This window comes from Caballeronia grimmiae (assembly GCF_000698555.1).
Taxonomy (GTDB): domain Bacteria; phylum Pseudomonadota; class Gammaproteobacteria; order Burkholderiales; family Burkholderiaceae; genus Caballeronia; species Caballeronia grimmiae.
In genome coordinates this window covers 1-457,902 of sequence record NZ_JFHE01000002.1, presented here as the reverse complement: position 1 = coordinate 457,902, position 457,902 = coordinate 1, and the positions used below count along the sequence as shown (strand labels likewise).

Below are 457,902 nucleotides of genomic sequence, written 5' to 3'. Positions count from 1 at the left end.
GCGCATCTACCGCAAGCCGGCAATCGAGCGTCTTACTCATACTCCAGCCCACCACGGCACGGGAATGCAAATCCAGGATCGCGGCCAGATAAAGCCAGCCTTCTTGCGTCGGGATATACGTGATGTCGCTGAGCCAACAGGCGTCCGGCCGATCTGCTGAGAAGACACGATCCACCAGATTCGGTGACGCTTGCCTGGTGTTCCGTGAGTCCGTCGTCACGCGATACCGCCGGATGGCTTTGGGCATGATCTGCGCTTGGTGCATCAGTTTGGCTACTGTGTTGAGGCAGCATGCCACACCCCTGGGCCGTAGCGAATCGCTAATAGTTGACATAATACTAATTAGCAACGTTTTGAATTGTAGCGGCTGTATCCTAATGTCGTGTTCTGGCTATTTACAGATGTCGGGGTTTGCGCCGGTGGCAAGCTGGCGGCTGACCGTTCGGCGGGAGCGCCGCCATGTCACCGAACCCGCCCGTGAGTCTGCCCATGCGCGAATGGGATCAACTGAAGGTGATCGAGGCGGTCGTCCAGACGGGCTGGAAACGTGAACGCGCTCTTACCACTAGCGAACTGTCGATCCTCGCTGCAAGAACGGATGATGAGGTAGCCAATGCCCTTGCATTCAAACTAGCAACGGATCGCGCCGGGAAGAACTGCGGGCCTGTCTCAAATCGCTGAGCGGAGAACACGGACATTGAGCAAGCGATCAACTACTAGCGAGCGCGCCAAACGTCCACGGGCGATTCTCAATCTGCCCGCGCCGCCGCGTTCTCGCTCGCGTCTACCACTCCATGATTTCCATCGACAAAAGGCTGTCGGGCCGCGAAGCCCGACACCCGATCAGAACAAGGCGCTGCGATTGCTTTGGCTCAGCGCGAGCTTCACTCGTAGCTCTCACTGGCGCCCGACTTCTTCACGCACGCGGGACGGCCTTCGATCATTGCAGTAGATCGCGCGCCAAGCCGAGCATCCCGTCGGCCACGCGGCCCGAATCGATACTGTAGGTACCACCACGCAGGGCGGCTTTAATGGAAGCAACCTTATCGATATCGAGATCGAGATCGATATTGGTCGCGCTTGACGCGCGCAACGTGGAAGTCGACAAAAGCCTGACCGTCGAGCTGTCCGCGGCAATCGCGTCGGCATGCTGCGGAGTCATGGCGTAGTCCCTTTCATTCGTTGCACGCTGGACGTTGATTAGTTCCGGCATGGCGGTGTTGTTGTTTGATTGGATCTTCATGGTTTCGCTCCTCGCTTGCATAAGTTCCTTAACGGTGCGAGCGTTGAAACCTTTACCATGCGACGGGGCATGCGACACCCCGGCCACTACGGCAAGTGCGCGAAAGCCTTATCCCGCGGGGGTATCACGCTTTTGCAACAAATTGAAACAAAGTGTGAGCATCGAGTTACGTGGTCGCGTTGAAGATAGCGCCGAACACAGACGTGCCACGGTCTGTCGGGGCGGAATTTGTCGGAAGTGGAAGCACTTGGGCAAGCTTGTCGGCCAAGGCCGCCTCCGAGAACGGCTTCACGATGTAGCCGTTAGCACCGCCGCGAATCGCTGCTAGTACGTTTTCGCGCTTCTTTTCAGCCGTGACCATGAGTATCGGCAGGTGCGCCAGATCCTCGGATTTGCGAATCTCGTGCAACAGGGACAGCCCGTCCATGTTGGGCATGTTCCAATCGGTGATCACCAGATCGAAATGCTGCGCTCTGAGCTTTTCGAGCGCAGCTACCCCATCCTCTGCTTCTTCGATGATCGGATAGCCGATCGCCTTGAGCATTTTCCGAATCAAACTGCGCATGGTGGCCATATCATCGACTACCAACAAGCGCCTATCAGCATGAACCATCGGTGAAACCCTTCCCTTTTTCCTTGTGTTTGAATACCGCGAACTCTTAAGCCTGCCGTACACGATCACGCCATGTGCAGGCAAGCGGAGTGATGGTGCGACGACCCAACGCAATCACTGCTCGTCGTCACAACGCCTCTTAGCGATTGCACGATCGCCTCAAGCCGCTGTCCGGTGCAGCGGAAGACATCTCGGCCCGTGATCGCTTGCTGTCGTTGCACGTCGCCATGCGGCTGATGTTGAGGGTGATTGCCCAGACGTTGCTGCCAGGGTGCCGTGAAAGGCACCGACCGGCCAGCGCGTCGCACGGATGAGCGGTCCCTACTCTGTTCCCTGGGCGCCGTCCGATCGGAGGAACCCATCCAGCTCGACGCAAGCCTTGATGACGGACTCGATTGCCTGCTGTGAGATGCGGCTTTCTATGCCAGCCAGCCGACGCCGAAGCTCATGCAGCTGCTTGACCATGTCACCCACCTCGCAACGGACCAGGCGTTCGCCTTCAGCGTCATCGTTACAAGGCGGAGCTTCGGCAGTGGGCGCCCCCAGTGTCAGCGGCTGCTTTCTCGGCGGCATGATGCACACACTCCCGGCTTAAAACGTCGACCAATCGCCGTCGGGTCCCGCATGAACGGGCTGCGCGGCTGCAATCGCTGGCTTTGCCGTTCTCGTCATCGTCGGCGACGTCTTGCCGGTCGACGGACGCGCAATCTGCGGCGTGTAGTTGTTCGTCGCTGCGACGGAGAGCGTTTGGGCAGTCCGAAACACGGCGACGGCTGCGGACAGTTGCTTCGCCTGGTCTTCCATCGAGCCGGCTGCTGCCGCTGCTTCCTCAACAAGCGCCGCGTTCTGCTGCGTCACCTCGTCCATCTGCGAAATGGCTTGATTGACTTGCTCGATGCCGCGGCTCTGTTCGTTCGACGCCGAGGCAATCTCGCCCATGATGTCGGTAACGCGCTGGATGGCGGTGCCAACGCGCTGCATGGTCTCCCCTGCCCGCGCGACGAGTTCCGTACCCGCTTGCACTCGGTCGCCGGAAGTTTCAATCAATCCTTTGATCTCTTTTGCAGCGGCTGATGATCGCTGTGCAAGACTGCGGACTTCACTGGCGACTACCGCAAAGCCACGGCCTTGCTCGCCTGCGCGCGCCGCTTCGACCGCCGCGTTGAGCGCCAAGATGTTCGTCTGGAAGGCGATGCCTTCGATCATGCCGATGATCTCGGCAATCTTCCCGGAGCTTTGCTCGATGCCAGCCATCGTCTCGACAACCTGTCCGACGATCGCGGCGCCTTCGTTGGCAACGGCGTTGGCATTGTCGGCAAGGCCACTTGCCTGCTTCGCGTTCTCGGAATTCTGCTTCACCGTCGACGTGAGCTCTTCCATGCTCGAAGCCGTTTCCTGAAGCGACGCAGCTTGCTGTTCGGTGCGAGACGACAGGTCGGTGTTGCCGGTCGCGATCTGCTTGCTCGCGCTTCCGATTGCTTCGCTACTGATGCGCACGGTGCCGACTGTGTCCGCCAGCTTGCTCTTCATCGTGGCAATGCCGGCGAGCAACTGCCCCATCTCGTCGTGCGTTTTGATCACAACGTGGCGCGTCAGATCGCCCGATGAAATATGTTCGAAGTGTGTGAGTGCTTCGGCCAGCGGCGTCATGATCGCGCGGCGGAGGAAGAACCAGCCAGAGACGGCGGCTGCAATGCCTAAAACCAGAGCGAGAATGCCCCACGTCCGCAGAGTCGCGACGCGGCTATCGTTCTCGGCGTCCTGACGCGCAGCGTCCGTTAATTGAAACTCCTTGAGTTTCTTGAAGGCGTCGCTTGCACGATTGTAGGCGGCCGGCAGGTCCTTCATCGTCAGACGGGCGATATCGGCCTGCTCCCGCTTCTCGATGGCCAAGCCAAACGCTTCGACCTGCTTGCGCATATCTGCGCGCGCAGCGACCACCTCCTTTGCGAGGACGTCTTCGTCGGGGCTGCGCGGGATGACGTCGTACTTCTTGTACCAGTCGTCGGAATCGGCAAGGAACTTGTCGGCGCGCGCGCGCAGTGTACTGGCGTCAGGCGAATCGGGGGCGAGCGCGTAGCGGTCCAGCGAAAGGCGTGCACGTCCGAGGTAGACGTCAGAAAGGCCCAGCGCATTAACCGACGGCAATGTGTTGAGGCTTACATCCTTCGCCGAGGCGTTTATCGCGTTCATTCCAAGCAGGCCCAAGCCTACGCACAGGCAGAGTAAAACGCCCAAGAACGTCATGGTGAGGGCAATGCGCGCCCGGATAGTTACAGTCATCATCGTTTTTTGCTTGGTACGAACGGAAGCGATGCCACACATCGCGCTGTCCCCTTCTCTTGTGACGAAGGGGGCAAGTGTTTATCGGCTGGAGTGGCGACATCTGAATACTTTCAACCGCGAAATCGGACGCAAGCTGATCGTAGACCTACACGGAAAGAGTGTTGTGGCTGTAAGGATGCAAATTGCCCGTATCAATGGCGCTGTTTCTCGCCTCCGGATTGACAGCGGCCGAGTCAGGGCAACTGATGGTCGATGATCTAGATGTCGCCGACGACCGACCGACTGTCTCCGTCGATAGGCACCGGCGTCGCATCGCGCGCCGAAACAGCCAGTGCACGGCACGACACAACGGTTGTTCATCGCGACCGCAGCAAAAAAACCGATGCAGACGCACACGATGTTGAAATGCGTGAGTGCTGCTCTTAGACGGACCGGCTTCGATGCGACCGTAGAGAGCCCGCACTTTCTTAGGAAACCTTAACGTATCCGGCGCATCGACACAGACGAGACCAACGCGCACGAGAGCAACCTTATGGGCTTGTGTAGCCATCGCACCGCTACCCGCCTGCGTCAAACTGTTAGGGAGGCGTGATATCCGACGCACGTACCTAGCGGACCCTTGGGCGGCACACGGCCAGCAAGTGACGTTCATGCCGTACGTCAACGCGTCTTTCATGCGGCGGCTACAAAGATTGGGACCGGACATTCGTTGGCGGGATGCCAAGCCGCCGGCTTGCCCCCCTCCCCAGCGCGGATACCTATACGCATCGAGCCGAACACAATCCCACCGTCTAGCCCGCAATGGACTAGCCGATTCCAGTGCAGCGGCAAAGAAGCCCCAATGGGCGATACCAAAAATGATATCAATGCGAGGTTTTTTTATATTGGACGCATGCTAACGCTGCACGTAAGCTTGCCTCCAACCCACCTGAGGGCCAAAAATCAAAACGAACGAGACCGGAGCGGGAGACACGAATTGCATCAAGCGGCGCTGGGTCAGCGGCGTCAAAAGAGCTATCCCAACAAACCCCGGCCGGCGTGAAGTGCCGCCCAATATGTGAACAGTGACCGGGCGCAAGCCGACAGGGCCTTCCGGGCCGCGGCGAATGCGTCTTCTTAATGTCGCCCGGGTCTTCCCTGCACGATGAGTTTGTACCGAATATGGGTGCGCGCGAACTGAGGTTTGAGGAGGCCGGGTTCGCTTCATCATCGAGACCACGGATAGACGGGCCCGACACCGGCAAGTCAGAATTAAAACCGCGGTGCTTTAACAATACGATCGCCTGGACCGCGGCCAGAGCGGCACTCATTCAAACACCGAAGGAGACATACCGATGAAACGTCTGTTCTTGAAAACCCTAATTGCGGTCATGGCGCTGCCAATGATCGGTCTCGCCCATGCCGACAGCAAGGGGCTGGTTGCTGTGTCCATGCCGACCAAGTCGTCCGCGCGCTGGATTGCCGATGGCAATAACATGGTCAAGTACCTGCAGGCGAACGGTTACACCACCGATCTCCAGTATGGCGACGATGACATCCCCAACCAGCTCGCGCAAATCGAGAACATGGTCACCAAGAAGCCGAAGGTGCTGGTGATCGCTGCAATCGATGGGACCACCCTGACCGATGTGCTCAAAAAAGCGCACGATGCCGGCATCAAGGTCATTGCATACGATCGCCTGATCAAGGGCACCCCCGATGTCGACTACTACGCGACGTTCGATAACTACAAGGTCGGCGTGCTGCAGGCGCAGTCCATTGTTGACAAGCTAGGTCTGAAACAGGGTAAAGGCCCGTTCAATATCGAACTGTTCGGTGGTTCGCCCGACGACAACAACGCCTTCTTCTTCTATAACGGCGCGATGAGCGTGCTGGATCCGTACATCAAGAGCGGCAAGCTGGTGGTGCGCAGCAAGCAGTTTGGAATGAACAAGGTCGGTACGCTCCGCTGGGATGGCGCCGTCGCACAGGCCCGTATGGACAATCTGCTGTCGGCCTACTACGGCAATGCGAAGCTCGACGCCGTGCTGAGCCCGTATGACGGCTTGAGCATTGGCATTCTGTCGTCGGTGAAGGGTGTCGGTTATTGCACGGCTCAGCAGCCGTGCCCGATCGTCAGCGGGCAGGACGCCGAGATTCCTTCGGTCAAGTCCATTCTGCACAACGAGCAGTACTCGACCGTGTTCAAGGACACGCGTCAACTCGCCAAGGTGACGGTTGCGATGATCGACGCAATGGCACAAGGCAAGCAGCCAGAGGTGAACGACACCAAGACCTACAACAACGGCGTGAAGGTAGTCCCGTCGTATCTGCTCAACCCGGTACTGGTGGATGGCTCCAACTGGAAGCCCATCCTGGTTGACAGCGGCTACTACACGGAAGCGCAGGTCAAGTAAGGCGATACCGAAACCAAGTCTGTCGCCGGAGACGCCACGCGCGCTCCGGCGAGCGGACCCTGCAAAACATACAAATCAGGAGACGGCGTGGCGGACGAGATCATCCTGTCCATGCGAAGCATCACGAAGACGTTTCCGGGTGTCAAGGCACTCAATAACGTCAATCTGACGGTCAAGGCTGGAGAAATCCATGCGGTCGTCGGTGAGAATGGCGCAGGCAAGTCCACTCTCATGAAGGTGCTGAGCGGTGTGTATCCGCACGGGTCCTACGAAGGGGAAATCTACTTCGAAGGGATAGAGCAACGCTTCGCGGACATCCGCGAAAGCGAAGAGCGCGGCATCATCATCATTCATCAGGAATTGGCACTCGTGCCGATGCTCTCGATTACCGAGAACATCTTTCTTGGCAATGAACTGGCGCAACGCGGCGTGATCGACTGGCACGCGGCGCACAAGCGCACGCGAGAGTTGCTGCGGCGCGTCGGTCTGAATGAGTCGCCCGATGCGACCGTCGGAAAGCTCGGCGTCGGCAAGCAGCAGCTGGTGGAAATTGCCAAGGCGCTATCAAAGCGCGTGAAGCTGCTGATTCTCGACGAACCCACTGCGAGTCTGAACGAGACCGATAGCGCCGCGCTGCTGAAACTGCTGCTGGAACTCCAGGCACAGGGTATTTCCTGCATCCTCATTTCGCACAAGCTCAACGAGATAACACAGGTCGCGGATCAGATTACCGTCATCCGCGACGGAAGCACAATCGAGACGCTCGATTGCGCCGCAAACGAGATCAGCGAGGATCGCATTATTCGCGGCATGGTCGGCCGTGACATGGCACACCGTTATCCGCAACGCGAGCCGCAGATCGGCGACGTGATCTTCGAAGTACGCGACTGGCACGTGTACCACGAACAGTATTCCGAGCGCGAGGTCATCAAGGGCATCGACCTCAACGTACGCAAGGGCGAAGTGGTCGGCATCGCGGGGCTCATGGGATCGGGTCGCACCGAACTTGCCATGAGTATCTTCGGGCGCTCGTATGGCAGACGGATCAGCGGACAGGTGCTGATCGACGGCCAGACAGTGGATGTATCGACCATAGGCAAGGCCATCAAGCACGGCATTGCCTATGTGACAGAGGATCGCAAGGGGTACGGCCTGATCCTCGAGCAGGAAATCCGCAAGAACGTGTCGCTTGCAAACCTCGCCGAAGTGTCCAGTCACGGTGTGATCGACGAACACGCCGAGGCAAGGGTTGCGCAGCGGTATCGCGAATCGTTGCGCATCCGCAGTTCCGGCATTCAGCAACCGGTGGTCAATCTTTCGGGCGGCAATCAGCAGAAGGTCGTGCTGAGCAAGTGGCTGTTTACTAAGCCGCGTCTCCTGATTCTCGATGAACCCACGCGAGGCATCGATGTCGGGGCCAAATACGAGATTTACACGATCATCGACGAGCTGGCGCGCAAAGGCGAAGGCATTCTGATGATTTCTTCCGAAATGCCGGAGCTGCTTGGCATGTGCGATCGCATCTATGTGATGAACGAGGGTCGGCTCGTGGTCGAGCTCGATCGAAACGAAGCGAGCCAGGAGCGCATCATGCGCGCAATCGTGAACGCCGGTCATGCGTGATCTATCTACATCGAATCAAGGCCATTTCATGAAACTCGGCTTTCTCAAGAACAATCTGCGCGACTACGGCCTGCTGCTGTCTCTGGTCGTCATCATGGGGTTCTTCCAGTACCAGACCGACGGCGTGCTGATGCAGCCGTTGAACATCACCAATCTGGTTTTGCAGAACAGCTACATCGTCGTGATGGCGCTGGGCATGCTGCTCGTGATCGTGGCCGGCTATATCGATCTGTCGGTCGGATCGGTCAGCGGCTTTATCGGCGGGCTGGCTGCGGTTCTGATCGTGCAGTACTCATGGCCCGTGGTACCGACGATCATCGCAACGCTTCTGGTGGGGGCGTTGATTGGTGCTGCGCAGGGCTGGTTCGTTGCTTACGCGCGCATTCCGTCGTTTATCGTGACGCTGGCAGGGATGCTGATTTTCAAGGGACTCGCACTGGCGCTGTTGCAAGGCCAATCGGTCGGGCCATTCCCACTGTCATTTCAGCGCATCAGTACTGGCTTTCTGCCCGATCCGTTCGGCGGCACGGATTTCCGGGTGCTGTCCCTGATTGTAGGCATCATCCTGGCGCTGGGGCTGGTCGCGGCGGAGGTGCGCAAACGCCGCAAGGCACAGGCACACGACATGGACGTCGAACCGGTCGCGTTCTTCGCCATGAAGAACCTGTTGTTCGCGGGAGCCGTGACGTACTTGTGCTGGCTGCTCTCTACGTACAAGGGCTTGCCCGACGTGTTGATCCTAATGGCCGTACTGATCCTGATTTACCAGTTCGTGACCAATCGCACGACGATCGGTCGCCGTATCTATGCGCTGGGCGGCAACGAGAAGGCGACGCGACTGTCGGGCGTGAATACCGCGCGCCTGTCTTTCCTGACCTTCGTGAACATGGGAGTACTGGCGGCGGTGGCAGGTCTGATTTTCGCGGCACGCTTGAACACGGCAACGCCGAAGGCTGGCCTCGGCTTCGAGCTCGATGTGATCGCAGCCTGTTTCATCGGCGGAGCATCGGCCTCCGGGGGCGTCGGCAAGGTGGTGGGCGCGGTGATCGGCGCTTTCATCATGGGCGTGATGAACAACGGCATGTCGATCATGGGCATTGGCATCGATTACCAGCAAGTGATCAAGGGGATGGTCTTGCTGGCGGCGGTGTTTCTTGATGTCTACAACCGTAACCGCGCCTGACGGGGTACGACGACACGTCCTTTACCACTCCGGGCGTATCCGAACCTGCACGATCCCATGCTGCGAAGCGCCGGACGGCAGGTTCGTCAGTGCATGCTGCGCACAAGGAAGCGATCTCGCGGATCGCTTTCTTACCCATCATGACTGTCCGGCAGCTTGCCGTCGATGAGTCCGCGGACGGCGCCGCACGCTGGGTAGCGGTCATGCCGCCCGCCCCCGCCTTCAAATGACGTGTGGACCATTTAGCGGTCTATGCGCGTTTGAATATATGCCAAGCCGCTGACTCATCGCCTACTAATGACTTTGCGTGGCGAGTGTCAGCGTCACGACTCAACCTCACTAACGCGACCCACCACCTCAATATCGGATGGGTCGCATTCGGCTGCACGACCCATGTGCCACCCGCGTTGAAATCCCACGCGGGGCCGCAGCTCGCCGTCTTGCTCATCTGGACGGTCGTCAAGCCGTTGGCGATCGACACAGGCGTGCCCGAGCCGACGCCAGCGACGGTCGAACACGCGCAAGATTTTCGCCGATGTGCAAGTTTCTCTAGCCTCGTGCGATTTCGCGCATCATAAATCGCTTGGCCGGCTGACTGCCGCTTTCACGCGTCGCTCCGAACGCCTCTTTTTGATTCCTGCCTGCAACGTTTTTCAAACTGGCCGTGCTGGCCAGGCAAAGCTTCCGAGTCGGGAGAAGTGTTCGGTCAGACGGACACCGCAAACGTTAAACATTTTGCGCATGCCGTGGGAAAAGTTTACTCGGCCATAGGGTCCGTCCATTTAGGGTTTCATAAATGAATCAAACATGACGATTTGCAATTTTATTCGTCCGCTCGTATGAACTTTGGCACGACTCTCGCTTATGTACGACCAAGCACACAACAAATAACCAGCACTGTCTGCAAGCGGACAGCGCCAGCGTGCGGGGGCCGGGTCGACACTTCAGCGCATTTAGAGCAGTCGCGGATGAAGTGGGAGCCGGAGAAGCAAAAAGTAAAAACGCATAGACCAAAGAGAGAGTATGTTGACCCTTCAGTCGGACCTTCACGGAAATCACCTATTAGGCGCGCTTCCTACCCATGAATGGCAGGCCATCGCGTGCGATCTGGAGCTTGTCCAATTACGAGCAGGACAGCTGCTTTGTGATTCCGGCAAACGCATTCATCACGTCTACTTCCCCACTACGGCTGTCATCACCCTGCTGCACACCATGGAAGATGGTGGATGCGTCGAGGTGGCCGCAGTAGGCCGCGAGGGAATGACGGGCGTGCCGATACTGACGGGCGGCGATACCATGCCCACGCGCGTTCAGGTCCAGGGCGCGGGGTCCGCGTATCGCATGAGCGCAAGCGCCCTGCGCAATCACTTCGGCCGCTCGGATCTCCTGCGGCGCATCACGCTGCTGTATATGCAGGCGCTGTTGACGCAGATCGCCCAGACCGCTGCCTGCAATCGTCACCATACGCTGAGCAAGCAACTCTGCCGCTGGCTGCTGATTCAGTCTGACCGCACCGGGTCGAACGAAATGCGAGTGACGCAGCAAATCATCGCTGACATGCTGGGCGTGCGCCGGGAAGGCGTCACCGAAGCAGCCGGGAAGTTGCACGACGCAGGACTCATCCATAACAGCCGCGGCTGCATCAAGGTGCTCGACCGCGGGGCACTGGAGGCGAGCTCGTGCGAGTGCTACGGCATCGTCAAGCGTGAATTCGACCGGATGCTGCCACGCGCGCGTCAGGCCGAGGAGTTCGCGTGACCGGGGCGACTGTCTGACGCCAACGGGGAATCGGCAGAAGCGATCCCCCACTGGGCGTCATCATCTAGAGAAAGAGAAGCACGACTGGCGGGGCGCCGGCGACCGGATGCCCCCGCAACCACGCTGGCGAGCGTTCCGGTCATAACGACGCGGCGTCGAGCCGGTACAACCAGTTGCAACCGAGTACGCAAAACGCCATCAAGAGCGCGCCGCGTTTGTCGTTAACTGAGCCATTGCGGATCTTCCACGGCTCATACGGCTTACATGTTCTCTTCTATTCGCAGTCGCGTCCTTGCCGCTTCCGTCGCCATCGTCGTTGCCGGACTTGCGGTCAATACGGGCATCAACTACGGCGTCGCTCATCGCTACAACAGCGAATCCATCGAAAACAGCCTCGCGGCGGTTCTTACCGGCCACGAGGCGGGTATCGAGGAATGGGTTACATCGAAAACTCAGATGATCGTCTCGGTCGAAGACGCCGCGCTGAGTGCCGACCCGGTGCCGTTTCTCAAACAGGTCGCGTCCGCAGGCGGCTTCACGAACGTTTATGTCGGCTACGCGGACAAGACGGCGAAGTTCTCCGATTCGAACGGCATTCCTCCCGACTACGACCCGACCGGACGGCCGTGGTACAAGCAGGCGGTCGAGGCAGGAAAGCCGGTGGTTACGCCCTACGTCGACGTCACCACCGGCAAACTCGTGGTCGCCTTTGCTGCGCCGATCGTTCGCGACGGCGCAGTGAAGGGCGTCGTATCGGGCGACGTGGCGATGGACAGCGTCGTTGCGAACGTGAAATCGATTCACCCGACACCCGCCAGCTTCGGCATGCTCGTCGACCGCAGCGGCAATATCATTGCCGCCTCCGATGCAAAGCTGACGCTCAAACCCGCGACGGACATCGCCGCCGAACTGACGAAGGACGTCATCAACTCGGCTTCGGAGCAACGGGCGGCTGCCATCGAGGCCACCGTCGGCGGTGCGACGAAGCTGATACGTACTCGCGCAGTGCCGGGAACGGATTGGCTGGCGCTCGTTGCGCTCGACAAGTCCGAAGCGACAGCGGGAATGCGATCGCTACTGGTTGCATCGATCGCCTCACTTGCGGTGCTGGCCGCGATCGCCGCCGCCATTATCGGCGCCGTCACGGGCGTGGCCTTCAGAGGTCTTGCCAAGGTGCGCGACGCAATGGAGGGCATCGGCTCGGGCAGCGGAGACCTGACGCAGCGCCTGCCTGCGAATGGCAACGATGAGGTCGCGCAGATCGCCCGCTCGTTCAACGCGTTCGTCGGCAAGATCAACAGCGTGATGGTGCAGATTCGCGACACGAGTGAATCCGTGCGTCATGCCGCCAATGAGATCGCCTCCGGCAATCATGATCTGTCGCGTCGCACCGAATCCGCGGCAGCAAGCCTTGAAGAGACGGCTGCATCGATGGAAGAGATCACGTCCACGGTATCGCAATCGGCCAGCGCAGCCCGGCATGCCGATCAGACCGCGACCACCGCAGCGAGCGCAGCATCGCGGGGCGGCTCGGTCGTTTCGGACGTCGTCTCGACGATGCAGCAGATCGAAGGCGCATCCGGGAAGATCAGCGACATCATTGGCGTTATCGAAGGGATCGCCTTCCAGACGAATATCCTTGCGCTGAACGCGGCTGTCGAAGCAGCACGTGCAGGCGAAGAAGGCCGCGGCTTCGCTGTCGTGGCAGGCGAAGTGCGAACGCTCGCTCAACGGAGCGCGCAGGCAGCGAAGGAGATCAAGGAGCTGATCGATTCGAGCGTGACCAGCGTATCGACCGGTGCGTCGCTGGTTCAGCAAGCAGGCGAGACGATGACCGAAATCGTCGGCCGTGTATCGAGCGTCACCACGATCATCAGCGAAATAACCAACGCGGCAGACGAACAGACGCGCGGGATTCAGGAGATCAACCGTGCGGTCGCCCAGCTCGATGAAATGGTGCAGCAGAACGCGGCGCTGGTTGAACAGTCGGCGGCCGCCGCTTCGGCGTTGCAAACGCAAGCTAACGAACTCGCGAGCGCCGTTGGTCAGTTTCGCGTAGCGTAAGGCGCGACCGAAGTACTGGTTTAAACGTGCAATGTGCGGCTCTACGCCGATAGCACATGATTGAAGGGCCGGCCGCACGCGCCCGGCCCTTCGCCTCATTACTGTGACATCGCGCCCGAAGCCGCGTGGTCCATGCCCGTCGAATCGTGCTTCTTCATCTTGCCGCTCTTCTTCATGGTGTCATGCGACATCGAGTCCTTGCTCATCGAGTCATGAGACATGGCGCCCTTGCTCATCGCGTCGTGAGACATCGCATCGTTGGACATCGCGCCGCTCGCTTGCGCGAACGCAGCGGACGTCGCGAGCGTCATGGTGATTGCAAACAATGCTGTCATCAGTCGTTTCATGGCACATCTCCTTCTGGTTGAAAAGCAGGAACGCAGGAAAGCCGAAAACCGGTCTGGCAATCAAGAGCCGCCGAACCAGTTGTAGCCTTGGTCGACCCAATACCCGCCGGGGTATGTGTTCGTGACGAAAATCTCGACGATATGCTTCGGGTTCTTGTAGCCGAGCTTGGTCGGCATGCGCAGCTTCATCGGATAGCCGTATTTCGCGGGCAAGCGCTCGCCGTCGTATTCGAACGTGAGCAGCGTCTGCGGATGCAGAGCGGTCGGCATGTCGATGCTCTCGTAGTAATCGTCGGCGCAGCGAAAGCCGACGTACTTCGCTGTCGTATCCGCGCCTACGCGGCGCAAAAACTCCACGAACGGCGTGCCGCCCCAACGCCCGATCGCGCTCCAGCCTTCGACGCAAATGTGCCGCGTGATCTGCTCGGCATGCGGCAGCGCGTAGAGCTGCGGCAGGGTCCATACGCGCTGTCCCGTGACGAGTCCGCTGACCTTCAGGCGGTAGTCGCCGCCGTCGACGCGCGGCACTTCATCTACGCCGTAATACGCATTGAAAGGGAACGGGCGCGTGAGTTCTGCTTGCGTGTAAGTCGGCGCGAGGCGCGTCGGGTCGAACAGCAACGCCTGCGCACGATCGTTCAAGCGCGAGACCGCTGTCAGGAACGTGTTGACCGAGTCTCCATCGGTGATCGAGCAGCCTGTCAACAGCGACAGTCCGCCCAGCGTCAGCAAGCGCTTGCCGAAGAGGCGCCTCGAAGGCATGTCGAGTTCGCGGCGCGCGTCCGCGAGTAGCGAAACGCGATCGATCGTCATGATCCGCTTGTCTTTGGCTTTCATTTCTCGTCCCCCTTCGATCCACCGTGCAGCATGGTAAGAAGCGATCGCGGCACCAGCGCGACCATCGCGATATGCACGACGACGAACGCCGCCATCACCGCCATCGCGAGGAAATGCACGACGCGCGCGCGGTCATAGCCGCCCATCAGCTCGCGCAGCAACGGAAACTGCACTGATTTCCAGATGGCGAGTCCCGAAAGCACGAGCACGATCAGATCGGCCACGACCACCAGATACGCCAGCTTCTGCACCGCGTTGTACTGGCGCAGGTCAGCGTGAGACAGCTTCCCTTTGAGCGCGGCGGCGAGATCGCGCAGCACGGCGCGCGGCGAGAGCGGAAAAAACTTCGAGAAAAAACGCCCGCTCACCACGTTCAACACGAGATAGACGATGCCGTTAAAGACGAGCAGCCACATCGCCGCGAAATGCCATTGCAGCGCGCCGCCGAGCCAGCCTCCGAGCGTGATCGACGTCGGAATGACGATGTCCGGAAACACAGGCGAGGCATCATAGATGCGCCAGCCCGAGAACATCATGATCAGCGCGGCAAACGCGTTGATCCAGTGCGTGACGCGCAACCAGACCGGATGAATCGGCGATGCAGGTTGCGGCGCTTCGCCTGCGGGTGTGAGTGTCGTTGCCATGTCGTTCACCGTGTCGATGCGTCGGATACGAGTGAATTCGTCGACGATCATTGATTGGTTACAGCGGAGCGCACGACCACGAATAAATTAATTCGCGTGTAACCATTTTCAGCGCGCGAACGAAATAGAAAGCGACACGTAGGGGAGATGCGTCATGCGAATCCGCACGGCATTCGTTGCCGGGCATCACGGCTTCGGCTACTCTGGAACGATCGATCCAGAATGCGGCGTGCCGGGACTGCGCCCGCGCGCGGCCGGCATTGATCGAGCGTCGCCTTCCGGCCGTCTCGCCAATACAGGAACCATCTTGCAACAAGCGGAAAACCGCCTGAGGGCGCTCTTCGTCGCGGGACTCGACGGCGACCAGCATGCGTATCGCGGTTTTCTCGAGGCGCTCGCGCGACATCTGCGCGGCTATCTGCGCAGGCGCATTCCACAGCATCGCGACGACGTCGAGGATCTCGTGCAAGAGATTCTGCTCGCCGTGCATAATGCGCGGCACACGTACCGCATGGACGAACCGTTGACCGCGTGGCTGCACGCGATCGCCCGCTACAAGCTGATGGACTTCTTTCGCTCGCGCGCACGCCGCGATTCACTGAACGATCCGCTCGACGATCACGCTGAGTTTCTCGCCGTCGCCGACGACGAGCCCGCGCAAGCGCGGCATGACATCGGCAAACTTCTCGAAGACCTGCCCGACAAGCAGCGCCTGCCCATCATGCATATGAAACTGCAAGGCTTGTCGGTGACCGAAACCGCGCGCATCACCGGGCTATCTGAATCGGCGGTCAAAGTAGGCGTGCATCGCGGTCTCAAGGCGCTCGCCGCGCGTATCCGGGGGCTCAAATGAAAACCGACGACCTCATCGGCCTGCTCTCGAACCAGGTGACGCGCGTCGATCGCGGCGCCGTCGCGCGCCGTTTCACGAAGGCTCTGCTGCTCGGCGCGCTCGGCTCCGTGGTCCTGATGAGCGTCGCGTTCGGCGTGCGGCCGGATCTCTCGATCGTCGCCCGTACGCCCGTCTTTTGGGCGAAACTCGCTTATCCGCTCGTGATCGCGATCGGCGCGTTGACCGTCGTTACGCGCCTTGGCCATCCGGGCGCGCGCGGCGGTCAGGCGTGGCTGCTCGTCGGCTTGCCGTTCGTTGCGGTATGGCTCGCCGGCGCGGTCGTTCTCGAAGCTGCCGCGCCCGGCGAACGTCTGCCGACTCTTCTCGGGCATACGTGGCGCACGTGTCCGTTCAATATCGTGCTGCTTTCGGCGCCGACCTTTCCTGCCGTCTTCTGGGCGATGAAAAGCCTCGCGCCGACGCAGCCGCGCCGCGCGGGCGCCGTCGCGGGACTGCTTGCGAGCGCCATCGCGACAGTCGCGTATTGCCTGCACTGTCCGGAGATGAGCCCGGCATTCTGGAGCGTGTGGTACGCCATCGGCATGATCCTGCCTGCGGGCATCGGCGCGTGGCTTGGCCCGAAGCTGCTGCGGTGGTGATCAACTCTTGCGGCGCGCACGGGTCGCATGCGTCGCTTTCGGCTTGGCGTCGAGCATCGCGAGTACGGGCCGCAACGCGCCTTCCAGCAACTCGCGCTTCGGGTTGACGCGCGCGAGCACGCGCAAGCCGATAAGCGAAGCGAGCAGCGACTTGGCGATGTCGGCGGCGTCGATGTCGAGGGAAATGGCGCCGTCCTCCTGCCCCGCCGTCACGCAGCGCGCAAAGAAGCCTTCGATGTCTTTCAACATGCGATTCAACGCGCGCTGGAACTGCTTGTCGTGCGGCGCAAGCTCCATCGCCGAGTTCACGATCAGACAGCCCTTGCGATGCGGGTCATTTACAGAGAGCCGAATAATCTCGTCGAAGAACATGACGATGGCATCGCGCGGCGCCGCCTGATGTTCCAGCCGCTGCACGCGCTCGCGAAAGCCGCGTTCGACGTAACGCTCGAGCGCGCGTTCATAGAGCGCACGCTTGTCGCCGAACGCGTTGTAAAGGCTCGCAGACGTAAGGCCCATCGCGGCAGCGAGATCGCGCACGGACGTCGCCTCGTAGCCGCGGGACCAGAACTGGACGGTGGCCGCGTCCAGCACGGCATCTTCGTCGAATTCACGCGGACGTGCCATGCGCCCTCCCCCTTACGCAGACTTCGGATAGTTCGACGGGAACAGCGCGCGCTTCGTCTCGTCGTCGTTGACGGTCTTGAACGCATGCTTTTTATTCACGGCGCGCGCACGTTCGACGGCAGGCCGCGCGTCGATTTTGGCAAACCAGCGCTGCAACTCGGGATACGACGCGAGCGGACTATCGCTGTTCTTGAACACGCGCGATGCGCGATCGACCCAGCCCCACGCGGACATATCCGCGATCGTATAGCTGTCGCCGACGATGAACTCGCGGCCCTTCAGCCTGTCGTTGAGCACCTCGTAATGGCGCTCGGCCTCGCGCCGATAGCGGTTCACCGCGTAGTCGAGCCCTTCGGGCGCTGCGTACTGGAAGTGCACTGCCTGCCCGGAGAACGGCCCGAGACCGCTCGCGATGAACATCAGCCACGAAAGCAGTTGCGGGCGGTCTTCCGGCGCGCCGAGAAACTGGCCGGTCTTCTCCGCCAGATACAGCAGGATGGCGGTGGAATCGAACACGACCGCCGGTTGTCCGCCCGGCCCTTCCGTATCGACGATAGCCGGCACCTTGCCGTTCGGATTAATGGCGCGAAACGCGGGCGAATGCTGCTCACCCTTGCTGGTATCGACGGGCTTCAGATCGTAAGGCAGTCCCGATTCCTCGAGAAAGAGCGCGATCTTTGCGGGATTGGGCGTCGGGTGAAAGTAGAACTCGATCATGCGGGTCGTCTCCGTGTCGTGATTGCTGCCGGGTCATTTTAGATCGGTCGATCCAGAATGGGCAATGAGTGATGGCGGTACGTCCTTTGAGATGAACCGAGAGACAGCAAGTGTCCGGGGTGAAAAAGTATCGTGCTTCAGGCAACCGGATATGCGACTGATGCACTGTACATCGCGGGACTGGTTGCGCTTTGCCTCAGCGACTCGAGCCCGTTTGCAGTCGATGCAATCCCGAACCCTTTCTACAGGCGCAGTGTGTCGGCTTGCGCGCGCAGGTAGGTGCCGCTGCAGCCGGACATCGCGCAACTGGAGGCCGTTAGCAACTTCGATGTGCCACGCGATCCGTTCCCATTGGACCGACCCAACTCACTCCCGCGCCATCCCCACCGACGTCTCACCGCCATCGCGAGTGACGAGCCGCAATCCGCTCGCGATGCTCGCCGCCCCCGCGAATCCCGCGCCGAGTGACAGCGCCAGTCCCGGCCCGTGCTTGCCCGCGATTCCGAAGCACAACGCTACGAGCGCCGCGCCCAGCGCCTGACCAATCAGCCGGGCGGTCGCGACCACGCCGCTCGCGCCCCCGCTGCGTTCGCGCGGCGCACTTGCCATGAAAGCCTTCAGGTTCGGCGATTGAAAGAAGCCGAAACCCGCTCCGCAAATCGCCATGCGAATGCAGATGTCGAGCGCATGCGGATCGGCTGGCAGCGCCGCGAGCGACACCATCCCCGTGCACAGAATCGCCAGCCCGATCCCCCCGAGCAGACCGGGCGGATAACGATCCGACAAGCGGCCGGCGATCGGCGCCATCAACGCGACGAGCACCGACCACGGCGTCATCAGAAAGCCCGTTTCGACCTGCGTCCGGCCGAGCACGCCCTCGAAATAGAACGGCAGCGATACGAAGGCGAGACCTTGGGCGGCGAACGAGCAGACGGCGGTCATCGTCGATAGCGCGAACATGGGGCGTCGAAACAGATCGACGGGCAGCATCGGCGCGGGATGTCCGCGCTCACGACGCAGCATCAACGCGCCCGCGACGAGCGCCACGCCGAGCGACGCCAGCACGATTCGCGACGGCGCGCGCTGCGCCGCTTCGCCCAACGCGAAAATCAGCGCCGCGAACGTGACGACGTTGAGCGCCGCCGCGATGCGGTCGAAGCCATGCGCGCTACGCTTCGTCTGCGGAAGCGCCGACCAGGCGATCGCGAGTGCCAGCACACCGACCGGCAGGTTCACGGCAAAAAGCCAGGGCCACGTGCCGAGCGAGAGCACGATCGACGCGACTGTCGGCCCGACGGCGAACGCAATGCCGACGATCAGCGCGTTCAGCCCGACACCGCGTCCTAGCCGATGCAGCGGAAAGATCGCGCTGATGATCGCCGTGTTGACGCTCATGATCGCACTCGCGCCAAGCCCCTGCAGCAGACGCGCGGCGACGAGCGTCGGCAGCGACCAGGAGAACGCGCACACCGCGGACGCGATCGTGAATACGATCAATCCACCGAGATAAACGCGCCGATGTCCGACGATTCCGCCCAGCGCGGCGAACGGCAGCAGCGTGGCGACCATGGCGAGCTGATACGCGTTGATGATCCAGACCGACGCGGCGGGCGTCGCGTGAAGATCGGCGGCGATGGCCGGCAGCGCGGTATTGGCGATGGCGGTATCGAGCGTCGCCATCGCGACGGCGAGCAGAAGCGCGGCCATGCCGCGGCGCTCGAGCGAGGTCATGGGCGCGTCGGGGTCGCGGGGCGTCGGGGAAGCGGTATCGGCGGACACGTCGTGATTCCGTAAGTAAGCGGACAGAGAACAATCCGACACGATACGGGAACGCGACGCATCGCGCTCGTCGTGGCCTGTGGGGCTTACGGAAAGCTATCGGCGGCGGTTATGTTGTTGCGAAGCGAATGCGAAGGTGACGGTATGACGATCTGCATCCGATCACCCGCCGGACACTGCGGACGCGCACTTCAACGCTGCGCGCATCCGTGAAGAGCTCAGTAATGCGGAGATGAGTTCGTGATCGCGCCCGGAATATGCTTTGCTGTATGCGACTGAAACAAAGAAGAGGAGTCGAGAATGGGCGACGAACAAAGCTGGCGTAGAAGATCAGACATCGGGCATCGATGGAGTGGTCAAGAAAGACGACGGCCACGCGGATTCCGGGGTGACGTGCGTCTGGGCGGCGACACTAACTGCTAGTAACCATCGTGAACGGAACCTTGAAAACGCTGACGCGCCTCCTCCCTTTGGCGTGCTTGCTCACGGGGTGCGTCATCGGCCAGATGCCGCCGCCGGGAGCCGGAGTGCTTCCGCCGGGAAGGCATCTGACCGACGTCGAGTGCCGCGACCTGGCCGCACTGAAAACAAACACGAACCCCACGATGGCTCAACATCAAGTGGAGTTGGGCGCCCTAAGAAAGGCGGGATACGACCCATCGCCCTTCTGGGATGATCCCTACTACCCGGACGATCTACAGTACGCACAGCGCCTCGTCGACTACTGGTTCCGGACGGAGTGCCCGCCACCGCCACCTCCTCCTCAATGACGCAAATGCAGCGACCGACGCACTGCAACGGCCGGTGGTGATTCGCAAGGCCCGCGTCAATCCGGGCACGCAGAAGGGTTCGCGTTCTTCTGCGAAACCGGTGCGATCGCAATCTCGACATGAATAGCAGCGCCCTTTACAGGAGCGGACGTACATCGGAGCGCCAAGCCCTCTCGAAAGCTGGGTTGGTTTATGCCGTCAAGGATGCGGTCCACGGCCGTCTGTGCGCACCGAGCTATGCACTACGTTACAGGCGGTCACCGCACGACGTTCCTTAGAGCCGTTCCTGCATTTAAGCTGCACCACTACCTCTCTGGGCGTCCGTTCTACCGGCGGTCTCCTAATGAGTTGACAAAGACGCGCTTAAATCCACGGCTCGCTATCCCAAGCTTGAATGTTCGATCGTCGAGCCAGGCGATGAGTGGCTGGACAAGGCACCATCGTTCTAAGCCGCCCAATGCCACTCACTGAAACTCACTGAAACTCACTGCAACGGTGGCACGGTGCCGAGCTTCTCGGCGAGCATCCGTTCGTAGACACCGAAGTGCAGGTCCACTTCCTCCTGCGTGACCGCCTCCACGAAAATGTTGACCTGCTCCGGCAGAAGCCCCATCACGGTTGCGATCGCCGCTTCGAGCTGCGGCGCGCACACCCGGTCATCGGCCATTGTGGTGCCGATCGTGATGTCGTAAGCCTTCTCCTGCCGAAAGACGATCTCGACAATGCGCGCCCGCGCGCTCATATTGTGATCGACCGCCAGACGAGTGACCTCGGCTACCCGGTGCATGATTTCGCCAGGGAAGCCCTTCGTTGAGCGCAATTTGATGCGATGCTTTCCGAGAGTGATCCAATCCGTATCGAATTCCACGACGTATCTCCTACGACCTAGCTGGCCGGAGTGTATGGTCGGCAAATCGATTTTCAAGTGCAATTGAACCGTCGACTCATGCGAGATTCACCCCCTTGAAAATTTCAGAAAATTTTTTATATTAGGCGGTAGAAAGGCAGCCGCCATTAGCGCGCGCTGCGTGTTTCAACTTAATTTGTCCGCGGCATTGGGGCAGCTAAGCTGAAGCGCAAAAAGCAGCTTCCCCTCTTGCCGCCAGAGGAGAGCAAAGATGAATGAAGCTTTTCACTGGGGCTAATCTCTTCACCGAACTGGAGAGACTGCAAAGGCAGTTGTTGAGTGTATTCGATGGCCTTCCGAGCAGCCTGCGCTCAGGCCGCCTCGACGCGTTCCCGCAAATCAACATCGGCTCGACCGACGACACGATAGAGGTCGTCGCGTTTGCGCCCGGTCTCGACCCGGCCAAACTCGAAGTGTCTGTCGACAAGGGCTTGCTTGTCATCGCCGGCCAACGCGTGACACACGATGGCGCCTTGCCGGAAGGCACGCGTGAATACGCTCAGGAGCGCTTTAGCGGCACGTTCCGGCGTGCTATCGAGCTTCCGCAGCACGCCGATCCCGACAAGGTGCAGGCCCGGTATATCGACGGATGTCTGCTGATTTCAGTAGGCAAGCGCGAGGCGTCGAAGCCGCGTGCGATCACCGTCCAATGAAGACACGAACGAGGTGATGTCATGAGCGATACGACACAAGTTGCAGAGCGCGAACAAGCTGCGGTGGCTCGTCGAGAGTCGAACGATCAACGCCGGCGCGAGACGCGGACGCCGACTGTGGACATTATCGAAGACGCGCACTCGGTCACCCTTTGGGCTGACCTGCCGGGTGTATCGAAGGACCGGCTGGAAGTGAAGGTCCAGGACGGACGCCTGACGATCGATGCCGACTCTGTCGTGCCAGTGCCAGCCAACCTGCGGCTGATCCACGCGGAGGTCCGGGCGCCGCACTTCTCACGCACCTTCACGGTGAGCGAAGACTTCGATACATCAAAGATCGATGCCTCGCTCAAAGACGGGGTGCTTCGGTTGACGCTGCCTCGCCGGGAAGAGGCCAAACCGCGGCGCATTGAAGTCGCCGTGAAGTGAGAGACTGGACGTGGCGCAGCGGTCGCGCCACGTCCTTTGAAGCGTACGGTTTGCGTTTTTTGTTAGGGGGCAACGTACCGTGGGCAGCGTGAGCGCGGTCCGATGGAGATGAACCGAAGCGGGTGCTTCCGGACGAAACCCTGTGAAACACGATCTTTAGACATGTCGACCAGTTCCTCAACCGTCCGCGACCAAGTGCCTGGTCGCATGGGACAAGCGGCCCCAACGCCGATTCCGGCGACAGCACTGGCAATGAAGACGGAGTGCGCCAACCGTGCACGTGTACTAGAGCAACCACGGCTGACGACGAAACATGTGCGCGACAGCGACGTCGCGTCACGCCACGACCGGTACTAGCGAGAAGGCGCAGCGCGCAGCGAGAACGTCAACAGCTCAAACACCGCTACGGCATGAGCCGGACTACGCAGATAATCCGATGGGCGGCACGGGCAATTCATCACCCTCGAGGAAGGCCGTCGCCGACCGGATCGCGAACTGCATCGCGCAATCTTCGCTGGCAAAAAAGCCCCACTTTCCAAGCGAGGTCGAATGGCCATCCTCTTCCAGGATGGACGCCGTTGCCACGAAGGCTTTTCCGTTACGCATGACGTTCGGCTCGAATGCGGCTCCGCCGTGATAGATGATCATGGGTTTCTCTCTCAAGTTATGGTTCGCTCCGGCACTCGTCGATGCCGTTTGCTCCGCTGGCTTTGCACCGCAGACGGATTGCGACGCGGCATGGTCGTCTGTTTCTCAGCTACGTCTAAGGTCAGCAAATTCGAGGGTGATATTAACGGTTCAATTTTCGTCTAAGGGTAGTTTTAACTTTCCTTACAATTCCCCGGTGAGTTCTTAAGTCAGACGTTAACAGCCAGAACCCAATGACTGCTGTCGACGGAGGACCGACCAGCTCGTAGGCCGAAAAAAAGCCCCGACCGATGACCCGGTCGGGGCTAGCTTGCGATCTTGGAAAGATAACAACGAAGTCGGGCGTTCACCACCGCGGTAGAAAATCACCCAAAGCAATGAGTAAGACCGCATCGCACCTATAGCGCGTGTCGGAACGCCCAAATCAAAAAGCCGCAGACAACTGCGGCTTTTTATCCGATGCAACCTCGTCGATCAGAAAGTCGACCAGTCTCCGTCACTGGAAGCCACGACCGGTTGAGCGCGCTCGATGACCGGCTTCTTCGCAGGGCGCGTGACCGCGCGCACCGGCGCCGGGGTCGGCGAACGCTTAGCCGGAACTGCACTCGCCGCTACCGGCGACGCCGTGAACATCTGCCCCGTCCGAAACGCACCAACGGCTGCGGTCAGTTGCTTCGCCTGGTCGTCCATTGACCCCGCCGCTGCCGCCGCTTCTTCAACGAGCGCCGCGTTCTGCTGCGTGACCTCGTCCATCTGCGAGATGGCCTGATTCACCTGCTCGATGCCTCGCGTCTGCTCGTTCGACGCCGACGCAATCTCGCCCATGATGTCGGTGACTCGCTGGATCGCGGTGCCCACGCGCTTCATCGTTTCACCTGCCTGCGCGACGAGTTCAGATCCCTCGTGGACCCGGCTGCCGGACGTTTCGATCAGATCCTTGATCTCCTTAGCGGCGGTCGATGAACGCTGCGCGAGGCTGCGCACTTCGCTCGCGACGACCGCAAAGCCACGGCCCTGCTCGCCGGCGCGTGCGGCTTCCACCGCAGCGTTGAGCGCCAGGATGTTGGTCTGGAATGCGATGCCTTCGATCATCCCGATGATTTCAGCGATCTTGCCCGAGCTTTGCTCGATGCCGTCCATCGTCTGGATAACCTGACCGATGATCGCGCTTCCCTCGTTGGCGACCGCATTCGCGCTGTCAGCCAGTCCGCTCGCTTGCTGAGCGTTCTCGGAGTTCTGCTTGACCGTCGCTGTCAGTTCCTCCATGCTCGCCGCCGTTTCTTGCAGCGACGCCGCTTGCTGCTCCGTGCGGCTCGAGAGGTCGGTATTGCCCGCCGCAATCTGAACGGCGCCGGACGAAACGGATTCCGAGCTTGCACGAATCTTGGTCACCATCTCTTCCAGACCGAGACGCATGTGTTCCACTGCTGCGAGAAGGCTGCGGTCATCACCGTTCTTGAGCACCGTTGGTGAACTCAGATCGCCGCCTGCAATCGCCCGGACAACGCCCACTGCATACCCGGGTTCGCCGCCGAGGGCGCCCGTCACGCTGCGAATGGTTTTCCACGCCAATGCAGCAATAACCGCGAGTGCCAGTGCTATCAAGCCCGCGATTTCCAGCGTCGTGTGCATGAAAGTGGCGGTGATATCGTCGGTGAAGAATCCCGTACCGATCCACCAGCCCCAGGGCTTGAACTCGACGATGCCGTTCATCTTGCCTGTCATCACCCCGGTCGATGGGTGTGTCGTCACCACCATCAGCACCGGAATGTGCTCCTTGGCGAGCATCTCGCGATAAAGCTCTGTGTCTGGCCGTCCGTCCGGCGCTTTACCCAGCAGGACTTTGCCGATGTTCTCCTGCTTCCGATGCACGAGCGACGTCCCGTCCGGAAGACGCGCCCAGAAATAGCTCTGATCGGAATAATTCATTCTGTTCAACGCGGTCTTCGTCGCCGCCTGCGCTTGCTCCGTCGTCATCGCGCCGGCAACTTCCTGCTCGTGGTAATACTGGGCGAGGTGCTCGGCCATCTTCAACAGGTTGACGATCTGCGCCTGCTTGTCATCGAGCATCGCGCGTCGCACGCTATAGACGCTGTATCCACCGACTGCGAGCAGCGCGATAAGCGCTGTAACGGCTAGCAGCATTAGCCGAGTAGAGACTTTCATTCCAGGTTCCGAGTGCAAGGTTGCGGTCGCCGCAATGCGCGGCTTTACCCCGGCTAACGGCAGTAACTTCGACCACTTGAATGGAGGAAGTCCCTAATAGGCGCATGGAGCCGCGCGAACGACGTTGCGAACGTTCAGGGCGACGCCATCGTCGGGCGTCCGGGTGCTCGGGTGCAAACCGTGCACGGCTTCAACTTCGCGCCGGATATGGATGGTCTGGTGCTGACGGCCGCGCAACGTTCCCTCGAAGCGCTCGCCGCGATGGTCGCGCCTCGCTCGTCCCTTTGTTGCAGCGCGCCGGCGTGACGCGTGTGAACGTTCAAACGCACGAAAGCGCGCTGATGCCGCTCGTCGAACTGCTGGAAAAGGAGTACCGCGCGACGGATCGCGGGCACATGGTCGCCGGTCTGCCGCTGCTGATCGCACTTTCTGTGCACGTCGAACGCTTGTGCGAAGGAACGCCGACCGCACGCACGACGGCCACCGCGAGCGTCTCTGCAGCGGAGCGCCGAACTGGCGCTCTGCCACGACGATTCCCGTGCATAAATCCTATTCCCTACAGCCCCTGAATCCGTCGCAAACGCGCTCCTATACTGGCACCTCGAACTCAACAAGGAGACGCTTCGATGCTGATGGACGCCAAGGATTCGATTTACAGCCCGACACAGGATGGCCTCATCTTTCCACAGGAACCGACGTTTTCCAGCTCCGCCGAGGAGCGCCGGTATCGCAAGGAACATCTTGCCGCCGCGTGCCGGATCTTCGCCCGCCACGGTTTCAGCTTTGGCTTCGGCGGCCATCTGACGGTGCGCGATCCGGAGCATCCGGATCTCTTCTGGACCAACCCGATGTGCGTGCCGTGGTCGCGCACGAAGACGTCGCAACTGGTGCTGGTCGATCATTCGGGAACCGTGATCGAAGGCAAGTATGCGGTGAATCGCGCCGGCTACGTGCTGCATTCCGCGATTCATGCGGAGAATCCGGACATCATCGGCTCGTGCCATGCGCATACGGTGAACGGCGACGCATGGGCCGCGATGGGCAAGCCGCTCGATTACGTCACGCAGGACGCGTGCATGTTCTACGGCAGTCATACCGTGGTACGCGATGGAGCGGGCAAGGTGCCGGTGGCGGACGAATCGGGCAATCCTATCGCACGCGCCTTCCAGGATCACAAGGCGATCATCCATCAGAATCACGGGCTGCTGACCGCCAGCCGCCACAGCATCGACGATGCCGTGTGGACCTTCATTGCGCTCGATCACTGCTGCAAGATGCAGTTGCTGATGGACGCGACCGAATCGCGCCCGATACCGATCGATCACAAGTTCGCCGAATATTCGCACCAGCACCTCGGCAATTCGTTCATCAGCTGGCTGCATTTCCAGACCATGCTGTACGAGATCGCAGAAGAGGAACCCGATTATCTCGATTGACGCATCGAGATCTGCCAGCACGTCGCGGCATGCGCGAAGTGATTGAGCATGCCGCACCAGGCGCACAAAAACATCTATACCGGAGACACGCATGGAAGCGCTATATGGCGAAGAAGCCGTCAGGCAGGCGGATACGAGCCGCACTTATTACCGCGCCTATTGGCGGCTCTTGCCGCTCTTGTTGATATGTTATCTGGTCGCGTATCTCGATCGAGTGAACGTGGGTTTCGCGAAACTCCAGATGCTCGACGCACTTCATTTCGACGACGCCATCTACGGCCTCGGATCGGGCATCTTCTTCGCGGGATATTTTTTCTTCGAGGTGCCAAGTAATCTCGTGATGCGCAAAGTCGGCGCACGCAAGTGGATCGCGCGCATCATGCTGACCTGGGGCGTGATCTCGGCGGCGATGATCTTCGTGAAGACGCCGACGATGTTCTACGTCGCGCGCTTCCTGCTCGGCGCCGCCGAGGCAGGCTTCGCGCCCGCAATCATGTATCTGCTCACGCTCTGGTTTCCCGCGCGATATCGCGGCCGCGCGATGTCCATCTACGTGATGGGCGCGCCGCTCGCGTTCGTCGTCGGCGGGCCGATTTCCGGCTATATCCTCCATGCGTTCGCGGGCAACGAGTATCTGGCGGCTTGGCAATGGCTGTTTCTCATCGAGGCGATTCCGGCTGTCGTGCTCGCGTTCGTCGTGCTCGCCTTTCTCGACGACAACCCCGCTCACTCGCGCTGGATCACCGAAGAAGAGCGCAACCACGTGCTCAACGAAATACGCGCTGAGAACGCGGGCAAGGTGGATCATTCGAGCGTGCGCGCATTTCTCGCCAACCGCAAACTCTGGGGGTTCTGCGCGATCTTCTTCTGCCTCATCATGGGCCTTTACGCGCTCGGCTTCTGGATGCCCTCGCTGATCAAGCGCAGTGGCGTAACGGACCCGTTCGCCATCGGCCTGTACTCGGCGGTGCCGAATATCTTCGCGGCCATCGCCTTGTATATGTCGAACCGCAGCGCCGACCGCACCGGCGGACGCCGCGTGCACTTCGCCCTGTTCATGTTGATCGGCGCAGTGGGACTGGCAACGAGCATGTGGCTTTCGGCGGGACCCATCGTGACGACAGTGTGTCTCTCGGTGGCGGCCGCAGGCGTGTACTCATGCGTTGCACTCTTCTGGGCGTTGCCGACGAGTCTGTTCGTTGGCGCATCGGTGGCCGCAGCGCTGGCGTTCATCAATTCAGTCGGCAATATCGCTGGATTCGTGTCGCCGTACCTCGTCGGCATGCTCAACGTCACGGTCGGCAACGCGAATATCGGCATGTACGTGATTTCAGCGTTTCTCGTGCTCGGCGCAGCCATGACCATGCGCCTGCCCAAAACGCTGGATGACAGGTGACGCCATCGCTCAAGCGGCCCACGGCGGCCGCTTGAGCCCTTCCCCCACATAGTCGATGAACGCGCGCACGCGCGGATGAAGCGACGAATCTCGCGGATACAGCGCATAAATCGCAGTTTCGTCGCTTGGCTGGAAGTCGGTCAAAAGCGGCACGAGCATGTTGCTGCGAATCGAAGGCAGCACCATATGCTCCGCCATGCGCGTAATGCCGACGCCCGCGAGACACATATACACCGAACTCACGCCGCTGCTCGTCTGGAAGTTGCCGTTGATGAGCATGGACGTGCGTTCGCCGTCGACCACGAACGGCCAATGGTTGAGATGGTCCATTGGCGGCTCCCACATCAGGCAGTTGTGATTGGCGAGATCGGCCGGCACCGAGGGAACACCGTGACGCGCGAGATAAGAAGGCGACGCGGTCACCACGCGCTGCAGATGACACAGCTTGCGGCTGACCAGATTCGAGTCCTGCAGGCTGCCCATGCGAATCGCAACATCGAATCCTTCGCCGATCACATCCGCGAGCGTATCGGATAGCGACAGCCGAACGCGCAAGCCGGGATAGCGTTCGAGAAAGCCGGGAATGAGCGGCACGATCTGATCCATGCCGAATGAAGTCGCCACAGTCACGCGGATGGCGCCGGTCATGTGTTGACTCGCACGCGAGAGTTGCGCCTCCGCGACCTCGATGTCATCGAGAATGCGCTTGCACAGCGCGAGGTACTGGTGACCTTCCTGCGTGACCTGTAGACGGCGCGTCGAGCGCCTGAGCAGCGCCACACCGAGGCGTTTCTCGAGATTCGAGACGGCGCGGCTGACATAAGGTTGCTGAAGATCGAGCATGAGCGCCGCGGCGGTGAAGCCGCCGGTTTCCGCGACGGCCCGGAATATCTTCATTTCGACGAGGCGTTCGTCCTTCATATCCGCGATACGAGCGTAAGCGAGATCAAAGGCAGCATCATAGCCAGCGCCGGTGGCTTGTCATACCGGGAATTGCACGAGGACCGCGCGACGCAATCCGATGCTTTGCGATGTACGTCGCGCTTTACCGAAGGTCACGCCCTCCATTGCGAAGGGCGTCATGCGTCTAGATCAGCTTCACCAACTGCTTTCCGAAATTCTTTCCGCGCAGCATGCCCAGGAAAGCCTCCGGCGCGGCTTCGAGACCTTCAGCGATGCTTTCACGGAACAGCAGCTTCCCCGACGCGACGCGCTCGCCAAGTTCTTTAAGGGCTTGCGGCCACACGTCCATATGCTCGGTCACGATGAAGCCCTGCAGTTTCAGCCTTTGGCGGAGAAATATCGTCGGCGTCTTGATCGGCACGGGCTGGCCGTCGTATCCCGAGATCATGCCGCACAAGGCGATGCGCCCATGCGCGTTCATCTGTTCGAGCACGGCGTCGAGCACATCGCCGCCGACGTTTTCGAAGTACCCGTCGATGCCTTCCGGCGCCGCGGCTTTCAGATCGTCGCGCAGCTTGCCTGCCTTATAGTCGACGCACGCGTCAAAACCCAGCGTCTCGACGACATAGCGGCATTTCTCCGCCCCGCCGGCAATGCCGATCGCGCGGCAGCCCGCCGCCTTGGCCAGTTGGCCAACGACACTGCCCACCGCGCCGCTTGCCGCGCTAACCGCGATGGTTTCGCCCGCCTTCGCCTCGATGATCCGGTTGAGCCCGAACCATGCCGTCACGCCCGGCATGCCGACTGCGCCGAGATAAGCCGAGAGCGGCACGCGCGCGGCATCCACGACACGAAGGTCCGTGCCGTCCGACGTGCTGTATTCCTGCCAGCCGCCCACCCCGACCACCTTGTCGCCGACTTTGAATGAGGGATTGCGTGACTCTGTTACTTCACCGACCGTCCCGCCGATCATCACCTCGTTGAGCGGCTGCGGATCAGCGTAAGACTTGGCGTCGCTCATGCGGCCGCGCATGTACGGATCGAGCGACAGATAGTGGTTGCGCACGCGCACTTCCCCATCGTTCAACGGCGCGAGCGGCGTTTCGACCAGCTTGAAATTCGCAGTCGTTGCTTCGCCTTCCGGCCGTGACGCCAGCAGGATGCGGCGATTGTTGTGTACATCGGCCATCTTGTCTCTCCGGTCTGAGGTGCGGGTTCTCATCGTAGCGCAGCGGCACACAACGCGGCAGTCACGATTCGTTTGACGATAGACGAAAGCCAATGTCCCGCAAAGTTCATGCGGCGCGGCTATCGTCAAGTTGTGCAAGCGCACATGGCCGAAGCAAGGCCAAACGCCCGGCGCGGCGCATAATCGGCATGCACTCGAAACAAGCAGGCTCCAATCAAGCGCCAGGCCTCGGGAGGACACCATGCTCGTCAGAAACGAAGCGCGAGTCGAACGCCTCATCAACGATCTTCTGGAGTTCGCACGCGGGCGAATGCCGGAGCCGGTCTTTCAGGTCATCGAGCCGCTGCTGCGCTATTACTACGAACAGGTCGACGTCGAGGATATCGCGAGCCGCGATGTCGCCGATCTCTACGGCGCGGCCATGGCGCACTGGCAGACGGCGCAGAAGTTCGTGCGCGGGCGCGAGGTGCTGCGCGTCTATAACCCGAATCTGGAGCAGCACGGCTGGCATTCGGATCACACGGTGGTGGAAATCGTCAACGACGACATGCCGTTTCTCGTCGATTCCGTGACGATGGAGCTGAACCGCCTCGGTCTCGCGCTGCATTCGGCCATTCATCCGGTGTTCCGCGTGTGGCGTTCGAGCACGGGTCCGCATGCGGGCGAGATCGAGCGCATCGGCCCCGGCCACGCCGAAGCGGGCGATGGCAATTCCGAACTCGAATCGTTCATCCATTTCGAAGTGGATCGTTGCAGCGACGCCGAACGCCTCGACGAAGTGCGCGACAACATCGCACGCGTGCTCGGCGATGTGCGCGCGGCGGTCGAGGACTGGCCCAAGGTGATCGACGCCGCACGCGCCGCGATCGGCGAACTCAGGACGCGCGACAGCACACCCGACGGCATCGAATCGCGTGCGTTCCTCGAATGGATGGTCGCGGACCATTTCACCTTCCTCGGCAGCCGCGATTACGACCTCGTCGAGCACGATGGCGGCTTCGCGCTGCGCGGCGTGCCCGGCTCCGGAATGGGCATCCTGCGCGAGAACTTGCGCCCGACGCCTCCCGGCGATCTGACGCCGCTGCCTGCGGGCGCGGCCTCGATCATCGAAAGCGCGGCGCCGATCTTTCTGACCAAGGCCAACTCACGTGCGACGGTGCATCGTCCCGGCTATCTCGACTATGTCGGCGTGAAGCGCACGTCGGCGGATGGCAAGGTGACAGGCGAGCGGCGTTTTCTCGGGCTATACACCTCGACCGCGTATCTCGTGCCGACCTCGGAGATTCCGATCGTGCGGCGCAAGTGCGCGAACATCGTGCGGCGCGCGGGCTTCCTCGAAAGAGGACATCTGGCGAAATCGCTCATCACGGTGCTGGAGCAGTATCCGCGCGACGAGCTGTTTCAGGCCGACGAAGACGTGCTGTTCGAAATCGCGCTCGGCGTGCTGCGTCTGCAGGAACATCAACGCACGCGTCTCTTCGTGCGACGCGACCGCTTCGACCGCTTCGTGTCCTGTCTCGTGTTCGTGCCGCGCGACAAGTTCAACACCGATCTGCGCCGGCGCATCAGCAAGGTGCTGATGGAGGCGTTTAACGGCAAGAGCATCGAGTTCACGCCGCTGCTTTCCGAGTCGCCGCTGGCGCGCATTCATATCGTCGTGCGCGCGGATCGCGGCGCGATGCCCGAAGTCGATACGCGCGAACTCGAAACGCGCATCGTGCAGGTGGCGCGCCGCTGGCAGGACGATCTCGCCGATGCGCTGATCGACAGTCACGGCGAAGAAGCAGGCAACCGGCTGCTGCAACGCTATGCGGATTCGTTCCCGGCCGGTTATCGCGAGGATTATCCGGCGCGCACGGCGGTGCGCGACATCGAACTGATCGAGGCCGCGCATACGCAGCCCGGTGGCTTGTCGATGAGTCTCTACCGGCCGATCGAAGCCGGGCGGCGCGCGTTCCGCTTCAAGGTGTATCGCGCGGGCGATCCGATTGCGCTGTCGCACAGCTTGCCGATGCTTGAACATCTCGGCGTGCGCGTCGATGAGGAGCGTCCGTATCTGATCGAGCCGACCGGCGCGCCGAACGCGTGGATTCATGACTTCGGCCTCGAGTTGCAGGATGATGTCGGCTTCGATATCGACCGCGTGAAGCCGCTGTTCGAAAACGCCTTCGCCAGCGTGTGGTCGGGCGAGATAGAAAACGACGACTTCAACCGGCTCGTGCTGCGCGCGGAATTCGGCTCGCGCGACGTGACCATCCTGCGCGCCTACGCGAAGTATCTGCGACAGGTCGGTTCGACATTCAGCGATGCGTATATCGAACGCGCGCCGATCGGCAATCCGCTGATCGCGAAAAAGTTGCTGCAATTGTTCATGGTGCGTTTCGATCCTGCGCGCGGCGGCGCTGCCGAGGATCGCGAGAAGGCCGCCGAGCGCGTGCTCGCGGATATCGAAGCGGCGCTGGACCAGGTGCCGAATCTCGACGAGGACCGCATCCTGCGCCAGTTCCTCGGCGTCATCACGGCGACCGTGCGCACGAATCATTTTCGTCGCGATGCGAGCGGCCAGCCGCGTCCTTATGTGTCGTTCAAGCTCGATCCGTCGAAAGTGCCGGGCCTGCCCGAACCCAGGCCGATGTTCGAAATCTGGGTCTATGCGCCTCGCGTGGAAGGCGTGCACTTGCGCGGCGGGCGCGTGGCGCGCGGCGGGCTGCGCTGGTCGGACCGGCGCGAGGATTTCCGCACGGAAGTGCTGGGGCTCATGAAGGCGCAGATGGTGAAGAACACGGTGATCGTGCCGGTGGGATCGAAAGGCGGCTTCGTCGTGAAGAATCCGCCGCCCGTCACGGACCGCGAAGCGTTCCTTGCCGAAGGCGTCGCGTGCTATCAGATGTTCCTGCGCGGCCTGCTCGACGTGACCGACAACCGCACGCCCGATGGCATCGTGCCGCCGCCCGACGTGGTGCGCCACGATCCCGACGATCCGTATCTCGTGGTCGCCGCGGACAAAGGCACGGCCACGTTCTCCGATTACGCGAACGCGATCGCGCGCGAATACGGCTTCTGGCTCGACGATGCCTTCGCGTCCGGCGGTTCGGTGGGCTACGACCACAAGAAGATGGGCATCACTGCGCGCGGCGCGTGGGAGTCGGTGAAGCGCCATTTCCGCGAGATGAACTTCGATACGCAGACCACCGACTTCACCGTGGTCGGCATCGGCGACATGTCCGGAGACGTGTTCGGCAACGGCATGCTGCTGTCGCGCCATATCCGGCTGATCGCGGCGTTCGATCATCGGCATGTATTCCTCGATCCAGCGCCCGATGCCGCAACGAGTTACGAGGAACGCGCACGCCTCTTCGCGTTGCCGCGCTCCAGCTGGGCCGATTACGACGCCTCGCTGATTTCGACTGGCGGCGGCGTGTATCCGCGCACCGCGAAGTCGATTCCGGTGTCGCCGCAAGTACAGGCGGCGCTGGGCATCAACGCATCCGTGCTCGCGCCAAACGAGCTGATTCGCGCGATCCTGCTCGCGCAGGCGGACCTGCTCTATAACGGCGGCGTCGGCACCTATGTGAAGTCAAGCGCGGAGACGCATCAGCAAGTCGGCGACCGCACCAACGACGGCGTGCGCGTCAACGGCGCGGAGCTGCGCGTGAAGGTCGTCGCGGAAGGCGGCAATCTCGGCCTGACGCAATTGGGACGCATCGAGTTCGCGCAGCACGGCGGGCGGATCAACACGGATGCAATCGACAATTCTGCGGGCGTCGACTGTTCGGATCACGAGGTCAACATCAAAATTCTGCTCGGCCTCGTGGTCGCGGACGGCGAGATGACCGAGAAGCAACGCAACGCACTGCTTGCCGAGATGACCGATGAAGTCGGCCTGCTGGTGCTGAAGGACAACTACGCGCAGACCCAGGCGCTTTCCATTGCGAAGCGCTATGTCGCCGAAACGCTCGATGCCGAAGCGCGCATGATGCGCTATCTGGAACGCGCGGGGCGGCTCAAGCGGCGCATCGAGTTTCTGCCGAACGACGATGACATCGCCGAGCGCGCGGCGGCGAAGTCCGGGCTGACATCGCCTGAACGCGCGGTGCTGCTCGCTTACGGAAAGATGTGGCTCTACGACGAGTTGCTGGAATCCGACGTGCCGGAAGATGCGCTCGTCGCCGGCATGCTGCCCGAATATTTCCCGACGCCCTTGCAGCAACGCTATAGCGAAGCGATGCAGCGCCATCCGCTCAAGCGCGAGATTCTCGCGACGCATCTGACCAATGCGCTGGTGAATCGCGTGGGCTGCACCTTCGTGCATCGGCTGATGGAGGAAACCGATGCGCGCCCCAGCGATATCGTGCGCGCCGCGCTGATGTCGCGCGATGTCTTCGATCTCGACGACCTGTGGCGCCGCATCGACGCGCTGGACTATATCGTCGCGGATGAAGTGCAGGCGCGCATGTTCGTCGATGTCGTGCGCCTGCTCGATGAAACGTCGCTGTGGTTCCTGCGGCAACTCGGGCTCAGCGGCGCGAGCGCGCATGAGGTGAAGGGCTTGCTCGCGCGTTGCCGCGAGGCGGCGCAGCGGCTTGCGCCGCAATTGCCGGCGCTCTTGCCCGCGGCGCAGCTCGACGCATGGTATGGACGCCGGCGCGAACTGGAGGATGCGGGCGTCGAAAGCAGCATTGCGGCGCGCGTGGCAAGCGGCGAGATCGCCACGGCGGTGCTGGACAGCGCGGAAGTCGCGGCATGCTCCGAGCGCAGTCTGGAACTGGTCGCGAGCGTGTACTTCGGCATCGGCACGCTGCTGGACTATCGCGGCATCGCCGAGCGCGCGATGGCGCTGCCGATTTCGACGCACTGGGATTTGCTGGCGCGTGCGGCGGCGCTCGAAGAACTGGCGCGTCTCAAGCGCGCGTTGACGGTGAGCGCGCTCGAAGCATCACGCGGCATCGACGAGGCCGACGTGATCGTCGAGAGCTGGCGCGCCCGTCGGCAAGATGCGCTCGATCGCTATACGCGTCTGCTCGCGGAACTGCGCGCCAGCGGCGGCGCGAGTCTTTCGATGCTGCTGGTCGTGGTGCGCGAGATGGCGGTGTTGGAGCGGGCTTAGTTTGTTTGGCGGCGGGGGGTGGCGCTGTTGCGGTTGCTTGCTTGTTGCGGACTTGTCGGGGTTGTGTCGCTTCGACGAAGGCGGCGAGTGCCCGTCGCTCCCCGGCTTCTGAAACCGGCAAAGTCGATAACGCCGAGGACGTGAGCAAAGGGCGTTGGCGAAGTCGAGCGGTCGTTGGAATGACCGCATGCCAACTGGCCGAACGCTGCGTGATGTTGAACGCTGGCGCTTCGGCCTTTGCCGGCATTCGGGCAAGTTCTTTTCAACGTCGGCAGCCAGGCGGACTACTGATCGTGACGGCGTCGTACGGCACGTTCGCAAACGCCTGCATCAGCTGACTAAGACTTACGACCCCGTTTCGGCCGATCGCCCGTGCTTCAACTGTACCGCCGTTGTCTGTGCAGCATCGACAGAAAGTGATGAGTATGTGCCGCTGTCTTCCCTGCCCACAGCTACGTCGCCACCGAATTTTCCGGCCTTTCCAGCGATGAGGTTCGCCGCAACAGACTCGGGGAGTCTGACGTGCCCCGCGTGGCGGCCGCAGTGGCGTTCGCGCGCAAGCTGACGCAAACGAGCGGCAAGGTAGCGACGGCCGACCTCGACGCGGTGCGAGCCGCCGGGTACAGCGATGCGAATATCGTCGAGATCATCGCGCTGAGTGCGCAGTTCATGCTGACGAATTTCGTCAATAACGTGTTCGACACGGAGATCGACTTTCCGATGGTCGAAACGGAAGTCGCCTGAACGCGTTCGGAAGCCCGCAAGGGCTTCCCCTTTTTTGGGAGATCTGCCATGTCACGCACCACCGCCGAAAAGCGCGCCGCATTCCGGGCGCTGCACGAATCCGGTTGTTTCCCGCTGCCGAACCCTTGGGACGTCGGCAGCGCGCGGTATCTCGCGAGCCTCGGCTTTCAGGCTATCGCGACCACGAGTTCGGGCTACGCGTGGTCGACCGGCCGCGCCGACAACCAGGCGACCCGCGACGACATCCTCGCGCACTTGCGCGCGATGGTCGAGGCCACCGATCTGCCGGTCAATGCGGATTTCGAAAGCGGCTTTGGCGACGATGCGGCCGGCGTTGCCGAGAGCGTGAAACTCGCGGTCGCCACCGGCGTGGCTGGCCTGTCGATCGAAGATGCGACCGGCGATGCCGCCGCGCCTCTGTGGCCGATAGAGATCGCCGTGGCGAGGCTCGCGGCGGCGCGGCAAGCGATCGACGATAGCGGTGGCGATACGCTGCTGATCGGCCGCGCGGAGAATTTTTTCGTGGGTGTCCCCGACCTCAACGACACGCTCGAACGTCTCCAGGCTTACGCAGCGGCCGGCGCCGACTGCCTGTACGCGCCGGGCATCCGCACGCGCGAAGAGATCGAGGCCGTCGTCGCGGCGGTATCGCCGAAACCGGTCAACGTACTGATTGGCGCGAACTCGGCCCTGACATTGCCCGAACTCGCAGCGCTGGGCGTGCGGCGCGTCAGCGTGGGCGGCGCACTCGCGCGGAGCGCCTGGGGCGGCTTCATGCGCGCCGCGCAGGCGCTCTCGGATGGACGCTTCGACGGCTTCGCAGATGCGCCACGGGGTTCGGATCTCAATGCACTGTTCACTCGCGGCGCCTGACGCGCGCCGTTCACATCGCCTCCCACTCAAGGAGAAACACATGGCTCGCGAAATCATCCGTGTTGAACCACTGTCGACTTGGCTTGAGCGCTGGAAGGCACCCACCTCCGTTGCCACGCGTCACGGCGACACGCTCTACGTGTCGGGCTTGCCGCCATTCGATCCGCAGACCGGCGAAGTGCTGGAAGCGCCGATCGAACAGCAGACTCGACGCGTGCTGGAGCAACTTAAACTGTGTGTCGAAACCGGCGGATCGTCGCTCGACCAGGTGCTCAAGTGCAACGTCTACTGCACCTCCGTCGAGATGTTCCCGATCGTCAATGAAATCTATGCACGATTCTTCGGCCGGCAGCCACCGGCTCGCATCTTCGTGAACGTGCCCGCATGGCCCGGACGGTTCGATATCGAGATCGACTGCATTGCAGCGGTTTGAGCCGCGTTGCGCACGAACATGGTTCGCTTGAACGACGTTCAGATCGAAGCGGCACTCACCCAGATATTTTGGCCTCACCGCGATCGCGATCTCGCCCGCGACGGGCGAGATCGCGTCGCCGATGTGCGTCACTTCTCGACATCGGGTCAGGCGATCTTTCTGCCGTGTTGCGGATGATTCACTCGCTTGTTCCCGTCACTGGCGGACACCACGGTCAATGACCGTCATCTCAACGGAACCGCCGTCTGAATGTCTTCGCGAGGTTTAGGAAGAAGGTCTCTTCCCGGTGGCTCTGGCAATCCTGCATTGTCTGTCGAATCCCACTCGTCCACCGCTTCCGCGAATGATCGCGTACGCACAGCCTCAGTGATGCAACCGACGATGCGTAACGTCACGTCAATGACGATTCCCAAGAGCGAGCGATGAACCTCAGGAACTCGCTCGTCAGAATCGAAACGGACGGCGCCCACCGCTACGATGACGCGCAAAGACCACCTTTCGAGAACTGCTGCACCACGGATCGCCGACGTCGTGTGCTCAAAAAGGAGTCACATTACATTTTCACTATCTCTTGTCGATCATCGCCAACGCGCCGAGCAAGTTCTCTAATTCATCCTGTCGTAAGGTTTACCCCGATTTAAACGGAAACCAACAAAAGGGACATTTTGGCTGCTGCACGTAATCCAAGCGCAACCCAATTGACGCCACCTTAAAGCGCCGCCTCTTCGACTGGCGTCGCGCACGCCGCAAAGGAGAGCGATTTGGTTCTGGAACTGGAGCGAGTCAGTGTCGTTTCTGGCGGGCAGCCGTATTTGTACGGCGTGGATTTGCGCCTCGTCCCAGGCGCCATCAATGTGCTTCTCGGACCCACGCAGGCCGGTAAAACCACGTTGATGCGCGTGATGGCGGGTCTGGACAGGCCGACCGACGGCCGCGTGCTCGTCGACGGCCAGAACGTGACAGGCGTCAGCGTCCGCGAGCGTAATCTCGCGATGGTCTATCAGCAGTTCATCAACTACCCGGCGATGACGGTCGCCGAAAACATCGCCTCGCCTTTGCGGCTGCAGAAGACCGACCCTGCTGAAATCGGCCGGCGCGTGCGGGAAGTCGCAGCCAAACTGCATATCGATCATTTGCTGGAGCGGCGGCCAGGCGAACTGTCAGGCGGCCAGCAGCAGCGCTGCGCGCTGGCGCGTGCACTCGTGAAGCGTACGTCGCTGGTGCTGCTCGACGAGCCGCTCGTCAATCTCGATTACAAGCTGCGCGAGGAATTGCGCATGGAACTGGCAACGCTTTTCGCCGACGGCAACACCACCGTCGTCTACGCGACTACCGAACCTCTCGAAGCGTTACTGCTGGGCGGCTATACCGCGATCGTCGATAAAGGCCGGATTCTGCAGTTCGGTCCCACTCTCGATGTTTATAACGCACCGGTCAACGTCGCGGCCGCGGCCGTTTTCAACGACCCGCCGATGAATATGCTGACGAGCAACTGCGGCAATGGCCGCGCGCGTCTGCCGATCGGCGTGGAGGTTCCGTTGCAGCACGGTCCCGCCGTGAACGGCGCATGCCGCATCGGCATCCGGCCGGGGCATCTGCGTCTTCAGGCGAAGGACGCTCATGCGATCGCCGTTCCGTGCCGGCTCGAACTCGCTGAACTGAGCGGCTCCGAAACCTACCTGCACTTGCGCACGCTGACCGGCGCGGTCAACCTCGTTGCGCAACTGCAGGGCGTGCATCAGATCGGGCTAGGCACGCAGCTCGACGTTTTCATCGACCCTCGAGAACTGTTCGTGTTCGGCGCGGAGACCCAGCTGGTGTCCAGCCCGGAGGCAGCTTATGGCGCGCATTGAGTTCCAGAATCTCGCGCACGCGTACAGGCCGAACCCCGCGACGGTCGACGACTACGCGCTTCAACCCATGAGCATGGTCTGGGATGACGGCGGCGCTTATGCGTTGCTCGGGCCATCGGGTTGCGGCAAGACCACGCTGCTGAATATCGTTTCGGGGCTCGTCAAGCCGTCGGAGGGCAAGGTGTTGTTCGACGGACGCGACGTGACGGCGCTCGGCGCACGTCAGCGCAACATCGCCCAGGTGTTCCAGTTCCCCGTGGTCTACGACACGATGACCGTATTCGATAACCTCGCGTTTCCGCTGCGTAATCGCAAGTTGTCAGCCGCCGAGGTCACGAAGCGCGTGCACGAAGTCGCGGAGATCCTCGATATGACGCGCGACCTGCCGCTCAAGGCGAGCAATCTGGCCGCCGACGCCAAGCAGAAGATCTCGCTCGGGCGCGGCCTGGTGCGCAAGGACGTCGCGGCGATCCTCTTCGACGAACCGTTGACCGTGATCGACCCCGCGATGAAGTGGATGCTGCGCCGCCAGTTAAAGAAGATCCATCAGCAACTCAAGCTCACGCTCATCTACGTGACGCACGATCAGGTAGAAGCGCTGACTTTCGCCGACGAAGTCGTAGTCATGACCAATGGCCGCGTCGTTCAGAAGGGGGGAGCTGATGCGCTTTTTCTGCGGCCGGATCACGCTTTTGTTGGCTACTTCATCGGCAGTCCCGGCATGAACCTTTGTCCGATCGAGCTAGACGCCGACGGCGCGAAAATCGGCTCGCAGCGCTTGCCGCTCGACGCCGGCACGCTTGCGACGCTACGGGCCGCGCATCAGCAGACAAACTGCGCGCTCAAATTGGGGATTCGCCCGGAATTCGTCCGCCTCTCGCAGGAAGGAGGAGTCGGCGCGGTGAACGCGCGGGTACTGCGCGCGCAGCAACTCGGCAACTATCAACTGGTCACCGCGCAATGCGACGGCCATGTTTTCAACGCGAGGCTCGAGCCGCATTTGCGGGTTGTCGACGGACCTGCCTGGCTGCATCTGGTTGCGCCTGAAACCGTGTACTTCTGCAACGACGAAAGAATCGAAACACGCAGCTTTGAAGGGGCCGCGCGATGAACAAGCCCGTCAACCAGAAAGCATGGCTGCTGGTCGTTCCGGTGTTCATCTGCGTCGCGTTCTCCGCGATCCTGCCGCTGATGACAGTGGTCAACTACTCGGTGCAGGACATCATCGGCCCGACGCAGCATGTGTTCGTCGGCACGGAGTGGTTTCGCAACATCATGACCGATCCGGATTTGCGCGAAGCCCTCGGCAGACAGGTCATTTTCTCCGCGTGCGTTTTGCTGTTCGAGATTCCATTGGGTGTGGGCCTCGCACTGTCGATGCCGGCTTCGGGATGGCGCGCATCGGCCACACTCGTCGTGCTTGCCATGCCGTTGCTGATTCCGTGGAACGTGGTGGGCACGATCTGGCAGATCTTCGGGCGCCCGGATATCGGACTGCTCGGCTACTGGCTCAATGGTCTCGGCTTCGACTACAACTACACGGCGAGTCCGACGGCCGCATGGATCACCGTGCTTGTGATGGACATCTGGCACTGGACTCCGCTCGTCGCGCTGCTGTGCTATGCGGGCTTGCGCGCGATTCCGGACGCCTTCTATCAGGCTGCGGAAATAGATGGCGCAAGCCGCTTTGCGGTGTTCCGCTATATCGAGTTGCCGAAGATGCGCGGCGTGCTGATGATCGCCGTGCTGCTGCGCTTCATGGACAGCTTCATGATCTACACCGAGCCGTTCGTGCTGACAGGCGGCGGTCCCGGCAATTCCACGACGTTTCTCAGTCAGTATCTGACTCAGAAAGCGGTCGGTCAGTTCGATCTTGGCCCGGCTGCGGCTTTCTCGCTGATCTATTTCCTGATCATTCTGCTGCTGTGCTTCATTCTCTATAACTGGATGAGCCGCGTAGGCAAAGGTGGACCCGCCGCGCAAGGAGACGACCATGCAGGATAAGCGCCGCTGGATGCGGACGTTAATGCTCGTCGTCTATATGCTGTTCGCGCTGATTCCGCTTTACTGGATGGTTTCGATCTCACTGCGCACGAACGAGGAAACCATGTCGACGTTCGCGACGCTGCCGCAGCACGTGACGTTCGACAACTACAAGGTGATCTTCACTGATCCCTCGTGGTACTGGGGCTATATCAATTCGATCATCTACGTGCTGATGAACACGGTGATGTCTGTATTGGTCGCGCTGCCTGCCGCTTACGCGTTCTCGCGATATCGCTTTCTCGGCGACAAGCACATGTTCTTCTGGCTGCTCACCAACCGCATGACGCCGCCCGCCGTGTTCTTGCTGCCGTTTTTTCAGCTCTATTCGAGTGTCGGCCTGACCGACACGTACATTGCCGTCGCACTTGCGCACATGCTTTTCAACGTGCCACTTGCCGTGTGGATTCTCGAAGGCTTCATGTCGGGTGTCTCGCGAGAGATAGACGAAACCGCGTACATAGACGGTTATACGTTTCCCGATTTCTTCGTGAAAATCTTCCTTCCGCTCATCAAGTCGGGCGTCGGCGTCACGGCTTTTTTCTGCTTCATGTTCAGCTGGGTCGAACTGCTGCTCGCGCGCACGCTGACTTCGGTCAACGCGAAACCTATCGCCGCGGTGATGACGCGGACCGTGTCGGCGGCCGGCATGGACTGGGGCGTACTGTCGGCGGCGGGCGTGCTGACTATCGTGCCCGGCGCGCTGGTGATCTACTTCGTGCGCAACTACATCGCGAAGGGCTTCGCGATGGGGAGAGTGTGATGTTCACCTGGATGTACTGGACTCCCGAGGTAGCGATCTTCTTCGCCTGCATAGTCGTCATGCTGGGCGGCATGACGGTATGGGAACTGCGCTCGCCGACTCATGAACGCAAGGGCTTTCTTCCTATCGCGACGACTCGCGGTGATCGCCTGTTTATCGGCCTTTTAGCTGCCGCGTATGTCAATCTCGCGTGGCTCGCAATCAGCGCCGAGGGCTCGAGTTCCTTGCCGGGCTTCGCGGCCTCGGTGCTGGTGGTGCTTGCGATCATGTGGAAGGGCTAGAAAGCGGAAGCATGCAACGAAGACTGGCAACTGCCGGTTCCGCTGATGCCCCGAGCGGATGCCGACCAGGTCGAAGGGGCACAAAAGACACAGGAGAAGACCATGCATCAGAGGAGACGGATCGTCGCACTGGCATTGGGAAGCATCGTGTCAGGCGCCTTCGCGAGTCAGGCTCTGGCGGGCACGCCTGAGGCGCAGAAATGGGTGGACAGTGAGTTTCAACCAAGCACGCTTTCGAAACAGCAGCAGATGGACGAGATGAAATGGTTCATCGACACCGCAGCGAAACTCAAATCGAAAGGCGTCAAGGAGGTTCATGTAGTGTCGGAAACCATCGACACGCATACGTACGAATCCAAAACGCTCGCCGCCGCATTCAGTGAAATTACCGGCATTCAGGTCAAGCACGACATCATTCAGGAAGGTGACGTCGTCGAGAAATTGCAGACCTCGATGCAATCCGGGCAAAGCATCTACGACGGCTGGATCTCGGACTCGGACTTGATCGGCACGCACTATCGCTATGGCGTGATCGTTCCGCTATCCGATTACATGGAAGGCGAAGGTAAGGAATACACCAACCCCGGTCTTGACCTGAAAGACTTTATCGGCACTAGCTTTACGACCGCGCCTGACAAAAAACTCTATCAGCTTCCCGACCAGCAGTTCGCGAACCTTTACTGGTTCCGCGCGGACTGGTTCGCGCGCAAGGATTTCCAGGACAAGTTCAAGGCGAAATACGGCTACGATCTCGGCGTGCCGGTCAACTGGTCCGCGTATGAAGACATCGCCGAATTCTTTACGAACGATGTGAAAAACATCGACGGAGAGAAAGTCTACGGTCACATGGATTACGGCAAGAAAGACCCGTCGCTCGGCTGGCGCTTCACGGACGCATGGCTTTCCATGGCGGGCGAAGCCGACAAAGGGATTCCGAACGGCATGCCCGTCGACGAATGGGGCATTCGCGTGACGCCTGACGGCTGTCATCCGGTAGGCGCGTCGGTGTCGCGCGGCGGCGGCACCAACAGCCCGGCAGCGGTCTACGCGACGACCAAATACATCGACTGGCTCAAGAAATACGCACCGCCGGAAGCGTCGGGCATGACCTTCAGCGAGGCTGGCCCCGTGCCCGCGCAAGGCCGGATCGCGCAACAGGTGTTCTGGTACACCGCGTTCACGGCGTCGATGCTCAAGCCGGGCAACGTCACGAATGCGGACGGCACGCCGAAGTGGCGCATGGCGCCGTCCCCGCATGGCGCTTACTGGAAGGACGGCATGCAGAACGGGTATCAGGACGTCGGCTCGTGGACGTTCTTCAAGTCGACGCCGCCGAATCAGCGAGCCGCCGCGTGGCTGTATGCGCAGTTCGTGACGTCGAAGAGCGTGTCGCTCAAGAAGTCGATTGTCGGTCTCACATTCATTCGCGACTCCGACATTCATAGCGACTACTTCACGAAAAACGCGGACAAGTACGGCGGCCTGATCGAGTTCTATCGCAGCCCGGCGCGCGTCGCGTGGACGCCGACCGGCAACAACGTGCCGGACTATCCGAAGATGGCGCAACTCTGGTGGAAGAACGTCGGCACTGCTGTTGCCGGTGAAAAAACTCCGCAGGCTGCAATGGATAACCTCGCGAAGGAAATGGACCAGGTGTTGTCCCGTCTGCAGCGGGCCGGGATGAAGGTTTGCGCGCCGGAACTCAATCCGCCAAGCGATCCGTCCAAGTGGCTGTCCGACCAGCACGCGCCGTGGAAGCGGCTTGCCAACGAAAAACCGAAGGGCGAAACAGTGAAGTATGAGCAACTGCTGTCGGCCTGGAAGGCGGGTAAGGTGCGGTAGTATTGCTGACGGTGCCCTGGGGCTGTTGTGAATGGGCGGCGCTTGATAGTGCCGCCTTTTTTATGGGTTGCTAGACCTTCGGCATGCGGCCCGAGCGATCATCGACGAGCGAGCTGGTATGAGGCAGCGGCGGAGACAGGGATAGTCCCGGACGGTAGTCCGTATCTGCATGCTGCCGGCCTGCTTGTGGCGTTGGGCGACGCTCCCATTTTCGTCATCATCATGTAGGCCATCGCAAGGCAGGCCGCCGATCGCACCGGCGTGTGACCGCGGCCCTTCTCTGCCGCACCGAGACCGGCGGGGTACGCCGCGGTGCCACGCCTTCTGCTTCAGAGGTACAACAACGCTTCACCCAGCGCTCCATGGCGTCTTGCAGCGCGTGTACTCGAGTTGATAGAGCGTGCAATCAGGCATTGCTGTCCCGAGGCCGGGAAGAGCGACGAGTCCGGCATTGAAAGCGTCTACCGCTGCACGAAGGCGGTCAGGGCGGCATCCTTCAATCAGGACGATCCATGTCGGCACTTGAGTGCCGTCAGAACGTGCCCGCTTCTCCGCTGTTTCCACGTTGCTGACTGCCTCATCGGCCAGGCAAAGGTGGACTCCGGTGATGTCCGCCATGTCGACAAGCACTGGCAGGACGCGCTGACGCAAACTTTTCACGACTTCCGTACGCGACGCTGAAGGCACGTCGAAACGCACCGTCACAAGATAGGCGCCTTGTCCGACACCGTCTGAATAAGCCACATGGCAGATGGAGCGGGCCACGCTGCGAAACGAGGGGACGACCCGCTTCGTCCACGGAGTCGGCGAATTCAACCGAAGAAGGTAGTCTTGCGCGCCGAGCACCTCTACGGTGTCGGCTTCATAGAGATTGAAGTACTCGGGGCCCGAGTCCAGCGCAATGTAACGCCGCCCGCGCCTGAACCCAGGGATTCGGCGCGCTCGGGCATGTGTTCCCGGTTGTGCCACTCGTAGAATTCATTCTTCGCTTCCGGCAGCAGATCATGCCAGATCGCAACGACGCCTGTTCCGGCAAGGCTCATATCCTCTCCTTTTCGCGGATGAAGTTGTCTTATCGTGCCGACGGATACTCGCCACGGCTCCACGCCGCGCCAAGTGTTTCTGAATACGGCACGACCTTCTGCATTTGCTCGCCGAGTCCGCTACCGCCCAGAGTCATCGTATCGCCCGCTTTCAGGAAGACAGGCGGCTTTTGACCGAGGCCCACGCCAGGCGGAGTTCCGGTGATGATGACGTCGCCAGCCATGAGCGGCATGAAACGAATCAGATACGAAACGATATGCGCGACGTCGTAGATCATCGTGCGCGTGTTGCCAGTCTGGCGTCGTGCGCCGTTGACGTCGAGCCACAGGTCGAGTACTTGCGGGTCGGGGACTTCATCACGCGTCACGAGCCATGGGCCGAGCGGCGCAAACGATAAGCCGCTCTTGCCCTTGGTCCACTGGCCTTCACGTTCGAGCTGGTATGCGCGCTCGGACACGTCATTGGCAAGGCAGTAACCCGCCGCGTGATCCAGCGCGCTTGCTTCGTCGATCTGCCAGGCGGGGGTGCCGATTATCTCCGTCGTCTCCGCAAGGACTCACTGAACTGCGAATTCGAAAAAGTCAGATCCAGCCGGGGCGACCATTAAGCGATCGAGCTTATCGCCGCAATGCCTTGTCACGGGGTTTGCTGAACCCATTGGCGCCGCCAATCCGGCGCTTCAAAGGGATCCGAAAAATACTGCGTCTCGTGAATGACCTTGCCGTTGCGGAACTCCATAATGCTTACCGTGTAAGCCGGCCGCCCGTTATAGACGATGGAGTATTCGGTGACCCACAGATCACCCTCTCCCTGAATTCGCCTGACATCGAAACCAGCTGGCTTGGCTGGATGATGACTCCGCAGTGCCTGCAGGTTCATTCGCCCGAGAATCCGTTCACCTGACTGGGGATAGTCACAGATGGCGTCGTCATCGTAAATATCATGTTCTGCGTCGAGATCGCCGGCCGCCGATGCTTGCCAGTGCGCCTTCAGGGCTTCACGTACTTTCTCTTCCTGCATGGAGTGCCTCCGGATATCCACCCCTGCCATCGACTTTTTGGCGCGGGCGAGTTGTGCGTGGCCCATGCCTCACGGTCCCGCTGGTTGGACGGAGTCCCGCCCCTGTTTGTGAATCTGCCGCAGCGTCATGCCACTGGGGAACTTCAGATGCCGGAATCGGAATCCCTGTTATAGAGTTGCGTGAAGATGGTAACGGCTGCTGTGGCGTCACTTGCTGCCGACAACCGCTGCGCCGGACCGGTAGCGCAGCAAGTGATCGGTCCCCGACTCGGACAGCCAGACTTCTCCCGGCCGGCCCATCATCTGGCGTACGTTCGCGTGTGGGCGCGGCAGCGCAAACATCTCGAATCGCTCCGTTCGCGGGTCGAAGCGAACTAGCGCGTTAGTGCTCCATTCGCTGAGCCAGACAATGTCTTTGTCGTCGACGAATATCGCATACACATGGGGATCAGAGCCAGGCAGTTTCCATTCGCGCCACCGATACGCCGCGGGGTCGAACATCCCCACCTTTCCTGCGCTCCACTCGCTGATCCAGACGCGTCCTTTTGAATCGGACCACACCCGCCGCGCTCCCTGTTCCGGTGTTGGCGGCTCGATGACTTGCGCCGCGCCGCTCACCGGATCGATGCGGCCGAGGTAGCTGCCGGCCAGTGAAGCGAAGTACAAGCTGCCGTCAGGGGTGACACAGATTCCGTAAGCGCCCGGCCCGCGCGGCGCATTGAACACGCGCATGCTGCCGCTTCCCGGGTCGAGCTCACCGTAGATTCCCGCTTGTCCGGTAAACCACAGGTGCCCGCGTTTGTCGAAAACGGCCGTGTTCAGGTTGGCGTTCTGCCGGTCTTTCGGCAACGGGAAGCGCGTTACAGCGAGTGTCTTCGAATCGACGCGTACGATTGCGTTTATCCCGCCGTCGGTAATCCATGCAGCTCCATCGGGACCCACGATCACGCCGTGCGGCGCCGATCCGTCGCCTAGCGGGACCCGATCGATCTTGCCGGTGCGCGGGTCCAACCTTCCGACTGCGCCTTGCGCTTGCGCGGTGTACCAGACGGCGCCGCCAGGCTCTGGCGCTACATCGTGCGGTGCGCTGCCGGAGGGAACGGCAAACGAGTCGAACGATGCGGACTGCGCCTGTACTGAGCCTATCGCCAACATGGCGTCGACAAGAACCGACGCAAAGTTTCGGAAGAACCGGGAGGTGAAGATCCCGTTCGCCGTCGCCGAAGCCGTTGCATTTGCGATGTGGTCCACGTTCGCCTCCGTAACCAGAATGGCCTTGCCCACTGTTGTCAGCTTGCTGCGGCGCTAACCGGAAGAACTCTCGGGTGGGACGCAGACAAGGCGTGTTGCAGGCATTCATCTGCGATCACCAGGTTGTTCTATGGGCGCAATGATGCAACACGAATACCATTCTAGTTCGTGCGAGCCAAGACCCGGCCACGCGCGCGGTAGCCGTCTTGTAAAGGCGAATACACGAATCGGCCTTAGCGGAGGTTCGACCCGGTTCAGTAAGACGTCGGAAAACGTGCCGGCTTGCAGACGTTGACGGCAACCAGCATCGATTCTGAGCACACCTCCGTGCGGAGGCATCAAGACCCGCGAAGTACATGAACTCGATCAAATTGACGCACTTCGGGACAACGTGACCATTAATGCCGCCGCACTTTGGCTGTGCCGCGATTCAATAGCGATGTGCGCTAGCGCTCGCGGAAGACATCGATCGATGCTACTCAGCCTGCTTCAGAGTTTCATCGAATTTATGGCGCACGGTTGAAAGTGGGCGAGTGAACGCAGCGGTCAAGCGGTACACCGTGCATCTTGTGTCCCAAACCTGTCTTAGCGGCTGATGGTTCACCGATATATGTGAATGTCGGCGCAGCATCGAAAAGGTCTTGGGTCCAGTGATTGAAGCAATTTTCGTCGTCCGAATGCCGTCACGACAACGCCTGCCCGCTCGCTTGATACTGCGGAATGATCCAGCATCTGCCTGATGAAGCCTCACCAACGCTCCGGCCGAGCGTTCGCAACTGGCGACAGGGTAATGACAAAACACCTCATGCGGCGGATCACCGGCGCTGGGCGGTCGAGCCTCAACGTTGCATGAGAACCGGTCTAGGAAGATGACAAACTGACAGACTCCGCCTTCGTCGCGCGCAACGATCGTCACGGCCATCAGCGCAGATGCGTTTATCTGTACAGGCACTACACTTCAATCATCCGCTCGCGATCTCTCCGCAAGTCTTTCGCACGACGTAGCTCCGTGTCGACCTTTGCCACTCATGAGGGCAAGCCCATGTCCAAATCGATTCAAACCGCCGAACAGATTCGCGACGAAGCACAACGGCGCGTCGAGCAGCTTGGAACTGACGTTCCCGAACATCTGCGAGTCCGTGTGCCGCTGCCCGAGCGGCATCCGCCCGATGCCTCCGGCCGAAACTGGGACATGCTCGCGCTCAATGAAAGCGGAGCCGACTATCTTCGACAGGTGAGGCGTGTCATCGAGGACATGCGTACGGAGTTCGTCTTGCCGGATTGAGACGACGTGCGCAGGCCCGTGCGTTCGATGAATCGCACGCGGCGTCCCGGCTGACGTCGGCTAGCGTGTACAGAGACAAACGCTCGCGTGGCGAGGCTACGGGATCGTGATGCAACCGGAGCAGAACGATTCTGCGCATGGCGCGCGAAGGCCGGCGTACCGAATGCTACGCATGCGTTGACCGGGTTTCGTCCCGGGACCGCTAAGCCTGAGTGCCGAACCGAGGCCGATACGGTGCGTGACAGCCTCGAATGAAGCCGCGGCGTCATTCATCAAAAGATCGAAGCGCCGGCAATGCCCTTCGACCGTTAGCTACACATGTTGCAACACATACATTGGCGAGGCATACATGGTCAAGATCTATGGACGCATGCGGTCTGCGGAAGGCTATGCGATCCGCGATTTCCTGCATCGTTGCGACATACCCTTCGAGTGGGTCGAACTCAACAGCGATGAAGAGGCGGCGAAGCTGGCACACGTGCAGCATCTTGGCGACTCCCGCCTGCCGGTGTGCGAATTCAACGACGGCACGCGACTGGAATGTCCCACGATCCGGCAGATTACCGAAAAGCTCGGCTGGTTCCGCGGCCCGTCACGGTCGGAATACGATCTCGCGATCTATGGCGCGGGGCCGGCCGGTTTGAGCGCAGCGGTCTACGGTGCGTCCGAGGGACTGCGTACGGTGCTGGTCGAGCGCTGGGCCGTCGGCGGGCAGGCCGGCAGCACATCGAAGATCGAGAACTACCTGGGGTTTCCGGATGGAGTAAGCGGTACGGAGCTCGCGGAGCGGGCTCGCGATCAGGCAGTCCGTTTCGGCGCGGAAATCCTGCTGGCCCGTGCCGGCGTGCGCGCGGAATTCTCGACGGGCAACGGTATCGTCGATCTGGAAGACGGTTCGCGGATTATGGCGCGCACGTCGGTGTGCGCGACGGGTGTCGCCTACCGGCGGCTCGAGTTGCCAGATGAAGCGCGCTTCAGCGGCGCGGGTCTGTACTACGGCGCCGGTGCGAGCGAGGCGTCGCTGGTCCGCGGCGAACACGTGTACATCGTGGGCGGCGGCAATTCGGCCGGGCAGGCCGCGATGCATTTTTCACAGCACGGCAATCACGTCACGATGGTGGTGCGAGATACGTCGCTGAAAAGCACACTGTCGCAGTACCTGATCGACCGTATTTCGGCGGCGCCGAACATCGAAGTGCTGACCTGCACGACCGTTACCGCTTTGCACGGCGACGACGCGCTACGCGAAATTACGCTGACCGATCGCCGCAGCGGGCAAACGCGACGCGTGAAGACGAACTGGCTCTTCGTTTGCATCGGCGGCCTGCCGCAAACCGAATGGGCCAAAGAGGTGGGCGTGGTGCGTGATGAAGCCGGCTATCTCGTGACGGGCCCTGACCTGCACGACACGGACCAGAAGGTGCAATGGCCGCTGGATCGCGAGCCGCTGTACCTGGAAACCAGCATGCCCGGCGTGTTCGCCGCCGGCGATGTCCGCCACGGCTCGATTAAACGTGTAGCAGCCGCCGTCGGCGAAGGCGCCACGGCGGTGGCGCTCGTGCACCGCTATCTTAGCAGCGCATGATATGTTCACCTAAGTGAACTGCCGCCCGCTTGGCTCTTTAGCAATCTGATCACCAGGAGGTGACCATGACTCCCACCTGCACACATCTGAATGGAATCCGCGTACTTGAGACCACGAAGCATTATTGCGAGGACTGCGTGAAACTCGGCGACTCCTGGGTGCATCTGCGGCTCTGCATGTCGTGCGGTCATGTCGGGTGTTGCGACTCGTCACCTAATCGTCATGCCAGCGCGCATTTTCACGTGACCGGCCACCCACTGGTGCGTTCGATTGAACCGGGCGAATCGTGGATCTGGTGTTATCGCGACGAGGTGATCGCGGGAGAAGTGACACCGTAAGCGGGTACAGCCAGCGGGTACGACTGGCGGCGTTGAGTCCGCCGGCCGCACCCGTCGCTTTCCAGCCTCAGGCGGGGGCTGCAGCAGGTTTCTTGGCTTCTTTGGCAGTCTTCGATTCCTCAGCCTGCAGCTTCTTCACACGCACTGCCTTGTCGCCGGCATCCCAGCCGATTTCGACGGTATCGCCGCTGCGCACATCGCCTCTTAACAGCGCGTCGGCGAGTTCGGATTCCACTTCCAGACGAATCTTGCGCTTCAGCATCCGCGCGCCGAACTCGGGATCGTAGCCGACCGTGGCCAGATGATCGCGCAGTGCATCGTCGAACGACAGCTCGATATTTTGCAACGCCGCCGTGCGCTGTACGCGCTGAAGCTGCAGGTCGACGATTCGGCGAATCTGCTCCTTGCCCAGCGCATGGAACACCACCACTTCATCGACACGGTTGAGGAACTCCGGCTTGAAGTGATGCCGCAGGATTTCCATCAGCCGGTCGCGCAGCGCCGGATAGTCGAGCTGTTTCGAATCGGCCTTCATGTTGTCCTGAATCATCTGGGAGCCGATATTGCTGGTGGCGATGATGATGGTGTTGGTGAAATCCACGAGCCGTCCCTTGCCGTCCGTCAGACGCCCTTCGTCGAATAGCTGCAGCAGGATGTTATGCACTTCGGAGTGCGCCTTCTCGATCTCGTCGAGCAGCACGACACTGTACGGGTGACGCCGCACGCGCTCGGTCAACTGGCCGCCCTCTTCGTAACCGACATAGCCGGGAGGCGCGCCGACAAGACGGGCCACCGTATGGCGTTCCGAGTATTCGCTCATATCGATACGCACGAGCGCGTTCTCGTCGCCGAACACCGCGGCGGCGAGCGCCTTCGCGAGTTCCGTCTTGCCAACGCCTGTCGGTCCGAGAAAGAGGAAACTGGCGATCGGCTTGCCAGCTTCAGTCAATCCCGCGCGGGAGAGCCGCACGGCCTTCGACACGGCCGTTACGGCTTCTTCCTGACCGACAACGCGTTCCCTCAAACGGTCCTCCAGACGCAGCAGCTTTTCCCGATCCGCGGCCGTTAGCTCGGAGACCGGCACGCCGGTCAGCGAGGACACGATCTGCGCGATGTCTTCCGCCGTGACTTCCTGCGAACTGGTGCCGCGCTCCTTCTTCCAGGCGTCGGTCGACTCCTTCAGGCGAGCTTGCTCGGACGTGATCTTGTCCTGCAACTCCTTTGCCTTGTCGAACTGTTTGGCCGCACTCGCCGAGTCCTGCTCCTGTCGCAGCCGGCGAATAGTGCCCTCGATACCCTGCAGCGCCTGGGGCCGCGAGTTCGACGAGATGCGCACGCGTGCGGCGGCCTGGTCGAGCAGGTCGATGGCCTTGTCCGGCAGGAAGCGCGCGGCGATATAACGATCCGAGAGCTTCGCCGCGGCCGTGATCGCCTCTTCGGTGATCTTCACCTTGTGATGCGCCTCAAGCCGGTCGCGCAGGCCGCGCAGGATATCGATCGTGTCCTCGACGCTTGGCTCGGGCACATTCACCGGTTGGAAACGCCGTTCGAGCGCCGAATCCTTTTCGATATATTTCTGGTATTCATTGAGCGTGGTTGCGCCGATCAGATGCAGTTCCCCGCGTGCGAGAGCCGGCTTGAAGACGTTGCCGATATCGAGCCCGCCTTCGCCGCCGCCCTGGCCCGCGCCGACGATCGTATGAAGCTCGTCGATGAAAATGATGAGCCGATCCTGATTCGCGACGATCTCGTCTAGCACCTGCTTGACGCGCTCTTCGAATTCGCCGCGATACTTCGCGCCCGCCACCACGCTGTTGATGTTTAGTTCGAGCACGCGCTTGCCGCGCAGCACTTCGGGGATCTGATCCTGCGCGATGCGCTGCGCCAGACCTTCGACGATCGCCGTCTTGCCGACGCCCGGCTCGCCGATCAGCACCGGGTTGTTCTTGCGGCGCCGTGCGAGCACTTCGATGGTCGTTTCGATTTCCTTGTCGCGGCCGATCACCGGATCGAGCTTGCCGCGCTTTGCCAGTTCGCTCAGATCGCGTGCATATTTATCGAGCGTCGGGGTGGAGGAGCGGCCTTCGACGCTGCCTTCTTCCGCGCCCTGGCCCACCACCTTCACGGTCTTCTGACGCAGCGATTGCGACGTCAGGCCGAGCTTGCGTAGCAGTTCGCCAGCGAAGCCATCTTCTTCCTCGACGAGGCCAATTAGGATGTGTTCCGGTCCGACATAGCTATGGCCGAGCTCGCGCGACGCCACGAGTGCTTTTTCGAGCGCGCTCTTCGCGCGTGGCGACACGCCGATCCGAACCTCCTCGCCATCGGATTTGGCCGTACCACGCGGCGCGTCCCGTTCGATGGTGCGTTTGATTTCTTCGGCATCGAGCTTGAACTCTCGCAGGATTTCGCTGACCACGTTGTTATCGGGCAGCGCGAGCAGCAGATGTTCCGTGTCGACTTCGTTCTTGCCGAACTCGACGGCTTTCTGCGCGGCCGCCTGCAGCCGGTCGAGCCCGCTTTCGCTCAAAAAGCTTTGCAGGTCGACGGCCTCGCGCGCACGCCTGCGCCGGCGAGGGCGGGCGCCGCTGCCGTCTGGACCGCCCGCTGCTTCGGACTGATCGGATGGACCGGCCGAAGCCGTTGCGCGGCCAGGCGCGGAACGTCCTGCCCGCTCGAGGTCCGCGCCGTCATCGTCGAATGGCGACCATCCCTCGTCGAACAGGCGCTGAAACAGCCCGCCGTGGAAAAGCGACTCGAGCGGCGACAGGCTGCGCTGATGGCGTGCCATGAACTCCATGTGATGTTCGTCGCAAAGCATCAACTGACGGCGCTGGCCGTTCTCGGTGATCGTAATCTGTGTAGTCGCCGGTTTGCCGCAAACGATGCATTTGGCCATGATGTTCCTCTAGAGGTTCTGCCCACGCGCTGTGCGTTCACATGTGGGCGAATGGGCTGCCCTTATCCTGAATATCTCCGCCTCGCCGGCGGCTCAGGCCCGGCAGTTCGGCGACGATGCGCCACGCGTCGCCGTCGTCGATCACGTCGAGGCGCGGCGGAAAGCTGCTTGGTTTGAAGTTGCCGAGCCGGTTGCCGAGTAGTCCTGTTCCGCGGAAGGGATTGCGTATTTGATCGGCGGGAGCATGCAGAGTGTCAGGCTGCGGCCAGCGTGCCCTATCGAACGATGCCTGCCATGCGGTCACGGCCGCATCCCAACTGAACGATGCGGGGGCGTGCTGTAAGGCGGCAGGCGCGGCGTTCAGCTTCGCGCCCGCTTCCTCAGGGTCCAGAAGCATCGCTATGCTCCTTGTTTCGATGAGCCGCCGGAGCGGCCAGAAACGTCAGTGACTCGTGCGGCGGCGTTCGCGGCCGCTATCAGCTCTTGGCGTATTCGAACTCCGGCAGTTTCTTCAGCGCCTCCTTGTTTGCGCCGACCAGAATTGCCTTCGGCGCGATCTGCTTGAACTGTTGAATGGGGATGGCGACACGGTGCGCCGCCATCCCGAGAAAGCCGCCCACGTCGATGATCGCGACCGAAAGCGAGCCGTTGGGCGCGACAATCAGGTCGTCGACGCGGCCGATCTTCTCGTTCTTGTCGTTGTAGACATCGGCGTGGATCAACTTCGATGCTCGCCAGCCCGTTGCGACCAGTTGCGCTTCGGTGACGGTCACGCCGAGCGTCGCCTTGCCGGCGATGGGCGCATCCTGCGCGGTCACGCCGCTGGCCGCGAAGCCACCAGCAAATAGCACGAGCACGAGGGTCGACAGCCTTGCGGCCGATGCGAAGATAGTCGTCATGGCGTTTTCCAGAGTAACAACGGGATATGTGGACGCCGGGCGCAGGACGCGCTCAAGAAAGCAGCGGCGCTTCTAACTTGTCGCGAAGGTCGGCGCTCCGGAGGTTCCGTGCGCCGAGGACAAGGGCAGCATCGACAGCGCGCCGATGAAGACCAGCAGCTATTCCTTGCGGCCGCGCATCCTCAACTAACCTCCGGCGGTCAGACCCAGCCGGACGGTGACGACGGCAGCGTGAGACTACAAAACAGAGCGCGAGGGTCCGAGCGCTTCGTCCATCGTTGGGTTGCGCGTTCGAATCCCTGGCAGCCGACCATACGGAGTGCACAATGTGTGCGGCACCTTCGGTCAAGCTTATATCCGCGGGGTGCGCGCTTCTTCCAAGTTCCTGCGCTGCGGTGTCGGATTTCTGCGGTCGTTGGTCGCTCAGGGATCGAATGACGCGCATCATCAGACCGTCGGGCGGTAATGCGCAAGGCGGAACGCGCGGGGCGTGCAGCCTGAATATCGATGAAATACTTCGGTGAAGTGCTGCTGTGTCTGGAAGCCCGCGCGTGCTGCAACGTCGATGAGCGGGAGGCTCCCTTCCGAAAGCATCGATCGCGCTAGCTTCAACCTTTCGGTCGTCAGGTAGACGTGAGGAGGATGCCCCGTCGCGTTCTTGAAAGACCGCGCGAAATGCGAAGAGCTCATGTGCACGAGCGCAGCGAGGTGCTCGATCTGTATGCTTTCCGCGAGGTGCTCGTGTATGAAGCGTTCCACGACGCTTAGCTTTGCGTGGTTGAGAGTGGTACCCGTGTCGTGCGGATCGGCATGGCGTCCATATCGGCGCGCGAGATGCAGGGCAATCACGTCGCCGAACGCGGCGAGACACATGGGGTCCGGGCTCCTTCCCGAGTGCAACGCAGAAAGCGTGTTGGCCGCTTCGCGTAGGAAGGGGTCCCATGCCGTGAACCAGCACGGGATAACGCACCCCGCCATGCCGAGCGCCTTTCGAGCGGTTTCCATTAGTTGGGCCGCACTGAGCGCGACGACGAGTCCGCACGGATCGTCCTCGTTGTCGAGTCCGGTGCGAGCCCACGCCGGCACGATCGCGATGAACGGTGCAGTGACGCTTATGGATTCGCATGGACTTCCGCTGCCGCCGACGGCGCTCGCATGGGCAGTGGTTTGGTCCGCGGGGATGACACACAGGATGCATTGCGCCGACTCTTCGGCGCAGTCCGTGCAGGACGTACCGATCGAATGGCAGTGAAAACATTGCAAGTGCGGAGAACCGGGAGTTTGTCCCATGGTGTGCGTCACCTTACGATGCGGGAATCGAAGTCACGCGCCTCGAATTGTAGTGTTCTATTTTCGTCTATCCTAAGTTTCCTTTGTTATATGAATAGGGACGCGCGGCGTTTTCGGCGGTAGAGAAACCGACTCAAGATAAGTGCACGCAGGGGCGATCGAGAGAAAAGTTGCGGTTCATGATGGAACGCTTGCGTATACCTCATTGCTCCAGATCGTTCCGCACGAACGTCTCGATCAGCTTCAGTCTGTCCCATTCAATGCGTGCAGCAATCGGCTTGCCACCGGTTCAAAACCCCATATTTTTATATAGCGAGAACACGACACAGTGAAATGGCCCGCCCGATCCCGCGACCGTTCCACAATAGGCAGTTCAGTACACGTAGAAACGAGTGCCGTGAACGAGGTCACGCTTATTGGTATCGATCTGGGCAAGCATGTGTTTCATCTTCATGCGCAGCATACGAAGGGGCATGATGTGTTCCGCAAGCGCCTCGCGCGCCTGCAGTTTCTTTCGTTATTCAGCAATCCAAATCGAATAACTGTCGTTATGGAAGCGTGCGCGGGCTCGCACTGACTGGCAAGCAAACTCAGCGATGGCGCACGTTGTCAGGCAGATTTGACCGCAATAGGTGCGGCCTTTCGTGAAGGGCACAGGATTGATTGCATCGATGCCGAAGCGATTGTGAAGCCGCGTCCCGGCCCACGATGCGCTCCGTCAAACCTCGCACCGAGGCATAGCGACTTTCGCAGCGTAGGACAGGGCGTTGAGGGCCTCATAGCGAACGCACGGCCGCCATCAACTCCGCGTCCCACAACTGTTAGATCCGCGCGTAGATCGAACTGCCGATCGTCAACGTCGTCGCACCGGGGGACGCGAAACGGATGTCATAGAGGTCGCGTCCAAAATTGCCCGGTATTTTGACCGCCATGCCGCCTAGCGTATCGCTCACCGGCACGATCAGTTGATAGCGAAGATCTTCGTTCCCGTACAGCACATAGCCCGGAAGCTCCGCAAGCGTGGCAAAAAACCCAGGCGGATTGCCCAGCACGACAATGGGCACGGCGCTCGGCGAATCGTTGGTCAACGTCCATTGTGTGCCGACGCGTTGCTGCCAAACCGCGTCGAGCGCCGCCAGCGGTGCCAGTTGCTGACCGACCGGGAGCGTCAGGTACGCATAGCCCGCGCCCGGCGCGACGCGCTTCATCAGATAGCGATAGTTGAACGCATGTCCTTCGCTGTCGTTGCCGGACACGACGGTGAAGCGATACGAAGCCGTATCGGTATCGCTCCAGTACCAGCCGTCGCTGCGGTACTGGTACTTGCCTACTTCTGCCCAGCCTCGCGTATTCGCGGCCCACTGGTTGATCTGCAAACTACCGTCCGCATTGGCGAGCACCTGATATGGCGAATCGGAATTGCCGTAGATGCCCGCGCTGTTCGCGATACCCGGCCCCGATGCGGCCGGCGGCGCCGTGGTGCCGACTTTCGCCGGCAGCGACGAGATCGTGCCGTCTTCCTTCAACGCTGACAGCACCAGCGTTTCGGCAATTTGCCGAGCGTTATAGCCGGCGTTGCCAGTCACCAGCAGCGCGAACTGCGAGCCGGGTACGACAAAAAACTCAGTCGAATAAAACGCAGTGCCGCCGTCTTTCTCCCAACCCAGCACGCCTGCTGCGTTGAGCGCCGGCTGTACGACCGTGTCCCAGCCCAGACCCCAGCGCCATTCCGGCGACGGGTTGATCGTCAGGTTTTTGGTCTGATCCTCGCCCATCTGCGCGATGCCCGCTGCGGACACGATGCGCTGCCCTTCGAACACCCCTCCCCCATAAATCATCTGCGCGAGATTCATCATGTCGGCGGGCGTCGAACTCAGTCCGCCCGTCGCGTACGCATTGACGAATTCCTGACGCTGTACGCCGTCGACGTACGGCAGCGAGAACGACCCGCTGGCCGGCACGCTCGTCAGATAGCTGGAGTGGGTCATCTTCAGCGGCGCGAGAATCGCCGATTGGACGAAGTCCGCGAAGCTCTGGCCCGTCACGGCGAGGACAATCTGCTCGACCATCGTGAAGCCGTCGTTGCAATAAACCGCCAGTTCACCGGGCAGATGCTTCAGATGTGAGTTGGCGAGTTCGGCCTGCGTGTCGGCGGCGTAACCGGCGACCGGTTCAAACGTAAAGAGATTGCGCCCGTTCGTACCCGGCAGACCGGACGCATGCGACAGCAGATGACGCGTGGTGATCTGCGCGTATTCCGGCGACAGCATCGTGAACGTCGGCAGATATTTGACGATGGGTGTATCGAGCGTAATCAGCCCGCGATCCACGAGGATCATCGCCGCTAGCGCGGGAAACAGCTTGCTGACCGAGCCGATGTTAAAGCGCGTCTGCGGCGTCGCAGGGATTTTCCCCGGGACCGATGCCAGCCCGACCGCCTGCTGCCACACTATCGCATTGCCCTTGACCATCGCGACGGAGATCGCCGCGACGGGTTGCGACGGATCGCTGACTGCCTGCTGGATCAGCTGTTGACCGAGCGCGATGGTCTGCGGATAAGGCGTCGAATGCGTGTCGTCGTGCCCGCAACCGGGCAGCACCGCCGCCAGCATCCCGGCGCCGGTGTAGCCGAGAAACTGCCGCCGGTCTGCGCTGAAAAGCATCTCTTGATTGCGATCGCACTTGGCCACGGCATTCCCCTTCGTTATGGTTCGTGGGACTTGCGAGAAGCTCTGTTCGCTGATTTCGGCGCCGCCAGCGCGGTGGCAAATGGCCGCTTTGAGATTTGAGGTAGTGACCGGCGTTCTGCTTGCCGTCGATCCACTGTGCCCAAATTCATAGCCGTGCGATGTAACGCTGGTCGCGACCTGTCGGAATCCTACCAAGCTTTGACCCAAAATTGCGAGCTTAATGGCGGCAACGCGTGTGCGACGCAGCTTCAACGTCTTCGTGCATCATCGTGCCTATACGCATGGACACTCGGACGAAGCGTTATTTCAGACAAGTTCGGGAGCTGGAACCGCACGAATCGGCCCGCCGCACAGCGTGACGTCCACGCTCAAAGCATCGGCTCCCGCGCGAGCGCGCTCGTCTCGTCGAGACGATCTTCATGTCGATGCCGGAACGTCGGCGCCGATGCCTTCAGCAATCGGGTATAAGCGTGCCTCGGATGTGCGAACACTGTGTCCACGTCGCCCTCCTCCACGACGCGCCCGGATTTGAAGACGAGCACCCGATCGCACAGATGCCCCACGACATCGAGGTCATGCGAGATGAAAAGCAGCGCAGTCGAATGCCGCGCCTGCACGGACACCAGCAGATCGAGCACCTGAGCCTGAACGTAGACGTCCAGCGCTGAAACCGGCTCGTCGCAGACGATTAGCGCCGGCTCCGGCGCAAGCGCCCGCGCGATCGCCACGCGCTGCCGTTGCCCGCCGGAAAGCGACACGGGCCGCCGGTCCAGATACGCCGCGCCAAGGCCCACCTGTTCCAGCAATTCCACGCTGCGGTCGAGCACGTCCGCCCTGGAAAGACGCCGCGAATGCAGCCCTTCCGCGAGAAGTTCGCGCACGGCATGCCGCGGATCGAACGAACTCAGAGGGTCCTGCGGGATGTATTGCATGCGGGCGCGCAGCGCGCGACGCGACGACTCGGCGAGACCCGCGCCATTCCATTCGCTTCCCATGAAACGCACGGCGCCGCGATCCGGCGCGAGCAGCCCCAGCACGATATTTCCGCAGGTGCTTTTCCCTGATCCCGATTCGCCGATGATCCCCAGCACTTCGCCTTCGCGCACGCGAAACGACACGTCATCGAGCGCGGTGAAACGTTCGTCGCGCGCACCGCCGCGCCTCCTGTAGGTCTTGCCGATGCCCTCGACGTCGAGCACCACGCGATCCGACGAAGCCGCCCGCGCCGGCAGCGGATCGCGCACGATCGCCGGCATCGAGCCGCGCGCCGTCGACGCGATGCGGGCCGAACTCAGCCGATGCCCGCGCGACTCCAGCGATGGCTGCGCCGCCAGCAACTGCCGCGTGTAATCGTGCGACGGATGGTGCAGCACGTCGCGCGTCGCCCCGCTATCGACGACATGGCCGCCGTGCATGACGAGCACCCGATCCGCGATGCCCGCGACCACCGCGAGATCATGGCTGATGAGCAAGACGCCGACGCCCTGCGCGAGACGCTCGGCAAGCACCGCGAGCACTTGCGCCTGCACGGTGACATCGAGCGCCGTCGTCGGTTCATCGGCGATGACGAGCGCCGGGCCGGCCGCAATCGCCGACGCGATCAGCGCGCGCTGCCGCAAACCGCCCGAGAGTTCGTGCGCATACTGCCGGGCACGCATCGCCGGTTCCGGAATGCCGACATCGGTCATCACGTCATGCACCCGCGCACGGCGATCCGCCCGCGAGCGCAGCACCCGATGATGCGCCAGCACTTCGGCAATCTCCGCGCCGACCGTGCGCAGCGGATCGAGGGAGACGAGCGCGTCCTGCATCACCAATCCGGCAAACGGACCGCGCAAGCCACGCCAGTCGCGCTCGGTGAACGCGAGCGCATCGCGTCCGGCGATTTCGAAGCGCTGCGCACCGATTAGTGCGCCGCGACCCGCCAGGCCGAGCAGGCTGCGCGCCGTGAGACTCTTGCCGGAGCCGGATTCGCCGACGAGCGCGACGCATTCGCCGGGGCGAATCGTCAGATCGACGCCTTGCACGAGCGGCGCGCCGCCATTCGCATTGGCAAAACCAATCGACAGCCCGCGAATGTCGACGAGCAGCCGATCCTGAACCCACGCCTGCGACTTCATGCGCGCACCTCGAACTTGCGTTGCAGGAAGCGGCCGATGACCGCGAACGACAGGACGGTCAACGTGATCGCCATGCCCGGAAACACGCTCGGCCACCACGCGACGCGCAACACGTCGCGTCCCTCGGCGAGCATCACGCCCCATTCGGGCGTCGGCGGTTGCGGACCGAGGCCTAGAAAACTCAGGCCCGATACGGCGATGATCGCGCTGCCGATATCGATCGTCGCGATGACCGGCACCGCGACGAGCACGTTCGGCAGCACATGCCGGAAGAAAATCTGCGTGCGCGAGAGACCGAAGCTGACGGCGTGCGTCACGTAATCGGCGCGGCGCACGACCAGCGCCTGCGAGCGCAGCACGCGCCCGAACTTCGGGATGCCCGCGATACCGACGGCCACGGCAATATTGACGATTCCTTGCCCGAGAAACGTCACCACGAACAGCGACAGCAAGACCGGAGGAAACGCGGACAGCACGTCGAACACGCGCGACGCGGCTTCATCGGCGAGACGGTTCGACAAGCCCGCGAACAGTCCGACGACGAGCCCGATCGCGAGGCTCACGATCATGCTCGCCAGTCCGATCAGCAATGAATACCGCGCGCCGTAGATCACGCGAGAGAGCACGTCGCGCCCGATGCGATCGGTGCCGAACCAATGTTGCGAACCGGGCGGCTGAAGTGCGGCGGCGACATCGCTGACGAGCGGATCGAACGGCGTCACGATGCGCGGAAACGCCATTGCAATGGCAAGCGCGACGAGGAACGCTGCGGCGATCAGCACGCCCGCAGGCACGGGCACGCTCGCACGCGGGGCGAACGCGATACGGTCGACGGTACTCATTGGCTACGCAACCTCGGATCGATGAAGAGATAGGCGATGTCGAGCAACGTCGATACGACGACATGCACGAACGCCGCGAGCAACACGACAGCCAGCACCACCGGCACATCCTGCGAGGTCACCGCATTCAGCGTCACGCTGCCGATGCCCGCCCGGCCGAACATCTTCTCTGTGATGACCGCGCCGCCGAGCAGGCTGCCGATCAGCCAGCCGCCGAGCGTCACGACGGGCAGCAACGCATGGCGCAGGACATGACGCGCACGCAGTACGAGTTCGGATACGCCGCGTGCGCGAATCGTCGTGACAAACGGTTTCGCGAGCGCGACTTCGATGGATTCGCGCATGACTTGCGAGAGTATCCCGGCGGTCGGCAACGCCAGCGTCACGGCGGGCAGGACGAGCGCGCGCCAGCCGTTAGCGCCCGACACGGGAAAGATCCGCAATTCGAACGAGAACGCGATCAGCAGCAACATGCCGAGCCAGAAGACGGGTGTCGACGTGAACGTGAGTTCGATCAGCGATGCGCATCGCGCACCGAGCGCGCTCCACGCCCCACGCGTGCCATCGCCGCCCGCCGTGAGTGTCGCCACCAGAATCGCGAGCACCAGTGCGAGCGCGCCTGCGGACAACGCGAGCTGCATCGTCGGCCAAAGCTGGCTGCGAAGCACGTCGAGCACCGGCTGCTGCATCACGAAGGACGTCCCGAGGTCGCCATGCGCGAGCCGCAGCAGGAATTGCCCGTATTGCCACGGCAGACTGTGGTCCAGCCCCCACTGCGCGGCGATCGCCTCGCGCAAGCCGGGATACGCGAGATCGCCCGCCAGCACGTCTTCGATGCGGCCCGGCAACGCGTGAATCGCGACGAAGGCGACCGACGCTGCGAGCCACAACACGAGCAATCCCGTCAGCACGCGCGTCCCGATTTTTTTGCGCATCTCAGGCTCCCTGCTTGTCGATCCAGATGTCGTAGGCGCTCGCCGGGCCGTCGAGCTGCGGCTCGAACCCGACGCCATGCACGTTCGATTTCGACGCCAGGTGATACACCGGCGCGAAAAGCGGCACGATGAACGCCTGATCGACTGCGCGCTCCTGAATCTCGCCGAGCAGCTTGCGCCGTTCGTCGCCGATGGGCATCAGACGCGCGCGGTTGATATCGCCGGTGATCTTCTTGTCGGAACCGGGAATGGCGCTGTACAGGAAGCCCTTGTCGCCGAGCATGTCCCACAGTTCCATCGCGACATCGGACGGGTTGTCCGTGTTCGGATAGATGAACCACACGCCCGTCGCCTTTTGATTGGCGAAGTCGCCCGCAGTCGTGATGCGCAGATTCAAATCGAGGCCGATGTTCTGCCGCAGCGCCGACTGCACTGCCCGGATGAGCACGTCGCGGCTGTCGCGCACATAAGGCTGGGGGTATCCAACTTCGACCGTTAGTCGCTTTCCGTCCTTCGTACGGAATCCGTCCTTGTCGCGCGCGGTCCATCCGGCTTCGTCGAGCAGACGGTTCGCATCGGCGATCTTGTTGCCCCATGAACCCGCGAGCTGCTTCGCATAGTCCGGATTGTCCGGACCGATGTTCGACCACGCGCGCCGGACCGTGCCCAGATACACGCTCTTTACGATGGCGTCGAGATCGAAACCGTCGCGCAGCGCGCGCCGCACGCGAACGTCGTTGGCAGGCGGCACCGTGTAGTTGATGTTCAGCGTGAACGATGTGGTCGCGGACGGACCGTGCACGTACTGGAAGCCATCGACCTTGTCGAACACTGCGATGTCGGTCGGCTGAACGCCTTCGATCAAGTCGACCTGCCCCGAACTCAGCGCGCCCGTGCGCACGGCCGCCTCCGGCAAGAACCGATAAGTGACGCGATCGAGATACGCCGGCCCGCGATGCGCGGCGTTATCGGGCGCCCATTGATAATCCGGGTTGCGCTCGAACGTCGCCTGCTGTCCGCGCTGATACGACTTGAACACGAACGGCCCTGTTCCGACGATGCCGGGACCGCCGCCGCACAGATCCTTGTTCTCGGCGAGCGCCTTCGGTGAGATGAAGCCCAGCTTCACGCTCGACAGCGACTCGAGCGTCGTGGAGTCGGCCTGCTTCATCACGAGCTTGACGACATAAGGCGACACCACTTCGACGTGATCGAACGCGACGAGCAACGACGCCGAGGAGGACGTCGTGCTGACGTTGTTCAGGATGTAATCGAAGTTGGCCTTCACCGCGTCGCCATTGAAGGGCGTGCCGTCGGTGAACTTCACGTCGTCGCGCAGGGTGAAGGTGTAGCTCTTGCCATCGGCGGCAATGGTCCACGACTTCGCGAGCCACGGCGCATACGTGCCGTCGGTACGCTTGGAAATCAGCGAATCGATGTAATTTCGGATGACCCAGAAAGAATTCTGCTGCGATGAACGATGCGGATCGAAGCAGGCGGGTTCGGTCGTCACGCCCCAGGTGAGGTCTCCGCCGGCGACGGGTTGTTTCGCCGCCGCGCTTGTAGCCGTTGCGGACTCCGATTTGCTGCAAGCCGTGATCGCCGCGCTCAGTGCGATCGTCATGGATATGGTCAAAGCGCGCGCAAGCGCCGGTTGATTTACGTTCATCGAATTTGATTCCCCGGGCAGACAGAAGACGCGATGCGCCCGCGGCCCTGTCCGGCGCAGGAAGCACGATTCAGGCGGCATCGCGAGAGAGGGGAAAGCTTACGGTCCCATAACGTGCCAGGCAAACAAGCAAACTTCATAAACTTATCTTTGGCGACATTCCTAATATTCGCGCCGGATGCTCGCAAAGCGTAGCGGTCGTTTGGACTATCGATATGGGTATCTCGCGGTGTAATGGTTAGCGATCCGATATATCCATTTCATTGGCAAACACGGAAAATTCCTTCTGAACTCTCGTGCAATGGTTAGCTGTTTTTGTCGCTTTGCATTCGGACAAGAGCACGTCATCATGTTCGGCTCTCGTCGATCCAGGAAACATTCGTGCTGGCCGGATGCGCGCCCGGCCAACAAAAGGCAGCCGCGATAGCAAGCCCGAGGTCCGGTATTCGCACTTACATTGACAGTCCACCATGTGGCCAATTCATCCCCTTGGTACAGTACGACATCGAACCCATCCTTCTCGTGCTAAAGCGACAATGACAAGAAACGCCGCAACACACCGTTCATGCGCCGCGCCGATGCGTGCGCTCGCACTGTCCGCCTTGACCGTCCTCGCAATGAGCGCCGCGCCGCCATCCGCACAAGCCGCGAGCAAAACGCTCGTGTTCTGTTCCGAAGGCAGTCCCGCCGGGTTCGATTCCGCGCAATATACGACCAGCACCGACTTCGATGCGGGCGCGCACGCCGTCTATGACACACTGGTCGAATTCAAGCGCGGCACGCTCGATCTCACGCCGGGTCTTGCCGTGACATGGGACGCGTCGCCGGATGCAAAGACGTTCACTTTCCATCTGCGTCATGGCGTGAAGTTTCAGTCGACTTCATACTTCAAGCCGACGCGCGACTTCAATGCGGACGATGTCGTGTTCACGTTCAAGCGAATGATCGATCCGAACGAACCTTTCCAGAAAGCGCATCCGGTCAGCTTTCCCTATCTGACCGACCTCGGGTACGACAAGAACATCGCGTCCGTCGACAAGCTCGACGATTACACCGTGCGCTTCACGCTCAAGACGCCCGACGTGGTATTCGTGCGCAATGTCGCGATGGAGTTCGCATCGATCGTATCGGCGGAATATGCCGCGCAGTTGTTGAAGGCCGGCAAGGTCGAAGACTTCAATCAGAAGCCAGTGGGCACGGGCGCTTTCGTTTTCCGCGATTATCAGAAAGACTCGACCATTCGCTACGATGCGAATCCGACTTTCTGGAACCGGAAAGACGTGCATATCGACAAGCTTGTCTTTTCGATCACACCCGACGCCGCCGTGCGCGAACAGAAACTCGAGAGCGGCGAATGTCAGATTACGTCGTTCGCACGCCCCGCCGATATCGCGAGTGCGAAGAAGAAGCCGAATCTCGCCGTACTGTCAGGCGTGGGATTCAACGTCGCGTACGTCGGATACAACACGACGCATAAACCGTTGGACAACGTGCTGGTGCGTCGCGCGCTCGACATGGCAATCGACAAGCAGGCGATCATCAAGTCCGTGTACGAGGGCGCCGCCACGGTCGCCACCAATCCGATGCCACCCTCGCAATGGTCGTATAACAAGGCGCTGAAGGACGCGCCGCGCGATCCCGCACGCGCGCGAGCGTTACTGAAAGAGGCTGGTTTCCCCGATGGCTTTACGATCACGCTTTGGGCCATGCCCGTGCAGCGCGGCTACAACCCGAACGCGCGGCTGATGGCGCAGCTCATCCAGTCCGACTGGGCGAAGATCGGCGTGAAGGCGAACATCGTTACGTACGAATGGGCCGAGTACAACAAGCGCGCCAAGACGAACGGCGAGCACGACGCCATCCTGTATGGCTGGCTCGGCGACAACGGCGATCCCGACAACTGGCTCGGCACGACGCTCGGCTGCGACGCCGTGCATGGCAGCAACATGGCGAAGTGGTGCAATAAACAGTTCGACGATCTGCTGGCGAAGGCCCGGCTCGATACGGACCAGAACGCGCGCACCAAGCTCTATGAAGAGGCGCAGGTGGTTTTCAAAGACCAGGTTCCTTATACGCCGATCGCTCACGCCGACACGTTCCAGCCTATCTCAAAGCGCGTGCATGGGTATTTGATCAGTCCGCTGGGCGGGCATCGGTTCGATGGAATTACATTGGACTGAGTAAGATCATCATCGCAACCGAAGTGCCGGTCTTTCGATGCGCTTGCGTTTCTTTACTGCTGATTGAACCGGGCCCGACGAACCGGTAAGCGTGAAGCTTCGACAAGCGTCGTGGCTCTGATGCCGCAGTACACGCCACGTCGACGGCTCACCTTAGCGCGACGGCGACGCGCTTTTGCAGGGCTTCGATGCGGTGTCGACGCGAGCGCGCATGGCTCGGCCGGGCGAGCAAATATCGTGCTCGCCCGGCCGAACATTCATCCGCGATTCAAAGCGCCTTGACGCGCCGGCAGCGGCAAAAGCCGTCTACGCGAAGAACAACAGGCTAAACGACCGCCGCGTCAGTGCAGCGGTCATGCGATACGCGCGAAACTGCGTTACTTGCCTGCCGGCGACTTCACGCCTGGCGTCGCGAGCGTATTGTTGCTGGTTGCAGGCGCAGCAGGCGCCACGTCGCTATTGGTGCTGCTCGGCAGGCCCGTACCCTTGGTGGACATGCCGCTCTCCGAATTGGTCATGCCGGGCGTGCCGTATCCGCCGGTCGCACCGTTGACCTGATTCGCCGGGCTGGCCGTGCTGCCTGCCGCGCCGCCGCCGTTCGCGCCTCCGCCTCCAGCCCCGCCCGCTCCGCCGGCTTGTGCATAAGCTCCGCCTGCCAGCGTCAGCGCCGCGACGGCCGCGACTAACGTGCTGATTGCCTTGTTCATGGTTCGGCCTCCTTTATCGGACAGAAATAAGGGTGCAGACGTTCGCCGCCTGCGCCAAAAAAGAGCGCAACGTTCGTGCCGCGGGGGCGTAAGCGCATCGCCCGAGAAAAAAGCGCGCGTGCGTGCGCGGATGTTTGCCGGCCATCCGCGCACGGTTCCGCCGGTTACTTCGACCCGTGCTGCTGCTTCGCGCCTCCTCCAGCGCCCTGACCCTTGCCGGCCTTGGTGTGATTCGCAGCGTGCTGTCCGCTGCCGGGCTTGTCGCTGGATGTAGTCGCCGGCTTGCCGGAATTGGCTTCAGCCTTGGCGTCCTGTTCGGTTTGACTGCTGGGCGGTGCGGTCTTCATGGCGTTCATCCTCTTTCATTGCATGACGTCGGAAGCAGATCGACCGGCCGGCGAATCGCCGGACGCGCCGTCCGCACGACGTTTTTTGCAAGCGTCGTTCCAGCGTTGCCGCTTGCGAATCGGGAATGAAAAAGGCCCGCTCGACAGAGCGGGCCTGTAACACCCCGGCTTCGCAAACCGCCGTGTTCGAGCAACTCTCAGCGCACCCCGCAATCGATATCGATCGTCAACGCATTCAGATACGCGTTCTCGACGATATGCCGCACCAGCCCCGCGAACTCCTCGGCCTTGCCCATCCGCTGAGGGAACAGCAACTTGCCGAGTATGGCGTCGGATACTTTCGGCGGCATGCCGGCCGACATGCCCGTTTCGAACAGCCCCGGCGCGATCGATACCACGCGAATGCCGTGTTCGGCCAGATCGCGTGCGATCGGCAGCGTCATGCCGATGACACCCGCCTTGCTCGCGCTGTAAGCGGCCTGGCCCATCTGCCCCTGCCGAGCAGCGCCCGATGACGTGTTGACGATCACCCCGCGCTCCCCGGTATCGTCGGGATCGTTCTTTGTCATGGCGAGCGCCGCGTGGCGGATCACATTGAACGTTCCCCTTAGGTTGACGGCAAGCACGCGATTCCAGAGATCGGACGGAAACATCTCACCCTTCGAGAGCGTCTTGCATGGACCGAGGATGCCCGCGCAATTGACCGCGACATGGACGCGTCCACGCAGTTCGACGACCCTCGCAATGCCCCGCTGAACGCTATGTTCGTCGGCGACATCGACGGCGATGCCCGTCATCTCGGGGCCGAGCGCGTCATCGAGTTTCGCCTGGTCGAGATCGAATCCGACCACCACGGCCCCGGCCTTCGCGAGGCCCTTGCACGTGGCAAGGCCAAGCCCCGAAGCTGCGCCCGTCACGATCGCTACCTTGTTCGTCAGATTCATTGGCTTCCTCTTCTTGCCATTGCATTGCACTTGCCCGAAGCGACGCGGTCATGCATCACCCGATTGCATAACGCACGCGCCGCACACGCGGTTCTCTTGCGGCAACGATCGAAGATTAAGACGCGCGACTGGTTTTCCGCCCCCTCAAGAATAGGGGGCGTCACGCATCTTTCCGCTGTCTATCATTGGCCGGATCAAAAATCGTTCGGGACCGCCAATGACATCAGCGACATCACCAAGACAAGGCCCGCTCGCCGGAATCCGAGTGCTGGAGATAGCGGGCATCGGTCCCGGTCCGTTCTGCGGGATGCTGCTCGCAGATCTCGGCGCGGATGTCGTGGTGGTCGAGCGCATCGAGGCCGCCGCCGATGCGCTCGATCTCGGCAGCGTGCAGATCGCGAATCGCGGCAAGCGCTCCGTCGCCGTCGATATGAAGTCCGCCGAGGGCGTGCAGACCGTGCTACGGCTCGTCGAACATTGCGATGCGCTCATCGAGGGCATGCGTCCGGGCGTCATGGAACGGCTGGGCCTCGGCCCCGATGTCTGCCTCGAACGAAATCCGCGTCTGGTCTATGGGCGCATGACCGGGTGGGGGCAACATGGTCCGCTGGCTCACGCCGCCGGCCACGATCTCAACTACATCGCGCTGTCCGGCGCGCTGTGGTACGCCGGCCAGCCCGGCGAAACGCCGGTCACGCCGCCGAGCCTCGTCGGCGATGTGGGCGGCGGGTCGATGTATCTCGCCGTCGGCCTGCTTGCCGGCATCATGCATGCGCGCGCGACCGGCAGCGGACAAGTCGTGGACGCCGCGATCGTCGACGGCAGCGCACACATGACGTCGCTCCTCCTCGCGCTGAAGGCGTCCGGACAGATGAGCACCGAACGCGGCCAAAGCCTGCTGGATGGCCCGCACTGGTACAACACCTATCGCTGCGCGGACGGCGAGTGCATCTCGGTCGGTTCGCTCGAGCCGAAGTTCTATCGCGAGTTGCGTCAGAGGATCGGTCTCGAAGCCGATCCCCTCTTCGACGATCCCTACGATGGCCGCGCATGGCCCGAACTGCGCGAGCGATTCGCGGAGCTTTTCGCAAGCCGCAGCCGCGACGACTGGCGCGCGCTACTGGAAGGCACCGACGCATGCTTCGCGCCGGTGCTGAGTCCGGACGAAGCCGCCAATCATCCGCATATGCGCGCGCGCGAAGTCTACACACGCGAAGACGGCGTGCTTCAGGCAAGCCCCGCGCCGCGCTTCTCGGCGACGCCGCCCGCCCGCCCCGGCCCTATCCCACGACGCGGCGAACACAACCAGGCGGTGTTCGAAGACTGGACGACCCACTCGACGCATCGCTCATAACCGGCACTCTTCGACCGACAAAGGCGGACCCGCATGACCGACACCACCAACCCATTCTTCACCGAACAGCAGACGCTAATCCGCGATAGCGCGCGGCGCGTGGCACGCGAAATCGTCGCGCCGACGGCTGCCGAACGCGATCTGACATCGGCGTGGCCGCGCAAAGAGTTGAAGGCGCTCGCCGAACTCGGCTTCCTCGGCATGCTGATTCCCGAGCAATACGGGGCACCGGCGCGGGCGTCCTGGAGTTCTGCCTCGCACAGCACGAAATCGCCGCGGTCGATGCCGGCCTTGCCACGATCGTCCACGTGCACAACTTCACGGCGTTGACCATCGCCGAGCACGGCACGGAGGCGCAGAAGCAACGCTATCTGCCCGCGATGGCGAGCGGCGAATCCATCGGCGCGTTCCTGCTGACGGAGCCGCATGCCGGTTCCGACACCGCCGCGCTGCGCGCCACCGCCCGGCGCGACGGCGATCATTACGTGCTCAACGGAACCAAGCAGTTCATCTCGAACGGCAGCGAAGCGGGCGTCGGCGTGGCGTTCGCCATCACGGACAAAGCGGCCGGCAAGCGCGGCGCGAGCACGTTCATCGTCGACCCGAAGGAGCCGGGTTATCACGTCGCGCGTATCGAGCACAAGCTCGGGCAGCATACGGCCCACACCGCGCAGATCGTGCTGGAGGACTATCGCGTGCCGGCGTCTAACCTGCTGGGCGGCGAAGGCGCTGGCTATCGCACCGTGATGGGCGGCGTGTCCGACGGGCGCATCGGCATTGCGTTCATCGCGGCGGGCGTCGCCCGCGCGGCACTCGATGCAGCCGTCAAGTATGCGAAGGAGCGCGAAGCGTATGGCGCGCCGATCATCAAGCTACAGGGCGTCGCCTTCGATCTCGCGGACATGGCCGCGCAAGTGGACGTGGCGTTCGAGTACTGCCTGCATGTTGCCCGTCTGCGCGACGCGGGGCTCGACTGTATCAAGGAAGCCTCGATCGCCAAGCTCTTCGCGAGCGAGATTGCCGAGAAGGTCTGCTCGGATGCGTTGCAGATTCATGGCGGCTACGGCTATCTGACCGACTTCCCGGTCGAGCGATATCTGCGCGATGTCCGCATCTGCAAGATCTATGAAGGCACCAGCCATATTCAGAAGCTGATCATCTCGCGCAACCTGGGGTGAGCGCATTGCCGGGCGCGGATGTCGCGCCTTGCAATTCAGAACTATTCGGAACTTCATGCGATACCTGCAAAAAAGCCGCCGCCCGTTCCCGGGCGGCGGCTTCGCTTTATACAAGGCCCTACTGCCCGCAAACGAGCTTCAAAAATGCCTGCACCTGATGCCCCGATTCATCATAAGGACGCGCCGAACTCCAGTTCGCGATCTCGCCGAAATGCGCGGCGACACCCTCGGGCGTCACGTCCTGATCCGCGAGCAACACTGGCGCCGTCTCGACCACCGTCGCCGCTGCGAACGCGCCGCCGCCCACCGCGATGATCGTCTTCGAGGGCGCATCGTCGCTGGCGAGGAAGAGCACGGCCGGCGTCACGCGCTCCGGCTGGATGCGTTGCAGCATGGCTTCGGGGAGGATATCGGCGGTCATGCGCGTGGCCGCGACCGGCGCGATCGTGTTGACCTTGATATTGCTCTTGCGGCCTTCCGTCGTCAGTGCGTTCATCAGGCCGATCACGCCCATCTTCGCCGCGCCGTAGTTCGCCTGACCGAAGTTGCCATACATGCCCGACGAAGACGTCGTCATCACGATGCGTCCGTATCCCTGCTCGCGCATCAGTTCCCAGACCGCTTTCGAGCAGTTGATCGCGCCCATCAAGTGGACGTCCAGCACGGCCTTGATATCACCCATTTCGAGCTTCGCGAAGCTCTTGTCGCGCAGAATGCCGGCGTTGTTCACGAGGATATCGACGCGCCCGAACTCGGCCGCGGCGCGCTCGACCATCGCGCGCACCTGATCGTAGTCGGCGACGTTCGCGCCGTCCGCAATCGCGGTGCCGCCCGCCTTGCGAATCTCGTCGACGACCGCGAGCGCGGCATCGGACGAACCGCCGGTGCCGTCGCGCGCGCCGCCGAAATCATTCACGACCACCTTCGCGCCGCGCTCCGCGAACGCCAGCGCGTGCGCGCGACCGAGGCCCGCGCCCGCGCCGGTCACGATGGCGACTTTCCCGTCGAAACGAATGCTCATGCTGTCTCCTGTTTTAGTGTCCGAATGTCACGTTGTGGTTGGAAAATCATTCAGGGAAAGAGCCGCACGATGGTTTCCGCGACGCACGCCGGCTTGTTCTGGCCTTCGCATTCGACCGTCATTTCGATCTTGAGCTGCGCGCCCCCGCGATCGACCGCCGTCCACTCCATCAGTTTGAGATGCGCGCGCAGCCGGGTGCCGACCGGAACCGGCGCGATGAAGCGCACCTTGTCGAGCCCGTAGTTGATGCCGCTTCGCGTTTCACTGATCCGGAACGCCGTCGCCATGAAGGCGGGCAACAAGCTCAGCGTCAGAAAGCCATGCGCGATGGTGCCGCCGAACGGCCCTTCTTTCGCGCGTTCGACGTCCACGTGAATCCATTGATGGTCGCCGGTCGCCTCCGCGAACTGATTGACGCGCTGCTGATCGACCAGAAGCCATTCGCTCGTCCCGATCGATTCACCGGCGAGCGGTTGCACATCGACGATCTTGTCAAAGCTCTTCATGCGTGTTTGTCCTCCTGAAGCAGTTCTTTTTGCAGTTGAGCGGCGCATAGCGAGTCGTGCTGGTCGCTGGTGCCGAACAGCACGTCCGCGACGACCGCGCGCTTGTAGTAATGGCCGACGACGTACTCTTCAGTCATGCCGATGCCGCCGTGCAACTGAATGGCCTGAGCGCAAACCGCCCGCGCAGCCCGGCCGATGACCGACTTCGCCTGCGACACCGCAAGTAGTCGCGCAGGCTCGGTGTCGTTTTGAATCGACGCGACGAGCGCATAGAGCATCGACCGCGCGATCTCCAGGTCCGCCGCCATGTCCGCGATACGGTGCTGCAATGCCTGAAAGCTGCCGATCGGCACGCCGAACTGCTTGCGCAGCTTCAGGTAGTCGGCGGTGAGTTCGATGGCCTTCTCCATCCCGCCGACGAGTTCCGCACACAGCGCGGCGGTCGCATGTGCGAGACCGTGCCGAATGGCCGCGAGTCCCGCGCCCGGTTGACCGAGCACCGCATCACGCGTGACGGCCACGTTGTCGAAGCTCAGTTCGGCGGCGAAGGTGCCATCGTGCAGAGGAAGCACGCGGCGCGAGAGGCCGGGCGTATCGGCGTGAACGAGGAACAGCGTGATGCCGTCGGCGTCCGGCGTGCGCGCGGAGACGATGAAGCCGTCGGCATCCGCGCCGCCCAGCACGAGCGTCTTCGTGCCGCTGATCGCATAGCCATTCGATACAGGCCGCGCCCGTACTTCCACCGGCTCGGGCAAGCCTCGCGATTGCGCCTCGCCGTATGCGAGCGCCATGCGCAGCGATCCATCGGCGAGTTGCGGCAGCCATGACATCTTCTGCGATTCAGTGCCCGCCGCCAGCAAGGTTTGCGCGGCCAGCACCGCGCAGCCGAGATACGGTTCGAGCACCAGTGCGCGGCCAAACTCGCGTGCAATAAGCACTGTGTCGATCAGCGTGCCGCCGAGACCGCCGCACGACTCGGGCAACGCGGCGGCGAGCCAGCCGTTGTCCCCGAAGGTTTGCCAGTGCGCGGGATCGCACGTCGAATGCACGCTGATGAGCGTGGTCCGCGCCTCGAAGCTGTATTCGCGTTCGACGAAACGCCGCACGCTGTCCTGCAGCAGTTGCTGCTCGGCATTGAGATTGAAGTCCATGATCGATCCTCGCTCAGAGTTGGAACAGCATCTTCGCGATGATTCCGCGCTGAACCTCGTTCGTGCCGCCATAGATGCTCGACGCGCGGCGGAAGAACATGTCGTTGGCAATGCCGCGTCCCACGTCCTGCTGCGGCAACGGTTCGCCGAGGCAGGCGTCGTGCGGCTCGGGATAGGCGACAGCGGCGTAATCGCCGAGCGCCTCCGTCATCAATTCGGTGATGCGCTGCTGCGCTTCGGTGCCGCGCACCTTGAGGATCGAACCCATCGCGTGCGCCAGCGGACTGTGATCGGATTCCATCGCTGCAACGCGCTGGACCATCATCGCGATGGCGTTCACTTCGGCGTCGAGACGCGCCAGGCGCAACGCGAACGCGGGTTGCGCGATGAGCGGTTCACGGCCCGCGCGCTGTGCCGCCGCGAGCGTGCGCACGCGGGACAGGCCGCGACGCAGAATCGGCAGGTCGGCGGCGCTCGCGTGCTCGTTGTTCAGCAGGAACTTGGTGATCGTCCAGCCGTCCCCTTCAGCGCCGATGCGGTTCGCAACCGGCACGCGCACGTTGTCGAAGAAGGTTTCGTTCAGGTGATGACAGTCGTCGATACTGCGAATCGGCCGCACGGTGATGCCCGGCGTCTTCATGTCGACAAGCAGAAAGCTGATGCCCGCCTGCTTCTTGACGGTGGCATCGGTGCGGACCAGCATGAAAATCCAGTCCGATTCGTGCGCGTAGCTCGTCCACGTCTTCTGGCCGTTGACCACATAGAAGTCGCCGTCGCGCTCGGCGCGCGTGCGCAACGATGCCAGGTCCGAGCCCGAACCCGGCTCCGAAAACCCCTGACACCAGAGGCGCGATCCGTCGAGAATGTGCGGCACGTGCTCGGCCTTCTGCTCGGCGGAAGCGAACGCGTTGAGCGCCGGGCCGAGCAGCTTCTGCGCGAAGCCGTCCTGCGTCGGTGCGCCCGCCGCGACGCATTCTTCGTCGAACACAAGACGTTGCAGCACGCTCCAGCCCGTGCCGCCGTCCGCTTTCGCCCAGTACGGCGCACCCCAGCCCTTGCGATTCAGAATCTGCTGCCAGCGCGCGAGGTCGGGGCGCATCGAGCGGACGCTGCCGACCGGCTTGTTCGCGAGATCGGGCGGAAGATCCTCGCGCACGAACGCACGCACTTCCTCACGAAAGGCGTCGAGTCCGGCATCGTGTTGAAAATCCATCGGCGTCTCCCTCAGTTGCGGTACATCGTTAACACGCATGCGCCGCCAATGCCGACGTTGTGCTGCAACGCGACCCGCGCGCCTTCGACTTGCCGTTGCGCAGCGTTGCCGCGAAGCTGCTGAACCAGCTCGGTACATTGCGCGAGGCCGGTCGCGCCGAGCGGATGCCCCTTCGACAACAGCCCGCCCGATGGATTGACCACATACCGGCCGCCATAGGTGTTGTCGCCATCGTCGATGAATTTCGCTGCGCCGCCTTCCGGGCACAGACCGAGCGCTTCGTAGGTGATCAGCTCGTTGTGCGCGAAGCAGTCGTGCAACTCGACCACGTCGACGTCTTCCGCGCCGATGCCCGCCGCTTCGTACACTTGCCGCGCCGCATTCTTCGCCATGCCGAAGCCCGCGACGTCGCGCAGGTCGTCGCCTTCGAGCGATTCCGGGCCGTCGGTGGTCAATGCCTGCGCCGCGATCCACACGCGCGTATCGAGGCCATGCCGGCGCGCGTAATCTTCGCTGCACAGCACCGCAGCCGCCGCGCCGCAGGTCGGCGGACATGCCATGAGGCGCGTCATCACGCCGGGCCACATCACCTGATCGGCCATCACGTCTTCCGTCGACACGACCTTGCGAAACACCGCGAGCGGATTGTTCGCGGCGTGGCGGCTCGCCTTCGCGCGGATCTTCGCGAAGCTCTCGAGCGGCGTGCCGAAGCGCTTCATGTGCTCCACGCCCGCACCGCCGAAGATACGCAGCGCCGGCGGAACATCCGAAGGCACGCCCAGGCGGTCGCACTGTCTCAGAAACAGTTCCGACGGTAACGGTCGATCGTTGAAATAGGAGCCAAGCGCGCCGGGATTCATCTGCTCGAAGCCCACCACCAGCGCGATGTCGAGCGCGCCCGCCTCGATGGCCTGACGCGCGAGAAAGAGGCCCGTCGAACCGGTCGAGCAGTTGTTGTTCACGTTGATGATCGGCAGGCCCGTCATGCCGACGTGGTAGAGCGCGCGCTGGCCCGCCGTGGAGTCTCCGTAGACGAAGCATGCATACGCCTGCTGGATCGTCTGATAGGCGACGCCTGCATCGGCCAGTGCGAGCTTTGCCGCCTGCGCGCCCATCAGGTCATAGGTTTCGCTTGCGCCCGGTTTTCTAAACGGGACCATCCCCACTCCGGCGACAACGACTTTGCGCGTCATATCTTCTCCTCCAGTTGTTTCAATGCGAGTTTCGACGCAGTGGCAGGTCCCCTGCGGGCGCATCTGCGCGTTCATCGCATGCAATCGCATACCACAACACCCCGTGCGAATCGCAATGGACGCGCGCTTCATTGCGCGCCACGAGGAAGTTGAGGAATGCAATCGCCTCGCCGGTGGCGAGCGTATAGTGCATCAGGTCGCTGGAGTCGACGCTCTTTGCGAAGAGCGTACCGAAGAGGTCGACCCGCGCGCCTCGGCTCACATAGGCGCGCGTGCAGCCGGCCGATCCCGCGCATCACCCCCTGCGCTAGCCGCTCCAGCCTTTGATGCAAGCCGATGAAGGGTTCGTTGTGCGCCGGCAGCACGAGCACGTCGGCGGGCAGGGATGCGTTTAGTTTCCCGATCGAATCGAGCCATTCGCCGAGCGGATCGGCATGCGGCTCGATCGGATGCACCGACACGTTCGACGAGATGCGCGGCAAGACCTGATCGCCCGAGATCAGCACGCGAAGCGCCGGACAATAAAGGCAAGCGTGCTCAGGCGTATGTCCGCGACCGACGACCACCTGCCACTCGTGTTCTCCGATGCGCAAGCGCGCGCCGTCCTCGAGTCGCCGGAAGCTGTCCGGCAACGCATACACCATGCGCCCGGCGCGGCCATATTGGGCGCGGTATCGGCCGATCGCGGCTTCGTCCCATCCCGCCCCGCGATAGAAGCGGACACCGTCCGGCGGCGCCTCGCGGCCAACGTTCGCCACGTTCGACCGGCACGTCAGATACTCGACGCGCGTCATCCACAACGCGCAGCCGAAGCGTTGCGTCAGCCATCCCGCCATGCCGACATGGTCCGCGTGCAGATGCGTGACGAGCACGCACGTCACTGCGCGCCCGCCGAGCGGTCCGGCGAGCAGCGCCTCCCACTGCGCATCGGCGCCTGGTGCGAACAAGCCGGTATCGACGATCGCCCAGCCGTCGCCGTCTTCGATCGCCCAGACGTTGACATGCAGCAGCGAGCCCGGCAACGACAGGCGCATCCACAGGACGCCGGGCGCAACTTCGAGCGCCCCGCCCGATGGCGGCGCTGCGTCGAACGGATAGCGCAACGCGACGCCCGACGCGGGCGAAATCAGCGAATCGTCGGGGCTCATACGCACTCCAGGATTCGGCTACGGTCCGAAATCTCGCATGCCGTGAGCGAGATTCGAAAAAAAGGTTCTTCGCCGCGCTGCGTGAAGAACCGCAAGAAGGCCGGCGTCAACGGGGACGGAGCGGACACCGGCCAGACCGCTCAAACGAAAGCGGCCACGCCGGTCAGCGCCCGCGCGATGATCAATTGCTGAATCTCGGTCGTGCCATCGGGAATCGGGATGATGATGGCCTCGCGCAGCAGGCGCTCGACGTTGAATTCCTTGGTGATGCCATTGCCGCCATGCAGTTGCACCGCGTCCCGACATACCTTGACCGCCGCTTCGGTGGCGAACGCCTTGGCCATCGACGCTTCCATGTCACAGCGCACGCCCGCATCGATCAATCCGAACACGCGCTGGCACATCAACCGCGAGGCGTCGAGCATGATCGCCATGTTCGCGATCTTCGCGGCGATCAGCTGATGCGCTGCAATGACCTTGCCGAACTGCTTGCGCTCCTTCGAGTACGCGATGGAATCTTCGAGCGCCGCGCGCATGATCCCGACCGACAGCGTGCCGACGTGCGCGCGCGCGTTTTCGAACACCTTCATCGTGTTGCGCAAGCCCTCGCCTTCCTCGCCGATCAGGTTCGTTGCCGGCACACGGGCGTCGGTAATGAAAATCTGCGCGGTCGATTGCGAGCCGAGCGCGATCTTCTCGATGTTGCGCGACTCGTAGCCATGCTCCTTGCGGTCAATCAGAATGTGCGACAGCCCTTTCTCGCTGCGCACGGTGCAGATCAGCACGTCCGAATACACGCCATTGGTGATCCACGTTTTCTCGCCGCTGATGATGAAGTGATCGCCGTCACGCACCGCGCGCGTCTTCAACTCGGCCACGTTGGAACCGACGTCCGGCTCGCTGATGCAGATCGAGCCGAAGATCTTGCCGGCGAGCGCGTCCGGCATGTAACGCTCACGCACTTCCGGGCGCGCGTTCACGAGCATCGCCGTGAGACCCATGTTCAGCATCACGCACAACGCGATGTCGCACGAGCATGCGACCAGTTCTTCGAAGAGCATGCCTTGCGTGGTGAAGGACCATCCCATCCCGCCGTAATCGACGGAAATCGTGCAGCCCGGCAACCCGAATTCCGCGATGCGCTGCGTCAGTTCGCGCATCCTTTCCTTCGGAATGAAGCGGTCCCGGTATTCCCTCGCGATCGGCTTGATTTCCGCTTGCAGAAACTTGCGGAAGCTCTCGACCGCGAGGTTCTGGTCTTCGGTGGGCAATTGGTACGGCATGTCGTGTGTCCCCTGATTCGTTTGTCTGTTATGCGCGTCCGAAGATGCCGATATGGTCGATGCTCTCTTCGACCCCCCACAGGCCGCCGCCGTTGCCCTGGATGGCGAAGCGTGCGCCTTCTACCTGACGCGGGCCGCACGCGCCGCGCAACTGCTCGACGAGCTCGAAAATCTGCCCGAGTCCCGTCGCGCCAATGGGATGCCCCTTCGATTCCAGCCCGCCGGAAGGATTGATCGGCAGACGGCCGCCCAGCGCGCTCTCGCCACGCTCGGCCATCGCGCCGCTCTCGCCCGGCTTGCACAGCCCGAGGTTTTCGCACAGCGCGATTTCGCCGATGGCCGACGCATCGTGCAGTTCCGCGACGTTGATGTTTTCCGGCCCGATGCCCGCTTCCTCATACGCGAGCTTCGCCGCATGCACGGTGATGTGATTCGCGAGATCGTCGCCGGCACGCTGCGATGCCGAACGCACGATGGTCGCCAGCACGCGCACGGCGCGATTGCGGTTGAAGCCGTAGCGGCGCAGCGCGGAATCGGTGCAGATGATCGCAGCGGCCGCGCCATCGGAGATGGGCGAGCACATCGGCAACGTGAGCGGATAGGTGATGGGCGGCGACGCGAGAATTTCTTCGATCGTCATCGCCTTGCGGTATTGCGAGCGCTCGTTATGGACCGAATGCCCGTGATTCTTCGCCGATACCGCCGCGAACTGCCTTTGCGTGATGCCATGACGCGCCATCAACTGGCGTCCGATGCCCGCGTAGACATCCATGAAGATGCTGTACGGCTTGGTCGACGTGGTGCCCTCGGGCACGGTCACGCCCCGGCCCAGTTCGACCATCTGTGCCGCGTTCGCCTCGGCGGTTTCGACGTCCCACGCGGAATCGAAGACGGAGAACATGCGCGCCTTGTCGTGCGAGTACATCTTCTCAGCACCGACGGCCAGCACGACATCGGCCATGCCCGCGCGCAACTGCGTGACCGCGAGATGGAACGCGCTGCTCGCCGACGCGCACGCGCTCTCGACGTTATGAATCGGAATGCCGCCGAACCCGAGCGGGATGAGCGAGACCTGACCGCGGATCATGTGCTGACCCTGCATGTGACCTTGCGTCGTGTTGCCGAAGTACGCGGCCTCGATCCACTTGCGATCGCAGCCCGAATCCTTCAGCGCGTCCTCGACGGCCCATGCGGTCAACTGCTTCACCGACTTGTCCAGATGCCGGCCAAACGGCGTCATCCCGACGCCGACGATGTAGATGTTTTCCATGTTCGCTCTGTGATTTCCCGATTGTTCTCAGCAACCCCTGAACTGCGGCTCGCGCTTCTCCGCGAACGCCCGCAGCCCTTCCTGAACGTCGTAGGAGCGCTGGTGATCGCGCAGTTCCAGCAACTCGTGACGCAGCGCATCGGCGGCGGATTTGTCGGGCGCTTCGCTCGCCACGCGTTTCATGCGGGCAAGGACGAGCGGGCTCTTCTTCGCGAACTTGTCGGCGAGCGCCTGTGCGCACGGCTTGAGTTCGCCATCGGCGAAGACTTCGTTGACGAGGCCATAGCCCTTCAACTCGGCGGCGGTCATCGAATCGCCGGTGAAAAGCAGATAACGCGCGACGTTCGGCGGAACCTTCCGCGGCAGGATGGCCGCGCCGCCTGCACCGGGAAACACGCCGAAGTTCGAATGCGCGTCGCCGAGACGCGCGGATTCGGCGGCCAGCACGACATCGCAGGCCATCACGACTTCGAGGCCGCCCGCCAGCGCAAGACCGTTGACCGCAGCGATGACCGGCTTCGGAAAGGCGCGCAAGGTATCGAAAAATTCGACGATCAATTCGAGGAATTCGCGTTTGTCCGGATGCGGCGGCTCCGCAGCTTCGATAAGATCGGCGCCCGCACAGAACGCGCGGCCATTGCCGGTCAGCACGACGACGCGCACCGCGTCGTCATTGCGCCAGGCCTTCAGTTGCGCGGTCAGGCCCGCGGCCATTTCGCGGTTCAGACTGTTCATGGCGGCCGGACGGTCCATCGTCAGCCAGCCTACCGAGCCGATCAATGCTTGCGAAAAACTCATGTCCCCTCCGAGTGGTGTCAGACGTTCTTGATGACGTTGCGGTTGTGATAAGTTAGGTTCCCCGACCTCATTAATCACCCCTCGTTGTGAGGGGGGGGCAACTAAGCGTCCGGATAAGACAAGGTTCTGGATAAGGATTGCTGACGGAGCGGTTCGCCCGCCGCTTCGCATGACTGGATGACGCTTTGACCACGCCTTTCACGAGACAGCTCGTTTCCACCCGGTTTTCGCCGCCGCGTATCGGCGCCAGGCACGTCACGCGTGCGGAGTTGCTTGCGCAACTGCAACGCATGCAGCATTGCCGTCTTGCGCTCGTGACAGGCAGCGCGGGCTATGGCAAGACCACCTTGCTCGCGCAATGGCGGCAGGCTTGCCTGAAAGCAGGGGCCGAGGTCGGCTGGCTTTCGCTCACGTCCGACGACAAGGGCTATGTCGATTTCTGCACCGCGCTCTTTTCGGCGATGCAGCGCAGCGGCCTTCCCGTCGAGATGGACCTGCCGCCGGAGGGCGCGAGCGCGGTCGCGATGGATACGTCGATCGCCGCGATTGTCGAAGCAGCGGTCGATCTGCCGAAGGACCTGTATCTCTTCATCGACGATTACCACTACGTCGAAGCTCCGCTCGCGCACAAGTTTCTGCAGAAGCTGCTGGATCATGGCCCCGGCAACCTGCATTTCGTGATCGCGTCGCGCACCGCGCCGCCGCTCGGCCTGAGCCGGCTGCGGATGATGGACCAGATCGTCGAAGTGGATAGCGCCGGCCTGCCGTTCGATCTGGCGGAAACCCGCGCATTCGTCGATGAGAACCTCGGCCCCGGCAAGGTCAACGCCGACGAGCTCGCGCTGATTCACGAACTGACGGGCGGATGGCCGTCGTGCATTCAGTTGATCGTCATCATGCTGAAGAACCGTCCGCAAACGCGCGCCGTGCTCGACGATCTCGTGTGGCGCTCCAGCGATTTGCAGACCTATCTGAGCGAAGAGGTCATGGCGCATCTGCCGGCGGGACTGGCCGAGTTTGCCGAGGCCTTGTCGATCTTCCGGCGCTTCAACGCTTCGCTGGCGCGCTTCGTCACGGGCGATCCGAATGCGGACGAGCTGCTCCGGCGCATGGAGGACGAAAACCTGCTGCTGATCCGCGTCGATCTCGACGACCGGCTGAGCTGGTTCCGCTTTCATCCGCTATTCGGCGAATTTCTCGCGACGCGGCTCGCGCGACGCGAACCCGGGGCCGTGCGCGAACTGCACCGGCGTGCGAGCCAGCGCTTCGCCGAACATGGCTTTCTTGCCGAAGCGGTGCGCCATGCGAGCGCCGCCGAGGACGTCGAATTCGCGGCGTCCGTAATCGAGCGCGCCGCGCCCGCCACGTGGAGCCTCGAATATCTGAGCCCGATGCTGCATCTGCTCGAGCAATTGCCCGAAGAGACCTTGCTGCGGCATCCACGGCTGTTGTTCTTCGCGTGCCTCGCCGTTGCGATGACCACGCGGCCGGCCAAGGCGAGCGCGTGGCTGGCTCAACTGGAAGCGAGCGATCTCACGGCGCACCCGGAAATCGCGCGCAGCCTGCCGATCATTCACGCGGCGATCGCGTTCCAGCACGACGATACGCAGCGCATGATCGAACTGCTCGAGCCGCATCGCGATGCGCCGCTCGAAAATCCGTTCCTGCAATACATGCTCGTCTCGGAGCTATGCGCGGCCTACAACGCCGCCGGCCGCTACGCCGATGCCCGCCGCCTCTTCGAGACCCAGCCGATTCCGCCCGCTGACGAGAACAACGACATGGCGCTCGTCGCGCAAGCGACGCTCGTCTCCGGCATGCTGATCGAAGGCAACGCGCTAGAGACGGAGCATTTCGGTGCGGCGCCGCTGACGCGATCCGTGCACGCAGTGGGACGGCATTCGATCAGCGCGAACATCTGCGCAAGCGTATTGGCCGATGCCTATTACGAGCTAGACCGCATCGACGATGCGCGCGAGACGATCGCCAATCGCCGGGGCCTGTTGCAATCCTCCGGGCCGGACATGCTCATCCGTGCTTCGCTGTGCCGCGTGCGGCTCGACCTGCTGCAGGAAAGCCCCGACGTGGCGCTGGCGTTTCTGCAGCGGCAAATCGCGCATCTGCGCAGCATGCGTCAGATGCGCGCCGTCGCGCACTTGCTGGCGGAACAGGTGAAGATGCTGCTGCTCAAGCGCGACCGCGCGCGCGCTCAGGAGGCGCTGGATTCGCTGGACAATCTCGCGCTGAGTCAACCCGCACGACAGGGCGTCATGGGCGAGATTCCGGCGCTCGCCGCGCTGGCCCGTGCCCGCGTGTTGCACGATGAATCGCCCGAAGAAGCCTTGCGCGCGCTGCAGGCCGCACGCAGCCACGCCGATGCGTTCGGCCGGGGCAGGCTCACGGCGCAAACCGACCTGCTCTCCGCCGTCGTCTATACCGATCTAAAGCGCACCGACGACGCCATCGTCTGCCTGGTGCGCGCCATCGAAGCCGGGCAGCGGCTGGGGCTCGTGCGGACGTTTGTCGACGAAGGCGCGCCCGCTGGCAAGCTGATCGCACGCATGATGCGAGAAAAAAGACTGGGTGGCCCTGCGCTGAGGTACGCGGCGGAGCTGATCGAGAAGTTTCCGGAATCCGTCGTCGCCGAAGGCCCCGCTTCGAGTACGCGCCGCGTGTCCGCTTCCAAGCTGCAACCGATGCTGACGCCGCGCGAAGTCGAGATACTCGGTCTGGTCGCGCAGGCGATGTCGAACAAGCGCATTGCGCTGGCACTCAACATCACGCTGGAGACGGTGAAGTGGAACCTGCGCAATATCTTCGCCAAGCTCGGTGTATCGAGCCGTTATGACGCGATGGTCTGGGCTCGGAAGCAAGAGCTTATCGAGTAGGCGTCGACGGTGAAGGCTTATTGCGCCTTGACGATCGCCGGCGGTGTCCACGCGCCGGCAGTTTCCCCGGCATCAGGCCAATAATTGCGCAACATCAGCGAGAACGGTGCACCCTTCGGCACCGGCAGCCAGTTCGATTCCTTGTCCGCGCCCGGAGAGTCCGGCTGCAGATAGAGCGTGAGCGAACCGTCGCTGCCGTACTGCATCGACTTGTTTCGCGTGCCGAGCGAATAGCGATTCAGCGCACTCGGCACGAAGAAGTGATGCTCGTCGTAGACCGTCAGCGACCAGAAGCCACGGGTCGGCGGTAGTTGCCCTTTGGCGAACGTGACGGTGTACGCCCCGGCGCCATCCAGCCGCGCACCGGAAGCATCCAGGTCCTGATAGTAGTAGCGCGTTTCGTTCGGCGCATTGACCAGAATGTTCGATCGCGCGACGGCGGTACGCATGAAATAGTCGGTGCCGAAGCGCGCGCCGTTGTCGACCGTTCGCCAGTAGTTTGGCAGCGGCACGCCCCAGTTGCGGAACTGCAGCAGCGGATCAACCACTTCCTTGTCCGCTTTCTGCGCCTCGTCGATCATCGCCTGCTTGAGCGCCGGTTCCCTGCGCGCCGCCGCAATGACAGCCAGCACCTGGGCATAGCGCGCTTCTTCGCCCGGCAGCGGCGGGGCGTCGGTGAGCACCGCCGGCAACTGGTCGAAGAACTGCTCCGGGCGCACCCAGCGCGCCTCGCCCGCGCCCGCATTGGCCGGGCGCGGAAACATGGGCAGCGTGCGCCAGTCGTGGCGCTTCATCTTGCCGTCGTACTCGGCAAGCGGATAGACATCGACATCGCGGATGAGCGTCTGAATCGCCGCTCTGTCTTCCGGCGTGTCTTCCTGGAAGATGCGCGGCACGACGAACGCGGTCGACGAAGTCGCGCGGAACACCCCGGCGATGTCCTTGGGCACCGTTCCGTTCCACTTCGGCCCGACGACCAGATAGAAGCCGGGCTTGGTGCCGTACATCGTGCCCAGACGCGCGAAATTATCCGTGCGGATATCGGCGAACTGATACACCCCCAAGCGCTTGCCGAAGTCGGGCACCTGCACGACGGCGGGGCTCACATCGAGCGCGAGGATGCTCGCACCATAGACCGTGTCCTGGTTCGGGCAAGCCACCCAGCGTTGCCCCGGCTCGATGTAATCGCTCAGCATCGAGAGCCGGTTGACTGGCGCGAGCGGAACGACGCCGCCGAACAAACCGGGCTCAGGAGCGCGCTCGAATGCAAGGCGGCGGTTGTAGATGTTGACCATCGGCCAGGCCCAGAACCAGGCGTCGCGCGCAACGAGCCGCGCGTAGCTCTCCGTGATGTGCACCGTGGTGTCGGGACCGGGCGGCTGCGAGGCGGCATGCAGCGGAGCGGCCTCGGTCGCATCGGCGCTTGCCACGGGCAGGTATAGGGCGAACAACGCGGCAGATCCAACGGACAGCGTGAGGGTGCGTAACTTTGGGGTTCGATGCATCATGGTGGTTCTCGTTTCTTGTTCCGCGTGGGCGTTGGCCGGGCGGTATTAGTTGACCCTTTCGATGTCGCCCGGCTTCCAGCTCTGGTCGAAATACGCCTGCGTCGGCCCGTACAGCCGCAACATCGCGAAGAAGCCCTTACCAGGAACGGTGTGACGCCAGTTGCGCTCCTTGCCCGGCGGCGCGTCCGGTCCGAAGTACAGGTCGACCGATCCGTCCGCGTTGCTCACCGGCTTGTCACGCGATCCGATGGACGGCAGCGGCTGTCCATTGTCGGGACCGGAGGCGGTTTCCGTGTCGTACAGCGTGACCGACCAGAATATTGCGGCCGGGACGTTCGGGGGCAAATGCAATCGATAGTTTCTTTCCCCGCTCAGGAAACGTCCGTCCCCGCTCTTGAACGCGGTCAGGAACGGCGCGCCCTGACCCGGCACGCTCGATCCCATCGCCGGGCTCGTGCCATAAACGATGCTGTACGCGGCGGTGCGTGCATCGAGATCGAGAAAGCGCCCGGCCTTGTCCGTCCACTCCCGGTCGGTGACGAAATTCCGTGTCGGCGTCACATATTGCCGGTCACTGTAGATCAGCCCGCCGGGCCGCTTCGCGAGTTCCTCGTACATCATCGACCGGCTCATCTTGAATGCGGTGCGCGCGGCGGCGTCGAGGATCGCGCGTGTATGCGCGTCCGGCTTGAACGGCTGTCCCTTGACGATGCCGATTGCCGCCATCATCCCGCGCCAGTCGGAATCGGCGGTGTCGAGCGGTTCGCTGTCGACGAAGCGCGCCAGCATGTCGAAGAAGCTGCCATCGGACGGGAAGAGCATGTCGACCGGCTTGCCCGATGCATCCGGAAAACGCATGGACGCGCCGGGCTTGCCGAGCGGATAGATTCGCGTCTGTTCGATCAGTCCGACCGACGGCGCGAGATTCTCCGGGTCCGCGAAGAAGGCGCGCCAGAACGCCAGCACGTTGTTGGTGCGGCTGCGGTAGACGAAGTATCCCTCCGGCGCCGCGCCCCGGTAGCCCGGCGGCAGCACGAGAAACTTGCCGCCCTTGCCACGGTCCGGGCCTGCAAAGCCGACGTCGCCCGCATACTGTTTTCCGTCGATGTCCGGGCCTTCGATCGGACGCTGCCAGAAATCGTTCAGGATGCCTTGTTGCTTCGGTGGAATTTCGACCACCATCGGACCGTCTCGTCCGAGGTCGATGTAGCCCATCGCATAGATGACGTCCGAGTTCGGCGTAGCGACGCGCGTGCGTGCATCGAGGCGCTTCTTCCACACGGGAAACACGTCGTATCCCGCACCGAACGCGCGTTCCGAGCTTTCCTTCATCGCGTACAGATTTACCACCGGCAGCGCCCACAAATAAACCTGCGTCGCGCGCTGGAACAGCAGTTCGTCCTTGAGCGCCGATGCCGCGCCTTTAGTCGGATAGCCCTCCGGGAACGGCAGGTCAGCAAGCGCGTCATACCGCGCGACGGGGGACTGCGCGTCGCTATCCGCGGCGCCGACGGTCGAAGAACAGCCGCTCAACAGCGTCGAAACGGTGACGCATCCGAGCAGCACGCGCGTCAAAGCGTGTCTGATCATGTGGCGACGAACCGATGTTTGCATGACTTCCCGTGCACTTGATTGATTTAATGCTCCAACGCCCATCTCACAGCACCGCGCTCACGCCCCCGTCCACCGCGAGAATCTGCGCCGTGATGTGCTTGCCCGCGTCGCTCGCAAACAGCAGCGCGGCGCCCTTCAGATCTTCATCGTCGCCGAGGCGATGCAGGGGCACGCGCGCGCACATGCGATCGGCGCCCCAGTTATCGAGCGAGCCCTGCGTCATCTTCGTCGGAAAGAAGCCGGGCGCGAGCGCGTTCACCGTGATGCCGTGCTCGCCCCATTCCGCAGCGAGCGTGCGAGTGAAGTTCACGAGCGCGCCCTTCGACGTGTTATAGGCGATGGTCTCCATCGTGCCCGGCGCATTGCCCGCGAGTCCGTAGATCGACGCCACGTTGATGACGCGGCCGCTGCGGCGCGGAATCATCGACAGTTTGCCGATGCGCTGCGTCAGCAGAAAGATGCCCCGGATGTTCAGGTTCATCACCTTGTCCCATGCTTCGACCGGAAAGTCTTCCGCCGGCGCGCCCCACGCGGCCCCGGCGTTGTTCACGAGAATATCGACACGCGAGAATTGCACGAGTGTTTCGTCCGCGAGGCGCGCAATGTCTTCTTCGCGCGCGGCATCGGCGGCGATCCAGTCGGCCGCGATGCCGCGCGATCGCAGGAGGGCGACGGCTTCCTCCAGCTCGCCGGTCTTGCGGGCCGAAAGCATCACCCGCGCGCCCTGCTCGCCGAGCGCTTCGGCGATTTGCAGCCCGAGTCCGCGCGAGCCTCCGGTAACGAGTGCGGTCTTGCCCTTCAGGTCGAACAGTTGCGATACGGTACGTGCTGTCATGCTCATTTCGTCCTGGGTGGTTAGATTGGATTCAGAACCACGCGTCCCGCACGTCGAGCAAGGTGCGATCGAGCGACGCGAGCAGATCGAGCTGCGCGGAAACACGCGGCAATTCCCAACGGAAGAAATAATCTGCCGCCGCAAGCTTGCCCCGATAGAACGCTTCGTCTTCCGTGCGGTCGGCGGCAATCGCACGCGAGAGCGCAAGGCGCGCGGCAATCGCCTGTTCCAGCCAGACCCAAGCCATCACCACGTGCCCGAACGCTTCGAGATACAGCGACGCATTCGCGAGCGTCAGGCTGGGGTTCGCCGCCGCCCACATTCGCTTGGTCACGCTCGTGAGGCGCGACGCCGCGTGAGTCAGTTCGTGCGCGTGGCGCTGCAGATTGAACCCTGCCGATTCCTGCGCGCGCAATGCGGTCGAGCGCATCGCGTCTTCCAGCAACCGCAGCGCCGCGCCATCCTGCATGACGACCTTGCGTCCGAGCAGATCGAGCGCCTGGATGCCATGCGTGCCCTCGTGTATCGGGTTGAGGCGATTGTCGCGATAGAACTGTTCGACGTTGTATTCGCGCGTGTAGCCGTAACCGCCGTGGACTTGAATGGCGAGGCTGTTACCTTCGAGACACCACTGCGACGGCCAGCTTTTCGCGATCGGCGTGAGGATGTCGAGCAGCAGCGAAGCACGCTCGCGCGAGGCGTCTTCCTGTGCGCCGCGCGCCTCGTCGACGAGCTTCGCGCAGTAGAGATTCAACGCCAGCGCGCCCTCCGCATAGCTCTTTTGCGCGAGCAGCATGCGGCGGATATCCGCGTGCTCCACGAGCTTGACCTGCGGACTGGCGGGGTCCTTGCCGCCCGGCCCAGAACTGCGTCCCTGCGGCCGGTTGCGCGCGTAGTCGAGCGCATGCAGATAGCCGGTGTAACCGAGCATCGACGCTGCAAGGCCGACGCCGATGCGCGCCTCGTTCATCATGTGGAACATGCACGCAAGACCCTGCCCCGGCTCGCCGACGAGATAGCCGACCGCCCCGGCCTGCCCGCCCGGGCGATACTGCGTGCCTTCGCCGAAGTTCAAGAGGCAATTGGTCGTGCCGCGATGCCCCATCTTGTGATTGAGGCCCGCGAGCACGACGTCGTTATGCTCCCCGAGTGAGCCGTCGTCATTGATCAGAACCTTCGGCACGACGAAGAGCGAGATGCCCTTGACGCCCGGCGGCAGCTTGCCGTCGCTGCCCGGAATCTTCGCGAGCACGAGATGCACGATGTTGTCGGAAAGCTCATGCTCGCCGCCCGAAATCCACATCTTGTTGCCGCGCAGGCGATACTGCCCGCCGAGCAGCGAGTCGCCCTCGTACTCCGCGCGCGTCGCGATATCCGATAACGACGATCCCGCCTGCGGCTCGGACAGGCACATCGTTCCAAAAAACCGCCCCTCGAGTTCCGGCCGCACGAACGCGTCGATTTGAGCGGGCGTGCCGTGCGCGAGCAGCAGGTTCGCGTTGCCGATGGTCAGGAACGGATAATTGGCCGTCGCGACGTTCGCGGCCATGAAGTACGCGAAGCCCGCCTTCTCCACGACGAGCGGCAACTGCATGCCGCCGAGTTCGTAATCCTGCCCGGCGGCCATCAGCCCGGCGGCGCTGAACGCATCGAGTGCGGCCTTGACCTCGGGAATGACATGCACGCGCTTGCCGTCGAAGTGCGGCTCCTGCTGGTCGTTCTTCTTGTTGTGCGTCGCGAACAGATCGGTTGCGATCTTCTCGCAGGTATCGAGCGCCGCATCGAACGTCTCGCGCGAGTGGTCCGCGTAGCGAGACATGGCGGTCATCGTCTCGACCTTCAGCCACTCGTAAAGGAGGAAGTTCAGGTCTCGCCGGGAAAGGATCAGGGACATGCCGCGCTCCCTCTCAAAGGACTTCGAAGAGGCCCGCAGCGCCCTGCCCGCCGCCGATGCACATCGTCACGACGACATGCTTCACGCCGCGCCGCTTGCCTTCGATCAGCGCATGTCCGGCAAGACGCGCACCCGATACGCCGTACGGATGCCCGACCGCGATCGCGCCGCCGTTCACGTTGAGCCGGTCCATCGGGATGCCGAGCGTATCGGCGCAATACAGCACTTGCACGGCAAACGCTTCGTTGAGTTCCCACAGGCCGATGTCATCGACGGTGAGACCCGCTTTCTTCAGCAGCTTCGGCACCGCGAACACCGGACCGATGCCCATCTCATCCGGCTCGCAGCCGGTCACGGCGAAGCCGCGAAACACGCCGAGCGGCTGCAAGCCTTTGGCGGCAGCCGTGCGCGCGTTCATCACGACAGCCGCCGACGCGCCGTCCGAGAACTGCGACGCATTGCCCGCCGAAATGACGCCGCCTGCAAACGCGGTGCGAATCTTGGAGACGCCTTCGAGCGTGGTATCGGCGCGAATGCCTTCATCCGCGGCGATGGCGACCTCGCGCGTGACGATCTGGCCCGTGGCCGTGTCGGTGATGCCCGCGAGCACGGTCATCGGCACGATTTCCTGGTCGAAACGTCCCGCCGCCTGCGCCGCCGCCGCGCGCTGCTGGCTGCGCACGCCGTACTCGTCCTGGCGCTCCTTCGATACCCCGTAACGCTTCGCGACCTGCTCGGCGGTTTGCAACATGCTCCAGTAGATCTCCGGCTTGTGCCTGACGAGCCACGGATCGGCGGCGAAGGTCTGGTTCATCTGCCGCTGCGTCCATGAGATGCTCTCGACGCCGCCCGCCACGAACACATCGCCTTCCCCGGCCATCACCCGCTGCGCCGCCATCGCAATGGCCTGAAGTCCGGACGAGCAAAAGCGGTTCACGGTCGCGCCCGGCACGCTGACCGGACACCCCGCCCGCAACGCGATCTGCCGCGCGATGTTGCCGCCCGTCGCGCCTTCCGGATTCGCGCAGCCGATCACCACGTCCTCCACCTCGCCCGCTTCGATGCCCGCGCGCGCGATGGCGTGCTGCACCACGTGCCCGCCGAGGGACGCGCCATGCGTCATGTTGAACGCGCCCTTCCAGCTTTTCGCGAGCGCGGTGCGCGCGGTCGATACGATTACTGCGTCAGTCATGTCGTGTGTCCCCTCTGCCGTTCTGGTGGAAAGCGCCGCGCGCCGTCAGTCGTTGAAGCCCTTGCCGTCGCTTGCCAGTTGTTCGAGCGAGCGGGCGATGCGCCACGCATGCCCCTGATAGCCCTTCGCATAGCGGCGCATGGCCTGCGCGACGTTGAAGAGTCCGACCTGATCCGCATAAAGCATCGGGCCGCCACGAAACTTCGGAAAGCCGTAGCCGTTGAGATAGACCATGTCGATGTCCGACGCTTTCGACGCGATGCCTTCTTCGAGAATCAGCGCGCCTTCGTTGACGAGCGCGTCGATCAGCCGCTCGACGATTTCGGCGTCGCTGATCTTGCGGCGTGTGATGCCAAGCTCGCCTGAATGGCGCACGATCATGTCGTTGACGACCGCGCTCGGATACGCCTTGCGATCGCCGGGTTTGTAGTCGTACCAGCCCGCGCCCGCCTTCTGGCCGAGGCGTCCCATCTCGCACAGCAGGTCGCCGGTCTTCGAATAGTTGAACTCGGGCTGCTCGACCGCGCGCCGCTTGCGAATGGCCCATGCGATATCGTTGCCGGCCATGTCGATCATGCGGAATGGGCCCATCGCGAAGCCGAACTTCTCGATCGCGCGATCCACCTGTTCCGGCAGCGCGCCCTCATCAAGCAGAAAGCCCGCCTGACGGCTGTACTGCTCCACCATGCGATTGCCGATAAAACCATCGCACACGCCCGACACCACCGCGACCTTGCCGATCTTCTTCGCAAGCTGCATCACGGTGGCGAGCACGTCGTGGGACGTCGTCTCACCGCGCACGACCTCGAGCAGTTTCATCACGTTGGCCGGGCTGAAGAAATGCAGGCCGACCACGTCTTGCGGCCGCCGCGTGAACGACGCGATGCGGTTCACGTCGAGCGTCGATGTGTTCGATGCGAGGATCGCGCCCGGCTTCATCACTTCGTCGAGCGTGCGGAACACCGTTTCCTTCACGCTGAAGTCTTCGAACACCGCTTCGATCACGAGGTCGGCATCCTTGATGTCGTTGTACGACAGCGTGGTCGTCAGAAGCCCCATGCGCGTTTCGACCGCTCCCTGACTGAGCTTGCCTTTCTTCGCGGTGTTCTCGTAGTTGCGGCGGATGGTTGCGACGCCGCGCTCCAGCGCGTCGGCCTTCGTTTCGAGCACGGTGACGGGAATGCCGGCATTCAGAAAAGTCATTGCAATGCCGCCGCCCATCGTGCCCGCGCCGATGATCGCGACCTTGGCGATGTTGCGTGCGGCGATATCGGCGGGTACGTCGGGAATCCGGCTCGCGGCGCGCTCGCCAAGGAAGGCGTGACGCAGCGCGCGTGCTTCGGACGTGCCGAGCAGTTCCATGAACCGGCGGCGTTCTTCGCGCAAGCCTTCATCGAACGGCTTGAGCGATGCGGCGACCGCTTTCACGCATTGCAGCGGCGCGGGGAACGGTCCCGCGCTTGCCGCGACTGTCGTGCGCGCGAAACCGAGATAGGCTTCGGCGCTCTCGTGACGGACCGCGAGATCGCGCACTTTAGGATGCGATGCCGATGCACGCGCGGCACGGCACGCGAAACCGGTCGCGGCTTCGAGCACGTCGCCGTCGACGAGTTCATCGAAGAGGCGCGCATCGGCGAGCTTCCCGGCGAGCACCGTCTTGCCCGACACGATCATGTTCAACGCCGCTTCCAGACCGATCACGCGCGGCAGACGCTGCGTGCCGCCCGCGCCCGGCAGCAAACCGAGATTGACTTCCGGCAGCGCGATCTGCGTGTCCTTCGCCGCGATCCGATAGTGGCAGCCCAGCGCGAGTTCGAGGCCGCCGCCCATCGCGACGCCATGCATCGCCGCGACGACAGGCTTGCCCGACGCCTCGATCGTCTCGATGACCGTATGAAGGCTCGGCTCCTGCAAAGCTTTCGGCGTGCCGAATTCACGAATGTCCGCGCCGCCCGAGAACGCCCTTCCCGAGCCTGTCAGCACGATTGCCTCGACCGATGAATCGTCGAACGCGCGTGTCATGCACTCCACGATGCCGACGCGCGTGCGATGGCCCAGGCCATTGACAGGAGGATTGTCCAACGTGATGACGGCTACTGCGTCACGGACCTGATAGTGCGCTGTCATGCGGGTTCCTTGTATGTCTCGATGTGGTCGTCGGCACGGCGAACCGGCGCAAGCGAGCAACACGCCCCTCGTGCCCGCGTGAAGCCGCCGGCCTGAATGCATCAGCTTAAACACCTTTGCCCGCCCCCTTCCCCCTCATTAGGAGGGGGACGTGCCCGCTACGGCCCAACCTATTCTGCCGATGCAGGCCAGCGGGGCGGCGCTATTTGCACGCGCTTGCGCCGCGACCTCCGTAGATATCCCAACTTTTCAGGAAGCGACATGACCTATCACGCGCCCATCAAGGACATGATGTTCGTGATGACCCGGCTCGCCGGACTCGACGATATCGCCGGCTTGCCCGGTTGCGAGGACGCGACGCGCGAGACGGCGCAGGCGGTCCTCGAGGAAGGCGCGAAGTTCTGCGGCCATGCGCTTGCACCGCTGAACGCCGCCGGCGACCGCCATCCGGCCGCTTACACGAATGGCGACGTCACGGTGAGTCCCGGCTTCGAGCAGGCGTTCCGGCAGTTCGTCGAAGGCGGGTGGCAAGGGCTGATTCATCCGTCGGAGTTCGGCGGACAGGCGCTTCCGAAGCTCCTCGCCACGCCGTGGCTCGAAATGATGAAAGCGGCCAATCTGTCGTTCGGCACGTGCCCGTCGCTGACCGATGGCGCCATCGAAGCCATCCTGCTCGCGGGATCGGAGGAACAGAAACGGCGCTATCTGCCGAAGCTGATCGCGGGCGAATGGACCGGCACGATGAACCTGACCGAGCCGCAAGCCGGCTCCGATCTGGCGATGCTGCGCGCCCGCGCCGAGCCGCAGGACGACGGCACGTACCGGGTTTTCGGCACCAAAATTTTCATCACCTGGGGCGAACACCGGATGACGAAGAACATCGTGCATCTGGTGCTCGCGCGCCTGCCCGATGCGCCGGCTGGCGTGAAGGGAATCTCGCTCTTCATCGTGCCAAAGTTTTTCGTCAACGAAGACGGTTCGCCCGGGCCGCGCAACGACGTGCGTTGCCTCTCGATCGAGCACAAGCTCGGTCTGAAGGCGAGTCCGACCGCCGTGCTTCAGTTCGGCGACAACGGCGGCGCGACGGGCTACCTCATCGGCGAGGCGAACCGGGGACTCGAATACATGTTCGTGATGATGAACGCGGCGCGCTTCTCCGTCGGCGTGCAAGGCATCGGCATCGCGGAGCGGGCGTATCAGAAGGCCGCCGCCTATGCGAAGGAGCGCGTGCAGGGCCGCGCCGTCGATGGTTCGTCGGATGCAGCCGTGCCGATCATCCGTCATCCGGACGTGAAGCGCATGCTCGCGACGATGCGTTCCCTCACCGAAAGCGCCCGCGCCCTGTCGTACGTCGCGGCGTCGCATAGCGATCTGGCGCATCGCCATCCCGATGCGGCGGTGAGCGCGCAGCATCGCGGCATCTACGAGTATCTGGTGCCCATCGTGAAAGGCTGGAGCACGGAGCTGGCGGTCGAAGTCGCGAGCCTTGGCGTGCAGGTGCATGGCGGGATGGGATTCATCGAAGAGACCGGCGCGGCGCAGTATTACCGCGATGCCCGCATTTTGCCCATCTACGAAGGCACCACCGCGATTCAGGCCAACGATCTGATCGGCCGCAAAACAGTGCGCGACGACGGCGCGGTGGCGTACGGACTGCTCGCGGGCATCGACAGGACACTCGGTGAACTCGAAGCGCACGCCGGGTACGGAAAGAACCCGGCGTTCGCCGCGCTGCGCGTGCATCTTGCGGCTGGCCGCGCTTCAATGGCCAAGGTGATCGAATTCATGCTCGTGCATTTCCGCTCCGATCCGAACGCGGCCTTTGCCGGCGGCGTGCCGTATCTGAAGCTCGCGGGAATCGTGCTGGGCGGCTGGCAGATGGCGCGGGCATTGTTGGCGGTGTCCGATCAGGAAGCCGACGATCCCGCGTTCCATCGCGCAAAGGCGGCGATGGCGCACTTCTACGCGACGCATATCCTGCCGCGAGCCGCTGCGCTCGAAGCGGCGATACTGGGAGCGAGCGGCGCGGAAGGCGTGCTGGCGTTGCCGGATGAGAGCTTTTGACGGGAACCGCCGCCGCTGTTCAACGCGGCAAAGGCAAGAGCAGCCGCTACGCCTGGTGCGGGCGCTGCTCTAACCGATGAACGGCGCAGGCGCCCGTGTTTCATTCAGGCTTCGCGCCGCCGTTCGCAGCAGCTGAACCTCGGGAAGCGCTCTCGTGCTTCGCACGAGAGCGCTTCGAACTACCCTGCCCGCGTTAGCCCATCGCCCTGGCCGTCGCCTTGCGCGCAGCGCGCTTGCCGTTCGCCGAACGTCGCGCGGCGGCAACCTCAGACTCGATCGAAACCTCGTCGGCATCGACGGGTTCCGCGACTTCGATCTCTTCCGGCGCTTCCTCTGCATCGGCGGCTTCCTCTGCATCGGCAGCCTCTTCGGCCCGGGCTTGATCGTTTGCGTCGGCAAGCTGGCGAATGGCTTCCAGTTCCGCCGCGAGATGCCCGATCAGTTCCTGAGACTCTTCCTGCGACAGCGCATGACGGCACGCGATGATGGCGAAGTCCATCGACCCGGCATAGCTCTGCACGGTGATGTTGACCGCGAGGCTGTGATACGGGAACGGCACCGGATAGTAATGCACCATGCGAGCGCCGGCCATGTACAGCTGAATCGGCAAGCCCGGCACGTTCGAGATCAGCACGTTGGCGATGTTCGGCAAGCGGCCCGGCAAACCCGAACGGCCATACATCGACGCGAGGCCCGTCAGCAGCCACGGCGCGCCGACGAGCGGAACCTGTGCGCCGAGCACCGGCTTCAGTTCGCGAACCATCGCCTTTGCCGCCTCCGACGACTCGTGGATCGCCTTGAAGCGCTCGCCGAGGTCCGCGATATCGGTCGCCAGATCGACGCGCACCGCCGACACCTGGTTGTTCATCGACTTGTCGTCGTCGCTGCGCAGGCTCACCGGCACCGCCGCGATCAGCGACGAATCCGGCAGCAAATCGCGCTCGGCCAGAAAGCGCCGCAGCGCGCCGCTGCACAGCGCCATCACCAGCGTATTCACCGTGCCGCCGAGGCGTGCGCTGAGCGTCTTCACCTCGTCGAACGGCAAGGACATCGTCGTGTAGGAACGCTGATTCGTGATCGACTCGTTGAAGATGGTCTTCGGCGCGAGCCCGAGATTCAGCGAGCGATTGCCGTCGGTCAGCCTGCGCGTGGCGAACACATGGCCGGCGGTGCCGATCGCCCTGAAAGCGGTCGGCAGCAGCGCGCCAATTTCAGTGTACAGCTTCGTCGTGTTGGTGGCCGCGGCGCGCAGCAGTTCCAGCATGCCGAGTTGCGACGAGTAACTGCGGCGCGACCGGCGCGGCGGCGGCACTTCGCGCACCACGGGCGACACGTCGTACAGCACCTTGCCCATCTCGACGGCGGCCTTTCCGTCGATCGTCGCGTGATGCACCTTCGTGTAGTACGCGATCTGCCCGTTGTCGAGCCCGTCGATCACATAGGCTTCCCACAGCGGACGGCTGCGATCCAGCAGCGACGATTGCAGCCGCGCGACCAGTTGTTCGAGCTGCGCCTTGGTGCCCGGCTTCGGCAGCGTGAGGCTGCGGACGTGGTATTCGATATCGACGTCGTCGTCTTCGATCCAGATCGGATCGGCGAGTTGAAACGGCATCTGCGCGAGCTTGCGGTGAAACAGGCTGCACAAGTGCAGGCGCTTGCTCAGCAACGCCTTCACATCCTCGTAAAAGTCTCCCTTAAAGCCCTCGGGAAGCTCGAATAGCATGAGACTGCCGATATGCGTCGGCGTCTCCGGTGTTTCCAGATGCAAGAACGCCGCGTCTGTACTGCCCAAATGTTCCATTGCTTTTCTCCAATGCGTCTGGTGTGGTCGCCGCGCGCGAGCGGTCGATGCAATGCCCCGCTTTACGGACCTTCCCGCCGCGCGCGTTCAGGATGGCTTACGATGCGTCCGTCGCCTGCACCGGTTCCGGCATTTTTTCGAGCCGTGCCTGCAGCCGCTCCTGCAACACCCTCCACGCCCTGACGCGCACGCACGCGTCGAGCTGCACCAGTTCACTCCAGCCCCGCATGGCCCGCTCGACGCTCTTCTGCGCCAGCACCGGACCCTGCGCGAAGGCCATCGGGTTCATCAGGCTCTTGAACAGCTCTCTGGCCTGCGTGAGTTCTTCGGTGACGAGCGCATTGCGCCGTTCGCGCAGCGCCCGCAGACCCTCGTACATCTCGCGGTTCGCCTGAAGCACCGCGTCCACGTCCTGGCGATGAAACTCGGCGATGCGCCCCAGACCCATGCCCATGCGACGGACTTTGAGACTGTCCATGAACATGCCGATTGCGCCAAGGCCCGGGATCGACGATGGCTTTGCCGTCGCCGATGCCGTCTCTCGTGTCGTGCTCGTTTCCATTTTTTATCCTCTAGTGAAGTCCAACGGTTTGTGAAGCAAGATATGCAGCGAGAAGCGAGTGAGAAGCGAAACTTGATGCGGGTTAATGCGAGCGATGAAGCAGCGGAACTCAGGCGTTGACGAACCGGTCTCCGCGGTTCGGATCGCGATAGACAAAGCGCCGCAGGCCCGACTCGTGATCGAACGGCCGCCATTGGCCTTCCGCTTGCGCGAGACGGTCGGCGATTGCAAACATAACGGCGGGGTGATGAGCGAGCCCGCAATGACTGCTTTCCACCTCGATGTTCTCGGACGTAGCGCTCATCTGTTCCAGACAGCCTTGCCAGTTGACGACGCCATCGGTGCGCGTGTAGATCGCGGTGGCCGGAACCGGCGGCGGCTGCTTCATGAGATCGCGATTGGGCCAGTCATCCGCTTTGCGGCCGCTGAGCTTTTCGTAGCATTTCCAGCCGTGGTTCGCATGCGGCTCGCCCGCGAACGGACTGCCGAGCGTAATGACGCTGCGCACCAGCTCCGGCGCTTGCCGCGCCAGTTCACGTGCAAAGATGCCGCCGAGACTCCAGCCGATGACGCTGACCTTCTGTCCGTAACGCTCCGCCAGCGATTCGAGGCGCTTGCGCATGTTGTCCTCGACCCCTTCGCGCGGCCCCAGGTTCGTGCCGAGGCTCCATCCGTGGGCCTGATATCCACGATTGCGCAAGAACATGCGCAGCGGTTTGGTCGACAGATCGCTGGCGATGAAGCCCGGCAGCACGAGCACCGGATGGCCGTCGCCGGACGGCGCGAACTGGAGCAGCAACGGCGCCACCGCGCAACAGAGGCCAAATTCGCCGATGGCCCGCGACTCGAGCATCAGCCAGTATTTCGACGGCGGCGCTGAAGGATCCAACTGTGAAAACATAGAGCGTTCCTCTTGTTATTGATGCAAGGATTCCGCGCTGAGCGGACAAAACCGGAGCGCGGGCGTTGAACGTGGAGTCGCGGCCGTTGTTGCGTACCAGCCGCTGCGATGCGAAAAGCCGGGCAGGAGCGGAATGGCACGCTCCTGCGCCGTATATCGCTCAGGCGATATCGCCGTTGGCGATCGGCTGTCTCACCTGCGCCGCCTTGCGCGGCTGCAGGACGAAGTGGGACAACGCGGGAATCAGTACCAGCGCGCCGACCATGTTCCAAAGGAACATGAACGTGAGCAGGATGCCCATATCGGCCTGAAACTTGATCGGCGACCACGCCCACGTCACGACCGCCGACGCCAGCGTCACCCCGATCAGCGCGATCACCTTGCCGGTGAAGTTGAGCGCCTCGCGATACGCATCGGCGAGCGAGCGGCCCTGTCGTTGCAGCGACAACTGCACGCTCAGCAGATACAGCGCATAGTCCACGCCGATGCCCACGCCCAGCGCGGTCACCGGCAGCGTCGCCACCTTCACGCCGATGCCGAGCACGACCATCAGCGCCTCGCACAGAATCGACGTGATGACGAGCGGCACCACCGCGACGACGACCGCGCGCCAGCTCCGGAACGTGATGAAGCACAGCACGATCACCGCTGCGTACACGAGAAGCAGCATCCTGTGGTTCGCCTTCTCCACCGCGATATTTGTCGCCGCTTCGATGCCCGCGCTGCCCGCTGCGAGCAGGAATTGCCGGTCGGGACTGCCGTGCTGGGCGGCGAACGTCTCGACCGCCGACACGACCCGCTTCAACGTCTCCGCCTTGTGATCCGACAGGTAGGCGACAACGGGCGCCACCGAGCGCGTGTTGTTGACGAGTTCGGGATTGGCGACGGACGCGTTGTTCACGGCATCGGTCGAGACGGATGGATCGCGGCTGATGGTCATCCAGCGCGGGTCGCCCTCGAAGCCCGCCGCCGTGTTGCGCCGGCTCACGCCGCTGATCGACATCGTCGTCTGGACGCCCGGCAGATCGCGCAGCGTCTGCTCGAGGTTGTCCATCTCGATCAGCGTTTTGTAGTCGTTCACCTGTCCGGCGGGCGTCTTCGTGATCACCGCGAACTGGTCCGTCGACAGGCTGTAGTGTCCGGTGATGTACGCGTTGTCGCGGTTGTACAGCGAGTCGGGCCGCAACTCGGGCGCGCCGGGATCGAGATCGCCGATCTTCAGGTGCTGCCCGATGAGCAAGCCGCCCGCCGTCAGCAAGCCCGCGCACAACACGGCGGCCGTGGCCGGGCCGCGCCGCGTGAACGGCGTCAGGAGCCGCACGAACGGATGGTCGTCGCTGGCGCGCAGGCTGCGCGTCGCCGCCGCCGGATTGACGCCGACGTACGACAGCAGCACGGGCAGGAACACCAGATTGGTGAAGATGAGCACGGCCACGCCGACGCTCGCCGACAGTGCGAGACCGCGGATCACCGGAATGTCGATCAGCATGAGCACCGCGAAGCCGACCGCATTGGCAAGCAGCGCCGTCAGCCCCGCGAGGAAGAGACGGCGGAACGTGTAGCGCGCCGCGACGTAACGGTCGGTGCCACGGCCGATGTCCTGCATCACGCCGTTCATCTTCTGCGCGCCGTGCGACACGCCGATCGCGAAAATCAGGAACGGCACAAGCATCGAATACGGATCGAGGTCGACGCCCATCAGATGCACGATCCCGAGCTGCCACAGCACCGCCGTCAGCGAGCACCAGATGACGAGCGCGGTGCTGCGCAGACAGCGCGAATAGCCGAAGATCACCACCGCCGCGATCGCCGCCGCGACTGCGAAATACAAGGCCACCTGCATGAGCCCGTGAATCAGGTCGCCGACCAGTTGCGCAAAGCCGATGACATGCACGTTCACGCCATTGCCGGCCTGCTGACGCACCTGTTCGACGGCATCGCGCACCGCGCGGGCATCGACGGGGCGGCCCGTATCGGCATAGCGATCCAGCAGCGGGACGAAGATCATGCTCGAACGCAGATCGTTGCCGACCAGCGAGCCGGTGATGCCCGCGCGCCCCACGTTCGTCTGCAACTGGGCGATGCTCGCCGCCGAACCATCGAAATTGTCGGGCATCACCGGCCCGCCGCGAAATCCTTCTTCGGTCACCTCGGTCCAGCGCACGACCGGCATCCACAGCGACTTGACGAACGAGCGGTCCACGCCCGGAATCAGATAGATGCGGTCGTTGATGTCACGCAGCGTCTTCAGATAGGCGGCGTCGTAGATGTTGCCGTTACGGTTTTCGACGACGATCCGCACCGAGTTGCCGAGCCCGCGCAGCGAACCGACGTTGTCGAGGTAGTTGCGAATGAAGGGACTGGACTGCGGCATCATCCGTTCGTATCGCGCGGTGATTTCCGACCGTGTCGCGAAAAAGCCGAGCACGAGCGTCAGCAGCGCGCAGACCGCGACGATCCACACGCGATGATTGAAAATAAGCCGCTCCAGCCGCGACCCGGATGCCGATTCGAAGTCCGCACGGTTGCGGATGACCGGCATCGCGTCGACGCGCTGCCCGTCTGAAGACATAGCCATGTTGAGTGTTCCCCGAAGTCAGCGTTGTTACTGGAGCGCGGCCGTGCGCATGCCATCCAGTCCTGAAAGCACCACATCCTGTCCCGACGATGCCTGCACGCCGGTCGTGGTCACGGCGCGGCCGGCCTTGAGCGTGCGGAACGCGCCCGCGTTCTGATCGGCGAGCGCGATTTCGCCCGACGCCGTCACGAAGACGAACGTCTGCCGTTGCGCGATATAGACGCCGCTCGTGACGAGACCGTGCAGCGGACTGTCGATGCGCGTCCAGCTCGCGCCGCGATCGGTGCTTCGGTATAGGGTGCCCTTCAGCCCGTACGCGACCAGCACCTGCTCGTTGCCCGTCACGCCGAAGAGACTGCCCGCATAGCCCGTTTCGACTGCGCGGAACTTGCCTGCGGCCTTGTCGAGCCGGAACACCGTACCTTTCTCCGCCGCGATGAAGACCTCGCCCCCGACTTCGCTCACGCCCTGCAGATGCAGAAACCGCGGATTGTCGATGCGTTCCAGCGCCGGCACCCAGGTCCTGCCGCCGTCTTCGGTGGCGACGGCCATGCCGAATGGCCCGACCGCGAGGCCGTGCTGCGTGTCCTTGAACCACACGCCGAGCAGCGGCAACGACGGCCCCGCCTTGTAGTTGAGCGCCAGTTGATCGAGATACGGCTGCAACGTGGCGTCGCCCGCGTCGATGCGCACCTTGTAGTCCCGGATCAGCGCGGTGGCCGCGATGCGTCCGTCGAACTGCTTCTCCCAGGTCCGCCCGCCATCCGCGGTATGCAGGATGACGCCGTCGTGGCCAGTTGCCCATCCTTCGCGCGGCACCGGAAAGGCGACGGCGAGCAGATCGCTGCGCACGGGCGACTGCACCTGAGTCCAGGTCTTGCCGCCGTCATCGGACGAGACGATCAGCCCGCGCATCCCGACCGCGATGAAACGCTGCCCCGCCCGCGCAACCGACATCAGCGGCCGCCCCGCTACGCTTTCGTGCATTACCGCGCCGATGTCGAGCGGATCGGCGAACGGGTCACGGGGTGTCGCGCCCAGGCTCGGCTGAGCGCCCGCGACACCCACAGCCGCGGCGATCGACACGGCAAGCAGCGCGCGCCTGCACGCCGGTCTTGCCTGATAGTGCTTGAACATCCGATGCCCCCCATCGTTTGAACGCGGGCCGCGTGCGGCGGCCCGGTCTACTGCCTGCAGACTCGAATGCCTGTTCCGCTTAGCGAAGCCCCGTTCCCGCCATGCCCGCAGGCGTGAAGAGATTCGGCTTCTCGAGCTTCTCGGCGACGCGAAGCTCCGGCTTGCCGCGCGAGTTCGCCGTGAAGTACGAGAAGTAGTTGCCCTTCTGCAGGTCGTAGAAGGTGTTCGCGCTGATGAACACGCCGCCGAGGCCGTCGTAGTAGTTGATCGGATAGTCGAGACCCACGCGCCACAGCTTGCCGTCATGGCCGTAGCCGTCCGCTTCCATCAGCGTCCAGCTATCCTCGTCCACGAAGAAGACGCGCTTCGAATACGCATGGCGCGCATCCGGCTTGAGCGTGGCTTCCACCACCCACACGCGATGCTTCTCCCAGCGCAGCGCTTCGGGCTTGATGTGCTTCGGGCCATACACGTCGTCGACAGGAAGCTGCGAATACGCGTAGTTGTTGTACGGGACGTACATCTCCTTCTTGCCGATGAGCTTGAAGTTGAACTTGTCCATGCGGCCGGCGAAGAGCTTGGCCTCGTCCCAGAACAGCGCACCGCCATAGGCGGCCGTCGGCGTGTCGTACTTGTAGTCGGGCGCCATGCGCACCCGGCGTTGCGCCGGGAAATACGCCCAGCTCACCTGATCGGTTTCCGAATAGTTGATCGAGTAATCGACCAGATTCGCGGAGCCTGCCTGCGTCGCCGGCGTGAGCAGCGTCAGCCACATGCGGTCCTGCGGCCCCTTGAACTTGCCGCCCGCGAGCGCCTGATCGTAATAAGGCTTGTACTCGATGACGTTCATGATCGGCAGTTCGGTGCGCCCGCCGGACGAGTCGACGAGATAAGCGCCCACGTTCTTCGCTTCGTACTGCGTGCGGCGATAGCCGAGCTGCGCGTTCCACATCACTTCGTAGCCGGACTTCGGAATCGGGAACGGAATGCCGCCGAACGCGCCGTCGACGCCATCACCCTCCACCTTGCCGACCAGGTTCGCGCTCGTCGCGTTCTTCAACGTGTTGTCGAGCACCCATTGCGGATAGTGCATCGTCCGGTGCGTCGGGTAGACGTCCAGGCGGAACTCCGGGAAACGCTTCAGCAGCGCCTGCACGCCCGGCGTCAACTGGTCCGCGTACTGCGCCATGTTCGCCGCGTTGATGCTGCGGATCGGCTTTTCGTTCTTGAACGGGTCCGGCCACGTGCCGCTGTTCGGAACGAAATCGGCTGGTCCCTTCGTCAATCCGCCCTTGTACTCGGGAATCGAGCCATCGCTCGAAGCGGCCTTTTCCGCGCCGAAAACGGTGAGCGTGGTGCCGAGCTGCTTTGCCTCTTCCGCCGTGATCGCCGCGAGCGCCCCGGCGGCATGCAGCGTCACGACGCCTGCTGCGACGAGTTGAATGAACGTCTTCATGGACTTGTCTCCTTTAATTATCGATGTATGCATCAGAACCACGATTGAACGGTCAGCGAGACCCACGGGCGATCGTTGAGATCGTAGAGACCGCTGCCGCTCGACGCGTACGTGAGCCCGCTCGGCGTGACCGAGGTGCCGTTGACGTGCGCGTGATAGCCATTGAAGGCAAGCGTCACGGTGGCCTTCTGACGCACGAGCGCCTGGAGGCCGACCGAGAAGTTGAAGAATCCCTGGCCGGCTGCCGACGAGCCCGGATTCTGCGGATTGTTGCCGTACAGGCCGACGGTCATCGACGTCGGCATGCTCAGATCGACGCCGGGGAAGACCTGCAGCCATTGCGGATTGAACAGAAGGCCCAGGCCGACATAGTCGCGCGTCGAGCACCCGTTCCACTTGTTGTTGCTCGGGCAGCCGCGATAGCCCACGCCGTTATAGATGGCCGCGTTGTTCCTCACGGACAGCAGGTGCGAGTACGCGAGTTCGGTGGTCAGCGAGCCCGTCTGCCAGAAGGGCGCGTTCGGCAGCGGGATGATGGCGTTGGCGATCAGGTTGAGCACGTCGCCCGTCGCGCCTTCGGTCTGGTTCGCGATGTTCGAACTCAGCGCCGTGTTGAGCGCCGTGCCGCGCCGCCATGACGCCTCGAAGCCCGTCGCCGCGTTGCCGATCGTCGTTTCCATGCTGATGCCGAACAACTGCGCGCCGCGGTTATAGGCAAGGTGATAATCGGTCGGCAAGCCCTTCTTCCAGTTCGTCAGCACCCACGGCTGCGACTCGTCGAAGCGGCGATAGTAGAAGCCGATCTGGCCGCTGAGGAAGCTCGGCGTCCAGCCGAGCTTGACGCCGAAGTTGTTGTCGATATCGGGCGGCGTGTTCGACGGCCCCTGATGGACGAAGACGGGCACCCAGCCACCCGGATGGCCGACGCGCGAACCCGGCAGCGTCGTCACGAGAAGACCGGAGGGGCCTTGCGCGATGGCGTCGTTCGCCTGGAGGTAGGTGCCGCCCGTCGCCAGCCGGTTGTAGGTCCAGCCAAGCGCGTACTGCCCGGAGAGCGATACTTCCGGCGTCACCTGCGCCGTCACGCTGACCTGCGGGCGCGGCAGCAGCAGTTCCTTGGTCTGCGTGCCGGGCGAGCTGAGGCCCTTGATGCTGTCGAGCGCGCCCTGCGCCACGGAGATGCCCGCGAACGGGAACAGCAGCGAGTTGCCCCAGTATTCGGTGAACTGGCCGGCCTTCACGTAGACGGCCTTGCCGGCGACGTCCGCGTTGAGGAACGCGAAGCCGTCGAGCAGTTGCGCGCCCTGCACGTAGTAGCGGTTCGTGAACGAGCCGTACTGACGGTTCGGATAAGCCGCGAGCGACTGATACGTGACCGCCGGCAAGCCGCCGCCTGCCGGGGCGAACACGCCGGGATTCGTCGCGTTGCCGCTGCCGTACGCGAAGTCCTTCCACGCCGATCCCGACAGCTTGAAGCCCACGTAGCCCTTGTATGCAGCCGTGAACTCCGACACCATCGACACCCGATTCGTGACGATATCGCCCGCATGACGGAACTTGTAGTCGCCATCATCGAAGTTCGGGTTGTTGCCGATCAACGGATCGATGCCTCTCGCGCGCATGCCGATGGTGTACGTGACCGTGTTGTCCCAGTTCACTTCCCAGTCGGATGAAGGCGTGTCGATCTTGAAAGCGTTTGCATTCGACGTCAGAACCGCTGCGATGAGCCCGGCGAGGATTGTCAGGCGTGGCGGCTTCTTGTTCTCTTCTCGGATAAAGCAAGACATGCTTGTGCTCCCCCAACCAATATTGTCGGTGACTTATTATCAAGATACCTAATCAGTAACGCGTCGATGAACTTTGCCGATACGCTGTCTGCTACGTTCATCGAGACACATCGCCTTCGCACGGGAACGCCCGCGAAGCGACGGAACAAGAGGCTAGTGGTCTCCTCGCACTGCTTTGTCCTGCTGATGTTCCTGACTGCTAGGTTGCCAGCAGTGGCACCCTCGACGCCCCCTTGAAAAGAGGGGGTGGGGTTTACGTCATTTTTTGAAATGCGAAGCGAGCGTGGCTCACCGCGTCGACGACTGCAGGGCAGCCTCAATCGACGCGCACGGACAGCCGGACAACGCTTTCCACCCGGCTGAGTTCACGCTGCGGGTCACGCGGCGAGGCTCAATCGACTTCGACGATGACCTTCTGCCCTAGCTCGGCCCAGATCGGCGCACGCGGCAAATAATATTTTTCGATGGCTGCGCGCCGGAACTTCAACGTCGGCGTCATGAAACCGTTTTCCACGTTCCAGATGTCCTTTACGAGCACGACGAAAGCGAGCTTTTCGTGACCTTCCAGCGCCTCGTTGGCGCTGTCGAGCAGCCCTTGCATGTCGGTGCGCAACGCGTGCGCCGAGTCACCGTCCTTCAGTTCGTCGCGCGCAGCCGGCGACAGCATCAGCAGCGCGAATGGCTGCGCATAGCCCGGACCCGTCACGCAGACGGCCTCCACTTTCGGATGGCTCAGCCGATGTTCGATCGGCAGCGGCGCGACGTACTTGCCCTTGCTCGTCTTGAAGATTTCCTTGACGCGCCCGGTGATCTTCAGCCGCCCCATCTCGTCGAATTCCCCGCGATCCCCGGTGCGGAAAAAACCGTCCTCGCTCATGCTTTCCTTCGTAAGCTCGGGTTCGCGGTAGTAGCCGAGCATCATCGTCGGCGACTTGAGCAGGATTTCCCCGTTATCGTCGATACGGCATTCGACCCCCGGCATCGCCTGGCCGGAATAGCCGAGCCTCACCTGACCGGGACGGCTGTAATGCGAGTACGAGAAGTTCTCCGTCATGCCGTAGACGTCGAGCAGTTCCAGCCCGATCGCGCGATACCACTCCGTGATTTCGGTCGACAGCGGAGCGGAGCCGGTGAACGCAATGCGGGTGGCGTCCAGTCCGAGCGATGCGAGCACGCGCCGCTTGAGCGCGTCGGCATCGGGCGACGCGGTGTGCAGCAACGCCTGATCGGTCGTCGACAGACGCGCGCAGGCCGCCTGATAGAACTTGGTCCAGAGCCGCGGCATCGAGATGAACACCGTGGGCCGTGCACGCAGCAGGTCCTGCATGAACGTGGCGAGGCTGTCGTTGAAGAAGACGTGCAAGCCGTGGCACAACGAGTTCGATTCGACGAACGACCGCTCCGCCGTATGCGCAAGCGGCAGATACGACAACAGGCGATCGCGCGGATGCATGTCGCAGAATTTCCCGGCTTCGAGTGCATAGGTGTAGATGGCTTCGAAGCTGTGCATCACGCCCTTCGGACGGCCCGTGCTGCCCGACGTGTAGATGATCGTGGCGAGGTCGCCCGGCTGCGGCAGGCACACGTCCCGCAACGGTTGATGCCGCGCGGCGAGCGCGTCCCATTGCTGCGCGTCGGGCATGGCCGGCGACTGCGGCAGGCCGACCAGTTGCACGTGCGATGGCAAGGCCTGGCGAATTTCGTTGCAGCCGTCCGTGTTGCCATCCAGCTTGCCGACGAACATCACCCGCACGTCGCAACAGTCGACGATATAGCGCGCAGTCTCCGCGCCGATGGTCGGATAGAGCGGCACCGACACATGCCCCGCGAACCAGATGGCCAGATCCGCGATGATCCAGTGCGCCGTGTTCTTCCCAACGATGGAAATGGCGCTGCGCGGCGGCAAGTCCTGCGACTGCAGCCACGCTGCGATGCGCCTCGCTTCGTCGCCTACCTGACGCCAGGTGTAGTCGATCACCTGCCCGTCAGCCGTGGGCTCGGTCAGATAGATTGCATCGGGCTGCACCTGTTCCCAGTGCAGGAAGCGATGCACCAGGGTGTTCGTCTCTTTGCCGCTCATGTCTGTCTCCACTCTTGTATTTTGTCTGGCCCGACTTTTCAGCAATGCGTAATTCTCAGGTCTTGCTACTGCATAAAACGTGTCTCACGGGAAGGTTCGGCGAATCGCCGCACGCCAATGCCCTCGGCGGCGAGCGACAGCAATCAACGGCCCGGAAGGAAAGATACGCATTTGGCGTGCACAGATACCCACCCGTTTATAGGGGGGACCAAGCGGTGGATCGCGTCAGTTTATGCCTGAAGAAGCGCGCCGTATCGCGCGGCGAGGCGTTGAACACGGCGGGGAGCGGATCGCCATCGTGGTTTGACCGGACTGGCAACAATCGGTCGCATATTGCTGGTGATCGTCATGTGCGATTTTGTCTCAGCGATCCCGCCGCCGGATCAGGCGCGTGACCAACAGAGACCCGGCGAACATCAGCACGCCGCTGGCGACGCGACTCGCGCCGATCGCCGGAGAGCAGGCGCGACGTCAGGCCTATGAATCGGCCACGCGGGATGGAAAGCAGGCGCGAATTCGATGGCCGCGATGCAGAAACGCTCGCGGAGTCGATCGAACGAATCAAGCGCATGAAACGCGTTGGACTGGATTTGCTCAACGTGAGCATCGGCTTTTCGGCGATGCCGTGGCACTCAGGCTTCATGACGCCGATTGCTGCACGTGCGCGAAGAAGCCGGTATTCCGGTGGCGACGGCATGGGGTATGGGACGAACGCGGAGACTGCGGCGCATTAAATCGATCGTGCGATGATCGCCGCCCACATGATGCGCACTATCCGTTGCGTGCGGCACGTGAGTTACAGGTGCGCAAGTCGTCGACGGTGTTGCCAGCGCAATATGCGTACTGGCTGGCGTTATTCGGGTCCGAAGAACGGCAACCGGTGGATTGAGCTTGCTCTCGCGGCCATCGGCGGCGACGCGTCTGAAGCGCGCATCGCCGACGCTGGCCGAGTAGTCACATCAAGATCCCTTGTAAACGTTACAGGGCAAACCCACCGGGCAGTTGGCCGGATTGCGTCCCCGCACCCACTCGCCATAGTTGCGCGCGCCGGCGTTGGTATCGCCATAAGTGGAACCGCCGTAGTCCGCGCCTTTATACGTGGATGGGCCGTAAGTGGCCGTGCTTGCGTCGGTGGTGTGCGATCCGCCTGCCATCGGTGTGCTCTGCTCTTGTGCGATAGCAGCCCCACCCGAGACCAAAACGCCAGCGGCGGCAACCGTTAAAAGATGACGTAGTTTCATGTTGATTCCTCTCGCAAGTTAGTTCGCTGCGGCGGAACATTGCAGCGCGTATCCGCCCTCAGCGGTATTCGTCTGAGCAACCGGCATACCTGCTACATGCATGCAACGCACGCTGAGGAATCGCTTTCGCTTCGATATGCGTACGACTCATGTGCCGGCTAACGCGCGGCTTTCACGCGAGCTGGCTGTCGAACGCCTCGTTCTCAACAAGGGCGCGGAACTGATCGAGCGACATCGGACGACCGGTCAGAAAGCCTTGCACGACATCGCAGCCCGCATCGACGAGCCAGGCAAGCTGCCTTGGCTCTTCGACGCCTTCGGCTACCGCGTGCAAACCGAAGCTATGCGCCATCGAGAGAATCGCCGTCACGATGGATTGCCCATCCTCGGGAATGCGCTCGATGAACGAGCGGTCGATCTTGAGCGCATTCACCGGAAACGCATGCAGGTACGAAAGCGACGAATAGCCCGTGCCGAAGTCGTCGATGGACAACAGCACGCCCGCCTCGCGAAGCCGGTTCATCACGTCGATGGCGGTTTCGCGATTCGCGATCAGATGGCTCTCGGTAAGCTCCAGTTCGAGCAATGCGGGAGCAAGGCCGCTTGCACCGAGGGCGGCCATCACGTCGGGGACAAAGTTCGGATGCCTGAGCTGTCGCGCCGACACGTTCACCGCGACGCGCACGGCTGCGCCCGGGCACGAGGCATTCCACGCCGCCGCTGCCACGCATGCCCGCTGCAGCACCGTACGCCCGAGCAGTACGATGAGATCGCTGTTCTCGGCAATCGGAATGAACTCTCCCGGCGATACGTCGCCCTCTTCTCCATGCGTCCAGCGCGCAAGCACTTCCGCTCCGACGAGCGTGCCGCTGCCGCATTCGAACTGCGGCTGAAAGACGAGATCGAGCGCATCGCTTTCCACGGCCTTGCGCAACTCCGCTTCGAGATACGCGCGGCGATGCGCGGCGTCCATCATCTCCGCGGAGAACCCGACGACCGTATTCTTGCCCCGGCTTTTCGCTTCGTACAGGGCGATATCGGCGCTCGTCATCAGACTTCCGCTATCGTTGCCCGCTTCGGGGAAGCTCGCGTAACCGATGCTCGCGGTGACGTTGATCTCGCGCCCGCAAAGCGGGGCCGGCCGGCACAGCGCAGCGCCGATCTCGCCCGCGAGTTCCGCGACCGCACCGCGCTTCCACGTGCTCGTCAGCGTCACCGCGAACTCGTCGCCGCCCATGCGGCTGACCATCGCACGTCCGCCGACGGTGCTTTCGAGTACATAGGCGACGTGCTGAAGCAGTTGATCGCCTGCGCCGTGGCCGAGCGTATCGTTGACGGTCTTGAAGTCGTCGAGGTCGATCAGGACCAGCCCCAGATAGCGGCTAGGCTCCTTCGCGCTCGCGAGCCGCTCATCGAGCGCCTCATAGAACGTGCGGCGGTTAGGCAGTTTCGTGAGCGGATCGGTGCGTGCGAGATATTCGAGTTCACGTTCGGCCTCGCTCACGCGCCGCCGCATGCGGTTCATCACGAGCGTCGAAATCGATAACGCGCCGAGACACGCGACACCGAGAAAGCACGCGTATTGCACGAGTTGCCGGCGCACGAGATCGCTCGTTGCGACCAGCACCACATATCCAAGCAGATGGCCATTGTGTTCGATGGGCGCACGCACGAATACATCATCGAGCGAGAGCGTGGTGCGATGTTCCGTCGATTGCAGCGTGCCCTCTGCCGCTTCCTCCGGCGTGATGCCTTCACGCGCATAGCGAGTGAACAGCTGCCCATCCTTGCGATAGACGCTCAGGCTTTGAAGATAAGCCACGCGGCCAAGCGAACGCAGCACGTCTTTCGTCGACCGTTCGTCTTCGAACATCAGCGACGCACTGATGTTCTCCGATATCATCGACGCCTGCAGCGTCGCATCGTCATATAACGCGCTCCGAAAGGCCACGGCCTGATACAGCAGCAGGACGATGCTCGCGGCCACGAGCGCGATGCCGACACTGACCAGATTCGCGCGGACCGTGAGACGCCCCGTGCTGCCCTTACGCGTGTTCGTGGCTATCATTTGAGCCTCCTTGCGAGCCGCAGCAGCTTGGAACTGAGCACGAGCTTGCGGCGCGTGGCTTCGCCATTGTTGATCTCGAAGCGCAGATGATCGTCTTCGGCGACCAGCGCGATGACGGCCTCGCCGTGTGTGATGGCGCCGACGCCCGCGATGATGAGCAAGGCATCGTCGGAGGCAAACGCATTGCGTATTTCGCCGCTGGTTCCGTCGTTGCCGGCGATGGCCAGCACGTCGCAATCGGCGAGCGGCCTGTCGGCGAGACTCGTGAACCGCCACACGCGCGCACCGACCGCACGGCCGTTCAATGCCGCGAGCGCTTCGCGAAGCGGGCTGCGCGCGCTGGCGCAGACGCGCAACTCAGCGTTGCCCATGCGATCGGCGGGCCACTGCGTGAATTGCGTGAAGTTGAAGATGTACGCGCTTTCGAGCCTGCGAAGATCGGTTTGCGCATGCGCGCACCATGCCCCGGCCCCACCGGCCGTGAAGAGACATAGTGCGAGGCATCGACGCAATGACATCGTCAGAATCCGTAGACCAGTTTGGCGAGCAGCGTGCGGCTCTGCTGCACGATCACGTTCTGCTTGAAGCCGGGCCCGGCGGGATCCGCATAGCGGCGATCGAACACGTTATAGAGCGACACCGACGCATCCGCACGCGGCACCAGCTTGCGGCTATGCACGGTCACATTCGCGATGCAGTACCCGCTCGCTGAACCGGTTTGAGCAAGCCGCGACGACATGCACTGCACCTCCGCGCCCGCGCGTGCACCCGCCGCGAAGAACGGCGCGCTGACGTTGAGCTTGCCCATGTGAAGCGGCGAGTTTTGCAATGCGCCGCCCGCGATGGAGTCCCGCGCGAGTTGATACGAATAGCTCGCACGCACGCGCAAGCTCGTTGCGAACTGCTGCTGCCACGCGAGTTCCGCGCCGAGTGCCTGCGCGCGCTCGACGTTGCGAAAGACGTAGAGACCGGTAGCGGGATCGATGGACTCGGTGATGACATCGCGCAGCCTGTAGCGATACAGCGTGACCGTCGCGCGTCCCATGCCGCCCAACGCGCGTTCATAGACGAGTTCCTGCGTGCCGATATGCTCCGATTTCAACAAGGGATTCGCGAGCTGCCCGCCTTCGCCCGGGATGGCGTAGTACATCTCATAGGCGTTCGGCGCACGATATGCAGCGCCATAGATGAGCTTGAAGGTATCGCTCGGCGTTGGCCGCCAGATCAGCGCGATGCGCGGACTGAAGTTGCCGCCAACGTTGCTCTCGGTGTCGTAGCGGCCGCCGATATCGAGCGTGAGCGATTCGGCCAGTTTGATCTCATCGTCGACATAGACGCCGATGCGGTGACTCATCCGATGATCGTCGAGCAACTTCTCGTATGGATCGACGTCGTAGTTCCACTGGTCGCGCGCCGCGTTCATCGTGTAATCGACACCGAATACGATGCGATTGCGCGGCAGGGTTCGCACCGTCGCGTGCACGTCGCCGCCGTACCAGAGTGCGTGATCGCCATCGATGTTCGACGTGCCGGGCGCGGGCGTGCTGACTTGCCGGCTCGTGTAGTCGTAATGGCCGCCGTACAGTTCGTAGTCGATCGCGATGTCGTCACGCACGGCCTGCCGGTAGGTGGCGTCGACGAACGTATGCGTGTCCGTCACGCTGAACGGTGCGTTGAACGCCGCATCGTAAGGCGCACCCGGCACGTTCTTCGTGCGATTGCCGTATCCGGCGCTGATGCGGAAATCGCCGATGCCGAACTTGGCGAACAGCTTCTGATTGCGCTCGCCATCGAGATTGCGGGCGACGCCATGATTCTGATCGGGGGTATCGAATTCGGGGTAGTAAAGGTCTTGGCCGTGACGTTCATACGCCGTTGCCGACAGCACGAGGTCGGCATTGCGTTCGCCGTGCCAGCCATAGGTCACGCGCGCCTGTTTCTCGCCGAAGCTGCCGAGCGCGCCCGCGATCTGCGCGCCGCCGATGTCCGCGCCCTTCTTCGTGATTACGTTGACCGTACCGAACAGCGCGTTCGATCCATACACGGCCGAACCCGGACCCGGTATGTATTCGATGCGTTCGACGAGATCCATGTCCACCGGAAAGTCCGAGCCGAGCGGGGCCTGATCGTAGACCGCGTCGTTCAGGCGCATCCCGTCGATCAGCAGAAGGAAGCGGCTGTTGAAATCGCCCGGACGCTGAAACCCGCGCGCGCCGAGATACGAATACACGCGATCGGACGTGACATACAGCCCCGGCAGCGTGGCGAGGGCATCGGCAAGCGTGCGCCAGCCGTGATCGCGAACATCGGCGGCGGTCAGGATCACGACCGCGGCCGGCGCGCTCGATGCCGACTGCTCGATGCGCGTCGCTCCGCTGACGGTCATGTCCATCAGCGATTCGAGCGGCAGTGACGCGAGGTCGTCGCTCGCCAGCGACGAGGCGGCCGAGGCTTCGACAGGCGGCGTCCATATGCCGAGCATCACCGCCATGAACAGCCCGACAAGCGAAGGCAGCCATGCAACGGCGAAGCACGAAGTCAACGGAGAGGCACCTGGGAGCGACATCTGTACGGCTTGTTATATGAACGTCTGTGCCTCCTTATCGGCATAAGTGTCCGATGCCTTGAGCCGATAGCGCGAAAATCGCGCTTTGCAGCGGCCTCGATCGGCAACATTTCCTTATGGCGCGCGGCTGCCGACAAGGCGATGTACGAAGCCAAACGCAATGGCCGAAACGGCTATCGCCTCGCACCGCGCATCGCGGCGCGCAGCCGCTGCCCCTGCTGACTCACGAAGTCTCGACAACGCGCCGAAGCGCGTGCGCAAGCGACGCCGTATCGTACGGCTTGCGTAACAGCACGACGCCGTCAATCGGCGGTGCATCGTTCTGGCCCGTCGCGAAGATGACGGACAGCCCCGGTTGACGCTGGCGTGCGAGCAGTGCAAGTTCGTCGCCGGGAACGTCGGGCAGGCCGATGTCCGTCAGCAGAACATCCACGCCGTGTTTCTCGAACAACGCGAGCGCCGAATTCGAATCGGTCGCCTCCAGTACGACATGACCGAAGCTTTCGAGCAGTTCGACCGTCACGGCGCGAATAAGGTCATCGTCTTCGACATAGAGGATGCGCAGCGACGCCTCCTTGTGTTCACGCTCGGGTTCCGTACGCAACGGATGGCTGCGCTTGACCGACTCATTGCCCAGCACGCGACGTATCTTGCGCGCAAGCGCCTCGCGCGAGTAAGGCTTGCTCAACAATTCGACGCCCGCATCCAGCCGGCCGCCGTGCACGATCGAGTTCTCGGTGTAACCGGAGGTGAACAGCACCGCAATGCCCGGAATGCGTTCCCTCGCCTTGCGTGCAAGTTCCGTGCTCTTCATCGTGCCAGGCATCACCACGTCCGTGAACAGCAAGTCGATATGCACGCCGCTCTCCACGATGGCGAGCGCGCTGATCGCATCGTTGGCGCGTAACACGCGGTAGCCCAAATCGTTGAGCATGTCGATGACGGTGGCACGGACCTGTTCATCGTCCTCGGCGACGAGCACGACCTCCGTGCCTCCTTCGGTAGCGCGCAAATCCGCCACTACGGGCTGAACTTCTGCTTCGAGCGTACGCGGCAGATAGAGCCTGACCGTCGTTCCGTGACCCGGCTCGCTATAGAGCTTGATGTGTCCGCCCGATTGCTTGACGAAGCCATAGACCATCGATAAGCCGAGCCCCGAGCCTTTGCCTTCCGGCTTCGTCGAAAAGAAAGGCTCGTACGCCTTGCTCATGACCTCGGGCGTCATGCCGCTTCCCGTATCGGTCACGGCGAGCATGACGTACTGGCCCGGCTCGACTTCGGGATGGCCATAGGCGTACGTGTCGTCCAGCACGGCGTTCACGACTTCGATCGTCAGCTTGCCCTGGCCCTCCATCGCGTCGCGCGCATTGATCGCCAGATTGAGGATGGCGTTTTCGAGCTGCCCGGGATCGACAAACGTATTCCAGAGTCCGCCGCTCATGACCGTTTCGACTTCGATTGCGTCGCCGAGACTGCGCCGCAGCATGTCGTCCATTTCGGCGACGAGTCTCGCAAGGCGCACCGCCTTCGGTTCGAGCGCCTGCCGGCGTCCGAACGCAAGCAACTGACTCGCGAGCCGGCCGCCACGGTTCACGCCGGCCAGCGCCTGCTGCAAGCGACGTTCCGCTTTCTCGTTGCCCTGCACGTCCTTCGATAGCAACTGCAAGTTGCCCGATATCACCTGTAGCAGATTGTTGAAGTCATGCGCGACGCCGCCGGTAAGCTTGCCGATCGTCTCCATTCTCTGCGACTGCTGCAACGCCAGTTCAGTTTGCCGCAGCGCTTCGGCCGCCGCCACGTCGGCGCTGATATCACGCCCCACGGCGTGAATGATGTCATTGTCGGGAACAGCGGTCCACGAAAGCGTGAAATAGCCGCCCTCGCGCCGGCGGAAGCGGTTCACGAACTTCAAGGTCCGGTTGCCGTCGGAGAGGCGCCGGACTTCATCGAGCGTCGCGGCGACATCGTCCGGATGAACGAGGCTCATGAAAGACTGCCCGATCAGTTCGACCGCAGTCCAGCCGAGCAGATCGGTCCACGCGGGATTGACGGAGACGATCGACCCGTCGAGACCGGCGACGAGCATCAGATCGGTCGAAAGACGCCACATGCGCTCGCGGTCCGCCGCACTCTCCGCGACTTTCTGTTCGAGGTCCTCGTTCACGCGCTCCAGAAAATGCGCCGCTGTCTTCTGATCGTGGATGTCCATGTTCACGCCGATCCATCGCGTGATCGCGCCGTCCGCGTTGCGAACCGGCAGCGCCCGGCTCAGGTGCCACCGGTACACGCCGTTGACCCCGCGCAGCCGCACTTCGCGTTCGAACGCCTCTTCCGCGCGGACTGCCTGGCTCCACAAGTTCAGCGCGCCGGTTGCGTCGTCCGGGTGTGTCACCGTCGACCAGCCTTCATCGCGCAGGCTGCCTTCGGCCATGCCGGTGTACTGATAGCTTCGCTCGTTGATCCAGTCGATGCGTCCGCCCGCATCCGCCGACCACACCTGACACGGCAAAGCCTGAGCGAACGTGCGAAACCGCTCTTCGCTTTCGCGCACCGCTCGCTGCGCTTCGATGTGCGCGGTCACGTCATTGCCCTGCACGAACACGCCCAGAATCTCGCCCGCGGCGTCCCTCACGGGCTGATAGCTGAAGTCGAGATAGCGCGTTTCGCCCGCCATGCCCGCACTCCGGTTCAGCGTCAGCGGCTCCGCGAGACGCGCGGTAGGCACGCCCTCGAAGAAGGCCGCATCGAGCAGTTCGAAGAAGCCTTGACCCGCCACTTCGGGCAGCGCCTCCTTGACGGTCTTGCCGATGATTCCGCGTTCCCCGACGAGTTCCATGTAGGCGGGGTTCGCCAGCTCGAACACGTGTTGCGGTCCCGTCATCATCGCGATGAAGCCGGGCGCCTGCTCGAACATGCGGCGCAAACGCTCGCGATCGTTCTGCAATGCACGTTTCGCGCGAACCTTGCCGGTGGTTTCGACAACGATGGCCATCACCGCGACCGGCTGCCCCGACTCGCCGAAGATGGGCGAATAGTCGAGGTTCATCCACACCTGTTCGGGCACGCCGTTGCGATGCAGCGTCAGTTCCTGATCCTCGTATCGCAAGGTTCTGCCGCTCAGGCCGACTTTCATCACGTTGTCGTTGAAGTCCGCGACTTCCGGCCAGCCTTCGCGAACATTCGAGCCGAGTAACACGGGATGGCGGCCCGCAGCGAAGCCCGAGTAGGCGTCGTTGTACAGCATGACGCCCGGTTCACCCCATAGCGTGACGATAGGAACCGGCGACGACATGATGATCGACAGCGTGTTCTTCAGAATGGCCGGCCATGTCGCGATGGGGCCCAGCGGTGTGGCCGACCAGTCACGAGACGCGATGATTTCGGAACACTTTCCACCTCCCGTCAAGAACGGCGGCATGACTTCGGTAGTTTTGGGAGATGTCATCGAGGAGAGAAGAGGCGAAAAATCCGCAGGCGGGATAGTCGAACGATTGTACCTTTGCGTGGACTTCTCTCTTCCGGCCCGAATTGAACAGGTGATTCGTCAGCACGAGAAAAAACCCCGCCGTTAATCGCACGGCGGGGCCTTGCAAACGGCAATGCCGCTTACTTGCAGTGACGTTCCCAGTGATGATGAACGCGGACCTTATGGCAGACCGCATGGTGATGCGATGCTGCGAAGGCGGGTGCAATAGCGAAGAACGTGGTGCCTGCAACGAGAGCGGCGAGAACGGCCTTTTTCATGACTTGGCAATGTGTGAAATGAAGGAGGCGTCATGCTAGCAGCGCGAGTTTACGGACTCTTTGCAACGACCACCGATAACAATGGACGCCCTTCTTCGTGTGGCGCGCAGCCCACATCATCTTTCTGACCGGCTCAAGAAATTACCGTGTGTAATGAGATGCCCCGGCGAATGCGCACGCGCGCACTCAACACACGTCATGCAATTACGTCCTTCACAGCACTTGCCCCGCAATACTTAACCAATACTTACGCAATATTCCGTAACCCGCGCGACACCGCTTAGCCGATTTCTTCGCAATTCTCCGTGCTTTAATCCGCGCTCCGATGCGTCGACAGATCGATCGGAGAGCCGGTCCGCGTCGCCCATGCATGCGAGCGGCGCGTCGACCGACGCACTAGCGATCCTGGAGAAACAGAGTGAAGAAATTCTTTATTGCCTCGAATGCGTTCAAGACGCTCACGGCGTTGACCGCGCTCGGCACGATTGCAAGCGCAGCGCATGCACAAAGCAGCGTGACGCTATACGGCCTCATCGACGCGGGCCTCACCTACACGAACAATCAAGGCGGCTCGCACGACGTTCAGGCGACGAGCATGAAGGGGCATGCTGCGGCAACCGCGAGCAGCAGCGCAGATTTGAAACGCGTTTGCATGAATCGCTCAGGCCGTGGTGTCGATGGTGGTCTCGAGATGCGCGGGGTTGGAAGGCTCGGCTGGCGCTGCCGGTGACGTCGCGGCGCGTGCGCCGGTGGTGGCGTTCTGGCCGCGCTTGATAGGCAGAGTCGATGCGCTTGCCTGCGGCGCGTGTGTGGCGAGTGGATTGGTGACGTTCATCGTGTGCGCTCCTGTGCAAGAAAGACCCTTGAAAAAGGGACCATCGCATTGTGGTGTTGCGCACGGTCACGCGATCGCGCGATGTGATTGCGCTTTTCGCCGCTGCTTACCAGCGGTTACAGCACGCTAAAAATGATGCGTAGCGCCCTTTTCCCCCCGCGACGCATTCTTGTCTACCTTGCAAAATGCTGTCGAATGTTTCTATAGTGATCGGATGCGTCCGGGTTCCAGACATCGACGGAATCGCGCGCCGCACACCCGGACAGGGACAAAGGTGATGACATGCGCATTCGACACTTACTGATGGGCGCTGCTGCCGCACTCGCCGTCGCGACGGCATCGGCGCACCACGGATGGAGTTCCTACGACGTCTCGAAGACGGTGAAGATCGAGGCCCCGCTAGTCGATGTTCAATATCGCAATCCGCACGCGGAGGCGACGATCGACTATCAGGGCGCGCAATGGAATGTCGTGCTGGCTCCGGTGAGCCGCATGGAGTCGCGTGGTCTGCCGAAGGATTCGCTAGCGGCGGGCAAGGTCGTCAGCATCGAAGGCTATCCGCGTTCGGATGGAACGCATGAGTTGCGCGCTGAACGCATTACGCTGGATGGCAAGACAGTCGAATTGCGTTAGCAATGGAGCTGGCCACCTCAGCGGCCACGCTCGCGGCGTCGATCGAAGGGTCGGCATTTGCGTTATGGATTCGCAGTTCGTCATGGGCGTATCCCCTCGTCAATCTCATTCATTTGCTTGGACTGACGCTCCTGATCGGGCCTATCGGGTTACTCGATCTGCGTATGCTTGGATTTGGCCGGCGCTTCCCGGTTGCCGCAGTGTCCGACGCACTCACGCCGTATGCGGCGACGGGTCTTGTGTTGCTGGTCGCAAGCGGCGCAATGCTCTTCTGTGCGGATGCGGTCCCGCTGCATCGCAATGCCTTGCTGCAAGCGAAGCTGTGCTGCATCGTGCTCGGGCTCATCAATGCATTCGCGTTTCGGCGTATCTGGTCGAGGCGGCTCGTCGACTGGGACCAGCAGCCGCCGTTCAGCGGACGAGTGCAGGCGGCGCTGTCCTTGCTATTGTGGCCATCGGCGGGCGTACTGGGGCGGCTGCTCGCTTATCAATGACGGTATCAATTACTCACTGGGCGAGATGATCCGCGAGGCGCTTCAACATGGCATCGCAGGCATTGAGTTGTTCGACGGTCACGAACTCATCGGGCTTATGGCCCTGGTCCATGCTGCCCGGCCCGCATACAACCGCAGGAATGCCCGCCTGATCGAACAAACCGCCTTCCGTGCCGAACGCCACGGTGCCGAACTCATTCGATCCGCAAAGCTGCGCAAGAAGACGCGCCGCTTCACTTTCGGGCGATGTCGCCAATCCCGGATACGCAGATAGCGCCTGCAAACGAATGCCGGTATCGGGCTTCACCGCGCGCATCCGTGGAACGAGTTCCGCCTCGGCGTAGTCTTGCAGATGATGGGCGACTTCGTTCGCATCGAAGCCCGGCAGCGCGCGCACTTCGAAGTCGAACTCGCATTCCTCGGGCACGATGTTCAGCGCCCGGCCACCCCTGATCACACCGGTCTGCACAGTCGAATATGGCGGATCGAATCGCTCGTCATGATGCTGCGGATGCGCGAGCTGCTCGCCGATCACCTCCAGACGATTGATGAGCCGCGCCGCATATTGAATCGCATTGACGCCATACGGCGCATACGCCGAATGACAGGCCGCGCCCTTCACATGACAGCGCATCGCGAGCTTGCCTTTGTGACCGAGTACTGGCTTGAGTTCGGTCGGCTCGCCGATAAGGCAAAGCAAGGGCTTATGCGGCCGTTTTTCGAGTTCGGCGAGCATCGGACGTACGCCCAGGCAGCCCACTTCTTCATCGTATGAGAAAGCGAGATGCACGGGCAAGCGCAAGTCACGTCCGGCGAAATGCGGCACTGCTGCCAGCACCGACGCAATAAAGCCTTTCATATCGGCGGCGCCGCGTCCGTATAAACGGCCTTCGTGCTCGCTCATGCGAAATGGTTCGACCGTCCACGCCTGTCCGTCGACCGGAACGACATCCGTATGACCCGACAGCACGATGCCGCCACGATCGTGCGGACCGATGGTCGCAAAGAGATTCGCCTTGGTGCGAGCGTCGTTATAGAACAACTTACTCTCGACGCCATGTTGTTCCAGAAAATCGCGGATGAACGCAATCATCTCGAGGTTAGAATCGCGGCTGACCGTGGCAAAGCCGATGAGTTTTTCGAGCAGCGCACGGCTCGACGAGTCATTCATCGCCCGGCACTCCATAGCTCGGCGCGGCGGTCGGATTCAATGCGCGCGTGATGTAGTCCTGCATCTGAGGCGCATAGGCTTGCCATAGAACTGCGAGCTTGCCGATGGGGTCGTCATCGGCCCAGTCGATGCGCAAATCCACGATGGGCCAGACCTGCTCGCCCACGATCTTGAGTGCAGCCGAATGCACGGGCCCCGCCTCTCCGCCCATCTCCATGGCAGCGCGCATCGCGGCAAGCAGCCGGTCCGCAAGCGCGCCCGATGTGCGCTCGAATGCAGGCGTCATCGCTTCTATCACCTCGATGCTGGTCAGCATATTGCCGGCCGCGACGCATTGATTGCCCGCCACCGCGTGATTGATTCCGAGCGCCTGCTTGCCGCTAAAGAACGCGGTGCGGCCCCGCGCGTCGAGCACGGTGACTTGCCGATAATCGCTATACGCGTCTGTTCCCAACGCACGATCCAGCGCAACCGAAGGATCGATTTCGCGGTCATTCAGATGATCGAGAATCATGGGGCCAAGCGCGGGCAGCGTCACGTTCTGCGTCGCTACCGCACCGACGTTCGCACGCAGCCAAGGACACCGCGCACCCACCGCGATGCTCGAAGAACTGATTGCAATGCCAAGCTGCCCCGTCTTTTCGCAACGTCCGGCAATCGAGAATGTCATCTACGCTCCTTTACGCGGACGGCGGCGTCCATCCATCGGGAATGACCGCAATTACATCGATTTCCATCAGCCATTCCGGCTGGCCCAATGCAACGACGACGAGTCCGGTCGAAATGGGGAATACGCCCTTTAGCCATTTCCCGACTTCACGATACACAGGTTCGCGATAACGCACATCGGTGAGGAACGTCGTGGTCTTGACGATGTGGGACATATCGCTGCCCGCTTCTTCCAGCAACTGCTTGACATTCTTCATCGCCTGCTCGGCTTGCGCACGCGGATCGCCGAGACCAACGAGATTGCCTTCGAAGTCCGTGCCGATCTGACCTCGCACATAGACCGTATTGCCCGCGCGTACGGCCTGGCAAAGATCGTTATCGAGCGTCTGATTGGGATACGTATCCTTCGTATTGAACATGCGGATACGGGTATGCGTGGGTTGGCTCATCAATACACCTTTTCTTGGGACTCAGTTAAATCGCTTCGCTGACTTTCAGCGCGGGTGCATCGCCCGGCTCGTTCGTTTGGGCATCGTAGTAAGCGAGATACTTGCGCTGCGTGACGATGTGATCGGCAATATGCTTCGCGTCGTGCCACACGCCCCAGATGAACGCGGAACCGCGCCGCGAGAGCCACGGCAAGCCCAGAAAATAGACGCCGGGCTCCTTCGACACCCCGCGCTGGTGCTTCGGCTTTCCTTTCTCGTCGAATGCGTCCACTTGCAGCCAGCCGAAGTCGACTGCATAGCCCGTCGCCCAGATGATCGACGTGACATTCGCCTGCGCCAGATCGAGTTCGAGAATGGGTTGCGTCACGCACGGCGGATCGGACGGAATATCGCGCGCGTGCGGCTCTTGCGGAAGATCGAGCCCGTTGCGTTGAGCATAAGCGTCGGCTGCGTCCAGTAGCGAGAGATAGTTCTCGTCGCCACGCCGGATGTTGTCCGCAAGGTCAAGCTGAAACGTGGCGATGCCATCATCGAATGACTTCGTGAGTCCGACGAGCGTCACGCCCTGATGCGCGAGACGCCTGAAATCGACGGTATGTCCGCCGCGCGCACCGCTCACGGCGATGGTCACGTGCTCCTTGCCCGGCCGCATGACTTCGGCATCCCATTCGCCGAGCACGCCGAGCCACCAGCAAAAGTCGCGTCCGCGATACGCGCGTGGCGGGCGATCATGCGGCCCCACGGACAAATAGACATGCCTCCCTGCACGCTGCAATTCATCGGCGATCTGAACGCCCGACGAGCCCGCGCCCACGACGAGCACCGCGCCTTCAGGCAATTGCTGTGGATTGCGATAGTCGGCGGAGTGAATTTGAGTGAGTTGCGTGTCCCGCGGCGCAATCGGCGGAATAACAGGGCGCTGGAACGGACCCGTCGCCACGACAACTCGGTTTGCTTCGACCGTGCCGTCAGATGTCTCGACCGTGAAGCCGGGACGGCCTGAGTTGCGCACCACTTTCTTGACTTCGACGCCCGTGCGAATCGGTGCATTGAACTTCTTTGCGTATGCGACGAAGTACTCCGCGACCTGATCCTTCGACGCAAAACCGTTCGGGTCGAACTCGCCGAATTCGAGATTAGGGAAACGGTCGTGCCAGGCCGGCCCGTTGGCGACGAGCGAATCCCAGCGTCCTGTGCGCCAGCGCTCGGCAATGCGGGCGCGTTCGAGCACGAGATGCGGAACGCCCGCTTTGCTCAAGTGCTCGCTCATCGCGATGCCGGCCTGACCGCCGCCCACCACCAGCGTATCGATCGACGTAGTTTCCACTGTCATGGCTAAGTCCCTTAGGAAAAGCAAATTCGTATGCGTGGCAATCTACGCGCCCCGGGAGGATTCGAAAAATATATAAAAAAAATGCCGAGCATCGGATTTGCCTATGCAAGGAATTTTGAGCACCGCAGAATGAAGCCGATCGAACATGGAGTCATCGGTGATGGAAAGCCACCCTTTGCGCTACTCACTGCGCCAGTTGCGCTATTTCGTCGTCACCGCCGAAGCATTGTCATTTACGGCTGCGGCCAAGCGGCTGCACATCTCGCAGCCGTCCATCTCGACGGCGCTCGCGGATTTGGAAGTGTCCTTTGGCGTGCAGCTTTTTATCCGCCATCACGCAAGCGGTCTGTCGCTCACGCAAGCGGGACGCGATCTCCTCGGGCAAGCGCGCAATCTTCTGAAAATTGCGGAAGAACTGCAGATGGCCGCGAAAGAACTGGATGGCGGCATGACGGGAGCGATCACGCTGGGCTGTCTGGTTTCACTCGCGCCGCCGCTCATGCCGGGCCTCATCAGCCGCTTCACCGACGAGCACGCGGGCATATCCTTTCGAACCGTCGAGGCGCATCAGGATGCGCTGTTGAGCGGCTTGCAGGACGGTTCACTCGATATTGCGCTGACCTACAGCCTCGACATGACGGAAGACATCGCCTTTACGCCGCTGCTTTCGCTGCCGCCTTATGCCATCCTGCCGAGGACACATCGACTCGCGCGTGCGCGCAAGGTCTCGCTTGCCGATCTGCTGCCGGAGCCTTACGTCATGCTCGATCTGCCGCACAGCCGCGAGTATTTCGCCGCCCTCTTCGATGCGGTCGGCAGCCGCCCGGTGCCGGCGTTCCGCTCTTCGCAGCCCGAGGTCGTGCGCGGCATGGTGGCCAACGGACTCGGCTATAGCCTGCTGAATTTTCCGCTCAAGTCCAATCGCACGGTGGATGGCGAAGAGTTCGTGATTAAACGTTTCAAGGACAGTGTCAACGCGACGACACTCGGTATCGCGCAATCGCGCACGATGAAGCCGCGGCAGGTCGTGCACCGGTTTGCGTCGTTCTGTGAGAACTACATCCGGCGCTTGCGTCTGGAGGCCTGAGACGCGCCGGCAACTCATTGACTTTGCACGCCTGCATAGTCAAAAACTTTGCTTTGTATCCGAAAACAATATTTTGGCTGGCAATTTGGCTTGATAGATTGATGACCATGTTGGAGCGCGATGCAGAAGCCTTGCGTCGGCGCGCTCTCGATGCAATGAAAGAAGGAGGGCTTCATGGCTGACCCGGCAGGCACGAATACACTGCAAGCGCTCGTCGATGAACTGCGCACCGGTTGCGAACGATCATTCGGTGATGCGCACGCGATGCCGCCGGGCGTCTATACGTCCCCCGACTTTCTCGCGCTGGAAGAGCGCGACATCTTCGCGCAAGAATGGCAATGCGTGGGCCGCGCAAGCGCGCTCAAAGCGGCCGGAGACTATCTGACGGCGCGTATCGGCGAGCAGCCCATCGTCGTGTTGCGCGACGAAGACATGCAATTGAAGGCCATGTCGAACGTGTGCCTGCATCGCATGTCGGTGCTGCTGGAGGGACGGGGCAATGTACGCCGCATCGTCTGTCCGTATCACGCATGGAATTACTCGCTCGATGGCGCATTGAAAGGCGCGCCGCTGATGGACCGGCAAGCGGGGTTCTGCAAGGAAAGCTATAAATTGCCGCAGATTCGCTGCGAGGAATGGCAAGGATGGATTTACGTAACGCTCAATCAAAGCGCCCCGCCCGTCCATACGCAGCTCGCAAAGCTGAATGAGCTGATCGATGCATACGGCATGTCCAATTACATCGAGACTTTCCATGAAGAACACGTGTGGAACACCAACTGGAAGATCCTCGCGGAAAACTTCATGGAGAGTTACCACTTGCCCATGCTTCATCGCGCGACGGTCGGACCGCATTCAAGGCTCGAGGAAATGGAATGCCCGCCTGGCTATCCCGCGTTCAACTATCACTGGATTACCAAAGAGGCGAGCTTGCCCATCGGCAACGCGCATCCTTCCAACACGCGGCTGACCGGACACTGGCGCAAGACAACTGCGCTGCTTGCCATCTATCCGACGCATCTGATCACGCTCACCCCCGGTTATTTCTGGTATCTCGTGCTGCAGCCGCAAGGCGTCGGGAAAGTGCATATCCGTTTTGGCGGCGGGCTCGCGCCTGAATTCATTGCCGATCCCGAAGCCAATGCCCATATGGCGACGCTCAAGCAATTGCTCGATGAGGTCAACGCCGAAGACAGGCGCGGCGTCGAAGCCGTGTTTCGCGGCGTGCATGCACCCCTTGCGAGGCCAGGGCAATTGAGTCATCTCGAACGGCCCAATTACGACTTCGCGCGCTATCTGGCAGGCAAGATCGGCGCGCATTGAATATCGCATCAAAGACAGGACGCAATCACGATGTCAGACCCTTCCTTCATCTCGTTCTCGGGCGTGAGCAAATCGTATGACGGCGCGAACTATGTCGTCGACGATCTGAACCTCGACGTGCGCAAGGGAGAATTCCTGTCCTTGCTCGGGCCGTCGGGATCGGGCAAGACGACCACGCTGATGATGCTGGCGGGATTCGAATCGCCCACACATGGCGAGATTCGTCTGGACGGCAAGCGGCTCGACGACAAGCCGCCGCATCAGCGCGATATCGGCATGGTGTTTCAAAACTACGCACTGTTTCCCCATCTGACGATTGCCGAGAACGTCGCGTTCCCGCTTTCCGTGCGGCGCATCAACCGCGCCGAGCAGAAGGCGCGCGTGAAGCGCGCGCTCGAGATGATCGAACTGCCGCACCTCGCGAATCGCCGTCCCTCGCAATTGTCGGGTGGACAGCAGCAGCGCGTCGCGCTGGCGCGTGCGCTCGTGTTCGAACCGAGCGTCGTGCTGATGGATGAACCGCTCGGCGCGCTCGACAAGCGCCTGCGCGAAACGATGCAATACGAAATCATGCGGCTGCATCGCGAACTGTCGCTGACCATCGTCTATGTGACGCACGATCAGGCCGAAGCCCTCACGATGTCCGACCGCGTCGCCGTGTTCTCCGATGGCCGCATTCAGCAAGCCGCGACGCCCAGCGAACTTTATGAAAACGCGCAGAACGCCTTCGTCGCGAACTTCGTCGGCGAGAACAACGGACTGACCGGTCGCGTGGTCGGTGTCGATGAACCATGGGCCACGCTCGCGTTATCGGACGGCAGCACGATTCGCGGCCGCTACGAGCACGGCCTGCGCGCCGGCGACGATGCCATGCTCGCACTGCGCCCCGAACGCGCCCATATTCCGGATGCCGAGGGCACGCATGTGGATCAGCACTGCAACGTCGTGCGCGCACGCGTCGACGAGCTCGTGTACTGCGGCGATCATCATCGCGTGCATCTGACGCTGGGTTCGCGCGATGCGATCGTCGTCAAGGTGCCGAACACGCAACGGCATGCACTGCCCGCACCCGGCGATGTAACTCAAGTCGCCTGGCGGCACGACGACTGCAAGATTCTCGCGGCAGCCGCGCCACGCAGCGCGCCTGCCATCCAATCCCCCACCGCGCCATCACCTTCCATCATCACGACCGCACCAGCAGGAGCCAACTGACATGCGCACTCATATCAAAGCACAATGCGCCGCACTCGCCGTACTCGCATTTGCCACCGTCACGACGCAAGCAGCAGAAACGCTGTCCGTCGTGACCTTTGGCGGCGCTTTCGAAGCCGCTGCAAAGAAGGCCTGGTTCGATCCGTTCACGCAATCGACGGGCGTCACGTTCTCGACCGAATCGTATGACGGCGGTCTCGCCAAACTGTCGGCCATGGAACAGGCGAAGAACACGACATGGGACCTGATGGACCTCGAAAGCAACGACGCCATCACCGCGTGCGATGAAGGCTTGCTCAAGAAGATCGACAAGAATTCGCTTGGCAAGACGAGCGATTTCATTCCCGGCTCCATCACGGATTGCGCGGTCGCGAGCATGGTGTGGTCCACCGTCTATGCCTACGACACGAGCAAGCTCAAGACCGCGCCGGCCACCGTCAACGACTTCTTCGACTTGCAGAAATTCCCCGGCAAGCGTGGGCTGCGCAAGTCGCCGAAGGTGGCGATGGAATGGGCGCTGATCGCCGATGGCGTCGATCCCAAGGACGTGTACAAGGTGCTCGGCACGCCCGTCGGCGTCGATCGCGCGTTCAAGAAGCTGGATACGATCAAGAAGAATATCGTGTGGTGGGAGTCGGGGGCGCAAGCGCCGCAGCTTCTCGCGGACGGTGCTGTCGTGATGGTGCAGGCCTATAACGGCCGCATCGACGATGCCGTCAAGCGCGACCAGAAGCCGTTCAAGGCGGTATGGGACGGGCAGCTCTACGACTTCGAATGGTGGGGCATTCCCGCCGGCGCCAAGCATGCGGATACGGCCGCGAAGTTCATCGTATCGCAGGCACAGCCGAAGGCGTCGGCCGATCTCTCGAAGTACATTGCGTATGCGCCGCCGCGCAAGGACGCAATCCCGCTCGTCGACAAGCAGCGTCTGGCCGATCTCCCCACTGCGCCCGACAACTTCAAGCGCGCGGTGCAGGTCAACGCGAGCTTCTGGGCCGACAACGCGGATGCGATCAACAAGCGCTTCCAGGCGTGGCTGACGCAGTAACGCCCCTGCAGAACGAGAGTCCATCTTGACCGTGACCACCCACCTGCACGCATCGGCCCAGGGCGCTCCGACCGGAGCCGCGGGCCGTGCGTCCTATCAGAAGGCGCAACGGCGCGCATCCATGCAGGCGTTGATGCTTGCGTTGCCGTTGATCGTGTTCCTGCTGTCGACATTCATCGCGCCGATTGCGCTGCTGCTCGCACGCAGCGTGCAGAATCACGAAGTGCCCGACAGCATGCCCGCGCTCGCGCGCGCCCTCGATGCGTGGGACGGTCACGGCGTGCCGGACGAGCGGACGTTCGCATTGCTCGCGTCGGGCCTCGCGCAGGCACGCGAGAGCGGACAGCTCGGCAATGTGGCGCGTCGCCTCAACTTCGCGCAGCCCGAGTTTCGCAGCCTCCTGATGCGCACGGCTCGCAGCATTCGCGACGATGCCCCGCCCGCGTGGAAGCCCGCATTGATCGGCATGGACGAGCGATGGAACTCGCCCGAAATATGGCGCTTGCTCAAACGTGCGGCTGCATCGCCGACGCCGGATTATTTGCTCGCCGCCGTCGACGCCGAAGTCACGCCGCAAGGCGCGATCGCATCGGTGCCGTCGAATGCGGCGGTGTATCGCGATGCGTTCACGCGCACCATCTCCATCAGCGCAACGGTCACGCTGCTATGCCTCGTGCTCGGCTATCCCGTTGCGTGGCTGCTCGCGAATCTGCCCGCGAAAAGCAGCAACCGCCTGATGCTGTTCGTGATCGTGCCGTTCTGGACGTCCCTGCTCGTGCGCACGACCGCATGGTACGTGCTCTTGCAACCGGGCGGCGTCATCAATAGCGTATTGACGGGGCTCGGCATCGCGACGCATCCGGTGCCGCTCATCTTCAATCGCACCGGCGTGCTGATCGGCATGACACACGTGCTCTTGCCGTACATGATCCTCGCGATCTACTCGGTGATGAAGAGCGTTTCCCCCGTCTACGTGCGCGCGGCGAAATCGCTCGGGGCGCATCCGTTCACGGCTTTCATGCGCGTGTACGTGCCGCAGACACTGCCCGGCGTTGGCGCGGGTTGCTTCCTCGTATTCGTGCTCGCGCTCGGTTACTACATCACGCCCGCGCTGCTCGGCGGTGCAGGCGACGAGATGATCAGTCAGCTCATCGCGATCCAGACCAACACGCAACTCAACTGGGGCCTCGCGGGCGCGCTGTCTGCGTACCTCGTGATCTTCACGGCGATCTTCTATTTCCTGTTCAACCGCATCGTGGGCATCGACCGTCTGCGCTTCGGCTGAGGCACTCGCATTCGAAGGAACGTTCATGCAAGACAAACGCAACACGGTGCTGACCGAACGCATCGCCGCGCGCTGGGTGCGCTTGCATACCGCGCTGGTGCTGTTCTTCCTGATCGCGCCGATCCTCGCGATCATCCCGCTCTCGTTCAACTCAGGCTCGTATTTCTCATACCCGTTGCAGGGCTTTTCGTTGCGCTGGTATCAACAGGCGCTCACGAGCGCGGACTGGCAGCGCGCGCTGCTCAACAGCATCGGCATCGGCGCCGCTTCCACGCTGATCGCAACGTGTCTCGGCACGCTTGCCGCGCTCGGCCTTTCACGCGCGCAGTTTCCGCTACGCTCGGTCATTATGCCGATCATCATTTCGCCGATGATCGTGCCGATCGTCGTCGTCGCGGCGGGCTTCTATCTCATCTTTGCGCCGCTCGGTCTCGTCAACTCGTATCCCGGCGTGGTGCTTGCCCATGCGGCGCTCGGCACGCCGTTCGTGGTCATCACGGTGACGGCGTCGCTGCTATCGTTCGATCAGAGCTTGTTGCGCGCGGCGTCGGGGCTAGGTGCAAAGCCGTGGACCGCGTTCAGGCGCGTGACGCTGCCGCTCATCACGCCCGCAGTGGCCACGGGCAGCGTGTTCGCGTTCGCTACTTCGTTCGATGAAGTCATCGTGATCCTGTTCATCGGCGGTCCCGAGCAGAAGACCGTGCCCCGGCAGATGTGGAGCGGCATCCGTGATTCCATCGATCCGTCGATTCTCGCCGTCGCAACGATGCTGATCGTGTTCGCCGTGCTCCTGTTCGCGAGCATCAACTGGCTGCGCGCCCGTGCGGCGACGGCCAGCGAAGCGCTGGCTTAGTTAGCGCCCGAACTCATCGCCCGAGTTCTTCGCCGAGCATCTTCTCCGCATAGTCGACGAAACGACGCGCCGGCGTGGTGAGCCGATTGCGCTTGAGCCACGCGGCGACGAGCGCCGAACGCGTGACGTCCTCGGCAATCTCCGCCGCGACCACTTCATTGCCGTCATAAGTCAGCGACGAAGGCGGGCGCGTAACAAGAAGCGAATACCCGAAGCCCTGCCCCACCATGCCGCGCACGAGTTCGAGCGACGGTGAACTGAAGGTGACGCGCGGCGTCAGGCCGAATGGCTCGAACAGATCGACGAAGTAGTTCCGGCTCGGCGCGACATCGAGCAAAATCAGCGGCTCGTCGTAAACATCGAAGAGACTGACCATCGCCTGCCCTGCGAGACGATGCGACGCCGGCAGCAACACATAGGGGCTTTGCGGACGCGTCAGCCGATGCGTATCGATGGCCGCATCGAGCCCGAGTTCATACACCATGACGAGATCGAAGCGGCCGCTGAATAGCCCTTGCAGCAGTTCGTCCTGATCGCCATCGCGCACGCGAATCTCGATGCCGGGATACACCGTGTTGAAGCCGCGAATCAGCGACGGAAGATAGAGCGGCGCGAAAGTCTCGAAGCAACCGATATCCACGCTGCCCGAAGCTACATCCCCTTCCGCGAGTGCGTTCTGCTCGAACTCTCTCGCGCTGCGCAAGAGTTCGCGGGCCTGTTCATAGAACCGCGCGCCCGCTGGCGTCAGCGATACGCCCTGTGCATGACTGCGGATGAAAAGCTGCGTGCCGAAGCCTTCTTCCAGCCCCTTGATGGCGGCGGATATCGACGGCTGCGCGATATAAAGCTGCCGCGATGCCTCCGCGACACTTCCATGATCGACAGTCGCAACGAAGTATTTGAGCTGACGCAGCGTGAAGGAAGTGGCCATGCGCGCGCTGTATCGAAAGGACCGGGAAGCCGATGGTAGCAGGCCAGAATCATTCATTGCCGCCCGGTCTTTCGATCAGCCGATGAAGGGAAACTCCTTCTCCGGCAGCGGATCGCCATGCCGGAGCTGCCCCGCGAGATGCCGATAGGGCGGCGACGTCTCGCCGCCGCGATCGACATACACCGCTTCATCGCCGAGCCATCGGAACGACACCACGCGGCGCGAGTTGCCCGCTTGCCGGTTGCCGGGCGCGCCATGCACGGTCAGGTAGTTGAACGCGATCGCATCGCCCGGCTGCAAGTCCCAGCCGAGAATGTCGTATTCCTCGCGATGCGCTTCGATATCCGGCATGTCTTCGAGACCGTCGACGCTTCGATCGTAACTTACGCCGGTGAACTTTCGCGGCCTGAAGAGCTTGCCCCAGCGATGCGAACCCGCGACGAATTCGACGCATGTATCGCGAGGAACAGTATCGAGCGGCACCCACATGCTGACGCTTTGCCGCGCGCTCACGCAGTAATAAGGCTCGTCGTGATGCCAGGGCGTCGGCTTGTCCGCGCCGGGTTCCTTCACGAGCACATGTTCGTGAAAGATGCGCGCACGGTCGGACTGCATCAGTTCGCGTGCGATACGCGCAGCCGGACTCTCTTCGACGAAGCGTCGAAACGGTGGGATGCGCTCCCAGTTGCAATAGTCGCCAAAGAAGCGTCCTGTCGCTTTCCCAGCCGTATAGTCGCGAAAATCCGGCCCAGGCTCGGCGACGTTCATCGCGACGCCCTCACGCAGCGCCGGAATCCATTCCGTGAATACGCCGCGTAGCACCGTAACGCCATCGCGCGCGAACGCTTCTTTCTCTTCTTCGAACATGTGATTCCCCTGGTGAGAGATCGGTAATGTTCGATAAGGGTGTCACGACATATTGCCCGGGGAAATAATGAAAAACCTATAACCCCGAAAGGAAAATGCTGGAGCGCGGCCAGCGAGCATCCTCGCCGGCCGCGCATGTGCAGAGACTCAGTGACTCGCGCCTTCCACCGCGCCGATGCCCGTTTCCGAACGAACGGTCTGCGCATCGAAGCCTGCCTGATCGATCCGCGCACGCGCGGACTTGTCCGTCACCGAGAAGAGCCAGATGCCGGCGAAGCCGATCGCCATCGAAAACAGCGCGGGCGATGCATACGGAAACGGCGCATTGGCGAAGTGGAAGACATCCACCCACACGGCCTTCGAGAGCACGGTCAGCGCCACTGCGGAGAGCAGCCCGAGGAAGCCGCCGACCGCCGCGCCGCGCGTCGTGCATCCCCGCCACAACACGGACATGAACAGCACCGGGAAGTTAGCCGAAGCCGCGACCGCGAACGCAAGCGACACCATGAACGCAATGTTCTGCTTCTCGAACACGATGCCGAGCACCACTGCCACGAAGCCGAGCACGACCGTCGTCACACGCGATACATGCAGTTCGCTCTTGCTCGACGCGTTGCCATGCTTGAACACGGTCGCATAAAGATCATGCGATACCGCCGATGCCCCCGCGAGCGTCAGGCCCGCAACCACCGCGAGGATCGTCGCGAACGCAACCGCCGATATGAAGCCGAGGAACACGTTGCCGCCCACCGCGCTCGCAAGATGCACCGCCGCCATGTTGGTCCCGCCGAGCAGCTTGCCGCCCGCATCCTTGAACGCAGGATTGGTGGACACCAGCACGATTGCGCCAAAGCCGATGATGAACGTGAGAATGTAGAAGTAACCGATCCACGTCGTCGCCCAGAACACCGACTTGCGCGCTTCCTTCGCATTCGGCACGGTGAAGAAGCGCATCAGAATGTGCGGCAGGCCAGCGGTGCCGAACATCAGTGCAATGCCGAATGAAATGGCCGAGATCGGGTCCTTGATGAAATTGCCCGGCCCCATGATCGAGGCCTTCTTTTCATGCACATCGACGGCTTTCGCAAAGAGCGCCTCAGGGCTGAAGTTGAATTGCCACAGCACCATGAACGCCATGAACGATGCACCCGCGAGCAGCAGACATGCCTTGATGATCTGCACCCAGGTGGTCGCGGTCATGCCGCCGAACAGCACGTACACCATCATCAGCGCGCCGACGATCACCACCGCGATCCAGTATTCGAGGCCGAACAGGAGCTTGATGAGCTGTCCCGCGCCGACCATCTGCGCGATCAGGTAGAACGCCACCACGACGAGCGTTCCCGATGCGGCAAACGCACGAATGGGCCCCTGCTGGAAGCGATACGCGGCAACATCGGCGAACGTGAAGCGTCCGAGATTGCGCAGCCGCTCGGCCATCAGGAACGTGATGATCGGCCAGCCGACTAGAAAGCCGATCGAATAGATGAGACCGTCGTAGCCGTTCGTATAGACCGCCGCCGAGATGCCGAGAAACGATGCCGCCGACATGAAATCGCCGGCGATTGCAAGGCCGTTCTGAAAGCCGGTGATGCCGCCGCCCGCCGTATAAAAGTCGGCAGCGGAGCGCGTTCTTTTCGCGGCCCATTTGGTGATGAAGAGCGTCGCCACGACGAACGCGATGAACATGCTGATCGCCGTCCAGTTCGTGGCCTGCTTGACCGCCTGTCCGAGATCGCCGCCCGCTGCGAGTGCAGTGCTGGAAGCCGTTGCAGCGGCAATGAGCGCGCTTGCAGTAAAGATGCGTCGAGCGTTCATTGGACCTCCCGCTTGATTTTGTCGGTGAGTTCGTCGTACGTGCTGTTGGCGTGACGAACGTAGAGTCCGGTAATGGCTACGGTGAAGACGATCACGAACAGGCCGATCGGCATGCCCCACGTCATCACGCCCGCGCCGATTTTCGATGCGAGCAGATCCTTGTCGAATGCGATCAGCAACACATAGCCGTAATAGACGATCAGCACGAGTGCCGTGAGCGTCCAGCCGAGCGTCGAGCGTTTGCGGACGAGTTCGCGATAGGCCGCGCTCGATTTGATGGTCTGTGCGACCTGTACATCCATGATGTGTCTCCTGCCAAGGTGATGTTTGCGCGCGCGATGCATGATCACTGAATCTTTTTTTTGCGCTGACGCCTAAGGTACGTGCGCCGGCTTACCCGTTTCTTACGCGAAGGGACGGTAAGCGGCGGGGTTTACGCGGGGGTATCGGCGGCAAACTGCGTTAAGCACGCCATGAAACGTGATGATTGCGCGTGATTCACGTATCGTTGTAACAGCTCCGCAGAACTTCCTCACGACGACACGCGCCGCACGGACGAGCCGATCGACCGTTCGGCATCGCCAAAGTTTCCGTGCGCCAAGCTGTCTCGCTCACTCGAAATCAGGGAGAAGACCATGTGCAATCACGCCAGCCATGAACGAGCCCATCCGATCTACTGCATCCTGCCGCCGCATATGCTCAAGGAGATCGCGAAAAAGGGCACGCCGCAGCAGCGCTCGCTCGCCATCGAAACCCTGAGCGCCGACCACACGTTCCGGCAAATCCGCTCCGTTCAGGCGGCGATGATCGCGCCCAGACGCGGCGTGCACCCGAAGCCGGCCGCCGCGCCGTCGGCTCAGCGCAGCATCTACACGGCGAACAATATGGAGACCTTGCCGGGCACGCTCGTGCGATCCGAAGGCGCTCCCAAGTCCGACGATGTCGCCGTCGACGAGGCCTATGACGGCCTCGGTGCGACCTTCGATTTCTATCTGAAGGTATTCCAGCGCAACTCCATCGACGATGCGGGCATGCCGCTCGTCGGCACCGTGCATTACGGCGTCGAATACGACAACGCGTTCTGGAATTCGCAGCAGATGGTGTTCGGCGATGGCGACGGCTCGCTGTTCAATCGCTTCACGATCGCGCTCGATGTGATCGGCCATGAACTCACGCATGGCGTCACCGAGCACGCAGCCGCCCTCGCCTATTCGGGTCAATCCGGCGCGCTGAACGAATCCGTGTCCGATGTATTCGGTGCCCTCATCAAGCAATACGCGCTGCAGCAAACGGCGAGCGAGGCGGACTGGCTGATCGGCGCGGGCCTGTTGACGAGCAGCGTGAACGGCGTCGCGCTGCGTTCGATGAAAGAGCCCGGCACCGCTTACGACGATCCCGTGCTCGGCAAGGACCCGCAACCCGCCGACATGGCGCACTATGTCCAGACGGCGCAGGACAATCATGGCGTCCACATCAATTCGGGCATTCCGAACCGCGCGTTCTGTCTGGCCGCGCTCGACCTCGGCGGCTACGCCTGGGAGAAGGCCGGGCGCATCTGGTATGAGACGCTCAACGATACGCACCTCAAGCCGAACGTCAACTTCAAGACCTTCGCGAAGCTCACGGTATCGAACGCGGACCGCATCTTCGGCGCGGGCAGCGCGGAGTCGAAGGCCGTTAGCAAGGCGTGGGATACGGTCGGCGTGTTGTGATCCGCGAGCATCACTTCGCATGGCATGCAGAAGGAGTCGTCTGTGCGCGCTGAACTGATCATCGACGGGGGCGTCGGCTTTTTTCCCGGCCTTGCACGGCCCATTGTCATCGACGAATGCGATCTGTCGCCCGCCGACCGCGAAGAGCTGTCGCGCCTCGTATCGGCCGCACGCGAGCAACCGGCTGCTGCGCCACGGGCCGAAGCGAAGCCGGTGCCGGACGGGCGGACGTATCGCATCATCATCGTTTCGGGCGATGGGGACATCGAACTGCGATGCGCCGATCCCGCCGTGCCGCCCGCTTGCTCCGCGCTGATAGTGTTCATCAGGCAGCATGGGCGCCGGTGATTGCTCGCGAATGCTGTCGGATCTACCTGTCGCATTGTAAAGCGGCGGGGGTCTGTCCTCGTCAGAGCCAGAATGCAGACGCGGCGGCGTACGAACGTCCGCTGGCACCCAATTTGCTCAGAACATTCGGCGCGGCGTCGCGAGCCGCGCGGATAACGCATGTCCAACTTCAGCGAGCACGCCGCGAAGGCCCACGATATGAGACGACACCAAATTCCAATCGAACCCGCCGCATCTCGCGCAGCCGACGCGCGCCGCGCCCGCGATCACGCTGCCTGATGCGCACGCTGTCACGCAGCATCGGAAGCACGCTCGCGTCGATATTCGCCGCAGCACTCGCGATGACGCTGCTTCCCGCACGCGCCGATGAACCCGCGCGCCAGCCATCCATTGCGCTCTTTTACGGCGCGCCGGTGCCGGTCGGCCAGTTGTCGGCGTTCGATGCCGTGGTCGTCGAACCGGACAGCGGCTTCTCGCCGTCCGCGCACGCCGCGCAATCGGCGCAGTCTAAATGGTTCGCTTATGTGAGCGTCGGCGAAGTCACGCCCGTGCGTGCTTACTACAAGGACATGCCGCCCGCGTGGCTCAAGGGCAGCAATGCGGCATGGGCGTCGCGCATCGTCGATCAGTCCGCGCCCGGATGGCCGCAGTTCTTCGTCGAACGTGTCATTGCACCGCTATGGGAGCGCGGTTATCGCGGCTTCTTTCTGGATACGCTGGACTCCTATCAATCCATCGCCCGCACGGACGACGAACGCGCGCAACAACAAGCCGGCGTCGTCGCGGTCATCCGCGCGATCAAGGCGCGCTATCCGGACGCGCGGCTCATCTTCAATCGCGGATTCGAACTGATGCCGCAGGTTCACGACCTCGCGTATGCGGTCGCGTTCGAGTCGCTGTATCGCGGATGGAACCAGGCGGCGAAGCAATATGTGGCGGTGCCGGCAGCCGACCGCGAGTGGCTTCTCGGCCAGACGCGCACGCTGCGCGAACGTTACGGACTGCCGGTGCTGTCGATCGATTACTGCCCGCCGGCGGATCGCGAATGCGCGCGCGATGCTGTCGACAAGATCACCGCGCAGGGCCTCATTCCCTACGTAACAGACGGTGCGTTGCAAACCGTCGGGATCGGCCCCGCCCGCGCCGCGATGGTACCGGCTGCGAGTGCATCGCGCACGATTCTCGTCGTTCAGGACGTGGCGCCCGGCGCGGATCTCAACGTGACGCCGGGCGTGCGTTATGTGTCGATGCCGCTCAACTGGCTCGGCTATCGCGTGGAATTCGCGGACATTGCGAAGCCTTTGCCCGAAGGCGATTTGTCGAAGCGATATGCGGGCGTCGTCGTGTGGCTCGACTATCCGGTGCCGGACTTGTCGGCGTTTCGCGACTGGCTCGAAGCGCAGGTCGACAATCACACGCCCGTCGCGATGCTGACGACATTCGGCGTCGACATGAGCGGCGACCTTGCGCGCAAGCTCGATCTCGAACCCGTTGCGGGCCGCGCTGGCAAACGATTGCGGGTCGAATCGATGGATGCCTCGATGATGGGCTTCGAAATGCAGCCACAACCCGATCCGCACGATACGGCGAACGTCCGCGTCGGCGCGCGCAGCCATTCGCTGTTGCGGCTTGCATCGGCGGATGCGGGCAACGCGTTCACGATCGACGCCGCCGCGATCACCCCGTGGGGCGGCTACGCGATGCGCCCCTACGCCGTCTTCGAGATGCCGATGGCCAATCAGGCGCGTTGGGTTCTGCAGCCGATCCGCTTCTTTCGCGCGGCGCTGCGCCTACCCGAAGACATGCCCGCGCCCGATCCGACCACGGAGAACGGCCGGCGCTTGCTGATGACGCATATCGACGGCGATGGCCTCGCCTCGCGCGCGGAGTTCGACGTGAACGGCGGGACGATGAAGGTATCGACGAACGCATCGCCGCAGTATTCCGGCGACGCGCTCTACAACGTGATCCGACAGTTCGGTCTGCCAACTACTGTGTCCGTCATCGAGGGCGAGATATCGGACAACGGCCCCTACCCTAAAGATGCGCCGCGCCTGCGCGCCATTGCGCGCGAGCTGTTTGCGCTGCCGAACGTCGAGATGGCGAGCCACACCTACACGCATCCGTTGCAGTGGATGCGCGTGACGGGCCTCGGCAAATCGAGCGGCGACGACACCGCCGAAGGCGCGAGCCGCGCGAACTACAACGGACTGTCGATCGACATTCCCGGCTATCGCTACGACACCGGTCGCGAAATCGAAGGCTCCATTCGCTACATCGACACGCTCGCGCCCGCCGGCAAGCGCGTGAAGATGCTGCTGTGGAGCGGCGACTGTCAGGTTCCGGCAAGCGTCATCCAGGCAGCGGACAACGCGGGCGTCTACAACATGAACGGCGGCGACACGCTCATCACGAAGCGCTATCCGAGTTGGGCTGCGATTGCGCCGCTCGGCGTGAACAAGGATGGCTTCTTTCAGGTGTTCGCGCCGAACCAGAACGAAGAGCCATACACGGACCTGTGGCATGGACCGTACTACGGCTATCAGCGCGTGCTCGAAACCTTCGACATGACGGAGACGCCGATTCGCTTCAAGCCGGTCGATGTCTATTACCACATGTTTTCCGGCACCAAGTATGCATCGGTGAAGACCTTGTCGGAGGTGTATCGCGCGTTGTCGGCACAACCGCTGATGCCCGTCTACGCGTCCGAGTATGCGCGCAAAGTGCAGGACTTCGAGCGCATGGACGTGTCGCGCGATGGCGACTTCTGGCGCATTCACGGCAATGGCGATCTGCGCACCGTGCGGCTGCCGGAAGGCCGCGTGCCGGACCTTGCGAGCGCGGAAGGCGTCATCGGATATAAGGCGGGACCGGGCGGCGTGTATGTCAGCCTGAGCGGCGCCGATGCGCGCTTTCGCATCGTCGATGCAGCGCATGCGGCAAAGTTGCCGTACCTCGCGGAAGCCAACGGCGCCGTCGATCGCTTCACGCGCACCGCGCAGGGCTTTTCGTTCGAACTCGCGTCGCATGTCGCGCCGCGTTTCGCCATCGGCGGCGAAGCGCGTGCGAATGCATGCGTTGTCAGGGCGAATGGCCGTACGCTTGCCCCCGCCATCGCGCAGGGACGTCGCGTGTATTCGCCGCCCGTATCGAAGCGCAACGAATCGGAAGCCGTTCATGTCGATGTCGTCTGCGCAAGCTGATCGCCAGCGGCTTTTCTCGCCCTTCGTCATCGCGGCTTTCGGGCTGCTAGTTGCGCTCATGCTGGTGCTGGCGTTCCCGCGCGAGCGCTTGCAAGAGCGGCTGTTGCAAGGCCGCGAAGCGGATACGCTGACTATCGCCTATCTCGAAGCGTGGCTGCGCATCGAACCTGATAACACCGACGTGCTGAATGAATTGACGCGCGAGTACCTGAAGGCCCAGCGTGTTGCAGATGCAAAGCGGATGCTCACGCGGCTGTCCGTTTCGAGCGATCCGCAGGCGCAGTTGCGGGCGCTGAAAGTGCGTATCGAGCTTGCCGAGACAGAGGCATATGCACTCGCGCCGGCCGATCCTGCACGGGCCGCGCGGCTTGCCCAGTTCGATGCGCTGCTCAAAGAGGCCATCGACAAGCCGTGGGATGCGGCCGAACTCGAAGCCTTTGCGGCGAAGGCGCGTGCATTGAACGACGGTGCGCTCGCCGGCCAATACTATGAACGGCTCGCGCGAAGGAAGCCGGACGAAGCCTCGCGCTGGCTCGCGCAAAGCGCCCAGTTGAAACTCGCTGCGGGCGATCACGCTACCGCTGCCGATGCGTTCTTCGCAGCGCAGACGCATGCCGCGACACGCGACGACGAGCGTCGTCTGTTCCTTTCGGGTGTGCAGGCGTTGCAGGCCGGGAACCGTCTCGCCGATGCGCTCGCTGCCGCCGATGCGCACATCGGCTCCCTCGGAGGCGATCGTGAAACGCTGCGCTATTTAACGCGGCTTGCGCTGGCCGCCGGGCGGCCGGACATCGCGGGCCGCTATGCCAAGCGCCTGCTCGATATGTCGGCGCGCAAGAACGCGACGCGACTGGCGGCGTTCGATGGCGCACGAACGCCACGCGCCGCGATCTGCGCCGGCGCGTGCATGCGCGGCTCGCCGGGGCATTTCATCAGGCGCATAGCGGATGTACAAGTGCCGCGCAACCCTCCCGATACTGCCGACTACGAACTCGGCTTCAAAGTCTTTCTGGCGAATGGCGATCTCGCGGCCGCGCAACGCGTAGCACAAACGGCGGTCGATCGCGATCCCGCATCCGTCGAATGGCGCGAACGTCTGGCGCAGGTCGCCGAATGGAACCATGCGCCGGACGTCGCGCTTGCCAACTATCTCGTGCTCGCCCGCACGCATGGCGACGACAAATACTGGAAGCAAGTGGAGCGCTTCGCCCCTGCCCTCGGCGATATCGACGCAATGCTCGCCGCGGCCATCCACGAATCGGACCGCGCACCCGGCGACATGAAGCAGCTCGATCGCGTCGTGAGCGCCTATGAAGCACAGGCCGATCCCGATGCCGCGCTTCGCTTTCTGCAAGCGCGTGCGAAGGGTGCTTATCGCCGGCAAGTGCTGGAGCGTTACGCCAGCCTCGCCGAACGCAAGGGCGACGACGATCTCGCCATCGAAACATACGGACACCTGATGACCGAGTTCGGCCCCAATCCGGCCTACGCGCTCAAGCTCAGTCTCATGTACTATACGCGCGCTCGTTTCGATCGTTCGCTCGCCGTGCTGGATGCAGCCAAAAGCCACGCCAGCGCGGAGAACGGCGACTTCTGGCGCTTCTACGCGATGATGGCGACGCTGCGCCAGCAAGACCAGAAGGCGCGCGAAGGCTACGACAGACTCGTCGAAGGCGGCCAGGCATCCCCCGACGATCTCACCGCGATGGTCTCGCTCTACGATGACGAGCCGCTCGAAGCGGGACGCATTGCCGAGTTCGCGTATCGCCGCACGGGGCGCGAGCCGCTGCTCGAACTCGCGATCTACGACTACCTGCGCGCCCGTGCGACTGCGCGCATCGGCGCATTGCTGGCCTCGCTCGATCCAGCCGCTCGTGAGCAAGCCGAGCGCTCACCGCGCTTCTTGCTGGCGCGTGCGCAGTATCTCCGGCGCGCGGGCGACCCCGACGGCGCACTCGCCGACACTCGCGCGGCGCTCGTCATTGCACCCGGCGATCAGGAAGCCCGCGCCGCGCTGATCTGGGCGCTGAACGAGCGCGGCAGCGATGCCGAACTGCGCGCCGCCCTCGCCCGCTATGCACGCTCCAGCGAACGCGACAGCGCGCTTTGGGCGCCGTATGCAGCCGCGTACTTGCGGCTCGGCAATGCGCGTGGCGCGCTGCACATGATGCACAAACAGGCCGCGTCGCGCCGCGACGATCCGTTATGGGCGCTGGGCTATGCGGATGCGCTGGAACTCAACGGGCGCATCGACGATGCATGGCGCGTACGCAACGCAGTGTGGCGCAAGCAGATGGCGCTGCGTGCATCGGGCAAGCAACCGCTCGCCCTCGACGATGAGCAGCGCGACGACCTGCGCGGCCGCATGGTGGGCCTCACAGACCAGTTCGCGGGCGGCGATGCATCGCGACAAGTCTTGATCGAGCTGCTGCGGGAAGACGGCAACTCCATCGGTACACCGAATCAAATCATCGCGGGCGACGACGCGATGCAAAGCGCCGCGCATCGCGAAGAGAACAAGCAGCGCCTCTATTCCGCCGTCGCCCGCGAAGCCGCGCTCGGCTGGCTGCAATCACACGAGGCCTACGACGCCGAAAGCCTGTGGCTCTTGCGCCAGTACATCGACAGCGCGACGCGCCCGGTCTACGCCGAAGTGACGATCGCGCTCGCCGAACACGATCGCGCGACGCTGAATCGCCTGCTCGATACCGAAGCTGAATGGATACCGCGTCAAAACCGGCTCGACGCCGAAGCCACGACCGGCCGCTTCGGCGACGTGCAAACCCACGCGTTCGAACAGCAGTTCACGTTGCCCGACGATGAAATCGTCAATCAGATATTGCGCGAGCAATTGCTGCGCAACGCGCAAGCCATTGCGCCGCATTTCAGGGTCGTCGATCAGGGCGGACTGTCGTACACGGAAACCGGCATCGGCGCAGGCCTGCGGCTGTCGCCGACGCAATCGCTCGCGCTTAATTACGTCGAACGCAACCAGCACGGCGATAGCACACTCGTCAACGTGCCGCGTCACGACCGCCAGTTGTTGCTCGCGTGGCGCCATCTTGGCCTTGACGACAGCGAGCGCGTGAGCATCGGCCGTCGCAATGCACTCGATGACTTCACGACGGCTCGTATCGACGGAACGCTTTTCGAACAACAAACGCTCAGCTTCAACTACGCGCTCGGCTTCAATCAGGCGGCGACGGAGACGAGCCAGTTGATCGTCGGCGGAATGAAGGATCTCGCGAGCGTGGGCTTCAATTATCGGCCGGACCCGCATGTGTTCGTCGGCGGGCGGGTGGAATACGACCGCTTTCATGGACAAGACCGGTCGTTTCTCGGCACGGGGACGGTGGTGGATTTCAACGCCGGCTACAAGCTGCGAGCGGATTATCCCGACTACACGATCCGCGCGGTCTTCACGCATGGACAGTACAGCGCGTCGGGCACTCCCGGCAGCCAGCTCGCGCGCCTGTTGCCCGCCGGCACGCCGCTGACCGCGAGCCAGTTCATGCCGCAGTCGTTCACGCAGGAAGGCGTGCTGTTTTCTTTCGGCGACGACCTGCCCGAAGGCTATACGCGCGGCTGGCGGCCATTCTTTGCTGCCGGGCAGATCCACGATTCCAACCAGGGCTGGACCGCGCAAGTGCGCGTGGGACTCGCGGGCAGCGTGCTCGGCAACGACCAGGCGCTCGTCTACTACGAGCATGCCGGCGCAACGGCCGGACGCACGCAGGCGTTCACGGAATACGGCGTGCGTTATCGCTGGCTGTACTAGCGACGTCCGCTCGACATATACATCGGATAACGAAGCAATAGGAGAGGACATATGAGACTGCCACGACGACTGGAAGCCGCGTTATTGACCACATACGCGGTGCTTGCCCTCAACGCATGCGCAGTGATGGATCACAGCGACACCGCCGCCGCCGCGCTCGACAAGAACGCAAGCTGGACCGTGCTGCCGATCGCCAATCGCACGGAAACGCCGCAAGCGGGCTTGCGCGCGTCGGCGATTGCGCAAAGCCTGCTGACATCGAATGGAATACAGCTCACGCGATACCCCGACACCGGCGACGAAGAAACGCTCTTCGATACCGCCAAGCCCGACGCGAATGCGAAGGCGCTCGCCTGGGCGCGATCGCAGAACGTGCGTTACGCGCTGACCGGCACGGTCACGGAGTGGCGCTACAAAGTCGGCGTCGATGGCGAGCCGGCCGTGGGCCTCACCTTCGATGTCGTCGATGTCGCGAGCGGCAAGGTCGTCTGGAGCGCGGCGGGCAGCCGCACCGGATGGAGCCGCGATGCTCTTTCGGGCGTCGCACAGAAGCTCGAGAAGTCGCTTCTCGGCGCGTTGACGAAGTAAGCCGCCATGCCCGCAATCGAAGGTAGCGGCAAGAGCCAGGACGACGCCAATCCGCGACGCCAGCGCGCCGCGCAAAGCGGACAGTCCGTCGCCCGCGACATGCCGTGGGCGCGCGTGTTCGCGCCATCGGGCATCTCGCGCAGGCGGGCCGCGTTCATCGCGATGGAAGTCGTCGTCGCGACCATCGCGCTGCTCGTGGTGTGCTGGTTCGTCGACCCCGCCGACCCGCTGCTCTCGCGCACCGGCTTCGGCTGGGTCTGGCTCGTGCCTGTGGTCTTCGCGCTCCGCTACGGGACGCTCGCGGGCACGGGCAGCGCACTGTTGCTGTTGCTCGCATGGCATGCACCGCAGTGGGCCAACGGCACGCACGCGCACGCCGCATTTCCCGGCGGCTTCTTCTTCGGCGGATTCGTGCTCACGCTGTTATGTGGGCAATTCGGCGATATCTGGATCGGACGTCAGCGGCAGGCGCGCATTGCCAACGACTATCTCGCCGAACGGCTGTCGATACTCACGAAGAATCAGTTTCTGTTACGCCTGTCGCATGAGCGGCTCGAACAGGACGTGCTTGCGCGCCCCGCGACCTTGCGCGATTCTCTAGCGCGCCTGCGTTCGCTCGCGCTTAACGACGAGGACGATGGCCCGCTGCAAGGCGCCGCGCGCTTTCTGAAGACGGCTGCGCAGGCGTGTCAGCTCGAAACGGCGAGCCTCTTTGCATGGACCGGAAGCACGGTTGCGACGACGCCGGTTGCCAGCGTCGGCGATCCCTTCGAACTCGACATCAGCGATCCGCTCGTCAGCGAGGCGCTGGACAAGCTCGTGCTGACGCATCCCGAATCGAAGGCGACCGATGCAAGCACGCGCTATCGCGCGGTCGCGCCCTTGCTCGACGCCGCCGGGCGGCACGTGGCGCTGCTCGTCGTGGAACGCATGCCCTTTCTCGCGATGACCCGCGACAACCTCCAGTTCCTGCTCGTGCTATGCGGCTATTACGCCGACAGCGTGCGCCATGCAGATGTGAGCCGCTCGATCCTGCAAGCATTCCCACGGTGTCCTTATGATTTTGCACTCGACTATGCCCGCCTCGTGCATCTGCTGCGCGATACGGGTGTGGAGTCGTCGCTCGTCGCGCTCGTCTTCGATACGAGCGAGTTCGGCGCATCGCTGCATGAACACGTGCTGCGTCTGCGACGCTCGCTGGATGCGCAATGGCCGATCATCACGCCGGCGCGTCGCGTCGTGCTCACACTGATGCCGCTTTCAGGTGAAAGCGCGGTGGCGGGCTATCTGCTGCGCATCGAAGAGAATCTGCGCGCGCAGTTTGGCGCGGACTTCGAGTCGGCTCACGTCGCGACCCACGCAATGCGCCTTTCCGCCGATTCGCCCGTGGAAGGCCTGCATCACTTTCTGAGGCTGTGTCATGTCGAAGACTGAGCGCGCGATCCATCGCACGATTCTGGCGCTCGCGTGGCTGTCAGCGATCTGCGGCGGCGTCGTGCAGGCCTACGTTTTCGTACTCGCTGCGCAAGGCGGGCCGCCAACGCGGGTGCTGCTCATGTGCCTCGCGCTGCAATGCGTCGCTGCTGCGCTGATCGCGTTTGCGTGCTGGCGGACCCTGCCGCTGCGATATCGCTCGAAAGGGGCATGGTGCTATCTGTGGCTGCTGAATTTCGCGGTACCGGCGGGCGGCGCGCTCGTTTCCGTGGGCGCAATGATCGTGGCGCTTGCGTTGCCGCGTCGCGTGCAGGCTCGCCATATTGCTTACGTCGAAGAACCGGAGTTCGCGACGCATTTGATTCCGCATGTTTCATACGGACGCGGCGCGCGCCTGAAGGCCGAGTTACAGAACGCCGAAGCGGTGACATCGCTGCGCATGACCGCCTTGCTCGCGATGCAGTCGATGCCCGCGCATACCATCAGTCCGCTATTGCGCGGCATGCTCGCCGATCCGCTCGATGATATCCGCCTGCTCGCTTACGGCATGCTCGACAGTCAGGAGAAACAGCTTACGCAGCGGATCCTCGCGCAACGCCCGAAGCTCGCGATGCAGCTTGAGCCGCGCGAGCGTTACGAGGTCAACAAGACGCTCGCCGAACTCTATGGCGAGCTTATCTATGCGCATCTCGTTCAGGGCGACGTCTATCGGAACGCCGCCGATCAGGCCGATGCCTACGCCGCCGCTGCACTCGCTATCGAGCCCTCCGACGCCGCGTTGTGGCGCATGCGCGGACGGCTCGCGCTGGACCGCGGCGATCTCGATGCCGCCGACAGCTTGCTCGAACGCGCGATCGAACAGGGCTTCGCACGCGATCGCATGCTGCCCTATCTCGCGGAAGCCGCTTATTTGCGCGGCGATTTCGCGCGGGTGAAAACACTGCTCGGCCAAATGAGCCCGTCCGCGATCCTGCCCGTCATGAAACCCGTGCTCGACTATTGGCGCGGCCCGCTCGCCACTCTTCGCAAAGGCTCGACATGAACACCGTTGCCCTTCCCGATGCAGCGTCCGTGCAGACCTGGCCTGCGCTCAGCACTGCGTTACCCAAAGCCACGCGCGCGGATGTCGTGCTGCTCCTCGAAGGGACGTTCCCGTATGTAAGCGGTGGTGTATCAAGCTGGGTGAATCAGATCATCCGTGCGTTTCCCGATCTCACGTTTGCGCTCTGCTTTCTCGGCAGCCGTCCACAGGATTATCCGAAGGCATCGTATGCATTGCCGCCCAACGTCGTGCATCAGGAAAATCACTTTCTGTACGATTTCGAAGCCGCGCCGGAAGCCGAGAAACGCCGCGGGGATCGCGCGGCCTTTGCGCAATCGGCGGAAATGCACGAAGCCATGCGCAATCCGGCGATGCGTGCCGCCGCTGGTTCGATGCTGCGCGACCTGCTAAAGGACCTCGCTCCCGATGGCCGCCTGTCGGAGAGCGAGTTCCTCTATTCGCACGAGGCCTGGAAGACAATTACGGAGCAGTATCGGGAGCGCTGCACGGATCCTTCCTTCGTCGATTACTTCTGGACCGTACGCGTGATGCACAAGCCCTTGTGGCTGCTCGCACGCATTGCCAATGGCTTGCCTGATGCCGGTGTCTATCACACGGTATCGACGGGATATGCGGGGTTTCTCGGCGCGCTCGCGCACTTTCGGACCGGCCGGCCTCTGCTCGTTTCGGAACACGGCATCTATACGAAGGAACGCAAGATTGACCTGTTCCAGAGCCAGTGGATACGCGACAACCGCAGCATCTTCGAGCGCGACGTATCGCAGGTGGGTTATTTCCGCGATCTATGGGTGCGCTTCTTCGAGACGCTCGGGCGCGTGTGTTACGACGCGGCCGCCGACATCATTGCGCTCTATGAAGGCAACCGTCAGCGACAGGTCGCCGATGGCGCGCCGCCGCAAAAGACCGCGAGCATACCGAATGGCGTCGACTTGCCGAGGCTTTCGGCGCTGCGTGACAAGCGGGCGCCCGGCGTGCCGAAGACGCTGTGCCTGATTGGCCGCGTCGTCCCGATCAAGGACATCAAGACCTTCATTCGCGCGATGCTGACGGTCGTGCGCAAAGAACCCGATGCGGAGGCATGGATCGCGGGACCAGAGGACGAGGACCCCGAATACGCACGGGAATGTCGCAGTCTCGTGGAAAGTCTCGGACTCGAAGGAAAGGTCAAGTTCCTCGGCTTTCAGAGGATCGACGAGTTGCTTCCGAAATGCGGCGTTCTCGTACTTAGTTCGATATCCGAAGCATTGCCGCTGGTGGTACTGGAGGGTTTTGCAGCGGGCGTTCCTTCCGTGACGACCGATGTCGGCTCGTGCCGACAGTTGATCTACGGCTTGCCCGGCGACGACGCAGCGCTAGGTGCCGCAGGCCGCGTCGTGCAAATTGCCGACCCGCGCGCACTCGCCGATGCCGCGCTGGAGCTGCTGAAAGAAGACAACTGGCGCGCGGCGCAGGCGGCGGGCATTGCGCGCGTCGAACGCTTCTACACCCAGGAACGCATGGTCGGCGCATATCGCAAGCTATACGAGCAGCTTATCGGCCACGCATAACCACTGACACGGGAATCGTCATGGCGGGAATCGGCTTCGAATTGCGCAAGATGCTCCGGCGCGACACGCTCGTCGGACTGATGCAGGCGTATGCGTATGCGGGACTCATCAGCGCGGGACCGTGGATTCTGTCGATCATCGGCATGCTGCTGATCGGCATTCTAAGCCTGCCGTTCGTGCTGCCGTCCGGGCTCATCACGCAGTTTCAGGTATCGGTGACGTATCTGATCTCGCTGTCGCTCGTGCTGACCGGGCCGCTGCAACTCGGTTTCACGCGCTTCACGTCCGACCGCCTGTTCGAGAAACGCGGCGACATGGTGCTTCCGAACTATCACGGCGCGGCGCTCGTCGCGACCATCGCCGCAATCCTGCTCGGCGGACTCGCGGTGGTGTTTCTTTTTCCCGGGCAGACGGCGGCGTATCGGCTATTGATGCTCGCGGGCTTCGTCGTCATGAGCAACATTTGGCTCGCGACGATCTTCTTGTCGGGCATGAAGCAATACACGTCGATACTGTGGGTGTTTTTTATCGGCTACACGCTGACGGCGGGTGCGGCCATCACGCTCAATATCTTCGGATTGACGGGACTGCTCGGCGGGTTCGTGTTCGGTCAGACCGTGCTTCTTGCGGGCCTGCTGACGCTGATCTATCGCGACTACACAAGCGATCGCTTCATCTCTTTCGAATTCTTCTCGAAGCGCTACCGTTACCCGACTCTGATGGCGACGGGCTTTCTCTACAACCTCGCGATCTGGGTCGACAAGTTCATGTTCTGGTATGCGCCGGGGACCGGGCAGGATGTGATCGGACCGTTGCGCGCGTCGATCATCTACGACATTCCCGTCTTTCTGGCGTATCTTGCGATCATTCCGGGCATGGCGGTCTTCCTGATGCGTATCGAGACCGACTTCGTCGAGTACTACGACGCCTTCTATGGCGCGGTGCGGGAAGGCGCTTCTCTGCAGCATATCGAACGCATGCGCAACGCGATGGTCGAGGCGCTGCGCAACGGACTCTATGAAATCGTGAAAGTGCAGGCGACCGCTGCGTTGTTGCTCTTCGCGATCAGCGCGGCGCTGCTCGGATGGCTGCGCATATCGGCGCTTTACTCGCCGCTGCTGTATATCGACGTGATCGCCGCGAGTTTGCAGGTACTGTTCATGGGCGTGATCAACGTGTTTTTCTATCTCGACAAACGGCGTGTGGTGCTCACGCTCGTCGGCCTGTTCGTCATATCGAATGTCGCTCTGACGGGGGTGACGCTCTTGGCCAATCCCGGCTGGTATGGCTATGGCTTCGCGGCGTCGCTGCTGCTGGTGCTGCTCGTCAGTCTTGTATGGCTCGATCGCAAGCTGGAGATGCTCGAGTACGAGACGTTCATGATTCAGTAGACGAAGCCTCACACCGGCGCACACATGCCTTAGTGACGGACTCGATGCGTCATGCAAGCTTGTATGTTCGTTACCGAACATTCCATTCGTTCGCGATTCTAATTACCGGATTGAATGTTCCCGCACGTGATCCATACTTCTTTTGCCCACTATGGAGGGCGAATCCGTTGCAGGGTCTTTGCGGCAGTGCGGCGGAAGCCAGTCGCTCGCTTTATCTGGGCTTTCCACGTTCACGAGGTTCCGTATGGACTCCAATTCGATCAAGCGGCGCACGTTCGTCAAGGGAACGGCGTCGGCGCTCGCGCTCTTATCCCTGCCCAAACTGAGCGTGGCGGTGACGCCCCCGGTTGTCAGGCTCGAATGGCAAGCATTCAAATCGCAGTATCTCGAAGCGTTCTACATAGCCGTTCGACAGATGAAAAGCAACACCGATGCAAGCAAGCCGGCATCATGGCAATACTGGGTGAATGTCCATCGCAACTATTGTCCGCATAGCGAGCCGTATTTTCTGGCGTGGCATCGCGGCTATATGTATTGCATCGAGCAGCAGTTGAAAGCCATCAATCCATCCCTCACTCTGCCGTATTGGGATTACTATACTTATCCCGTCATTCCTTCCGAATTCACCGATTCGGCGAGCGGCAATCCGCTGTACGTCTCGCGCGTGAATAACAACGTCTATCAGGCGCTCGATCTGAGTCCGTTCGCCTCGACCGTGGTCAATATGCAGCGGGGCACGAGAAACGCATTCGAAACGAAGTTCGAGAATGCACCGCACAATCCGGTCCACGACATCATCGGCGGCTACATGGGCAACATTCTGACGGCGCCCATCGATCCGATTTTCTATTTGCATCACTGCAACATTGACCGCCTCTGGAGCGCATGGGAGCTGCGCGCGACGAGCAAAGTGCCCGCTGCCAGCAACAGCTACTGGAGCGGCAGTTTTACGTATGCAAATGGCCTTACCATGGCGAAATCGAAAACGCGGACGGCGGCCGGCCTAGGTTATACCTATGCCAACAACACCATGCCGGTCGTGTTGCCGCCGCAAGCGCAGCGTGGAGGGATCGTGCGAGTACAGGCGCAGGTATCGGCGATTCACGCACGGCCTCAAGCCGGCAGGTTCACGGCAAGCCCGGGCCGCAGCATCTCGGCGACACGACGATCGTTAGGCGGCGTCCGAGGCGTCGGACTGGGCAATGCCTCGCTGAGCGCGGCCATTCCGCTCGCGGCCACGAGCGCGACCGCGCTCAAGGACGTGCTTGCGTCGTCACCCGCGGCGAGTCTCGACGAATCATCGCAAGCGCCGCAGGCAGTGGCCCCCGGCAAGGCATCGTTCCGTCATGTGAAGCTCGTGCTCGACGGCCTCGCGATAACAACTGAGGGTCAAAACGGCGGATTCTTCTACAACGTCTATCTCAATCTGCCCGCCGCCGGCGACATCGATGCGGTGAAGAGCGAGCATTTCGTCGGCACGGTCGGCGCGTTCGAAATATCGACGGCCACGCATCACGGGATGAAGATGCTTTCCTACGATGTGACGGATCAACTGGCGCGGCTCGGCGTCGGCAATGCAAGCGAGATGGTCGTGTCGTTCGTGCGCGTGAGCGGTCTGAACGCGCCGAAGGGCAACGTCGTTTCGGTCGACGAATTGCGCGTCGAACTCGGCACCGACGCGCCTTGAATTTTGAGTGCAATCTTCTACGACGCGGCGCTCCGCCGGGCCGCGTCGCCTCTCGCCCGCCCGTAGTTTATCCACGAATCAATCGACGAAATGGCCCGCTCACGCGTCTCGATCGCGCAGGGCATCGATCAGGTCTGCCAGTTGCACCGCACGCGGCGTTTGCATGATGCATGCAGAATGCACATCTACCGATACGCTGCCGCTACCGGCAAAGGAGAAACCCGATGAAGGCATTCGCTATCCGCGCGCCTGGCGGACTGGACAAGCTCGAAATCCGCGACATTCCCGATCCCGGACAACCGGGACCGGGACAGATTCGTGTTGCGCTGCACGCTACATCGCTCAATTTCCATGACCTGCTCGTGGTGAGCGGCAAGAGTCCGACAGCCGATGGCCGCGTGCCGATGTCAGACGGTGCGGGTGTCGTCGAAGCGGTCGGCGATGGCGTCACCGAGTTCGCAGTCGGCGATCACGTCGTGTCCTGCTTCTTTCCGCAATGGAGCGACGGCCTGCCGCAATCCGAAGTCGGCAATTTCGCGGGGACGCCGGGCGATGGCATCGACGGCATGGCGGCGATGCATGTCGTGCGCGCAGCCACCGCCTTCACGCACGCGCCGCGCGGCTGGCGCCATGCCGAAGCAGCCACGATCACCACGGCGGGTCTGACCGCTTGGCGTGCGCTCGTCGTGGATGGCGGGCTCAAGGCGGGCGATACGGTGCTGGTGCTCGGCACCGGAGGCGTATCGATTGCGGCGCTGCAAATCGCGAAGACGATGGGCGCGCAAGTCATCGTTACGTCTTCGTCGGACGAAAAGCTCGCGCGCGCGAAGGCGCTCGGAGCCGACCATGCCGTCAACTACCGCACGCACGAGAAATGGGGCGCACTCGTGCGCGAACTCACCGATGGGCGCGGCGTCGATCACGTGATCGAGGTCGGCGGCCCCGGCACGCTTGCCCAGTCTATCGAAGCAGTGCGCGTCGGCGGGCATATCGCGTTGATCGGCGTGCTGACAGGGCGCGAAGGCATGGTGCCGACGTCGCTATTAATGGCGCGTCAGGCGAAGCTGCAAGGGCTGATCGTCGGTAGCCGGCGGCATCAACAGGAATATGTGCGCGCGCTGGAGTTGAACGGCGTGCGTCCCGTCATCGATCGAACCTTTGGTTTCGACGCACTGCCCGATGCGTTCCGGCATCAGGAGAGCGGCGCGCACTTCGGGAAGATTTGCGTCGAGTGGTAACGCTCAGCCGTGGCGTTGGGCGGCATGCGCATTGCAGACATCGTGCGTCGACATAACAGGAGTCAGCCATGATGATCCAGCGCACGCGTAGCTTTGCATTGATGCTGTCGGTTGCCGGCGCCGCTGCAATCGCAGCCACCTCTTCTTACGCCACCGAAGCCGCCGCACCGGGCAGTCAGCAGCGCAACGAAGGAGTGGGCGTGCGCGGCGGGCAATCGGCCCACAGCGCTCAGAGTGGTCAAGGCGCGAGTCCGCAGGGCGGCCAGGGCGCGGCAACGCAGATGGGCACGCCGCCGGGTCAACTGAAGCGTGAGGAAGAAGCGCGTCAGCGCGGACAGGCATCGGGAGGAGCGGGGAAATAGCGAAGCGTTCGCGCGCAGCCGGCCTCGCGACATCGCTTTCAACGTCGCGAGTCAATATTTCACATTCATTACATTTCACTCGCCGCTCTCCTATGATGAGGAAGCGCGCCCGTCGCAACGACGATTGAATCAACGTCTTCACATCGCATCACGCGCGCTCTTTCATCTATCAGCGGAGGACGGCCCCTATGAGCACGCGTTCGACTGAAAGCGAAGACGCCAGCGCGCGTGATCACCCGCGCTATGCGCAGATGTTTCCGGTGCTCTCTGCAGCCGACGTCGAACGCCTGCGCCGTTTCGGCGCCATCGTGCATTACGGCAAGGGCGCGTTCCTGTATCGCGCAGGCGGCCTCTGCCCTGGCGTGTTCGTGCTGTTGTCGGGCAAGGTGCGAATCGTCGCGCGCGAAGGGCTGCTGCGTGAACGCGTGATCCACACTTACACGCAACCCGGCGAGTTCACGTCGGACGTTGCGCAGCTTTCGAACAAGCCCGCCGTGGTCGATGCACACGTCATCGAAGACGTCGACGCGATTCTGCTGCGCCCCGACGCGCTCAGAGCCGTGATGGTCGCCGAAGCCGATCTCGGCGAACGCATCATGCGCGCACTGATCCTGCGCCGCGTGCTCGTCTTCGAGCGAGGTCACGGCGTCGTGCTGGTTGGCGCATCGGGCAATGCGCGGCTGCGGGCGTTGCAAAATTTTCTGAACCGGAATGTCTTTCCGAGCGTCACGCTGGATGCCGACAAGAACGCCGAAGCGCTCGCGCTACTCGAACGTCTCACGCCGCAGCCCGACGATTTTCCGCTCGTCGTGTGCCCGAGCGGGACGGTATTACGCAATCCGGATGAAGAGCAACTCGCGTCGTGCCTCGGCCTCGTGCCTGAATTCGATCCGGCCCACGTCTACGATGCGTTGATCGTCGGCGCAGGACCAGCGGGGCTCGCCGCAGCCGTCTATGCGGCCTCCGAAGGATTGTCGGTCGCGGGCATCGACTGCCGCGCGCCCGGCGGACAGGCGGGCAGCAGTTCGCGCATCGAAAACTATCTCGGCTTTCCGACCGGCATCACGGGACTCGCGCTCGCGGGACGCGCGTTCGTGCAGGCGCAGAAATTCGGCGCGCATATCGGCATTCCGTGCGAAGCCAAAGCGCTGCATTGCGGTGCCGACGCGTTCGCCGTCGAACTCTGCGACGGCCGACGTATCGCCGCGCGCACGGTCGTCGTTGCGAGCGGTGCGGATTATCGTCGTCCGGACGTCGACGGTCTCGCGCGTTTCGAAGGCAGCGGCGTTTATTACTGGGCCACGCCGATCGAAGCGAGGCTGTGTCGCAAGGAGCCCGTTGCGCTCGTCGGCGGCGGCAATTCAGCGGGACAGGCCGTCGTCTTTCTCGCTTCGCACGCGGAGCACGTGCATCTGTTCTTTCGCGGCTCGAGCTTGAAGCAGAGCATGTCGCACTATCTGATCGAGCGGATTGCGGGGTTGCACAACGTGACGCTGCACGCGGGCACGGCGCTGACTTCGCTGGAGGGCAATGCGCGTCTGGAATGCGTGCGTTATCGCAGTCGCGACGGCAGTGAATGCGCGCTCGATACGCATCATCTGTTTGTCTTCATCGGCGCGCAGCCGCGAGCGGGCTGGCTGAAGGAATGCGGCGTGGCGCTCGACGCGAAAGGCTTCGTGCTGACGGGCGCAGACGTTCCCGGCAGCGATCCCCGCGCGATGTCGCTTCAAACGAGCATGCCGGGCGTCTATGCAATCGGCGACGTGCGCTCGGGTTCAATCAAGCGCGTGTCGTCGGCGGTTGGCGAAGGTGCGGCCGTCGTCGCGCAGATTCATGCTTATCTCGCGGTGAATGCCTGAGCGCGTTTTATGGCGCGAATTCATAGGCATGTCACGTGCTGTGCCTGCAGCATGAAAATCGTATGCATCGCCTGGGGCTCCATGCTATGAAATCTGAAAGGCGCTCCAATCGAAGGGGACTGGCGCGAGGGCGGTCCTTCGATACCGCTTGAATTCGCGCGGCATTCCGATGGCGAGATCGCAAGTCTTGTCGTCCTTGCATCTGCTCCCGTATCGACGACTTATTGGGCTCCCATCGCGGTGGACTCACTCGATGCCGCTCGCGAAGCGTTGCGCAAGCGCGAAGACGTACGCATCAACGAAAGAGAATGGATCGGCAGCGTTCCACCACCGACGGGCGTCGACTATCCACAATCTCACGCATTCGCTGAGTGGCTCGCGCGCAATGGCGCGGACGCTGTCGTCTGGACCGCGCTCCCTCCAAAGTCGCACGATCGGAATGGCCGTATGCCAAGCGTCGACGAAGCAATCACGTACATGAACTCACTCAACGATGAGGATCGCGGCCGTGCTGAAGCATATATCCGGCAGTCTCCACCGCTCATTCGCACTCCCTTTCGCGAGCGCTTCGAAAGCGTATTCGGATGGACGCCGGTGAATTCTGGCGATCAGTTTTAGCGTGGGTTTCCGCTCGCGTCGGCTGTAGCGCACGTATCGACGCCTTCAAGTCCGCGCGCGCGTTTCGCTGCTTCCAGACGCGCCTGTGCCGCCTGCAAATTACGCGGATAGTAAAAGTCCTCCTGCCACGGTTGATAACCCACGCTTTCCAGCTCGCGTAACTCACACAACTGATGCGCGCGGGTCGGCGACACTTGTGACGATGACTGTCCAGTCGACTGGCAAGCGGCCAAATTCAATGCGACGACGAGTGCAAGCGCGACCTCAGCGCGCGACAGGCGACGGCCAACGCAATCAGGCATGGCGAATGCTCCTTTTCTCTCGACTTAATGTCCGCGATAAGTACCCGTTCTCAACGTACGCGGTCCAAGTCAGTAACCAGGGCTATAAATTACGTTGCAGTCGAGGTAATGATCATGGTCATCAACTGCGCCCATTGCGGCAAGCTTTATTTCGTGGATAGCCAGGACAGAGCACTCAAGGCGTGTCCGGTTTGCGGTGCGGAAGACGCCGAGCAATTAGCGACGACGATTATCTTCGCGCAAGCAACGAGCGATCCGCCACCGGTTGTTAGTCAGAGGCAGGATGTTCATCGAACGCATTCCTGATTCGACAGCAGGCGGCCGCTCAAGCGACACGTCACACGAATTTTGGGCACGTTCCAAATCAGACCCACGCGTGCCGCGCACGGTCTGTAGAAAACCGGACAGCTCGATCGCGCGTCGACGTTCACGAATCCTTCGCCGGGACGCACGAGCCGGCGCGGCACCAGCGCAATTAAGTCGCGGCACACGAGAATGCGAGGCAGCACGGGGCAGCTCGTCCCCGACAACACGGCGCACAGTGAACGCTCTAGTCTGGCGAGGGCCTGCTCGAGCGTGCGCAATAGATGACATGCGATTCGCATTATTTCACCGAACTTAATGACGCTGCCCGGTGAGGCACTCGCGGAAACGTACTAACCATTCCCGCGAGTGAGAGAGCTTAAGACTGCACGAATGCGAGCAGATCGGCGTTGAGGATTTCGGCATTGGTCGTCAACATGCCGTGCGGGAACCCCGGGTACGTCTTGAGCGTTCCGTTCTGAAGCAGCTTGATCGACTTCAGCGCTGCATCGGCGATCGGCACAATCTGGTCGTCTTCGCCATGGAGAACAAGCGTCGGCACCGTGATCGACCGAAGATCTTCGGTCTGATCGGTTTCCGAGAATGCTTTGATGCCTTCGTAATGAGCCTTGGCGCTGCCCATCATGCCCTGCCGCCACCAGTTCTGAATGACGCCCTGTTGCACCGTCGCACCGGAACGGTTGAATCCATAGAAAGGACCGGCCGGAACATCGACGAAGAATTGAGCGCGGTTGTCGGCAAGCGCTTTACGAAAACCGTCGAAGACTTCAATGGGCAGCCCTTCGGGATTCGCTTCGGTCTTTAGCATCAGCGGAGGCACTGCGCTGACGAGCACTGCTTTCGCAACGCGTCCCGCCGGTTCGCCGTGCTTTGCCACGTAGCGTGCTACTTCGCCGCCGCCGGTCGAATGGCCGATATGCACTGCATTGCGCAAATCCAGTGCTTCCGCGACAGCGAAGGCGTCCGCTGCGTAGTGGTCCATGTCGTGCCCGTCGGAGACTTGCGACGAGCGGCCATGGCCGCGTCGATCGTGCGCAATCACGCGATATCCTTTCTGCACGAAGAAGAGCATTTGTGCGTCCCAATCGTCGGAGGACAACGGCCAGCCGTGGTGAAACACGATGGGCTGTGCGTCTTTCGGGCCCCAGTCTTTATAGAAAATCTCGACGTTGTCCTGCGTGGTGACGTACGGCATGGTGCTTCTCCTTTTTCGACGTTATCGGGCAATAGCCGGGCATCCATCATCCGGCGCGATTGTTACAGACGCCACCGTGGTGGCAGAAGACATCAATGGCAAAGTGCGGAAAGCGACGAGCAGGATACGGGCGTCATAATTCTGGCGGAAGTGCGCCAGATGGAACGTAATGTTGCGCGGGTGGGATGCTGAGTGAGTTTAGTTGGTCGGCTGGGCAATTGAGTACGTTATGCGCTTGTGCTCATTCTTTGGGACGCGCGGCGGTTTGTGATGCGCAGATCTGCTTCGTTGAGGGCGCTTGCTTCGGAACTCGACACTGTATGGTTTGCCGGCGTGGTGCAAACTAGTCGCGTCGTTCGATTGTGAAGCGGCTTGAGGCGGGCAACCTTGCTTGCTGTAGACGCGCACGGCTCGGTCTTGATAAGCGGTAGCGTCGAATGCGCCGCGGGCTGCGCTAGACCGCATTTGTCGCTGTTGCATCCGCGGGGAAAGCTGCTGTCGCTGGCGCACTACTGCAACGCAGGGCTCTTGCTTCGGCTCGCGAAGTAATGGAATGCTTTTGGAAAACCGCTGCGAGTCGCGTAGGCGTGCGGACATGTGCCACCAGCACATTCAGGTGGACTTTGGTGAACGCGACATGAGAGCTGGACTTAGCGCCTATTGTCGAATGCACCGGCAAAGATCGGGTCCGAACACCAACCGGCATTTTGAATGCCACATGCCGCATGCCGCATGCAGCATCCGATTCGCGCAGCAAGCACCCCGCCTTATAGACGGAGCACCGCTATCCTAGCTCGCATCCGAGACCTTGAGCGACGCCTCTTGAGCCCGCCGCAGCCGCTCCCGGCTGTTCGACAGATGCATACGCATCGCTGCGCGGGCCGCCTCGGCATCCCGGCGTGCGATCGCATCGTAGATATCCTCGTGCTCGCGATTGACGCGATCGAGATAGCTGCCCGGATCGTGATGCGCAAGCGCAGCCGAATTCACTCGCGTGCGCGGAATGATGGTGTTGCCCAGCTGACTCAGGATGCTATGGAAGTAGCGATTGCCTGTCGCCTTCGCCAGTTCGAGATGGAATGCGACATCGGCTGCGACAGCGTTGCCCGTACCTTCCGCGATGTGCCGTTCGAACTCATCCAGCGCGCGGCGCATCTGCGCGAGGTTCTCGTCCGTGCGACGCATCGCGGCTAGACCTGCCGCCTCCGCTTCGAGGCTGATACGTAACTCGAGAATCGCCATCACATCGCGTACGGTCAGGTCACCGGCAGCCTCAATCTGGAACCGGTCGTGATCCCCCGCTTCGAGCACGAAAGTCCCGATGCCATGACGCGTCTGCACCAGCCGCGCCGCCTGCAATCGGGAAATGGACTCGCGCACGACGGTGCGGCTCACGCCGAGTTGCGCCATGATTTCCGACTCGGTCGGCAGCTTGTCTCCGGGCTGCAGCGCCCCGCTCCGAATGCGCTCGGACAGCTCGGCGACGACTTCCTCGGTGAGGTTGCGGGAACGGCGAAGCGCGCCGGGTGCGGGTGGTTGTGACATGAAAGAGCCGGATTCGAATGCGAATGGCTCATTATAGGGCGCGACGAAGCTTGTACGACGACTTATCGGCAATGCGGGCTATGGAATGGATGTACGTGACGGCTGCATCCGTATTGACCCCGGCGATTGAATGCAAAGAACAATTCGTTGAAACGCAGCGCGGTGCAGCGTACAGTTCACGTACCGCCTGAAGTGACGACAGCGCCTGCGCCGGAAAGCCGGCTGCTGCTTGATCGTCGTCAGACGCGCCACCCCGCACGTACGCATCTGTTCGATTGCCAACCATCGCGTACAGGCGAATTTTGAAAGCTCGATAATCGATTCGTCCTTCCCTGCGTAGAGAGGCCTTCGCTGGTCAGGCATCACGTTTACCCGGACGAGTCGAAGCGGAGCAAGACAGAACACAGCAACCGATTTGCAGGCAAGCGGCCACTTCGACTCAGGAGGCGCGAATGCGCTGACTGTGCGCGATCACCTCAAGGCTGGCCGCCAGGAGACGAGCAATGATGCGAGAAGTATCCGGGGCGTTTTGCGGCTCCCGCAAGCTGGATGAAGCACTTGGGGATCTGCAGGCAGAAGGCATCGCCAGCGACCGAATCCGCGTGGCGCGTATGAGCGGATTTGCCGACTTCCAGATGTCGATTGCGCTGAGCGCCAGTTCGCCGACGCAATGGATCATCGCCGAGCACGTCGGCCAGGGTGACACCTATGAGGCGTTGGACATCGCGTCGTCGGGCGACGATATCCTTCCCGACTTCGACCGCGCCGACACGCACGGTCCCGAAGCGGAAGGCTTCGGCAGCATCACGCGAGTCGTCGTGACCATACGCGACGAGGCCGAGATGCGTGCCGTATGCGATATCTTCTCGCGCCTCGGCACCGACGACCTCGACGCCGAGAGCGCGGCAGCCTAGCTCGTCGCGTTCGACCGAACGCGGCTCACTGCGTGGTCGATTCGACCGGCTTCGCTTTCTTCTTGTGCTTGAAGTGAAAGCCGCCTTTGCGGGTGCTTCCGGGCGGGGATGCATTGTCTCCCCCGACCGTGGGTCCGGCTGTCGCGGCGCCGTGAGCGTTGCCGCCGCCCGATCCCCCGTTGCCGTTGCCCCCGGCCTGAGCCAGTGCGACGCCCGAGGCGAATGTCGCGCCTGTCACCACGACAGCTAACAACGTCAATCTGCGTTTCTTCATGTCAAGCCTCTTCGGTGAAGTTTGTCTGTACGGCAAGGAACGATTGCATTCTGCGCGCCACATTCGGCATGCAGCATGCAATCGGCGTGGTGGGGCGCTCGGCTAACGGCTACAGCGCCTAAGCACCACAGCACATTTCGTGCGCGTCCCTTCGCGTCGCCAAAGACATATCTTCATGCAACTGTCCGCGCTTCGCCGTGGACCGCATCGGGGAGCGCGTTCCATGCGGGATCGACGCCGCCCGGTTGGCTAACGGCGCTCTGCACCGCGTCGAAGTCGTCAAACGTCCTTTGCGTGCGCCAATCGGCGAACGGCGCTTCGACGATGTCGCGCAAGTTGTAGATCCGGGCCGTACGTTTGACGAGCTTCACTTCGTCACTAACATGCGCCGCAACGTCGATGTTGCCGCTTGCGCTCGGTCTTTCGAGAAAGACGTGTCGTCACTCACTTCCATGACGATGCGCGCGGTCTCACCCGGTTTCGTCATGCAACGCGTCGGTGTCGGCAATAGTGTCGTAAAGAATGTCCGCAACTAGCACGGCATCGCTTGTGACGCCCGCATCATCCGTCGGCGCGACCGGATGCTTCATATGCGGCGGCTTCTGACGTCTCTGCGCCGTCGGAGCGCGGCAAACGCAAGAGCTTGAATAACCTCAGTCGCCGTTCCCTCTTGCGTGGTGAACCGTACAGATTTTCAGCCGTGTCTAACACCAGCTAAAACGCCCTCGTGCGAGGTGGACCACTTAACAGAGCGCTAGACAACGCGAAATAAGAACATCAAAACCACGCGCCATCGAAAGCAGATTCGTTTAATTCTCATCCGCTGATTATTTCATTAACCTTGCAATCACGAATAAAACTTACTGCCTAGGGTAAATGCAGCAGGTAAAAACCAACGCTCGAAAAAGCGCCTGAACGGCTAACGTAATCTAGCGAGCATCGCCAAGACATCCGTCAAGCCGGACGCCCTGCTCATGGGGGACGACCGTGCGCCATCGCACGGACGTCCACCCCTGCGAATTCGTTAAATACGATAAAACTACCTCGACGGTGAGTGCGAGGGCTCCAAGAACCTGAACGATGCTTTGAGCAAATCACCACCACCTGTACGTCCCGGCCTAAATAACCTGAGTGGGCCTTTGAAACGTAGACCCGTTTCAGACCCGATTGGCCAAATGCGCTTTGGCCAAGTACAAGGGAAACCAGACACAAATGAAAACTGAATTGCGCCGCATCCTTTCCGAGTCCGCACGCCTCGACGTGTCCATCGACACTCTCTCCGATAGCGACGATCTCTACGCCGCCGGTCTCTCATCGCTTGCCACGGTTCACGTGATGCTCGCAATCGAAGATGAATTCGGCGTAGAGATTCCCGATCATATGCTGACGCGTCGACTTTTTTCCAGCGTCGATTCGCTCGCTGCGGCCGTCGAAGAACTGCGTCGATCACAGGCGGACGCATGAACGCCGCGACGCAGGAACTGGAAGCGTCGCAACTCGCAAGCGTCGATAAGAGTGCGGCGCCGCGCAGCGAAGCCGAATTGCTCGAAGCGGCGCATCGCGTAGCGGCGATCGCAGCCCAGCACGCCGATGCAGTCGACAAGGAAGCGCGCTTTCCTGCGGAAGCAATTGCGGCCATGCGCGAAGAGCGGCTTTTCTCTGCCATGGTGCCAGTCATTCATGGCGGCGATGGTCTTTCGATAACAGGCGTCGCCCGCTTGTGCGAGGCGCTTGCCAAAGGCTGCGCTTCATCGGCCATGATTTATGCGATGCACCAAAGCCAGGTCGTGTGCATCGTCGATCATGGTGTGGCCGTGCCCTGGCAGCGCGACTTCCTTGCACGCATGGTCAACGAGCAGTTGCTGCTTGCTTCGGCAACTTCGGAAGAGACCATCGGCGGCAACATGCGCACGAGCGCATGCGCCGTCGATCTCGTCGACGATGCGTTCACCATCGAGAAGCTCGCGACCACCATCTCGTACGGCAAGTTCGCGGACTGCATTCTCGTCACTGCGCGTCGTCATCCCGACGCACCGGCATCGGATCAGGTATTGATCGTCGCTCCGCGTGAGACGTTCACGCTCGAACAGCGCGGCACATGGGACACGTTGGGGATGCGTGGCACGTGCAGTGAAGGACATCGGCTCATCGCGAAGGGCGCTGCAGAACAGATCCTGCCGGTAACGTTCTCGAAGATCGCGGATGAAAGCATGCTGCCCGTTTCGCATACGTTGTGGTCATCGGTATGGATCGGGATTGCATCGGACGCATTGCATCGTGCGCATCAGTTCTTCCGCAATCAGTCACGCGGCAAGCCGGGAGCGTTGCCACCATCCGCATCCCGGCTTTCGCAAGCGGTTACCACAGTGCGCATGATGCAGGCGCGTCTGCGTGAATCGCTTGCGGCGGTCGAAGCAGCTCAAAGCGAGCGTGAAACGCGTCACGCGAATCGCACGGACGATATCGATGCGCCGCTCACCGCGTCCATCGGTCTTGCGTCGGACCTCAACATGCTTAAGCTCGCGATCTCGCAATCCGCAGTAAGCGTCGTGCAGGAAGCGCTGATGATCTGCGGCATGGCGGGCTACAAGAACGACACACCGTTTAGTGTGGGACGGCATCTGCGCGACCTGCATTCCGCGCCGCTCATGATAAGCAACGACCGCATCGAATTGAATACGGCGAACCTGCTGCTTGCGCAGCGCGCCGCAACCGGGGACCTATAACGATATGAACATGCCGACCGAACAAGCCGCAATCATGGCTGAGGCACAATCACAAGCGACGCAGGCAAGTTACGACAAATCGGATCTCACCTTGCGAGACCGCCTGATCGAAGCAGGCATTCTCATCGATACGGGCGAAGACGGACTCTATGGCCGCAGCGCGATATTCGAAGATATCGTCGAGCGCCTGAATCAAGCAATCACTCTGCTCGGCGCGGACCAGCACGCCGAAGTGCTGCGCTTTCCGCCGGCCATGCGTCGCCGCGACTTCGAAGACAGTGAGTATCTGAAGAGCTTCCCGAATCTGGCCGGCACCATCCATTCTTTCGCGGGCAATGACCGCGGACATCATCGCCTGCTGGAAGCACTGGACAAGATCGTGCATATCGGCGAGGGAGAAGAGCGTTCGGACGAATGGATGGATCAGCAGAAGCCGACGCGCCTCGTCCTGACGCCGGCCGCTTGCTATCCGATCTATCCGCTCGTCGCCAAGCGCGGCAACCTCGCGAAGGACGGTGCAACGTTCGATGCGTTCTCTTATTGTTTCCGTCACGAGCCTTCCATCGATCCGGGCCGCATGCAGATGTTCCGCATGCGCGAATATATCCGCGTCGGCAGCCCTGAACAGGTGATGGCGTTCAGACAGAAATGGATCGAGCGCGGATCGTTGCTCGTGCGCCTTCTGCAGTTGCCATTCGAAATCGACCTCGCTAACGATCCGTTCTTCGGCCGTGGCGGCAAGATCGTCGCGGACAGCCAGCGCGCGCAGCAACTCAAGTTCGAATTGCTGGTGCCGGTTGCCACGCCCGACCGCCCGACCGCTTGCCTCTCGTTCAACTATCACATGGAGCACTTTGGCGAGCTGTGGAACATCCGCCAGGCCGACGATAGCGTCGCGCATACCGCATGCGTAGGCTTCGGCATGGAGCGCACGACCCTTGCGCTTTTCCGTCATCATGGCCTCGACGTGAAGGCATGGCCTGCTCCGGTGCGCGAACTGCTGTGGGGCAATGCCGACCCGATCATCGCAGATGGTCTCGCCAACATGGGCGAAGAGGCATGAACGCACGCTCGCCCGCAGAAGCACTGACCGGCACAGACGATGAAGCAAGCCGCCATGCACTGCATCGCGGCGAGCGTGTCTGGCTAGAAACGAATTGCTATGTCGACTTGTGGATCGAGCTCTTGCATCATCTGGGCTGCGATCCGCATGCGGCGCTAGGCTTTACCGTGACGCAGGACTTCGAGGGCGATCAGTTCACGTTTCCGAAGTTCTCGCTCGACGACATCGGCAGGCTCTATGGATTGCAGGCGCAGGAGCTCGCCCTTTACGACACCTTCGAAGCGCATGTCCGCGAGCAGACGAAGCGCGGTCATGTGGTCGTCGCCGAGGTCGATGCTTTCTATTTGCCCGACACGCGTGCGACAGCGTATCGTCAGACTCACTCGAAGACCACGATTGCAATCGACACGATCGATGCCCAGGCAAAGCACATCACCTACTTCCATAACGCTGGCTATTTCGCGTTAGCCGGCGAGGATTACGAGGGTGTCTTTCGCCTGATGCCCAATCTCGCCGGCGACGTGCATGCGCTCTTTCCGTACGTGGAGTTCGTCAAACGCGCGCGTCCACCTCTCGAAGGCGACGCGCTCGTGCAACGCTCGTTGGACTTACTCAGGTTGCGTCTTGCGGATCGTCCTGCTCTGAATCCGATCTCGCAATGGCGCAGAGAGTTTCCTGAACATTTGCGCACATTGCTTGAACGAGATGTCGCTTATTACCATCTGTACACGTTCAATGTCATGCGTCAGCTTGGATCGAACTTCGAGTTGTTGTCGAAGTATCTGGCCTGGCTCAATGCAAATGGCGTCGATGTGCCCGTGGACATACAGACGAGCGCGCAAACCATGGCAAGCGAAGCTATGGTGATGCAGTTCCGGCTCGCACGCGCGCGCATGCGTTCACGTTCCGATCCGTGCACGGACTGTTTCGACTCGCTCGAAGCATCGTATGACAAGGTCATCGAGCCGCTTGCTGCGCGCTTTCTATAAGGCCTTGGCCGCGCGCTAGCGCAGTTTGGACACGCAAAAGAAAACGAATAAAAAGGAAAGTCTATGCAGGCCTCGCCGCTCGCGCCGCGCGCCCTCGACGCTGGCTGGCAATGCGTGAGCACGCCCGCCGGCGCATGTGAAACGCCCGACATGCTCGACGCCTATACGGACTGGCTCGATGCTCCGGTGCCTGGAACGGTGGCTTCCGCGCACCGCGCGGCATGCGTGAAAGACGACGCACTCGCGCAGGCGTATGCACTGTCGGACCACTGGTATCGCGTCACGCTTCACGCGACTGGCAAGCGACGTCTGCGCTTCAACGGCCTTGCGACAATCGCCGAAGTATGGATCGACGGCCGCAAGCTGCTCGAGTCCGATTCGATGTTTCTGGCACATGACCTTGACATCGAAATGGCGGGCGAAACGACGCTTCATATCTGCTTTCGATCCATCGCTCCGGCGCTCGCCGCCAAACGCGGACGCGCACGCTGGCGCCCGAAGCTCGCGCAGCCCGCAACATTGCGCAATGTTCGAACGACGCTGCTCGGGCATATGCCGGGATGGTGCCCTGCAATTCAGCCTGCGGGACCGTGGCGTGCGGTCGAGATCATCGGCGAGTCTCAGGCATCGATTGATCGCGTGGAGATGGCGTCGAGTGTCGATGGCAGCGATGGCCTGCTCGATGTGACCGTGCGCTTCTATCACGCCCAAGCGCCTGACGATATGCGGCTTGAATGCGGCAATGCATCGACGTCGCTTCACTGGCGCGATGCGCATACCCTGACCGGGCGAGTCCGCGTAACGCACGCGCGCTTGTGGTGGCCGCATACGCATGGCGAGCCTGTACGCTATCCGGTCACGATCACACGCTCATCGCATGAGGATATTTCGCTGGGCGACGTTTCCTTCCGCACAATCGAAGTCGATCGCGGCCCGGATGGCGCGGGCTTTCAACTCGTCGTGAATGGCGTGCCCGTCTTTGCGCGCGGAGCATGCTGGACATCCGCCGATATCGTCGCACTGGACGCGCCGCGCGAAAAACTAAATGCGATTTTCAACGCATGCCGTCGAGCAGGCCTTAATATCATTCGAGTAAGCGGCACGACGCTCTACGAATCCGATACATTCTACGAACTCGCCGACGAACACGGCATCATGGTGTGGCAAGACTTCGCATTCGCCAACTTCGATTATCCGACTGACGATGCGTTTCAGCGGAGCGTGCAACTGGAAGCGCAGCAATTCCTTGCGCGCACGCGACGCTTCGCATCGCTTGCAGTGTTGTGTGGCGGAAGTGAAGTGCACCAGCAGGCGGCAATGCTCGGTCTGCCCTTCGACGCCTATCAACAGCCGCTATTCACCGAGCAATTGCCTTCGATCATTGCGGCGATGCGGCCAGACGTTCCTTATGTCGTCAATTCGCCGAGTGCAGCGCCAGGAGACAGACTCTCCATGCCATTCGGAACGCGCGGCGGCAACACGCATTACTACGGCGTTGGGGCCTATCAACGCCCTTTCGACGATGCGCGCCGCGCGCAAGTCTGCTTCGCATCGGAATGCCTTGCGTTCGCCAACGTTCCCGATGATGTAGCTCTGCGCGCAACGCCTAACGCATCACGGCCGCACGAGCCGCGATGGAAAATCGCCGTGCCGCGCGATGCTGGCGCGGCCTGGGATTTCGACGACGTGCGCGAACATTACCTGCGATCGCTCTATGGCGTCGACGTCGCGCGACTGCGCTACGAAGATCCTGAGCGCTATCTGACGCTATCGCGGGCCGTCGTTGCAGATGTGATGGGCGCAGTGTTTTCCGAATGGCGACGCAAGGGATCGACATGCACGGGTGGCATCGTGTGGAACTTGCTCGATCTGCGGCCCGGCGCCGGTTGGGGCGTGATCGACGTATTCGGTGTCCCGAAGAGTGCGTTGCATGGGCTTGCCCGCGTGCTGCAACCCGTGCAGGCGCTCATTACCGACGAAGGTCTCGACGGTCTGGACGTTCATCTCGTCAATGAAACGGCTCATGAAACCCGCGCGCGCGTGGAACTGACCTGCCTGCGCGATGGCGCGGTGAAAGTCGCGGGCGGTTCATGCGAGATCATTCTGCAGGCTCACAGCATTCACAGAATCAATTCCAGCTCGCTCATTGGCGCGTTTTTCGATACTGCGTATGCATACCGTTTTGGTCCGCGCGCACACGATACAACGCACGTGCGTCTCACCAATGCGGATACCGGCGAACTGCTGTCCGAGGCTTTTCACCTTCCGGATATGTCCGTCAGCGAACGCCGCGATGTAGGCTTGAGCGTCTCACTCGATAAAGACGATAACGGATGGGCGCTCAACGTCAGTGCAACGCACTTCGCGCGCTGGGTGCATGTGGCGGACCATCACTATTACGCAGAGCTCGACTGGTTTCATCTAGCCCCTGACAGCACGCGGCGAATACCACTTGTCCCCCGCAACGGCAAAGTCGACCATGCACCGGAAGGCGACGTGTTCGCGATCAACGGTACGCGCGGCGCGTCATACCGGTAGCGGAGATTCAATCAGGCGTCCGGCTCCACATACGACGCCAGCCCGTGTCCGAACGACCAGTCTTCTCGACGGTTGGGCGCCAGCACGATCAGCACGTCTTCCGGCCGCAAGCCGGGCGACGCCGAAAGACGCGTCGCAAGCGTCTTGTAGAAAGCCTTTTTGGTCGCGAGGTCGCGCCAGTCGCTAGCGGTGATGTGAATGAATACCAGATCGTCGCTTCGCTCGATGCCGAGATAACTTGCGTCGTAGATGAAGTCGTCACGGTCGCGTTGTTCTATGAGCTGGAAGCGGTCCTTGGCCGGAACCTGGAACGCTTCGACCAACGCCTCATGGACCTGATCGGAAATCGCGCGGATTTGTTCTCGCGACTTGCCTTTGATGAGCGAAATTCGAACGAGCGGCATGATGAACCTCCAAGCAGCCTAAGAATGCGATGCAAGCATCGCTTGCGAAGACCCAATCTACTGCGCGTTAGCGATTTCGAATATTCAATAGTTTTGTATCGACATGTCAGCCGAATCGAACGATCAACGCGCCCGCAGTGCATCCACGATACTCAAGCGCGATGCCCGCAGCGCGGGAAGGAACCCGCCGACGAAGCCCATGACGAGCGAGAACACCACCGTACGCGCGACGACCGACGGCGTGAGAATGAAGCGAAAGGACAGGTCGGCGAACGTCTGAAAGTTCGTCGTGGAGAACGAGGCGAACTGCATCAACGCGGCGCAGCCCAGACCGGCCATTCCGCCGACAAGTCCGAGCAAGAGCGCTTCGAGCAGAAACGCAAACAACACGTCGATCCGCTTGAAGCCAAGCGCACGCAACGTGCCAATCTCGGCGACGCGATTGGCGACCGACGCATACATCGTGATCATTGCGCCGATCATCGCCGCTATCGAAAAGATAACGGACAGCGTGACGCCAAGAATATTGATGAAGGTTGAGAGCGCTTTGGACTGGTCGCCATAAAACACTTGTTCGCGTTTCGCTTCGTCAGCGAGACGCGGGTCCACGTCGATATCGCTTTTGAAGCGCTCAAAGGCATCACTGCGCGTGAGGCGCACGATCATCGACGAGAACGTAGTGCGGCGAAAAGACTGCATGAGTTGATCGGCATCGCCCCAGATTTCGGAGTCGAAGCCACTGCCGCCGGCATCGAAATGACCGACGATGGTCCAGTCGCGCTGCGCAAAGCGCAGATGTTCTCCAATGCGCGTGCCGCCAAAGCCCTTGGCAATGCTGCTTCCGACGATGATTTCGGAAGAGCCATGCTTGAACATGCGCCCAGCCGTGAGCTTCACTTGCGGACGCAATTCGACGCCCATCGCAGACACGCCGCGAATGACGACATTGGCCGGCGTGCTCGTGCCGCGTTTCGTCAGCGAAATAAGCACGACAGTCTCTTTCGATGCAAGCGGCTCGCCATTGCCATTCAACGCCACCGACGGATGCATCTCCAGAATATTGGCCTGCGCGCGATCGATCGAGCTTTGAATCTCTGTCTCCGCGCCTTTGCGAATGACGACTACGTTGTCGCGCTCACCCGTCGAAACCAGTGTCTTCTTCAGCCCCGCATCGAGCATCAGCACCGTTGCGAAGACGAACACGACGAGCGCAAGGCCGCTTGCGGTCAGCATCGTCGTGAGGCGGCGCGCCCATAGATTGCGTGCGACGTAGGAAACGGGAATGGCCATCGTCGTAAGTTCCTAGCCGATGGCGCGCAAGCCTTCGACGATACGCACACGGCTTGCCTGAACCGCCGGCACGACCGCCGCCGCAAGCGCAACGGCGCACGCGCAGACAGCCTGCAAGAGCATGGTCTCGTGCGATACCTTGAATACCGGAAACACGCCGCCCGTTGCGTGCTGAAAGACGACGGCAGCAGGCGGCGTGAGTAACATCCCTATGCCGCCGCCAATGGCGCAAATCGCCAGTGATTCGCCGAACACAAGCATCGAGAGAAACGCCGGACCAAAGCCGAGCGCCTTGAGCGTTGCATACTCGACGGTTCGCTCGCGCGCGCTCATCGCCATGGCATTGGCCATCACGGCCATGATGATGAGAATCACCACGTACGACACCACCCGTATCGCCGCGATGATCTGATTCGACATCGCAACGAAGCCCAACTGGAATGCCTGTTCCGTCTCCGTCAAGGTCTCCGCGAGTGAGTTCTTGAAGACGCTGTCGATATTGCGTGAAACGATCGCAGCGTGATCCGGATTCTCGATGCCGACGACATACACCCCGACCTGATCCACACTGCGCTTCGTCGTCTTGCGAATGGTTTCGTTCAGGTATTCCCAGTGGAACACCAACTGCCGCGTAATGGTGGATTCGTCACGTCCTTCCATGATGCCGCGCACGACGAAGTCCCACGTACCCGGATAGATCGTCCCCTTCAGCGGAATGACGTCGCCGACCTTGAAGCCGTATTGCGTTGCAAGTTGTCGTCCGATGAGACAGCCCTTTCGATCACGCTGATAATCCGTACGGGCTTGCGGCGAAATAATGAACTCCGGATAAAGATCGAGGTAATTGTCCGACACCGCGAATTGCGCGAAGAAGTTCTTGGGGTCGCGATAGACGCCTCCAAACCAGTTCGAGCGCGCGACCATCGTGACGCCATCGACGCCGCGTATGCGGTTCTCATAGGCTAGCGGCAAAGGGAACACCAGCGAAATGGCATTGCGCGTCACGAGCCGCGCGTTCGATGCCGCCGCCGCGCCCGCATACCATGCATCGACAACCGTATGCAGCAGGCCATAAGCGAGCACGGCGATGGTGAGTCCCAGCACCGTCAATGCGGTGCGCAGCTTATGACGTGTCGCGTTGCGCAGAATCAGCTTGAGAACGTACATGGCTTAGCGCGCCTTGCCATCGATCAGTTCGCCTTTCTCGAGATGCACGAGCGCTTTTGCGGCATTGGCAGCATGTGCGTCGTGCGTGACCATGATGATGGTCTTGCCGAGGCGTTCGTTCAGGCGCTGCATCATTGTGAGCACTTCGCCAGCGGATGTGCGATCGAGGTCGCCAGTCGGCTCGTCCGCGACGATAAGCTTCGGATCGCTAATCAACGCGCGCGCAATCGCCACTCGCTGCTGCTGTCCGCCCGATAGTTCCGATGGATAGTGACTCGTCCGTTCGCTCATGTTGACCATGTCGAGCACCATCGCAACGCGCTCGCGACGCTCGGCGCGCGACAGCCGCGTGAGCATCAACGGAAGTTCGACATTCTCGAACGCGGTCAGCACGGGCATCAGGTTATAGAACTGAAAAATGAAACCGACATGCGATGCGCGCCAGTCCGCGAGCGCAGCTTCTGGTAAGCGCGTGATATCGAGGCCGCCGACCAGCAACTCGCCGCTATCGGGCCGGTCGATGCCCGCAATGAGATTGAGCAGCGTGCTCTTGCCGGAACCGGACGGTCCCATCAACGCAACGAAATCGCCTTCCGCAATGGACAGTGTGATGTCGGTCAGTACCGGCACCGTCTGCACGCCGCGCCGATACGACTTCGCGACGTGGCTGATCTGAACGAGGGGCGCGGTGCTCACGCTATTTCTTCGTCACGGTAATGCTGGCGCCGTTTTCGAGCTTGTCGCCGGGCGCGAGAACGAGCGTGTCCCCTGGCGTCACGCCGGACACGGCCAGCAGATCACCGACGCGCTCGCCCGTCGTCACGGGCACTTCGCGTGCCTTGTCGTGATCGACGATATAAACGACCTGCTTGCCGCCACGTGTGACGACAGCCGTTGGCTGCACCGCGACGACCGCTTTCTTGTCCTCGGGCGGCACGGGCTTCGAGAGGAACGCGATCTTTGCGCTCATGTCAGGCAGCACGCGTTCATCGCGCTCGACGAAGCGCACTTTCACGAGCACGGTGGCCTTCGAACGATCGACCGTCGGCACGATGCGCGACACGCGGCCTGCAAAGCGGGTGTCGGGCAACGCATCGAGCTGAACCTCGCATGGCTGATCGACTTTGATACGCGCAATATTCGATTCAGCGACGTCCGCTTCCACTTCGAGCGTCTTCATATCGGCGATGGTGACGACCGCGCCCTTGCTGTCCGATGCGGACGAGAACGGTGTGATGTTGTCGCCGACGTTCGCGTGCTTCTCGAGCACGACGCCATCGAAGGGAGCACGAATCACGGTCTGATTGACGGCCACTTGCGCGGCCCGCGCATTGGCTTGCGCGGAAAGAATCGCGGCTTGTTCGCTATTGATCGACGCCCTGGCCTTGTCGTAACGGGCGCGGTCAGCATCGAATTGCGACGCGGACATCGCACCGTGCGGTGCAAGCACCTGCGAGCGCTTGAGGTTGGCAGTAGCGTTCTCCAGCTCCGCGCGCTGCAACTCCAGATTGGCCTGCGCAACCTTGACTTGCGCCTGTGCCTGCGCAAGCGACGCCGCCACGTCCGCGCTTTCCAGCCGCGCGATGATCTGGCCTTCCTTGACGACTGTCCCTTCGAGCACGCCCAGCCATTCCACGCGTCCCTGCGCCTTCGATGCCACCGCCGCCTTGCGCTGCGGCACGACGTAGCCGGTTGCATTCAAAAGCGTATAACTCTGCGATGGATACACGGACGTGACAGTGACGGTCTCCACGGTCTGCGGCCCGGCGAGCTTGACGCCAACGCCGATCAACACGGCAATGATGGCCACAATAACCGCATAACGAATCCAGCTGCGCCTGCGCCGCGGCATGACCGTGGCGGCCGCGGGTCCGCGGTCGATTCTAAGTTTTTCGAGGTCGTGTTCAGCCAATTTATTCGGACTTACGAAGCCGTTTTCGCTGTTTTTGACAGCTTTCCGGCGATTGTTGCGTTGAGGGTTGCTCAGTATAGCGCCGCGCTTGGCTCCGCTTTCGGCTTCCTTGCGCGAGTCGTCAAACGCTGCGCGCCTGTTTCAGATCGAGCGCGATGAAGTCGACGAACGCCCGAATGCGGGCGGACATCTGATGGCGTTTTGAATACACGGCGTAGATGTCGGCGTTCGGCGTCTCGTGCTCCGGAAGAACGGCGACGAGCCGGCCATCGGCGAGATAGTCTTCGAGATCCCATTCGGCGCGCATCAGGATGCCGTGCCCTTCCAGCGCCCACTTCACCGCGATCTCGCCGTCATTGGTCGTGAGATTGCCTTTGATGCGCACGGCTTCCGTCTTGCGCGATGCCCCGCGCCCGGTCGTCAGCCGCCACACGCCGTAGGCTTCATCGCCCTGACGAATGCCGATGCAGTTGTGGCGCGCGAGATCGTGCGGCGTCCCGGGCATGCCGTGCGCCGCGATATACGCCGGCGACGCACAGAGCAGCCGCCGGTTCGCCGCGAGCCGGCGAGCGATCACGCGCGTGTCCGGCGGCTCGCCGAATCGAATGCAAACGTCAAAACTGTCGTCGGTAAGCGGCGGCGGCGCAACGGATAGCTGAAGCTGCACGGACACCTGCGGATGGCGGGCGACGAAGCGCGAAATGGCCGGCCCGACGTGACTGCGCCCAAAGCCGAGCGTTGCATTCACGCGCAGCAAACCCTTCGGGCTCTTTCTGGCGCTGCCGAGCAGTTCAGAGAGCTCGTCGATCTGATCCAGGATGCGGCGCGCGTGTTCCAGATACAGCTCGCCTTCGGGCGTCAACATCATTCGCCGCGTCGTCCGGTTGACGAGCGGCACACCCGCGCGAGCCTCCATTTGCGTGAGACGCTTACTGACGGCCGCCGCCGTCAGGCCGAGTTCGCGCGCCGCGGCGCTCAGGCTGCCCGAAGCGGCGAGTGTCGAAAAGAAGCTGAGATCGGTCGGCTGAACGGTTTCGGCCACGAATCACTTGTGAAATGAAGTTAAAGATGCTTTGAGTCTAGCACCGGTTCCGTCGGCCAGAGTTAGGTAGAGTGGTTTCACGCTGACGTGACATTCAAACCAAAGAGGAACGGAGACATGAAGACCTATCGCATCGCAACGATTCCCGGCGACGGCATCGGCAAGGAAGTGGTCCCGGCTGGCCAGCAAGTGCTCGAGGCGCTCGCTCGTTGCACGCAAAATTTTGAATTCCAGTTTGAAAACTTCGACTGGGGCGCGGACTACTATCGCCAGCACGGCGTGATGATGCCCGCAGACGGCCTCGCCGCCCTGCGTGACAAGGACGCAATCCTGTTCGGTTCGGCAGGCGACCCCGACGTGCCCGACCACATCACGCTGTGGGGCCTGCGCCTGAAAATCTGTCAGGGATTCGACCAGTACGCGAACGTGCGCCCCACGCGCATCCTGCCGGGCATCGACGCGCCGCTGAAGCGCTGCACGCCCGACGACCTCAACTGGGTGATCGTCCGCGAAAACTCGGAAGGTGAATATTCGGGCATCGGCGGCCGCGTGCATCAGGGTCATCCGATCGAAGCCGCGACGGACGTGTCGATCCTCACGCGCGCCGGCGTCGAACGCATTATGCGTTTTGCATTCAAACTTGCGCAGTCGCGTCCGCGCAAGCTGCTGACCGTGATCACGAAAAGCAATGCACAGCGTCACGCGATGGTCATGTGGGACGAAGTCGCGCTCGAGATCTCGAAGGAGTTCCCGGACGTGAAGTGGGACAAGGAACTCGTCGATGCCGCCACCGCGCGCATGGTCAACCGTCCTGCGACGCTCGACACCATCGTCGCCACGAATCTCCACGCGGACATCCTGAGCGATCTGGCCGCCGCGCTCGCCGGCAGCCTCGGCATCGCGCCGACGGGCAACATCGATCCGGAGCGCCGCTATCCGTCCATGTTCGAGCCTATCCACGGCTCCGCATTCGACATCATGGGCAAGGGCCTCGCCAATCCGATCGGCACGTTCTGGTCGGTCGTGATGCTGCTCGAGCATCTAGGTGAATTCGAGGCCGCCAAGCGCGTGATGGCCGCCGTCGAGGCCGTGACCGCCGATGCATCGCTGCACACCGGCGACCTCGGCGGCAAGGCGACCACCGCACACGTGACAGCCGCCGTCTGCGCATTGGTGGAACGCACGGAAGCCGCTGTCGCCTGATTGATTCGTCGTCCGTAGGATCTTCAATTCGGTTCTTTGCCCGCGATGCATCGCTCATCGCGGGCAAGGGGGACGCGCGCATCGCGTCTTTCCATCGCCAGTATTCAAAAGAGCACCGCTCGCCTCCCGAGGAGGAGACACATGCAACCCGCCAATCAAGCCGCCGGCGATTCCGGTATCGAAGCTCGCGTGTCACGCAAGCTCGCGTGGCGCATCATTCCGTTCGTGATGCTGCTTTACTTCATCAGCTTTCTCGATCGCGTCAACGTCGGTTTTGCGGCGATGACGATGAACAAGGCCATCGGCCTGTCACCCACCGCGTTCGGTTTGGGCGGCGGGCTGTTCTTCATCGGCTACTTTCTTTTCGAGGTGCCGTCGAATCTGATTCTGCATAAAGTCGGCGCGCGCATCTGGATCGCACGCGTGATGGTTACGTGGGGCATCGTGTCAGTGGCGTCAGCGTTCGTCACGGGGCCGAACAGCTTCTACGTGTTGCGCTTCCTACTTGGCGTTGCCGAGGCGGGCTTCTTTCCAGGCGTCATCCTCTATCTGAGCTTGTGGTTCCCGGCGAAACAGCGGGCAGTGGCTGCCGCATGGTTCATGGCCGCCGCGCCGATCTCGACAGCCATCGGCTCGCCGCTCTCCGGCGCGATCATGCAGATGCCGCCGATGTTCGGCCTCGCAGACTGGCAATTGCTCTACATCATCGAGGCGATCCCCGCGATCGTACTTGGCTTCGTCGTCCTAAGGTTTCTCACCGATACCCCCGCGAAAGCACATTGGCTGTCGACCGACGAGCGCGAGTGGCTCATCGCGAAGCTCAAGGCCGAGGCGGACGCCAAGCAGGCGCATGCAGGTCATACGGCGGGCGCGTGGAACGCGTTGCGCGATCCTCGTGTCCTGGCGCTGGCTCTGATCTACTTCGGCACGTCGGCGGGGCTTTACACGCTCGGGCTGTGGGCGCCGCTCATCATTCGCCAGTACGGGTTCACGGCAATGGAGACCGGTCTCATCAACGGCATTCCGAGCGTGATTGCAGTCGTCGCGATGATTCTGTGGGCCAGGCATTCGGACCGCACGGAGGAACGTACGTGGCACGTGGTGATTCCGTGTGCGCTGGCATGTGTTGGCTTCGTGTTCGCGGGTCAGGCAGCGACGGCCCTGTTCGTGGTTCTTGCGCTCGTCGTGGTGAACGTTGGGATCAGTGCGGCCAAGGCCCCGCTTTGGGCGATGCCGAGCATGTTTCTCTCCGGCGCCGGCGCTGCGGCGGGCATCGCGATGATCAATTCGATCGGCAATCTGGGCGGCTTTGTCGGGCCGTTCGCGATCGGCTGGCTCAAGAACGTGACGGGCGGATACGCGGCGGGTCTGTATGTCGTCGGGGCAACGCTTGCGATGTCTGCTGTCATTACCTTGATGTTGAGTCGTAAGGCGAAGGGTGAAAGGGAGCATGGGGTTACGGCCCGGTCATGATTTCATGCGTGCATGCTGTAGTTGTGATGGGGCGCGGGCGGGCGCCCCATTTCAGTTTACCGGCTGCGTCCGCGCGAAGCGCGCATGTCGGGCGACTGCCGGCTATCGTGGTGCCCGTGCATCCATTGTCAGCAACCGGCGTTTCGACGTATCGATGTTCGCATTCGCTGACCTTGCTTAAACGAGGCCCGCTTGTACCTAGATTGAGTTCTGGATTCGCACGCAGCGGCGTTGTAGAACAACGAACTGGAAGAATGGGCGGCCGCGCCAAGAAGCCAAGAATTCGCATCTTCGTCAACTGCGACTGCCGGTGCGACGAGGCACGCAGATAGAACACGGCGGGGCTCGTCGCCTCTCAACCGGCCTTCGCAGCATTACAAGACGTTCGTCCACTGAACGGTGTTGTACACCTTCTGCCAGCCATTTCTATAAAGCGGCCCAGTCTTCTGCGTTACGTGGACGTCTAACACGGTCCTTGCGGGTGAACAGGAAGCGGACAGAGCTTCGTCAGAAGCGCCGCTTAGCGCCCTAGCCTCTTTATTCTCCCGACAACGACGTCCGCACAAGCTTTCGAGGCGAAGTCTCGGCGGCCGCAGATCGACGTCGGCCCGGCACTCGTCGCCCTTTCCGACAGCATATCGCGACGGAATGCTCAGCTTTATTTTAAGATAGCCCCTTTCAGCGGCTCGGCAACGTGTGCCAGGGGTAGTTTCGTGTTTTCTTGGAATCAGAGTCGAGATGCCGCAGTATGGGCCTTCGGCGCAGCGTTGTGCCTTTCTGCGGCAGTCCACGCGCAGGACGCCCGCTGCGCAGCGCCGACGCCGGCAGCGGCTACGCCGACCGCAGCGAGCGCGTCCGGGGAAGGCATTCTTTCGGCAACGGCTCTGCCGCCGCAATTCGCGGGCGACGATCCAGAGCAGGTAAGGGACGCCTTGGCCGCCGCGACGTCGCCAAACAGGAAACCTGCGACGAATCCGACCATCGCGGGCCGCGTGCGCGCGTTTCTGGCGCGTCCGTTTCATCGTACGGCGAGCGCTGCGGTGCCCCCGAACAATGACCAGTCCAAGGCTCAGCGGACTTTTGCATTCGTAATACCGGCGTCGTACGGCGTGCGTTTTGAATCCAAAAAGAAACTGTTGTCCGTCAACGTGTCGCTTGCGGCACCCGAGCAACCCGACGTAATTCTGCTCAAGCGCAAGGTGGAAGGCCAGAGCGGCCGGAAACTCGTTATTGCACCGGAAGCGAAGGCGAAGGGCTTCATTCAGACTATCGACACGATTCAGCTGGAAACGGGCGACCGCGGTAAAACGAGCGTGCGTGGCAGCGCATTGCTTCCCGACTTCGATCCGTCGCGTGGCAACGGCGACTTTGCGATCATGCTGGTCTGTTCGCTGGAACCGCCTTATCTATCCGATCGCTCGGAGCACAGCGATCCCACTGATGAAGAGCCCACCGACATCACGCGGAGGACATCGACATTGCACGGGCGTATCGACGCGGTGTGGCTCATCGACCGGAACAAAGGGACGATCGTCACAAGGCGCCTTCGTCTCGTCAAATAGATGCAACTGATCCCCTTGAGGTGGAATCACGACACAGGCCGCGCGCTCGACCGACACGGAAAGCCCCTGTTTCATGGTGTTTTCGTTACGCAACGAGGTCGCGCCGTAGGTCGACGAACGACAAGCCCGCGTCTTGGAGAGACGAATGGCCCGTAGTTTCAAAGCCGTACGCAAGACCGGCCGCGTCGTCGGACTGCGCTTGTTCCGGCGTAACAACAACGCGTGGCTGCGCGTCGCTGACGTGTTCTCGCGCTTCCCGTTGCTCGCCGGGATTATCGGCACGGCGATGGCCCTGTCGATGGGCGTGCTTTCGTTTGCCGCGCTCTGGCAAGGGCGCGCGCAGGCGCTGCAGAATGCACATGAGGCGTCCGAGAATGTCGTTGCGACGCTCAGTGCGGATATTGCACGCAATGTGGAATGGAGCGATCTGTCGTTACGCACCATCGTGAGCAGCATGGAAAATCCCCAAGTCGCGAAGATGTCGCCGGCACTGCGCCCGCTCGTGCTGTTCGACGGCGCGACGGCGGCGAGCTATATCGGCGGCGCGTTCGTCATGAATGCGCTGGGGCAAATCACCGATGCGCGCGACCCGTCGAACCGCACGGACCTCTCGTTCAGCGATCGCGGCTATTTCCAGGCCCACGCGCAAGACGCGAACGTCGGGCTGTATATTTCGGGGCCTTACGAATCTCGTTTGCGCGGCGGCAGGCCGTCCCTCGCATTGAGCCGGCGCATTAACGCGCCCGACGGCTCGTTCGCTGGCGTCGCGGTCATTGCGCTGAACACGAGCTACTTCGATGCTTTGCTATCGCGCGTGAACGTCGGCCGCGCGGGGTCGGTATTCATTGTGCAGCGCGACGGCGTAATGCTGGCACGCAAACCTCCCCTGCAAAACGATGGCACGGGGAAGGCAGCGCGAAACGTTTCGGTTTCGCCAACCTTCGTCGCGATGAAGGATCTGCCTTCGGGCTCGTACATCTCAACGTCCCCGCTCGATGGTGTCCGCCGTCTCTATACCTTCGTGCGTGTGCCGGGCACCAATCTCATCGCTGCCGTCGCGCCCGCCGAGGACGATGTGCTCGAAGGCTGGCGGCATCGAAGCGCAATCATCGGCGGCCTCACGCTGATGTTCGGCGGCGGCTTCATCGCCATCTCGTGGCTGCTGGCGATTTCGCTGCGATCGCGCGCCATCGCGCTCGAAAAATTGCAGCGGCTCGCCGGTACCGACTCATTGACCGGCCTGAGCAACCGCCGAGCGCTGGATCGCCGTCTCGGCGAGGAGTGGCGCCGCGCGCGCCGCAACGATCAGCCGCTATCGGCCCTCTTCGTCGACGTCGATCACTTCAAGCTCTATAACGACACATACGGCCACGCAATGGGCGACGACGCACTCGTCACCGTGGCCGATTGTATTCAGCATGCAGTGAAGCGTCCCGGCGATATCGTCGCACGCTATGGCGGCGAGGAATTCGTCATCGTGCTGCCCGGCGCAACGGCGGCGAGCGCGGTGCTGTTCGCCGATCGGCTGCGACGGAAAGTCGAATCGCTTGCCATTCCGAACAGCGGTTCACCGAGAGGCTTCCTCACCATCAGCATCGGGGCTGCGACGACGATGCCTCGCCAGGGCAGCGACGCGCTCAAGTTGCTCAACAGTGCGGACGCCGCGCTTTACCGGGCGAAACGCGCCGGACGAAACCAGGCCATTCACGAAGACTGTCTCGCTGGCCGCACGGTGTAGAGACACGGATGGCGTGCTGCATGCCGCGCGTTTCGGCATTTTGCATTAGAACCAGATCCGTGATGAAGGGCGTCTGCCAACCTGCTGGCCTTCCATCCGCGCAACGCGGAGCAGAACGGCTATCGGGACAGACCGCGCGCGTCGATTGCCCAGAAGTCGACCACTTCGTCGCCGCGATAGCACACGTACTCGTCATAAAGATTGACGGTCGGATCGCAATGACCCGGTGGCAGCAGGATGCGTTTGCCGAGTAGCGTCCTTGTATCGTGCTGTTGGCCGTCTTTTGCATGCAGCATGCCGTGTTCGTCGTTCGCGGCGGCGTACGTGAACGCCGGCTCGTCGCTGCCATCCAGCCAACGCACGCTACGGGGAAGGCCCGAATCCACCGCAAGCCCTTTCAGGCCGACATCGCAGACGGCCATTCCGGGCCGCGTCGCGCTCATGATCGTCGACAACACGAAAAGGCTGTGACGCCAGCGCAGGTTGCCGTTCCATGCGAGCGAACCGTAATCGCCATCCATGAAGACATACGATCCCGGCTGGACTTCCGTATAGACGCCGCTCGCCGCATCGAACTCGACGGTGCCGGTGCCGCCGCCCGTCACGACTGCACTCTGAATGCCGCGTGCTTCAAGTGCGCGCACGAAGCTCGCGGCACGATCGGCCGCGTGACCCGCCTCGGTCTTGCGTGCGTTCCAGTCGGCAATGTGCTGTGCGCCGCCGTGATAAGCCTGGATGCCCGCGAAGCGCAGGGACGGCTGGTCGGCGATCGCATCGACGAGTGACAGCAGCGCGTCCTCGTTCGTCACGCCGCAACGATGCTGACCAGCATCGACTTCGGCGAGCACATCGATGTTCACGCCTGCGCGAGCGGCGGCATCGCCGAGCGCGTTGACTTGCGGCAAGGCATCGACGCATACGGAGAGGCGCACGTGCGCCGCGAGTTCGACCGCCATTGCGAGCTTGTCCGCGCCGACGAACTCATTGCTGATATGGATGCTCTCGATACCAGCAGCCGCAAACGGATAAGCCTCCGATAGCTTCTGACAGCACACGCCGACCGCTCCCGCCTCGATCTGACGCCGAGCAATGGAAACAGACTTGTGTGCCTTTGCATGCGGTCTGAGAGCCACGTCGCTGCGCGCGACAAATGCCGCCATCGTCGCGAGATTGGCTTCGAACGCATCGAGATCGATCAACAGCGACGGCGACGCGACAGTCGAGAGCGCATCGCCGACACGGCAAGCGGGAGGGGGCACGAGCTTCATAGTTAGCTTCGACGAGTAGGCAGGCGGTCCGTCATCTTACCGTCCGACGTTTGCACTCTGCATGCTGCATGATGCATGCAACATGCAACATGCAACACGCAACATGCAAACGTCCAGCCATCACGACAGCGCATCAAGCTCCAGAATTGCGCCCTCGTCCTTCAGCGACCGTATGCGCGCATCGTCGAAGCCGTATTCGTGCAGCACTTCCGCCGTATGCTGTCCGAGCGTCGGCGCCGGACGCGATGGCCTCGTGCACCCATCGGAGAAGTGAATTGGCAACCCGATACCGCGCATAGAACCCGCAAGCGGATGTTCCGTCTCGACGATCATCCCGCGCGCAATGGCCTGTTCATGCGACGAAGCCTCCGGCACGCTGAGCACGGCGCCGCTGGGCAAGCCGATTGCATCGAACGCGGCGAGCCAGTCGGCGGTATCGCGCTCGACCAGCTTCGCGGTCAGAATCTCCACCAACGTCTCCCGATGCCTCAAACGGCCAGCGTTAGTCTGAAAACGTTCGTCCTCGGCAAGGCCTGGAATGTCGAGCACGCCCACGAGCCGCTCGTAGTTGCTCTGATTCGCGGCGCCGATGTTCACCCAGCCGTCCCGCGTGCGAAATGCCTGATAGGGCGCGCTTGTCGGGTTCGCGGAGCCTGCCTTCGGCAGCACCGTGCCGTCCGCGAAGTAGTTTGCGAACGCCCAGTACATCTGTTGCAGTCCCGCTTCGAAGAGCGACGTGTCGACCATCTGCCCCAAACCGGTCGTCTTCTTTCTCGCATAGGCCGCGCTGACGCCGAGCGCCGCGAGAATGCCCGCGTTGATGTCCGTCACCGGCGATCCCGCCTTGATCGGCGCCTGGCCGGGCTCGCCTGTCATGCTCATCAGTCCGCTCAGGCCTTGCGCGATGAGATCGAAACCGCCCTTGTCGGCCATCGGCCCGGTGCGCCCGTAACCGGAAATCGCGCAATAGATGAGGCCAGGGTTGACCTCCCTCAGCGCTTCGTAGCCCATGCCGAGTTTCTCCATCGTGCCGCGACGATAATTCTCCGTGACGACATCTGCCGTCGCTAGCATCGTTCTCAGCACCTTCTTGCCGCCTTCCGTTTTCAGATTCAGCGCGATGCCGCGCTTGTTGCGGTTCACGATCAGGAACGACGCAGACTCTCCGCTCGGAAGAATCGGCGCAAACCGCCGGCAATCGTCGCCGTTCGGAATCTTTTCGACCTTGATGACATCGGCGCCCATGTCCGCGAGCATCATTCCGCAGATCGGTCCCGACATGATGTGCGCCAGCTCGATTACGCGCATGCCCGCGAGCGGCCCTCCACCCTGTTCCGTCGATGCAGCTGTTTGTTCAATGTCTGCCATATCGATATTCCTCGTAATTCGCTGTCACGGTGTGATGACAAGCGGCCGCGAACGTCGCCGGTGCATGTTGCATGCTGCATTCGGCACGCAACATGCAATTCCACCGCCGAGCGGCCACCTCGCGCCTCACACCAGCTTGCCCGCGTGCGCGGCCTGAGTCTTCTCTTCTTCGGCCTCCAGCGAACGGTCCGGCCGCATCGTGAACGAAAGAATGATGCCGGCCGCCATGACGATCATGGATACGGTGAACGGCAGATTCCAGTTGCCTGTGCGGTCGATGATCCACCCGCCAATGACCGGGCTGATGATCGCGGCAAGCGCCGATCCTGAATTCATAATGCCGGATGCCGTGCCCGCATGCTTCGGTGCGATGTCCATGGGCACCGACCACATCGGCCCGATAGTCATCTCGTTGAAGAAGAATCCAGCCGAGAGGCACATGGCGACGAACGTCATCGATATGTTGGACACCAGCAAGATCGGGGCGAGCGACAGCAAGGTCAGGAGCATGCACACGCCGACCATTACATTGCGCGCGAGACGCACGTTGCCGCTCTTGCGCAAAATGCGATCGGTCACCGAACCACCGAGATAGTCGCCCAGCACACCCGCGAAGAACACGCCTGACGCAAACAGCGCGGACTTGCCGAGCGGCATGTGATAGTTGTGCAGGAAGTACTGCGGAATCCAGCCGAGAAACAGCCACAGCACCCAGCCATAGCAGAAGTACACAGCCGTGACCGGGGCCATGCGGCCAAGCAGAAGGCGCCACGGCACGGGTTTGCGTTGCTTGACGCCCGAGTAGTCCGCAAGGGTCTCGCATTCGCTCTCGGTGATGCGCGGATGATCGCGCGGGTTATCGCGGAAATAGAAGACCCATGCGATGGCCCACGCGAAACTGACGATACCGGTGATAATGAATGCACCGCGCCAGCTCGTCGCCACCATCAGCCACACGATCAATGGCGGCGCCACTGCATTGCCGATGCGCGATGCTGCGTGCGTAATGCCTTGCGCGAAGCCGCGCTGATCGGCCGGCATCCAGTTGGACATGGCGCGCGTCGCCGTCGGGAACGTCGCGCCTTCGCCGAGCCCGAGCAGCACTCGCGCGACGATCAGCGACACGAAGCCGCCTGCCATGCCGGTGAGCACCGTTGCACCCGCCCAGATGATGGCGCACAGCGTGAGCGTTCGACGCGGGCCGAAACGATCGCCGACCCATCCGCCGATGATCTGGAAAATCAGATACGGATAGGCGAATGCAGAAAACACGAAGCCGATTTGCGTGTGCGACAGGCCGAGTTCGGCGCCGAACTGACTCGCGGCGGTGCTGACATTGACGCGGTCGATATAGGTGATGAAATACATCGCGCATAGCAGCAATAGAACGCGCGTAGTGGCTCGACGGAACATCATCGTCTCCTTGAGATCGCGTGCGTATCCCCGGCGCAGCAATGCGCCATGGTCACGGCATACGGAACATCGTTCGGTGCGTCGAATGAGGGCGTAGTACCCGCGTGCACTGCTACGGTCTGCGTCTATGCAAGCGGCGGGTGCGAGGTTTGCGAAGTGATGTCATGGCGTCGTCTCCTGTCTCGGATCATCTGCATGTCCGCTGTTATGGTTTCGATAAAAACCTGCTTTATTCACCTCAGGCTCGAGTGAGTTTTCGACAGCGCGCGTTCGAGCACTCGCGCCACATGCCATGCTTCAATCCGCGCGCCGTCCGCAATTTGATGCCGGCAGCTCGTGCCGTCCGCGACGATCAAGGCATCGCCTGCATCCCTTGCCTTTCGTACGGCCGGCAACAGCGACAGCTCAGCCATCGCTTGCGAAGCCTGATAGTGCTCCGCCTCATAACCGAAGCTGCCCGCCATTCCGCAACACGAGGACTCGATCGTCTGCACATCGAGGCCAGGAATCCAGCTCAATACCGTCTCGACGGGCCGCACCGCATCGAATGCTTTCTGATGACAATGGCCGTGCAGCAGCGCCTTTTGCTTGTCGATCGGTCCGAGTTCAAGTTCCAGGCGTCTCGCCGCACGCTCGCGGACCAAAAACTCTTCGAATAGAAACGATGCTTCGGATAGCTTACGAGCTGCATCGCCGTATCCGTAGCCGAGGAACTCGTCGCGTAACGAAAGCAGGCACGATGGCTCGAGTCCGACGATCGACACGCCCCGCTCGACGAAGGGCAGCAATGCATCGAGCGCACGGCGCGCTTCGGCTTTGGCTTCGTCGACGAGGCCTGTGGAAAGGAAGGTTCGCCCGCAACATAAGGGACGCTCGCCTGCCTTCTCGTTGAGATGAACCGCATAGCCCGCAGCTTCGAGCACTCGCTTTGCTGCGTGCGCGTTCTCCGGCTCCATGTAGTTGTTGAAGGTATCCACGAACAAGAGCACTTCCTTGTCGGCGGACGTGGTGCGCTTGTTGGGCGCATCGCCCAGGAAGGGCTTTTTGAAGACCGGGAAGGCACGCTGCGGCGCAAGACCGAGTGTCGTCTTCAGCCAGTGCGCTGCGCGCGGCATGCGCGATTCGAACGCACCGCTCAGGGCCGGCATCCGGCTCGCATACGGCGCATAGCGTGGCAAGAACGCAATCAGTCTTTCTCGCAGGCGCAATCCATGACGCGCGGTCCATGCTGCACGCGCTTCGATTTTCATGCGCGCCATATCGACGCCGGTCGGGCAATCGCGCTTGCATCCCTTGCACGAGACGCAGAGATCGAGAGCGTCTTTGACTTCCTGACTTGCGAGCGCGTCGCCGTGGTCACCGAGTTGACCGGACAGCGCGAGCCGCAGGGTATTCGCGCGGCCTCGCGTGACATGTTGCTCGTCCTTGGTGATGCGATAGCTCGGGCACATCGTGCCGGCGTCGAACTTGCGGCAGTGGCCATTGTTGTTGCACATCTCCACTGCCTTCGCGAGTCCGTGCGTGACATCTCCGCCCGAGTGCGGGGTGCCCTCTTCCCCGGTCAGCGGATTACGCGTCACGTTCCATGCAGACCAGTCGAGTCGAGGTTCGATTGCGCGCTCGCGATACGTCGGCGGAAAACGAAAGTTCGCGGCATCGTCCATTTTCGGCGGCGCAACGATGCGATCCGGACTCATGCGGTTGTCGGGATCGAAGAGTCGCTTGATATCGCCGAACGCTTCATTGATGCGCGGCCCGTACTGCCACGCGACCCATTCGCCACGGCATAGGCCATCGCCGTGTTCGCCCGAATAGGCGCCCTTGTATTCGCGTACGAGCGCCGCCGCTTCTTCCGCGATCGCGCGCATCTTGATTGCGCCATCGCGGCGCATATCGAGAATCGGCCGTACATGCAGCGTTCCGACGCTCGCATGGGCATACCAGGTACCTTCGGTGCCGTGCTTCCTGAAGACTTCGGTGAGACGGTTCGTGTACTGCGCAAGATGCTCGAGCGGTACCGCGCAATCTTCGATGAAGGACACCGGCTTGCCATCGCCCTTCATGCTCATCATGATGTTGAGGCCCGCCTTGCGTACCTCCCAAAGCGCTTTTTGCGGCCCGGCATCGGGCATCTGCACGACTGACCCAGGCAAGCCGAGATCGCTCATCAACTCGACCAGTTGTGCGAGCTTGCTCATCTGCGTGCCACGGTCCGCGCCCGCGAATTCCACCAGCAGCACTGCTTCCGGCTTGCCGACCAGCGCCTTTTCGATGACAGGACGAAACGCGGGATTCGACATTGCCAGATCGATCATCGTGCGATCGACGAGTTCGACCGCAACGGGACCGAGATTCACGATGTGCTGCGTCATGTCCATCGCATCGAAGAAGCTCGGGAAGTTCACCACGCCAAGCGTTTTATGCGCGGGCAGCGGCGCGAGCTTCAACGTCAACTGACGACTGAACGCGAGCGTTCCTTCTGAACCGACCAGGAGGTTCGCGAGGTTAGGTTCATCCGCACTGAAGGGCAGCGGACTCTGGCAGTCGAAGAGGTCGAGGTTATAGCCTGCCACGCGCCTCAAGACTTTTGGAATGCGTTCGCGCATCTCATCGCGCTCACGCATGGCGATGTCGCGCACGCCATCGATGAGAACGCGCGTGCGAGCATCGCCATGCATCGTCGAAAGCCTGCCGAAGCGCGCTTCGTGACCGTCGGCGAGTATGGCGTCGATTGCGTCCACGTTATGCACCATGATCCCGTATTCCATCGAACGGGAGCCGCACGAGTTGTTGCCTGCCATGCCCCCGATCGTACATTGCGCACTCGTCGATACATCCACCGGAAACCAGAGGCCGTGCGGTTTGAGCCACGCATTCAGGTGATCCAGCACCACGCCCGGCTCGACCGTGACGGTGCGCGCGTCCTTGTCGAAATGGACGATGTTGTTCAGCCACTTCGTCGCGTCGATAACGAGCGCTTCGCCGACGGTCTGCCCGCATTGACTGGTGCCCGCTCCGCGAGCAAGCACGCTCGCATTGCTATCGCACGCGATATCCAGTGCGCGTCGCAAGTCGTCCTGATCTTTCGGCACGACGACACCGATCGGCATGATTTGATAGATCGATGCATCGGTCGCATAACGTCCGCGCGACGCGCGATCGAACAGCACGTCGCCTTCAAGCTCTCGTTGAAGACGCGCCTGCAAGGGCGTCGGCGTCGCATCGGGCCGTGCGCGCCCCGACGCGGGCACGAGATGGATCGGCTTGACCAGACGGTCGGTCGTGGAATTGAGCATCGTCGCTGTCGGTGAGTGCCGGATGGTCTTTTGAATGCCTGATGCGGCATGCCTTAGTCGAGATGCAATTCGACAGGCGGTAGGCCTTGGATTGCTCCGGTCGCAGTGCCCGGCCTGGCCGGGAACGCGATGCCGGTATACGAGCCTGCCGTGATCACCGTGCCCGGCTCTACCGTCAGTCCGCGTGAGACCGCATGGTTGATCGTCCACGCGAGCAGACGGCGCGGATCGCGAGCCGGATTTGCGGGTACACCCTGAAAGAGCGATGCATCGTCGTACGTGAACGACATTGACGGCGACACGAACGGGAACGCTTCGTCGTACGGCACGCCGTCACCGACGACGAGCGCGCCGTGGTTCTGCAAATCCGCAAGCTGCCACAGCTTGTCGATGTCGGGCCACGCGGCGAAGCGGCTCGCGACCACTTCGATCGCCGCATGCACGCGATCGATTGAATTCAAAATGTCGGCATCGCTGTACGGCCCGCTGCTCGCTGCAAAGCTGCGGCTGAAGGTGAAGGCCACTTCGAGTTCGAGACCCGCCTTGCCGAAGCCCTGCATCGAAAGTCGAGCGCCCGAGCGATGCACGCCGCTTGCGGGAAGCAACGCGCCCTGGATGGGAGCCTCGGTAGACTTCGCGCCGACCTTCCATCCGCCGATCGCCTTACTATCGTTGCTGTCGGCGCCCAGCGCGCGGAGCGTCGCTTCCTGCGCGGCGAAAGCGTCGTCCACGCTCGTGGGGCGTGCGGTTTCGGGCAAGTCATCCAGCTTCGCCCGATGCCCGCGTGCCTCGGCGAACAAACGCGCAAGCGCGGCTACGTCGAACGCGGCGCTCATGCCGCGACCTTCAGTTCGGGCTTGGCGACGTGTTCCGTCAAATAGTCCATGGCGGCCGCGACGCCGCTCTCTTGCAGCGGAATTCCCGCCAGTTTCAGTCCCATCTCGCAGCCGGTGAGCGCGGCCATCAGGGTGAGATCGTTGCAGTCACCCAAATGACCGATGCGGAACATGCGCCCTTTCGCCTTGCCGAGCCCCGTGCCGAGCGACATGTCGAAATGCTCGTAGATGAGCTTGCGCACCGAGTCGGCATCGACGCCTTCGGGTGTCATCACGCCGGTCAGTACGGGCGAGTACACCTCCGGATCCGCGCACTGGATTTCGAGACCCCATGCGGTCACCGCCGATCGGCACGCGGCGGCGAGCCGGTTATGCCGTGCGAACACGTTGTCGAGTCCTTCGCCGAGGATCATGTCGAGCGCTTCGGCGAGGCCGTACAGCAGATTCGTGTTCGGCGTGTAGGGCCAGTAGCCCTGCTTGTTCATCTCGATGATCTCTTTCCAGTCCCAAAACGCGCGCGGCAGTTTCGCGTGCCTGGAAGCCTCGATCGCCTTCTGCGAAACGGCATTGAAGCTGATACCCGGCGGCAGCATGAGGCCCTTTTGCGAGCCTGAGACGGTCACGTCGACACCCCATTCGTCATGGCGATAGTCCGCAGACGCGAGACCCGAGATCGTGTCGACCAGCAACAGAGCGGGATGGCCGGCCGCATCGATCGCGCGGCGCACTGCGGCGATGTCCGACGTCACGCCGGTCGAGGTTTCGTTATGCACGACACAGACGGCTTTGATCGCGTGCTGTGCGTCGTCGCGCAGACGCTTTTCAATCATTTCCGGCTGCACGCCGCGACGCCATCCTTCGATGCCCGGCAAGCTAAGGAACTCGGGCTTGAGGCCGAGGTTCTCGGCCATCTTTTTCCACAGTGTCGCGAAGTGGCCGGTCTCGTACATGAGCACGGTATCGCCGGGGCTGAGCGTGTTCGAAAGCGCCGCCTCCCACGCACCCGTGCCGGACGCGGGGTAAATGACGACCGGCTGCGTAGTCTTGAAGATCTTCTTGATCCCATCCAGCACCTTCAGGCCGAGCGCGCCGAATTCCGGTCCACGATGGTCGATCGTCGGATAGCTCATTGCCCGCAGAATCCGGTCGGGCACCGGGCTCGGTCCGGGAATCTGCAGGAAATGTCGGCCAGCGGGGTGGAAATCGAGCTTCAGCATGGTGGCGAACCCTTCAAATTGAATTTTGCATGCAAAATACTCTAGCGCAGTGGGTGAGTCAGGCAAAGGTTTTATTAGGCCGAACGGCCTAGGGATAACCCGCTGGCGGTTTTTTCCGCTTCCAGTGAGATAAAATTGCCGAAACGAGTTTCGAGGTATTGAATGCAAAATCCTGACGTCCCGGAAGCGCGCTTGTCGCCCGCGCTCCTGCCGAAGCTGGAACGCCTCCGCTTGCACGACACGGTTGTGGACAACCTGCGCAACTTCATCGTCGAAGGAATGCTCGCGCCCGGCGTCAAGCTCAACGAGCGCAAGCTGTGCGAAACGCTCGGCATCTCGCGCACGCCGCTGCGGGAAGCGCTCAAGGTGCTGGCTGCCGAAGGTCTGATCGACATCGCCCCGAACAGGGGCGCGTCGGTGTCGCAGATGAGCGACCTCGAGATCCGCGAGATGTTCGAGTTGATGAGCGGCCTGGAGGCGTTCTCGGGTGAACTGGCATGCGAGCGCATCACGCCCGCTGAGATCGCGGAAATCAAGTTGCTGCACGAAGCGATGGTCGCCTGTCGCGCGCAGAATGACTTGTCGGGGTATTACGCACGCAATCGCGCGATTCACGACAAGATCAATGAGGCGGCGCGCAATACCGCCCTCAGGCAAACGTATGTGTCGATTAACCGACGCTTGCAGGCGCTACGCTTCCGCTCGAATTTCCAGACGCCGAAGTGGGACAGCGCGATACGCGAACACGAAGAGATGATCTCGGCCTTGGAGACGCGCGACGGACCGCGCATGGCTGCGATCCTGCGTCGGCATTTGCTCGGCAAGCGGGATGCGGTGCTCGCCGAGCGCACGCTAACGACGGTGAAGCCCGCCTCGCCGGCCGGGCGTGGTGCGAAGCAAGCGTAATTCGCTGCGTGCGAGAATGGCTTGGCCGAACGGGCAGTCGGACGCACGCTCTAGCATGCTGCAGAGAGTTTCAACTAACCACGGGCGACCCATGCCGCGTGATGGTCGTTGCCCGCGGCGCTCCTATGCTCAACGTGGCGCCCGATCGGAGAGACCACGGCCAGCGCAGCTGTGATGGCGATTGCGACGATACTGATAGTGATGGCGTTCATGTTGGCCTCCGTTTCGATGGAGCCATTGTCGACGTGAAAACTTAGCCGTAAATGAGCGCCCTCATCATGGCATTCATCATTCTGCATACAAGATGCACTCGACGCAGTTACCCTCCGCCGCGACCATCGAACTACCGTACAAGCGCCCTTTCGACTGGGCACGGCTCATCGCATTCATCGGCGGGAGAGCGTCGGCAGGCGTTGAATCGGTGGAAGGAGGCGTTTACCGTCGCGCGATCGAATGGCGCGGCGATGTCGGCATCGTCGAAGTGCGGCCGCACGCACGCAAGCATTGCCTGATCGCGACCGTACAGGGCGATGTGCACCGCCACGCCGATGAACTCGCCGTCCCGCTTTCGCGGCTGTTCGACGTGCACGTCGACCCGCATGAAATCGCGCGCTGCCTTTCGCACGATCCGCTGCTCGGGCCGCTCGTCGAGGCGACTCCTGGTCTGCGTGTACCGGGCGCGTGGTCCGGATTCGAGCTAGTGGTGCGAACCATTGTCGGCCAGCAAGTCAGCGTGAAGGGTGCATCGACGATAATGGGCCGCATCGTCCAGCGCGCGGGGCGGCGCATCGACGGCCATCCGCACGAAGGCACGGCGTGGCGGTTTCCTACTCCACGCGAACTTGCCGATGCGGACCTCGCCCAGATCGGCATGCCGGGCAAGCGCGTTGAGACCGTGCAGCGCTTCGCGCACGCAGTCGCGACAGGTGCGCTGCCGATCGACACGCCCGGCGCGGACCGCGAGCATTTGAAGCGCGAGTTGCTCGCAATGCCCGGCATCGGTCCGTGGACTGTCGGCTACGTTGCGATGCGCGCCCTGCGCGACCCCGACGCTTGGCCCGATGCCGATCTCGTGCTGATGCAGGCGATCGCGCGACGCGAGCCATCGCTCCTGAAGCCAGCGCAGCAACGCGCGTACGTCGAACGGTGGCGTCCGTGGCGCGCCTATGCGGCGATGCACCTTTGGAACGGCGTTGCGCTGGAGTCAGGGCTTGCGCGAGGCGGTTGAATCTTGCATGAGTCGATTGCATTCAGCATGCCGAGCGGTCGCGAAATAGCCTAATCTCAATCGTGCAGGACTGCTCTGCGGCACCGGGACAGCGGCACGGCAGCGGCAGCTCGCAGCGAAAGACGCATCGCAGGACTACCGGCGGGGAGTCGCACATGGACGCTGCATCACAGGATACGGCGAGTGGACGCGGTGAACGCACTGCATCAGCATTGGACACCGCGAGTGCATCCAATGTACCGATTGCGCCGCGCGTGCAGAAAATCGTCGTCGCGATACACGGTATCGGCAATCAGTTGCATAGCGACACCGTACGCTCGGTCGCCAGCCAGTTCGGCGCGCGTTACGATCCGCCGTTGCCGGTCATGCCACTCGGCTATTTCGATATCGCGGGCGTCGGCGAAGTCGATGTGCGTCAGCTCGACTTGCCACAGGGCGGCCCTTACACCGCCGAGCAACGCGCCTTCTATTCGGCACTCGGCTTCGCCGAAGTCTATTGGGCAGACATACCGCGCGAAGTGGTCAAGCAGGACGACACGCTCGAAGAAAGCAAAGCGTGGGGCCTGTCCATCGTGAGCCGCGCGCAGGCCGCCTACATGCTGAACGTGCGGGAGCGAAAGCTCGAACCCGCCGACTTCTCGCTTGCGGCGGGCGTCGTCGAGGAGGTCGTGGAGACCGTCGCGGTCATGCAAAGCCTGCTCGCCGTGACGGAAAAGGCCGGCGTCTTCAAGTTCGATCTCGCACCCGTCCTGCGCGATTATGTCGGCGACGTTCAGCTCGTGGCGGACTTCAAGCAGCATCGCGACACCATCGTCTATCGCTTCCATCGCGTGATGAAACGCCTGGTCGACCTCGTCACGACGCGCTGCAACTGCGCGCCGGAGGTGTATCTCATCGCCCATAGCGAGGGCACCGTCATCAGCTTCCTCGGCATTTTGCATGCACTCTCGCAGTCTTCGATACAAGATCCCAAGGACAAGAAACAGGCGATCAGCACGGATTGGGTGAAGTGCTTGCGGGGCTTCATGACGATCGGCTCGCCCATCGACAAGCACGTGTTGTTGTGGCCTGACCTATGGAGAAACATGGCGCTCACCACGCGCGAAACAGACGGCGGGATCATGCTGCCCGACCGGACTGGCGATCCGTTGCGGCTCGACGCGCGCATCAAATGGCGCAACTACTACGACTTTGGCGATCCCGTGGGCTTTGCCCTCGACACCACGCGAGCCTATCTGAGCGCAGCAGGCTGCAAGGCGTTCGAATTCGAAGACAAGCACGACTATGGATTCGCCCGCTACTGGCTGCCCGGCAAAGCGCACACCGACTACTGGACCGATGCCGGCGTCTTCAATCACTTCATCGAAGACGTCATGCTCGGCAAACCGACCGCGCGCCCTCCGGTAAGCCGCCGTGCGCGGGGCATCGTGAGTACGTCGATCCCCTATCTCCTGAGCTTTGCGCTACATCTCGCAGCCGTGTTTTTTGTGTACAAGGCCGTGACCGCATCATCCGACGCCGACAGTTCGAGCGGCGCGCCTGCGTTCATCCATCTCACGCGCTCGGTCTTCGCGCTCGCGTGCCTGCTGATGGGCACGACCGTCGCCGCGCGCATTCCTCGCCTCGTCAAGGCACGCGGTGCGATGCGCACCGATGCATGGCTGCGATGGCGCGTCGTTGCGCTGGCGGCGTTCTGCGGTGGTGCGCTTCTCTTCTGGGTGGTGCTGCTTCCGGATGTGGCCGAGTTTCTTGCGGGACCGTTTGCGAACCTCGTGCACGATCGCATGCAAGATTCAATCGTCGGCAAGCTCGTGTTCGTCGCGGCAGGCGTGGTCGTTGCGCTTTCGGGCTGGTTCGCACCGCGAAAGCCGCGCTGGGGACGGCGGGTGATCGTCGGCATGGGAACGCTGATGACGGTGCTCATCGTCGGCGTGCGGCTCTGGGGCGATCTCGAAGACAAGGCGCTATGGCCCGTGGTGCTCGGAGGTGTGCTCTTCCTGTATGCGTGGTGGCTCGCGATTCTGATTTTTGATCTCGCGTTCGTCTGGCATCGCTATGTGCGCAACTCGGTCGCCCTCGATACCCTGCGCGCGTGGCGCTTGCAAGGGCGTGACGCGGAGCCTCGGCCGATCGTGCGAATGCACGGAAAGCAGGCGCCGCGTTGAATTCAATGCTGCATGCCACGCGCTGCATAATGAATGCCGAATGCAAATCGGCAAATTGCATTGCCGGCTTATCAAACGAATCGTGCCTCGGAGATCACTTGAGCAGAGCGAAGCTACAAAGACCGATTAAGCAAGGCAGCGTCAGCGTTACGCTGAACGCATTCGTTGCCGCCGGATACTGCTCTGGAGGAGACTTTAATGAACGAGAGGTCAAATGACGATTGGCAATATCAGGTGCGCGTCCGCCTAAGTCCCCCATACGCGGAACTGGCGCGCAAGGATAGAAGCAATCCGGCGCTATCGTCTCTCAACAGAGTGCTCGAGCGACACGACGCTCAGTTGAAATGCCAGTTCGATGCCTTCGCCGACTATGTGGCCGAAGCGGAGCGCGAAGGCACGGAGCATTACCCGTTGTATCGATGGACACGGGAAACCATCGAAAATCCCGAGAAGAAAGCGAAATATCTCGAAGCCTTCGCGCTGTATGTGAATGGCGATGAAGTGTACGACAAGGCCATCGCCGACGCGCTCGAACTCGATCTCCAGGAACTGGCAGCACACGCAAGCGATGTCATCGCGGAAGTCCGAAAGTTCGACACCAACCCGGCCCACAACCCGCAACCGCCGTCTTACGATCGATCCGGCGCGTAGCTCGTCGTCGATCTCGCGCACGGCTTCGGCGTGCCGGGTCCGAGCATCGCGTCTATGTCGGCACGCTTGGCAAGCCAGCGGGCGTATTGAGTGCGTTCGTCGTGGCGAGTGAGGCCGTCATCGAATGAATCATCCAATGCGAATAAGTTCGATAAGCTCAATCACGGCGCGTATCTAGTGAACGCGGCCCGCGGGTATTGAACCATCACATCCGCGTAACGCTGCCGCCTCGCCGCAACGAGACGGCAGCGTGCCACGCCTTACATCACTTCCGCGTCGCGCGTGTTGGCAGGAAGAAAGCCTTCGTCACGCAGATAACGCACGTAGACCCGTATCAACCGTGCATAGTCGATTGTGAAACGCACATCGAGTTGCGCGAGCCGCGCGATGGTCCCGATCTGATCGACAGGCATGTCGTGGAAGGTGAGATCGCCGGTATAGAAGTCGCGCAGCAGCGCCAGACCGTTGGCCGAGTCCAGCGTGGCCAGACGCTGCTTCCATGCTTCCGGCGCTTCCGGCAAAGCATGCAGCCCTTCTTTGCCGAGCGCCTCGAACCACGCATCCTGACTCATGCATTCCCGATTTTGCAGATTGGCGACATGCAGGCCGTCGCGCGGATTCAGCGCAAGCGCGCAAAGGGCGCGCGCCAGCAAATTCACGGGCGTCATCTCGACGGTTTGCCCGGTGGCAGGATACGCGCCTAGCTGAATGCATCCCTGATTGAAGAGCCAGAAGTGGTTCTGCCGATAGTTGCTGTACCCGGTTTCGGCGTGCCCCGTGACATTGCCGACCCGCACGACCGTGGCAGGCAGGCCATGCGCGCGGCTATAGGCCAGCACGCGCTGTTCGCTGACCCATTTGCCGAGCAGGTAGCCGTTGTCGGATTGCGGTCTGCCGCTCGCGATGCGTTCCTCCACGCGCGTCGCGCCTTCCAGCATCATCGGCACGGACATGGTCGACACGAAGCACATCGGCTTCATGCGCACCGAGAGCGCGAGTTGCAGCAACGCCTCGGTGCCGCCCACGTTCGCCGCCTTGAGACTGCCATACCCATGCAGATGATGCACGTGCGCGCCGCCATGCAGGATGGCATCGGCGTGTACGGCAAGATGGTTCCAGTCGGCCTCGGACACGCCCAGACGCGGTTTCGCGAGATCGGCGCTAAGCACCCGCACGCGTGAGAAGTCGATCGCCAGTCCCGCAACGCGTGCTTCATCGACGAGACGCCCGAGGCCGGCTGCAGGATCGTCGCAGCGTTGCAGGCAGAAGACGGTATCGGCGACATGGCTCACTTCGGCAAGCAAATGGATGCCGATGAACCCGCTCGCCCCCGTCAGAATCACGTTGCGGATGCGCGCGGCGCCGGTCTCGCGCCATGCGGGCAGCGCGGGATCGACCGGCGCGAGCGGCAAGGCGGCGTCCGCCACGGCGCGGGCGATGTCATCCTCGTCTTCGCGGCTCGCAAGGCTCGCGATGGTCGGCGCGCGATAAAACGCGGGCATCGCGAAGTCCAGACCCGTTTCGGCGCGCACGCGTGCGTGCATTCGCATTGCAAGGATGGAGTTACCGCCCAGGCGAAAGAAATCGTCTTCGCGGCTGACGGCATCCAGATGAAGCAGCGCGCACCAGATGGCGGCGATCTGCGTTTCCAGTCCCGCGCGTGGCGGCTCGCCGCTCGACTGTGCCGCCGGCTCGGGCAACGCCTTGCGGTCGATCTTGCCGGAGCCGGAAAGCGGCAGCGCCGCCAGGCCGATATAGCGAGCAGGCGCCATGTAGTCCGGCAGCGTGGCGGCAATGTGCGCGCGCATGGCGTCTTCATCGATCTGCGCGTTCCCGGCAAGCACGTAGTACGCCGCGATATAGCGCTGCTCGCCCGCGCCGCGAATGGCGCAGGCCACGTTCGCCACGCCTGGCAGGGCCGCAAGCTCATTCTCGATCTCCCCGAGTTCTATACGAAAGCCGCGCAACTTGACCTGCTCGTCGTTGCGACCGAAGTACTCGATCACGCCGTCTTCCAGATAACGGCCCAGATCGCCGGTGCGATACATCCGCGCATACGGCTTGTCCGCGAACGGATCGGCGTCGAAGCGGCGCAGGGTCAGCGTCGCTTCGTTGCGGTAACCGCGTGCGAGATTGTCCCCGCCGATGCACAACTCGCCAATCGACCCCGGCGGCACGCGTTGCGACTGCGCGTCCAGCAGATACACGTCGTAACCTGGCAAGGGCTTGCCGAGCACGCGCACGCGGCCATCGGGCGCGATCTGGCCGAAGGTCGCCATGACGGTGGCTTCGGTCGGACCGTACAACGAGAAAAGACGCGTCCTGCCGGCCCACCACCGTGCGGCGGTTTCGTCGAGGGTATCGCCGCCGAACGCAAGCATCTTCAAGGAAGGCAATGGCTCCTTCGGCAAACCTTGCAAGAGCACCGGCGCGAGAATGGCATGCGTCACGCATTCACGTTCGAGCAAGTGGTGCAGCAGGTCGGGGTCGCGGCGCGCTGTTTCCGGTGCGATGACGAGCGTGCCGCCGTTCAGAAGCGCGAGGAAAATCTCGAGCACGCTGGCATCGAAATTCGTCGATGCAACGAGCGTGCTGACACAGCCCGCCGCATAGTCGAGCGCGATGGCCGCGCCCGCGATCATTCGCACGACGCTGTGATGTTCGATCAGCACGCCCTTCGGCTTGCCCGTCGAACCGGAGGTGTGAATGACGTAAGCGAGCGCATCGGGCGAGACTTCCGCCAGCGCGCGTGGGGCCGCTTGCGCGAGCAGGCCAGCGTCGACGAAGACGAGGTGCGAGAGTTGCGCGGCTTCGAGTCCGGCGCGGCCGTGGGCATCGGTTATACAGACTTCCAGCGCGCAGTTACTCGCGAAATGCATGAGGCGCTCGGCCGGATATGAAGGGTCGAGCGGCACGTAAGCGCAACCTGCCTTCAGCACGCCGAGAATCGCGGCGACGAGAAGCGGTCCCTTGGCCATGGCAACACCCACGCATGATCCCGCGCCGGCATGTGCCTGCAAGCCGCTGGCAATGCGCTCGCTCATAGCGTCGAGCGCGTCATAGCTCAGCGTGTGCTGTTCGAAGCGGATGGCTTCGCGATCGGCAAAGCGCGCTGCTATCGATGCAAAGCGCGCCGGTATGGACGATGCCGCATCGTCGAGCGGCGCGCCCCGCGCAAAGCGGGTGACGAGCGCGCGTCCCGCGTCGCTCAGATACGCCAGGTCGCCGACGAACGCGGCAGGCTGATTCGCGGCGGAGTCGATGAGCGTCGTCAACACATCATGCATGGCGTGAGCGGTGCCGGCCTCGAAGAGCGATCCGTCGTATTCGATACGGCCATCGATCCCGCCTTGCCGGTCCGCATACAGGATCACCGAGATATCGGCCTTCGATGTTTTCGATGGCAACTCCTGCACGCTCACGCCGCCATCGCCGATACGCGCATGCAGATCGATGCCGCTTTGCAGACTGAAGAGCGTATTGACCGCGCCGATATCCGCGACGCCCGCCTCGAACGGCGTGGCCAGCAGATGTTCGCGGTCATCGAGCATCTGCGCGTGCACGGCGGACACGAGTTCACCGAAAGCCTGACGCGGATCGATCTGCATCTTCATCACGGCCATTGACACAAGCATGCCGTAGACGCTTTCGCTTCCCGGAACATCGCGGCCCGCTTGCGGATAGCCACTGGCGAGCGTCGCCTGGCCGCTTACGCGCCACAGCCATACGAGATGAAGCGCGAACAGCACGGGCGAGAGTGTGGTGCCGCGTGTGTGTGCGATGTTGCGCAGCTTGCCGGCCTGTTCCTGCGTGAGGTGCATGGGAATGACGCGGTTCGCATCGGCGCGACGCGTGGCGAAGTCGCACGGCAACTCGACGCGCAATGCCATGCCCTCGAGCTTGTTCGCCCAGTAGCGTTGCGCACGCGCGAAGGCCGTCGTATGCGCGACCCGATGCTTCCACGCGCAATAGTCGAACCAGTTCAGCGTGCGATGTTCGAGCGCTCTGCCCTCGTAGTTCGCCGCGAGCTCTTCGAGCAGGAGCGTGAGCGACCAGCCATCGAACATGGCGTGATGAACGCAGAACAGCAGCGTGCTTGCGCCGCTTTCGACATCGAGCAGCAACCGGGCGCGCCAGCACGGCGTGTCATCGGGATGCACCGGCGCCGTGGTCCAGGCGTCGATATGCGCGCCGATCTGCTCTGCCGTGGCGCTTTCGATGGGAATCTGCACCGCTTCGCCCGATGCATTCGGCAGCAGGCGAAGCCCGCCGCTCGCATCAGAGAGCGAGGCACTGAAAAGCGCATCGCGCGCAAAGAGCCGTCTGAGCGCCGCGTGCAGCGCGAGCGGATTCACCTCGCGCGAAAAATCCGCGCGTATCACGATGTTGTACGCGTTATCCATCCGGTTCAGGCGGACACGATGAAACATCGCTTCGGCGATGCCGCTCGTCACCGCGACGCCATGTGCCGCGGCTTCATCGTGAAGTAGCGCAGGCAACGGGTCGTCATGGATCATGGCGTTGCGCAGCGCCTCGCAGAAAGCACCGAATGCGGGATGAGCGAGCAGCAAGCCGGGCTTCAAGCTCACGCCGAGCGCAGCGCCGATCCGTCCGCAAGCCAGCGTCGCGAGCAGCGAATGGCCGCCGGCTTCGAAGAAGTGACTGCTTTCGTCGATAACCTCCGCGCTCACGCCGAGTGTCTCGGCCCAGGCCGACTGAACGGCGCGTTCGAGCGCATCGAAGGCACGCGCGCTCTTCTGCGACGACGCCGCCGCCGGAGCGGGCAAAAGAGCGCGATCCAGCTTGCCGTTGAGCGTCAGCGGCCAGTGCGCGACCGGCACGAGAAACGCGGGAATCATGTAAGCCGGCAGGCGCGTCTCCAGCCGGCTGCGCAACCCGGCGGCATCGAGGCCATTCGCCGTGTACCACGCCACGAGCGCGACGCTTCCCTGATGCGGATACGTGCCGATACATACCGCGCTCACCTCGGGCTGCGTCGCAATGACGTGCTCGACCTCGGCAATCTCGATGCGATAGCCACGCACTTTTACCTGAAAGTCGTTGCGTCCGAGGAACTCGATCTCCCCGTTGGGCATGAAGCGCCCGAGATCGCCGGATCGATACAACCGGCCTCGGCCATCGGCATCGTCGATGAACTTTTCCGCAGTCATTTCAGGGCGATGCAGGTATCCCCGCGCCACCGACGCCCCGCCGATGCAAATCTCGCCGATGCCACCGAGCGGCACCGCGCGTGCGTTCGCGTCGAGCAGATGAATGGCGTAGCCCGGCAGCGGGCGGCCCAGCTGGTTCGCGAGTTTCTGGTCGCCAAAGAGGTTCTCGGTGCACAGCACGGTGATTTCAGTCGGGCCGTATATGTTCGACAGCCGCGTGACCGAGGACCAGAAGCGCACGGTATCGTCGTCGCTGGCTTCGCCGCCGCACATGATCGTGTCGAGGTCCGGCAACGGGCGGCGCGGCAGGAGACGCAACACGGCGGGCGGCAGGAAGGCGTGCGTGATCCTCGCTTCGACCAGAAAGTCGAAGAGCGCTTCGGGATCGGCGCGCACATGATCGGGCGCGACGACGATCTGTCCTCCGTGCGTGAGCGGGTTGAAGATTTCGAGCACGCTCGCATCGAAATTGACGGAAGCGAACTGAAGCCAGCGCGTGGCCGGTCCGCGCTCGTAACGGCCTTCGAGCGACGCGATCATGTGCGCAAGCATGCCGCGCTCGATCACCACACCCTTGGGCTTGCCCGTCGTGCCCGATGTGTAGATGACGTAGGCAGCATGAGCGGACTCGGCCCCGCGCGACAATGCGCAGGGCTGGCAAGGCGACGCGCTCGCGTCCAGCATGTCTTCGATGCGCAGCACCGGACAGGCGAAGGCAGCGCGCACGCGCGCTTCCGTGTCCGCATCCGCGATCACGGCGGCGAGCGATGCATCTTCCGCCATGAAGCGCAAGCGTTCCTCGGGCATCAGCGGATCGAGCGGAACGTATCCCGCGCCAGCCGCCATCACGCCGAGCATGCCCGCCACGACCCGCGCGCCGCGCGAAACGCATAGGCCAACGAGCGCCTCCGGCCCGCCATGCGCTTTGAGCGCGCGCGCGATGCACGACGCAGCAGCCGCGAGCTCCGCATAGGTGAAGCGCGCGTCGGGACCGCTCAGCGCGGGCGCATCGGGCTGGGCGCGCACGATATCGTCGAAGCAAGCGAGCACATCGCGCGGCGCCGCCGCAAGCGGGCCGCCGTGCGACCACGCGCGACGGCGCGCCGCGAGCGATGGGGTATCGAAATCCAGCCCGGCAAGCGGTGTGTCGAGTTGCGCGTCGAGCCGCGACAAAAGCGCCGCATAGTGTTCCAGCGCGATGGCCAGTCCACGCGCGCTTTGCGGATGACGGACCTGCACATCGAGCGTGATGTCTCCGCTCGTGCGCAGGTAGATCGAGACGTCCTGGCGCTCGGGACGCCGGCAGAAGCGCGTAAGCAGTTCGCCGCGAATGTCGCCGAGAAGGAGCGCATCGTGCGGTAGGTGGTCGCGCTCGCACAGCACGGTGGTCGCGCGACCGTAGTCCGGCCGCAGACGCTTGAGTTCGTCGAAGACATCGCCGGCGGGATGTTGCTGTGGAAATCCGCCATCGCGAAGCGCACCGCCGCGTGTTGCAGAAACTGGCGCAGCGTCATGGTCTCGTCGAACTCGCTACAGATGAAGCGCACGCGTTCGTCGTGACCTGCGCGATCATAGGACTGCTCGCTGCCACGCCGATGATGCGCCGTGATCACCGACGACTGACGCGACATCTTCTGCAACACGACATGCAGGCAGCTTTGCAACAGGAATTCGACGCTCAGGCCCAGCGCATGCGCCTGTTCGCGCAGCGCGCGGCTCAGTGCGCCGCCAAGCGGCATCGCGAAGCCGGACTCACCGGGCGCGCCTTCCACGCGCGGCGGTTGCCATGCGAACTCGCCATCCGCGAGTTGCCGGACCCAGAATGCGAGATCGCTCTGCCATTGCTGCGGTTCCATCGATACGCGTTCGGCTTCGAGAATACCTTCCTGATCCAGCGCGAGATCGTCCGCGAATGTTTCGCCCGCATAAGCGCGCGATAGCGACGCAAAGAGCGGCTGCAACGAGAACCGGTCGAGCAGCGCGGGATGACAGGCGAACACCAGATAACCATTCGCGGCCCCGCGCAGCAGCGTGATCGACCAGGGCGCGCCCGCGTCGATTCGAAGCGGGCGCGCGCACAGTGTCTCGATCGCCGTCGTGTTGCGGGCTTCGTCGGTGTCATCGAGATCGACCACTTCGAGGCTTGCAAGTGCGGCATCATGCAGCAGGTAGCGTGGGCCATCGTCGCCGCGAATCACTCGCCAGCGCAAGGGCTTGCAGTGCCGCGCGACATGCGCCACCGCGCGGCCCAGGCGCTCGCTGTCGGGTGCGCCACTCAGCCGGAAAACTGCGCACAGATTGCGAAACGCAGTCGTGGGCGTGGCCGCACGCGCTTGCGTACGGGACATTGACTGGATGTGTGTATGCATGGTGACTTACGCCGTTCGACGTTATTCTCGTGGCGAAACGTTCAGCGCGGACTCCTCTGTGGCGCTCAATCTAACCGGCTGAGGATTTCGGATCGTCCATGATAGTAAGCACACCTTTCGTTTAACCTTGATGGCCCAAAAAAATACAAAACCGCTGCGACTTCGAGTCAGTCGGCAAGCAAATCGTGCAGGAGCTTCTCGTCACGCAGCGATATGCGCGACCCTTTGCGGCAGCTTTCGTTGTGGCATGCGGCATCGGCCGGAATGGCCATGCTTTAACGTATGGGGTGACAGAAGAGAAACTACGTGATCCTCGCGAAAGTCAAAGTCGTCGAAGTTCGTCAATCCATTCGATGGCGCCTTTGACGACTTCGGGCATCGACTTCGGCTCGTCGTCCACTGTCGGTCCTTCTGCACCTTGTCTATCTGCTGACGCACGTCTCCCGGCTTATACGCGAGCTTTTCCGCGCTCGACGATCACAACCGCATACTGACAAACGTCTGCGGTTGAGGGCGTTCCGCGAACAATCTCCTCAAGGTACTCCCGGCCCGATGAGCGCACGGTTGACGTTGCGACCGTCGCACGATAAGGTCTTGGTCAACCAACCAAGTTCGTCCCGCGAGGCAGCCAGCGTGCAGGATCGAAGACAAACCATACTCGAGGCCGCCCTCGCCACGTTGCGCGAAGAAGGCTATTCCGGCTTCACGCAACCGCGCGTCGCCAAACGTGCCGGCGTGCGTCAAAGCCATCTCACCTACTATTTTCCGACGCGCCTCGCGCTGATCGAAGCGGTCGCGCGCACGGCGGTCGATGCACAACTCGGTGCGCTCGATGCTTTCGCGGGCGAAGCATCGCCGAAGATCACCGCTGCCTCGATCGCGAATGTCGCCATGCGGCACGAGAACACGCGCGTGCTGATGGCCCTCGCTCAGGCCGCGGACGAAGAGCCTTCGATACGCCATCTGTTTCGCGAGTTCGCAGATGCTATTGCGACGCGCATCACGCGCATGCTCGAAGCGATGGGACTTGCTGTGAGCAAGGAACATGTCGCGATGGTTCATGCGCTCGTCGTGGGCTTCGCAGTCGTCGAGCTTGCGGTCGGACACAGCGACGGCAAGCGCCGTGCAAGCGCGGCCATCGAAGGGCTATTTTCGATGCTGCCCCCTAACGACGGAAGCGCCCACTAAACCTTCGCGGCCAGGCTCGCAAGCAGCCACCGTATCGCGACGCAACGCCCTCTCCGGCTAACGCCTGAAACCATTTTTGCATGCTGCATGCAGATCGCGTCTGACCGGTGACATCGCATGAAATAAGTCTGCACGAGACTGCGCGAAGGCCTTCCCCTATAGTGAGTCCGTCGCCACAGTGAAACGCCATGTGGCCCACGAACCCGGAGGGACGTCCCGTGAACGACCAATCGAATTCTGCATGCAAGCTCGTTTCGTCTGCATCCAAAACGGGACTGCGCCGGATGATGATCGCCGCCGCTGCCGTCGCCCTCACGCTTTCGAGCGGCTCCGCTTTCGCCGGCTGGGCGCGCGGCGGCACGGCCTACACGGGGCGAGGCGAGTACAACGGTGCGCATTTCGGCTCCTGCGGCGGCGGAAGCTGTTCCCATGCGGGCGGCGTGATGAACCCGTGGGGCGGCGTCGCGACTAACTCCGGCACTGTCACCCGAACTTCGCCGGGCCAGTTCTCGAACTCAGGCACGGCCTATGGCCCCAACGGACGTTCGATGCAGCATGCAGGCGACACGAGTTGCGCCAGCGGCTCGTGCTCGCATACCGGCACCATGACCAGCTCCGGAAGCAACACGGCGACCACCGCGAACACCGTGACACGCAACGCGCCCGGGCAGTATTCATCGTCTGGCTCGGTCACCGGACCCAACGGCAATACGTCGACGCATACGGCATCCACGAACTGCGCGGGCAACACCTGCAACCGCTACGGAACCGTCGATACCGCGAACGGCGGCACAGTCACGCATTCGGGCAGTGCAACGAGCGTCGCGCCGGGCGTCGTCGTGACATCGGGATCCGCGACCGCGACGAACGTCTCGCATAGCACCACCGTGGTGACGGCCGGGACGGTCACCACCGGCACGGTGATCGTAGCGCCGCCGCCTCCGCCGCCCGCTGTCGTCTACGTGGCGCCCGCACCGGCACCCGCCGTGTGGGTTCCGGGGCACTGGGTCGGCGCAGTCTGGGTTCCGGCGCATTGGGCCTGAATGCAAAATGCCAACGCTTGGGCGCTGCCAATCGCGTTGACGAATGCCGCTCACACGGCGGCTGGCGGTACACTGCGAGTCAACGCCGCGTCCAAACCAGGCTCGACATGCTCAGTGTCAAACCCGATGCGCAGAAATCGAAGGCAATCCGCTCATGCGGCGGCATCGCATGAAACGCCCGCACATGCCGCGGGACCATGCGAAAGGGGTGCTGCACGACCTCACCTGGATAGTCGGGCCTATGCTGCTCGCTTTTGCGCTCGCGACCGCGCTCGTCGTCTGGCTGGTCGACCCCGCGCCGCCCAAAACGATCACGATGAGCGCCGGTCAACCCGACAGTTCGCTTTACCAGACTTCGCAGGAATACGCGAAGATCCTCGCGCGCAACGGCATCACGCTCAAGGTACTGCCTTCCGAAGGCTCCGTGCAGAACCTGGAGCGCCTGCTCGATCCTAAAGCGCAAGTCGACCTCGCGCTCGTGCAAGGCGGCATCGCTACAAAAGAGCAGGCATCGTCGCTGATTTCGCTTGGCAGCGTGTCCTATGTACCGATCGTCGTGTTCTATCGCGGCAAGGGACTCACGCTGCTATCGCAACTGGAAGGCAAGCGCGTCGCCATCGGACGCGTAGGCAGCGGCACGCGCACGCTATCGCTGAAACTGCTCGAGGCCAATGGCATTACGCCCGGCGGCAGTACGCAGCTTCTGTCGACGGACGGCCTGCAAGCCGCCACGGAACTCGTCAGCAATGAAGCGGACGCCGTGTTTCTAAGCGGTGATTCGGCCACGCGCGGGCTCATGCTTCGGCTGCTGAAAGTGCCCGGCATATCGGTGATGGATTTCAACGAAGCGCGTGCCTATACGCGGATCTTTCCGTATCTCGACGAGATCGAATTGCCGCCCGGCGTGCTCGATCTCGGGCGGCGCATTCCACCGCAGACGGTGCATCTGATCAGTCCGACTGTCGAGCTCGTCGCGCGCAACAGCCTGCATCCGGCGTTGTCGGATTTACTGATCGAAGCCGCACAGGAAGTGCATGGAATGGCCGGGCTATTGCAGCGCGCGGGCCAGTTTCCCAGTCCGGTTGCGCATGAGTTTCCCATCAGCGAGGATGCCAGCCGCTATTACCGTTCGGGAAAGAGTTTTCTCTATCGCGCGCTGCCGTTCTGGCTTGCGAATATCGCGGACCGTGCGCTCGTGTTGCTTCTGCCCGCCGCGGTACTGGTCTTTCCGATGCTGCGGCTCGTGCCCGCGCTTTACCGATGGCGCGTGCGTTCTCGCATCTATCGCTATTACGGCGCGCTGATCGCAATCGAGCGAGGTGCAATGCATATGTCGAACGATGAAGAGCGGCGCGCATTGCTGGTCGAACTCGACCACATCGAAGAGTCACTGGATACACTCAAGCTACCGCTTGCCTATGCCGATGCACTCTACGTGCTGCGCGAGCATATCGGCTTCGTGCGTGCGCGATTGAGCACCGCGGCACGCAAGGAAAAACAGACGGCTTAGGAGGCGACGCCAATGCTCAGGCAAGCATGGAAGCGATTGCTCTACGCAATGGCGACGCTCGCTTTGATGACTGCATGCGCAAGCCTTCCGCCTCAAACCGGGCGCACGCCGAGTCATGTAATTGCCAAGTCGCCGGATACGCGCCTGGGCCAAGCCGTGTCCGAAAGCGAAGCCGCGCATCCCGACGACAATGCATTTCATCTCTTGTCCGACGGAGTCGATGCGCTCGTCGCTCGAATCGTACTTGCGGAAAGCGCGGATCGTTCGCTCGATCTTCAATACTATATCTGGCACGACGATCTCACGGGACGCGCGATGGCCGCGTCGGTTCTGCGTGCGGCGGATCGTGGCGTGCGCGTGCGATTACTGCTTGACGATCTCGGCACCAATGCCGACGACAATCTTCTGCTTGCGCTCGCTTCTCACCCAAACATACAAGTGCGTCTCTTCAATCCGGTGGCCAACCGCAGCTTCAAGCGGCTCGGCTCCGCACTCGAATTCTTCAGAGTGAATCGCCGCATGCACAATAAGTCGCTTGTCGCCGATAACCAGTTCTCCATTCTGGGAGGAAGAAACATCGGCGATGAATACTTTGGCGCATCGAGCACGATCGCATTCGGCGATCTCGATGTACTCGTGCATGGCCCGGTTGTTGCGGAAGTCTCGGACGCGTTCGATCTCTACTGGAACTCCGATGCCGCCTATCCCATTGAGGACCTCGTGGGCCGCCGCGCGGATTCGAATGCGCTCGCCACATATCGCAAGGGACTCGATGCCTATCTGCAGTCGGAAGCGCATTCTCCCTATGTCGCACAAGCAAGGCAACGTATCTCACAAGCGATCGAATCGCGCGATGCAACGTTTGCGTGGGGCAAGGCCACCTTGCTCTACGATGATCCTGAAAAAATCACGCGTGATCCCAGTGACAGTGAAGGCCGTTTGATGTCGAAGTTCAGGGCGCTACGGCTCGCGCCCAGGAATGAATTGCTGATCGTGTCGCCCTATTTCGTTCCGCGCGAGATCGGTGTCGAATGGCTGCGGTCGATGACGGCTCGCGGCGTGCGCGTGACGGTGCTTACCAACTCTCTGGCGGCTACCGATGTGGCGGCAGTTCATGCGGGTTATCAACGCTATCGCAAGGACATGCTCGAAGCGGGCGTGCGGCTATACGAGCTAAAGCCGGTCGCGTCCGAAGACGGCAAGGAAGACGATCAAGACAAAGAAAAGAAAACGATGTTCGGATCGTCGAAGGCGTCGCTGCATGCAAAGACTTATGTCTTCGACCGAGAGCGAATCTTTATCGGCTCCATGAACCTCGACCCGCGTTCAGTTGAATTGAACACGGAGATTGGCGTGTATTGCGAAAGTGCGGCGGCGGCGCAGCAAGTGGCGGATGGCATCGGGACGAGGATAGACCGCATCGCATGGCGCGTCGAAATGCAGCCCAACGCCGGCGGCGGGCAGCGTATGGTCTGGATCGATACGGACGATCAAGGCGCGACGACCACGCTTAAGAGCGAGCCCGGCGTGTCCGCGCTCAAGCGTGCGACGATATGGATGCTTGGCATTCTGCCGATAGAGTCACAGTTATGAGTTTCGAGCGAGGCTCTATCGGCGCGCAAATTTACTTGAAGCCTGCGACTGCATGCGGCACATAGGGCGCTTCGAGTTGCGCAATTTCTTCGGCCGTCAGGTGCAGCGACAACGCAGCAACCGCATCGCTCACGTGATGCGGTTTCGATGCCCCGATGATCGGCGCGCTAACGGGCGACTTCTGCGCGACCCATGCAAGCGCCACGTGTGCCCGTGGCACACCGCGCGCCTTTGCCACTGAAGCAACGGCTTCGACGATAGCGCGGTCCGCATCGTGCGTCTGATACAGCGTGCTGCCAAAGGCATCCGTTTGCTGACGCTCGCTCGTGGCGTCCCATTCGCGCGTGAGACGGCCGCGCGCAAGCGGGCTCCAGGGCAATACGCCTATGCCCTGATCCTCGCATAGGGGCAGCATCTCGCGTTCCTCTTCTCGATAAAGCAGGTTCAAGTGATTCTGCATCGTCTTGAACTCTGTCCAGCCATTCGCCCGCGATGTGTAAAGCGCCTTGCTGAACTGCCACGCATACATCGAGGACGCACCGATATAACGGGCCTTGCCCGCCTTGACGATATCGTGCAGCGCCTCCAGTGTCTCTTCTATCGGCGTCGTGTAGTCCCAACGATGAATCTGATAAAGATCGACGTAATCGGTGCCGAGTCGCTTCAGGCTGTTATCAATTTCATTGAAGATGGCCTTGCGTGAAAGGCCAGCGCCGTTTGGACCCGGCCGCATGCGATTGAAGACCTTCGTCGCAATGACGATGTCATCGCGCTTCGTCATGTCTCGCAACGCGCGGCCAACGATCTCTTCCGATGTGCCATCGGAATAAGTATTGGCGGTATCGAAGAAATTGATGCCGGCGTCCAGCGCCTGCTGAAGGATGGGACGGCTTTGCTCTTCATCGAGCGTCCACGGATGCGTGCCGCGCTCAGGCACGCCGAAGGTCATGCATCCGAGACACAGTCGCGATACTTCAAGCCCGGTCGTGCCGAGTTTCACGTAGTCCATCGGGATATCTCCTTGCCGTCGAGTGCTTTTCGAAAGAGTGCGCGAAGGCTCGAAAGCCTTCGCGCACGAGAGGAAAAGCCTAGACATTAGCGCAGCGTCGCCGAACCTGCTTGCCTTACGATCGCTGACGCCGCCTTGCGGCTTGCAAGGAAATCATTGTGCTTCTTCGAGTGCAAACTAAGATCGTGCAGGCTCGCCCTCTTCCACATCCCGCGTTCCGGAAATCGTCTCCAGTGCCGAGTCATGGTGCAGCAACAAGACTGCGGCGACACCGACCATTCCGGCGCCTGCGAGACAGAGCAGGCCCGCGCCAAAACCGCCGGTGCTGTCCTTGATCCAGCCCATCGCATAAGGTCCAAAGAAACCCGCGAGATTGCCCAGTGAGTTGATCGCCGCAATGCCGCCCGCGGCAGCTGCACCCGACAGGAACGATGCAGGCAGCGTCCAGATGATCGGCAAGCAACCGAAGATGCCGAAGCCCGCAATCGACAACGCGATCATCTTCAGCACTGGGTTGTCCAGCCCTGCGGAAGCTGCGATGCCACCCGCTGCCACCATCAGCGCGATTGCAACGTGCCAGCGTCGTTCGAGTGTGCGATCCGAATGACGTCCCCACAGAACCATGCTGATGACGCCGACTGCGTACGGCAAAGACGTCACGAAGCCAGTCTGAAGATTGCTCAGCCCGAACGCCTTCACGATTTGCGGCAGGAAGAAGCTCAAGCCGTAGTTGGTTGCGTTCGCACCGAAATAGATCAGCGCAATCGCCAGCACGCGCGGATTGAAAATCGCTTCCTTCACGCTGAACGAATGCACCGCTTCGCGATGCGCGCGCTCTTGCGCTTGCCGGTCGACCAGCCAGTTACGTTCATCGTCAGCAAGCCAGTGTGCGTTCTGCGGCTTGTCGGTGAGGTAGAAGAACACGACGAATGCGAGCACGAGCGCGGGCAGCGCTTCGATCAGGTAGAGCCATTGCCAGCCCTGCATGCCGCCGATGCCGTCCATCTGCAGCAGCGCGCCGGAGATAGGACCGCCGATCACGGTGGACAACGGAATGGCCGCCATGAAGTAGCCCACGACGCGTCCGCGATATTTCGCCGGGAACCAGAGCGTCAACAGATAGATGATGCCCGGGAAGAAGCCGGCTTCCGCGACGCCCAACAAAACACGCAAGCCATAAAACACATAGGCGTTCGACAGGCCCGTTGCTTGCGCAATATGTGGGATGTAGGCCATCAACGCCGCGAGCACGCCCCACGTGAACATGATCCGCGCAATCCACTTTCTTGCACCGAAGCGTTCCAGGAGCAAATTGGACGGGACTTCGAAGAAGAAATAAGCGATGAAGAAAATGCCTGCTCCGAAGCCAAAGGCGCTCGCGGAAAAGCCAAGCGCCTTGTTCATTTGCAGCGCAGCAAAGCCGACGTTGACGCGATCGAGATAAGCGATGAAGTAGCAGAGAATCAGGAACGGCACGAGACGAAGCATCACGCGCTTCATGGTGCGGGTTTCAAGGTCCATCAATATCTCCTCGAATAGGGAATCGGCAGATCGTTCAGTTTGAAGCGACCTGCGCAGCCTACTCTTTAAGGAGAAACTCCAGAACTGGTGTTTAGCCTGTATAGCGCTAAAAAAACTCACTCGCCGAGGCGGTGCCAGCGCCTCGGCGCGGCGTTTATGCGACCGGTAACATACCCGCGTAGATTGGTTCCGGTAATCCTTGCACGCCGGGGTGCAACGCGAAGACGCAGCCGTCGGCGTCGGTTGCGTTGGCGGCGGGACGAATCGACGTGACGTAGAGCGTCGACAGATCGTCACCGCCGAATGCGCACATCGAGGGCTTCGTCGCGGGCAGTTCAATCGTGCGATCCAGCTTGCCTTCAGGCGTGAAGCGCAACAGGCACCCGGCATCATTTGCGCAGGTCCAGTAGCAGCCGTCTGCGTCGACCGCCGCGCCGTCCGGACGCCCTACGTGATGGTGCAAATCCGCAAACACGCGACGGTTATGCGGCGTTCCGGTGTCGGTGGCGAAGTCGAAGGCCCAGATCAGCCGCTTCTGCGGATGCGAATCCGACAGATACATCGTCGCGCCGTCCGGCGAGAAGGCGAGGCCGTTCTGCGTGATAAGTCCGTCGACGATCGGCGCGGACAGCGTGCCGTCCGCATCGAAGCGAAAGAGCGCGCCTGCGGTGCTCGCGAGTGACATGTCCTGCACCATCGTGCCGGCCCAGAAGCGGCCCTGCCGGTCACACCGCCCGTCGTTGAAGCGCATGCCGGGCGCATCGAAGCGCGGGGCGGCGAGCTTCGTCAGGCGAACGTCGCCCGCATCCGGCAGCGTCACCGCAAAGAGCCCCGTCTCCATGCCCGCGACCAGTGTGCCCGCCGCATCGAATGCAAAACACGCAACCTGCTCAGGCAACGCCCATTCGCTGCGCTGTCCGGCCGCCACAGCGAGCCGCACGATGCGCCGCGCGGGAATGTCGACCCAATACAACGCCTGGTCTTTTGCATGCCAGACGGGGCATTCGCCGACTGCTGCGCGCCCCGCCGCCTCCAGCCGCTCCACGCGCGGCGCGCTGTTCATCGGCCGCGCTCCATCGGTTCGCCGAGCACGAACGCGCCGCCCTGGAAGCGTTGCGCGGGGTCGTCATGGTCGTCGGTCGGTGCGCGCACCGGAAAGCGATCGTTGAACTCGACTGAGCTGTCTTGCGGGTTGAAGCCGAGGAAGCCGGCCTTGCTGTTGTCCCACCACTTGACCGGATTGTCCGACGCGCCGTACACCACCGCGTGTCCGACGCGATTCGTGAAGAGCGAACAGCGCACCAGTTCGATGAAATCGCGGTAGCTGAGATACGTCACGAGCATGCGCGGATTCTTCGGCTCTTCGAACGACGACCCGATACGCAGGCACACCGTCTCGATCCCGAAGCGGTCGAAGTAATAGCGCGACAGCGACTCGCCGAAACACTTGGTCACGCCATAGAGACTGTCGGGGCGCTGCGGCGCATCGGCATCGAGCACTTCGGTCACGGGATGAAAACCGATCGCGTGGTTCGAGCTTGCGAACACCACGCGCCGGACGCCGTGACGGCGGGCCGCTTCGTAGATGTTGTAAGTACCGCGGATATTCGCCTCGATGAGATCGTCGAACGGCGCATCGATCGAAATGCCGCCCAGATGCACGATCGCGTCGACGCCTTCGACCAGACGCATGACCGCGTCGCGATCCGCGAGATCGACCGCGCTGACTTCCTCATGGGCGGCAGCGTCGTCGATCGGCGCGATGTCCGACGCACGCACCACATCGGCCCACTGCGCGAGCGCCCCGCGCAGTTGACGGCCGAGGTTGCCGGCGGCTCCGGTGAGAAGCAGGCGTTTGAACGGCTTGCCCGTTGCGGTTGACTGGTCCATCTGAACTCCTGTCGAATGCTTTTGGATCTGAATAAGTAAAACGTTTTCCGCACTATAGCGATCGGCGCAAGCCGTCGTCAATTGGCATTCTGCGCTCTGCATGCAGCATGCAGCATGCAAAAAACGTTTCAGCGGCGTCGTTTTCTGAGACAATCCGAAAACATTGGAAAATTGCGAGAAAACGTTACCTCGATGAAGAAAATGTCTCCGACCATTCGCGATGTCGCCGCCGCAGCGGGCGTCTCGGTCGCAACGGTCTCCAAGTACATCAACGGCGCCCAGCGTTTCTCCGCGCCGGTCGAAGCGCGGCTCAAAGAAGCCATCGCTACGCTCGGGTATCGGTCGAATCCGCTCGCGCGTTCGATGATCACCGGCCGCACGCGCACTATCGGCCTCACGATTCTCGACATCAGCAATCCGCACTTCACGAACGTGGTGAAGGGCGCGAACCGCATCGCCTTGCGTCACGACTACACGCTGCTGCTCGTCGATATCGACGAACAGCAGGCACGCGAGCGGCCGTTGATCGAAGCCCTCTCGCAACGCGTCGACGGACTGATCGTGAGCTCGCGCTTGCCCGACGAGGAGGCGCACTGGATGCTCGACCTCGGCAAGCCCGTCGTGCTGCTTCGCAATGCCGAGGCGCTGCCGATTCCGAGCGTCGGCATCGACAATCGTCTCGCTTCGCACATGCTCGCGCGGCATCTGCTGAACCTGGGGCATCGGCATATTGCATACCTCGGCTTCGGCCAGGCGCGCATCAACGATGAACGCATTCGCGGCGTGCGCGAATGCCTCGAAGAAGCCGGCCTCGAACTCGACGTTCACGATGCCCACGCTCCGACCGCGCTCGCTGGCGAACACGCGTGCTCGCGCGTGATGCTCGGGCCGAAGCGCCCGCAAGCGGTGATCTGCTACAACGATCTGATCGCGCTCGGGTTCATGAAGGAAGCCGCGACGCTCGGCATCCGCGTGCCTCAGGATGTCTCGGTGACAGGCATCGACAACGTGCCTTACGGCGCATACGCCGCGCCGGGTCTCACCACCATCGACATTCAAAGCGAGCGGATGGGCGAGCTCGCCATGCAAAAGCTTATCGACGCACTCGCCGGTCATCCGGACCCCGGCAACTCCATGTTCGAGCCGCGCCTGATCGTGCGCGAATCGACCGCCTCGGCTGCGGCCCCGACGGCGAGTGCGTAAAGCGCCGCGCATGGCGTCGATGCTCGCGATCAGCCGTTGAGCTTCGCGGGCGTCATCTTCGGCGTGAGGACGTGCATCACGCCGAACGCCACGAGATACGCCAGTGCACCGATTGCAAAGAGCGCCCAGTACTGACCCGTGCGTTGCAGGACCTGACCGATTACTTCGGAGAACAGAACGCCGCCGATCGAGCCCGCCATGCCGCCGATACCGACGACCGCACCGACCGCGCGCTTCGGGAACATGTCCGATGCCGTCGTGAAGAGATTCGCCGACCAGCCCTGATGCGCCGCCGCCGCAAGTCCGACGATGGCCACTGCCACCCACAGATCGTGCACTTGCGAAACGAATGCAATCGGCAACACGCAGCATGCGCAGATCAGCATGGCGGTTTTGCGTGCAGCATTCACGCTCCAGCCCGAGCGCAGCAACGCCGATGAGATCCATCCGCCGCCGATGCTTCCGACCGTGGTAATCGCGTAGATTACGACGAGCGGCAGGCCGATATGCTGCATGTCCATGCCGCGCGATTCGTTCAGCCACTTCGGCAGCCAGAACAGGTAGAACCACCACACCGGGTCCGTCAGGAACTTGCCGACGATGAACGCCCACGTCTCGCGCTTGCGGATCAGCACGCCGAAGCCCGGTGCGCCTGCTTTGGCGTTGCCGGCATCGGCGGCGGCGGCTTCGTCGCTTTCGAGCGCGAGGTCGTCGTCATGCGCGCTGCCGTCCGGCTGGCGATACATCACGAACCACACGGCGAGCCAGACGATGCCGATCGCGCCGACCATCACGAACGCCGCCCGCCAGCCGAAAGCGACAGCGAGCGCGGGGATGATCGCGGGCGCAAACACAGCGCCGATATTCGCACCTGAATTAAAAATACCAGTCGCGAGCGCGCGCTCGCGGCGCGGAAACCACTCCGCCGTCGTCTTGATTGCCGCCGGGAAGTTGCCGCCCTCGCCGATGCCGAGCAGCGCGCGAACCATCGCGAAGCCCATCACCGAGCCGACCGCCGCGTGCAGCATGGCGGCGATGCTCCAGACGAACATCGCGAGCGCATAGGAGATGCGGGTGCCGAGCCAGTCGACGATACGCCCGAAGCACAGAAGGCCGATCGCATAGAACGCGGAAAAAGCGATCACGATGCGGCCGTACTGAACCTGCGTCCATCCGATGTCGTGCTGAAGCACGGGCGCAAGCAGACCGAGAATCTGCCGGTCCATGTAATTGATGACGGTCGCAAAGAAGAGCAACGCACACACGGTCCAGCGATAACGGCTCGCGGTCCGCGCGACGCCGACGACGGCTGTTTGCATGAAAGTCTCCGGTACGCGGCGGCGCTCGTCGGACCGCGTGTCTTGTTTCATGGACGGCGACGAGCGCCGTGGGCGCGGCGTCGTGCAAAATGCGCGCGCCACTGTTTCTTGGAAAACGTTTTTCCGAAGGATATAGCCGTTGTCTGCCGAGCGACAGCCTAGGATTTTCCCTAGCTTTCTCCTCTCCGCACCGCGCAAGCGTTTGGGTCGGCTTACGGAACGCCACTCGCCGCGTTAATCGTTTTCTGGCGTTCTAGCCGACGCGATGATTTTGCATTCGGCACGTTGCATGCCGCATGCAAAACGCCAAACGTTCCGCCCGCTTTCTCAAGTTCCGGTGAAATTTGCCGATAGATACGGTGATTCCGTTTCAACTCTTAGTGTCTCTACATGCCTCTTATCAATCTGGCCCGAGCGAGTGTCGGGACCAAATTCGCCGCCCTTGCCTGCGCGCTGGCGGCTGTCGTCGTTGCCGCCTTCACACTCGCTGTCACCCGATCGGCCGGGGAGCAAATCGACGCCCACGCGCTCGCTCGCGTCGAAAGTCAGAACCGTTCGATCGCCACGATGATCGGTCTCTACGACACTGCAGTAAGCGCCGAAGTCTCGCGCTTCATGACGATGTTCTCGAATCGCGTGCCCGGTAACTTCGCGCTCGACGAAGCGCATACCGTGGATATCGGCGGTGTTGCGACGCCGACCATCCTTGCCGGCGACAAAGCGTTGAACGGTGATTTCTCGATTCCCGATGCGTTCCTCGCCGAAAGCGGCGCCATCGCGACGATCTTCGCCCGGACCGGCGACGACTTCGTGCGCGTGTCCACATCGCTCAAAAAGCAGGACGGCACGCGCGCCATCGGTACGCTGCTCGACCGCAAAGGCCCCGCCTACGGGCTGGTGTTCAGCGGGAAGCCGTATATCGGCATTGCGGCGCTGTTCGGCAAGCAGTACATCACCGAATACAAACCCGTGACGGACGCTTCGGGCCGCATCGTCGGCGCGCTGTTCGTCGGCGTGGACGTGACCGCCGAGATGACCGCGCTGCAGGACGATATTCGCAAGCTGACCATCGGCGAGAGCGGATATCACTTCGTCGTCGATGCTTCGAATGGCGCGAATCGCGGCAAGCTGCTCGTTCATCCCGGCGGCGAAGGGCAAGTGGCCGACGAACGCGTGGCGCCCTTCAAGCAGATGCTCGACACACGCGAAGGCAAGCTCGCGTTCGACGGCGCCGACATCGACGGCTCGAATGCGCGCGTGCATGGCGGCGCGAAACAAGTCGTCTACATGACGGTGCCGCAGTGGAACTGGGTAATCGGCGGAATCGCCTATCGCGACGAGTTGCTGGCGAGCGTTCATGCAAGCCGCAATCGCTTCTTGCTGCTCGGGCTCGCGGTCATCGCGGCGCTCGTCGGCGTGCTGCTTTACGCGGTCAAACGGCTCATTGGCCGTCCGATCGATGACGTCACGCGCGCGTCCGAGCGTATCGCGGCGGGCGATCTGACCGTGCGCATCGACACTGCCCGCGAGGACGATATCGGTCGACTGATGCGCTCCATCGACGGCATCGCACAGGGGCTCGCAGGCATCGTCGCGCAAGTGCGCAGCGCTTCTGCCGACATGACGGATGGCACCGCGCGCATCGCGTCGGGCAGTAGCGACATCGCCACGCGCATCGCGACGCAGGCGGCGAGCGTCGAAGAGACGGCGGCCAGCATGGAAGAGATCACATCGACGGTGCAGCACAACGCCGCGAATACCGAACAGGCGGGCAGGCTCGTGTCGTCCGCGACGGACGCCGCGCGCGAAGGCGGCGAAGCAGTGGGCCGCGTCGTTCAGACGATGAACGAAATCGATGCATCCGCGCGACGCATTGCCGATATCACGTCGACGATCGAAGGCATCGCATTTCAAACGAACATTCTCGCGCTCAACGCGGCAGTCGAGGCGGCGCGGGCGGGCGAGCACGGCAAGGGCTTCGCGGTCGTCGCGTCGGAAGTGCGCGCGCTCGCGCAACGGAGCGCGGCTGCGGTCAAGGAAATCGAAGCACTGATCGCGGAATCGGCCGCGAAGGTTTCGCACGGGTACAAGATGGCCGAGCACGCGAGCAGCACGATGACCGGCATCTTCGAGCGGGTGACGCGCGTGAATGCGCTCGTCAGCGACATCGGCGTGGCGTCGCGTGAACAGGCAAGCGGTATCGAACAGGTCAATAGCGCCGTCATGCTGATCGGTGAAGCCACGCAGCAGAACGCGGCGCTGGTCGGTGAGGCCGAGCAATCGACCGTCGAACTGCGTGGTCATGCCGATCGGCTTGCGCATGCGGTCAGCATGTTCCGCGTTTGATCTTTGTATTGGCTGAAAAGCGGCGTTAGAAAGCCTTGAGTGCTGCGATGGTGTCCATCGCACGGTGGCAGCATCGTGCGCAAAGCGACGCTGCGTGACTTGCGCATCAACCGACAGAAAGCCCCTGCGACGCAACGGACGACATCTGCCCGCGCACCCCTCAGGCCGGTGGGAAGCCGCTGTCGAATATGGCGAAGTCATTTCAGCACGCAGCTGAAGCCATTCGATCCATTCTCTCAAGGCGTTCGCAAAGAAAGTACTGCGACGCACGCTCGATCATCCCCAGTGAGCGCATAGACGCAGCGCGTCACCCAGTCGCGCGGCAGCCCACGCAGGCGTGCACTGCCCGTTCGCAGTAAACTGCATGAATGGAAAAGTGCCCTTACTGCGAGCGAATCCGCGACGAATGGGACTGTCACGGACAAACATGCCGCACCGCCATCGCACGCGCGCTGCGCCGACAGCGCATGGGCTTGCCGATGGTGCCCAAAGTCATACGCAATGAAATTCCTGCAGGCGCGAGCACCGGCGAGGTCATCACGCAGCTCTCGCGTCAGCGCTTGCGTGCGCGCCGCGCAAACGAAGAACGTCGCGCGCGCAAGGCTGCGGAAGATCAGGATCTTTGATTCGATCCGGACCAAAACGCCCAGCGGTCAGCAGGCGTTGAGCACTGCTCTGAAGCCGTCGGCGGTAAATGGCTTGAGGAAGAAACCATCGAAGTGCTCTTGCGCCTCCTTCTGGTGCCGGTCATCGCCGGTGACCGCGACGACGCACGCGAGCTTGCTTGGCCCTGCCGCGCGCAAACGCCGGCATAGATCGCGGCCATCCACGTCGGGCAGGTTGAGGTCCAGAAAGATCGTATCGTAGCTGTTGGCTGCCGCGAGCAGCATCGCCTGGTGGCCGTCGTACGCGACGTGCGCGACATGCCCCAGCGATATCGCGAGATCTCTGAAGGCATCGCAAAGTCGGGCGTCATCTTCTACAAACAGGACGAGCATGATCGGTCATCCAAAAGCGTTGATTCCCTCAGCATGCAGGGGCGTTGCTCTCGCATCGCTCTTCACGCAAAAAGCGCGCCACGCTCAGGCCGCGAACGATTCCGCGTTCAGCATCGGCACCGCCGCGAAAGCGGGCCTGGCGAAGAAATAGCCTTGCATGAGCCGGACGTCGTTCGCAGTGAAAAAATCGCGTTCGCCTTTCGTCTCGATGCCTTCCGCGATGACACGAATGCCCAGGTCGCGGCAAATGGCAAGCACGCCGCATACGATGCGCTGCCGCACCGAATCCGTGTCGACGCCGCGCACGAGATCCATGTCGAGCTTGATGATGTCCGGCTGAAAGTCCGCGAGCAGCGTCAGGCCGGAATAGCCCGCGCCGAAATCGTCGATGGCCGTCTGAAAGCCGAACCGCTTGTACGCGCGGAAAATATCGACGAGATGCGGCCGGCTGATAATGTCCTCGCCTTCCACCGTCTCGAAGATGATCCGCTCGATCGGGAAGTCATGCTTTTCCGCGGCTTCGAACGTACTGCGGATACAGGCTTCCGGCCGATACACCGCATTCGGCATGAAGTTAATCGAGAGGAAGCCTTGCAGCCCGAGCTGCGCGGCCTGCGCGATGGCCGTCGTGCGGCAGCGCTGGTCGAAGTGGTAGCGGTTTGCTTCGCTGACCTTGCCGAGCACCGTACCGGCCGGCTCGCCCTGCGGTCCGCGCACCAGCGCTTCGTGTGCGTAAGCGACGCCCGCCGCGACATCGACGATAGGCTGGAAAGCGAAAGCAAGCGCGAGTTCCGAACCGGGGTCCGTCTTGCACCCTGCACAGCCCGAAGAAACCGAATGAATGGCGACTGTGCTGACAGCGCCTTGTGCATCGTTCATGAAGTCTTGTCCTGTATCTTTGTCCGATTAGGCGCGTTACAGGATGTCAATATGACCGATCACGCAAGCGCCCATCGAGCGTTTTATCGGCATGTACTTTTGGCTTCTTTAGCGTCTTCGGCATGTGCGCAACGTTCACGCATGACGTTCAAACGCGTTGCATCGATACGGCCGCGTTTTGCCATGATTTCCATTGCCTCTAATGCAATTCGCGCGCCGCAAAGGGTGGCCGCTTTCGCATCGGCATCGAATTCCAGCGCCTTCGCGCGTTGGACCGTACGCGTTCGCCATGTTGGGAACAGCAGCGTCACCAGGATGGCGAACAGCGCACCGGGAATGGATACGCGCCATAGGTCCTCTCCGGGCCATGCCGCAAACATGATGCACGGCCCCGCGATGAGCGCGGTAACGCGGAACACGGTCTTGGCGAGATCGAAGAGAAGCACGCTTCGTTGCGTGGCATGCCCCACTTCATGCGCAAGCACGAGACACAGCAGCGGCTCGGGCAACGCGAGCGTAGGGGCGTCCACCTCGATCCGATTGAACAGCGGCTCATAGCAAGGCCCGTTATGACTCGCGGCCAGTCGCACCGTAGGCGGCGCGATGCCCAGAACCGCCGCATAGCGGGCAACGAGATGCATCACGTGTTGCTCGGCCGCTTCCATATAGACGGTAACGAAGTCATAGAGGAGGCCGCGCGTGCTGATACGGGCCTTCATCCATTCTGAACTCAACCGCGAGATTAGTGAGTTCGAGCGCCGCAGTGAATAGTTTTGTCCGTGACCGAACAGACGCACTCAGGCGACATGTGGAAAATTAAACCGACCGATTGCCATGCGACAGGTAATTTTGGGGTTTATGACGCCCGTGCGTCAATAAGCTAAGCAAAAACGCTTATTGGATCAAAATACGAAGGCATGGTAAAAATCAGTGTCGCTCGAAACGGCGAGCGCATCATCAACGTTTATTCGTCTCATAGGGTTTGGAAAAATGGCAACAGGTACGGTCAAGTGGTTCAATGATGCAAAGGGTTTCGGTTTCATCACGCCGGACGACGGCGGTGAGGACCTGTTTGCACATTTCTCCGAGATCCAGTCCAAGGGTTTCAAGTCGCTTCAAGAAAACCAGAAGGTGAGCTTCGAAGTCAAGCAAGGCCCGAAGGGCAAGCAGGCTTCGACGATCCAGCCGCTGTAATACGCGCGGTTTCGCATCGGTGCACGACGGCCCTTCGGGGCCGTTTCTTTTGCGCGCGCCATCGTACATCGCTATAAATCAGTAGAATCGCGCATCGGCCTGTGTGCCGTCGCTATGCTGGAATCAACCTTTTCTTCGTATCCGTGTGAAGCCGCGAAGCAGTCGACAAGAATTCCGCGCCTGGGCGTGGCCAACAACAAGCGCATTGCTCGCCCTGCTCTGGTGCGTGATGTCGAGCGCGCACGGGCAATCGTTTGCCGTGAACGCACACGCGGCCCGCTTCGTGACGGCGGTCGTGATGAATGACTTCCACACCGCTCAGGCGGGCGGCGGCTACGTGTTCTCGTATGAGAAGCTCGAAACGGAGTCGACGCTGACGGCCAAGCTCGAACGGTGGTTCTCCGGCGCCGCGCCCGACGCGCTGCGAATGGAACCCGCCGAAAAGCAAACCCTCTTCGGCTTTTACTGGGCGGCCAGCATGATGCCCGCGAACTCGCCATGCTTCGAATCCATCGCCAATCCGTCATGCAGCGACGAGTTGTCGAAGTGGATGGCGCGCGAGTTCGCCGACGATCCCCGATTCATTCGCGCCTATGAATCGGCGACGAAGCCGCTCGGCTTACCGCCGCTCATTCGAAACGCGCGCTGACGAGCGATGCCTGCGCCGGCGGCGTCGCGACTCACGGTCGATACAGCGATGCGGCCGCTTGCCTGGCGCCGCCTGCTCGTCGATGACTTCATCGCGGGCGTCGCGCATCCACGCGATCTTTGCGGCCACGCTTGCAAGCACGGAAAGCGCACCGATGGTCTCGAGTAAAGCAGCGATCATGATCGTTCGACAAGAAGGATGAGGCGACAGCGACCGGTTCAGTGATGCGAGAGCATCGGTCCATAAGTCCGCACGAAGAACGCGACCGTGATTCCCGCGCTCACGAGCAGCGTCCCTGTTCTGATCAACGCCGGCGATGCGCGTCGACCCAGTTGCGCGCCGCCGTATCCGCCGGCGATCGCCGCAACGAGCATCGCGATGGTCTCGGGCCAGCGCACCGCATGCGCCACGGCGAACGTGACGGCAGCAACCGAATTCGCCGCGCTGACGAGCAGCGTGCGCGGCGCGTTGAGGCTCTTGAGATCGCGGGTATCGAGCAGGCCCCATACGGCCATCATCATGATGCCGACCGCGCCTCCGAAGTAACCGCCATAGACGCCGAGTAAGAGCTGAATCGCGAGCACGGCGGGCGCTCCGATACGCCAGCGCTTGCGCAACACCTCGCCGAGACGGCGGCCAAAGGCGAGCGCGAGACTCGCGCATAGCAGCAGCCAGGGGAGCAAGAACGAGAACGTCGATGACGATGTCGACAGCAACAGCGCCGCGCCGATCATTCCGCCGATAAGCGTCGTGACGAGCATCGCGCGCATGGGCACGGAGCCGACGGGACCGAGGCCGTCGCGATACGCCCATGCGCTGACCACGCCGCCCGGAAACAGCGCCACCGTCGACGATGCGTTCGCCTGAACCGGCGGCACGCCTGCCGCGATGAGCGCGGGCAGGCTGACGAACGATCCGCCGCCGGCCAGCGCGTTCATCGCGCCCGCGATGAATCCGGCGACGATCACTACGATAAGAGGTTCCATGCGGCAAATCGTAGCGAGCACGGCGCGCGCTTACAATCTGGCATTTCCTATGCGAGGCTTCGGCGCGACCGAAGGCACGGCATGCGTTTCGATCTCACCGACATGCGCCTGTTCTTGACCGTGATCGAACGCGGCAGCATCACGGCGGGCGCGCAAGCAATGCATCTCGCGCTGGCGTCCGCAAGCGAGCGGATTGCCGGCATGGAGGCCGCGCTGGGCGCCCCGCTTCTCGAGCGCAATCGACGCGGCGTGCAAGCCACCGCAGCCGGCGAGAGCTTCGTGCGCCACGCACGCATGATTCTTGGTCAGGTCGAGCAGATGCGCGGAGACTTGCGCACCTATGCAACGGGTCTCAAAGGCCGCATCAAGCTCATGTCGAATACCGCGGCATTGGCCGCGTATTTACCGCCGCGCCTGACGCGGTTTCTCGCGGCTCATCCCGATCTGTCCATTGATCTCGATGAACGGCCCAGCGTGGACATCGTGCAGGCGGTGATGGAAGGCCGCGTGGACCTCGGCATTGTCGCGGACATTACGGACCTCGGCGGGATCGAGACGCGGCTGGTGACGCAGGATCAGCTCGTCGTGGTGGCGAGCCGCACGCATCGCGTGGCGAAGGAGAGTGCTGTGGCGTTCGCCGATATCGTCGGCGAAGCGTTCGTCGGACTCGCGGATGCGGCGCTCGAAATGCATCTTGCCGAGAAGGCGTCGCGGCTTGGCAGGCAGCTCAATTACCGCATCCAGATGCGAAGCATCGATAACGTCGGCATGCTGGTCGAAGCGGGCATTGGCATCGCGATACTCTCGCGTGCATCGGCGCAATTGCTCGGCCGTCCCGAGCTTGCGATTGCGCCGCTGTCCGAGCCGTGGGCCGCGCGCCGGCTGCATGTGTGCGCGCGTTCCTTCGATGCCCTCACGCCGCAAGCGAACCTGCTCGCTCACGCCATCATGGCCGACGACGCCTGATCAGAAAGCGCGTCCCACGATGAGCGGATCGACAGGGCCGATCGTCCGGATATCGCGATTCGCATACGGCAAGCGATGCAGCACATACCGCATGGCGTTCAGCCGCGCGCGCTTCTTGCAGTCCGATCGCACGACGGTCCACGGCGTGTCGGCCGTATCGGTGTGAGCGAACATCGCTTCCTTTGCTGCGGTGTAGCCGTCCCACTTGTCGAGCGAAGCAAGGTCCACCGGACTCAGTTTCCATTGCTTGAGCGGATGAACTTCACGTTCCTTGAAGCGGCGACGCTGTTCCGCGCGGCTGACGGAAAACCAAAACTTGACGATGTGCACGCCGCTTTGCGTGAGATGACGCTCGAACGCCGGCACCTGCTGCATGAACGCGTCGTACTCCTGGTTCGTGCAGAAGCCCATCACACGCTCGACGCCCGCGCGGTTGTACCAGGAGCGGTCGAACATGACGATCTCGCCCGCTGTCGGCAGATGCTCCACGTAGCGCTGAAAATACCATTGTCCGCGTTCGCGCTCGGATGGCTTTTCCAGCGCGACGACACGCGCGCCACGAGGATTCAGATGCTCCATGAATCGCTTGATCGCGCCGCCCTTGCCCGCCGCGTCGCGGCCTTCGAACAGAATGACCACGCGCTGGCCGGTTTCCTTCACCCACGCCTGGAGCTTGAGCAGCTCCACTTGCAGCCGATACTTCTGCTTCTCGTACGCTTGCCGCGACATGAGATGCTTGTACGGATAGCCACCGTGACGCCAGCCGGCCGATAGTTCGTCATCCTGATTCTGCCGGCGCGAGCCGCGCACACCGACCGGCGACATGCCGTCGAGCAGATGCGCGCGCAAGGTGGCGATTTCGTCCGGCGAAAGGCCGCCCATCAACGCCTTCATCGTGTCGATGCGCGTCTCGCTGCTGTTCGATGCCGCGTTCGCCAGCACGTCTTCCATGCTGCTGGAAATGAGTTCGTTCGCGGCATCAATTGCCTCTTGCGTCTCACGACTCTCGAATTGCGCGGGCGTCTCGACGACGCCAACGCCCCCGTCGAGGTCTTCCTTCGCAATGTCCTGCGAGGCTTTGGTCCCACGTCCCTCGGATGCGCGTGTGCTTCTCACGTTCGATTTCTCCCTATCCCTGCTTTAGGCGGCTTGCGCGGCTTTTCGCAGCACGACATACATCTTGTCCTTCAGAAGGAGCTTTTCCTTTTTGAGCGATTCGATCGTGAACGAATCTGCGGGCGTTGCGCCGGACTCCATGTTTTGAATCTCATGGTCCAGTTGATTGTGGCGCTCGAAGAGCTTCGAGAAGTGCCCGTCTTCGGTCTTCAGCCGAGAAATGAGGTCACGGTATTCGGGGAACATGCGGATCTCCAGTGCATGATTGCGTTAGGCCTACGTAGTACATCTTACCGATCGAAGACCGCGCTTTCGTCTCGTTTCTGCACATTGGCGTGCGTGAAATCGCCGCAGCAGGCTCAGGCCTTCGTCAAGCGATAAAAGCGTTGCGCCGCCTAGGCACAAACCCTCCTGCCCCCAGGCAAGTTGCTTGCGCACAATGGATTGGCCTGCTTGGCGCATCGAGCGCCGATCGTGGAGGGCATCATGACAAGCAATCGCGTCGCCGTTGCGTCACTCGCGTTGGGTGTAGCTGCAGTTTTCATCGTCGAAGCCGCACACGCCGATAACCGCGCTGCGCAAAAGCTCGGGCAGATCGGTGTGATCAATCAGACGCTGCAACCGAAACCGCCGAAGTCGTCGCCGGGCGGGTACTCGAATTCACCGAACACGAATGCGCCGACCCCGGGTTACACGGGTAACACGGCGATTAATGCAAATGCCGCCAACGCCGCCAATTCGGCGAATGCCGCCGCGAATGCGCGCGCCGGCGCAACGATGCGCAACGGAAAATGAATTTAGAGGGTTAACCCTCGATAGCGGCAAATGCGACAAATCTACTTCTTTGGCGGCCGGGTAAAACATTCCGCCCGCTCGCCCTTATCTGGCGGCGCTTTGTCGCTAAATGCATGCATTTTCACCGCAGATAAGTACGGCCGTTTCGCAAAATGTGCTCAAGCGTTTTCAATCGCAATGCTTAGACCAATGTAAACATTTAAAAGACGCGTATCGTTTGCGCCGCTTTTTGCCTCGGCGATTCCAATGGATACTGTGCTTACAAACACACAAATATCTGAGAGAAGAAGCCATGTACGGGGAACCCAGAACGCTCTACTACGCCGGCCGCACCGTTTCGGAGGACTTGTCCGAACGCCTGCACGCACGCGGCTGGAAGATCGAATACGTCAATCCCGCGAAACAAGGCAAATTGTCGAGGCACGGAAAGGGCGCCGCGGCCGGCATCGTGGACCTGACGAGCGGCGAATGCGCGAAAGACATCGCCGCCCTCACGGCTTTGCTCGCGGGCTATCGCATCGGCTGGGTCGCGACGGTCGCTGCCTCCCAGGCCGACGATCCCGAACTATGCCGGCTGATACGCGACTACTGCTTCGACTACGTCACCGTGCCGTCGTCGGCGGACCGCATCGTCGATGCCGTGGGTCACGCTTACGGCATGGTCTCCTTGCACGACGCAGCCAGCAATGATCCGCTCAAGTCCGACACCGCCGAAGGCGGCATGATCGGCGACTGCGAACCGATGAAGGCGTTGTATCGCTCGATCCGCAAAGTCGCCATGACCGACGCGCCCGTCTTCATCTCAGGCGAATCGGGCACCGGCAAGGAACTGACGGCGCATGCCATTCACGAACGCTCGGCGCGCCGTGCGCAGCCGTTCGTCGCGATCAATTGCGGCGCGATTCCTCCGCATCTGTTGCAGTCCGAACTATTCGGCTACGAACGCGGCGCATTCACCGGCGCGAATCAGCGCAAGATCGGCCGCGTGGAAGCGGCGGACGGCGGCACGCTGTTTCTCGATGAAATCGGCGATTTGCCGCTCGAAAGCCAGGCGAGCCTGCTGCGCTTTCTACAGGAGCGCAAGATTGAACGGCTAGGTGGCCAAGGCTCGACGCCCGTGGATGTCCGCATCATTTCCGCGACGCACGTCGACATGCAAAGCGCGATGCTTGCAGGACGTTTTCGCGCTGACCTGTACCACCGATTGTGCGTGCTGCAGATCGACGAGCCGCCGTTGCGCGTGCGAGGCAAGGATATCGAACTGCTCGCCGAGCATATGCTCGAACGCTTCCGCAAGGATGCGAGCCGGCGGCTACGCGGCTTCTCGCCTTGCGCCATCGCGGCGCTTCACAACTACAACTGGCCGGGCAACGTGCGTGAGTTGATCAATCGCGTGCGACGCGCCATCGTCATGTGCGAAGGCCGGCAGATTCTCGCGAGCGACCTCGAACTCGGCGATTACGTCGAAGCCGCGCCGACGACGCTTGCTCAGGCACGCGAAGCGGCGGAGCGGCAGGCGATCGAAGTGGCGCTGTTGCGTCACCGGGGACGGCTCGGCGAAGCAGCCGATGAACTCGGCATCTCGCGCGTGACGCTGTATCGGATGCTCACCGCGTACGGCTTGCGCGCGAAAGCGGATCGGCCGCTTCAGGTTTCGGGCGGTTAGCGCATCCGGCAAGCGCAACGGAAATAGAACGGGCTTTGGCGTTAGCGCCGAAGCTCCGTACGCTTTAACATGGCGGGCTATGGCATGCATGCACTGCACGTCGGCATGGCGTGCCTCGACGCCCGATCTTCTATTTCCGGATATTCAGCCATGACCACATCTTCTTCCCGCCGCCGCGCCGCGTTCCGTGAACTGGTGAATGCACGCCGTGGCCTGCTCCTGCCGGGCGCATTCAACGCAATGAGCGCGCGCGTCGCCGCCGATCTGGGATTCGAAGCGCTTTACATCACCGGCGCGGGCGTCACCAACATGTCGCTCGGCATGCCGGACCTCGGCTTCATCGGACTTGCGGAAGTGGCGGAACACACGACGCGCATCCGCGACGCCGTCGATCTGCCGCTCGTCGTCGATGCGGATACCGGCTTCGGCAACGCACTGAACGTGCGCCATACGATACGAACGCTCGAGCGCGCGGGCGCCGACGCGGTTCAACTCGAAGATCAGGTGATGCCGAAGAAATGCGGCCACTTCGCGGGCAAGGCCGTCATCTCGACGAACGAGATGGTCGGCAAGATTCGCGCTGCCGTGGATGCACGCGAGGACGAGAACTTTCAGATTATCGCGCGCACGGATGCCTGCGCGGTCGAGGGCTTCGATGCGGCGATCGAACGCGCGAACAGGTTCGTCGAAGCGGGCGCGGACATTCTCTTCATCGAAGCGATTGAAACGCAAGAGCAGATTGCGTCGTTGAACAAGCTCGTCGCGGCGCCGCAGTTGATCAACATCGTGATCGGCGGGAAAACGCCCGTGATGGGCCGCGATGAATTGGAGCGGCTGGGCTTCAGCCTCGTGCTGTATGCGAACGCGGCTTTGCAAAGCGCGGTGCGCGGCATGCAGACGGCGTTGGGTGCGCTCAAGGAGCATGGCAGGCTCGACGAAGATCCTGCTATCGTCGCACCCTTTGCAGAGCGCCAGAGACTCGTCGACAAACCTCTGTTCGACGAGCTCGATCGCAAATACGCCGCAGACTAAACCATTTGCTGGCTGGCGCGCTTAGCGCGTGTACATCGCGTTCCAGTCGGCTTGCGAGACGCCGCTTCCCGATTGCGCCGTGCCATTCGACGCACCGCCGTAAGCGGTCGCGCCCTTACGAGCCGCGAGCTTCGCTTCGGCTTGTTGAATCGCTTGCGGGTAATGCGCCTGATCGCCGTCGCCGGCGCGATAACCGACGCTTTGCAGTTCCGCGAGTTCGGCACGGACCTGAGCGCGCGTGAGCTGGCTGCCCTGCGCGAACGACAAAGCGGGAACAACGAGAGCGGTTGCGATAACTACTGCGCGAATTGAAGACTTCATTTTCCAGACTCCAGTGATTGGGTGCTTGCCCCGTGCGCTACGCGTCGAAGCAATGAACGAAGTCTAGGCTCATCGTTTTCCCGGGTTAACCCCTAGCCACGGAAAGCACTCTTCACTGGATTGCGCAGAATCGCGTGCATGAAATCAAACGCGATTTTTTGCTATGCTCGCCCTCGCATCGACGCATCGCGCCAAGGCGCTCAACGAACAACAGGAGATTCAGATGGCTAAAGCATATTGGGTCAGTGCATACCGCAAGATTCACAAGCCCGAGCAAGTCGCGGAATATTCGAAGCTCGCGACGGTAGCGATCAAGGAAGCCGGCGGACGTCCGCTGGCTCGCGGCGTCGCATCGACGGTGCACGGCGCAGGCATCGCTGAGCGCACGGTGTTGATCGAGTTCGATTCGCTCGAACAGGCACTCGCCACGTTCAACGGCGAGAAGTATCAGGAAGCGTTGCGCGTGCTCGGCGACGCATGCGAGCGCGACTTCCGCGTCGTCGAAGGGCTGGAGTAAGCATCACGCGCGAGGCGGCGAAATGCATGCCGCCTCGCAGCGCCCGGCTATTGTCCGGGCGCGTAGAGATCCAGTAGACGCAACGTCACGCCGTTCGTCCATCCGAAGCCGTCCTGCAGCGGATATTCGCCGCCCCCGCCGCCGCCCGTCCCCGTTCCTTCCACGATGTACTTCTCCACGAGCTTTTGCTGCGTGGCGTAGACGTTATTCACGTCGCTCAGAAAGCGCGTGCCTATTTGCTGCGCGAGATCCCCGCGGCCGTAACGGCGCAATCCCTGCACGGCGATCCAGTGCAGCGGTGCCCAGCCATTCGGCGCGTCCCACTGTTGCGTGGTGTTGTACGTCGTCGTCGTGAGGCCGCCGGGTTTGAGCAGCAAGGTCTCCACGGTACGTGCGGTGACATGCGCGCGATCCGGCCACGCCGCCCCTGCAAACAACGGATAAAGCATTGCCGCCGATGGATTGTTGCGCGGCTGCCCGAGCTTCCAGTCATAGTCCCCGTAATAGCCGTTGCTGTTCCAGAGATACTTGTTGATGCCAATGGCGCGTTTTGCCGCTTTGCCGATGAATTCGGCGACGCATCCGAAGTCGCGCACTTCGCCGCATCCGCGCGCGATCGTCGTTTCCAGATGGAACATCAGGCTGTTAAGGTCGATGGGCACGATCGACGTCGTGCGGATCGTCGCAAGCGTCTGGTTGTCGCCGAACCAGCGGGAACTGAAATCCCAGCCGCTTTCCGCCGCCGCGCGCAGATCGCGATACACCTCGTTCGCGGTGCGGTCATGGACGGTGCTGGCAGTCGTCACGTCCTGAAGATACGACTCGTCGCGCGGCGTATCGCGCTCGTCCCAGTAGCGGTTGAGCACGGTACGGTCGGGCAGCATGACCACGTTGCGCACCGCGCCGCCCGGCTCGAGCGAATGCGCGCCTTTCATCCAGTAGTGATACTCGCGGCGCATTTGCGGCAAATAACGCTGATACACGCGTGCGCCTTCCTTGTGCGCGGCAAGTTCCACCATGTACGAGAAGAACGGCGGCTGCGAGCGGCTCACGTAGTAAGAGCGATTGCCGTTCGGAATGTGGCCGATGGTGTCGATCAGATAGGCGAAGTTGTCGAGCATGTTGTCGACGAGGTCTTCACGGCCGGCTTCCTGAAGACCGAGCATCGTGAAATAGGTGTCCCAGTAATAGCCTTCGCGAAAGCGCCCGCCCGGCACGACGTAAGGCTTGGGCATCGGGATGAGCGTGCTGTAGGGCGGCACCGTCGACGTATTGCGAGTCAGCGCGGGCCATAGCCAGTTGATGTGATCGCGCAATGTCTGATTCGGCGGCGGCGTGATGACCTGATCGGTCGGCGGCGTGAAATACCGCGCGACGAACGCCGAGAGGCTGAAGCCCGGCACCGCGCGTTGTTGCAGATATAGCGCGTTGATTTGCGCAGGGGCTATTTTCGGCGTGGCATCGACGAAAGTCTTCTGGTCCGGATAAATCTGCTGCGTTTGTACGGCGACGAAAAGCTCGCCGTATAACTCACTGGGCGGCGGCGGGACGACATAGCCCTTTTGCGCATCGGCATGAGCGACGCTTGCCGCGCTCAACAGAATCCACGCACCCAGCAAGCGGCGCGCAACATGCGCCAGGTGCTGCGACGCATCACGCGCCTGACGATACCGCGACAGTACGATCATGTTCACTCCTCCAAAGGGCGATGACCCGGACTGGTCCCGCACGCGCCTTTCATTTTCATGGGATATGAAGCACAGCGAAGCATCGCACGTTCTCGTGGTCGGTGGCAATGGATTCGCGTCTTTGACGATCGCGTATGAAAGTGCTAGCGCGAAGGGCCTCGCGCTGCATCGGGCGTTTCATTCTCATTGCACACGTGATGCGAAAGGTTGACGTAAAGCCCGCTGTCTTCTACGTTCGCAGCGGGCTTCACCGCGCATGAACTCCCCGATGACGCTGTGGTCGGTGGTGCGGACGACCGTATCGGTTGCTAGCGTAAGCGCAGCGTCTCAACGCAAGCCAAACTTCCAGACCGTGACTTCGTGATACTCATCCCCGGGCCGAAGTTCGGTGGACGGAAAAGACGGACGGTTCGGCGAATCAGGGAAATGCTGGGCTTCGAGCGCGAAGCCGTCGGTCTGACGGTATGTGGTCCCGGAAACGCCGGCCACGCTGCCATCCAGTCCATTCGATGTATAGAACTGCAAGCCCGGCTGCGTCGTATAGACATCGAGCACGCGGCCGCTCGCGGGATCATAGGCACGTGCGGCGAAGGCAGGTTCGCCGTCGCGCTGTCCCGGCTTGTCGAGCTTGAAGTTCTGGTCGTAGCCGCGCGCATGACGCAACTGGGGAAACGACGAGCGCAAGCGCGCGCCAATCGGAGTCAGTGCGCGCAGGTCGAGCGGCGTGCCTTCGACGGATGCGATCTCGCCCGTGGGTATCGAATCGGCGCGCGTGGGCGTATAAGTGGACGCGGCGATCATGATGAGCTGCCCTTCCACGCTTCCGCTGCCCTCGCCCGCGAGATTGAAATAACTGTGGTTGGTGAGATTGACGACGGTCGGCTTGTCCGTCTTCGCGCGATAGTCGATACGCACTTCGTTATCGTCAGTCAGCGTGTATGTCACGTCCACAGTCAACGTGCCGGGGAAACCGTTCTCGTTGTCCGGGCTGACATGACGCAATTGCACGCCCGCGACCGTGTTGTTCTGAAACGTACGCACGACGGTCCAGAGCTTTTCATCGAAGCCGCGCGGTCCGCCGTGCAGCGTGTTGGGCGGATCGTTGATAGGCAGTTGATAGGTCCGGCCATCAATCGTGAATCGTCCTTGTGCGATGCGATTCGCATAACGGCCAATGACGCTGCCGAAATGGATGTTGCCGTTGTATCGCTCGTAATCGGCAACGGAGCCGAAGCCGAGGACGACATCCGCGCGGCGTCCGCGTCTGTCGGGCACATCGATTCGCGTGACGATGGCGCCATGGGTCATGCAGGTTATCGACACGCCATGCGAGTTCGCGAGCGTGTATTGCACGACGGGCTGCCCTTGCTGCGTCGTGCCAAAAGGTGCCGACGTGATGGTCGCCGCATCAGTGAACGAACTGCCTACAACAAAGAACGCCATCGATGCGGCCCAGTGTGCAGCGGCGCGCCGGGAAAACGTGGTCATAAGTGTTTGACAAGGCAAGCGAAGCTCGAAGGTTCTTTGCAGCATCGACCATACCCAAGGGTTGAGGTACAACCAGGCGTCAGGCACGCGTGATGCAACCAGCGCCCTGAGCAACACGCTCATCCAATGACAGAAGGAGTGCATATGACCGAGTCAACCGATCGCCCGACGCCGCCCAGGCAGACCACCACGGACCCGACTACTGCGGATCGACGCCTGAGCGACGAACAGAAGCAGAACCTCAAGGACGAACCCGATCCGCCACAGGAGAACAAAGGGCAGCCGTTACCGGATCCGAACGCGGTCGGCGAAGCGGGTTGAACGCATCAAACGCACGGCCGTGCGTGCGTCTTTAAATGCGATGTGGTATCCGTACGCAGAAAGCAACGACGCGCCGCGCCGTTCAACCGCAGCAAGGACGACCATGTACGATCCTGCTCACTTTCTTCCCTCGTTCGTATGGCGGGCGGCGCGCGACGGATTCATTCAGTACGCGAATCCGTGGGCGTGCCGCTATCTGGGCCTTGCGTCTGAGGAATTGGTCGGCAGGCATTGGCGCGAATTCATTCATCACCAGGACGAGGAGCTGGTGCGCGACGCCGTGCGTCAAATGCGCAACGACACGCTCCTGAATAACGTCGACGTCCGCCTGTTGCGCGCGGACGGCGAATTCCGCTGGCATACGCTCCATCTTCAGGCGCGGCGCGACGAAGAAGAGCGCATCGCCGATACCGTGGGCGTCGCCATCGACATTCACGAATGCCGGCATGCGTGGGAGCTTTACGAAGCGAGCGAGCGGCGTCTTCAACTGGCCTTCGCGGGCGCGCGCATGGGCGCGTGGGAATGGGACATGACGACGCGCGTCGTGCGCATGACGCAGCAACTCGCGGCGATGTACTCGTTTCCGGCAGGCACTGAAACCGCCATGCTCTCGGAGATATGGGACCGCGTCGCGCCCGAGTCCCGCGAACACTTTCAACGCAATCTCGCGCAGGCGCTACGCGACGGCGGCCCGTTCGAATTCGACTTCATGCTCGACGGCGGCCCTGCTAGCCGCCGATGGCTGCGCATGCGAGGCAACCCCGAATTCGATCCGCGCGGCACGCTGGTACGCGTGTATGGCGTGAGTTTCGACATCAGCGAGCAACGCGCCGATGAAGAGCGCCTGAGCCTCAGCGAGCGGCGTTATCGCGCGCTCGTGGAATCGACGGGTGCGCTCATCTGGTCCGCCGACGCCAACGGCGAGATTCATCCGTCGAGCGGCGACTGGGAGAACTTCACGGGCGCGCGGCACGAGCGACTGGCGCGCTGGGGCTGGCTCGACTTCGTTCATCCCGATGACCGCGAGCAAACGCGCAAGGCATGGCTCGAAGCCGTGCATCAGGGCGGCCCGACGACGCTCACATTCCGCATGTATCGAAGGGATGGCGTCTATCGCATGGTGCAGGCGCAGGCGGCGCCGCTTTACGACGAGCAAGGCCATCTCCAGGAATGGTTCGGCACCACGACCGATGTCACGCCGCGATACGAAGCGCAAGCAGCGATAGAAGCACGCAGCCTGCGCCTCACGGTTGCGATGCAGGCCGCGAAGATTCATATCATTTCGCTGGAACTGGCTACGTGGTCATTGATGTTCGAGACCGTCGGCAAGCTGCGCACGGAGCCAATCGAAACGATCACCTATGAAGAGGCGTTGGCCCGCGTACATCCCGACGATGCGCCGACGCTCGACCGCTTCGTGCGCCGTCTTGCGGCCGGCGAAGACCCGCGCGAGCAGTTCGAATTTCGCGTGAAGGACGAACAAGCCGAGCGATGGATGCAAGGCAGCGCGCTGCTCCAGCGCGGCAAGGACGACAAGCCGCTGCGCATCATCGGCAGCCTGATCGACATTACCGAGCGCAAGCACATGGAACTGGTGCTACGCGAATCGGGCCGCCGCAAGGACGAATTTCTTGCGATGCTCGCGCACGAACTGCGCAACCCGCTCGCGCCGCTGCGCACGGCCATCGCACTGTTGCAGAAGGACGAAGGCGTATCCGCGCGCACGAGTGAGCTTGTCGAACTGATGCGCCGGCAAGTCGAGCACATGACGCGCATCGTCGATGACCTGCTCGAAGTGTCGCGGATCACGCAAGGGCGTATCGCGTTGAAGACGGAGCCGGTGCTCGTCGGCACGGCCGTCTATCACGCGGTCGAAGCCATCGCCGCGATGGTGGAAGCGCGCAAGCAGCACATACAGGTCGATGTCCCCGATGCGACCACCTGGGTCTGCGGCGATGTCACGCGCCTCTCGCAGATACTCGTCAACGTGCTCAACAACGCCACCAAGTACACGCCGGAGCACGGGCAGATTTCGGTCAGCGTGAAGGCCGAGCAGGACTGGGTGTCCATCGTGATCGCCGATACGGGCACGGGCATCTCCGCCGATTTGCTGCCGAAGGTGTTCGAGCTTTTCTCGCAAGGCGAGCGCACGCTGGACCGCTCGAATGGCGGACTCGGCATCGGCCTATCGCTGGTGAAGAAGCTCGTCGAGATGCACAAGGGGACCATCACCGTGCAAAGTCCGGGGCCGGGCCTCGGCACGACCGTGACCGTGCGCCTGCCACGGCTGCATCATCACGAACGGCATTCGGCGCTCGCGCTGTCCGAAGCGGGTTCGATAGGCACGCAGGCCGCGTTGCGCGTGCTGATCGTGGACGACAATCGCGACGCCGCCGACTCTCTCGCAATGCTGTGCGAATCCGAGGGACATGTCACGCGCGTGGCCTATTCGTCCGAGGAAGCGCTGGCGGCATCGCAGTTCGAAGCCGATGTCGCGTTGCTCGATATCGGCCTGCCGGACATCGACGGATACGAGCTTGCGCGCCGTTTGCGACGCAAGGGCGCGAGCGCACCGCTGCTCGTCGCGATCACCGGATACGGACAAGCGGAGGACCGCTTGCGCGCGCAATCCGCAGGCTTCGATTATCACTTCGTCAAACCTGTCAACGTCGAGAGCCTGCTGAAGCTGTTGTCTTCCCTCACCGCCGACCGCCCCGCCGGACGCACCGCGGAACGATGATTGCTTTGCCCGTGTCACCGAAACTCAACGGGAGGCACGCATGGCCGAGCAACACAAACCGGGGCAGAAGGTCGAAACCTCGGGCATCTATCGAGTCGTCAGGGAAGGCGATGGCGGCTCCGCTTTCGAAGTGACGTGTGTGGAAGGCGAGCACTTCCCGCCGACGCGAAGCGGCAAGGGCGCGCACTATGAGCTCGTGCATGCCGCGACGCATTCGCACAAGCACCACGAGCTCGGCAGCGCAGGTTGATCATCACGAGAGGGCAGCGCTTCGCGTTGTCCTCGAATCGCAAGGAACATGCATATGAAACCCGAACCATCGGATCCCGTCGAGCGCGCGGACCAGCGGCGCGAAGCGATCGGCGAAGGCGACGTCAAGGAGAAAGCGGACGGCACCATCGAGCAGCGTGAACATGGCAACATGGACGCGTCGCTCGTGCCCAAGGGCAAGGATCATCCGGAGCAAGGTCCTTATACGCCCGAGAACGATCACATCGATCCGGACGTCGACCCCGCCGCGAGCAGCGATCATCCGCGCAGCAAGCCGGACTCGGAAGCGTAGTCGTCGAACTTTCAACCGGCTGAGCGTGCGTTAAAGATGCGCGCTCTTCGTTGTTTCGAGCCGCCCCATGCAAATTCTCGTTGATGCCGACGCGTGTCCCGCCGTCGTCAAAGACATTCTGTTCCGCGCGGGACCGCGCGTTCAGGTGTGCGTGACGCTCGTTGCGAATCAATTTCTGCGCACGCCTCCTTCTCCTTTCATCAAGGCCATTCAGGTGCCTGCCGGCTTCGACATTGCCGATGCGCGCATCGTGGAACTGACGCAGCCCGGCGATCTCATCATCACCGCCGACATACCCTTGGCCGCTGCAGTGCTGGCCAAGTCCGCGCATGCGCTCGACCCGCGCGGAGTGTGGTTCAGCGCGGAGAATATCGAAGAACGGCTGACGATGCGCGCGATGATGGATCAGTTGCGCAGCAGCGGCGTCGATACGGGCGGGCCGTCGCCCTATAGCCCTCGCGATGGCAAGAACTTCGCCGCGCAACTCGATCGTTTTCTCGCGAGACAGCGCGCGTCTTAGGTTCTCAGGGACGCGGCCCTTCGCTGTCCGGTCCCGGCATGCGGCGATCCGCGCCCGGATTGCTCCTGTAGTGGTCCGGGAAATCCTTGCCGACGAGTGAATCGTAGTCGCCCGGCGGCGTCTGCACGATCGCGTGAAGCATCTTGATGAACGCATTGCCATCGGCAAGGTTATCGACGATCACGCGCGCTGTTCGCAAGGAAATCGACTCCGTTAAGGGCGGCGCATTGCCGTCGTCCAGTTTGAATCTGAAGCGATGAATCTCCGCTGCGGACGACTCCGGCGGCACTTCGTGCGACACGATGGTAGCTCTCATATTCGTCGTTGTAGTGCATGGCAATGAACGAGCTATAGCAAGTCCTGCACCACGGCGCGGCGACCGGCACATTGCCTGCTTCATCGTTTCGAACAGGACATCATCGAGCGGAGGCCGCATGCAAAGCGAAAAATTTTCATTTGACGGATACGACGTGACCGTCACGGCGGAACAGATCAGCACTGGCGACTGGACGCCGCGTATCGAAGCGTTCCGCGACAACGAGCCTGTCGCGTTGCCTGACGTCGAACCCGTCGGCCCGAACTGGGCGACGCCCGATGAGGCTGTGCGGGCCGGCGTAGAGCAAGCTCGCCGGCTGATCGACCGCTATTGCCGAGGGCATGACGACCAGCACACCAATGGCGGAATCGGGCGCGCTTCGTGAAGGGATGCAGGAACGCGGTATGCGTCACGGAAAGTCCCTACCCTCATTGCAAGGAGCAAGCAGATGCCTGAATCCAAGCTGGGAAACAAGAATCCGACTAACCCGACGAACCCTCGCAACGATCAACAGAAGGGCAAGGCGGAAGGACAGTTGCAGCAGAATCAGCAGAAGCAACCGATGCATCAGGGCGGTCAACGGCAGCCGTGATTGCGCTGCCGTGCAGTGACCGATTCGCGCCGCGCCGTCATGGACATGGCGGTGCGGGCGGATGAAGGCATCGCCACTTTCAGGAGACTGAACATGAAAGCGCGAACGATTAAGCGACTAATGGGCGTGCTCGCGCTGGGCGTGTCGAGCGCCGTATTCGCTGCGGATGCGGGTACGCCTTCGCAGAGCGGCGGCAACGCGGGCCAGGGTTCAACTGGCGGCATGCAGCCGCGCACGCCGGGCGGCGGAACGGGCGGCGCCGGCGATGGCGTTCGCACGCCGGGGCAAGGTTCGTCAGGCGGCATGCAGCCGGCCACGCCGGGCGGTCAGGGCGGCACGTCGTCACAGCCGGGCGCGCCGATCAGTTCGTCTTCCGTCAGCGGCGGCAACAAAAGTCAGTGAAGTCGGTAAGCGGCTTTGCGCTGCGGCATACTGCGTGATCGAGCGATACTCGATCCCATAACGGAGACAATATGCCCAACTCGCCCATCAGCCGCTTTCCCGTTCCGAATCCAGCAGACTGGCCCGACGATATCCGCACTCGCATCCTCGAAGTGCAGGATAAGGCCGGCTTCGTGCCCAACGTCTTCTTGACGCTCGCGCATCGGCCGGACGAGTTCCGGGCGTTCTTCGCCTATCACGATGCATTGATGCTGAAGGACGGCGGCCTCACGAAGGGCGAGCGCGAGATGATCGTCGTGGCGACGAGTGCGGTGAACGATTGCCTCTATTGCGTCGTCGCGCATGGCGCAATTCTGCGCATCTATGAAAAGAATGCCTTGCTCGCGGATCAGGTAGCGGTGAATCATCGCAAGGCGGATATCACGCCACGCCAGAAGGCCATGCTCGACTTTGCGCTCAAGGTGTGCCGCGCGTCGGGCAGTGTCGGCGAAGCCGACTTCGCGATGCTGCGAGAACACGGTTTCAGCGATGAAGACGCGTGGGATATCGCCGCCATCACTGCGTTCTTTGGCTTGTCGAATCGCATGGCGAATGTCATTTCCATGCGGCCGAACGACGAGTTCTATCTGATGGGACGCGTGCCGAGGGAAGCCTGAAGCAAGCGCTTCAGGCGGCGGTCGATGCGCTTGGGGCGTCTCCGACTCAAAGGCGAGCTCAACGAATGACCGTTAGCTGCGTATTGCGTGCGGCTAACGGATTCATCGCGAGCCACGCGATATACAGCATACGCGGCACTTTTGCGCCGCCGAATCCAAATCAATGAGCCGCAGCGTGCGCGCTAGTGTGCCGAGATATCCATTGCCCCTGCCCGCTGAAAAGCAAGCTGCGCGGGCATGCAGGCGCAGGCCAGCGCACGACGCGCCGTGGCGAGCGGATCGTCGACGAGGATTCGACTCCCGGATACGCCGCGCTCGATGAGATAACGCTGCATCGGCGCTGCTCGGTCGAGTGCCCCAACGCATTCGCGTCGGCCAATTTGATTCGGATACAGAAGTATTTTCCACGAAACGACTTTCATTGCCACACGCTTGCGAGGGCCCGCATCTCCATCCGCGATAAACTTGCTCCAGCCGATATCAAGCGAATAAACAACAATGCGCCTGCCTCCGCTGAAATCCATCATCGCGTTCGAAAGCGTCGCGCGGACCAAGAGCGTCAATCGCGCAGCCGATGAACTCGGCCTCACGCCTTCAGCGGTCAGTCATCAACTCGCGAATCTTGAAAGCATCGTTGGCCGGCCACTCTTCACACGGCTCGGACGCGGTCTCGTGCTGACGCCCACGGGCTCGCAATATCTCGCGGACGTCACCGGCGCGCTTGCCGAACTCAATCGCGCGACGGAGCGTGCATCGAGCGAAACATCCGTCGAGATATTGCGCATTCATTCGAGCCCGAGCTTCGGGCTCATGTGGCTGCTACCACGCCTAGCTGCGTTCCAGGAAGCCAACGGCGACATTCAGATGAACCTCGCCTGTTCATACGAAGACGTGTCGTTCACGTCAGGCTTTTACGATGTCGATGTGCGCCATGGCTACGCGCACTGGACGGATGTGGAAGTGAAGACGCTACGTCACGAAACCATCGCGCCGCTCGCATCGCGTGCGTATCTCGAACGCTTTCCGGTGGCATCGCCGGACGATCTGCTCGAGCGCCGCCTGATCTTTTCCGAATCGCCGCTCGTGCAATGGCAGCAATGGTTCGGCAAGTTCGGCGTCGCGGCTAAACGCAAGGCGTTCGACTTTTCGTTCGACCGCTCGTACATGTCGCTCGAAGCCGCAGCGCTCGGTCACGGCATCGCGCTCGAAAGCACAATGCTCGCGTCGGTACATCTCGAACGCGGCTCGCTCGTTCCGGTCTTCGGACGCGAATATGCGGTGGAAGTCGGCGCGCATCATCTGGTTTACCCGAGCCAGAACGCGCAGTTGCCGCGCGTGGCGAAGTTCCTTGCATGGATGGACGCGCAAATCGAGAGCCGCGCATCCCGCCATACCTGAAAATTTCTCAGCAATAGTTGAGGCTAACTGCGTTGATCGTCAGGTCCAGTGCGAACACACTGCGTCTACACCAGACAACCAACGGAGACAGTCATGTTGCTAGAGAATCGTGTTGTGATCGTGACCGGCGCGGCTTCGGCGCGCGGCATCGGCAAGGCGACGGCCAAGGCGCTCGCCGCACAGGGCGCTCGCATCGTCATCCTCGATCTGCGCGAAGCCGACGCCCAGGCGGCTGCACGCGACATCGGCGAAGACCACCTCGGCCTCGCCTGCGACGTGACCGACAAAGCGGCCTGCGTCACCGCCGCGAACGCGGCCATCAAGAAATATGGCCGCATCGATGCGCTGATCAACAACGCAGGCATCACGCAGCCGATCAAGACGCTTGAAATCAGCAGCGACAACTTCGACGCCGTCATCGACGTCAATCTGCGCGGCACGCTCTACATGTCGCAAGCCGTCATCGGTCAGATGAGAAAGCAGCAGAGCGGGAGCATCGTGTGCATGTCGTCGGTATCGGCGCAGCGCGGCGGCGGCATCTTCGGCGGACCGCATTACAGCGCCGCGAAAGCCGGCGTGCTCGGTCTCGCCCGTGCGATGGCGCGTGAATTCGGCGGCGACCACATCCGCGTCAACTCCATCACCCCAGGCCTCATCCAAACCGACATCACCGGCGACAAGCTCACGCCCGACATGCGCGCAGACATCATCAAGGGCATTCCGCTTGGCCGTCTCGGCGATGCCGCGGATATCGCCAACGCTTGCCTGTTCCTCGCGAGCGATCTGTCGAGCTACCTTACCGGCGTCACGCTCGATGTGAACGGCGGCATGCTGATTCATTGACGTTCCCCCGCGCCCGTCACGCGGGCGCTTCAGGCGCACCCGGATGAACCGGGGCGCAACCCGCCGACATACGGTAGGAGACAAGCATGAAGAGCAGACTCAACGCGCCGCCCATCGCGGCCGACCTCGCATCGTCGACTGACACGGCGAGCTTCGAAGCAAAGACCTATGCCAAGGTCGGACGCCGCCTCATCCCCTTTCTGATGTTGTGTTATCTCGGCGCCTATCTGGACCGCGTGAACGTCGGTTTCGCAAAGCTGCAAATGCTGAACGACCTGCGCTTCTCCGAAACGGTGTACGGCATGGGCGCTGGCATCTTCTTTCTCGGCTACTTTCTGTTCGAAGTACCAAGCAATGTCATTCTTCACCGCGTCGGTGCACGCAACTGGCTCGCGCGAATCATGCTGACGTGGGCCGTCATTTCAGCGTGCTTCGTCTTCGTGAAGACGCCAACGATGTTCTATGTCCTGCGCTTCCTGCTCGGGGTGGCCGAAGCGGGCTTCGCGCCCGGCGTCATTCTTTACCTGACGTACTGGTTCCCCGCTGCGCGACGCGCCAAGGCACTGTCCCTGTTCTTCATGGCGATTCCGCTTGCAGGCATCGTCGGCGGGCCGCTCTCGGGATACATCATGCATGCCTTCGCCGGCGTTCACGGTCTCGCCGGATGGAAGTGGCTGTTCATTCTCGAAGCGCTGCCTTCGCTGGTGCTCGGTGTCGTCATCCTGTTCTATCTCGACAACGGCATTGCCGGTGCGAAGTGGCTCACCGATGCCGAGAAGGCGCTGCTGACCCGCAACGTCGAGAAGGACAAGTCGCAAACCGTCGAGCACGTGTCGATTCGTGCGTTCATCGGCGACCGCCGTCTGTGGCTCATGGCTTCGATCTACTTCTGCGTCGTGCTCGGTCAATACGGTCTCACGTTCTGGCTGCCGACGATCATCCGCCGCGCCGGTGTCGCGGACCCGCTGTGGGTCGGCATCTTCACCGCGATCCCGTATCTCTGCGCCATCATCACCCTGCCGCTGGTCGGTGCGAGCGCCGACAAGCGCCGCGAACGCCGCCTGCATCTGGCCATTCCGATGCTCGTCGCCGCAGCGGGCTTCGCCACCTTGCCGATGCTGGGCAGCGTAGGAGCTTCGATCGTCTGTGTCAGCGTGGCCGCCGCGGGCATCCTGGCTTCATCGTCGCAATTCTGGTCCTTGCCTACTGCCGTGCTGGGCGGCATGTCGGCCGCTGCGGGCATCGCCGCCGTGAACTGCTTCGCCAATCTCGCGGGCTTCTTCTCGCCCGCCATCGTCGGCTGGCTGAACGATCTCACGGGCAAGTCCACTGCCGGCCTGATCTTCATCTCGACGGCGATCGTCGTCGGCGCGGGGCTGGTGTTCCTCGTGCCCGCCAAGACCGTGAACCGCTAAGCGTCATCAACTAACTTCAGGAGACAAACATGAGCACACCCGTCATCGAGGAGGTCACGCTCGCCGAGCGCGCCTATCGTATCCGCCGCAACGCCCTGCTGATGGGCGAAGTGCAAGGCCAGGGCTATATCGGCCAGGCGCTCGATATCGCCGACGTACTCGCCGTCGCCTACTTCGGCGCGATGAACTACCGGCCCGAAAATCCCGACTGGGAAGAGCGCGACCGCTTCCTGCTGTCGAATGGTCACTATGCCATCGCACTGTACGCGGCGCTCTTCGAAGCAGGCATCCTGCCGCAAGAGGAACTCGAAACGTATGGCAGCGACGACAGCCGCCTGCCGATGTCCGGCATGGCGAGCTACACGCCCGGCATGGAGATGTCCGGCGGATCGCTCGGCCAGGGACTCACGATTGCCGTCGGCCGTTGCCTCGGACTCAAGCGCAAGAACTCGAAGTCCTTCGTCTATACGCTCTTCTCCGATGGCGAACTCGACGAAGGCTCGATCTGGGAAGGACTGATGTCGGCGGCGCACTGGAAGCTCGACAACCTGATCGCGATGATCGACGTGAACAATCAGCAAGCCGATGGCCCGTCGACGCAAATCATGGCGTTCGAGCCGCTCGTGCCGAAGCTTGAAGCGTTCGGCTGGTACGTGCAGCGCGTGAACGGCAACGACATCGACGCGGTGAAGGAAGCGTTCGACAACGCGCGAAACCTGAAGGAAGCAAAGCCGCGCATCATCGTGTGCGATACGAAGATGGGCTGCGGCGTCCCGTTCCTCGAACAGCGCGAGAAGAATCACTTCATTCGCGTCGACGCGCACGAGTGGCAACTCGCGCTGCAAGCACTCGAAGCGGGCAAGTAAATCGTATGTGACCGGAGCGAAGCCTCCGGTCAGCACAGGAGACAAGCATGAGCACTATCGAAAAGAAGCCGCGTTTGAAGACCTCGGCGATGATCGCGTCGATCGCGGGCGAAGGGCAACTCACGCGTTCCGCGCCGTTCGGGCACGCGCTGGCGGAACTGGCGCGCACGAAGACGAACGTGATCGGCATGACGGCCGATCTCGGCAAGTACACCGACCTGCATATCTTCGGGAAGGAGTTTCCCGAGCGTTACTATCAGATGGGCATGGCCGAGCAATTGCTGATGGGCGCGGCTGCGGGCTTCGCGCATGAAGGTGCGCAGCCGTTCGTCACCACCTATGCGGTGTTCGCCACGCGCCGTGCGTACGACTTCATCCATCAGACGATCGCGGAAGACGATCTCGACGTGAAGATCGTCGCCGCACTGCCCGGCCTCACCACGGGCTATGGGCCGAGCCACCAGGCGGCGGAAGACCTCGCGTTGATGCGCGCAATGCCGAACATGACGGTGATCGATCCGTGCGATGCGCTCGACATCGAGCAGATGGTGCCCGCCATCGCCGCGCACAAAGGCCCCGTCTATGCGCGGCTCCTGCGCGGCAACGTCCCCGCCGTGCTCGACGAATACGACTACACGTTCGAACTCGGCAAGGCCAAGCTCGTGCGCGATGGCGCCGATGTGCTGGTGATCTCGTCGGGCATCATGACGATGCGCGCACTCGAAACCGCCAAGGCGCTCGAAGCCGACAAGGTCGACGTGGCCGTGCTGCACGTGCCGACCATCAAGCCGCTCGACACCGAGACGATCATTCGCGAGGCGCGCCGTTCAGGGCGGCTCGTGGTGGTCGCGGAGAATCACACGGTCATCGGCGGTCTCGGAGAAGCGGTCGCGACGACGCTGCTGAGCGCGGGCGTCACGCCGGCCTTCAGGCAGGTCGCGCTGCCCGATGCGTTCCTCGATGCGGGCGCGCTGCCCACGCTGCACGACCGCTACGGCATCTCGACCAATATGATGGCGAGCAGCATCAAGGGCTGGCTGGCCTGATGCGCTAACGCGCGCCGCCGCGCGTGGACTTCTTCGCACGCGGCGCATCTTTTCCGGCAGGCGCATTCGCGCCTGTCATCGCTTCCATCCACGCGAGGGTATCGACATAGGCGAGAAAGTGCTGAAGATACGCCGGCGATACCTCACGCATCAGCGCCAATGACCGATGCACGAGGCTGCTCGAATTGAGCGGCCCCGCATTCTTCGGCACCTGTTCCAGCGATTCGCGCAATTGCCGCTCGGCGCTGACCTTCGACCATACCGTCCGAAGATAATTCAGTAGTTCGGCATGCGAAGGATATGAGGCCGCGTGCACCGTGATCGCTTCGATTAAGGACGCAAGCGGTGTCTCACGTTCCTGCGGCGGTTCAGCCGCGACACTGGCGGCCTCGACCTCCCGCGCATAGTCTTCGATCAGCGCCGCGAGCCTTGCATCGATGATGCGCCGCGCTTCACCCTCGTGCGCCATTGCACGCCGAGCCATCGCATCGATCAGGCCGAAGCGCACGGGATTCACGCGATCCTCGCCGCGTGCGCGCCATGCGTCGATGATCGCGTTATCCATGCGGCTTCACCGGCGCATTCGTCGGACGCGGCACCGGCGATATCTCCACGCGACGGTTTTTCGCGCGGCCTTCGTCGTCGGCATTGGAACTCACCGGCTGTTCGGAGCCGAACGCCGCCGCGAAGACGGACGACGGCGGCACGCCCGCATCGATCAGCGCGCGCGTGACGGTCAACGCGCGCTTCGCCGACAACTCCCAGTTGTCCGCGAAACGCCGATTGCCTTCGCGCACCTGCTGGTCGTCGGCGAAACCGCTGACCATCAGAATCTCGCCGCGCGAGCCGAGATACGCCGACAGCGGTCCGGCCAGGCTCTTCAAAAGATCGCGTCCCTGCGGCTGCAACTGATCCGAATTCAACGCGAACAACACGCTGCCGCTGATGCCGATGCGCCCGTTCACGAGCGTCACGCGTCCCGATGCGAGCGGTCCCGCGAGCGCCTCTTCGAGCGTCTTGCGCCGCTGCGTTTCCTGCTGCTTTTCCTTGACGGCCTGCTCGAGTTTCGTCGACAGCTGCAACTGCACGCCGATGACCGCAACGAGAATCAGCACGAACGCGCCGAGCAAGACCGACATCAAGTCGGCGAAAGCGGCCCAGATCGGCGCGGCGGCTTCCGTGCCGGCATCGAGTTCGTCGTTCATTCACGCGCTCCCGCAAGCTCACGTTGCGCCGCGATCTGCTGCAGGTTTTCGATGATCTGCTTCTGCGACAGCGTGCTCAGGTCGATGACTTCGCGCGCCTGCGCGACGTAATACGCGAGCTGTTCGTCGCTGCGCGCGAGGCTCTTGTCGAGTGCGGTTTCGATGCGCTGCAAATGCGCGACGAGCGTCTCGTTCGACGCGCCGAACGCATCCACCGCCGCGCCGAATGCTTCCCCGAGGCTCGCGACCTCGACGGCGCTGCCCGTGACTTGCGCGGCCACTGCGCCGATCTTCCCGCTTTCCGCCTCTACCTTGTCGCTGAACTGCTGGCCGGCGCGCGTGAGCATATCCGCCGAAGTCGCGACGAGCGCATCGACCGCGACGCGCTGTTCGTTCGATGCGTGATTGACCGCATCGAGCAAGGTCTCGACGGTCGCGAGCAGGCGGCTGCGCTCATCCAGCATCGCGGTGTCGCGGACCATCGAATCGGAGAGCTTCTGACGCATTTCGGCGATGACTTCCGCAGCGGCCTTCGGCGCAACGGACGCCGCCTGCACGACCCGTTCGATCTCCGCGATCATGCCGCTCGTATGCGAACGCGTCTCTTCGGCGATCTCGCGTGCGGTGCGTGCAAGCGTCTCCACGACTTCCTGCTCACGGCGTTCCGCGAGCGCGCCCGATTGCCGCCATTCGTCGCGCAGCGCGGCGGCCATCGCGGCGAGCGCATCGGTCCATGCGGACAGCCGCGCGTCGTGCGTCGATGCAATGTCCGCGCGCAAGCCGGCGTGCGCGTCATCGACGGAACGCAGCAACGACGCCGAATGCTGCTCGAAGCGTTCCGCTGCGGCGTTCAGGACATCGCGATGCTGCGCCGCCAGTTGCTCGCCGGTGCGTTGCTGTTCGCCGAGCGCGCCGCGCCATGCGTCGGACAGGTTCGTCGATGTGCTTTCGAGCCGCGACGAGAAGCCATCGAGCAGATGCGTCGAACGCGCTTCGACACTCGCGGCGAAGCGATCCAGCGATGCGCCCGCTTGCGTGACCAGCGCCGCGCTTGTCTGCTCGTGTTTATCGACCGATTCGGCCAGCTTGTTCGATACCTCGCTCAGTCGCGCGGACAGGTCGTCGACGAGCGTGGCGGACCGTCCTTCGAACGCTTGCGTGAAGCCATCCAGCGACGCGCCCGCTTGCGTCACGAGCGCCGCACTCGCCTGCTCATGCTTCTGCAACGAGTCGCCGAGTTGATCCGCGATCTTCACGACCGAAGCCCGCAGTTCGCCCGATACTTCGTCGAATCGCGCGGACATGCCTTCGACCAAGGTCGATGAACGTTGTTCGAACGCCTGCGCGAAGCGGTCCATCGACGCATCCATCTTGCCGACGAGCGACTCGTTGGCCGCCTGATGCGCGGCAAGCGAACGATCCCAGATCCCCGCCACGTTGGCAGCCGACGCTTCGAAGCCGCTCGACAAGCCCTCGAGTTGCCGCTTCACCGCGCCTTCGATGTTCGCGTGCAATGCCGCGGTCTCGCGCGCGATGCCGTCCATCGTCACCTGCATGACGGGTTGCAATGCGGCGCTCGCGGCACGCGCGCTATCGGCCACGCTCTGCTTCAGCGACAGTTCCACTGACGTGGCAAGACGCCGGTACGCCGTCTCCGTGTTCGCATGAAACGCAGCCTGATTCGCAAGCTGCCGCTCGTTCGCGGCCACGCTCTGCTGCTCGATGGCGGTCATCATCGCGTGCAGGCGATCGACCAGCTTCGGCATGATTTCAGTCTGCCGCTGCAGCAGCCTGAACGTCTCTTCCCGATGATGCGTCTGCGTGAAAGCGCGCAGCGTCGTCGCGATTTTGGCGTCCAGCGTCTGCGTGACGTGCAGCCGTTCGCGGCGGCATAGCGTGGAGAGCAGGCCGAGCATCGCCGAAGTCGCGACGCCCGCGATCGACGTGCCGAACGCGAAGCCGAGGCCCGTAACCGGCGCGGCAAGCGATGCGCGGATCGCCGCGAGATCGGTCGAGCTTTCGAGCGCCGCGCCCGTGCCGCGCAGCGTCGCGACCATGCCGAGCAAGGTGCCGAGCATGCCGAGCAGCACCAGCAGGCCGGCGAGATACGGCGCGAGCGCCGGCCCCGGCAATGCGATGCGCTCGCCTTCGATGCGCAGCCTCACCGCGTGGCGCAACCCGGCGGGCACCTGTTCGAGCCATACGCCGAGGCTTTTCGGGGCGGTCGCGGAGCGGTCGAGGGCATCGGCGAGCGCGCGCGTCGTCTGCTGATAACGCTGCAGCTCCCACGCGCCGGCGAGATAGCACGCGCCGATCACGAGCGTGACGGCAAACGCGAGCGCGTTGGAGCCGATATAACCGATGGCAATACCGCAGACGGCTAGAAGGCCAGCCAGGAAGACTGCTACATGTAAAAGATATCGGGGCATAGCGTTCAGTGCGCGGCGTGACACGCCGCAAGCAAACCATCGACCGGTTGAAAACGTACATCCAGTTCCGCGAGCAACACGCTCTGCATGTCCTTCTCGAACGCTTCGAGCCAGGCGGACGAGCCGTCGGTCTCCGCGTTCGCGCGGCGCATGCGCTCGAAATGCTTGCCGAGCAGCGCCGGAACCTGCGCGAACAAGGTGCGCTCGCGCGCGCCGAGCGCCTGTTCCATGACGGCATCGACGACGGCGAGTCGCGCCGCGCGATCCGACTGCGTCGCGAGCACCGCGCGCATACGGCCGCGCAATGCGCCGATGTCCGACTCCATCGCCTGTTGCAGCGAAAGACAGCGCTGCCGATACACCGCGTAATCGACCGGAACGTCGACCTGCGGCACGGCTTCTCGCGCGCGATGCCGCAGCGGTGCGGCAGCTTTCGCCGGCGCGATGGCGCTCGCAAGCGATGCACGCACGCGCGCACAGGCGTGTTGCTGCGCCGCCGATGCGGATCGCGCGCCGCCGATAGCAGGCGGCTCGCCGTTGAGCGCCGTCGACAGCGCGATCGCATCCGTCCAGCCGAGCCACTGGCTCAGCTTGTCGGAGAGCGAGGCGCCGGGTTCCTGTACGTCGAGATCGGCAAAGCGCGCCAGAAGGCGCACGAGCGCCGGGCCGCTGACCGCCGTGCGCTTCTTGGGTTGCACGATTCCACCGGAGGCAAAAACCCGCTAGTTTACACGGCCATGACGTCGCGCCTCGTTTTTAGGCAAGATCGTCAAAAACTTTGCGGATGCGTGCGCCGCATGCATCGCGCTTCCGGAGCGCTTCCACATGATCCGCCGCCTCTCGTCCGCCGATGCAGCCGCCTTCCGCGAGATCCGTCTGGAAGGTCTGCGCCAGTTCCCCGCCGCGTTCGGCGCGGCATACGACGACGAAAGCGCGCAACCGCTCGCATGGTTCGCCGCGCGCATCGCGGATCATGCAGTGTTCGGCGCGTTTTCGGTCGATGCGCGCCTCGATGGCGTCGCGGGCCTGATGATCCCGTCGCCCGCGAAGATGCGGCACAAGGGCGTGCTGTGGGGCATGTATGTGCGGTCCGGCGCGCGCGGATCGGGACTCGCCGCGGCCTTGCTCGGCCACGTGATCGAGCATGCGCGCGGCGTCGTCGAGGAAGTGAAGCTGGAGGTCTCGCCGGACAACCGCGCCGCCGTGCGTCTTTATGAAGCGGCGGGCTTCAGCGTCTACGCACGGGAACCGCGTGCGCTCAAGATCGAAGACGCTTATCACGACACGTTGTTCATGTCGCTGCGCCTGACGCGGCCAAGCCGCGCCGTCTGACAGGCACGATCGTTCTATTCTTTAGGAGTTTACTGGTTAAATCAGTCTTCTGGGGTGCGTAGACTTCACGTGGGTTTAAAGCACCCGTAGTCAGTGTCCTAGTCACACACTGATGTTTCGCCCCGCGCAAGCGGGGCGTTTTTTTCAGCGGCCGAAAGCCTCCGTCTCGACATGCGCGCCCAAGAGGAACGCATCGGCGACGAGCCGCAGCGGACGTATATCGACATCGCTTTCCCGCTGCGCGATGAGTTCGTGAAAGCGTTCGTAAAGCGCCGGATATTCACGCTCCGCGCCGAGCGTGATGTCCTTGCCCGCAATGGACAAACGCTTGCCGCCTTCGCGAATCGACAGGCGGCCCGCATCCGTATCCACGTCGATCGCCCATTCTTCGACCGGGCCGTGACGCCAGTCGAACACCGCGCGCACCGGTGCGCCGTGCGTATCGACGCATTCCAGCTCGGCGGCGATCGGCGTCGCGGTATCGCCTGGAATGGTCAGCGTCGCCGCGCGCAATGCAATCTCGCGCGGGAGGATGCGCGTCACGATCGACAATGCATTGATGCCCGGATCGAACACGCCGAGCCCGCCCGGCTCCCAGATCCATTGCTGCCCCGGATGCCAGCGGCGCACGTCCTCTTTCCAGCGCACTTCCACTGCGCGCACGTTGCCCGCTTCCTTCGATGCGAGCCACGCGCGTGCCGGCTCCACCGCGCTCGCCGCCCGCGAATGCCAGCTTGCGAAAAGCGTGCAGCCGTTGGCCCGCGCGATCTCGTTCAGCGCTTCGACTTCACTGACGCTCGCGCCGGGCGGCTTTTCGAGCATCACGTGCTTGCCTGCTTCGAGCGCCGCGCGGGCTTGCGCGAAGCGCACTTGCGGCGGCGCGCAGAGCGACACCGCATCGAGCGATGATTCCCCCGCCAGCAGCGCGTCGATGTCCGCGTAATTGCGCACGCCATCGACGGACGCATTGCGGCTCGCGCATGCGACGAGTTCGAAGCCGGGCTGCGCGGCGATCGCCGGAAGATGCTGGTCCCGCGCGATCTTGCCGATGCCGACGACCGCGAGCGTATAACGCGTTGTCATACCGATGCTCTCCGTAGCCGGTTCAATGCGAGTGACGCGGCACTTCCGCGCCGCGCTTGCCGACGAGGAAGTCGAGATCGCAGCCTTCGTCTGCTTGCAGCACGTGATCGACGTAGAGACGCTGATAGCCGCCATCGCCCCACACTTTCGGCGGCACGTGACCTTCCATGCGGCGCGCGAGCTCTTCGTCGCTGATGTCGAGATGCAGCGTGCCTGCATCGCAATCCAGCTCGATATAGTCGCCGTCGCGCACCGCGGCAAGCGGCCCGCCCGCCGCCGCTTCGGGCGCGACATGCAGCACCACCGTGCCATACGCCGTGCCGCTCATGCGCGCATCAGAGATGCGGACCATGTCCTTCACGCCCTGGCGCAAGAGCTTCGGCGGCAAGCCCATGTTGCCCACTTCGGCCATGCCCGGATAACCCTTCGGCCCGCAGTTCTTCATCACGAGCACGCAGTCCTTGTCGACGTCGAGCGTTTCATCGACGATGCGTTCCTTGTAGTGCTCGAGGTTCTCGAACACGACCGCGCGCCCGCGATGCTTCAGCAGTTCGGGACTCGCCGCCGACGGCTTCAGCACCGCGCCGCGCGGCGCGAGATTGCCGCGCAGTACGCGAATGCCGCCATCGGCGATCAGCGGATTGCTCAGTTCGCGGATGACTTCGTCGTTCGTGTTGGGCGCCGTCTTCACGTTCTCCCACAGCGTCTTGCCATTGACCGTCAGCGCGTCCGGATGCGGCAGCAGGTTCGCTTCGCCGAGACGCCGCAGCACGGCCGGCAAACCGCCCGCGTAATAGAACTCTTCCATCAGGAAGCGGCCCGAAGGCATCAGATCGACGATGGTCGGCGTATCGCGGCCGATGCGCGTCCAGTCTTCCAGCTCCAGCGGCACGCCGATGCGCCCCGCGATCGCCTTCAGATGGATGACGGCGTTGGTCGAGCCGCCGATGGCGGCATTGGTGCGGATCGCGTTCTCGAACGCTTCGCGCGTCAGGATCTTCGACAGCGTCAGCCCTTCGAGCGCCATCTCCACGATGCGAATGCCGGACATATGCGCGAGTACGTAGCGGCGCGCATCGACGGCGGGAATCGCCGCGTTGTGCGGCAAGGACGTGCCGAGCGCTTCGGCCATGCACGCCATCGTCGATGCGGTGCCCATCGTGTTGCAGGTGCCCGCCGAGCGCGACATGCCCCCCTCCGCCGACAGGAACTGATGCAGGTCGATCTCGCCCGCCTTCAGCGATTCATGCAGTTGCCAGACCGCCGTGCCCGAACCGATGTTCTTGCCGTCGAGCTTGCCGTTCAGCATCGGCCCGCCCGTCACGACGATGGCCGGGACATCGCAGCTTGCCGCGCCCATCAGGAGCGCGGGCGTGGTCTTGTCGCAGCCGGTGAGCAGCACGACGGCATCGATGGGGTTGCCGCGAATCGCTTCTTCGACGTCCATCGCCGCGAGATTGCGCGTGAGCATCGCGGTCGGACGCAGGTTCGATTCGCCATTGGAAAACACGGGGAATTCGACAGGAAAGCCGCCGGCTTCATACACGCCGCGCTTCACGTGCTCGGCGATCTTGCGGAAGTGCGCGTTGCACGGCGTCAGTTCCGACCAGGTATTGCAGATGCCGATGACCGGCCGGCCGTCGAATTCGTGATCGGGAATGCCCTGATTCTTCATCCAGCTTCGATACATGAAGCCGTTCTTATCGGCGGTGCCGAACCATTGTTGTGAGCGCAGCTTGGGTTTCGATGCCGACATGTATCAGTCCATTTTCAGAAGTCGATTCGGCGAAGGATAGGAGAGCGCGTGATAATCTGCCAATGAAATGTTCGACCTTCCCCATATTCAAATCAGCATTCGTGCAAACCCTTAGATGTTGATGCTGAATTCAACTCCCTGGTATATCCGCAACCGGCTGAAGACGCGACAGTTGATGCTCGTCGTCGCGCTGGCGGAAGAAGGCAACATTCGTCGCGCGGCCACTGCGCTGCATATGACGCAGCCTGCCGCGTCGAAGCTCCTGCGCGAACTGGAAGAGACGCTCGGCGTGACGCTCTTCGAGCGCGGGCCGCGCGGCATGCGTCCCACACTCTATGGCGATGCAATGGTCCGCCACGCGCGTGCCGTGCTCGGCAGCCTCGATCAGGCGCAGGAAGAGTTGGTGGCGTTGAAGTCCGGGCGGCTCGGGCATGTGGCGGTCGGGGCGATCACGTCGCCCGGCGTGCGGCTTCTGCCCGCGGCGGTCGCGGCTGTGAAACGCGCGCACGCGGACATCCGCGTGTCCGTCGAGATCGATGCGAGCAACGTGCTGCTCGAACGGCTTGCGCAAGAGAAACTCGACGTGGTCATCGGCCGGCTTTCGGCGGAGCATGACAAGCTCAGGCTGCGTTACGAGCCGTTGAGCGGCGAGCCGGTGCGCGCCGTCGTGCGCTCGGGGCATCCGTTGTTGAAAAGCCCGGCGCTTACGCTCGCCGATGTGCAGCCGTGCGCGTGGCTCGTGCCGCCGGCGGGCAGCGTGCTGCGGCATCGCTTCGAGTTGATGTTTCAGCGTGCGAGTCTTGCGCCGCCATCGAACGTGGTCGAGACGGCGGCCATTCTGTTCATCACGCGCTTGCTGGAGCAAAGCGACATGATCGCGGTGCTCGCCGAGGATGTCGCGCTCTACTACGCGCGTCATGGCGTCACCGAGATGCTTCCGTTGCCGATGGATTGTCAGATGGACGACTTCGGCATTGTCACGCGGGCGGACGGCTTGCTCTCGCCCGCCGCGAACGTGATGATCGACGCCTTGCGCACGACCGCGCTCGACGTCTATCGCGACGAAGAGCGCTAGCGGCCCGCTTTTGCATCGAGCAGGGCTGTCACGATCGCATACGCCGCCGCGACGCGTTCCGTGTTCGGGATGTTCCGGTTCGCCAGCATGACGATGCCGACATGCTGGCCCGGCACGAACGCGACATACGCGCCGAAGCCGTTCGTCGATCCGGTCTTGTTGATCCACACATCGCCGCGCGGCGCTTGCGGCGGTTGCATGCGTTCGACCCGTTGCGCTTCGAGCGCCATCGCGGGCGAGTTGCCATCGAGCAAGGCCTGCAGTTGCGCGGGATACGGATACTGCTCCCAGATGGGATCCTGCGTCATGGGCCCGGCGACGAGGTAGCCGGTGTGCGTGGCGATGATCGCGCGCTGCCAGGTCGCGTCGATGCTCGCGGCATCGTTCATGTTCGCCTGAACGAAACGCATCATGTCCGTGACCGTCGCCTTCACGCCGTACGCTTCCGATGACAGCACGCCCGGCCTGACGCGAACCGGCGCGCCGTCCTTCGCATAACCCTGCGCGTAGTCCTTCATGCGAGCGGCGGGCACCTGAATATAAGTACTCGTCAAACCGAGCGCGGGAAAGAGGCGCTGCTGCATGAGCGCATCGAAGTCTTGCCGCATCGTCTTTGCGGTGATTAAGCCAAGCATGCCGATGCCCGGATTCGCATACGTGCGATACGTGCCCGCCGGGTAACGCGGCTTCCACGCCTTGAAATACTGCATCAGTTGCGCGTTGTCGTGCACGTCGTCGGGCACTTGCAGCGGCAGGCCGCCGGGCGTGTGCGTCGCGAGATCGAGCAGCGTGACTGTGTCGCCGAATGGCGTGCCGCGCAACTCGGGAACGTACTTGCTCACCGGATCGCTGAAGGAAAGAGCGCCCTGCAACTGCGCGTAGGATGCAAGCGTCGCGGTGAAGGTCTTGCTGACGGAGCCGAGTTCGAAGAGCGTATCGCCCGTGACGGGCTTGCCCGTTTGCTTCGACGCCACGCCGTAAGTGAACACGTGCGTCTCGCCGTTCGCGATGACGCCGACCGCCATGCCCGCGATGTCGTCGCGAGTCATGAGCGGCGTGATCGCCGTATCGACGATATGGCGGATGTCGGCGGAAGTCGTCTGGCTGAATACCGGGAGCGCGCACACGGAGAGAACGGCCGCTGCGAACAAGCGCAGCATGGTGGACTTCATTGGCTGAATCCTTCGCTTGTAGTGAATGATCGACGCGAAGGATTCTATTCGACGATGCGAGGCCGGACGCCGACCGATCGACGCATGCGCGGCTTTACCTGCGCCGCCGCACCGCCGACAAGTCATCCACCACCGGCACCGATGAGAACAGCAGCAGGAGCACGGCGAGCGGCACCGTCGCCATGAAGCCGAGATGCGCGAAGCCGAGCGCGCCCACGAAACCGCCCGCCACGAACATGCCGAGCAGCGAACCGAGCAGCGCGAGGCGCGCATGATTCGCGCGCACATACCGCTCGTCGCCGCGCGATACGCCACGATTCCAGTAAAGAATCTTGCCCAGTTCAATGCCGATGTCCGTCACCAGCCCCGTCACGTGCGTGGTCCGGATTTCCGCCTTCGATATCTTCGTGATCATCGCGTTCTGCAAGCCCATCACGAAGCAAAGAAGCGCGACCGTCGCCGGCACGTCCCACACGCGATGCGTCTCAAGGTTCGCGCCGAGCACGCCGAACGCGAGCAGCAGACAGGCTTCGAGCAACAGCGGGGTCGCGAACACGCTCTGCGCGGCGCGCTGCCGTCCCCAGTTGATGAGCAGCGCCGACGTCGCCGCGCCCGCGAGAAACGCGAGCACCGCGCCGAGCGCGGAGAACGCGAACGCCATCTGGCCGAGCACGAGGTGATCCGCCACCGACGACACCAGCCCCGACATATGCGACGTGTATTGCCCCACGGCCAGAAAGCCGCCCGCATTGGCCGCGCCCGCGACGAACGCGAGCGCGCAGCCCAGCCGGCGATTGGCGGAGTCGGTGCGGCTCGGCGAGGTCAGGTCCCTGAGGTAGCTGATCGGCATGGCTGGCCCGGCGGATGGTCGAATCGGCAAGATAGCACGACATATTTCCCGAGCGCCGCGCGTCGCCGAACGCAGGACTAACATACTCGGGAAACCCCGAATCGTTAGCACGCTAACGAATGAAACAGCCGCTATAATCCCGGCCCATGACTTCCATCGATCTCCTGCGCCGTTCGGTCAGCAGTACGCTCGTACTGGCAGCGCGCCGCTGGCGGCGCACGAGCCACGGCGTGCTCGCTTCATACGGCGTATCGGAGGCGTGCGCGGTGCCCTTGCTCGCCGCGCACCGGCTCGGGCAAGCGGTGCGGCAGGTCGCGCTGGCCGAGCATATCGGCATCGAAGGACCATCGCTCGTCCGTCTGCTGGATCAACTGTGCGCCGCCGGCCTCGTGCGGCGCGACGAAGATCCCGAGGACAAGCGCGCCAAGACCATCTCGCTCACCGATGAAGGCCGCGCCGTCACCGCGCGCATGGAAGAGCGGCTCGTCTCGCTGCGTGAACGGCTTTTGAGGGACGTCAGCCGCGAAGACCTCGAAACGACGCTGCGCGTGCTCAGCGTGTTCAATGCATCGGTCGATGCAGCCAGCGGCAGGCGCGATACCCCCGCACCATGAACTTTCCGTCCGCACGCGAATGGCTGTTTTCCACGCGGACCTTCGCAGCCGCGATGATTGCGCTTTACATCGCGCTTGCACTCGAATTGCCGCGTCCTTACTGGGCGATGGCCACCTGCTATATCGTCTCCAATCCGTTCGTCGGCGCGACGCGCTCGAAGGCGCTGTACCGCGCGCTCGGCACGATGATCGGCGCGGCGGGCGCGGTGGTGATCGTGCCGCCCTTCGTCGAATCGCCGATCTTCTTTAGCGTGCTCGTCGCGTTGTGGACGGGCACGCTGCTGCTGCTCTCTATGTTCGACCGCACCGCGCGCAGCTATGTGTTCCTGCTCGCGGGCTATACGCTGCCGCTGATCGCGCTGCCCGCCGTCACGAATCCGACTGCCGTGTTCGATCTCGCGATCTCGCGCACCGAAGAGATCACGCTCGGCATCGTCGTGGCGAGCATCGTCGGGACGGTGTTCTTTCCGAGCCGTCTTGCGCCGACGCTCATCGAGCGCACCGACGCCTGGTTCCGCGACGCCGCCTTCTATGCGAGCGAAGCGCTTTCGGGCCGCCTCGCCGGCGCGCAGACTTCGGCGGCGCGCCAGAGGCTCGCGGCCACGGTCAACGGCCTCGAAGTGCTGCTGAGCCAGTTGACCTACGATCACACGCGCCCCGATATCGTGCGGCGCGCGCGGGCGTTGCAGGGGCGCATGCAGATTTTCCTGCCGCTGATTTCATCGCTCGCCGATCCGCTTATCGAACTGATCGTCAGGCGCGGCACGCATCCGGAAGGGCTCGAAGCGCTGCTCGCCGATGTCGCGAAGTGGATCTCGCTGCCCGCCCCGCAAGAACACGATCCGCTCGAAACCGACCGCGAACCCGACGCGTTCCGCGAGCGCATCGCGGCGATGCGGCCATCGGCCGAAGCCCTCGCGAGCGAAGACGGCGCGCTGTTCTCGAGCGCGCTGTGGCGGCTCGGTCAGGTCATCGACGTATGGCGCGACATCCGCACGCTGCGCGCCGCGATCCTGCACGACGAGCATCGCTGGCGTCCGCGCTTTCGTCACTGGCGGCTCGGCGGCACGGCGCGTTTCTTCGACCTCGGCATGATGCTGTTTTCGACGGCGGTCGCGGTCGGCGCGATCATCGTCGCGTGCGTGCTGTGGATCCAGTCCGGCTGGGCCGATGGCGCGAGCGGCGTGGCGCTCGCCGCGGTGGCGTGCTGCTTCTTCGCCGCGCTCGACGAACCCGCGCCGCAAGTGTTCACGTTCTTTCTCGCGACCTGTATCAGCGTGGCGCTGGCCGGGCTGTACGTGTTCGCGGTGCTGCCTCACGTGCATGACTTTCCGATGCTCGTAGTGATCTTCTCGGTGCCGTTCCTCATCATCGGCACGCTGATTCCGCGCCCGCGCTTCACGCTCATCACCATGCTCGTCGCGGTGAACACGGCGACGTTCCTCAGCATCCAGAGCGCCTACGAAGCCGATATCTTCGTCTTTCTGAACAGCAATCTCGCGGGCCTTGCGGGACTGCTCTTCGCGTTCGTCTGGACGCGCGTCACGCGGCCCTTCGGCTCCGAACTCGCGGTCGCGCGCCTCACGCGTTCGGCGTGGCGCGATATCGTCGTCAGCGCATCGACGGCGACGATTTCCGATCAGCGCGATCTTTACTCGCGGATGCTCGACCGCCTGATGCAAGTGCTGCCGCGCCACGCGAGCACGGACTCGCACAAGCATCCGTCGATCGAGAGCTTTCGCGACTTCCGCGTGGCGCTGAACGCACTCGATCTGCGGCGCGCGCGGCGCAAGCTCACGGCCGACGTGCAAGCGTCCATCGACGACGTGCTCGCGGGCGTTCGCGCGTACTTTCAGGAATGCATCGACCGGCGCGACCGTCTGCCCGTGCCGGCCGCGCTCGTGCGGACCATCGATGCCGCCGTCGCGCGCGTCGCGGCTCATACCATCGAAGAGGCGAGCAAGCATGCCCAAGCCGCGCTGCCGGGTGAACGCCTCTTGCGCGATACGCTGCACGCGCTGATCGGCGTTCGCCTGTCGCTGCATCCGCCGGCGACCGAAACGCAGGCCAATACGAACGCACGCGGCGACGCGCCAAGGGAATAGCCCGCATGATGATCGCGCAACCACTCTCGTCATTGAACCTTTACGCATGATCGGCGAAATCGACATTCTCGGCGTGTTCGTGCCCGCCGTGCTCGTGCTGATGTTCATCGCCTATCTGCTGAATCTGGCGATCCGCACCGTGCTCGCGCGCGTGGGCTTCTATCGCTTCGTGTGGCATCGCTCCGTTTTCGATCTCGGCATCTATGTACTGGTGCTGGGACTTGTCGTCGTCGTTTCGCACCGGCTCTTCACGTGAAAAAAACCTGGTTCTCAGTCGGGCAGATCCTGCTCACGCTCATCGTCGTCGCCATTGCAGCCGTCGTGCTGTGGAAGCTGGTCGATTACTACATGTTCGCGCCGTGGACGCGCGATGGCCACGTCCGCGCGGATGTCATCCAGGTCGCGCCCGACGTGTCCGGTCTCATCACCGAAGTGAAGGTCCAGGACAACCAGCAGGTCAAACGCGGCGACGTGCTCTTCGTGATCGATCAGGCGCGCTATGCGCTCGCGCTGCGCAACGCGGAAGCGAACGCGCAGCAGCGCCGCGCGACGCTCGATCAGGCGCGCCGCGAAGACGCGCGCAACCGTTCGCTCGGCAATCTCGTCGCGCGTGAAGTGGTGGAAGAGACGCAGTCGCGCGTTCAGCAGGCCACCGCCGCGCTCACCGATGCGCAGGTCGCGATCGACACCGCGCGTCTCAACCTGCAACGCACGGAAGTCCCGAGTCCCGTCGATGGTTATCTGAACGATCGCGCGCCGCGTGCGGGCGAATTCGTAGCGGCGGGACGCGCGGTGCTGTCGGTGGTCGATCTGCATTCGTATCGCGTCGATGGCTACTTCGAAGAGACCAAGCTGCATGGCATCGACATCGGCCAGCCGGTCGACATCAAGGTGATGGGCGAGCCGAACATTCTGCGCGGTCACGTGCAGAGCATCGTCGCGGCAATTGAAGACCGCGATCGTCAGCAAAGCCCGAGTCTCCTGCCGAACGTGAACCCCGCGTTCAGCTGGGTGCGGCTCGCGCAGCGCATTCCGGTGCGCGTCACGCTAGATGAGATTCCCGCCGATTTCCGCATGATCGCGGGCCGCACCGCGACGGTGTCGGTGCGCGGCATCGGTCCCGCGGTCGGGCGTCGCGCACCGGCGGGCAACGTGCCCGCATCGGCGACGGCGCCTGCATCGCCGCTGCCGGCGCATGTTCCCGCTGGCGCGGCTGCTTCGGGCGCATCGCAATGAAAGGCATTGCACGCATGAAGACGCCACGCCTCGGCCTCACGCTGCTTGCGTCGATGCTCGCACTCGGCGGCTGCATGACCGTAGGCCCCGACTACAAGCTGCCCGAAGGCGCGGCGGTCAACGCGCCGTATGCGAACGCGCCGATCGAAGGCGCCGCCGATGCGCCCGTCATGCAAGGCACGGCGCCCTCGAAATGGTGGCGTCTCTACGACGATCCCGCGCTCGACGAGCTCGTCAGCGAAGCGCTCATATCGAACGCGGACCTACGTGTGGCCGCAGCCAATCTCGCCCGTTCGCGCGCCGAAGTCGAATTCGCAAACCGGCAAGGCGGCTTTTCGAGCAAGAGCTCGGTCGCGTTCCAGCGCGCGCAGGAATCGGCGGAACAGTACTTGTTGACCGAGAAGCTGCCGGTCGTGAACGAAGGTGCGCTCGAACTGAGCGTGTCGTATGAGTTCGACCTTTTCGGCAAGCTGAAGCGCGGTATCGAAGCCGCCGTCGCCGACGATGAAGCGGTCGAAGCCGCCTCCGATCTCGCGCGCATCACCGTGGTCGCCGATGTCGTGCGCGCCTATGTCGAATCGTGCTCGGCGGCCGAAGAGCTGTCCATCGCGCAGAAGTCGCTGGAACTGCAGCGCGAGCGCGTGAGGCTGACCACGCGGCTGCGCAATGCGGGGCGCGGCAATCAGTCGGAAGTCACGCGCGGACAGACGCAGTCAGAGACGCTCGCCGCCGATATCCCGCGATACGTCGCTCGCCGACGCGTGGCGCAGTATCGCCTGGCGATGCTGCTCGCGCGTGCGCCTTCCGCACTGCCGCCCGCCGCGCTCGCATGCAACAGACTGCCGAAGCTGCGCCAGCCGATTCCCGTCGGCGATGGCGCCGCGCTGCTCAAACGCCGCCCCGATGTGCGGCAGGCCGAGCGGCAACTGGCGGCATCGACGGCGCGCATCGGCGTGGCGACGGCGGCGCTGTATCCGTCGGTGAGCTTCGGCGCGTCGGTGGGATCCGTCGGTATCGCGCAAGACCTGCTGGGCGCGACGACGAACCGCTGGGCGTTCGGACCGCTCATCAACTGGAACTTCCCGATCAACGGCCAGCGAGCACGCGTGCAACAGGCCGAGGCGGCATCGGGCGGCGCGCTCGCGCATTTCGACGGCGTCGTGCTGAACGCGCTGCGTGAAACGCAAAGCAATCTCGCCACCTATGCGTCCGATACGACCCGCGCCGACAACCTGCGGACGGCGTACCGGTCGGCGGTGCAATCGGCGGACGAGACGCATCGGCTGTATTCGGCGGGGCGCGAATCGTTTATCGCCGACCTCGATGCGACGCGCACGCTGACCAGCGTCGCCGCGCAAGTGGCGGCGGCGGAAGGCCAGGTCGCGGTCGATCAGGTGAACCTGTTCCTCGCACTGGGCGGCGGCTGGGAGCGTGATGAGGACGTGGCGCAAGCCAAAGGGAAGTGATCGCCTCAGGCCACGAGCTTGCGAATCACCGACTCGAGCGATTCATCGCCCTTGACAATCTCGTCGCGCGGCTTCTCGAAGTCGATCCATCCTTCGTTGAAGCCGTCGAGCATGCGGATGCGCGGCATCGGATGCCGCATGCCTTGCTGCTCGAACAACGCTTGCCAGGTGTCGCGCGGCACCGCTTGTGCGCGCACCGGCTTGCCGAGCACCGTCGCGAACGCACGGGCGATATCGTCAGGGCTCACGCGCTTCGGCCCTTCCAGCTCGACGATGCGATGTCCCTGCCACGCTTCCTGTAGCAGCTTCGCGGCGGCTTTACCGATATCGACGGTTGCAATCATAGGAATGGCGCGATCCAGCGGCTGCAGAAACGAATGGACGATGCCTTCCTCACGCGCCGATTGCACGTCCCATGCGCTGTTCTCCATGAACCAGCCGGGGCGCAGAAACGTAACGGGGATCGGCTGACTCGCGAGCGCCTCCTGAAGCAAGGTGTGCTGCGTCAACAGGTTTTCTTGCGCGGCCTGTGCGCCGATGGTCGACAGACACACGATCCTGCGCGGCTTGGCACGCGACACCGCCGCGACGATTGCATCGATGACTTCGCGCGCTTCTGGAAAACCCGGCGCGGGATCGAACTCGGGCGGCAGCAGGATAAAGACGCCGTGTGCGCCTTCGAAGGCTTGCGCGAGGGCGTCGGCATCGGTCATCGTGGCGACGGCGACTTCGCAGCCGCGTGCGCGCCACGCATCGCCCTTGCTCGCATCGCGCACGACGGCGCGCACGCGTTGTCCCGCTTCGAGCAATGCATTGGCGAGCGCCCCGCCGACTTGTCCTGTGATTCCTGTGATGGCGTACATCGTTTGATTCCTCCGTTGCAGAAGCCTCGCATCGTAGGACAACGCCATCGTTCAACCGATGCCGCACGCGTCACTTCATTGATGACACGCGGTCACGAATGACGATTCAGTTCGTGCAGGATGCTTGCGGCGGCCCGCGCCGCGACCTCGCATCCCAGCACGATATGCGCTTCGTCCGTATCTTCGATGAAGTCGTGACTGACGCCGCCGATGCTCGGCACGAACAGCATGCACGCCGGCACATGATGCGCGATGACCTGCGCATCGTGCGATGCGCCGCTCGGCATGCGCTCCCATTGACCGGGCGCGAGCGCTTCGGCTGCATCGGCGAGATGCGTCTGCAATGCGCTGTTCATCACGACGGGTTGCTCGGGCGGCTCGCTCGTCGAGACTTCCACGTGCACGCTGTTTTCTGCGTTGAACGCGTCGATCAGCGTGGCGAGCGCGCGTTCCATCGCATCGAGTCGCGCGGGATCGGCATCGCGGAATTGCAGGTACATGTCCGCACGTCCGGGCACGACGCTGAACGAACCCGGATCGAGTTCGATGCGGCCGACGGTCCATACCGTGTCCGCATCGGCAAGTTGTTTGAACGCATCGTCCATGCGCGCGATGAACGCGACGAGCGCCGCGCCCGCATCGCGGCGGATAGCCATCGGCGTAGTGCCCGCGTGATTGCGCTGGCCGGTGAAGCGCAGCGCAAGCTCGCGTATGCCGACGATCGTCGTCACCACGCCGAGCGACTTGCCGCCCGCCTCCAGCCGCCCGCCCTGTTCGATATGCGGCTCGAGATACGCCTTGTGCCGCGCCTCGTCGATGCGAACGCGCGGTGCGTCTGCGATGCCCGCTTGCGCGAGCGCATCGGCAAGTAGCACGCCTTCGCGATCGCGCGCGTGGCCGATCGCATCGTCGACGTTATCGCCGACGAAGCTGCGGCTGCCGAGAAAGCCGGAGAACGTGCCTTCCTCGTCGATCCATGAAGCAACATCGACGGCGAGATGTTTGGTCTCTTCGCATTCGGCGAGCGCGCGTGCGATTTCGATGCCGTAGATCACGCCCAATGCGCCATCGAGCCAGCCGCCTGTCGGTTGCGTGTCGGTGTGCGAGCCGATCAGCAGCGCGGGGCCGGCGTTGCGCGAGCGGCCGAACACGGTGCCGACGCCATCGATGGAAGCATCGAGGCCCGCATCGCGCATACGGTCGACGAGCCAGCGGCGCGCAGTCATGTCCGTGGCTGATAACGACAGGCGCACGACGCCGGGGCCGGTCGCGCCGAAGGTGCGCAAGTGGTTGAGGTCGTTCAGCAGGCGGGTTGGGTTGATTTTGAGCATGGCGGTTAGTGGCGGGCGGGCAGATGAGTAGCTTACATGTGCAGCATGTGGAGAGGCGTCGGTAACCGCGCAAACGCAAAAAAGCCCCGAAAAATCGGGGCTTTTCGCGGGCCAACACCACGCCTCTCGCTTCAGGTCACCGGCGCCGGGTTGAACAATACGAGCGCGTTATGCAGCTTCAGCGCCTCGGCCTTCGTCTGCTTCTTCCCGCTCGCGATGTCCAGCATCAGCCGGAACAGCTCCCAGCCCACATCGCCGATCGTCGCTTCGCCGGTCGCGATGGTGCCCGCGTTCACATCCATCAGATCGTGCCAGCGGCGCGCCAGATCGGAACGGGTCGCCACCTTGATGACCGGCACTTCCGCGAGACTATAGGGCGTGCCGCGGCCGGTCGTGAACACGTGAAGGTTGATGCCCGCCGCCAGTTGCAGCGTGCCGCAGATGAAATCGCTCGCGGGTGTCGCGGCGTAAATCAAGCCCTTCTGCCTGACCTTCTCGCCCGGCGACAGCACGCCCGAAATCGTCGACGAACCCGACTTCACGATCGACCCCATCGCCTTCTCGACGATGTTCGACAACCCGCCCTTCTTGTTGCCTGGCGTCGTGTTCGCGCTGCGATCCGCGCCGCCGCGCTTCAAATAATCGTCGTACCACTGCATCTCGCGGATGATCGCCGCCGCCACTTCGCCATTCGCCGCTCGCGCGGTGAGCTGCGCGACGCCATCGCGCACTTCCGTCACTTCCGAGAACATGACCGTCGCGCCCGCGCGCACCAGCAAATCGGTCGCGAAGCCGACCGCCGGGTTCGCTGTCAGACCGGAAAACGCATCGCTGCCGCCGCACTGCACGCCGACGACCAGATCCGACGCGGGGCACGTCTCGCGGCGGCGATTGTTCAGCCGCTTCAGGTGCGTTTCCGCCATGCGCATGATGGAATCGATCATCGACTGAAAGCCGACGTGCACCTCGTCCTGCAAGACGACCGCCGCGCCGTTATCCTCGCTCTCCATGTCGCCGATATCCGCGATCGCGTCGTCCACCGCGGCCGCCGCGATCGGGATCGTGCCCGGCGGCATCAGGCGCTCGGGCTGCAGCTTTTCGCAGCCGAGGCTCACCATCATCACTTCGCCGCCGAAGTTCGGATTCAGCGCGATGTTGCGCACGGTGCGGATCGGCACCATCGCGTCGGGCGCTTCGATAGCGACGCCGCAGCCGTACGTGTGACCGAGGCTCACGACATCGTCGACATTCGGGTAACGCGGCAATAGCTCCGCCTTAATGCGATCGACCGCGTGCTGCACGACATCCGCGACGCATTGCACGGTCGTCGTGATCGCGAGGATGTTGCGGGTGCCGACCGTGCCGTCCGCATTCCGATACCCCTCGAACGTGAAGCCTTCGAGCGGCGACGTGTCGGGCGCCTGGATGGTCGCGATCGGCAAGTCATGCAGCTCGGGCGGCGTCGGCATCCGCAGCACGTGCTCGTTGATCCAGCTACCCTTCGGCAGCGGCTTGAGCGCATAGCCGATCACCACGTTGTAGCGGATGACCGCATCGCCTTCCGCGAGGTCCTTCAGCGCGACCTTGTGACCTTGCGGCACGCGCTCGCGCAGCACGAGGCCATCGGAGAAAGTCGCGCCTTCGCCGAGACCGCCGTCGTTCACGACGATCGCCACGTTGTCTTCGGGATGCACGCGAATATAAAGCGGGGGCTGATTCATTCTGATGATCCTTGGCGCCATTGAGCCGACTTCTGGAGTTATGTCATCCTACAACATAAACATCGGCCGTTCCTCGGTATTTACCCTTAATTTTACAGCGATGCCCACGTTCACGCTTGTTCGGCAAGATGCAATGTTGTACGATGACCTATAAGCGCTGCATCTGCCGCACGCTCCTCACCGAGACAACAAACCATGACGACACCGCAAGAACTCAAGCAAATCGTTTCCGAAGGCCTGCTTTCGTTCCCCGTGACCGACTTCGACGCGCAGGGAAACTTCCGCGCCGATACCTACGCGGAGCGCCTCGAATGGCTCGCTCCCTATGGCGCGTCGGCGCTCTTCGTGGCGGGCGGCACGGGCGAGTTCTTTTCTCTGACGCAACCTGAATATTCGCAGATCGTGCGCACGGCGACCGAAGTCTGCCGTGGCAAGGTGCCGATTCTCGCGGGCGCGGGCGGCCCGACGCGCACCGCCATCGCCTTTGCGCAGGAAGCCGAGAAGAACGGCGCGCAAGGCATTTTGCTGATGCCGCATTACCTGACTGAAGCATCGCAGGAAGGCATCGCGGCACACGCCGAAGAAGTCTGCAAAGCCGTGCCGAAGATGGGCGTCATCATCTATAACCGCGCCAATTCGAAGCTCAATGCCGACATGCTCGAGCGCCTCGCCGACCGTTGCCCGAACCTGATCGGCTTCAAGGACGGCGTGGGCGAGATCGAAGCGATGGTCACCATCCGCCGCCGCCTCGGCGACCGCTTCTCGTACCTCGGCGGCCTGCCGACGGCGGAAGTCTATGCCGCCGCCTATAAGGCGCTGGGCGTGCCGGTGTATTCGTCGGCGGTCTTCAACTTCATCCCGAAGACGGCGATGGACTTCTATCGCGCGATCGCCGCGAACGATCACGAGACCACCGGCAAGCTGATCGACGAATTCTTCCTGCCGTACCTCGCCATCCGCAACCGCCGTGCAGGCTATGCGGTGAGCATCGTCAAGGCGGGCGCGAAGCTCGTCGGCCACGACGCAGGTCCGGTGCGCGCGCCGCTCATCGATCTGACCGAAGAAGAGATGGGCCAGCTCGACGCACTCATCAAGAAGCTCGGCTCGCAATAAGCCGCGAGCATCGCAAGGGGCACGCAGACAGTCACGCGCGCCCGCATCGAAAAGGGCCGCGCGTGCGGCCCTTCGCGCATGAAGCACCGGAGACGAGGAGAAGTTCATGTCGATGAGCCGCGCCGCCCATCCCGCCGACGTCATGAAGCGCACGAAAGTGCGTTACGTCATTCTGTTGCTGATCTTTGCGATCACGACGTTCAATTACGCGGACCGCGCCACGTTGTCGGTGACGGGCGCGGCCATGCGCGCGGAGTTCGGCTTCGACGCCATCCGCATGGGTTATATTTTCTCGGCATTTAGTTGGGCATATGTACTATCTCAGGTTCCGGCGGGCTGGCTGCTCGACCGCTTCGGCGCGCGCCGCGTGTATGCGGCCAGCATCTTCCTGTGGTCGCTGTTCACGCTGCTGCAAAGCGCGATCGGCCTGCTCGGCAGCGCAGCGGCGGCAGTCACCGCGCTGTTCGTGCTGCGCTTCATGATGGGCGCGGCTGAAGCGCCGGCCTTCCCCGCCAATGCGAAGGTGATCGCGAGCTGGTTTCCGACGAAGGAACGCGGCACGGCATCGGCCATTTTTAATTCAGCGCAATACTTCGCAGCTGTCGTCTTTACGCCGCTGATGGCGTGGCTCACACACGCGTTCGGCTGGCATCACGTGTATATCGTGATGGGCGTCGCGGGCCTGATGCTCGCCATCATCTGGCTTTCGGTGATGAAGAACCCCGCCGATCATCCGCGCGTCAATCGCGATGAACTCGAGTACATCGAGCAAGGCGGCGGCCTCGTGCGGGGACATCAGCGTGAGCGCGGTTCGGGCAGCGCCGATCAAGGCAGCCCGGTCGGCTGGCCGGTCGTGAAGCAACTGCTCACGAATCGCATGCTGCTAGGCGTGTATCTCGCGCAGTACTGCATTAATGTGCTGACGTACTTCTTCCTGACGTGGTTCCCGATCTACCTCGTTCAGGCGCGTCACATGACGATTCTGCAAGCGGGACTCGTCGCGTCGCTGCCCGCCATCTGCGGCTTCACGGGCGGCGTGCTCGGCGGCGTGCTCTCCGATTCGCTCATTCGACGCGGCCATTCCCTGACCGTCGCGCGCAAGGCGCCGATTGTCGGCGGCATGCTGCTGTCGTCGTGCATCATCGGCTGCAACTATGTGAACACGGACTGGATCGTGGTTGCGCTGATGTCGCTCGCGTTCTTCGGCAAGGGCATCGGCGCGCTGGGCTGGGCCGTGGTCGCGGATACCTCGCCGAAGGAAGCCATCGGCCTGTCGGGCTCGATCTTCAACATGTTCGGCAACGTCGCGGGCATCGTGACGCCGATCGTGATCGGCTATCTCGTCGCGACGACGGGATCGTTCAACGGGGCGCTCGCGTTCGTCGGCGTCAACGCGCTGATCACCGTATTCAGCTATCTCGTGATCGTGAAGAAGATCGAGCGGGTGCAGTTGCGATAGCGCATTCCGAATTGCTATTCGAAGGCGGCCATCGCGGGCCGCCTTTTTTTCGCCGATGCTCAGGCCGCGGCGATCACGTCGATCTTCAACGCCTCACCGCCCGCAACGATATCCCGCAGGCGATCGACATTCGGATGCGCCCCCGGACGATTGCGCGCATCCGCCGTATGTTCGGCGAACACCGCGAGGCCGTGTTCGGCGGCCTTGGCATCCAGCGTGCCGAACGCCTGCTTCAGATAGTGATAGACGGACAGCGAGCCCTGCTTGCCAGGCTTGTTTTCGATGCTGGCCGCCACCGCGCCTTTGCCGTCGATGAGATCGATACGCTCGATGCCGTCGATGGAAGGCAATTGAGCGAGGTTGTCCTTGAATACGTTGCCGGGCTGAATCATGAAGCACACTCCGCGTTGATGAGTCGACTATCGAGGCGGCGTATCTTAAACGATCAGAAGATGTGCATCATGCCGACATACGCGCCCGTCTGCGATTCGCCGGCCAGCGGACTCGTGCTGACATCGGCGTTGCGCGGCGTCGCGAACACCGAGAACGTGCCGTTCGCGCTGTTGCGCACGTAGGCCACGGTGCCGTAGAGAAAGGTGCGCTTCGTGAAGTTGTAGGTGGTGCCGAGCGCATAGAGCGTCGCGTGGCTCGCGGGATCATGCGATGCATCGCCCGCGCCCTCGCCTACATGAATATAGAAGCCCGCTGCCGTGACGGCCCATTGCGGCGTCGCCTGATACGTCGCGCCGAGCCAGTAGTGATCGGCGCTATCGGCGACGCCTGCTGGCGAATCGGGCGCGGCGTAGTGCGTATAAGCGGCCTGCACCTTGAACTTGTCCACCTTGAGATTCGCGCCGACGAAGTACTCGCGCGACGACGAGAAGATGTTGCTGAGCCGCCCGTTCTGATCGCGCAGTTCGTCGTAGATGCCGCGCACGTCGAGAAGCGGCGAATGATACGTCAGCATGATGCCCTCGGACCTGCCGAATTCGCCGGGCGCGCCGCTGTTGAACGCGCCGGGCTGATTGCCGAAGGCATACTGCCCTTGCACGTCGAAGCCATGAAACACGGGGCTGTGATACTCGACGTTGTTGCTCGTCTGCTGCCAGTTGCGTCCTCGCACGAGCGATGCGGACGACACCGCTTCCTGCACGAACGGATCGAATTCCCACACGCCGTCGCTATCGATGAAAAGATTGCGGCCCGCCTGAATCTGGCCCCACGTCTTCGAATTCAGGCCGGCATAGGCCCGCCGCGAGAACATGCGATCGCCGCCCGTTCTCCCGTTCATGATCTGCAGCGCCGTTTCCAGGGTGAAGACGGCGCTCATGCCGCCGCCCAGGTCTTCGACGCCCTTGAGCCCCCACATGCTCGTGCCCCAGTCGCCGCCTTCGGCGCTCCATCGCGTCGAATTGCCGCCCGCGCCATTGGCGACATGATTCAGATATTCGATGCCGCCATCGACACGGCCATACATCGTGACGCTGGATTGCGCCCATGCGGTCGATGCGAAAAGAAGTAGGCCTGCCGCGTGGCTGACAGCCGCGATGGTGGTTTTCATGGGCGTGATCGTGATGAGATTTCGTCGCGCACGACCATAGCACTATCTCGCGAAACTGGCTGATATGGGCCCCGCAGCAAAAAAAAGCGGGCGGCATACGGCCCGAAAGCCGCATGCCGCCCGCAAGTTTCGCTACGCCTCGTCGATGCTTAACGCTGCGAGATGGTCGCGGTGTTCTTCGCACCGCTTTGCGAAACGATCGCCGTGTTGCCCGCGCCGACCTGCGTCACCGAACCCACGTTGCCGTAGCCCGACTGAGCAACGTACGCGTTGTTGCCCGTGCCCGATTGCGAAGCCGTCGCGCTGTTGCCGAAGCCGACTTGCGTCAGCAGCAGTTCTTCGTCCTTGCCCGACTGCGTCGCGTTGGCCACGTTCAGATCGCCGAGTTGCACCGACAGCAGCGACGATTCGACCGCCGCTTGCTGCGTCAGATTCGCGCTGTTCTTCGAGCCGCCCTGGAACGAGGTCAGCACGTTGCGGCCGCCGTTCTGCTGCGTGAGCGTGGCTTCGTTGGTGCTGCCGTATTGCGTCACCGACGTGTGGTCGTTCGACTCGTTGTACTGGTTCACGTAGGTCTTGTTGTACAGCGGGCCGCTCTGAACGATCGTCGTCGTTTCGTTGACGGCATTGCCCTGGTTCACTTGCGCGAAGTTCGGTGCATAGGCGCCGCTTTGCTCGATGGTCGTCTTGTTGCCGCCGCCGTTGTTCGAGAACACCTTGGCGAGTGCCGAGCCGTCCTGCTTGATCGAAACGGTATCGCCCAGTTCGCTGTGCTGGCCGACATACGCGTCCGTGCCGCCGCCCGTTTGCGTGATGGTGGTCTTGTTCAGGCCGCCGCCGGTGGTCTCGACATTCGCGATGCCGTGGTCGCCGGTCTGCGAGATCTGCACGTTATTGCCGAACGTCGACGTCTGCGTGACGGTGGCGCTGCCGCCGTCGAGCCGGGCGAAGCCCTTGCCCTGACCTTGATCGATGTTCACCGTATTGCCGGCCGCGTTCGTCTGCGTGATCTTCGCGGTGTTGTTCGTGCCGTTCTGGCGGATGCTGTCGTTGTCGCCGGCCGATGCCGTTTGCGTGACGCTGGCCGTCGAGTTGCTGCCCGATTGCGTGATGCTCGTGCGCTCGCCCAGTGCGCGATCTTGCGTCACGTTGGCGACGAGGCCGGAATCGCCGCGAAATGCGCCGTTTTGCGCGATGTCCGTGCGGTTGAAGCCGCCGTCCTTCGACGTCACCGTGGCCTTCGCGCCGTTGCCGTCTTGCAGCACGCTCACGCGGTCGCCAATCGACGATTGCTGGTCGACGGTCGCCTTGTTCGATTCGCCGAATTGCGAAACCGTCGCCGATTCATTGGCCGAGAAACCTGCTGCAAATACCGAGCCCGATGCGAGCGCGGCCAGACCCATAGCGATGATAGATGCCTTGACTTTCATTTTTATAGCCTCGTGGTTTATGTTTTGAGTGACTTCTCTGCTTGACGGAGTTCAGCCCCTGCCGCGCTCCGGCCTCAACGACCTGCACCTTCCTTACTGCGGTCTCCTCGCGCCCTGGCATCACGCCCTGGCGGAAAAACGTTGCTACTTCATAAGAACCGACGCCCTCGCGCCATTGCCGTTCTGCATGACTTGCAGCGTCGCGCCGTAGCGGCTCTGCAAGATGGCGACCTCGTTGTTGACCCCGAGTTGCGTCACTTGCGACGACATCGACGAGCCGATCTGCGTGACCGTCGCTGCGTTATTGCTGCCGTTCTGCACGGCGATGGAACGGTTGGCGACGCCCGCCTGCACGCCTTCGTAGTGGTTGCCGCTGCCGGTCTGCGCAAGCGCCGTCAAGTTGCCATTGCCGCCCTGCGCGATCGCAGCCGCGTTCGCGACGCCCGCCTGATTCGCCATCAGGCCATTCGCGCCGGACTGCACTCCAACCATGCGATTGCCCGCGCCGGCTTGCGAAACACGGGCCCACTGCGCGCCGCCGTTGAAGCCCGGCTCCGACGGCCCGAAGTCGGATACCGGCGACAAATCCGCTGCGAACACCGCGAGCGACAGGCTCACGACCGCGAAAACCGCCGCACACAACGCCACTTTCGATGCGCGCCAGGGCGCAACCGGCTGATTCATTCTTGTCTCCTTGTTCATGTTCAACCACCGAGCGTCTTGGGCGGATCGACCTTCACCGGGCTATAAGGCGGATTCACGTCTTCCATCGTCGCGACATAGCCCTGGTTCTCCTGCAGATACCGCTGCATCGTCGGGTCGTACCAGTCCTTCATGTCCTTGAGCGACCAGCTCTGATTCGCGACGCCCTGCACGATCAGATGCACGAGCGCGGATTCGATCGCTTCGTTCACGCACAACTGCTGCGGCTCGTTGCGCGTCATGCCGAGTTCGGCCTGCAACAGATCCTTGAAGCCGATGAAGCGGTACACGCCGGTATCGACCTGAACGGAATAGATGGTCTTCGTGGTCGATACGCTGTTGAGAATCGTGCCGTTGCGGATATCCACCGCCCGCAGGTTCACCGTGACCTGATCCACGCGATACTGCTGCGACGCGCTGATGCCCAGATACGCGACGCCCGCGCCGCCCGTCCGGATGTTCGAGTCATACCCGACGATGCCGCCTTCCAGCACGATGCTCGCGGGCGCCAGCGCACCGATCTGCGGAATGGAACCGGCGCGGTTCTTGTCGTCCGGCGTTTCGAGCGCCCGCATGATCTTGCGTTCGGTCAGCAGGTCCTGAAGGTTCTCGCGCTCGACCGGCGTGAACCAGCCGGAATCGCGCATCGCCTTGACGAGAAACGACGCCCCGCCTTGCGTGACTTGTGAGGAAAACGAACTATCCGGCGATGGCTTGTATTGGCCGGTCAGATCGCGAAACCCGTACACCGCCGCGATGATCCTGCCCTTCGGCGGCGGCAGATGGGTGAGATCGCGCGTGACGCGCGTCGGCGGCGTCAGCGTCGCATTGCCGGACGATGGCATCGGCGCGGTAACGCAACCGGTGAGCAGCATCGCGCCGATGACGGCGGCCACAAGCGCCGCGGGTTTGAAAGCATTCATGTTCATTGCAGATGCGCTCGCGTTACTGGCCGTTGCCGACGACGAAAGTCGTCGACGCGCCCGTGGTCTTGTCGGTCGTCGTGACTTGCAGATTGCCGCCCGTCACCGAGGTGATCGCGATCGAAAAGTTGCCCGTGTTGATCGTGCCCGGATGCAGCGTGCCGTCCGCCCCGACGATGGAACTCGAGATCGACGACGCCACGCGCGAGAGAATCGCTTGCTGCAACTGCGTGTTGAACTGGTCGAGCGTGGACTGGCTGCCCGTGCCGAGATCCGACAGCGACGGGTCCTTGTACTTGTTCTGCGCATTCGCTTCATTGAGCAGGTTCGGCCCGTTGAGCGGATTGCCGCCGAAGTTGGGATTCACCGGCTCGTAGACGAGCGCGGTTGCATGTGCATCGGTAAGCGGCATGAAGAGCGTCGACGTGAGCGCGCAGGCGATCACCGCGCTGCGGACAAGCGCATTCGTTTTCATCGTGTTCCCCGTAGTTTTGGCCGTGCTGCTTTTTTATTAGAGTTCGTCCGTCGCCATGTCGGCGTCGCGAAAGAGCAGGCGCGTCAGATCCGCCTGCATGACGTTCTGGAAGGCGACTTGCGCCGCGTTCTCCGCAACGGGCCGCACGTTCGCGCGGGCGATCGGCAGGAACGCCTGAAACACGCGGCGCTGACCGAACTCCACCCAGACGAGACTGCCGTAACGCGCCGAAGGACGCTCGTGCACCGACACGATGTATCGGTCGGAAAGCGGGATCGCGGTCCAGGCCTGTGCGAACCAGCTATAGAAGTCCTGGCCGGCGAGCGTGACCGTGTCGGTGGTCACCACGCCGCCGAGCGCGTCGTCGAGCGGCTTCTGGCCGTTGATGTCGGCGGTGCGGGCGCGCGGCGTGCCAGCGAGCGTTTCGCTCTTTTCCAGCGATTCCGACGCGTTCACTGTGCCGCGCGACGACAGCGGCGCACCGTTCGCTGCAGGCAACGGCGCGGTGCGCGCGACCGGGCTGGGCGTCGGCGTGGTCGGCAGCGCGATCAGCGGTTGCGCCTGGCTGCCGACATCCGCATTAGATGCCGACGGTGCTTCGGCATCCTGAGCGTATGCGCTGGACACGAAAGCCGGTATTGCGATGATGCACACTGCGATTGCGCACCTTCTCGGGCGCATTGCTTTCACTCGCTGCATGACTTCCCCGTATGCCCTGGCCGCTATGGTGCTGCCTTCGAGCGTGTTGTGTTTTGCTTTATTCGTTAGACGGATCGGATTGTGCTGAAGAATGAACCGCCCCTATGTTGGAAGCGCCACATTCGACTGACGAAAAGCACAGGGAAGCTAAATGCCGCTGAATGCGTATCGAAAGGAAACGTTTGCGGCGGCCGGGCCCGCCTCCCATGAGGGTTTGCACCATCGGTTAGAATCGCGCCTCTTTTGCTTTTGCCCTTGCGCAACGGCCGCTTCAACGAACTCACCCCTATGAAAACTCACACGCTGCGCGAGGAATGGTTCTCGAATATTCGCGGCGACGTGCTCGCTGGCATCGTCGTCGCGCTCGCGCTGATTCCCGAAGCGCTCGCTTTCTCGATCATCGCGGGGGTCGATCCGAAAGTCGGGCTGTATGCGGCGTCGGTCATTGCAATCGTGTCCGCCTTTGCAGGCGGGCGGCCCGGCATGATCTCGGCGGCGACGGGCGCGGTCGCGCTGCTGCTGTCATCACTCGTGAAGGCGCACGGCGTTGAATACGTGCTGGCTGCGGGCATTCTCGCGGGCGTGCTGCAGATCGGCGCGGGGGTGCTGAAGCTTGGCGCGCTGATGCGCTTCGTGTCGCGCTCGGTGATTACCGGCTTCGTCAACGCGCTTGCCATCCTGATCTTTCTCGCGCAATTGCCGCAATTGCAGGACGCGCCGTGGTACGTCTACGCGATGGTCGCGGGCGGCCTCGCCATCATCTACCTGCTGCCGCGCGTGACGAAGGCGATACCGTCGCCGCTCGTATGCATCATCGTAATGACGGCGATCGCGATGGTGCTGCATCTGCAATTGCGCATTGTAGGCGACATGGGCGCTTTCCCGGACCGCTTGCCGTTCTTCGCGTTGCCGCAAGTGCCGTTCTCGTTCGACACGCTGCGCATCGTCTTCCCGTACTCGGTGGCGATCGCGCTGGTGGGCCTGCTGGACTACACCGATACGCCCAGCGACAAGAATCGCGAATGCCGCGGCCAGGGCTGCGCGAACATCGCCGCGGGCTTTCTCGGCGGCATGCCCGGCTGCGCAATGATCGGCCAGACGGTCATCAACATGAAATCGGGTGGACGCGGGCGCTTGTCGACCTTCATCGCGGGCGCGCTGCTGCTGGTGCTCGTCGTGTTTCTCGGGCCGTGGGTCAGGCAGATTCCGATGGCCGCGCTCGTCGCGGTGATGATCATGGTGTCGATCAGCACGTTCAGCTGGCGCTCGGTTGCGAACCTGCGCACGCATCCGAAAAGTTCGTCAGCCGTGATGCTCGCGACGGTCGTCGTCGTGGTCGCGACAGGCAATCTCGCCATGGGCGTGTTCGTCGGCGTGTTGTTGAGCGCGCTGTTCTTCACGTCGAAGGTGCGGCAGGTGCTGGTCGTCGAATCGACGCTGGATCAGGCGGCAAGCGAGCGCCGCTACGTGGTGCGCGGGCAGGTGTTCTTCGCCTCGTCGGAAGCGTTCGTTGGCGAGTTCGATTTCAGGGAGCCGGTGCGCTCGGTGCGGCTCGATCTGTCGCCCGCGCACTTCTGGGACATCACGGCGATCGATGCGCTCGATCGCATCGTCCACAAGTTCCGGCGCAATGGCATAGCGGTGGATATCGCGGGATTGAATCGCGCCAGTGCGACGATGATCGAAAAATACGCCACGCACGACAAGGCGACGGGCACGCAGTACGAGCCGTCGCACTGAGCGATCAAGCTGAGTTTTCAGCGTACGCAACGTCTTCCAGCAACGCATCGAGCGCCACGGGCCGCGCGCGCAGGAAGCCCTGCATCTTGTCGCAACGCGCGTCTTTCAGGTGCTCGAGCTGCTCCGGCGTCTCGACGCCTTCGGCCACGACAGTCACGCCGAGCTTGTGCGCGAGACCGATCACGCCTTCGACGACCGTTCGCATCATCGGGTCGGTGGCGATGTTGTCGACGAACGACTTGTCGAGCTTCAGCACGTCGGGCCGGAAACGCGCGAGATAACTGAGGCTCGAATAGCCCGTGCCGAAATCGTCGATGGCGATACGCACGCCCATCTCGCGTATTCTCGCAAGCACGTCCTGCGCATCGTCGACGTTATCGATTAATGCGGATTCCGTAATTTCCAGCGTAATGCGGTCCGCGTCGACGCCGCTTCGCTTCATCGCGTGCATCAGCACCGACACGAGACGCGGGTCGCGAAACTGCTTCGGCGACACGTTCACAGCGACCGAGCGCACATCGGGCGCCGCTGCGGCGAGGCGTGCGGCCGCCTGCACGGCTTCGCGAATGATCCAGTGTCCCGCTTCAACGATCAATCCGCTCTCTTCCAGCACCGGCACGAACTCGCCCGGCTCTATCAGCCCAAGCTGCGGATGGTTCCAGCGCAGCAGCGCCTCGACACCGGCGAGCGCGCCCGTATCCACGCGATACTGCGGCTGATAATGCAGCAGGAACTGATTGGCGCGTATGGCGTCATGCAATTCGGATTCGAGATGCGCGCGCGCGAGATCGCCCTTCTCGCTTTCGCCGAACACGCGAAACGCATTGCGGCCCGCGCGCTTCGCGGCGTACATCGCCATATCCGCGCTGATGAACAGATCCTCGGGCGTGCCGCCATGATCCGGATAGAGCGCCACGCCGGTCGAGCATGTCATCGTGACCGTGCGGCAACCCAGCTTGATTGGCCGGTGACAGGCGAGCGCAAGCCGCCTGCATGCGCGCTCGATCCGCTGCTGATCGAAGCGGCCAGGCAGGATCACGGTGAACTCGTCGCCACCGGGACGCGCCGCGACCGCGCCTTCCGGCATCGCATCGGCGATGCGTCGCGCGATCGCCTTGAGCACGGCGTCGCCCGCATCGTGGCCGGCGGTATCGTTGATGGATTTAAAGCGGTCGATATCGATGAACAGATACGCGAACGGCTCGCCGGATGCGCAGCGATCGACCAGCGCATCGGTCATCGCGTTGCGATTGCGCAGGCCCGTGAGGCTGTCGGTATTCGCAAGCCGATGCAGTTCCTGAAGACGCATGCGCTCCTCGGTGGCATCGACGCATACGCTCACCACACGCGACACCGCGCCGTCCTCGTTCACCGGATAGATGTCCGCGCGCACCCAGCGCGTGCGCTCGCCGGACAGACAAAGGCGGAAATAGCTTTGTGAAGGCGCGCCCGTGTTCACCGCTTCGCGCATCTTGTCTCGCAGGCTGGGCAGATCGTCTGCGTGCACACGCTGCATCCACGCGGTCTTGTCGGTTTCGAGCGCGGCCACCGGCATTTCCCACATGCGCTCGAACGCGGAACTGACATGCAGCAGTTCGCGGAAGTCGTGTGTCGTGGTCCAGAAGACGGCGTCGACATGATCTTCCATGTCTTTCTGCACGCGCGCATTGCCGCGCAGTTCTTCGATGAGCGCAACTTCCGCCGTGATGTCGCGCGACTTGCACAGCACCGACACCACGCGGCCCGCTTCGCCGCATACCGGCGCGAAGCTCGACGTCCACCATTTGAGCGCGCCGGTCATCGTGCGGCACGAGCCGGAGAACGACGTCGATGCGCCCGCCTTCGCACGTTCGAACGCATCGCGCGCATCGGGGCCGTTCCACAAGGCTATCCAGTCGACGCCGACGACTTCGTCCGCGCAATCCGCACCGATCAGCTTGCGGCCGACATCGGAAATGCATACGACGCAGCCTTCGAGATCGAGCAGCTTCAGACAGTCTTCCGCGATGAAAAGCAGTCCGTTGGAAAGCTGTCGCGCGACGAAAATCTGCCGCCGCCACTGCAACATCAGATGAATGACGGTCAACGCGCCAACCGCGGCCGCGCCGAGCAGCACGTTCCACGGCAGCGGCAGGAACGGCGTCATCGCCACGACGAGCGCGACGCCGAGCATCGCCAGCGCAAACGCATCGAAGCGACGCATGCACTCGACATAGGGAAATCGCCGGGCGACGGTTTCATCGATCGTCCCGAGAAAATCGCTCGCTCTTTCCTGCACCGCTTTGTTCCTTTCCGACGTGACCGTACGTGATGCACTTGGCTCCTTAACGGCGCAAATCGGAAAGTCTTGAGTGGGAGAGCGTGCTCATGCCTTCGGCTTGCGCACCGCCCGAACCTTGCCTGTGCGGCCACCGCCGCAAAAGAACCGGTCCGCACCATCCGATTCGAGTCCCGATACGGCGACGCCCTCCGGCATCTCGAGCCGCTCGATGACGTCGCCGGTTTGCGTGTCGATGCGCCTCAGTTCGCTCTCGTCGCCTTCCCACGTCGCGTGCCAGAGTTCGCCGTCCACCCACGAGACGCCCGTGACGAAGCGGTTCGATTCGATCGTGCGCAATATTTCGCCGCTTTCAGGGTCGATCTGATGAATGCGGCGCTCGCGATACTGCCCGACCCACAGCGCGCCCTCGCCCCACGCGAGACCCGAGTCCGCTCCGCCACCGGGCGCCGGAATCGTCGCGATCACGCGGCCCGTGCGTGGATCGATCTTCTGGATGCGGTCCTCCGCGATCTGGTACAGATGCTCGCCGTCGAACGCGGTGCCCGCATGCGCCGGCACGTCGATCTTGCGTTGCAGTTCGCCGCTTTCCGGATCGAGCGCGTTGAGCGTGTCGCCGGCGGCGAACCACACCGCGTGTCCGTCGTAGGTCAGGCCGTGCACCGCCTCGACATCCGGAAAAGGCCCATATTCACGAATGATTTCTGCCTTCGCATGTTTCATGTGTCTGTCCTCGCTCGTTGCATCGGGTCGATGCATGAGTCGATCCTAGCCGCTCGCGAGATCGGCGGGGAGTAACAAGGCCGTCGCGAATCCCGGCATCGGCGGCGTCATCCAGCGGCGCGCGCGTCCGCGCCCGAACGATTGCACCTTCCCCGCCGACGCCAGTCCGTCGAGCGCGCGCTGCACCGTGCGCTGGCTTGCGTTGAGCGCGAGCGCAAGCGCGGAGCTGGACCACGACTGACCATCGGCGAGACAGGCCAGGAGCGATGCGTGCTCGTCATCGACCGGGCGCGCTAGCACCGCAACCGTATGTGCATGCCGTGGCGCGAGCGTGTAGCCATCGCGTGTGGCGTGCACATCGGCGAGCGGGCGCAACATCGCGCGCAGACGGCCCATCTCGACGCGCAGCCGCGCACGATGTGTCTCGTCCGCACGCCGGATGCGAAAGGCGCGAGCGATGAGCGCATCGCGCGGCGTATCGCAAGGCCATGCTTCCGCGAGCATGCGCGCCAGCATGAAGAGCACGGGACGCCTCGCCAGCGAGACGAGCGTATGAGCATCGCGAACGACGTTGCGGCAGGCATCGATCACGAGCGCATTGGAGGCGAACAACGTTTCGACTTCATCGAGCGAGAGAAGCCGTGCCGTACCCTGCTCGATGATGCGCGCGGCGGGCGCGTCGAGGCTGTGCCGCGCGGCTTCGACTTCCGCGATGAGCGCGGGAATGCCGGCAGCGCATGCGGCATCGCTCGCACGGGCAAGCGCGATGCGCGCGGCTTTCGTCCGCACACGGCGCATCGCGATGCCCGCTGCCATCAGTTCATGCGCCGCGAGTGATGCGGGCGGCAGCGTCGCTGAATCGATCGCGCCGAGCATGCGTTCCGCTTCATCGATGCGTCCGATGAGCAACGCGCGCCGCACTTCGAGCGTGCGTGCATGGGCCGCGTTGAGGTGGTCGCCGTGCGCGTCGAGGGTCTCGCGCGCATGATCCAGCGCCTTCGCGGGCCACGCAAGCTCGCGCGATGCGAGCGCGATCTCCGCTTCCGCAACGATGCATCGCGCACGCGCGACCGCTTCCTTCGCGCCGAACGCACGCGCCGCGCTTTTGACGAGCGTCTTCGCGCGGGCGAAGTCGCCGAGCTGCGCCATCGCGATGCCGCGCAGCGCGAGCGCAGGCGCATCGCTGCGCCACGCGACGCGATTCAGCGCGCCGAGCGGATCACCCGCCGCGAGCGCGCGCGCCGCCGCGGTAATCAACGAGTCCATGCAAATCGCGCCACGCTTGTCACTCCCCCGCTCCGGATGCCCCGCAGTAATCTAACACCATGCATCGCGACGATCTTTCAACCGGCGCACAAGGAGGCGGGAAACGTGACGACGCACACTACCGGAACACGCGACGACTGGCTTGCAGCGCGGCTCGATCTGCTGAAGGCGGAGAAGGAACTCACGCGGCGAAGCGATGAACTCGCGCAGCAACGGCAACGCTTGCCGTGGGTTCGTGTCGACAAGCGATATCGCTTCGACACCGAAGCAGGCGATGCGACGCTCGCCGATCTCTTCGGCGGCCGTTCGCAGCTGCTCGTGTATCACTTTATGTTCGGGCCCGACTGGAGCGCGGGATGCCCGTCGTGCTCGTCGATCGCGGATAGCTTCGATGGCTTCGCGATTCACCTCGCGCATCACGATGTCGCGCTGTGGGCGGTATCGCGTGCGCCGATCGACAAACTTGCGGCCTATAAGCGGCGCATGGAATGGACGTTCCCGTGGGCATCCGCGCATGGCGGCGAGTTCAATTACGACTTCAACGTATCGTTCACGGAAGCGCAGCAGCGCACCGGCGATATCGCATACAACTACGCACGCGGCGAACACGCGATGGACATGAAGGACGCGCCCGAGCCCGTCAAGGCATTCGCCGCCGACTGCGGCACCGATGCACCGAGTTTCACGCGGGACCGTCCCGGCATGAGCGCGTTCGCGTTCGAAGACGACGTTATTTATCAAACGTACTCCGCTTATGCGCGCGGCCTCGATGCGCTTTGGGGCATGTATCAATGGCTCGATCGCGCGCCGAAGGGCCGCAATGAAACGGGCAACTGGTGGAAGCGCCACGACGAATACGCAACATGACGATCGATCGTGCGCTTCCTGAAATAAGTGTTTTCCTCGACTAAAGAGCGTGGCGCAGTCGTCGTTATCTATGGAATCCGATGGATTTTCTCGGCCCACGCCCGGCGCAGCATCGCAGCCGGCGCGGGAACGACGCGATGCAGCCACTGTGGGGAAGACATGTTTTCGACTATCAAGGGCCGGCTGGCGTTGGCCATGTCGCTGCTGAGCGCGCTTCTGATTGCGATCGGTATGGTCGGGCTGATCGGTATGACGCGCTCCAATGCGCTCACGCACGAACTCTTCACCAATCAGATGCCGGGCGCGGTTTCGTTGGGCAACGCGGAAATGTTCGTGGCGCGCGAGCGTCTGTGCTTCGACCGCGCCGCGCTTAACGTCGGCACGAGCGCAGCGGAAGAGGCCATTGCACGCGGCTCGCTGATGCGTAAGACCTCCGACGAGGCCTGGACGAGCTACGCCGCGGTGCCGCAGGAACCGGATGAGAAAGCGCTCGCTGACCAGTTCAACGCTCAGCGCAACAATATGTACAAGCTTCTCGATCAGGGATACGCCGACGTCCGCGCGAAGGATCAGGCAAAGATCGTCGCGGATGCGAGCGCCATGCAGGCCGGGTTCAACGAACTGGCGAAGACGGGCGCTACCCTGCGCAAGCTGCAATTCGAACAGGCGCAGAGCGCCTTCGCTGCGGGACAGGCGCAGTACGACACGTTCCGCATCGCGAGCATCGCTGCAATGTTGATCGGCGTCGCAGCGGCCATCTATTCGTGGGTCTCGCTCCGTCGACGGATCGCACGTCCGCTCGATGCCGCGCTCACGCAGTTCACCGCGATCGCATCGGGCGACCTGCGCCGCCATGTGAACGTGACCTCGAATGACGAAATGGGCCAACTGCTGCGTGGCCTTTCGACGATGCAGTCGAGCCTCATCGAAACCGTTCGTTCAGTTCGTTCGGGAAGCGAATCGATTGCATCGGCGACGAAGCAGATCGCGGCGGGCAACATCGATCTGTCATCGCGTACCGAAGAACAGGCATCGGCGCTGCAGCAAACGGCGTCGAGCATGGACCAGCTGACGGGCACCGTGAAGCAGAACGCCGACAACGCGCGGCAGGCAAGCGCGCTCGCGGCGAACGCATCGGAGATTGCGGGCAAGGGCAGCAATGTCGTGTCGCAAGTGGTGACGACGATGGGCGAGATCAACCAAAGCTCGGCGAAGATCGCGGACATCATCACGATCATCGAAGGCATCGCGTTTCAGACCAACATTCTTGCGCTGAATGCAGCGGTCGAAGCGGCGCGTGCCGGCGAGGAAGGACGCGGCTTCGCAGTCGTCGCGGGCGAAGTGCGTTCGCTTGCGCAACGCTCATCGGCGGCGGCGAAGGAAATCAAGGAACTGATCGATACATCGGTGGAACGCGTTCAGTCGGGCAGCGCGCTCGTCGATGAAGCGGGCCGCACGATGACCGAAATCAGCGGCGCGGTGCAGCGTGTGACGGACATCATGGGCGAGATCGCGGCGGCATCGGAAGAACAGAGCAGCGGCATCGACCAGGTTGCGCGCGCCGTCACGCAGATGGATGAAGTCACGCAGCAGAACGCCGCGCTGGTGGAAGAAGCGGCGGCGGCGGCGCAATCGCTGGAAGATCAGGCGGCGGCGTTGCGCACGGCAGTGGAGACGTTCAGGTTGCAGGAAGCCTGACTCTCTAGCGGACCGCTTCCATGCCGTAACGATGCTTCGCGGTATCCGCATCGGCATGGCGCATGAACTCGAGCAACGAACGCGCGGCCTCCCCGGCTCGCGCGTTTTCGCATAACGCGCCTTCGAAGACCGTCATCGCCTGGATCGCATCGGGCAGTGAGCCGATCACGTCGACGCCATCGACGCCGATCAGTTCGCTCGTTTGCTGGAAGCCCAGTTCGACGTCGCCACGCGCGATCAACGCACCGACGCCGACACCCGGCGGCGCCTGCACGATACGCGGTTGAATCGCCTCTGCAATGCCCCATCGTTCGAAGAGCCGCATCAGATGCGCGCCGCTGGGGCCGGTCGAATAGCCGATGCTGCGTGCGCGTAGCACCGCGTTGCGCACGGCGGCTTCGCTATCGATCCACGGACGCGCCGCCCCCGCCGCAACAGCCACTGCAATGCCTGATCGCGCGATGCCGACACGGCTCGCTGCATCGACGCGTCCCGCTGCGACGAGACGGCTGATCGCATTGGCCGCGAGCACGACCATATCGAACGCCTCTCCCTCCTCCACACGACGCGCTGCTTCCACGCCACCGACCGATTCGACCGTGACAGGCTGTCCGAAGCTGCGCGTGTACGAATCGGCGAGATCGTTGAGGATCTGGCGTGTGGCCATCGACGATATGACCGTGATGGGCGTCTGTGTCTCGTTCATCGCACGCGCCTGCGTCAGTCGATGTAACGCAGGCCCGCGCGTTCCAGCGGCTCACGCATGCTGTACATGTCGAGGCCGAGCACGCCGCTCGCGAGCTTCGCGCGCTTCTCCTCCTCGAGCGCCTCGCGCGCCACGGCTTTTTGCAGCACGTTGTGCGCAGATGCGGACGGCACCACGACGACGCCGTCATCGTCCGCGACGATGACATCGCCGGGCGTGACGAGCGCACCCGCGCAGACCACCGGAATATTGACCGAGCCGAGCGTGGCTTTCACCGTGCCCTTGGAAGAGATCGCCCGGCTCCACACTGGGAAGTCCATCTCCGTGAGCACGCGCACATCGCGCACGCCGCCGTCGATGATCAGCGCCCTCGCGCCGCGCGCCTTGAAGCTCGTCGCGAGCAGGTCGCCGAAGAAACCATCGGTGCTGTCGGTCGTGCACGCGGCCACGACGATATCGCCCAGCTGAATCTGTTCAGCGGCAACGTGCAGCATCCAGTTGTCGCCCGGTTGCAGCAGGACCGTCACCGCTGTGCCGCTGGCCTGCGCGCCCGTATAGATGGGCCGCATGTACGTCTTCATCAGGCCGACGCGGCCCATCGCTTCGTGTACCGTCGCCGAGCCGAGCGTGCCGAGCTTCGTTGCCGCGTCGCCATCGGCGCGACTGATGTTGCGATACACCACTCCGAGTTCGTACATGTTCATCGTCCCTTTGCCTTGAGCGCCGCATCGAGCCGCGGATACACACGGCGCGCGTTGCCTTCGTAAATCTTGTGGCGTGCTTCGGGCCGCATCGATGCAGCTTCGATATAGCGCCTGGTATCGTCGAAATAGTGGCCCGTTTCAGGATCGATGCCGCGCACCGCTCCGATCATCTCGCTTGCAAACAGGATGTTGTCGACGGGGATCACGCGCGTGAGCAGATCGATGCCCGGCTGATGATAGACACACGTATCGAAGAACACGTTATTGAGCAAATGATCCTTCAGCAGGGGCTTTTTCAACTCTTGCGCGAGGCCGCGAAAACGTCCCCAGTGATACGGGACCGCGCCGCCGCCGTGCGGAATCACGAAGCGCAGCGTCGGAAAATCGCGGAACAGGTCCGACGTCAGACACTGCATGAACGCGGTGGTGTCGGCATTCAGGTAATGCGCGCCCGTCGTATGAAAGCAAGCGTTGCAACTGGTGCTGACGTGGACCATCGCGGGGATGTCGTACTCGACCATCTTCTCGTAGATCCGGTACCAATAGCGGTCCGAAAGCGGCGGGCTCGTCCAGTGCCCGCCCGACGGGTCCGGGTTCAGGTTGATCGCGACATTGCCGTATTGCTCCACGCACTTCACGAGTTCGGGAATGCACGTGGACACGTCGACGCCCGGGCTTTGCGGCAGCATCGCCGCCGGAACGAAGTGGTCGGGAAACAACTGGCTCACGCGGTAGCACAGCTCGTTGCAGATCGCGGCCCACGTGCTCGACACGTCGAAATCGCCGATGTGATGCGCCATGAAGCTCGCGCGCGGGCTGAAGATGGTCAGATCGAGGCCGCGCTCGCGCATCAGCCGCAACTGATTGCTTTCGATGGTCTCGCGCAGTTCGTCGTCGCTGATACTCAGTTCCGATACGCGCGGCATCTCCGAAGGGTTCTTGATGCCGGCGATCTGCCGGTTGCGCCACGCCTCCAGCGCCTTGGGCGCGGTCGTGTAGTGGCCGTGTATGTCGATGATCATCCTGACTCCGTACTAATGTGCAGCGGTCGTTTGGGGCGCGGGTTCTTCCGCGCGGCCCCGTTGCGCAACAAGAATGGCGATCGCGGCGAGCGTCGCGGGAACCGCGAGCATCGCGAGAATTGCGCCGAACTGCCAGCCGAGACCGAGCAGCGCGCCACCGAAGGCCGAGCCGAAGATGCTGCCGAAGCGGCCCATGCCGAGCATCCAGCTCACCCCGGTTGCACGCGCGACCGTCGGATAGCGACTTGGCGCAAAAGCGTTGAGTCCCGTCTGCGCGCCGCTCATGCAGAATCCAGCGGCGAATACGAGCACCGCGAGCGACGACGACAACGCGCCGATCCACGCCAGCCCCAGCACGCACACCGCTCCGCCGAGATACGCCGCGCTGATGACCGGCGCGGGCCGCACGCGGTCCATGATCCAGCCGACGATGATCGCGCCGATGGTGCCGCCAATCTGGAACATCGCCGTGATGTTGGCCGCTGCCGTCACCGTCAGGCCCGCGTCCTTCATCAGCGTCGGCAGCCAGCCGGTCAGCAGATAGATCACGAGCAGGCCCATGAAATAGGTGATCCACAACGCGGCGGTCAGCACGCCATAGCCGTGCGAGAACAGCACGCCGATAGGCTTCTTCGTCGGCAGCGGCGGCTCGTTCGAGACGAAGGTCTCGTCGCCGTTGAAGCGTGCGCCGCATACACGGCCGAGCACCTTCCCGATTCGCTCCTGGGTCGCGCCGCGCACCGCAAGCAGCCGGGCGGACTCGGGCAACAGCCAGATTTGCAGCGGGATCAGCGCGAGCGGCAAGGCGCCGCCGAAGATCAGCACCGAGCGCCAGCCATGCACCGGAATCAGCCATCCCGCGACGAAGCCGATCAACGCGGAGCCGAGGTTGAAGCCCGTGAACATGACCGTGATGAGCAGCGCGCGCTTGCGTTGCGGCGCGTATTCGGAGAGCAGCGTCGTCGTGTTCGGCATGGCCGCGCCGAGCCCGATGCCGGTCAGCACGCGCAGTATCGCCATGCTCGTAGGCGATGTGGTGAACGCGGTGGCGATGGTGAACACGCCGAAGAGGAATACCGATGCGATCAACACGCCCTTGCGGCCAATCCGGTCCGATGCCGGCCCCGCCGTCAGCGCGCCGATCACGAGACCGATAGGCGCCGCGCTCATCACGAGGCCGAACGCGGGCCGCGAGATATGCCAGTCCGCGATGATCGACGGCGCGACGAAGCCCATGATGGCCACATCCATGCCGTCCGCGGTGACGACGAGAAAGCACAGCGCCACCAGCAGCCACTGGTAGGCGGAAATCGGCCGCTCGTCGATGAAGCTCTTGATGTCGATGGTTCTACCGCTAGTCATGTGTGTCTCCGTCCCTGTAGGTGTTATTTATTCCTTGCCCTTCTCCGCCGTGTCCCAGTCGAGCTTGTCCGCGCTTTTGCCCGCGACCGAATACAGCGCGCCGGGTGCGTTGCGGGTCCGCTGGAATTCTTCGAGCGATTCGCCGCGCATTGCAGCGTAGATGTGCAGGTTCGATACGCCCGTCACCGCGCCGAGCTTTTCGAGCATGAAGAAGATCACGCCGTAATGCAGCATCGCGCGCCAGTCGCGGCGGCGGATCATGTCGCGCTCTTCGTCGCTCAGGCCCGCCGTCTCGAAACTTGCTTCGGGATCCTGCTTAAACGCTTCGCGATGCGCAGGCTCGATCATGCGATGCAGATAGTCGTTGATGCGGTACGCACGCACCGCCGTCTCGATGCTGAACGGATACGTGCCGTCGAGCTTCTCGACATCGGTCAGTTGTTCCGCCATGCGCTGGCGATGCCGCTCGATGATCGCGGGCTTCGTCTCGCTGTCCTCGCCTTCGTAGATGGCGGTCGCAATGCCGGCCATCGAAGGAAGGTAGTAGCTGCGATGCTTGCACACGACATTCGACGGCAACGCACCGCGCATCGTCAGCCACATGACCACTTCCGCGCCTTCGTAGCCGCCGAGCGCCGCATATTCGGCCAGCGTCATGTCCGCGAGTTGCTCGGGATCGCGCTCGAAGAGATCGAGAAAACGCGCGTCCCACTCAATATTGTTGAAACCGGCGCGCTCGCCGTGCACCTGATGCGAAAGACCGCCCGTCGCGAGAATGGCGACCTTGATGTCCTCCGGATAGCTTTCGATCGCGCGGCGCAGCGCCTTTCCGAGCTTGTAGAAGCGTCGCGCGCTCGGCACCGGCAGTTGCAGCACGCCCATTTGCAGCGGCACGATCCTGACGGGCCACTCGGGCTTGTGCGGGCACAGCATCGATAGCGGCGAGAAACAGCCGTGATCGAGCGGCTTGTTCTGGAAGAACGACATGTCGAACTCGTCGGTCATCAGTGAGTTGCCGATGTGCGCGGCGAGCGCGGGATGCCCTTTGATCGGCGGAAGATCGCGCGCGCCGCCGCCTTCGTCGGCTACGCGCCACTCGGGACCGACGCCGAGTGAAAACGCCGAGTAGTGATCGAAGAAGAACGACGTGACGTGATCGTTGTAGATGGTCACGATGACGTCGGGGCGATTCGCTTCGATCCAGTCCGCGAGCGGCGCAAAGTTCTTGAAGATCGGCGCCCAGACGGGATCGTCGCGTTTGTTCTTGTCGAACGCGAAACCGATAGTGGGCGTATGCGAGGCGGCAATGCCGCCGATGATGCGGGCCATATTGAGGTGCTCCGTGAGGTCCGGGCGATGAGGCGCTCGTCGGCTGCACGCGGCCCGGTTCGTTGCGAAAACTGAAAGCGACGATAAGGGGAGCACCGAAGGCGCGGTACTGCGCGTAAACCATGAGGCGGCGCAAGAACGAATACGCCCGGAGTGATCGCACGCCGGCCTGTGGCGGCTTTGCGGGCGGGGGCCGCGCATCGGCGGCGAAGTATGCCGATAAACAAAACAGATGGGCGGACAAAAAGGACGCAAGGGCGGCTGGCCGCGCATGCATCGAAGCGCGGGGAGGCGTATCGTTCCGCTAGCATCACGAAAACGACAACCGGATCATTTCCCCGATATGAACACTTCCCGCCGCAGTTTCATGGTGATGACGATAGGCGCGGGCGCGTCGCTGTGGCTCGCCCGGGCGCACGCGGATGCGCCGCATCTGAACGAAGCCGATCCGGCGGCGATGGCCGTCGGCTACAAGGAAGATGCCGCGGAGGTCGACAAGGTGAAGTATCCGAACTTCGCGGCGGATCAAAACTGTGCGAATTGCTCGCTCTTTCAGGGCAAATCCACCGATGCCTGGGGCGGATGCACCTTGTTCGGGGATAAGCAGGTGGCCGCGCGGGGCTGGTGTGCGTCGTACACGAATATGTGAAGCCGCCCGGCCGCTCCCGGTCTTACCGCACCGAATACCCGACGAACCGCCACCGCCTGTCCGGATCGAGCATCAAGGTCACGCTTTCGCGCGACGACTGCCGCGCCTCGCTGAACTGGGTATCGAAGGCCACGTTCATGAACGAGCCGGCGGGCATGTTGCCGGTGCCGTCGAATTGAAGATGCTTGACGCCCAGCGGCATGCGCATGCCCGGCGTGCCAAGCGCCGCCCGGTCGCGCGTGACCTTGTTCACGAAGTCCTCGCGGGAGATGATCTTCTTCGCAACAGCGGACGAGCCGTCCCACACTTCCCCCGCCTTGTTCTGATCGATCATTCTCACGATCGCAGTAGCCGCTTCCGCGATATTCTGATCCAGCTTGTCGAGGCTCGCCTGCTGCTCGCGCGTGAGCGACGGCGCCCGATTTTGCTGCGGTGCAGGTTGCGTCTGCTGCGCATGGGCAGTAATGGTTGACGACATAAGTAGAGACGTCAGTGAAATCCCGCTGAACCACAGTTTTGTATTCGTTTTCATGATGCCGATATGACGTGTTTCCGGTATCGCCGATTGTAGGCCCCACTTTTACGAGACAGTCAGAAATACTGAGTTTCGGAATCCAGATGTCCTTCACGATGAACTCGAGGAACACGGCTATGCGACTCGTCGACTGGAACATGCAATGGGGACGCGGCGTGGATGGCCGCGTCGATCTGATGCGCATCGTCAGCGAAGCGAAGGCGTTCGGCGACTTCGACGTGCTCTGCCTACAGGAAGTCACACGCGGCTTCCATGAGGGCGAGGAAGCCGGCGGGCTCGCAGGCCGCCCGGGCGCCGATCAGTTCGCGGAACTGGCGCAACTGATGCCCGGCGCGACCGTCATCGACGGGATAGGCTCGGATCTGCCGCCGCTTGGCGCAGGCATCGCGCGGCGGCAGTTCGGCAACGCGATTGTCAGCCGTCTGCCAGTGCGCCAGGTGTTGCGCCATTCGCTTCCGTGGCCCGCCGATCCCCCGAAGCCGTCGATGCTGCGGATCGCGCTCGAAGCGGTCATCGAAACGGACGTTGGCCCTTTGCGCATCATCAGCACGCATCTGGAGTTCTATTCGGAAACGCAGCGTCTTGCGCAAGCCGCGCGGCTGCGCGAGCTGCATCGCGAGGCGTGCGAGCATGCGCGCCGGCCGTCGAAGCCGGAGAAGCAGGCGAGCCCGTTCGCGGATACCGCTCGTCCCATGTCGGCGATCATCTGCGGCGACTTCAACAGCGCGTTTGAAGGATCGGCGTATCGCGCAATGCTAGAACCTATCGCCGATGCGCCCGCCTTCGTCGATGCCTGGACCTGCGCGCATCCCGACGAGCCGCGCGCCGCGACCGTCGGCCTCTACGATCACGAGCAGTGGCAGGATGGTCCGTTCGCGTGCGACTTCATCTTCGTCAGCGAGGATCTCAAGCCGCGTATCGCAAGATGCGAGGTCGATCAGAAAAGTCAGTCGTCGGATCATCAGCCGATGTGCCTGGAGCTGCGCTAGTGCGGCAGGCTTGCACTAGCGTCTCTCTTTCAGTTTGCTGATACGTGTGCCTCACCCGCCCGCTCGCCATACCGAGGGATCACGTCGACCACGCTTAAGCCCCGATTAAGAAAAGACTCGTAGTCTCGAATCTGACCGACCCACCCTCCTTCCGGCCGCGCAAGCGGCCATTTTTTTGAGCGAACGCGATGCGAATGCTCTTGCGCCTCGTGCTGGTCCTGCTCGCGCTCGCCGTCTTTACGGCTATCGGCGTCGGCATTCTCTCGCTGGTTGCGCGCGCGTTGATGGCGCTCTGACACTCAAGCGCCAAGAAAGCGCACCACGTTGTCCAACGGCTCGCGCTCGCTCGCGAGACGGTTCTCCGGCTGCGACCAGTCCGCGTATCCAAGGCTCATGCCGCACACCACCGTCTCGTTCTCCGGCAGCTTCAACTGCTCCGCGATGATCCGGTGATAGCGATTGAACGCCGCCTGCGGACACGTATCGAGTCCAAAGGAACGCGCCATCAGCATGACGTTCTGAATGAACATGCCGTAGTCGAGCCATGAACCGCGCTCCATCGTACGATCGGTGGTGAAGATGATGCCCACGGGCGCGCCGAAGAACTCGAAATTGCGGCCCATCTGCGCATGCATGCCGCGCTTGTCGTCGCGCGTGATGCCGAGCAGCGTATAAAGCCCGACGCCGAGCGCGCGTCTTCTCTCGATGAAAGGCGACGTCCACGTGCGCGGGTAATACGCGAATTCCTCCTCGTGCTCGCGGTCGGCGTCGGGATCGTTGAAGACGGCGAGAATCGCACGCGACAGCGCTTCCTTTGCATCGCCCGTCAGCACGTAGACCTTCCACGGCTGGATGTTGCTGCCCGAAGGCGCGCGGCACGCGTTCCCGAGAATGGCTTCGAGCGTCGCGCGGTCGACCGGATCGGCGAGAAAGGCACGAATCGAACGGCGTGAAGCGATGGCATCGGCGACAGAAAGGCTTGCGTTCATCGTGAGCATGCAGAAATAGGCAAGGTGTCAACGCTACCATGCAGGCACGCTCCGTGCGGTCTCCGTTGCGTTCTGTGAAAGATCGGCGGCGTCTGCCTATACTGGCTGAGTGTCATCCCGGCAACGCTTCGTCCGCCGGTTCCCGCGCATGCTTTCTCTTTCTTTCACCGGAAGCGACTGCGCACGCTTTGTCGCTCCACAGCTTCAGCGCATCTTCGCCTCTCTATGCCCCGCCGCATCCGCACGCTCTTACGCTGCGGGATGCGCCATTCAAGGAGATTGCCCGATGCAACACCCCGTCCCCCAATCTAACCCCGCGCGCGCCGATATACCGACCAACAGCCGGCTCGCCGCACAAACGCACGCAGCGAACGGCAACGGACACGCCGCCGCCGAAGTGCTCGCGCCGCCCGCTGCCCGGACCAGCGATTCCAACGCCGACATCACGCTGACCATCAACGGCCAGCGTCATACGCTCTCGCTCGATCCGCGCACGACGCTGCTCGATGCGCTGCGCGAGCACGTCCATCTCACCGGCACGAAGAAAGGCTGCGATCACGGGCAATGCGGCGCGTGCACCGTCCATGTGAACGGACGGCGCGTCAACGCGTGCCTGTGCCTGGCCGCCGCGCACGATGGCGACGAGATCACGACGATCGAAGGCATCGGCGAACCGGACGCGCTGCATCCGTTGCAGGCGGCATTCGTCGAATGCGATGGTTTCCAGTGCGGCTACTGCACCGCCGGACAACTGATGTCCGCGGTCGCGCTGCTCGACGAACCCATCGGCGCGAGCGACGACGACGTGCGCGAAGCGATGAGCGGCAATCTGTGCCGCTGCGGCGCGTATCAGAACATCGTCACGGCGATTCAGTCCGTGCGCGGCAAGCAAGACTGACCGGAGCGCGACATGGACATGTTTCAGCTTTCCCGCGCACGCGATCTGCCCGATGCGATCAAGGCGGGCGCTTCCGCGCATACCGCCCAGCAAGGCGCCGAAGTGCGCTTCCTCGCGGGCGGCACGACGCTCGTCGATCTGATGAAGCTCAACGTCGAACGGCCCGTGCGAGTCGTCGATATCAGGCGCCTGCCGCTCGATGCGATCGAAGCGACGGACGACGGCGGCGTGCGCATCGGCGCGACATCGCGCAACTCGGATGTCGCGCATCATGCGCTGATTCGCGAGCGTTACCCGGTGCTGTCGCAGGCGCTGCTGTCGGGCGCGTCCGTGCAGTTGCGCAACATGGCGACGACCGGCGGCAATCTGCTTCAGCGCACGCGCTGCGTCTATTTCCGCGATACCGCGTCGGCGTGCAACAAGCGCGAGCCCGGCACGGGCTGCTCGGCCATCGGCGGCGCGAACCGCATGATGGCGATACTCGGCACGAGCGATTCGTGCATCGCGAGCAATCCCTCGGACATGAACGTCGCGCTCGCGGCGCTGGAAGCGACCATTCACGTCGAAGGCACGAGCGGCAAGCGCGCCATTGCCTTCGACGATTTCTACTTGCTGCCCGGCACGACGCCGGATCGTGAGCACGTGCTCGAAGCCGGCGATCTCATCACGCATGTGACGCTGCCGCCGCCCGTCGAGGGCGCGCGCTCGGTGTATCTCAAGTTGCGCGACCGCGCTTCGTATGAGTTCGCGCTTGCTTCAGCGGCGATCGTCGCCGGCGTGAAGGATGGACGCATCGAGCATGTGCGCGTCGGACTCGGCGGTGTCGCGACGAAGCCGTGGCGATCGCGCGAAGCCGAGAACGAACTGCTCAACGCCGCGCCCGACGAAGCCGCCTTCCGGCGCGCCGCCGACGCCGCCCTCGCCGATGCGAAGCCGCAAAGCGAGAACGGCTTCAAGGTGGAACTGGCGAGGCGCTGCATCGTGCATGCGCTGAAGCTCGCGACGCAGACATCCTGAACCCGACGACCGGAGAACGTATCCATGTCCACTGCGCCCGACGTATCACCGTCCGTCAACGGATTCATCGGACGGCCGCACTCGCGCATCGACGGACCGCTGAAAGTCAGCGGCCGCGCAACCTACACATCCGATGTCGACTTGCCCGGCATGCTGTACGCGGTGCCGGTGTGCAGCACCATCGCGAGCGGCAAGGTCACGTCGCTCGAATTCGCCGCCGCGCAGGCGATGCCGGGCGTCAAGCTCGTTCTGCATCGCGGCAACATCGGGCGGCTGTATCGCATACCCGCCAACTCGTTCGTGGACGGCTACGTCGACGAACAGCGTCCGCCTTTCGAGGACGACGTGATCCGCTATTACGGCCAGTACGTCGCGTGCGTGATCGCGGAGACGTTCGAGGCCGCGAGCGCCGCGGCGGCGGCGATCAAGGTCGGCTATGAAGTCGCGCCGCACGATGTCAGCGCGACGCTCGCGGCCGACAGCGAACCCGAGGTCCAGAGCGAACGCGGCGATCCCGATGGCGCATTCGACAGCGCGCCCATCAAGATCGACGAGACCTACGTGACGCCGACGGAAACGCACAATCCGATCGAACTCCACGCGACCGTCGCGCACTGGGACGGCGACAGCTACACGTTCTACGAGACGAGCCAGGCGGTGGCGAACCATCGCGGCACGCTCGTGCAGATGCTCGGCGTGCCGAAAGAGAAAGTGCGCGTGATTTCGCGCTATCTCGGCTCGGGCTTCGGCGGCAAGCTGTGGATGTGGCCGCATTCGCTGCTTGCGGCCGCCGCGACGCGTCAGACCGGACGGCCGGTGAAACTCGTGCTGAGCCGGAAGATGATGTTCCAGAACGTGGGGCATCGTCCGGTGACGCAGCAGCGCATGCGGCTGGCCGCGACGCAGGATGGCAGGCTCGTTTCACTGCGGCACGACTTCCTGAATCACGCCGCGCTCGCGGACGAGTACACGGAAGATTGCGGCGAAGCCACGCCGCAGATGTACAGCACGGCGAATCTGCGCGTGACGGGCGGCTCCGTAAAGCGCAATGTCGGCTCGCCGACGTCGATGCGCGGGCCAGGCGCGGTGCCGGGGCTTTACGCGCTGGAATCGGCGATGAACGAGCTTGCGCTCGCGCTGCGGATCGATCCGGTCGAACTGCGGCTCGCCAACGAACCGAGCAAGGACGAGAGCAGCGGCTTGCCGTTTTCGTCGCGGCATCTGGTCGAGTGCCTGAAGCTGGGCGCGGAGAAGTTCGGCTGGTCGCGGCGCACGCCGGAAGTCGGCTCGATGACGCGCGATGGCCTCACGCTCGGCTGGGGCGTCGCCGCGTGCAGCTGGCCGGGCTTGCGCTTCTCGGCGGAGGCGAGCGTCGATCTGCGTGCGGACGGCACGGCGCGCGTCGTGTGCGGCACGCAGGATATCGGCACGGGCACGTACACGATCCTCGCGCAGCTCGTCGCGGAGCAGACGGGCATTACGCTCGACAAGATCGAAGTCGCCCTCGGCGATACCGCGTTGCCGGTCGGACCGATATCGGGCGGCTCGGCGGCGACGGCATCGGTGATTCCCGCGGTATCGGATGCGACACGGGCTGCTGTCGACATCGTGCTGTCGCGGGCGAGCGCGGCGGAAGGATCGCCGTTCGCGGGCGTGAAGGCGGAGGAGCTGACGTTGAGCGGCGGGCGGGTGCATCGCAAGGGCGAGGCTGCGGAGAACGGCGTGCCGTACACGCGGATTCTCGAAGCGGCGAGGATGCACGCGGCATCGGGCAGCGCGAGCGCGAAGGGCGGCTTTGACGATCCGCTCAAGAAGGACTGGTCCATTCACTCCTACGGCGCGCATTTCGCGGAAGTCACGTGGGAACCGGCGACGGCGCGTCTGCGCGTGAGCCGCGTCGTCACGGTCATCGACGGCGGCAAGATTCTGAATCCGCGTGCGGCGCGCAATCAGATCGAAGGCGCGGTGGTGATGGGCGTCGGCATGGCGCTGTTCGAGCACACTTCCTACGATGAGCGCAGCGGCGCGCCGGTGAACAGCAGTCTCGCGGATTACGTGATCGCGACGAACGCGGATACGCCGAAACTCGATGTGACGTTTCTCGATCATCCGGATACAGTGTTCAACGAACTGGGCGCGCGGGGCATCGCGGAGATCGGGCTGGCGGGGATTGCGGCCGCGATTACCGATGCGGTGTATCACGCGACCGGGGTCAGGGTCCGGAAGTTGCCGGTGATGATCGAGGATTTGCTGGGCGGCTGATCGTTCGTTTTGACCCGGTCTTTCCGCGTGGAAAGGCCGGGTTTCGTGCCGCGTCCATATGCCCGCCGGGCCGGTGCGCGCACTGCAACAACACCGCACAAACGTCGCTAGCTGCGACGCCTACCCCGACGACACAACTCCCCGCATTCGAGAATCGAGCGCGTTACGCGCGTCGCACACGCTGCGCCGACGCGCCGCTCGGGCACGTGCATTGCCTCCCTGCCGTCGCTTCGACCTTCCCGCATTCCGCGCTACCATACCCCCAGCCCCGAATCCCTATGTAGCAGCAATCAGCCGGAGTGCCCATGAACGAAATGACTCAACAGCACGGCCTCAAAGTCGCATCGAGCCTCGCGAAATTCGTCGAGGAAGAAGCCATCCCCGGCACGGGCGTCGATGCCGCATCCTTCTGGCAAGAGTTCGATGCCCTCGTGCACGACCTCGCGCCGAAGAACCGCGCGCTGCTCGCCGAACGCGATCGCCTGCAATCGGAACTCGACAACTGGCATCGAAGCAACCCCGGCCCGGTGCGCGATCTGCGCGGGTATCGCAAGTTTCTGACCGACATCGGCTACATCGTCCCGACGCCCGCGCAGGTCCAGGCGACCACCGCCAACGTCGACCGCGAGATCGCCGAGCAGGCCGGGCCGCAACTCGTCGTGCCGCTGTCGAATCTGCGTTATGCGCTCAACGCCGCGAACGCGCGTTGGGGCAGCCTCTACGATGCCCTCTACGGCACCGACGTCATCGACGACAGCGACGGCGCCGAGCGCACCGCCGAATTCAACCCGAAGCGCGGCGCGAAAGTCATCGCCTATGCGCGCGCCTTCCTCGACGACAACGCGCCGCTCGCCCACGGCTCGCACGCCGACGCAACCAGATACAGCGTCGAGCAAGGCAAGCTCGTCGTCACGCTGAAAGACGGCAGAAGCAGCCTCGCGAATCCCGAACAATTCGCCGGCTTCCAGGGCGATGCCAGCGCGCCGAGCGCCGTCCTGCTCAAGCACAACGATCTGCACTTCGAGATTCAGATCGACGCGAACCACTCCATCGGCAAGACGGATGCGGCGCACGTGAAGGACGTGCTGATGGAAGCGGCCGTGAGCACGATCATCGATTGCGAGGATTCGGTCGCCGCCGTCGACGCCGACGACAAGACGCAGCTCTATCGCAACTGGCTGGGACTGATGCAGGGCCAACTGTCGGAGCAGGTCTCGAAGAACGGCAAGACCTTCACGCGCAGCCTGAACGCGGACCGCGGATACACCGCGCCGAATGGCGGCACGCTGAAGCTGCATGGCCGCTCGCTGCTGTTCATCCGCAACGTCGGCCATCTGATGACGAACCCGGCCGTGCTCGATCGCGACGGCAACGAAATCCCCGAAGGCATTCTCGATGCGGTGATGACCACGCTCGGCGCCATGCACGATCTGAAGAACAAGATCAACTCGCGCACCGGGTCCATTTATATCGTCAAGCCGAAGATGCACGGCCCCGCCGAAGTCGCGTTCTCGGACGAGCTGTTCACGCGCGTCGAAGACCTGCTCGGGCTGCCGCGTCATACGATCAAGATGGGCATCATGGACGAGGAGCGCCGCACGAGCGTCAACCTCAAGGCGTGTATCGCGGCGGCCAAGGCGCGCGTCGCGTTCATCAATACGGGCTTTCTGGATCGCACCGGCGACGAGATGCATTCGTCGATGGAAGCCGGCCCGATGATGCGCAAGGGCGACATGAAGTCGTCGGCATGGATCGCCGCCTACGAGCGCAACAACGTGCTCGTCGGGCTGAACACCGGCCTGCGCGGGCGCGCCCAGATCGGCAAGGGCATGTGGGCGATGCCCGATCTCATGCGCGCGATGCTCGAACAGAAGGTCGCGCATCCGAAGGCCGGCGCGAACACCGCCTGGGTGCCCTCGCCGACGGCCGCCACGCTACATGCGCTGCATTACCATCAGGTCGACGTCCAGCGCGTTCAGCGGGAGATGGAAAGCATCGACTATGAAGGCGTGAAGAACGAACTGCTCGACGGCCTCCTGACGATTCCCGTCGTCGAAAAGGCGACGTGGTCGGAAGACGATATCAAGAACGAGATCGAGAACAACGCGCAGGGCATTCTCGGCTATGTGGTGCGCTGGATCGATCAGGGCGTCGGCTGCTCGAAGGTGCCGGACATCCACAATGTCGGCCTGATGGAAGACCGCGCGACGCTGCGCATTTCGAGCCAGCACATCGCGAACTGGCTGCGGCATGGCATCGTCACCGAAGAGCAGGTCCGCGCGACGCTCGAACGGATGGCGGCGGTCGTGGATCAGCAGAACGAAGGTGATCCGTACTATCGCCCGATGGCGCCCAACTTCGACAGTTCGTACGCGTTCAAGGCGGCATGCGCGCTCGTCTTCGAAGGACGCACGCAGCCGAACGGCTATACGGAACCGCTGCTGCACAAGTTCCGCCTCGCCGCGAAGGAAACGATGTAATCATCGCGACGAACGCGGCGGTGCAACGCCGCCGCGTTCTTTCAATGCGCTATTGGTCCGACCACAGTTTGCCCGCGGTCGCCCAGTTCTCGCGCTTCACGTCCGTCAGGATGATATCCACCGACCCCGGCTCGCAGCCGAGCGTCTCGCATGTCGTGCGCGTGATCGCCTCGACGAACTTGCGCTTTTCTTCCGCCGTGCGGCCTTCGAAGAGCTGGATGTTGAAAGTCGGCATTGCGTTGATTTCTCCTTGAAACGGGTTAATCGCGATACGACGGATCGCTGCGCTCCAGCTTGCGCAGAAGCGCGGGCCATTCGAGCGCGCCTTCGATGGCGTCGCCGTCGTGCAGTTGCGCCGCCGTCCGGGCGACGACATCGGGCGTCGGCACGATCACCTTGCTCACGCCCGCCAGCGCGCGCAGCTGAATATCGCATGCCTTGACGAGCATATCCATCAGCACATAAGCCTCGGCAATCGTGCGCCCGAGCGTAAGCGGCCCGTGATTGCGCAAGAGCATCGCACGGTGCGCGCCGAGACTCGCGACGAGCCGCTCGCCTTCCGCACGCGAGAACGCAAGACCCTCGTAATCGTGGTAGGCAAGGTGGCCGTGAAAACGCATCGCGTGCTGGGACGCCGGCAGCAGGCCATGCGGCTGTGCCGACACCGCGATCGCCTCGCGCACATGCAGATGCATCACGCAGGCGGCATCCGCGCGGGCGGCGTGTACGGCGGCGTGCAGCGCGAAGCCCGTCGCGTTCACCGGATGCGCGCTTTCGCCGATCACGTTGCCGTCGATGTCAATCTTCACGAGATTCGACGCGGTGACTTCATCGAACGCAAGTCCGAACGGATTGATCAGAAAGCGTCCCGGCTCGCCCGGCACGCTCGCGGAAATGTGCGTGTAGACGACATCGTCCCAGCCGTTCAGCGCGACGAGCCGATACGCCGCCGCCAGATCGACGCGCGTCGCCGTTTCGGCGGCCGAGCGCGGCCCGCTTTCATCGATCCTGCGCTCTAACGTGTGGGTGAACGACATGCGATTCTCCTTTCGATATTTTCTCGACGCGCCGCGCAACGGCGATCACCGTCCACGACGCGAGCACGAACGGCGCGGTCAGCGCCGCCACTCCGAGGCAATCCGCGACGCGCTCGATCGCTACCGCCAGCGCAATCGCGATGAACGCATGGCGCGCGCCGAGCGATGCCGTCGCGAGGGCGGCCAGCGCGGCGTTGAAACCGCACGCGCCGGACAACACGACGGCATCGCTCGTGCCGCATAACGCATGCAGCGCAGCGCCGGCCGCGCTGCCGCCGAGCGCCCACGCCCCGCGTGCCGGGCGGGCGGCGAACAGTCCCGCCGCGATGAACGCGCCCGCGACTGCGCCCGATGCAAACACGATCGGCGCGAGACCGCCGAACGCGGCCTTCGTCAGCGCCGCCGCGCCGGCCGGCACCGGCCCGAGCGCGCCGACTTCGCCGCGATCGGCAAGCAAGGGCATCCAGCACCAGGTGACGATGATCGCCGGACTGGAAAACATCGGCAAGCCGCGAAGCGAGAGAATCCGCGTGAGCGGGCTCGCGAGCAGCGTCGCGAACATCGCGGCGAGAATGGCGACAGCCGTCGCCTGCGACGCATCGCGGATAAAGGTGAACGCCGCGAGCGCGGCAAGCGCGCCGTTGAAGGCGTAGAGATCGTCGCGGAGTGCGGGCGAATCGGCGTCCTCGGTGATGAGCGTGATCACCTTGCCGACGATCGCGCCGATCACCAGCGCGCCCGCAAGCCGCGGGCTCGCACACAGAACGCCCGCGAACAGCAGCGCGCCTGTTGCGACATTGCGCTGAAGGACGATTTGCCCGAGAGAACGAGCGAAACTACGGAGTGGTTCGCCGGATGCGGCGTCGGTGTGAAGAGCGATGGACATGCGCGGCGGCTACGCGAAGGAAGCCGCCAGCATAGGACAAGCCGCGCGCGTCGTGCGACGCGGGGCCGTATAGCGGGTATTGGAGGTCTGGCGAGTGCTTAGTTGAACGCGAGCGGCATCATCGTGGAGCCGTCGATGGTCGCGGTCGCGTAGTTCAGATCCGCACTCATCTTCACGAATTCCGTGACGTTTTCGCGGAAGTTCGGATGCTTCTCCCAAGTGATGTAGCTGGCATCGGCAACGGCGGACAGCGTGAGCAACGTAAAAGCGATCTTTTCGAGAATGACGTAACGGGTGCGCATGACAGTAATCCAGAATTTGCTGCGCATTGTAACAAAGACTAGGGTTTTCCCCTAGTCTTTTGTTGCGCCGCCGCAAATCGTCATGCGCTCCGGCCTTACATCGACGCTTCGAGGATGGCGATGTAATCGTCGCTCGACGCCTCGCGCGGATTCGTCTTGTGACTATGATCCTTCAGCGCGCCCGCGACGATGCGCGGGAACAGCTCGCGTGTCACGCCGAGTTCCGCGAGGCCGCGCGGCAAACCGAGCGTCGCGGTCATCTTGCGGATCGCGTCGCCGACGTCATCGCCGGCAGCGAGGCCCATCGCCTGAGCGATGCGCGCGAGCTTGTCTTCATCGGCCATCGACGGGGCCGAGCTGTTGAACGCAATGACCGCCGGCAGGAAGATCGCGTTCAGCGTGCCGTGATGCAGCTTCGGATTGATGCCGCCCAGCGAATGGCTCAGGCTGTGCACGCAGCCGAGGCCCTTCTGGAACGCCAGTGCGCCCTGCATCGATGCGCTCATCATGTTCGAGCGCGCGGCGCGATCGGAACCGTCGCGCGTCGCCCGCTCGATGTGCCGCCACGCGCGCCACAAGCCGTCCAGCGCGATGCCGTCGGCGGGCGGGTTGAACGCGGGGGCCATGAACGTTTCGAGGCAATGCGCGATGGCGTCCATGCCGGTCGCGGCGGTGAGCATCGGCGGCAGGCCCAACGTGAGTTCCGGATCGCAGATTGCGACCTTCGGCACGACATATGGCGAGATCACGCCGACTTTGCGGCCATCGTCGAGAATCAGGATCGCGCCCCGGCCCACTTCGCTGCCGGTTCCGGCCGTCGTCGGAATGGCGATGACCGGAGCGGTCGCCGCCGTGATGCGCGCAAGCCCGCCTTCGATCACCGCAAAGCTCGCGAGCGGCCCTTCGTGCGTCGCGCAAACCGCGACGCCCTTCGCCAGATCGATCGACGAGCCGCCGCCCGCCGCGATCACGCCATCGCAATCATTCTCGCGATACAGCGCGACGGCCGCGCGCACGGCGGCTTCGTTCGGATTCGGCGGCGTCGCGTCGAAAACCGGCGCGGTGAATTGCGGGCCGAGCGCATCGACGACCTTGTCGAGCAAACCCGCCGCGCGGATGCCCGCATCGGTCACGATCAACGGACGGCGAATGCCGAAACGCTCGCACTCGCTGGCGAGCAGGCGCACCGCGCCAAAGTCGAACTGAATCTGCGTGATGTAATTGATCAGGGCCATGTGCAATGACGAAAGGTTATAGCAGTCGCCCGAGTATACGGACGCTGCCGCCTCCGCGATACTGACGGCATGTGATACGGGTATAACTTTCCCTCATGACGCCATCGCTGAATTCCATTCTCTCGCGCCTGCACGTCAGGCAGTTGCGCCTGCTCATCGCGCTGGAAGAACGCGGCTCGCTGCTCGGCGCGGCGAAGCAGCTTGCGCTCACGCAGCCGGGCGCGAGCAAGGCGCTGCATGAAATAGAAACGACGTTCGGCACGCCGCTTTTCGTGCGGACGCACCGCGGACTGGAGCCGAACGCGGTCGGGCATTGCGTGATCCGTTATGCGCGGCTGATTCATACGGATATCGCGCATCTGCGTGAAGAGATCGTCGGCATCATGCGCGGCTATGGCGGGCGTGTGTCCGTGGGCGTGATCATGGGCGCGGTGCCGCTCGTCACCGATGCGATCACCGCCGCCAGCGCGCGTCAGCCGGAGATGTCGGTGGAGATCGTCGAGGATACGAGCGCGAGCCTGCTCGGGCTCATCGACGCGGGACGGCTCGATGTCGCCGTGTGCCGCACGAGCGTGAGCCAGACGCCGTATCTGTACGACAGCGTCGTCGTGCAGCAGGAAACGCTTGCGGTGATCGCGAATGTCGATCATCCGCTCGCGAAGCGGCGGCGCGTCGCGTTGAGCGATCTCGCGCGGCATCGCTGGGTGGTGTATCGCGCGAATATGCCGATGCGGCTGCTGCTCGAACGCGAGTTTCACGACGCGGGGCTGCGCTTCCCGTCGCATCTGCTGGAAACCACATCCGCCTTCGCGACGCTCGCGCTATTGCAGAAGAATCCGTCGCTCGTGGCGCTGGTATCCGTCGATGTCGCGCGTTTTTGCACGGCGCATGGCGTCGTGTGCACGTTGCCGCTCGCGTTCACGTCGAAAAGCGAGCCGTATGAGATGGTCACGCGCCGAGATGCGCAGCTTTCAGCGGGCGTGCGCCTGCTGATGGACGAGATCGTGGAGGCGGGACGCAGCGCCGCCGCATGAATCGCTGGAGGCTTTCCTTGCGCTCGCTTTTTGGCTCGGCACGCGTAATTCGAGCGCCGCAAATCCGCGCAAACGATTGGCAATCCATTCGCCCCTGAAACAAAGGGCGCGACCATAAAGTTCGATCCTCTCCACTCCGTTATCCGATGGGTGGGACACAAGTCCCGAAGGTCACGCAGTCGCCCGACCGCCGCTCATCGCACCTATGGACCAACAGATCGAATCCTTCACCCTTCCGCGCGGACGTGCGGCGACGTGGCTGCTGCATGCGGGTCCCGACATCCCGCGTGCGATCCGCGCCGCGCTCGTAGGCAGCCTCTTCGGCACGCTGCCGATTTTCGCGGGCGGCGTGTTCAATACGATTGCGGTCGCGTGGGTGCTGCAGCGGCGGCATCCGTCCTTCGCATTCGATGCGTGGCTCGCGCTCGAAATCGCCGTCTGTCTTGCGCGCCTCGTCGTGCTGATCGTCGCGCGCCGCCGTGCTCGCGCAGGCAAATCGACGCTGACCGACACCTACGTGCTGCTTGCGCCGCTGTGGGGCGCGACAGTCGGCTACGGCGCGCTCGTCAGCGTGCTGTCGGGCGACTGGGTGGCCGCGACGCTTTCCTTCCTCTCCGCGGCCGCGATGGTCGGCGGCATCTGTTTCCGCAATTTCGCCGCGCCGCGTCTCGTCGCCGTGATGATCTTTCTGTCGCTCGGACCGTGCTGCATCGGCGCATTGCTGTCGGGCGAGCCGACGCTCCTTCTGACACTGCTGCAAATCCCTTTCTATCTTTTCGCGATGAGCGCCGCCGCGTGGCGTCTCAACGGCATGCTCGTCTCGACGATGAAAGCCGAGCAGGAAAACGACCGCCGCGCGCGTCATGACGAACTCACCGGTCTGCTCAACCGCGCCGGGCTATTTCAGGCAGTGCGCTTTCGCATGCGCTACGGCCGTGCAGACGAAAATGCGTTCGACGCCCTCTTCTATCTGGATCTCGACGGCTTCAAGGCGATCAACGACGCGCGCGGCCACGAAGTCGGCGACACGCTGCTCGCGCTCGTCGCGCGCCGCCTTCGGCAACTGGCGGGCGATGGCGCGCTGGTCGCGCGTCTGGGCGGCGATGAATTCGTGATCGTCGCGCCGCCGCACGCCGATCCTTTTGTGCTGGCGGACCGGCTCGTGATCGAGCTTGGCAAGCCGTTCCATACCGATGGCGACGGCGAACTGGTGATCGGCGCGAGCATCGGCGTTGCCATGTTCGATCGCAATCACACGGAACTCGACGGCGTTCTGCGCGATGCCGACAACGCGCTCTACGCCGCGAAGCGCTCGGGCAAAAGCCGCTGGGTCGCGGCGAGCCGCACGGAAGCGGCCCTCCCCGCATCGGACGAGACAGCGGTCGCGTGATATTTACCGCATCGACCGCGAGATAGCGTCGTTGTTACCGTCTTCCCATTGAACAGTCGTTCGATTAGTCAGTACGGCTTACCGACTTTTTATGAGCAGACAAATAAAGGTTCTCCCCTCGCTTTTAAGCAAACGTTTGACTGTGTTTTGTGTTCCAATTAGCGGACGATATACCGCCGATACTCTCCGCGATTGATTCGCGTTCCACCGATGCATAAACGGGCCATGCGTTTTCAGTACGAGACTTCGTCAACGGATAGAAGAACCAAGGCCCATCACAATCGTCGCGCGCATTTCGAGCGGTGGTTTGCCACGTTCGCGAGCCTCGCTCATTCCCGGCTGCCCTTGCCGGAATACCTTCAGAAAGTCACCGATACGTTGCGCGAAGTCGCGGACGTCTCTTCGTCCGTGATCGAATGGATCGAAGGCGACGAGCTCGTCTATCGCGCGGCAAGCGGCGCGGCCGCGCGTCACGTAGGCACGCGACTGCCGTCCGCGGGCAGCCTGTCCGGCCTGTGCATCACGCGGCAAGAGGCGCTGGTGAGCCGCAACACCGCGACCGACCATCGCGTGGACCGCGCGGCGTGTCAGGCCGTCGGCGCGGCGTCGATGGTCGTCGCGCCCGTCATCCACGAAGGCCGCTCCGTCGCGGTGCTCAAGCTGATCTCCGGCGAGCCCGAACAATTCGGCCAGGCGGATATCGCGATTCTGAATGCGTTTTGCGCGTGCATCGCCGAAACCATCGCGCGTGAAGAAATCGCGCAGGAGCATCGCCGGCTCGTCGAACAGCACGCGAGTGTCAGCGCGACGCTGAGCGTGGAATCGTCGTTGCGTGTCGAGTTCGAGAAGAAGCTCGCCGATGCGCTGCGCCGCCGCCGCACCGTGCTCGACAACGCGCACATCGCGTTCGTTTCCATCGATGAAGCCGGCATGGTCATCTACTGGAACGAGGCGGCAACGAGGCTGTTCGGCTGGCGCGCGCAGGAAGTGATGAATCGGGAACTGGCGCAGTTCATCGTGCCCGAACGCCATCGCGCCGCGCATCGCGCCGGACTCACGCGCTATCTGGCGACGGGCGAGGCGCGCGTCATCGATACGCGAGTCGAACTGCCCGCGAAACGCCGCGACGGCAGCGAGTTCACGGCGGAACTGACGATCAGCGAAGTCTGGTATGAAGGTCAGCGTCAGTTCACCTGCTTCATTCACGACATCACGGACCGCCTGCGCGCCACCGAAGCGAATCAGCGTCTGCGCCTGTTGATCGATTCGGTCAGCGACTACGCGATCTACATGCTGGATTCGAACGGCATCGTGCGCTCGTGGAACGACGGCGCGCACGCGCTGTACGGCTACACCGCCGAGGAGGCCATCGGCCGCCATCTGGCGCTTTTCTATACGCCCGACGAACTGGGCCGCGACCGCCCCGGCGACATCATCCGGCGCGCGATCGAGCACGGCCGCGTCGAACACGAAGGCTGGCGGGTGCGCAAGGACGGCTCGGAGTTCTGGGCGCACGTGACGCTGAGCGCGATGCCGTCGAAAGAAGGCAGCGCGCAGGATTTCGTCGCGATCACGCGCGACATGACTTCGCGCCGGCGCCTCGAAGAACTGGAGGCGTCGAGCCGGCGCATGAACGAGTTCCTCGCGCTGCTCGGCCACGAATTGCGCAATCCGCTCGCGCCCATCCGCAACGCGGTGAGCATCCTGAAACTGAAAGCCTCCGACGATTCCGACGTGATCCGCAGCCGCCAGATCGTCGACCGGCAGCTTGCGCATCTGACGAAGCTCGTCGACGACCTGCTCGAAGCGGGCCGCGTCAGTTCGGGAAAGATTCGCCTCACGACGGATGTCGTCGATATCGCGGACGTCGTGCATCTCAGCGCCGAAGCCAGCCAGCCCTCGTTCGACGCGCGGCAGCAGCGGCTCGTCGTCGAACACACGGGGCAGCGTGTCTTCGTCAACGGCGATCCGACGCGGCTCGTGCAGGCGCTCAACAACTTGCTGAACAACGCGTCGAAGTTCAGCCCGGCCGGATCGACGATCACGCTCGAAGCCGGGACGCGCGGCGGCACGGCGCTGTTGCGCGTCAGCGATCAGGGACGCGGCATTTCCGCCGATGCGCTCGGCGCCGTGTTCGATCTGTTCGTGCAGGAACATCCGCCCGGCGCGCATGCGGACGAAGGCGGCCTGGGCATCGGGCTGACGCTCGTGCGGGCGATCGCGGAACTGCATGGCGGCCACGTCGAGGCGCAGAGCGACGGCCCGGGCAAGGGCAGCGTCTTCAGCCTGTGGCTGCCGCTCGCCCAGGCGGCGGCGCACGAGCCGCCGAAACTGGCCGCGCCTGAACCGTCGGCGAATCGGCAACTGGAGGTGCTCGTCGTCGACGACAATCGCGATTCCGCCGACAGCATGACGCTCGTCGTCGACATGCTCGGCCATTCTGCGCGCGCGGCCTACAACGGCGAAGAGGCGATGCGCCGCTTCGACGAGCGGCGGCCCGACGTGGTGCTGCTCGATCTGTCGATGCCTGGCGTGACCGGCTTCGACGTGATTCGCGGCATTCGCGAGCGGGCGGGCGGGGGCGGCGCGCACGTCATCGTTGCGGCGATGACCGGCCTCGGCTCGGACGAGGACATGGCCCGCACGCGCGCAGCCGGCTTCGACGCGCATCTGATCAAGCCGGTGGACCTCAACGAAGTCGAAGCGGTGCTCGCGCTCGCGGCGCGGTAAGGGCGCCTACCGCGCGTCCATCTCCGCGCGTTCCACGTTCACGCTGCCGCGCTGCCTGAAACGCTCGATGGCGGCGTCATCGGCGAAGGAATCGGTTATGAGCCTCCACTCCCGTTCGAGCGGCGTCCAGTGCTGCTGGCTCGCGCGCTCCAGTTTGTCCGACGTCACCAGGACAAACACGCTCGCCGCCTGCGCGACGATGCACTCCTTCAGAAACGCCTGCTCCGCCGTGGCTTCGCACAGTCCGCGCCCGGCGACGACGCCATCCGCTCCAAGAAACGCCTTGTCGAACGTGAGCCGCGATAGCGCGACCTGAGCGATCGGCCCGAGCGTGCTCATGCTCGAAGGCCGCACGTCCCCGCCGATGAGCGTCACGCGCACGTCCGCCGAGGCCAGCGCGCCGACCGCCAGCAGATTGTTCGTGATGACCTGAATGTCCTTGCGCCCTGCGAGGCAACGGGCGAGCGCGGCGGTCGTGGTGCCGCCATCGAGAAACAGCGTGTCGCCGTCCTGCACGTGCCGCGCCGCCGCCCGCGCAATGGCTTCCTTCTGCTCGCGAAAGCTTTCGCGCCGCGTATCGAGCGATTCCTCCGGCTCGTGCACGCCGACCGACGCCGCGCCGCCATACGTCCGCACGATGCGGCGTTCGTCGGCGAGCGCGCGCAGATCGCGCCGCACCGTCGCTTCCGACATGCCGAAGTGCTCGCACAGCGCGGCGACATCGTTCATGCCGGACAGCACGGCCTGCAGCATCGCCTCGCGGCGTTTTTCGACTTTCATGCGATTCCTGTTGATGGCGTGGCGCCTCGCGGGCGGCGGGCCGCCAAGTTTATCGAATCCGGCGGCGCTTCCGGGCGCGCTCGATGCTGTGAAGGCGAGCATGTGGGTGTGATCGTTTCGGTCATTCCGTACGCCATGCATTGCTCGTTTCGATCAGTGTAAACGCCTATAGACCGAGAATTGCGCACAATCCGGTCAAACATTACACTACCGACTGATCGAATCGATCATTTTGTGATCGAACCGACAAAAAATTTCCCTCCCGGAGACACCCATGGTTCAGATTCCCATCAAGCGCGCAGTGGAGCGCGTACCCGGCGGCATGATGATCGTTCCGCTTCTGATCGGCTCGCTGATCGCAACCTTTCTGCCGGGCATGCCGAAGTTCTTCGGCTCGTTCACGAATGCGCTATTCACCGGCGCGCTACCGATCCTCGCAGTGTTCTATGTCTGCATGGGCGCGGGCATCGACGTGAAGGCAACGCCGTATCTGCTCAAGAAGGGCGGCGCGCTGTTCATCACGAAAGTCGGCATGGCGATCATCGCGGGCGTGGTGCTGGGCCATTTCCTCGGCGAGCAGCCGATCAGCTCCGGCATGTTCGCGGGGATTTCGACGCTGGCCGTCGTCGCCGCGATGAACGACACCAACGGCGGCCTCTACATGGCGCTGATGGGCCAGTACGGGCGCAAGGAAGATGTCGGCGCGTACACGATCATGTCGCTCGAATCCGGCCCGTTCCTGACGATGGTCACGCTCGGCGTCGCCGGTCTCTCGGCATTTCCGTGGCCGACGCTCGTCGGCAGCATCCTGCCGCTCGCCGTCGGCATGCTGCTCGGCAATCTCGACCGCGACATGCGCGATTTCCTGGGCCGCGCCGTGCCGGTGATGATTCCGTTCTTCGCGCTCGCGCTCGGCGCGGGACTCGACCTGCACAAGGTATGGCAGGCGGGCCTGCTCGGTATCGGCCTCGGCCTCGCGGTGGTCGTCTTCACCGGCATTCCGCTCTACTTCGCGGACCGGCTGACGGGCGGCACGGGCGTCGCAGGCGCGGCGGCGGCGAACACCGCAGGCAACGCGGCGGCAGTTCCGGCGCTGATCGCGGCGGCCAATCCGGTTTATGAAGAAGCCGCCAAATCCGCGACGCTGCTGGTCGCAGCATGCGTGGTGGTGACGTCCATCATCACGCCGATCATCACGGCGTCGATTGCGAAGCGCGTCAACGCACGCAACGACGCCCGCGCCACGCTCGACTCAAGCACGAAGCGCGGAGCCGCTCGATGAGCGCGAAGTCCACGAGCATGCTGATTCTCGCCGACGACCTCTCCGGCGCCGCCGACTGCGCGATCGCGTTCGCCGCAGCGGGCCGCAAGACGGTCGTCACGCTCGACGCGCACGCGCCGGACGAAGGCGCGACGGTCATCGCCGCCGACACCGACACGCGCCGCTACGCTCCCGCCGATGCCGCCGCCCGCGTGGCCGACGCCTTGCAGGCGCTGCGCGCGCCGGGCCGCCGTCTCTACAAGAAGATCGATTCGACGCTGCGCGGCAACTGGACCGCCGAAGTCGCGGCGCTCGCCCGGCTCGCCGGTTGCGCGATCGTCGCGCCCGCGTTCCCGGCGACGGGCCGCGCGGTGCGCGACGGCGGCGTCTTCGTGCATGGCGTGCCGCTCGACGCCACCGAAACGTGGCAACTGGAACACGCCGGACGCGACGCCAGCCTGAGCGCGATGCTCGAAGCAGCGGGCCTGAAGTGCGCGCACATCGGACTCGCGAGCTTGCGCGACGCGCCGCAGACGCTCGCCACGCGGATCGCGGCAGCGGCGGCGGAAGGCATCGGCGCATTGATCGTCGATGCCGAAACGAGCGACGATCTCGCCGCGCTCGCCCGCATCACCGCATCGCTCGACACGCCGTTCTTCTGGGTCGGCTCGGGCGGCCTCGCCCGCGAACTCGCCGCGCTGCCCGATCTCTTCGATGCGCCCGCCGCATCGACGGCCCGGCCCGCATCGGCGGAGGTGGCGCATGGACCGGTGCTCGCGCTGGTCGGCAGCCTGTCGTCGGTATCCGAGCGGCAATGTGCGATGCTGCGCGGCGAAGCGGGCATCGACGAACTGATCGTGCCGCCCGCGGTGCTGCGCGACGGCGCGCGGCATCCGATGTGGACCGCATGGGGCGACGACATCGGCTCACGGTTGCGCGGCGGGCAAGACCTGATCGTGCGGATCGGCCGTGACGACGCCTTCGATCCATCGGAAGGCGCGCATCTCTCCAACGCGCTCGCCGCGCTCGTCGCGCCGCACTTCGGCACGCTCGGCGGGCTGATCGCGACCGGCGGCGAAACCGCCCGCGCGATGCTCGCCGCGGCGAACGTCGGCAGTCTCGAACTCGTGCGCGAAATCGAAGCCGGCGTGGCCCTCGGCCGCGCCACCACGGCCAGCGCGGCGAACGGCGCGGCCATCGTCACGAAAGCCGGCGCGTTCGGCAGCGAGCACGCGCTTTACGGCGCATACCGGCATCTGCGCGGCCAGCCAGCCGTGGCCGGCACCGCCGCGCTCGACAAAAACGCACGCGAAACCTCAATCTGAACAGACGACCATGACCAACTATCTCCCCGTAATCGGCATCACGATGGGCGACGCAAGCGGCGTCGGCCCGGAAATCGTCGTGAAGAGCCTCGCGCATGAAGCCGTGTACCAGCAGTGCCGCCCGCTCGTGATCGGCGATGCGCGCCGGCTCGAGCGCGCCATCGAGATCACCGGCGTGCGCGCGAGCGTTCGGCGCATCGAGGATGCATCGCAGGCGCAATATCAGATTGGCGTGATCGACTGCATCGACCTCGAACTGATTCCCGACGACCTGCCGTTCGGCCAGCTTTCGGCTGTCGCCGGCGATGCGGCCTACCGCTACATCGCGCGCGCCGTCGAGCTTGCGCAGGCGAACCAGATCGACGCGATCTGCACCGCGCCGCTCAACAAGGAAGCGCTGCACGCGGGCGGCCACAAGTTCCCCGGCCACACCGAAATGCTCGCGCATCTGACGGGCGTGGACGAAGTGTCGATGATGCTCGTCGCGCCGAAGCTGCGCGTGATTCACGTGACGACGCACATCGGCATCATCGACGCGATCCGCAAGATCGAGCCGGGTCTCGTGCGCCGCACGATCGAGCGCGGCAACGCTACGCTCGTGAAGGCGGGCATCGCGAAGCCGCGCATCGGCGTGTGCGGGATCAATCCGCACGCAGGCGAAAACGGCCTGTTCGGCTACGGCGAGGAAGAAGAGAAGATCATTCCGGCGGTGAAGGCGCTGCAGGAAGAAGGACTCGACGTGACCGGCCCGCTGCCCGCCGATACGCTCTTCTACCGCGCGGGACGTGGCGACTTCGATCTCGTCGTCGCGATGTATCACGATCAGGGCCACGGGCCGGTGAAGGTGCTGGGCCTCGAAGCGGGCGTCAACGTGACGGTCGGGCTCGACGTGATCCGCACGTCGGTGGATCACGGCACCGCGTTCGATATCGCGGGCAAGGGCATCGCCGACGAAGGCAGCATGCTCGAGGCGCTGCGGCAAGGCGCGGAACTGGCGACGCGGCGCGGTTGAGGCGCGTCTCGCGGGCGTGAAGCGGCGCGTTTTGGAACGCGTTCCAAATCGGCGCGACAATGCGGCATCTTCCACCGCCCACGCGATCCCGACCATGCCCGACGCTTTCGAGACACTGACGCATCTGTGGCAACTCGCCGGCCTTCCCGGCGACGCGCTTTCCTTCGCCGAACTGCCGGGCCAAGACCCGGTATTTCCGTCGACGTTCGCGGTCGGCGCGGCGGCGCAATCGACGATCGCCGCCGCCGCGCTCGCCGCCTGCGAACTCGCGCACGCGCGCGGCGCGGCGCGTCAGAACGTGTCCGTCGACATGACCCACGCGGCGGTCGAATGCACCGGCCACTTCACGCTCGATGGCCAGGCGCCCGAAACCTGGGGCCCGTTCTCGGGCCTTTATCGTTGCGCCGACGGCTACGTGCGCATTCACGCAAACTTTGCTCATCATCAGGACGGCGCGCTGCGCGTGCTCGGCCTCGATCCCGCCACAGCCAAACGCGATGACGCGGAGCGCGCGCTGCTCGGCTGGCGCGCCATCGATTTCGAGGACGCCTGCGCGCAACGCGGGCTCGTCGTCACGATGCTGCGCAGCTTCGACGAATGGGACGCCACGCCGCAGGGACGCGCCATCGCCGCGCAGCCGCTGATGACGCTCACCCGCATCGGCGATGCGCCGCCGCGCCAACTGCCGCCGCTATCCACGAACGATCGTCCGCTTGCCGGCGTGCGCGTGCTGGATTTCACGCGCATTCTCGCGGGTCCTGTCGGCGGACGCGCACTGGCCGCGTTCGGCGCGGACGTGATGCTCGTCAACTCCCCGCATCTGCCGAACATTTCCGCCATCGCCGATACGAGCCGCGGCAAGCGCTCGGCGCATCTCGATCTGCAAAGCGACGATGACCGCGCGGCGCTCTGGCGTCTCATCGACGGCGCGCACGTGTTTTCGCAGGGGTATCGGCCAGGCGGGCTGGCGGCGCTCGGCTTCGCGCCGGAAGCGGTGGCGCAACGGCGGCCGGGGATCGTCTATGTGTCGCTGACGGCATATGGCACGCAAGGCCCGTGGGCCGGGCGGCGCGGTTTCGATTCGCTGGTCCAGACCGCGATGGGCTTCAACGCAGCGGAAGGCGAGGCGCAAGGCGCGGGCAAGCCGCGCCCGTTGCCGATGCAGATGCTCGACATGGCGAGCGGCTTCCTGATGGCGTTCGGTGCGGCCGCTGCGCTATGGAAGCAGCAACGGGAAGGCGGAAGCTGGCACGTGCAGGTGTCGCTGGCGCAGACGGGGCAATGGCTGCGCGGCCTCGGGCGGATCGATGGCGGTCTGCGCGCGGCCATTCCCGATTTCGCGCCTTTTCTCGAACGGCAGGCGTCGGGCTTCGGCGAGCTGGAAGCGGTACGGCCGAGCGCGCAACTGGCGCGCACGCCGGCGGGCTATGAGCGCGCGTCGGAGCCGCCGGGAACATCCGAGGCGCGGTGGTAAATCGCTTGGTCCTTACGCAGAGGAGCCGCGCTTCTTTTTCTTCGCCACGCTTCGGTTGAAGTCGATTGCGGCGCGGATCAGACCTTGCAGGCCGTCCGCATCGACTTCGTCGCCTTCCAGATAGTCGATCGCGCGCCGCGCATTGCCCTCCAGCCCCGCGTTGAAGAGCTTGCCGGGATCGGGAAGCATCGCGCCGTGGGCGAACGTCAGCTTGACCTTGCCCTTGTGCGCGTTGGCGACGGCGATCATCCCGTCGCAATACCACACGGGGCTGCCCATGTACTTCCATTCCTCGACGATGCCGGGATCGGCCGCGAGGATCGCCGCCCGCATGTTCGCGAACGTCGCGCCGCGCCAGTCGGCGAGTTCCGCGATCATCTGGTCGATACGTTCGGTCGCGTTCATCATCACGCCTCCGCGCGCGGATGGGCGGCTACCGGCGCATCGACTTCGACAGGCACCCGCCGCGCGAGCGCGCACATCAGTTCATAGCCGATGGTCCCGGCCGGCTCGGCCACTTCATCGACGCGCACCTGATCGCCCCAAAGCTGCACCGATGAACCGATGCCCGCTGCCGGGCACGGCGTGAGATCGACGGTCAGCATGTCCATCGACACGCGCCCGACGAGCCGCGTCCGCACGCCATCGACGACGACCGGCGTACCCGCGGGCGCGTGTCGCGGATAACCGTCCGCATAGCCGCACGCGACAACGCCGATGCGCATCGCGCGATCCGCCGTGAACGTGCGTCCATAGCCGATGGTTTCGCCCGGCGCGAGCGACTGCACGCCGATGATGCGGCTCGACAGCGTCATCGCCGCCCGCAGCGGCAAGCCGGCGATGTGCCGCGCGCTGCCCGTCGGCGATGCGCCATAAAGGATCGTGCCGGGCCGCACCCAGTCGCGATGTGCACGCGGATGCCAGAGCACGGCCGCCGAATTGGCAAGCGAGCGCGTGCCGGGCAGGTCGCGCGTGGCGGCGTCGAATTCGTCGATTTGCCAGTCGATGCCGCCATCGTCCGCGTTGGCGAAGTGGCTCATCAGTCCGATCTTGCCGATCTTCCCGGCCGAGGCCATGCCCGACGCCCGTTGCCAGGCGCGCGTGAAAGCATCGGGCCGGAATCCGAGCCGGTTCATGCCGGAGTTCATCTTCAGCTGGATGTCGACAGGCTGGCGCGGTGTCGACGCATCGAGCAGATCGAGTTGCTCGTAGCAATGCACCGTCACGGTCAGCCGATGACGGTCCGCGACTTCCACGTCGCGCGCATCGAAGATGCCTTCGAGCAGCAGAACCGGTTTGGTCCAGCCGAGTTCGCGCACGCGCACGGCTTCGTCGAGATCGAGCAGCGCGATGCCATCGGCCTCGCCGAGCGCCGGATGAATCCGCCCGATGCCATGACCGTATGCGTTCGCCTTGATCACCGCCCACACGCGCGACGACGCCGCCGCGCGCCGCACGAACGCGATGTTCTCCCGAATCGAATCAAGGTGGATGCGCGCGAAAATGGGACGGGGCATGGGCGTTACTCTTAATGGCTCGCTGTTAGTCGATCATGGGATCGTATCGAGTCAAACGGAGTGCTTGTTATTCTATTCGGTGAACTTTTTGGTGGAATCGACTGGGTTCGCCCTACCGCGCCAGCAAACCGAACACCGCCACGCTGTTCTTCGTGCCCACATAAACCTTGCCGTTGGCGATCGTCGGCGTGATGAACTTGTTGCCCGGACCGAACTGATCACGCGCGCCGGCCTGATTGCTGTCATAGAGCGAGCGCGCGAGATCCGACGCGTCGTACGCATGCAGCGTCGCAATCGTCCCGTTTCGCGCCGCCCACACGATGCCGTTCGCCGCCCCGTTCGCCGAGATGCCGGGCGTCGTGCCGGGAAAGCCGAAGGTGGTCGGCGTCTGGCTGGCGGGCGTCGCCGAGAGCCGCGCGTTCGTGATCGGGAACGCCTTGAGGTTGTCGCCGACCGCGCCGAAATACACCGTGCGATTGAAGTACGCGGGCATGCCGAACATCGCGCCGCGAATTTGCCCGACTAGTTCCTGATAGATGTGGTCCCCGTTCGAATCGAACTTGCCCATCGAATCGCGGTTGACGACATAGATCACCGCGTTCTTGCCCGCGCCCAGCGCGAGGCGGCGCACCGCGCCGCTGGCATCGACGAGATCGGGCAGCACGAGCGCGCCGCCGGACCCGAGGTCTTCGTCCACGTTCGACTGCTGCACTGTGTTCGACGCCTGGAAGTAATCGGTGACGGCAAGCGCCGGTGTCACGCCCAGCTTCAGAAAGCCATTGCCGAAGTTGCCGTGCAGCGGCATTTCCTGCGCGTTCAGCGTGGCGTCGAAGGTGCCGTTGCCATCGAGGAAATAGATCGACGCGCCATCCGACGCGAGTCCCGCGCCGCTCATCCAGATCGCGCCCATCTGCCCGTTCGGGGTCACGTTGAGCACGCTCGACTGCTGCAGCGTCGCGGCGTCGTAGCCGATCACCCAGCCCGTGTAGGGCATGAAATCGCAATGCGACGTCCACGCCGTGTAGACGACGCCGTTGAGCAGCAGCAGCGACGCGCGCTCCGCGTACTGTCCGGGATCGAACACCACGCGCCCGTTCTGGCTCGCCGCGCCCGTTCCCGGATACGACGCGCTGATTTCCGTAGGTCCGCCGAACAGTTCCGCGCCGGTCACGATATCGAGCGCGTGAATTCGCTGGTGATAGCGGCCCGCGCCGTCCTTCGACATGCCGACGACGTACATCGCGCCGTTCGGCCCGCGAGCGCGGTCGATGACCGGCGTCGCCGTGATGCCGATCGTCGGCGTGATCTGGCCGCAGCCGTGGTCGTCGCTCGGCGTTTCGCCGTTGGCGAGCGTCGTGGTCTTCCAGAGCGTGGCGCCGGTATCCGCGTCGAATGCATAGACGCTGGCGTTTTCAGTGGCGACGTACAGCACGTTATGCGTGCCGCCCGCAATCGATACCCTGGCCAGAAAAAGCGGCTGGGCGTCGACGGGGCCATCGACCGGATAGACGGCGAGCTTGCCGAACGTCGTCGAATTGACGTTGGCCGGCGTGAGCACCGTTTCCGCAAGCTGCTGACCGGTGCGGCCGATATCGTTGTGGTAGGTGACGACGTCCATCGCGTTCGCGACGGCGCCCGAAGCCGCCGGCGGGCTGGATGCGCTCGGCGGCCCCGATGCGGCCGGCGGACCGGATGCACCAGCGCCCGCGTCCGATGAAGAAGACGGCGAGGACGATCCGCCCCCGCTGCATCCCCCGCCGATGGCGAGCGCGATCATCACAGCAAACAGCAGCGACAGCAGGACGGTACGGCCCGAGAGATTCGGTTTCATCTGCTATCCCCTGCTCTGACGGCACGAGCCGCTTGCAGCATCTCTGCCATCGTGCAACGCCTTTGCTGCGTCGCCATCAACGTGTTAGTATAGGGAAACTACCTAGGTAGTTAACCTAGTTTCACGCTTAATCAAGGAGTTGCGCCATGGGAGTCATCCTGTCTGCTTTTTCGATGTTGTCCGCCGCCGTCCGCGACGCCCTCCAAGCCCGCGCCAAGGTCAGCGCGCTGATGGCCGAGGCTTATCGCCGCGCGGGGTAATCGCCCGGCTCGCCGATTCATCGGACCGGGCGCGGCCAGCGTCCGAAGTGGACCATCGTCGCATGCGTGTCCGATAGCAGCGCGGCCTTCAGATCGCGCCGCTCGGAAAAGCGCGGCGCGTCGAACCACAGTAGGAATTCGTCGCGCCAGAAGGCCCAGGCACTCTCGTCGAAGTCGAAATCTTCGTCGATGCAGCCGTTGTCGCGCAGATACGCTCCGACCACTTGCGTCCCGTTCCAGTAAGCGACGGCCACATCGGTCAGATCGGCGGTCATGCCGCGCGGCAGGTCGCGCAGCAGCATGGCGAGATGCGCTTTGAACGATGCGAAGTCGGTCGGTCTCATCGCGTGTTCCGCCCCAAAAAGTGCGTTGTAAGACGATGCGGCGCGCGGTCTGCCCACGGAACGATCAGCCGAATGCGCCCTTGTTCAAGTCTTTCTCGAACATGGCCACCCAGGCGGTGCCGTGTCCGACGCGATACTCGCGCTCTTTGAGCGTCGAGCGCCGCACGATCGTAACGTGTCCCTGCAAAGGATAAACATCGTCGACGACTTCGGATTCCCCCGCTTCCTGCACGAGAAAATCGCCCGCGTCGATACGATGCCGCGCGAGAATAGCCAGAAAGTCCGCTTTTTCGTCCGGTGCGATCACTGACATGGCGGCCTCCACGATCGATTGCTGCTGCATTCAAGGTAGCACACGCAAGACCGAACGGCGATGCCTATTCGCCGCACGCAAATTGCTTGCAGTCGCCCCGTGATCCGACCGGAGGCGCTCGCCGATGACCCACCCAATCGTTCGCCGCGCGCTGTGTTGCGCGGCGCTCGCCGCGTGCGCGCACGTTCATGCAGAGGACCGCGCTTGCGGCGTGCTGCAAGGCGCGTCCGGGGATGTGCTTTCGTTGCGGGAAGGTGAACGCGCCGATCTAATGCGGGGCGGAAAGGCCGTGCACGGCGCGCTGCATGTGTACGCCGACGGCGCGGTGTATCGCGTGTACTGGCAGCCGGACGGGAGCGCCGAGCAGTACGTGCTGGCGAATGCGGGAGAGAGCAGCGTGCGGCTGGTGTCGACGCCGCCGCGGGGATCGAAAGTGGACGCGGGGCCGGGCACGCTGCCGCCGCAGCAAGTGCTCTCGTGTCCCGCGTTGTAACGCCGATTACTTCGCCAGCACCTTGCCGATCGCATCGGCGACCGTCTGCACGTTGCTGTCGTTCAGGCCCGCCACGCACATGCGGCCCGAGCGCAGGATATAGACGCCGAATTCCTCTTTCAGGCGGTCGGCCTGCTCCGCCACGAGGCCCGTGTACGTGAACATGCCGCGCTGCTTCAGATAGCGCGTGAGCAGTTCGCCGCGCACGTGGTCTTTGAGGCCATCGTGAATCGCGCGACGCATCCGCGCGATGCGCTCGCACATCGCCGCCAGCTCTTCGCGCCACGATTGCGCGAGTTCGGGCGTCGTCAGCACCTTCGTGACGATCTTCGCACCATGCGTCGGCGGGTTGCTGTAGTTCGCGCGCACGGCGCTCGTCAACTGGCCGAGCACGCGGTCGGCTTCGGCGGCATCGTCGCAAATGACATGCAGGCCGCCGCAACGCTCGCCGTACAGCGAGAAGTTCTTCGAGAACGAATTGGCGATGAACGCCGGCACCCCGCGGCGCGCCAGTTCGCGCACGGCGAAGGCGTCGTCGTCGAGGCCGGAGCCGAATCCCTGATACGCCATGTCGACGAACGGCAGCAGGTCGCGCCGCTTCAGCACGTCGATGATTTTCACCCACTGCGCTTCGTCGAGATCGACGCCCGTCGGGTTGTGACAGCACGCATGCAAGAGCACGACGCTCTTCGCGGGCAACGCATCGATGGCTTCGAGCATCGCATCGAAACGCAAGCCGCCGGTGGCTTCGTCGTAGTACGGATACGTGTTCACTTCGAACCCCGCGCGCTCGAAGATGAAGCGATGGTTCTCCCACGTCGGATCGCTCACCCACAGCTTCGACGCCGGAAAGTAACGCTTGATGAAGTCCGCGCCCACTTTCAGCGCGCCCGAGCCGCCGAGCGTCTGCACGCTCGCAATGCGGCCATCGGCGCGCGCCGGGCATTCCGGGCCGAACACGAGCGCCTGCACGGCATCGCGGTAATGCGCGAAACCGGCCATCGGCAGATACGGCTTCGGGCCGAGGTCCTTCAAAATCGACAGTTCGGCTTCGCGCACGGCCTGCATCACGGGGAGGCGGCCGGCGTCGTCGAAATAGATGCCGATGCTCAGATTGACCTTGTTGGTGCGCGGGTCCTTCTGGAAGTTTTCGTTCAGCGAGAGAATCGGGTCGCCGGGGTAGGCATCGATATGTTCGAACATGGTGTCGGGAGCGGAAGCGAAAGGAAGGATCAGCGGGATGTCACGCGGCGCGTTGCGCCCGCGTCATCGCCGCGACTTTTGAGATAGTAGCCGATTCCCAGAACCGCGAGCCAGATGGGGATCAGGTAGACGGACAGCCGCAGGCCGGGCGTTTCGAACATCACCCAGACGATGCCCGCGACGAACGCGAGGCACAGATAGTTGGTGAGCGGAAAGCCGATGCTTCGGAACGCCGTGGTCACGCCGCGCTCCTGCTTCTCGCGGCGGAACTTGAGGTGAATGATGCTGATCATCGCCCAGTTGATGACGAGCGCCGATACCGCGAGGCCCATCAGCAACCCGAACGCGCGGCCCGGAATGAAGTAATTGATCAGCACGCATGCCGCCGTGACGATGGCCGAGACGCACAGCGCCGCGATTGGAATGCCGCGCCTGTTCACGCCGCAGAGCGCGCGCGGCGCATTGCCCTGCTGCGCGAGGCCGTAGAGCATGCGGCTATTCGCATAGACGCCGCTGTTGTAGACCGACAGCGCGGCGGTCAGCACGATCACGTTGAGCACGTTGGCGACCAGCGTGCTGTTCATCTCGCGGAAGATCAGCACGAAGGGGCTGCCGCCCGTCGCTACCTTGTCCCACGGATACAGCGAAAGCAGCACGCCGAGCGCACCGATATAAAAAATGAGAATGCGGTAGATGACCTGATTCGTCGCGCGCGGAATGCTGTGCGACGGGTCTTCGGCTTCCGCCGCCGTGATGCCGACGAGCTCCAGCCCGCCGAACGAGAACATGATGACGGCCATCGACATGACGAGGCCGCTCACGCCGTGCGGAAAGAATCCGCCGAGCTTGCACAGGTTCGTGACGCTCGCTTGCGGCCCCGCGTGACCCGAAAACAGCAGATAGCCGCCGAACAGGATCATACCGACGATCGCGGCAACCTTGACGATGGCGAACCAGAATTCCAGCTCTCCGTACGACTTCACGCTCGTCAGGTTGATCGCATTGACGATGACGAAGCACGCCAGCGCCGATATCCACGTCGGCAATCCCGGCCACCAGTACTGCATGTAGATGCCGACGGCGGACAACTCCGCCATGCTGACGAGAATATAGATGGCCCAGTAGTTCCACCCGGAGATGAAGCCCGCCGCGCGGCCCCAGTACTTGTCGGCGAAATGGCTGAACGAGCCTGCGACGGGTTCGTCGACGACCATCTCGCCCAGTTGCCGCATGATGAAGAACGCCATCACCCCGGCGATCGCATAGCCGAGCAGCACGGATGGACCGGCGAGCTTGATCGTTTCCGCCACGCCGAGAAAAAGCCCGGTGCCGATTGCGCCGCCGAGCGCAATCAACTGGATGTGACGGCTCTTGAGTCCGCGCCTGAGTGCTTCGGGCGAAGTCGCCGTCGCGCCGGTATTGCCTGAAACCATGTAATGCCCGCCTCTCCTGCCGGGTCCGCGCGTCGCCGCGACGCCCGCCGCCGCACCGTCATCAAAACGCACGAAGTGTTGTTTTTATGCGAGGACAGACTTCCGCCGCACGCATTACGACCGCTTCGCTTCCCGTTCCGCCCGGACCAAAGTACGCCATTTTTCCGCTCCCCCGCCCGCAAAGCCTTGTCTAGCGGACTTGGCGGACGTTTGTTCGTGCCGGCTGGCGCGCCCGAGCCCTCGAAGAAGGAGAACTGAGGCCGGAATTGGGGCTTTTTCGGAGGATTGAGTTCGCGGCCTCGCGCGCAGAATTCATTCATCCACTTAACGGGGAAGCGCCATGTTCCAGACGATGCAAAAAAACGCCGCGCCGCATCACATCGCGAATCCGAATGCTTACGCGCACATCGACGCGCCGGCAACGGAAGCCGAACTGCTCGCGCAGCTTCAGACCGCGTCGGACAACGTGCTGCGCCTCGCGGGTGAACTGCACGCGAATGCGAACGCAGACGCCGATTCCCTCGCCGAGCAGCACGAGATCGCGCAACGGCTGATCGGCCAGTTGCTCGCCATGCCCGCATCGCAACGCTGATTTACCGCTCACCGCACCAAACTGGAATAACGAAAATGAACTACTTGACCATCATCGCGATTGTCTGGACGGTGTGCGCGCTCTTCGCGGTTCTGTTCATCCGTGGCGCGACGGCGCAAGAGCGGAAGCCGGCGCGCGTTGCGCAGCGCCGCGAGCTCGGCAATGCGTCGAATGGCGCGAACGCGGTCAAGACCGCCAGCCGCGCTTCCTGAAACACGCGCCCGGCGCGCGCGATGCATCACTGAATAGCCGATGCCGCCGCGCGCAATCCGAGCAGATAGCTGTCCACGCCGAAGCCGCAGATTTGCCCCTTCACGACTTCGGCGAACACCGAGTGGTGGCGGAACGGCTCTCGCGCATGCACGTTCGACATGTGCACTTCGACGATGGGCACGGTCAGAATGGCGAGCGCGTCCCGAATGGCGATGCTGTAATGCGTCCACGCGCCCGCGTTGATGATGACGGCATCGACCTTGTCGGCGAACGCCTGATGGATGCGCGCGCACATTTCGCCTTCGATGTTCGTCTGATAACACTCCACTTCCACGCCCAGTTCCTTGCCGAGCGCGCTCAGTTGCGCGTCGATCTGCGCAAGCGTCGCCGTGCCGTACTGCTTCGGATCGCGCTTGCCGAACATGTTGAGGTTGACGCCGTGCAGCGTCAGGATCTTTGCCATGGTGTGTCCTCGAATGTGGATGCTGCAGGCTGGTAACGGGCAGATTCTGCAGTCCGTGACGCGCGATGACAATAGGCGCGCCCTCGCGATTCGCGAATGCGCTCATGCGCTCATGCGCGCGAGCACCGAAAGCGGAAGCGGTTCCGTTGATCAATGGGTCAAACCGTGTGCTAGCAGCCGCATCGGGCCGCACGGCTCATACAGGCGCCGAAGACCGCGCCGCGACGTCCGCTTGCGCTGGCCATGCAGCAAGCCAGTCGAGGAGTCTCGCCGGCGGCAACGGCCGGCTCAGATGATAGCCCTGCGCGAGATCGCATCCGAGCGCCTTGAGTCGCAGCATCATCGCCTCGTTTTCCACGCCTTCGGCCACGACCTTCAGGCCCATGTTGTGCCCGAGATCGATCGTCGATCGCACGATGGTCTCGTCGTCCTTGTGATGCGCCATGCCCATCACGAAGGACTTGTCGATCTTCAGCTCATCCACGGGCATGCGCTTCAGATATGAAAGCGACGAATAACCCGTACCGAAGTCGTCGATGGACAAGTGAATGCCGAGCGCATGCAGACGGTCGAGCGTTTCGATCGCGTGATTCGGATCGTCCATGATCGCGCTTTCGGTAATCTCGATCCATATGCAATCGGGCGACACGCCATACTTCGCAAGCAGGCCGAGGAACATGTCGGGCAACGACGACAAGATCAGCTCGCGCGCCGACACGTTCACCGATACCGCAAGCTCGATGCCCTGCGCCTGCCACGCGGCGCACTGCGCGATGGCCTTGTCCGCCACCCAGCGCGTGATGGTCTTGATGTAGCCGGTTTGCTCGGCGAACGGAATGAACTGGTCGGGCGACACGAAGCCGCGCGTCGGGTGATCCCAGCGCACGAGCGCTTCCACATACTTCACGCGATGCGTCGCCAGGTCCACCTTCGGCTGATAGTAGAGCGTGAGCTGATCGTGCTCGACGGCCTGCCGTAGCTCGCCCATCAGCGAAAGACGCTCGGCGCTGTTGTGATCGTGCCGCTCGTCGTAGAGCGCATGGCCGAGGTTCGCGCGCTTGGCGACGTACATCGCGATATCGGCGCGTCGCAAGAGCACGTTCATGTCCGTGCCGTTGTCCGGAAAACTCACGATGCCGATACTCGCGCCGACATCGACGAGCTGCCCTTCGATCGTGATCGGCTCTTCCAGCGCACGCAGCATGCGCGCCGCCACGACGCGCGCCGCCGCGAGATCGCTGTCAGGCAGGAGTACCGCGAACTCGTCGCCGCCGAGACGCGCGACCGTGTCCGTCGGCTGATGCAGCGCCGCACGCAAGCGCCCGGCGACTTCGCACAGCAGCATGTCGCCAATTGGATGCCCGAGCGTATCGTTCACGAGCTTGAAGCGGTCGAGGTCCATCATCATCACGGACAACGGCTCGTGCGCTTGTCCGGCGGCGGCGATCGCTTCTTGCAGACGGTCGGCGAACAGCGCGCGATTCGGCAAGCCCGTGAGCCGGTCCATGTACGCAAGCTCGGTGATGCGCCGCTCGCGCTCGACGATACCCTCCTGCATCTGATTGAACGCGTTCGCCAGTTCGCCTATCTCGTCGTGATGACGCACCTCGATGGAACCGCTGTAATCGCCCTGCCCGACGCGGCCCGAGAAGCGCGCGAGCGCAGCCAGCGGCCGCGTCACCGAGCGCGCCGTCAACATGCTGCCGACGATCGACACCATCACGCCGAGTATGGTGATCAGCAGCAACGTCGATTGCAGCCGGTGAAACGGCGCGAGCGCTTCCTTCAGCGAACGTTCGAGCAGCACCACCACCGTGCGCCCCTCGGAATGCAGACGCACCACCCGCGTGGCGTAACCGTCTTCGGCCAGTTGCGCCTGATCGGTCAGCTTGGCGCGCGACGCATCGGGCAGCGAGCTGGCGACCACGTCCCAGCGGCCGCGTGCATCGACGGTGAGGAACGACACATCGAGCGATGTCAGCGAACTCATCTCGCGTGCGAGGGCGTCGTCGATGGCGAAGCCCATCACCACCCACGCGATGACGATCGGCGCCTTCACCGGCACCGCGACGAGCTGATACGCCTTGCCGCCGATGATGCCGAACGACGACGCATCGCCCTTTTGCGCCACCGCGCGAATCAGGTGCGGGAACGGAAACGCCATGCCTTCGTGCGCCTCGCCTTCGTTATCGGCGATGAGCTTGCCATCGAGATCGACGAGCATCACCACGGCCGCATGAATGCGATCGCCGTGATTCTGGAGCGCGGAAGCGACGGTCTTGCTGTCGTGCGTCGCGACCGCCTCGCGAAAGCCGAAGTCGGACGCGGCCACGCTCGCGGCCTGCGTCAACTGCTGGCTATTGCCGCGCTGCACTTGCCCGAAGACGCGCTCGGCCACCGACAATTGCTGCTCCGCGCTCTCGTGCGCGTTCTTCAGGATGACTGAGTTAATGACGACGTAAGCCGCAGCCTGCGCGGCGAGCATGAGAACGACGAACACGAGCGCGATGCGCGCCCGCAGGCTGTGCAGGCGCATGCTATTCGGCGGGCCTCAGTTGCAGCGCGAACTTCGCGGGGACGTCCGCCGCAGGGTTGATCTTCTGCGTCGGCTGTGCGTTCGGATCGCCCAGACGGAAATGCCATGCGGAGAGCTTGAGCGCATCGGCGGGCAGGTTGTCGATGACGGCCATGCCTTTTTCATCGGTCTTCGCAAACCACGGCGTATCGACGATCAGCAGATACGACACCATCTGGTCGTGGATATTGCAGCCCATCACGACGAGGCCGGGCTTGTCGAACACGACCGGATTCGACGGAATGCCGTGATACAGGTTCAGCTCGAAACGCTTCGCGGGCGAAAACGAGTACACGTCATGCTCGATGTTGTCCTTGTTCGGAAACGTCACCGACGCGCCCGTCTGCACCACGGACACGAGCGGCACGAAACGCCGCTTCACCTGATCGATGATCGCGCCGGCAGGCTTCGTCGCGGGCGGCTTGCCGGCCACGGGCGTCGCATAGACCACGGCATTGGGGACGGGCGCGCCCGCCTGATCGACGACCTGAACATGCACGCTCGCCGCCTGCGCAAGCGATGCACAAAGCGCCAGCAACGGCGCGAAGAAGAATCGGTAGGCTTTCATCATTCACGGTCCTGTACATCGCGGTACATCGGCGCGAGCTTCGCGAGCAGCTTGTTCTGCGCGTGAAACGGCACGCCGTTCTTGTCCATCGCAGCCTGCAAGTCTTCGACGAGCGCGTTGAACGCCGCACGATCGATGTTCTGGCCTTCATGCGAGCGTCGCATCGGGCGGCCGGTGTAGACGCACGGGCCATCGAGCAGCACGCAGAATTGCTCGACGAGCTTGGTCTTGATGCGCCCGATCGGCGCGTTCTCGAAGTACGGCGCGGTGCGCGGATCGACGGTCACGCTCGCGTACATGTCGTCGACGATGCGCACGAGCCCTTCCTTCTCTCCGAATTGCCGGTACAGCGCGTCGTCCTGCGCGCGGGCGCTCATGCTCGTCAATGCAGCGAGCAGGCAGGCCGCGAGCGCGGCGTGTCGAATGGTCATGGTCATCATCAGAAGCCCGCCTGAAGCGAAACGTAGAGCCCGCGCTGATTCCGGATGGTCGCGATATCGCCGAGCGACACATACGCGGCCGTCAGCGACACGTGCTTGTTGGGCGCCCACGCGACGAACGCATCGTAGGCATCCTGTTCGCGGGCGAACGAGAGGTTGTCGGGCTTCATGCGGTATTCGGCGCCGATCGCGATATTCTTCGTAAACAGATACGCCACCGACGATTCGAATTCCGGCTTGTACGCGTTCGATTTGTCGCCGCCGAATCCCAGCAAGCCGAACTGGTTTGCCTTCGTGAAGCGCACGGTGCCGTTGAGCAGCAGGCTTTGCGCGAGCAGCAGCTTCGTCGCGGACAGATAGAAGTCCGTGCCCGAATTGCTCGCCGCGCCGATGGCCTTCAGCACGCCGCCCTGTTCGTTGTGCTTGAACTGGATACCTGCTGCGACCTGCGGCATCCACGTGTCCTGATCGAGCACGGCATCGCCGAGAAGACGCACTTTGAGGCCGAAGATGTTCTGATTGAACGCGTACCCTTCGCCGAGGCCGAGCTTCGCGCCGGCATCGCGCGTATCGAAACGCTGGCCGGCGAGCGAGAACTCGACACGGTTCGCCACGCCCACGGTCAAGCCCCACGAGCCGAGCGCGTAGTCTTGCGTGTGGACGTAGGTGCCGTGAACATTCGCGCCAAGCTGCCGTGCCGTGCCGTAGCCGCCGATGACGGCCCACGGCGCGAGGCCGCCGCCCGCCGCGCCTTCAATTTGCGATACGCCGCCCGTGAGCAGCAGCTTGCCGCTGGTGAGCGGCACGGCCGGCAGCTCCGGCGCGTCCGGGGCATCGTCGGCGAGGGCGGACGGCGTGTACAAGACGAGCGCGGCTACAGCGCCAGCCAGGCTCGCGGTCGTGCGGATGAATTGCATTACGTGGATGGGCTCTCGAAACGGGTCCATGAGATTCCCGTTTGCCGCAGTGGGAGTGCCGCGTGCGACGTGTGCGTCGACGCGGCGAGCCTGGCGCCTGGGGATGGACGCGGCGAATATGCCGCGCCCTTTCATCCACGTGTAAACGGCGGGGCTGATCGAAACTTGATAGCGCCCGCAGAGAGACTTACGGCTTCGGAATGCGGATGCGGCTGATCATCAGCGAGCCGGAGATGGCGTAGACGAGCACGAGCGGATGCAGCGTGAAACCGGCGATGCGCCATTCACCGAACCACATGCGCGGCCCGAGCGCATCGAACCAGGCGGCGATGCCGAGCATCAGCACGATCGCGAACGATGTGGGAATCGGCGTGCCCTCGAAATGCGTAACCTTGCCGGCGCTGCCGGACATCTCTTCGGTCGTCACGTTGTAGCGCGCGAGACGCGACACGCCGCACGCCACGAAGTACGCCAGCATCACGCGGTCGTAAAGGCCGCGCATGCCGCATCCATAGCCGATGATCGCCGGCGCGACGCCGAACGAAATTACGTCGGCGAGAGAATCCAGCTCCTTGCCCAGCAGCGACGCCTTCTGACGCCACCGCGCGATGCGGCCGTCGAGCACATCGAACACGAGCGCCGCGAACACGAGCGCGCACGCCAGATAGATATGCATGACGTCGGAATCGTCGATGTAGCTGATGGTCGAGAACAGGGCGCCCGTGCCGCAGACCGCGTTGCCCAGTGTGAACCAGTCGGCGAGATGGAAGTCGCGAATCATCGAGAAGCGTTTCATGCTTGTTTTCTTTGCTGTTTTTGCTGTCGTTGCGTTGGATTCGGGCAGCGCCGAGCACGGGCGGCCGCGGAACGGATCGAGTCTATCATCACGCCCTGCTGTCATCGCGCTCCGCAAGAGTCGGACCGCGTCAGCCGATCGGCTCGCCGTTCCTGAGCACGCGTGCGTTCGCCAGCGCGCCGGGCGGCATCATCCGTGTATTGATGCCCATGACGGGCCGGTCGGGATCTACCGCGCGCCAGTGCGTCACGCATCCGCACGACGCGCAGCGATGAAACTCCAGCCTGCGCGGGCCTCACATATAAAGTTCGGTCGGGCCGCTGTCGGGCGCAAAGCGCACGCGCGACGGATCGTAGTAGGCCCAGCGCGCGCCGTATCGCCGGCACAGGGAGCAATCGCAGGCGTTGACTTCGTCGGGCGGGGCGTCGACGGTGAAGCTCACCGCGCCGCAATGGCAGGAGGCGTCGATCATGGGAGCGTGCGAAGCTGGGCTTCGATGGCGGCCTTGTCGATCACGGACCACACCTCGACGATCTTCCGCTCGCGAAACTCGTAGAACACGTTCTCCGCGAACGAAACGCGCTTGCCGTCGATAGCGAGGCCGAGAAAATCGCGCGCCGGCGTGCAGTCGAACCACAGGCGGCTCGCAACATAGGGGGGATCGGCGGTGAGAAGCCGAATGTCGAAGCGAAGGTCGGGGATTTGCCGGAAGTCCCGTTCGAGCATCTGCCGGTAATCGGCGAGGTGAATGGGCTGGCCGTTGTAATGGAGGTCGTCGTGAACGAAGGCGCCGAGCATCGGCCAGTTCTGTTCGTTCAGGCAGGCGATATAGGCGCGATAGACGCCGGCGAGGTCGGTTCTTTCCATATGAACGGTCCTTTGCGTGGCAAGGCTCGTGCGTATGGTCTCACATCACGTCCGCGACGCGCATCGCTCCCGCAAGAAGCGGGAGCGATGCGCGCGGGACATCGGCCTCAGCCTTCGATCTTCGACATGACCGCCGTCGCCGGATCGTAGCGATAGCCCTTTTGCGCAAGCTGCTGCGCGATCTTGTCGCCGATGACGCGCTGCTGCGCCTCGCGGAACACCAGTTCGTGATCGGGCTTCAGGCGCTCGAGCTCCGTCGAAAGACGGCGCAGCAACGCGACTTCGCCGGTGCTGCGGGCATCGATGAAGAGAATCTTCTCGTTGGCCACATCGAGACGCTGCTTGAGGTCGCGTGCATACGTGACCCATTGCTCGGCGTTGGAACGAAGCTCGTCGTAGGCCTTCGAGTGCGTCTGCGCCTGCGCCGAAAGGCGGCGCTGCAACGCGGCAAGCTCTTCTTCCTTGGCCGTGCCCGCGGTCTGCAATGCGATCTTGTGGTCGCGCAGTTCGTCGCGCATCGCGGCTTCGCTCTTTTCGCGCTCGGCGAGCTGTTCCGCGAGCCGCGCCGCTTGCTGCTGCGCCTCGTCCGCTCGCGTCACGGCGGCGGCGGCTTCTTGCGACACGCGCGCCAGTTCGGCTTGTGCAGCGGACTTTTCTTCGTTGGCGGCGTTGAGCTGCGCGCGGGCTTCGTCGAGTTCGCGGCTGATACGCGCGAGCGTTTCCTGTCCCGCCGATGCCTGCACGCCATGCGCCGCATTCGCTTCGCGTTCGGTGGCGAGCTCGGCTTCAAGCGCGGCGACGCGCGACCGGCTTTCGTCGATCTGCGCGCGCGCTTCTTCGAGTTCCCGGGTCGCGCGCTGCAAGGCTTCTTCTCGCGCCGACGCCTCGGCCTGACGCGCCGCGTTCACTTCATGATTCGCCGCGAGTTCGGCTTCCAGCTCCGCGACGCGCGCACGGCTTCCGTCATTTTGTGCGCGCGTTTCGTCCAGCTCGTGCTTGACGCGCTGCAACTCTTCGTCCCGCGCGGCGGCGTCGGCGTTGCGCGCCGTGTGCGCTTCGCGTTCGCTCGCGAGTTCGGCGCGCGCTGCCTGCAGGTCGGCTTCCAGCGCGGCGATGCGCGCTGCGCTTTCCTGCGCCTCCTGCGTCGCCCGCTCCGCCTGTTGGGATTTCGCCGCGCTTTCCTCGCGGGCTTCGTCGCGCTCGCGAGCGAGGCGGCCGGTCTCTTCGCTCTTCGCCGTCACTTCGGCCTTCAACGCTTCGCGCGCCTTGCGCTCCTCGTCGAGCGACATGCGCGCGGCGGCGAGCACGGCATCCTGCGTCGACGTGCGTTCGGCGAGTTCCGCCGCACGCGCCTGCGATGCCTCCGCGCGCTCCGTGGCCCCGGCAAGCTGCGCCTGCAGGCGCGCGACGGTCTCCTCGGAAGCGCGCAGACCGCGCGTCAGGTCGTCGTGCTGCCGGCGCACGTCGGCGGCGGCGCCTTCGGCCGTCTGATACACCGCGAGCGCTTCGTCGCGTTCCGCGAGCGCCGTTTGCAGCCGCTGGCTCAGGCTGTCCGTATGCTGCGCGATCGCGCTCTGCGCGTCGTCCCAGGACGCCTTCCGGATCCGGTGCGCGGCGTTCAGCAGCGCGTCGGCGAATTCGTGCGGCATCTCGGCGGGAAGTTGCGCGGCGGGCATCGCGGGCTGGCTCGCATCGCGCCAGCGCTGCAGGGCCGCAGCAATCGATACGGCCGATCCGCGCCGCAGCTCCGACCAGACGGTGACGGGGGTGACCGGCCGCCCTTCGTCGGTCAGACGCTGGGCGATCGAGATGACTTCTTCATCGGTGATGGTGTCTGCTTCAGTAAACATAAACGCCTCAAGTTACAGGCATCGGGCACGGGGTGCCGGACGAAAGGACGAATTATCCAACAACTTGGGAAGGCTTCCCGAATTTCGCCGGACGAAAACGTTGCACACGCGACGAAACAGGAAGTTATTCCACATTTTTGTCGAGCAATCGGGACCGCGCCGCTTCGATCGACTGGTGCAATTTCGCCTCCAGCGTCTCGCGCGGCGGCAGCACGGTCAGATACTCCGCCACGTGGATGCCGCTCTTGTTCAGCTCCAGCAACTCGATCTGCTCCTGCTTCTTGCCCGCGCACAGGATGATGCCGAGCGGCGGCAACTCGTCCGGTTCCTGCTCGTGCTTCGCGAGCCAGCGCAGATAAAGCTCCATCTGGCTCTTGTACTCGGCCTTGAACGCGCCGAGCTTCAGTTCGATCGCGACGAGCCGTCTCAGCTTGCGGTTGTAGAACAGCAGGTCGATGTAGAAATCGTCCTCGTCGATCTGCAAGCGCTTCTGGCGCGCGACGAACGTGAAACCCGCGCCGAGCTCCAGCAGAAATTGCTCCATCTCCCGAAGAATCGCGTCTTCGAGGTCTTTTTCGAGGTAATGGTCGTTGAGGCCGAGAAAGTCCAGCACGTACGGGTCTTTGAGGAGCGTCTCGGGTGCGACGCGCCCTTCGTCGCGCATCACGGCGAGATCGTGCGCGATGGCGTCATGCGGCTTGCGGGAGATGGCGCTGCGCTCGAAAAGCATCGACTGGATGCGTTCCTGCAACTGCCGAGACGACCAGCGTTCGACGCGCGCCAGCTCGATGTAGAAGTCGCGCTTGAGCGGATCGTCGATGTAGATGAGGGTCTTGAGATGCGTCCAGCTCAATTGTCTCCGCACTGCGGAGACACTTTGCTCGTCGGCGAAAACTTCGGCCAGGCGGATGCAATGGCGCAGTTGCTTGTCGCTCCAGCCGCGTCCATAGCGGGCGCTCAGCTCACGCGCGAGCGTCGCGACGACTTGCCGGCCGTATTCGGCCCGGGCGCCGCGCAGCACTTCGGCGCGCACGCGGCTGCCGATCTGCCAGTAGAGCAGCGTCAGTTCGGCGTTGACGGCGGCGGCGGCGCGTTCGCGCGCTGAATCGATCAGCCGCCTGACTTCGTCGAACAGCGAAGATGGGATGAGGTCGGTCATAAAGCGTGGTTGGATCGGCGGCGATGATTGTCTCCGCGCTGCGGAGACAATTCCCGTAATGCGCGATGCACCGCGCAACATGCCGATCCTAACGCAAGCGCCGAATCCTCAGAACCCCGGCGACGCCCCCGCGCTGCCGCGCCAGTCGGGCCGCGACACGCTGCCGGTGACGCCGGCCGCGCGTTCGAGGATCGCCCGCGTGCCAGGTGTCACGGACATCCGGGCAAGCTGCGAAAGCTCGACCCAGCGTAGATCGTCGATACCCGCACGCACGTTCGCACGCGGCCGGGCATCACCGGGAACGGCGACGCGGAAAACCTGATGCATGTGATGAGCCGAGACGTGCTGCCACAGGAAAGCGGCCGCGCTTGCTTCGACGCACGTTTCCTCGTGCAGTTCGCGGATCGCTGCGGCCATTGCCAGCTCGCCGGGACGGAGATCGCCTCCCGGCAAAAACCACGGGCCGCCGCGTTCCTTGACGAGTAGCACCGCGTGTTGGCGCACCAGCAGCGCCGTTGCCCGAACCCTCATTCCCCCGTCTCCAAGATGAAATGCCGCGCCAGCGTAATGCATGCGTGCGGCGGTGTGTGCCAGCGTCGAAGCGCCCTTATGGTCGGATCGTTGTAACGCATAAGGGGCGCATGGCGCAATCGGTTACACCGCTATTTCGGCACGGCAATGCAGAAGTTTAGGGTTCGGTGTGCGATATAAATCGTATGAAGTTATCGCGGCATCAAAGCATCAGAGATACTCGACGTTGCCATCCACGCTGATCGCCTGACCGGTGACGTTGCGCGCCGCCGGCGATGCGAGGAAGAGCGTCATCGCGGCGATATCGTCGACGGTCACCATGCGGCGCAGCGAGATGCGCTGCAAATACTGCTCCCGCATTTCATCGAAGCCGATGCCGAGCGATTCGGCGCGCGCCGCAATCACGCGGTCCATCCGCTCGCCCTGCACGACGCCCGGCAGGATCGCATTCACGCGGATATCGCTCGGGCCGAGTTCGACGGCGAGCGACTTCACGAGCCCGACGATCGCCCATTTCGTCGCCGCGTAGGGCGTGCGGAACGCATAGCCGAGCCGGCCCGCCACCGACGCCATCGCGATGATGCCGGCGCGGTCCGATGTCTCCTTCAGCACCGGCACCGCGCGCCGCAGAAAATAGAACTGGCTGTTGAGGTTGGTCGTGATCGTGCGTTCCCACTGCGCCGGGTCCATGTCCTCGATTGCGCCCGTCGGTCCCGCGATGCCCGCGTTGTTGACGAGCAAATCGATTCCGCCGAGCGTGCGGCGCGCATCGTCGATGACGGCATCCACCTGTTCGATGTTCGCGACATCCGCGACGCTCGCGTGCAGTCGCGGCTCACCCGCCTTCGCCTTCTCGACCGCCGAAGCATCGACGTCGCAGATGAAGACCTGCGCGTCCGCCTGAATGAAAGCCTCGGCAATCGCCGCGCCGATGCCGCTCGCCGCGCCCGACACGACGACGCGCAGTCCCGGCGCGGGCTTCAATAAATCGAATGTGTTCATGCTGCCAGTGCCTTGTTACGTTGAAGATGCCGCAAAGGTCAGAGCGTCATGCCGCCCGACGCTTCGATGACCGCGCCGTTGATGTAGCTGGCTTCGTCGCTTGCGAGAAACGCGTAGATATTCGCGATTTCCTCAGGCTTGCCGAGACGGCCGAGCGGCACTTGCGCGCGCATCTTCGCCAGCACTTCCTCGGGGATGGTGGCGAGAATCGGCGTATCGATGAAGCCCGGCGCGACCGCATTCACGCGCACGCCCTTCGGCCCGAGCTCGCGGCTCCATGTCTTCGTGAAGCCGATCACGCCGAACTTCGCGGCGGCGTAGTTGGTCTGCCCGAAGTTGCCATAGATGCCGACGACCGAACTCGCATTCAGGATCACGCCCGAACCCCGCGCGACCATGTGATCCGCGACCGCCTGCGTCGCATGGAACACGGCGCGCAGATTCACGTCGATGACCGCATCGAACTGTTCGATGGTCATCTTCTGCAAGCGCGCATCGCGCGTGATACCCGCGTTGTTCACGAGCACGTCGATACGTCCGTGCTGCTCGCGCACCGCAGCCACCATGTCATCGACGCGCGCACGATCCGACATGTCGAGGCAGAACGCGCTCGCCTGGCCGCCCGCTTCACGGCAGGCATCGGCGACGCGCGTGACCGCATCGTGGTTCAGATCGCACGCCGCGACGATCGCGCCTTCGCGTGCGAACTTCAATGCCGTCGCCGCGCCGATGCCTTGTCCCGCTCCGGTGATGATCGCAATTTTTCCCTGTAACCGCATCGTCTCCACCTCATTGTTGGTCATACGTTCACGAGTGCGCGCCCGCTGCGGCGCCGACAGCCGGCCTCGGGGCCGCTTCGCGCTTGATCGCGCGTGCAAGCAAGGGTACCAGCAGCAGGCCCAGCACCGATGCGATCAGGATCACCATGAAGCCCGAATCGCTGCGGCCCGTCGCCGTCTCGGTCATGCCGAAGAGATACGGTCCGACGAATCCTCCGATCAGACCGATCGTGTTGATGAACGCCAGCCCCGCCGCAGCCTGAATGCCTTGCAGCCGCTTCATCGCGATGGCCCAGTACGAAGGCAGCACGCCGCCCGCGAAGAACGCCGTCACCGCGAGCAGCACCGTGCGCGCGACCGGGCTCGACGTCGCGACGAACGCGCACGCGCCGGCAACGAGACCCGCCGTCAGCACGCCGAGATACGTGCAGTCCTTCCCATAGCGGCGATGAATGCGCGGCAGCACGAGCACGCCCAGCAGAAAGCCGACACCGACGCTGCTCGACAGCAGGCCCACGATGAACGGTGTCTTGATCTGCATCTGCTGGATCATGGCGGGCGTGAAGAAGTACAAGCCGACGAACGCCACCTGATTCAGGAAATAGATGAGGCCGATGAGCACCGTCGTCGGGCGCTTGAGCGCGCTGATCCAGTCGGCCGACGTGAGTTCCGGATGCCCGTGCGCGTCGATGACGGCGCGCTGTTCGAGCGCATCGACTTCGTCTTTCGACAGCCAGCGTGCATTGCGCGGCCGCTCGGGCAGCTTGAAATACAGCACGATGCCGACGATGACACTCGGAATGCCTTCGATCATGAACATCCACTGCCAGCCGTGCAGTCCGCCGATGCCGCCGAGCTGCATCAGCGCGCCGCCGAGCGGATTGCCGAGCATCAGCGCGAGCGCGGGCGCGGTGTAGATCCAGCCCACGGCAACGGGCCGGTCCTTCGGTGCGAACCACAGCGTGACCATGTACATCAGCGCGGGAAAGAGCCCGGCTTCCGCGATGCCGAGCAGCACGCGCAGCACATAGAACGACCACGTGCCCTGCACGAACATCATCGCGGTGGAAAGGATGCCCCACGTGACCGCGATCCGCGCGATCCACCGTCGCGGCCCCACGCGATGCGCCGCCAGATTGCTCGGCACTTCGAGCAGCGCATAGCCGATGAAGAAGATGCCCGAGCCGAGCCCGAACGCCGCCGCGTTGATGCCCACGTCGATGGCGAGCTGCGTCTTCGCCAGCGCGACGTTCGTGCGGTCGAGGAAGGACATGAAGTAGATCGCGCACATCAGGGGAATGAGGCGCTGCATCGCCTTGCGTGTGGCGATGCGGTGAGTTTCGTCGATCGATAAGGATGTCATGGTGTCTCCGTATGTGTCTTTTTTATCGATATTCGTGATGCGTTGCTCGATGTCACGTCATGGCGTGACCTTGTCGGGGCCTTTCAGGCCCAGCATTCGGCGCGCATCGTCGGGCGTCGCGATCTCGAACGACAGCTTTTCGAGAATCCGCCGTATCTTGCGCACCTGCTGCGCATTCGATTCCGCCTTCACGCCCTTGGCGATGTACACGCTGTCCTCCAGACCGACGCGCACATTGCCGCCCATGATCGCGCTCATCGTGACGAGCGCCATTTGATGACGTCCCGCCCCGAGCACGGAAAAGTGATAGTTCTCGCGTCCGAACAGACGGTCCGCCGTCGAGCGCATGACGGTCATGTTCTCCGGGTCCGGACCCATGCCGCCGAGTATCCCGAACACGGACTGAATGAAGAACGGCGGCTTCACGAGCCCTTGATCGACGAAATGCGCGAGGTTGTACAGATGCCCGAGGTCGTAGCATTCGAACTCGAAGCGCGTGCCCTTGCCGCCAAGCTCGAGCATGATGTGCCTGATGTCCCTGAAGGTATTGCGGAAGATCATGTCTTCCATGCCTTCGACGAAATCCTTCTCCCAGTCGTAACGCCACGATGAAATCTTCGAGGCGAGCGGATGAATCGAGAAGTTCATCGAGCCCATGTTGAGCGAGCACATTTCCGGCGCCGCAAGCAGCGGATACGCGAGGCGTTCGCCGAGCGTCATGCGCGTGCTGCCGCCCGTCGTGATGTTGATGACCGCATCGGTGGCTTCCGCGATTTGCGGCACGAACTGGCGGAACACGTCCGGGCTCGGCGTCGGGCGTCCGTCTTGCGGATCGCGTGCATGAAGATGGATGATCGCCGCGCCGGCCTCGGCGGCTTCGATGGCCTGCGTGCGGATATCGGATGGCGTGAGCGGCAGATGCTCCGACATCGACGGAACGTGCGTGGCGCCTGTGACCGCGCACGAAATGATGACCTTCCGGTCGCTCGTGTTCATCTTGCGTCCCTCCCTATCTACTGTCCGTGCCGCGCGTCGATCGCGCGCGGCATCTTGTGAGGGCGATATTAGTGGGATAGCATCGCGCTCGAAAGGTCATTTTCGGACAGGCGAGAGTCCGCCGAGGACAACGCAAAACACGACCGCAAACACACGACGCAGAGGGATGCCGTGGCCACGAGCCGCCCGCCTTACAACGAGCGCATATACGCGCCCTACAAGATCGCCGCGCTGGTGGAAGTGCTGGCGGAGCAAGGCATCGCGCCCGCCGACAGCCTGCGCGGCACGGATGTGCGTCCCGACCAGATCTACGACGCCGCCGTGCTGACCTCGGTTGCGCAATATGCGACGGTATGCAGAAACGCGGTGTCGCTTTCGTGCGATCCCGCCACGCCGTTCAAGGTCGGCATGCGGCTGCATCTGTCGGCTTACGGCATGTACGGATACGCGCTGATGTCGTGCCTCTCGCTGCGCGAGTACTTCAAACTGGGCGTGAAGTATCACCGTCTCGCGACGCCCACGGTCGCGATCGAATGGACCGAGTATCCGGACAGGATGGTCTGGACCTTTCCCGATGCGTTCGTGTCGAGCCCTTCACGCGAACTGCGCGAGTTCGTCATCGAGCAGCAGTACACGCAGCACGTCACGCATCTTCAGGATGTCGCCGGAAGCCGCTGCCCGCCCGTCAAGGCGTGCTTTTCGTATCCCGCGCCCGCACACGCCGACCTGTATGCGAAGTATCTCGACTGCCCGTGCTTCTTCGATCAGCCGCAATGCGAGCTCGTGTATGACAGCGCGATTCTCGATCGCAAGCCGCAGCTTGCGCACAAGCTCACGGCCACGCTGTTGCAGGAGACGTGCGACCGGCTGATCGGGCAGGCGAAGACATCGGCGGGCGTCGCGGGCGAGGTCTATCAGATCCTGATGAGCACGCCGGGCACCTTCGCCGGCATGGAAGCCGTGGCCCAGATGCTCAACATGACGACGCGGACCTTGCGGCGGCGTCTGGAAGCGGAAGGCACGTCGTTCCTCGCGATCGTCGACGACGTGCGCCGCTCCCTTGCGCTCGAATATCTGAAGACCACGAAGATGAGCACCGATGACGTCGCCATGCTGCTTGGCTTCAGCGACGCCGCGAACTTCCGCCGGGCGCTCAAGCGCTGGACGGGCAAGGGGCCGGGCGAGCTGCGTCGATAGTCCCGGCTTTGATACGGACTGCGATTCGACGCCGCTATTCCTCACACGAACAGCGGGCGCGAACGCTCTGTGCGCAAAGGCACATTCACGAAGGAACCCGAAAGCTATAACGTGCGAAGCCCGCGCTCTGCCGGCTAGTCGTTGATTCCGTGCGTCCGTATTAATCACTCACTGAGCGATCACTCACCGAGGGCATCGGCAATGAACACGACTTCGATCGGCGGATTCAGGACGCGCGTGAAACGCAGCATCAAGTGGCCTTTGATCGCTGCTGTCGCATCGCTGCCGGATCCGGTGCAGACGCTGCTTTTTGCGCCGTCAATCCGCAAATACGCGCAGCGTGTGCCGATTCTCAAGGTGGTTTATTCCGGCTGCTATCGCACGCATCCCATCGACAGGATGCTCGGCACGAATACCGGCGGCATCGAGCCTCCCGAAGCGATTTACGGCGACGGCGTCGATGCGACGAGTTTCCCCTATATGGGCTCGCAACCGAGCCTCATTCGCTGCGCGCTCGCTCAACTCGGCGACCTGCGCGATCACACTTTCATCGACATCGGTTGCGGCAAGGGCCGGCCGATGATCGTCGCGACCGAGTTTCCGTTTCGCGCGGTCATCGGTTACGACCTGGCCGCGCATCTGGTCGATATCGCCAACCGCAATGCGGCGATCGTCGCCCGACGTTTCCCCGAACGCGTGCCGATGCACGCGTATGCCGCCGACGCGCTCGAACTCGAATTTCCGCCGGGCAAGCTCGTCGTGTTCATGTTCAATCCTTTCGGCGCGCAACTGATGGCGCGGCTTCTCGCGAATCTTTCGGCTGCATATGAGAGCGGTTCGATCGAAGCGTTCTCCGTGGTCTATTTCAATCCCATTTGCGCACATGTGTTCGATTCATCGCCCTTGCTCGAGCGGCGCTTCGCTTCGTCGGTCGACTATGCGGAAGAAGAGATAGGCTACGGCGCGGAAACCCGGCAGGACGTATTCATCTGGACAACGAAAACCTGATTGTTTAGATGAAATGCCCGATACGGATAAATACCGATACTGAATGCGCTTGCTTCTGTCACGGAAAATAGATTAGGCATACCCACATTAATCGCTTCGCAAGCTTTATTAGCTCGCCAAAACCCGGCCGCGGGCTGCAATGTGGGCTTCCGCGCATACCCGCAAAATGCAGGCTGCTACGGTTCCACCACGCGCAATTCTCTCTCACGTATCGGGGCCTGGATTATTTGCTTTCCTTATGAACGCGAAAGGAAAAGCGCCGAAATAGGTCCACCCAAATCCGTTTGAGCCAACCACACGCGCCGGGACCTGCTCAACATGATTTCCAAAGTCAAAACGTCTGATGAAGCCGTTTCAGATAACGGCGACGAGATCCCCTTTGCTTCGCTAATCGATACAATGATCAACCATCGCGTATTGATCGCGCTGGTGGTCCTGTTCACCGTGCTGCTCGCCGCCGCCTACGCGTATCTGAGCCCGCCGATCTATCAGTCCGCGATCCTCATCAAGGTCGAGGACAACAAGGACGTATCGAATTCGCGCCCCGGCGACCCGCTGAGCAACATGCTTCCGACGCTCGACGACCGCTCGTCGGCTGAAGGCGAGATGCAGGTGCTCGGCTCGAAGCTCGTCGTCTCCCGCGCCGTCGATGCGCTCAAGCTCTATATCAGCGCGTATCCGCGACGTTTCCCGGTGATCGGCAACCGTCTCGCGCATCACGACGGCAAGCTGTCGGAACCGGGCTTGTTCGGCTTCGGCAATTACGCCTGGGGCGATGAATCGATCAGCGTTCCTGACTTCGACGTGCCGCGCCAGCTGGAAGGTGCGAAGTTCACCGTCACGGCGCGCGCCGACGGCCAGTACGAACTGAGCAATGCCGCGCTCGGCACGCCGGTCGTCGGCACCGTCGGCGAAGTGTTGCTCGTGCAGACGCCACAAGGTCCCGTGAGGCTGCTCGTCACCGCGATGAAGGGCAATCCGGGCGTCGGCTTCGACGTCGTGCACTATTCGCGGCAACTGACCATCGACGCGATTCAGAGTCAAGTCAAGATCAGCGAACAGGGCAACAAGTCGAGCGTGCTGAAAGTGACGCTCGAAAGCGCCGACCCGGTGCAGGTGGCCGCGACGATCAACGAAATCGGACGCCAGTACGTGAGGCTCAATGGCGATCGCAAGGCGGTGATCGCGGAGAACTCGCTGACGTACTTGCAGAAGCAGTTGCCGGTGCTGAAGCGTCAGATGGAAGACGCGGAAAACGCGTACAACTCGTATCGCGACAAGAACGCGATGCTCGATACCGACGAAACCAATCGCCTGTTGCTGAAGCAAACCGCCGACGCCAACGCGCAATTGCTCTCCTTGCGCCACACGCGCGACGACCTCACCACCACGTTTTCGACGGCGCACCCGCGCATCACCTCCATCGACAAGCAGATCGCCGCAACGGAACAGTTCCTCGCGAAGCTGAACGACCGTACCCGTTCGATGCCGATGGAAGAACAAGGCGCGCTGCGTCTCCTGCGCAACGTCCGCGTGAGCACGGACCTTTATACGGCGCTGCGCAACAACATCGAAGAGATGATGCTGATCAAGGCGGGCAAGGCGGCATCGGTGCAACTGATCGACACCGCCGACGTGCCCGAGCTGCCGGTCAAGCCGATCAAGTGGCTGGCTATCGCAATCGGGCTCGCGCTGGGCATGTTCTTCGCCGTCGGCCTTGCGATGCTGCTCGATCGCATCTTCCGGGGCGTCACCGATACCCAGGAGATCGAGATCGAGACCGGCCTGAGCGTGTTCGCGACGATCCCGCAAAGTGCGCGTCAGCCGGCGCTGTCGAGCGTCGCCAACGGCACGGCGCCGCGTCAGGCGGTGCTCGCGTCGCAGTTTCCGAAAGACCCGACCGTGGAGGCGTTGCGCATCCTGCGCTCGGCGTTGCAGTTCACGCTGGTCGGCGCGCGCAACAACGTGGTGATGATCGCGGGCCCGCTGCCGGGCGTCGGCAAGTCGTTTCTGTCCGCGAACCTCGCTACGGTGCTCGCATCGGGCGGCACGCGCGTGCTTCTGGTCGATGCGGACTTGCGCAAGGGCTATCTGCATCGGCAATTCGGCATTCAGCAGGGGCCGGGGCTCGCGAACATTCTGCTCGGCACGCATACGCTCGAAGGCACGATCCATCGCGAGGTGTTGCCCAATCTCGATGTGCTGCAAGGCGGCCCGTATCCGGCGAGTCCGGCCGAGCTGCTGTTGAGCGCGAAGTATCGCGAGACCATTCAGGAAGCGTCGTCGCTCTATGACATCGTGCTCGTCGATGCACCGGCCGTGCTGGCCGTTTCCGATGCGGGCGCGATCGCTCCCGCCGCCGCATCGATCTTCCTCGTGGGCCTGTATGGACGGACGCGCGTCGGAGAGATCAAGGAGTCGATGAAGCGGCTCAATCAGACCGGCGCACGCGTGACCGGCGTCCTGCTCAACGGCGTCTCGCTGCATACGGCGGACAAGGCGCTCGCGGGACGTTATGGCAGCAGCGCCTACGTCGCGCACAACTACGAATCCGCGCCCGAATAAGCGCACCCCGCGCGAAGCAGGACACCCGCAGCATCCTATCTACGCGTTGCTACGAGACTGGAGAGACTTCATGCGTTCGCTTACTGACCAGAAAATCGCTGTGATCGGCCTGGGCTATGTGGGCCTGCCGCTCGCCGTCGAGTTCAGCAAGCATCATCAGGTGGTCGGGTTCGATGTGAACCGGCACCGCATCGATGCGCTGCGGGAAGGACACGACGCGACGCTGGAAGTCGCCGACGACGAGCTCCGCGCCGCCGAGACACTTGCCTTCACCGATGATCCCGCCGCGCTCAAGGACTGCACCGTGTTCATCGCGACCGTGCCGACGCCGATCGATCGACACAAGCGCCCGGACCTCGGCATGCTGTTGCGCGCGAGCGAAACCATCGGCTCGGCGCTGAAGCCCGGCGACGTCGTCATCTACGAATCGACCGTGTATCCCGGCGTGACCGAAGAGGAATGCGTGCCGGTGCTCGAACGCGTGTCGGGGCTGCGCTTCAACGTGGACTTCTTCGCGGGCTACAGTCCCGAGCGCATCAATCCGGGCGACAAGCTGCATCGCCTGCCGGACATCAAGAAGGTCACGTCCGGTTCGACGCCCGAAGTGGCCGAAGCGGTGGATGCGCTCTATCGTCAGATCATCACGGCGGGCACGCACAAGGCCAGCAGCATTCGCGTGGCGGAAGCGGCCAAGGCCATCGAGAACACGCAGCGCGACGTGAACATCGCACTCGTCAACGAGCTGTCGATCATCTTCAACAAGATGAACATCGACACGGAAGCCGTGCTGCTAGCAGCCGGCACGAAGTGGAACTTCCTCAACTTCAGGCCGGGTCTCGTCGGCGGGCATTGCATCGGCGTCGATCCGTATTATCTGACGCACATGGCGCAATCCATCGGCTACAACCCCGAGATCATCCTCGCGGGACGGCGCCTGAACGACAGCATGGGCACCTACGCCGTCTCGCAACTCGTGAAGGCGATGACGAAGGCGCGCATCTACATTCCCGGTGCGCGCGTGCTGGTGATGGGCCTCGCGTTCAAGGAAAACTGCCCCGACATGCGCAATTCGCGCGTGGTCGATATCGTCACCGAACTGAAGCAATACGGCACTAACGTCGATGTCTACGATCCCTGGATCTCGCGCGAGGATGCGTTCCACGAGTACGGCATCCAGCCGATCGAAGAGCCGGTTAAAGGCGTTTATGACGCGATCGTGCTCGCGGTATCGCATCGCGAGTTCGCGGAGATGGGCGCGGCGGCGCTGCATGCGTTCGGCAAGGATCAGCACGTGGTCTACGACCTCAAATACGTGCTTCCCGCCGATGCAAGCGATCTGCGCCTGTGACCCGCGTCCAGGCGAGCGCACATTCGGAGACCCCGATGCCCGACCGATACGAATCCGTGTGCGAAGCGTTGCGCACGCGTCCGCAAACCTGGCTGATCACCGGCGTGGCCGGCTTTATCGGCTCGAATCTGCTGGAGGCGTTGCTCTCGCTCGATCAGCATGTCGTCGGGCTCGACAACTTCGCGACCGGGCATCAACGCAATCTGGATGAAGTGCGCAGCGCCGTCGATGAGCGCCAGTGGCGGCGCTTTCGTTTCATCGAAGGCGACATCCGCAACATGGACGACTGCAGGCGCGCGATGCAAGGCGTCGATCACGTGCTGCACGAAGCAGCGCTCGGCTCGGTGCCGCGTTCGGTGCGCGATCCCATCGCGACGCACGACGTCAACCTGAGCGGCTTTCTGAACATTTTGTGCGCCGCCCGCGATGCGCAAGTTCAGAGCTTCACGTATGCCGCTTCGAGTTCCACCTATGGCGACCATCCGGGCCTGCCGAAGGTGGAGGACCGCATCGGGCAGCCGCTCTCGCCGTATGCGGTGACGAAGTATGCGAACGAGTTATACGCATCCGTCTTCGCGCGCACTTACGACTTCCATGCGACCGGGCTGCGCTATTTCAACGTGTTCGGCAAGCGGCAAGACCCCGAAGGCGCGTATGCGGCAGTGATACCGAAATGGACCGCCGCGCTCATCGAGGACGAGGGCATCACCATCAACGGCGATGGCGAAACGAGCCGCGACTTCTGTTTCATCGATAACGTGGTGCAGGTCAACATTCTCGCGGCAGTGGCGGATAAAGCGGCGCGGGGACAGGTGTACAACGTCGCGGTCGGGGATCGCACGACGCTCAGGCAGTTGTATCAGGAACTCAAGCGGGCACTCGCCAAGCATGGCATCGAAAGCCGCCGGGAAGCCGAGTACGGGCCATTCCGCGCGGGAGACGTGCGTCATTCGCAAGCCGATGTCTCCAAAGCCGAGCGCCTGCTCGGTTACGGGCGCAAGGTGGCTTTCGCGGAAGGCATCGAACGCGCCATGCCGTGGTACATCCGCTTCCTTTCAGAACAAGCTGATCGCGGGCCAATCGGCGCACATGCGCCTTCGGCCGCACGCAGCGGGACATGAGGCAGATGCGTTGATCTCACAATTTGCTGCACTGAAGAACCGCCTCTTGCAGCTTCACCCGGACCACCTGCGCGCGGCGCGGGGCATGGCGCGGGTGGCCATCTTCGTTTTGCTCGGACGTTGCGCGGGTGCGGCGAAGGAGATGGTCATTGCGTATCGCTACGGCATCAGCAACGTGGTCGACGCCTATCAGATCACGTTGACGCTCGTCTCGTGGTTGCCCGCCGCTTGCTCGGCCGTCTTCGCGATCGTGCTCGTGCCGGTGTTCGTCGATCTGCGCCGCGAATCCGCCGATGAAGAGACGCGCTTTCTCGGCGAACTGCTCACGTGGGCGATAGTCGTCGGTGTCGTGTTCACCGCGATCATTTACATCGTCTGGCCGTATGTCATCAACTTCATGGCCGGCAATCTATCCGCGCAGACGCGCGAGATGGCGCATCACATGATGATCGCGATGGCGCCTATCGGTGTGCTCATCATGGTCGTCACCGCCTATTCGACGCGGCTGCAATCGCGCGAACGCCATATCGCGACGCTGCTCGACGGCCTGCCCGCCGTCATGACGCTGCTGCTGGTGCTCTTCGTCACCGGCAACAACGCGATGACGCCGCTCATGTACGGCACGCTGCTCGGTTATATGGCGCTCGTGCTCGTGCTGTGGCCGCTCGCCGGCAAGGTGGAGGGCAGGTACAGCCGCCTGAGCCTGACGTTCAAGTCGCGCCGCTGGCAGCCGATCTATCACGCGGTGCGCGTCTACATGCTGGGACAGCTCGTCGTGTGCTGCTCGCCGGCCATCGACCAGTATTTCGTCGCGCATCTGGGCGATGGCGCCGTCGCCACGCTCGGTTATGCGAATCGTGTCTTCGGCCTGCTGCTGAGCATGGGTGCGCTCGCGATCGCGCAAGGCACGCTGCCGGTTCTGTCCGACATTCTCGGCAAGGACGACGTCAATCGCGCACGTCATACCGCGTTCCAGTGGTCGCTGCTCGCGCTCGGCGCAGGCGCGGGCGCCGCGGTCATCGCGTATCCACTCGCGCCGTGGGTCGTCGAGGTGCTGTTTCAGCGCGGCGCGTTCACGGCGCAGAACACGGTGCTCGTCGCCGACCTGATGCGCTACGCGCTGGTGCAGTTGCCGTTCTACTTCGCGTCGCTCGTGATGATGAACCTGCTGTCGGTCGAAGGCCGCTACAAGGACATGGCCATCGTGACCGCGCTCGGTTTCGCGGTGAAGGTCGTCGCGAATGCGCTGCTGACGCGGTGGATCGGCATGCCGGGCGTGCTGGTCGCCACCGGCTTCATGCACGCGACCGTGTTCTTCGTCACGATGATGATCACGCGGCGCGTGCCGCCAGCCAATCTCACGGGAGGCGCCGTTCGATGAACATCACGCTGCTGGTCAGCTCGATGGGAAGCGGCGGCGCGGAGCGCGTCGCGGCCACGCTCGTGAACGCATGGAGCGAGCGCGGCGACACCGTCACGCTGATCGCTACTTATAGCCGCAAGCGCCCGTGCTTTTATGCACTGTCGGAAAAGGTCCGCTTCATTCATCTCGCTGACCGCGTGCGAAAGAGCCGTGGCGGCGTGGCCGGATATATCGAACGTCAGTTTGCCTTGCGAACGCTGATACGCGAAAGCCGCGCGGATGTCGTCATCTCCTTTTTATATAACGTCAACGTGGCGAGCGTGCTTGCGACGATGGGCCAGCGCGTGCCGCTCATCCTCTGCGAGCACAATGATCCTTCCGCCGATGGCCGCCCCGCGTTCTGGAATTTCGCGACGCGCATCGCGTATCCGCACGCGGACGCCGTGACGGTGCTGACGGAGAACGTCGTCGAACCGTTCCGCGCGATGGTGCCGGGCGTGCGGCATATGACCGTCATGCCGAATCCGCTGCCGCCGGAACTGTTCTCGCAGCCCGCGCCTGCCGCGAGCGCCGATGGCCGCATGCGCCTCGTATCGTTCGGGCGGCTGCATCCTCAGAAGAACTACGGATTACTGATCGATGCGTTCGCGTCGATCGCGCAACGCTTCCCGCAGTGGGACTTGACCATCTGGGGCGAAGGCGCCGAACGCGCTGCGTTGCAGGCAAAAATCGATCAGCTCGGCCTCGAGGAGCGCGTGTTCATGCCCGGTGTAACGAACGAGCCGTGGCTGGAAATGCGGCGCGCGCAGGCGTTCGCGATGTCGTCGCGCTTCGAAGGCTTCGGGCTTGCGCTTGCCGAAAGCATGGCGCTCGGCGTGCCGGCGGTCGCTGTCGATTGTCCGAGTGGCCCGCGCGATATCACGCGCGGTGGCGAAGATGCGCTGCTCGTGCCGCCGCACGACCGCGATGCGCTCGCGGACGCTCTGGCTCGTCTGCTCGGCGATGAAGCCCTGCGCGCGGACCTTGCACGCAAAGGCGCGCAATCGATTCGCGAGCGATACGCGGTCAACGCGATTCTCCGCATATGGGACGACCTCTTCGCACGCGTCGGCGCATGCACAGGGAACGCGCAACAGCCTGCGGCAATTGGCATGCAGAACCATCAGCGGCAAGTGCTTTGAACGGAGATCCGGGCCATGAACAAAGTCATTCTCTTTGCCAACACCGACTGGTATCTCTACAACTTTCGCCTGTCGCTCGCGTATCGCTTGCGTGACATGGGCCACGAAGTCGTGCTGATATCGCCGCCCGGCGAATACGGCCCGCGTCTGCGCGAACTGGGCTTTCGCTGGCATGCGGTGCCGATGATCCGCCGCAGCCTCAATCCGCTGCGCGAACTGAATCTCGTGCTGTGGCTCGCGCGGCTGTTTCGCGAGGAACACGCCACGCTGGTGCATGGCTTCACCATCAAGAGCGCCGTGTATGGCTCGCTCGGTGCAAAGCTCGCGGGCGTGCCGGCGCGCGTGAACTCGGTTGCGGGACTCGGCTATGTGTTCACGAGCCGCGATATTAAGGCGCGTCTGTTGCGTCCGGTCGTGCGCCGCGTGTTGCGGCTCGCGCTCGACGGCGAGGGTTGCGCGCTCATCCTTCAGAATCCGGACGACGTGCAGATGTTCAAGAAGGCGCGCCTCGTCGACGACACCGCCGTGCATCTCATCAAGGGCTCAGGCGTGAATTGCGCGCGCTTTCAGGCGCGTTCCGGCGACGCGCCGCCCGCCCGCGAGCCGCTGCGTGCGCTGCTTGCCGCGCGCATGCTGTGGGACAAGGGCATTGCCGAGTTCATCGATGCAGCGCGCGTCTTGAAGCGCGAAGGCCGCACGATCCGCTTCATTCTCGCGGGGATGCCGGATGCGGGCAATCCGGCGTCCATCGATCGCGCGACGATAGAAGGCTGGGTCGCCGAAGGGCTCGTCGAATGGCGAGGCCACGTCAGCGACATGCCCGCGCTGCTCGCCGACACCGACGTCATGGTGCTGCCGAGCTATCGCGAAGGCTTGCCGAAATCGCTGATTGAAGCCGCTGCTTGCGCACTGCCGCTCATCACCACCGATGCGCCGGGCTGTCGCGAAGTCGTCAGCGTGAACGGCGAGGATGGGCTGATCGTGCCGGTGCGCGATGCCGTCGCGCTCGCCAATGCGATGCGCCTCATCGACGACGACCGCGCGCTCGCACGCAAGCTCGGCCTCGCCGCGCGCGACAAGGCGCTGCGCGAGTTCGACGAAGCCATCGTCATCGACAAGACGCTCGGCGTCTATCAGACGCTTGCGCCGGTGCGTCAGGCCGCGCCGTCGTCGGTCGGCATTGCGCCGTGAAGATCGTTCACGTCATCACCGCGCTGCCGGCAGATGGCGCCGAGATGCTGCTGTATCGGCTCATACGCACTTCGCGTGAAAGCGGGGTACGGCACACGGTTATATCGCTGTCGCCGGAAGACACGCTCGCTGCGCGCATCCGCGAAGCCGGCGCGGAAGTTCGCATTCTCGGCATGCGGCCCGGTGCGCCCGGGCCTGCTAAGTTCGCGACGCTCGTGCGCTGGCTCGACGAACTCGATCCCGATGTCGTGCAAAGCTGGCTTTATCACGGTGATCTGATGGGCGGCCTCGCGCTGCATGCCGCCAACGCCTGGCGACGCCTGCGCGGATCACGCGCGCCGCGTCCGGCGCTCGTATGGGGCATCCATCATACGGACCTGCGTTCGACTGGCAGCAGCCGCATGACGCGCTGGGTCACGAAGGCGTGCGCCGTGCTGTCCTCGCGCGTGCCCGATTCGATCGTATGCTGCGGCGAAGCGGCGATGCGATCGCACGTTCGGGGCGGCTATTGCGCGGCAAAGATGACGGTGATTCCCAATGGCTTCGAGCTGGATGTCTTCAGGCCGATGCCGCAAGCGCGCGATGCGTTGCGCCGCGATCTCGGCTTCGACGTGGATGCGCCGGTGGTCGGCATCGTCGGGCGATATCACGCCGTGAAGGACTATCCGAACTTCATCGCCGCGATGCGTCGCGTGCTCGACGTGTTGCCGGACTGCCGCTTCGTGATGGCGGGACGCGGGCTCGATGGCGACAATCGCGAACTCGTGTCGTTGCTCGATAAGGCAGGCGTCGCGCATGCGGGGCGTCTGCTCGGCGCGTTGCGTCATCCCGAGACGCTGCTCGCCGGACTCGACGTGTTCTGCCTGTCGTCGCGCAGTGAAGGACTGCCGACTGTCGTCGGCGAAGCGATGGCCTGCCGCGTGCCTTGCGTGGCCACGGATGTGGGCGATACGGCATGGCTCATCGGCGATACGGGTCTGGTGACGCCGCCTGAAAACGCGGACGCATTGGGGCGCGCACTCATCGACATGCTGACGATGCCTGCGGAAGAACGCTCGAGGCTGGGCTTGGCGGCTCGTGAGCGGATCGAGCGGGTGTTTTCGATCGAAACGAGCTGGCGACGCTATGAGGAGACCTATATCCGTACGACGAACGCGTTGCGCGAATCGCGCGCTGAACGGCTCAATGCGTGAACGGCTGGATGTGGAGATTGCGTCGGGCGTCGACTGACAGACTGATGATTGCGCATGCGCCACCGATTGCGGCGCGGCATGCTGTCAAGAACGCAGAATTTGCACAGGCAGAGTCATTTCTGATGACTGGAGCGCGATGAATGCCCCGCTTCCTTGGGCTCGAGTTCGTCCGGCTCGTGCATGGGGCCGCGCAGGCCGCCCCGCAGACCGGGCGATCGATCGCCGCCGCCTTCGTCGCTGCCCTTGGCGCGCCGATGCCGCCGGCGCGAAGGCAGCAGCACGTCGGCCGCCGCCAGCAAGGCGAGCGCGACGACAGCAAAGAACACTATCGTGCCGACAGTAGTGGCGAAGTCCATTCCCTCTCCAAGACGGATCGACGCTGGGTAATCCCGCAGCCGGGATTACTTAGAGCAGCATCCATGCCATTAGTTTTCGGCATTTTCCGCCGAAAGTTGAGGGTGGGTGCAGGTGATTGTCAGAAAAAGACAGTTGCGTGAAAGAGAGGCCGGCCTGACGCGCCGGCCTCTCATCGACGGCTAAACGCTTTCGCTTAACGCGTGTACGTCATGTTGGTCACTTCGACCGAAGGACCGGCGTTGTCCCAGTCCGTCTTGCTGAAGCCGAGCGCCGAGTGCATGTAGACCGGCTTGTCGCTGGTGATGTGACCCGTCACCGTACGGCCGTTCAGTTGCAGGCCGCCCACCGCATACGCCACGTGATAAGCGGCGTTGTCGCGGTGATTGGTGATGTCGATCGACACGTTCTTCGCGACCGGGCCCGGCAACGCGCCGAGATACACGAGGATGCCGTAGCGCGTGTTGTTGGTCGTCGGGCTGATGACCTTGATGTTCTGCAGCACCGCGTTGTTGTCGTTCGGCTCGATGTCGAGGCCGGCCGAAGGCATCGTGCCCTTCGTGTTCGACCACGTCGGCGTATCGAACGTGATGTTGCTGCCGCTCGTGATCGTCGCGCCCTGGCGGCGGTTGCCGTCCGAAACGTGCTTCGTGATCGTCACGCCGTTGCTCGGCGTCGTGCGCGTGCGATACGAATTGCCGATGTACACGCCATCGCCCCAGCAGTTGATCGTGGTCGGCGACGTGATCGTGACGTTCGTCGCGCCGGCGATGGAAAGGCCCATGCCCTGACCGCCCTCGTTCGGATCGTTGGTCGCGGAATTGAGTTCCTTGCTGCCGTCGAGGTAGGCGTTCTCGATCTGCACGTTGTTCACGTCCCACATACGCATGATCTGGTAGCTGGGCGTGCTGTGCGCGAGCAGCTTGATCGACGCGCCGGTTGCGAAGCGGATATGCGAATTCGTGCGCAGGTCGACGCCTGCGGAGTCGATGCGGACCTTGCCCGAAATCAGCAGGATCTTGCCGACGGACCCGTCGATGGCTTTCTGCAGCGCGACGCGGTCATTGGTGACGCCGTCGGCCTTCACGCCGAACGAGCTTGCGTTGACGACCGTGCCGGACGTCGCGGTGCTGGCCGCTGCTTGCGTCGACGATGCAACGCTGGTGCTCGATGCCGCCGCCGTGGTCGCCGCGGCCGGGTTGCGACGCCACCGCTTGTCGGTGGCCGCGAGATCATCGGCGCTGCCGCCGCCGCAAGCGGCGAGCACCATCACACCGGTGCAGGCGGCAACTGCGTTCAGCAATTTGCGGCGGGTGAAAAGCGGGTTGTGAGTTTGATCGGAAGAAACGGGATTATCTTTGGAAAATAGCATTGTGCTTGACGTTATTAATAGGCGACTGAGGAAAAGGAATGTCCGTCGAGACCGAAATCGGACGAATGCAAAGCCGTTCAACCGGGGCGAAAAAAGTTGCCCAAAGCATGCAAGGCCACGAATGCCGGTCAAACTTACTTCATAACGCTTACGCGCAAAGTATCTAATACCGATACCGGGTCCGTATGATACAGAACGTGGTATGACAATTCCGAACGTTTCGTAACGCGATGTAACAATCGATTGGGGACAGGTCGAAATGGCGGGTACGTACGTTCGCGCAATCCCCCGCCAGACGTGGGATTGGGGAAAACGCTGCCCTATTGATCCGACGATTAAAAATAAATCGCGGTTAGAGATAAAAAAACCTGTCGTTGCTACCGAACCACGGGTTTCTAGTATGAAGAAAAGTGAATATCTTGCCGTTTATATTCTTATGATTTATTGACTCAAATCTGTTTTGATTGCTCTATTCCCCGAAAATCGCTCTTCAGAGTTTTTCCGACGCGACTTTCGCTTTACCGCGTCGCATTTCAGCGCGAAGCGCCGCGAGCTTGCTAATCCCGTCGTTGACGGCGAATGCCACGCGTCCCCATGACGACTGCGCAATCTGAATGCTGGACGCCGCCGACATATTCCCCTTGCTCCAGTAAGGTTTGAATGTCTCCGACCCGACGCCGAGATCGAAGTCCATGCCGTTTTCCACCGCCCAGCGCACCCACGCTTCGATCGTGATCGCTCCCGGCGCGAGCTTGCTGTGATCCCGGTCGAATCCCGCCATCACGCCGAGCATGATGCTTCTGCCGAGGCCAACCATGTTCGCCGCGACCGGTGCGCCGTCGAGCATCAGCACCATGACGCGGGCGTACGGCCTGCCGTCGCTATCGGCGGGATGGTTGGCCAGCGCGACGAGATAATCGCGGAACGCCTGCGAGTAGAGCCATGCGCCCTTCTTGTCCACGCGCTCGGCCCAGCTGCGCTTGCACGCGAGCATCCAGTCGATCATGCGTGCGTTCTCTTCTTCGTCGTCGGGGCCGAGTATCCGCATCTCGACCTTGCCCTGCCGTTCCAGACGCCTGAGTAATGCGCCCGGCTTCTTTCCCGACAGCGTGCCGAGCGACGCCGCGAAACTCTCCCAGTCCTTCTCACGCGACAAGCGGGCGATCGCATAGGGATGCGCCTTCGACGTCATCAATCCCGGATGGCTGGTGGCGAGGCGGAACAGGGTGTCGTCGTGATCGAGATACGGAAGCAGGAAGATATCGGACGGACACCGCTCCAGCGCCGCACGCCATATCGATTCAATCAGTTCAACTGATACATGTTCGGGGTCGATCAGCACGGTCGTATAGTCCGCCGATTCCGGGCTCAACGGCCGAAGCACGGTCCACAGCCGGTTGCGCGAACGAACGAGCGGCCACACTGCAATGAGCCGATCATCGCGACGAACCGCGACGATGCGCAGCGAACGTCCGATCGGCTTCGCCACGCGCTCCCAGCTTAGCCAGCACGTCACGAACGATTCGTGATGCCGTCCGCCGGCGCGACGCCATAGCGCCTGCCATTCCTCGGCGAGCGCATGGAATTCCTCTGTCGTTTTGATGATGTCGATACGGTAGGCTGGTGCAATCATGAATGTCTCTGCAGCAATGCATGGGTTACGATGTCTGCGCCTCGAACAGTGTCCCGAAACGCGCATGGCAAGCAATCTATTGGCTGTCCTGTGCTTGCGCATCTTGCATCGCAAAGCAACCGGCGCAACGTGCGATGCCGTACAGTGGTGCGCGCGAGTGGTCCATTACCCTGCGGTAATCGCTTGTAATAAGTCGCGCGACGACCGTGCTTGACATCGTCGAACTTATGCATTGCCTCTTCTGACATACAACGTCGACAACGCTTCGTCACCCGATTCACCAGCATCCGAGCGCTGTCGACTGCGTAGGAACGCTTGCGTCTCAAAGCCTTTCGCAGATTTAAACGCGTGGCGAACTGCATCATGAACCGAGTTGCGAGGGACAATGGACAACGAATGCTATTCAGTCAGCACTTCCACTGTTGCAACGAAGCCAAAGCCGACGAAAGCGAAACCGAATAAAGCGAAGGAGAGCGTGAAGACCGTCCCGGCGGGTAATATCAAGCCGCAAGGTCTGACCGCGCGATCCATCTTCCATGAACCGTGGTGGCTCGAAGCAGCGACAGACGGAAAATGGGGCGTTGTCGAAGTCAAACAGGGCGATGACGTCATTGGTGAAATGCCCTATATGCTCGAACGCAAAGGCTTGTGGCGCATTTCCGAATTGCCGCCGCTGACGCGCACGCTCGGCCCCGTCATCAAACCGCAACGTGCAGGCGGCAGTGATCGCGAGTGGTGTTATCGCATGGAGATCGCGGATCAACTCGTCTCGAAGTTGCCGCCGTGCGCGCACTTTCATCAATTGATGGACACGCGCATGTCGGAAGCGGAGGCCATTGCATTTTCGTTGCATGGCTACGATGTCTCCATCGGCTACACGATGGAGATTCCCCCCGAACGCACCGAAAGCGAAGCGTGGTCCGCGCTTCGCCGCAATACGCGCAACTGGGTGCGGCGTGCCACCGAACGCCTCACGATACGGGAGATTGCGAGCCCCGATAGTTTCGTCGACTTCTACGACAGCAACCTCGCCATTCGCAAACGCAACAACGTCTACGGCTCGACGATCATGCGGCGCGTGCTCGGCGAAGTGCGAACGCGCAATGCCGGTGTGATGCTCGGCGCATTCGACGACAACGGCCTGCTCGTCGCGGAAACCGCGCTGGTCTGGGACGACCGTGCGGTGTATTACATGCTGTCGTCGCGCCGCGCGGACGCACACGGCGGCGCAATCAGTCTGCTGATCTGGGAAGCGGCGCGCATTGCGCGCGAGAAGAATCTGATCTTCGACCTGGACGGCATCTCGACTGCGACGATACTCGACTTTCTGTCGGGTTTCGGCGGACGGCTCGTGACGCGCTACGAGATCGAACGCATGCGCGCGGATTACGGCGCGCTGCGCACCGTGCTTCGCGGCGAGAAGATGGCAAGCAAGACCGGCGCGAAACGCCTGCGCAAAGCGCCGCTCGAAAAGACCTGATATCGCGTTCGTCATCGGCGGCTCGATGCCGTCGATGACAAATCGCGCGATTCGTTCTAACTGCCGATGAAGTACGCGTACACGCCTTCGTAATAGCTCTTGATCACTTCAGCGGACAGCACCAGCATTATCCCTACTACCCACCATATCGAGAATGCGTTCCTGAAACGAATCTGCGGCACGATGAAAGTCATCATCAACGGGATGCAATACCATACGCGCCCCTTGCCGAACGGAAAGAGCAAAAACGCGAGCAACAAATAAAGCACCAGAACGATATGCATGGTGCATAGCTCGGTCCAGACGGTCGATTTCGCATCCGGGCGGTTCTTCCATTCCGAATATAGAAACACGATCGAAGCCGTCATGTAGATGACGAGCAGCACGACGAGCTTGATCGTGAAATCGTTCTGATATCCCGAGTATTCCTCGATTCGCCTTCCGCCGAAGTTCTTGAACAGGAAACCCGCCGACGACACCAGCATGAAAGCCATCGCGCTCGCGCTGCCGAAGGCGAGCCGCCTGCGATCGCCGCATAGCCGTATGGTCAGCAGAAGCAGCGCCGGTATCGCGAAGGTCGTGTGAATGAAGCACGCGAGCACCCATCCGGTGACCGGGCGGTGATAACGCAGCGTAAAGAGCATCGCGATGCCGAACGCCATGCCCTGACGAATCTGGAAGGTGCCGACCGTCGCGAGCGCCATCGGCACCACGGCCCAAAGGACGAGGCCGAGCAGCGGCCGCCTTACTTCGAGCAGCGCGATAAACACGAGCGCATTGAGCATGACGACCGTGATACGAACGCCCGTTTCAGGCGTGAATCCCAGCGCATTGAGCCCGACCACCCACGCGCGCCAGCCGAATTCCTCGGTGACCGTGCTGATGACGAATGAAAGCGTCGACGTGCGCGCCTTGTAGGTGCTGACGAACCAGTCCCAGGTCGTTCTTCGAAAGTACTCGAGGTAATTGTCCTGGTCGAGCACGCTCGATACATGGCGCGGCGTCGTCGCCATGATGACCAGAATGACGACCGCGAGGGTGACGAACAGCCAGCCGCCCGGCGTCGCGAGAAAATGCTGCGCACGATGCACGGCACGCCAGTTTGACGCGCTTCGGCCCTGCATCGCTCTTGCTCTCATCGGAGAATCCTCGCGTCTAGTGGCGTCGAACAGCGTGCTGTCATGCGCGCGCGCAGTCTGTGCGCTGTCCCACAGCATCTCTAAAGCTCTAACGAATCAGCCGCAATCCCGTCACGACGATAGTTGGCCCGCGCTTGTCGTAGTCGACGTTTTCCACGGACGCGAGCCGCGAATCGATCCACGTCGGCGAACGGCTTTCCACGCGCCCTTTCACGACGAAGCCTTTCGTATCGAGGCCGGATACGCTGAAAGCATTGTCACTCGATCCTTCGTCGCGATGACCGCTGATCGTTATATCGACGTGCTTCGCGAGCGGCCCCGGGATCTCCGCAAGAAAGACCAGAATGCCGATCTTGCAATTGCGCGTGACCGGATCGACGACGCGAATATTCTCGAGCACGTCACGATTGGAATTCGGTTCGATGTCGAGCCCCGCCGAAGGCGCCGTCCCCGCGATGTTCTGCCACGTGCACCGCTCGAGCGTGATGTTCCTGCCGCTGATGATCGACACGCCCTGCCGCCTGCAATCGCTCGCGCGATGCTCGATCAGGCGAATGTCTTCGGGCGGCACGTGCGGCGAGCGATAACTGTTCGCGATGTAGACGCCGTCGCCCCAGCAGGCGGTGGTGACCGCCGACCGAACCGTTACGTTCGTGCTGCCCGCGATGGAGATGCCCATTCCGTAGCCTTCGTCGCGACGCTTCGGCGTTGCGGCGTTCAGTTCCTTGCTGCCATCCAGCGCAGCGTTCTCCAGGACCACGTTGGTCACGTCCCAGATGCGAATGATCTGGTAAAAGGGCGTATTGTGCGCGAGCAACTTGATCGACGCGCCCGGCTCGAAGCGCACGCGCGATCCGCTGCGCAAATCGAGGCCCTTGGCGTCGATGCGGCAACGGCCATCGATGACGAGCGTCTTGTCGACGGATGCGTCGATAGCGGCCTGAAGGCGCATGCGGTCGTTGGTGGTTCCGTCTCCCTTTACGCCGAACGCGCTCGACCTCACGATATCCGCTGCAAGAACGGGCGTTTCGGCAAGGGTTTTCACCAGCGCGCCGGATGCAATGAGTTTTAGCGCAAGCCTTCTTTTTCGCATGACGCGGCGAACTCCTCTTTGCGTCGTTGGAAGACATCGAATGAAATGTGAGTTCTCAAACTTATACGCGATGAACAGCCCGTTACGCTACCGCGCACCGCACCTTCGTTAGGTTACCGATGAAAGCGATCGATCTGATCAGAAGCGATCTTTACCGCTATGCCGGGGCAGCCGATACGGGCACGCTCGTTCGGAAGTTCATATCCTCCGAAGGATTCAACTATTCGGTGTGGTTCCGTCTGGCGTCGTCGAGACCGCGCGGGATACTTGGCGTACTCCTGAGAATTATCCTGCGCCGCAAGCAGCGTCAGTTCGGAATCGTCATTCCGGCCGGCACAATCGTGGGGCCGGGGCTCTTTATCGGGCACTTCGGAAATATCGTGGTGAACGAAACAGCCGTAATTGGCGCGAACTGCAATCTCTCGCAATGCGTGACCATCGGCTCGAATCATGGTCAGGCCGCGACCATTGGGGATAACGTGTATATCGGGCCGCATGTATGCATCGTCGAAGACGTCGTGATTGGCGATTCAGTGACCATCGGCGCCGGGAGTGTCGTGACCACGAATGTACCGGCCAACGTCACCGTTGCGGGCGTGCCTGCGCGCGTGCTGAGCGATGACCTCGCGCGCAATCGCGCGGGTAGGTACGTGCTTCGCCGATGGATTGCGTGAGCGCCGCGTAAAGTCGCCGTCATCATATCGACATACGCTGCGTCTGCCATGCCTCCAAAGCACAAAAGAAGGCTTTTGAGAGCGGCCAATTGTTGACTGATACGCGGCCTAGCCAACATTTCACCAACAAAAAAACGTGCCATTAAAAAGGCGTGTCGAGAGATGATATTCGGACTCCCAACATGATTCGCTTAGCGGGATATCCCTGATTAATCATAAAAAACGCGGGAATAAAAAGGGTTATCACTCGTTTCGCCGATTGCATATCCGGAATATCGCCTGATGCAGTAGCTTCATTGCAAGACTCGTGGGCCGGCGCACCGGCCTGCCACATCGGAGTAGGCTCTTACTTCGCGATCCGATCAACCGTCCGCGCTGTTGACCATGAGCACACGACAATGCTGAATCTCGCCCTCGGTTGCCTGACATCGTTTTGTCTGACTCTTTGGATCGTGAAATACACGACTCGCGCCGGTTCTCGCTGGCTCGATTCCGACTTGAAGGGCGTACAGAAGATGCACACCGTCCCTGTTCCGCGCGTCGGAGGCGTGGCCATCGTGGGCGGAACTGGAATCACGTTCATCGTAGGCGGCATGTTCGACGCGAACCCGCCGGGGGAGTCGCTGCTGCTGCTCGGCTGTGCGGCGATACCGTTTCTTGCCGGAAGCGTCGAAGACGTGACGAAGCGCGTGAGTCCGCGCATCCGGCTGCTCGCCGCGATGGCCGGCGCGATCTGCGCGGTCTATGCACTCAACGCGGTGCTCGGCCGCGTCGATCTGCCTATCGTCGATCGCGGGCTCGCGCTCATGCCGGTCGCCATCGGCCTGACCGTGCTCACGGTGTCGGGCCTGACCAATGCGATCAATCTCATCGACGGCATGAACGGGCTCGCGTCGGTGTCGGCGATTCTCATCTTCGGATCGATCGGCTTCGTCGCGCATCAGGTCGGCGACTGGCTCATCATGAGCGTCGCCTTGACGATGATCGGCACCATCCTCGGCTTCGCGGTATGGAACTACCCCGGCGCGGCGATCTTTCTCGGCGACGGCGGCGCGTACTTCATCGGCTTTCTCATGGCGGAGCTGCTCGTGCTGCTGATCGCACGGCATCCAAATGTATCGGCGTGGTACGCGGCCGTGGTGGCCATCTACCCGCTGTTCGAGACGATCTTTTCGATCTACCGGCGCAAGTTCGTTCGCGGGCGGCCCGTCAGCGAACCGGATGGCGTGCATCTTCATACGCTGATCTATCGGCGCATCGCGCTGCGCGGGGCCGATTATCGCGATGCCCGTCAACGGGGCCGGCGCAACGCGCGCACATCGCCGTATCTGTGGGCGCTGTGCTCCGTGGGCGTCGTGCCTGCGTCGCTCTTCTGGAATCAGCCGGTCGTGCTGTTCGCAACGGACATCGTGTTCGTCGGCGCGTACGTGTGGTTCTATGCGTGCATCGTGCGCTTCAAGACGCCGCGCTTCCTGCTCGGCCATTCTTCGATCACGCCGGCCACGTCGCACGAGACGCGCCGCTGATATCCAGACTCGGCACCGCCCGCATCACACGGCGGTTTCGAGCGCGCTGGACGCACGTCCATCCGCGTGAAGACGCTCGCCGAGCGCGCACAGTTCTTCCATGTTCAGCGAAACGAAGCCGTATCGCTCGCGAAGGACGACGTAGTGATCCGCGATACGCTGCAGGAACGCGATATTCGCCGCCATGTCGCGCCCGAAGTTATGCGGATGCCACCACAGGTGATAGAGCCGCTTGTGGATCGCAGCGTGCGTCATCGCATCTTTTATCCGGTTCAGGCGCAGCGTGTCCAGCATCGCGGCCTTGCGCTTGAAGGGCCTCAGAAAGCTGCTCGCCGGAAAGTTGAACGGCATCGAGCGAAAGCAGTCTTCGAGCGCGTGCGTATTGTGGCCTGACACGTTGACATAGGCATCGAGCAGGCGGCTCGCGCGCCTGGCGCGGCTCTGTCCTGCCTTGTCGGAGGCTGCATAGGCGTGTCCGCCTTGCGTGCCGCGATAGCAAAGAATGCCATGCTTCATCAGCACGGCGAGATACGCATCGTTGCATTGATTGCGCGGAAACACGATGCTCGTGATGTCCACGCCCGAGCGCCGCGCCACGTCCACCGCACAGGCGATGTCCTCTTCGAACTCGCGTACGCCCTGCCCTTCTTCCAGACAGTAATAGTGTGAGTACGTGTGCGTGCCGATGGCCTGCCCCGGCTGCGCGGCGATACGTGCAATCAGTTCGGGCGCGAAGTGATAGAGCGGATCGAGTTCATGCGCGGCATCGATATATTCATACGGCGATATTCCAGGCCGCTTGTAGTGCGGACGCGCTGCCGGCAGGCTCGCTTTGAGTTCGGCGGTATCGCGGTGAAACATGAAGCCGACGGTCGCCCACGTCGCATGGATGCCGCTGTTGCCGAAGACGCTCAACATCTGCGGAATCGCGCGCCGACCGCCGCGCAGATTTTCGCCGTAGCTTTCGATGGTCCGCGTCTCGCGCACGCCCCACAGCAGTTCGAAGTCGAGCGAGACGGTGAATACGCCGTGATCGAATGTCATGTGCCTGCCTGGTCGATGAGGATGCGGACGGCGAGCGTGCCGAACGGCATCGGACATGCTCGCCTATTTTCCCGGCGCCGATGGTGGCGTACCGCACCGTCGCGCAACTTTGCGCGTGTCACGGCTGTGCACGATTGCTCGATGCAGATACAGTTTCGCTACCGCGCATGCATGCCAATCGACGAATGAACCAGACTTTCAGCGAATCAGAACGAAACGCCGTCTACCGCGCGATCGCGCAACGACGCGACATGCGCCACTTCGTGAGCGATCCCGTCGCGCCGCAGATCATGCAGCGGCTCATCGATGCCGCATTGCACGCGCCGAGCGTCGGCTTCATGCAGCCGTGGCGGATCGTGCGCATCACGTGCGCGCAGGTTCGCGCGCAGCTGCATGCAGCGGTGGAACGCGAGCGGCTTCTCACCGCCGACGCGCTCGGCGAGCGCCGCGATGCGTTCATGCAACTGAAGGTGGAAGGCATGCGCGAATGCGCGGAATTGCTCGTGATGGCGCTGATGGATGGCCGCGAACACCACGTGTTCGGCCGCCGCACGTTGCCGGAGATGGACCTTGCGTCGGTGGCCTGCGCGATTCAGAACATGTGGCTCGCGGCGCGCGCCGAGGGTATCGGCATGGGATGGGTGTCGCTGTTCGATCCGCGAGAGATCGCCGAATTGCTCGGGATGCCGGCAGGGGCGCGGCCTGTGGCGATCCTGTGCATTGGCCACGTCGACCGCTTTTACGACGCGCCGATGCTCGAAACGGAGGGCTGGGCGAAGCGGCGGCCGCCGGAGGAATGCGTCTTCGAGAACCGGTGGCCGCGCAAGTGAAAATCAGCAGGACGTGGGTTTGAGCCGCTCGACTTCCAGTCCGAACATCGGACGCAGCCGCGTGCCGAGCACGTTGCCGAAGAACGCGGCCACGAGCCACAGCCAGCCGTGCAGGCTGCCCGACACGATGCCGCTGAAATACGCGCCGATGTTGCAGCCATAGGCGAGCCGCGCGCCATAACCGAGCAGCAGGCCGCCGACGACGGCGGCGATCAGCGAGCGCATCGGCACGCGCCAGATCGGCGCATAGCGTCCGGCGAGCGCGGCGGCGAGCATCGCGCCGAGCACGATGCCGATGTCCATCACCGAGGTCACGTCATGCGAGATGGGCGCGGCGAGCGTCGCGGCGTTGGCCTTGCTCATCCAGTAGGGCCAGCTTGCGACGTCGACGCCCATCGCGGAAGCCGCCTTTGCGCCCCACAACGCGAACGCCGACGTGACGCCCCACGGCCGTCCGGACAACGCGAGCGTCGCGAAGTTGAGCACAGCGAGCGCGAGCGCGCCTGCCAGCAACGGCCACGGCCCATGCAGCCACGGCGACGTATGCGCGGGCTGAACGTGCGCCGCGACGAGCTTTCCGTGCCGGCGCTTCTCGATGAACACGGTCAATGCCGCGATCAATGCGAACAGAATCCAGTTGAAGGCGAGCGCGGGCGCGAGACCCATCGACTTGACGAGCGATATCGGTGGAAGCGAAGGGAGTGCGGTCCAGAACGGCATGTGCGCGGTCGCGATCACCGATCCGGCGATGAACGCGAGGAGCGTCACGATCATGCGCGTGCTGCCGCCGCCGACGGTGTAGAGCGTGCCAGAGGCGCAGCCGCCGCCCAGTTGCATCCCGATGCCGAAGATGAACGCGCCGACGATCACCGACGTGCCCGCGGGCGACACGAGCCCGGTCACCGGCATGCCGAACAGCGCGCCTGCGGCGAGCGCGGGGAAGAACAGCGCGACGCCGACAGCGAGCATCACCATTTGCGCGCGAAGACCGGCGCCGCGGCCATCGGCGATGAAGACGCGCCACGCGGAAGTGAAGCCGAACGCCGCGTGGTAAAGCACGATGCCGAGCAGTGCGCCGACGACGTAAAGCGCGGCCTGGCGTGCGCTGGCGGTTTGCGCGAGGTACCACGCGCCCGCGACGATCAGCATTGCCGCAATGCCGAGCGGCGTCGGATTGATGTCGCTGCGGCGAGGAAGAGGACTGGTTAGGTCGGACATGACTTTCTGGGTTTTGTAGAGGGTTAACCCGGTATTGTGCGGGTTTTGGGCGAGGCGCACTGGCGCACGGGGTGAAGTGCCTTTCTCGAAGCATTGCGTGTTCCGCGGGCGAGCATTTAGCCGGTTGCGGCACCGTCAATGAGACCTTCGCTCATGCCGCCCATCGCAACTTGCGCTTTTGCGCTCACGCCGGGCAAGGGAGAACAAAGCGGGATTGAATCAGAAAGGGATCATTGCCTGTCCGAAGCCGGGCAGCCGGCGTTGACTTACCGCTTCCCCCCTTCCACCGCCTTCGCATACCCCGTCAGCTCGAGATACCCTCTCCCCCGCCGCCCGGCGCTCTGCGCTTCGCCCGTCACCGTCACCGCGCCCTCCCAATACACCGCGCCCGTCGATTCGCGCGAATCCAGCTCCTGATCGTCGATCAGCGGAGCCAGACGCCAGCGCATTCCGCCGACGCGCACCGTCATCGCCACCGGATACTCCGTGTTCGTGCGCGGCGATCGCCACTGGCGCTCCGGCGTGAACTCGACATCGCCGGGGCCGTATTGCGTCGTGCGGCCATCGCTGCCACGCAGCGCAGCGTGCGACCAGACCGCCCGGCCGTCGCGGGAGCGGACCTTGAAGGCCATTAGCGCGGCGCCATCGTCCAGATTCGCGCCGAGCCAGTCCCAGCCCGATGCGTCCGCCGAAAGCAGCGTGCTCGACCACTCGTGATCGAGCCACGCACTGCCCTTCACGTCGACGGTCTCGCCCTTTCCCGACGACGACGGCCGCGTCACCCGGCCGCTCACCTGCAATTGCGGCTCGCTGTAGTAATAGCTCGCCTGCTGCGGCTGCGGACCCTTGCGTGAATAGCCGCCCTCACCCTGGATCATCGGCGGCTGCGTCGGCGTAAAGACGAGATGCAGCGCGAAACCGGCGGCATCGGCATCGGCGTCGACGGCATAGCGGCCATCCGGATCGCGAACCATGCGCCACGCATCGAGCTTCACATCGGTATTGCCCGCGTTAGAATAGGCCAGCCCGAAGCCCTGCCGCGCGATGTGCTGGTCGTGCACGAGCCGTCCATACGCCGGATCGGACAGCGCCGCGTGCGCGACGATCAGCTGCGACGGATCGAACGCGCCCTCGCCGCCGCCCTTTCCGGTGCTGGACCGAAAGAACGTAATCTGAAAACCGAGCGGCTTGTGGTCCGGCGTCTCCAGCCAGCCGGTCGCGTACCACCATTCCGTGCGATACGGCGGATGCGCGCCGCTGTCCTGCGGCCAGTCGATCGCCCGCCCCGGCACGACCGCCGCGAACTGCGGCTCGGCGGCGAGCGCGGCAGTCGAAAGGAGCGCGATCAGCATCGTCGATAAAGCGCGCATCACCAGTCCTCCCGCACGGCGCGAACCGCATCGACTGATACCGCGCGCCGCCCGGCCAGCACCGCCGTCGTACACGAGGACACCAGCATCACGCAGCCGATGATGAGCAGCATCGTCCATGGCACGTGCAGCGACATCGTCCAATGAAAGGATTGCGGATTCACGACGAACACGAGAATCAGGCTGATCGCGAAGCCGAGCACGCAGCCCACCGCGATGCCGAGCACCGTGAGCAGGCCGCCTTCCGAGGCGAGCAGCGCGAGAATCTGCTTTTTCGTGACGCCGACATGCCGCAGCATGCCGAACTCCCGCGAGCGCGCGAGCGTCTGCACCGAGAACGTCGCGGCCACGCCGAACAGGCCGATGACGATCGCCACCGCCTCCAGCAGATATGTGACCGCAAAGCTGCGATCGAAAATGGTCAGCGTGCGCGCGCGGATGTCGCCGGGCTGCGAGAACTCGAGCGCATCGCCGAACGGGAGCTTCTGCAGCGCCGCGATGACCTGCCCCGCCGACGCGCCCTTGCGCAAGGTGATGCCCGCATCGGTCGCGCCCATGTCGCCGGTCAGCCGCCGATAGTCCGCGAGGCGAATCTGCAGCGCCCCGGTCTGCCGCACATAGTCGCGCCAGATGCCCGCGACGACGAAGCGCTCGCTCGCGCCGCCGACCGGCAGCGTCAGCCGTTGCCCGGTGCGGTAGCCGTACAGGTCCGCCATCGCCTCGGACGCCCAGACCGGCGTTTCATCGGTGCGCCACGATTCGGGCGGCAGCGTCGCGCCGGTCATCTGAAGCATCGCGCCGGGATCGGACTCGTTGATCTCGCGGGCGATCAGCGCGACCGGCGGCTTCGATGCATCGAGCGTGACCTGCGATGCGCGCGAGAACGCTGCATGCGCGACGCCGTTGGTCGCCGCGATCTGCGCCTGCTGGTCCGGCGTGAGGCCGCCCGTGTCGCCGCTCGACACCACGCGCGCGTAGACATCGGCGGAAAGGAGATGCTCCAGCCAGTCCACGACCGACACGCGAAAGCTCGCCACCATGATCGCCATCGCGACGATCAGCGTGAAGCTCGACAGCACGCCGCCCATTGCAATCGACGCCTGCCCCGGCGCGTTCGCGAGCCGCGCGAGCGCGAGCGTCGCGACCGCGCTGCGCTTGCGCTTCGCGCGCAGCCATCCATGCGTGATGCTCGCCGCGCCGAAGACGATGGCGGTCAGGCGCGGCATCAGCGCGATTCCGCCGATCAGCAACAGCGCGACAGCCGCATAGCCGGCGAAGGGCGCATCGTCGATGGGTGGCGCCTGCGTCAGCGCCGCGCCGAGCGCGAGGCAGAACAGCGCGGGCCATGGCGTCGACAGCGGCGAGAGCGCGGCTTCCTCGCTGCCCGCCTTCAACGCCGGCGCGGGCCGTGCGCGAGCCGCTTCGAGCGCCGGAACGAGCGTGCCGGCGAGCGCCACGCCGATGCCGAGCGCGAGGAAAACCGCTGTCGAGACCGGCTCGAAGTGAACGCGCGGCTGGACGCCGGGGAAGTATCCACCGCCCAGATCGCTGCCGAAAAAACGCAGCGCGATGCCCGCGACCGTGAACCCCAGCGCGATGCCGAGCACAGCGCCGGCGACGCCCAGCAACGCGCCTTCCGTCATGATCTGCCGCACCAGATGGCCGCGCGTCATGCCGAGCACGCGCAGCATCGCGAATTGAGCGCGGCGTCGCACCACGCCCGCGGCCTGCGTCGAAAAGACGAGGAACGCGCCCGTGAACAACGCGACGAGCGCCAGCACGTTCATGTTGATGCGATACGCCCGCGACAGTCTGTCGGTGCGGCTTTCGATATCCCGCGTCTGCCCGACGACGATGCGCGCGCCGAGTTCGTCCTGCAACGCGCGCTGAAACGCTTCGCGATCGACGCCGCGCGCCAGTTGCAGATCGATGCGCGTCAGCCGGCCCTGCATGCCGAAGCGCGACTGCACGGCGGCGATGTCCATCACGCCGATGCGCTGCCCCGGCAACGCCCGCACGACGCCGCCCGCCACGCGCAGCGGCACCGGCGACGTGCCGCTTTGCAGATCGACCTGCAAGCCCACGCCGGTATGCAGCCATTGCTGCGCGGCGGTCGAAAGAAAGATCGCATCGTCCGATAAGACGTCGAGCGGCGCTTGCGGCGACGGCACGCCGGTCAGATCGGGGGCGATGCGTTTCGCGCGGAACACGTCGATGCCGAGAACTTTCAGCGGCGCGCTCTGCTTCGGCACGGCGACATCGACTTCGAGCACGGGACTCGCCATCGCGACGCCGGGACGCATCGCGAGTATCGGGTAAAGACGTTCGTCGATGTACGGCTGCACGCCGCGCACCTGCAAGTCCGCCTGACCGGAAAGACTGCGGGCGGCGGCGGAGAATTCATTGAACGCGGCGCTGTTGATGAGCTGCACCGCATAGCCGAGCCCGACGCCCAGGGCGATCGTGAGAATGGCGACGAGCGCGCGTCCGCGATGACTGCGCCATTGCGCGCCGAGCAGCCAGCGGGACAGCAGGCGATGAGCGGCCGGGCGCGCCGTCATCGTGCACGCGCTTCGTTGAACGCCGAAAGCGATGCCGCTTCGTGCAGGGCGCCGTCGGCGAGAACCAGCACGCGGTCGGCGAAGGCCGCCGCCGCTTCCGAGTGCGTGACCATGATCGCGGCGGCGCCAGTCGCGCGCGTTTCCGTTCGCAGCAAGCCGAGAATTTCGTGCGCGGTTTGCGGATCGAGATTGCCGGTGGGTTCATCGGCGAGGATCAGGCGCGGCCGATGCACCAGCGCCCGCGCGATAGCCACGCGCTGCAGTTCGCCGCCCGAAAGCTGGCGCGGGAGATCGTCCTGACGATTGAAGAGGCCGACTGCTGCGAGCATGCCGTGCGCCGGCGCGATAGGCATGCCATTGAGCAGGAGCGGCACCGCGACGTTCTGCACGAGCGTCAGATGCGGCAGCACGTGGAACGCCTGGAACACGAAGCCGAGCTTTTCGCGGCGTGTGCGGGTGGCGGCTTCGTCGCTCAGCGCGGAGATGGATACGCCGTCGATGAGGATTTCGCCGCTGTCCGGCGCGTCGAGTCCCGCGATGAGATTCAGCAGCGTGGACTTGCCGACGCCCGAGTCGCCCATGATCGCGATGAATTCGCTCGATCCGAGCGTGAAGTCCAGTCCCGCGAGAATGGTTCTGCCAGAACCGAAAGTTTTATGAAGGCGGCGGCATTCCAGTGCTGGGCGGGTCATAGGCAGGCGCGTTCCGGTGTTCTCGGGTGTTGCCTATTATGCCTAGGTGTTTCGTCGGATGTGAACGTGCCTTGCGCCCGTTGAAGCGCCGCAGCGCGCTTTTAGTGAGGATGCCGTTTCAATCAGCTCCAGTCGTCCATATCGTGCTTGATGCTGTGGCGGTTCGCGATCAGCGTCTCCACGCTCGGCTCGTTGTTCATCGCGCGCTGGATGGCGAGCTTCGTCGCTTCGTAGTTGGTGCGATACATGTCCTTCTTGTCGAGATTGGCGTCGGTCACGCAGCGCGGATCGATCCACACGAGGCTGATGATGCACAGCTCGTTGGCGTGCTCCTTCGGCAGGATGCCTTCGATCAGGCAATCGACGACGGCATCGGCGGTGGCCGACTGAACCACGCCGCCGAATAGCTCGATGGTCGGCATGTCCTTCAGCGTGACCTTCGGGACGATCATCGTCGCGGGCCGGACCATTTGATTGCATGCGCGGATCGCGAACATCGCGGTATGCCCTTTCGACTGCGCCATCATGTTCGCGAACGCGTGACCGACGGGGCCGTCGACACGTCCGATCAGGATTTCCGGCATGGCGTCGGTGGCCTGGCCGGGCGCGGCGAAAACGGTGGCTTCGCCGGCGCGGAAGGTGAGGTCTTGAGGCATGAGGCGGCTCCTTGGGTCGTCGGTCATGCGAAGTGGAGAGGGGATGCAAGGAGGGTGCCATGGGTCTACATCAACCGGTGCCGGGCGCTTCGCGCCACAGAGCGAACCGCAGGCGTGACAGTCTGCGCTTGTCGTAAAGCAACAAGGATCACAGCCCGGGCTGGCGGTCACGCCGCCGCAAACCGCACCGCCACCACCAAGCCCCTCCCCGAAGGGTCGCTTGCCGAAATCGCGATTTCCCCGCGATGCGCCTGCACGATCTCACGCGCAATCGCAAGCCCGAGCCCCGTGCCCTCGGTATCCGCCGATGCGCGATAGAACGGCTCGAACACGCGGCTGCGCGCTTCCGCCGGTATGCCCGGCCCGTCGTCGGTGACGGCGAGCGTCACGCGCTCGCCGTCTTGCGCCACCGCGACGGTCACGTGCCCGCCCGATTGCGTATAGCGCACGGCGTTCTCCGTCACGTTGAACACGAGCGCCGCAAGCAATCCCTCGTGACCGATGATCCACGCCGCATCGCCCAGTTCCGCGCCGAGATCGATGCCGCGCTTCTCGGCAACCAGCGCGAGATCCTCGACCACCTCTTTCGCGATGCCCGACAGGTCCGCCTTCTGCGTCGCCAGTTGCGTGTAATCCGCCGCTTCGGCTTGCGCGAGCAGCAGCAGCTTGTTGGTCAGGCCGACCATCGAGCGCGTGCTGCGCTGCATCGCCGCCAGCGCTTCGGTCAGCGACGGCTCGAGCGCACGATGCTGCCGCGCATATTGCACCTGCGTCTCAAGCACGGTCAGCGGCGTACGCAACTGATGCGCCGCATCCGCGATGAAGCGCCGCTGCGCCGCCACCTGCACGCCGAGCCGCGCGATGCACTGGTTGATCGCATCGACGATAGGCCGCAACTCCGCATGCAGGCGCTCGACGCGCAGCGGCTCCAGCTGCATCGGATCACGGTCCATCACCTCGTCCTTGATCTTCAGGAGCGGACGCAGTTCGAAGGTCAGGCCGATGCACGCCAGCGCCACCGCGAGCAAGACGATCTCGATCTGCCGCACGAGCTGCCCGCGCCAAAGCTGGCGCACCATCGCATCGCGCGATGCCTGCGTCTTGCCGACCGACACGAGCACGTGACGTATCGATCCGTTGTCGTACATGCGGCGCACGTAGCCGATCACGCGGATCGACGCGCCGTGCAAAGCCGCGTCGTAGTAAATGGGGGTATCGTGCGTCGCGGCTTCGGCTGCGGCACGGTTCGACGGGAAGTCCGGCAGGCCCGCGAGCAGGCGGCCATCGTCGACGCTCACGTTGTAGTAGACCTGATCGCCATGAGGCGACGCGAACACTTCGAGCGCCGCTGGCGGTATGTCGACGCGCAACATGCCGTCCGACCACTCCACTTCGCCCGCGATCATCCGCGCCGACGCGAGCAGCGTGTTCTCCTGCAAGAGGTCGGCCGTGTGGCGCGCGTTGTCGTATGCGGCCTTGCCCGACACGAACACATACAACGCGAGCGGCACGAGCAGCCACCACAAAAGGCGAACGCGCAGGCTATTGGTCATCGTCCTTCTTTCGAAGCAGATAGCCAAGCCCGCGCAAGGTCACGATCGCGGCGGAACTGCCATCGAGTTTCTTGCGCAGCCGCGACACGTAGATTTCGAGCGCGTCCTCGCTCGGCTGATCCTCGTGCGTGAAGATCGCGTCCAGCAGCGACGCCTTCGACACCGTCTTGCCGAGCCGCAGCATCAGCGCTTCGAGCACGCTGCGCTCACGCGGCGTCACGTTGAGGGGCGCGCCCTTGAGCGCGAACTGGCGCGTGTCGATATCGAAGACCAGATCGCCGCACGACACTTCGTTCGCCGTCGCGGCGCTGCGCCGGCGGATCATCACCTTCACGCGTGCGATCAGTTCGCGGACCTCGAACGGCTTGACGAGGTAATCGTCCGCGCCCGCGCCGAGCAGTTCGACTTTTTCGTCGATGGAACCGCTCGCCGTGAGGATCATCACCGGTGTCGCGTCGCCGCGCTGCCGCATGCGGCGCAGGACGTTCTTGCCCGACAGCCGCGGCAGGTTGAGATCGAGCAGGACGACGTCATAGTGATTCGCGCGCAGCAGTTGATCGGCCGCTTCGCCGTCTTGCACCGCGTCGAGCGCGAACGCCTCCTGTTCCAGCATCTTGGCGAGCCAGAGCGAAAGCGTCGGGTTGTCTTCGATCAGGAGCAGCTTCATGCCGCGCGATTGTAGGGCGTCTCGCGAATGCGCGATGCATCGGGTTAACACCCATGTTCCGGCATCGGCTCAGAAAGCTGGCAGAAGGTTTGGCATTCCTATAATCGCCGCACACATTCGAAAAGCGGGCCGCGCACGACGGCCCATCTCAAGGAGACTCCTGATGCGTACTCTGCGCCAGATCGCTGCTTTATCCGGTGTCGCTTTCGCGCTCGCCGCCGCTTCCGTATCCGCCCACGCGGAAAAGTTATCGATCATGGTCGGCGGCGCGACCAAGATCATCTATCTGCCCGCGAAGCTGACCGAGCAGCTCGGCTACTTCAAGGACGAAGGGCTCGATGTCGAAATCCTCTCGCAGCCCGCGGGCGTCGATGCCGAGAACGAGTTGCTCGCCGGCGCGGTGCAAGGTGTGGTCGGCTTTTACGATCACACCATCGACCTGCAGAGCAAGGGCAAGGAAGTGCAGGCGCTCGTCGTGTTCGGTCAGGTGCCGGGCGAAGTGGAAGTGGTGTCGACCAAGGCATCATCGACGATCAAGAGCATGGCCGATGTCAAAGGCAAGACGCTCGGCGTGACGGGCCTCGGTTCGTCGACGAGCTTTCTCACGCAGTACCTCGCGCAGCGCGCAGGCGTGACGTCGAAGGAATACACGCTGCTGCCGGTCGGCGCGGACAACAGCTTCATCGCGGCGATCAAGCAGGAGCGCATCGACGCGGGCATGACGACGGAGCCGACGGTGTCGCAACTGCTCAAGACCGGCGACGCGAAGGTGCTGGTCGACATGCGGACCATCGAAGGCACGCGCGCCGCGCTCGGCGGCACTTACCCGGCGTCGAGCTTCTACGTGCAGCGCGCGTGGGCCGAATCGCACAAGGCGGAGGCCGCCAAGCTGTCGCGCGCCTTCGTCAAGACGCTGAACTTCATCGCGACGCACAGCGCCGAGCAGATCGCCGAGAAGATGCCGAAGGATTACTACGCGAAGAACAAGGAACTCTACGTGGGCGCGCTGAAGGCCTCGCTGCCGATGTTCACGAAGGACGGCAAGATGCCCGCCGATGGCCCGGATACCGTGCTGAAAGTGCTGTCGGCGTTCAATCCTTCAGTGAAGGGCAAGCATATCGATCTGGCGCGCACGTATTCCAACGAATATGTGGCGGGCGCGGCGATGGCGTCGGCATCGAAGTGAGGCCGGCGATGAATACGACACGACAACCCGCGATCGAACTTCGCAATGTCTCTTGCCGCTTCATCTCGCCCGATGGCCGCGCGACCGTCGCGCTGCGCGACTTCAGCATGTCGGTGGCGAAGGGCGAGTTCGTCGCGATCGTCGGCCCGACGGGATGCGGCAAGTCCACGACGCTCGGCATGATCACGGGCCTGCTCAAGCCGACGACCGGCGAAGTGCGCGTGATGGGCGCGCCGGTCGACGGCATCGATCCGCGCATCGGCTTCGTGTTTCAGGCGGATGCCGTGTTTCCGTGGCGCTCGGTGCTCGACAACGTCGCCGCCGGCCCGCTGTACCGCGGCCGCTCGAAGTCCGCCGCCTACTACGAAGCCAACGAATGGCTGCGCCGCGTCGGCCTCGACAAATTCGGCAAGCACTATCCGCATCAGTTGTCGGGCGGTATGAGAAAGCGCGTGGCGCTCGCGCAGACGTTCATCAACAAGCCCGAAATCCTGCTGATGGACGAGCCGTTCTCCGCGCTCGACATGCAGACGCGCACGCTGATGCAGGACGAACTGCTGGAGCTCTGGTCGGCGAACGCGGGATCGGTGGTGTTCGTCACGCACGATCTCGAAGAAGCCATCGCGCTTGCTGACCGCGTCTTCGTGCTGACCGCGCGGCCCGCGACGCTCAAGAAGGTCTACGAGATCGACTTGCCGCGTCCGCGCATTACGTCGGAGATTCGGTATCACCCGCGCTTCATCGAAATCTCACGCGATATCTGGCACGACTTGCGCGAAGAAGTGCAAATCGGCTGAACCTGTCCGAAAGGAACATCGAACATGTCAACACCTCAACAGACGATGCCCGCAGGCATCGACGCCGGCGCGCTCGCGCAAGTCGAACGCGAGGCGCAACGGCGCATCCGGCAACGTCATGCGCTCGTGATCGGGCTGCGCATCGCGGTGCTGGTCATCGTGCTCGGCGGCTGGGAACTGTCCGCTCGCCTGCACTGGATCGACCCGTTCTTCTTCTCGATGCCTTCCGCGATCTACGAGCAGATCGTCGAATGGTTCGTCGAGGGCACGTCGCAAGGGCCGTTGCTCACGCAAGTCTGGGTCACGCTCGAAGAGACCGGGCTAGGCTTCATCATCGGCTCGGTGGCGGGCGTGTTTTGCGGCATCGTGCTCGGGCGCAACAAGCTGCTGTCGGATGTGTTCAGCATCTACATCAAGATTGCGAATTCGATTCCGCGCGTGGTGCTCGGCTCGGTGTTCGTCATCGCGCTCGGGCTCGGCATGGCGTCGAAGGTCGCGCTCGCGGTCGTGATGGTGTTCTTCGTCGTGTTCGCCAATGCGTTTCAGGGCGTGCGGGAGGCCGACCGCTACATGATCGCGAATGCGCAGATTCTCGGCGCGTCGCGGCGGCAAGTGACGACTTCGGTAGTCATTCCGTCGGCGCTGTCGTGGATTCTCGCCAGCCTGCACGTGAGCTTCGGCTTCGCGCTCGTCGGCGCGGTGGTCGGCGAATTCCTCGGATCGAAGCAGGGCATCGGGCTGCTGATTTCCACGGCGCAAGGTGCGTTTAACGCAAGCGGGGTCTTCGCGGCGATGATCGTGCTGGCCGTCGTCGCGCTGGCGGCGGACTATCTGTTGACGGCGGTGGAGCAAAGATTGTTGAAGTGGCGGCCTGCTGCGGCCTGATTCGCGGCCCAACTCGGTCCTGATTGAAACGCAAAACCCCATGCGCGGCGCATGGGGTTTTTGCTTTGGCGCGGCGGATCAGACGTCCGTATTCGCCTTGATCTGCTTTTCCCAGCCGAACGCGTGGACTTCCGACACCGGCCGATCCACCGCGACGACGCCGCGCAGCTCGCCGGGCATCGGCAGCACGAGACCATGCCACGTCGACGATGCAGCGCCCTCCCCGCGCCCCGCTCTTTGGCTGGCGATATGCGCCGCTTCGACGAGCGCGATCTGCGCGCCCTGAGCGCCCGGCGCGTCGACACTGAGGCCGATTCCGACATCGGCCGACGCCACCGCCATCACGATCCAGATGCCCGAGTACGACACATCGACGCCCACGCTGCGCTCCCCCGCCGCGTCCTTCACGACGATGCGCTCATCGGGCGCATCCTCCACGCGCACTTCCTGAGGGCGGCAGCCAAACATCTGCGATACGACGAGCCGCAGTGTCGCCCGCGCGACGCCGAAGCGGCGGCCAATCGCCGAGTTCGGATAGAGCCGCGCCCGCTTGCGCTCCGCGACGCTCAGCCAGCTTCCGATATTCGATGCCGACGCAAAGCGAAACTCGCTCGTGATGAGCCACAGGCCGACTTCGCCCTCGGCGGGCGGCCGGTCGACAGTGCGCGACTTGGCGAGATCGTGGAAATGCCAGGCCACGTTGTCCGCGAGTTCCAGCGGCAGGGGGACCGAGCCGTGCATCACGCATTCAGTCCCGGTGACACGGCGATTTCATGCGGCATGGCGGCGCTCCTTTCGGTTGTTCTTTAGACGATGTGCGCCTCGTGCGGGCAGCTATCGATTCTCAGCAATGAATTCTTAAGAAATGCTTAGGCGCATCGGAGATCTCCGAATCAGACCGGGGAGAAGCCCTTACGGGTCGCACCGGAGTTGATCGCATCTCACACCCGCGCTGACAAATCGTCGATTCCTTGGCTGTCGAACGCCGCGCAGAATGGCCGCATCCACCTATCAGGCGGAATCGACAGAGGAATGAGTTCATGCAGAAGAATCTTTTTATCGGTGAAGGCTTCGAAGGGCCGGGCGTCAATCTCGCCCATATCAACGTGCTGGTCGGGCCGCGCAGCGGTCCCGCCGGTCAGGCCTTCGCCACCGCGCTCGCGACACCCTCGGCGGGACATGCGCCGTTCGTCGTCATCACGCAACCGGGCGTGCCGACCAAGCCGCTCACGCTCTATGTGAACAAGGCGCAGATCGAGGGCGACTTCCACGGCAACGCCACGTGGGGCGCATCGCAGGCGGGCATCGCGAAGGCGGTGGCCGAATCGCTCGAAAACGGCACGCTGCCGCCCGAAGCGGAGAACGACTGGGTCGTCGTGACGGCGAACTGGGTCAATCCGAAGACCGACGATCTCGACGCCGTGTTCGCGAACAACTACCGCGCGTGCAAGAACGCGATCGTCGCGGCGATGGAAGGCCTGCCGCGCAAGGAAGCCGTGTTCGCCGCCGCACGCGAGGTGTCGAACCCGTTCTACACGCCCAAGAAAAAGTAAGGAGACCGACATGGAATACGTGCGTCTCGGCCAGTCTGGCCTCAAGGTTTCGCGCCTGTGTCTCGGCACGATGAACATGGGCACGCCGCAATGGAAGCCGTGGATCTTCGATGAAGCGCAGAGCGAGCCGATCGTCAGGCACGCGCTCGATGCGGGCGTCAACTTCATCGACCTCGCCGATTTCTATTCGACGGGTATCGGCGAAGAAGTCGTCGGCCGCATTCTGAAGCGGCTCGTGCGCCGCGAGGATATCGTCGTGACGACGAAAGTCGGCTATGACATGGCGAGCACGCCCAACGCGGGCGGCCATTCGCGCAAGCACATCATGGACGGCATCGACGCGTCGTTGAAGCGTCTCGGCATGGATTACGTCGATATCTACATGCTGCATTTCTTCGATGTGAACACGCCCGTCGAAGAAACGATGCACGCGCTCGACGATATCGTGCGCGCGGGCAAGGCGCGGTATATCGGCGTATCGACGATGTGTACCTGGCAGTTCGCGAAGATCATGCAGGCTTGCGAGCGCCACGGCTGGCACAAGCCCATCAACATGCAATTGCAGTTGAACGCCGCGTACCGCGAGGAAGAGCGCGAGATGATTCCGTATTGCATCGATCAGGGCGTGGGCGTGTCGGTGTTCAGTCCGCTCGCCCGCGGCCTGCTCACCTGCGATGCGAAGTCCACGCGCAATCAGACCGACTTCTTCACGGCGCAAATGTATGCCGATCCGGCGTCGCTCGCGATTGCCGCATCGGTCTCGCGTGTCGCGGCCCGGCGTGGCCTGCCGCCCGCGCAGATCGCACAGGCGTGGGTGCTTTCCCGCCCCGGCATTTCGAGCATGCTGGTCGGCGCGGATACCGCCGCGCAATTCGACAGCGCGCTCGCCGCGCTCGACACCAAACTCGACGCCGACGAGCTTCACGAACTCGACCGTAACTACACGCCCTGCGATCTCATCAACGACTACACGGCGGGCAAGCGCATCGCGCGCGAGCCGCGTGCGGCGCAAGGCGTGTTCGCGGACAAGCTGGAGCGTGCGGCATGATCGATCTGTTGCGAACAAGTCATTACATCGACGGCCAATGGCGCGCGAGCGCCGAGACCTACGCCGTCTGCAATCCGGCGACGGGCGAAGTGATCGCGAACGTCGCTTGCGGCGGCGCGAAGGAAACGCAGCTTGCCATCGACGCCGCAAGAAAAGCCCTTCCCGCCTGGCGCGCGTTGACCGCGAAGGAACGCGGTGCGCGCGTGAAGCGCTGGGGCGAACTGATGGTCGCGCATCGCGAGGCGCTCGGCACGCTGCTCACGCGCGAGCAGGGCAAGCCGCTCGTCGAGGCGTTCGGCGAAGTCGCCTACGCCGCGAGCTTCTTCGAGTGGTTCGCGGAGGAAGCGAAGCGCGCGTATGGCGACGTGATCCCGAGCCCGAAGCCCAACTCGAAGATCATCGTGACGCGGGAGCCGGTTGGCGTCGTCGCGGCCATCACGCCGTGGAATTTTCCGCTCGCGATGATCACGCGCAAAGCCGGCCCCGCGCTCGCGGCAGGCTGCACGATGGTGCTGAAGCCATCCGAAGAGACGCCGCTTTCCGCCTTCGCGCTCGCCGTGCTGGCGGAGGAAGCGGGCATCCCGCCGGGCGTGTTCAACATCGTTTCCGGCGATGCCCCGGCCATCGGCGCGACGCTCACGCAATCCGACGACGTGCGCAAGCTCTCGTTCACCGGCTCGACGCGCGTCGGCAAGCTGCTTGCCCGGCAGTCGGCGGATACGCTCAAGAAGCTCTCGCTCGAACTGGGCGGCAATGCGCCGTTCATCGTCTTCGATGACGCGGATATCGATGCGGCGGTGGAAGGCGCAATCGCATCGAAGTTTCGCAACACCGGGCAGACGTGCGTGTGCGTCAATCGCTTCTACGTGCAGGACGGCGTCTACGACGCGTTCACGCAGGCGCTTACGCGGGCCGTGCAGAAGCTGCGCGTTGGAAACGGGCTGCTGGGCGCGTTCGAGCAGGGACCGCTCATCAACGAGGCCGCGTTGATGAAGGTGCGCGCGCATGTCGACGATGCCCTGCACAAAGGCGCGAAGGTGCTGACGGGCGGCAAGCCGCATGCGCTCGGCGGCACGTTCTACGAGCCGACCGTGCTGGCCGACGCCACGCCTTCCATGCTGATCGCCGATGAAGAGACCTTCGGGCCGGTCGCGGCGTGCTTCCGCTTCGATACCGAGGAGGACGTGATCCGCGTCGCCAACGACACGCCCTACGGCCTGGCCGCGTACTTTTACACGCGCGATCTGGGCCGCGCCTGGCGCGTCGCGGATGCGCTGGAAACCGGCATGGTCGGCATCAATGAAGGAATCATCTCGACGGAAGTTGCGCCCTTCGGCGGCGTGAAGCATTCGGGATTGGGCCGCGAAGGATCGAAGTACGGACTCGATGAATACACCGAGCTCAAGTACATGATGATGGCGGGCCTCGGCCGCTGAACAGGCTTGCGCGGTCCACGCGCGGCGCATCGGTCGCCTTGTTGCGCGATGCGCCGCTTCGAGAACAAAGTGGAGGAGATACCTATGGATACCCAAAGCCTGAGCGACCCGAGGGCGTTCGCGCCGCACGGAGCGACGCCAGCCAGCACGCCGATGCAGCGCGTGATGCTCGACGACGTTCCGCTCAACCGTTTTCACGTGAAGATCGCGGGCCTGACCTTCGGCGCGCACTTCACCGAAGGCTATGCGCTCGGCACCATCAGCTATGCGCTCGCGTCGCTGAACCGCCAGATTCCGCTCGATGCCTTCTGGATCGGCCTGCTCGGTTCATCGGCGCTGATCGGCATCTTTCTCGGCAGCCTCGTGTTCGGCTGGCTGTCCGACAAGCTCGGGCGGCAGAAGATTTTCTTGCTCAGCTTCGTCATCATCACGGCGGCGGCATTCGCGCAGTTCTATGCGACGACGCCCGCGATGCTGGTCGCGCTGCGCGTGCTGATCGGCTTCGGCATGGGCGGCGACTTCGCGGTGGGCCACGCTATTCTCGCGGAGTTCTCGCCGCGCAGGCATCGCGGCACGCTGCTCGGATCGTTCAGCGTCATCTGGACGATCGGCTATGTGATCGCGAACGTCGTCGGCATGCATTACGCGGACGCATCGCCGGATGCGTGGCGATGGCTGCTCGCGTCGGCGGGCGTTCCCGCGCTGCTCGTGCTGGTGCTGCGCATCGGCACGCCGGAGTCGCCGCGCTGGCTGCTCGGACAGGGACGTGCGGAGGAAGCGCATCGCATCGTGCGCAAGCACTTCGGCGAGAACGTCGCGCTCGAAGCGGACAACGGCGAGCACTTCGCGCCTGCAGGCGGCTTCGCGCGCCTGTTCAAGCCGGACCTGATCCGCCGCACGATTTTCAATTGCGCGTTCTTCGTGTGTCTCGTGATTCCGTACTTCGCGATCTACACGTTTCTGCCGAGCATTCTGTCTGCGATCCATCTCGACGGAGGCTCGCGCGCCGACTTGCTGCTCAACGGCTTTCTCGTGCTGGGCGCAGTGATCGGCATCTGGCTGACGATCAGGCTTTCGCGCCGCGGCTTCTTGATCGGATCGTTCGCGATCACGTGCGTCTCGCTGCTCGCGCTGGCAGTGCTGCCGTCATCGGCGACTATGGCGATGATAGTCGCGTTCGGCGTCTTCACGCTCACGATGTCGGCGTTCTCCAATCTCGTCGGCGTGTTTCCGCCCGAGTGCTTTCCGACCGAGGCGCGCGCGTGCGGCGTCGGACTGGCGATTGCGTCGAGCCGGCTAGGATCGGCGATTGGGACTTTTCTGCTGCCGATCGGCATCGCGCAGGCGGGCATTCAAATGACGATGCTTGCGCTCGCGGGGGTGCTTCTGGTGGGGATGGTGGTGTCCATTGCGTGGGCGCCGGAGACCAAGGATCTTACGTTGAGGGAGGCTAGTGGGGGATGATGTAGCGCGCTGCGTTGGCGGGCGCGGCGAGGTTTTCGTTATCGACAGGAGTCGGCGCAGCCGCCGGATCGCATCGGCAGCAGGCGGTTCTAGGCGAACGGACGTCGCCGATGCGAGAGTGCCAACGCCACGAGCACTACGATTCGCCAGCCGAGTAAGCGAGCGCGTTGACGCCATCCGCAGTGGCTGTTCACGGCTCGACACTCAGAATCGCATGACGAGCGCGACGCCCGCCACCATCAACACCGTGCCGAGCGCGCGCAGCCAGCTCAGCGGATGCCCGGCCACGCCGATCAAACCGAAATGGTCGATCGCAACCGATGCAACCAGGTTGGCGCAGATGGTCAGCCCATTGAGCGTGCCAACGCCCACTTTCTGCACGAGCGTCAGTCCCGCGAACACCGCGACCGCGCCCACGATGCCGCCAAGCGGCGCCCACCATTTCATGCTGCGCAGGTCATCGAGTGTCGGCAACGGGGTTGGCTGAATCCAGAACAAGGTGATGGCGAGAAACGTCACGAGAAGAAACGACACGCTCGACGCGAGCCACGGATTGACGAGCGCGCCCTTGAGTTCGCCATTGATCGGAGCGCCCGCAGCCTGGAGGACGCCGCCCAAGATGATGAAGGGATAAATCCATGCGCTGCTCATGCTTGTCTCCGTGCGTGCGTGTCAGTGTCCGGCAAGGAGCCGGCTGCCGAGCGCGAGAACCAGCGCCGGAAGCATGACGACAATGCCGACTTTCAGAAACTGCACGAAGCCGACTTCCTCGCCTTCGCGTCGAATCGACGAGAGCCAGAGAATGGTCGCGAGCGAGCCGGTGATGGAGAGATTCGGGCCGAGGTCCACGCCGATTAGCAGAGCGTCGATGACGCGCTCCGGGCTGTGCGCCTGCAAGGCCGTGGCACTCGCGATGAGTCCGGCAGGCAGATTGTTGATCGCGTTGCTTCCGAAGGCGATGACGAGACCGGACGCCGCTGCCGCCATCGGCTGATTCTGTCGAGTTGCCAGCGTCAGAAGCGCCGAGAGTTCGTGTATGACGCCCGTATGATCGAGCACCTCGACCAGTACGAAGAGTCCCGCGACGAGCGGTAACACGCTCCACGATATTTCGCTGACGAGCTTCACGGGTGACTGACGCTCCTTGACCAACACGATCAGCGCCGTAAGGATGCCGAGAATCGCCGTGGGCAGACCGAGCTGCAGATCGAAGGCCGAGACCACGAGCAGCGCGACCGCCGTCACGCCCATGCTGGCTAGCGTGACTTTGCCGTTCGTGCTCAGTCTTTCCACAGGCAGGTCGCAGGCGCACGCACCGCCCAGATCCGCACGCTGGGTCCAGCGCAACATGACGAACGTGGCGGCAATCGACAGCACCGACGGCAAGGCAAAACGCGCGACCCAGAGACCGAGCGCCGGCGTGTGGTTCGCATAGAGCACGAGGTTCGCGGGGTTCGAGATCGGCAGGACGAAGCTCGCTGCATTGGCGATGAACGCACATACGTAGAGCAACGGAAGCGGCTTCGTCTTCGCTTTTCTGGCGGCGGCGAACACCGCGGGCGTGAGGACGACGGCGGCTGCGTCGTTCGACAGGAAAGTCGTCACCACGACGCCCACGAGATACACCAGCGTAAAGAGCTTGCGAGGCGATCCCTTTGCGTAATTGACGGCATGCACCGCGACCCAGTCGAACAGGCCTTCGCGACGTCCCAGCTCCGAGAGCAACATCATGCCGATGAGAAAGAGATAGACGTCCGTGCCCTTGCCGACCGCTTGCCAGGCAAGCTGCGCGGGAAGCAGGCCGAACGCGACGAGCACGAGTGCGCCGGCGACGGCCCAGATCGCTTCGGGCCATCGGAAAGGCCGCAGGATGACGCCGGCAGTGGCGGCGAGCGCAATGCCCCACGAAAGAAAAATTGGATTCATGTTGCCAGAGGCGCATCGTTAGTGACGTCGCGGCGAAGGCCGCACGCTTTTTTGAGGGCGGTGCCGAACAGCAGCCACAGCGCGAGCGATCCGGTAGACACGGCGCCCAGCACGAGAAAAGCGCTTGCGTATCCGAAATGCTGGGCGAGCACGCCACCCAGCGCAGGACTCAGCGCAGCGCCCGCGCCTTGCACGGTCATGACGACGCCTTGCCCGACGTTCACCCGTCCCGTGCCTTGCAGCAGCCGCACCACCAGCGCGGGCACCGCGACGCTCTGCAAGCCCGCGCCGATGCCGTCCAGCGCCTGAACCGGCCATACGCCCCACGCGGTGATGAACATTGCGGCGAGCAATCCGCGTAGCGGGAGCGCGAGGAAAGTGATCAGGATGACGCCCCAGTAACCGATGCGCCCAATCAGCCGGTTAGCAACACACGCCGCGACGACCATCACGAGCTGCGCGACCACGATGGTCTGGGCGGTAAAGGCGCTCGGATCGCCCTGATGCGCCGCGACGACCGCGAGGCCGTAAAGCGGCAGCATCGCCGCATTGCCCAAATGAAACAGCGCGAGCGACGCGGCAAGAAGCATCAATGGCTGGCAGGTCAGCAAGACACGAAACCCGCTCGCCTGCTCATGCTCCCGTTCCGGCTTACCCGACGCCGGTCCGCCGAGACCGCGTGCGCTGTCGTGATCGATCGCGTCGCGCCGGATGAGCAGCGTCGAGATGACGGTCAAGCAGCCGAATACGCCGACGAGCACGAAGACCGCGCCGAATCCATAGCGCCATCCGAGCCAGCCCGAGAGCGCGGCCCCGACCACGTTGCCCGCATGATTGGCCACCTGATTACGGCCGAATTGCCGATCGAAGCCCTGTTCGCGAACGATGCCCAGCGTCACGCCGGCCACGGCCGGACCCAGCGCGGCCCCCGTCACGGCAGTGAATATCTGCGACGCAGCCACCATCCAGTAACTGTGCGACACCCACAACACGAGCGGCGCCAGCGTCGTCATCACCCCCGCGATGACGATGATGCCGCGCTTGTGATGAGTGGCATCGACCAGAGCCCCCGCCGGAGACGTTGCGATCATGCCCGCGATACCGCCCAACGTCATGACCGTGCCGATCGCCCCCGGATGCCAGCCATGCGCCTGCAGAAAGACGCCGAGGAACGGCCCGATGCCTGCCTGCACATCGGCCATGAAGAAATTCAGTCCTTCGAGTGCGTATCGAGGATTCATGGTTCACCAATGGCGTCGGTTCTTGTTGGGCCCAGGCTGCGCGCCGACGATGCCGTGCTCCGGCCAGGGTTCGACCGCGTGCGCATCGGTGCCGGGTGGCGTTCGAGGTGTTTGTCCGGGTGACCCGCTGGGTGAAGCAAGATCGAACCTTCGGCACTTCGTCCGTCCACCGTGAGGGCCGTCATCGTCAAGCGGTCGGACAGGTGGCGATTGACTAGCTGGATCATCGACGTCGGATGGCCGAGACTCCCGTTGCGGTCGTTGTACGACGCATGACGATCTCCGAAGCGCGCCCAGCTCAACATGACACCCGCTCCATAGGTGAGATGCAGCCTCGTCAGGCCGCCTGCGGTGCGTCGATGAGTTCGGCTATTTCATCGACCTCGATCGTGCGCCCGTGCCGGTTCTTCACGCCGTGGCCCCACGCGTGCACGTGCGCGCCCGGACTCAGATAAGCGGCCAGCTCCGCTGCGGCATGAGGCGGCATACGCAGCGAAGTTCCGTCGTCCAGCAGCGCCCCGCGCAATTCGCCTCTCGGGCCGAAGAGCGAAAGCACCACTTCGCCGGATGCGTCCATGGCTTTGCGTTCGACGTGCGGCTTGTGGTGCTTCTCGCCGTTGTGATGCGGACCTTCGTCGAGAATCAGAACGCCGCGTGCGGTCGTCAGCGAAACGGCGGCGATCATGTCTGCATCGCGAGGCTTGACGCCGCGCACGCGCACGGCATCGCCAGGTGCGACATGACGCGCGAGTTGTGTCGACAGATGCGGCGGAAAGTGAACCTGACGCGCGCCGATGACGAGGCCGTCGATTTCACCGTGCGGGTTCAATAGAAAACGCGTGACTTTGCCGCGCGTTTCCGGAAGGCTGGTGGGATCGATCCAATGCATTTCAATTGTCCTTAATGAGTGTGAGCTTGAACATCTCGATGGCCTTGCCTCAACGCATCGGCGCGTTGCGGTCGTAGAGCGGAGTCAGATTGCCCGGAGAGCCGAACGCGGTCGCCTGAAGCGCGGTGCCATATTGATTACGCGTGCCGTAGCCTTGCGCCGATACCGTCGCGCCCGTCCGTACCAACGTCGCGAACTGTTGAGCCACGGGTGGCGTAAGTTTGATGACGGTGCCGTCAGACAGGATCACGCCGTCGGGTTCGCCGCGCGGCGCCGTGGTGACATGGGCCACCTGTCCTTGCGCGCTGAGGCTCGAAAGACCCGCTCCGCGCGCGGTGCGTGGCAACGGTGGCCGGCCGCGCATCGGCGGCTCGTCAATCACTTGCCGGCCCGTTCGTGTATCGGTGATGCGTTGCGCAGCGAAGCTGCCTCCTTCCTCGCGAACGCCACTCACCTGCACGAGATCACCACGGCGAAGCGCCGAAGTCAGCTGCGCGCCCATATGCGGCGGAAAGCGCACGAAGGTTCCGTCGTCGGTCATGAAACCGTCGACATCGCCATCCGGATTGGTCAGGAAGCGCGCGACGGTGCCCTGCGTGGTTGTCATCGAAGCCGCGTCGGCAAGCGGACGCGGATCGACGCCCGGAGGCGGTGGAGCGGGCGGCGGCGGAGCGTCTGCCGCGACGGGAGGCGGGGTCGGCGTTACAGCGGGTTGTGCCGCGCAGCCAGCGCTCACCGTGAGCAAGGCCGCGAGCACGGCGGTTCGCAAGCTGGGGCATCGAGTCGATTGCATGATTCACTCCTTTCGCGTAGCGAGGAGTCATCTGCAAGGGCTATGCCATTCGGGAAACGCCCGCGCCTCAATGGGTTACGTGATGAACAGGCGTGACGGTGTCAACACAGCCGACAGCGCCTGTCCGGTTCCTTGACGGTGTCAGGCTCACGCGGAAGCCTCGGACATGCCCTGCGCCGCCATGCGCGTGTAGAGCGACTGCCGGCTGATGCCGAGCCGCCGCGCCGCCTCGGTGCGATTGCCGCCCGCTGCCGAAAGCGCGTGAACGATCAGCGCGCGCTCCAGTTGCGCCACCGCTTGCGGCAGGGGAAGTTCGAGCAGTGCCGGGGGAATCGCGTCATTCGCACTGTCTGGCGTTGCGGTCAGGAACGCGAAGTCGTCGCGCGTCAGCACCTGTCCCGGCGCAAGCGCGCTGGCCCGTTCTATTGCATTGGCAAGCTCGCGGACATTGCCCGGCCAGGCGAAGGTGGCGAGCAGGCGCTGCGCATCGGCCGAAAGATGTTTGCGTGCAACGTCGGACGATGCGCTCGCGAGGAAGTGCTCGGCAAGCGGCAGGATGTCCGCCACGCGCTCGCGCAACGGCGGCATATGCAGCGGAATCACGTTGAGACGAAACAGCAGGTCCTGCCGAAACGTGCCCGCTTCGACCATCGAGGCGAGATCGCGATGCGTGGCGGCGACCACCCGCACATCAACGGTCACGATCCGGTTCGTGCCGAGGGGCGTGACTTGCCGCTCCTGAAGCACACGCAGCAGCTTCGCTTGCATGGAGAGCGGCATGTCGCCGACTTCATCGAGAAAGAGCGTGCCGCCATGCGCTTCTTCGACTCGCCCTCGCCTGTCGGCCTGCGCGCCGGTGAACGCACCCTTGCCGTGCCCGAAGAGCTCGCTTTCCAATAGATCGTCGGGAATGGCCGCGCAGTTCACCGCGACGAACGGGCCGCTTGCACGCGCCGACGCGCGATGCAGCACGCTCGCCGCGATTTCCTTTCCGGTTCCCGTTTCGCCCGTGATGAGCACGGTCGAATTCCCGCCCGCCGCACGGCCAAGGCGCTTCTGCACCTCGCGCATGGCCTCGCTCGCGCCGAGTAGTTGCGGCTCACGCGACGTGGCCTCGTCGGCGAACCCGCGCGCGGCGGGCGTCTCGCGCTGCGCCGACAGAATGCGCTCGAGCAACGCGGCGATCTCCTCGCGTCCGACCGGCTTGGTGAGATGCTCGAACGCGCCGAGCCGCATCGCGCCAATGGTGTTGTCGCTCGTCGCGTGTGCGGTAAGCATCACGACCGGTACGGTCTGCAGGCCTGGCGTCTTGCGCAGGGTTTCCAGCACCGCGAGCCCGTCCGCGCCCGGCAAGCGGAAGTCGAGAAAGATACAGTCGGGCGCAGAACGCCCGCGCAATTGCTCGAACGCTTCATCCCCCGAACGTGCTTCGGACGATGAATAACCGAGGTCTTGCACCGTTTCCGCGAGACCTTCGCGAAAAGCGTCGTCGTCGTCGATGATCAGGATGGTCGCCATGGCAAGTCGATTACAAAGCGCGTCATGTTCGAATCTTCCGCGAGATAAGCGCGGCCGCCATGCGCCGACGCAATCTCACGCACGACGGCGAGACCGAGGCCCGATCCGTCGGAGCGGCCCGTCACGAACGGCTCGAAAATCCGCTCTCGCTCGGCCGGGCTCACGCCGGGACCATTATCGATGACTTCGAGCCTGAGCCGTTCGCCTTCTTCCGCGACCGCAGCGTACGCCCGCACCGTCACGCTTCCGCCCGACGGCGTGTGCCTGAGCGCGTTCACGAGAAGGTTGTCGAGCGCGCGCGCAAGCTGGGCGGGATCGAATACTGGCTGCGTCGAATGCGGCGCGACTTCCACGCCGAGTGCGACATGCCTGCTTTCGGCCCGCGATTCATGCGTGTGAACGATATCGTCGAGCCACGCGGGCAGGTCGACCTCGCGTGCGTGGACCGTCACCGATTGCGTCAGTGCAAGCAGGCTCGACACCTGCAATTCGATGCGTCCCACTTGCTGGATGATCGTCCTCAAGGCGGCTTCGCGGCGCGCGCCGTCGCCTGCCAGCGCGTTTTCGGCCTTTAGTCGCATCGCGCCGGCCGGATTGCGGATCTCATGCGCGATTTGTGCCGCCATCTTTCCCAACGTGCTGAACCGTTCTGCCTGCGCGAGTTGCCGGTTCAGTGCGTCGGCATCGCGCTTGAGCCGCTCGGCCCGCTCGCCATAGCGATTGAGCGCATCGACGATCTGGTCCAGATCGCGCTCGCCGATGCGGTGCAGCCGCTTGCCCTGCTCGAATTCACCGTCGGGCGCGAGCGCATGTTCAAGCTGCGTGAGGTTGTGTTTCCATCGCTTGAGCGTCAGCGCCAGAAACAGCGCGAGCACGACGATGACGGCGAGCACGCTCGCAAGAATGGCCGTGGCGCGCTCGCCGTACGGTCCGAGCGGAGGGCGCGCGCGCGTGAGCGTCCATGCGAGCAGGCCCGCGTGACGCGGGACGGGACAGGCTACCGCGAGCACGGCGTCCGTTCCGCTCGACACGATATCGGCCTGCAACTGCCCGCTGCCCGATGCGCTTCTTAGCGCACGCAGAATGAGCGGTGTCTCGGCTTCGGGGATGTCGCGTTTGACGCCGCTGCCGCCATAGGTAGGAAATGCGTACGCGATAAAACCGTTCAGCGCCTTTGACGTTGGCTCGCTGGTCCAGAAGCCGCCTTCGATGCCTTCGGTCTGGATCAGCACGAGATCGAGCACGGCGTGCATCAGGTCGACATTGGTTTCTGCGGAGCGCTGCATCGACAAGTCGTAGCGCGAGGCAACGGCCGTGCAGGCGGCTGCCGCTTGCTGCTTGGCGGCGACGACACGTTCACTCAGCGCCGACGACAACATGAGCCATACCGCGACACTCAGCAGGCCGCAGAGCACAGCAATGAGCATCCAGAGCGTGAGAAGCTGAGTGGAAAACGACGGTCTCGGCATGAAAGAATCGTGAGCGAACGGAGGTGGCGGACTGTGAAGCAAATCCTTTGCCACGCACCCGCGCGTCCAAGCCGGGCTCAACGAGTTTCTTTCTGATCCGGCGTCATTGACGCCGAAGTCGACAAGCTCAGCGGCTCCTACGCAGCTTGATCCGTCATTCGAGTGATGCAGATACAACTGCCGCGAAGTAGCACTCGACGCAAGGATGCCCGGCTGCCGTCTAGAGCCGGATACGTTCCGCTGAAAGCGTCGAGAATGTCTTGCGGCAACCGCCCGTTCAACCGCCCGCCCCAAAACGCTCCCGATTCGCGACGACATACTCCCGAACCGACATCGGCATGCGGCCGGTAATACGCTCAACTGTATCGTCGTGTCCGGCGAATTCCCCGTCCTGATAGCCCGAATAAACAGACGTAATATGCTGAATGTAATGATCAGAGAGGCCGGCTTTTCTAAGTCGGTCCGAGAAAGACTCCATACTTTCAGCCTCGTAACGAATGTTGCGGCCAAGCGCATCCGACAGTATCTCGGCTAGCCGATGGTGATCCATTTCTTCGGCCCCGAACAATGGATACGTCTTCCCCGCGTGCGCTCCGGGGTTCAAGAGAATTTGCGCGATCACGCGCCCTTGATCATCAGCCGCAATCGGCGCGTGCCGGCCTTTTCCCGCTGGCACCATGAGCAAGTCGTGTCCGGCAATCAAAGGCAACTGAAAACCGTAAGTCAGCCACTCCATGAAGAACGTTGGCCGCAGATGCGTGACAGGAACGCCGCTCCAATCGAAGATTCGCTCTCCGTACCAGTGCGAAAGCGATGCGTGACTCCGCGCATCGGCCTTCGCCGAAATCTGCGACATATTCACGATCGACCGGACACTTCCGCCATGCCTCGCGGCATGCGCAAAGTATGCCGTTGCGTCGATCAGATGAGGTTGCATGATCGGATAGACGAAGTACGCGCCCGTAACATCCTTCAGCGCTGCCTGAACCGCATGGCTGTCCAGCAGGTCGCCGATGAAGACCTCGACATCACGGGCGCGCAATGCAGCCGCGCGCTCGTCGTCTCTATGGACCAGCGCCCTCACCCGAGCACCTTTGGAAAGAAGCTCGTCTATGGCAGCGCCGCCCGTGGCTCCGGTGGCGCCCGCGATCAGATAGCGTTCGTTCCTCATTTCGTACTCCGTATTATGAAAAGAAGCGGATGGACCATGATGTGGCGGCTAGCCTGTTCCGACGCTCAATGCGCCGGCTCGCGCAGGCGCGCCGCTGGAACGACGGTCTCGATGAGGCCCGTCTTGACGTCATACACAAGTCCCGAGATGACCAGTTCGTCTGCGAGCTGCCGATTGGCCCTGAGCGCTGCGACATCCATCGTCACCGCCTCGTACGGATTGGAAATGGCGAGACTTTCAAGTGCTTCTGTCTCAACGCCAAGATGCTTCGCCAACATGGCCGGTGCATGCCGATAGCAGCCGATGATTCCGCAGTCCGTATGCTGAAGCAGTACGAGATTGCGCGCCCCGTCAGGCCGTCCCGCCGCTTTCGCGACAACAGACAGGATCGCCAGCGTTTCAAGCAACGGCTTGTTGACCCGCCCGCCGACATTGCGGATGACCGCTGCTTCGCCCTGCTTCAGGCCCAACACGTTCGCCGGATCGACACGCGGGTCCACGCAGCCGACGACCACCGTGCCCGTCGACGGCATCATCTTGAGTTCGGGAGAAAACATGTCGTTGGCAAACGCGGCATTGCGGTCGAGCATCACATCGTTGAAGGTCATTTCGATCATCTCCAGGTTGAATGCCGCACATTCGCGGACGATGCTTCGGTGACTTAGGCCCGGATGTGAAGCACCGAAGGCGTTCGAGCGGAGCGGACCGCACGACGCCCATCGACCTTCGTTTCCGGCAGCGAGGAAGTGCTTGTACCTTAGCGCCGCATGCCTTTAGCATGTATGTCGTTGTTGCCACCTTTCGTGCCATCGAACGAAACTGGCCGCATCCGCTTTGCGCTTTAGAGAAGCGACGAACGTCGTGGACGTGAGCGCTTGTCAAGCGTCCTACTTCGCGAAGGAGCAGGTATGCATCGAATCGGCTTCATCGTGCCGCAGCGGTTTCAGATGATGAGTCTGGCCGCGCTGACAGCCTTCGAGCTTGCGAACATGCCGCAGCGAGGCCCTTGCTATGAGGTTCACCTGCTGTCGCCACATGGCGGGCCGCTCGAATCGTCGGGCGGCATGACGCTGCAAACCGAAGCGTTCGGGGAACCGGAATTCGATACGATCATCGTCGGCTCCGTCACGGACGTCTGGAGCGCCCCGTTCGAGCCAGAACTGGCTTCGTTCGTGAAGGCGGCCGCAAGCGCATCGCGGCGCGTGGCGTCCATCTGTAGCGGGGCATTCGTGCTTGCGGAGGCGGGACTGCTCGATGGCCGGCGCGCCACGATGCATTGGGCGCATGCGTCGGAGTTCAAGACCCGATATCCGCAGGTGATCGCGGAAGAGGACCGTATCTTCATCAACGACGGCCCGATATGGACGTCCGCCGGCATGACGGCGGGCATCGACCTCGCGTTAGCCCTGCTCGATAACGACCTGGGGTCCGATGCCGCCAAGCTGGTCGCCAGGCTTCTGGTGATGAATCAGCGGCGGCTCGGCGGGCAGTTGCAGCATTCCGCCTTGCTCGACATGACACCGAAGTCGGACCGGATCGCATCCGTCCTCGCACACATACGGTGCAATTTGCGGAATCCGTTGACCATCGAAGAACTTGCGGACGTCGCGAATCTCAGCCCGCGTCAGTTCAGCCGCACTTTCGTGACTGAAACGGGACAATCCCCCGCGAAGGCCGTCGAACGTCTTCGGCTGGAGGCGGCGCGGTTCATGATCGAGCAAGGCCAGCACACCATCAACGTGATCGCGCAAGAGACGGGCTTTGCCGACAGGGAGCGCATGCGTCGGGCGTTTATCCGCACCTTCGGTGTGCCCGCCGATGTCCTGCGCAGAAATGCTCGCGACCAGACAGCGGCGGCAAATTCAGTCAGCCCGAGAAGCGAGGTTGGGGCGACGCTGTTGTCGATGTGAGTCCAGTAGAGGCCCCTTTTGATCCATTGCCGTGGCTCATGTAGTCCAGCGTTCAAACACTGCTAACGACTCATCCGCACAGTCCACTCATCCCTTGCCGAGCGGCGGCTGGCTCGGAAACCCCGCGAGATTGCTCAACTGCGCCAGTTCATTGGCCGCCTCGCGCAGCAGCACCGAATACTCGTGAATCTTCTCGGCCGTCAGCCGTTTGCGCGGACCCGCCAGACTGATGACACCGACGCAACGCGATCCGCTGATCACCGGAGTCGCCACCGCCGACATGCGCGGCGCAAACACTTCGTCGATCATCGCGTAACCGCGCACGCGCGCTGCGTGCAGGAAACCGAGCAATGCTTTCAGCGTCGTCGGCGCATTGGGGCCGAACTCGTTCGGCTGTCCAAAGCCCTGCTTAAGGACCAGCGCAGCCGCCTGCTCATCGGTCATCGTCATGAGCCATGCGTGTCCCGTCGAAGTGCAGGAAAGCCGCGCCGCCTGCCCCATATCGGGATCGTAGCGAAAACCGGTGCGGTGTCCGTCCGCCTTTCCCACCCAGATGATCGCTTCGCCATCCACCAGCGACAGCCGCGCGAGTTCGCCCGTCCGCGCCGCGACGCGTTCGATGATCGGCTGGGCAATATCCGCGATCCCCGTCAGGCTCAGGAATTCGAGGCCATTCGACGTCATGCGCATGGTCAGGATGTAGCGGCTGTGATCGGTCAACTGCCGCACATAGCCGCTCTCGACAAGCTCGGTGAGCACGCGATGACACGAGCTGCGTGGCATGGCCAGCGCATCCGCGATCTCGACAAGCCCCGCGCCCTCGCCCTGCGACGCGAGGAAATCGAGCATTCTCAGGCCGTTTTTCAGCGACATCGTTGGTCGATTTTCGTGATATGAAATGGAGTTCCGGTGCGGAACGCCCCGCTTTCAGAGCGCAAACAATAGCATCTGTTCGCCGCAAGAAGCGAACGTTACATACACCGAAAATCCAGGAGACACCCATGTCAGTTACCGCTGACCCGAACTTGGCCGCGGGCGAACGCTCCGCGCAGGATCACTTGATGGCGCGTCGCGCGGTGGCGGGCGCTACCGTCGGCACGGCGCTCGAATGGTTCGATTTCGCGCTGTACGGCGTCGTCGCCGCCACCATCTTCCCGAAGCTCTTCTTCCCCTCGCTCGATCCGACCGCGTCGCTGCTCGCGTCGCTCGCGAGCTTCTGGGCGGGACTCGCTGCACGTCCGCTCGGCGCCGTGATCTGCGGGATGCTCGGCGACCGCTGGGGACGGCGCAATCTCATGCTCCTCACGGTTTCGGTGATGGGCGTTTCATCGTTCCTGATGGGCCTGCTGCCCACGTACCAGCAAGTCGGCATTCTTGCGCCGATCCTGCTGGTCTCGCTGCGTATCGTTCAGGGTTTTGCGCTGGGCGGCGAATCGACGGGCGCGCAACTCATGGCGGTCGAACACGCATCCCCGGCAAAACGCGGGCTGTACTCGGGCTTGCTCGGCATCTGCTCGCCGCTCAGCCAGATCCTCGCCAACTTCGCCCTCTTCGCGCTGTCCAGTCTGTTATCCGCCGACGACTTCGAATCGTTCGGATGGAGAATCCCGTTCCTCGCGAGCTTCGTGCTCGTGCTGCTCGGCATCTACATCCGCATGAAGGTCAGCGAGACGCCCGCCTTCGAGGCGCTCAAGAAGAAAGGCGAAGGCGCGCGCGCCGCCAATCCGCTCGGCGTCGTCTTCAAGTTCCACTGGCGCACGGCGCTGCGCCTGACGCTGTTCTTCTGCGGCCCGGCTGCGTTGTTCTATCTGATCGTGGTCTTCTCGCTCAGCTATCTGACGAAGAACCTCGGCGTGCCGAAACAGACCGGCTTCATGCTGCTGATGGTCGCCAATGTCTGCGCCATCGTGGGCGCGCTGGCGGGCGGCTATCTGAGCGACCGGATCGGGCGCAAACGCGCGCTGCTGATCGGCTCGTTCTGCACGCTGGTCTGCTGCCTGATCTACTTTCCCATCCTGAATCAGCACTCGGTCGCCATGACGATGGCCGTGATGGGCGCGTTCCTCGGCTTCACGCAGTTTCAGAGCGGCATTCAACCCGTGTGGTTCGCGGAGTCCTTTCCGACCGAAGCGCGCTATACGGGGTCCGCGCTGTCGTACTCGGGCGCGAACCTGCTCACCGGCGGGCCGATGCCGATCGTCGCGGTGGCGCTGCTCAATGCCTTTCACGGTTCGCCGTGGGCGATCGTCGCTGTCTGCGGCTCGCTGAACCTGCTCTCCTTCCTCATGATCGCAACGTCGCGGGAAACGAAAGACACCGCCCTCGAACGCAGCACTACCCACTGAAACCATGACGCGCAAACTCTACATTCTCAACGGCTCCAATCTGAACATGCTGGGCGTGCGTGAGCCGAACATCTACGGCCATACGACGCTCAAGGACATCGAACAGAACTGTCTCGCGCTGGCTGAAGACCTCAAGTTCGACTGCGTGTTCCGCCAGACCAACAGCGAGAGCCAGTTGATCGACTGGATTCAGGAAGCGTTTTTGCAGGACGCCGCGCTGATCATCAATCCGGCGGGCTTTTCGTTCGGGCGCATTCCGGTGCTGGATGCGGTCAAGCTGATTCGTCGGCCGGTGGTGGAAGTGCATATCTCGAACATTCATCGGCGTTCGGAGGAATACCGTCATTCGACGATCTCGGTCGCGGCTACCGCGGTGATCTGTGGAGCTGGCGCAAACGGCTACTTGCTGGGGATCCGCGCGGTGGAGGATCTCTGGGGCGATCAGAGTTGAGCGTCTTTCTTCATCTGTGAGGCACGCGGGCTTCGCAAGGAGTCCGCGGTTCAGCATATGAAGTGGAAGCGTGCCGGCCGAACGCCCGCAATGAGACGAATGGCAAATTGTTCCGCCGAAAGTGGATGTGGGCGATGCGAACGTGCCCCTTTGGCATCGAGGCTGCCGCCGTTAGACGACTAAACGCGGCCGCTCGAATTTAGAAAAAATGCAATCGCACAAGATCGCAGTGCGTTCGCTCGAGCCGAACATCGCTGGAGTCCGGTGACGCCGAACTCATTCTTCGCGCTGTTCGCTCGGCCAAAACAAACTCACGCGCCCCACCCTTATCGCAATCAAAACCCCTCACCATCAAGGCAAGGGGCCGGCATCGACCCTACCCCTCACCGTTTTGCATAATCCTTCGACGTGCACAGCGAAGCGGCAAGCGCCACCTTCGTCTCATCGCGGCCGGCGAGCTTCGCAAACCAGCGGCCCGCATCCTTCGTCATCGCGGTGATCGGCGCGGTGACGCCGCGCAGATACGCCGTCGCCGGAGAAACGATGCGCACGTTCTCCATCATCCCGCGATCCTCGTGATCGAGAATATGGCAGTGCATCACGAAGTCGCCGGTGAAGTCCTGATACACCGTTCGCATCTGAAGCGTATAGCCGGCCTTGAGGAACAGCGTGTCGCGCGTGACGCCCTGCAGGTTGCAGTACTGCGTGTCCGCGCCCTCGTCGGGGATGCAACCGCCATTGCCGTTGAAGATTGACTTGCCGGCTCCGTTCTTGATGTCCATGATCCTGAATGGATTCGTATGGATGTGGAACACATGCGTGGCAAGCGCCGAAGCGGAAACATTCCACTGATCGATGTTGCCCAGCACGCCCGTATAGCCGATCTCATCCGGTTTGTACGCCTTGCCGCTGATCAGGAAAAGCACCGGCGCGGGGAAGGGCTGCGGCACGATCTGAAACTGCTTCTCGACGACGTTCGCCACCGTCCCATCGACGGGAGTCGTCGGTGCGAACGCGCGCAGCGACAGCGATTGCAGATCGGACTTCGCCGGTTGCGCGAGCGTCGGATTGGCCGCGACGAGTTGATCGCGAATGTACTGCCAGTACTTCGAGTGATTGCCGACCGTCGTATTCGGCATGTTGACGCCGGGGCCCACGCGCGCCAGCGACAGCAGCCGGCGGTCCTTCACTTTCGTCGAGTTGGTGCGGAAGTTGATGGTCGCGGATGCATCGGCGGCTTCGTCGAGGATGCAGTACAGCCCCGGCCTCGGGAACGCCACGAGCACGTCGCTGCGATATCCCGGGTTCATCGAGTTGACATCCTTCTCGATCATCGAGGACATCGTGATGCCGTCTTCCGCGAACTCGAGTTGCTTGACCACTTCACCGCTGCACAGTGAGTCGAGCGTCGTGGTTTGCGACGGCTTCGTGTGCGCCCTCGCGAGCGCGGACGCCGCCGCGTTCGTCGCGGTGTTGACCTGCGCCGCCGACAACGATCCCGAATCCGCGAGGCCAAGCGCCGAAAGATTCGCGCGCACGATCTTCACGTTGATGGTGTCGCGGTTGCCGCCGTGAACCATGCGAAGACGGCGGACATCGCCAGCCGGCACATACCCGATCGCGCTCGGAAACACCGGCTGCACGACGCCGTTGATCTGCGTATAGCGGCCCGAGATGATCCACGTCGAATTGAGCTGGCCCGTATGACCCGGCCTCGGGTCGGGAATGAAACCAAGCTGATTGTTATAGCCGCGAATCTCTCCCACGCTGCCTTGCGGGCAGACCCATTCCGCCGTCGTCGGGTCGGCGAGCGGCACGTCCGACGTCGCGTTGCTGAAGCAGCCGTATTCGATCTGCTGAAACAGCATCACGTGCTCGCGCAGCGGCAGCGACAGGAAAAGCACGCGGCGACGCAGAATGGTATCGATATCCGCGCCGCCGTTCGTCATGCCCGGCTTCGCCTGCCGCGAGCCGCGCACGATCAGCACGCCCGCCATGCCGCTCGCGACATCGATCGCGGTCGATCCATGCAGATGCGCGTGATACCAGAACGTGCCGGACGGATGATCGGCGGGGAGCTTGAAGCTGTAATCCTGCGACTTCCCCGGCAGCACGGTCAGCAGCACGTTGTCCGCGTTGCCCGATGGCGATACGTGAAAGCCATGCGTGTGCAGGTTCGTGTTGTTGTAGCAGTGCGGCGTCGAATGATCGGGATTGTCGGGGCAATTCGACGGCGGATCGTTAGCGCCGAGCGTGTTCCTGAGCGACACCTTGAGCGTTGCGCCCGGCTTGATGCTGATCGTCGGGCCGGACGGGCATCCGTTGTACGAACGCATCGAGACGGTATCGAAGGAATCGGTCGACGGATTGTAGAGGCGATAGTTCGCCTTCTGAACCTTCAACGTCACCGATCCCGAATTGCCTGATGGATTCAATCCCTGCAGACATTTCAGGCGCTGAAGCATCGACGACAGGCTGCCGGGTGTGGAGACGGCGGAATTATCGGTGGATGCGTCCGTATCGTCGCTGAGATCGCTGAAGGAACGCGCGGTCAGCGACGTGGTGCTTTGTGCAACGCCGGGCGTCGGAACTAACACCAATGTCAACAACATGGCCAGTCCGGCTCTGACGACCATGCCTATGTGCGCTTTCATCTTCTCTCCTTGCATGAAGGCTGGCGTTAGCCCGCTGCAAGAGGACATTAGGAGATTAGAAACCGTCACGTATCCCTAATCGATTTGGCTGTGTGCGGTGTCGCACATGATCGATGGCGGGCGTTTTCAGAAGGCTTGCATCGAGCAATTTCTTCCGGTTCGAAGCGCGGTTTATAGCGGGCGTTGGGGCTGCGCTGGTTCGCATCCCGAAGCGTAAAGATTACGCGTAGCACTGCCATGCATCACTGCTGCACTGCTTTCGCGCCTTCACCTCGCAGCCAATCGGTGAACGCCTGCACCTCGTCGGATGCCGCGTCAGCCCATGCGATATCGAGCCAGTATCCATACGGGCCGTTCGATTCCACCGCCGACAGTTGCACGAGCGAACCATCGTGCAATTCGTCCGCGATCATGTTGCGGTCCACGACGGCGAGGCCGGTTGCCGCGCGCGCCGCGTGGATGGCCTGGTCGAGCGTCGAGAATTCGATGCCGTTGTCCGCGCACGAGCGAGGGAGGCTCGCCGCGTCGAGCCAGTTCGGCCACAGCGTGAGGCGTGCATCGTTGTGCAGGACATGCAGCGCGGGCAGGCGTGCCAGCAACGCTTCGACGGCCTGTCCCGCGAACTTCATCGCGCCGACGAGCACATGCCGTTCGATGAAAAGCAATTCGGAACGATGATCCGCACGCGCCTCATGCCCGAAACGGATGCAGCAGTGCCGTTCATCGGTCGAGTCGGTTCGAACCGAAAGCTCGATATTGGGCACGGCGTCCATCAGCGAGCCGAGACGGGGCGAGAGCCAGCGCGTGGCGAAGGTAGGCGGTGCGCAAATGGTGAGGCGCTTGCGCTCGCTGCGTTGCGCGCTCGACAGTGCGCGCGTGACGCGCTCGATCGAATCGAACGCTTCGGAAACGCACTCGAGCAATTCCACGCCTTGTGCGGTCAGACGAATGCCCTTGTGATCGCGGTCGAACAGCTTCGTGCCGAGCGCATCTTCGAGCAGCCTGATCTGACGGCTCACCGCGCCGGGTGTCACGCATAACGCCGCCGCCGACTGATTGAAACTCATGTGGCGCGCGCTTTCCTCGAAGAACCGCAGCGCCGTCAGCGATGGCAGGCGGCGCACGGCTTAGCCCCGCTGACGCTTGCGCGCCTGAGCCTTGATCTCGCCTTGCAGCCAGTCGCGAAACAGCGCGACTTGCGGCGCGTCCTGCTGCCCGGTGCGCGTAACGAACCAGTACGACTGATGTCCGTCCACTTCGACATCGAGCAAAGGCACGAGCGCGCGGCGCTGCAATTCCGGCCCGATCATGTGCCGGTCCGCGATGGTCACGCCAAGACCATCGACTGCGGCGCGGATTGCGTGATCCAGCAGATCGAATTCATGGCCGCCGTTGAGATCGACATCGTCGATTTGTGCGGCCTTGAGCCAGTGCTGCCAGGTGAGATAGCGCTGGTCGCTGCTGGCGAGCACGTGCAACAGCGTGAAGGCGTTGAGATCGATGTCGCCGCTCGACTGCGGGCGGTCGCCCAGCAGTCTGGGCGAACAGACGGCGATATGCCGCTCGTGCATCAGCAACTGAATGTCGAGGCCGTCCCACTCGCCGTTGCCGAAGCGGATCGCGCAATCGAGCGCGCCCGATTCGACGAGGTTGTCGCGCAGGCTCGTCGTCAGTGTGATCTGCAGTTCAGGCGCGGCTTCGCGCAGCGATTGCAGGCGCGGCATGAGCCAGCGGCTGGTGAAGGTCGGCGGCGCATTGATGCGCAGCCGCCGGAGATGGCTCTTTTCCTGGATGCTGCGCGCGGTCAGCTCGATACCGTCGAAGGACATCTTGAGCGCCTGCAAAAGCAGCCGCCCAGTAGGAGTCAGTTCGAGATGATGATGCCGGCGCAACAGCAGCGTTTCGCCGAGTTGCGTTTCCAGTTGACGAACCTGCCGGCTCACCGCGCTTTGCGTCACGTGCAGCACGGCGGCCGCGCGCGTGAAGCTTCCGGTATGGCCGGCGACTTCGAACGCCCTGAGCGCATTCAGGGCGGGCATTTTTCGCTTCAATCGTGTCTCCTGTCGGCCGAAGCGGGCGCCTCACAGCGCCGCTCTGGTCAATCTGCTGTGCGAGCGGTTTAACACGCTCGTCGCGGCTCTTGCGGCCGTATCGCGCAGCATTTTACGGATCGAGGCAAATTATGCCGGTCGCGTCCTCCGGACCATGCACACCGGCATCACGCGGCCGCCAGTTCGGCGGCTTGCGTCGGCGTCGCCTGCGCATCCTCGAGAATCATATCCGCGCCCTTCTCCGCGACCATCATCGTCGGCGCGTTGAGGTTGCCCGACGTGATGTTCGGAAAGATCGATGCATCGACGATCCGCAAGCCCGCCACGCCATGCACGCGCAACCGCTCGTCGACCACGGCAGTGCGCGCGTCCGGTCCCATCGCGCACGATCCGCACAGGTGGTAGATCGAGCCGGACTGGTCGCGGAAGTACGCGAGCAGCGCTTCGTCGCTCGTCACATCCGGTCCCGGCGATATTTCCTCGGCCGTGATCCGGCGCAGCGCCTCCGTATGCATGATGCGGCGAATCAGCTTGCTGCCCTGCACCGCTTCGCGCAGATCCTTCTCGGTCGTGAGCGCGTTGATGCGAATCTTCGCCGCATCTTCCGCGCGGTTCGACGCGATCTCGATCGACCCGCGGCTCGTCGGCCGGCACGGGTTGAAGCAGAGCAGGAAGCCCGAGTACGGCTCCGGCTCGAGTTGCGCCTTGCTGCTCTTCGGAATGCGATACGACAGCGGGTTGAAATACAGCTGCAGATTCGGCTCGGTCTCGCGGGCATCGCCCTTGAAGAAGCCGCCGGCCTGATTCACGCTCATCGACAGCGGCCCAGTGCGCTTCAACAGATATTGCAGGCCCACCTTCACTTTGCCGATGAGCGAGCGCAATTCATCGTTGAGCGTCTTCACCGTCGCGCGATAGTAGAAGCTCACGCACAGATGATCCTGCAGGTTCTTGCCGACAGCGGGCAGTTCATGCACGAGCGGAATGTCGTGTTGCGCGAGGAGCGCGGCATCGCCGAGGCCGGAGAGTTGCATGAGCTTCGGCGAATCGACCGCACCCGCCGACAGAATCACTTCGCGCGACGCTCCGAAACCGAGCGACTCGCCGCCACGTGAGGCGAGCACGCCGACCGCACGCTTGTTCTCGTCGAACAGCACGCGATGCACGGTGACGTTGCGCTCGATGCGCAGATTCTTGCGCCCGAGCGCCGGATGCAGATACTCGAAGCTGCTCGACGATCGCTGTCCGTTGCGCGCGTTGACATCGTAGACGCCCGCGCCTTCGAAGTGCGGGCCGTTGAAATCGTCGGTGCGCGGGTAGCCTGCCTGCTGCGCGCCTTCCAGGAAACGCTCGCAAATGGGATGCGCCGAGCCCTTCATCGGCGAGATGCTGATCTTGCCCTGCGCGCCGTGATACTCCGTGTCGCCGAGCGGATGCGATTCGAGCTTGCGGAAATACGGCAGCACGTCACGAAAGCCCCAGCCGCGATTGCCCGCACGCGCCCAGTCGTCGAAGTCGTGCGGCTGGCCGCGCACGTAGATCATCGCGTTGATCGAGCCGGAACCGCCCTGCACCTTGCCGCGCGGACAATACAGCGAACGGCCGTTGAGCTGCGCTTCGGGCTCGCTGTAGTACATCCAGTTGTACTCGGGGTTGTAGTAGGTCTTCGTGAAGCCCACCGGAACCTTGAACCAGAACGATGCATCCTCGCCGCCCGCTTCGAGCAGCAGCACCGAATGCTGTCCCGACTCCGACAGCCTGTCCGCGAGAATGCAGCCCGCCGAGCCCGCGCCCACGATGATGTAGTCGAATTCCATGTCTTGTTGACGATTCATGTTGGATTGCGTGAGCGTTTAGTCTTTAGCCGTCAGCCCTTGGCGGGCGCGAGGTCTTTCACGTCGAAGGGTTTCGACGCCATCTGCAGATGCAGCCGATCGCCCGTATAAGGCGTATGCGCGCGCACCACGTCCATGTTCAGTTCGACGCCCAAGCCCGGCTCGCGCGACGGAATGATGTAGCCGTCTTCCCAGCGAATCGGCGTCTTCAGCACTTCGGCGTGGAAGCTATCCCATGTGCCGATGCTTTCCTGAATCAGGAAGTTCGGCGAGCACGCGGCGATCTGCACGCTGGCCGCCGCGCCGACCGGACCGTTGTAGAGATGCGGTGCGATCTGCGCGTAATGGACTTCGGCAAGGCTCGCGATCTTTTTCGCTTCGAGCAGGCCGCCCACGCGTCCAACGTTGAATTGCAGAATCGACGCGGCGCGCGCTTCGAGCAGCTTGTGGAACTCGTACTTGGTCGTGAGGCGTTCGCCCGCTGCAATCGGAATGCTCGTCTTCGCCGCGACTTGCGCCATCGCGGATTCCTGTCCCGGCGGCACCGGCTCTTCGAACCACAGCGGATCGAACTTGGCGAGACGCTCGGCAAGACGGATCGCGGCTGACGGCACCATCTGCCCGTGCGTGCCGAACAGCAGGTCGGCCTTGCTGCCCACGGCGTCGCGCACCTTGCGGCAGAAGGTTTCGCAGCGATCCATCACGTCGAGCGAAATCTGGTGTCCGGAATACGCGGTGTACGGGCCAGCGGGATCGAACTTCACGGCCGTGAAGCCGAGCGCGACGTTCTGCGCGGCGCATTCGGCGGCGAGATCGGGATCGTCGTAGTCGTACTCGCCGCGGCTGTTCTTCGGATAGAGATACGTATAGGACCGCAGCCGTTCATGCACGCGGCCGCCGAGCAGTTCGTAGACCGGCTTGCCCGCCGCCTTGCCGATGATGTCCCAGCACGCCATTTCGAGGCCGCTGACGACGCCCATCATCGTGAGGTCGGGACGCTGCGTGAAGCCGCTCGAATACGCCTCGCGATAGAAACGCTCGACGTGATGCGGATCGTGGCCGAGGAGATAGCGATCGAAGACATCGTCGATGATGTGCGTCATCGCCTTCGGATGGAATGTCGCCGAGTAAATCTCGCCGACGCCTTCGATGCCGCAATCCGTGCGCAGCTTCACGAAGATCCAGTACATGCCGCCGATGTGCGGCGGCGGAACCGCGACGATAAACGTCTCCAGTGCGGCGATTTTCATTGTTGCGCTCCCTGGCGATTGATCCTGTGTTTGAAGACGAGCCCCGCGACTCCGCCCAGCGCGGCCATGCACGCGACATAGCCGAAATACATCTGGTAGCCGAGGACGCCGGGATAGTTCTGCGTCAGATAGCCGTTCACGAGCGGCAGAAACGTATCGGGCATATAGCCGAGCACGGAGACGAGGCCGATGGCGAGGCCCATCGTCTGCGCGGGCACCTTGCATTGATCGAGCAGCGACCAGTAGAGGCCGCGAATCGCGTACGTCATCACGCCGATGAAGAGGACCAGCACGGCGACCAGCGCGTGACTGGCGATGGCGGGCGCCGCGATCAGCACGAGCAGCGCCGCCGACGCGCAGAAGAGCGCCGTGACGAGCACCGAAACCTTTGAAAAACGATCGCCCAGAAAGCCGCCGCCGACGCCGCCGATCGGGCGCATCCAGAGCTTGAGCGTCGTGATCGCGCCCGCCGTCACCACCGACAGGCCGATCTCCTTCTCGTGCAGATAAGCCGAGAAGCTATACGTCGCCCAGAACACTTGATACCCGCAGAACACGATGGCCGCGAGCAGCAGCAACTCGCGGTTCTTGAAGAGCGCGGCGAGATCGTGAAACACGTTGCTGTCCTTGCGCGCTGCTTGTGCCGATGCGCCCGCTTGCGGATCGCGCACCAGACCGAGCACCACGCCGAGCGCGATGCACAGGAACGCGTACAGGTAGACGACGAGCTTGAAGCCGGCCGCATTCGATTCGCCATGCGTCGACGTGACCCACGCGAACAGCCCGATTGCGATCGTCGCGAGCATCGCTTCGATGAGACCGCGGCCGCCATCGAGAAAGCCGAAGAAGCGGCCCTGCTCGTCGGCGGAAGCGATCATCGACACGCGCTTGATGATCGCTGCCCAGAACGTGAGGCCGGTAGTGAGGCCCCATCCGCCGAAGATGACGACGAGCGATGCGAACGAGGGCGCCGTCGAATACCACAGGCCGAGCGCGCCGGTTGCGATCAGCGAGAACGAAATGAGCATGCGCGGCGCGATGCGGTCAGCGAGCCATCCGCTCGGCAGATAGCACAGAAGAAAGATGATGCCGAGCGCGGAATAGAGATAGCCGAGTTGCGCTTCGCTGATATGGAAGACTTCGAGCATCGTCGGCTGATAGACCTGCCGAAGATACAGAATCGGATAGATCGCGCCCGCGGCAATCACGAGCAACGCAAGCTGCAGATAGCGGCTCGCGTTGGAAGATTCGCGCGGCGCGGCGGCCACGCTTTGGCTGGTTCGTGCTGGGTTGGAAGACAAGGCAGTGCTCCTGGACAGGCCGTTGGCACGGGCAGCAGCGCCGCCCGTGCAGACCTTCACATGTTCTTTTGATGATGGAAGGAAACGTCAGTACTTCATGACGACGAGACGGGTTTGCGTGAATTCGAGCATGCCGTGCTTGCCGTCATCGCCGCCGATGCCCGAGCGCTTCCAGCCCGCGTGGAAGCCTTGATACGGATCGGCCGGAGTGCGGTTGATATACAGCTCGCCGGCTTCGATGCCGTTGGCGACCTTCATCGCGGTGCGATAGTTTTCCGTGTAAAGCACGGACGACAGGCCGAATTGATGATCGTTGGCCATCGCGAGCGCCTCGTCCAGCGTACGGTACGAGAGCACCGCGAGCACCGGGCCGAAGGTCTCCTCCTGCACGATCTCCATGTCCTGGCGGCAGTTCGAAAGCAGCGTCGGCGGATAGAAGAAGCCGCGTCGCGCGGGCACTTCACCGCCCGTTTCCAGCGTTGCGCCCGCTTCGATGGCGCGGCGGACCATCGCATGGATGCCGTCGCGCGATGCCGCGTTTACGAGCGGACCCATGAAGGCGGCGTCGTCGGCGCGGTCGCCGATCTGCTTCGCGAGCATCTGTTGCTTCAGCAAGCCGACGAATTCATCGTGGATGCGCTCGTGCACGTAGACGCGCTCGATGGCCGTGCAAAGCTGCCCGCTATGCGTGAGTTTCGAGGCGACCAGCTCGCGCGCCGCCTTCTGCAAGTCCGCATCCGGCTCGATGATCGCGGGCGTCTTGCCGCCCAGTTCCAGCGACGGCTTCGCAATGTTCGCCTTGCAGTACTCGAGCACCTTGCGCCCCGCCGACACGCTGCCCGTCAGCGTGATCATGCCGACCGACGGATGCGTGCAGACGGCTTCGGCCGCCCCGTGATCCATCGCCAGGACATTGACGACGCCCGGCGGCAACGCGGCGCGTTCGACGGCGCGCGCCAGTTCGAACGCCGACAGCGGCGTGTTGTTGCTCGGACGCACGACGACGGTATTGCCCGCGATCAACGCCGGCGCGACCTTGCGCATCAGCGTGTAGATCGGGAAATTGAACGGAATCAGACACGCGACGACACCGATCGGCTCGCGATGCAGCACGAGGTTTTCATCGGGCGTGTCGCTCGGAATGACTTCGCCTTCGATGCGGCGCGCCCATTCCGCGTGATAGCGCGTGATCTCGGCGGCATAGACCGCTTCGTTGGTGGCATCCGGCACGCTCTTGCCGGATTCCAGCGCGAGCGCCGCGCCGATGCGGCCCGACGCTTCGACGATCGCATCCGCCAGGCGGCGCATGTGCGCGGCGCGTTCCACGGCGGTCGTCGCGCGCCAGCCCTTTTGCGCGGCGGCAGCATGCGCGACGGCGGCAAGCGCCTCGTCGCGCGAGGCGTGATGCACGTGCCCCGCCACTTCGCCGGTGGCCGGATTGAGGACAGCGGCGATATCGCCGCTGGCGGGCTCGATGAAACGTCCGTTCACGAAATTGCGTTCTGGCTTCATGCGTCTCGGTTCTTCCTTGTCGATTGACGGGCCGGCTTGCGGCGTTTTGTCCACTAGGCGGCGGGCCATTCTTTCGCGCCTCGCGCTGCAACGACAAGCGAAGTTTTCGCTGGCAAAGCATTCGAAAAACTCACGCTTGGCCTGCGACTAAATCCTTTGAAGAACACGCACGGCTGAAGCACAATTCGTCGCTCGGCGCGCGCCGGTCGATCAACTTTCTTTAGAAGCTAGCTTTCCTAAATAAGTAAAAGAGTCGAGACACTCATGAGAATCAAAACCTTATTGCTCGCGGCGCTTGGCTGCGTATCCTCCACCGTCTTCGCGCAAAGTAGCGTCACGCTATACGGCGTGCTCGACGAAGGCATCGACTACACGAGCAACGTCGCGTCGAAAGACGTGTACGAACTGACGAGCGGCTATGCGTCGGGCAGCCGCTGGGGCATGCGCGGCGTCGAAGATCTGGGCGGCGGCACTCAGGCCGTGTTCCAGCTCGAAAGCGGCGTGAATCTGAGCAATGGCGCGGCCGGACAAGGCGGACGCATGTTCGGCCGGCAAGCCTATGTCGGCGTGCAGAGCGCGCAACTCGGCGCGGTCACGCTCGGACGCCAGTACGATTCCGTCGTCGACTATCTCGCGCCGATGACGGCCAACGGCAACTTCGCCGGTTATCTGTTCGCGCATCCGTTCGACAACGACAACACGGACAACTCGTTCCGCGTCAACAATACGGTCAAGTACGCGAGCCCGTCTTTCGGCGGCTTCAGGTTCGGCGGGACGTACAGCTTCAGCAACGCGTCGAGCTTCGCGAACAACAGGCAATACAGCGTGGGCGCATTGTACGCAAATGGCGGCCTTGCAATGGGCGCGGCGTATCTGCATGCGAACGATCCCGGCCTGACCGATAACGGCGCAATCGCGGCCAACGACGCGAGCTTCGTCGCGACGCGCATGCAGGTGTTCGGCGCGGGCATCAACTACACGTTCGGCGCGGCTACGGCGGGATTCGCGTACACGAACGCGAGTTATCGCGACCCCGTGACGAACGGCTATATCGGCGGATCGCTCGCCGCCGAAGGCAATACGCTGCGAAATTTGCGCTATCAGAACTTCGAAGTGAACGGCAAGTACCAGTTCAGCCCCGCGCTGTTTGTCGGCGCACAGTACGTCTATTCGATGGAAACCTACGATTCCACCGCCGGCAAGGTGAAGCCGAAGATTCACTCGGCGGGCGTGATGGCCGACTATCTGCTGTCGAAGCGCACGGACGTGTATGTGCAGGGCGTGTATCAGAAGATCGCGGGATCGTCGACGGACTCGGTACTCGATCATGCGTACATTCCGGGCGCGCAAGGCGTGTCGTCGAATTCGGAGCAGTTCGTCGCGCGCGTGGCGCTGAGGCACGCGTTCTGACGTAGTGCGCCGTGACGCTAAAGGCCGCTCCGTATTCGTACGAAGCGGCCTTTTTGCTTCACGCGCCGGAATAGCGATTGCTGCCGTTCACGCAACGGCGTCGTCTTGCTGGCGACGCTGCAACGAACCGGAGAATCACATGGCACAACCACCCGCACTCTTTACACCGGCGCGCGTTCGCAGCCTGGAACTGGCGAACCGCATCGTCATTGCGCCGATGTGTCAGTACTCCGCCGACGACGGCTGCATGACCGAGTGGCATCTGATTCATCTCGGGCAGCTGGCCATGTCGGGCGCGGCGCTGCTCACGATCGAAGCGACGGCCGTGCTGCCGGAAGGCCGCATCACCTGGGCGGACGTCGGCTTATGGAACGACGAAACGGAAGCCGCCATCGACCGGACGCTGAAAGGCATTCGCCGCTGGTCCGACATGCCGATCGCGATCCAGCTGGGTCACGCGGGGCGCAAGGCCTCGACGGAAGTGCCGTGGGAAGGCGGAGCGCAGCTTCCGCCAGATGATCCGCACGGCTGGCAGACCGAAGCGCCGTCGTCCGTGCCGTACGAAGCCAGCGAAACGCCGCCCGTCGAACTCGATCGCGCGGGGCTTGCACGCATCCGCGATGCGTTCGCCGCGTCCACTGCGCGCGCCGCCCGGCTCGGCATCGACCTGATTCAGATTCACGCGGCGCATGGCTACCTGCTGCATCAGTTCTTGTCGCCGCTTTCCAACCGGCGCGACGACGAATACGGCGGCTCGCTCGAGAACCGTATGCGTTTTCCGCTCGAAATTTTCGATGCCGTGCGCGCCGCGTTCCCCGACGATCGCCCGGTGACGATTCGCGTATCCGGCACGGACTGGGTCGATGGCGGATGGGACATCGAGCAGACAATTGCGTTCGCGCGGGCGCTGGACGCGCGCGGCTGCGATGCGATCCACGTGTCGAGCGGCGGACTCGATCCCGCGCAGCAGATTCCTGTCGGTCCGAGCTATCAGGTGCCGCTTGCGCGAGCGGTCAAGGCGGCGGTGAAAATGCCGGTCGTGGCGGTCGGGCTGATAACGGGCATCGAGCAGGCGGAGGGAATCATCGGCACGGGCGACGCCGACATGATTGCGCTGGCCCGCACCGCGCTCTACGACCCGCGTTGGCCGTGGCACGCGGCGGCGGAGCTCGGCGCGCACGTGCGGGCGCCGAAGCAGTATTTGCGCTCGCAGCCTCACAAGTATCGGGATTTGTTCGACGAGGACTGACACGCGGCACGCGCCGGCGCTGCGGCGTGCTATCTTCAAAGCGTCGCGCGTGGAAGTTCGAAGCTGTCGCCATCATGAGTCAAGTCCGCTATCCGCTCGGCCCCGACGATCGGGTGCATCTCCTGTGCTGGCTCACATGCGGCTTTCTCGGCGCGTATTACCTCGAAGGCGCGTGGCCCGATCCGTCGTTTCAGGTGCGGGCGGCGCATCGCTGGCTGGAACGGCATCAGCGCGCCGCCGACTGGATCGAGACCGCGAAACTATCGGTGAAGGCGCAGGCGCTCGCAGCGCGCTTTCGTCCGATGCTCGATACCGACGCGGGCCGCGGCGCCATCGAGCAGATGATTGAGGCCGACGAACTCGACTACGACAGCGCCGTGGTGCAGCGCATATTCAGTGCATGTGTGATCGAGCTGACGCAGCGGGGTCGGCCCTCGCGATAGACTAATCAGTCATCCGTAATTTTTAGGCTCACTCGCGTGCGTTATCGGCGATGGTAAAGGTCGCGCCTTCACTGCGAACGATCTTCACCGAGTGCTTGCCGGACGCCTCTCGCGAAACTTTCACGCTGAACGACCCTGCCCCGACCTGAACATTCTCGACGGTGACGTCGCCCCACTCGGGCGGCAAGCCCAAGGGGTTGATCGTCACGTGCGACGTCCGTCCATCGACGACGATGCCCAGCGCCGATTGAATCAGCGAAAAAGGAATGCCGGCCGTCCAGGCCTGAATCAGATTCGCCGACTTGTATTCGACCGGTGCAACACCGGCCTCGCGTTCGTATCCGCAAAACAGTTCGGGAAGGCGATAGTTGAACGCTTTCGCGGTCTCGAGCGTCGCGGAAAGAATGCTCTCGACGGCTCCCGCAGACCTCACGTTGCTTGCGCTCCACGCAGCGATCGCCATTTCGTGCGGCCAGCAAGGACCGCGATGGTACAAGTCGGGCTTATAGCGCGCTTCGCCCTCCGCCAACGTGCGAATGCCCCACCCGGAGAACAGCGGCGCGCTGAGCGCATCAGCCAGGATCGACGCCGCCCGGTGCGCGGGAACGACCTCGCACCACGGCAGATGGACCATATTCGAAGCGCGTACGCGGCATGGGTTCTTGTCGCCGTCCAGCGCCAGCGCGTAGTAACCCTTGTCTTCCTGCCAGAACGACGCGTCGAAGCGCGCGAGAATCACTTCCGCCGCGGAACCGCAGAACTCGGCACGTTTCTGAAAGCCCAGTGCGGTTGCCATCTCGCTTCCGGCGCGCCAGGCCGAATATGCGTAGCCCTGCACCTCGCACAAAGCGATGGGCCCGCGAGGGAACGTACCGTCTTCGTGCATGATGGCGTCCCACGAATCCTTCCAGCCCTGATTCGCGAGACCCTGGCCCGGATCGGCTGCGTATTCGATGAAACCGTCGCCGTCCTGATCGCCGTAGTCGCTCATCCACTGCAATGCGAGATCGACCTGAGGCCACAGGCTGCGCAGCAGAGCATCATCGCCGGAGCGCACCCAATAGGCATGAACGCAGATGACGAAAAGTATCGTCGTGTCCACGCTGCCGTAATAGCAGTAAAACGGATTGAGCCTCGCTCTCGATGTCTCGCCCAGACGCCTTTCATGCATGGTCTTGCCGGGCCACGCCTGCCGGAAGGTGTCTATCTCCGTGGCCTGATACTTCGCATGATGGAGCAAGACGCCCTTCATGATTTGCGGGCTGAACTCCAGTGTCTGCAACCCGGTGATGAGGCCGTCACGTCCAAAGGGCACCGCAAACCAGGGCAATCCGGCGACAGGATAAGGCCCAGTGTCCAGCGTGACGGTCATGATCGACAGGTCGGCTTCCGCCCGCGTGAGCCAGCTGTTCACGTCAGCATTCGTGGAGCGGACGTTGCAGCCGCCAGCGAACGCCGCAAGCCTGCTGTGTTTGAGGACGTCCCAGGCCTTCGTCCAGGATTCCACGTCCACGGTCGATGCCTGTGCTCCAGCCTGGAAGACCAGTTTCCACGTTTCGCCAGATTGCAGGCTTCTGGCAAAGCGCATCGTTCCGGCTTGCGAGCCGACCGGATGCTCCGATGCTTCGATTGCGCTGCGTAAGCGCCGCCCGTCCAGGGTGTCGTACTCCACGCTCTGTCCGGACGTTGCGAGCTTCGCGGGATGGAGCGTGCCTCGCGGGCCTTTCGGCGGGAACCTGACGTAGAAGGTATCGAAGAAGTCGGCTGCGAAATCGACATCTATGGATATGTCTTCGATTCCGCTTCCGCTATTCGTCGTCTCCATGCTGATCCACAGATCGGATTCTCCGAACGTATAAGTGACGGTCAAACCGATATGATCGTGAGCCGCCGAGCAATACGTGAAAGCGAAGTACGACAGCGTCGAGTCGGTGTCGGAGCTTTGCAGCCTGCAAAGCGCGCCATTGAGCCGGAAGCGAAACAGCGACACGATCCGCATGTCGTCGACATAGAATCCCGTTTCGCCGTTCCTTGCACTGTCGATGTCGCCATCGTTGGAAATGACGACGAGCGCCGACGCACCCGCGCGACTGATGAACGATGTCGAGACGGCGCGTTGCGGATCTGGCTGGTCGTCGCCCGCATTGCTTAGTTTTCCGAATATATCCCACGCGGGAAGCGCGGGCTCGCCAGCCGAATCCGGGCTCAGGCGCGGGATGCCGACGGTGTCATCGAGATCGGGAGTGCGTAGGCCCGCGGTTCTCGCGGGCGGCGACCCTGCGCCGCGCCGGGAGATGGCCCAGCGCGATGGCGGCGACCATCGATGAAGATTGCGGGAACGCCAGCGCGTTCGCAAAACGGGTATCTGGAACTTCGCCACTGGCGCGCCCTCTATCGCAGATTGAAATGGTCGAGGGAGACGCCCGGCGATGGATACCTATAACACTTTTTGTCTAGGCCACGGCAATGCATCGGTCTGACCACGTGATTGCGTGTGCGTTGCGAACTATCGCGGCAACGCGGCTTTGCAGACTCTCATGCTGGGCTTGGGCTTGTCAGCAAGACCTTCCCAGTGAGCGTAAAGGAAGTTGATGATGGCCTCTTCCGTCTCCTGGCCCCGAACTCCGTTGATAGTGTAGAACAGCCTTACTGCGAACAGCAAGGCGATTACCGCCGTCGCCGCAGTCCAGTAGGGTCCGATCTGCCCGTGTCTTGCAACGACGCACGGCGCCACGAAAAGAACCGGGGCGATGAATCCGACCACGAGATTGATTTCCGCTTCCATGTGATCGGTGGACAGCGCCGGAACCTTCGTGCGAAGCCAAAGCTTGCAATACTCGCGCACATAGAACTCCGGAGGGCGAATGAGGCCGTGCTCCTTATAGTCCGCTTCGTGATTCGCCAGTTCGAAAACCTTGTATTGGCCGATCACGCTATCCACTTTGTCGCTTCCATAGATGAAGCGCATCTGTTCGAGCATCTTGCTGACATAACGAGCCGGAGGCCAGCCATGCCTAAGCCATGCCGTGCTCAGGGCGAAGGTGGTTTCACGCGAGATATAGCCGAGCACGTACGAGACGGCCAGCACCAGCATCACGAGCAGGGCCAGGGCAAAGGATTGCGACCCGAAATTCTTCGTGAGCCACGCGATGAGCGCGCCTTGCTGGCTGATGTCGGTCCAGAAGACGACAGCCAATGCCTCGCAGAGCAGGAGGAAGCCGGGCGTCAGCACGCCGAGGATAAGAAGTCGTGCGCGGCTGCCGATCATTCCGGCGAGGTTGCCCACTTCCTTCAAGGCTCCTTCCATCCGACGCTCCCGGTTGAGGCGGTGACAAGGCCCTGCGCTCGACTCAGCCAGATTACACGCTCTGTCGCGCTTGCGCCAATTGGTGCGCGTGATTCCAGCGTGCCGCCGCGAAGGGATGATCCGTCAGCACGAGACGCGCTTGAAGCAGGAGGGTATCGCCGTTTAGTTGCGTCCAGTAAGGACTAGGGCCGATGAAACTGACGCGAGCGAGCGCACACAGCAAATCAGCGCCGACTTCGAGTTGCCCTTCCGGGTCCACGACGAGCACCACTGCGTTCGAGTCCAGTAGCGACGCAAGGTCATCGTCAGGCGCGCAGTCCTCGATAAGCAGCCCCGGAAAGAGGCGAGCGAGCGGGGCCAGTTCTCGGCTGAAGGCGCTCGACGTTACGACTATCGGGGCCGCGCGCGGCGTACGGACTGCATGCCGCACCGGAACGGTGATCGTGGGTGTCGGGAGAAACGTCGCGTCGTGGCCCGTGGGTCTGGCGACATGACTCAACGCCCACTGCTGTGGCGCATTCGAACCGGTCCTGCGCCCGCACGACTCGACGATGGACTCGAGCTTCATGGCAACTGCCTCCCACGTGAGCGCGCCCGCGAACGCCACGCTTTTCGCGCTCAAATCGCTACGGAACGTCTCATCGGAATACAACGACTCCAACGCCCGCACCGCCGACTCCCTGTCGATGAAATGGCGGACGATGCCGAACTCATCGACAACGGTTCCCTCATCCCCGACGATGATTCCGCAACGCTGCACCAGTTCTTCTGTCGCGCTGAAGCCGCCTGCAACGGTTGGCACGCCCGCTGCGGCCGCCTGAGGCGTCGGCAGGCCGAAGCCTTCTCCCCACGAACAGAGCAAATGGACGTCGGAAGCCTGATACAGGCCGGACACTTCCTCCATCGTCAACGCCTTGCAACTGTGCGTATTCGCCAGTTTGACTATGTCGCGAAGACCGAGAATGTCGATGTCTGTGTGGAGGTCGTAGAGGTACGCGCCATGCTCGGCATCGGCGACGATGTTCGTGTTGAGCAGCAGCGCGACATCGTCCTTTCCCGAAGCGAAAGCCTTTACGATATTGAGCAGTCTCGGCAGCAACTTGCGCCGATGGTTACGCGCATCGGATAGGATGACGAACTTTTCATCGAGATCAAAGCGCCGCTTGGCAGCGTGCTTGTCCGGCGGCGGGCGGAACAGATGCTCATCGCAGCCATGCGGCACGAACTCTGCGGCGATCCCTGAACGCGCAGACGATTCGACGCCGAACATGCTCATCGAAATGCGCTCATCCGCCTGCGCCAGAATGCCAACCCACGCGTCGGGCAGCGAACCATCCGGCAATGTGCCGTCGACAGGATAGTAGATGATCCAGCTTATCCCGCTCGCATCGAGCATATTCCGAACGGATTGCTGTGCGAGGTAATAGACCCAAGGCACATCGCCGAGTGTAACGAGCACATTAGGCTGGAATGACTGAATGGCCTGACGCAATTCTTCGATGCAGCTTTCAGGACTGACCGGACAGGCGATCACGTTGAGATCGTCCGTTGGCGGCCGGGCGCCTTCGGTCCACCAGCCCAATACGGTGACCGCGTGCCCGCGCCTTTGCAGGCAAGCGCAAAGCTCACGTGTGACGAGTCCAAAGCCGCTGGGGCGGTCGGGTGCATCCGACATCCAGAGAATCCTGGCCATTTGCGCTCCTTACCGCGCGTCGGCGGCGAAAGCTATTCAGGCTCTTGATTCAGGACTGTTGAAGCGGATTGCCGATATCGATTCATCGGCTCATTGCGTCGGTAGCAGGCGGCCAGGGTCGCGTCGGCCTCGGGCGGCATGAAGGAAGGAGACCACGACGGAAGTGGCCGGTCAAGCAGGACCGGCCCTTAGCGATAGAAAGCTGGGGAAGAGACTGTATGAGCGTCGAGGCATCGATCGACCGGCGAGCACGACACGCATGAAAACCGAATCACCCGCACGCCGGACGACGCGCGGGCTCGATCACCATCAAGGCTTCAGCACGACCTTGATACAGCCGTCCTTCTTGTCGCGGAACGTCTCGTACATGCCCGCGCCCTCGGACAGCGGCAGCGTATGCGTAATCACGAACGACGGATCGATCTGTCCTTCCTGAATACGGTGCAGCAGATCGTCGGTCCAGCGCTTCACGTGCGTCTGCCCCATGCGCCACGTCAGCCCCTTGTTCATCGACGCGCCGAACGGAATCTTGTCGATGAGACCGCCGTAGACGCCCGGCACCGACAGCGTGCCCGCCGGCCGGCACACATAGATCATTTCGCGCAGCACGTGCGGGCGGTCCGTTTCGAGCATCACGGCCTGCTTCGCACGGTCGTAGATGGCGTCGATGGAACGCGTCGCGTGCGATTCCATCCCGACGGCGTCGATGCACTTCTCCGGGCCCTTGCCCTGCGTGAGATCGCGCAGGCGTTCCAGCACGCTCTCTTCCTTGAAATTGATGACGATGGCGCCGCCCGCACGGGCCATCTCGAGCCGCTCCGGCACCCAGTCAATCGCGATCACCTGCTTCGCGCCGAGCAGCACGGCGCTGCGAATCGCCATCTGGCCGACGGGGCCTGCGCCCCAGATCGCCACCGTGTCCGTCGGTTCGATGTCGCATTGCACCGCCGCCTGCCAGCCGGTCGGAAAGATGTCGCCGAGAAACAGCACTTGCTCGTCAGTGAGGCCATCGGGAATCTTCACGTGCGTCTTGTCCGCGAACGGCACGCGCACGTATTCCGCCTGCCCGCCCGGATAGCCGCCCGTCAGATGCGTATAGCCGAACAGTCCCGCCGTGGTATGGCCAAACAGTTTGTCGGCGACATCCTTGTTACGATTGCTGCGCTCGCACACCGAGAAGTTGCCGCGGCGGCACTGCTCGCACTCGCCGCAGGTGATCGTGAACGGCACGACGATGCGGTCGCCCTTCTTCAGCGCGCTGTTCTCGCTGCCGACTTCGACGACTTCGCCCATGAACTCGTGGCCCATGATGTCGCCGGATTCCATGCCGGGCATGAAGCCGTCGAAGAGGTGCAGATCGGAGCCGCAGATCGCGCACGTCGTCACCTTGATGATCGCATCGCGCGGATGCTCGATCACCGGGTCCGGAACGGTTTCGTATCGAATGTCCTTCTTGCCCTGCCATATCAGCGCCTTCATTGCTTGCCTCCTGCGGGAGTGAGTAGTCGTGCCGCGCGTGGGTCCGTTCGCTCGACGTATCAGGCGACGACCGTAGCCCGCTTCAAGCAACGCGTGTTCCGCACCGCAAACAACGCAAGTCTTGCAAACGTGAAAGGCAGCGCAGAGGCATATCCAACGTGCGCGCGACGGCGTGCACTGCAACAACGCGCCGCAACGTGCGTGACCTGTGATGGCTATCGATCCGATTGGCAAATTGAAACGCCGTGGGAATAGCCACTGCTGCCGAATGATTGCGCCCGCCGGACGATGCACGCGACACGGCGGCGTTTCTCACATCACAGTCAAGGAGGCTGCCATGTTCATTCATAACAAGCGCCTGCAGTACACGGTGCGCGTTTCCACGCCGAATCCCGGTCTTGCCAATCTCATGCTCGAACAATTCGGCGGCCCGCAAGGCGAGCTTGCCGCCGCGATGCGCTACTTCACGCAAGCCGTTACCGAAGACGATCCGGGCCGCAAGGACTTGCTGTTCGATATCGCCACCGAGGAGATGAGCCACCTCGAAGTGATCGGCAATATCGTCGCGATGCTCAACAAGGGCGCGAAGGGGACGCTTGCCGAAGCCGTCGAAGGAGAAGCGGAGCTGTATCGCACGATCACGAACAATGGCAACGATTCGCATACCACGTCCCTGCTTTTCGGCGCAGGCTCGCCGCTCACGAATTCCGCGGGCGTGCCCTGGACGGCTGCGTATATCGATACCATCGGCGATCCGACCGCCGACCTGCGCTCGAACATCGCGGCCGAGGCCCGCGCGAAGATCCTGTATGAGCGTCTCATCAACGTCACGGACGACCCCGGCATCAAGGATGCGCTCGGCTTCCTGATGACGCGTGAAATCGCGCATCAAAAATCGTTCGAAAAGGCGCTGCATTCGATTCAGCCGAACTTCCCGCAAGGCAAGCTGCCGGGCAAGCCGGAGTTCACGAGCGTGTACTTCAACATGTCACAAGGCGATGACATGCGCGGCCCGTGGAACGAAGGCGGCGACTGGCAGTATGTCGAGCAGCCGCAGCCGGCCGTCGATGGCGGCGATGGCACCGCGAGCGTCAATGTCAGCGCGGCGGAAGAGCAGGCGCTCGCCAGCTTCGCGACGCGCATCGAGTCCAATCCCGCCGCCGATCCGGCAACCGGCGCGGACCTCGGCTCGGGACAGGGCAAGATCGTATGAACGATGGACGACGAAGGGCTCGTCGTGAGACGAGCCCTGGGACGAAACATGGACATCGCATTATCGTCGGGTGCGCGATGCCGGTTGCATGACATTTCGCGCCCGCGTAACGCATAAATCGTGCACACTGCCACGTCTCGCGCACGGAGTTCCTGTCGCGACGCCTCTTCCCGACGATGATCGACAAAACCACCCCTTCAGAGACAGCCGCCACCGGCGCTATCGACGTCTCGGCTTTCGCCGAATGCGCCCGCGAACCGATCCACATTCCGGGCGGCATCCAGCCGCACGGCGTTCTCATCAGCGTGGACGCGGAAGGCGTCGTGCTTCAGGTCAGCGGCAACATCGAACTGGTGGCGCGCATCGCACCGCACGCGTGTCTCGGGCAGCCGCTTTCGAACCTGCTCGGCGAACAGGCAAGCGAACGCGCGCTGGCGCGGCTTGCCGAGCTGACGCGCGACGGCGCCGCGATTCACGTCGGCAACGTGCGTATCGACGGATGGGCGCATACCGGACCGCTCGCGATCGTCGTGCATCGGCACGAAGGCTTGCTGTTCGTCGAGGTCGAGCCCGCGCAGGACACCGCCGACCCGTTCTCGACGATGTATCCGCTCGTGCGCTCCTTCGTCACCGAAGTGCAGTCCATGCGAACGGTCGAACAGATTTGCCGGTTCGCCGCGACGGAAATCCAGCGCATCACGGGCTTCGGCCGCACGCTCGTCTATCAGTTCGATGAAGAAGGCCACGGCCACGTGCTGGCCGAAGCGATCCAGCCCGGCTATCCGTCGTACCTGAACCAGTACTTCCCGGCATCGGACATTCCGGCTCAGGCGCGCGAGCTGTATCGACGCAACCCGATTCGCCTGATCTCGAACGCGCATTACGAAGCCGCGCCGCTCGTGCCGCCGCTGCATCCGCATACGGGCCGGCCGACCGATCTCACCTACGCGTCGCTGCGCAGTGTTTCGCCGGTGCATTTGCAGTACATGCGCAACATGGGCACGCTTGCATCCATGTCGATGTCCATTCTCGTCGACGACAAGCTGTGGGGCCTCATCTCCTGTCATCACGCGACGCCGCGCCTGCCGCCATTCGAAGTCCGCACCGCATGCGAGCACGTCGCGCAGATCGTTTCGTTGCAGCTCGAAGCGCGCGAGACACAGTCTGAATCGCAATATCGGCTGGAATTGCGGCGCATGCTGTCGAAGCTGCTTTCGTCGATGGCGAACACCGACAGCTTCGTCGAGGCGCTCGTCGACGACGCCCCCGATCTGCTCGGCTTCACGCGTTCATCGGGCGCAGCGGTGATCTTCGAAGGACGCACGTCGCTGATCGGCGTGACGCCGGACGAGCAAAGCGTGAACGCGCTCGTGGACTGGCTCGATCATCAGAGCGAAGACGTCGTGATGTCGGATCGCGCGTCCGAAGACTGCGCGGTGCTGAAAGACTCGCCGGATATCGCGGGCTTTCTCGCGGTATCCATTTCGAAGGTGTATCGCAACTACGTGGTGTGGTTCCGGCGCGAGGTCGTGCAGACGATCGAATGGGCCGGCGATCCGCGTGCGAAGCTCACGTCGCTCGCCAGTTCGCTTTCGCCGCGCATGAGCTTCGACACGTGGACCGACGTGGTGCGCAATCGCTCGCTGCCGTGGCGCGCCGCCGAGCGCGAAATCGCGCTGGAATTCCGGGCGGCGATGCTCGGCATCGTCTTGCGCCGCGCCGAAGAGATCGCGCAACTCGCGACGGAGCTGGGCCGCGCCAATCACGAACTCGAAGGATTCTCGTACACGGTGTCGCATGATCTGCGCGCCCCGTTGCGGCATATCGTGAGCTTCGCCGATCTGCTCCGTCAGATCGACGGCGACAAGCTCTCCGAGCGCGGACGCGGCTATCTCGAACGCGTGGTCACGTCGGCGCGCTTCGGCGGCCGTCTCGTCGACGATCTTCTTTCGTTCGCGCAACTGGGCCGCGCCGCGCTGCGTCCGCACAACGTGGATGTGCATGCGCTCGTTCATGCCGTCATCCAGAACGATATCGACGAAGAGAGTTCGTCGCGCGTGCGCTGGTCGGTCGATGCGCTGCCGTCCATCGAAGGCGATCAGGTGTTTCTGCACGTGGCGTTCGCGAACGTCATCGCCAATGCGGTGAAGTTCAGTGCGCCGCGCGAGCAGCCGGCGATTCATATCGGCGCGCATGACGGCACGGGCGAACTGACCGGACACACCGTCTATGTCGTGCGCGATAACGGCGTGGGTTTCGACATGCGATACGTCGACAAGCTCTTCGGCGTGTTTCAGCGTCTGCATGTCAACGAGCAGTTTCAGGGGACGGGTATCGGGCTCGCGAACGTGCGGCGCATCATCGAGCGGCACGGCGGCAAGGTATGGGCCGAAGGCGTGCTGAACGAAGGCGCGACCTTCTTCATGGCGCTGCCGAAGCACCTTCGCCCCGAAAGCGGCGTGCGGCGCGATACGGCCGCTTCCGCGCTCGCGCGGCTCGCCGCGGGCACGGGCGGCACCGGCCACGACATCGAACAGCTCGTGAAGCGTTCGCTGCAGGACAAGAAGTAAGCGCCCCACGCCGCAAATGAAAACGGCCGCGATCGTTACGATCGCGGCCGTTCTTGCTTCTGCGAGAAACGTGCTTAGAAGCGGTGACGCAGACCCACCGTTGCAGCGACCTGGTTCTGCGTGGTCGACGGCGACAGCGTGTTGATCATCGCGACGTTCGCGCCTGCATCGCCCAGTTGACCCGATGCGTGCTGATAAACGCCTTCGACGTAGACGTCGGTGCGGCGCGACAGCGAGTAGTCCGCTTGCAGCGACACCGTATGCCACTTCGGATCGCCCGAGCCGTTCGAACCGCTCAGCTTGCCGTCGGTGTACGTGTACGCTGCATCGAGGTTCAGTGCCGGCGTCAGTGCATAGCGGCCGTTCAGTTCGAAGTTGTTCAGATGCAGGTTCGTGCCCGACGGAATGACGATCGATGCGCCGCCTTGCGAGGCCGCGATCAGGTTGTCGTAGTGCGTGTTGGTCCACACGAAGCCGACCGTCGCCGGGCCGTACGTGTAGTTCAGGCCAGCGCCGAACGTGCGCTGCAGATCGGCGGTCACGTTCGTCTTGTCGCTGTTTCCTGCCGACACCGCGCCGTTCGTGTTGCCGTTGCGCGACGTGTTGGTCTGCAGGTAAGCCGCGGCGAAGTTGAACGGGCCGTTGCTATACGATGCGCCCGCGCTCCATGCGCGGTTGTTCGCGAACTGGCCAGCCTGGTTGCTGAAGCCATACAGGCCGCCGAACGTGAAGCCGGCGTAATTCGCACTGCGGTACTTGACCGAGTTTTTGACCGAAATCGAGTTGTCGAGGTTGTCGTTGTCGAGCGGGTGAGCGGCCAGGTTGTTGCCGTAGCCGGCGCCTGCGTCCGACAGCGGCGCGAGGAAGTCGACCATCGAGTCGTATTGACGGCCCAGCGTGACCGTACCGAACTGGTCGCTCTTCAAGCCGACGTAAGCCTGACGGTTGAACATGCCGTCGCCGTCGAAGCCGCCGTTATTCAGGTTGAAGCCGCTCTCCAGTCTGAAGAGCGCGTGCAACCCGCCGCCCAGGTCTTCGCTGCCGCGCAGGCCGAAGTACGTATCGGAGACGGTGCCGCTGCCTTGCCGCCAGTTGCTGTGACCCGCGGAGTTGTTGGTGTACACGAGGCCGGCATCGAGCATGCCGTACAACGTGACGCTGCTTTGCGCCTGAGCCGATGCAGCGAAGGCGCCGAGCACGCCCGCGATGAGGAGAGTTTTTTTCATGGTTGCTATGTGTCCTAGTAGAGCAAAGGCTTCTCAAGGCGATGCGGCGCTTGCCCCAAGAAACCGGACACACTTTATGTGACTGCTTCAATCGCGTCGCCCTTTTTTCAGCGAATTCGTCGGAAAGAATCCTTTGCTAAAACAGAAATAGCAGTAGTCCGAACACTTTTATGCGTTTCAACTCAGTCGCTTACGGCCGTTAGTGCGTCATGCAGCGTCGATTCGGCGTTGCGCACGGGCGACGTTATTCATGCTGAATCTGGAGCGGTGCCTTACGGATCGCCGCCTTAATGACGCGCGACGCCCTTGCTAACCTATGCGCCGTCTGAAGCCTTGACCATGAGTTGCAGCTTGAGGACATGGGACGATTTCGCGAGAGGAAATCGTCCCGCTCGCGTTAGCCGGGCATAACGGTTGCGTCCTTTCTTTGCGAATCACTTCTCTCTCGAAAGGAGCGCACATGGACAAGGACAAGACGGACGGCATCAAGGAGCAGGTCAAAGGCTGGGTCGATACGGCCATCGGCACCGTGACCGGCGACGAAGAACGCAAGCTGAAGGGCGACGTCGAAATCACGAACGGCGCGAGCCGCAAGGACTACGCCGACCAGAAGGACAACATCGAGAAAGGCGTCGAAGATCCGGGCGAGCCGACCAATACCTGAGCCCGCCCGTCACTCGACGTATCACGCCGCGCGCTTCACATAGCGCGCAATGAAGGTGCGCGTCTCGTCGTCCGGGAAGCGCACCGCCACCCGATCCCCGCTCACCATTTCCACCGTGCCCTCGCCATAGCGGCGCACGCGAACCCGATCGCCCTGATTGAAGGCTTGCACGTTGCGCTTCGGCTTGGCCTCGTCATTGGACCGTTCCTGCGACATCGCGTGCTCGCGCACCTCGCGCGGGCTTTCCGTCACTTCCGGCGGATGCAGGCAGTTATCGCATGAGCCGCAGGTGCCGCCTGCGAGTTCGTCGTCGGGCGCTTGATACTCCACTTCCGCCTTGCTCGCCGCCTCCAGCGCGCGCGTATATTCGGCATCGGATGCGAAGTAGTCGAGCAGCATGCGCCATCGGCAACGCGCGCTCTGCGCATAGCCGATCATCCGTTCCAGCACCGCGCGATCGCGTTCGGCGCGCGAAGCATAGGCTTGCGCCGCATTGTCGAGCTGGGTGATGGCCTTGCCGTCGTCGATGAGCTTCATGCCGCCACGACGCGTGCGGCGCGTCACGCCCATGTCGTTCAGCAATGTGGCCGCCACCCGCAGCTTGTTCGCGCCGACGTGCGGCAACGCTTCGCGCAGGCGTTCGAGCGGCTTGTCCAGCGTCTGGCTCTCGTTCTCGCGTGCAAGATCGCGCACGGCTTCGCCTACGCGCCGGATCGTTTCGGCGTTCGGGTAACGTCCACCGAGAAAGAACTGCTGCACCTGCTTGTCCTTCAGTTCGAAAAGCAGAATGCACTTGGCGGGCTCGCCGTCGCGCCCTGCCCGCCCCGCTTCCTGATAGTAAGCGTCGAGGCTGCCCGGCACTTGCGCATGGAGGACGAAGCGGATATTCGGCTTGTCGATGCCCATGCCGAACGCATTGGTCGCCACCATCACGCGCACTTCATCCGCCATGAAGGCGTCTTGCGCCTCCGAACGCGCGCTCGCGGCGAGCTTGCCGTGATAGCGTTCCGCCGATACTTCCGCTTCCGCGAGCGCGGCATGCAGCGCCTCGCATTCGGCCACCGTTGCGCAATAGATGATGCCGCTGCCTTCGAGCGTGCGAGCCAGTTCAATGGCGCGCGCCCGCTTCTCCTCGGGGTTCGTCAACTGCTCGACCACAAAATGCAGGTTGTCGCGATACACGCCCGTATGAATGACATTGGCGCGGCGCATCTGCAATTCGCGCACGATATCGTCGATGACGGAGGGCGTGGCCGTCGCCGTGAGCGCAAGCACCGGCGGTCTGCCGAGCGTTCTGATCGCGTGGATCAGTTCGACATAGGCGGGGCGGAAATCGTGGCCCCACTGCGAGATGCAGTGCGCTTCATCAATGACGACGAGCGGCACTGCCGGCATGTTCTTGCCGGTCAGCGTCGCGGTGAATTCCGCGTTGACGAGCCGCTCCGGGGTCACGAAGAGAATGCGGATCTCGCCGGACGTCACCGCGTCCATCGCCGCGCGCTCTTCAGTCGTCGACAGCGTGCTATTGATGACCGCCGTCGCGACGCCCGCTTCGATGAGCTTCACCGCCTGATCGCGCATCAGCGAGATGAGCGGCGACACGACGACCGTCATGCCATCGAGTTGCAATGCGGGCAGTTGATAGCAAAGCGACTTGCCTGCGCCTGTCGGCATGACGGCGAGCGTGTCGTTGCCGTCGAGGACACTGCGTATGACCTCGTCCTGACCGGGTCGCAGATTGGGAAAACCGAAGACTTTACGTAGCGCGATTTCGAGTTCGCGGTCGAGCGGCTTGCGCGCGCGCGTGGTGGCGGTGCGAGTGGTGTCGTTCATGTAGATCGAGTCGATGGAGCGCGCCGCGTGGTTGAGTTTATTGAAGCGTCGTTCGATAACGGCGACTTCGCCATATTGAAACGCTTCGCATTTGGAGAGACTTGCTAGGTGATGATCGAAGGCATCAAGCAAACTGCAGTCCCAGCGAATGCATTTGAATAAATCACACGAGCGATGAAAAGATTGCGCTTTGCGGAACGCGATTTCACCACTTGCCGCGCCCACCCGTTTCCTCGAATGAAAAAAGTAAATCGGGGAAGCCCCGCCCCGCATACGTTCAGAGCACGAGCGTTTCATCCAGATACATCTTTTGCGTATCGTTGACAGTCAAATGGTATGAGGCTTGCTCTAATGGTCGCTTCTCGAATCTAGCCGGATCAAATACATGCGAAGCACCGATGCAAGCACAGCCTCCGATTTCCGACAGCGACGCCCCGCACAACTGGCAGAGGGCGAACTGAAACATCTCGAATCGATTCTGGCGTGTTTCGTCGAAGGCAGCGCCGCACCCGGACGCTTGCCGACGAAGTACTGGGACATGCGCGTTGCGCAACTCGACAGCGAATACGAACTCGTGCCCTCGCAGAGCCATCGTGTCGCGTCGCTCCAGCGCAAGCTCGCCCTGCTCGATGCCGCGCTGAATTCCGCATCGGCCGCCGCTGACGCGCAAGAGCGCCCGAACAGGCGCGTCGCCGCCTGACTTATTCGAGCGGCCATCCGCTCGAGCCTGCCCGGATTACCTACTTCGCGCGCCGTATGACGGCGTGAGCCACGTTCGCTGCAATGTCGGCTTGTAGCTCGGCCCATTTGCCGAGCAGCGAAGGATCGTTGGTGAGGAAATAAGGCGTATCTGTCCATACGGGCGCCTTCGCATCCGCATCCGCATTCGCGACTTCGAACACGCGCATGTCTTCATCATCGGACTCGCCCCCGCGCACCAGTTCGCTGAACGACTGCACTTCCTTGAGCGTCACGTCGTAGATGGCGACGCTGTTGAGCACGGCAATCACCGTTCTGCTGATGCGCGACGCCGCCTCGCGGCTATCGGCCATGACGAATGCGACGCCTCCCACTGGCGTCGCCAATGTCAAGCGAAAGAGCCGCGATTTGCATTCGTCACTGAGCTGGGTGGTCATGTCGTGGAGCTGGCGTCGAAGTGAGCGCGCGTTCTGTCGGGGAGAGACGACTTTAGCAAAGGACGATCCAGCGTCGCAGCGCATGAGTGCGAGTCGGCTTCAACAGTTATAGCACCGCCTGCTCTCGCCCGCGCGGCGGCCGCGAGCCGCCACGTGTGGGTCATCGGCTTACGTCCCGCCCATAAAGAACTCGTCACGGCTGTTGCCCGTCGTGCGGATGCAAATGGGCGAGCGATACAGCGGCTCCACGTACTTCGTTCCCGGCAACTCGTCGCGGATTTTCGTGAAGAGCGGCGACAGCCCGTTGTCGAGCCACGCGCCCCAGATCGCATCGTGATGATCGGGCAGGAAGAGTTTCGGCTTGAAGAGCTGCAAATGCTGGAACGTATAGCCGAGTTGCGTTTCGGCGATCGGATGAGGCGTCCACGGAAAGATGCCGACGTCCACGCCCGGCGCGACGCTCGTCGCCAGTTGCAGTTCTTCCGGGCTCGGGTTGCTGACGCTGTCGAACCAGACGATCCTGAAGCCGTTCGGAAACGTGAACGTGAAGCCCATCGTGCCTTGCGTGATGATGTTGGGATCGCTCGAACCACGCGCCGATACCGCATCGTGTTGCTGCTGCTCGGCGGCGGTGAGCGGCGGGGCATCGAGCGCATAGAGCGCGGCGAGTTGCGTCGTCAATCCCGCCTCGATGGTGCTGTGGATGATGTGCGTCGGGCTGACCGTGATATCGCCGTAAGTGAACTTCTCGGTGTTGTTGCCCGTGACCGTGGTCGTTTGCGACGCCGGCACGCCGAGCACTTGCGCTTCCTTCGTGGTGATCGCGGAGCCGATCACCTGCGCTTTCGTTTGCGCCGCGACGGCGGCTATGTCGCTGATATGGTCGGAGTGCGCGTGGCCGATCAGGATCACGTTCGCCTTCTGCACCTGCGATACCGTGAACCCGAGCGACGCCGTGCGCGCGGGGCGTTCGTAATACGTGTCCATGATGACGACGACGCCGTGATACGCAAGCTCGTAGTTCGCGGTGCCGAGCCAGCGGAGCACGGCGGTGTCGCCTTGCGGAAGCGGTCCGCCCTGCGATGCGGGTACGAGGCTCTGGCACGCGGGATCGGATGCGAGCGGTGCGTCCGCTGCGTTGGCCGGCGTCATGCCGGAACCGTGATCGTGACCGCACGCGGATAGCAACGCCGCCGATGCAATCAGCGCCGCGGGTAAAGCTCGCAACAGACCAGCCGTTCTCATGACACGTCTCCTTTGAAGACTGCCGACAGGGAACCGAAAGCTCGTGGATCATGCGAAAGCTGGCTCTGTCGGGATACTAGGCTTCGCTACGGACACGCGTCTATATGCCGTGCAGCATTTACTTCAAAGCGTCGCGGTCAGTCGCAGAGCACGGTGGCGTTGCCGCTTCGTTCGACGGTGAGATTGACCGAGCGCACGCCGAGCGGTCGCGTGCGATGGCGCGTGCCGGCGGGCACGGTCAGCATCTGGCCCGCGTGCAGTTCGACGACGCCATCGTCGAGTTCGATCAAAAGCGTGCCTTCCACGCCGATGAAGGTCTCGTCCGAGTCCGGATGGACGTGCCAGGCGTAGGGCGCGTGCATCACGCTGATATGGATGTCGTGATCGTTGTTGCGTGCGATCACGCGGTTCATGTAGCCATCGCGCGCCGTCGCGGCGATGGCTTCGAGTGTAACGGGCTGGATCATCGTCGGCTCCCATTAAAGCCTGAGGCTAATCCAGCGTGTGGCACGCGGGCAAACGAATGCTTTTGACGCTGATGTGAAACGCGCTCACATCGAACTGGCCGCGCCGATGCCTTCGGCCGCATGCATCACCGCCGCGATGTTGCCGACGGCGGGCTGCACATAGACGGGCGGCGGCGCATCGAGCGGCAACGGCGCGGGGCCAGAATCGGTTGCACGCGGATACACCGGCAACGGCGGTGCGCTCTGTCCGCTGGACGCGACCGGAAACACCGGTCCGCCCACGATGCCCACGCCGATGAACGGATGCGCCTGCGCCGCCGTCACGCATCCCATGCTGATTGCCAGCGCCAGTGTCACGGTTCCGATCGTCTTCATTTCATGCTCCCTTTTCGAAGTGGCTATCCGGTTCGTCGATGGGAGCATTGTGCTCAGCGAGAATGAGCAAAGAATGAGGGCGCTCGGGAGCGTTCCGGGTCGAGCGGAAGCGGGCAGGTCCGCCGTCGTCGTGAATCAAGCGGATCATCACATGCGTTCCGCGCGCCCCTCCCCATCCTTCCACGATGCGGTTACGATAGCGCGCAAGCGTGCCGCTCAATGGCTTGCGCGCCCTGCGTCTCGCGCTGCGGCGGGGAAACTGCGGGCATGGGCATGACGGCGATCGCCGCGCCCGCGCTCAAACATTCAAACTCGATACTGCGACCCGCCACACCATGCGTCGAACCATTGTCCGCAATTCGCCCGTTCATGGCCGGGGCGTGTTCGCCCTCGCCGATCTGCCCGCCGGCGCGCTGCTCTTCGAATACAAGGGCAAGCGCCTTTCGTGGAAGGAAGCGCAGCGCGTGTACGAGCAATCGAACGCGGAAGACGGCCACACCTTCTTCTTCGGACTCGACGATGGCCGCGTGATCGACGGCGCACGCGGCGGCAACTCGGCGCGCTGGCTCAATCACAGTTGCGCGCCGAATTGCGAGGCGGAACAGGACGGCGAGCGCGTGTTCATCCGCGCGATCCGTCCGATCAGCAAGGGGCAAGAGTTGTTCATCGACTATCAACTGACGGTCGAAGGACGGCGCACGGCGGCGCTCAAACGGCTCTACGCCTGCCGGTGCCTCGCGAAGGAATGCCGGGGAACGATGCTGTGCAGCGCGCGTTGATCGTTCGCGTGCGGCTGCTTTTGCTTCAACCTTCGAGCGCCTGAGTCACGAGCGAAGCCGCGCCCGCGCGATACATCGTCGCCAGTTCGCGCGCGCGCCGCATCAGCGCATCGCGGTCGGAAGCTAGCGCATCGCGCATTGCTAGCGCGAGTTCGTCGATACCCACGGCGCGCCGCATGGCCTCGATCTCCCATGTCTCTGCATACGCGGCCTGCTTGCCGGTCTGCGCGGCATTGTCGGGATGAAGCACGTTCACACGCGGCAACGCATACGCCATCGCGACGATGCGTCCATGCAGGCTGCTGCCCGCGAACCCCGCGCTGTTCGCGATGAGCGCGCAGATGTCCCAGATATCCAGCGATTCGACAATCGTCACGTGACGATGGCTCATGCGTGCAACGAGCCGTCGATACACAGCGATGTCGTCGTGCCACGGCGCGGCGCCGGCCCGGAACAGTGCGATGCCCAAACCACTGCTCACGGCGATCACATCGAGTTGATGGGCAAGGCGCGCGAGCGTCGCGTCGTCGCCGAAATCGGCGCTGAACTGCACCGCGAGATAGCCGCGAGGGAACGCGCGTTGTGACGAGGCCATCGAACCGTGGCGGGCGCGAGCGCGGATACGCGCATCGAACAGCTTCGCGATGACCGATACCGGATCGGGAATCAGCCGGGCCGCGACGCCTGCCGTCTGGAGCACGCTCTGCGTGTGGGCGTCGCGCACGCTCAGGTGATCGACGCCGCGCAGCTTCGTCAGGACTTCGGCGCGAAACGGCGCATCGCGTGAGCCGAGCGTCACGCCGCCGATCGCGTTGCAGCCGATCGACGACGCCTGCGCGAACGTCTCGTTGCCAATGAGATACGGCGCGAGCGCGTCGGTGCCGAGGGTCGAGCGCGCCCACGCGCTGCGGTTGTCGTCGCGCGCGCCGTATCGGGCGATGCACGCTTGCGCGTCTTCGGGCCGCGACAGCATCACGGCGGCTTCCCACGCATCGCAAGTCAGCACTTCGCCGCCCGCGTGAATGACGCTGACGGGTGCATCGCGCAAGCTCGCCGCGAGCGTGGCAAGCCCGACGACGTCGTGCCCGCCGTAGCCGCGCATATCGCGCGCCGCCAGCCCGGCGAAGACCGGCAGCACGTCCATGCGATGTTCATGCAGCAGCCGGTCGACCACGTGCGCGAACAACATGTCGCCGAAGTTGTGACGGTCGAATGCGCCGAACACGATGACCGGCCTTGCTGCATGCATCGAGATAGAAGCGTCGGGCAATGGGCCTCCGAATTCAATGATCGAGATTATGCGAGCGCGCTTCCCGCAACAGTATCCCGCGCCGGCTAGCGGAAAAATCGGCCGGCGTTACCCTCGAATCGTTGCAAAATCATTCGCCCGTCGCTTACTTTGCGCGATTCGTATCGTAAGATTCTTCTCACCGTAGGCAGCGGCATGGCACGCACGCGTCGGCTCCCCGCCGCAGCTTCGGCGAAAGTATTCGTGTTGTTCGAAAAATAGCTTCCCTAAGTGGTAACTACTGGAGACAACGAATGAACGCAACGCTCAAGCTTTTGCCGTTGGCCGTCGGCGCGATGATCGCCTGTCTGCCCGCCGCCCGCGCGGCGCAGGACAACGTCAGCGAGCTGTCGAACTTTCGACAGACGGGCAACTCGCAGCCGGCTGAGACCATCGCGCAGACCGGCAAGACCGCCGACGCCCTGCGCGAGAATCTCAAGCAGATCAAAGTGCCGCCCGGCTTCAAGATCGAGTTGTATGCCGTCGTGCCCGAAGCCCGGCACATGGCGATCGAACCGTCGACGGGCGTGGTGTTCGTCGGCACGCGGAAGAATCGCGTGTGGCAGGTTACGGATCGGACCAAGCAACGCGTGGCGAGCGATGTGGCGCAGTTCGCGTCGTCGGTGACGTTCAAGGTGCCCAACGGCGTGTGCTTCTCGCCGGACGGCGTTCTGTATGTCGTCGAGCAGAACCGTGTGCTCGGTTTCCCGGCTGCGCAGTTCTTCGGCGAAGGCGGCCCGGACGTGGCGGCGGCCGTCGTGCTCGCACAGGGCAAGCTGATCCCGACGCAGTTCGAAAGCTTCAACCACGGCGCGCGTGCGTGCCGCATCGGGCCGGACAAGAAGCTGTACATCGCGCTTGGGCAGCCTTGGAACGTGCCGCCGAAGGATAAGCTGGCGGAGCTGGATCGCAACGGGCTGGCGGGCATCATCCGCGTCGATCAGGACGGCAAGAACCGCGAAGTCTATGCGCATGGCGTGCGCAATTCGGTCGGGCTCGACTTCAATCCGAAGGACAAGACGCTGTGGTTCACGGATAACCAGGTCGACGGCATGGGCGACGACACGCCGCCCGGCGAGCTGGATCGCGCGACCAAGGCCGGCGAAAACTTCGGATTCCCGTGGTATGGCGGCGGCAAGGTGCGCACGGTGGAGTACAAGGATCAGAACCCGCCGGCGGGCGTGGTGTATCCGCAGGTCGAATTCGCCGCGCACGCGGCGGACCTCGGCATGTCGTTCTATTCGGGCAAGACCTTCCCGCAGAAATATCAGGGCGGCATTTTCGTCGCCGAACACGGTTCGTGGAATCGCACGAAGCCGATCGGTGCGCGCGTCATGTACGTGCCGGTCAAGGACGACGGCACCGCCGGCGAGGCGGAAGTCTTCGCGGAAGGCTGGCTCACGCAAAGCGGCGAGTACATGGGCCGCCCGGTCGATGTCCAGATGCTGCAGGACGGCTCGCTCCTCGTTTCCGACGACTATGCCGGCGCGATCTACCGCATCTCTTACTCGGGGGCGAAATGAGGGCCGCAATGTTGGCGGGTGCGCTCGCGGCCACGCTGATGACGTTGTCGCAGCCGTCGCTCGCGGCCGGCGATGTCAAGGCGGGCCGCACCAAGGCCGCACAGTGTCAGGCGTGCCACGGGCTGGACGGCATGTCGAAGCTGCCGGAAGCGCCGAATCTCGCCGGTCAGACGGAAGAGTATCTCGTGAAGGCGCTGAACGACTTTCGCTCCGGCGCGCGCCAGAACGAGATGATGACGATGATGGCCAAGGGCCTGTCCGATGCGGATATCGCAAATCTGGCGGCTTACTACCACAGCCTCGGCAAGCAGTGATGCGTGTGCGCGACGGCAGCTACCCGGTGTCGAAGTTTTTTGAAGTTGACGCTTGACTTGGCGGACTAAGGGTTTATACTAGCTCTTGTCTCCTCCATGTCTCAACCGATGTGGATTCAAGCCCGCTCAATGAGCGGGCTTTTTTTTGGCTGTCGATTCCGGGATGGCGCGGAGTTTGGCGGTGCTGAGGAGCAGCGGTGGTTGTCCACAGAAAACCTGTAGTAACTTGTGAACGTCGCCTAAAGCGGTCGTAAGCATCTGTTTATTCAGCGAATCGATTATACGCTCGGCGTCGGCCGATGTCGTCTCGCCGTATTTACCCCACGATTTTCCCTCAAAACCCGGTCTTGAATTGACGATTTTTCAACCGATTAAAAGACACTTCACGGGATAAAAAACAAAACAAATGTTTTGTCATAAATGACAAAAGCGTCATTAGCCGTCGCACAATCACAACGTTCTTGTAATAATGTTTTGCAGGGTCTATATTGGCCCGTATCCAAGGCGCATTGCATCTTCGCCGCGCTGCACAACTCACAACTGTAGTCCCTTGTTTTCCCTGTAGTGGGGCGGAGCGCGGTCTAGATGCGCAATCCTGCATCCCCCGCCCGGTAAGGCCGAGCGCCGCACAGGCGGTCTTGCCTGAAGGTCGAAGTTAATACCGATAACAACAACCAGCGATTAACTGCTGCTAACAGGTGTCGAACAATTGTCCGATGCCGTGGTTAGCAACTCTGCGTTTGGCTATTGCGCGTTCGTTACTAGCCATCCGGAGATCGCTGGTGAAACTTGTTTTCAATTTCAAGTAATGGCTGCACACAACATAGAAGCACCGATCCCGATCCACTGCGCGCGGCCCAAGGGCACACCAAGTTTTTCCGCACGCGCGACAACGTCGAATGCCTGCACAGCTTCTGGTGCGACATCGACGTAAAGCCTGACAAGTCGAGCGCCTACGCGAGTCAGGCGGAAGCCGTTGACGCGTTGAAACGCTTTGTCAAAGAAACTGCATTGCCTGCGCCGATGATCGTCGGCAGCGGTCACGGGCTGCACGTCTACTGGCCGCTTGGCTCAGACTTGCCGCTAGACCTCTGGCAGCGGGCCGCAACGGCATTGAAGGCACTCGCGATTGGCAAAGGACTGAAAGCCGACCACGGCTGCACCGCAGACGCCTCCCGCGTCCTGCGCCCGGTCGGCACATTCAACTGGAAAGACCCCTCCCATCCAAAGTCAGTGCGGCTCCTGCGACCCGCCGCCCCTTACGGCGACATCGAATTCGCGGAACGCCTCGTCGCCGCTGCCAAGCCCTACATGACGCTTGTTAGTCCGACCAAGCTACCGAAACATAGATCGGCCTCACCGTCCCAATCAGCCAATGCGTTCGTGCTCGATGTGTCGATACCGACCGTCAAGCACGTTGAACCCATCGTCGCCGGATGCCAGCAAATCCGTGAAGCAGCGATCCAGACCGAGGATGTGTGGCGCGGCATGTTGTCCGTAGTGATGCGTTGCCAAGATGGGCGCGCCTCGTGCCATCGGCTCTCCAGCGCCGATACGACCCGCTACCGGCCCGAGGACACAGACGCCAAACTGAACACGCTGGAGCGTCAGCAAGGCCCGATTGGCACCGCGGGCATGCCGATGACTTGCGCGGCGTTCGCCGAGCGGCGTCCCGGTGTGTGCGATCACTGTCGGCACTTTGGCAAGATCAAGTCGCCCATCGTGCTTGGCATGGATCACGCCACAGCGGTGATGTCGCAGATTGAGATAGTCCATACCAACGAGACGGCACAGCCCGTCGCCGCCGCTGCTTCGGCCCTGCCTTTCACGATGCCGCAGATCAGCACGCCCGATGCACAGCGCGAAGTGGTCGATGCGTACAGCGACCGCCGCTTTGAACTGGTGAGTCCCCTACAAGTCGATGAAGCGAAGCCCTTGGGCGTTGCACACCTGACCAGTGATACGGACGAGTCGGGAACGCAGCGCACCCACCGTACATACCTTTGCCGACAGGCGATTTATCCGATCGCCAACGCTCATATCATGAGCGCCACGGACGCCCGAGCCTTCACCTATTGCTGGCGCATTCATACGTCCGTGAGCGATTCACCCATCGACGTGTTCATCGATGGTGCCGAGCTGCACAGCCCGAAAGACCTTATCAAACGCGTCAGCCATCACGGCATCGTCGTCGTGCAGCACGCGCATTGGGAATTGCTGGGAGCTTACATGCGAGCCTACATCGAACATGCACGCAAAGACCTGCCGCAAATCACGTTGCACGACCACTTCGGCTGGTCGCAGGAAGGTAGCCGTCTGACCCGAGCCGCGCAATCAGCCACGAAATGAGGATAGGGCTGAGCGGTAAATCGAGCTGCTGGCGGGTCATCGGAGCGCTGAGTGTCGCGGTAAAGCCAGTCAACGAGACAAGTTTCATACGAACCTCCGATAACCCGCAGGTGCATCAGCGCTGATGCATGTTAAAGTTGGTTAGTACCAGAGAGTGTTTTGCACACAGGGGTCTAGACCCCAGCAAAACAGATCAATTCTCGTCTCGCCTTCATCCGCATGGGCTGCACTCGCGAACCCTAGGAAGCTAGCCACCAACATGGCGAACAACAAACGTTTCGATTTCATGAGAAGTTTCCTGTTATTTGATTGACTTTCAACAGCCTGATTGCGCATTACAACCAGACTACAAAATCGTAAGCATTGCTTTTCAATATGTAAACTATGACTTCGCTTTTATGAATCATTGTTACAGGCCGCCCCTTCAGCCTGTGCCATTTCACAAGTAACTTGTTCAACGACAATCGGATCGGTGCAGAGCTGAATGCCAAAAGCAAACACCGGCTGCTTGGCATGGTCATGCACAAGCGCCTCATAGCGCCCCGGCGGCTGGGTGTAGAGCAGCTTGTCCCAATAGAAGCTCATGCGGCCCTCGGCGTCGATGTCGAACACCTTGTATTCCAGTGTCTTGGCCGGGCATGGCTCGGGCGTCTCGCACGAGATATAACAACAGCCGTCCCATATCATTTTGGGCTGCGGTTCCTCATAACACCCGGCACGGCGAATCCGAACGAACCAGTCGCGCATGTGCAGCTCGTCGCCAGGAACAGTCGCCACGGGAACCACGCAAGCCGATGCAGGTTTTGATCGTGCTGGCGCAGACCGGCACGATGAACTGGTTGAACAAACGCTTCATCACCATCCCCTCACAGACTTGGCCTGCCGCAGAAAGCCGCGCATCACTTCCTGCCGCTGTTCGTCAATCGCCTCTAGCTCGGATCGTATCGAGGCAACATCACCGCCAGCCGACTTATATAGTGTCGTGGCCTGTCCCGCCAGCGTCTTGATCTGATCGATTGAATCGCTTGCAGCCTTCGCGAGATCGTCTTGCCCGCCTTCGACCTTGGCATCCCGTCCTTGCTCCTGCGCGCGGTTCGCCTCGGTATAAAACAGGCTCTCCACTTGCCGGGCGTTCTTCTTCAGCAGCCGGGACGTGCCGAACGCATCCCACAGTCCCAGCTCCTCTTTTCCGGTAGTCTTTCTTCCCTCCGTTCTACGGCGGCGGGCATTGGATCAGCGTCCTTTTTGTTGTAGCGGTAGGTTGAAGAACGCAGCCAACAGTGCGGCGATCGTCACCGCACCGGGAATCAATACGGGTTCCCACAAGCTACTGAACTGGTTAAGCGTGGCTTCGGCATGTGGATCAGAGGGAACATAGCGGACCTCCAAGCGGTCGCCCACATCGACGGGATAGCCGGGACCGGTCGCAATGATTATCGTCTCGTCTTCCCGCGTAGTGAACTTCACGTCGGCGTGATACCCGGACGGCGTATTCAGATGGACGACTTCGCCGAGGACGACGGTTGACGACAGAAAAAAGGACACTCGCCACCAGAGTAGTGCGAGCGTAAGCATCAGCCCGAGCAAACCGAGCACCAGCGCAGAGCCGTTGTACTTCCGCTTTCTAAGGAAGGACATTTCGTTTGAGATCGAACGTTCGGACAACAGAGCCTACGATGCGGTGAAGCGAAGATTGCCGTCGAGGTAAAGCCATGTGATCGTTGTGTATCGCAACGAGATGAATTCCGTATGTGTCTGGTGCGGCGAGTCCGTCTTTGTTGGGTTTGGCACGTGTGGCGTGACCGAAACGACTTTCACACCGGTCAATATGGTATTGAAATACTCATACTCTCGGCCGCTCTCATTGGTGCGATACCACTTAACTGTGGCTTCCTTAAATGTCTCGCCCTTTTGGATGGCGCGATAGAGGAACGGCGTGGACCGATCAATGTCCTTCTCGATGACAATTTCTTGATGGTGACATTGACCAGCCGGCCTACCCGACATGGCGTCCCAGGGCGTGTAGAGGTTGTGGACAAAGCTGAATGCGTCAATGGCTCCTTCGCGGCCCTGCACCGTGCATGAACCCTTGATGTCGACACCGCTTTGGTCTTTCAGAAACACATATATCGGACCTGCCATTTGAACCTCACATTGCTTTGGTCAAAAATACCCCGCAAGGGTTACGAGTCAACCCTGATACGTACCTTTGTATTCCAGCGAGCCAACCGATGAGGTCAGGCCGACACCATCAATCAAACCTTCGCTCACGCCTTTCATAAGGATGATTGCTTTCGCAGCGTTCATGGCGAGGCTGAGAAACACCGGGTTCATATAAGACGCAAGCATCAGCGGCTTGGGAATACCAACGTGCATCGCGGTATAGTTCTTCGCGACGAATACACCGCCGCCGAAGTCACCGATAAATGCGCCGCCGAGGAAATCTTGCAGCGTTAGTTCTTCTCTTTGGAACGTCTGATTCATGAAGATCACGCCATCGGACCAAAAATCAGACGTAGACCCCGTGCCGGAAAGTTCGTGGCCGCGTGGTAGAGGAATGCCCGGTAGTTGGAATCCCTTGGACAACCGATAGCTTTTTAGCCCCATGCCAAAAGTGGAATAGCTGAAAAGTCTAGACGGGCCATCTTTTGGTTCTTTCAACACAATCATTCCGCGTGCGAGGGAGAAGGGGCCTATTCCGATTGCAGCACCGGCGCTTGTGTCGAATGTCCAATCACTCTTTCGGTACGTCATTACTGCTCCTGCCAAAGAAAACGAGCTTCCCTCGTAATCCGGAGATCACCAATCCCACGCCGATGAGGATCGGCATGAAGTCGAACAGATTGAGCTTCTGATTAACCTTCGGTCCACGGTGTGGCGTGCTTCGGAGATAGCGCACCTCCAGTCGGTCCCCGACTTCGACCGGGTAGGTACTGCTTCCGGGAAAGGAGATGCGTTCACCTGTGTCCGTTGTAAACACGATCTGTGGGTGGTAGCCACCATGATTGAGCTTCGTCACTTCGCCAAGTGCGACAGTTGAATGCAGATAGAAGTCAATGTCGAACCATGTGAACTGAGCGGCGATGGCGATTACACAGGCGCCAAGAAAGACGGACACCCACTCGATTCGTTTCGCCTCAGACTTCACGGTTTTCTCGGAGGTCGAACGTCGCCGTAATAGCGCCACCCTTGATGCCCGCTGCGGTCTGGAGTAGGTATTCTTGCTTCACTTTCGTGAAAGAAAGCGTAACCCGCTCGATGTAAGTACCGTCGCTTCCAATGGGGTTGACGCCGGTGATTCGCACGTTTTCCAGGGTGAACTTGTGAAAGTCGAGAGGCACGGTGCCCGCTTTACGCATCGTGATGATTGCCTTTGGAATGGCCGAACCCGGCAGAAAATAGCGCATGAAGTTTGGACTTGCGGCATCGATCATGTGCGTAAGTTCCATGTCCTCAACGGTGGCTTTGCCAGCACCGGAGCCTGTCAGATACCGACCGTCGGAGTGCATCTTCCAAGCCCAGCTAGTGATTTCCACTTCGCCGACATGGCCTACCTCTTGAGACTCGCCCTGGATGCCGTCGATTTTGAGAAATATGTCTGCCATTGTCTTGTTCGAGTGAATAAAAAAAGCCCCGCACGAGGCGGGGAAAACACCGAGGGACAGTCACTTTCGACTGGCATGTTCAGGATAACGCAGCAACGCAACACCATCGGTCCGCGGGAACGAAATTTCACTGATTGCTGGCGCAAAATAAAAGCCCGCACGAGGCGGGCCAGAATTATCAGAAGAGTTTCCTAGGTCGAGAATCCAACAAGTAGCTTGCCCAAGGTCAGGTAAGCGAAGTCGAATTGCTCGAATTGAAGAAGTTCGCTATTGGCTGTGCAAGTTTGCGAAGTTGCTCGTCGATCGTAAAAGTATCTTGGACTAGGCGACGATCTCTGCGTGGTACTGTTCAAGCGAATAGACCTGAGCCGGTAGTGCGTGCTTCAGTCGCTCCAGACGATCATAGAACGGTTGGAACAGACCGATTGAATCGTTAGTATGTCTGAACATGCGTCTCGAAAGGCGGTCTGATTATCAGCCTCTTCGAGCGCACCCTGATACATGACCATTGCATTCAGACTCAGCACCAACCGCAGGATTTCGTGAGTAGTTGATTGGCTGAGTACCTTGGGGACCCTCTTGTTCTTGAGCGCTTGCTCCAACTCCTTCGCAACGCTGTCTCTGGTCGTCTCAAGCACGCTTGCGTTGAGGTAAATCCAATATGCGGAGTCGCGCTTCACGTGCAGCCCATCGACCTTGGAGGGGTCAGGAATCGTATGGTGCGACGCTTGTTGTCTTGCGGTCATCGTTAGCTCGTCATGTCGAACACGAAAGACCTGCACCACGGGGTAGGGTGGGCAGGCGCACAGTCCAACAGGGTCGACTAAAAACCGGAAGAAGCAACAACACCCGGCAGACGCTTGAGCGTCCCCCTGCCTTCCCATGCGCCCGCCCATAGACGAACGACAGCTACGCGGCAAATTGCACGCGTGAAGGAAGGATACAAGTCGTTGACGCGGCGCGCGTTTGGACGGCGCACCGCGGTTGCTTCTTTTACTGAGAGAACACAGGTTTTAGTCGTGCCTGTACTGAATGCAAACTCACCCAGCCCTTCAAGGATAACGGAGCAGTAAAGATTGGAATGTCGAAAAGTGTCGCTTGCCGCCGAGCACCGAATGTGGTTTAAGGCGCAATCGCTTGAATTACTATTGCGGAGGGCGAAATGAGGATAGGGGCTTGCATGTGCATGGTAACGGCCGTGCTGCTTGCGGCCTGCACGTCGATTACCGACAGTTCGAACGTCTGCGTTCTGCATGGGCCGTTGATCGACCTGCACGATGTCAACGCGCCGCATGACGCGACGCCTTCCGCCGCATTGCGCAAGGGGGCGTCACCGGCCCCAGACCAATGATCTTCGGCAGTAAAAAGCAGGCGAATTCCTAGTCAAGTCGCCGGACCTGTCTAGCATAGTAAAGTTTTAGCTTGTTAGGTTGCAACGCTCATGGTTCGACATCATTGGAGAAGCGAACAGGAAAAGCACGAGTTCGCCAAACGGCTTCTTTTGTCGATAGCCCAACGCGGTCTGAGAGGTCCAACAGCATTAGCACGGCTCTGCAACTCACGAGATGCGAACGCGGAAGTCACGCCTCAGTCAGCTTTTAGATGGCTGTCCGGTGCAGGCATGCCCTCTGTCGCCTCTATGAAGCTCCTTGCACAAGCGCTTGACGTTGATTTGGAATGGCTTCGGTCAGGCGCTGAGAGAAACGGTATGGTCCGTTCATCTGAAGGCGCAACTCGATTGCAGCGCTTGATAACGCTACTGCGCGAATACCGAACACTCACGGCGGCTCAGAAGGACGTGATTGTTACGTTGGTTGCCACGTTTTCTGGCAGTCCGCAGCAGCGAGAAGCGGATTTTTTTATGACATTCAACTGCTCACTCCGGCCCAAGTGGACGCACTAAGTGCGCTAATTACCCTCTTAGCGCCACCACTGTCGGAATGTAAGCAACTTGACAAAAAGTAGAATTTTTGTTACAATAATGCCTGTTGGGTGAGGGATTTATTCTCTCTTCACCCAACAAGTAAAAAATCTGATGCTCGGATTTTCAGGCAGGTAGTTTTCCAATCACGACCGCTGAAGGGCTGCGTCTCCAATGACGAGCCGCAGGCAACACTTCCCAATCTTCCTCGGCAGGCACAGGCGGCGGCGCGACCGGGCGGCGCTCGATGCCGGGTTCGGTCGGATTCAGCAACTGGTCGAGATATTGACCCAGCACTAACCACGCCTCTTTCATCTGCGGCTCATAGGCGTACACCTGATACGTGCGTCTGATGTCGCTTTCCTGAAAGTGGTTCAGGCATCGTTCGATGACGACGGGCAGAATCATTTGCTCCTGCATCAACGATGCACCCGTGCGCCGCAGATCGTGCAGCATCCACCGACCGCCCGGCAGGTCGAGACCGGTCCACGTAGGCGATTGCCGCGTCTTGGTCTTGCGCGCACGGCGCGGCTTCTGCCTGTCTCCGATTCGTTTAGAGAATAGCTGCGGCGGCATCGGCTGCATGGGGTCGTCGGGGTGCGGCATCACCCACGGCGAATCAGACAGCGCGAACAGTTTCTCAAGGTGGCCGATGACGAAATCTGAAAGGTGGATGACGTGCTGGTTCTCGGTCTTGACGATATCGGGCGGCAGACGCCATTCGCGCCGCTCAAAGTTGACGTAGGACCGCAGCGAGTTACACAGCTCACCGACGCGCATCATCGTGCCAAGCAATATCCAGATGCCGTGCTCGCTGTCGGCGGGCAGCGGAGTCATGCGAGCCTTGCCCCATACCGCGCGATCTTCGGGAATGTGCGTCTCCTGAATCCTGCGATCCAGAAGCGGGATTTCGTGCGGCCGCAGCGCGCGCTTGTTGAACTTGCGCAGGTACTGCCCGGTGATGATGTGTTGCTTGGTCGCGGCCAACGGGCTGAAGCGAATTACCGTGGTCCACTTGCTGTGCGTCAGCGCCCAGCCGTACATGCGCCGGATGATGCGAAACAATGCGATCGCTACGGATTTCGTCTTGCTGGCGATAGCGCGCAGCACGGGTACGAATTCGTCGCCAAAGATCGTCCCGGCAGGACGGTCGAGAAACATGCACAGATGCCGAGTCACGGAGCTTTTCATCGCGTCCTTGTTCTTTGCGATGGTGCCGTCCTCCAGCCACGCTTCGAACAGCGCCTTGAAGCTGCATTCGGCCAACGCGATGTCCTGCCGCTGGGTAGCCAGCAGCTTGTCCCGCGCCGCCGAAACGAGTTGTAGTGACTTGCGCGCCTCCTGCTTCTGGCCGACGAGATCGATGCCTGCTTCGAGCTGGGTTTTCGCGTCGAGCACGGCGCGGCGAATGTCATGGAGGCTCTTGTGAGGCCACGTGCCGAGCGGCGCGTCGCGGTGTTTTCCGTCGAAGCGGTAGCGAAATAGAAACGACACGCTGATCTTGCCGTCAACCCCTGCGCGAACCCTGCCCCGGACGCCGGGGCTGTCGGTGAGCGTTCGGTCTGCGTCGGTGGCGGTCAGTTTGCTGAGTTGCTGTTCGCTGAGTTGCATCTTTTTTGTTCCCTAAAAGTACCCTTGTGAGCGGGCGTAGGAACAAATGTACGGTCTACCGGCGCTGGTAAACAAGGTGTCTGAAACGCCGTTTTTTCAACAACTTAGTTGTTCTACCCCAAGGTAGGGAGGTGCTGCGATGCAATAAGAACATATCCACAGATTCCTTGGACAAGCATGTGGATATCCTGCCGATCAATCGCCTAACGCATTGATCCGAAAGCACTAACCGCCCGCGCTGCGCAATGCACCCCGGCGGCAGCGCCAGTGCTCACCTAGCCCCACCCGTACACGACGCAACCATTGCTCCGGCCCGATTGATCTCCGCACCGATCGCCGATTGCGGCGCCGTCACCGCGCTGAGTTCATCGGCGGCGGAACGGGGCATCGCAAACGCGATGGTAGCCGCTGCCATCAGCGCCAGAATCATCGATAAGAACCAGGAAAAGACGTACATCGCCGCCACCTCGCAGGAAACTCGTCGTCAGAATCGGCGCCCATGAATTCCGACGCCTGACGTGCAGAGTAGAGTCCCGCAGCGGAACAGACAGCCCCACGGAGGGAGGGACTTGAAGGAGGGAGTCAGCGCGTATCGGGCGCAGGCACCGGCGACACGCCCTGCGCCCGCGCAGCCGCATCTTGCGCGCGCAACGCGAGGATAAAGCCCTCGCGCTCCCGCAGCCGCGACCAGTACCGGGCGATGGGCTCGGCGAATCTATCGCTCAAACCCAGGTGCTCCGCGAGCATCAGCGCATAGCCGACAGAGATATCCGCCGCCGTGAAGCGGCCCGCGCACAGGAAGTCTTGACGCTCCAGCAACGGCGCGAGAGTGCGCAGCCGCGCGTGAAACCACTTCGCGTAATCCTCGACGACTTGCGGCTGCCTGCGCTCCGGCGGCTCGAAATGCGTGTACCGAAGCACCAGCGTCTGCGGAAACGTCAGCGTCGCTTCGCCGAAATGCAGGAAGTTGAGATAGCGCCCGAAATCGGCTTCGTGCGAGGCGACATCGAGCACGCCGGGCGAAAAACGCGCCGCCAGATACTGGCAGATTGCCGCCGATTCCGTCATGAACAACGCACCGTCTTTGAGCGCGGGAACGGTGCCGAGCGGATTCGTGTCGAGAAACGCGCGTGCCATCACGCGCGGAGGAAACGGCAGCATCTTGAGCTCATAAGGCACGCCGATCTCCTCCAGCGCCCACAGCGGCCGGAACGAACGCGCGCTGACACAGTGATGCAGCGTAATCACCTTCTCCTCCCGACAATCAGTTCAGCCGAGCCACGACGGCTTGCGCTTCTCCAGAAAGCTGCGCACGCCTTCGCGACCTTCGTCCGATGCACGAATGCGCGCGATGCGATCGGCGGTGTCGGAAATGAGTACGTCGTCGATGACGCGATCCGCCAGGTCCGCGACGAGCCGCTTGCACTCGCCTACCGCGTTCGGACTGTTGGCCGCGATGCTGGCCGCGATGCCGTCGACGGTCGCGTCGAACGCATCGCTCGTAACGACCTGATGCACGAAGCCGATCCGCAACGCTTCAGCCGCGTCGAAGCGCTCGGCGGTCACGAAGTAGCGATGCGCGGCGCGCGCGCCCATCGCGCGAATCACGTAGGGGGCGATCGTCGCGGGCATCAGTCCGAGTTTCGCCTCGGACAGGCAGAACTGCGCCGAGTCGACGCTCACCGCGACGTCGCATGCGGCGACGAGGCCCATGCCGCCCGCGTAGGCATCGCCCTGCACGCGCGCGATAACCGGCTTCGCGCTCGTGTAGATGGTGTTGAGCATGGTCGCGAGACCGAGCGCATCGGCGCGATTCTCGGCTTCCGTGAAGCCCGCCATGCGCTTCATGTAGTTCAGATCCGCGCCCGCGCAAAACGCCGGGCCGTTCGCGGCGAGAACGATCGCGCGCACGCTGGCGTCGTTGTTGAGCGCGCGAAAGGCGGCGGTTAGCTCGACGATGGCCGCGTCGTCGAACGCGTTGCGCACGTCGGGCCGATCGAGCGTCACGCGGGCGATGGGGCCATCGACCGCGAGCTTCAGGCGTTGCAGGTTCATTGCGTCGCTCATCTCTGTCTCTCCGTTGGCGCGTGGCTTGAGCATCGCTCAATTCGGTGCGCGTTGCTCGTTGTCTCTATGCGGCTAGTCTCGGCGAAAACTGGTCGCATCGTCAACTCAGTGGAATGAGTACGACTCACACGATGCGCTGCGTTTCGTTCATCAGCATGATGTCACGAAGCCCGCGAGCGCGGACGTCGTATAGTCGGCTATATTACGAACCTCGCGCGTTCTCGCGCCGTCCATTCCGAAGGAATTCTCGTGAAGATAGGTCCGATGCGCTCGCTGCTTTGCGCCGTGCTTCCGCTCGCGTTCGGCTTCGCCTCCGTGCAGGCGCTTGCGGGCGAAGTCCAGGTCGCGGTCGCCGCCAATTTCACTGCGCCGGTACAGGCAATCGCCGCAGACTTCGAAAGGGATACCGGAAACAAGGTCGTCGCCTCCTACGGCGCGACCGGCCAGTTCTATGCGCAGATCAAGAACGGCGCGCCGTTCGAAGTGTTCCTCGCCGCCGATGACACCACGCCCGCCAAACTCGAAAGCGAAGGCCTGACCGTGCCGGGCAGCCGCTTCACCTATGCGACGGGCACGCTCGCGCTGTGGTCCGCAAAAGACGGCTACGTCGACGCCAACGGCGACGTGCTCAAGAAGAATGCGTTCACCCATCTCGCGATCGCGAATCCGAAAGCCGCGCCCTACGGCCTCGCCGCGACGCAGGCGCTCGCCAGGCTCGGATTGACGCAAGCGGTGTCGGCGAAGATCGTCGAAGGGCAGAACATCTCGCAGGCGCAGCAGTTCGTCGCGACGGGCAACGCGGAACTCGGCTTCGTCGCGCTGTCGCAGATTTACAAGAACGGCAGGATCACGAGCGGCTCGGCGTGGATCGTGCCGGCTTCGCTGCACGAGCCGATCAGGCAGGACGCGGTCATCCTTCAGAAGGGCAAGGACAACGCCGTTGCGAAGCAGTTCGCCGATTATCTGAAAGGCCCGGAGGCCGCGGCGGTCATCAAGTCGTACGGCTATCAGCTCTGATCCGAACATGCCGATCGACCACGCCGATCTCCAGGCCATCGCGCTCACGCTCGAGCTTGCGTCGCTGACGACGGCGTTGCTGCTCGTCATCGGCACGCCGATCGCGTGGTGGCTCGCGCATACCGCGTCGCGGCTGAAGGGCGTCGTCGGCGCGGTGGTGGCGCTGCCGCTCGTGCTGCCGCCGACGGTCATCGGCTTCTATCTGCTCGTGCTCGCGGGGCCGAACGGCATCGTCGGCAAGCTCACGGCGGCGGCGGGCATCGGCCTGCTGCCGTTCACGTTCGCGGGGCTCGTCGTCGGCTCGGTGATCTATTCGCTGCCCTTCGTCGTGCAACCGCTGCAGAACGCATTCGAAGCGATGGGCCGCCGTCCGCTCGAAGCCGCGGCGACCCTGCGCGCAGGTCCGTGGGACAGGTTCTTTACGGTGGCGCTGCCGCTTGCCCGGCCCGGCATCGTGACAGCGGCGACGCTCGGTTTCGCGCATACGGTCGGCGAATTCGGCGTCGTGCTGATGATCGGCGGAAACATTCCCGGCCGCACGCGCGTGGTTTCGGTGCAGATTTACGATCACGTCGAAGCGCTCGAATATGCGCATGCGCACTGGCTCGCGGGCGGCATGGTGCTGTTCTCGTTCGCGGTGCTGCTGCTGTTGTATTCGACGCGTCGAAAGGCGGCAATTCATGCGTAGCCGCGCGCCTGCGAAGGACATCGAAGCGCGCTTCGTCGTCGAACAAGGCGGCTTCACACTTGATATCGATCTCACGTTGCCGGGGCGCGGCGTGACGGCGATCTTCGGCCATTCCGGTTCCGGCAAAACGACGCTGCTGCGCTGCCTCGCAGGTCTCGCGCGGCCGACGCAAGGGCGGCTCGCCGTCGATGGCGAAGTGTGGCTCGATACCGCCCGACGCATCCTGCTGCCGACGCACGAGCGTCCGCTCGGCTATGTCTTTCAGGAAGCGAGCCTGTTTCCGCACCTGAGCGTGCTGAAGAATCTGCGCTTCGGCCTGGATCGCGTGCCCCGCGCGATGCGGCGCGTCGATCTCGCGCACGCGGCCCAATTGCTCGGCATCACGCATCTGCTGGAGCGGATGCCGGCGGGGCTGTCCGGAGGCGAGCGGCAGCGCGTGGGTATTGCACGGGCGCTCCTGACGAGCCCGCGTCTGCTGCTGCTCGACGAACCGCTCGCGTCGCTCGATCAAAAGCGCAAGCTCGAAATACTGCCGTATCTCGAACGCCTGCACGACGAACTCGATATCCCGATGCTCTACGTCAGTCACGCGCCCGAAGAAGTCGCGCGGCTCGCGGATCATCTCGTGTTGCTCGATGCGGGCCGCGCGCTCGCGAGCGGTCCGATCACCGACACGCTCGCGCGTCTGGATCTGCCGATGGCCCTCGCCGACGATGCGTCCGTCGTCCTCGAAGGCGTCGTCGCCGGATACGACGCGCGCTACGAACTGCTGACGCTCGCGCTGCCCGGCGGCCGCGCGTCGCTGACGGTGCTCCACGCGTCCGCCGCGCTGGGCCACGCGATGCGCGTCACCGTCAAGGCGCGCGACGTGAGCCTCATCACTGGGGAGCGCGGCGAGACGCAAAGCAGCGTGCTGAACGTGCTGCCGGCGACCGTCGTCGCGATTGCTGCGGATACGCATCCGTCGCAAGCCGTCGTGCGGCTGGACGTCGACGGCTCGCCGCTGCTCGCGCGCCTCACGCGCTATTCGCTGGACCGGCTGGGTATCGCGCCCGGCATGCGCGTGTGGGCGCAGGTCAAGGCCGTGTCGCTGCTTGCCTGAGCGCGAGGTGCTGCAACAGCATGATCGTCTTGCCATCGACGATTTCGCCGCGCTCGATCATCGCCATCGCTTCCTGTAGCGGCAGTTCGAGCACCTCGATTTCCTCGCCCTCATCGGCGATGCCGCCGCCGTCGCTGACGCGCATCGAGCCGTCGTACTCGCCGAGGTAGAAGTAGACCCTTTCGGTCACCGCGCCAGGGCTCATGAACGCCTCGAAGACTTTCTCGACGTGCTCCACGCGATACCCCGTCTCTTCCTCGGCTTCGGCGCGGATGCGCTCTTCCGGCGAGGCGTCGTCGAGCAGTCCGGCCGCCGTTTCGATCAGCATGCCGTCGTGCCCATTGACGAACGCGGGCATCCGAAACTGGCGCGTCAGCAGCACCTTGCCTTCGCGCGGGTTGTGCAGAAGGATCGTCGCGCCGTTGCCGCGATCGTAAGTCTCGCGGCTTTGACGTTGCCACACGCCGTCGCGGCGGCGGAAGTCGAAGATCACTTTTCTGAGGACGTACCAGTCGTCCGACAAGACGACCGTATCGATGACGCGCACGCGATCCTTCGTCGCAATTTCCTCACTCATTCGGCTCTCCTTTGAGCAGCTTTCCCGGCAGAGATTATTACCGGGTAACGGGCGGAAAAAATCATCGGCCGCGCTGTAATTGAGTTTTTGCTGCAACTGGCATAGCGTTGAAAAATGCGCCGGACGGGGTCCGCGCGGGAATCGAATGACTTCCTGCCAAGAGGCAACGGCGCAAGCAATTTTCTGGAGAACGTCGTGATTCGCCTCAAGGCTTTAATGGTGGCGTCGGTGATCGCCACGGCGGGCGTCGCCGCAACCGCTCACGCGGGCGGCCGCGTCGGCATATGGTTCGGCGGGCCGCTGTATTACCCGGTCGCGCCCGTGCCGTATTACTACTATCCGCCGCCGCCCGTGGTCGCGGTGCCCGCCGCGCCGACGACTTACGTCGAGCAGGGTCAGCCCGTCGCCGCGCCCGCGCAGCCCGCCGGGTCGTGGTACTACTGCGACGGCTCGCGCATGTATTACCCGTATGCGAAGGAATGTCCCGGCGGATGGCGCGAAGTGCCCGCCCAGCCGCCTCCGCCTTCGAACTGAGAACGCAGTCATAGCAGAGTCATTTTTTATGAACTACCGAAGGCTCGTCATTCTTCTCGCGCTCGCCGGGCTGAGCGCATGTACCGTGATGCCGACCGGCCCCAGCGTGATGGCGCTGCCCGGCAGCGGCAAGACGTTCGACCAGTTCCGTGCCGACGATGCCTCGTGCAGGCAGTTCGCGTTTCAGCAAGTCGGCGGCGTCATGGCCGATCAGGCGGCGACGAACAGCGCGGTCGGCAGCGCGGTGGTCGGCACGGCGATCGGCGCGGCGGCGGGTGCGGCGTTCGGCGGCGGATCGGGTGCGGCCATCGGCGCGGGGGCGGGGCTGCTGACGGGCAGCGCGTTCGGCGTCGGCGCGGCGCAGACATCGGGTTATGGCGTGCAGCGTCACTACGATCACGCCTATCTGCAATGCATGTACGCCGCCGGCGACAAGGTGCCGGTGTACGGCCCGCTGCGCACCGCTCCGCCCAACGGCGCCTCTTACGCGCCCCCGCTTCCGCCGCCGGGCATTCAGCCGCCTCCGCCGCCGTCGAGTTAAGAACGCGTCAGCGGCGCGCGCCGTGGGCGGCCCGCGAACGCGGATGCACCGGGGCGACCAGCCCCGGCGCAACGAGCAACCCTGTCACCCAGCCGATATAAAACCGCAAATCGCTCCAGAACTCGGCGTTCTCATACACGCGAAACGCCTGGACGTGCGCGAGCCACAGCGCGGTTTGCAGCAATCCGGTGAGCACGAGCCACGTCAGCGCGATGACGCCTGTCGCGCGGGCGCAGCGGCCGAACGTCGATACGTCCCACTGCTGCCGCACGATGACGCAGCCCGCAAACAGAATCAGCAGCGCGGGGATGAAACTCGTGACGAGCACGCGCAATTCCCACTGGAACACGAGGCCGCATAGCAATCCGGCGACGACCGCGAGAATCGCCGCCGGCCACGCGACCCACGCCGGCCCGCGCGCCGCAAGCCACGCGATCGTGATGACGAACGGCAGCGCCGCCCATTGCAGCGCTTGCGCAACCGCCTTTGCGAGATTTTCGGATGCCTGCTGGTTGGAATGACCCGCCGCGACATACACGGTGATCGCCTCGTGCACGCACACCGCGACGAACGCGAAGCTCAGCGCCTCGCAGGCGGCAAAGGCCGGCGACTTGGCGTCGCGTTCGGACGACGAATCCGACGCGAGTCCACGCACGCGCTCGAGTACCGGATCGACGAAGAACGCGAGAATCGCGCCGATCAGCAGCGCGGCGGCGGCGTCCGTGAGGGAGAAATGTCCGAAGAGGGAAAACAGACCCTGCCATAGAAATTCGGGCGCGGCGGCGCAGACGGCGACCCACAGCGCAAAAAAGAAGCCGTTCGATGCACGTCTGAGCGGCATGGCCACCTCGATGCGAATGAGGACTCAGCTTCCCTCGGGCAAAGCCGCTTCTGTGATGCGCGCTGCGATCGCTCCGCGCACGCGATCGAACAGGTCGGCGGGGATGTCGAAGCACTCGTAAGCGAGCGCCTGCGCGACGGTCACCACTTTCATTTCCTCGTAGCGGCGCCCGCTGCCGATCATCGCCTCGAACGCATTGGCGCGCTCGTTGATCTCGATGGGATCGGCGTTCACGAGCAGCACCGCGTGAGCGAGCACCGCATAGCGCGGCGTATCGCGATCACCGGATGACAGCGCGGATGTCTGCGGCGCGCGCCGCCAGTACTGCGCGGTGCCCGCGATCTTGCGCGCATCGCCGCCCGGACCCCACGCCAGATTGAACCGCCCGTCGCAGAACGAGCCTTCCACGGCCTGATGATGCGTGAGGACGCCGAGCGTGTTGAGCGCATCGGCGAGGATGCCGCACAGGTGCAGATAGACCGGCTCAGCGAGCGCGCCCATCGTCGCTCGAACCGGGTAAGCGAGGCTCAGATTGAGGATGCCCGGGCCTTGCGGCACGAGCCCGCCGCCGGACAAGCGCAGCCACACGGGGCAGCCGCGTTGCGCGAAGGTCGCGCGGGCGTCGGCGAGCGGCGCGTATCGCTGATAACTGCGCGGCACGATGAGCGATACCGGCGCGCTCCACAAGTGCGCGACGGCGTCGCCTGCGCTGGCACGCGCGAGCAGTGCTTCTTCGGCGTCGAGCGGATCGCCGGGAAGCGAAGCGGGGTCGAGCAGTTCGAAGGGCATGGGATGGATGGTTGGCCGCGCCGCCATCGACGCTATCCGCATGGTAGCGAAGAACGGCGGCGGCGGCCAAATGCACGCGAAGTGCGCCGTTCAGCTTGCGGCGCGTTGCACATGCTCCTTCAACAACGCGTTCACTTCGTTCGCCTTCTCCATCTGGCTCATGTGCCCGGCGTCGTCGAAAATGCGCACGGTCGCGTTCTTTGGTGCGTTTTCCGCGTGCCGCGACGGGATGATGCGATCCTGCCCGCCCCATATCACGAGCAGCGGCTTGCCCGTCGCCTCCAGATCACGTCCCGGCTGCGCGCTCTGTTTCCCTCCCGCGAACAGCGCGCCGCCGAGCGCCGTCAACGCTTCGCTCACGCCGTCGAGCCGCTTGTACTTCAGCAGGTCGTCCAGCATTTGACGGCTCACGAGTTCAGGATCGGCAAACAGCAACTCGACGACCGGCTTAAGCTCCCGACGCGACTGCGCGTTGACGAAGCCATCGGTGTACGCGTTGTTGACTTCATCGCCGAAGCCGGCCGGCGATATCAGCGCCAGCGACGACACGCACTCCGGTGCATCGACTGCGAGTTGCGCCGCAATGCCGCCGCCCAGCGAATGGCCGACCAGATGCGCCCGGTCGAGATTCACCGCATCCATGAAGCGCGCGACGAACGCGCCGAGCTCGGGCAGCGTCGTCCCGGCGAGACGCGGCGTCGATTGTCCGTGCGCCGGCAGATCGAGCGCGAACACGCGGTTGCGCTCGGCGAGCGCATCGAGATTGAAGAGCCAGTTGTCGAGATCGCCGCCGAAGCCGTGAATGAAGAGCACCGCAGGCTTGCTTGCATCGTCGCCGCCGCGCGCCGCGTAGCGCACGCGAATGCCGTCGACATCGACGAAGTGATACGCCGACGCCGCCTCTTCGCCCTCGCCTTCCTCGTCGGCGGGCGTGACGTACGAAGCGACGTAGGCGTCGATATCGGCGTCGCTCACTTCAGCCGGCGCGAGCACGCCGAGCAGCGCCTTCACCGGCAGCGTATCGCCGGTGGACGCGACCCGGCGTCGCAACAAGCCGGCGTCCGGCGCTTCGACGGCGTTGGCGATCTTGTCGGTCTCGACGTCGAGAATCGGCATGCCGACGGTGATCTGCGCGCCCTCTTCCACGAGCCACTCGTTCACCGTGCCTTCCTTCATCGACAAGCCCCATTTGGGCATCACGATCGGTGTGATTGCGGACATCAGTGCTTGCCTCCTTTCATGGTCTTGCGAGCGGCGTCGGCGATCTGCGCGGCGCTCGGGATATACAGGTCTTCGAGCGTCGGCGAAAACGGCACCGGCGTATGCGGCGGCGTCACCATTTCGATGGCCGCCTTCAGCGCGCCGAACGCCTGCTGCGCGACTTGCGCGGAAATATCGGTGGCGATGTTGCAGCGGGGATTCGCTTCATCGACGACGACGAGCCGCCCCGTTTTCTCCACCGTTTCGAGCACCGTGTCGATATCCAGCGGCGACAGCGTGCGCAGATCGACCACTTCCGCTTCGATGCCTTCTTTCGCGAGCGTCGCCGCCGCGTCGAGCGCGCGATGCACCATCAGTCCATACGTGACGATCGACACGTCCTTGCCGTCCCGGGCGATGTTCGCTTCGCCGAACGGAATCGCATACGAGTTCTCCGGCACTTCGCCTTCGAAGCCGTACAGGTTCTTGTGCTCGCAGAAGATGACCGGATCGTTGTCGCGGATCGCCTGGATCAGCAGGCCCTTGGTGTCGTATGGCGTCGACGGGCACACGACCTTGAGGCCGGGAATGTGCGTGAATATCGGCGTCAGCATCTGGCTGTGCTGGGCCGCCGCGCGAAAGCCCGCGCCGACCATCGCACGGATGACGACCGGCGTTTCGGCACGGCCGCCGAACATGTAGCGGAACTTGGCGGCCTGATTGAAGATCTGGTCGAAGCACACGCCCATGAAGTCGATGAACATCAGCTCCGCGATCGGGCGCATGCCGCACGCCGCCGCGCCGATCGCCGCGCCCACGTACGCGGACTCCGACAGCGGCGTGTCGAGCAGCCTGTCGCCGTGCTTCGCGTACAGTCCCTTCGTCACGCCGAGCACGCCGCCCCACGCGTCTTTCTCGCCGTCCGCGCCTGCACCGCCGACGATGTCCTCGCCCAGCACGATCACGCTCGGATCGCGGGTCATTTCCTGATCGATGGCTTCGTTGATCGCCATCTTCATGCTCAGTTTGCGGGCCATGATGGTTGTCTCCTTGTTGTCGGCGGTTCAGTAGCTCACGTAGACATCGGTGAGAAGATCGGCGGCGGTGGGCAGCGGCGCGTCCTTTGCTTCCTGCACCGCGCGGTCGATCAACGCGGCGACGTCGCGGTCGATCGCGTCGAGTTCGGCGGGCGAGATCACATCGGCGTTCGTCACCGCGTGCGCGAACTTCTTGAGGCAGTCCTTGTTCGAGCGGATATCGTCGAGTTCGCCGGGCGCGCGATAGGTCTGCGCATCGCCTTCGAAGTGGCCGTAGAAGCGGATCATCTTGCATTCGAGCAGCGCCGGGCCGCCGCCTTCGCGCGCGCGGCGGATCACTTCGCCCGCGGCTTCATGGACGGCGAAGAAGTCGGTGCCATCCACCGTCACGCCGGGAATGCCGAAGCCCGCCGCGCGGTCCACGTAGCTATCGACGGCGGTGCCGTAATCGCGCGCCGTCGACTCGGCATAGCCGTTGTTCTCGATCACGAAGATCACCGGCAGGTTCCACACCGCCGCGAGGTTCATGCTTTCGAGAAAGGTGCCCTGATTGGACGCGCCGTCGCCCGTGAAGGTGATGCCCACTTCGCCCTTGCCGCGAAACTTCGCCGCGAGCGCCGCGCCGCAGATCAATGGCGCGCCCGCGCCGAGAATGCCGTTCGCGCCCATCATTCCCCGGGACAGATCCGCGATGTGCATGGAGCCGCCCTTGCCGTTGCACGAACCGCCCTTCTTGCCGTAGATCTCCTTCATCATCGCGACGGGATCGACGCCTTTCGCGATGCAGTGTCCGTGGCCGCGATGCGTGCTCGCGATGCGGTCGCCATCGTTCAGGTGATGCATGATGCCGACGCCGGCCGCCTCTTCGCCCGCGTACAGATGCACGAAGCCGGGGATGTCGCCGCGTCCGAAATCGACGTGCAGACGCTCTTCGAAATCGCGGATCGTGCGCATCTTGCGATAGACCGCCAGCAGCTCGTCTTTCGACAAAGGCAAGCCGCCCGCATGCTGTTGCGACGCTGTCATTGCTGTCTCCTTTCGACTGGTTGAACAACGGTGGTGCTTCGACGCATGAGCCCGGCGCGCGCCGCGTAACGCATGCACGCGGCGACATCGATGCTTCGGAAGGCGTTTTCGCGCAGCGTGATGGTCACTTCGTCGCCGGCGTTGAAGGCGAGTTCGCGTTCGCCATCGAGCGCGACGATGCCCGCGCGCTGCTTCACGCGATGCGGCACGCCATCGGTCAGGCGCTGCCAGTTCGCGATCGGCACGGGCTCGGTCAGGCCGGGCGCGATCGGCGCGTGCAAGTCGAATTCGCCGTCGCCGGGCGTCGCCAGTTCGACGGCAAGACCGCCCGGCTCGTGACGGCCGAGCGGCTCGAGCAGACCGGCGATCGCCGACATGCCGATCGCCTGCGGATCGGCGTACGACACATAGACGGCGGCGAGCGTGTCGATCTTCCAGAGCGCCCGCGCGCCGATGAAGTGCTCGCGCGAAATGACCGCATCCACCAGCGCGATGTCGTGGCGCAGCTCGCCGTTCTGGTCGCGGATGTCGATGTCGAGCCGCTTGTTCGCGACGAGCGCTTCGCTTGCCGGAATGCGGCCGGTTGCGTAGAGGCCCGCCGCGAGACCGGAGATGGTCGGCTCGCGCATCTCGGGGAACGCGTTGTTCGTGCCGGTCGACAGACCCGCGAGCGGCACCGCGCCGCATTCGCGCACCACCGCGCGATGCGTGCCGTCGCCGCCGAGCACGATGAGCGCATCGGCGCCCGCGTCGCGCATCATGCGCGCGGCGCGGAAGGTATCGTCGACGCGCGCGGTCACGGGCATGTCGAGGAAATCGACGGCGGGCAGCGTGGCGTCGGGGCCTTGCCGTCGTGCGAGATGCCGCTGGAGCATGACCTTGAGGCCTTCGCGGTCCGGCATCATCACGACGCGCGGCACGCCGCACGCCGCAAGCGACGACAGAATCCGCAGCACGATATTCACGCGATCCGCGAGTTGCAGACTGTTCGCGTTGGCGATCACGCGGCGAATGTCACGCGCCGATACGGGATTCGCGATGATGCCGACGAGCGGCGGCCCGGCCTTCGCGCTATCACGCATGCCTGTGTCTCCTGAGTGCTCTGCTTTGGAATCGTCGTGGCGCGGATCAAGGCAAGGGATATGCCAATGCGCCAGAGGCCGTTGCCACGGGGCAAAGCCAGGCAATGCACCGCACCCGCGTGACAGGTGTCACAGCGCAGGTGTATCGCGGAAGTGGACAGTCGTATCGGGCGGCGTGTCGTATCGGGCGGCGTGCTTTATCGCCCGGCCGCGTCCCGCTGGTTGGGCGAGCGAATGCCGTATCGCTCCATCCGCCGGTAAAGCGTCATCCTGCTGACGCCGATCTGCCGCGCCACCGCGCTGAGGTTCCAGCTTGCGGCGCGCAGGTACTGCATCAGCAGCATGCCTTCGGGCGGCAGGCGATGCGTATCGAAGTCGTCGGCGGGTTGCTGCGCACGCGTGTCCGCCGCCGGCGCAGGCGCGCCGAAGCCCTCGGGCAAATCGTCGATATCGATCGTTCCGTGCGAGCAGACTGCCCGCGCATATCGCAGCACATTGCACAGCTCGCGCAGGTTTCCCGGCCATTCATGCCGATGCAGACGCTCCCGCGCCGCTGGCGACAGCGTGACTGCACCGTGCGCGGTATCGGCGTCGAGAAACTTGCGGATCAGCCAGTCGAGATCGGTTCGCTCGCGCAGCGGCGGCAGCGCGAAGCGCGCGCCATTGAGCCGGTAGTAAAGGTCTTCGCGGAAGCGGCCTTCGCGCATCAGCGTGTCGAGCGAATGATGCGTCGCGGAGATCACCCGCACATCGACCGATACGGGCCGCGACGCGCCGATCGCCAGCACTTCGCCTTCGGCCAGCACGCGCAGCAAGCGCGATTGCAGCTCGCGCGGCATGTCGCCGATTTCATCGAGAAAGAGCGTGCCGCCGTCGGCTTCCTGAATCAGCCCACGCTTGCCCTTCGCGCCCGCGCCGGAAAAGCTGTTCGGCAGGTGTCCGAACAATTCGCTTTCGATGAGCGTCTCCGGAATCGCCGCGCAATTTACCGCGACGAACGGCCCCGCGCGCCGTGCGCTCGCGCGATGCAGCGCCTTGGCGAAATACTCCTTGCCGCTGCCCGTCTCGCCGTTGACGAGCAGGTTGATCGGCGAATCGACGAGCTTCGCGGCGCGTTCGAGCTGGCGCGCGAGCGTGACATCGCCGCCCGACAGTGCGGCGAGCGGCGCGGGAAGCTCGGCGCTTCGAGTTGCGCTGCCGCCTGCGCTCGCTGCCGGTGTCACGCACGGCGCGGGCGGCATCGCGCTGAGATAAAGCAGCGCGCCGCTTCGCGCGAGCGGCGCCGCGCGCAGTTCGCTCGGGCGTGAATAGACGAAGCGCCCCAGATCTTCGATACGCGCATCGAACAGCGCATCGAAGCGCACGCCGATCAGCGACGCGGGCGCCTCGCCCGGAGACAGCGGCGCAAGCGGCCAGCCCATCTCCGCCGCGAGCATCTCGTGCGCGCGCCGGTTGTGCCCGGCGACGCGCCCGGTTGCATCGAGCGCGATCAGATATTCCGGGTCGACATCGACGAATTCGGGCGACGTATGCAGCTTGAGAATCCAGTCCTGCCGATGCGCGCGCAAGAAGTTGGCGTTCTCGATGTGCCGCGCGTAGATGCGCACGAGTTGCAGCGCCAGATGCTGGCTGTCGCGCGGTTGCGGCGAGGAGAGCGCGGAGATGTCGAGGATTGCGGCGAGCGTGCCGTGTGAATCGAAGAGCGGCGCGGCGGTGCACGTGAGCGGAATATGCGTGGCGTCGAAATGATCAACCTGATGAACAGTCAGCGCCTGCCCGGTTGCAAGCGCGGTGCCGACCGCGCACGTGCCCGCGCCGGTCTCGCTCCACTCCGCGCCGAGATAGAGGCCTGCGCGGCGCAGCGCGGCATCGGTATTGGCGTCGCCGAGATAGTCGACCGTCACGCCAAGCGCATCGGTGAGCAGCACGACGTAGCCCATGCCCGCGACCTGCCCGTACAAGGTCTGCAGGCCGTGACGCGCGATGCGCGCGAAATCGTCGATGCGCTGCTGATGCTCGCGCAGCCGCGTCTGCGGCAGGATGCGCGCTTCCTGCATGCGCGACGGATCGAGTCCGTACTGATGCACGCAACGCCGCCACGAACTCTGGATGATGCCCTCGTGCGTGCGTGCCGGCGCCAAAACTTGCGCCCGCGTAGTCGCCGCGACGACCGCCTCGATGTGCTCGCGTTGCCGCATGTCCATCGTGCTCTCCTTGGGTGTCTCCTGCCGACGCGCTTTTATTTTTGGTGATGCGTCGTCTCGCACCGCGCGATGTCGGGAAAACACGGGGCCAGCCCGTCCGCGCGCGGCGTCGTTCAGGCCATATGATGCTCGAATCGGCAGGACGCGTCATGCGCCGGGCTTGCTGCGCTGCGGCAGGGCCGGATGGCTATCGCGCGATACCCACGACAAGGAGACGACCGATGACGAAGATCGCCTATGAAGACTTCGAGCGCCAGGTGGTGCAGCATCACCTCATCAAGGGTAACGTGTACGAGAACGGCGCGGCGCTCGTCGAACGCGCGAACCGGTGGATTGCGGAACATCGCATCGACGTGTTGAACGTGGAGAGTCTTTCGACGTTCGGCGCCGGCGACGATACCAGCGTCAGCCATTGGTACTCGGGCATTCGCGTCTGGTATCGCACCGAATAGGACGGGCAGCGGCGAACGCTTAGCCGCGTCCGACGAACGGCATCTTGGTCGCCATCACCGTGTGGAACAAGACGTTCGCCTCGAGCGGCAGATTCGCCATGTAGAGCACGGACTGGCCGACGATTTTCACGTCCATCATCGGTTCGATGGCGATCTCGCCGTTCGCCTGCGGCACGCCGCGCGACATGCGCTCCGACAACTCGGTGAGCGCGTTGCCGATGTCGATTTGTCCGACCGCGATGTCGTGTTTGCGGCCGTCGAGCGACGCGGATTTCGTCAGGCCGGCGACCGCGTGCTTCGTCGCGGTATAGGCCGCCGAGTTCGGGCGCGGCGCGCTCGCCGAAATCGATCCGTTGTTGATGATGCGGCCGCCCTTCGGCGTCTGCGCGCGCATCGTGCGGAACGCTTGCTGAAGGCAGTAGAACATGCCGTTCAGATTGACGTTGACGACGCCCTGCCATTGCTCGGGCGTCCAGTCTTCGAACGGGCCGGGCGGATTGCTCACGCCCGCGTTGTTGAACAGCAGGTCGACTCGGCCGAAGCGCTCGACCGCCGCCGCGAAAAGCCGCTCGACGGAGTGGGGATCGGCGACGTCGGTCGGCACGGCGTATCCGCGCTCACCCGCGTCCGCTTCGGCGACGACAGCGTCGAGGGGCGCGGCGCGCCGGCCCGCGAGCACGACGGACCAGCCGTCCGCGAGCAGTGCCAGCGCCGCCGCGCGGCCGATGCCGCTGCCCGCTCCCGTGACGATTGCGATGCGTGAAGATGTGTTGGTTGCCTCGGGCATGTCTCCGTTCTCCTGTTGGTGTCCGCGCGACTGTGCGCGCGGTCGTTATCGCGATCGGGAGAACATTATCGACGAAATCCCTTGCAACGCCGTTTCAGTGACTGGTCGACGCATCGGCCTGAATCGTGCCCGCCGTGTTGCGCAGCGCGCTGCCGTCGCAGAAGACGGCGGTCATCAGCATCGGCACGACCTCATGGACGACCGCCGTGCTGCCGGCCTCGCGCACGCGCGCTTCGACGTTGTCCTTCGAACCCATCACAACGACGCCGTAAGCGGAATCGTTGATGGGCTGGCCGGAGCCCTGCTTGAACATCGCGTCGCCGTGTTCGTAGCCGAGCACCGCGTAGACGCGGAAGCCATAGGCGGTGAGGTCGCTGCCGTGCGTCGGCTTGAAAGCGTTGACGGAGTTGGCTTCGACGCGCATCGGCGTGGCGTCGATGTAGCGCTCGTCGCGCAGCGGCGCAACGAAGCGGTGCGCGCTCGACTGACAATCGAGCTGGCTTTCGAGCGGATGCGCCTGGCTCGTGCCGGGCGAAACGAGACCGAGACTTCCTAGAACGCCAGCCACGGCAGCCAGCGTGATGGACCTTGCGAGAGGAAAGTTTTTCATGGCAGCGGCAAACACGGTTGTCAGGTTGCGGTCGTGGACCGGCTCTGTTTGATGCACCGCGCTTGATGCAATTTGCGAGCCAGCAGACTCGGCTTTCAAGGCTGTCCGTTGATTCGCGCCACCACGTCATTGCTACAAAGGACGTGTCAGCGGGCAATCGCTCCGTCAGCGTTCCGGCCCCGAAGTGGTTATATTGAGCGATTCATTCATACAGGATCGACGTATGCCCACACTCTCCGACTTTCCGATTACCCGCAAATGGCCGGCGCAACACCCCGATCGCATTCAGCTCTATTCGCTGCCGACGCCCAACGGCGTGAAGGCGTCGATCATGCTCGAAGAGACCGGCTTGCCGTACGAGCCGCATCTCGTGCGCTTCGATCAGAACGATCAGACGTCGCCCGAGTTTCTATCGGTGAATCCGAATAACAAGATCCCGGCGATCATCGATCCGAACGGGCCGGGCGGCGAGCCGCTCGCGCTTTTCGAGTCGGGCGCGATTCTCATCTATCTCGCGGACAAGAGCGGTCAGTTTCTGCCACGCGATCCGGCGCGACGCTACGAAGCGATTCAGTGGCTGATGTTCCAGATGGGCGGCATCGGTCCGATGTTCGGGCAGGTCGGGTTCTTCCACAAATTTGCCGGCAAGGACTACGAGGACAAGCGGCCGCGTGATCGCTACGTTGCGGAATCGAAGCGGCTGCTGGGCGTGCTCGACGGACGTCTCGCAGGGCGCGAGTGGATCATGGGCGACGAGTACGGCGTCGCGGATATCGCTGTTTTTCCGTGGGTGCGCAATCTCGTGGGGTTCTATGAGGCGCGCGAGTTGGTCGGGTTCGACCAGTTCGCTAATGTGCAGCGAGTGCTGGATGCGTTCTTGGCGCGGCCGGCCGTGCAGCGCGGGTTGGAGATTCCTCGGCGGGTTTGATGCTGTGCGGTTTGGCGGCGTCCACGTTGCTGTGCCGAATTCGCACGCACGGTGAAATACGTTGTGCTTCAACGTGTTGCCTCGGCGATGCTCAGGATATCGACACGCTTGTGAACAATTTCTGTGGACAAGGATGCGCTGCACATCGCCTCGGGTGTGCCGGATTTTGACCGCCCTACCCGGCCCGCTCGATTGGTTCACAATGAGCGGACGCGCGTAATTCGCACGGCGGGCGAAATGCGTTTCGCATCAACGCGTTGGCCCGGCGATGCTCAGGATATCCACATGCTTGTCCAACTTTTCTGTGGACAACAACGCGACGCCTGAGCGCCTTCACAAGCGATGCGGTAACGGACACCGACGCCATGATCGCCCTTCCCTCTCGTTACTTATCGGCTGCCGTCGCACTGCTCGTCATCGGCGTTTCCGCGCACGCGGACTGTCCGGGCTACGTCGAGACCGATGCCGGCAGCGCCTTTAACATCGCCGCGATCATCAAGGACAGCGGTTCGCCGCAAGGGGCGCTGGACAAGGTGCGCGGCGCCGTATCGAAGATCAACGCGGGCGGCGGATGTGCGATCTTCGCGAACAAGCGCGCGTGCGAAGAGACGCTGAGCCTGGCGCGTAAGGCGATCGTCGCGTTGCAAGCGTGCTCGGCGACCGCGTCGCCGAAGGGTGCTGCGCGCGGCTGAATCGCGGGGCGAAAAAAAAGCGTGCCGCCCAGAGGGACGGCACGCTTGTCGCTGCCCGAAGAAGCGTCGGAAATCAGCGATCGAGGAACGGACGCAGCTTGTCGGCCCGGCTCGGATGCATCAGCTTGCGCATCGCCTTGCTTTCGATCTGACGGATACGCTCGCGCGTCACGTCGAACTGCTTGCCCAGCTCTTCGAGCGTGTAGTCCGAAGCCGTATCGATACCGAAGCGCATGCGCAAAACCTTCGCTTCGCGCGGCGACAGCGCGTTGAGCGCATCGTCGATTGCGGCGCGCATGTTCGCGTGCACGGCGGCATCAGCAGGCGAAGCCGCGCCCTGGTCTTCGATCATGTCGCCGAGCGTGGCGTCGGCGTCTTCACCGACGGGCGTTTCCAGCGACACCGGCTGCTTCGCGATCTTCAGAATGCCGCGAATCTTCTCTTCAGGCATTTCCATGCGCTCGGCCAGCACCGACGGATGCGCTTCCATACCGGTCTGCTGCAGAATTTCGCGCGAAATGCGGTTCAGCTTGTTGATCGTTTCGATCATGTGAACCGGCACGCGAATCGTGCGAGCCTGATCGGCCAGTGAGCGCGTCACGGCCTGACGCACCCACCACGTCGCATACGTCGAGAACTTCCAGCCGCGACGATATTCGAACTTGTCGACCGCCTTCATCAAACCGATGTTGCCTTCCTGAATCAGGTCCAGGAACTGCATGCCGCGATTGACGTACTTCTTCGCGATCGAGATGACGAGACGCAGGTTCGCCTCGATCATTTCGCGCTTCGCCTGACGCATCTTCAGCTCGGCCGCCGTCATCTGACGGTTGATCTGCTTCAACTGCTGCAACGGCAATGCAACGACGCCTTCGATGTCGATCAGTTTCTGCTGTTCGGCTTGAATCGCGGGCAAACTGCGCTCGAGCGACGCGCCGTATTGACGCGAAGCCGCCGCCGTGCGCGCCGTCCATTCGAGATCGGTCTCGTGACCCGGGAACGATTCGACGAACTTGTCGCGCGGCATGCCGCAACGATCGACCGCGATTTGCAGAACGCGGCGTTCGATTTCGCGAACTCGCGCGACTTGTTGTTGCACGTCCGCGCACAAGCGGTCGATGGTCTTCGCGGTGAAACGGATCGAACCCAGTTCGCGCTGAATTTCGCTGCGTGCGCGCTCGACTGCCTTGGTCGCTGCCGCGCCCGTTCCCTTAGGATTGCTCGCTTGTTCGGCGAGATCACGTACACGTGCGAAAATTTCGAGGCAATCGGCCTTCAACTGCTTGAGGCGCGCTTCGTTCGACGCGCCGGCATCGCCGCCTTCGAGGTCGCTGTCCTCTTCGTCGTCGCTGTCCGATTCATCGGTGTCCGTATCGATATCGGTCGACTCCGTTGTTTCGGAAACCGAAATATCTTCCTCTACCGTGTCGTCTTCCTTCAACCCGTCGACGAGGTCGTCGATTTTCATCTCGCCGGATTCGACGAGTGCGGCGTCCGCGAGGATGGTGCCGACCGTCGACGGACACGCGGCGATCGCCTGGATCATCTCGTGCAAACCGTCTTCAATGCGCTTCGCAATCGCGATTTCGCCGGCACGCGTGAGCAGCTCGGTCGCGCCCATTTCGCGCATGTACATGCGTACGGGGTCCGTCGTGCGGCCGAATTCCGAGTCGACGGTCGAAAGCGCGTTTTCCGCTTCCTCTTCCGACTGCTCGTCTGCTACCACGGCGGGTGCGTTGTCGCTCAGCAGCAGCGTTTCTGCGTCGGGCGCCTGTTCGTACACCGCGACGCCCATGTCGTTGAACGTGCTGACGATGGTTTCCATCGCCGCGGTTTGTGCGAAGTTGTCCGGCAGGTGATCGTTGATTTCGGCATGCGTGAGGTAACCACGCTCCTTGCCGAGTTGAATCAACGCGCGCATCTGACGCTGACGCTCTTCGTCTTGCTCCGCCGTCATGACGACATCGGGCTGCATCGTGCCGGCCTGGCCCTTGCTCTTACCCGCCTTGCGTCCCGCTGACCTGCGCGCCGGCGCGACGATATCCAGCTCCGAATCTTCCCGATCAAAACTTGCCATACTTTCTCCTCGACAGGTTTGCTCGGCGATGACAGTTCCCCGGGAGCAGGCGTGACAGCCCGCGTAATATCGACAACAGCTTCGATCACGGACGGCTTGCTGAGAATCGCATCGAGCAAAGCGCGCAAGCCACGCTAGGGGCGTGGATCGCGAAATTACAAAGCGCCAGAGACGCAACCTTAGAGTATATCAGGGTTTGTTGCGACGCAGCAGGTTTATTTACAGACGAAGTCGGTGCGGGGAACAGTGCCCGCCCCACTGTGCTGCTCGGGAATGTTGCCCCTTGCTTGGTTAGAAGCGCTTCCCTCTCCGCTTGGTTCGGATGTGGTGACGACGCCGGCTATTTTCAATCGAAGGAAATGCTTCAGAGCGCCTAGGTTGCGAGCGGCGTTGTTCGCGCTTGTTCCGGGCATCAGTTCATCGTTCGCGATGCGCGATACAGACGTACGTCCTTGAAGCGTTGCGTTGCGATCTACTTCGACGATCCGTCCGGTCCGCAAAGCCGCGAGGAAATCGCGTGCCCACTCGCCTGCATGCACGCGAGGACGTGGTTCGTCGCGATGATGCACGGTGACCGTCTTGGCGTCGTCGGCAACGACGTAACGCCTTAGTTGGTCGTCGCTCGCGAATGCTCGCCCTGCCAGCGCGCGGATTGCGGATTGATCCTGTGCGTTCTGAGCAGACACGGTGTCGCGCTCTGCCGCTTCAAGTCGCTTGCTGTGAACTCTGTACGCGAAATCGACCGGGGCGCGTAGGAGGGTCCGAAGATAGCTGATCGGATGGGTGGCGCGTCGAAGATGTTCCCACGCCGCTTCTACGACGTCAGAGAGCCGCTTGCCCTGCGACCGCGCTTCGGCCATGAGTTTGAAGATTAAGAATTCTCGAAATCCCAGTCCAATGAGGCGCTGGAGGTCCGCGGGGAGGCGTCCTGGTTGTCTCTTTTGAGTAGAAGGGTTTAGATCCTTATATATAGCGCCGTCTGCCACGCTGACAGACGGTGTACTCAAAAAAACGGCGTGGGCTTGGGGAGAGGCGTCCTCCTGAGTCCCGGCTTCAGCCTCGGTGGGGCGAGTCTGCTCATCGACCAAGCCGAGGAGAACTGCTGCCTTATGCGTCAGATGCAGATATGCGCGCCCGAAAAGTCCGGCGCCGCCATATCGACCTTGAGGCGGTCTCGTGATAAAGCCGGACGATTCGAGGTCGTCCAGGCTGCGATAGAACGTGCGCATCGACTGAAGAGCGCGTCCGGTCAAGAGTTCGCGTCGGGCGAAAATGGCAGCGAACGGGCGGGCTGCGTCGACGGTCCGCGCCAATGCGGCGAGAACCGCCCGAGCGCGAGCGGGCAGGGCGGACAAATGGTTCGCTCGGTGAGCGGCTCTGAAGATGATCCACGGAAGATTTGAGCGGTCGCAAGCGTACTCGTCGAGGGCTTGCTGATCCCCGCGATCAGGTCGGTCTTGTGGGACTTGCGGGCGAAAAACTACCTCGCCTGCAACGGAAAGTTGCGCGATATGCATGTCAAGTGCATCCATTTCGAAAAATGGAGGACAAACGCTTGACTGCCGATCGCTATCCGCTAAACTTCGAGTTGTGTAGCTCGTGACCCGATTGGCGTCGGGAAGCGGACGGGCAAGCAGCAGTGAAGCCCGAATTCAAAAGCCTTCGGTTGGCGCCGAAGGCTTTTGTCTTTCTGAAGCAAGTTCGTTACATGGCAACCTCTTCGGTGCTGATTTGCTTAGTCGTTGATTCTAAAGCGATTCCTAGTAGAGCCTCTTTGTTTGCCGAAATCTGGCGTCGCTAAACGTCTGATTTCATTGGAAACTCTAGTAGGATCTCAATCCTGCGGTGATTCGTCGATCGATCTATTGATGAAATCCGCGATTCGCTGTGCCCACGCTTCCGCCTCGTTCGAGTCTTTGTCGTAGAAGCGAATGCCTACGACGCCGCTTCTCGTCGAAACCTCGCAGACCTTCCTCCTACCTGAGCGAATCACCGTTGTGCTAGGCACGACGGTCTTTGGCTTCTCGGCAGCGAAAGCAACGGCTCTATCTTGCGTAAAGGTTTCGTCGTCGACCAATCGACGAACGGCCTCTATGACCTTCTCCGCCTTGCCAGCTTCGACCAGAGCCGCGAGCTTCTGCGCGGCGTTACTTCCAAGTCGTTCCGGTTTTACCGCGAGCGCTTGCTTCGCAGCATCAGGCAGGGAATCGAACGAGAAGATGCGCGTTACGTGACTCTTGCTGAGACCCGCGCTTTCCGAGATTTCCGTACGTGAAAGCCCGCTCAACTCTTGAAGCCGTTTGAAGTTCCAGTATTTCTCGAAATCCGTGAGGGACGGCGACAGCAGGTTGGAGAAGAACGCTGCAAATTCAATCTCTCCCTCGTCGATTGAGGCGACGTTCGCCCGAATCGTGCTCCGTCCCAACTCACGATAGGCCGCAACCCGGTTGTGCCCCGCCACGATCTCGTAACGACCCTCTGAAAGCGGTCGAATCAGAATCGGCGTAGCGAGCGCATGCTTCGCGAGATTCGCTTTTAATTCCTGGAACTGCTCGGCGGTCAACTTACGCCGTCTGCCGTCGACCTCGATAAGCGCGTCCAACTGCACGTCAAATGCCGCGCCCGCCTCGAGTTGCGATTCGAGTTCCTTGATTCGCGCCTGCGCGGTGTTAATCCGGTGCTGCGCGTCCATCAACCTTCCGGGCGACGTGCGCGGTTCCGAATCGGTGGCGCGCTGCGTCGGCTCAGTCGGTTTGCTGCCGATGTTCGCGGTTTTCGCGAGAAGCCTGTCCCCGATGCCCATTTACGCCTCCGCCTGATTCCACGCGCGGACGAACTGCGCGTCTAGATGTTCTGCGAGCCGGTCGAGCGGCTCCTTGAAACGGTTGTACGCCGCCGTGCTCCCGTCAGGCTTCGACAGGTCATATACCGTTGAAAGCTGTGCCGATGCGCCCTTTGGTACGGTCGATTCAGGAATCTCGAAGGGCAGCACGCGATCGCCGTAAGCTTTTTGTAGCCATCCTCGGACGACGCGAGATACGTCGTCCGACTTGGCCTTCGTAAGAATGACGTTGACGAAGTCGAAGCGTTTCTGCTCGAGCACGCCGGGCAACTTCTTCGCGATGTCGGCGAAGAGATGCCAAAACTGAGTCGAGCTGGCGAAGTCGAGTGCTTCGGGCGGGCAGGGCAGCAGAATCGCGTCGGACGCGAGCAGCGCGTTAATGGTCAGATAACTGAGGGCGGGCGGCGTATCGATGACGACAGCGTCGTACTCCTCCGTCAACGGCATCAAGCCTCGCCGGACGATTTCCCAAAACTCGAAGGTGCTGTCGTTCAGCACCTTCGCCGGAATCTCGAACTCCGCATCGAAGAGGGACGACGATGCGGGTATGAGATCCAGGTTGTGCCAATACGTCTCTTGCACGGCATAGTGCAATGTCGATTGATCGCCATAGATCAATGGCAGCAGCGTTTGATCATCGGAAATCTCGGCGTCGGGCGCCCATCCGCAAAGCTGCGTCGTTGTTCCTTGAGGATCGCAGTCGATCACGAGCACCCGCCGGCCCAGCAGCGTCAACGCCTGAGCAGCGGACACGGCCGTCGTGGTTTTGGCGACGCCGCCTTTGAAGTTCGCGACGGTCACAATGCGCCCGCGCTTACCCTCCGGCCGACGGACGCGCTCCTTGGTTGCCCGAACCCAGGTCAACGCTTCTTCGAGCGTGAATTCCTTGCTTCGGCCCGCGCCCTTCGACGTCCCCGCAGGCAGTTCGCCCTTGGTGGTCAAGTATTGAAACCGCTGCTTATCGATTCCGCAAAGCGATGCAACTTGCGCGCTCGTGAACGTCGGAGCGCTCTTGCGTGGATACGGCTCCAACATCGCATCGCGGATCTGGTTGAGGATATCAGTGGCTTGGGCGGCCACCCCCAATAGCGTTTCGATGGAAACGGATTGGTCGACTTCGGGAAGCCGAGCGCTTAGCATGGAATTCGCGGTCACTGGCGGGCCTGGGTAAGCAAATAATTCTTCGGTTTGTGGAAAACATACTGCAAACCGAAGAATAAACGGCCAACCGGTAAACCTCAAGTAAACTCTGAAGTCTTCGCAGGGCGATATTACAACGCTGCGGCCGCGTAAACCTCTGCCTTAAGCCGATTCCGAGGCGTTTCCTAACGCCAATGTGCGGCGAATGAACCGTTCGACTCCGAGTAAACGGCTGGCATCCTCATCTTGGAGGTATAGCGCCGTCGTAGATGCGTCAGCATGCCCGAGCCCTTTGCTCACATCGGCCAGGTTGGCGCCGTGGGCCAGTGCGTGTATCGAATGGGTGTGGCGCAGCCAATGCGTGCTCGCGCGTGCCAGCGGCCGGCCCGCGCCCGGGGCGCCCGATTCGAGTTCGGCAGCCGCGTTCGAGAAGGCGGTTTTGATAATTCGACCGATCCCGTCCGGCGTGATGGCTTGCCCTCCGCGGCTCTGAGCCAAGATGGGCGTGCCTTCCGCACAATCGAGCGGGTTCGGAAGTCCGCGGAGTGAGAGGTTCTCCAGTAGGACATCGATGACTGCGGGCGGTATGAGCACAGTCCTCATCGAACGCTTCCCGGTCGTCTGACCGACGCTCAACCGCCATACCGGCGTGTCGATCCCGGGTAAGCGACCCACCGATAGCGCGTCCGTCGTGGCCTCCGCGAGTTCGGCTCGCCGCAAGCCGGTCGCGTAGGCGAGGAGGAGGGCGAGGCGGTCGCGGTGTTCGGCGAACGTGTACTGCGGCCGCGTGGCGGAGCGAAGCACGGCTTGCCATTCTTCAGTATTGAGCGAGCGCTCCTTCGCGTCGAAGGCCGGCGGAGTCACCACGCGATCGTGTCCTTGCATCGGATTCGTCGACAGATAACGGCTGTCGACCAGCCACTCGAACATTGCGTTCAGAATGGCGCGCGCCGTTTCACGACTCCGATCCGAAAGCGGACCGGCGAAGGGCTTCCATCCGGGAAGGCATCGCTCGATGCGCTGTCCTGAAATCCACCGCTCTGCCGGCTGCGGATTCGTCAAGAACTCCGCTACAAACTGCGCACAGTCGTCCGAGTCGAGCGACGACAGCGGCTTTTCCTTTTCGATCAACGCCCAAAGCAGCAGCCGCTCGGCTTCCCGCCGATACGCCCGCCGCGTGTGCTCGCTGGCGGAGCGTGCGTCGAGCCAGGCCTTGATGGCGGCCACGTCCGTGTTCAGATTTCCGATACCGATAGGCGACCGGTTAGTGCCCGCCGACCCGTCGAGCGCCCGCGGCACGCGCAGCGCCTCCAGAGGCGCGACGACGATGGCATCCACATCCGAATCCGCCGGCCGGGTGGACAACTGTTCGTTCCGCCACTGCCGCCGAGGCACGAGGGCAAGCGGTGAAAGCGTGTGCCGAAGCGGCTCCGCGTGCAGAACCAGCCAATCGACGATTCGCTGCGCGCCCTTAGGCCCGAGCCGCGGCACGGAGGCATACCAACGATGTCGTCGCCGCTCGATCAGCGCGATGAGATCCGCGATAGTCGTCAACCCGGCGGCCGCCAATCGGCCAGTGACGACCGGCTCGAACCATCCGTCGATCGGATGCTCCTGACTCGGATCCTGGACGAGGCTCGCCTCCATGCGGGCGAGGGCGTTCGCTTGCCGCCGCCGCAACCGCGCGTTGCGCGCCGTGCGTCGATCGGACGCTGCTGAGACGCTATCGCGATGCTCTTCCTTATAGAGCGCAAGCAGCTCGGACTCGCTATAGACGCCGTCAGGATCGCTACGCTCGCGGAACGCTTCGAGCGTCGGCGTTTCAGGCGCAGGCGTATCGGACGAGGGTGGAATGCTGCCCGGACGCAATCGCAGCAGATGCGCCGCTTCGACATCGTGCGTGCGGCGGGCCATCACCGAGAGCGTGTCGCGCAATGCGGCGATGAGTCGGCGAGTGCTGCGGACGTCAGACCCGGCTTCGCCGTACGACGCGTGAAGCTGCGCTTCGGAAACGCCGTCGAGATAACCGCGATAAAGTGCGAAATGCTGGCGCGTAAGTCTTAGCGGTGCAGCCGTGTGCACCCGAAGTTGTCCGTCTATGGAGTTTTTGCCTTTGTTATCAGTCATTTGGCGCGAGGTTATCAAGTACAGTCCAGTTTGACAAGCTAAATCGCTACGTCTGATAAGACGGATTATCAGACAGAACGATCCGGCACTGCTCCAAAAGCGCCCGCTTGAATCTTCGCCGCGTGCGGAGCATATTCCGATCAACTCTCCCGAGCAATCTGATGGAGGCACGTGCCGATGCGCGACCCCCGACGCCCCGCGTACAAAGAGCCGGGCAACGATGAATTCCGCCCGAGTCTGCCGGAGGTGTACGCGTCGGTGAAGGTGCCCGTCGGTGGTGGATGGCTCCGGCGCTTTCTCGCCTTCGCCGGTCCCGGCTACATGATTTCGGTCGGCTATATGGACCCCGGCAACTGGGCGACCGACCTCGCCGGGGGATCGAGGTTCGGCTATACGCTGCTCGCTGTCATCCTGCTGTCGAACCTGATGGCCGTTCTGCTGCAGGCGCTTGCCGTCCGGCTCGGCGTCGCGACCGGGCGGGATCTCGCGCAGGCATGCCGCGATCACTACTCGAAGCCGGTCAACTTCGCGCTGTGGATTGCCTGCGAGACGGCAATCGTCGCCTGCGATCTGGCCGAAGTGATCGGAACGGCGATCGCCTTGCAACTTCTGTTCGGCATTCCGTTGATCGCGGGCGCGTTGTTGACCGCGCTGGACGCGTTCCTCCTGCTGCTGCTTGTCAACAGAGGCTTTCGCCTGCTCGAAGCCTTCGTCATCTCGCTGTTGGTCATCATCGCGGTGTGTTTCGCGTTGCAGATCGTCGCCGCGTCGCCGCCGATCGCGCAAGTGCTGCGCGGCTTCGTGCCGTCGCCACAGATCGTCACCAACCGGGAGATGTTGTACGTCGCGATCGGCATCCTGGGCGCGACGGTCATGCCGCATAACCTGTATCTGCACTCGTCGGTGGTTCAGACGCGCGCTTACGGGCAGTCGGTCGAGGCGCGGCGCGATGCGATCCGCTGGGCGACCATCGACAGCACTATCGCGCTGACGCTCGCGCTTTTCATCAACGCGGCGATCCTGATCGTGGCCGCAGCCGTCTTCCACGCGAGCGGCCACAACGAAGTCGCCGAGATCGGCGATGCCTTCCGCTTGCTGTCGCCCTTGCTGGGACTCGGGATCGCGTCGACGCTATTCGCCGTCGCGTTGCTTGCGTCGGGACTGAATTCGACGGTCACCGCGACGCTCGCCGGCCAGATCGTGATGGAAGGCTTCCTCCGACTCCGCCTGCCGAGCTGGGCGCGGCGGCTCATCACGCGGGCGATCGCCATCGTGCCGGTGGTGATCGTCACGGCGATCTACGGTGAAAAAGGCACCGGCCAGCTATTGGTCCTGAGCCAGGTCATCCTGTCGATGCAACTGCCGTTCGCCGTCGTCCCGCTGGTGCGCTTCGTGTCCGACCGCCGCAAGATGGGCGTCTTTACGATCAACCGATGGATTGCCGCGCTCGCCTGGCTCGTGACGGGCGTGATCATCGTATTGAACGTAAAGCTGCTTGCCGATACGCTGCTCTTCTAGTTCGCGAAAATCCAGACGCGCGCGATGGCCGGCGACTTCGTCGAAAGATCTTCGCCCACGCTCATCGATGAAACTTTGCCGAACCGGGCGTTGACCGAAGCGACGCCGGTCCGACGCACCCATCTATATATATAAGAGGAGACATTGAATGACCGACGCGGCCCAGTGCCCCATCCACGTGAACGCGCCAACCGGCTGCCCGGTGAGCACGCGCGCCGCCGACTTCGACCCGTTCAGCGACGGCTATCAGCAAGACCCGCCCGAATACGTGCGCTGGGCGCGCGAGCAGGAGCCGGTCTTCTACAGTCCGAAGCTCGGTTACTGGGTCGTCACGCGTTACGACGACATCAAAGCCATCTTCCGCGACAACCTCACGTTCAGTCCGTCGATTGCGCTCGAAAAGATCACGCCCACTGGCCCCGAAGCGAATGCGGTCCTCGCGTCGTATGGCTTCGCGCTGAACCGCACGCTCGTCAACGAGGACGAGCCCGCGCACATGCCGCGCCGCCGCGCGTTGATGGACCCGTTCACGCCCGAGGCGCTCGCGCACCACGAGCCGATGGTGCGCGCGCTCACCCGCGAATACGTCGATCGGTTCATCGACGATGGCCGCGCCGATCTCGTCGACCAAATGCTGTGGGAGGTGCCGCTCACTGTCGCGCTGCATTTTCTCGGCGTGCCCGAAGAGGATATGGACACGCTGCGCGAATATTCGATCGCGCATACGGTGAACACATGGGGCCGCCCGAAACCCGAAGAACAGGTTCAGGTCGCGCACGCGGTCGGCAAGTTCTGGCAGTACGCGGGCAAAGTGCTCGACAAGATGCGCGAGGACCCGTCGGGCGACGGCTGGATGCAGTACGGCATCCGCAAGCAGAAGGAACTGCCCGAGGTCGTCACTGACTCGTATCTCCACTCGATGATGATGGCCGGCATCGTCGCCGCGCACGAAACGACGGCGAACGCGTCGGCGAATGCGATCAAGCTGCTCTTGCAGCATCCCGACGCATGGCGCGACATCTGCGAAGACCCGGCGCTCATTCCGAACGCAGTCGAAGAGTGCCTGCGGCACAACGGATCGGTGGCGGCCTGGCGGCGGCTCGCGACGAAGGACGTGAAGATCGGCGGCATCGACATCCCTGCGGGTGCGAAGCTGCTGATCGTGACTTCATCGGCGAACCACGATCAGCATCGATTCGCGGACGCGGACCTCTTCGACATCCGGCGCGAAAACGCCAGCGATCAACTGACCTTCGGCTACGGCGCGCATCAGTGCATGGGCAAAAACCTCGCGCGCATGGAAATGCAGGTCTTCCTCGACGAGCTCACGCGCCGCCTGCCGCACATGCGGCTCGCCGAGCAGCGCTTCACTTACGTGCCGAACACGTCGTTTCGCGGGCCGGAGCATCTGTTCGTCGAATGGGACCCGTCGATGAACCCCGAGCGCACCGATTCATCCGTGCGCGAGGCGCGCGCGGCGGTGTGTATCGGCGAGCCGTCGTCGCATGCGGTGAGCCGCGCGGTGGTCGTCGAATCGGTGACGGCGTGCGCGGATCGCATCGTGCGCGTGCGGCTCGTTTCCGCCGATGGCCGCCCGTTGCCGCGCTGGACGCCCGGCTCGCATATCGACGTGCTGTGCGGCGACAGCGGACTCTCGCGCCAATATTCGCTCTGCGGCGATCCCGCCGACGCCCGCGCGTTCGAGATCGCCGTGCTGCGCGAAAGCGCGAGCCGCGGCGGTTCCGCGTGGGTCCACGACAACGCGGAACCCGGCGCGTCGTGGCGCATTCGCGGCCCGCGCAACCACTTCCGGCTCGATGAAACCGCGCGCAAGCTCGTGCTGATCGCGGGCGGCATCGGCATCACGCCGATCAGCGCGATGGCGCGCCGCGCTCGCGAGCTGGGCATCGACTATGAAGTGCATTACAGCGGACGCTCACGCGCATCAATGGCGCTGCTCGACGACATGCGCGCGCTGCACGGCGACCGTCTGCGCGTGTTCGCATCGGAAGAGGGCGCGCGCAACGATATCGCGGCCTTGCGCGTCGAAGAGGGCACCCAGGTCTATGCATGCGGCCCGGCGCGGATGCTCGACGCGCTCATCGCCGCGAGCGCCACCTGGCCGGACGATGCGCTGAAGATCGAACACTTCGAAGCGAAGCTCGGCACGCTCGATCCCGCGCAGGAACACGCGTTCGACATCGAACTGAAAGATTCCGGGTTCACGCTGACCGTGCCCGCCGGAGAGACCCTGCTCGCGACGCTGCGTCGCGCCAACGTCGATGTTCAAAGCGACTGCGAAGAAGGGCTGTGCGGATCGTGCGAGGTTCGCGTGATCGACGGAGATATCGATCACCGCGATCTCGTTCTGACAAACAGCGAGCGGCAAACGAGTCAGCGAATGATGGCCTGTTGTTCTCGCGCTAAAGGTTCCAAACTGGTATTAGCGCTTTAACTGTGATCACACGCTTTTAAGCGTCGCAGGGATGAAACAATAAATGGAACCGATTCATCCCTGCGTCACAACCGCGCATTAAGCCATGCTCGGGTGATTTTCACTGTCGCCGATACATTAAGTGTCCAATGCAATCTACGAACTAACGACGCGCCTAATGGCGCATTTTTTTCACTGCCTAAATTCGCACAACGCACGTATTCTTCATATCACCCGTGCAATTTTTCGCGGAATTCAGGCATTAGCCCGTACGTACGTTCCATTGACGTCGAAGTTCTTCGCATCAATGCGCCGGGAAAATGTACCGTCACTAGGGTTATTACCTAGAAATATGCAAATTTTTGTCGATGGTTTACGTTTAGAATAACTTTCAGTTGGTGCGACGCACAAGCCGTCTCACCCAATATCTTCTTATAGCCCTGCTGAAACAACGTGCGTTTACGCTGCTGCGAATACGCATAGCTGCGATTCACAATTGGCATGGCTGCGGGAAGGGCTGGTGATTAACCTGAGAGATGCTTATTAAAGGCCCATATAAATGGACCAAGTAGTTAGCTTTTAACCTGTGGGTATCGGCATTGAAGAATCGCTGCATACCCACGTCGGCTGGCAGTTCCCGCCGATTTCACAAACGCGCCTAGAAACAAGGCGCGGCGCCGCCCGGGCAGACAACTCCAGTCTGCTCCAGCCGTGCGCCCTCTCACGCCCCGCCTGGTGCGGGACTCTATTGTTGGGGCGCAGCGCTCCGGCTGGCGGTTCTGGCCGGACCAGGCTTCGGAATTATCTTGGTTGTTCGACGAGGATCAAACATGTCTGACGTAGTGATCGTATCGGCCGCGCGTAC

The 457,902-nt window shown here is 62.8% G+C and carries 396 protein-coding genes and 4 pseudogenes; 172 read left to right on the top strand and 228 right to left on the bottom strand.

Annotation, left to right across the window (positions count from 1 at the left end; all coding sequences use genetic code 11):
• Nucleotides 1-247, bottom strand: a 247-nt coding sequence (locus BG57_RS33560) for a DDE-type integrase/transposase/recombinase (RefSeq protein ID WP_206539422.1), incomplete at its 3' end; no start/stop codon positions are given.
• 212 nt (nt 248-459) lie between these two features.
• Between BG57_RS33560 and BG57_RS32425 the strand changes: the two genes are divergently transcribed.
• Nucleotides 460-681, top strand: a complete 222-nt coding sequence (locus tag BG57_RS32425) for a hypothetical protein (protein ID WP_152562509.1) — start codon at nt 460-462, stop codon at nt 679-681.
• Nucleotides 682-940: 259 nt separating this feature from the next.
• Here the strand turns inward: BG57_RS32425 and flgM are convergent, their stop codons facing one another.
• From flgM to BG57_RS34095, 3 genes are all read right to left on the bottom strand, one after another.
• Nucleotides 941-1,243 (bottom strand): flagellar biosynthesis anti-sigma factor FlgM, encoded by a 303-nt coding sequence (gene flgM / locus BG57_RS04265; RefSeq protein WP_035960482.1) that lies wholly within the window; start codon nt 1,241-1,243, stop codon nt 941-943.
• A 166-nt stretch (nt 1,244-1,409) separates the two neighbouring features.
• The gene (locus BG57_RS04260; protein ID WP_035960364.1) at nt 1,410-1,856 is read right to left on the bottom strand and encodes a response regulator; all 447 of its coding nucleotides are present in this window, start codon (nt 1,854-1,856) and stop codon (nt 1,410-1,412) included.
• Between the two features lie 591 nt (nt 1,857-2,447).
• Nucleotides 2,448-4,181: a methyl-accepting chemotaxis protein gene (locus BG57_RS34095; RefSeq protein WP_167569242.1), complete on the bottom strand. Its 1,734-nt coding sequence runs from the start codon at nt 4,179-4,181 to the stop codon at nt 2,448-2,450.
• A 1,295-nt stretch (nt 4,182-5,476) separates the two neighbouring features.
• Here BG57_RS34095 and chvE point away from each other — a divergent pair.
• The 5 genes from chvE to BG57_RS04225 all read left to right on the top strand — a co-directional run bounded on the left by chvE (nt 5,477) and on the right by BG57_RS04225 (nt 13,166).
• Entirely contained in the window at nt 5,477-6,538 is a 1,062-nt protein-coding gene (gene chvE / locus BG57_RS04245) for a multiple monosaccharide ABC transporter substrate-binding protein (protein WP_035960359.1), read from the top strand.
• Nucleotides 6,539-6,649: 111 nt separating this feature from the next.
• A complete protein-coding gene (gene mmsA / locus BG57_RS04240) occupies nt 6,650-8,161 on the top strand; it encodes a multiple monosaccharide ABC transporter ATP-binding protein (protein WP_052005626.1) in 1,512 nt (503 codons plus the stop codon).
• A gap of 28 nt (nt 8,162-8,189) precedes the next feature.
• A complete protein-coding gene (mmsB, locus tag BG57_RS04235; RefSeq protein WP_035960357.1) occupies nt 8,190-9,344 on the top strand; it encodes a multiple monosaccharide ABC transporter permease in 1,155 nt (384 codons plus the stop codon).
• 1,023 nt (nt 9,345-10,367) lie between these two features.
• Complete coding sequence (locus BG57_RS04230; RefSeq protein WP_035960356.1) at nt 10,368-11,102, top strand: Crp/Fnr family transcriptional regulator; 735 nt, start codon at nt 10,368-10,370, stop codon at nt 11,100-11,102.
• A gap of 264 nt (nt 11,103-11,366) precedes the next feature.
• Nucleotides 11,367-13,166, top strand: coding sequence for a methyl-accepting chemotaxis protein (locus tag BG57_RS04225; RefSeq protein ID WP_035960355.1), 1,800 nt, complete (start codon nt 11,367-11,369; stop codon nt 13,164-13,166).
• Nucleotides 13,167-13,264: 98 nt separating this feature from the next.
• On the opposite strand, the gene BG57_RS04220 is transcribed toward BG57_RS04225, so the two are convergent.
• From BG57_RS04220 to BG57_RS04210, 3 genes are read right to left on the bottom strand one after another with little or no spacing between them, the layout of a single operon-like run.
• Nucleotides 13,265-13,513: a pentapeptide MXKDX repeat protein gene (locus BG57_RS04220; RefSeq protein WP_035960354.1), complete on the bottom strand. Its 249-nt coding sequence runs from the start codon at nt 13,511-13,513 to the stop codon at nt 13,265-13,267.
• A 60-nt stretch (nt 13,514-13,573) separates the two neighbouring features.
• Nucleotides 13,574-14,350 (bottom strand): molybdopterin-dependent oxidoreductase, encoded by a 777-nt coding sequence (locus BG57_RS04215; RefSeq protein ID WP_035960351.1) that lies wholly within the window; start codon nt 14,348-14,350, stop codon nt 13,574-13,576.
• Entirely contained in the window at nt 14,347-14,994 is a 648-nt protein-coding gene (locus BG57_RS04210) for a cytochrome b/b6 domain-containing protein (protein ID WP_174447185.1), read from the bottom strand. The genes BG57_RS04215 and BG57_RS04210 overlap by 4 nt, the downstream gene beginning before the upstream one ends.
• Nucleotides 14,995-15,301: 307 nt before the next feature.
• On the opposite strand from BG57_RS04210, the gene BG57_RS04205 reads away from it, so the two are divergent.
• Nucleotides 15,302-15,847 carry a sigma-70 family RNA polymerase sigma factor gene (locus BG57_RS04205; protein ID WP_035960480.1) on the top strand — a complete coding sequence of 182 codons (546 nt, stop codon included), beginning with the start codon at nt 15,302-15,304 and terminating at the stop codon, nt 15,845-15,847.
• Nucleotides 15,844-16,485: a DUF1109 domain-containing protein gene (locus BG57_RS04200; protein ID WP_035960350.1), complete on the top strand. Its 642-nt coding sequence runs from the start codon at nt 15,844-15,846 to the stop codon at nt 16,483-16,485. The genes BG57_RS04205 and BG57_RS04200 overlap by 4 nt, the downstream gene beginning before the upstream one ends.
• On the opposite strand, the gene BG57_RS04195 is transcribed toward BG57_RS04200, so the two are convergent.
• The 3 genes from BG57_RS04195 to BG57_RS04185 form a co-directional block, all read right to left on the bottom strand.
• On the bottom strand, nt 16,486-17,112 hold the full coding sequence (locus tag BG57_RS04195; RefSeq protein WP_035960349.1) for a TetR/AcrR family transcriptional regulator: 627 nt from the start codon (nt 17,110-17,112) through the stop codon (nt 16,486-16,488).
• A gap of 12 nt (nt 17,113-17,124) precedes the next feature.
• Complete coding sequence (locus tag BG57_RS04190; protein WP_035960348.1) at nt 17,125-17,829, bottom strand: glutathione S-transferase family protein; 705 nt, start codon at nt 17,827-17,829, stop codon at nt 17,125-17,127.
• 366 nt (nt 17,830-18,195) lie between these two features.
• Nucleotides 18,196-19,560: an MFS transporter gene (locus tag BG57_RS04185; protein ID WP_035960347.1), complete on the bottom strand. Its 1,365-nt coding sequence runs from the start codon at nt 19,558-19,560 to the stop codon at nt 18,196-18,198.
• 554 nt (nt 19,561-20,114) lie between these two features.
• Between BG57_RS04185 and BG57_RS31420 the strand changes: the two genes are divergently transcribed.
• Nucleotides 20,115-20,378, top strand: a complete 264-nt coding sequence (locus tag BG57_RS31420) for a DUF4148 domain-containing protein (protein WP_152562520.1) — start codon at nt 20,115-20,117, stop codon at nt 20,376-20,378.
• A gap of 484 nt (nt 20,379-20,862) precedes the next feature.
• Here the strand turns inward: BG57_RS31420 and BG57_RS04180 are convergent, their stop codons facing one another.
• A complete protein-coding gene (locus BG57_RS04180) occupies nt 20,863-21,246 on the bottom strand; it encodes a hypothetical protein (protein ID WP_035960346.1) in 384 nt (127 codons plus the stop codon).
• A 254-nt stretch (nt 21,247-21,500) separates the two neighbouring features.
• On the opposite strand from BG57_RS04180, the gene BG57_RS04175 reads away from it, so the two are divergent.
• Nucleotides 21,501-21,938, top strand: coding sequence for an Hsp20/alpha crystallin family protein (locus BG57_RS04175; protein WP_035960345.1), 438 nt, complete (start codon nt 21,501-21,503; stop codon nt 21,936-21,938).
• 21 nt (nt 21,939-21,959) lie between these two features.
• Nucleotides 21,960-22,367 (top strand): Hsp20/alpha crystallin family protein, encoded by a 408-nt coding sequence (locus BG57_RS04170; protein ID WP_035960343.1) that lies wholly within the window; start codon nt 21,960-21,962, stop codon nt 22,365-22,367.
• 420 nt (nt 22,368-22,787) lie between these two features.
• Here the strand turns inward: BG57_RS04170 and BG57_RS04165 are convergent, their stop codons facing one another.
• Complete coding sequence (locus tag BG57_RS04165; RefSeq protein ID WP_035960342.1) at nt 22,788-23,015, bottom strand: hypothetical protein; 228 nt, start codon at nt 23,013-23,015, stop codon at nt 22,788-22,790.
• 474 nt (nt 23,016-23,489) lie between these two features.
• Nucleotides 23,490-25,181 carry a methyl-accepting chemotaxis protein gene (locus tag BG57_RS04160; protein ID WP_035960341.1) on the bottom strand — a complete coding sequence of 564 codons (1,692 nt, stop codon included), beginning with the start codon at nt 25,179-25,181 and terminating at the stop codon, nt 23,490-23,492.
• Between the two features lie 626 nt (nt 25,182-25,807).
• Between BG57_RS04160 and BG57_RS04150 the strand changes: the two genes are divergently transcribed.
• Both BG57_RS04150 and BG57_RS04145 read left to right on the top strand, forming a co-directional pair.
• On the top strand, nt 25,808-26,617 hold the full coding sequence (locus tag BG57_RS04150; protein ID WP_035960340.1) for a class II aldolase/adducin family protein: 810 nt from the start codon (nt 25,808-25,810) through the stop codon (nt 26,615-26,617).
• A gap of 91 nt (nt 26,618-26,708) precedes the next feature.
• The gene (locus BG57_RS04145) at nt 26,709-28,013 is read left to right on the top strand and encodes an MFS transporter (RefSeq protein ID WP_035960339.1); all 1,305 of its coding nucleotides are present in this window, start codon (nt 26,709-26,711) and stop codon (nt 28,011-28,013) included.
• 9 nt (nt 28,014-28,022) lie between these two features.
• On the opposite strand, the gene BG57_RS04140 is transcribed toward BG57_RS04145, so the two are convergent.
• Together BG57_RS04140 and BG57_RS04135 are read right to left on the bottom strand one after the other, a co-directional pair.
• Nucleotides 28,023-28,934, bottom strand: a complete 912-nt coding sequence (locus tag BG57_RS04140; RefSeq protein ID WP_035960338.1) for a LysR family transcriptional regulator — start codon at nt 28,932-28,934, stop codon at nt 28,023-28,025.
• Between the two features lie 166 nt (nt 28,935-29,100).
• Nucleotides 29,101-30,105, bottom strand: coding sequence for an NADP-dependent oxidoreductase (locus BG57_RS04135; RefSeq protein WP_035960336.1), 1,005 nt, complete (start codon nt 30,103-30,105; stop codon nt 29,101-29,103).
• Nucleotides 30,106-30,346: 241 nt separating this feature from the next.
• Between BG57_RS04135 and BG57_RS04130 the strand changes: the two genes are divergently transcribed.
• From BG57_RS04130 to BG57_RS04085, 10 genes and pseudogenes are all read left to right on the top strand, one after another.
• Complete coding sequence (locus BG57_RS04130) at nt 30,347-35,212, top strand: NAD-glutamate dehydrogenase (RefSeq protein ID WP_035960335.1); 4,866 nt, start codon at nt 30,347-30,349, stop codon at nt 35,210-35,212.
• 531 nt (nt 35,213-35,743) lie between these two features.
• Nucleotides 35,744-35,956: pseudogene (locus BG57_RS04125) on the top strand (carboxymuconolactone decarboxylase family protein); the annotation flags it as partial.
• A 48-nt stretch (nt 35,957-36,004) separates the two neighbouring features.
• Complete coding sequence (locus BG57_RS04120; RefSeq protein WP_035960334.1) at nt 36,005-36,829, top strand: isocitrate lyase/PEP mutase family protein; 825 nt, start codon at nt 36,005-36,007, stop codon at nt 36,827-36,829.
• Between the two features lie 40 nt (nt 36,830-36,869).
• The gene (locus tag BG57_RS04115; protein WP_035960333.1) at nt 36,870-37,262 is read left to right on the top strand and encodes a RidA family protein; all 393 of its coding nucleotides are present in this window, start codon (nt 36,870-36,872) and stop codon (nt 37,260-37,262) included.
• 761 nt (nt 37,263-38,023) lie between these two features.
• On the top strand, nt 38,024-39,115 hold the full coding sequence (locus BG57_RS04110; RefSeq protein ID WP_035960332.1) for an ABC transporter ATP-binding protein: 1,092 nt from the start codon (nt 38,024-38,026) through the stop codon (nt 39,113-39,115).
• Complete coding sequence (locus BG57_RS04105; RefSeq protein WP_035960330.1) at nt 39,102-40,226, top strand: ABC transporter ATP-binding protein; 1,125 nt, start codon at nt 39,102-39,104, stop codon at nt 40,224-40,226. The genes BG57_RS04110 and BG57_RS04105 overlap by 14 nt, the downstream gene beginning before the upstream one ends.
• Nucleotides 40,223-41,119, top strand: a complete 897-nt coding sequence (locus BG57_RS04100; RefSeq protein ID WP_035960329.1) for a carbohydrate ABC transporter permease — start codon at nt 40,223-40,225, stop codon at nt 41,117-41,119. Before BG57_RS04105 ends, BG57_RS04100 begins: the two co-directional genes overlap by 4 nt.
• Nucleotides 41,109-41,921: a carbohydrate ABC transporter permease gene (locus tag BG57_RS04095; protein ID WP_035960478.1), complete on the top strand. Its 813-nt coding sequence runs from the start codon at nt 41,109-41,111 to the stop codon at nt 41,919-41,921. Before BG57_RS04100 ends, BG57_RS04095 begins: the two co-directional genes overlap by 11 nt.
• A complete protein-coding gene (locus tag BG57_RS04090) occupies nt 41,921-42,202 on the top strand; it encodes a DUF2160 domain-containing protein (protein WP_035960328.1) in 282 nt (93 codons plus the stop codon). The genes BG57_RS04095 and BG57_RS04090 overlap by 1 nt, the downstream gene beginning before the upstream one ends.
• A 102-nt stretch (nt 42,203-42,304) precedes the next feature.
• A complete protein-coding gene (locus tag BG57_RS04085) occupies nt 42,305-44,044 on the top strand; it encodes an ABC transporter substrate-binding protein (RefSeq protein ID WP_035960327.1) in 1,740 nt (579 codons plus the stop codon).
• A gap of 348 nt (nt 44,045-44,392) precedes the next feature.
• On the opposite strand, the gene BG57_RS33635 is transcribed toward BG57_RS04085, so the two are convergent.
• The 5 genes and pseudogenes from BG57_RS33635 to BG57_RS04065 form a co-directional block, all read right to left on the bottom strand.
• Nucleotides 44,393-44,809 (bottom strand): hypothetical protein, encoded by a 417-nt coding sequence (locus BG57_RS33635; RefSeq protein WP_229753951.1) that lies wholly within the window; start codon nt 44,807-44,809, stop codon nt 44,393-44,395.
• 83 nt (nt 44,810-44,892) lie between these two features.
• A complete protein-coding gene (locus BG57_RS33630; protein ID WP_229753952.1) occupies nt 44,893-45,087 on the bottom strand; it encodes a hypothetical protein in 195 nt (64 codons plus the stop codon).
• A gap of 29 nt (nt 45,088-45,116) precedes the next feature.
• Nucleotides 45,117-45,623, bottom strand: a pseudogene (locus tag BG57_RS04075) (fumarylacetoacetate hydrolase family protein); the annotation flags it as partial.
• Between the two features lie 101 nt (nt 45,624-45,724).
• Nucleotides 45,725-46,108, bottom strand: a complete 384-nt coding sequence (locus tag BG57_RS04070; RefSeq protein WP_035960475.1) for a nuclear transport factor 2 family protein — start codon at nt 46,106-46,108, stop codon at nt 45,725-45,727.
• A 207-nt stretch (nt 46,109-46,315) separates the two neighbouring features.
• Nucleotides 46,316-47,263: a Vgb family protein gene (locus BG57_RS04065; protein WP_229753975.1), complete on the bottom strand. Its 948-nt coding sequence runs from the start codon at nt 47,261-47,263 to the stop codon at nt 46,316-46,318.
• 1,138 nt (nt 47,264-48,401) lie between these two features.
• Here BG57_RS04065 and BG57_RS04060 point away from each other — a divergent pair.
• The 3 genes from BG57_RS04060 (at nt 48,402) to BG57_RS31415 (ending at nt 50,567) form a co-directional block, all read left to right on the top strand.
• Nucleotides 48,402-48,644 (top strand): hypothetical protein, encoded by a 243-nt coding sequence (locus BG57_RS04060; RefSeq protein ID WP_035960324.1) that lies wholly within the window; start codon nt 48,402-48,404, stop codon nt 48,642-48,644.
• Nucleotides 48,645-48,993: 349 nt separating this feature from the next.
• Nucleotides 48,994-50,229, top strand: coding sequence for an NAD(P)/FAD-dependent oxidoreductase (locus BG57_RS04055; RefSeq protein ID WP_052005614.1), 1,236 nt, complete (start codon nt 48,994-48,996; stop codon nt 50,227-50,229).
• A 65-nt stretch (nt 50,230-50,294) separates the two neighbouring features.
• Nucleotides 50,295-50,567, top strand: a complete 273-nt coding sequence (locus tag BG57_RS31415) for a UBP-type zinc finger domain-containing protein (protein ID WP_075583084.1) — start codon at nt 50,295-50,297, stop codon at nt 50,565-50,567.
• Between the two features lie 67 nt (nt 50,568-50,634).
• On the opposite strand, the gene BG57_RS04050 is transcribed toward BG57_RS31415, so the two are convergent.
• From BG57_RS04050 to BG57_RS33625, 4 genes are all read right to left on the bottom strand, one after another.
• A complete protein-coding gene (locus BG57_RS04050) occupies nt 50,635-53,466 on the bottom strand; it encodes an ATP-dependent Clp protease ATP-binding subunit (protein WP_035960323.1) in 2,832 nt (943 codons plus the stop codon).
• A gap of 37 nt (nt 53,467-53,503) precedes the next feature.
• Complete coding sequence (locus BG57_RS04045) at nt 53,504-53,863, bottom strand: hypothetical protein (protein ID WP_052005613.1); 360 nt, start codon at nt 53,861-53,863, stop codon at nt 53,504-53,506.
• Nucleotides 53,864-53,942: 79 nt separating this feature from the next.
• Nucleotides 53,943-54,365, bottom strand: coding sequence for a PRC-barrel domain-containing protein (locus BG57_RS04040; protein ID WP_035960322.1), 423 nt, complete (start codon nt 54,363-54,365; stop codon nt 53,943-53,945).
• Nucleotides 54,366-54,812: 447 nt separating this feature from the next.
• Nucleotides 54,813-55,082, bottom strand: coding sequence for a helix-turn-helix transcriptional regulator (locus tag BG57_RS33625; RefSeq protein WP_229753976.1), 270 nt, complete (start codon nt 55,080-55,082; stop codon nt 54,813-54,815).
• A gap of 970 nt (nt 55,083-56,052) precedes the next feature.
• On the opposite strand from BG57_RS33625, the gene BG57_RS32420 reads away from it, so the two are divergent.
• Nucleotides 56,053-56,232 carry a hypothetical protein gene (locus BG57_RS32420; RefSeq protein WP_152562507.1) on the top strand — a complete coding sequence of 60 codons (180 nt, stop codon included), beginning with the start codon at nt 56,053-56,055 and terminating at the stop codon, nt 56,230-56,232.
• Between the two features lie 244 nt (nt 56,233-56,476).
• Here BG57_RS32420 and BG57_RS04030 read toward each other — a convergent pair whose 3' ends face one another.
• The 5 genes from BG57_RS04030 to BG57_RS04010 form a co-directional block, all read right to left on the bottom strand.
• Nucleotides 56,477-58,345 carry a serine hydrolase domain-containing protein gene (locus tag BG57_RS04030; RefSeq protein WP_035960320.1) on the bottom strand — a complete coding sequence of 623 codons (1,869 nt, stop codon included), beginning with the start codon at nt 58,343-58,345 and terminating at the stop codon, nt 56,477-56,479.
• 368 nt (nt 58,346-58,713) lie between these two features.
• Nucleotides 58,714-60,465: a nickel ABC transporter ATP-binding protein NikE gene (gene nikE / locus BG57_RS04025; RefSeq protein WP_035960319.1), complete on the bottom strand. Its 1,752-nt coding sequence runs from the start codon at nt 60,463-60,465 to the stop codon at nt 58,714-58,716.
• Nucleotides 60,462-61,307 (bottom strand): ABC transporter permease, encoded by an 846-nt coding sequence (locus BG57_RS04020; protein WP_035960317.1) that lies wholly within the window; start codon nt 61,305-61,307, stop codon nt 60,462-60,464. The genes nikE and BG57_RS04020 overlap by 4 nt, the downstream gene beginning before the upstream one ends.
• Nucleotides 61,304-62,242, bottom strand: a complete 939-nt coding sequence (locus BG57_RS04015; protein WP_035960316.1) for an ABC transporter permease — start codon at nt 62,240-62,242, stop codon at nt 61,304-61,306. The genes BG57_RS04020 and BG57_RS04015 overlap by 4 nt, the downstream gene beginning before the upstream one ends.
• Before the next feature lies 1 nt (nt 62,243).
• A complete protein-coding gene (locus tag BG57_RS04010) occupies nt 62,244-63,866 on the bottom strand; it encodes an ABC transporter substrate-binding protein (protein ID WP_035960472.1) in 1,623 nt (540 codons plus the stop codon).
• 623 nt (nt 63,867-64,489) lie between these two features.
• Here BG57_RS04010 and BG57_RS04005 point away from each other — a divergent pair.
• The gene (locus BG57_RS04005; RefSeq protein WP_152562506.1) at nt 64,490-66,091 is read left to right on the top strand and encodes an ABC transporter substrate-binding protein; all 1,602 of its coding nucleotides are present in this window, start codon (nt 64,490-64,492) and stop codon (nt 66,089-66,091) included.
• A 377-nt stretch (nt 66,092-66,468) separates the two neighbouring features.
• Here the strand turns inward: BG57_RS04005 and BG57_RS04000 are convergent, their stop codons facing one another.
• The 3 genes from BG57_RS04000 to BG57_RS03990 form a co-directional block, all read right to left on the bottom strand.
• A complete protein-coding gene (locus BG57_RS04000; protein ID WP_035960314.1) occupies nt 66,469-66,798 on the bottom strand; it encodes a hypothetical protein in 330 nt (109 codons plus the stop codon).
• 164 nt (nt 66,799-66,962) lie between these two features.
• Complete coding sequence (locus BG57_RS03995) at nt 66,963-67,145, bottom strand: hypothetical protein (protein WP_035960313.1); 183 nt, start codon at nt 67,143-67,145, stop codon at nt 66,963-66,965.
• Between the two features lie 197 nt (nt 67,146-67,342).
• A complete protein-coding gene (locus BG57_RS03990; RefSeq protein ID WP_035960312.1) occupies nt 67,343-68,089 on the bottom strand; it encodes an SDR family NAD(P)-dependent oxidoreductase in 747 nt (248 codons plus the stop codon).
• 217 nt (nt 68,090-68,306) lie between these two features.
• Between BG57_RS03990 and BG57_RS03985 the strand changes: the two genes are divergently transcribed.
• A complete protein-coding gene (locus BG57_RS03985) occupies nt 68,307-69,443 on the top strand; it encodes a CaiB/BaiF CoA transferase family protein (protein ID WP_035960310.1) in 1,137 nt (378 codons plus the stop codon).
• Nucleotides 69,444-69,476: 33 nt separating this feature from the next.
• A pseudogene (locus tag BG57_RS03980) lies at nt 69,477-70,621 on the top strand (acyl-CoA dehydrogenase family protein).
• Nucleotides 70,622-70,739: 118 nt separating this feature from the next.
• Here BG57_RS03980 and BG57_RS03975 read toward each other — a convergent pair.
• The 9 genes from BG57_RS03975 to BG57_RS03935 all read right to left on the bottom strand — a co-directional run bounded on the left by BG57_RS03975 (nt 70,740) and on the right by BG57_RS03935 (nt 80,204).
• Complete coding sequence (locus BG57_RS03975) at nt 70,740-71,642, bottom strand: SDR family NAD(P)-dependent oxidoreductase (RefSeq protein ID WP_035960309.1); 903 nt, start codon at nt 71,640-71,642, stop codon at nt 70,740-70,742.
• Nucleotides 71,643-71,692: 50 nt separating this feature from the next.
• On the bottom strand, nt 71,693-72,148 hold the full coding sequence (locus BG57_RS03970) for a MaoC family dehydratase (protein ID WP_035960308.1): 456 nt from the start codon (nt 72,146-72,148) through the stop codon (nt 71,693-71,695).
• Nucleotides 72,145-73,299, bottom strand: coding sequence for an acyl-CoA dehydrogenase family protein (locus BG57_RS03965; RefSeq protein WP_035960307.1), 1,155 nt, complete (start codon nt 73,297-73,299; stop codon nt 72,145-72,147). The genes BG57_RS03970 and BG57_RS03965 overlap by 4 nt, the downstream gene beginning before the upstream one ends.
• Before the next feature lie 13 nt (nt 73,300-73,312).
• Entirely contained in the window at nt 73,313-74,512 is a 1,200-nt protein-coding gene (locus tag BG57_RS03960) for an acyl-CoA dehydrogenase family protein (protein ID WP_035960304.1), read from the bottom strand.
• Nucleotides 74,513-74,523: 11 nt separating this feature from the next.
• Nucleotides 74,524-75,705 carry a lipid-transfer protein gene (locus tag BG57_RS03955; RefSeq protein WP_035960302.1) on the bottom strand — a complete coding sequence of 394 codons (1,182 nt, stop codon included), beginning with the start codon at nt 75,703-75,705 and terminating at the stop codon, nt 74,524-74,526.
• A gap of 128 nt (nt 75,706-75,833) precedes the next feature.
• The gene (locus BG57_RS03950; protein ID WP_308743643.1) at nt 75,834-76,853 is read right to left on the bottom strand and encodes an MBL fold metallo-hydrolase; all 1,020 of its coding nucleotides are present in this window, start codon (nt 76,851-76,853) and stop codon (nt 75,834-75,836) included.
• A 140-nt stretch (nt 76,854-76,993) separates the two neighbouring features.
• Nucleotides 76,994-78,136: an acyl-CoA dehydrogenase family protein gene (locus BG57_RS03945; protein WP_035960300.1), complete on the bottom strand. Its 1,143-nt coding sequence runs from the start codon at nt 78,134-78,136 to the stop codon at nt 76,994-76,996.
• Nucleotides 78,137-78,164: 28 nt separating this feature from the next.
• Nucleotides 78,165-79,406 carry a thiolase family protein gene (locus BG57_RS03940; protein WP_035960298.1) on the bottom strand — a complete coding sequence of 414 codons (1,242 nt, stop codon included), beginning with the start codon at nt 79,404-79,406 and terminating at the stop codon, nt 78,165-78,167.
• A gap of 27 nt (nt 79,407-79,433) precedes the next feature.
• A complete protein-coding gene (locus BG57_RS03935; protein WP_035960296.1) occupies nt 79,434-80,204 on the bottom strand; it encodes an enoyl-CoA hydratase/isomerase family protein in 771 nt (256 codons plus the stop codon).
• A 185-nt stretch (nt 80,205-80,389) separates the two neighbouring features.
• Here BG57_RS03935 and BG57_RS03930 point away from each other — a divergent pair, with 185 nt between their 5' ends.
• Complete coding sequence (locus BG57_RS03930) at nt 80,390-83,092, top strand: winged helix-turn-helix domain-containing protein (protein WP_035960293.1); 2,703 nt, start codon at nt 80,390-80,392, stop codon at nt 83,090-83,092.
• 17 nt (nt 83,093-83,109) lie between these two features.
• On the opposite strand, the gene BG57_RS03925 is transcribed toward BG57_RS03930, so the two are convergent.
• The 6 genes from BG57_RS03925 to BG57_RS03900 form a co-directional block, all read right to left on the bottom strand.
• Nucleotides 83,110-84,543, bottom strand: a complete 1,434-nt coding sequence (locus BG57_RS03925) for a DUF1254 domain-containing protein (RefSeq protein ID WP_229753953.1) — start codon at nt 84,541-84,543, stop codon at nt 83,110-83,112.
• Between the two features lie 102 nt (nt 84,544-84,645).
• Nucleotides 84,646-86,190 carry a DUF1254 domain-containing protein gene (locus tag BG57_RS03920; RefSeq protein ID WP_081850830.1) on the bottom strand — a complete coding sequence of 515 codons (1,545 nt, stop codon included), beginning with the start codon at nt 86,188-86,190 and terminating at the stop codon, nt 84,646-84,648.
• A 67-nt stretch (nt 86,191-86,257) separates the two neighbouring features.
• Nucleotides 86,258-87,049: an SDR family oxidoreductase gene (locus tag BG57_RS03915; RefSeq protein ID WP_035960470.1), complete on the bottom strand. Its 792-nt coding sequence runs from the start codon at nt 87,047-87,049 to the stop codon at nt 86,258-86,260.
• A gap of 31 nt (nt 87,050-87,080) precedes the next feature.
• A complete protein-coding gene (locus tag BG57_RS03910) occupies nt 87,081-88,943 on the bottom strand; it encodes an acyl-CoA dehydrogenase (protein WP_035960290.1) in 1,863 nt (620 codons plus the stop codon).
• A gap of 13 nt (nt 88,944-88,956) precedes the next feature.
• Nucleotides 88,957-90,135, bottom strand: a complete 1,179-nt coding sequence (locus tag BG57_RS03905; RefSeq protein ID WP_035960288.1) for an acetyl-CoA C-acyltransferase — start codon at nt 90,133-90,135, stop codon at nt 88,957-88,959.
• A 45-nt stretch (nt 90,136-90,180) separates the two neighbouring features.
• Nucleotides 90,181-92,262, bottom strand: a complete 2,082-nt coding sequence (locus BG57_RS03900; protein WP_035960286.1) for a 3-hydroxyacyl-CoA dehydrogenase NAD-binding domain-containing protein — start codon at nt 92,260-92,262, stop codon at nt 90,181-90,183.
• 261 nt (nt 92,263-92,523) lie between these two features.
• Between BG57_RS03900 and BG57_RS03895 the strand changes: the two genes are divergently transcribed.
• Nucleotides 92,524-94,326, top strand: coding sequence for an acyl-CoA dehydrogenase (locus BG57_RS03895; RefSeq protein ID WP_035960283.1), 1,803 nt, complete (start codon nt 92,524-92,526; stop codon nt 94,324-94,326).
• Between the two features lie 193 nt (nt 94,327-94,519).
• Here BG57_RS03895 and BG57_RS03890 read toward each other — a convergent pair whose 3' ends face one another.
• The 8 genes from BG57_RS03890 to BG57_RS03855 all read right to left on the bottom strand — a co-directional run bounded on the left by BG57_RS03890 (nt 94,520) and on the right by BG57_RS03855 (nt 106,628).
• The gene (locus BG57_RS03890; protein ID WP_075583083.1) at nt 94,520-96,127 is read right to left on the bottom strand and encodes a WS/DGAT/MGAT family O-acyltransferase; all 1,608 of its coding nucleotides are present in this window, start codon (nt 96,125-96,127) and stop codon (nt 94,520-94,522) included.
• Nucleotides 96,128-96,224: 97 nt separating this feature from the next.
• Entirely contained in the window at nt 96,225-96,605 is a 381-nt protein-coding gene (locus BG57_RS03885; protein WP_152562505.1) for a hypothetical protein, read from the bottom strand.
• Nucleotides 96,606-96,798: 193 nt separating this feature from the next.
• Nucleotides 96,799-97,590, bottom strand: a complete 792-nt coding sequence (locus tag BG57_RS03880; RefSeq protein ID WP_035960278.1) for an esterase/lipase family protein — start codon at nt 97,588-97,590, stop codon at nt 96,799-96,801.
• Between the two features lie 160 nt (nt 97,591-97,750).
• Nucleotides 97,751-100,168, bottom strand: coding sequence for an efflux RND transporter permease subunit (locus BG57_RS03875; protein ID WP_035960276.1), 2,418 nt, complete (start codon nt 100,166-100,168; stop codon nt 97,751-97,753).
• A gap of 27 nt (nt 100,169-100,195) precedes the next feature.
• Nucleotides 100,196-101,305, bottom strand: a complete 1,110-nt coding sequence (locus tag BG57_RS03870) for a YCF48-related protein (protein WP_052005612.1) — start codon at nt 101,303-101,305, stop codon at nt 100,196-100,198.
• Nucleotides 101,306-101,384: 79 nt separating this feature from the next.
• A complete protein-coding gene (locus tag BG57_RS03865) occupies nt 101,385-102,761 on the bottom strand; it encodes a DUF1329 domain-containing protein (RefSeq protein ID WP_035960274.1) in 1,377 nt (458 codons plus the stop codon).
• Between the two features lie 32 nt (nt 102,762-102,793).
• Entirely contained in the window at nt 102,794-104,548 is a 1,755-nt protein-coding gene (locus tag BG57_RS03860; RefSeq protein WP_035960272.1) for a DUF1302 domain-containing protein, read from the bottom strand.
• 391 nt (nt 104,549-104,939) lie between these two features.
• Nucleotides 104,940-106,628, bottom strand: a complete 1,689-nt coding sequence (locus BG57_RS03855; protein WP_035960270.1) for an AMP-binding protein — start codon at nt 106,626-106,628, stop codon at nt 104,940-104,942.
• Nucleotides 106,629-107,107: 479 nt separating this feature from the next.
• Here BG57_RS03855 and BG57_RS03850 point away from each other — a divergent pair, with 479 nt between their 5' ends.
• Nucleotides 107,108-107,362, top strand: coding sequence for a hypothetical protein (locus BG57_RS03850; RefSeq protein WP_152562504.1), 255 nt, complete (start codon nt 107,108-107,110; stop codon nt 107,360-107,362).
• Between the two features lie 225 nt (nt 107,363-107,587).
• Here the strand turns inward: BG57_RS03850 and BG57_RS32415 are convergent, their stop codons facing one another.
• From BG57_RS32415 to BG57_RS03830, 5 genes are all read right to left on the bottom strand, one after another.
• Nucleotides 107,588-107,869, bottom strand: coding sequence for a hypothetical protein (locus BG57_RS32415; RefSeq protein WP_152562503.1), 282 nt, complete (start codon nt 107,867-107,869; stop codon nt 107,588-107,590).
• 172 nt (nt 107,870-108,041) lie between these two features.
• Nucleotides 108,042-109,937 carry a putative bifunctional diguanylate cyclase/phosphodiesterase gene (locus BG57_RS03845; protein ID WP_035960266.1) on the bottom strand — a complete coding sequence of 632 codons (1,896 nt, stop codon included), beginning with the start codon at nt 109,935-109,937 and terminating at the stop codon, nt 108,042-108,044.
• A complete protein-coding gene (locus BG57_RS03840) occupies nt 109,934-110,455 on the bottom strand; it encodes a YfiR family protein (RefSeq protein WP_052005611.1) in 522 nt (173 codons plus the stop codon). The genes BG57_RS03845 and BG57_RS03840 overlap by 4 nt, the downstream gene beginning before the upstream one ends.
• 2 nt (nt 110,456-110,457) lie before the next feature.
• Entirely contained in the window at nt 110,458-112,503 is a 2,046-nt protein-coding gene (locus BG57_RS03835; protein ID WP_152562502.1) for a TonB-dependent receptor plug domain-containing protein, read from the bottom strand.
• Nucleotides 112,504-112,726: 223 nt separating this feature from the next.
• Nucleotides 112,727-115,795 carry a hybrid sensor histidine kinase/response regulator gene (locus tag BG57_RS03830; protein ID WP_229753954.1) on the bottom strand — a complete coding sequence of 1,023 codons (3,069 nt, stop codon included), beginning with the start codon at nt 115,793-115,795 and terminating at the stop codon, nt 112,727-112,729.
• Here BG57_RS03830 and BG57_RS33620 point away from each other — a divergent pair.
• From BG57_RS33620 to BG57_RS03815, 4 genes and pseudogenes are all read left to right on the top strand, one after another.
• A complete protein-coding gene (locus tag BG57_RS33620) occupies nt 115,794-116,075 on the top strand; it encodes a hypothetical protein (RefSeq protein WP_152562501.1) in 282 nt (93 codons plus the stop codon). The two genes, BG57_RS03830 and BG57_RS33620, sit on opposite strands and share 2 nt — an antisense overlap.
• 638 nt (nt 116,076-116,713) lie before the next feature.
• A pseudogene (locus tag BG57_RS34280) lies at nt 116,714-116,822 on the top strand (porin); the annotation flags it as partial.
• Between the two features lie 542 nt (nt 116,823-117,364).
• Complete coding sequence (locus BG57_RS03820; RefSeq protein ID WP_035960258.1) at nt 117,365-117,715, top strand: DUF6152 family protein; 351 nt, start codon at nt 117,365-117,367, stop codon at nt 117,713-117,715.
• 2 nt (nt 117,716-117,717) lie between these two features.
• Complete coding sequence (locus BG57_RS03815) at nt 117,718-118,209, top strand: DUF6644 family protein (protein WP_035960257.1); 492 nt, start codon at nt 117,718-117,720, stop codon at nt 118,207-118,209.
• Nucleotides 118,210-118,222: 13 nt separating this feature from the next.
• Here BG57_RS03815 and argE read toward each other — a convergent pair whose 3' ends face one another.
• From argE to BG57_RS03795, 4 genes are read right to left on the bottom strand one after another with little or no spacing between them, the layout of a single operon-like run.
• Nucleotides 118,223-119,380, bottom strand: coding sequence for an acetylornithine deacetylase (argE, locus tag BG57_RS03810; RefSeq protein ID WP_035960256.1), 1,158 nt, complete (start codon nt 119,378-119,380; stop codon nt 118,223-118,225).
• Entirely contained in the window at nt 119,373-120,050 is a 678-nt protein-coding gene (locus BG57_RS03805) for a DUF1028 domain-containing protein (RefSeq protein WP_035960254.1), read from the bottom strand. Before BG57_RS03805 ends, argE begins: the two co-directional genes overlap by 8 nt.
• Nucleotides 120,051-120,060: 10 nt before the next feature.
• Nucleotides 120,061-120,498, bottom strand: a complete 438-nt coding sequence (locus BG57_RS03800; protein ID WP_035960252.1) for a RidA family protein — start codon at nt 120,496-120,498, stop codon at nt 120,061-120,063.
• 25 nt (nt 120,499-120,523) lie between these two features.
• A complete protein-coding gene (locus BG57_RS03795) occupies nt 120,524-121,831 on the bottom strand; it encodes a flavin-containing monooxygenase (RefSeq protein ID WP_052005610.1) in 1,308 nt (435 codons plus the stop codon).
• Nucleotides 121,832-121,991: 160 nt separating this feature from the next.
• On the opposite strand from BG57_RS03795, the gene BG57_RS03790 reads away from it, so the two are divergent.
• The 6 genes from BG57_RS03790 (at nt 121,992) to BG57_RS03765 (ending at nt 128,639) form a co-directional block, all read left to right on the top strand.
• Nucleotides 121,992-122,918 (top strand): LysR family transcriptional regulator, encoded by a 927-nt coding sequence (locus BG57_RS03790; RefSeq protein ID WP_035960464.1) that lies wholly within the window; start codon nt 121,992-121,994, stop codon nt 122,916-122,918.
• A gap of 174 nt (nt 122,919-123,092) precedes the next feature.
• Nucleotides 123,093-124,241 carry an SRPBCC family protein gene (locus BG57_RS03785; RefSeq protein WP_035960249.1) on the top strand — a complete coding sequence of 383 codons (1,149 nt, stop codon included), beginning with the start codon at nt 123,093-123,095 and terminating at the stop codon, nt 124,239-124,241.
• A gap of 30 nt (nt 124,242-124,271) precedes the next feature.
• A complete protein-coding gene (locus BG57_RS03780; RefSeq protein ID WP_035960248.1) occupies nt 124,272-125,453 on the top strand; it encodes an ABC transporter ATP-binding protein in 1,182 nt (393 codons plus the stop codon).
• 1 nt (nt 125,454) lies between these two features.
• On the top strand, nt 125,455-126,501 hold the full coding sequence (locus BG57_RS03775; RefSeq protein WP_035960246.1) for an ABC transporter substrate-binding protein: 1,047 nt from the start codon (nt 125,455-125,457) through the stop codon (nt 126,499-126,501).
• 43 nt (nt 126,502-126,544) lie between these two features.
• Nucleotides 126,545-127,786, top strand: coding sequence for an ABC transporter permease (locus tag BG57_RS03770; RefSeq protein ID WP_035960462.1), 1,242 nt, complete (start codon nt 126,545-126,547; stop codon nt 127,784-127,786).
• 25 nt (nt 127,787-127,811) lie between these two features.
• Nucleotides 127,812-128,639 (top strand): ABC transporter permease, encoded by an 828-nt coding sequence (locus tag BG57_RS03765; RefSeq protein ID WP_035960245.1) that lies wholly within the window; start codon nt 127,812-127,814, stop codon nt 128,637-128,639.
• 13 nt (nt 128,640-128,652) lie between these two features.
• On the opposite strand, the gene BG57_RS03760 is transcribed toward BG57_RS03765, so the two are convergent.
• The 4 genes from BG57_RS03760 to BG57_RS03745 form a co-directional block, all read right to left on the bottom strand.
• Nucleotides 128,653-129,570, bottom strand: coding sequence for a LysR family transcriptional regulator (locus tag BG57_RS03760; protein ID WP_035960244.1), 918 nt, complete (start codon nt 129,568-129,570; stop codon nt 128,653-128,655).
• Nucleotides 129,571-129,645: 75 nt separating this feature from the next.
• Nucleotides 129,646-130,437, bottom strand: coding sequence for a phytanoyl-CoA dioxygenase family protein (locus tag BG57_RS03755; RefSeq protein ID WP_035960242.1), 792 nt, complete (start codon nt 130,435-130,437; stop codon nt 129,646-129,648).
• Nucleotides 130,438-130,584: 147 nt separating this feature from the next.
• The gene (locus tag BG57_RS03750) at nt 130,585-132,255 is read right to left on the bottom strand and encodes a cation acetate symporter (protein WP_035960241.1); all 1,671 of its coding nucleotides are present in this window, start codon (nt 132,253-132,255) and stop codon (nt 130,585-130,587) included.
• The gene (locus BG57_RS03745) at nt 132,252-132,557 is read right to left on the bottom strand and encodes a DUF485 domain-containing protein (protein WP_035960239.1); all 306 of its coding nucleotides are present in this window, start codon (nt 132,555-132,557) and stop codon (nt 132,252-132,254) included. The genes BG57_RS03750 and BG57_RS03745 overlap by 4 nt, the downstream gene beginning before the upstream one ends.
• 333 nt (nt 132,558-132,890) lie before the next feature.
• On the opposite strand from BG57_RS03745, the gene BG57_RS03740 reads away from it, so the two are divergent.
• The 14 genes from BG57_RS03740 (at nt 132,891) to BG57_RS32405 (ending at nt 153,691) form a co-directional block, all read left to right on the top strand.
• Nucleotides 132,891-133,967 carry a M4 family metallopeptidase gene (locus BG57_RS03740; protein ID WP_035960238.1) on the top strand — a complete coding sequence of 359 codons (1,077 nt, stop codon included), beginning with the start codon at nt 132,891-132,893 and terminating at the stop codon, nt 133,965-133,967.
• A gap of 42 nt (nt 133,968-134,009) precedes the next feature.
• Nucleotides 134,010-134,315 (top strand): protealysin inhibitor emfourin, encoded by a 306-nt coding sequence (locus BG57_RS03735; RefSeq protein WP_035960461.1) that lies wholly within the window; start codon nt 134,010-134,012, stop codon nt 134,313-134,315.
• Nucleotides 134,316-134,593: 278 nt separating this feature from the next.
• Nucleotides 134,594-137,518 (top strand): bifunctional glycoside hydrolase/polysaccharide deacetylase family protein, encoded by a 2,925-nt coding sequence (locus BG57_RS03730; RefSeq protein WP_052005609.1) that lies wholly within the window; start codon nt 134,594-134,596, stop codon nt 137,516-137,518.
• Complete coding sequence (locus BG57_RS03725) at nt 137,493-141,296, top strand: tetratricopeptide repeat protein (RefSeq protein WP_035960237.1); 3,804 nt, start codon at nt 137,493-137,495, stop codon at nt 141,294-141,296. The genes BG57_RS03730 and BG57_RS03725 overlap by 26 nt, the downstream gene beginning before the upstream one ends.
• Nucleotides 141,297-141,347: 51 nt before the next feature.
• Complete coding sequence (locus BG57_RS03720) at nt 141,348-141,884, top strand: transporter (protein WP_035960236.1); 537 nt, start codon at nt 141,348-141,350, stop codon at nt 141,882-141,884.
• A gap of 6 nt (nt 141,885-141,890) precedes the next feature.
• The gene (locus BG57_RS03715; protein ID WP_035960234.1) at nt 141,891-143,318 is read left to right on the top strand and encodes a PelD GGDEF domain-containing protein; all 1,428 of its coding nucleotides are present in this window, start codon (nt 141,891-141,893) and stop codon (nt 143,316-143,318) included.
• A complete protein-coding gene (locus BG57_RS03710) occupies nt 143,305-144,360 on the top strand; it encodes a tetratricopeptide repeat protein (RefSeq protein ID WP_229753955.1) in 1,056 nt (351 codons plus the stop codon). Before BG57_RS03715 ends, BG57_RS03710 begins: the two co-directional genes overlap by 14 nt.
• On the top strand, nt 144,357-145,928 hold the full coding sequence (pelF, locus tag BG57_RS03705; protein WP_052005608.1) for a GT4 family glycosyltransferase PelF: 1,572 nt from the start codon (nt 144,357-144,359) through the stop codon (nt 145,926-145,928). Before BG57_RS03710 ends, pelF begins: the two co-directional genes overlap by 4 nt.
• A gap of 20 nt (nt 145,929-145,948) precedes the next feature.
• Nucleotides 145,949-147,319, top strand: a complete 1,371-nt coding sequence (gene pelG / locus BG57_RS03700; protein WP_035960233.1) for an exopolysaccharide Pel transporter PelG — start codon at nt 145,949-145,951, stop codon at nt 147,317-147,319.
• A gap of 244 nt (nt 147,320-147,563) precedes the next feature.
• A complete protein-coding gene (locus BG57_RS03695; protein WP_035960232.1) occupies nt 147,564-149,006 on the top strand; it encodes a tyrosinase family protein in 1,443 nt (480 codons plus the stop codon).
• Nucleotides 149,007-149,230: 224 nt separating this feature from the next.
• Nucleotides 149,231-150,244: a zinc-dependent alcohol dehydrogenase family protein gene (locus BG57_RS03690; RefSeq protein ID WP_035960231.1), complete on the top strand. Its 1,014-nt coding sequence runs from the start codon at nt 149,231-149,233 to the stop codon at nt 150,242-150,244.
• Nucleotides 150,245-150,312: 68 nt separating this feature from the next.
• Nucleotides 150,313-150,606 carry a hypothetical protein gene (locus BG57_RS03685; RefSeq protein ID WP_035960230.1) on the top strand — a complete coding sequence of 98 codons (294 nt, stop codon included), beginning with the start codon at nt 150,313-150,315 and terminating at the stop codon, nt 150,604-150,606.
• A 188-nt stretch (nt 150,607-150,794) separates the two neighbouring features.
• Nucleotides 150,795-152,465, top strand: coding sequence for an FAD-dependent oxidoreductase (locus tag BG57_RS03680; RefSeq protein ID WP_052005607.1), 1,671 nt, complete (start codon nt 150,795-150,797; stop codon nt 152,463-152,465).
• Nucleotides 152,466-153,493: 1,028 nt separating this feature from the next.
• Nucleotides 153,494-153,691, top strand: a complete 198-nt coding sequence (locus BG57_RS32405; protein WP_152562499.1) for an FmdB family zinc ribbon protein — start codon at nt 153,494-153,496, stop codon at nt 153,689-153,691.
• Nucleotides 153,692-154,067: 376 nt separating this feature from the next.
• Here the strand turns inward: BG57_RS32405 and BG57_RS03660 are convergent, their stop codons facing one another.
• Together BG57_RS03660 and BG57_RS03655 are read right to left on the bottom strand one after the other, a co-directional pair.
• Nucleotides 154,068-154,904, bottom strand: a complete 837-nt coding sequence (locus BG57_RS03660; protein WP_035960225.1) for an alpha/beta fold hydrolase — start codon at nt 154,902-154,904, stop codon at nt 154,068-154,070.
• Between the two features lie 789 nt (nt 154,905-155,693).
• The gene (locus BG57_RS03655; RefSeq protein ID WP_035960224.1) at nt 155,694-156,449 is read right to left on the bottom strand and encodes a FadR/GntR family transcriptional regulator; all 756 of its coding nucleotides are present in this window, start codon (nt 156,447-156,449) and stop codon (nt 155,694-155,696) included.
• Between the two features lie 503 nt (nt 156,450-156,952).
• Here BG57_RS03655 and BG57_RS03650 point away from each other — a divergent pair.
• Nucleotides 156,953-157,363 carry a hypothetical protein gene (locus BG57_RS03650; protein ID WP_035960223.1) on the top strand — a complete coding sequence of 137 codons (411 nt, stop codon included), beginning with the start codon at nt 156,953-156,955 and terminating at the stop codon, nt 157,361-157,363.
• 25 nt (nt 157,364-157,388) lie between these two features.
• Here BG57_RS03650 and BG57_RS03645 read toward each other — a convergent pair whose 3' ends face one another.
• Nucleotides 157,389-157,637 carry a hypothetical protein gene (locus tag BG57_RS03645; protein WP_035960221.1) on the bottom strand — a complete coding sequence of 83 codons (249 nt, stop codon included), beginning with the start codon at nt 157,635-157,637 and terminating at the stop codon, nt 157,389-157,391.
• Between the two features lie 173 nt (nt 157,638-157,810).
• Complete coding sequence (locus tag BG57_RS32925) at nt 157,811-157,972, bottom strand: hypothetical protein (RefSeq protein WP_160174706.1); 162 nt, start codon at nt 157,970-157,972, stop codon at nt 157,811-157,813.
• Nucleotides 157,973-158,849: 877 nt separating this feature from the next.
• On the opposite strand from BG57_RS32925, the gene BG57_RS03635 reads away from it, so the two are divergent.
• The 5 genes from BG57_RS03635 (at nt 158,850) to BG57_RS03615 (ending at nt 164,953) form a co-directional block, all read left to right on the top strand.
• Nucleotides 158,850-159,101 carry an acyl carrier protein gene (locus tag BG57_RS03635; RefSeq protein WP_035960218.1) on the top strand — a complete coding sequence of 84 codons (252 nt, stop codon included), beginning with the start codon at nt 158,850-158,852 and terminating at the stop codon, nt 159,099-159,101.
• The gene (locus BG57_RS03630) at nt 159,098-160,363 is read left to right on the top strand and encodes an acyl-CoA dehydrogenase family protein (protein WP_035960216.1); all 1,266 of its coding nucleotides are present in this window, start codon (nt 159,098-159,100) and stop codon (nt 160,361-160,363) included. The genes BG57_RS03635 and BG57_RS03630 overlap by 4 nt, the downstream gene beginning before the upstream one ends.
• Before the next feature lie 4 nt (nt 160,364-160,367).
• Entirely contained in the window at nt 160,368-161,426 is a 1,059-nt protein-coding gene (locus BG57_RS03625; protein ID WP_035960452.1) for an amino acid--[acyl-carrier-protein] ligase, read from the top strand.
• Nucleotides 161,423-162,415 (top strand): DUF1839 family protein, encoded by a 993-nt coding sequence (locus BG57_RS03620; RefSeq protein ID WP_035960215.1) that lies wholly within the window; start codon nt 161,423-161,425, stop codon nt 162,413-162,415. The genes BG57_RS03625 and BG57_RS03620 overlap by 4 nt, the downstream gene beginning before the upstream one ends.
• A gap of 63 nt (nt 162,416-162,478) precedes the next feature.
• A complete protein-coding gene (locus BG57_RS03615) occupies nt 162,479-164,953 on the top strand; it encodes a glycosyl hydrolase 2 galactose-binding domain-containing protein (RefSeq protein WP_035960214.1) in 2,475 nt (824 codons plus the stop codon).
• 11 nt (nt 164,954-164,964) lie between these two features.
• On the opposite strand, the gene BG57_RS03610 is transcribed toward BG57_RS03615, so the two are convergent.
• The 6 genes from BG57_RS03610 to BG57_RS03585 all read right to left on the bottom strand — a co-directional run bounded on the left by BG57_RS03610 (nt 164,965) and on the right by BG57_RS03585 (nt 170,768).
• A complete protein-coding gene (locus tag BG57_RS03610; protein ID WP_035960213.1) occupies nt 164,965-165,357 on the bottom strand; it encodes a tautomerase family protein in 393 nt (130 codons plus the stop codon).
• Nucleotides 165,358-165,480: 123 nt separating this feature from the next.
• The gene (locus BG57_RS03605; protein WP_035960212.1) at nt 165,481-166,647 is read right to left on the bottom strand and encodes an ABC transporter permease; all 1,167 of its coding nucleotides are present in this window, start codon (nt 166,645-166,647) and stop codon (nt 165,481-165,483) included.
• A gap of 12 nt (nt 166,648-166,659) precedes the next feature.
• Nucleotides 166,660-167,814 carry an ABC transporter permease gene (locus tag BG57_RS03600; RefSeq protein ID WP_035960211.1) on the bottom strand — a complete coding sequence of 385 codons (1,155 nt, stop codon included), beginning with the start codon at nt 167,812-167,814 and terminating at the stop codon, nt 166,660-166,662.
• A 3-nt stretch (nt 167,815-167,817) separates the two neighbouring features.
• Nucleotides 167,818-168,510, bottom strand: coding sequence for an ABC transporter ATP-binding protein (locus tag BG57_RS03595; RefSeq protein ID WP_035960209.1), 693 nt, complete (start codon nt 168,508-168,510; stop codon nt 167,818-167,820).
• A gap of 1 nt (nt 168,511) precedes the next feature.
• On the bottom strand, nt 168,512-169,726 hold the full coding sequence (locus tag BG57_RS03590; RefSeq protein ID WP_035960207.1) for an efflux RND transporter periplasmic adaptor subunit: 1,215 nt from the start codon (nt 169,724-169,726) through the stop codon (nt 168,512-168,514).
• Nucleotides 169,727-169,847: 121 nt separating this feature from the next.
• On the bottom strand, nt 169,848-170,768 hold the full coding sequence (locus tag BG57_RS03585; RefSeq protein WP_035960206.1) for a LysR substrate-binding domain-containing protein: 921 nt from the start codon (nt 170,766-170,768) through the stop codon (nt 169,848-169,850).
• Between the two features lie 117 nt (nt 170,769-170,885).
• On the opposite strand from BG57_RS03585, the gene BG57_RS03580 reads away from it, so the two are divergent.
• The 4 genes from BG57_RS03580 to BG57_RS03565 all read left to right on the top strand — a co-directional run bounded on the left by BG57_RS03580 (nt 170,886) and on the right by BG57_RS03565 (nt 176,744).
• Entirely contained in the window at nt 170,886-171,971 is a 1,086-nt protein-coding gene (locus tag BG57_RS03580; protein WP_035960205.1) for a tartrate dehydrogenase, read from the top strand.
• A 141-nt stretch (nt 171,972-172,112) separates the two neighbouring features.
• Nucleotides 172,113-173,444: an MFS transporter gene (locus BG57_RS03575; RefSeq protein ID WP_052005604.1), complete on the top strand. Its 1,332-nt coding sequence runs from the start codon at nt 172,113-172,115 to the stop codon at nt 173,442-173,444.
• 932 nt (nt 173,445-174,376) lie between these two features.
• Nucleotides 174,377-175,006, top strand: a complete 630-nt coding sequence (locus BG57_RS03570) for a hypothetical protein (RefSeq protein WP_229753956.1) — start codon at nt 174,377-174,379, stop codon at nt 175,004-175,006.
• A 145-nt stretch (nt 175,007-175,151) separates the two neighbouring features.
• Nucleotides 175,152-176,744 (top strand): sensor domain-containing diguanylate cyclase, encoded by a 1,593-nt coding sequence (locus BG57_RS03565; RefSeq protein ID WP_052005603.1) that lies wholly within the window; start codon nt 175,152-175,154, stop codon nt 176,742-176,744.
• Between the two features lie 119 nt (nt 176,745-176,863).
• Here the strand turns inward: BG57_RS03565 and BG57_RS03560 are convergent, their stop codons facing one another.
• The 6 genes from BG57_RS03560 to BG57_RS03535 form a co-directional block, all read right to left on the bottom strand.
• Complete coding sequence (locus BG57_RS03560; RefSeq protein ID WP_035960202.1) at nt 176,864-178,012, bottom strand: DSD1 family PLP-dependent enzyme; 1,149 nt, start codon at nt 178,010-178,012, stop codon at nt 176,864-176,866.
• A gap of 120 nt (nt 178,013-178,132) precedes the next feature.
• The gene (locus tag BG57_RS03555) at nt 178,133-179,380 is read right to left on the bottom strand and encodes a CaiB/BaiF CoA transferase family protein (protein WP_371875858.1); all 1,248 of its coding nucleotides are present in this window, start codon (nt 179,378-179,380) and stop codon (nt 178,133-178,135) included.
• A 126-nt stretch (nt 179,381-179,506) separates the two neighbouring features.
• Nucleotides 179,507-180,796: an MFS transporter gene (locus tag BG57_RS03550; protein WP_035960446.1), complete on the bottom strand. Its 1,290-nt coding sequence runs from the start codon at nt 180,794-180,796 to the stop codon at nt 179,507-179,509.
• Between the two features lie 230 nt (nt 180,797-181,026).
• On the bottom strand, nt 181,027-184,089 hold the full coding sequence (locus BG57_RS03545) for an FAD-binding and (Fe-S)-binding domain-containing protein (RefSeq protein ID WP_035960198.1): 3,063 nt from the start codon (nt 184,087-184,089) through the stop codon (nt 181,027-181,029).
• Nucleotides 184,090-184,142: 53 nt separating this feature from the next.
• Nucleotides 184,143-184,925, bottom strand: a complete 783-nt coding sequence (locus BG57_RS03540; protein ID WP_035960197.1) for a 2-keto-4-pentenoate hydratase — start codon at nt 184,923-184,925, stop codon at nt 184,143-184,145.
• The gene (locus tag BG57_RS03535) at nt 184,922-186,142 is read right to left on the bottom strand and encodes a pyridoxal-phosphate-dependent aminotransferase family protein (protein WP_035960196.1); all 1,221 of its coding nucleotides are present in this window, start codon (nt 186,140-186,142) and stop codon (nt 184,922-184,924) included. Before BG57_RS03535 ends, BG57_RS03540 begins: the two co-directional genes overlap by 4 nt.
• Before the next feature lie 162 nt (nt 186,143-186,304).
• Between BG57_RS03535 and BG57_RS03530 the strand changes: the two genes are divergently transcribed.
• A complete protein-coding gene (locus tag BG57_RS03530; protein WP_035960195.1) occupies nt 186,305-187,048 on the top strand; it encodes a GntR family transcriptional regulator in 744 nt (247 codons plus the stop codon).
• Between the two features lie 74 nt (nt 187,049-187,122).
• Here BG57_RS03530 and BG57_RS32920 read toward each other — a convergent pair whose 3' ends face one another.
• On the bottom strand, nt 187,123-187,260 hold the full coding sequence (locus tag BG57_RS32920; RefSeq protein WP_160174705.1) for a hypothetical protein: 138 nt from the start codon (nt 187,258-187,260) through the stop codon (nt 187,123-187,125).
• Between the two features lie 92 nt (nt 187,261-187,352).
• Between BG57_RS32920 and BG57_RS03520 the strand changes: the two genes are divergently transcribed.
• The 3 genes from BG57_RS03520 (at nt 187,353) to BG57_RS03510 (ending at nt 191,092) form a co-directional block, all read left to right on the top strand.
• The gene (locus BG57_RS03520; RefSeq protein ID WP_035960193.1) at nt 187,353-188,276 is read left to right on the top strand and encodes a DNA-3-methyladenine glycosylase family protein; all 924 of its coding nucleotides are present in this window, start codon (nt 187,353-187,355) and stop codon (nt 188,274-188,276) included.
• Between the two features lie 155 nt (nt 188,277-188,431).
• Nucleotides 188,432-190,441 carry an MFS transporter gene (locus BG57_RS03515; RefSeq protein ID WP_229753957.1) on the top strand — a complete coding sequence of 670 codons (2,010 nt, stop codon included), beginning with the start codon at nt 188,432-188,434 and terminating at the stop codon, nt 190,439-190,441.
• A 198-nt stretch (nt 190,442-190,639) separates the two neighbouring features.
• Nucleotides 190,640-191,092 (top strand): hypothetical protein, encoded by a 453-nt coding sequence (locus BG57_RS03510; protein ID WP_035960191.1) that lies wholly within the window; start codon nt 190,640-190,642, stop codon nt 191,090-191,092.
• A 260-nt stretch (nt 191,093-191,352) separates the two neighbouring features.
• On the opposite strand, the gene BG57_RS03505 is transcribed toward BG57_RS03510, so the two are convergent.
• Nucleotides 191,353-197,289 carry a non-ribosomal peptide synthetase gene (locus tag BG57_RS03505; protein ID WP_229753978.1) on the bottom strand — a complete coding sequence of 1,979 codons (5,937 nt, stop codon included), beginning with the start codon at nt 197,287-197,289 and terminating at the stop codon, nt 191,353-191,355.
• Nucleotides 197,259-198,611, bottom strand: coding sequence for a condensation domain-containing protein (locus tag BG57_RS33615; RefSeq protein WP_035960188.1), 1,353 nt, complete (start codon nt 198,609-198,611; stop codon nt 197,259-197,261). The genes BG57_RS03505 and BG57_RS33615 overlap by 31 nt, the downstream gene beginning before the upstream one ends.
• Before the next feature lie 615 nt (nt 198,612-199,226).
• Here BG57_RS33615 and BG57_RS03490 point away from each other — a divergent pair.
• From BG57_RS03490 to BG57_RS03475, 4 genes are all read left to right on the top strand, one after another.
• Entirely contained in the window at nt 199,227-199,820 is a 594-nt protein-coding gene (locus BG57_RS03490) for a TetR/AcrR family transcriptional regulator (protein WP_229753958.1), read from the top strand.
• 284 nt (nt 199,821-200,104) lie between these two features.
• A complete protein-coding gene (locus tag BG57_RS03485; protein ID WP_229753979.1) occupies nt 200,105-200,863 on the top strand; it encodes a hypothetical protein in 759 nt (252 codons plus the stop codon).
• Nucleotides 200,864-201,017: 154 nt separating this feature from the next.
• Nucleotides 201,018-202,373, top strand: coding sequence for a TAXI family TRAP transporter solute-binding subunit (locus tag BG57_RS03480; protein ID WP_035960184.1), 1,356 nt, complete (start codon nt 201,018-201,020; stop codon nt 202,371-202,373).
• A gap of 12 nt (nt 202,374-202,385) precedes the next feature.
• Complete coding sequence (locus BG57_RS03475) at nt 202,386-203,966, top strand: phospholipase D family protein (protein WP_052005600.1); 1,581 nt, start codon at nt 202,386-202,388, stop codon at nt 203,964-203,966.
• A gap of 31 nt (nt 203,967-203,997) precedes the next feature.
• Here the strand turns inward: BG57_RS03475 and BG57_RS03470 are convergent, their stop codons facing one another.
• The 4 genes from BG57_RS03470 to BG57_RS03455 form a co-directional block, all read right to left on the bottom strand.
• Nucleotides 203,998-204,975, bottom strand: a complete 978-nt coding sequence (locus BG57_RS03470) for an aldo/keto reductase (RefSeq protein ID WP_035960181.1) — start codon at nt 204,973-204,975, stop codon at nt 203,998-204,000.
• 177 nt (nt 204,976-205,152) lie between these two features.
• Entirely contained in the window at nt 205,153-206,496 is a 1,344-nt protein-coding gene (locus tag BG57_RS03465) for an MFS transporter (RefSeq protein ID WP_035960179.1), read from the bottom strand.
• A gap of 154 nt (nt 206,497-206,650) precedes the next feature.
• Nucleotides 206,651-207,559, bottom strand: a complete 909-nt coding sequence (locus BG57_RS03460; RefSeq protein WP_035960178.1) for an SMP-30/gluconolactonase/LRE family protein — start codon at nt 207,557-207,559, stop codon at nt 206,651-206,653.
• Nucleotides 207,556-208,386 carry an NAD-dependent epimerase/dehydratase family protein gene (locus tag BG57_RS03455; protein WP_035960176.1) on the bottom strand — a complete coding sequence of 277 codons (831 nt, stop codon included), beginning with the start codon at nt 208,384-208,386 and terminating at the stop codon, nt 207,556-207,558. Before BG57_RS03455 ends, BG57_RS03460 begins: the two co-directional genes overlap by 4 nt.
• Nucleotides 208,387-208,578: 192 nt before the next feature.
• Between BG57_RS03455 and BG57_RS03450 the strand changes: the two genes are divergently transcribed.
• Nucleotides 208,579-209,589 (top strand): LacI family DNA-binding transcriptional regulator, encoded by a 1,011-nt coding sequence (locus BG57_RS03450; protein WP_035960175.1) that lies wholly within the window; start codon nt 208,579-208,581, stop codon nt 209,587-209,589.
• Between the two features lie 29 nt (nt 209,590-209,618).
• Here the strand turns inward: BG57_RS03450 and BG57_RS03445 are convergent, their stop codons facing one another.
• Complete coding sequence (locus BG57_RS03445) at nt 209,619-210,908, bottom strand: MFS transporter (protein ID WP_035960436.1); 1,290 nt, start codon at nt 210,906-210,908, stop codon at nt 209,619-209,621.
• A 390-nt stretch (nt 210,909-211,298) separates the two neighbouring features.
• Here BG57_RS03445 and BG57_RS03440 point away from each other — a divergent pair, with 390 nt between their 5' ends.
• Complete coding sequence (locus tag BG57_RS03440; protein WP_035960174.1) at nt 211,299-213,254, top strand: methyl-accepting chemotaxis protein; 1,956 nt, start codon at nt 211,299-211,301, stop codon at nt 213,252-213,254.
• Between the two features lie 368 nt (nt 213,255-213,622).
• Nucleotides 213,623-213,880, top strand: coding sequence for a hypothetical protein (locus BG57_RS03435; protein ID WP_035960173.1), 258 nt, complete (start codon nt 213,623-213,625; stop codon nt 213,878-213,880).
• A gap of 27 nt (nt 213,881-213,907) precedes the next feature.
• On the opposite strand, the gene BG57_RS03430 is transcribed toward BG57_RS03435, so the two are convergent.
• The 3 genes from BG57_RS03430 to BG57_RS03420 form a co-directional block, all read right to left on the bottom strand.
• Nucleotides 213,908-214,252 (bottom strand): response regulator, encoded by a 345-nt coding sequence (locus BG57_RS03430; protein WP_035960172.1) that lies wholly within the window; start codon nt 214,250-214,252, stop codon nt 213,908-213,910.
• Nucleotides 214,253-214,336: 84 nt separating this feature from the next.
• Nucleotides 214,337-215,131: an EAL domain-containing protein gene (locus BG57_RS03425; RefSeq protein WP_052005599.1), complete on the bottom strand. Its 795-nt coding sequence runs from the start codon at nt 215,129-215,131 to the stop codon at nt 214,337-214,339.
• A gap of 83 nt (nt 215,132-215,214) precedes the next feature.
• On the bottom strand, nt 215,215-215,928 hold the full coding sequence (locus BG57_RS03420) for a M48 family metalloprotease (RefSeq protein ID WP_229753960.1): 714 nt from the start codon (nt 215,926-215,928) through the stop codon (nt 215,215-215,217).
• A 193-nt stretch (nt 215,929-216,121) separates the two neighbouring features.
• Between BG57_RS03420 and BG57_RS03415 the strand changes: the two genes are divergently transcribed.
• Both BG57_RS03415 and BG57_RS03410 read left to right on the top strand, forming a co-directional pair.
• Nucleotides 216,122-216,325 carry a cold-shock protein gene (locus BG57_RS03415; protein WP_008347993.1) on the top strand — a complete coding sequence of 68 codons (204 nt, stop codon included), beginning with the start codon at nt 216,122-216,124 and terminating at the stop codon, nt 216,323-216,325.
• 205 nt (nt 216,326-216,530) lie between these two features.
• Nucleotides 216,531-216,974, top strand: coding sequence for a hypothetical protein (locus BG57_RS03410; protein WP_035960170.1), 444 nt, complete (start codon nt 216,531-216,533; stop codon nt 216,972-216,974).
• A 218-nt stretch (nt 216,975-217,192) separates the two neighbouring features.
• Here BG57_RS03410 and BG57_RS03405 read toward each other — a convergent pair whose 3' ends face one another.
• A complete protein-coding gene (locus BG57_RS03405) occupies nt 217,193-217,960 on the bottom strand; it encodes a sulfite exporter TauE/SafE family protein (RefSeq protein WP_035960169.1) in 768 nt (255 codons plus the stop codon).
• A gap of 81 nt (nt 217,961-218,041) precedes the next feature.
• Here BG57_RS03405 and BG57_RS03400 point away from each other — a divergent pair, with 81 nt between their 5' ends.
• Nucleotides 218,042-218,926, top strand: a complete 885-nt coding sequence (locus tag BG57_RS03400) for a LysR substrate-binding domain-containing protein (RefSeq protein WP_035960168.1) — start codon at nt 218,042-218,044, stop codon at nt 218,924-218,926.
• Here the strand turns inward: BG57_RS03400 and ppk2 are convergent, their stop codons facing one another.
• Both ppk2 and BG57_RS03390 read right to left on the bottom strand, forming a co-directional pair.
• Nucleotides 218,927-219,991 (bottom strand): polyphosphate kinase 2, encoded by a 1,065-nt coding sequence (ppk2, locus tag BG57_RS03395; RefSeq protein ID WP_052005622.1) that lies wholly within the window; start codon nt 219,989-219,991, stop codon nt 218,927-218,929.
• Between the two features lie 75 nt (nt 219,992-220,066).
• Nucleotides 220,067-220,288: an HP1242/YdcH family protein gene (locus BG57_RS03390; protein WP_035960167.1), complete on the bottom strand. Its 222-nt coding sequence runs from the start codon at nt 220,286-220,288 to the stop codon at nt 220,067-220,069.
• A gap of 240 nt (nt 220,289-220,528) precedes the next feature.
• Between BG57_RS03390 and BG57_RS03385 the strand changes: the two genes are divergently transcribed.
• The 3 genes from BG57_RS03385 (at nt 220,529) to BG57_RS03375 (ending at nt 223,535) form a co-directional block, all read left to right on the top strand.
• Complete coding sequence (locus tag BG57_RS03385; protein WP_152562497.1) at nt 220,529-220,837, top strand: hypothetical protein; 309 nt, start codon at nt 220,529-220,531, stop codon at nt 220,835-220,837.
• Nucleotides 220,838-221,129: 292 nt separating this feature from the next.
• On the top strand, nt 221,130-222,503 hold the full coding sequence (locus BG57_RS03380) for a sigma-54 dependent transcriptional regulator (protein ID WP_035960166.1): 1,374 nt from the start codon (nt 221,130-221,132) through the stop codon (nt 222,501-222,503).
• A gap of 150 nt (nt 222,504-222,653) precedes the next feature.
• Complete coding sequence (locus tag BG57_RS03375) at nt 222,654-223,535, top strand: isocitrate lyase/PEP mutase family protein (RefSeq protein WP_035960428.1); 882 nt, start codon at nt 222,654-222,656, stop codon at nt 223,533-223,535.
• A 21-nt stretch (nt 223,536-223,556) separates the two neighbouring features.
• On the opposite strand, the gene BG57_RS03370 is transcribed toward BG57_RS03375, so the two are convergent.
• A complete protein-coding gene (locus BG57_RS03370; RefSeq protein WP_035960165.1) occupies nt 223,557-223,856 on the bottom strand; it encodes a DUF4148 domain-containing protein in 300 nt (99 codons plus the stop codon).
• A gap of 223 nt (nt 223,857-224,079) precedes the next feature.
• On the opposite strand from BG57_RS03370, the gene BG57_RS03365 reads away from it, so the two are divergent.
• A complete protein-coding gene (locus tag BG57_RS03365; protein ID WP_035960426.1) occupies nt 224,080-224,373 on the top strand; it encodes a DUF1330 domain-containing protein in 294 nt (97 codons plus the stop codon).
• A gap of 47 nt (nt 224,374-224,420) precedes the next feature.
• On the opposite strand, the gene treA is transcribed toward BG57_RS03365, so the two are convergent.
• The gene (gene treA / locus BG57_RS03360) at nt 224,421-226,061 is read right to left on the bottom strand and encodes an alpha,alpha-trehalase TreA (protein ID WP_035960162.1); all 1,641 of its coding nucleotides are present in this window, start codon (nt 226,059-226,061) and stop codon (nt 224,421-224,423) included.
• Between the two features lie 327 nt (nt 226,062-226,388).
• Entirely contained in the window at nt 226,389-227,504 is a 1,116-nt protein-coding gene (locus BG57_RS03355; RefSeq protein WP_229753981.1) for an aldose epimerase family protein, read from the bottom strand.
• 189 nt (nt 227,505-227,693) lie between these two features.
• Here BG57_RS03355 and BG57_RS33285 point away from each other — a divergent pair, with 189 nt between their 5' ends.
• The 5 genes from BG57_RS33285 (at nt 227,694) to BG57_RS03335 (ending at nt 231,692) form a co-directional block, all read left to right on the top strand.
• Nucleotides 227,694-227,870 carry a hypothetical protein gene (locus tag BG57_RS33285; RefSeq protein ID WP_167569241.1) on the top strand — a complete coding sequence of 59 codons (177 nt, stop codon included), beginning with the start codon at nt 227,694-227,696 and terminating at the stop codon, nt 227,868-227,870.
• Between the two features lie 103 nt (nt 227,871-227,973).
• On the top strand, nt 227,974-230,610 hold the full coding sequence (locus tag BG57_RS03350; protein ID WP_035960423.1) for a PAS domain-containing hybrid sensor histidine kinase/response regulator: 2,637 nt from the start codon (nt 227,974-227,976) through the stop codon (nt 230,608-230,610).
• A 40-nt stretch (nt 230,611-230,650) separates the two neighbouring features.
• A complete protein-coding gene (locus BG57_RS03345) occupies nt 230,651-230,860 on the top strand; it encodes a hypothetical protein (RefSeq protein WP_035960159.1) in 210 nt (69 codons plus the stop codon).
• A gap of 54 nt (nt 230,861-230,914) precedes the next feature.
• Complete coding sequence (locus BG57_RS03340) at nt 230,915-231,172, top strand: hypothetical protein (RefSeq protein WP_035960421.1); 258 nt, start codon at nt 230,915-230,917, stop codon at nt 231,170-231,172.
• Between the two features lie 67 nt (nt 231,173-231,239).
• Nucleotides 231,240-231,692 (top strand): YaiI/YqxD family protein, encoded by a 453-nt coding sequence (locus tag BG57_RS03335; protein ID WP_035960158.1) that lies wholly within the window; start codon nt 231,240-231,242, stop codon nt 231,690-231,692.
• Nucleotides 231,693-231,696: 4 nt separating this feature from the next.
• On the opposite strand, the gene BG57_RS03330 is transcribed toward BG57_RS03335, so the two are convergent.
• The gene (locus tag BG57_RS03330; protein ID WP_035960157.1) at nt 231,697-232,008 is read right to left on the bottom strand and encodes a hypothetical protein; all 312 of its coding nucleotides are present in this window, start codon (nt 232,006-232,008) and stop codon (nt 231,697-231,699) included.
• A gap of 118 nt (nt 232,009-232,126) precedes the next feature.
• Between BG57_RS03330 and BG57_RS03325 the strand changes: the two genes are divergently transcribed.
• The 4 genes from BG57_RS03325 to BG57_RS03315 all read left to right on the top strand — a co-directional run bounded on the left by BG57_RS03325 (nt 232,127) and on the right by BG57_RS03315 (nt 233,658).
• Nucleotides 232,127-232,393 carry a DUF6566 family protein gene (locus tag BG57_RS03325; RefSeq protein ID WP_052005597.1) on the top strand — a complete coding sequence of 89 codons (267 nt, stop codon included), beginning with the start codon at nt 232,127-232,129 and terminating at the stop codon, nt 232,391-232,393.
• Nucleotides 232,394-232,456: 63 nt separating this feature from the next.
• The gene (locus BG57_RS32915) at nt 232,457-232,600 is read left to right on the top strand and encodes a hypothetical protein (protein WP_160174704.1); all 144 of its coding nucleotides are present in this window, start codon (nt 232,457-232,459) and stop codon (nt 232,598-232,600) included.
• A gap of 93 nt (nt 232,601-232,693) precedes the next feature.
• A complete protein-coding gene (locus BG57_RS03320) occupies nt 232,694-233,002 on the top strand; it encodes a hypothetical protein (RefSeq protein WP_152562496.1) in 309 nt (102 codons plus the stop codon).
• Nucleotides 233,003-233,073: 71 nt separating this feature from the next.
• The gene (locus BG57_RS03315; RefSeq protein ID WP_035960155.1) at nt 233,074-233,658 is read left to right on the top strand and encodes a peroxidase-related enzyme; all 585 of its coding nucleotides are present in this window, start codon (nt 233,074-233,076) and stop codon (nt 233,656-233,658) included.
• A gap of 182 nt (nt 233,659-233,840) precedes the next feature.
• Here the strand turns inward: BG57_RS03315 and BG57_RS03310 are convergent, their stop codons facing one another.
• Complete coding sequence (locus BG57_RS03310; protein WP_152562495.1) at nt 233,841-234,185, bottom strand: hypothetical protein; 345 nt, start codon at nt 234,183-234,185, stop codon at nt 233,841-233,843.
• Between BG57_RS03310 and BG57_RS03305 the strand changes: the two genes are divergently transcribed.
• The 5 genes from BG57_RS03305 to BG57_RS03285 all read left to right on the top strand — a co-directional run bounded on the left by BG57_RS03305 (nt 234,157) and on the right by BG57_RS03285 (nt 239,226).
• A complete protein-coding gene (locus tag BG57_RS03305) occupies nt 234,157-235,056 on the top strand; it encodes a LysR substrate-binding domain-containing protein (protein WP_035960152.1) in 900 nt (299 codons plus the stop codon). The two genes, BG57_RS03310 and BG57_RS03305, sit on opposite strands and share 29 nt — an antisense overlap.
• Nucleotides 235,057-235,149: 93 nt before the next feature.
• Entirely contained in the window at nt 235,150-235,899 is a 750-nt protein-coding gene (locus BG57_RS03300) for an SDR family NAD(P)-dependent oxidoreductase (protein WP_035960151.1), read from the top strand.
• Between the two features lie 86 nt (nt 235,900-235,985).
• On the top strand, nt 235,986-237,314 hold the full coding sequence (locus tag BG57_RS03295; RefSeq protein ID WP_035960150.1) for an MFS transporter: 1,329 nt from the start codon (nt 235,986-235,988) through the stop codon (nt 237,312-237,314).
• 29 nt (nt 237,315-237,343) lie between these two features.
• Entirely contained in the window at nt 237,344-238,180 is an 837-nt protein-coding gene (locus tag BG57_RS03290) for a transketolase (protein ID WP_035960149.1), read from the top strand.
• Nucleotides 238,181-238,227: 47 nt separating this feature from the next.
• Complete coding sequence (locus BG57_RS03285; protein WP_035960148.1) at nt 238,228-239,226, top strand: transketolase family protein; 999 nt, start codon at nt 238,228-238,230, stop codon at nt 239,224-239,226.
• A 4-nt stretch (nt 239,227-239,230) separates the two neighbouring features.
• On the opposite strand, the gene BG57_RS03280 is transcribed toward BG57_RS03285, so the two are convergent.
• Genes BG57_RS03280 through BG57_RS03265 form a run of 4 tightly spaced genes read right to left on the bottom strand, consistent with a single transcriptional unit; the run spans nt 239,231 to nt 243,561 of the window.
• Nucleotides 239,231-239,791, bottom strand: a complete 561-nt coding sequence (locus BG57_RS03280) for a DUF2894 domain-containing protein (RefSeq protein ID WP_035960146.1) — start codon at nt 239,789-239,791, stop codon at nt 239,231-239,233.
• Nucleotides 239,784-240,431 (bottom strand): OmpA family protein, encoded by a 648-nt coding sequence (locus tag BG57_RS03275; RefSeq protein WP_035960145.1) that lies wholly within the window; start codon nt 240,429-240,431, stop codon nt 239,784-239,786. The genes BG57_RS03280 and BG57_RS03275 overlap by 8 nt, the downstream gene beginning before the upstream one ends.
• Nucleotides 240,428-242,860, bottom strand: coding sequence for a DUF802 domain-containing protein (locus tag BG57_RS03270; RefSeq protein ID WP_035960417.1), 2,433 nt, complete (start codon nt 242,858-242,860; stop codon nt 240,428-240,430). The genes BG57_RS03275 and BG57_RS03270 overlap by 4 nt, the downstream gene beginning before the upstream one ends.
• Nucleotides 242,861-242,865: 5 nt before the next feature.
• Nucleotides 242,866-243,561, bottom strand: a complete 696-nt coding sequence (locus BG57_RS03265; RefSeq protein ID WP_035960144.1) for a DUF3348 domain-containing protein — start codon at nt 243,559-243,561, stop codon at nt 242,866-242,868.
• Nucleotides 243,562-243,685: 124 nt separating this feature from the next.
• Between BG57_RS03265 and BG57_RS03260 the strand changes: the two genes are divergently transcribed.
• The gene (locus tag BG57_RS03260) at nt 243,686-244,192 is read left to right on the top strand and encodes a GNAT family N-acetyltransferase (protein ID WP_035960143.1); all 507 of its coding nucleotides are present in this window, start codon (nt 243,686-243,688) and stop codon (nt 244,190-244,192) included.
• Between the two features lie 144 nt (nt 244,193-244,336).
• Here the strand turns inward: BG57_RS03260 and BG57_RS03255 are convergent, their stop codons facing one another.
• Nucleotides 244,337-245,275: a Gfo/Idh/MocA family protein gene (locus BG57_RS03255; protein ID WP_035960142.1), complete on the bottom strand. Its 939-nt coding sequence runs from the start codon at nt 245,273-245,275 to the stop codon at nt 244,337-244,339.
• A 22-nt stretch (nt 245,276-245,297) separates the two neighbouring features.
• Nucleotides 245,298-247,031, bottom strand: a complete 1,734-nt coding sequence (locus tag BG57_RS03250; RefSeq protein WP_035960141.1) for an IlvD/Edd family dehydratase — start codon at nt 247,029-247,031, stop codon at nt 245,298-245,300.
• A gap of 121 nt (nt 247,032-247,152) precedes the next feature.
• Between BG57_RS03250 and BG57_RS03245 the strand changes: the two genes are divergently transcribed.
• Complete coding sequence (locus BG57_RS03245) at nt 247,153-248,106, top strand: LysR substrate-binding domain-containing protein (protein ID WP_035960415.1); 954 nt, start codon at nt 247,153-247,155, stop codon at nt 248,104-248,106.
• Here BG57_RS03245 and ampC read toward each other — a convergent pair.
• Together ampC and BG57_RS03235 are read right to left on the bottom strand one after the other, a co-directional pair.
• Entirely contained in the window at nt 248,103-249,278 is a 1,176-nt protein-coding gene (gene ampC, locus BG57_RS03240) for a class C beta-lactamase (protein WP_035960140.1), read from the bottom strand. The genes BG57_RS03245 and ampC overlap by 4 nt on opposite strands.
• A 94-nt stretch (nt 249,279-249,372) precedes the next feature.
• Entirely contained in the window at nt 249,373-250,128 is a 756-nt protein-coding gene (locus tag BG57_RS03235) for a YoaK family protein (protein ID WP_035960138.1), read from the bottom strand.
• A 146-nt stretch (nt 250,129-250,274) separates the two neighbouring features.
• On the opposite strand from BG57_RS03235, the gene BG57_RS03230 reads away from it, so the two are divergent.
• Genes BG57_RS03230 through BG57_RS03210 form a run of 5 tightly spaced genes read left to right on the top strand, consistent with a single transcriptional unit; the run spans nt 250,275 to nt 255,549 of the window.
• Complete coding sequence (locus BG57_RS03230) at nt 250,275-250,742, top strand: MarR family winged helix-turn-helix transcriptional regulator (RefSeq protein ID WP_035960137.1); 468 nt, start codon at nt 250,275-250,277, stop codon at nt 250,740-250,742.
• Nucleotides 250,739-252,847 carry an FUSC family protein gene (locus tag BG57_RS03225; protein WP_052005596.1) on the top strand — a complete coding sequence of 703 codons (2,109 nt, stop codon included), beginning with the start codon at nt 250,739-250,741 and terminating at the stop codon, nt 252,845-252,847. The genes BG57_RS03230 and BG57_RS03225 overlap by 4 nt, the downstream gene beginning before the upstream one ends.
• A gap of 46 nt (nt 252,848-252,893) precedes the next feature.
• Nucleotides 252,894-253,103 (top strand): DUF1656 domain-containing protein, encoded by a 210-nt coding sequence (locus BG57_RS03220; RefSeq protein ID WP_035960136.1) that lies wholly within the window; start codon nt 252,894-252,896, stop codon nt 253,101-253,103.
• The gene (locus BG57_RS03215) at nt 253,100-254,083 is read left to right on the top strand and encodes an efflux RND transporter periplasmic adaptor subunit (RefSeq protein WP_035960135.1); all 984 of its coding nucleotides are present in this window, start codon (nt 253,100-253,102) and stop codon (nt 254,081-254,083) included. Before BG57_RS03220 ends, BG57_RS03215 begins: the two co-directional genes overlap by 4 nt.
• Before the next feature lie 14 nt (nt 254,084-254,097).
• Nucleotides 254,098-255,549: an efflux transporter outer membrane subunit gene (locus BG57_RS03210; RefSeq protein WP_035960411.1), complete on the top strand. Its 1,452-nt coding sequence runs from the start codon at nt 254,098-254,100 to the stop codon at nt 255,547-255,549.
• A 5-nt stretch (nt 255,550-255,554) separates the two neighbouring features.
• Here the strand turns inward: BG57_RS03210 and BG57_RS03205 are convergent, their stop codons facing one another.
• From BG57_RS03205 to garD, 3 genes are all read right to left on the bottom strand, one after another.
• Nucleotides 255,555-256,412: an NmrA family NAD(P)-binding protein gene (locus tag BG57_RS03205; protein ID WP_035960410.1), complete on the bottom strand. Its 858-nt coding sequence runs from the start codon at nt 256,410-256,412 to the stop codon at nt 255,555-255,557.
• A 92-nt stretch (nt 256,413-256,504) separates the two neighbouring features.
• Nucleotides 256,505-257,743: a Zn-dependent hydrolase gene (locus BG57_RS03200; protein ID WP_035960134.1), complete on the bottom strand. Its 1,239-nt coding sequence runs from the start codon at nt 257,741-257,743 to the stop codon at nt 256,505-256,507.
• 131 nt (nt 257,744-257,874) lie between these two features.
• Nucleotides 257,875-259,464 carry a galactarate dehydratase gene (gene garD / locus BG57_RS03195; RefSeq protein ID WP_035960132.1) on the bottom strand — a complete coding sequence of 530 codons (1,590 nt, stop codon included), beginning with the start codon at nt 259,462-259,464 and terminating at the stop codon, nt 257,875-257,877.
• Between the two features lie 195 nt (nt 259,465-259,659).
• Between garD and kdgD the strand changes: the two genes are divergently transcribed.
• Together kdgD and BG57_RS03185 are read left to right on the top strand one after the other, a co-directional pair.
• On the top strand, nt 259,660-260,577 hold the full coding sequence (kdgD, locus tag BG57_RS03190; RefSeq protein ID WP_035960131.1) for a 5-dehydro-4-deoxyglucarate dehydratase: 918 nt from the start codon (nt 259,660-259,662) through the stop codon (nt 260,575-260,577).
• 106 nt (nt 260,578-260,683) lie between these two features.
• Nucleotides 260,684-262,036: an MFS transporter gene (locus tag BG57_RS03185; protein ID WP_035960130.1), complete on the top strand. Its 1,353-nt coding sequence runs from the start codon at nt 260,684-260,686 to the stop codon at nt 262,034-262,036.
• Between the two features lie 59 nt (nt 262,037-262,095).
• Here BG57_RS03185 and BG57_RS03180 read toward each other — a convergent pair whose 3' ends face one another.
• The 7 genes from BG57_RS03180 to BG57_RS31115 form a co-directional block, all read right to left on the bottom strand.
• Nucleotides 262,096-262,428, bottom strand: a complete 333-nt coding sequence (locus BG57_RS03180; RefSeq protein ID WP_035960129.1) for a DUF2322 family protein — start codon at nt 262,426-262,428, stop codon at nt 262,096-262,098.
• 53 nt (nt 262,429-262,481) lie between these two features.
• On the bottom strand, nt 262,482-263,597 hold the full coding sequence (locus BG57_RS03175) for a porin (RefSeq protein ID WP_052005595.1): 1,116 nt from the start codon (nt 263,595-263,597) through the stop codon (nt 262,482-262,484).
• A 149-nt stretch (nt 263,598-263,746) separates the two neighbouring features.
• The gene (locus BG57_RS03170; RefSeq protein WP_081850821.1) at nt 263,747-265,027 is read right to left on the bottom strand and encodes a hypothetical protein; all 1,281 of its coding nucleotides are present in this window, start codon (nt 265,025-265,027) and stop codon (nt 263,747-263,749) included.
• A gap of 144 nt (nt 265,028-265,171) precedes the next feature.
• Nucleotides 265,172-265,711 (bottom strand): hypothetical protein, encoded by a 540-nt coding sequence (locus BG57_RS31120; protein ID WP_152562493.1) that lies wholly within the window; start codon nt 265,709-265,711, stop codon nt 265,172-265,174.
• Between the two features lie 20 nt (nt 265,712-265,731).
• On the bottom strand, nt 265,732-266,652 hold the full coding sequence (locus tag BG57_RS03160) for a CsgG/HfaB family protein (protein WP_229753961.1): 921 nt from the start codon (nt 266,650-266,652) through the stop codon (nt 265,732-265,734).
• Between the two features lie 22 nt (nt 266,653-266,674).
• Nucleotides 266,675-267,127 (bottom strand): curli assembly protein CsgF, encoded by a 453-nt coding sequence (locus BG57_RS03155; RefSeq protein ID WP_035960125.1) that lies wholly within the window; start codon nt 267,125-267,127, stop codon nt 266,675-266,677.
• A gap of 36 nt (nt 267,128-267,163) precedes the next feature.
• Nucleotides 267,164-267,754 (bottom strand): CsgE family curli-type amyloid fiber assembly protein, encoded by a 591-nt coding sequence (locus tag BG57_RS31115; RefSeq protein WP_160174703.1) that lies wholly within the window; start codon nt 267,752-267,754, stop codon nt 267,164-267,166.
• A 360-nt stretch (nt 267,755-268,114) separates the two neighbouring features.
• Between BG57_RS31115 and BG57_RS03145 the strand changes: the two genes are divergently transcribed.
• Nucleotides 268,115-269,566, top strand: a complete 1,452-nt coding sequence (locus tag BG57_RS03145) for a SulP family inorganic anion transporter (RefSeq protein WP_035960124.1) — start codon at nt 268,115-268,117, stop codon at nt 269,564-269,566.
• A gap of 4 nt (nt 269,567-269,570) precedes the next feature.
• Here BG57_RS03145 and BG57_RS03140 read toward each other — a convergent pair whose 3' ends face one another.
• The 3 genes from BG57_RS03140 to BG57_RS03130 all read right to left on the bottom strand — a co-directional run bounded on the left by BG57_RS03140 (nt 269,571) and on the right by BG57_RS03130 (nt 273,833).
• On the bottom strand, nt 269,571-271,844 hold the full coding sequence (locus BG57_RS03140; protein WP_035960123.1) for an EAL domain-containing protein: 2,274 nt from the start codon (nt 271,842-271,844) through the stop codon (nt 269,571-269,573).
• Nucleotides 271,845-271,931: 87 nt separating this feature from the next.
• A complete protein-coding gene (locus BG57_RS03135) occupies nt 271,932-272,567 on the bottom strand; it encodes a Vgb family protein (protein WP_035960122.1) in 636 nt (211 codons plus the stop codon).
• Between the two features lie 45 nt (nt 272,568-272,612).
• Nucleotides 272,613-273,833, bottom strand: a complete 1,221-nt coding sequence (locus BG57_RS03130) for a hypothetical protein (RefSeq protein WP_035960121.1) — start codon at nt 273,831-273,833, stop codon at nt 272,613-272,615.
• Nucleotides 273,834-273,938: 105 nt separating this feature from the next.
• Between BG57_RS03130 and BG57_RS03125 the strand changes: the two genes are divergently transcribed.
• The gene (locus BG57_RS03125) at nt 273,939-274,700 is read left to right on the top strand and encodes a DUF899 domain-containing protein (RefSeq protein ID WP_035960120.1); all 762 of its coding nucleotides are present in this window, start codon (nt 273,939-273,941) and stop codon (nt 274,698-274,700) included.
• 159 nt (nt 274,701-274,859) lie between these two features.
• The gene (locus BG57_RS03120; RefSeq protein WP_035960118.1) at nt 274,860-276,398 is read left to right on the top strand and encodes a methyl-accepting chemotaxis protein; all 1,539 of its coding nucleotides are present in this window, start codon (nt 274,860-274,862) and stop codon (nt 276,396-276,398) included.
• 4 nt (nt 276,399-276,402) lie between these two features.
• Here BG57_RS03120 and BG57_RS03115 read toward each other — a convergent pair whose 3' ends face one another.
• The 5 genes from BG57_RS03115 to BG57_RS03095 are packed head-to-tail and all read right to left on the bottom strand — an operon-like array spanning nt 276,403 to nt 281,521.
• Nucleotides 276,403-277,104 carry a substrate-binding domain-containing protein gene (locus tag BG57_RS03115; RefSeq protein ID WP_035960117.1) on the bottom strand — a complete coding sequence of 234 codons (702 nt, stop codon included), beginning with the start codon at nt 277,102-277,104 and terminating at the stop codon, nt 276,403-276,405.
• A 14-nt stretch (nt 277,105-277,118) separates the two neighbouring features.
• Nucleotides 277,119-277,802: a 4-carboxy-4-hydroxy-2-oxoadipate aldolase/oxaloacetate decarboxylase gene (ligK, locus tag BG57_RS03110; RefSeq protein ID WP_035960405.1), complete on the bottom strand. Its 684-nt coding sequence runs from the start codon at nt 277,800-277,802 to the stop codon at nt 277,119-277,121.
• A gap of 2 nt (nt 277,803-277,804) precedes the next feature.
• The gene (locus BG57_RS03105) at nt 277,805-278,830 is read right to left on the bottom strand and encodes an amidohydrolase family protein (RefSeq protein ID WP_035960116.1); all 1,026 of its coding nucleotides are present in this window, start codon (nt 278,828-278,830) and stop codon (nt 277,805-277,807) included.
• Between the two features lie 12 nt (nt 278,831-278,842).
• Nucleotides 278,843-280,192, bottom strand: coding sequence for an MFS transporter (locus BG57_RS03100; protein WP_035960115.1), 1,350 nt, complete (start codon nt 280,190-280,192; stop codon nt 278,843-278,845).
• Nucleotides 280,193-280,219: 27 nt separating this feature from the next.
• Nucleotides 280,220-281,521, bottom strand: a complete 1,302-nt coding sequence (locus BG57_RS03095; RefSeq protein ID WP_035960113.1) for a gallate dioxygenase — start codon at nt 281,519-281,521, stop codon at nt 280,220-280,222.
• Between the two features lie 343 nt (nt 281,522-281,864).
• Here BG57_RS03095 and BG57_RS03090 point away from each other — a divergent pair, with 343 nt between their 5' ends.
• Complete coding sequence (locus BG57_RS03090; protein ID WP_035960112.1) at nt 281,865-282,170, top strand: high-potential iron-sulfur protein; 306 nt, start codon at nt 281,865-281,867, stop codon at nt 282,168-282,170.
• Nucleotides 282,171-282,192: 22 nt separating this feature from the next.
• Here BG57_RS03090 and BG57_RS03085 read toward each other — a convergent pair whose 3' ends face one another.
• A complete protein-coding gene (locus tag BG57_RS03085) occupies nt 282,193-282,648 on the bottom strand; it encodes a DUF4019 domain-containing protein (RefSeq protein WP_229753962.1) in 456 nt (151 codons plus the stop codon).
• A gap of 173 nt (nt 282,649-282,821) precedes the next feature.
• Here BG57_RS03085 and BG57_RS03080 point away from each other — a divergent pair, with 173 nt between their 5' ends.
• Nucleotides 282,822-283,694 carry an endonuclease/exonuclease/phosphatase family protein gene (locus tag BG57_RS03080; protein WP_035960110.1) on the top strand — a complete coding sequence of 291 codons (873 nt, stop codon included), beginning with the start codon at nt 282,822-282,824 and terminating at the stop codon, nt 283,692-283,694.
• A gap of 299 nt (nt 283,695-283,993) precedes the next feature.
• Here the strand turns inward: BG57_RS03080 and BG57_RS03075 are convergent, their stop codons facing one another.
• Nucleotides 283,994-284,692 carry a nitroreductase gene (locus tag BG57_RS03075; RefSeq protein WP_035960109.1) on the bottom strand — a complete coding sequence of 233 codons (699 nt, stop codon included), beginning with the start codon at nt 284,690-284,692 and terminating at the stop codon, nt 283,994-283,996.
• 277 nt (nt 284,693-284,969) lie between these two features.
• Here BG57_RS03075 and BG57_RS03070 point away from each other — a divergent pair, with 277 nt between their 5' ends.
• From BG57_RS03070 to BG57_RS03055, 4 genes are all read left to right on the top strand, one after another.
• Nucleotides 284,970-285,581: a (2Fe-2S)-binding protein gene (locus tag BG57_RS03070; RefSeq protein WP_081850819.1), complete on the top strand. Its 612-nt coding sequence runs from the start codon at nt 284,970-284,972 to the stop codon at nt 285,579-285,581.
• Nucleotides 285,582-285,593: 12 nt separating this feature from the next.
• Nucleotides 285,594-286,598: an FAD binding domain-containing protein gene (locus BG57_RS03065; RefSeq protein ID WP_035960108.1), complete on the top strand. Its 1,005-nt coding sequence runs from the start codon at nt 285,594-285,596 to the stop codon at nt 286,596-286,598.
• 24 nt (nt 286,599-286,622) lie between these two features.
• Nucleotides 286,623-288,860, top strand: a complete 2,238-nt coding sequence (locus tag BG57_RS03060) for a xanthine dehydrogenase family protein molybdopterin-binding subunit (protein WP_035960106.1) — start codon at nt 286,623-286,625, stop codon at nt 288,858-288,860.
• A gap of 305 nt (nt 288,861-289,165) precedes the next feature.
• The gene (locus BG57_RS03055) at nt 289,166-291,340 is read left to right on the top strand and encodes a malate synthase G (RefSeq protein WP_035960105.1); all 2,175 of its coding nucleotides are present in this window, start codon (nt 289,166-289,168) and stop codon (nt 291,338-291,340) included.
• A gap of 49 nt (nt 291,341-291,389) precedes the next feature.
• Here BG57_RS03055 and BG57_RS03050 read toward each other — a convergent pair whose 3' ends face one another.
• From BG57_RS03050 to BG57_RS03030, 5 genes are all read right to left on the bottom strand, one after another.
• On the bottom strand, nt 291,390-291,575 hold the full coding sequence (locus BG57_RS03050; protein WP_035960104.1) for a 4-oxalocrotonate tautomerase: 186 nt from the start codon (nt 291,573-291,575) through the stop codon (nt 291,390-291,392).
• Nucleotides 291,576-291,600: 25 nt separating this feature from the next.
• Entirely contained in the window at nt 291,601-292,377 is a 777-nt protein-coding gene (locus tag BG57_RS03045) for a class II aldolase/adducin family protein (protein ID WP_035960102.1), read from the bottom strand.
• Nucleotides 292,340-293,263 carry an urea transporter gene (locus BG57_RS03040; RefSeq protein ID WP_035960401.1) on the bottom strand — a complete coding sequence of 308 codons (924 nt, stop codon included), beginning with the start codon at nt 293,261-293,263 and terminating at the stop codon, nt 292,340-292,342. The genes BG57_RS03045 and BG57_RS03040 overlap by 38 nt, the downstream gene beginning before the upstream one ends.
• A gap of 98 nt (nt 293,264-293,361) precedes the next feature.
• Nucleotides 293,362-293,565 (bottom strand): hypothetical protein, encoded by a 204-nt coding sequence (locus BG57_RS03035; protein WP_035960101.1) that lies wholly within the window; start codon nt 293,563-293,565, stop codon nt 293,362-293,364.
• A gap of 95 nt (nt 293,566-293,660) precedes the next feature.
• Nucleotides 293,661-294,800 (bottom strand): iron-containing alcohol dehydrogenase, encoded by a 1,140-nt coding sequence (locus BG57_RS03030; protein WP_035960100.1) that lies wholly within the window; start codon nt 294,798-294,800, stop codon nt 293,661-293,663.
• Nucleotides 294,801-294,895: 95 nt separating this feature from the next.
• Between BG57_RS03030 and BG57_RS03025 the strand changes: the two genes are divergently transcribed.
• From BG57_RS03025 to BG57_RS03015, 3 genes are all read left to right on the top strand, one after another.
• Nucleotides 294,896-295,834 (top strand): LysR family transcriptional regulator, encoded by a 939-nt coding sequence (locus BG57_RS03025; RefSeq protein WP_035960099.1) that lies wholly within the window; start codon nt 294,896-294,898, stop codon nt 295,832-295,834.
• Between the two features lie 205 nt (nt 295,835-296,039).
• Nucleotides 296,040-297,224, top strand: coding sequence for a GGDEF domain-containing protein (locus BG57_RS03020; RefSeq protein ID WP_035960098.1), 1,185 nt, complete (start codon nt 296,040-296,042; stop codon nt 297,222-297,224).
• 345 nt (nt 297,225-297,569) lie between these two features.
• Nucleotides 297,570-299,954 carry a hybrid sensor histidine kinase/response regulator gene (locus BG57_RS03015; protein ID WP_241482159.1) on the top strand — a complete coding sequence of 795 codons (2,385 nt, stop codon included), beginning with the start codon at nt 297,570-297,572 and terminating at the stop codon, nt 299,952-299,954.
• Nucleotides 299,955-299,960: 6 nt separating this feature from the next.
• On the opposite strand, the gene BG57_RS03010 is transcribed toward BG57_RS03015, so the two are convergent.
• Nucleotides 299,961-300,734, bottom strand: coding sequence for a DeoR/GlpR family DNA-binding transcription regulator (locus BG57_RS03010; RefSeq protein WP_035960095.1), 774 nt, complete (start codon nt 300,732-300,734; stop codon nt 299,961-299,963).
• A 274-nt stretch (nt 300,735-301,008) separates the two neighbouring features.
• Between BG57_RS03010 and BG57_RS03005 the strand changes: the two genes are divergently transcribed.
• The 4 genes from BG57_RS03005 to BG57_RS02990 all read left to right on the top strand — a co-directional run bounded on the left by BG57_RS03005 (nt 301,009) and on the right by BG57_RS02990 (nt 305,806).
• Nucleotides 301,009-302,016 carry a 2-keto-3-deoxygluconate permease gene (locus BG57_RS03005; protein ID WP_035960093.1) on the top strand — a complete coding sequence of 336 codons (1,008 nt, stop codon included), beginning with the start codon at nt 301,009-301,011 and terminating at the stop codon, nt 302,014-302,016.
• Nucleotides 302,013-303,320 carry a four-carbon acid sugar kinase family protein gene (locus BG57_RS03000; RefSeq protein WP_035960092.1) on the top strand — a complete coding sequence of 436 codons (1,308 nt, stop codon included), beginning with the start codon at nt 302,013-302,015 and terminating at the stop codon, nt 303,318-303,320. The genes BG57_RS03005 and BG57_RS03000 overlap by 4 nt, the downstream gene beginning before the upstream one ends.
• 10 nt (nt 303,321-303,330) lie before the next feature.
• On the top strand, nt 303,331-304,332 hold the full coding sequence (gene pdxA, locus BG57_RS02995; protein ID WP_035960091.1) for a 4-hydroxythreonine-4-phosphate dehydrogenase PdxA: 1,002 nt from the start codon (nt 303,331-303,333) through the stop codon (nt 304,330-304,332).
• Nucleotides 304,333-304,426: 94 nt separating this feature from the next.
• Nucleotides 304,427-305,806 carry a CoA transferase gene (locus BG57_RS02990; RefSeq protein ID WP_035960090.1) on the top strand — a complete coding sequence of 460 codons (1,380 nt, stop codon included), beginning with the start codon at nt 304,427-304,429 and terminating at the stop codon, nt 305,804-305,806.
• Between the two features lie 12 nt (nt 305,807-305,818).
• On the opposite strand, the gene BG57_RS02985 is transcribed toward BG57_RS02990, so the two are convergent.
• From BG57_RS02985 to BG57_RS02965, 5 genes are all read right to left on the bottom strand, one after another.
• Nucleotides 305,819-306,211: a DUF1801 domain-containing protein gene (locus tag BG57_RS02985; RefSeq protein WP_035960400.1), complete on the bottom strand. Its 393-nt coding sequence runs from the start codon at nt 306,209-306,211 to the stop codon at nt 305,819-305,821.
• Between the two features lie 2 nt (nt 306,212-306,213).
• The gene (gene alr / locus BG57_RS02980) at nt 306,214-307,323 is read right to left on the bottom strand and encodes an alanine racemase (RefSeq protein WP_035960089.1); all 1,110 of its coding nucleotides are present in this window, start codon (nt 307,321-307,323) and stop codon (nt 306,214-306,216) included.
• 112 nt (nt 307,324-307,435) lie between these two features.
• Nucleotides 307,436-309,154, bottom strand: a complete 1,719-nt coding sequence (locus tag BG57_RS02975; RefSeq protein ID WP_035960088.1) for a PQQ-binding-like beta-propeller repeat protein — start codon at nt 309,152-309,154, stop codon at nt 307,436-307,438.
• A gap of 277 nt (nt 309,155-309,431) precedes the next feature.
• Nucleotides 309,432-309,758: a hypothetical protein gene (locus BG57_RS02970; protein ID WP_035960087.1), complete on the bottom strand. Its 327-nt coding sequence runs from the start codon at nt 309,756-309,758 to the stop codon at nt 309,432-309,434.
• A 64-nt stretch (nt 309,759-309,822) separates the two neighbouring features.
• The gene (locus tag BG57_RS02965) at nt 309,823-310,071 is read right to left on the bottom strand and encodes a hypothetical protein (RefSeq protein WP_035960399.1); all 249 of its coding nucleotides are present in this window, start codon (nt 310,069-310,071) and stop codon (nt 309,823-309,825) included.
• 124 nt (nt 310,072-310,195) lie between these two features.
• On the opposite strand from BG57_RS02965, the gene BG57_RS02960 reads away from it, so the two are divergent.
• The gene (locus BG57_RS02960; RefSeq protein WP_035960086.1) at nt 310,196-310,564 is read left to right on the top strand and encodes a hypothetical protein; all 369 of its coding nucleotides are present in this window, start codon (nt 310,196-310,198) and stop codon (nt 310,562-310,564) included.
• A gap of 6 nt (nt 310,565-310,570) precedes the next feature.
• Here the strand turns inward: BG57_RS02960 and BG57_RS02955 are convergent, their stop codons facing one another.
• Both BG57_RS02955 and BG57_RS02950 read right to left on the bottom strand, forming a co-directional pair.
• Nucleotides 310,571-311,767 (bottom strand): amino acid aminotransferase, encoded by a 1,197-nt coding sequence (locus tag BG57_RS02955; RefSeq protein ID WP_035960084.1) that lies wholly within the window; start codon nt 311,765-311,767, stop codon nt 310,571-310,573.
• Nucleotides 311,768-311,796: 29 nt separating this feature from the next.
• Entirely contained in the window at nt 311,797-313,200 is a 1,404-nt protein-coding gene (locus BG57_RS02950) for an amino acid permease (protein ID WP_035960083.1), read from the bottom strand.
• 340 nt (nt 313,201-313,540) lie between these two features.
• On the opposite strand from BG57_RS02950, the gene BG57_RS02945 reads away from it, so the two are divergent.
• Both BG57_RS02945 and BG57_RS33280 read left to right on the top strand, forming a co-directional pair.
• Nucleotides 313,541-313,792: a hypothetical protein gene (locus BG57_RS02945; RefSeq protein WP_035960082.1), complete on the top strand. Its 252-nt coding sequence runs from the start codon at nt 313,541-313,543 to the stop codon at nt 313,790-313,792.
• A gap of 35 nt (nt 313,793-313,827) precedes the next feature.
• The gene (locus BG57_RS33280; RefSeq protein WP_167569240.1) at nt 313,828-314,004 is read left to right on the top strand and encodes a hypothetical protein; all 177 of its coding nucleotides are present in this window, start codon (nt 313,828-313,830) and stop codon (nt 314,002-314,004) included.
• A 26-nt stretch (nt 314,005-314,030) separates the two neighbouring features.
• On the opposite strand, the gene aroQ is transcribed toward BG57_RS33280, so the two are convergent.
• From aroQ to kce, 15 genes are all read right to left on the bottom strand, one after another.
• Nucleotides 314,031-314,468, bottom strand: coding sequence for a type II 3-dehydroquinate dehydratase (gene aroQ / locus BG57_RS02940; RefSeq protein ID WP_035960081.1), 438 nt, complete (start codon nt 314,466-314,468; stop codon nt 314,031-314,033).
• Nucleotides 314,469-314,664: 196 nt separating this feature from the next.
• On the bottom strand, nt 314,665-317,004 hold the full coding sequence (locus BG57_RS02935; RefSeq protein WP_035960080.1) for a putative bifunctional diguanylate cyclase/phosphodiesterase: 2,340 nt from the start codon (nt 317,002-317,004) through the stop codon (nt 314,665-314,667).
• Nucleotide 317,005: 1 nt separating this feature from the next.
• On the bottom strand, nt 317,006-317,614 hold the full coding sequence (locus BG57_RS02930) for a methylamine utilization protein (protein ID WP_229753963.1): 609 nt from the start codon (nt 317,612-317,614) through the stop codon (nt 317,006-317,008).
• The gene (locus tag BG57_RS02925) at nt 317,611-318,051 is read right to left on the bottom strand and encodes a group I truncated hemoglobin (protein WP_052005592.1); all 441 of its coding nucleotides are present in this window, start codon (nt 318,049-318,051) and stop codon (nt 317,611-317,613) included. Before BG57_RS02925 ends, BG57_RS02930 begins: the two co-directional genes overlap by 4 nt.
• Nucleotides 318,051-318,998, bottom strand: a complete 948-nt coding sequence (locus BG57_RS02920; protein WP_229753964.1) for a DUF3034 family protein — start codon at nt 318,996-318,998, stop codon at nt 318,051-318,053. Before BG57_RS02920 ends, BG57_RS02925 begins: the two co-directional genes overlap by 1 nt.
• Nucleotides 318,999-319,155: 157 nt before the next feature.
• Nucleotides 319,156-319,764 (bottom strand): CDP-diacylglycerol--serine O-phosphatidyltransferase, encoded by a 609-nt coding sequence (pssA, locus tag BG57_RS02915; RefSeq protein WP_035960079.1) that lies wholly within the window; start codon nt 319,762-319,764, stop codon nt 319,156-319,158.
• A 295-nt stretch (nt 319,765-320,059) separates the two neighbouring features.
• Complete coding sequence (locus tag BG57_RS32910; protein WP_160174702.1) at nt 320,060-320,236, bottom strand: GFA family protein; 177 nt, start codon at nt 320,234-320,236, stop codon at nt 320,060-320,062.
• Entirely contained in the window at nt 320,233-320,631 is a 399-nt protein-coding gene (locus tag BG57_RS02905) for an ester cyclase (protein WP_035960077.1), read from the bottom strand. The genes BG57_RS32910 and BG57_RS02905 overlap by 4 nt, the downstream gene beginning before the upstream one ends.
• Nucleotides 320,632-320,738: 107 nt before the next feature.
• Complete coding sequence (locus BG57_RS02900) at nt 320,739-322,481, bottom strand: DNA-binding protein (RefSeq protein WP_035960076.1); 1,743 nt, start codon at nt 322,479-322,481, stop codon at nt 320,739-320,741.
• Nucleotides 322,482-322,605: 124 nt separating this feature from the next.
• Nucleotides 322,606-323,640 (bottom strand): PDDEXK nuclease domain-containing protein, encoded by a 1,035-nt coding sequence (locus BG57_RS02895; RefSeq protein WP_035960075.1) that lies wholly within the window; start codon nt 323,638-323,640, stop codon nt 322,606-322,608.
• A gap of 108 nt (nt 323,641-323,748) precedes the next feature.
• Nucleotides 323,749-324,171 carry an NUDIX domain-containing protein gene (locus BG57_RS02890; protein ID WP_035960074.1) on the bottom strand — a complete coding sequence of 141 codons (423 nt, stop codon included), beginning with the start codon at nt 324,169-324,171 and terminating at the stop codon, nt 323,749-323,751.
• A 210-nt stretch (nt 324,172-324,381) separates the two neighbouring features.
• On the bottom strand, nt 324,382-325,173 hold the full coding sequence (locus BG57_RS02885; RefSeq protein WP_035960073.1) for an SDR family oxidoreductase: 792 nt from the start codon (nt 325,171-325,173) through the stop codon (nt 324,382-324,384).
• Nucleotides 325,174-325,211: 38 nt separating this feature from the next.
• Nucleotides 325,212-325,952: a beta-ketoacyl-ACP reductase gene (locus tag BG57_RS02880; RefSeq protein WP_035960394.1), complete on the bottom strand. Its 741-nt coding sequence runs from the start codon at nt 325,950-325,952 to the stop codon at nt 325,212-325,214.
• Between the two features lie 28 nt (nt 325,953-325,980).
• A complete protein-coding gene (locus tag BG57_RS02875; protein ID WP_035960071.1) occupies nt 325,981-327,315 on the bottom strand; it encodes an MFS transporter in 1,335 nt (444 codons plus the stop codon).
• Between the two features lie 57 nt (nt 327,316-327,372).
• A complete protein-coding gene (gene kce, locus BG57_RS02870; RefSeq protein ID WP_035960070.1) occupies nt 327,373-328,311 on the bottom strand; it encodes a 3,5-dioxohexanoate:acetyl-CoA acetone transferase in 939 nt (312 codons plus the stop codon).
• 171 nt (nt 328,312-328,482) lie between these two features.
• Between kce and BG57_RS02865 the strand changes: the two genes are divergently transcribed.
• From BG57_RS02865 to BG57_RS02825, 9 genes are all read left to right on the top strand, one after another.
• Nucleotides 328,483-329,508, top strand: coding sequence for an AraC family transcriptional regulator (locus BG57_RS02865; RefSeq protein ID WP_035960069.1), 1,026 nt, complete (start codon nt 328,483-328,485; stop codon nt 329,506-329,508).
• A gap of 201 nt (nt 329,509-329,709) precedes the next feature.
• Entirely contained in the window at nt 329,710-330,516 is an 807-nt protein-coding gene (locus tag BG57_RS31105; protein ID WP_052005590.1) for a class I SAM-dependent methyltransferase, read from the top strand.
• Nucleotides 330,517-330,834: 318 nt separating this feature from the next.
• Entirely contained in the window at nt 330,835-333,081 is a 2,247-nt protein-coding gene (locus tag BG57_RS02855) for a polysaccharide biosynthesis tyrosine autokinase (RefSeq protein ID WP_052005589.1), read from the top strand.
• Between the two features lie 70 nt (nt 333,082-333,151).
• The gene (tviB, locus tag BG57_RS02850; protein WP_035960068.1) at nt 333,152-334,429 is read left to right on the top strand and encodes a Vi polysaccharide biosynthesis UDP-N-acetylglucosamine C-6 dehydrogenase TviB; all 1,278 of its coding nucleotides are present in this window, start codon (nt 333,152-333,154) and stop codon (nt 334,427-334,429) included.
• Between the two features lie 35 nt (nt 334,430-334,464).
• On the top strand, nt 334,465-335,550 hold the full coding sequence (locus BG57_RS02845; RefSeq protein ID WP_035960067.1) for an SDR family oxidoreductase: 1,086 nt from the start codon (nt 334,465-334,467) through the stop codon (nt 335,548-335,550).
• Nucleotides 335,551-335,560: 10 nt separating this feature from the next.
• A complete protein-coding gene (gene murJ / locus BG57_RS02840) occupies nt 335,561-336,931 on the top strand; it encodes a murein biosynthesis integral membrane protein MurJ (RefSeq protein ID WP_035960392.1) in 1,371 nt (456 codons plus the stop codon).
• Nucleotides 336,928-338,094, top strand: a complete 1,167-nt coding sequence (locus tag BG57_RS02835; RefSeq protein ID WP_075583082.1) for a glycosyltransferase family 4 protein — start codon at nt 336,928-336,930, stop codon at nt 338,092-338,094. The genes murJ and BG57_RS02835 overlap by 4 nt, the downstream gene beginning before the upstream one ends.
• A gap of 15 nt (nt 338,095-338,109) precedes the next feature.
• Nucleotides 338,110-339,285: a glycosyltransferase family 4 protein gene (locus BG57_RS02830; protein WP_035960066.1), complete on the top strand. Its 1,176-nt coding sequence runs from the start codon at nt 338,110-338,112 to the stop codon at nt 339,283-339,285.
• The gene (locus BG57_RS02825; RefSeq protein ID WP_035960064.1) at nt 339,282-340,478 is read left to right on the top strand and encodes a glycosyltransferase; all 1,197 of its coding nucleotides are present in this window, start codon (nt 339,282-339,284) and stop codon (nt 340,476-340,478) included. The genes BG57_RS02830 and BG57_RS02825 overlap by 4 nt, the downstream gene beginning before the upstream one ends.
• A 113-nt stretch (nt 340,479-340,591) precedes the next feature.
• Here the strand turns inward: BG57_RS02825 and BG57_RS02820 are convergent, their stop codons facing one another.
• From BG57_RS02820 to BG57_RS02810, 3 genes are all read right to left on the bottom strand, one after another.
• Nucleotides 340,592-340,834, bottom strand: coding sequence for a hypothetical protein (locus BG57_RS02820; RefSeq protein WP_035960063.1), 243 nt, complete (start codon nt 340,832-340,834; stop codon nt 340,592-340,594).
• A 194-nt stretch (nt 340,835-341,028) separates the two neighbouring features.
• Nucleotides 341,029-342,135 carry a right-handed parallel beta-helix repeat-containing protein gene (locus BG57_RS02815; RefSeq protein ID WP_229753966.1) on the bottom strand — a complete coding sequence of 369 codons (1,107 nt, stop codon included), beginning with the start codon at nt 342,133-342,135 and terminating at the stop codon, nt 341,029-341,031.
• A 559-nt stretch (nt 342,136-342,694) separates the two neighbouring features.
• The gene (locus tag BG57_RS02810; RefSeq protein WP_052005587.1) at nt 342,695-343,837 is read right to left on the bottom strand and encodes a GNAT family N-acetyltransferase; all 1,143 of its coding nucleotides are present in this window, start codon (nt 343,835-343,837) and stop codon (nt 342,695-342,697) included.
• A 475-nt stretch (nt 343,838-344,312) separates the two neighbouring features.
• Here BG57_RS02810 and BG57_RS02805 point away from each other — a divergent pair, with 475 nt between their 5' ends.
• A complete protein-coding gene (locus BG57_RS02805) occupies nt 344,313-345,317 on the top strand; it encodes a GNAT family N-acetyltransferase (protein ID WP_160174701.1) in 1,005 nt (334 codons plus the stop codon).
• Between the two features lie 56 nt (nt 345,318-345,373).
• On the opposite strand, the gene BG57_RS02800 is transcribed toward BG57_RS02805, so the two are convergent.
• Nucleotides 345,374-346,456, bottom strand: coding sequence for a hypothetical protein (locus BG57_RS02800; protein ID WP_152562491.1), 1,083 nt, complete (start codon nt 346,454-346,456; stop codon nt 345,374-345,376).
• A gap of 88 nt (nt 346,457-346,544) precedes the next feature.
• Complete coding sequence (locus tag BG57_RS02795) at nt 346,545-347,549, bottom strand: right-handed parallel beta-helix repeat-containing protein (protein ID WP_035960062.1); 1,005 nt, start codon at nt 347,547-347,549, stop codon at nt 346,545-346,547.
• Between the two features lie 119 nt (nt 347,550-347,668).
• Here BG57_RS02795 and BG57_RS02790 point away from each other — a divergent pair, with 119 nt between their 5' ends.
• Entirely contained in the window at nt 347,669-348,223 is a 555-nt protein-coding gene (locus tag BG57_RS02790; RefSeq protein WP_035960061.1) for a serine O-acetyltransferase, read from the top strand.
• A gap of 452 nt (nt 348,224-348,675) precedes the next feature.
• Nucleotides 348,676-349,749, top strand: a complete 1,074-nt coding sequence (locus BG57_RS02785; protein WP_308743648.1) for an MraY family glycosyltransferase — start codon at nt 348,676-348,678, stop codon at nt 349,747-349,749.
• Nucleotides 349,750-349,773: 24 nt separating this feature from the next.
• On the opposite strand, the gene BG57_RS02780 is transcribed toward BG57_RS02785, so the two are convergent.
• On the bottom strand, nt 349,774-350,793 hold the full coding sequence (locus tag BG57_RS02780; RefSeq protein WP_052005584.1) for a polysaccharide deacetylase family protein: 1,020 nt from the start codon (nt 350,791-350,793) through the stop codon (nt 349,774-349,776).
• 185 nt (nt 350,794-350,978) lie between these two features.
• Between BG57_RS02780 and bluB the strand changes: the two genes are divergently transcribed.
• Nucleotides 350,979-351,623: a 5,6-dimethylbenzimidazole synthase gene (gene bluB, locus BG57_RS02775; RefSeq protein ID WP_035960059.1), complete on the top strand. Its 645-nt coding sequence runs from the start codon at nt 350,979-350,981 to the stop codon at nt 351,621-351,623.
• A gap of 3 nt (nt 351,624-351,626) precedes the next feature.
• Here bluB and BG57_RS02770 read toward each other — a convergent pair whose 3' ends face one another.
• The 7 genes from BG57_RS02770 to BG57_RS02740 all read right to left on the bottom strand — a co-directional run bounded on the left by BG57_RS02770 (nt 351,627) and on the right by BG57_RS02740 (nt 360,340).
• On the bottom strand, nt 351,627-352,841 hold the full coding sequence (locus BG57_RS02770) for a YeeE/YedE family protein (RefSeq protein ID WP_035960058.1): 1,215 nt from the start codon (nt 352,839-352,841) through the stop codon (nt 351,627-351,629).
• A gap of 266 nt (nt 352,842-353,107) precedes the next feature.
• On the bottom strand, nt 353,108-354,211 hold the full coding sequence (locus tag BG57_RS02765; protein ID WP_035960056.1) for a lipocalin-like domain-containing protein: 1,104 nt from the start codon (nt 354,209-354,211) through the stop codon (nt 353,108-353,110).
• The gene (locus BG57_RS02760) at nt 354,211-356,772 is read right to left on the bottom strand and encodes an FtsX-like permease family protein (RefSeq protein ID WP_035960055.1); all 2,562 of its coding nucleotides are present in this window, start codon (nt 356,770-356,772) and stop codon (nt 354,211-354,213) included. The genes BG57_RS02765 and BG57_RS02760 overlap by 1 nt, the downstream gene beginning before the upstream one ends.
• The gene (locus tag BG57_RS02755) at nt 356,769-357,464 is read right to left on the bottom strand and encodes an ABC transporter ATP-binding protein (protein ID WP_035960054.1); all 696 of its coding nucleotides are present in this window, start codon (nt 357,462-357,464) and stop codon (nt 356,769-356,771) included. The genes BG57_RS02760 and BG57_RS02755 overlap by 4 nt, the downstream gene beginning before the upstream one ends.
• 122 nt (nt 357,465-357,586) lie before the next feature.
• Nucleotides 357,587-358,120, bottom strand: coding sequence for a formaldehyde-activating enzyme (gene fae, locus BG57_RS02750; protein WP_035960053.1), 534 nt, complete (start codon nt 358,118-358,120; stop codon nt 357,587-357,589).
• Nucleotides 358,121-358,287: 167 nt separating this feature from the next.
• Nucleotides 358,288-359,673 carry a sensor histidine kinase gene (locus BG57_RS02745; protein ID WP_035960052.1) on the bottom strand — a complete coding sequence of 462 codons (1,386 nt, stop codon included), beginning with the start codon at nt 359,671-359,673 and terminating at the stop codon, nt 358,288-358,290.
• Complete coding sequence (locus tag BG57_RS02740; RefSeq protein WP_035960051.1) at nt 359,663-360,340, bottom strand: response regulator; 678 nt, start codon at nt 360,338-360,340, stop codon at nt 359,663-359,665. The genes BG57_RS02745 and BG57_RS02740 overlap by 11 nt, the downstream gene beginning before the upstream one ends.
• A gap of 163 nt (nt 360,341-360,503) precedes the next feature.
• On the opposite strand from BG57_RS02740, the gene BG57_RS02735 reads away from it, so the two are divergent.
• From BG57_RS02735 to BG57_RS02725, 3 genes are read left to right on the top strand one after another with little or no spacing between them, the layout of a single operon-like run.
• Nucleotides 360,504-361,526, top strand: a complete 1,023-nt coding sequence (locus BG57_RS02735) for an ABC transporter substrate-binding protein (protein ID WP_035960050.1) — start codon at nt 360,504-360,506, stop codon at nt 361,524-361,526.
• Between the two features lie 8 nt (nt 361,527-361,534).
• Nucleotides 361,535-362,323 carry an ABC transporter ATP-binding protein gene (locus tag BG57_RS02730; RefSeq protein ID WP_035960048.1) on the top strand — a complete coding sequence of 263 codons (789 nt, stop codon included), beginning with the start codon at nt 361,535-361,537 and terminating at the stop codon, nt 362,321-362,323.
• Nucleotides 362,324-362,347: 24 nt separating this feature from the next.
• Nucleotides 362,348-363,208: an ABC transporter permease gene (locus BG57_RS02725; protein WP_035960047.1), complete on the top strand. Its 861-nt coding sequence runs from the start codon at nt 362,348-362,350 to the stop codon at nt 363,206-363,208.
• A gap of 78 nt (nt 363,209-363,286) precedes the next feature.
• On the opposite strand, the gene BG57_RS02720 is transcribed toward BG57_RS02725, so the two are convergent.
• Nucleotides 363,287-363,949 (bottom strand): 4'-phosphopantetheinyl transferase family protein, encoded by a 663-nt coding sequence (locus BG57_RS02720; RefSeq protein WP_052005583.1) that lies wholly within the window; start codon nt 363,947-363,949, stop codon nt 363,287-363,289.
• 299 nt (nt 363,950-364,248) lie between these two features.
• Between BG57_RS02720 and fae (BG57_RS02715) the strand changes: the two genes are divergently transcribed.
• From fae (BG57_RS02715) to BG57_RS02700, 4 genes are all read left to right on the top strand, one after another.
• Nucleotides 364,249-364,761: a formaldehyde-activating enzyme gene (gene fae / locus BG57_RS02715; protein ID WP_035960046.1), complete on the top strand. Its 513-nt coding sequence runs from the start codon at nt 364,249-364,251 to the stop codon at nt 364,759-364,761.
• Between the two features lie 10 nt (nt 364,762-364,771).
• Complete coding sequence (locus BG57_RS02710; RefSeq protein WP_035960045.1) at nt 364,772-365,809, top strand: aldo/keto reductase; 1,038 nt, start codon at nt 364,772-364,774, stop codon at nt 365,807-365,809.
• On the top strand, nt 365,806-367,245 hold the full coding sequence (locus BG57_RS02705) for an NAD-dependent succinate-semialdehyde dehydrogenase (protein WP_035960043.1): 1,440 nt from the start codon (nt 365,806-365,808) through the stop codon (nt 367,243-367,245). The genes BG57_RS02710 and BG57_RS02705 overlap by 4 nt, the downstream gene beginning before the upstream one ends.
• A 153-nt stretch (nt 367,246-367,398) precedes the next feature.
• Entirely contained in the window at nt 367,399-368,709 is a 1,311-nt protein-coding gene (locus BG57_RS02700; protein WP_229753984.1) for an MFS transporter, read from the top strand.
• A gap of 204 nt (nt 368,710-368,913) precedes the next feature.
• Here the strand turns inward: BG57_RS02700 and BG57_RS02695 are convergent, their stop codons facing one another.
• The 9 genes from BG57_RS02695 to BG57_RS02655 form a co-directional block, all read right to left on the bottom strand.
• Nucleotides 368,914-369,360, bottom strand: coding sequence for a DMT family transporter (locus tag BG57_RS02695; RefSeq protein WP_035960041.1), 447 nt, complete (start codon nt 369,358-369,360; stop codon nt 368,914-368,916).
• Between the two features lie 21 nt (nt 369,361-369,381).
• Nucleotides 369,382-370,635 (bottom strand): arsenic transporter, encoded by a 1,254-nt coding sequence (locus tag BG57_RS02690; RefSeq protein ID WP_035960040.1) that lies wholly within the window; start codon nt 370,633-370,635, stop codon nt 369,382-369,384.
• Nucleotides 370,632-371,876 carry an MFS transporter gene (locus BG57_RS02685; protein WP_035960038.1) on the bottom strand — a complete coding sequence of 415 codons (1,245 nt, stop codon included), beginning with the start codon at nt 371,874-371,876 and terminating at the stop codon, nt 370,632-370,634. Before BG57_RS02685 ends, BG57_RS02690 begins: the two co-directional genes overlap by 4 nt.
• Nucleotides 371,877-372,213: 337 nt before the next feature.
• Nucleotides 372,214-372,765 (bottom strand): hypothetical protein, encoded by a 552-nt coding sequence (locus tag BG57_RS02680; protein WP_035960037.1) that lies wholly within the window; start codon nt 372,763-372,765, stop codon nt 372,214-372,216.
• 49 nt (nt 372,766-372,814) lie between these two features.
• Nucleotides 372,815-373,558 carry a hypothetical protein gene (locus BG57_RS02675; protein WP_035960036.1) on the bottom strand — a complete coding sequence of 248 codons (744 nt, stop codon included), beginning with the start codon at nt 373,556-373,558 and terminating at the stop codon, nt 372,815-372,817.
• 147 nt (nt 373,559-373,705) lie between these two features.
• A complete protein-coding gene (locus tag BG57_RS02670; RefSeq protein WP_035960035.1) occupies nt 373,706-375,076 on the bottom strand; it encodes a sigma-54-dependent transcriptional regulator in 1,371 nt (456 codons plus the stop codon).
• Nucleotides 375,061-376,545: a sensor histidine kinase gene (locus BG57_RS02665; protein WP_035960034.1), complete on the bottom strand. Its 1,485-nt coding sequence runs from the start codon at nt 376,543-376,545 to the stop codon at nt 375,061-375,063. Before BG57_RS02665 ends, BG57_RS02670 begins: the two co-directional genes overlap by 16 nt.
• Nucleotides 376,546-376,822: 277 nt before the next feature.
• Complete coding sequence (locus BG57_RS02660) at nt 376,823-377,716, bottom strand: NmrA family NAD(P)-binding protein (protein ID WP_035960032.1); 894 nt, start codon at nt 377,714-377,716, stop codon at nt 376,823-376,825.
• A gap of 65 nt (nt 377,717-377,781) precedes the next feature.
• Nucleotides 377,782-378,324 (bottom strand): carbonic anhydrase, encoded by a 543-nt coding sequence (locus BG57_RS02655; protein ID WP_035960382.1) that lies wholly within the window; start codon nt 378,322-378,324, stop codon nt 377,782-377,784.
• A gap of 300 nt (nt 378,325-378,624) precedes the next feature.
• Between BG57_RS02655 and BG57_RS02650 the strand changes: the two genes are divergently transcribed.
• Nucleotides 378,625-379,626, top strand: a complete 1,002-nt coding sequence (locus tag BG57_RS02650) for a GlxA family transcriptional regulator (protein ID WP_052005582.1) — start codon at nt 378,625-378,627, stop codon at nt 379,624-379,626.
• 87 nt (nt 379,627-379,713) lie between these two features.
• On the opposite strand, the gene BG57_RS02645 is transcribed toward BG57_RS02650, so the two are convergent.
• Nucleotides 379,714-380,499, bottom strand: coding sequence for an IclR family transcriptional regulator (locus BG57_RS02645; RefSeq protein WP_035960030.1), 786 nt, complete (start codon nt 380,497-380,499; stop codon nt 379,714-379,716).
• Between the two features lie 188 nt (nt 380,500-380,687).
• On the opposite strand from BG57_RS02645, the gene BG57_RS02640 reads away from it, so the two are divergent.
• Together BG57_RS02640 and BG57_RS02635 are read left to right on the top strand one after the other, a co-directional pair.
• Nucleotides 380,688-381,971, top strand: coding sequence for an MFS transporter (locus BG57_RS02640; RefSeq protein WP_035960379.1), 1,284 nt, complete (start codon nt 380,688-380,690; stop codon nt 381,969-381,971).
• Nucleotides 381,972-381,975: 4 nt separating this feature from the next.
• Nucleotides 381,976-382,422 (top strand): type II 3-dehydroquinate dehydratase, encoded by a 447-nt coding sequence (locus tag BG57_RS02635; protein WP_035960027.1) that lies wholly within the window; start codon nt 381,976-381,978, stop codon nt 382,420-382,422.
• Nucleotides 382,423-382,805: 383 nt separating this feature from the next.
• On the opposite strand, the gene BG57_RS02630 is transcribed toward BG57_RS02635, so the two are convergent.
• The 7 genes from BG57_RS02630 to aldA all read right to left on the bottom strand — a co-directional run bounded on the left by BG57_RS02630 (nt 382,806) and on the right by aldA (nt 393,025).
• Nucleotides 382,806-385,076, bottom strand: a complete 2,271-nt coding sequence (locus BG57_RS02630) for a multicopper oxidase family protein (RefSeq protein WP_229753967.1) — start codon at nt 385,074-385,076, stop codon at nt 382,806-382,808.
• 242 nt (nt 385,077-385,318) lie between these two features.
• The gene (locus tag BG57_RS02625) at nt 385,319-386,200 is read right to left on the bottom strand and encodes a LysR substrate-binding domain-containing protein (RefSeq protein WP_035960026.1); all 882 of its coding nucleotides are present in this window, start codon (nt 386,198-386,200) and stop codon (nt 385,319-385,321) included.
• Nucleotides 386,201-386,203: 3 nt separating this feature from the next.
• Nucleotides 386,204-387,115 carry a LysR substrate-binding domain-containing protein gene (locus BG57_RS02620; RefSeq protein ID WP_035960024.1) on the bottom strand — a complete coding sequence of 304 codons (912 nt, stop codon included), beginning with the start codon at nt 387,113-387,115 and terminating at the stop codon, nt 386,204-386,206.
• Between the two features lie 179 nt (nt 387,116-387,294).
• Nucleotides 387,295-388,944 (bottom strand): GMC family oxidoreductase, encoded by a 1,650-nt coding sequence (locus BG57_RS02615; RefSeq protein WP_035960022.1) that lies wholly within the window; start codon nt 388,942-388,944, stop codon nt 387,295-387,297.
• Nucleotides 388,945-388,994: 50 nt separating this feature from the next.
• A complete protein-coding gene (locus BG57_RS02610; protein WP_035960020.1) occupies nt 388,995-390,212 on the bottom strand; it encodes a mandelate racemase/muconate lactonizing enzyme family protein in 1,218 nt (405 codons plus the stop codon).
• Nucleotides 390,209-391,513, bottom strand: coding sequence for an MFS transporter (locus tag BG57_RS02605; RefSeq protein ID WP_035960018.1), 1,305 nt, complete (start codon nt 391,511-391,513; stop codon nt 390,209-390,211). The genes BG57_RS02610 and BG57_RS02605 overlap by 4 nt, the downstream gene beginning before the upstream one ends.
• A gap of 87 nt (nt 391,514-391,600) precedes the next feature.
• Entirely contained in the window at nt 391,601-393,025 is a 1,425-nt protein-coding gene (gene aldA, locus BG57_RS02600) for an aldehyde dehydrogenase (RefSeq protein ID WP_035960015.1), read from the bottom strand.
• A 264-nt stretch (nt 393,026-393,289) separates the two neighbouring features.
• Between aldA and BG57_RS02595 the strand changes: the two genes are divergently transcribed.
• The 3 genes from BG57_RS02595 to BG57_RS02585 all read left to right on the top strand — a co-directional run bounded on the left by BG57_RS02595 (nt 393,290) and on the right by BG57_RS02585 (nt 396,127).
• On the top strand, nt 393,290-394,435 hold the full coding sequence (locus BG57_RS02595) for a porin (RefSeq protein ID WP_035960014.1): 1,146 nt from the start codon (nt 393,290-393,292) through the stop codon (nt 394,433-394,435).
• Between the two features lie 139 nt (nt 394,436-394,574).
• Nucleotides 394,575-395,684 (top strand): NADH:flavin oxidoreductase/NADH oxidase, encoded by a 1,110-nt coding sequence (locus BG57_RS02590; RefSeq protein WP_035960012.1) that lies wholly within the window; start codon nt 394,575-394,577, stop codon nt 395,682-395,684.
• A gap of 74 nt (nt 395,685-395,758) precedes the next feature.
• Nucleotides 395,759-396,127: a hypothetical protein gene (locus tag BG57_RS02585; protein ID WP_035960010.1), complete on the top strand. Its 369-nt coding sequence runs from the start codon at nt 395,759-395,761 to the stop codon at nt 396,125-396,127.
• 28 nt (nt 396,128-396,155) lie between these two features.
• Here BG57_RS02585 and BG57_RS02580 read toward each other — a convergent pair whose 3' ends face one another.
• From BG57_RS02580 to BG57_RS02565, 4 genes are all read right to left on the bottom strand, one after another.
• Complete coding sequence (locus BG57_RS02580; protein ID WP_052005580.1) at nt 396,156-398,507, bottom strand: glycogen debranching N-terminal domain-containing protein; 2,352 nt, start codon at nt 398,505-398,507, stop codon at nt 396,156-396,158.
• 126 nt (nt 398,508-398,633) lie between these two features.
• A complete protein-coding gene (locus BG57_RS02575; protein ID WP_035960008.1) occupies nt 398,634-399,434 on the bottom strand; it encodes a hypothetical protein in 801 nt (266 codons plus the stop codon).
• 52 nt (nt 399,435-399,486) lie between these two features.
• On the bottom strand, nt 399,487-401,127 hold the full coding sequence (locus BG57_RS02570) for a glycosyltransferase family 4 protein (protein ID WP_152562490.1): 1,641 nt from the start codon (nt 401,125-401,127) through the stop codon (nt 399,487-399,489).
• 309 nt (nt 401,128-401,436) lie between these two features.
• Nucleotides 401,437-402,606: a zinc-dependent alcohol dehydrogenase gene (locus tag BG57_RS02565; protein ID WP_035960002.1), complete on the bottom strand. Its 1,170-nt coding sequence runs from the start codon at nt 402,604-402,606 to the stop codon at nt 401,437-401,439.
• A 337-nt stretch (nt 402,607-402,943) separates the two neighbouring features.
• Between BG57_RS02565 and BG57_RS02560 the strand changes: the two genes are divergently transcribed.
• Together BG57_RS02560 and BG57_RS02555 are read left to right on the top strand one after the other, a co-directional pair.
• Nucleotides 402,944-403,819 carry a manganese catalase family protein gene (locus tag BG57_RS02560; protein ID WP_035960000.1) on the top strand — a complete coding sequence of 292 codons (876 nt, stop codon included), beginning with the start codon at nt 402,944-402,946 and terminating at the stop codon, nt 403,817-403,819.
• 176 nt (nt 403,820-403,995) lie between these two features.
• Nucleotides 403,996-406,389 (top strand): ATP-binding protein, encoded by a 2,394-nt coding sequence (locus tag BG57_RS02555; RefSeq protein ID WP_035959997.1) that lies wholly within the window; start codon nt 403,996-403,998, stop codon nt 406,387-406,389.
• Nucleotides 406,390-406,463: 74 nt separating this feature from the next.
• On the opposite strand, the gene BG57_RS02550 is transcribed toward BG57_RS02555, so the two are convergent.
• On the bottom strand, nt 406,464-407,615 hold the full coding sequence (locus BG57_RS02550) for a porin (RefSeq protein WP_035959994.1): 1,152 nt from the start codon (nt 407,613-407,615) through the stop codon (nt 406,464-406,466).
• Between the two features lie 460 nt (nt 407,616-408,075).
• Here BG57_RS02550 and BG57_RS02545 point away from each other — a divergent pair, with 460 nt between their 5' ends.
• Nucleotides 408,076-408,279 (top strand): CsbD family protein, encoded by a 204-nt coding sequence (locus tag BG57_RS02545; RefSeq protein ID WP_035959991.1) that lies wholly within the window; start codon nt 408,076-408,078, stop codon nt 408,277-408,279.
• A 21-nt stretch (nt 408,280-408,300) separates the two neighbouring features.
• Here the strand turns inward: BG57_RS02545 and BG57_RS02540 are convergent, their stop codons facing one another.
• A complete protein-coding gene (locus BG57_RS02540) occupies nt 408,301-410,112 on the bottom strand; it encodes a RecQ family ATP-dependent DNA helicase (protein ID WP_052005618.1) in 1,812 nt (603 codons plus the stop codon).
• A 385-nt stretch (nt 410,113-410,497) separates the two neighbouring features.
• On the opposite strand from BG57_RS02540, the gene BG57_RS02535 reads away from it, so the two are divergent.
• On the top strand, nt 410,498-410,812 hold the full coding sequence (locus BG57_RS02535; protein ID WP_035959990.1) for a hypothetical protein: 315 nt from the start codon (nt 410,498-410,500) through the stop codon (nt 410,810-410,812).
• Nucleotides 410,813-410,852: 40 nt separating this feature from the next.
• Here the strand turns inward: BG57_RS02535 and BG57_RS02530 are convergent, their stop codons facing one another.
• From BG57_RS02530 to BG57_RS02515, 4 genes are all read right to left on the bottom strand, one after another.
• On the bottom strand, nt 410,853-411,164 hold the full coding sequence (locus BG57_RS02530) for a hypothetical protein (protein WP_229753968.1): 312 nt from the start codon (nt 411,162-411,164) through the stop codon (nt 410,853-410,855).
• A gap of 252 nt (nt 411,165-411,416) precedes the next feature.
• Nucleotides 411,417-412,493 carry an MBL fold metallo-hydrolase gene (locus tag BG57_RS02525; RefSeq protein WP_229753969.1) on the bottom strand — a complete coding sequence of 359 codons (1,077 nt, stop codon included), beginning with the start codon at nt 412,491-412,493 and terminating at the stop codon, nt 411,417-411,419.
• A gap of 137 nt (nt 412,494-412,630) precedes the next feature.
• Nucleotides 412,631-412,960, bottom strand: a complete 330-nt coding sequence (locus BG57_RS02520; protein WP_035959986.1) for a cupin domain-containing protein — start codon at nt 412,958-412,960, stop codon at nt 412,631-412,633.
• Nucleotides 412,961-413,044: 84 nt separating this feature from the next.
• Nucleotides 413,045-413,335, bottom strand: a complete 291-nt coding sequence (locus BG57_RS02515; protein ID WP_035959983.1) for a hypothetical protein — start codon at nt 413,333-413,335, stop codon at nt 413,045-413,047.
• A gap of 335 nt (nt 413,336-413,670) precedes the next feature.
• Here BG57_RS02515 and BG57_RS02510 point away from each other — a divergent pair, with 335 nt between their 5' ends.
• Nucleotides 413,671-414,114, top strand: a complete 444-nt coding sequence (locus BG57_RS02510; protein ID WP_035959981.1) for an SET domain-containing protein — start codon at nt 413,671-413,673, stop codon at nt 414,112-414,114.
• A gap of 25 nt (nt 414,115-414,139) precedes the next feature.
• Here BG57_RS02510 and BG57_RS02505 read toward each other — a convergent pair whose 3' ends face one another.
• Complete coding sequence (locus BG57_RS02505) at nt 414,140-415,384, bottom strand: polysaccharide pyruvyl transferase family protein (protein WP_308743650.1); 1,245 nt, start codon at nt 415,382-415,384, stop codon at nt 414,140-414,142.
• A gap of 272 nt (nt 415,385-415,656) precedes the next feature.
• Between BG57_RS02505 and BG57_RS02500 the strand changes: the two genes are divergently transcribed.
• The 3 genes from BG57_RS02500 (at nt 415,657) to BG57_RS02490 (ending at nt 419,588) form a co-directional block, all read left to right on the top strand.
• Nucleotides 415,657-416,925, top strand: coding sequence for a PQQ-dependent sugar dehydrogenase (locus BG57_RS02500; RefSeq protein ID WP_035959977.1), 1,269 nt, complete (start codon nt 415,657-415,659; stop codon nt 416,923-416,925).
• The gene (locus BG57_RS02495) at nt 416,922-417,239 is read left to right on the top strand and encodes a c-type cytochrome (RefSeq protein WP_035959975.1); all 318 of its coding nucleotides are present in this window, start codon (nt 416,922-416,924) and stop codon (nt 417,237-417,239) included. Before BG57_RS02500 ends, BG57_RS02495 begins: the two co-directional genes overlap by 4 nt.
• Nucleotides 417,240-418,028: 789 nt before the next feature.
• Nucleotides 418,029-419,588: a hypothetical protein gene (locus tag BG57_RS02490; RefSeq protein WP_035959973.1), complete on the top strand. Its 1,560-nt coding sequence runs from the start codon at nt 418,029-418,031 to the stop codon at nt 419,586-419,588.
• A 396-nt stretch (nt 419,589-419,984) separates the two neighbouring features.
• Here the strand turns inward: BG57_RS02490 and BG57_RS02485 are convergent, their stop codons facing one another.
• The 8 genes from BG57_RS02485 to BG57_RS02450 form a co-directional block, all read right to left on the bottom strand.
• Nucleotides 419,985-420,335 (bottom strand): hypothetical protein, encoded by a 351-nt coding sequence (locus BG57_RS02485; protein WP_152562489.1) that lies wholly within the window; start codon nt 420,333-420,335, stop codon nt 419,985-419,987.
• A 108-nt stretch (nt 420,336-420,443) separates the two neighbouring features.
• A complete protein-coding gene (locus tag BG57_RS02480) occupies nt 420,444-420,710 on the bottom strand; it encodes a hypothetical protein (protein ID WP_035959968.1) in 267 nt (88 codons plus the stop codon).
• Between the two features lie 111 nt (nt 420,711-420,821).
• Complete coding sequence (locus BG57_RS02475) at nt 420,822-421,253, bottom strand: DUF3592 domain-containing protein (protein WP_152562488.1); 432 nt, start codon at nt 421,251-421,253, stop codon at nt 420,822-420,824.
• Nucleotides 421,254-421,259: 6 nt separating this feature from the next.
• A complete protein-coding gene (locus BG57_RS02470; protein WP_035959964.1) occupies nt 421,260-421,730 on the bottom strand; it encodes an Hcp family type VI secretion system effector in 471 nt (156 codons plus the stop codon).
• A gap of 48 nt (nt 421,731-421,778) precedes the next feature.
• Nucleotides 421,779-422,342 (bottom strand): hypothetical protein, encoded by a 564-nt coding sequence (locus BG57_RS32400; protein ID WP_152562487.1) that lies wholly within the window; start codon nt 422,340-422,342, stop codon nt 421,779-421,781.
• Nucleotides 422,323-422,706 (bottom strand): DUF3592 domain-containing protein, encoded by a 384-nt coding sequence (locus BG57_RS31100; RefSeq protein ID WP_160174700.1) that lies wholly within the window; start codon nt 422,704-422,706, stop codon nt 422,323-422,325. The genes BG57_RS32400 and BG57_RS31100 overlap by 20 nt, the downstream gene beginning before the upstream one ends.
• A gap of 19 nt (nt 422,707-422,725) precedes the next feature.
• Nucleotides 422,726-423,193, bottom strand: a complete 468-nt coding sequence (locus tag BG57_RS02455; protein WP_035959960.1) for an Hcp family type VI secretion system effector — start codon at nt 423,191-423,193, stop codon at nt 422,726-422,728.
• 383 nt (nt 423,194-423,576) lie between these two features.
• A complete protein-coding gene (locus tag BG57_RS02450) occupies nt 423,577-423,939 on the bottom strand; it encodes a hypothetical protein (protein ID WP_035959957.1) in 363 nt (120 codons plus the stop codon).
• Nucleotides 423,940-424,634: 695 nt separating this feature from the next.
• Here BG57_RS02450 and BG57_RS34270 point away from each other — a divergent pair.
• Nucleotides 424,635-425,096, top strand: coding sequence for a helix-turn-helix domain-containing protein (locus BG57_RS34270; RefSeq protein WP_371875859.1), 462 nt, complete (start codon nt 424,635-424,637; stop codon nt 425,094-425,096).
• Nucleotides 425,097-425,240: 144 nt separating this feature from the next.
• Here BG57_RS34270 and BG57_RS02445 read toward each other — a convergent pair whose 3' ends face one another.
• The 4 genes from BG57_RS02445 to BG57_RS02430 form a co-directional block, all read right to left on the bottom strand.
• A complete protein-coding gene (locus BG57_RS02445) occupies nt 425,241-426,725 on the bottom strand; it encodes a tyrosine-type recombinase/integrase (RefSeq protein WP_035959955.1) in 1,485 nt (494 codons plus the stop codon).
• Nucleotides 426,726-426,996: 271 nt separating this feature from the next.
• Complete coding sequence (locus BG57_RS02440) at nt 426,997-427,182, bottom strand: hypothetical protein (protein WP_152562486.1); 186 nt, start codon at nt 427,180-427,182, stop codon at nt 426,997-426,999.
• Nucleotides 427,183-427,307: 125 nt separating this feature from the next.
• The gene (locus BG57_RS02435) at nt 427,308-427,973 is read right to left on the bottom strand and encodes a glutathione S-transferase family protein (protein WP_035959949.1); all 666 of its coding nucleotides are present in this window, start codon (nt 427,971-427,973) and stop codon (nt 427,308-427,310) included.
• A gap of 21 nt (nt 427,974-427,994) precedes the next feature.
• Nucleotides 427,995-428,792, bottom strand: a complete 798-nt coding sequence (locus BG57_RS02430; RefSeq protein WP_229753971.1) for an enoyl-CoA hydratase/isomerase family protein — start codon at nt 428,790-428,792, stop codon at nt 427,995-427,997.
• A 264-nt stretch (nt 428,793-429,056) separates the two neighbouring features.
• Between BG57_RS02430 and modA the strand changes: the two genes are divergently transcribed.
• Genes modA through modC form a run of 3 tightly spaced genes read left to right on the top strand, consistent with a single transcriptional unit; the run spans nt 429,057 to nt 431,599 of the window.
• Nucleotides 429,057-429,809, top strand: coding sequence for a molybdate ABC transporter substrate-binding protein (gene modA / locus BG57_RS02425; protein WP_035959946.1), 753 nt, complete (start codon nt 429,057-429,059; stop codon nt 429,807-429,809).
• 7 nt (nt 429,810-429,816) lie between these two features.
• Nucleotides 429,817-430,497 carry a molybdate ABC transporter permease subunit gene (modB, locus tag BG57_RS02420; RefSeq protein WP_035959944.1) on the top strand — a complete coding sequence of 227 codons (681 nt, stop codon included), beginning with the start codon at nt 429,817-429,819 and terminating at the stop codon, nt 430,495-430,497.
• Nucleotides 430,490-431,599 carry a molybdenum ABC transporter ATP-binding protein gene (gene modC / locus BG57_RS02415; RefSeq protein ID WP_035959942.1) on the top strand — a complete coding sequence of 370 codons (1,110 nt, stop codon included), beginning with the start codon at nt 430,490-430,492 and terminating at the stop codon, nt 431,597-431,599. Before modB ends, modC begins: the two co-directional genes overlap by 8 nt.
• On the opposite strand, the gene BG57_RS02410 is transcribed toward modC, so the two are convergent.
• Nucleotides 431,574-432,176 (bottom strand): NUDIX domain-containing protein, encoded by a 603-nt coding sequence (locus tag BG57_RS02410; protein WP_035959940.1) that lies wholly within the window; start codon nt 432,174-432,176, stop codon nt 431,574-431,576. The two genes, modC and BG57_RS02410, sit on opposite strands and share 26 nt — an antisense overlap.
• 195 nt (nt 432,177-432,371) lie before the next feature.
• Here BG57_RS02410 and BG57_RS02405 point away from each other — a divergent pair, with 195 nt between their 5' ends.
• Both BG57_RS02405 and BG57_RS02400 read left to right on the top strand, forming a co-directional pair.
• Complete coding sequence (locus tag BG57_RS02405; protein ID WP_035960371.1) at nt 432,372-432,710, top strand: hypothetical protein; 339 nt, start codon at nt 432,372-432,374, stop codon at nt 432,708-432,710.
• 28 nt (nt 432,711-432,738) lie between these two features.
• Nucleotides 432,739-433,251 (top strand): glycine zipper family protein, encoded by a 513-nt coding sequence (locus BG57_RS02400; protein WP_035959938.1) that lies wholly within the window; start codon nt 432,739-432,741, stop codon nt 433,249-433,251.
• 7 nt (nt 433,252-433,258) lie between these two features.
• Here the strand turns inward: BG57_RS02400 and BG57_RS02395 are convergent, their stop codons facing one another.
• The 7 genes from BG57_RS02395 to BG57_RS02365 form a co-directional block, all read right to left on the bottom strand.
• Nucleotides 433,259-434,092: a hypothetical protein gene (locus BG57_RS02395; RefSeq protein WP_081850816.1), complete on the bottom strand. Its 834-nt coding sequence runs from the start codon at nt 434,090-434,092 to the stop codon at nt 433,259-433,261.
• A gap of 24 nt (nt 434,093-434,116) precedes the next feature.
• On the bottom strand, nt 434,117-434,881 hold the full coding sequence (locus tag BG57_RS02390) for a lipoyl protein ligase domain-containing protein (RefSeq protein WP_035960369.1): 765 nt from the start codon (nt 434,879-434,881) through the stop codon (nt 434,117-434,119).
• A 90-nt stretch (nt 434,882-434,971) separates the two neighbouring features.
• A complete protein-coding gene (locus BG57_RS02385; protein ID WP_035959933.1) occupies nt 434,972-436,102 on the bottom strand; it encodes an acetoin dehydrogenase dihydrolipoyllysine-residue acetyltransferase subunit in 1,131 nt (376 codons plus the stop codon).
• Nucleotides 436,102-437,118, bottom strand: a complete 1,017-nt coding sequence (locus BG57_RS02380; protein ID WP_035959932.1) for an alpha-ketoacid dehydrogenase subunit beta — start codon at nt 437,116-437,118, stop codon at nt 436,102-436,104. The genes BG57_RS02385 and BG57_RS02380 overlap by 1 nt, the downstream gene beginning before the upstream one ends.
• Before the next feature lie 27 nt (nt 437,119-437,145).
• Nucleotides 437,146-438,144, bottom strand: a complete 999-nt coding sequence (locus BG57_RS02375) for a thiamine pyrophosphate-dependent dehydrogenase E1 component subunit alpha (protein ID WP_035959930.1) — start codon at nt 438,142-438,144, stop codon at nt 437,146-437,148.
• Nucleotides 438,141-439,226 carry an ATP-NAD kinase family protein gene (locus BG57_RS02370; RefSeq protein WP_035959928.1) on the bottom strand — a complete coding sequence of 362 codons (1,086 nt, stop codon included), beginning with the start codon at nt 439,224-439,226 and terminating at the stop codon, nt 438,141-438,143. Before BG57_RS02370 ends, BG57_RS02375 begins: the two co-directional genes overlap by 4 nt.
• 197 nt (nt 439,227-439,423) lie before the next feature.
• Entirely contained in the window at nt 439,424-441,430 is a 2,007-nt protein-coding gene (locus BG57_RS02365; protein ID WP_035959926.1) for a sigma-54-dependent Fis family transcriptional regulator, read from the bottom strand.
• A 221-nt stretch (nt 441,431-441,651) separates the two neighbouring features.
• Between BG57_RS02365 and BG57_RS02360 the strand changes: the two genes are divergently transcribed.
• The gene (locus BG57_RS02360) at nt 441,652-441,882 is read left to right on the top strand and encodes a hypothetical protein (RefSeq protein ID WP_035959924.1); all 231 of its coding nucleotides are present in this window, start codon (nt 441,652-441,654) and stop codon (nt 441,880-441,882) included.
• Nucleotides 441,883-441,901: 19 nt separating this feature from the next.
• Here BG57_RS02360 and BG57_RS02355 read toward each other — a convergent pair whose 3' ends face one another.
• Nucleotides 441,902-442,669: an SDR family oxidoreductase gene (locus BG57_RS02355; RefSeq protein WP_035959920.1), complete on the bottom strand. Its 768-nt coding sequence runs from the start codon at nt 442,667-442,669 to the stop codon at nt 441,902-441,904.
• A 94-nt stretch (nt 442,670-442,763) separates the two neighbouring features.
• Nucleotides 442,764-443,279 carry a hypothetical protein gene (locus BG57_RS02350; RefSeq protein WP_035960368.1) on the bottom strand — a complete coding sequence of 172 codons (516 nt, stop codon included), beginning with the start codon at nt 443,277-443,279 and terminating at the stop codon, nt 442,764-442,766.
• A 223-nt stretch (nt 443,280-443,502) separates the two neighbouring features.
• On the opposite strand from BG57_RS02350, the gene BG57_RS02345 reads away from it, so the two are divergent.
• Both BG57_RS02345 and BG57_RS02340 read left to right on the top strand, forming a co-directional pair.
• Nucleotides 443,503-444,207 carry a glutathione S-transferase N-terminal domain-containing protein gene (locus BG57_RS02345; protein ID WP_035959918.1) on the top strand — a complete coding sequence of 235 codons (705 nt, stop codon included), beginning with the start codon at nt 443,503-443,505 and terminating at the stop codon, nt 444,205-444,207.
• A gap of 365 nt (nt 444,208-444,572) precedes the next feature.
• The gene (locus BG57_RS02340) at nt 444,573-444,899 is read left to right on the top strand and encodes a hypothetical protein (RefSeq protein WP_035959916.1); all 327 of its coding nucleotides are present in this window, start codon (nt 444,573-444,575) and stop codon (nt 444,897-444,899) included.
• Nucleotides 444,900-444,972: 73 nt separating this feature from the next.
• On the opposite strand, the gene rpoD is transcribed toward BG57_RS02340, so the two are convergent.
• The 5 genes from rpoD to BG57_RS02315 all read right to left on the bottom strand — a co-directional run bounded on the left by rpoD (nt 444,973) and on the right by BG57_RS02315 (nt 453,103).
• Nucleotides 444,973-446,976: an RNA polymerase sigma factor RpoD gene (rpoD, locus tag BG57_RS02335; RefSeq protein ID WP_035959914.1), complete on the bottom strand. Its 2,004-nt coding sequence runs from the start codon at nt 446,974-446,976 to the stop codon at nt 444,973-444,975.
• A 215-nt stretch (nt 446,977-447,191) separates the two neighbouring features.
• Nucleotides 447,192-448,508 (bottom strand): hypothetical protein, encoded by a 1,317-nt coding sequence (locus BG57_RS31095; RefSeq protein ID WP_052005578.1) that lies wholly within the window; start codon nt 448,506-448,508, stop codon nt 447,192-447,194.
• Nucleotides 448,509-448,810: 302 nt separating this feature from the next.
• Nucleotides 448,811-449,779: a ParB/RepB/Spo0J family partition protein gene (locus tag BG57_RS02325; RefSeq protein WP_035959912.1), complete on the bottom strand. Its 969-nt coding sequence runs from the start codon at nt 449,777-449,779 to the stop codon at nt 448,811-448,813.
• Nucleotides 449,780-450,958, bottom strand: coding sequence for a ParA family protein (locus BG57_RS02320; RefSeq protein ID WP_035960366.1), 1,179 nt, complete (start codon nt 450,956-450,958; stop codon nt 449,780-449,782).
• Between the two features lie 162 nt (nt 450,959-451,120).
• On the bottom strand, nt 451,121-453,103 hold the full coding sequence (locus BG57_RS02315; RefSeq protein ID WP_229753973.1) for a site-specific integrase: 1,983 nt from the start codon (nt 453,101-453,103) through the stop codon (nt 451,121-451,123).
• Nucleotides 453,104-453,262: 159 nt separating this feature from the next.
• Between BG57_RS02315 and BG57_RS02310 the strand changes: the two genes are divergently transcribed.
• Nucleotides 453,263-454,603: an Nramp family divalent metal transporter gene (locus BG57_RS02310; protein WP_035959908.1), complete on the top strand. Its 1,341-nt coding sequence runs from the start codon at nt 453,263-453,265 to the stop codon at nt 454,601-454,603.
• Between the two features lie 148 nt (nt 454,604-454,751).
• Nucleotides 454,752-457,058, top strand: a complete 2,307-nt coding sequence (locus BG57_RS02305; protein WP_035959906.1) for a cytochrome P450/oxidoreductase — start codon at nt 454,752-454,754, stop codon at nt 457,056-457,058.
• Nucleotides 457,059-457,902 lie beyond the last annotated feature (844 nt).

Coding starts and splice junctions, on each gene's coding strand:
- BG57_RS32425 (WP_152562509.1), top strand. CDS start 460: ATGTCACCGAACCCGCCCGTGAGTCTGCCCATGCGCGAATGGGATCAA.
- flgM (WP_035960482.1), bottom strand. CDS start 1,243: ATGAAGATCCAATCAAACAACAACACCGCCATGCCGGAACTAATCAAC.
- BG57_RS04260 (WP_035960364.1), bottom strand. CDS start 1,856: ATGGTTCATGCTGATAGGCGCTTGTTGGTAGTCGATGATATGGCCACC.
- BG57_RS34095 (WP_167569242.1), bottom strand. CDS start 4,181: ATGTGTGGCATCGCTTCCGTTCGTACCAAGCAAAAAACGATGATGACT.
- chvE (WP_035960359.1), top strand. CDS start 5,477: ATGAAACGTCTGTTCTTGAAAACCCTAATTGCGGTCATGGCGCTGCCA.
- mmsA (WP_052005626.1), top strand. CDS start 6,650: ATGCGAAGCATCACGAAGACGTTTCCGGGTGTCAAGGCACTCAATAAC.
- mmsB (WP_035960357.1), top strand. CDS start 8,190: ATGAAACTCGGCTTTCTCAAGAACAATCTGCGCGACTACGGCCTGCTG.
- BG57_RS04230 (WP_035960356.1), top strand. CDS start 10,368: ATGTTGACCCTTCAGTCGGACCTTCACGGAAATCACCTATTAGGCGCG.
- BG57_RS04225 (WP_035960355.1), top strand. CDS start 11,367: ATGTTCTCTTCTATTCGCAGTCGCGTCCTTGCCGCTTCCGTCGCCATC.
- BG57_RS04220 (WP_035960354.1), bottom strand. CDS start 13,513: ATGAAACGACTGATGACAGCATTGTTTGCAATCACCATGACGCTCGCG.
- BG57_RS04215 (WP_035960351.1), bottom strand. CDS start 14,350: ATGAAAGCCAAAGACAAGCGGATCATGACGATCGATCGCGTTTCGCTA.
- BG57_RS04210 (WP_174447185.1), bottom strand. CDS start 14,994: ATGGCAACGACACTCACACCCGCAGGCGAAGCGCCGCAACCTGCATCG.
- BG57_RS04200 (WP_035960350.1), top strand. CDS start 15,844: ATGAAAACCGACGACCTCATCGGCCTGCTCTCGAACCAGGTGACGCGC.
- BG57_RS04195 (WP_035960349.1), bottom strand. CDS start 17,112: ATGGCACGTCCGCGTGAATTCGACGAAGATGCCGTGCTGGACGCGGCC.
- BG57_RS04190 (WP_035960348.1), bottom strand. CDS start 17,829: ATGATCGAGTTCTACTTTCACCCGACGCCCAATCCCGCAAAGATCGCG.
- BG57_RS04185 (WP_035960347.1), bottom strand. CDS start 19,560: ATGACCTCGCTCGAGCGCCGCGGCATGGCCGCGCTTCTGCTCGCCGTC.
- BG57_RS31420 (WP_152562520.1), top strand. CDS start 20,115: ATGCCGCCGCCGGGAGCCGGAGTGCTTCCGCCGGGAAGGCATCTGACC.
- BG57_RS04175 (WP_035960345.1), top strand. CDS start 21,501: ATGAAGCTTTTCACTGGGGCTAATCTCTTCACCGAACTGGAGAGACTG.
- BG57_RS04170 (WP_035960343.1), top strand. CDS start 21,960: ATGAGCGATACGACACAAGTTGCAGAGCGCGAACAAGCTGCGGTGGCT.
- BG57_RS04165 (WP_035960342.1), bottom strand. CDS start 23,015: ATGATCATCTATCACGGCGGAGCCGCATTCGAGCCGAACGTCATGCGT.
- BG57_RS04160 (WP_035960341.1), bottom strand. CDS start 25,181: ATGAAAGTCTCTACTCGGCTAATGCTGCTAGCCGTTACAGCGCTTATC.
- BG57_RS04150 (WP_035960340.1), top strand. CDS start 25,808: ATGCTGATGGACGCCAAGGATTCGATTTACAGCCCGACACAGGATGGC.
- BG57_RS04145 (WP_035960339.1), top strand. CDS start 26,709: ATGGAAGCGCTATATGGCGAAGAAGCCGTCAGGCAGGCGGATACGAGC.
- BG57_RS04140 (WP_035960338.1), bottom strand. CDS start 28,934: ATGAAGGACGAACGCCTCGTCGAAATGAAGATATTCCGGGCCGTCGCG.
- BG57_RS04135 (WP_035960336.1), bottom strand. CDS start 30,105: ATGGCCGATGTACACAACAATCGCCGCATCCTGCTGGCGTCACGGCCG.
- BG57_RS04130 (WP_035960335.1), top strand. CDS start 30,347: ATGCTCGTCAGAAACGAAGCGCGAGTCGAACGCCTCATCAACGATCTT.
- BG57_RS04120 (WP_035960334.1), top strand. CDS start 36,005: ATGTCACGCACCACCGCCGAAAAGCGCGCCGCATTCCGGGCGCTGCAC.
- BG57_RS04115 (WP_035960333.1), top strand. CDS start 36,870: ATGGCTCGCGAAATCATCCGTGTTGAACCACTGTCGACTTGGCTTGAG.
- BG57_RS04105 (WP_035960330.1), top strand. CDS start 39,102: ATGGCGCGCATTGAGTTCCAGAATCTCGCGCACGCGTACAGGCCGAAC.
- BG57_RS04100 (WP_035960329.1), top strand. CDS start 40,223: ATGAACAAGCCCGTCAACCAGAAAGCATGGCTGCTGGTCGTTCCGGTG.
- BG57_RS04095 (WP_035960478.1), top strand. CDS start 41,109: ATGCAGGATAAGCGCCGCTGGATGCGGACGTTAATGCTCGTCGTCTAT.
- BG57_RS04090 (WP_035960328.1), top strand. CDS start 41,921: ATGTTCACCTGGATGTACTGGACTCCCGAGGTAGCGATCTTCTTCGCC.
- BG57_RS04085 (WP_035960327.1), top strand. CDS start 42,305: ATGCATCAGAGGAGACGGATCGTCGCACTGGCATTGGGAAGCATCGTG.
- BG57_RS33630 (WP_229753952.1), bottom strand. CDS start 45,087: ATGAGCCTTGCCGGAACAGGCGTCGTTGCGATCTGGCATGATCTGCTG.
- BG57_RS04070 (WP_035960475.1), bottom strand. CDS start 46,108: ATGCAGGAAGAGAAAGTACGTGAAGCCCTGAAGGCGCACTGGCAAGCA.
- BG57_RS04065 (WP_229753975.1), bottom strand. CDS start 47,263: ATGTTGGCGATAGGCTCAGTACAGGCGCAGTCCGCATCGTTCGACTCG.
- BG57_RS04060 (WP_035960324.1), top strand. CDS start 48,402: ATGTCCAAATCGATTCAAACCGCCGAACAGATTCGCGACGAAGCACAA.
- BG57_RS04055 (WP_052005614.1), top strand. CDS start 48,994: ATGGTCAAGATCTATGGACGCATGCGGTCTGCGGAAGGCTATGCGATC.
- BG57_RS31415 (WP_075583084.1), top strand. CDS start 50,295: ATGACTCCCACCTGCACACATCTGAATGGAATCCGCGTACTTGAGACC.
- BG57_RS04050 (WP_035960323.1), bottom strand. CDS start 53,466: ATGGCCAAATGCATCGTTTGCGGCAAACCGGCGACTACACAGATTACG.
- BG57_RS04045 (WP_052005613.1), bottom strand. CDS start 53,863: ATGCTTCTGGACCCTGAGGAAGCGGGCGCGAAGCTGAACGCCGCGCCT.
- BG57_RS04040 (WP_035960322.1), bottom strand. CDS start 54,365: ATGACGACTATCTTCGCATCGGCCGCAAGGCTGTCGACCCTCGTGCTC.
- nikE (WP_035960319.1), bottom strand. CDS start 60,465: ATGAAGTCGCAGGCGTGGGTTCAGGATCGGCTGCTCGTCGACATTCGC.
- BG57_RS04020 (WP_035960317.1), bottom strand. CDS start 61,307: ATGAGTACCGTCGACCGTATCGCGTTCGCCCCGCGTGCGAGCGTGCCC.
- BG57_RS04015 (WP_035960316.1), bottom strand. CDS start 62,242: ATGCGCAAAAAAATCGGGACGCGCGTGCTGACGGGATTGCTCGTGTTG.
- BG57_RS04010 (WP_035960472.1), bottom strand. CDS start 63,866: ATGACGATCGCACTGAGCGCGGCGATCACGGCTTGCAGCAAATCGGAG.
- BG57_RS04005 (WP_152562506.1), top strand. CDS start 64,490: ATGCGTGCGCTCGCACTGTCCGCCTTGACCGTCCTCGCAATGAGCGCC.
- BG57_RS04000 (WP_035960314.1), bottom strand. CDS start 66,798: ATGAACAAGGCAATCAGCACGTTAGTCGCGGCCGTCGCGGCGCTGACG.
- BG57_RS03995 (WP_035960313.1), bottom strand. CDS start 67,145: ATGAAGACCGCACCGCCCAGCAGTCAAACCGAACAGGACGCCAAGGCT.
- BG57_RS03990 (WP_035960312.1), bottom strand. CDS start 68,089: ATGAATCTGACGAACAAGGTAGCGATCGTGACGGGCGCAGCTTCGGGG.
- BG57_RS03985 (WP_035960310.1), top strand. CDS start 68,307: ATGACATCAGCGACATCACCAAGACAAGGCCCGCTCGCCGGAATCCGA.
- BG57_RS03975 (WP_035960309.1), bottom strand. CDS start 71,642: ATGAGCATTCGTTTCGACGGGAAAGTCGCCATCGTGACCGGCGCGGGC.
- BG57_RS03970 (WP_035960308.1), bottom strand. CDS start 72,148: ATGAAGAGCTTTGACAAGATCGTCGATGTGCAACCGCTCGCCGGTGAA.
- BG57_RS03965 (WP_035960307.1), bottom strand. CDS start 73,299: ATGGACTTCAATCTCAATGCCGAGCAGCAACTGCTGCAGGACAGCGTG.
- BG57_RS03960 (WP_035960304.1), bottom strand. CDS start 74,512: ATGGATTTTCAACACGATGCCGGACTCGACGCCTTTCGTGAGGAAGTG.
- BG57_RS03955 (WP_035960302.1), bottom strand. CDS start 75,705: ATGACGCGCAAAGTCGTTGTCGCCGGAGTGGGGATGGTCCCGTTTAGA.
- BG57_RS03950 (WP_308743643.1), bottom strand. CDS start 76,853: ATGAGCCCCGACGATTCGCTGATTTCGCCCGCGTCGGGCGTCGCGTTG.
- BG57_RS03945 (WP_035960300.1), bottom strand. CDS start 78,136: ATGCCGTACCAATTGCCCACCGAAGACCAGAACCTCGCGGTCGAGAGC.
- BG57_RS03940 (WP_035960298.1), bottom strand. CDS start 79,406: ATGGAAAACATCTACATCGTCGGCGTCGGGATGACGCCGTTTGGCCGG.
- BG57_RS03935 (WP_035960296.1), bottom strand. CDS start 80,204: ATGAGTTTTTCGCAAGCATTGATCGGCTCGGTAGGCTGGCTGACGATG.
- BG57_RS03920 (WP_081850830.1), bottom strand. CDS start 86,190: ATGATCAGACACGCTTTGACGCGCGTGCTGCTCGGATGCGTCACCGTT.
- BG57_RS03915 (WP_035960470.1), bottom strand. CDS start 87,049: ATGACAGCACGTACCGTATCGCAACTGTTCGACCTGAAGGGCAAGACC.
- BG57_RS03910 (WP_035960290.1), bottom strand. CDS start 88,943: ATGTCCCTGATCCTTTCCCGGCGAGACCTGAACTTCCTCCTTTACGAG.
- BG57_RS03905 (WP_035960288.1), bottom strand. CDS start 90,135: ATGACTGACGCAGTAATCGTATCGACCGCGCGCACCGCGCTCGCGAAA.
- BG57_RS03900 (WP_035960286.1), bottom strand. CDS start 92,262: ATGACAGCGCACTATCAGGTCCGTGACGCAGTAGCCGTCATCACGTTG.
- BG57_RS03895 (WP_035960283.1), top strand. CDS start 92,524: ATGACCTATCACGCGCCCATCAAGGACATGATGTTCGTGATGACCCGG.
- BG57_RS03890 (WP_075583083.1), bottom strand. CDS start 96,127: ATGGAACATTTGGGCAGTACAGACGCGGCGTTCTTGCATCTGGAAACA.
- BG57_RS03885 (WP_152562505.1), bottom strand. CDS start 96,605: ATGGACAGTCTCAAAGTCCGTCGCATGGGCATGGGTCTGGGGCGCATC.
- BG57_RS03880 (WP_035960278.1), bottom strand. CDS start 97,590: ATGTTTTCACAGTTGGATCCTTCAGCGCCGCCGTCGAAATACTGGCTG.
- BG57_RS03875 (WP_035960276.1), bottom strand. CDS start 100,168: ATGGCTATGTCTTCAGACGGGCAGCGCGTCGACGCGATGCCGGTCATC.
- BG57_RS03870 (WP_052005612.1), bottom strand. CDS start 101,305: ATGTTCAAGCACTATCAGGCAAGACCGGCGTGCAGGCGCGCGCTGCTT.
- BG57_RS03865 (WP_035960274.1), bottom strand. CDS start 102,761: ATGAAGACGTTCATTCAACTCGTCGCAGCAGGCGTCGTGACGCTGCAT.
- BG57_RS03860 (WP_035960272.1), bottom strand. CDS start 104,548: ATGTCTTGCTTTATCCGAGAAGAGAACAAGAAGCCGCCACGCCTGACA.
- BG57_RS03855 (WP_035960270.1), bottom strand. CDS start 106,628: ATGAGCGGCAAAGAGACGAACACCCTGGTGCATCGCTTCCTGCACTGG.
- BG57_RS03850 (WP_152562504.1), top strand. CDS start 107,108: ATGAATCGGCCACGCGGGATGGAAAGCAGGCGCGAATTCGATGGCCGC.
- BG57_RS32415 (WP_152562503.1), bottom strand. CDS start 107,869: ATGAAACTACGTCATCTTTTAACGGTTGCCGCCGCTGGCGTTTTGGTC.
- BG57_RS03845 (WP_035960266.1), bottom strand. CDS start 109,937: ATGATAGCCACGAACACGCGTAAGGGCAGCACGGGGCGTCTCACGGTC.
- BG57_RS03840 (WP_052005611.1), bottom strand. CDS start 110,455: ATGTCATTGCGTCGATGCCTCGCACTATGTCTCTTCACGGCCGGTGGG.
- BG57_RS03835 (WP_152562502.1), bottom strand. CDS start 112,503: ATGTCGCTCCCAGGTGCCTCTCCGTTGACTTCGTGCTTCGCCGTTGCA.
- BG57_RS33620 (WP_152562501.1), top strand. CDS start 115,794: ATGATGATCGACAGCGTGTTCTTCAGAATGGCCGGCCATGTCGCGATG.
- BG57_RS03830 (WP_229753954.1), bottom strand. CDS start 115,795: ATGTCGTCGCCGGTTCCTATCGTCACGCTATGGGGTGAACCGGGCGTC.
- BG57_RS03820 (WP_035960258.1), top strand. CDS start 117,365: ATGCGCATTCGACACTTACTGATGGGCGCTGCTGCCGCACTCGCCGTC.
- BG57_RS03815 (WP_035960257.1), top strand. CDS start 117,718: ATGGAGCTGGCCACCTCAGCGGCCACGCTCGCGGCGTCGATCGAAGGG.
- argE (WP_035960256.1), bottom strand. CDS start 119,380: ATGAATGACTCGTCGAGCCGTGCGCTGCTCGAAAAACTCATCGGCTTT.
- BG57_RS03805 (WP_035960254.1), bottom strand. CDS start 120,050: ATGACATTCTCGATTGCCGGACGTTGCGAAAAGACGGGGCAGCTTGGC.
- BG57_RS03800 (WP_035960252.1), bottom strand. CDS start 120,498: ATGAGCCAACCCACGCATACCCGTATCCGCATGTTCAATACGAAGGAT.
- BG57_RS03795 (WP_052005610.1), bottom strand. CDS start 121,831: ATGACAGTGGAAACTACGTCGATCGATACGCTGGTGGTGGGCGGCGGT.
- BG57_RS03790 (WP_035960464.1), top strand. CDS start 121,992: ATGGAAAGCCACCCTTTGCGCTACTCACTGCGCCAGTTGCGCTATTTC.
- BG57_RS03785 (WP_035960249.1), top strand. CDS start 123,093: ATGGCTGACCCGGCAGGCACGAATACACTGCAAGCGCTCGTCGATGAA.
- BG57_RS03780 (WP_035960248.1), top strand. CDS start 124,272: ATGTCAGACCCTTCCTTCATCTCGTTCTCGGGCGTGAGCAAATCGTAT.
- BG57_RS03775 (WP_035960246.1), top strand. CDS start 125,455: ATGCGCACTCATATCAAAGCACAATGCGCCGCACTCGCCGTACTCGCA.
- BG57_RS03765 (WP_035960245.1), top strand. CDS start 127,812: ATGCAAGACAAACGCAACACGGTGCTGACCGAACGCATCGCCGCGCGC.
- BG57_RS03760 (WP_035960244.1), bottom strand. CDS start 129,570: ATGGCCACTTCCTTCACGCTGCGTCAGCTCAAATACTTCGTTGCGACT.
- BG57_RS03755 (WP_035960242.1), bottom strand. CDS start 130,437: ATGTTCGAAGAAGAGAAAGAAGCGTTCGCGCGCGATGGCGTTACGGTG.
- BG57_RS03750 (WP_035960241.1), bottom strand. CDS start 132,255: ATGAACGCTCGACGCATCTTTACTGCAAGCGCGCTCATTGCCGCTGCA.
- BG57_RS03745 (WP_035960239.1), bottom strand. CDS start 132,557: ATGGATGTACAGGTCGCACAGACCATCAAATCGAGCGCGGCCTATCGC.
- BG57_RS03740 (WP_035960238.1), top strand. CDS start 132,891: ATGTGCAATCACGCCAGCCATGAACGAGCCCATCCGATCTACTGCATC.
- BG57_RS03730 (WP_052005609.1), top strand. CDS start 134,594: ATGCGCACGCTGTCACGCAGCATCGGAAGCACGCTCGCGTCGATATTC.
- BG57_RS03725 (WP_035960237.1), top strand. CDS start 137,493: ATGTCGATGTCGTCTGCGCAAGCTGATCGCCAGCGGCTTTTCTCGCCC.
- BG57_RS03720 (WP_035960236.1), top strand. CDS start 141,348: ATGAGACTGCCACGACGACTGGAAGCCGCGTTATTGACCACATACGCG.
- BG57_RS03715 (WP_035960234.1), top strand. CDS start 141,891: ATGCCCGCAATCGAAGGTAGCGGCAAGAGCCAGGACGACGCCAATCCG.
- BG57_RS03710 (WP_229753955.1), top strand. CDS start 143,305: ATGTCGAAGACTGAGCGCGCGATCCATCGCACGATTCTGGCGCTCGCG.
- pelF (WP_052005608.1), top strand. CDS start 144,357: ATGAACACCGTTGCCCTTCCCGATGCAGCGTCCGTGCAGACCTGGCCT.
- pelG (WP_035960233.1), top strand. CDS start 145,949: ATGGCGGGAATCGGCTTCGAATTGCGCAAGATGCTCCGGCGCGACACG.
- BG57_RS03695 (WP_035960232.1), top strand. CDS start 147,564: ATGGACTCCAATTCGATCAAGCGGCGCACGTTCGTCAAGGGAACGGCG.
- BG57_RS03690 (WP_035960231.1), top strand. CDS start 149,231: ATGAAGGCATTCGCTATCCGCGCGCCTGGCGGACTGGACAAGCTCGAA.
- BG57_RS03685 (WP_035960230.1), top strand. CDS start 150,313: ATGATGATCCAGCGCACGCGTAGCTTTGCATTGATGCTGTCGGTTGCC.
- BG57_RS03680 (WP_052005607.1), top strand. CDS start 150,795: ATGAGCACGCGTTCGACTGAAAGCGAAGACGCCAGCGCGCGTGATCAC.
- BG57_RS32405 (WP_152562499.1), top strand. CDS start 153,494: ATGATCATGGTCATCAACTGCGCCCATTGCGGCAAGCTTTATTTCGTG.
- BG57_RS03660 (WP_035960225.1), bottom strand. CDS start 154,904: ATGCCGTACGTCACCACGCAGGACAACGTCGAGATTTTCTATAAAGAC.
- BG57_RS03655 (WP_035960224.1), bottom strand. CDS start 156,449: ATGTCACAACCACCCGCACCCGGCGCGCTTCGCCGTTCCCGCAACCTC.
- BG57_RS03650 (WP_035960223.1), top strand. CDS start 156,953: ATGATGCGAGAAGTATCCGGGGCGTTTTGCGGCTCCCGCAAGCTGGAT.
- BG57_RS03645 (WP_035960221.1), bottom strand. CDS start 157,637: ATGAAGAAACGCAGATTGACGTTGTTAGCTGTCGTGGTGACAGGCGCG.
- BG57_RS03635 (WP_035960218.1), top strand. CDS start 158,850: ATGAAAACTGAATTGCGCCGCATCCTTTCCGAGTCCGCACGCCTCGAC.
- BG57_RS03630 (WP_035960216.1), top strand. CDS start 159,098: ATGAACGCCGCGACGCAGGAACTGGAAGCGTCGCAACTCGCAAGCGTC.
- BG57_RS03625 (WP_035960452.1), top strand. CDS start 160,368: ATGAACATGCCGACCGAACAAGCCGCAATCATGGCTGAGGCACAATCA.
- BG57_RS03620 (WP_035960215.1), top strand. CDS start 161,423: ATGAACGCACGCTCGCCCGCAGAAGCACTGACCGGCACAGACGATGAA.
- BG57_RS03615 (WP_035960214.1), top strand. CDS start 162,479: ATGCAGGCCTCGCCGCTCGCGCCGCGCGCCCTCGACGCTGGCTGGCAA.
- BG57_RS03610 (WP_035960213.1), bottom strand. CDS start 165,357: ATGCCGCTCGTTCGAATTTCGCTCATCAAAGGCAAGTCGCGAGAACAA.
- BG57_RS03605 (WP_035960212.1), bottom strand. CDS start 166,647: ATGGCCATTCCCGTTTCCTACGTCGCACGCAATCTATGGGCGCGCCGC.
- BG57_RS03600 (WP_035960211.1), bottom strand. CDS start 167,814: ATGTACGTTCTCAAGCTGATTCTGCGCAACGCGACACGTCATAAGCTG.
- BG57_RS03580 (WP_035960205.1), top strand. CDS start 170,886: ATGAAGACCTATCGCATCGCAACGATTCCCGGCGACGGCATCGGCAAG.
- BG57_RS03575 (WP_052005604.1), top strand. CDS start 172,113: ATGCAACCCGCCAATCAAGCCGCCGGCGATTCCGGTATCGAAGCTCGC.
- BG57_RS03565 (WP_052005603.1), top strand. CDS start 175,152: ATGGCCCGTAGTTTCAAAGCCGTACGCAAGACCGGCCGCGTCGTCGGA.
- BG57_RS03560 (WP_035960202.1), bottom strand. CDS start 178,012: ATGAAGCTCGTGCCCCCTCCCGCTTGCCGTGTCGGCGATGCGCTCTCG.
- BG57_RS03555 (WP_371875858.1), bottom strand. CDS start 179,380: ATGGCAGACATTGAACAAACAGCTGCATCGACGGAACAGGGTGGAGGG.
- BG57_RS03550 (WP_035960446.1), bottom strand. CDS start 180,796: ATGATGTTCCGTCGAGCCACTACGCGCGTTCTATTGCTGCTATGCGCG.
- BG57_RS03545 (WP_035960198.1), bottom strand. CDS start 184,089: ATGCTCAATTCCACGACCGACCGTCTGGTCAAGCCGATCCATCTCGTG.
- BG57_RS03540 (WP_035960197.1), bottom strand. CDS start 184,925: ATGAGCGCCGCGTTCGACGTAGCCGCGCTTGCGCGTTTGTTCGCCGAG.
- BG57_RS03535 (WP_035960196.1), bottom strand. CDS start 186,142: ATGCTGAAGCTCGATTTCCACCCCGCTGGCCGACATTTCCTGCAGATT.
- BG57_RS03530 (WP_035960195.1), top strand. CDS start 186,305: ATGCAAAATCCTGACGTCCCGGAAGCGCGCTTGTCGCCCGCGCTCCTG.
- BG57_RS32920 (WP_160174705.1), bottom strand. CDS start 187,260: ATGAACGCCATCACTATCAGTATCGTCGCAATCGCCATCACAGCTGCG.
- BG57_RS03520 (WP_035960193.1), top strand. CDS start 187,353: ATGCACTCGACGCAGTTACCCTCCGCCGCGACCATCGAACTACCGTAC.
- BG57_RS03515 (WP_229753957.1), top strand. CDS start 188,432: ATGGACGCTGCATCACAGGATACGGCGAGTGGACGCGGTGAACGCACT.
- BG57_RS03510 (WP_035960191.1), top strand. CDS start 190,640: ATGAACGAGAGGTCAAATGACGATTGGCAATATCAGGTGCGCGTCCGC.
- BG57_RS33615 (WP_035960188.1), bottom strand. CDS start 198,611: ATGTCCCGTACGCAAGCGCGTGCGGCCACGCCCACGACTGCGTTTCGC.
- BG57_RS03485 (WP_229753979.1), top strand. CDS start 200,105: ATGATGATCGCCGCCGCTGCCGTCGCCCTCACGCTTTCGAGCGGCTCC.
- BG57_RS03480 (WP_035960184.1), top strand. CDS start 201,018: ATGCGGCGGCATCGCATGAAACGCCCGCACATGCCGCGGGACCATGCG.
- BG57_RS03475 (WP_052005600.1), top strand. CDS start 202,386: ATGCTCAGGCAAGCATGGAAGCGATTGCTCTACGCAATGGCGACGCTC.
- BG57_RS03470 (WP_035960181.1), bottom strand. CDS start 204,975: ATGGACTACGTGAAACTCGGCACGACCGGGCTTGAAGTATCGCGACTG.
- BG57_RS03465 (WP_035960179.1), bottom strand. CDS start 206,496: ATGGACCTTGAAACCCGCACCATGAAGCGCGTGATGCTTCGTCTCGTG.
- BG57_RS03460 (WP_035960178.1), bottom strand. CDS start 207,559: ATGAACAGCGCGCCGCGCGTGGAGCGGCTGGAGGCGGCGGGGCGCGCA.
- BG57_RS03455 (WP_035960176.1), bottom strand. CDS start 208,386: ATGGACCAGTCAACCGCAACGGGCAAGCCGTTCAAACGCCTGCTTCTC.
- BG57_RS03450 (WP_035960175.1), top strand. CDS start 208,579: ATGAAGAAAATGTCTCCGACCATTCGCGATGTCGCCGCCGCAGCGGGC.
- BG57_RS03445 (WP_035960436.1), bottom strand. CDS start 210,908: ATGCAAACAGCCGTCGTCGGCGTCGCGCGGACCGCGAGCCGTTATCGC.
- BG57_RS03440 (WP_035960174.1), top strand. CDS start 211,299: ATGCCTCTTATCAATCTGGCCCGAGCGAGTGTCGGGACCAAATTCGCC.
- BG57_RS03435 (WP_035960173.1), top strand. CDS start 213,623: ATGGAAAAGTGCCCTTACTGCGAGCGAATCCGCGACGAATGGGACTGT.
- BG57_RS03430 (WP_035960172.1), bottom strand. CDS start 214,252: ATGCTCGTCCTGTTTGTAGAAGATGACGCCCGACTTTGCGATGCCTTC.
- BG57_RS03425 (WP_052005599.1), bottom strand. CDS start 215,131: ATGAACGATGCACAAGGCGCTGTCAGCACAGTCGCCATTCATTCGGTT.
- BG57_RS03415 (WP_008347993.1), top strand. CDS start 216,122: ATGGCAACAGGTACGGTCAAGTGGTTCAATGATGCAAAGGGTTTCGGT.
- BG57_RS03405 (WP_035960169.1), bottom strand. CDS start 217,960: ATGGAACCTCTTATCGTAGTGATCGTCGCCGGATTCATCGCGGGCGCG.
- BG57_RS03400 (WP_035960168.1), top strand. CDS start 218,042: ATGCGTTTCGATCTCACCGACATGCGCCTGTTCTTGACCGTGATCGAA.
- BG57_RS03390 (WP_035960167.1), bottom strand. CDS start 220,288: ATGTTCCCCGAATACCGTGACCTCATTTCTCGGCTGAAGACCGAAGAC.
- BG57_RS03385 (WP_152562497.1), top strand. CDS start 220,529: ATGACAAGCAATCGCGTCGCCGTTGCGTCACTCGCGTTGGGTGTAGCT.
- BG57_RS03380 (WP_035960166.1), top strand. CDS start 221,130: ATGTACGGGGAACCCAGAACGCTCTACTACGCCGGCCGCACCGTTTCG.
- BG57_RS03375 (WP_035960428.1), top strand. CDS start 222,654: ATGACCACATCTTCTTCCCGCCGCCGCGCCGCGTTCCGTGAACTGGTG.
- BG57_RS03370 (WP_035960165.1), bottom strand. CDS start 223,856: ATGAAGTCTTCAATTCGCGCAGTAGTTATCGCAACCGCTCTCGTTGTT.
- BG57_RS03365 (WP_035960426.1), top strand. CDS start 224,080: ATGGCTAAAGCATATTGGGTCAGTGCATACCGCAAGATTCACAAGCCC.
- treA (WP_035960162.1), bottom strand. CDS start 226,061: ATGATCGTACTGTCGCGGTATCGTCAGGCGCGTGATGCGTCGCAGCAC.
- BG57_RS03355 (WP_229753981.1), bottom strand. CDS start 227,504: ATGGCGTTCTTTGTTGTAGGCAGTTCGTTCACTGATGCGGCGACCATC.
- BG57_RS33285 (WP_167569241.1), top strand. CDS start 227,694: ATGACCGAGTCAACCGATCGCCCGACGCCGCCCAGGCAGACCACCACG.
- BG57_RS03350 (WP_035960423.1), top strand. CDS start 227,974: ATGTACGATCCTGCTCACTTTCTTCCCTCGTTCGTATGGCGGGCGGCG.
- BG57_RS03345 (WP_035960159.1), top strand. CDS start 230,651: ATGGCCGAGCAACACAAACCGGGGCAGAAGGTCGAAACCTCGGGCATC.
- BG57_RS03340 (WP_035960421.1), top strand. CDS start 230,915: ATGAAACCCGAACCATCGGATCCCGTCGAGCGCGCGGACCAGCGGCGC.
- BG57_RS03335 (WP_035960158.1), top strand. CDS start 231,240: ATGCAAATTCTCGTTGATGCCGACGCGTGTCCCGCCGTCGTCAAAGAC.
- BG57_RS03330 (WP_035960157.1), bottom strand. CDS start 232,008: ATGAGAGCTACCATCGTGTCGCACGAAGTGCCGCCGGAGTCGTCCGCA.
- BG57_RS03325 (WP_052005597.1), top strand. CDS start 232,127: ATGCAAAGCGAAAAATTTTCATTTGACGGATACGACGTGACCGTCACG.
- BG57_RS32915 (WP_160174704.1), top strand. CDS start 232,457: ATGCCTGAATCCAAGCTGGGAAACAAGAATCCGACTAACCCGACGAAC.
- BG57_RS03320 (WP_152562496.1), top strand. CDS start 232,694: ATGAAAGCGCGAACGATTAAGCGACTAATGGGCGTGCTCGCGCTGGGC.
- BG57_RS03315 (WP_035960155.1), top strand. CDS start 233,074: ATGCCCAACTCGCCCATCAGCCGCTTTCCCGTTCCGAATCCAGCAGAC.
- BG57_RS03305 (WP_035960152.1), top strand. CDS start 234,157: ATGCGCCTGCCTCCGCTGAAATCCATCATCGCGTTCGAAAGCGTCGCG.
- BG57_RS03310 (WP_152562495.1), bottom strand. CDS start 234,185: ATGATGGATTTCAGCGGAGGCAGGCGCATTGTTGTTTATTCGCTTGAT.
- BG57_RS03300 (WP_035960151.1), top strand. CDS start 235,150: ATGTTGCTAGAGAATCGTGTTGTGATCGTGACCGGCGCGGCTTCGGCG.
- BG57_RS03295 (WP_035960150.1), top strand. CDS start 235,986: ATGAAGAGCAGACTCAACGCGCCGCCCATCGCGGCCGACCTCGCATCG.
- BG57_RS03290 (WP_035960149.1), top strand. CDS start 237,344: ATGAGCACACCCGTCATCGAGGAGGTCACGCTCGCCGAGCGCGCCTAT.
- BG57_RS03285 (WP_035960148.1), top strand. CDS start 238,228: ATGAGCACTATCGAAAAGAAGCCGCGTTTGAAGACCTCGGCGATGATC.
- BG57_RS03280 (WP_035960146.1), bottom strand. CDS start 239,791: ATGGATAACGCGATCATCGACGCATGGCGCGCACGCGGCGAGGATCGC.
- BG57_RS03275 (WP_035960145.1), bottom strand. CDS start 240,431: ATGAACGACGAACTCGATGCCGGCACGGAAGCCGCCGCGCCGATCTGG.
- BG57_RS03270 (WP_035960417.1), bottom strand. CDS start 242,860: ATGCCCCGATATCTTTTACATGTAGCAGTCTTCCTGGCTGGCCTTCTA.
- BG57_RS03260 (WP_035960143.1), top strand. CDS start 243,686: ATGATCCGCCGCCTCTCGTCCGCCGATGCAGCCGCCTTCCGCGAGATC.
- BG57_RS03255 (WP_035960142.1), bottom strand. CDS start 245,275: ATGACAACGCGTTATACGCTCGCGGTCGTCGGCATCGGCAAGATCGCG.
- BG57_RS03250 (WP_035960141.1), bottom strand. CDS start 247,031: ATGTCGGCATCGAAACCCAAGCTGCGCTCACAACAATGGTTCGGCACC.
- BG57_RS03245 (WP_035960415.1), top strand. CDS start 247,153: ATGCTGAATTCAACTCCCTGGTATATCCGCAACCGGCTGAAGACGCGA.
- ampC (WP_035960140.1), bottom strand. CDS start 249,278: ATGAAGTCCACCATGCTGCGCTTGTTCGCAGCGGCCGTTCTCTCCGTG.
- BG57_RS03235 (WP_035960138.1), bottom strand. CDS start 250,128: ATGCCGATCAGCTACCTCAGGGACCTGACCTCGCCGAGCCGCACCGAC.
- BG57_RS03230 (WP_035960137.1), top strand. CDS start 250,275: ATGACTTCCATCGATCTCCTGCGCCGTTCGGTCAGCAGTACGCTCGTA.
- BG57_RS03225 (WP_052005596.1), top strand. CDS start 250,739: ATGAACTTTCCGTCCGCACGCGAATGGCTGTTTTCCACGCGGACCTTC.
- BG57_RS03220 (WP_035960136.1), top strand. CDS start 252,894: ATGATCGGCGAAATCGACATTCTCGGCGTGTTCGTGCCCGCCGTGCTC.
- BG57_RS03210 (WP_035960411.1), top strand. CDS start 254,098: ATGAAGACGCCACGCCTCGGCCTCACGCTGCTTGCGTCGATGCTCGCA.
- BG57_RS03205 (WP_035960410.1), bottom strand. CDS start 256,412: ATGTACGCCATCACAGGAATCACAGGACAAGTCGGCGGGGCGCTCGCC.
- BG57_RS03200 (WP_035960134.1), bottom strand. CDS start 257,743: ATGCTCAAAATCAACCCAACCCGCCTGCTGAACGACCTCAACCACTTG.
- garD (WP_035960132.1), bottom strand. CDS start 259,464: ATGAATCAGCCCCCGCTTTATATTCGCGTGCATCCCGAAGACAACGTG.
- kdgD (WP_035960131.1), top strand. CDS start 259,660: ATGACGACACCGCAAGAACTCAAGCAAATCGTTTCCGAAGGCCTGCTT.
- BG57_RS03185 (WP_035960130.1), top strand. CDS start 260,684: ATGTCGATGAGCCGCGCCGCCCATCCCGCCGACGTCATGAAGCGCACG.
- BG57_RS03180 (WP_035960129.1), bottom strand. CDS start 262,428: ATGATTCAGCCCGGCAACGTATTCAAGGACAACCTCGCTCAATTGCCT.
- BG57_RS03175 (WP_052005595.1), bottom strand. CDS start 263,597: ATGAAAACCACCATCGCGGCTGTCAGCCACGCGGCAGGCCTACTTCTT.
- BG57_RS03170 (WP_081850821.1), bottom strand. CDS start 265,027: ATGAAAGTCAAGGCATCTATCATCGCTATGGGTCTGGCCGCGCTCGCA.
- BG57_RS31120 (WP_152562493.1), bottom strand. CDS start 265,711: ATGAATCAGCCGGTTGCGCCCTGGCGCGCATCGAAAGTGGCGTTGTGT.
- BG57_RS03160 (WP_229753961.1), bottom strand. CDS start 266,652: ATGAATGCTTTCAAACCCGCGGCGCTTGTGGCCGCCGTCATCGGCGCG.
- BG57_RS03155 (WP_035960125.1), bottom strand. CDS start 267,127: ATGAAAACGAATGCGCTTGTCCGCAGCGCGGTGATCGCCTGCGCGCTC.
- BG57_RS03145 (WP_035960124.1), top strand. CDS start 268,115: ATGAAAACTCACACGCTGCGCGAGGAATGGTTCTCGAATATTCGCGGC.
- BG57_RS03135 (WP_035960122.1), bottom strand. CDS start 272,567: ATGAAACATGCGAAGGCAGAAATCATTCGTGAATATGGGCCTTTTCCG.
- BG57_RS03130 (WP_035960121.1), bottom strand. CDS start 273,833: ATGGACTCGTTGATTACCGCGGCGGCGCGCGCGCTCGCGGCGGGTGAT.
- BG57_RS03120 (WP_035960118.1), top strand. CDS start 274,860: ATGTTTTCGACTATCAAGGGCCGGCTGGCGTTGGCCATGTCGCTGCTG.
- BG57_RS03115 (WP_035960117.1), bottom strand. CDS start 277,104: ATGAACGAGACACAGACGCCCATCACGGTCATATCGTCGATGGCCACA.
- ligK (WP_035960405.1), bottom strand. CDS start 277,802: ATGTACGAACTCGGAGTGGTGTATCGCAACATCAGTCGCGCCGATGGC.
- BG57_RS03105 (WP_035960116.1), bottom strand. CDS start 278,830: ATGATCATCGACATACACGGCCACTACACGACCGCGCCCAAGGCGCTG.
- BG57_RS03100 (WP_035960115.1), bottom strand. CDS start 280,192: ATGACTAGCGGTAGAACCATCGACATCAAGAGCTTCATCGACGAGCGG.
- BG57_RS03095 (WP_035960113.1), bottom strand. CDS start 281,521: ATGGCCCGCATCATCGGCGGCATTGCCGCCTCGCATACGCCCACTATC.
- BG57_RS03090 (WP_035960112.1), top strand. CDS start 281,865: ATGAACACTTCCCGCCGCAGTTTCATGGTGATGACGATAGGCGCGGGC.
- BG57_RS03085 (WP_229753962.1), bottom strand. CDS start 282,648: ATGTCGTCAACCATTACTGCCCATGCGCAGCAGACGCAACCTGCACCG.
- BG57_RS03080 (WP_035960110.1), top strand. CDS start 282,822: ATGCGACTCGTCGACTGGAACATGCAATGGGGACGCGGCGTGGATGGC.
- BG57_RS03075 (WP_035960109.1), bottom strand. CDS start 284,692: ATGCTCACGATGAACGCAAGCCTTTCTGTCGCCGATGCCATCGCTTCA.
- BG57_RS03070 (WP_081850819.1), top strand. CDS start 284,970: ATGCAACACCCCGTCCCCCAATCTAACCCCGCGCGCGCCGATATACCG.
- BG57_RS03065 (WP_035960108.1), top strand. CDS start 285,594: ATGGACATGTTTCAGCTTTCCCGCGCACGCGATCTGCCCGATGCGATC.
- BG57_RS03060 (WP_035960106.1), top strand. CDS start 286,623: ATGTCCACTGCGCCCGACGTATCACCGTCCGTCAACGGATTCATCGGA.
- BG57_RS03055 (WP_035960105.1), top strand. CDS start 289,166: ATGAACGAAATGACTCAACAGCACGGCCTCAAAGTCGCATCGAGCCTC.
- BG57_RS03050 (WP_035960104.1), bottom strand. CDS start 291,575: ATGCCGACTTTCAACATCCAGCTCTTCGAAGGCCGCACGGCGGAAGAA.
- BG57_RS03045 (WP_035960102.1), bottom strand. CDS start 292,377: ATGTCGTTCACCCACACGTTAGAGCGCAGGATCGATGAAAGCGGGCCG.
- BG57_RS03040 (WP_035960401.1), bottom strand. CDS start 293,263: ATGTCCATCGCTCTTCACACCGACGCCGCATCCGGCGAACCACTCCGT.
- BG57_RS03035 (WP_035960101.1), bottom strand. CDS start 293,565: ATGCGCACCCGTTACGTCATTCTCGAAAAGATCGCTTTTACGTTGCTC.
- BG57_RS03030 (WP_035960100.1), bottom strand. CDS start 294,800: ATGGCCCTGATCAATTACATCACGCAGATTCAGTTCGACTTTGGCGCG.
- BG57_RS03025 (WP_035960099.1), top strand. CDS start 294,896: ATGACGCCATCGCTGAATTCCATTCTCTCGCGCCTGCACGTCAGGCAG.
- BG57_RS03020 (WP_035960098.1), top strand. CDS start 296,040: ATGGACCAACAGATCGAATCCTTCACCCTTCCGCGCGGACGTGCGGCG.
- BG57_RS03010 (WP_035960095.1), bottom strand. CDS start 300,734: ATGAAAGTCGAAAAACGCCGCGAGGCGATGCTGCAGGCCGTGCTGTCC.
- BG57_RS03005 (WP_035960093.1), top strand. CDS start 301,009: ATGGTTCAGATTCCCATCAAGCGCGCAGTGGAGCGCGTACCCGGCGGC.
- BG57_RS03000 (WP_035960092.1), top strand. CDS start 302,013: ATGAGCGCGAAGTCCACGAGCATGCTGATTCTCGCCGACGACCTCTCC.
- pdxA (WP_035960091.1), top strand. CDS start 303,331: ATGACCAACTATCTCCCCGTAATCGGCATCACGATGGGCGACGCAAGC.
- BG57_RS02990 (WP_035960090.1), top strand. CDS start 304,427: ATGCCCGACGCTTTCGAGACACTGACGCATCTGTGGCAACTCGCCGGC.
- BG57_RS02985 (WP_035960400.1), bottom strand. CDS start 306,211: ATGAACGCGACCGAACGTATCGACCAGATGATCGCGGAACTCGCCGAC.
- alr (WP_035960089.1), bottom strand. CDS start 307,323: ATGCCCCGTCCCATTTTCGCGCGCATCCACCTTGATTCGATTCGGGAG.
- BG57_RS02975 (WP_035960088.1), bottom strand. CDS start 309,154: ATGAAACCGAATCTCTCGGGCCGTACCGTCCTGCTGTCGCTGCTGTTT.
- BG57_RS02970 (WP_035960087.1), bottom strand. CDS start 309,758: ATGAGACCGACCGACTTCGCATCGTTCAAAGCGCATCTCGCCATGCTG.
- BG57_RS02965 (WP_035960399.1), bottom strand. CDS start 310,071: ATGTCAGTGATCGCACCGGACGAAAAAGCGGACTTTCTGGCTATTCTC.
- BG57_RS02960 (WP_035960086.1), top strand. CDS start 310,196: ATGACCCACCCAATCGTTCGCCGCGCGCTGTGTTGCGCGGCGCTCGCC.
- BG57_RS02955 (WP_035960084.1), bottom strand. CDS start 311,767: ATGTTCGAACATATCGATGCCTACCCCGGCGACCCGATTCTCTCGCTG.
- BG57_RS02950 (WP_035960083.1), bottom strand. CDS start 313,200: ATGGTTTCAGGCAATACCGGCGCGACGGCGACTTCGCCCGAAGCACTC.
- BG57_RS02945 (WP_035960082.1), top strand. CDS start 313,541: ATGTTCCAGACGATGCAAAAAAACGCCGCGCCGCATCACATCGCGAAT.
- BG57_RS33280 (WP_167569240.1), top strand. CDS start 313,828: ATGAACTACTTGACCATCATCGCGATTGTCTGGACGGTGTGCGCGCTC.
- aroQ (WP_035960081.1), bottom strand. CDS start 314,468: ATGGCAAAGATCCTGACGCTGCACGGCGTCAACCTCAACATGTTCGGC.
- BG57_RS02935 (WP_035960080.1), bottom strand. CDS start 317,004: ATGCGCCTGCACAGCCTGCGGGCGCGCATCGCGCTCGTGTTCGTCGTT.
- BG57_RS02930 (WP_229753963.1), bottom strand. CDS start 317,614: ATGATGAAAGCCTACCGATTCTTCTTCGCGCCGTTGCTGGCGCTTTGT.
- BG57_RS02925 (WP_052005592.1), bottom strand. CDS start 318,051: ATGATGACCATGACCATTCGACACGCCGCGCTCGCGGCCTGCCTGCTC.
- BG57_RS02920 (WP_229753964.1), bottom strand. CDS start 318,998: ATGGACCCGTTTCGAGAGCCCATCCACGTAATGCAATTCATCCGCACG.
- pssA (WP_035960079.1), bottom strand. CDS start 319,764: ATGAAACGCTTCTCGATGATTCGCGACTTCCATCTCGCCGACTGGTTC.
- BG57_RS32910 (WP_160174702.1), bottom strand. CDS start 320,236: ATGATCGACGCCTCCTGCCATTGCGGCGCGGTGAGCTTCACCGTCGAC.
- BG57_RS02905 (WP_035960077.1), bottom strand. CDS start 320,631: ATGGAAAGAACCGACCTCGCCGGCGTCTATCGCGCCTATATCGCCTGC.
- BG57_RS02900 (WP_035960076.1), bottom strand. CDS start 322,481: ATGTTTACTGAAGCAGACACCATCACCGATGAAGAAGTCATCTCGATC.
- BG57_RS02895 (WP_035960075.1), bottom strand. CDS start 323,640: ATGACCGACCTCATCCCATCTTCGCTGTTCGACGAAGTCAGGCGGCTG.
- BG57_RS02890 (WP_035960074.1), bottom strand. CDS start 324,171: ATGAGGGTTCGGGCAACGGCGCTGCTGGTGCGCCAACACGCGGTGCTA.
- BG57_RS02885 (WP_035960073.1), bottom strand. CDS start 325,173: ATGAACACATTCGATTTATTGAAGCCCGCGCCGGGACTGCGCGTCGTC.
- BG57_RS02880 (WP_035960394.1), bottom strand. CDS start 325,952: ATGCGGTTACAGGGAAAAATTGCGATCATCACCGGAGCGGGACAAGGC.
- BG57_RS02875 (WP_035960071.1), bottom strand. CDS start 327,315: ATGACATCCTTATCGATCGACGAAACTCACCGCATCGCCACACGCAAG.
- kce (WP_035960070.1), bottom strand. CDS start 328,311: ATGAACACGAGCGACCGGAAGGTCATCATTTCGTGCGCGGTCACAGGC.
- BG57_RS31105 (WP_052005590.1), top strand. CDS start 329,710: ATGAACACGACTTCGATCGGCGGATTCAGGACGCGCGTGAAACGCAGC.
- BG57_RS02855 (WP_052005589.1), top strand. CDS start 330,835: ATGATTTCCAAAGTCAAAACGTCTGATGAAGCCGTTTCAGATAACGGC.
- tviB (WP_035960068.1), top strand. CDS start 333,152: ATGCGTTCGCTTACTGACCAGAAAATCGCTGTGATCGGCCTGGGCTAT.
- BG57_RS02845 (WP_035960067.1), top strand. CDS start 334,465: ATGCCCGACCGATACGAATCCGTGTGCGAAGCGTTGCGCACGCGTCCG.
- BG57_RS02835 (WP_075583082.1), top strand. CDS start 336,928: ATGAACATCACGCTGCTGGTCAGCTCGATGGGAAGCGGCGGCGCGGAG.
- BG57_RS02830 (WP_035960066.1), top strand. CDS start 338,110: ATGAACAAAGTCATTCTCTTTGCCAACACCGACTGGTATCTCTACAAC.
- BG57_RS02820 (WP_035960063.1), bottom strand. CDS start 340,834: ATGGACTTCGCCACTACTGTCGGCACGATAGTGTTCTTTGCTGTCGTC.
- BG57_RS02810 (WP_052005587.1), bottom strand. CDS start 343,837: ATGATTGCACCAGCCTACCGTATCGACATCATCAAAACGACAGAGGAA.
- BG57_RS02800 (WP_152562491.1), bottom strand. CDS start 346,456: ATGAGAGCAAGAGCGATGCAGGGCCGAAGCGCGTCAAACTGGCGTGCC.
- BG57_RS02795 (WP_035960062.1), bottom strand. CDS start 347,549: ATGCGAAAAAGAAGGCTTGCGCTAAAACTCATTGCATCCGGCGCGCTG.
- BG57_RS02790 (WP_035960061.1), top strand. CDS start 347,669: ATGAAAGCGATCGATCTGATCAGAAGCGATCTTTACCGCTATGCCGGG.
- BG57_RS02780 (WP_052005584.1), bottom strand. CDS start 350,793: ATGACATTCGATCACGGCGTATTCACCGTCTCGCTCGACTTCGAACTG.
- bluB (WP_035960059.1), top strand. CDS start 350,979: ATGAACCAGACTTTCAGCGAATCAGAACGAAACGCCGTCTACCGCGCG.
- BG57_RS02770 (WP_035960058.1), bottom strand. CDS start 352,841: ATGTCCGACCTAACCAGTCCTCTTCCTCGCCGCAGCGACATCAATCCG.
- BG57_RS02765 (WP_035960056.1), bottom strand. CDS start 354,211: ATGCGCGCTTTATCGACGATGCTGATCGCGCTCCTTTCGACTGCCGCG.
- BG57_RS02760 (WP_035960055.1), bottom strand. CDS start 356,772: ATGACGGCGCGCCCGGCCGCTCATCGCCTGCTGTCCCGCTGGCTGCTC.
- BG57_RS02755 (WP_035960054.1), bottom strand. CDS start 357,464: ATGACCCGCCCAGCACTGGAATGCCGCCGCCTTCATAAAACTTTCGGT.
- fae (WP_035960053.1), bottom strand. CDS start 358,120: ATGCCTCAAGACCTCACCTTCCGCGCCGGCGAAGCCACCGTTTTCGCC.
- BG57_RS02745 (WP_035960052.1), bottom strand. CDS start 359,673: ATGACCAATAGCCTGCGCGTTCGCCTTTTGTGGTGGCTGCTCGTGCCG.
- BG57_RS02740 (WP_035960051.1), bottom strand. CDS start 360,340: ATGAAGCTGCTCCTGATCGAAGACAACCCGACGCTTTCGCTCTGGCTC.
- BG57_RS02735 (WP_035960050.1), top strand. CDS start 360,504: ATGCGTACTCTGCGCCAGATCGCTGCTTTATCCGGTGTCGCTTTCGCG.
- BG57_RS02730 (WP_035960048.1), top strand. CDS start 361,535: ATGAATACGACACGACAACCCGCGATCGAACTTCGCAATGTCTCTTGC.
- BG57_RS02725 (WP_035960047.1), top strand. CDS start 362,348: ATGTCAACACCTCAACAGACGATGCCCGCAGGCATCGACGCCGGCGCG.
- BG57_RS02720 (WP_052005583.1), bottom strand. CDS start 363,949: ATGCACGGCTCGGTCCCCCTGCCGCTGGAACTCGCGGACAACGTGGCC.
- fae (WP_035960046.1), top strand. CDS start 364,249: ATGCAGAAGAATCTTTTTATCGGTGAAGGCTTCGAAGGGCCGGGCGTC.
- BG57_RS02710 (WP_035960045.1), top strand. CDS start 364,772: ATGGAATACGTGCGTCTCGGCCAGTCTGGCCTCAAGGTTTCGCGCCTG.
- BG57_RS02705 (WP_035960043.1), top strand. CDS start 365,806: ATGATCGATCTGTTGCGAACAAGTCATTACATCGACGGCCAATGGCGC.
- BG57_RS02700 (WP_229753984.1), top strand. CDS start 367,399: ATGCAGCGCGTGATGCTCGACGACGTTCCGCTCAACCGTTTTCACGTG.
- BG57_RS02695 (WP_035960041.1), bottom strand. CDS start 369,360: ATGAGCAGCGCATGGATTTATCCCTTCATCATCTTGGGCGGCGTCCTC.
- BG57_RS02690 (WP_035960040.1), bottom strand. CDS start 370,635: ATGAATCCAATTTTTCTTTCGTGGGGCATTGCGCTCGCCGCCACTGCC.
- BG57_RS02685 (WP_035960038.1), bottom strand. CDS start 371,876: ATGAATCCTCGATACGCACTCGAAGGACTGAATTTCTTCATGGCCGAT.
- BG57_RS02680 (WP_035960037.1), bottom strand. CDS start 372,765: ATGCATTGGATCGATCCCACCAGCCTTCCGGAAACGCGCGGCAAAGTC.
- BG57_RS02675 (WP_035960036.1), bottom strand. CDS start 373,558: ATGCAATCGACTCGATGCCCCAGCTTGCGAACCGCCGTGCTCGCGGCC.
- BG57_RS02670 (WP_035960035.1), bottom strand. CDS start 375,076: ATGGCGACCATCCTGATCATCGACGACGACGACGCTTTTCGCGAAGGT.
- BG57_RS02665 (WP_035960034.1), bottom strand. CDS start 376,545: ATGCCGAGACCGTCGTTTTCCACTCAGCTTCTCACGCTCTGGATGCTC.
- BG57_RS02660 (WP_035960032.1), bottom strand. CDS start 377,716: ATGAGGAACGAACGCTATCTGATCGCGGGCGCCACCGGAGCCACGGGC.
- BG57_RS02655 (WP_035960382.1), bottom strand. CDS start 378,324: ATGACCTTCAACGATGTGATGCTCGACCGCAATGCCGCGTTTGCCAAC.
- BG57_RS02650 (WP_052005582.1), top strand. CDS start 378,625: ATGCATCGAATCGGCTTCATCGTGCCGCAGCGGTTTCAGATGATGAGT.
- BG57_RS02645 (WP_035960030.1), bottom strand. CDS start 380,499: ATGTCGCTGAAAAACGGCCTGAGAATGCTCGATTTCCTCGCGTCGCAG.
- BG57_RS02640 (WP_035960379.1), top strand. CDS start 380,688: ATGGCGCGTCGCGCGGTGGCGGGCGCTACCGTCGGCACGGCGCTCGAA.
- BG57_RS02635 (WP_035960027.1), top strand. CDS start 381,976: ATGACGCGCAAACTCTACATTCTCAACGGCTCCAATCTGAACATGCTG.
- BG57_RS02630 (WP_229753967.1), bottom strand. CDS start 385,076: ATGAAAGCGCACATAGGCATGGTCGTCAGAGCCGGACTGGCCATGTTG.
- BG57_RS02620 (WP_035960024.1), bottom strand. CDS start 387,115: ATGCCCGCCCTGAATGCGCTCAGGGCGTTCGAAGTCGCCGGCCATACC.
- BG57_RS02615 (WP_035960022.1), bottom strand. CDS start 388,944: ATGGAATTCGACTACATCATCGTGGGCGCGGGCTCGGCGGGCTGCATT.
- BG57_RS02610 (WP_035960020.1), bottom strand. CDS start 390,212: ATGAAAATCGCCGCACTGGAGACGTTTATCGTCGCGGTTCCGCCGCCG.
- aldA (WP_035960015.1), bottom strand. CDS start 393,025: ATGAAGCCAGAACGCAATTTCGTGAACGGACGTTTCATCGAGCCCGCC.
- BG57_RS02595 (WP_035960014.1), top strand. CDS start 393,290: ATGAGAATCAAAACCTTATTGCTCGCGGCGCTTGGCTGCGTATCCTCC.
- BG57_RS02590 (WP_035960012.1), top strand. CDS start 394,575: ATGGCACAACCACCCGCACTCTTTACACCGGCGCGCGTTCGCAGCCTG.
- BG57_RS02585 (WP_035960010.1), top strand. CDS start 395,759: ATGAGTCAAGTCCGCTATCCGCTCGGCCCCGACGATCGGGTGCATCTC.
- BG57_RS02575 (WP_035960008.1), bottom strand. CDS start 399,434: ATGGAAGGAGCCTTGAAGGAAGTGGGCAACCTCGCCGGAATGATCGGC.
- BG57_RS02570 (WP_152562490.1), bottom strand. CDS start 401,127: ATGGCCAGGATTCTCTGGATGTCGGATGCACCCGACCGCCCCAGCGGC.
- BG57_RS02565 (WP_035960002.1), bottom strand. CDS start 402,606: ATGAAGGCGCTGATATGGCAGGGCAAGAAGGACATTCGATACGAAACC.
- BG57_RS02560 (WP_035960000.1), top strand. CDS start 402,944: ATGTTCATTCATAACAAGCGCCTGCAGTACACGGTGCGCGTTTCCACG.
- BG57_RS02555 (WP_035959997.1), top strand. CDS start 403,996: ATGATCGACAAAACCACCCCTTCAGAGACAGCCGCCACCGGCGCTATC.
- BG57_RS02550 (WP_035959994.1), bottom strand. CDS start 407,615: ATGAAAAAAACTCTCCTCATCGCGGGCGTGCTCGGCGCCTTCGCTGCA.
- BG57_RS02545 (WP_035959991.1), top strand. CDS start 408,076: ATGGACAAGGACAAGACGGACGGCATCAAGGAGCAGGTCAAAGGCTGG.
- BG57_RS02540 (WP_052005618.1), bottom strand. CDS start 410,112: ATGAACGACACCACTCGCACCGCCACCACGCGCGCGCGCAAGCCGCTC.
- BG57_RS02535 (WP_035959990.1), top strand. CDS start 410,498: ATGCGAAGCACCGATGCAAGCACAGCCTCCGATTTCCGACAGCGACGC.
- BG57_RS02530 (WP_229753968.1), bottom strand. CDS start 411,164: ATGGCCGATAGCCGCGAGGCGGCGTCGCGCATCAGCAGAACGGTGATT.
- BG57_RS02525 (WP_229753969.1), bottom strand. CDS start 412,493: ATGAGAACGGCTGGTCTGTTGCGAGCTTTACCCGCGGCGCTGATTGCA.
- BG57_RS02520 (WP_035959986.1), bottom strand. CDS start 412,960: ATGATCCAGCCCGTTACACTCGAAGCCATCGCCGCGACGGCGCGCGAT.
- BG57_RS02515 (WP_035959983.1), bottom strand. CDS start 413,335: ATGAAGACGATCGGAACCGTGACACTGGCGCTGGCAATCAGCATGGGA.
- BG57_RS02510 (WP_035959981.1), top strand. CDS start 413,671: ATGCGTCGAACCATTGTCCGCAATTCGCCCGTTCATGGCCGGGGCGTG.
- BG57_RS02500 (WP_035959977.1), top strand. CDS start 415,657: ATGAACGCAACGCTCAAGCTTTTGCCGTTGGCCGTCGGCGCGATGATC.
- BG57_RS02495 (WP_035959975.1), top strand. CDS start 416,922: ATGAGGGCCGCAATGTTGGCGGGTGCGCTCGCGGCCACGCTGATGACG.
- BG57_RS02485 (WP_152562489.1), bottom strand. CDS start 420,335: ATGCGCGACTGGTTCGTTCGGATTCGCCGTGCCGGGTGTTATGAGGAA.
- BG57_RS02470 (WP_035959964.1), bottom strand. CDS start 421,730: ATGGCAGGTCCGATATATGTGTTTCTGAAAGACCAAAGCGGTGTCGAC.
- BG57_RS32400 (WP_152562487.1), bottom strand. CDS start 422,342: ATGACGTACCGAAAGAGTGATTGGACATTCGACACAAGCGCCGGTGCT.
- BG57_RS02455 (WP_035959960.1), bottom strand. CDS start 423,193: ATGGCAGACATATTTCTCAAAATCGACGGCATCCAGGGCGAGTCTCAA.
- BG57_RS02450 (WP_035959957.1), bottom strand. CDS start 423,939: ATGACCGCAAGACAACAAGCGTCGCACCATACGATTCCTGACCCCTCC.
- BG57_RS34270 (WP_371875859.1), top strand. CDS start 424,635: ATGGTTCGACATCATTGGAGAAGCGAACAGGAAAAGCACGAGTTCGCC.
- BG57_RS02445 (WP_035959955.1), bottom strand. CDS start 426,725: ATGCAACTCAGCGAACAGCAACTCAGCAAACTGACCGCCACCGACGCA.
- BG57_RS02440 (WP_152562486.1), bottom strand. CDS start 427,182: ATGTACGTCTTTTCCTGGTTCTTATCGATGATTCTGGCGCTGATGGCA.
- BG57_RS02430 (WP_229753971.1), bottom strand. CDS start 428,792: ATGAGCGACGCAATGAACCTGCAACGCCTGAAGCTCGCGGTCGATGGC.
- modA (WP_035959946.1), top strand. CDS start 429,057: ATGCGCTCGCTGCTTTGCGCCGTGCTTCCGCTCGCGTTCGGCTTCGCC.
- modB (WP_035959944.1), top strand. CDS start 429,817: ATGCCGATCGACCACGCCGATCTCCAGGCCATCGCGCTCACGCTCGAG.
- modC (WP_035959942.1), top strand. CDS start 430,490: ATGCGTAGCCGCGCGCCTGCGAAGGACATCGAAGCGCGCTTCGTCGTC.
- BG57_RS02410 (WP_035959940.1), bottom strand. CDS start 432,176: ATGAGTGAGGAAATTGCGACGAAGGATCGCGTGCGCGTCATCGATACG.
- BG57_RS02400 (WP_035959938.1), top strand. CDS start 432,739: ATGAACTACCGAAGGCTCGTCATTCTTCTCGCGCTCGCCGGGCTGAGC.
- BG57_RS02395 (WP_081850816.1), bottom strand. CDS start 434,092: ATGCCGCTCAGACGTGCATCGAACGGCTTCTTTTTTGCGCTGTGGGTC.
- BG57_RS02390 (WP_035960369.1), bottom strand. CDS start 434,881: ATGCCCTTCGAACTGCTCGACCCCGCTTCGCTTCCCGGCGATCCGCTC.
- BG57_RS02385 (WP_035959933.1), bottom strand. CDS start 436,102: ATGTCCGCAATCACACCGATCGTGATGCCCAAATGGGGCTTGTCGATG.
- BG57_RS02380 (WP_035959932.1), bottom strand. CDS start 437,118: ATGGCCCGCAAACTGAGCATGAAGATGGCGATCAACGAAGCCATCGAT.
- BG57_RS02375 (WP_035959930.1), bottom strand. CDS start 438,144: ATGACAGCGTCGCAACAGCATGCGGGCGGCTTGCCTTTGTCGAAAGAC.
- BG57_RS02370 (WP_035959928.1), bottom strand. CDS start 439,226: ATGCGTGATAGCGCGAAGGCCGGGCCGCCGCTCGTCGGCATCATCGCG.
- BG57_RS02365 (WP_035959926.1), bottom strand. CDS start 441,430: ATGGACATGCGGCAACGCGAGCACATCGAGGCGGTCGTCGCGGCGACT.
- BG57_RS02360 (WP_035959924.1), top strand. CDS start 441,652: ATGACGAAGATCGCCTATGAAGACTTCGAGCGCCAGGTGGTGCAGCAT.
- BG57_RS02355 (WP_035959920.1), bottom strand. CDS start 442,669: ATGCCCGAGGCAACCAACACATCTTCACGCATCGCAATCGTCACGGGA.
- BG57_RS02350 (WP_035960368.1), bottom strand. CDS start 443,279: ATGAAAAACTTTCCTCTCGCAAGGTCCATCACGCTGGCTGCCGTGGCT.
- BG57_RS02345 (WP_035959918.1), top strand. CDS start 443,503: ATGCCCACACTCTCCGACTTTCCGATTACCCGCAAATGGCCGGCGCAA.
- BG57_RS02340 (WP_035959916.1), top strand. CDS start 444,573: ATGATCGCCCTTCCCTCTCGTTACTTATCGGCTGCCGTCGCACTGCTC.
- rpoD (WP_035959914.1), bottom strand. CDS start 446,976: ATGGCAAGTTTTGATCGGGAAGATTCGGAGCTGGATATCGTCGCGCCG.
- BG57_RS31095 (WP_052005578.1), bottom strand. CDS start 448,508: ATGGATGCACTTGACATGCATATCGCGCAACTTTCCGTTGCAGGCGAG.
- BG57_RS02325 (WP_035959912.1), bottom strand. CDS start 449,779: ATGGGCATCGGGGACAGGCTTCTCGCGAAAACCGCGAACATCGGCAGC.
- BG57_RS02320 (WP_035960366.1), bottom strand. CDS start 450,958: ATGCTAAGCGCTCGGCTTCCCGAAGTCGACCAATCCGTTTCCATCGAA.
- BG57_RS02310 (WP_035959908.1), top strand. CDS start 453,263: ATGCGCGACCCCCGACGCCCCGCGTACAAAGAGCCGGGCAACGATGAA.
- BG57_RS02305 (WP_035959906.1), top strand. CDS start 454,752: ATGACCGACGCGGCCCAGTGCCCCATCCACGTGAACGCGCCAACCGGC.